Here is a 461,373-nt window from a genome sequence, read left to right as displayed (position 1 = left end):
CTGCATCCCGGATCGACCCCATTGCACAGGACAGCGCTGGTATTCGGGAGCAGCACGAGAAACGCTCGATAGCTTAATCGATCACAACAACTAGAACTCGGAGTACATTATGAGCAACACCATCGCGGTCAGTTTGACCTTTATTATTTACCTGGCGGGTATGATGTGGATCGGCCTTTGGGCCTATCGCCGCACGACAGACCTGTCTGATTACATTCTGGGCGGTCGTTCTCTGGGTGCCTGGCCTTCAGCGCTGTCGGCCGGTGCTTCCGATATGTCTGGCTGGTTATTGCTGGGCCTGCCGGGTGCTATTTATGCCTCGGGCATGGGTGAAGCCTGGATCGCCGTCGGTCTGCTGGCTGGCACTTATCTGAACTGGCTGATCGTCGCGCCACGCTTGCGTGCCTATTCACAAGCCGCTTCAGACAGCCTGACGTTGCCGCAGTACTTCAGCAACCGGTTCGAAGACAAGGTGGCGATTCGTGCCATTTCAGCGTTCTTCATTTTGCTGTTCTTCCTGTTCTACACCAGTTCCGGTTTGGTTGCGGGCGGCAAATTGTTTGAAACCGTCTTCGGTTGGGATTACACCATCGCCGTTACCATTGGTACCATCATGGTGGTTTCCTACACGCTCTTTGGCGGCTATCTGGCCGTTTCCTGGACAGACCTGGTGCAGGGCTTGTTGATGGCGGCCGCGCTGATCATTGTGCCGATCTTTGCACTCATGGTGATCGGTGAGGGCCCGGCGGCCGTTCTGGAAGCGAAAAACCCGAACCTGGTCAGCATGTTCACCAGTGCCGATGGGTCTTCCCTGGGGTTGATTGCCATTATCTCGTCGTTGGCCTGGGGCCTGGGCTATTTTGGCCAGCCGCACATTCTGGCGCGTTTTAAAGGCATTAAAGATCGCAACGAAGTGAAGCGTGCGCGTCGCATTGCCGTAACCTGGACGTTCCTGGGTATGACTGGTGCACTACTGGTTGGTATTGCGGGCATTGGTTATTTTGAAACCGGTTTGCCCGATGGTGAGACTGTGTTCATCAGCCTGGTGCAGGCACTGTTCCACCCGCTGGTGGCAGGCATTTTGCTGGCGGCGATTCTGGCAGCGATCATGTCAACTGCCGATTCTCAGTTGCTGGTGTCTTCGTCTGCACTGACTGAAGATTTTTACAAGTCGATCTTCAGAAAAGATGCCGATCCGGCGTCACTGGTTAAGATTGGTCGCGGCGCTGTGGTTCTCATTGCATTGGTTGCATGGTTCTTTGCACTCGATGATGACAGCTCGGTACTGGCACTGGTGTCATACGCCTGGGCTGGTTTCGGCGCGGCCTTTGGCCCTGCGGTTATTCTGTCGCTGTACTGGAATCGCATGAACCGGATCGGTTGCATTGCCGGTATTCTGGTCGGCGGTATTACCGTTGTTGTCTGGAAGCAGATGACCGGTGGCATTTTCGACATGTACGAAATTGTTCCGGGCTTCCTGTTCTCGGCCATTGCCGTCTATGTTGGCAGCATTGCATCGGAAGAACCTTCAAAGGAAATGCACGCTACTTTTCAGGAAGTGAATGGCTAATGGCCGCCAGACGCCTTTCTGAAGAACTAATGAGGTAACGTCAGTTACCCAAAAACCGGGCAAACGCCCGGTTTTTTTTGTTTTACTGACCAAGCTCAATGTGTCTTGCCGGTACTTCTCTATACTGGATCGCACTGACACCAGGAGCGGTACCCCATGAGTATTTTAAAGAAGACCAACGACCTGACCCCTCACCTGATTGCATTGCGCAAAGAACAGCCTGCCACCTACGATGCTTTTCAGTCAGTCGGCAAAGCAACCTATGTGGATAGCGAATTGACTCATTTAACCAAGGAACTGATCGCAACGGCCATCGCCATCAGTGTGAACTGTGAGCCCTGCATTGGTTACCACGTGCGCTCGCTGGTAAAACTGGGGGTGACCCGGGAAGCCTTCACCGACATGCTGGGTGTGGTTATACAAATGGGCGGAGGTCCGGGACTGATGAAAGCAGGCGAAGCCATGTCCGTGTTTGAGGAATTAACGGCTTAATGCGGTTTGGGAATTCCTTTCCCTTAATACGAATGGCGCGGACCTGCAGGCCCGCGCCAGGGTTGCTTGCAGCGATTACACAACCCACTGATAAAACAGGGCGCCACCGATGTACCCCATCAACGCCAGCGGAGCGATGTGCTTCAGGTACCAGAAGAAACTGATGCGCTCCATCCCCATGGCGGCTACTCCGGCGGCTGAACCGATGATCAGGCAGCTGCCTCCCGTTCCGGCAGAATAGGCCAGAAATTCCCACATTGCGGCATCGGTTGGGTAAATCGACAGGTCATACATGCCCATGGTTGCGGCAACCAGGGGGACGTTGTCGATAACGGCAGACATCAGCCCGATCAGAAAGACGATCAGGTTAATGTTACCGATCGATTGATCCAGGGTACTGGCCAGGGACGATAGCAGCCCAGTGGCTTCCAGCGCGGAAACGGCGAGCAGAATACCCAGAAAGAACAGCACACTGGGTGTATCAATGCGCTTCAGCACCCGGGTAATGTGCAGTTCGGTGTCGTCGTCGTAGTCGGCTCTGTGATGAATGATTTCACTGACGATCCACAGTACCGAAAGGCTCAGCATCATGCCCATGAAGGGCGGCAAGTGGGTGACGGTTTTGAACACGGGCACGAACAGCAACCCCAGAATACCGACTGCAAAAATAATATTGCGATGGTGGCGGGTTACCTGATCGGCATCCTGTTTGTATGGCATCGCCTGGGGCGGGTGAATGGACTGGCCGCGTAATGACCAGGTCAGATACAGCATGGGTACCAGCAGGCAAATCAGCGATGGTAAAAACAGGGATTTGATGATTGCCATGGTTGTGATCTGTCCACCAATCCACAGCATGGTTGTGGTCACGTCACCTATGGGTGACCAGGCACCACCGGCGTTGGCGGCAACGACAATCATGCCGGCAAAAAACAAACGTTCCTGACGGCTGGCGATAAGCTTTCGAATCAGCGATATCATCACAATGGTGGTGGTCAGATTGTCCAGCGCGGCTGACATGAAGAAGGCGAGTATCGCAATCATCCACAGCAGGGTAACGGTGGAGGTTGCCTTGATTCGGTCGGTAATAATGGCAAAGCCGCCATACGCATCCACAAATTCCACGATGGTCATGGCGCCGAGCAGAAAGAACAGAATTGAGCCAATTTCACCCAGGAAAGTCAGCAATTGATGCTCGCCAACCCAGGTATGAATCAGCGCGCTCTGGTCGAGGTTGGCATGCTCTTCCAGAAACCAGGCAGGCAAAGTATCCACAGCGATCAGATCGCCAGCGAACAGTATATAAACCGTCCAGCACAGGACGGCGCTCATAATCGCCGGGGCTGTCTTGTCGATCTTTAGACTGTGTTCGGCAATGATGGCGAGGTAGCCAAGAGTAAAAATACCGATAATCAGGATTAACGCTAAGGGCACAGAATCGCTCCATTTACAGAAGGTGTGACTTGGCAATCACAATGTGGGCCTTGGTGCCAGGAATCCGTGATCGCGACCGGGTAGACTCATCCGGGGTCGGCGTAAATCCATCCATGGAGCCTAGGCCGCAGCATCCATGCTGCGGACTCCCCCTGATGAGTCCACCCGGCAGCCATCACTCAACTTGCTAACACCTCAGAAACTTCAATTTACAAGCAAACCATCAAACAGACAGATTAGCTCAAGTCGCTGGAGGTGCCTGTGGCCAGGCCTTGAAATGACAGCCAGTGAGGCGTTGTTTGCTTCCGGTCGGAATGGAGTCAGAGGTGGTTAATGGCAGGCGAGCCAGTAGCAGCAGAGAGGGCAGGGAGGCTGGCTCGGATCGGTCGTCCAGTGAAAAGTCGGGCGTTAAACCGGTTTCCGTCAGTAAAAGGTGAGTGTCAGCGGAATGCTCAGACTCGGTGTCGATATCACTCGCGCAAACCGGTTCAGAGGGCGGTTGGGCGAAGGCGGATGCCGAGAGGCTGAGCAATAGCCATAGCAAGGCCACTGGAAGCGTGCTTCCGGAGTGTCTGAATGAGAGCAACCCTGACATGGCAGTGGCGAAACCCGGTGATAGGTGGGCGAAACAGGCCGCTATTATTCAGTTCTGGAGCCAGAATGCAAAATCTGTTTGTGCCTGGCTCTGTACCAGCCGGGCCCGGCCCGGTAAGCTCTGCGCTGCGACCGGCTTATTAAAAGGATGCCTGTGAATACCAAAGCCATGATGTTGTCGATGCTCGCCACGCTTTTGCTGGTGGCCTTGCCCTGGGTCTTGGGTGCCCGGGTGCCGGGATACAGCAGTGTTCAGTTCATCAGCGAGCTGGGTGCCATTGATATGCCCAACCGATCGGCCGCCAACGGTGCTTTTTTGCTCATTGGTGCCTTCTGGATGGGGGCTGTCGAGGCCGCCCGAAAAGCGTTGGAGCCCAACAAAATGGACCCCTGGGTGCGGTTCGGGGCCATAGCGTTTGCTGCCAGCTACATCGGCAGTGTGGTGTTTCCCTGTGATCTGGGTTGCCCGGCTTCGGGCAGCGCCAACCAGTTGATTCACAGCACGCTGATCTGGGTGCTCAGCGCTGGTGCCGTTGTCTCGGGTGTCCGGCTGGTGCCAGCGACCTCCATCAAAGGCATGAGCGCACTGAAAGTGACGCTGGTGGTAATCTTTCTGGTTCTGCAAGTAGCTGCCTGGCAGCGCGGCTGGTACCCGGGGGTGTGGCAGCGGCTGTTTGAATTGAATTTTGCCCTGTTGTGGGTGCTATGGGTCTGGCGTTTGCCCGGGCGCCAGTCGCGCCTTTGAGCGGATTACCGGCAGGACTCTCTCTGGTTAGACAGGTTGGTTAAGCGTCATGGTTGAGCGTATTGCGGGCATTGTAGTGCCCATTTTTCTGGTTGTACTGATCGGGTTTCTCTACGGGCGCAAGCACGCCCCAAACATGGAAGCGGCCAATCGCATCAACATCGATGTATTCACACCCTTCCTGATTCTCAGCGTGTTCGCCTCGCGCCCGGTTGATTTGGGCGACTACGCGCCACTGGCACTGGGTGCCATACTGGTGACCTTGCTGCCTGGCATCGGTGCCTATTACCTGGCCCGGGCCATCGGGGTGAGCTGGAAAACCTTTGTACCGCCGATGATGTTCCGCAACAGCGGCAACACCGGGCTCCCGCTCATGCTCTTCACCTTCGGTGAAGCATTCATGCCTGCGGCGGTGATTCTGTTTATTGTGGAAAACACCCTGCATTTTACCGTGGGAGCCTGGTTGCTTAACCCGCGAACTCATCTGCTGCATGTCCTGAAGAACCCCATGATCATCGCCGCCGCTCTGGGTCTGGCCATAGCCGGCTTCAGCGTAAACTTGCCCGACTGGTTGATTCGTTCGCTCGCTTTGCTGGGAGACATCGCGGTTCCGCTGATGCTCTTCGCATTGGGTGTCCGGCTGGTGAATCTGGACTTAAGTGGCTGGCGCATCGGGGTGGTCAGTGCAGTTGCCTCGCCGATTCTCGGCTTGATAGTGGCCTGGCCGCTGGCGCTGCTGCTGGATCTGTCGCCCGTGCAACAAGCCATGCTGATACTGTTTGGTGCCTTGCCACCGGCGGTATTGAATTATCTGGTTGCGGAACGCTACAACCAGCAGCCGGAACAGGTGGCCGCCATGGTGATGTTTTCCAATGCACTGAGCATTGTGTCGATACCCCTGGTGCTTGCCTGGGTGCTGGGTGGAACGTAAGGCCTCCTCATGGCTGTGACTTTCCCTCGTCAGCGTATTGGCCGACAGCCTCATTTGCTTGTTAAATCGACCTGATTGGCAATTTCTGAGTTGATACTCTGTTAAAGCAGTGCTTAGCTATGGGTAACGAAATGTATTCATTGCCCGAAGACAGTCGGTGTCACCGCCGTGTGAAAGGTTGGAGTACACTGGTCACAAGTTAGTTCGGTTACCCTGAAAGGATTGGTTGGTTCTGTCTCGCTGAATACAGATTCAGAGGGGATAGCGATGACGACAAAGATGACCCATGATCATTCCATTGCGAATGAATCCCGCCCGGCCCGACGCCCGGCCGATGCCTCCCATTTTGCCCATAAAACCCCATCGGTTGATGTTCAGCCACCCTCCTGGATCAGGAAAGTACTGGATCAGGCCGATATTCGGGTTCAGGGCGACCGCCCCTGGGATCTTCAGGTACGCGACCCGCGGCTATACGGGCGCCTGTTGCGTCACGGGTCTGTGGGATTGGCCGAGTCCTATATTGACGGCTGGTGGAGCAGTTTTCGCATAGACGAAATGGTGACCCGTCTATTGAGAACCGGTATTCAGGGCCATATGCCGGCGCTGGTTCGGTTGAAGGATGCCTGCCGTGGTTTGGCGTACCGGCTTATAAACTTTCAGAGTGACCGGCGTGCCTTCACCGTCGGCAAGGTGCATTACGACATCGGTAACGACCTGTTTCGACACATGCTCGACGAGAGCATGATGTACAGCTGTGCCTATTGGGCGCAGGCGCAGACACTGGCCGACGCTCAGCGGGCAAAAATTGATCTGATCTGTCGCAAGCTTGACCTCAGGCCCGGCCAGACCGTACTGGATATCGGCTGTGGCTGGGGTGGACTGGCCGGGCACCTGGCACGGCACTATCGGGTCAATGTAGTAGGCGTTACGGTCAGTAAGGAACAGCAGGCTTTCGCCCGGCAGAAACTGGCCGATTTGCCGGTGGACATTCGGCTGGCCGACTATCGCAGCCTGACCGGGCGATTCGACCGGGTCGTCTCGGTGGGCATGTTTGAGCACGTCGGTGCCAAGAACCATCGTACCTTTTTTGAAACGGTCCACCGGTTGCTGGCCGACGATGGCCTGTTTTTGTTGCATACCATCGGCGATGAAGCCGACAGTGCGGCACCCGAGCCTTTTATCAACAAATACATTTTCCCCAATGGCAAGGTGCCGTCGCGGCGCGAGATTAACAACGCCAGCCTGGGTCTGTTCCGGCTGGAAGACTGGCACAACTTCGGACCCGACTACGATCGCACCCTGATGGCCTGGGCGGAGCGAATCGATGCGGCCTGGCCTGAGCTGTCAGACCGCTATGACGAGCGGTTTCAGCGGCTGTGGATGTTTTACCTATACAGCTGTGCTGCTTTCTTCCGCTCCCGGCAGGGTCAGTTATGGCAGCAGGTCTATTCGCCAGGAACGTCAGATCAGGAGTATCGAAGTGTTCGATAGCAATAATCGCCTGTTCATGAAGTAGCGGGCGAAGGCTTTATTTTTTCCCGCCAAAGGGGTAATCACCACCTTGTCATCAAAGCAAAAAGAGCACCACACCTACCGGTGTTAGTCCATTCAATGTTCAGGCTGTGAGAGAGTTGGCAGACCCGACAAAAGAGTAAGCGTTATTTCTAAAAAACCGAGCTTATGTGCATTGCTCGATGAGTTATTCGGGCATGCTAACGGAGTTCGGTAACCCCGAACAGAGTTCGAGCCTGTCTCAACTCAGGGTTTGTGAAAGCAACGGTGTGCGATTCCCGCACAGTGTCCGTTGGCCAGTCTTCTGACGTCTTACCTTCCGAATTCCGTTACGCCAATGTGCAGTGTCGCAATCCATCAGGGAGCTTGATGGGTGTGCTGCTGTCGCGAGGTGATCCCTCATGGAGGCGCACTGCGCTCCGTGGCAACGGTAAAAAAATAATAGAAGAAGGAAACCAATCATGAAGCAATTTTCGAGGATTACTTTGTCTCTGGCGGCGACGCTGGTTGCCGGTGTGCAGGCAGCCGACCGGGTGCCTGCCAGTGCCGACATGCTGACATCGCAAGGCATAGCGGCGAGTCAGAGCGGTGTTGAGATGACATCGGTTAACAGCCGGGCACTGGCCAATGGCATGACAGTGACGCGGTATCAGCAAATGCACCAGGGCGTTCCCGTCTGGGGGCAGACGGTGACGCAGACCGGGCAGGGCATCGCGGCCGACGTCAGTGGCGATGCACTGATCGGGCTGGCTGCAGAAGTACCGTCCGTCATCCCCTCCATTAAAGTAACCGACGCGATAGACCGGGCGATGACGCAATCGGTTGTAGAGCGCAATCAGCAGGGCATCAGCGCCGGCGCGATGTCGTTTGAGGCGTTAAAGCTGGCCGCAAAGAATCAGGATCACGCGCTGTATATTCATGTCGATGAGCAGGATCAGACGCGGCTGGCCTATCTGATCAACTGGGTTGAGTACGGGGAAGAGCCATCGCGGCCTTTCTATTTTATCGATGCTCATACTGGCGCCGTGCTTGAGCATTGGGATGGCATCGCGCATCAGGAAGCAACCGGGCCGGGCGGAAACGAAAAAACCGGCCAGTATGTCTACGGGACCGATTATCCGGCGATGGACGTCGACGACAACTGCCGAATGTCGACTGACAATGTCGAGACGATCGACATGGGTGGCGCCACCAGTGGTGGCAACGTGTTTTCCTTCACCTGCCCGAACAATGAAAACCGTTACACCAACGGTGCCTATTCCCCGCTGAATGACGCCCATTATTTTGGCAATGTGGTGTTCAATATGTATCAGCAGTGGTACGACACATCGCCACTGGCCCAGAAATTGAGAATGCGTGTGCATTACGGCAACAGTTATGAGAATGCCTTCTGGGATGGCTCGCAGATGACCTTTGGTGATGGTGCCAATCGCTTCTACCCGCTGGTCAGTCTGGATGTGTCGGCGCATGAAGTCAGCCATGGCTTTACCGAGCAGAACTCTGGCCTGCAGTATGCCAATCAGTCCGGCGGTATCAACGAGGCGTTCTCGGATATGGCCGGGGAAGCGGCCGAATATTTCATGAAGGGCAGCAACGACTGGATGGTAGGTGCCGATATCTACAAAGGCCAGGGCTCGTTGCGTTATATGGACGACCCGACCAGAGACGGCAGTTCCATCGGCCACGTATCGGATTATGTCAGTGGCATGGACGTTCACCACAGCTCCGGCGTGTTTAACCGGGCGTTTTATCTGATCGCGACCAGCGAAGGCTGGGACACGCGTCAGGCGTTCGATATTTTCGTACTGGCCAACCAGATGTATTGGAACCAGTCGACCAATTACGAAGCGGGGGCCTGTGGTGCAGTCGATGCAACGGAGGCGCTGGGGTATGACCTTGAGGTTGTCGTCGATGCCTTTGATACCGTCGGCGTTTCCACAGCGGCGTGTGTGCCAACCGGACCCGTCGAATCGGAGCTTGAAAACGGCGTACCGGTAACGGATCTGCAAGGTGGGCAGGGGTCTGAACAGCGGTTCACCGTATTGGTGCCTGCCGGAGCCAGCGATCTGACCATCAGCATCAGCGGTGGCAGTGGTGATGCCGATCTGTATACGCAATTTGGCAGCGAGCCGTCGACGTCAAACTACGATTGCCGCCCCTGGGAAGATGGTAATGCAGAGTCCTGCACAGTTGCTTCGCCCGAGGCTGGGGTTTATCACGTCATGGTGCGCGGCTACAACAGCTACCAGGGTGTAACGCTGCTGGCTGAATTTGACGAAGGCACTGATGGCGGCGGCCCGGATGCGGGCACCGAGTCGAACCTGTCGGCGGCTCAGGGCCAGTGGCTGTATTACACGATCGATGTGCCTGCCGGTATGTCTTCGTTGAACGTAGGCATCGAGGGTGGCAGCGGTGATGCCGATCTTTATGTCAGGCAGGGCGATCAGCCGACCAGCAACCGTTACGATTGCCGGCCCTATCGCAGTGGCAATTCAGAGCAATGCAGCTTTACCAATCCGGCTGCGAATACCTGGACGATTGGCATCAGAGCCTATTACGCCTTCTCGGGAGTGACGCTGAACTGGTCTTATAACTAAGCCAGCGCAACGTTGTGATTAGCAAGGGGCTACGGCCCCTTTTTGCGTTTGGTGGCCTGGTTGACCAACTGGGATGCCAGCCTTAATTGACGGTTCGAATGCGGTCGCGCAAGCCCTTGTCGACAATGATGCGCGTGGAGATTTCCTCAATCGACAACCGTGTTGTATCGATAAAGGGAATGCCGAACCGCCGAAACAGAGCCTCGGCCATGCGTACTTCATCTTCACACTGACGCAGCGATGCGTAGTCGCTGTTGGCTTTGCGCCCGTCGCGAATCTGGTTCAGCCGTTTCGGGTCGATGCTCAGGCCATAGAGCTTGTTGCGAAAGGGCTCCAGTGCCTTGGGCATGCGCGCTTCTTCAAAGTCATCGTCGGTCAGCGGGTAGTTGGCCGCGTAAATGTTGGCTTGCAGCGCCAGAAAGATACTGGTCGGAGTTTTACCGCTGCGGGAAACGCCGACCAGAATAATATCGGCCTTGTCGTAATGATGCAGTCGCCGGCCGTCGTCGTTCTCCAGCGCGAATTGCATGGCATCCATACGGCGCTGGTAATGGCCAAAGTCGGCTGACACCTCGGGTCGGCCGATGCGAATGTTCGACGCCTGCCCCAGCAACTGCTCCAGGGGGCCCAGAAAGGTCGAAATGATATCGACTGTATGGGCATCGCTGTCGTGCACAATGTCGCGAATCTTCGGGTCGATGATGGTTTCGATAATGATCGGTTGCAGACCCGATTCGCGGGCCGCCCTGGCCACCCGGTCAACCGCATTGCGCGCTTTTTGTTCCGTATCAATAAACGACAGAATCGTTTCGGTAAACTGGGTACGGTCGAAATGGGACAGCAGACTGTGGCCCAGCGTTTCAGCGGTGATGCCGGTGCTGTCGGAAATAAAAAAGACGGGGCGGTTGGCACTCATGAACAATTCCTTGAATCCGGAGCGGGTCAGTGGGGGTCACATCCCCATGTCGATGTCCTACACTATAGCGGCGCTGTCTAGGTATAACAGCCGTTCCGACCATTCCGCAAGGCAATGGTCATCATTCATAGAATAAATGCACAACGCCCTCGATCTGAGGTTTAATGAATGCACTGCCCGGCAACAGGGCAGGCAACCCTATCAAGTAGCACGTGGAGATCAGCATGGAATTCGTTAAGGACTTTACCGAACTGGGTATACACGACGTACCCACCGTGGGCGGCAAGAACGCCTCCCTGGGTGAAATGATCAGTCATCTGTCGGCCCTGGGCGTGACAGTGCCGGGTGGTTTTGCAACGACCGCAGAGGCTTATCGCGAATTCCTCGCTTTTGAAGGGCTAAAAGAGCGCATTGATTCACGCCTGTCATCGCTGGACGTCGACGACGTCGAAGCACTGGCAAAAGTGGGCCGTGAGATCCGCAAGGAAGTCATGCTGGCGCCGTTCCCCGAGCGTCTTGAAAAAGAGGTGCGGGCGGCCTACCAGACACTGACCGATGGTGACCCGGGCCGGTCACTGGCCGTGCGCTCCTCGGCGACCGCAGAAGACCTGCCGGATGCCTCCTTCGCCGGCCAGCAGGAAACCTTTCTGAACATCCACGGCATCGACGAAGTGCTGCAGGCGATCAAGGAAGTCTTTGCCTCCCTGTTTAACGATCGAGCCATTGCCTACCGGGTGCATCAGGGGTTCGACCATGCCCACGTTGCTTTGTCGGCAGGTATACAGCGCATGGTGCGCAGCGACATTGGTGCCTCCGGGGTGATGTTCACCATGGACACCGAATCCGGTTTCGACCAGGTGGTGTTCATTACCGCGGCCTATGGCCTGGGCGAAACCGTGGTCCAGGGGGCGGTAAACCCCGACGAATTTTACGTCAGCAAGCGCGCCCTGGCCGACGGTTACCACGGCATTCTGCGTCGTACCCTGGGCAGCAAGCTGATCAAGATGGTCTATGGAGCATCGGCCGAAACCGGCAAATCCGTTGAAACCGTTCAGGTTGACGAAGCCGACCGGTCCCGGTTCTCACTCACCGATGACGAAGTGGAACAACTGGCTCACCAGGCCATGACCATCGAGAAGCACTACAAACGACCGATGGACATTGAGTGGGCGCGCGACGGCGAAGACGGCAAGCTGTACATCGTACAAGCCCGACCGGAAACCGTGAAAAGCCGTGGCTCGGCCACCGTCATTGAACGCTATGCGCTGAAAGAGAAGGGCAAGCTGCTGATCGATGGTCGCGCCATCGGCCAGCGCATCGGTCAGGGCCCGGTCAAGGTGATCAGTGATCTCAGCCAGATGCATCAGGTGCATGCCGGCGATGTGCTGGTCACCGACATGACCGACCCGGACTGGGAGCCGATCATGAAGCGGGCCTCGGCCATCGTCACCAACCGCGGTGGCCGTACCTGCCACGCCGCCATCATTGCCCGCGAACTGGGCATTCCGGCTGTGGTCGGCTGCGGTGACGCGACCGATAAACTGATCAGTGGCGACGACGTCACCGTCTCCTGTGCTGAAGGTGATACCGGCCGCGTTTACCGGGGGCTGCTGGACTTCAACGTCGAAGAGAACGACCTGAGCACCATGCCGGATCTGCCGTTCAAGATCATGATGAACGTCGGCAACCCTGACCGGGCCTTCGATTTTCAGTCGCTGCCCAACGCCGGTGTCGGCCTGGCCCGGCTTGAGTTCATCATCAACCGGATGATCGGCGTGCACCCCAAGGCGCTGCTGCATTACGACGAAGCGCCGGTCGAAGTGCGCGAGAGCATCGACCACCGAATGGCCGGCTACCCGAGTCCGGTCGACTTCTACGTTGAGAAAATCGTCGAGGGCGTGTCGTCGATTGCGGCGGCGTTTTACCCGAAACCGGTGATCGTGCGTTTGTCCGATTTCAAATCGAACGAATACGCGCACCTGGTCGGCGGTTCCCAATATGAACCTCAGGAAGAGAACCCCATGATCGGGTTTCGCGGCGCCTCGCGTTATATCGACGATTCGTTCCGCGAGTGCTTTGAGCTTGAATGCCGGGCCATGAAAAAGGTACGCAATGAAATGGGGCTGACCAACGTCCAGTTGATGGTGCCTTTTGTACGCACCGTTGATGAAGCGCGTCAGGTGGTCGAATTGCTGGCCGACAACGGCCTGGAATCCGGCAAGGACGATCTGAAACTGATCATGATGTGCGAACTGCCGTCCAACGCCTTGTTGGCCGATCAGTTCCTGGAGTACTTCGATGGCTTCTCCATCGGCTCCAACGATCTGACTCAGCTGACCCTGGGCCTCGACCGGGATTCCGGCGTGATTGCGCACCTGTTCGATGAACGCAATGATGCCATCAAAATCCTGCTCAGCATGGCCATTCAAGCGTGTCGCAAGGCCAATAAATACATTGGTATCTGCGGCCAGGGCCCGTCAGACCATCCGGACTTTGCCGAATGGCTGATGGACCAGGGCATCGAATCGGTGTCACTGAACCCGGATTCAGTGCTCAGCACCTGGATCTACCTGGCCGAGCATCACGGCAAGGCCTGATACCTCAGGGCCGGTCTGGCAGGGCAATATCCAGCCAGACCGGCCGATGATCGGACGCCCGCTCCAACGCAGCACTGAGCGGGTGCTCCGGTGCTGGCCAGAAAACACCTGTCCCGAGAACCGCCAGTTGAGTCGACGGCAATACGTAGTCGGCTCGCATTTTCCAGCGTGCGGTCAGGTCATGGCCTCTGTCAGAAAGCGGCCGAAGTGGCTGAACAGACGGATGTGTGACCAGGCGGTTAATCGCTCCCGGTTGACTGTCGCCGCCCGCCGATGACGCATTCAAATCGCCCGCCACGATGAATGGCTGCTCGGCTGCCAAACCGCCAGATAACCCCCGGTCATCCGTCATATACGACGCCCCACTGATGTAGTCCACCCAGAACCGAATCTCATCATGATTGCGGCAAACGTTGCGCCGCTCCGGGCCATCAAAGGCTGGAGGGGTGGGGTGGCTGATCAGCAAATGGCACAACCCCGAGGGCAATGCCAGCGGCAAGTCCCAGTGGGACTTGCTCGACAGGCGCATCACCGCCAGGTCATCGTCCGAATAGAAGGCCGAACCGTCCGGGTTTTCGGGCAACAGGGCGCCGGGCATATCGCGCCATAAAAAGTGCTGAAACGTCCGGCACGCCTCAGTATCGAGCGGAATAGTGGACAAAACCGCCATACCGTACTGGCCCGGGAAGTCGCCGAACCCGAATGGGGATTCCCGGGTGCTCGTTATGTCCTGTTTTACCAGATCCCGCCCGGACGGCACGCCGGTGTTCACCGGCGCGGTAAATCGATAGGGGAAATCCATGCCCGCTTCACGAAGCCGTGCCTGAAAAGCCGTTAACGCCCGTTGCCCGGGATCGTAGTCCAGCTCATTGATGACCCAGACATCGGCATCGACGTGCGCCATTACTTGCAGCAGCGCAGCTACCTGAGGCCCCGGCTTTTCCGTCAGCTCGGTCGTCAGATCGCCAGCGCTGGGGCGGTTGAGTGCGACGTTATAGGTCGCCAGTCGAAGCCTGTTCACCCAATTTACCTGTTGATACACACTGGAGCAGTGTACGACCTCGCCCAGGTGAATGCAGCCTTATGCTGTCATCGCAGGCTTAGGCTTGTCCTTGTGCCTGCCGACAGCAGAACCGCAGTTAGTGCCAGCCCGCTGCCGGGGCATTTAACAACGTCTACGTTGCACGAGCCCGGGGCATCGCCCTCAGGGAACCCGGCTGAATGCACTTATTTGCAGCAGGAGGCTACAGTGTGACCAGACTGTTATCGACCGGCAGGCCAGCGGCTGGTACGTAAGCTTCAGCATTCCAGTCGTTTTCCCACTGGCTGCCATCGATGCAAAAGCGATACTGGTATTGCTGGCCGACCGGCAGGTTCAATTCAAGTTTAAAGTCGCCGGATTTTAGCCGTTTCATCGGATGGCTGTCGGGTGACCAGTCGTTGAAGTCACCGGCCAGGGCAACGGTACTGGCGTTGGGAGCAGCTTCGGCAGGTAACACAAAGGTACACCGACATTCGGGTCTGGAGGTTAGGTAGCGTTTTTTTACCGTCATGGGATCATCCTGTATCGGTCAGCCAAATTCAGACAAGTACAATGAGCATAGTTACAGCGGTCAGGTCTCGCCAATGGGCAGGCGACGCCTGCGAAGCTCCTTGCTAAACTCGGGCCACTGCTGTGTTTATTTTTGCAACGTGCCGGTCTCAAACCGGCGATCTTAATAGGACTCCATGACACCACCACGACCGTCTTTGAAGACATCACCCTCCCAAGCCATCGACCTGGGGTTGCGCTGGTTGCGTGCCGAACCCGAGCTTCGTTCAGGCCCGGCTACGGACAACTGGTTCGAGTTTCTCGGACACGCTAGCACCTTACCGGCTGAGCGCAGGATGCCGTGGTTTTTATGGTGGTTCTGGCTGGGAGCCATTAACGGCATTCTTGCGTTCAGCGGGCTGATGGTCTGGCCCGATGGCAGCGGCATCCACATGCTGATTTTTTTGCTGGTGTTCTGGCTGGCTCCGTTGCTGGTGCTCGTCTGGACACTGGTCAATGCCTGGTGGCGCAAGCGCAGCCCCTGGTGGCGCCACTGGCTAAGCAGCGAAGACGATGCAGTGATCGCCGCCTGGTGCGCCACCCAAAGCCTGAAAGCCCAGGCGCTGTTTGTGGTCGCCGGCATGGCCTGGATGTGGCTGATGTTGCTGACGCGGCAACTGATCTTCTACTGGAGCACCTCATTGCAGGGTGCCTCGGCGCGAGTCGACGATCTGTTCGCGCTGCTGACGCTGGGTATTTTGAACGTACCCGAACCGCTGGCGATCAGCGCGTCGCAGGCAGGCAGCATTACCGGGTGGGAAAGCGATTTGCTGAATTTCTCGGAGTACTGGGCGGTATGGCTGACCCAGGTCACTCTGCTATGGGTATTGCTGCCGGTGGCCATCGCTTTGCTGGTGAATCACGGGGTACTGAGGCGCCGGCTGGCGAACTGGCCACGCTGGAACCGGCAGCTGCACCAGCGCTTTGAACAGCAGCGACCCGAAGCGTTGCACTTTGAATCGCTGACACCGGAGCAACCGTCCACCTTTACGGCCGACAAAACGGACCTGCCGACCGCCGGGATGTCGCCTTCGGTACCGGTACTCGCCTGGCAGGACCCGCTGCCCGGCAGGTTGCCCGCTGGCTCAGTCAAGCTCGGTCGCGGCAGTCTGGCGGAAGACGAATCGACTATTGAGCGGTATACCGAGCAGGAAGAGCCGGTGTGGGTGATTTCCGCACAGGCAGTGCCCACCGGTGATCTGGCCGACCTGATCACCCTCAGCGCGGGCAGCCACAAAGAAGTCAAAGTGTTGTTAAGCAGTTCGGCTGAACCGGGTTCCGGACAGCGGGCAACCGACCGCCAGAGCTGGCAGGGCTTCGTCAGCACCCAGGAGTTGCCAGTGCAATTGTACTGGCTGGAAGATCAGGCAACCGAGCCGGAAGCCGGGAAGGGGGCATCATGACCCGGAACCCCGCAACTGCCATGGCTACCCCGGTATTCGCGGTGGTTGGACACCCCAATCAGGGCAAATCCAGCCTGGTGTCGACGCTGACTCAGGATGACCACATCGCGGTATCTCCTGTCAGCGGCACCACCCGGGATGCCCATCGCTATCAGTTGATGCTTGAGCAAAGCGTTCTTTATGAACTGATCGATACACCCGGGTTTCAGCGTGCACGCCAGATCATCGCCTGGTGTGAACAGCACAGTGAGGGTGCCGCGGGCCGGCCTGAGGCGTTGCGGCGGTTTGTCGAGGCGCATCGCGACGACCCCAAATTCGCAGACGACTGCACTCTGCTGACCCCCGTGCTGGAAGGAGCCGGCATTGTTTATGTAGTCGATACCAGCCAGCGTTTCGACGCCACCTTTGAAGCCGAACTGACGCTGCTCTCCTGGACCGCCCAGCCGCGACTGGCGCTGTTGAACCCAATACGGGCAACCGGACACGAAGCCGAGTGGCAACTGGCGCTGCAGCAGTATTTTTCGCTGGTGCGCACCTTCAACCCTTTGCAGGCACCGTTTGAGCATCATCTGGGTTTGTTGCGCAGCATGGCGGAGATTCATCTGCCCTGGCGTGAGGGCCTGATGCGCAGCGTTGAGGCCTTGTCGGAGCAACGCCAGCAACGCCATCAGCACAGCGCTGAAGCCCTGGTGTTGTACTTGCAAAAAGTGCTGCAACACCGTCTGCGTCTGCCCCTGGCCGGTCCCAAAGATCAACTCAAGCAGCAGGGGCTGGCTCAATTTAACCGCGATATCCAGCGACAGGAGCAGCAACTGCAGATCACCCTCGCGGGCTATTACGGGCATCGCAATCTGGACTGGACTGGCGAATGGCAATCGCTGGCGACCGATGACTTGCTGGATGCGCACGAATGGCGGGCCTGGGGCTTGTCGCGAACCCGGCTGGCGTCACTGAGCGGTGCGGCCGGTGCGGCTTCCGGGCTGGCAGTCGATGCAGCCGTCGGGGGCACCTCCCTGTTTCTCGGAGCGGTTGTGGGCGGCGCACTGGGTAGCCTGGCCGGAGGCTTTGCCGGACGCGACCCGCTGAGTTTTGAGGTGCTGTCCCGGGTGCCCGGCTACGAGCAATGGCAACTCGGGCCGGTCTCCAATCTCGAGTTTGCATTGGCCCTGGCGGGGCGAAGCCTGCGCATCTGGTATCAGTTGCGTTGCCGTAACCATGCCCGGCGCGATGCCGTGTTACTTAATCAGTCTGATTTAAGCCACTGGCTGGACGGCCTGGGTCGCAAACAGCAGGTCCAGTGGGTGTACTGGGTCCGTAAAATGATGAAAAGACCCTTGAACGAGAGTGAACAAAGCCAGTTAATGGGTCTGATTGTTGCTCTTGGGGAGCAAATGGATAAACCTGAGTCGAATCCGTCTTAGTAAAAAGCCATCAATGTGATACTCTTTTGCCCTTATTAACCAAACGTGTAAGGACGCCGTAACGTGATCTGGATTGTGCTGGGCCTGGTAGTCGTTTTATTGATCGTATTGGGCCCGAGGCCCCGAGTGGCGTTGCGGTGGGTTGTCGATGAACTGCCAGTCGAGCTTGGTGGATTGTCCGACTGGCTGGCAGAGACGGAGCAATCACGGGGCGAAGTCACTGAAGGGGCCGAAAAGCACGTTCGGTTCGCCAACCCGAACGCACCGGCCAAAACACCGCTGGTGGTGCTCTACCTGCACGGTTTTTCCGCAACCCGCCAGGAGCTGGCTCCCATTCCCGAACGGGTCGCCGAGGCCATTGGCGCCAACTATTACGGCGCCCGTTTGACTGGCCATGGCCTCGACAGCGAAAGCCTCGGCAAGGCCCAGGCCGGTGACTGGCTGAAAGACACCGCCGAAGCCTGGCAGATCGCCCGGTCGCTGGGTGACCGTGTCATCGTCATCAGTTGCTCGACGGGTGGCACTCTGTCTACCTGGCTGGCACAACAACCATCGGCACAGGATGCCCTGGCCGCCATGGTGCTGTTCGCTCCCAACTTTCAGCCACGACATTGGGCGTCGAAGCTGTTTGGCTGGCCCTGGTCCCGCTATTGGATGCCGTGGCTTGCCGGTCAGGAATATGGCCGTGAACCAGAGGGTGAGCTGTCTGGCAAATACTGGACCTCCAGTTACCCCACCCGGGTGCTGCATCAACTGCAGGCACTGGTGGTTGCGGTCAGAAAAAGCCGACTCGACGCCATCACGGCCCCTTCGTTGTTTCTGTACAGTGAGGACGATCAGGTGGTGAATGCCCGTTACACAGACCGGGTCTACGAGAAGTGGGGTTCTGAGATTAAGGAACGTATTCGGATTGATGGGGTGGACGGGGAGTCCAACCATGTGTTCACCGGAGACATCGTTGCGCCACACCGGACCGAAGACAGCATAGAACAGGTGCTGACCTTTCTGAAACAACAGGAAATAGCAGCCACACCGGGTTAGCCTGAAGCCTGACCCGGTGTGAGCCGGGCCTACTTAGAAGTGCAGACCAACCGTGAAGTACCCATTACCCGGGTGAGCACCGCCTTCGATGAACAGTACCCTGTTGCTGATCAGGATATTGAGCCCAACTTCAGCGGCCAGGCCAAAGTCTGCATCACCATTTCCCTCAGCGCCAAGGCCCGGGCCCAGGCTCGCGTACATGTCGAGGCCGGTATCGAGCGGAAACAGAAAACCCAGTGACAGATCTCCGCCGATGGCTACATCATCGTTAAAGCCAACGCCCAACTCAAGTTCACCGTAGGTGTTCAGACCATTGTTTTGCAGTGCGGGAACGTGAATGGGGAAGCCGATGGCGCCGATAAAACCAACGCCACCGCCATAGGAGGCGAGGCCCAGCTCAGCGCCACCGCGGCCACCGGCATAGGCCGTGCTGGCAAGCGTTGCGGCCGCGAGCGTTGCTGCGATCAGTACTTTTTTCATGTGAGTATCCTCAAGCGAACAGTGTGGAGTTTCGAAGCTAAACAGCCTTGTTTAAGACTCCTGACGATGCAGTCTAGCGGGTCATCACGACAATTTGAACGCTGTAACGGCCAGAACGGCTATGGAAATCAACGCCCGGGTCACTTAAACTTCGCGACCTCATTAATCTGTGGCTCTGGATTTGCGATCCAGCCCGCTATAGGACATTTCATGACTGACACCACTGTAGCAGAAACCATTGCGGTTTCTGCAATGTATCACTTCGTTCGTCTCAACGATTACGCCGACTACCGTCAACCCCTGCTGGATCTGATGGAAGCGGAAGGTATTCGAGGCACCTTGCTGCTGGCCTCTGAGGGCATCAATGGTACCGTCGCCGGCAAACCGGAGGCCATACAGCGCCTTCTTGACTGGATTAAAAGCCAGGGCCCGTTCGCCGGCCTCAGCCACAAGGAATCTTTTTGCGATGAGATGCCGTTTTATCGCACCAAGGTAAAGCTCAAGAAAGAAATCGTCACCATGGGTGTTGAAGGCATCGATCCGCTGAATGTAGTCGGTACCTACGTAAAGCCCGAAGACTGGAACGCGCTGATTTCAGACCCCGAAGTTGTGCTGGTCGATACCCGTAATGAATACGAAGTGGCCATTGGCACCTTCAAGAATGCACTGAACCCACATACCCAGACTTTTCGTGAATTTCCGGACTATGTAAAACAGAACCTTGACCCGGCCAAGCACAAGAAAGTCGCGATGTTTTGCACCGGCGGCATTCGCTGCGAGAAATCCACGGCTTACCTGAAAGAGCAGGGCTTCAACGAGGTGTACCACCTCGAAGGCGGCATTCTGAAATACCTCGAGAACGTTCCGAAAGCCGATTCCCTGTGGCAGGGCGAGTGCTTCGTGTTCGATAACCGCGTCACGGTAAAACACGGCCTCGAACCCGGCCGTTACGACCAGTGCCACGCCTGCCGGATGCCCATTTCCGATACCGAAAAAGCCCACGCCCACTACGAACCGGGCGTTAGCTGCCCGCATTGCTACGACAAGGTGACCGAAGACCGTCGTCAGCGCTTTATTGAGCGCGAACGCCAGGTGCAACTGGCCAAAGCGCGCGGTGAAGCGCACATCGGTGCCGACGCCAAAGAAAGCATCGAACAGCGCCGGGCTCGCAAAGCGGCTGAGCGTGAGGCCCAGCGGTCTGCTGGCTTGTCTGCATAGCCCAAGTTCCAGAGTTCGGGGCTGCTAGGTGGCAATGGCCCGCGCCAGCCACCTGGGGCACCCCTGTGGGGTCGGCGTTAATCCGTCCATGGAGCCTAGGCCGCAGCATCCCTGCTGCGGACTCCCCCACAGAGGTACCCCAGGTAGCCGTCGCTCGTCTTTTCAGCGAACTCCGAAACTTGTATTAGCTGCGGCGATTTCAATCCTGCCCGAATCCAAACACCAGAGTGGCCCGGTAAGTCTGTTCCGGGCTCAGGGTACAATCGGGAAAGTGCTCGTGATTGGGCGAGTCAGGCCAAGCGCCCGGTTCCATGCAGAAAGCGCCATGGCGCTGATAAGTCTCTGTATCGTTTTTCGGCGTTCCGCCCAGAAAACCGCCACTGTAAAACTGCACACCGGGCAGGGTACTTGAGCACCGCATCCAGCGACCGCTGGGTACATGCCGGGCTTCGGCCATCAGCGTCAGTGGCTCCTCCATTGTGTTGCCAAATACATAGTTGTGATCGTAGCCGCCGGCCCGAGCCAGGCTGGGGTCATCCAGGCTTTCCAGTGCCTGGTCGATCGGGCGCCAGTTGCGCAAATCCAGCGCCGTGTTTTCAACCTTAACCAATTGGCCCGTGGGCAGCAGCGTGGCATCGATGTCGGTCACGGTATCGCTGTGTACCCGGAATTCATGATCTTTCAGCGTGCCTGCTGCCGCACCCGCGAGATTGAAATAAGCGTGATTGGTCAGATTCACCAGCGTGGTTTTCGTCGTGGTTGCCTCGTAGTCGATGACAATCTCATCCTTATCCGTTAGCCGGATTCGCTGAGTTATGGTCAGCTCGCCCGGGTAGCCGGCATCGCCGTCCGGTGACGTCAGTGTGAAAATCAGACTGGGTTCGTCGTTTTCCAGGTTGATCTGGCTGTCCCAAATGAGGTGACCAAAGCCTTGTGATCCACCGTGCAGATGGTGCCCGCCACTGTTGCACTCAAGGTCCAGTGCCTGGCCGTTGACGCTGGTTTTGCCATGGCCAATGCGGTTGGCGTAGCGGCCAATGGTCGCGCCAAAGTTGGCGTTCTGGGCAATAAAGGCCTCTAGCGTGTCGCAACCCAGAACCAGGTTTTCGTTATCCGCCATGCCGGGTAATCGAAAGCCCACGAATGCCGCCCCCAGGTTGTAGAATCGGGCTTCGCTCCCGTTTTTGTTGCGCAGCGTGAACGCTTTAACGGCGCGGCCGTCACTGAGGGTGCCAATGGTTTCTTCAGAGTTAATTGGGGGGGCGGTCACAGGGGGCTCCAGATTTATTGTTGATTTATTTATTGTCACTCAAGTCTTAAATTTGCCAGATTACGAGTGGCGGGTGCCAATGTTGGGTCTGTGGGGGAGTCCGCAGCAAGGATGCTGCGGCCTAGGCTCCAAGGACGGATTTACGCCGACCCCACAGAGCCAACATTGGTGGCCGACGCGGACGATTGGCACCATAGTAACTTTGACGACTTTGGTTAATGTGAATAGGCGCCGTATTGTGAAAGCAGCGGCCGGGCAAGTCCATCCCGGCACTGGCTTTTATGGTCAGTCCGGGTAGGCACCATCGACCGGGTGGCAGACGTAAACCGTAGGCTTGATGCCAAATTCGGCCTCGTAGCGCTGGTTTACCCGCTCGATGACGGACTCGACCTGGTGCTCATGCACCAGCGACACAACACAGCCACCGAAGCCGCCTCCGGTCATGCGAACGCCGCCCTGGTCACCGATCAGGTCGGCAATCATGGCCACCAGGCCATCGATGGGCGGCACGGTAATTTCGAAATCATCCCGCATCGAGGCATGGCTGGCGGCCATCAACTTACTGATTCGTGGCCAGTCCGATTGGGCCAGGGCATCGGCCGCCGACAGGGTGCGCTCGTTTTCGGTGATGATGTGACGGGCCCGGCGGTAGGTGACCGGGTCCATCCCGTTCTTCGCTTGCTCCAACTGATCCAGTGTGGCATCGCGCAGGGCCGGTACTTCCAAGTGCCGGGCGGCGGCTTCGCACTGTAACCGGCGCTGGTTGTATTCGCTGTCGACCAGACCGCGTTTCACATTGGAATTGATGATGACGATGGCCGCATCCGCAGGCATGGGTACCGGCTGGGTGGTCAGGCTGCGGCAGTCGATCAGGGCGGCGTGGCCTTGTTGTCCCCGGGCCGATATCAACTGATCCATAATGCCACACTGGCAACCAACAAACTGGTTTTCGGCCTGCTGGCTGAATAGGGCCGCTTGGGTGCCGCTGAGGGTTTCCCCGGCCAGTTGGGTCATGGCGCGGGCAGTCACCACTTCGAGTGAAGCTGATGAACTGAGGCCAGCGCCCTGAGGCACATTGCCTGTGATCAATAAGTCAGCGCCACAAAGCTGATAACCCGCCTGGCGCAGTACATCGCAAACACCGCGCAAGTAATCGGACCAGGGGGTGGCAGCGTCGTGCTCGATGGGCTCATCCAAGTGGAAGCTGGAGCGGGCTTCATTCAGGTCGAGCGCCACCAGATTCACAACCCGGTCTTCGCGCGGGTTGCCAACAATACAGGTGTGGTAATCAATGGCTGCCGGCAATACAAAGCCGTCGTTGTAGTCGGTGTGCTCGCCGATCAAATTGACGCGACCCGGTGCCTGAAAGTGATGGTGCGCGGGGGTGCCGTAGAGCCGTTCGAAGGCCTGGCGGGCAGTGGTGTACAAATCCATTAGCGTTGTTCCCGGTAGTGGATGTCGCTGAGTGCCTGCAGCCGTTCGGCCGCTTGCTCAGGCGTTAGGTCGCGTTGCGGTTCAGCCAGCATTTCATAGCCGACCATGAATTTGCGCACGGTGGCACTGCGCAGCAGGGGCGGGTAGAAGTGCGCATGCACCTGCCAGTGATCGTTGGCATTGCCATCGCAGGGTGCACCGTGCCACCCCATTGAATAGGGGAAGGAGGTTTCAAAGAGATTGTCGTAACGGGTCGTCAGGCGCTTGAGTATGTCGGACAGGGCGTGCTTTTCATCGGCGTTCAGGTCGGTCAGATGGCGCCGGTGCTGGCGTGGCATCAGCAGCGTCTCGAACGGCCAGCTGGCCCAGAACGGTACCACGGCGATCCAGTGGTCGTTGCTGACCACAGTGCGGCTGCCATCGGCGGTTTCCCGCTCTGCGTAGTCGAGCAGCAGGGGACGACCCTGTTGTTCAAAGTATTCGCGCTGGGCTCTGTGTTCACGGGCGGGCAAGGTGGGCAAGCCATTGCTGGCCCAGATTTGGCCGTGCGGGTGTGGTTGCGAGCAACCCATCACCGCGCCCTTGTTTTCAAACAACTGCACCCAGCGATAACGGCGGCCCAGTTCCTCCAGTTGTTCAACCCAGGTATCCACCACTTTGCCAATGGCCGGCACCGACATTTGCGGCAGCGTTTGCGCATGATCCGGGCTGAAGCACAGCACTCGTGCCTCACCTTGTTCGGCCTGAACCCGCATCAGCGGGTCGTGCTCTGTCTCATAGGCGGGAGTGTCGGCGGTCAGAGCGCCGAAATCGTTTCCAAAAACGAAGGTATCGGTGTAGTCCGGGTTGCGGTCTCCGGAAATTCGCGTGTTGCCCGCGCACAGATAGCAATTCGGGTCGTGGTGGGGCAGGTCCGGATCGTTGACCGCTTCGGTCTGCCCTTGCCAGGGGCGCTTGGAACGGTGCGGAGAGACCAGTACCCAGTCTTCAGTCAGGGGGTTGAACCGCCGGTGCGGATGGTCGCTCGGGTTGAAGGAATGGGCGCTCATTGCAGCCTCCTGTTATTCTTTGCATCGCAGTTTATCGCATTTGAAAACGTTTTCAAGATTGAATTGGTTGCCTCAGCTCCGGCGCGCGTTGTATCAATTCAGAAAAGCGGTCAAACTTGATCAATACATACTCAAAGCGTTTCAGGAGAGTAGGGCATTGGCAAATATTAAGGATGTTGCGAAAGCAGCAGGGGTCTCGGTGTCGACGGTTTCACGGGTCATCAACGATTCGGCATCGGTCGTGCCCGATAAACGCCAGGCCGTACTGGCCGCCATGGAAGCGTTGCAGTACCGCCCCAACTCTCTGGCTCGTGCCCTGGTCAACAGCCGGTCCGACTGCGTCGGATTATTGGTGGGCGAAATTGACTCCCCTTTCTTTGGGGCATTGATGGCGGGTGTACACCACGTCGTGCACGACAGTGGCAAGCATGTGATCGTGACGGCTGGCTATCACCACATCGACAAAGAGCGGGATTCAATCCGTTTCCTGCTCGACCGCCGCTGTGACGCGCTGGTCATTCACTCCAAGGCCCTGCCCGATGATGAACTGGTGCGCCTGCTCGAACTCGATATTCCCATCATCATTGTGAACCGGCTGATTCGAGGCTGGGAACATCGCTGTGTCTATCTCGACAACGAATATGGTGCCTACCTGGCAACACGGCATTTATTGTCGAAAGGTCACCGCGACATCGCCTACATCGGTACCAACATCGCGATTGAAGACGGTGCCGACCGGGTTCACGGTTACCGCCGCGCCCTGGAAGAATTCTCCGTCCCCTTTAACGAGCGCAAGGTGGTGCGAACCTTCCCGGATGAAGAGGGGGGCCACAATGCCATGGCTGAGGTTGTCAGTCGCAACCTGGGTGTTACCGCGGTTTTTACTTACAATGACGCCATGGCCGCCGGTGCCATCACCATGCTGCAGGATTCAGGGCACCGGGTGCCGGAAGAAATATCGGTGGTCGGGTTCGACGACGTGATTCTCGCCCGCCTGCTGAACCCGAGACTGACCACCATTCGTTACCCGGTCTATGAAATGGGGGCGCTGGCGGCCCGTATCGTCATGCATCAGCTCGACAGTAAATTCGCCAGTGCCGACCAGCCGCTGCGATTCACCCCGCGCCTGATTGAACGACAGTCGGTTCGGGATGCAGCGCCGGTCGCCGTCTAGAACCAGGTCTTCGGTTATGGAACAACGCCAGCAGATGATTGAATGGTTTGCCGAGCAGTTTGATCAGCGCGGCATTCGTTTTGACGAACCGCATCGCATGCACGACTTTGACGCGCCCGATAATCGTGCCTGCGAACGCCTGCTGGTCGAGGCCGATCGCCGCTTTCGGGTGCGATTCAATCGTCCCATTGCCCCCATTGAACTGACGGAAGCCCTCTACAGCGCCTGTTTCTACCAGCACCGTGCCGATCGAATACTGCGTGAGAACTCCCTGCTTGGCCGGTTGCGCGGCTGGATCGGTAGAGGCTAATGCCGCTCCCAATGAGTCTTAGCAATAAATATCACTGTGATTAGCAGGTTTTGGCGGTTGCTTTATCGTTTCTGTTTAATTTTCTCGCAATAAGCCCTGTTTTTAGTGGTGAATTCAGTGCCACTCACCCGGGTATTTTTTTCTATACTGATTTGGTCCCCAGCGTTCTTAAATTAAGACGACTTTAGCCATTGACGTACAGGAGAAGACCATGCGAGTAGGCGTCCCAAAAGAAATAAAAAACCACGAATATCGCGTCGGACTGACCCCGACCGCGGTGCGCGAGCTTGTTCACAATGGCCATGAAGTCGCGGTTGAAACCCAGGCGGGTGCCGCCATCGGTTTCAGTAACGAGGAATATCAGGCCGCGGGTGCCCAAATACTGGATTCGGCCGCTGGCGTGTTCGACTGGGCTGAGATGATTGTAAAGGTCAAGGAGCCACAGGCCGTCGAACGCAAGATGCTCAAACCGCATCACACCCTCTTTACCTACCTGCATCTGGCACCGGATGTGCCGCAAACCAACGATTTGATTGAATCGGGTGCCACCTGCATCGCCTATGAGACCGTCACCGATCGCTCCGGCCGCTTGCCTTTGCTGGCGCCCATGTCGGAAGTGGCGGGTCGCATGTCCATTCAAGCGGGTGCCCATTGTCTGGAAAAAGCCCAGGGTGGCCGAGGTCTGCTGCTTGGTGGGGTACCCGGTGTGGCACCGGCACTGGTCACGGTTATCGGCGGCGGTGTCGTTGGGCAGAACGCCATTGCCATGGCGGTCGGTCTGGGTGCGGATGTTACCGTGCTCGACAAGAGCATCGACACCTTGCGTGAGCTCGACAAGCAATATGGCAACAAAATCCGCACGGTCTACTCCACGCGTGAAAGTGTTGAGCAACATGTGCTGGAGGCCGATTTGGTGGTCGGCGCGGTGCTGATTCCCGGTGCGGCTGCACCGAAGCTGGTGACGGCCGACATGATCAAACGCATGAAGCCGGGCGCGGTGGTGGTCGATGTAGCCATTGATCAGGGCGGGTGTTTTGAAACCTCCAAAGCGACCACCCACGCTGAACCGACGTATGTCGTCGACGACGTTGTGCACTACTGTGTTGCCAACATGCCGGGTGCCGTCGCCCGTACCTCCACCATGGCACTGAACCATGCAACCCTGCCCTTTACTCTGGCCCTGGCCAACAAAGGGGCCAGACAGGCCATGCAGGATGATGTTCATTTGCTCAACGGACTGAACGTCTGCCGTGGCAAAGTGACCTACAAGAGCGTGGCGGATGATCAGGGGCTTGAGTACCTGGCACCCAAAGACGCACTGGCGCTGCTTTAACGCCGTTTACAAGCGAAAGGGCAAGCCTTAGGCTTGCCCTGAGCTTAAACAGGGGCGAATGCTAGCGTGATAGGGGTTTTTGATTCGGGCATCGGTGGCCTGACGGTACTGCAATGGATTCGTCAGCGACTGCCACAGGCCGATCTGCTGTACCTTGCCGATCAGGCGTTTGCGCCCTATGGGGCCAAGTCTACCGAGTTGCTGCAGCAGCGCTGCGACCGCATTGCCGACTGGCTGATCGCCCAGGGCTGCACCGTTCTGGTGGTCGCCTGCAACACGGCCACGGCGCATTGTGTGGATGCCCTGCGCCAGCGCTTGCCATTCGACATCATCGGCGTCGAGCCGGGTATCAAACCGGCTGCCCTAGGTACCCGCAGTGGCGCCATTGGCATTCTCGCCACCGAAAACACCCTGGCGTCCAGCCGCTATCAGCAGCTGGCTTCTCGCTTCAACCCCAACACCTGTGTCGTTAATCAGCCGTGCCCGGGCCTGGCCGATGCCATTGAACTGGGGCCGGATACCGAGCAGATTGACGCCATTCTGACCCGGTGTACCGCTGTCATGACCGATGCTGGCGTCGATCGCGTGGTGTTGGGCTGTACCCATTATCCGCTGGTGAAAGACCGTTTGCAGCGTCTGCTGGGCACCCAGGTGCAGTTGATTGACACCGGTGAGGCCATCGCAGGTGAGGTGGCTCGCCGGGCTGGCAGTGCCGAGTGGGGGCAGGGCAGTACGCGCTTGCTGACCACCGGCTCACTGCCCCGGTTACAGCAACTGATTGGCGCTTACCCTGTGCTGAGCTCGCATTTTCAGGCCAACCAGTGCGAGCCTGCGCCTGATTTGATGGATTTGGCTCAGACCACCGGTTCTTCCAGCGCATAGAGGTCATCTTCCATGCGGGCATGGTGTTCCTGCATCATGGCCAGTGCCTGGGCGATGGCCCGGTTGTGCAAAGCCGGTTTAAGCGCTTCGATGAAATAGTCGATCACCGATTCGCATTCAAACTGCCCGAGTTCAATCTCAAGCTCCGTCTCAAACCAGCGTTTCGTCGATAAATTAAGCGATTCCCTTGCTTCCCGGGTCATCAGTGCCTGTGTCATGTCGTGCTGCTCCACTACGCCTTATTAAGATTCCACCTTCGCAGAACGGTGTTTAGGGATCAAATGACTTTTATTTTGCGATATACTCCATCTTAAACGATTAAGAGGTGACTGTGTGGGTGTTTCCAACAGCCAGAGTCGAGGTCTCCCATCGTTATGCTGGCCCGCAGTGCCCGCTACAACCATAAAAACAAGAGAGCGCAACCATGAAAAACACAGTGATTCCCTGTTTGGGAGCCGCCACAGTCGCGGCTGCCTTGTTGTCTGCCTCGGCATTGGCCGTGGAACTGACCATCGCCTGCGGTGCCGTTGGCATAGAACGCCAGGTCTGCATTGATGGCGCCAACCGCTGGGCCGAACAGACCGGGCACAGCGTCGATGTTGTCGCCACCCCCCAGTCTTCGACCGAGCGCCTGGCCATGTATCAGCTGTTGCTGCGCGAACGTCACAACACCGTCGATGTGTTTCAGATCGATGTGATCTGGCCGGGTTTGCTGGGTGAGTATTTGCTGGATTTAACGCCTTATGTGCCAGACACCGATGCCTTCTTCCCCAATCTAATGGCCAATAACACCGTCGATGGCCGGCTGATCGCGATGCCCTGGTACGTTGATACCGGGTTGCTGTATTACCGCAAAGATCTGCTCGAACGCTATGGTCACACGGTACCGCAAACCTGGGATGAGCTTGAAACCATTGCCACCGAGGTACAACGCAGCGAGCGTTCGCAGAACGGGAACTTCTGGGGGTATGTCTGGCAGGGCAGCGATTATGAAGGGCTGACCTGCAATGTCATGGAATGGCTGGTCAGCAGCAATGCCGGAACCGTTGTCAGCGCTCAGGGGGTGGTCACGCTCGATAATGACCGCGCCGCCCGTATCATCGAGCAGGCCGCCGGCTGGATCGACACCATTTCACCGTCCGCGGTGCTGGAGTACCAGGAAGAAGACGCCCGGGCGCAGTTCGAGGCGGGCAACGCCTTGTTTATGCGTAACTGGCCCTACGCCTGGCGCCTAGCCAACGAGCCTGAGTCTGCGGTGTCCGGGAGCGTGGGTGTTACGGTGTTGCCGCAAGGCGACTCGGGCGCGCCCAGCGGGGCCCTGGGTGGCTGGCAGCTGGCGGTAACCGAGGCCACTCGCTACCCAGACCTGTCTGCTGATCTGGTGCGGTTTCTGACCAGCGAGTCCGAGCAGCGCCGGCGTGCTGAATTCGGGTATTTGCCGACCCGGTCGGCCTTGTATAACGAACCGGAACTGACGCAGAACAACGCCGTATTCGAACCCGTTGGCCGGGCGTTGGAAAACGTGGCGGTGAGGCCCTCGTCAGCCACCGGTCGTACCTACAAGTACGTCTCTCGCTATGTGTCCGGTGAAATTCACGAGGTATTGCGCGGCACCAAATCGACCACGGACGCACTGGCCTCCATTACCGACCGCATTGTCGAGCGCGGGCTTGGCGATTTGCAACGGCCCTGACCGAATCTGCGCGGGCCGATTGGCTGGCTGAAAGTCACATTCTGCCCGGTCGGCCTTGTATTCCAGACTGCTAGACCTGACTTGACGGGAATCGATCAGGAGAATTGCCCGTGAGTTCAACCCAAGACCCTCAGGACACTACCGACGCAACTGAGCCACTTGCCGCCAATCACCCTGGTACCGCGCCCGGGTCTGGCCCGGTATCTGCCGCCATCCCCTTTGGATTTCTAGCCCAGCTGTGGCCCTATCTGAAACGCTATCGTCATTTAATGCTGGGCGCCGCTGCGGCCCTGGTGCTCACCTCCGGCCTGACACTGGCGCTGGGGCAGGGCGTACGCCTGGTGATCGACCAGGGCATACTGGCCGAATCACTGAGCGCACTGAATCGCACCCTGGGGTTTGTAATGGTGCTGGTTGTGGCGATGGCCGTCGGTACCTTCGTGCGTTTTTATCTGGTCACCTGGCTCGGCGAACGCGTCTCGGCGGATTTGCGAGCCGATGTCTTTGCTCACCTGGTGCACATGCATCCGAGCTACTTTGAAGAAAACGCCAGCGGCGACATCATGTCGAGGCTGACGACCGATACCACTCTGCTGCAGTCCATTATCGGCTCCAGCCTCTCGTTTGCCCTGCGTAATGCGCTGACGGTGACCGGTGGCCTGGTCATGTTGCTGATTACCAACCTCAAGTTGTCGCTGGTGGTTCTGCTGGGCGTGCCTGCGGTGCTGATTCCGGTGTTGTACATGGGCAAACAGGTGCGCCAGCTCAGCCGGCGCAGTCAGGACACCGTCGCCGATGTTGGCAGTTACGCTGGCGAGATCATCCGCCAGATCAAGACCGTGCAGAGCTATGCTCGTGAACCCTTCGAAAAGGCGGCCTTTCAAGTGGAAGTCGACGCTGCTTTGGAGGTAGCCCGCCAGCGTATTCGTCAGCGCAGTATCCTGATGGCGGTTGTTATTCTACTGGCCTTTACCGCCATCGCGGCCATGGTCTGGGTTGGTGGGTACGATGTCATGACGGGCACCATGAGCGGCGGTGAACTGGCCGCCTTTGTGTTCTACGCCGTTATGGTGGCCTTTGGTGTCGCCGGTGTGTCGGAGGTTTACGGCGAAGTGCAGCGGGCGGCGGGTGCGACCGAGCGCCTGATGGAATTGCTGGCCGAGCCCTCGATCATCGTATCGCCCGCTGAAGCCGGGCCTCTCGACCAGGAAGCCGAAAATCACCTGACGCTGAACAACGTCAGCTTCAGCTATCCGAGTCGGCCTGAAACCAATGCGCTGAGTGACGTAAGCCTAGCCGTAAAACGCGGCGAGACGGTCGCACTGGTCGGTCCGAGTGGCGCCGGTAAATCCACCCTCTTTGAGTTACTGCTGCGCTTTTACGACCCGCAACAGGGCTCAGTCACCCTGCTGGGGCAAGATGTCCGGGCGCTGCCGTTACCCGAATTGCGCCAGCATATCGGCCTGGTCCCTCAGCAGCCCGTGCTGTTCAGCAACGATGTCTGGCACAACATCCGCTATGGCCGACCTGACGCCTCTGACGCCGAAGTGCTGGCGGCGGCCGAAGCAGCCAACGCTATGGCGTTTATTGAGGCCCTGCCACAGGGGTTTGCCAGCGACCTGGGTGAGGCCGGGGTGAGACTCAGTGGCGGCCAAAAGCAACGCCTGGTCATCGCCCGGGCCATTTTGAAAGACCCCGATCTGTTGCTGCTCGACGAAGCCACCAGCGCTCTGGACGCAGAAAGCGAATATCAGGTTCAGCAAGCGCTGGAGAAATTAATGAAGCAGCGCACCACTCTGATCATCGCACATCGGCTGGCGACGGTTCAGGGGGCGGATCGAATCGTGGTAATGGATCAGGGACGCATCGTTGCTGAAGGCACGCACACTCAGTTGCTGACACAGTCTCCCCTCTACCGGCGGTTGGCCGAACTGCAGTTCGGGCAGGCCTTGTCGGCGAATGAAGATGAAGCCATTACCAGCAACTGACGGAGAAATGTCGGGAATTGATCAAAAAACAGCGCCTACAGGCGCTTTTTTTTTGAACGCCGGTTTTAACATCGAGTCGTACTCGCATAACCAACCACGATAACAATTTTGTGAGTAGTGTGACTGTCAATGGGTTGTATGGGGCGTGTCAGTGCGTTAGTCTTTAGTGCACGAAACGTTAGCGGGGTGTCTTACACCTTCCAAACCAACGTGCGACCTGTCAGCGACAAACAACCGTTGTAGCGCCCGTCCCTAAGTGCATGTCGACCTTGGGCCGTGCAGTCGATAGTCGCCACGCGTGTTATATGTAAGCGGTACGGTCAGCGTTCGCAGCAGCGCTAATGGCCGTCCGTTTGCCTTAACTCTTGATCCCAATCTGACAGTAGGGAACCTTTATGACTGAAAATACCGACATGATTCCACCCGATGGGCGTGTAGATGCCATCGATACCGACTATCAGATCGGTCAGGACAACATCAAAATGAATATCGGGCCTTTCGGGCTCGATATTCATAACCGTGTGTTCCTGATTTCCGGTCTCTCAGTCGTTGCCTTCGTCATTCTGACGCTGGCATTCCAGACCAGTCTGGGGCCCATGTTCACCAATTTACGGAATTGGCTGACAGGCAACCTCGACTGGTTTTTCCTGATTTCCGGTAACATCTTCGTTCTGGTGTGTCTGTTTCTGATCGTATCGCCCATGGGCAAGGTACGCATTGGCGGAACCGACGCAACACCGGATTACACCTACATGGGCTGGTTCTCCATGCTGTTTGCCGCTGGTATGGGCATTGGCCTGATGTTTTACGGCGTCTCCGAGCCCATGTCGCACTTCAGCTCATCTTTGGGTGGCATCGCGACCGAAGGCGGCGTTCGTACCGACTGGGCACCGCTCGGTGCTGCAGAAGGCGATGCGGCTGCTGCACAACGGCTGGGCATGGCTGCAACGATCTACCACTGGGGCCTGCACCCCTGGGCGATTTACGCGGTACTGGCACTCGCACTGGCCTTGTTTTCGTTCAACAAAGGGCTGCCACTGACCGTACGGTCCATCTTCTACCCGCTGTTGGGTGAGCGTGTCTGGGGCTGGCCGGGGCATGTCATCGACATTCTGGCCGTGTTCTCGACACTGTTCGGTCTGGCCACCTCACTGGGTATTGGCGCTTCGCAGGCCAGTGCCGGCCTGAACTACCTGTTTGGCGTGCCGATGGGGGCGACGACGGAAGTCTTGCTGGTGATTGGCATTTCCGCCATTGCGCTGGTGTCTGTGGTGGCTGGTCTTGATGCCGGGGTCAAACGCCTGTCTGAAATCAACATGAGCCTGGCGGTACTGTTGTTGTTGTTCGTCATTCTGGTTGGACCAACGATGGCTATTCTGACCGGATTCGTCGGCAACCTCTGGGGTTATATACAAAATATCCCGGCTCTGTCGATGCCTTTTGGTCGTGAAGACGACAACTTCAGACAAGGCTGGACGGCCTTCTACTGGGCCTGGTGGATTTCCTGGTCTCCGTTTGTTGGTATGTTCATTGCGCGGGTATCGCGCGGTCGTACCGTTCGTGAATTCATGATCTCAGTTCTGCTGATTCCCTCAGCGGCCTGTGTCCTGTGGATGACCGCTTTCGGCGGCACCGCCATCAGCCAGTACGTCAACGAAGGTTACGAAGCCGTCGCCAACTCGGGTCTGGAATTGCAATTGTTCGCCATGCTGGACGTGCTGCCCCTGGCGCAGATCACTTCCTTCATCGCCATTGTGCTGGTCATTGTTTTCTTCGTGACCTCATCCGACTCCGGCTCCCTGGTGATCGACACCATCACCGCTGGCGGCAAGGTGAACGCACCTACACCACAACGTGTCTTCTGGGCTACCTTTGAAGGCTTGGTTGCCATTGCGCTGATTCTGGGTGGTGGCCTTGCAGCCTTGCAGGCCATGGCCGTATCAACGGGTGCTCCCTTTACCATCGTGTTGCTGCTGTGTTGCGTGTCTCTGTTTAAGGGGTTAGCCAGCGAACCTCGCGGTTAACTGAACGGACAGATGTAAAAAAAGCGACCTTCGGGTCGCTTTTTTTTGGTTTAGGGCATTGGTGCCGGTGTGTCTGCGGCTATTAGTTGCTTAGGGTAATGACCTTAGTCACCAGCCAGCACGTCGACCATTAGGTCTGCGGAGAGGTCTTCCAGGCCCTGAATAACACGGTCGAGACTCTGATCATCAGCCAACCCCAGTTCCAGCTCCGCTCGAAACAGTACACCACCACTCATTGAGGCCGGTTCGACATCGGTATGGACATCCACCAGATTGATGTTCATCGAGGCTAGCTTTCGAGTAACTTCTGCAACTATGCCGGTGCGATCGTTACCAACTACGGCGATGCGGTGCTGATGCCGTCTAATGTCTTCGCTATCGCCCACTTCTATCTGAATCGATAAGCCTTTGCTGCCCAGGGCCTGAGTGTTGGCCCGCAACGTCTCCAACTGGCTGGCCTCAAGATTGACCCGAACAATGCCAGCGAAGCGACCGGCCATGGTCGATAGGCGACTCTCCAGCCAGTTTCCGCCGGCATCGGCTACTGCCGTGGCAACCTGTTCGACAATGCCGGGGCGATCTGATGCCATGATGCTAAGAATGATTTCCATAAGTGCTCCTTAGATATTATTTGACCAGAGGCCTACAGATAGCTCTCGAGGCTAGGGCAGGAGCAGAACAGATTGCGATCGCCCCAAACATCGTCGACCCGGTTGACGCTTGGCCAGTATTTGGCCTGGCTGACCCAGGGTCTTGGGAAGATGGCGGTTTCCCGGCTATACGGGCGCTCCCAAGTGCCGATCAAATCGGCTTGGGTGTGGGGCGCATTGACCAGCGGGTTGTTGTCGGCGGGCCACTCACCTGAAGCTACCGCATCAATTTCTGCCCGAATGCAGGCCATGGCATCGACGAATCGGTCGAGTTCGGCTTTGCTTTCGCTTTCTGTCGGTTCAACCATGAAGGTACCCGGCACTGGAAAACTCATGGTGGGCGCGTGAAAGCCGAAGTCCATCAGTCGCTTGGCAATGTCGACCTCGGTGATGCCAGTAGCCGCCTTGAGCGGGCGCAAATCGAGAATGCACTCATGGGCGACACGGTCATTACGGCCGGTATAGAGAATCGGGTAGTGCGGCTTCAACTGCTGCGCCAGATAATTGGCATTCAATAACGCCACCTGAGTCGCCGTGCGCAGACCCTGCGCTCCCAACAAGCGAATGTACATCCAGGAAATGGGCAGAATGGAACTGCTGCCAAAGGGCGCCGCCGAGACCGCGCCCTCAGCGGACAGGCCGGTTGCGTTCGCCATCACGCTGTGGCCGGGCAGATAGTCGGCCAAGTGTGATCGCACGCCGATTGGCCCCATACCCGGGCCACCGCCGCCATGGGGAATCGCAAAGGTCTTGTGCAAATTCAAGTGGGCCACATCCGCACCGATGTCCGCCGGGCGGGTCACGCCGACCTGAGCATTCAGGTTGGCGCCGTCCATATACACCTGGCCACCGGCCGCATGCACGGCATCGCACAGGGCCTTAACGCCCTCCTCATAGACACCGTGGGTCGAAGGGTAGGTGATCATCAGGCAACTGAGTTCTTCGCCCGCAGCGGCGATCTTAGTCTTAAGATCCTCGGCGTCCACATTACCCGCCTCATCGGTTTTAACGACCACCACCGACATGCCCATCATCTGGGCTGAGGCCGGGTTGGTGCCGTGGGCTGACTGCGGAATCAGGCAGATGTGGCGATTTTCCTGCCCCTGGGCTTCCTGATAGCGACGGATCGCCAGCAAGCCCGCGTATTCGCCCTGAGCGCCCGAGTTGGGCTGCATGCTGATCGCGTCGAAGCCGGTAATGGCTCGCAACATGGTATCCAGCTCTTCCAGCAGTACCCGGTAACCCTTGGTCTGGGGGCGGGGTGCGAAGGGGTGGATGCGCGCAAATTCCGGCCAGGAGACCGGAATCATCTCCGCCGTCGCGTTCAACTTCATGGTGCAGGAGCCCAGCGATATCATGCTGTGGGTCAACGTCAGGTCCCGGTTCTCGAGCCGCTTCAGATAACGCAACATCGCCGTTTCACTGTGATGACTGTTGAACACCGGGTGAGTCAGGTAGTCCGATTCACGCTCCAGCGCTTCCGGCAAAAAGGTGGTGCCATGTTCGGTGATCTCGGCGTCGATGTCGGCCACATTGAAATCGTGGTCACCCATGAGGACATCAAACAGGTCTTCCACATCTTCGCGGCTGGCACACTCGTGCAAACTGACGCCCAAAGTGCCTGTCGTATCTTCGCGCAGGTTGATCTGCTTGGCAGCGGCTCGTTCCAGAATCAACTCGCGGTTGCCCTGGGGGTCGATGGTCAGGGTGTCGAAAAAGTGGCTATTGACGATGTGAATGCCCTTGGCCTCCAGCCCTTCGGCCAGAATGCCGGTCAGCCGGTGAATGCGCTGGGCAATGCGTTTCAGCCCTTTGGGGCCATGGTAGACCGCATAGAAGCCGGCCATATTGGCCAGCAACACCTGGGCGGTACAGATGTTTGAATTGGCCTTTTCGCGGCGTATATGCTGTTCCCGCGTTTGCAGTGCCATACGCAGGGCTGGCTTCCCATGGGTATCTTTGGAGACGCCGATCAACCGGCCGGGAATGTTGCGTTTGAACTCATCGCGTGTGGCAAAAAACGCGGCATGGGGGCCGCCATAACCGAGCGGCACTCCAAAGCGCTGGGAGTTTCCCAGCACGATGTCAGCCTGCATTTCACCGGGAGATTTGAGCATCAGCAGGGCCATCAGATCCGTCGCCACCACCGCCAGTGCGCCCTTGGCGTGCAGGGCTTCAATCACAGGCTCCGGATCGCGAATCTCGCCATTGGCACCGGGGTATTGCAGCAGGGCGGCAAATACCGGGTGTTCGGGCGCTTGCTCCATAGGCCCGGTCATCACGTCGAAGCCCATGTAACGGGCGCGCGTTTTGATGACGGCCAACGTCTGCGGCAATACGTTTTCATCGACAAAGAAAACGGTACCCGGCGCCTTGCGCAAGCAGCGGTGCGCCATCGACATGGCTTCGGCTGCTGCGGTGGCTTCATCAAGCAAGGAGGCGTTGGCCAGCGGCATGCCCGTCAAATCACTGATGGTTTGCTGGTAGTTGATCAGCGCTTCCAGCCGGCCCTGGGCAATTTCCGGCTGATAGGGCGTATAAGCGGTATACCAGCCCGGGTTCTCGAGCACGTTGCGGGCAATGACATTCGGTGTCAGGGTGTCGTGATAGCCAAGTCCGATGTAGCTTTTGAACACCTTGTTCTGACGGGCCATGGCGTGCAGGTAATCGAGAGCATCCTGTTCGCTGGTGGCGCGTTCGATGTTCAGGTCCGAGTTCAGCCGAATGGCGCCGGGCACAATCTGTTCCGTCAGGTGATCCAGGCTGTCGGCGCCGACAGCGTCAAGAATGGCCGCTTGCTCACCAGGGCCTGGGCCGATATGGCGGCGAATGAATTCGTCGGTACTTTCCAGATCATCAAGGGAATAGGGTGCGGTCATGGTGCTCGCTCTCGGTCCAGTAGGGCGGGATGGGGCGTGCCGGTTTCGGCAGGCACGCCCTGATACGGTGTCGTTAACGCGGCCCGCAGAGCCGCAGCACGATCAGTCTTCGGCGCACTGGTCCTGGTAGGACTCGGCGTCCATCAGATCTTTCAGCTCACCCGGGTCCTGCATTTTCACTTTGAAGAACCAGCCGTTCTCGTAAGGGTCTTCGTTGACCTGCTCTGGCGCATCTTCCAGCGATTCGTTTACCGCGATGACAGTGCCAGTCACCGGTGTGTAGATGTCGGAGGCCGCTTTTACCGATTCAACCACTGCAACCGGGTCACCGGCGACAATTTCGGCGCCCACTTCCGGCACTTCCACAAAAACCACATCTCCCAGCTGTTGCTGGGCAAAATCGGATACGCCAATGGTAATGACATCGTCACCTTCCTCACGGACCCATTCGTGGGAGGCGGCGTATTTCAAATCGGCTGGAATTGTACTCATGGAATAACCCTTTGGTCTCGGATCGTCACGGATCATGGTTTACAGGCATGGGTAAAGCGGGGCAGGGGCTCCCCAGCACCGCTTTACCGGAATTGTTGCGTAATTTAGCAGCCTGAATGCGAAACAGCCACCGCTGGTTTTGCAGGTAAGGAGCTTACTTCTTTGGTTACATCGTTGAATATACTTGGGAGGCGCGGGGCCGCGCCGGATAACAGTGGAGCTCCTGTGGGGTCGGCGTAGATCTGTCCATGGCGGTCCGACGTCTCGGGCCTAGGCCGCATGATATGAATCCCCTCCATGGGATTCACCCTTCGGGCTCGCTACACTCGTGCTAAAACGCTCCTGGCGTTTTAGGCCATGCTGCGGACTACCCCACAGGAGCCCCACTGGCACCCGTCGCTTGTCTTCACAGTAAGCAAAGTATTCCGAAAAAAGTTGAAATGGCATCCCAGTGGCCGCCGCGGGCCAAAGCCTCCCAGGCAGGAACTACTTGAGGGTTGGGGGAGTAGGTGCCTGGGGTGGGGTGCGTAGGGCGGGCTTGTGGCTGATGTAGATGCGCTCTGCCTTCATGATCCGGATCAGCAGCCAGGAGGATTCCAGCGCCGCCTCACTGGCCTCGGCCTTCAACTCGCGCAGGGTGCGGTCGTTGAGGTTTTCTTCACTGAAAGCGAACTCTATCAGTTCATCTTCGCTGATCAGATTCTTGCCAAGGATGATGGCGGCCATGCTATACGCTCGGTTGGTCAGTGCCTGAAAGAGCTATCGGCGGACGCCCACGAATATTTAGTGGTCTGTCCTGTTTCTGTGACGCGGTTCAGGCATCTTTTTTCCGGTGACGCGATTGCCACAGCACTTCCTGGGATCCATCGGCCCGGGCGAGCTGTCGTGCCAGCACGAAAAACAGGTCTGAAAGGCGGTTCAGGTACTGCTGGGCAAGCACATGGCCCTCTGCCTCCTGACGGTTAAAGGCCACCAGCGTCCGTTCCGCCCGGCGGCAGGTGGCGCGGGCCAGGTGGCAGCGGCTGGCCGCTTCGTTGCCGCCTGGCAGAATGAAATTTTTCAGCGGCGGCAGGTGCTCGTTGATGCGGTCGATGTGGTCTTCCAGGTCACTGATCAGCGCCGCATCGAGCAGTTCATAGCCGGGCATGGCCAGTTCACCGCCGAGGTCAAACAGATCGTGTTGAATTTGGCTGAGCATCGGGTATTCACTGTGGTGGTCTCCCAGGCAGACCATCAGAAAGCCGACCAGGCTGTTCAGTTCATCGATGTCACCCATAGAGGCAATGCGACCACTGTCTTTGGGCACACGCCCTTCCATGCCCAGGCCAGTGTCGCCGGCGTCGCCGGTGCGGGTGTAGATCTTGGAAAGTCGGTTACCCATGGTGGTGTCGGTCCTTGCGGTTGCTAGTGGTTTAGGCTCGCTGGCGTTAGCGAACCTCGTTAAAGGTGAGGTTGGTCTGCATCGGTATCGGCAGCCGGGCCGCGAACGTCATCGGCTGTTGTTACCTGTTCAAGCGTCTGTTTGACCAGCGGGTCGGTCAGCGGAAGCGACAGAATGAACCGGGCGCCCTGGCCCACGGTCGATTCGACCTGCAAGCGGCCATGGTGATGGGTGGTGATGATAAAGAAACTCACCGACAAACCAAGGCCCGTGCCCACGCCCACATCTTTGGTGGTGAAAAACGGTTCGAAAATGCGTTTTCGGGTGGGTTCGTCCATGCCGATGCCGTTGTCGGCCACTTCGATCACGCAATGATCGTCCTGCACGTATTGCCGTATCTGGATGATGCCTTCATCAATGTCATTCAAGGTGTCGAACCGCTCGCGGATCGCCTGGGCGGCGTTCTTCATCAAATTCAGTAATACCTGTTCGAGTTCGGTCATCACACAGGGCACTTCAACCTCGGGCGATCGAAAATCCTGATCGACGAACAGATGCTGTTTGCGATAGCCCGATTTCAGATTGAAGTCGTTCAGGGCAATGTTGATGGCCTGGTCGAGCAGTTGGCCGATGGGGTAAGGCTGCAACAAACGGTCGCTGTCGCGGCTGAACTGCAGCATGTTGGTGACAATGCGCGACGCCCGCAGGCCCGATTCGGAAATGTTGCTCAGGAACTTGGGTACGTCCCGTGTGGCCAGGTATTGCTGCATCAGTTCCAGGTTCAGCCCTAGGCTGGACGCCAGTTCACGATTGCGCTTGAGGGCCGGATCGAGCCGTCGTTCAATGTTCTGGGCATTCTGAACAATGGCTCCCAGAGGGTTATTGATCTCATGGGCCATGCCGGCGGCCAAGCCGCCCACCGACATCATTTTTTCGGTTTGAACCATCACTTCTTCAAGCTTGAACTGCTCGGTTACGTCATCGAGTCGAATCACCGCCCCCTGGGAGTCGGTTTGTTGCAGCGGGTAAACCACCAGGTCGACGCGGATGGGTTGCTCTGCTGTCTGCAGTTCAAGGTTGTGCCGGCTTTGCACCTTGTGCCGGGTCAGCGCCAGCAGGATCAGATCCTGATGCTGGCCCAGAAACGGGAAGGCCTCCTGCAGCGAAAGCCCAATGGCCTGTTCCGGACGAGTGCCACTGATCAGAGCTGCTTCGGTATTCCACTGGGTGACAATTAACTTCTCGTCCACGGCGATCAGCGCTGACGGCATGGAATTGATGATGGCGTTCAGGTAGTTCTGAAACTCGGTCAGCCGGCGCTCGACCCGGTGGCGTACCTGCACCTCGAACTCCAGTTTGTGCATGGCTTTCTGTGCCGCCTCGGCCATGGCTTCCGACTCTTGTCCGGCGAGGGTGGCCCGGTCACGTTCGGCCTTCAGATCCGCCTCGCGTCGCGCCATCTGGTCAAGCATCGCATTGAACGCATCAACCACCTTGCCCAGCTCATCCTGGTGGTGTTTTTTTGCTCGCAGCGTCACATTGGAGGTCGCCGTTACCTGGTTCGACACCAGCATCAACTGGTTCAGCGGGTTGAGAAAATGCCGGCGAAAAATCTGCAGCAACACGGCCGATCCCAGAATGGAGATCACCACGATCAGGCACATCACCACCAACGGATGCAGGTGCTGGCCCGAGAAAAAGACAATGCCAATGCTCAGACTGCTGACGACGGTGATCCCCAGTAACCACCAGAGTATACGCCCCAGCAGGGTCGGTGATGCATAGGCCATGCAGGCTCCTTGGTGTGTGGTTAAGGCGCTGTCGGTTAAGCGCTCGTCAGCGATTCAGCGGGTGCAGGCGAATCACCGCCTGGTACCAGTATTGCAAACGTGGCGCCGCCAGGCCATGCCGATCGGCAGCACACAGCAACGGGCCCAGAATCGAATCGACCTCGGTTTCCCGCCCGGCCTCGATGTCCGTCAGCATCGACGACCGGTTGCGCCCTGTCGCCCTGGCCACCATGACCACACGTTCGGCAAGATCCGATGGCAGTTGAATGTCACTGGCCCGCGCAATCTGTTGAATTTCAGCGCACAGCACCTCGATTTCACCGATCCACTCGCGCTTGGCCAGGGCACCGTTCAGGCACTGCTGCACCGCCGTAATCGGGTTAATCACGGCATTGATCGCCAGTTTACGCCAAAGCACAGCGGTAATATCAGGCTCCCAGTGCAACTCCAATGGCCCGGGCTGGCTCGCAAGCTTGCGCCCCCACTGTTCGGTCTCATCAGTAACAATGTATTGCTCCGGGCTTCCAATCCGGGTTTCCCCGACCCCGGTGTGCCGAACCTGCTGACCAAAACGACCCGCACCTTCCGTTGTCGACGCCCACAGCACCCGGCCCGGCAACTGCTGGCTAAGCCAGGCCTGAGGGCCCAGACCATTGCACAGAATCAGCCAGGGAATACCAGAAAGTTTTGGAATGAGGGGCGAAGTAGCGCGCTCGACCTGAGTGGCCTTGCAACACACCAGCACGGCATCGATACCAACGAGCGAGTCGGTCAGTGACCACCGCAGTCGATGGGTTTCCCCGTCGGATTCAACGTGGCCAGGCAACGACAAGCCTGCACGGTGGGCATACACCTTAATGGTTGCGTGGTTTTGAAGTGACCAGGCCATCAGGCTGCCGATGGCGCCGGGGCCAATCAGAAGGATCGTTGCCATATCGTCGTATCCCTGCTGGATGAGCGCATATGGTAACTCTAGCGCCCCTCCGGAGGCGACAGCGGTGGACCTAACGCTAGTTTTAAAATTGACTGAGGTGACCAGCGGCGGGTACCGGGGTTGCCCTTGTGGGGTAGTCCGCAGCATGGCCTAAAACGCCAGGAGCGTTTTAGCACGAGGGTAGCGAGCCCGAAGGGTGAATCCCATGGAGGGGATTCAAATCATGCGGTCTAGGCCCAAATCGTCGGACCGCCATTGACGGATTCACGCCGACCCCACCGGGGCAACCCCGGTAGCCGCTGCGGACGATAGCCACCAAATGAGGCCTAGCCAGGGTCAGGCGCTTTGTCCATTTTGCCATACGTGCATGGCATGGCGCTGTTCTACCGGAATTTTCTGTAATCGCACCAGCGCCTGCTCCAGCATCCATTCGGCTGAAGCGGGTAGGGGCTGGGAGGCATCGGCCAGGTCGAGCTGAATGCAGCCCGTCAACGACACAAAACCGGACGTCGTCGAATAGGCGCGGGTGAACAAGGCATCGTAGAGGCGTCGAATCAGTTTCTGCGTCGCCACATTGCCGCCCGTAGAATGCAACAGCACGCCAATGATGTTCTCGCCTAGCCGGGCCGTGTCGTCGAGCGGGCGGGTGTGTTCAGTGAGTCGGTTGCATGCTTCGCGAATCAGTTCATTGCGCAAGGCCCGGCCGCCCTGAGTGGCCAGTTCACCGAGGTTATCGATCCGGCACAGAATCAGCCCCATTTGTCCGGTACGCCCTTTGATGTGAACCAGCGTCCGGTCCAACTGATGGCGCAGGTGCTGCGAATTACCTAGCCCGGTTGTTGCATCGAGCCGGTTCATACGGGTAACCGCCCGGAATTGGTCTTTCAACTGACGCTCACGCGAAATCAGCGAGTTATGCAGCCGGGACAACCGCTGACCAGCATGAACCCGAGCCAGTAACTGGGTTTTCAGGTGGGTTTTGCCTATGAAATCATCGACGCCCTTGGCAAAGGCTTCCTGCAGGGCTTCGTCGTTCTCTTTAGCGGTCAGCAACATCACATAGGTGAAGCAGCCTCGTCGCCGGTCCAGTTCGCGAACCAGCTGAGTCAGTTCCAGGCCATCCATGCCCGGCATCAACCAGTCGGCAAGCATCAACTCGGCCGGGCGCTGTTTGAGCGCGTCTAGCGCATCTATGGCGTTGTCGGCTATGCGAATGTCACGGAACCCGGCATTGACTAGCATGCGCTGAATGATCGCGCTGCTGAACTTGGTGTCGTCGACGATCATGATGGCGGTATCATGCGTCTCGCTCGGGGTCAGCCCCGGGTGCTCCGGGCCTTTGGGTGTGTCTGACATGTCCATATATCCTTGTTGTCATCGCGCCTACTGCGCACGACCTGACTGCTGTAGCCATCCGCCATGAAGGTGGGCGGCCACGTCCTTTAGAACAACCCTTTACAAAAAGGTTACAACCTCTATAGCCGCAGTATAAAGGCCGGTGCTGAGGTTGGACAACCATTGTTTGAGTCGGCACTATGCATCTTGTTGCGAGGCCCTGTTTAACGGGGGCTGCACGACGTATTCAAAAAGCCGTACAACACGATCCGCGCTGATGACAGGAGACGAGGATGGAAGTCGAGCATCTGGAAATACGGGACCAGCTCAAGCGCTTTGCCCCTTTTGACCAGTTGTCGGAAGAATGGCTCAACACCCTCGCCAGCCAAATAGAGATCGGTTATTTCAAAGCGGGGTCAGAAATCCTGGTTCAGGGCGAAGAAGTGACTCATCTGCACGTCATTCGCAGTGGAGCCGTCGAATTGTACCGGCGTAATGGCGACCTTTATAACCGGCTCGCAGAAGGTGACATCTTTGGTAACTGGGGTTTGCTGATGAACCGCCCGGTGCGCTTTCCAGCCCGCGCCATCGAAGATACCCTGGTTTATTTTATCGCCAAAGACCTGTTTGACCAGTTGTGGGAAGACAGTGAGGCCTTTGCCGAATTCGTTGAAGTTGAAGACCAGTCTCGCCTGCGTGCTGCGGTCAACCATCAGCAGAATACCGATCTGATGACCTCTCGGGTGCATAAACTGTTATCACGCACAGCGGTCATGTTGCCGCAAACCGCAACGTTGCACGAAGCGGCCCTGGCCATGACGGCAGAGGGCGTTTCCTCACTGGTGATTACCGACCCGGACCACCCCGACCAGAGCGGTTACATGGTTGGTATCATAACCGACCGGGATCTGCGCACCCGGGCGCTGGCAGAACGGCTGGGGTATGACACTCCCATAAGCCAGTTCATGACAACCGAAGTCATCACCATTAATGCCAAGGCCTTTGTGTTTGACGCCATGCTCAGCATGTTGCGCCACAATGTGCACCACTTGCCGGTGGTGCGGCACCGGAAGCCGATTGGCGTGCTGGCATTGTCCGATATTATTCGGTACGAATCCCAGAGCAGCCTCTACCTGGTCAGCCAGATTCATCGCCAGCCGCGCAGAAAAGACCTGAGCAGCCTGATGCCCGACGTCCGGGCAACGTTTATACGTATGGTCAACGAAGGCGCCACCAGCCACATGATCGGTAGCGCCATCGCTGGTATTGGCCGCAGTTTCACGCAACGCCTGCTGGAACTGGGTGAGGAAGAATTTGGCCCCCCACCGGTGCCATACTGCTTTCTGGCATTGGGCTCGATGGCGCGGGACGAGCAATACGTCGTTACCGACCAGGATAACGCCATGATCATCAGTGACGACTTCAAGTCCGAGGAGCACGACGACTACTTCGCCAAGCTCGCCGGCTACGTCAGCGATGGTCTGGCAGAATGCGGTTACGAATACTGCAAAGGCGGCATCATGGCCACCAACCCCCAGTGGCGGCAGCCATTGTCTGTCTGGCGCGCCTATTTCAAAGACTGGATCGACAACCCCGACCCTCAGGCCTTGCTCAACAGCTCCATCTTTTTCGATCTCGACGGTATCTACGGCGAAACCGCCCTGGCAGAAACCCTGAAGGTCGATATCGCACGCAGAGCCCAGCGCAGTCCGAGATTCCTCGCCTGCCTGGCACGCAATGCCCTGAACCGCACCCCGCCACTGGGGTTCTTCAGAACCTTCGTGATGGAAAGCGACGGCAAGCATAATAATTCCATCAACCTGAAGCGGCGCGGCACCGCCCCGTTGAGCGATGTTATCCGGGTGCATGCTCTGGCAGCAGGCTCGACTGCCCAGAATTCCTTTAACCGCATCGACGCCATTGCCGAATCCCGCATTCTTGGCCACAGCAACGGCGACGACCTGCGCGACGCCATGGAATACATCTCCATCGTGCGTGCCCGGCACCAGGCGCTGGATCTGGAAGCCGAACAAGAGCCCGATAACAACGTAGAGCCCGAAAACATGACGGTCTTCGAGCGGCGCAATCTCAAAGACGCCTTTCAGGTTATCAGCAATGCCCAAAAGTATCTGCGTATGCGGTACCAGGTGAACCGGGTGTGAGTGTATTCGTGCCTCGTGGCGATCGTGATTCTCCCGAATCCCGTCCCGACTGGCCCGCTTGTTTTGCAGCCTGGGCCGAACAGGTTAAACGGCCCGAGCTTCAGCGTTTCTACAAAGCAGGCACAGTCGCGGCGGATTGCCCGTTAAAGGACGTCCCATTCATTGCCCTCGATGTAGAAACCACCGGACTGAACGCTGAGCGCCACGCCATACTCAGCGTCGGCCTGGTACCGTTCACCTTAAAACGCATCTCCGTTGCAGGTAGCCTGCACTGGGTCGTCAAACCCCAATTGCCACTGATTCAGCAGTCTATCCAGTTCCACGGCATTACCCACACCGACATAAAAGACGCTCCCGACATGGCCGAGATCCTGCCCAGGTTGCTGGACTGCCTGGCCGGGCGGGTTGTGGCCGTACACCACAGGGCCATTGAGCGATCCTTCCTGGATGTCGTCGTCAAAGCCCGCTGGAACGAAGGTCTGCAATTCCCGATGGTCGACACCATGGCCATAGAGGCGATGTTGCACCGCGACAAACCGCGGAGCCTCTGGGCTCGCCTGACCAACCGCCGGCCCACCTCCATTCGCCTGTCGGACAGCCGCTACCGCTACGGTTTACCTCATTACCCACCCCACAATGCCCTCACCGACGCCCTGGCCACCGCAGAACTGTTTCAGGCTCAGTGCGCCTATCATTTTGAGCCTGAGACCCCGATTTCAGAACTGTGGTACTAGCCGAATGCTGCGTTGGCACTTTACCAGCTGTTAGTTATTGAATAGGCAATTGGAAAAATAAAGCGGTGGCTGTGCAGCAAGTGCAGGGTGCTGGGTATGCCTTTCCGGGGTAGTCTGCAGCAGGGATGCTGCGGCCTAGGTTCCATGGACGGATTTACGCCGACCCCGGAAAGGCATGCCCGGTACCCTGCGCGACCCCCTGGCTCAGAAAAAATTTAACCCCGAAGGTGTTGAAATGAAAATTTGTCGGCCCCATTAACGGGGAGCATTGGCATTCCGGGGCCGTTCAGTATCGAACAGCCCTGAAATCACAACAAAACTCCCACATGTCTTTTAGGAGATTGGATCCATGAAAATTCGTCCTTTGCATGATCGCGTCGTAGTACGCCGCAAGGATCAAGAGGAAACCACCGCCGGCGGTATCGTTCTGCCAGGTTCTGCCAAAGAAAAGCCCTCTCAGGGCGAAATCCTGGCAGTCGGCAACGGCCGGATCCTTGAGAATGGCGACGTCAAGTCGTTGGATGTGAAGGTAGGCGATACCGTTGTGTTTGGTCAGTACGCAGGCAGCACCGTCAAAATCGACGGTGAAGAACTGCTGATTATGACCGAAAGCGACATCTTCGGCGTTATTGAGTAAACCGAGCTCGTTCAACGAATTGTAAGGAAGGTAAGCACATCATGGCAGCTAAAGACGTAAAATTTGGCGATTCCGCTCGCGGTAAGATGCAGAAAGGCGTGAACCTGCTGGCCGACGCCGTCAAAGTAACGTTGGGGCCCAAAGGCCGTAACGTCATTCTCGACAAATCCTTCGGCTCACCCGCCATCACCAAAGACGGTGTATCGGTGGCCAAGGAAATCGAACTCGAAGACAAATTCGAAAACATGGGCGCTCAGATGGTCAAGGAAGTTGCTTCCAAGGCCAATGACGAAGCCGGTGACGGTACCACCACCGCAACCGTGCTGGCCCAGGCCCTGGTCAACGAAGGCCTGAAATCAGTTGCAGCGGGCATGAACCCGATGGACCTGAAGCGCGGCATCGACAAAGCAACACGTGCTGTTGTTGACGAAATCGCCAAGCTGTCTGTGCCTTGCTCAGACAAGAAAGCCATCGCCCAGGTCGGTACCATTTCGGCCAACGCTGACGCCACCATCGGCGGCCTGATCGCTGATGCGATGGAAAAAGTCGGTAACGAAGGCGTGATCACCGTCGAAGAAGGCAGTGGTTTCGACGACGAGCTGGAAGTCGTAGAAGGCATGCAGTTCGACCGCGGCTATCTGTCTCCGTACTTCATCACCAACCAGGAAACCATGACGGCTGAACTTGAAAACCCGTACATCCTGTTGGTCGATAAGAAAATCAGCAACATCCGTGACCTGATCCCGGTACTGGAGTCCGTCTCCAAGGCCAGCCGTCCGCTGATGATCATTGCTGAAGACATCGAAGGCGAAGCTCTGGCTACCCTGGTTGTCAACAACATGCGCGGTACCGTTAAAGTCTCCGCTGCCAAGGCACCGGGCTTCGGCGACCGTCGCAAGGCCATGCTGCAGGATCTGGCGATTCTGACCGGTGGTACCGTGATTTCCGAAGAAGTGGGCATGAGCCTCGAAACCGCCACCCTGGAACACCTGGGTAGCGCCAAGAAGGTCACCCTGTCCAAAGAAAACACCATCGTTGTTGACGGTGCCGGTGAAGACGCCGACATCAAAGGCCGCGTTGAGCAAATCCGTGCCGAAATCGAGCAATCCACCTCCGATTACGACAAGGAAAAACTGCAGGAACGTGTTGCCAAACTGGCTGGCGGTGTTGCGGTCATCAAGGTTGGCGCTGCCACCGAGATGGAAATGAAAGAGAAGAAAGCCCGCGTCGACGACGCCCTGCACGCAACCCGTGCAGCCGTTCAGGAAGGTGTGGTTGCCGGCGGCGGTGTAGCCCTGGTACGCGCACTGATGAACGTAGGCGAGATTCAGGGCGACAACGAAGAACAGCGCACCGGTATTGCCCTGGCATTGCGTGCCATGGAATCCCCGCTGCGTCAGATCGTTTACAACGCCGGTGGCGAGCCGTCTGTTGTACTGAACGAAGTCAAGAAAGGCTCTGGTAACTACGGCTACAACGCAGCAACCGGTGAATACGGTGACATGATGGAACTGGGTATTATCGACCCGGCCAAAGTGACCCGTTCTGCCCTGCAAGCGGCCGCCTCGGTTGCTGGCTTGATGATCACCACCGAAGCCATGATCACCGACAAGCCAGAAGACAAGTCTTCCGGCGGCGGTATGCCTGATATGGGCGGCATGGGTGGTATGGGTGGCATGGGCGGCATGATGTAAGCCAGCCCGGCCCAATACCCGACAAGCCCGCTTCGTGCGGGCTTTTTTATGGGCGACAAACGCCCGCCCAAGGCAGCAGCAAGGCCGCAAAGCACTGTCAGATGGGTGTAAACCGATTGTCGTGAATAAGGGCCTTCTATACACTGGCGTCCCGATATTTTGATCTGTGGGCGCAAGCCTGAAAAAGGCGCAGGGATAGTGCAGAACGGAAGTCTATGAGAATTAATCTAAAATTAGTGGTGCTGTTTGTAGGGGTGTATTTGCTTACCCTGGTGGCGACTGTGCCATTGAGCTGGGTCATCAGCTTTGCAGAGCCTTCCTTACGGTCTGCAGGCGTGCGCCTCGAACAGCCGCAGGGTAACATCTGGCAGGGACAAAGCCGGGTGCTGGTGCCAAACAGCCCCGAATTCAATCTTGAATGGCAGGTGAAGCCCCTGGGTCTGCTGACAGCCCGGTTACCTTACGATGTCCGCGTATCCAGCCCGGCGCTCGATGTGTCTGGCCAGATTCAACTGCGCCCGACGGGCGTGGGGGTTGAGCAGGTCTCCGGCTATGTCGACGAAGCGGCGTTTGCTCGGATAACCCGGGCTTATAACTCGACCCTTCAGGGGCGGCTGGTTATCTCTGACCTGAGCGCCAATGCTGGCTGGGGAGGGGCTTTAGGTGACGCTAACGGTGAACTGTCCTGGTCCGGCGGGCCCGTTGAAGTGCCGATGGGGCGTTCCCGGCAGCAGTTCGACGTACCTCAGATGCAAGGTCAAATTACCAGCGATGATACCGCCTGGCGCGTAGCGATCGACGCGCTGGATAACACCTCACTGATCCGCGCGCAACTGAGCCGGGAAGGGCAGGGACAAGTGACCGTGCAACGGGCCATGGCCGAGCGCCTGGGTATCCCGGTTCCCGGCGGGCGTGAGACCCTGGTTGAAATCTCACAGAAGGTGTTTTGATGGATTGGGTCAATCAAAGCCGGCAACTATGGCTGCCGCTGCAGCGTTGGGTCGTGGTGATCCTCATTGCCCTGAGCGCCGTTTACAGCGCCCAGTTAACCTGGCTCTGGCTGCAACCGGTACCTGCGGTGAGTGCACCGCGTATTCAACCAGCCAACCTGAATAACACTGCGAGCAGCACCAACCCTGAACAACTGGGCGCCACTCTGGGCGAACGCCACTTGTTTGGGCAATTTCAAGCGGTGGCGACTGCCGAGTCTGAGCAACCGGTTGAAGCCCCTGAAACGCGTTTGAACATGAAGCTGCAAGCCGTGCTTGCCCGTGGCGACGACGGCACCGGCTTTGCCATTATTTCCCGGGGCGGCAGCCAGGCCAGTGCGTTCTCGGTCGGTGACGATATTTTTAATCAGGCCACCCTGTCGGCGGTATACCGCGACCGGGTCATACTCGACCGCAATGGGCAGTTGGAGACGTTGCGCTACGAGCGGGAAGCCACATCGCAATTGTTGCAAGTCAACGATGAACCCATCGCCGAAGACAGCAGTCTCAGAGAGACGATCGACCAGGCTCAACAACGGGTCGATCGGGGTGAAGATGTACAGGCACAGGTTGAACAAATGGTCTCTTATGTTCAGCAACGTGCCAACTCCGACCCCCAGGGTTTGCTCGATGAAGTCGGCCTCGAAGCCACCGGCTCCGGCTATCAGGTAACCCAGAATGCCCGCCAGCTCGCCATGGCCGGGCTGCGCCCGGGCGATGTGGTGACGGCGGTTAATGATCAGCCGGTTGGAAACATCGGGCAGGATCAGGCATTGCTGAACCAGATTCTGCAAAGCGGCGGTGAATTGAAAATACAGATTCAACGGGGTTCGCGCTCCTTTACCATCTACCAATCCATACCTCGATTCTGACAAATGCAGAACGATCGATTAAGAAAGGACAACAAGATGCATGCTTTCAGCCCGGTTCGCAGGATTGCGGAACCCCTGTTACGGTCACTGCTACTGATTCTGGCGCTGGTGCTGGTCAGCCTTCCGGTTCGCGCCGAAGAGCCAACCTATCAGTTGAACATGCAGGGTGCCGACATAAATGAAGTGATAGACCTGGTGGCGCGCGTTACCGGCAAAAGCTTTATCGTCGATCCCCGGGTGCGTGGACAGGTAACGGTGATCTCCGATCGGAACCTGACCGCCGACGCCATCTACGAGATTTTTCTGGCCACCATCGAAGTTTATGGTTTCTCTGCCGTAGAGACCGATAACGCCATTAAAATTATTGGCCAGGCCGACATTAAATCAGCGGGTCTTGACGTTGATACCGACGGATCGATGTCCGGTGAGGAAATCATCATTCGGGTCTTCCCGATTCAGAATACCTCTGCCATGGAACTTGTTCCGATTCTGCGGCCACTGGTGGCCAAATACGGGCATTTGGCAGGCGTGAGCACCGCCAATGCCCTGATCATCGCCGACCGGGCCACCAACATTGAACGCATTTCAGAAATCGTTGAATTGCTTGACCGCGCCGGCAGTGAAGAAATAGAAGTCATTGAGCTCGAACACGCCTGGGTGGGCAATGTGATTACTCTGCTAGAGCGCGTTGCACCAACGCCGGTCACTTCCGGGGCGCAGCAGGGCGGTGATGTACGTGGCTTGCGCAGCGTACACCTCGTTGGCGATGAACGCAGTAATCGCATCATCATCAAGGGCGAAGCCGATGCCCGGGCACAGATTATCGCCCTGATCCGCGAGCTCGATATTCCCGCCCAGGAGAACAGTGCCTCGAAGGTTATCTTCTTGAATAATGCCGACGCCGCACGGATGGCCGAGTTGCTCAAAGGGTTTACCGGAGGTACCGCTCAGACAGGCTCCAATGGCCAAACAGCGCCACCTGCGGGTCCAGTCAACATACTTGCCGACGAAGATTTGAACGCCTTGGTTGTGCGGGCCGAGCCTTCGGTCATGACCGAAATTGAAAGCATCATTCGCCAACTGGACGTGCGTCGTAAACAGGTGTTGATTGAAGCCGCTATCGTTGAAGTGAATGGTAATGTCAGTGATGCCCTGGGCATTCAATGGGCGACCAACCCTGAGCGCGTGAGCGATGGTGTGCCCTTTGGTAGCACCAATCTGGGTATTGACGGTGCGATTTCCTCCTTACCCAGTGTGGTAGCTGGTGCGGCGAGTCAAAACGTAGGTGCTTTGCCGAACGGTGCTTTCCTGGGGTTGGTTGACCCCATCAGTGATACCCCTAATTTTGCAGCCATTATTCAGGCGATTGAATCCCAGTCGAACACCAATTTGTTGTCGACGCCAAGCGTCATGACGTTGGATAACAGCGAGGCCTTTATCACCGTCGGTAGCTCGGTGCCCTTCAAAACAGGTGGTAACGGCAGTGACGATAACCCGTTTGTTATTGAGCGCCAGGATGTCGGTACCACGCTGACAGTGATACCTCATGTTCAGCAAGATGGCTCGGTGCGTTTGGAGGTCGACCAGGTGGTCGAATCCATTTCAGGCAACAACACCTTCGGTGCTGTAGACATCATTACTGACAAGCGACAAGTCAAAACGGAAGTGTTGATTGGCGATGGTCGTACCATCGTTTTGGGTGGGTTAATAGACGACACCCTGATAGAGCGTGAAAGCCGTGTTCCGGTATTGGGGCGGATCCCGATCTTGGGCCACCTGTTTAAAAGTACCTCGACCGAACGTCAAAAAACCAATTTAATGGTCATTATCCGCCCAACGATCATAGTGGATGGCGATGAAGATCTGAGAGCACGCCGTATGGATGGCATATGGGATGTACGCATTCAGACCATGGATCATGTAGACGATCGTTATTTGCCGCCTACAGTAGACGATTTGTTTGAAGGTCGCCTGGATGGGGGTTTGCGCCCGCAGGGCGACAATTAACGCCAGGTGCGAAAGTAGGGTCGTGTAGCATTTTATGTACAACTGAACGACTTTAATAAAAGCGACGTGATCGGGTGGTAGTGTTTACATTGCGCTGCTGAATCGTAAGATACGCAGCGTTTTGACTCTCTTGCAAAATAGTTTAGCCCGGCGCACTCAGTGCTCCGGGTTTTTTTATGGGTGTTTGTCAGAAAGAACGGTCTAGCCTGCTGTCATACAGCCTATAGGAAGTCCCGTCGATCCATCACGGCCACCACATGATGCGCAGGCTCTTCGTATGGGTGTGCGACCACCAGAGCCTGCAGTACGGCTTTGATACGGTCTATATTAACCACCATTTCCACGCGATGTTCGGCAACGCGCTCCAGCTGGCCGGTGTGTCCCAGGGTGGGGTTGGCTCCGGCCAAAGGTCGAAACTGACCCTGGCCCAGTACCGACCAGGCACAACGATCATAATCGCCAATGCTACCGGCGCCAGCGTCAGACAGCGCTTCAATCAGCGCCTCGGTGTGTGTTTCAGGCACATAAACAACCAGTAGGTACATAAGTGTGTCTCCGCAGTGGGCGATCTTTCTTGTTTAATTTCAGCAGCTTAGCAACTTTTTGGTTGACACCCAACACAGGTTCGTTAAGATACGCCCCGTTGTTAAGGAGAGTTGGCAGAGTCCGGTTGAATGCACCTGACTTGAAATCAGACGTAGGCGAAAGCCTACCGGGGGTTCGAATCCCTCACTCTCCGCCAAATTAAACAAAAAAGGGGTCCCCAAGGGGACCCCTTTTTTGTTTAACCTGCGCAAAGCGCAGGCCTTCGTTCGAGGCCCCCGCAGGTTACAGCCACCATCCCTGGCGGCTGCCCTTCTGGCTCGCTGCGCTCGTGCAAAAGTGCTCCCGGCACTTTTGTCGACAACTTGCCTGGAGCAAGTTGGGCCGCGCCAGCGTCCGGCGAAGCCGGATCGATCACAGGAACGTGATCGAGCCAATCCCTCCGGGCTCCAGCTAGCCAAGTACTGTCTCATACCCCCAGGGGACCCTGTTTGAACCCCACCCACAAAAAAGCCCGCACAAGGCGGGCTCAAAAACTCAAAACTAGCAGCTAACAGCTCGTAGCTCTCAACATTCACCTCAAAGCTTCGAAACAATCTTATCCCGAATATCTTCAAAGCTGCCAATACCCGGTACATGAATGTACTTCGGCGCTGCCTCGGGTTCTTTTTCGGCCAGGTCCTTATAGAAGCCAATCAGCGGCTCGGTCTGGGCGTGGTAGACGTCCAGGCGCTTGGCGACGGTTTCTTTCTTGTCGTCTTCGCGCTGCACCAGCGGGTCGCCGGTTTCGTCGTCTTTGCCGTCCTGCTTGGGCGGGTTATTGTCGACGTGGTACACACGACCAGAGGCTTCGTGTACTCGGCGGCCGCTCAGGCGCTTGATGATTTCTTCATCGGGAACGTCGATGTCGATGACGTAATCGATGCGAATGCCTTCGTTTTTCAGGGCTTCAGCCTGGGGGATGGTGCGCGGGAAACCGTCGAACAGGCAGCCATTGGCGCAATCCGGTTGCGTCAAGCGTTCTTTGATCAGTTCAATGATGGTTTCATCAGAGACCAGGCCGCCAGAGGCCATGACTTCCTTAACCTTCACGCCCAGGGGGCTGCCCGCTTTAACCGCGGCACGCAGCATGTCGCCCGTGGAGATTTGCGGAATCTGAAATTTTTCGGTGATGTATTGGGCTTGCGTCCCTTTACCGGCACCAGGTGCACCCAGCAGAATAATGCGCATAGATGGCGAGCTCCTCGTTAATGTTTAATCTTGAAAAACATGGTTAAAAAAGTCTGAACCGATTGAGCGATCCACTCGTTATTGCAAATTCAGTGTCCTATTCAGGGGTCGTGAGCCAGAAACCCCCTGTAAACGCCAGGAGTGCGGCTCCGGTCTGAGCATCAGTATGCTGCTCTATGTGGCGGCAAATACCGGTAAAATCGTTTAATTCCTGTTATTTTTGGTGATCTTGATGCAGTGTCGAACTTATAGGCCTGCATCAGCCAGACGCTAAGATACCCGCCAAGGCCGCCAAGCTCAACCATTGGCGGTTAGACTTCAGTCGATAGATGGAGTGTACAGGGCAATTGACCTGATGAAAGGCCAGTCCCCCAGCGACTGGGAACACCCCAACCGGTGATTAGGGCCTTGCCTACAAGGCGAGCATCACCGGTTGTTTATTCTCCCTGTCACCCTGAGGGCTGGCTGTCTACAAAAACCGCGACGGTTACCCCGTGTTGCGCATGCCGGCCGAAATGCCAGCCATGGTGACTTTCAGGGCACGCTCCAGTTGCGGGTCGAGATTTCCCGTTTTACGGGCCCGTTTCAACAGTTCCGCCTGCAAGTAGTTCAGCGGGTCGGTGTAGGGGTTCCGCACCAGAATCGATTGTGCCAACAGCGGGTCACTTTCCAGCAGTACCTGTTGTTTCTTGATCTGGTTAAGCAACACCTCACTGGCTTTCAGGTCTTCACGCAGGTCTTCGCCCAGTTCATGCAGCTCCGGTGGTACCAGCTGTTGCTCGTAATAGGCGGTGATGGAGCCGTCGGCCTTGCCCAGCACCATTTCCAGCAAGTCGAGAAAGCTGCTGAAGAACGTCCAGTTCTCAACCATGTCCTGCAGCAGTTCCGGGTTGGTCGCCAGCCCATGCTCCAGCGCCTGGCGCGCACCCAGCCAGGAGGGCATGTTCAGCCGCACCTGCATCCAGGCGAATACCCAGGGAATGGCGCGCAGACTTTCAACACCGCCGGTTGCCTTGCGTTTGGCCGGTCGGCTGCCCAGAGCCAGCATGCCCAGTTCCTGTTCGGGGGTCAGGCTTCTGAAATAGGGCACAAAGCGCTCATCGTGCCGTACCACCGCGCGGTAACGCTCCAGACTGGCCTTTGACATCGCTTCCATCAGGTCACGCCACTCGGGTTTGGGCGCGGCGCTCGGTTCCAGGGTGGCGCGCAGTGTCGCCGCCACATAGATGCTGAGGCTGCGCACGGCCACCCGGGGCATGCCGAACTTGTAGCGAATCATCTCGCCCTGTTCGGTGACCCGAATGGCACCACGGACTGATCCTGGCGGCTGAGATGCCATGGCCTTTTCAACCGGACCACCGCCCCGGCCAACGGTGCCGCCCCGGCCGTGGAAGAGCATCAGGTGAATGTCGTTATCGCTGGCCAGCTTGACCAGGCGCTCCTGAGCCTTGTACTGAGCCCAGGTAGCAGTCAGTTTGCCGGCATCCTTGGCGGAGTCCGAATAACCAATCATTACTGTCTGTTTGCCACCGCAATACTCGCGGTACCAGGGCAGTGACCAGAGTTTTTCCATGACCGACACCGAACGGTCGAGGTCATCGAGGGTTTCAAACAGAGGAACGATGGGCACGTTCCAGTCGAGGCCACTCTCTTTTAGCAGCAAGGCAACGGCGAGCACGTCTGACGGGTGTTTGGCCATCGAAATGATGTAGCTCGACAACACCTCGGCTGGCTCTTCTGCCAGAATGCGGGCGGTATCCAATACCTCCCGGGTATCCGCTCCCGGTTCCCAGTGGCGCGGAATCAGCGGGCGACGACTGCCCAGTTGTTCCAGCAAAAAGGCTTCTCGCTGGTCTTCATCCCAGTCTTTGTAGTCACCCAGGCCCAGGTAGCGGGTCACTTCATCGATGGCCAGTATGTGGCGTTCGCTGTCCTGGCGAATATCGAGCGGCACCAGGTTGACGCCAAAGCAGTGCACTCGCCGAATGCAATCGAGCAGCGCCCCGTTGGCAATGCGACTCATACCACATTCCAGCAGGGAGTCGTAACAGGTCATCAGCGGAGCGAGAATGTCGTCGCGGGTGACGATAACGTCCTCCGGCGCGGCCAGCGTTTCGCCCTGAACACGGCGCTCGGCCCAGGTGAGGGTATGTTCCAGCCGGGCGCGCAAGCCATGCAGTTTGGCGCGGTAGGGCGTTGGTGTGTCACCCACCTCGGCCATCAAATCGGCACTCGCTTCGCTCATGCTGAGGTCGCCGGCCAGGTCGTGAATGTCTTTCAGGTACAGGTCGGCTGCCATCCAGCGCCCGAGCAATATCACTTCCTGAGTAACCTTGTGGGTAACGTTCGGGTTGCCGTCGCGGTCGCCGCCCATCCAGGAGTAAAAGTGGAAGGGTGAGGCGTCGACGCTCAGGCCCTGGCCCAGACGGGATCGGGCCGTGCGGTCGAGCTCGCGCAGAAATTGGGGTACCGCGTGCCAGAGCGAGTTTTCGATAACAGCGAAGCCCCATTTGGCTTCATCGACAGCGGTCGGCCGCTCGTCCCGAATCTCGTTGGTATGCCAGATCTCGTTTACCGTGCGGCGCAAGTTCGATTTCAGCTCGGTGCGTTCATAGCGCAGCAGGTCGTTGCGTTTCAGGTCGGCGAGGTCTTCGGCAATGCGTTCATGTTTGCGAATCAGGGTTCGGCGCGTCACTTCGGTGGGGTGTGCGGTCAGCACCAGTTCAATGTTCAGGTTGCGCAGGGCATCGGCCACGCTGTCTTTGCCGAGGGTATCGACCAGCTGTTCCAGGGTGTCTTCCACCGCTTCACGCTGATTGGCCTCGGCACTGGAGAAGAATTGCTGGTCGGCAATGTTGGCCAGGTTCAGGAACTGACTGAACGCTCGCACTATAGGCAGCACGTCGTCGTCTTCCAGGCTCGACAGCACATCGATCAGTGGCTGCGGGTCGCTGCTTTCGGCAGTATTAACGGCCTTGCCAAGACGGCGAATTTCTTCGACCTTGCGGAACAGCTCAGGGCCACGGGTTTCCAGCAGGGTATCGCCCAGCAGTTCGCCCAGCAGACGTACGTTTTCACGCAAGGTGTCAGGAATTACAGTCATGTGTCGATCTCTCCCGGGAAAAGGTTAACTTTGGCAACCGATGCTTTAGAATGCGCTCCCTGCACCGGTGCACCGAACAAGTGCTTGCTACAGAGGCTAACCCTGTAGTCGTACTTTTCTTTCATTTTTTTTGTGTGCAGCGTGCAAACGACAGAGTGGCTTAATAGTACTCATAACCCTGTCACTGAGCCCCTCTTTCAATACGGACGGAGCTGGCGAAGGGACTACAACGCCTGGTCGGATTGTAACTTTACAACATTTCGCCTCAAAATAGGATGACCCATGAGTGTATTCAGATCTGTGAATCCAGCCAGTCAGGAATGCCTGTTCGAGGCAAAAGGCTGGTCACAGACTGAAACGACCGAGATTCTGGATCGCCAGCAGACAGTATGGCCTGCACTGGCAGCATTGCCACTGGCACAGCGCATGGGCTGGCTTGAGGCGCTCGCCGGGTTATTGGCGACGCAGAAAGATCCTCTGGCCCGGCAGATCAGCCGGGAGATGGGCAAGCCCCTGGTTCAGTCACTGGCTGAACTGAGCAAGACGATCGATCTGATCGGATACCTGGTTGCACAGGGCCCCGCCGCACTGGCGCAAACCGATGTGCAATCGGGTGCCGTGCTGAGTTTCGAACCCTGGGGTGGCATTCTCGGCATCATGCCCTGGAATTACCCGGTCTGGCAGGTGTGCCGGTTTGCGCTGCCGGCGTTGCTGGCGGGTAATACGGTGGCGATTAAACCCGCTCCGAATGTTTGGCTCAGTTCCCGTATGCTCGTTGATCTGATGCACCAGGCCGGTTTTCCTGCCGATGCGATAGCCCTATTGCAGATCGACATTGATGTGCTGCCGGCTGTCTACGATCACCCCCATTTGCGCCAGGTGCATTTTACCGGCAGCAGCAATGCAGGCCGGGCCATCGCGGTGGCCTGTGCTGAACGGCTGATTCCCAGCACCCTTGAGCTGGGAGGCAGCGATGTATGGCTGCTGACAGACAGTGGCGATCTGAACGCCTTTGTCGACAACGCCCTGGCATCGCGGCTCAATAATTCGGGTCAGAGTTGTCTCTGTGCCAAACGCTGGCTGGTACCGGAAACCCGGCTGGATGCCGTCCTGGCCCGGGTGCAGGAGCGTCTGGCGGATTTTACGCCGGCAGAGCCGGAATCCGAAGGCTGCACACTGGGCCCTCTGGCCCGTCCCGACATTCGCGACCGCCTGCTCCAGCAGTGGCACAACCTTAAGGTAACCGCGACCCGGCACAGTGAAGACCCAAACGTAGACGGGCTATACGTCAGCCCGGCCTGGGCCGTAACCGACGATCCGATGACCAGCCCGGTCTGGCCGGATGAAATTTTCGGCCCGGTACTGCAGCTGGCGGCTTACTCAACGGTTGATCAGGCGGTTCAGTGGGCCAATCGAAGCCGGTATGGGTTGGGCGGTGCGGTCTGGAGTGGGTCAGTTGAGGAAGCAACCGCCATCGCGCGCAGGCTGTCCACTCGCAACGTCGCCATTAACAAGCCTATGCGCAGTCGCATTGACGTGCCATTCGGTGGTATGGGCGAGTCAGGCTGGGGGGTTGAGCTGGGTGTCACTGGGTTGCAGGCAATAGCCAGGCGTCAAACCCGGTATTTCTAACTCGACGTTCGGTGTTCGCTCAGGAGGCTAGCGAACACCGCGTGTAACCGGTGCCTAGCGCGGGATAAGGCTTCCCAATTGGTTGGAACGCTGAAACGTGAGTTTGGACCTGGCCAGGGCGATGGCAATTACCCCATCTGCTTCGGCCGGTGAACCACCGAATTAAGCACCGGAACATGCTCGGAATCTAGGTGTTCCAGGTAATGCTCAAGCGTTACCTTGACCGTCAGAAAGGCGATTTCATCCCAGGGAATGTCCTCGCGGTGAAACAGCACCACTTCACTGCTTTCGGGCGTCGTTTCGAACGAAAAGTCGGGCATATCGATCCGGTAAAACACATGCACCTGATCAAAATCCGGCAAGCTGACCATTGACAGCAGTTGCGGGTTTTTCCCCATCACGCGGGATTCCTCGACCGTCTCCCGCAGCGCACCTTCAACCGTCGTTTCACCGTTTTCCATAAAACCGGCGGGCAGGGTCCAGTAACCATGCCGCGGTTCAATGGCCCGCCGGCAAAGCAAAATCCGTCCATCGGGAGCTACCGGTAAGGTGCCGGTGATAACACGAGGGTTTTGGTAGTGGACCGTACCGCACTGGTCGCACATAAAGCGGGGGCGGTTATCGAATTCAGGGGTGTCGAATCGCACCCGATGACCGCAATGGCTGCAAAAATTCATGGATAACAAGGTTCGTTGTGGGTTCTTTGCGACAAGCCTATCAGGACTTCGGCGGCGCGTCTTGAACCGGTCGGGGAAAATCCAGTACTACGGCATTGTGATCCTGCTCGACACGGGCTCCGGCACTGGCCAGGCCATCGTAATACAGCGTATCTTTTAGGCATTCGCGTAACTGCTCGACCCGTTCATGCATGAGTTGAGACATACGAATACAGCATTGCATCGGATTTTTAGCTCGGCGGCGTTCCATATCGAGCACAAACTGAAGGCCCTGCAATTGCGCCCGCTGGTGGCTCGGTGCCCGCTCAATGACCTCGGCGACCAGTTGGCTGCGTAGGGTTTCGAGCGCTTCGGGGTCTTCATCAGCCAGCGCTTTGAGGGTATCGAAGGCGGGCAGTTCGATCACAGGGTTGGCCATCACAGTCTCCGTATGGATGGGTTGCCTATTAAGTTCTACAACCTACTTTCCGTTGCCTTATACTGGGCAGGGTGCGAACCAGACTCGTCCTTGTTCAATTTAATCTAGCACTACTGAGTGGCAAATGGCAGTGACACTGTTCAAAAAACAGTCTATTTACGGTTGCTCCGTAAAGGTCATGAAAACGGTCGGTGCGCCAGGCCACTCACAGCGCTGTAAACGTGCGAAAATAAGAGCATGACTGCTTATTCCCCGTTTTTTCACCAACTGGAACACCGGTTGACGACCCATGAGCCACGACTGCTGTCGCTCGACCAGCCACGAGCGGGGGTGTTGGTGCCGCTTGTCGACAACGCTGGCGACCCCTCTCTGCTACTGACGGTTCGGGCCAGCCATTTGAATTCGCACCCTGGTGATATCGCGTTTCCGGGCGGAATGTGGGAGCCCGAAGACACCTCGCTGCAGGCCACTGCATTGCGCGAAACGCACGAAGAATTGAATTTGTCACCCGACCTGATTCAGGTGTTGGGCCCGTTGTCGACCGGTTTGTCCAAAAACGGAGTTCAGGTGTTTCCGTTTGTCGGTAAGGTCTCAAGCCTCGACCAGTGTGTGGCCAGCCCGGATGAAATTGCCGAGTGGTTTACAGTGCCCTGGGCGTTCTTTACCGATACGGCGCCCCGGCTACAGCCCATCGAACGTCATGGTATTTCGTTTCAGATCCCGCATTACGATTATGACGGACACCACATTTGGGGTCTGACGGCGATGATCCTGCTTGAACTGGTGAACCTCACCGAGGGGACCGACTGGCCCTTGCCCGCCTTTACCGGCGTCACCCGACCAGGCCGATTATAATGCCAGAGAGCTATGGCCGAGGCTTGAATACGTGAATAGAGGCATGTTCGCCGGACGCTGTGTTATACTTCTAACCGGACTTTTTAGTGGACTTTTGCCAGAAGCGCTTGCAAGGGTCCGAGTTCATCACAGGGTTCTGCGAACATGGATGGGGCAGGTGGTTAGCAAGCATGTCTGAAACACGAAAACTGATCATGGTGGCGTCGCTCGAACGTCACCTCGTAAAGGAACGCAATGTGCTGTTTGAGGCCATCATGGCACAACAGTGTGTTCCTACCGGTCTGCCGTTTCCGGCCGTCTCTGCGAATTACCTCTGGAAACTGAACCAACTTGCCTTAAGCGATGCCGATTATGTGTTTCTGCTGGTCGGCAATGAATACGGCCCATTGACGGAGCAAGGCGTCGGCTATCTGCATCAAACTTACGCCACGGTTCGCGCCCAGCACAAAACGCCCGTTGCCCTGATCTACACCGGCCATGACATTCCCAGCCCCAGCGACATCGATAAAACCCGGCTGAATCAGCTGGTTGGTTTGCTGAAGACCGGTATCTATTACGAGTGGGACGGCGAAGAAACGCTGCGTGATGTCACTGAGCGCGCCATCGAGCAGGTGATGGAAGAGCATCCGGCGCCGGGTTGGCAAAAAGCAGGCGCCGTGACTGAATCGTCTGCCGAGCTGAGTGCATTGCGGGCTGAAGTAGAGCGGCTGAAACAGGAATTGTCTGCTGGCCGTTCTTCGCGTGCCGCCGCTGATTTGTCGGCACTGACCAACCCCCGGTCGGTCTGGCACAGCCAGTTCAGTTGCAAGGCGTTTCGTGAAGGGCAGCTAAAGGTGCTGACTGGCAGCGTCTCCGTTTCCTGGAAAACGGTCTTCACCTGGCTGGCTGCACCCCTGTTAACCCCGGTTACCGAAACCCGCGTCAACGCGCTACTGGCCGAGTATCTGCAGCCGCTGGCACTGGTCGACGTCAAGCGTCGCTGGCAGGGCAGCCATGCGGTGGCCGACGTGAAACTCGAACGAGCGGCTCTAGATGAAGTTAAGCTGCAATTGCATTCCATGTCGCTGATTCAGTTCGACAACCTCGGCCGCTGGAGCCTTACCGACACCGGTGAGTCGGTGGCACTGAAAACCGTTCCGGCCATGGCCAGTCGCCGCGAAGCCTGATGACGTTTGCCGATCGCCTGAAAATACTGATTGCAGGCCGCACTGTCAGTGAGTTTGCACGCTCGGTCGGCCTCAGCGAAAGTCTGATTCGCAAGTATCTGAACGGCTCAGAACCTTCGCTGTCGCGGGCACACCAGATAGCTCGAGCCAGCCAATGCTCTCTGGTCTGGCTGGCCAGTGGCGAAGGCCTGCCATTTGATGCAGCACCTGAAGTCGCCATCGACGCACTGCAGTCAGCCCTGCGTATCTTCGCGAACGAACCCCGAGCTACCGATTTTCACATCCCCGATACCGACACCCTGAAACACATCATCGCGCTGTATCAATACCTGAGAAATCACCGCCTGCGTGACGGTACGGTGGATGAATTGCTGGGACAGTCGTTTTTGCAATTGCTGCAGCAAGGTGAGACGAACGACGCCAGCGGTGAAAAATAGCCTGCGTTATTCCACAAATTCGCTCAGTTAACCAGCGCAAGCGAAAATGCACTGCGCCCGAACAGACAGGCAGATGACCCGGCCATTGGGCTCAACCAAAGGTTGCCTCCCTGGGCAGTCACTATTTGGTGAAGGCGTCGAATAGCCGGGTGCTGCTGCAAAGGCTCTATGTCTCCCGCGAAGCTGGCATTAACGGCTGAGTGACTTAACCGGCTTTCTTCCAATGCTGCCTGGACCAGATCGACGATTGGGGTGATCGGGTCTTCATCGGTTGCGCGTTGAACCATGGTGTCTTCACCATCCAGAACCTGAAAGACGGGAAACGTCTTCTGGTGAGCCATGATGGATCGTTTCAGCCAGTTCAGTGGTGGGAAAGTCGGGTTGTGAGGGAACAGCATCGGGTTGGCAAACGCCGGCACACTGTAGAAGTGTCGAATTCTGGGGGCAAAGGCCAGCAGAGGCAGACGCAGTTTATCAATGGTGAGCCCCTGATCGCGATGCAAATGGGCGATCTCCTGAACCAGCAACCCGTAAGCCGCCAGCGTATGGCCGCTGTCCATAACGCGCAATCTGAAATGGCTGTGCAGGTTCGCGGCATGCCGCAGGCGGTCGAGCTGTGGTTGCAGGGTGGCGGCCTGATGATTCCAGTGGTGGTAGCCAGGGTGACGATGCTTTGCCGGCGTAATAACCAGGGTGCCGTCGCTCTGCAGCAACCAGCTGTCGTTCAAACGTTGGCTGAGGTGGGTATCCTGATGCAGCTCGGGCAATGCATCGCGGGTGGGGTGGTCTGCTGTCTGATACCAGGCATCCGTTATGGCCTTGCTGCGGTCATCGGGTGGCAGCACGGCTGGATTTGCTAACCAGGTTACGGGCAGGGTGGCCAGATCAAAGCGCTGATAAATGGCCTTTGGCAAATCGCAGCTGGCATCCAGGGCCAGAGTCAGGTACTGCATGGGGTGAACATCCTGTTCCGGGTTCCATTGTCGTAATCAGCTTAATACAGATCATTCTGTTTTGTCTTTGAACTCGCACAAATCTTCAATAATGCAGGCACCGCAACGAGGTTTGCGGGCCGTGCAGGTGTAGCGCCCGTGTAGAATCAGCCAGTGGTGGGCGTCCATCAAAAACTCCGCAGGTATCAGTCTCAACAGTCGCTGTTCGACCTCAACCACATTCTTGCCCGGTGCAATACGCGTGCGGTTGGCGACACGGAAAATATGGGTGTCTACCGCCATGGTGGGCTGGCCAAAGGCGGTGTTCAGCACCACATTGGCGGTTTTACGGCCGACACCGGGCAGTGCTTCCAGAGCGGCTCGATCGTTCGGAATTTCGCCGGCTTCGAGGTTCAGGTCACTGTGCTGTTCGAGCAGCAACTGACACAACTTGTGCACGTTGTCTGCTTTGCTGTTAAACAGGCCAATGGTTTTGATGTAATCCTTCAATCCATCGACACCTAACTCAACAATGGACTGCGGCGTGTTGGCGACCGGGTAGAGTTTGTCGGTGGCCTTGTTCACCCCTTTGTCGGTCGCCTGGGCCGACAACACCACCGCCACCAGCAACTCAAACGGTGTGCTGTAATTCAGCTCGGTCTCCGGGTTGGGGTTGGCGGCGCGCAGGCGGCTGAATATGTCGGTTCGTTTGGCTTTGTTCATGATTCCGCTAACTGATGCTCCCAGTTACCCGCACGCGTTTGGAGCCAGCAACCGGCTTCTCGGCTTTTGCGGCCTTTCGTTTTTCGATACCCGAGTCCACCCGGTTCTTCACCGCAATTAACAAACCCAAGCCCACGAAAGCGCCGGGCGGCAAAACGGCAAACAGAAAATCCGGATAATTGGGAAACAGAGTGATTTCCCAGCTTTCTGCAACGGGCCCAAAAATCAGATCCATATTGGTAAACAGGGTGCCCTGGCCAATCAGTTCACGCAGACCACCGAGCACTATCAACACCGCCAGAAACCCCAGTGACATCATAAAGCCATCGAGCATTGCCGGCAGTACCGGATTCTTGCGGGCAAAGGCATCGGCGCGGCCGAGAATGGTGCAATTGGTGACGATCAACGGAATGAAGATACCCAGCACCTGATAAAGCTCGTAGGTGAACGCCTGCATCAACAATTCAGCGCAGGTCGTAAAGGAAGCGATGATCATCACAAAGGCTGGCAACCGCACCGAGTCCGGCACGTAATGGCGAATCAGTGAGACCGCCGTGTTGGAACCGACCAGCACCACCATGGTGGCAATACCCAACCCAAGCGCGTTTACCACCGAACCGGTAACCGCGAGCAGGGGGCACAGGCCCAGCAGTTGCACCAGGGCAGCGTTGTTGTTCCACAAGCCGTTGCGTGTCAGCTCGCGGGCCGAGGCTGTGCTTTTGGTGGGGGTCGTGTCGCTCATGAATCGACTCCGGTGGTGTCAGGGTCGGTGCTCAGCAGCACCGCCCGGTTGGTCTCGAAGAACGTCAGTGTTCTGGCCACGGCGCGCACGATGGCGCGGGGGGTGATGGTGGCCCCGGTCATCTGGTCGAAGGCGCCGCCGTCTTTTTTTACCTGCCACTGATCGGGCTCAATCGTCTCGAACGACTGGCCGTCGAAACTGAATATCCAGTCCGATTTGCTGGTTTCTATCTGGTCACCCAGGCCCGGTGTTTCCTTGTGGGTGATGACCCGTACCCCAAGCAAAGTGCCACTGGCATCAATGGCGGCCACCAGTCGAATGGGTTCGGTATAACCCTCGGGTGCAACAAAGGGCAGAATAACCGCAGTGACCTCTTCATCTTTTCTTGCCTGGTACCAGGTTGCCTCACGATTCAGTCGCAGTTGAGTGGTCTCAGTTAACGCTGGTAGATTTACCGAGTATGCGGTTTCCAGCAAGTCGTTGTCGCGCAGTCGTTCGGGTACCAGTTCATAGAGAGCGCGGGCTTCGAATTCGCGCTGGTTCGCATCTATGCGGTCGGCCGTCAACGTCTGGGTAACGGCAATAATGCCCGCCGTGAACACAGCAAAAATGCCCAGACCGATGGCACTGCGGCGAATCGCCTGCGTCAGCGTGATGGGTGCTTCGGCGCCGGTGTCCGGTTGTGCGTTGTTATCGGTTTCGTCAGTCATTCTTGAAGCCTTTCACCGATTTGTCGTGGCCGTAAACGCGAGGGCGGGTGTAATGGTCAATCAGCGGGGCGGCAAAGTTCATCAGCAACACGGCAAAAGCCACCGCATCGGGGTAATTGCCCCAGGTTCGAATCAGGTAGATCAGCACGCCAATGCCAGCGCCATACACCAGCTTGCCCCGGTTGCTCGTTGCCGCACTGACCGGGTCTGTGGCGATGAAGAAGGCGCCCAGCATGGTGGCCCCGGCAAACAGGTGCAGGTCGATCGGCGTGCGCACGTCGGCATCGCCGCTGAACAAGAGTGCCATAATGCCAAGGCCCGCCAGAAAGCTGACCGGGATGTGCCAGGTGATGATGCGCTTCCACAGCAAGAGACCGCCGCCAGCCAGAAACGCCAGGTTGGCCACATCCCAGCCTTCGGCGACCCAGCTGCCGAAAATGGGCGATTGCAGCACTTCAGCTGAGGTTAGCCGCGAGATATCCAGCTTATAGACATCCAGCGGGGTGGCACCCGTTGCGCCATCGACCGGGGTCTGGCCCGCGAAAATAATCGCCAATGTATCAGCGATCGGGAGCGAAAAATCGGGGCTGGCCCAGCGCGTGGTCATGTACAGCGGCAACGACACCAGCAGCAGGGCATAGGCAACCATGGCCGGGTTGAACGGGTTGTTGCCCAGCCCACCGAACAGTTGTTTGGCGAACACAATGGCGATCATCGTGCCCAAAACGGTTAGCCACCAGGGTGCCAGCGGCGGCAGCGCCAGCGCGAGCAGGGCCGCGGTCACCAGTGCGCTCAGGTCTTTCAAAAAGAACATCACCGGTCGGCCACGCCAGGCCAGCAGCAGCGCCTCGGCGATCAGCGCTGTCAGTAACGCCAGCACCATATTAATGGCATAGCCAAGGCTGAAGCTGACGATCAGCACTATCCAGCCCGGCACCAGGGCCAGCAACACCCAGCCCATCACCCATCTGACGGAGGTGCGACCGGTCACGTGCGGTGAGGTCAGATTAAGCCCCGTCATGAATCGGTTTCCTTTTTGGCGTCGGTACGGGTCGGTTCGCCATGAGCGGCGTTGTCCAGTGCGGCTTGGGCCGTACGATGTTTCTCTTCCAGTTTGGTCAGCGCCTTGCGCAGTGCGGGCACCATATCCGGCGATTCCTGTTCGGCGACCACAAGCCGCTCATTGGCTTTTTTGACTTTGGTTGCCGCCAGTTCCAGCGCTTTTTCAAGGTCTTCCCGGCTCAGTTCTGCTGTGTTCTGTGCAGCACCGGCCTTTTTTGCCTTGGCGCGCGCCATGGCGGCTTTGATGGCATCGTCCTGGGCATCGGGCTCGCCGCTGCCGTTTTCAGCCTTGGCGGCACGGGCTTCGGCCGCCGCTTTGGCGCGGGCTTTGCGGCGGGCCTCTTTCTCCAGACGCTCTTTTTCCAGCCGGGCCTGGCGGGCTTCAAAGCGCGCCCGGGCCCGTTCCGATTTGATCTGCTCTTCCTGTTCGTTGCGCAATTCACCCTTGGCGTAGCGGTAATATTGCACCAGCGGAATTCGGCTTGGGCACACATAGGCGCAGGCACCGCATTCGATGCAATCGTTGATCGAATGCAATTCGGCGGCGTCGAGATCCCGGTGTTTTGACGCCCAGAACAGCTGCTGTGGCAGCAGATTGACCGGGCAGGCTTGTTCGCACAAGCCGCAGCGAATGCAGGGGTTATCCGGCATGGGCCGGGGCAGTTCCTTGCGCGTGGGCACCAGCAGGCAGTTGGTGGTTTTCATCAGTGGCGCGGTAATGTCGGGAATGGCAAAGCCCATCATCGGGCCACCCATGATCACCCGGTCCGCTTTTTTCAGGTGAACACCGGCCTGGTTCAGTACCGTCTCGATGGGGGTGCCAATACGTACCTCGTAATTGCCCGGCGCGTCTACGGCCTCACCGGTCACGGTAGTCACCCGGCTGATAAGAGGTTCATCAAACACAATGGCCCGGTAGATGCTGGCCAGGGTACCCACGTTCTGGCACACAATGCCCAGATCGCTCGGCAAACCACCGCGAGGTACTTCCTGGCCGGTGACCAGTTGAATCAACTGACGTTCGCCGCCGCTTGGGTATTTCGTCGGCACCACATTGATGCGCAGGTCGATCCCCAGGCGGTCAGCGGCTTCGCGCATGGCGGCCAGTGCCTGCGGCTTGTTGTCCTCAATGCCAAGTCGAATCGTGTTGGCCGCGAGCAAATGTTTGGCGATGACGGCACCTTGCAGAACCTCATCGGCGCGTTCGCGCATCAGGCGGTCGTCGGCGGTGATGTAGGGTTCGCACTCGGCGGCGTTAATCAGCAGGGTAGTGATCGGCTTGTGTTTGTTGCGGTATTTCACATCGGTCGGGAAGCCGGCGCCACCCTGGCCAACCACGCCGCAATCGCGCAGGCGCTGAATCAGATCATCAATCGGTTGCTCGCGCCAGTTGGGCAGCCCGTTACGGTTGCGCCAGTCGTCCTCGCCATCGGCTTCGAGCAGAATGCAGGGGGCCGGCAAACCGGATTCATGGGCGATTACGCGGTCTTCAATGGCACAGATACGGCCCGATGTGGGCGCATGCACGGCCGCGCTTATGCCGCCAACGGCTGTTGCCAGTACGTCGCCTTTGCGTACCGTAGACCCGACGGATACCACCGGGTCGGCCGGAGCGCCCAGATGCATGGTCAGCGGCAACACCAAGACTGAAGGCAGCGGCACCTCGGTGATGGGAGTGGTGTTTGAGAGTGTTTTGCGTTCATCCGGGTGAATACCGCCTTTCAGCGAAAACACCTTGTCGGTCACGATTACAGCCTGGGCAGTCATGCGGCACGCTCCCGGTCTGAAGGCTGATCGGTCGCGATCAGGCTAACCCCGGGTTCGGGTTTGTCCCAGTGCCAGCTGCGCAGGGTGACTTCAATGGGCACCATATCAATGCAGTCGACCGGGCAGGGCTCGACGCACAGGTCGCAGCCGGTGCATTCGCTTTCGATCACGGTGTGCATCTGTTTGGCCGCGCCCAGAATGGCATCGACCGGGCAGGCCTGAATGCATTTGGTGCAGCCAATGCATTCATCTTCGCGAATCACCGCGACGGTGCGGCCTTTCTCTACACCATGTTCGGCATCGAGCGGTTCGGGTTCTACATCGAGCAGGTCGGCCAGGGCCTGAATGGTGGCTTCGCCGCCGGGCGGGCACTTATTGATCTTGTCGCCATTGGCAATGGCTTCGGCATAGGGGCGGCAACCCGGGTAGCCGCACTGGCCACACTGGGTTTGCGGCAGAATGTCGTCGATGTTATCGACAATGGGGTTCCCCTCGGGCCGGAACCGCACCGAAGCAAAACCAAGCAAGCCGCCAAGCACAGCGGCCAGAATGAGCAGGGTGACAACCGCGATCCACATAAATTACCCCAACGTCACCAGACCAGAGAAACCCATAAAGGCGAGCGACATAATGCCCGCCGCCACCAGCCCAATGGCCGCGCCCTGAAACGGCACCGGCACATCGGCCACCGCCAGCCGTTCACGCATGGCGGCAAACAGCACCAGCACCAGCGAAAAGCCGACGGCCGCGCCAAAGCCGTATAAAAAGCTTTCAATCAAACTGTTTTGGCGGCTGATGTTCAGCAACGCCACCCCAAGTACCGCACAGTTGGTGGTGATCAGCGGTAGAAAGATGCCCAGCACCCGGTACAGCAGCGGGCTGGTCTTGCGCACCAGCATCTCGGTAAATTGCACCATAAAGGCGATCACCAGAATAAAGCTGATGGTTCTGAGGTAGGTTAACCCCAGTGGTTCGAGCAACCAGGTGTACACCACATAGCTTGCCACCGAGGAGAGCGTCAGCACAAAGGTTGTCGCGGCCGACATGCCCACGGCCGTCTCCAGCTTGCTCGACACGCCCATAAAGGGGCACAGCCCGAGAAACTGAACCAGAACAAAGTTGTTAACCAGAATGGTGCCAACCAGCAAAAGCAGGTAGTCGCTCATCTAAAAGACGGCCTTAACGGTGTATGGGGTGATAAGAAAATAGACCGCTATTATCGTGAATTGTTATATAGCTAACAAGGTAATTGGCGGAATCGGTTTAGTGTGTTTGGTTATGGTTATAAAACGTTGGTGCCACAAACGATCGGCAGAGGTCAGTGTGTAGCCCCGTTTAGCGCAATCACCGCCACACCCGCCACCGCCAGCAACATGCCGCCCCAGGCCTTGCGACTGGCGCGATGCCCGCGTATCCGGTCAATCGAAAACGCCATTATGGCGCAGGTTGCGATCAGGGTTTGCACCACACCGGCCTCGGTACGTTTAACCGCCAATTGCTGAAACCAGATAGCCAGCAGCGTACCCACAAAGGTACTCAGCGCCAGAATTGCCCATTGGCGGCCTGTCAACCGGGGCCAGAATGCCTTGCGTTGCAAGCCGATGATCAGGGGAATGGCGGTAATGCCGGCCGCCAGCCGCAAAAACGACGCCTGTGATGCCGGCATATCAACCGCCAGAAATACCTCGCGCATAAACACCATGCCCAGCGCCTGACACAAGGCCGCCCCAAGGGCGAACGCCATGCCCAGAAAGGGATGGCTGCGATGCGCCGGATTTTCCGGCTCCAGCACCCAGAACAGCGCCGGGATGATCATCGCCGCCCCCAGCCATTGCCACAGCGTCAAAAACTCGCTTAGCCACAACATGCCCAGGCCTATGGCAAACAAGGGCGCGCTCGATTCGGCAATCGACAGCGTCGTGCGTTCACCAATTCGGTTCAGCGCCGAGAAAATAAAGGTATCGCCCAGCGTAATGCCAATGAAGCCACTGAGCAGCAACGGGGTTAATACTTCGGGCGGAATGGCGACCCACTGACCCGAAACCCAGATAAACACCAGTAAACCAGCGCAGGCCAGCAGACCTTTCCAGAAATTCAGCTGCAACGGCGACAGGGCAGTGCCCAGATGGCGAAACCCATAGGCGGCCAGCGTCCACGACAGTGCGGCTAATATGGCAAAGAGTTCACCCATCGATAACGTTCATCCAAAAGTCTGCACTGAAAAAAGGGCGTGTATCTAACATCGGTCGTTGGGTAAAGGTCAAGCAATCGGGTGTCGCAGCCCCCAACCTCCTGCGGTAAACTGCGCGCAACCAACGTAAAACCGTCTTACACCCGAAACGTGAAGGGATAAACAATGAAGATTACTGTATTTGGTATTGGCTACGTCGGCCTGGTGCAGGGAACCTGTCTGGCTGAGGCCGGGCACGAGGTCGTGTGTGTCGATGTCGATGCCAGCCGGGTCGAGAACCTGAAAAAAGGCATCATCCCCATCTACGAGCCGGGGCTCGAGCCCATGGTCAAGGCCAACCACGAATCCGGTCGACTCAGCTTCACCACCGATGCTGCTGCAGCCGTCGCCCATGGCGACATCCAGTTCATCGCCGTGGGTACCCCGCCCGATGAAGACGGCAGTGCCGACCTGAAGTACGTGCTGGCCGTGGCTCGCACCATCGCCGAGAACATGAACCGCCATACCATTGTGGTGAACAAATCGACCGTCCCGGTGGGCACCGCCGACAAAGTAACCGCTGCCATCAGCGATGTTCTGGCAAAACGCTCCGATGCCAAGCTGACTTTCGATGTTGTCTCCAACCCAGAATTCCTGAAAGAAGGCGCGGCGGTAAACGACTGCATGCGGCCCGACCGCATCGTCATCGGCACGGAAAGCGCCGACTCCATCGAAGCCATGCGCGAGCTGTACGAGCCGTTTAATCGCAACCACGAAAAAATCATCCAGATGGACGTGCGCAGCGCCGAGCTGACCAAATACGCCGCCAACTGCATGCTGGCCACTAAAATCAGCTTCATGAACGAAATCGCCAACCTGGCCGAACGCCTGGGCGCCGACATCGAAGCCGTGCGCCACGGCATCGGCAGTGACCCACGCATTGGTTACCAGTTCATTTACCCCGGCGTTGGCTACGGCGGCTCATGTTTCCCGAAAGACGTTCAGGCGCTGATCCGCACCGCTGATGGCATCGACTTCGACGCCAAGGTGTTGAAAGCCGTAGAGGCGCGTAACTACGAACAGAAAACCACGCTGTTCAGCAAGATTAACGCGCATTACAACGGCGACCTGAAAGGCAAAACCTTCGCGGTGTGGGGCCTGAGTTTCAAACCCAACACCGACGACATGCGCGAAGCGCCAAGTCGTGTGCTGATGGAAGCGTTGTGGGCCGCTGGCGCCAAAGTGCAGGCCTACGACCCCGAAGCCATGGAAGAAACTCAGCGCATTTATGGCAATGAAGAGGGGTTAACCCTGTGTGGCACCAAAGAAGCTGCGCTCAAAGGCGCCGATGCCCTGGCCATTGTGACGGAATGGCAGCCGTTCCGGGTGCCGGATTTCGACGCCATTAAACAACAACTGGCCGACCCGGTTATCTTCGATGGCCGCAACCTGTTTGAGCCCAAGCGGATGCAGAAGAAGGGCATTCAGTATTATTCGGTGGGCCGGAACCCGGTATAAAGGCTTGGCGTGGGGGATGAGGTTAGAGGAGGCCATCCCCCTGGCCCGAATAGCGTTTCACACAAACGAAATCTCGGGCCCGGCGTCAGCGCCCTGCAAGGCCAGCGCCGCAGCGGTCTTCCGCGCCAGCACAAAGTAATGCGCCGCCACTTCACCATCCGGCTCTGCGATGACGGTGGGTTTGCCACTGTCGGTCTGGGTGCGAATGCTGATGTCCAGCGGCAGGCTTTCCAGCAGGCTCACATCGTAGTCTTCTGAGAGCTGTGCGCCGCCGCCTTCGCCGAAAATATGTTCAACATGCCCGCAATTTGAACACACATGCATCGCCATATTCTCAACGATGCCCAGTACCGGAATATTCACTTTGCGGAACATTTCGATGCCCTTGCGCGCATCCAGCAGGGCAATGTCTTGCGGGGTGGTGACGATCACAGAGCCCGATACCGGCACTTTTTGCGCCAGCGTCAGCTGAATATCGCCGGTGCCCGGGGGCATGTCGACGACCAGATAATCCAGATTATCCCACTGCGTTTGCGTTAATAATTGCTGTAACGCTCCCGAGACCATAGGCCCACGCCACACCATGGGCGTTTTCTCGGTTACCAGATAGGCCATCGACATACTTTGCAGGCCATGGGCTTCTACGGGCCTAAAGAATTTGTTGTCTACCGTCTCTGGCTTGGTGCCTTCGGGCACACCCAGCATGGTGCCAATGCTCGGGCCATAGATGTCGGCATCCAGCAAACCAACCCGGGCGCCTTCGGCCTGCAGCGCCAGCGCCAGGTTAACGGCCGTGGTGCTCTTGCCAACCCCGCCTTTGCCAGAGGCCACGGCGATGATGTTCTTGATGTTCTCCATGCCTGGCAGGTTTTCCCGCAGGTTCACGGAGCCAATCTCACAGTGGACGGAGACCTCTACTTCAACATCATCCACCTGGGCTTCAATGTGGCTGGCCAGCAACATAGCCAGCCCTTCCCGATATTGCCCGGCAGCGTAGTGGAGCGTTACCGAGATCTTAACCGGTGAGCCCTCGGTAATGTCGATGTCGGCCGTATCGGCAAAAGGCCGGTCGGTGTGGGGGTCTTTCAGGGTGTTCAGCGCCTGGAGTATGCGTTCAGTCGACATGCTGGGTCCTTAACGTGGCTATGACAGCAGGGTGGGGGCGGGGTAAGGGAAATAAAAGTCGTAACAGAGGTTACCGGGGCAGTGCCCCGGCCAAAGCTGGTGTTACTGCCGCCCATACCGGTCGGTAAAGCGCACAATGTCGTCTTCGCCCAAATAACTGCCGGTCTGCACTTCAATCAGCTCCAGCGAAATCTTGCCCGGGTTTTCCAGGGCGTGCACGGTGCCAATGGGAATGTAGACCGATTCGTTCTCGCTGAGCATTTGAGTCTTCTCTCCTATGGTAACGTTGGCAGTGCCGCTCACCACTACCCAGTGTTCAGCGCGGTGGTGGTGCATCTGAACCGAGAGCTTTTCACCCGGTTTCACGGTAATGCGCTTCACCTGGTGGCGATCACCCAGGTTTATGGTCTTGTATGAGCCCCAGGGGCGGTGAACCCGGGCATGCACATGGTGCTCGGTCCGCCCTGCGGCTTTCAGCTGGTTCACGATGAACTTCACATCCTGAGCCCGCTCGCGCGGCACCACCACCACGGCATCGTCGGTTTCGATGATCGCCATATTTTGCACGCCAATGGCGGCTACCAGGCGGCTTTCAGCGCGAATCAGGTTGCCGCTGGCGTCTTCGGTGAGCACATCGCCTTGCAGCACATTGTCTTGTTCGTCTTTCTCGCTCAGATCATACAGGGCCGACCAGGCGCCGATGTCGCTCCAGTCGCCGTTGTAGGGCACCACCACAGCGCGCTCGGTGCGTTCCATAATGGCGTAGTCGATGGAGTCCGACGGGCTCTGCGCGAAGGCTTCTGCATCCACCCGAATGAAGTCGAGGTCTGCGTACTTGTTGACCATGGCTGCCTGTGTGGCGTCGTAAATGGCCGGCTGAAATTGCTTCAGCTCTTCCAGATATACCCGCGCCTTGAACACGAACATACCGCTGTTCCAGAAGTAATTGCCAGCGGCCAGGTAACGGGCGGCGGTGTCGGCATCCGGCTTTTCACGGAAGGCGACCACGGCGCTGGTCACATCGGTAGCGGCCGCTTCAATGTAACCATAGCCGGTTTCCGGGTAGGTGGGCTTAATGCCAAAGGTGACCAGCAAATCACTCTTCGATTGAATAATGGCTTCCTGAACCGAGGCACGAAAGGCCTCGGTGTCTTTCATGACGTGGTCGGCTGGCAACACCACCAGGGTGGCTTCCGGGTCCCGTTCCAGTGCCTGAAACGCTGCCAGAGCAATGGCCGGTGCGGTATTGCGGCCTTCGGGCTCCAGAATCAGCTCGGCTTTGGTGCCCAGGTCGGCCATTTGCTGGGCGATGAGGAAACGGTGTTCATCGTTGCACACCACAATGGGCTCGGCACCGATGCCTGCAGCCTGCACTCGTTTCAGCGTCTGCTGAGCCAGGCTCAGCTCCGGATCGGCCAGGGCGATGCATTGCTTGGGGAACAGCTCCCGGGAAACCGGCCACAGCCGGGAACCGACGCCTCCTGCGAGCAAAACGGGAATAATCATCCTTGGAACTCCTTGGTTTGAACCGTTGAATATAACAATGCCTGCAATGATAGCATTAGGGGCGAGGTACGAGCTACGAGCTACGAGCCGCGAGCTAGTAGCGAACAGCTCAAAACTCGCGGCTGAATTCAAAAAACCCCGTTTCTCAACACCACGCCATCAGGTAGAATGCCCGGCTCTGCGAAAACTCATCGCGTTTGTTTTAACTCAAAGCTAACAGCTCGCAGCTAACAGCTAAATAAGGAACCCCCATGCCCGACCGCCGCAAGATACTGGTCACCAGTGCCCTGCCATACGCCAACGGCCCCATTCATCTGGGTCACATGCTGGAACACATTCAAACCGACATCTGGGTTCGGTTTCAGAACAGCATGGGCAATATGTGCACCTACGTCTGCGCGGACGACACTCATGGAACAGCGGTCATGTTGCGGGCCGAGAAAGAAGGCAAAACCCCGGAAGACCTGATCAAAGCCGTTCAGGCCGACCACATGCGCGATTTTGGTGGCTTTCTGATCGACCACCACAACTACTACAGCACTCATTCGGATGAAAACCGTTACTACGCCGAGCTGATCTACACGCGCCTGAAAGAAAACGACATGATCAACGTGCGCACCATCAGCCAGCTGTACGACCCGGTGAAAGAAATTTTCCTGGCCGACCGCTTCGTAAAAGGCACCTGCCCGAAATGTGGCAGTGAAGACCAGTACGGCGATGCCTGCGAAGTGTGCAGCGCCACGTACGAACCGAATGAGCTGATTAACCCGAAGTCTGCTTACACGGGTGCCACTCCGGAAGTGCGCGAATCCGAACACTTCTTCTTCAAGCTGCCTGAATGCCAGGCCATGCTGAAAGAATGGACCCGCTCCGGTACCTTGCAAGACAGCGTCGCCAATAAGCTCGCTGAATGGCTCGACGCCGAACTGCAGGAATGGGACGTCAGCCGCGATGCGCCGTATTTCGGTTTCGAGATTCCCGGCGCCCCCGGCAAGTTCTTCTATGTCTGGCTCGATGCCCCCATCGGCTACATGGCCAGCTTCAAAAACCTGTGCGACCGCCGCGATGACCTGGAGTTCGATGATTACTGGAAGTCGGATTCTATGGCCGAGCTGTACCACTTCATCGGCAAAGACATCATCAACTTCCACGCCCTGTTCTGGCCCGCCATGCTCGAAAACGCCGGCTACCGCAAGCCAAGTGGCGTGTTCGCCCACGGCTACATCACCGTGAACGGCGAGAAGATGTCCAAATCCCGTGGCACCTTCATCATGGCCAAAACGTACCTGGAGCACCTGAACCCGGAATACCTGCGTTACTATTACGCGGCGAAACTCGGCTCTGGTGTTGAAGACATTGACTTGAGCTTGACGGATTTCGCACAGCGAGTGAACTCCGACCTGGTCGGCAAGGTGGTCAACATCGCCAGCCGGTGTGCGGGCTTCATCAAGAAAGCCGGTGGCAGCTTGTCTGACACCGTTGCCGAACCGCAAATGCTGGCCGATTTCCAACAAGCTGGCACCACCATTGCCCAGGCGTACGAGCGGCGTGAATTCAGCAAGGCCGTACGTGAAATCATGAACCTGGCCGACCGCGCCAACGAGTACATACAAGCCAAAGCGCCCTGGAGCATGGCCAAAGAAGCAGGCCGCGAGCAGGAAGTGCACGATGTGTGTTCCATGGGCATTCACCTGTTCCGGCTGATTACCCTGTACCTGGGCCCGGTACTGCCCGATATGAACGAGAAGGTCAAAGCCTTCCTGAACGTCGAGAGCCTGAACTTTACGGATCGTGAAACCGTGCTCACCGGCCACGCTATCAACAAATTCAAGCCACTGCTTACGCGCATTGAAATGACACAGATCGATGCGTTAATAGAAGCCAGCAAGGAAGACGTAGCCGCCGATGCCAGAACCGGCACCCCGGCCGCCGGTGCCGGGCAAAGCCAGGCGCAGGCCCAACCGGCCAGGAACGAGAAAGCCGCCAAGTCAGACGATGCAGCGGAGCAGGGCGCTGAGATTGAATTCAGTGACTTCGCCAAGCTCGACCTTCGCGTTGCCCGAGTCGTCGAAGCCGACCACGTTGAAGGCGCCGACAAATTGCTCAGGCTGCAACTGGATGTCGGCGAAGGCACAACCCGTCAGGTGTTCTCGGGCATCAAGAGCCACTACCAGCCGGAGCAGTTAGTCGGTAAGAATGTGGTACTCGTCTATAATCTGAAGCCACGCAAAATGCGTTTTGGACTGAGTGAAGGCATGGTACTGGCCGCCGGCGGTGGTAATGAATTGTGGGTACTGGAAGCCCACACTGAGGCTGCGCCCGGTACCCGCATTAGTTAATGCTGGTGTGAGTGAGGGCGCGGAGCTTCAAGCCCTGGCCAGGCGTTCCTGCAGAGCGCCTTTGATTGCACTGTATGAGCAATGCGTCCCAAATCAGGGTAAACATGGCCAATGCCGTTGTTTCTAAAGGCTTTTCGACTAGAATGGCGAAGCCCATGTGGCTTGGTTCGTTTAAAGGATCGAAGGTCAACCAGGAGTGTTAAATGACTGATCAGCAAGTACGTCGCGACCCCAGTGACGACGAAATCGATATTGGTGCGTTAATGGCACGGGTCTGGGCGACCAAAGGTCGGGCCATGATCGCCTTACTGGTGGTCGCGTTGGCCTTCAGTGCGTTTCTGGCATTGCGCTATTTGGCCAGTGACAAAAACGTTACCTACAGCCAAGCCTTCGACCTGACGTTCGATGGCATCGCCAATGGCGAATTTCCAGATGGCTCTCCCTTTCTGATCAGCGATGTCATCAGCTCCACCGTGCTCAGCCGCGTGTACCAGGAGAACCAGCTCGATGCCACCGAGCTGACGCTCGACGAATTGCGGCGCGGCCTGAACATAGAGCCTTATGCGCCCGACCACTTCCTGATTGTTCAACGCTACCGCAGCCGCATGAACAACAGCAACCTCTCGGCCGCAGAAGCCACCGAGTTGCAGCAACAAATGCAGTCCGATCTGCGTACCGCCAGTGCCAGTGGCATGCTGCTGTCCCTGCAATTACCCGATGGCACACTGACCACCGAACAGGCCCGAGAGATCCTGCGCGATATTCCCAACACCTGGGCCGAACGCGCCATCAGCGAAAAAGGCGTGCTGGAACTGAACTTGCCCATTTATTCCGAGCGTATTTTTGACGAAGCGCGTTTCGAGAGCCTCGATTATCTGGTTGGTATCGAGCTGCTGCTCGATAACATTGGGCTGGTGCAAGAAAACATCGCCGCCCTTAAGCGGGAACCAAACTCCACCAACGTGACCGACCCTGAAACTGGCTACAAACTTGAAGACCTCGAAAAAGCCATTGCCGACGTGGCCGAATACGACTTGCGCCAGCTGATCGACCCGGTAAAAGAACTCGGCCTGGCACGAGACCCTGATTTTGTGCGGCTGTTTTACAACAGCCGCATGCAAGAACTGGAACTCCAGCAGCAGTTGTGGCACCAACGTGCTGAAGTCACCCGCACTGTGCTGAACTCGTACCGCAGTGAGGGCCAGAGTGCCGCTTCTGGTAACGCGGGCAATGCCCCGCAGGCCAGCCTGGCCCCGCAACTGGGCGATGCCTTTCTCGACCGCTTGCTGGAAGTATCCCGCCAGGGCGACGACCTGGCCTACCGGCAAGAGCTGACAAAGCAGGTGCTGGAATACGAAAACAAAGCCCTTGATGTACAGAATGAAATGGCGGAAATTGAGCTGACTCTGGCTTCGCTCGATCGGGCTGAAGAAAACGATGAAGACATTCAGCGCTATGTCGACCAGGTGCAGCAACGCCTGCCCATGGTTCTGGAAACCCTGCGCGACTATACCCGCGTGGTAGGGCGCATTCACCAGCAGCTCGGCCGCCAGGCCGTGGGCACAGTGAGCGAACTGGTGCGGCCGATGGGTGGGTCTTTTGCTGAAACAACCCCGCGGGCGGTTACTAGCGGCGATGTTAAAACACTGATTGCGCTGTTGGTGCTAACGCTGTTCGGTGCGGTTTTCGTTAGCCTGATTGCCGATTTGTTCAGAGACCGAAAAGCGCACTGAGCCAGTGTGATACAAAAGGTATGAGCGCCGGTTTTGAGCGCTCACCCAGGGACACCGCCGCGGCAGGGAAGCCACCGGCAACGACAGGAGATCACGCGATGACATTGCAACCGATCACCTCGCATCATCCGTATACCGGCGAATATGAGGCTCTGCCTGGCCAGCCAGCCTGGTACCTGGTGCAGTGCAAACCGCGCGATGGCTTCCGTGCCGAAGAACACCTGAAAAACCAGGGTTTTACCTGTTTTCACCCCACGCACACCGTGCGCCGAACCCACGCTAACCGCCGTACGGTACGGGTAGAAAGCCTATTCCCGCACTACCTGTTCGTACTGATTCGACCGCAACAAAGCTTTGCCGCTGTAAACGCCACCCGGGGTGTCTGCAAAATCGTGAACTTTCACGGTTACCCCAGCCCAGTGCCGGTTTCTCTGGTAACCGCGCTCATGCGACACAGCAGAATCCTGAACGGTCAGGAACCCGAACCCGAATTCAAACCCGGCGATACCGTCACCATCACCGAAGGTGCCTTTCAGGCGATCGAAGCTGTGGTAAAAGCCACCAAGGGCGAAGAGCGCGTAATCTTACTGCTGAACTTGCTCAGCCAGGAACGGGAGCTGGAAATGGCCACAAGCCAGGTGCGGGTGGTTAAATAACGTGGAACATCAGAAGACGCGAAACACGTAAAGACGCAAGACAATAACTGACGCAGAACACTAAAAGACGTCAGTTCGTGTTTTGCGTCCTTTAATGTCCTGCGTCACTTCATGTTCTGCGTCTTTTCATACCCTTTATACCACTCCACCAACGCCCGAACCCCGTCATCAATGCTCGTATTCGGCTGATACCCGGTTAACGCCGTCAGCTTGCTGGCATCCGCATAGGTAATGGGCACATCCCCGGGTTGCATCGGCAGGTAGTTCTTCTCGGCCACAGCACCCCAATGTCGCTCCAGCGTCTCGATAAACTCCATCAGGTGCACCGGCTTGGCATTGCCGATGTTCAGAACCCGGTAGGGCGCATCGCTGCTGGCGGGCGTGTGGTGGTTGCCCTTGGCAGAGCGGGTAGGGGGCGCATCGAGCGATTGCAGCACACCGGCGACAATGTCGTCGATGAAGGTGAAGTCCCGCTGCATATTGCCCTGGTTATACACATCGATCGGTTTGCCTTCCGATACCAGTTTCAGAAACTTCATCGGCGCCATATCTGGCCGGCCCCAGGGGCCATAGACGGTGAAAAACCGCAGTCCGGTGGTGGGCAGGTCGTACAAATGGCTGTAACTGTGCGCCATGACTTCATTGGCTTTCTTGGTGGCCGCATACAGGCTGACCGGGTGGTCTACCGGGTCGTCTTCACTGAACGGCTGTTTTTCGTTCTCGCCATACACAGAGCTGGACGACGCATACACTAGGTGCGCCACCTGCTGCTGCCGCGCCAGCTCCAGAATATTGCCAAACCCGACCAGATTGGCATCGATATAGGCACTGGGGTTCTCGATGGAGTACCGCACCCCGGCCTGCGCCGCCAAGTGCACAATGCGCTCAAACCGGTGTTCTTCAGCCAGTTTGGCCATGGCCACCCGGTCTTCAACCCCCATCTCAACAAAGGTAAACCGGTCGCTTTCAATGCGCGCCAGCCGGTCCCGCTTAAGCTGAACTTCGTAATAATCGTTCAGGTTATCGATGCCCACCACCTCATGGCCCTGGGCCAACAACTGAAGCGCCACATCACACCCGATAAACCCGGCCACACCGGTAACAAGAATGGTCATCCCTGCAGTCCCCAAAAAATGAAAAGAAAAATGAATAGTTGCTGCAAATGTTAACACATCAGGTATGAGCTGCGAGCGGTGAGCTAACAGCTAACAACTAACAGCTAACAGCTAAAAGCTCGCAGCTCGCAGCTCACAGCTCACAGCTCACAGCTCGTCCCAAATCTGTGACTCCAACCAAAAACTCGCACACCGAAGCTTGATACACTGTACAAACCAGTCACCCGAGTAAGGATCACTCAATGCAAGCGCGTTCCTGGCTCGCCATCGCTATTGTCACAATCAGCGCGGGCGGTGCCACCCTGTACGGCCTGAACCTCAACCCTTCCAAGCACCTGCCACGCCTCAAGGTCACCCAGGCCGATATTGATGCGCTGATCGACCGTACCTATGAACAGATGGTATTCGTCGAAGGCGGCGAGTTCCTGATGGGCGACATCATGCACGACGGGCTGTATTCGACCTGGGGTGATGACAACAAACCGGCCGTTAAAGTATCGCTCGATAGCTACTCAATTGGCGCCTATGAGGTTAGCTATGGAGATTTTGATATCTACACCGCGGCCAATGGCCTGCCCGGAACGCTGGATGAAGATTGGGCCGTAGGCCAGGAATGGCGCAAACCCGAATACCCGGCAGGCACAAGCTGGAAGGGTGCCAAGAATTACTGTTTATGGCTGGCGGAGATTACCGGTGAACCCTTTGATTTGCCGACAGAAGCGCAATGGGAATATGCGGCGCGTAGTCGAGGCTTGGATGTCATCTACGCGACTGATGATGGCACCATTCGGCCTGGGGAAAATTATGAAAATGATGCAAACCACCCATTACCATCTGGCACGTTCCCACCGAACCCACTTGGCCTTTATGACATGTCTGGGAATATGAAAGAGTGGGTTAATGACTGGTACGATGAAAACTACTATGAATTCATGCCTAGGCATAATCCGCCCGGGCCGGAAAGTGGCACTGAGAAAGTGACGAGGGGCGGTGTTTTTGCTGAAACATTTACTGCAAGCAATATTATCATCAGATTCACTCAGCCGGACGTGGAGACCGAGTTTAGAATAGTTGGGTTCAGGTGTGTACTGAACGCCAATTAAAAACATTTTTAAATCTCGAAGCTCACCAGTTCCTTTAGTGGTTTTTCGACCAAACGATCGACTAAACATACTTAGTAAAATCATAATTTCCTAATGCCGCTAGAGCAGCATCTCGGGCTCTGCTATTTTCTAGAGCTCGTTCAGGTAGGTTGTCTCGCCAGTCACTGAAAAAGCGCGCTTCAACACCGTCTAGTGAGCCAATGATAATGTCGAAACCATCCCAGGAGGTCCATCCTGTTTGGTCTGGATGTAACGGGCCTTCAGGTCCCATGCGTTCGGTAATTTCCGTGTACTCCCGTTTACATGTAATTGTCCGGAGTATCTTGACTATGGCTTCCTCTCGAGTTTCATTATGCCCATCAAGACCCCAACTGCCTAAATGAAATATTGCCGTTTTTGTGGCGCAAAGTGTTCTCAGCATGGTTGCTTTTGACTCGGGCGGAGAGAACTGTAGCAACCCCTGATCATCATTAAGTATATTTTCGGCCAACTGGTGAGCATACCTATTTTCTTCAAATGGAAGTTGTAACGCTGTCCACCATTGATCAATTGCCTCAACTGTTCCACTGAGTCCCTCCACAAAGGTGATGCCGATTGAAAATACTCCTGATATTACTTTGTGGAGAACTTTGAATGCTTCACTATCCATAATCTCCAATCTCCCAAAATCAAATTTCATCAACTGGTGATATACAAACTGCACAAAGTCGATCAACGCATTAATACCGACTGAAGCCACCATCTCACCGCTAGCCCCAATACCGAGTGCGGCACCAGCCTTCGCCCTGAACATAAACTTGCCGTCGTCATAGCCAATAAAGAGACCAAGCGTGGCCCCCGCACCCGCACGAGCCTGAAACTCACCCCCCAGCTCAGCCAACGCCCGAAACGCCGGCTCATCGTTAGTCCGCGCTTCCGGGTTATCCCATTCAATGGAGCCGTTCACGCCACAGCCGCCAGAAACCCCGGTAAACGCATTCAATTGCACATCGGTGGGCACGAAGTGCGGGTCGTTTTGTTGTTTCTGAGTGGCTTCGTTGCTGCTTAGCCCGCGAATTTCTGGCTGCCCACCGTCCATGCTGATATCAATGTTGCCCGATAGCAGCACCTTGGCCCCGGCGAAGCCCATCAGGTAGATGGTCATGGTGGCCCGAATGGCGCCGAAATCTAGCAGTTGGGTGCCGCCATCTTTGGTGGGTAGGTCCAGCAGCATGGGCCAGCCTTCCTTGCTGGGGAAATGACAGCTCGCCGTCGCCTTACCTTTAAACAACGCCACACTCATTTGTGCATCGGCAGAAAGGCCAATGGCGGTTTTACTGAACGTGGCGCTGGCGGAGGCACCCGCAAAGAAACGCAACATGGCCGCTTCGGTGGTGGCGGAATAGTGTTCACTGGCGCTGAGCCAGTCGTGCTGTTCGCCAGTGGTTGCGTTCCAGTCGGCCGCCCAGTCTGTCAGGCTGTGGTCAAAGGCGCCCAGGTCCAGGGTGGCACGGGTTTTCAGTTTCCCGCGGCTGAAGTCTTCCGCCAGTGATCGGGCGGCTTTATCGGCATCGAACTGGCCGGCTTCGTTGGTGTAGCGCCGGGCGTTGCGAACATCGGTAGCGAGCGAATAACGACGAATGTGGTTACGAATTAAATCACTGCGCACATAGGTAAATTTGCGGCCGCGGTAGCCAAGCAGTTCGGTCAGCCCGGCAATCTGATTGCTGTGCTGGGGGCCATTGCCCTGGGGGCTATCCAGTGCCGGGCCAAGTGCGGCCATTACGTTGTTTTTAGCGGTTGTTACCGGGTTGTCTGAACCGTTGCTACTTGTTGAGCTATTCATAGCAGGCTGAGAAGCCTGGTTTTGCTGCGCCGCGTTCAGGGCGGTGATGGCGGAGGTGAGCGCCTGGTGGTCCTGGTCTATTACCTCGGCCAGTAGATCTGGTATGACCAACAGGGCATCGCTTTCCGGCAGATAGGCCACTTCCAGCGCCAGTGGCACCGGATCGGGCGGTAATACCGTAACAGTGAGCGGGTGTTCTGCATCCCGGTTGCTGGCGTGCAACTGATACTCCCCGGCCGCCACCGGTATATCTAAAGACCAGTCGACATCGGCCTGGTCGCGATTCAACGGCACCGATTGTTCGCCCTGGGTGGGCCCTTGCCATTGCACCCGCACGGCACGGCCGTAGCTTCCAGTACCGGCAACGGCCAGCACCGGCGTTCCCGGTACCCAGAGCTCCTGCCCGGGCTCGGGTGGCTGGCTTAGGGTGTAATCCGGGTGGTTCAGGTTGGCCAGCGGCGTGGCGTGGGGCACACCATAGAGTTCAAACGCCAGGTCCCACCAGCTTTCATCGGCCGCCAGGCGGTAACGTTCGCGGGTTTGTCGAATGGGGCGCTGTTCCAGGCGCAGTTCGTCGCCGGGTTCAGGCTGAACGATGCGCACCGTGGCATTGTGTTCAACACCCCCTTCAACCGCAGCGCCGCCGCCAAAACGTGAGGGCAGGGAGGCAGATTTATCAGCCGTGCCACTGCCCGAACCAACCGCCGTGCTTTGGGCCGGCAAATCTGTTCGGAACGCATACACCGACCGATGGCTGTGCAACCCCTGGCGGTACTGGGTTACAGGCTCGGCCCGAACGCCATCCCAAGCAATGAACAGCCGATGCTCGTTTGGCGAAGCCTGCTGCCAGGCGCGCGCCGTTTGCGCCGAAGCCTGCCAGCAAAACCGGCGATGCTCTGGCCGCTGCAGAAAATGCCGAACGGGGTGGGGCAGTTCATACCAGCGAATGGCGTGGCAGCCACCGGGTTTAGATTGAAGCGGGGCTTCTGGCTGAAGGCTTTCGGTTGGCTTGGCACCGGCAAAGAAGGCATCTTCCCTGAAGAGGGAGTCAAACCCCTCATCAAACGCCGAATCTTGCCCTGATTCAAAATGGCTGTTCATTATTTATCCCTTTCCCCACATCCCTGGGGCCAACGGTTTTTACGAATAACGCGGGACTTTAACGGCGTGGGCACAGAGTTCCAGCGGCAAAAGGAAACCATGTGATTGGCTTCGCAAAGAAGGATAGCTACGAGTTACGAGCTACGAGCTACGAGCTATGAGTTACGAGATAACAGCTAACAACTAACAGCTAACAGCTCGCAGCTAACAGAACCCATTATCGTCTCGCGTCCCTAAACTAAACCCCTCCTTCCTGCTAAACTCGGATTAAACTTCAAAAGACACAGCTCAATGCGCCTAACACCTTTCCAAAAACAGGCAATCCACCGCATCGTAGCAGAGCAACTAGGTTCTGATGCGAGAGTACTGTTATTCGGTTCCCGGTTGGATGACAACGCACGGGGAGGGGATGTCGACTTACTGGTTGAGTTGAATTACCCACTCACTAACCCTGCTGAAACAGCGGCATCCGTCAGTGTTGCCGTAATGCGGGCCTTAAATGGCCGCAAGATCGATGTTGTTCTGAGTGCCCCCAATCTGCCTGAACAGCCTATCCATCGGATAGCCAGAGAGCAGGGGGCCTTGCTGTGAGCAACTCATCCTTTGAGGCCCTTCGGCAGCGCTTGAGATTCCTGGGCCGGGTAGTCAGAAAAGAGATACAGCATTTAAACTACTCGGAGCAACGAGCCTTTGCCAAACCCATTACTATCGACAAAGTTCGCAGTATGGCGACTGATGAAGCCTTTGCCGAGCGGGTGGAAGCCTATACCAGCCGTTTTTGCCGTCTACAGGATACCGTCGGCGACAAATTACTGCCCAGCTGGCTAACAGCCTTGGGCGAACAACCGCGTGCTGCTATAGATAACCTCGACAAAGCCGAGCGGCTCGGCGTGCTGGAGTCTGCCGATCAATGGCTGATGATCCGCCAACTTCGAAATCAAATGGTGCATGAGTATATCGAGGTTCCAGAAATACTGGCTAATGCACTTGAAGCTGCCCATTCATACCAGCCAGCCTTAATCCGCTGCGCTAACGCCATTCTGACCGACCTGGAGAAAAGAGAATTATTAGAAAAGTGAGATGGTAGCTGCAAGAAGAGATCTGTGAGCAATAAACTACAAGCTCAAACCTCGCAACTCCATTTTAAACTAAAAGCTCACAGCTCAAGGCTCGCAGCTATCATTTAAGGAACCCCATGAACTTCGAAAACCTAACCGTATGGAAACGATCCGCCACACTGTCTGCCAATTTATACCTCTATTTCAAAAAGTTAAGCGACTTCGGTTTCAAAGACCAAATCACAAGATCTGGCCTCTCAATCCCATGCAACATAGCCGAGGGCATGACCCGGACGACAAACCCAGACAAGCACAAGTTCCTGGGCTACGCCTACAGCTCCTGCGCAGAACTACGCACCCAAATCCACATAGGCGCCAAAATCCAGTACATAGACCCAAAAACCAGCGAACACTGGTTAAACGAAACCAACGAAATATCAGCCATGATTAAAGGTTTAGACAAAGCCATCAACTGAAAGCTTCGAGCTGAGAGCTGCGAGCTATGAGTAAAAGACTGTATAGCATCAGTTTATCTTTAGCTCACAGCTAATAGTTCGAAGCTAACAGCTGTCTTTTAACTAATAGCTCGAAGCTAACAGCTGTCTTTAAAACTAACAGCTCGCAGCTAAAAGCTCGCAGCTAAAAAAAGGACCCCCATGCCCACGGATGCAACCCCCCAGATCACCCACCACGGCGCAGTAACCGGCGTAACCGGCTCCTGCCACCAATACCAAACTAAACACACCAACGCCTTAATAGACTGCGGCCTCTTCCAGGGCGCTGAATCCAACCGGCCGCTGCATGCCTTCGACTTCGCCGTGCCCGAGGTAAGCGCCCTCATCGTCACCCATTGCCACATAGACCACGTGGGCCGCATACCCTGGCTCATTGCTGCCGGTTTCCGGGGCCCCATTTACTGCACCGAACCCACGGCTGCCTTGTTACCCCTGGTGCTCGAAGATGCCCTCGGCATACATATACCCGACGATGCCGACCTGGTAGAGAAAGCCCTGGCGCGCATTCTGAGCCAACAGCAGCCCGTGCCCTACCACCAATGGCAGCCCCTGCCCGGCGCTGCAACCGAGCTGCGCTTCCAGCCCGCCGGCCACATTATGGGCTCTGCCTACGTTGAACTGGAAACCCACGGCCACCGCACCGTATTCAGCGGCGACCTCGGAGCATCCGGCGCCGTGTTCGTAGACCCACCCCAGGCCCCCGAACGCGCCGACATCCTGGTGCTGGAAAGCACCTACGGCAACCGCGACCACGAAGCCCGCGCCGAACGCAAAACCCAACTGGGCAACAGCCTGAAACGCGCCCTGGCTGACGGCGGCACCGTGCTGATACCCGCCTTCAGCCTGGGCCGCACCCAGGAAATCCTCGCCTTCATAGAAGACCTACTGCACGAGAACAATTTAATCCACCCCGACGGCATCGGAAGTGCCTTACCGATTATTCTCGATTCACCCCTAGCCTTACGAATGACCCAGGCCTACCGCCACCTGGTAAACCACTGGCGCGAACCCCTGCAAACCCAACGCGAAGCAGGGCGCTTGCCGCTGGCGTTCGACCAGTTAATAACCCTGGAGCACCACAAAGACCACCTGGCCATGGTGAAACGCCTAACCCACACCCGCCAACCTGCCGTAGTGCTCGCCGCCAGCGGCATGTGCCAGGGCGGCCGCATCATGAACTACCTGGAAGCCATGCTGCCCCTGCCGGAAACCGACGTCTTCTTCGTAGGCTACCAAGCCAAAGGCACCCTGGGCGCCGCCATACAAAGCGCCCACCCCGGCGACACCGTACGAGTAAACAACCAACCAACCCAAATGAACGCCCAGGTACACCGCCTAAGCGGCTTCTCTGCCCACGCAGACCGCACCGGCTTAACCAACTTCTGCGCCGACATACCCACCGCCCCAACAGAAATCCGCCTCGTCCACGGAGACGCAAGGGTGAAGCAACAATTCCAGGCTCACCTGGCCAATAAACTCCCAAACACAAAAATATGGGTGCCGGGGTAGGGCAGCAACGAGCTTCGAGCTGCGAGTGAAAGAAAGCTGAGAGCTTTGAGCAGCGAACTACGAGCGATGTGTGAAAAGCAGGATAGCTTGGATTTATCATTAACTCTAAGCTAATAGCTCTCAGCTATCAGCTCACAACTTCCCTACAACCCCAATACAAACCAACAACAAAACGCAAACCAGTTCCCTTGACCCCCCAACCGCAACCCCCTACAATTCGCGTTCAACAACTGAACAACCCCTTGGTGTGCCCTGTAACCGGCCGGGCGGTAGCGAATCTAATCGATTTTCAGCACCTCGCAAAACCCCATTCCAGAGCCTTCGAAATATTCGATTCAAGAGAATTCCTGGCAAATCGGCCAAAAAGACTTGCACCAATACATACCGAATTTACGATTTTTGCTCACAGCTCACAGCTCACAGCTCACAGCTCACAGCTCACAGCTCACAGCTCACAGCTCACAGCTCACCAACATCCGTTAATGCCCATTAGCCAGCGTGCCTACTATGCTTTCCGATGAACTTCGTTATCAGTTACTTCGCACCATCGAGCGAAACCCAGAGCTAACACAGCGCCAAATTGCCAAAGAACTGGGCTTGAGCCTTGGGAAGGTGAACTATTGCGTGAAAGCTTTGCTGGATAAAGGCTGGATAAAAGCGGGAAACTTCAAAAATAGCTCAAACAAAAGAGCCTACGCCTACATTCTTACCCCAAAAGGTTTAGAAGAAAAAGGGTCGGTAACATTGCGGTTTTTAAAGCGTAAACTGCAAGAATACGAAGATATACAATATGCCATTGAACAGCTACAAAATGAAGTAACTGAAAGTCAAAGGAAAGAGCTTAAAATACTATGAAAATTTTGATTACCGGTGGAGCAGGTTTCATTGGATCTGCGGTGGTTCGTCACATTATACAGAACACACAAGACAGCGTGGTTAACCTCGACAAACTGACTTACGCTGGCAATCTTGAAAACTTAAAAGACGTCAGTACTTCTAAGCGATACGCCTTCGAGCAAGTGGATATCTGTAACCGGGATGAATTAGATCGGGTACTTCAGGAGCATAAGCCTGATGCGATTATGCATCTGGCAGCAGAGAGCCATGTAGACCGCTCGATCGACGGCCCGGCAGAGTTCATTGAAACCAACATCGTAGGCACCTATACGTTGCTAGAAGCAGCCCGCCAGTACTGGCAGAACCTGGAAGCTCAACTTAAAGCAAACTTCCGATTTCACCATGTTAGTACAGACGAAGTGTATGGTGACCTCCCGCACCCGAGCGAGGCGCCAGACTGGGAAGAACACCTTTTTACCGAACAAACGGCTTATGCGCCTAGCAGTCCATATTCAGCAAGCAAGGCTAGCTCCGACCATCTTGTTCGGGCCTGGCAGCGCACCTACGGGTTGCCTACATTAGTCACCAATTGCTCTAATAACTACGGCCCTTATCACTTCCCGGAAAAGCTTATCCCTTTAATGATTCTTAACGCCCTGGAAGATAAACCTCTCCCGGTGTACGGCAAAGGTGACCAGGTCCGCGATTGGCTTTATGTGGAAGACCACGCTCGGGCACTTTACAGAGTCGTTACCAAGGGTAAGCCCGGTGAAACCTATAACATTGGCGGACACAACGAAAAGCAGAACATTGAGGTGGTTCACACTATCTGCGATATTCTCCAGGAGCTGCGGCCCAAGGAAAGCGGTTATCAAAACTTGATTACCAACGTAAAGGACAGACCTGGCCACGACATGCGCTATGCAATAGATGCTAGTAAAATCCAGAAAGAACTTGGCTGGGTTCCTGAGGAATCCTTCGAAACAGGAATACGAAAGACAGTACAGTGGTATTTCCACAACCTTGAATGGTGTAAGCGAGTGGAAGACGGAAGCTATCAACGAGCACGCATGGGAGTAAGTGCATGAAAGGCATCATCCTCGCTGGGGGTTCCGGCACCCGGCTATATCCAATAACACTGGGTACTTCCAAACAGCTCCTGCCTGTATACGATAAGCCTATGATCTATTACCCTCTATCAGTGCTGATGTTGGCAGGCATCCAAGACATTCTTATCATAACGACCCCTGAGGACGAAGTTAATTTCAAAAGAGCACTGGGTAGTGGTGATCAGTTTGGCATAAATCTTAGCTATGCTCAGCAACCCAACCCAGATGGTTTAGCTCAAGCATTTATCATTGGTGAAGATTTCATAGGTAATAGCAGTGTATGCTTGGTGCTTGGGGATAATATTTTCTATGGTCAAGGTTTCACCCCCAAATTAAGGGAAACTGTAGAACGTACAGAGCAGGGGCAAGGCGCCACAGTGTTTGGTTACCAGGTGAAGGACCCAGAGCGCTTTGGGGTCGTGGCATTTGATAATAAACGTAAAGCTATCTCCATTGAAGAAAAGCCAAAAAACCCAAAGTCACATTTTGCCGTTACTGGACTATATTTTTATGACAACCGCGTGATTGAAATTGCAAAGGCTATAGCGCCTTCTCAGCGGGGTGAATTGGAAATAACAGACGTCAATAAAGCTTACCTGGAAGCTAACGAACTAAACGTAGAACTATTAGGGCGGGGTTTCGCATGGTTAGATACAGGTACCCATGAAAGCTTGTTAGAAGCTGCCCAGTTTGTAGAAACTATAGAAAAGCGACAGGGGTACAAAATTGCATGCTTGGAGGAGATTGCCTATAACAATGGTTGGTTAAGTAAGCAGCAAATGCTGGTCCAAGCAAGCGAAATCAAGAAAGGCAGCTATGGGCGCTATCTGCAGGAGTTGATCGATGAAAATTGAAAATGTTGAACTGGTACGATGGTTTGATTTCCCCTCCTTGGGAGATGATAGAGGCTCTTTAGTTGCACTAGAAGGAAGCAAGACAATACCTTTTGATATCAAGCGCGTCTATTATATCTTCGGAACTCGTTCTGATGTTTCTCGTGGTTTTCATGCCCACAAAGCTTTGAAACAAATCGCAATATGTATAACCGGGCAGTGCAAGATGTTGCTAGATAATGGGATCGAAAAACAAGAGGTATGGCTAAATTCTCCTACAAGAGGGCTATATATTGATGACATGATTTGGCGAGAAATGCATGAATTTAGCTCTGATTGTGTGCTTTTAGTATTAGCCAGTGAGCATTATTGCGAGTCGGACTATATACGTGATTATAAAGTATTCTCGAAACTGAAAGGTCTTCCATATGAAGCTTGAATCAAAAACAATTAGGTTGCGCTTGGTAGAAGAAAGCGATGCACCATTTATATTAAGTTTACGGCTAGATGAAAGGTATAATCAGTTTCTCTCAAAAGTGATGGCCGATGTGGAGTCACAAAAGAGCTGGATAAAAAAATACAAAGAAGACGAATCTGTAGGTAATCAGTATTACTTTATAATTGAACGCTTAGACGGGAGTCCATGCGGTACTGTTAGAGTTTACGATTTAAAGGATGATTCATTTTGTTGGGGCAGTTGGATATTGAATGAAAATAAAACACGCTTTTCGGCAATTGAAAGTGCGCTTCTTGTATATGACTTTGGGTTTCAGAATCTTGGTTTTAAGAAGTCTCACTTTGATGTTATGAAAGGAAACGATAAGGTTATAAAATTTCATAAACAAATGGGCGCGATTGAAACTGGTGAAGATGAAGATAACTACTACTTCGAGATTTACAAAGAAAGCGTTGATGGTGTAAAGGAACGATTAAGAGGAAAGATATCATGATCCCTTTCCTGGATTTGAAGAAAATTAATCTTCAGTATCGACAAGAATTGATTGAGGCTGCTACCCGAGTTGTAGATTCTGGCTGGTACATTAAAGGTAAAGAAGTAGAGTTATTTGAGCAGGAGTTCTCTAACTGGTGTGGTACCACTCATTGCGTTGGAGTTGCGAACGGTTTAGATGCCCTGACGTTAACGTTACGTGCATGGAAGGAATTGGGGAAGTTGCATGAAGGCGATCAAATAATTGTACCTGCTAACACATATATAGCAAGCATTCTAGCAATCACTGAGAATAGGTTAACACCAGTCCTCGTAGAACCAGATGAAGATACTTACAATTTATGCCCAATGAGAACGGCTGCTGCAATCACACATAAAACTAAAGCTATATTAGCGGTGCACCTTTATGGGCAGTTAGCGCCAATGCCAGAAATAATGGAACTGGCTGAGGCTAATAACTTACTTGTATTAGAAGATTCTGCTCAAGCACACGGAGCGGAGATAAACGGTAGAAGGGCAGGTAATTGGGGCCATGCCTCTGGTTTTAGCTTTTATCCGGGTAAGAACCTTGGCGCACTAGGCGATGCCGGTGCTATAACTACAAATGATGAAGAGCTAACGCAAACTATTCGTGCGTTGGCTAACTATGGCAGTCATAAAAAATATGAGAATATTTATCAAGGCGTGAATAGTAGACTAGATGAAGTACAAGCAGCGTTACTGCGAGTTAAACTTAGGTACCTTGATGCAGAGACACTTCGTCGTAGGGAAATTGCATTAGCTTATGCCAAGGGTATTAAGAATCGATCTGTGAAGCAGCCCATTAAAATTGATGCTAATATAACAAGTTTAGAAAATCACGCCTTTCATTTGTACGTAGTTAGAAGTAGTGATCGTGATATATTGCAACAGCATCTGCTTACGTCTAATGTACAAACCATGATTCACTATCCGATACCACCGCACCAGCAAAATGCCTACGCTTCTTGGAACAGGCATAGTTATCCAATAACTGAAGCGATACATGAACAAGTTATAAGTTTACCAATTAGCCCCGTGATGGATAATGAGCAGGTAGAACAGGTTATAGATGCCTGTAATGACTTTACAGGCATTTGAAATGACTTTAATAAAAACAAGTCTTTTAAATGGAATTGCTGTTGTCATCAAAATGCTTACCTTATTGGGCATTAACAAGATACTTGCTATCTATGTAGGTCCTTCGGGATATGCCGCACTGGGTCAATTCCAGAATGCTGTACAAATGATTACCACCTTCGCCAGTGGTGCTTTGAACACAGGTGTTACAAAATACACTGCGGAATACTTTGACGATGAAGCGCGTCAACACACCGTTTGGCGCACGGCTGGTACGATAGCAATGATTGGGACGTTTATCACTGCCGTACTCGTAAGCATCTTAAATGAAACTTTAGCTGGTTGGTTTTTACAAGACGAGTCATTGGGTAGTGTGTTTGTTTGGTTTTCTGGAACATTAGTATTCTTTGTTTTTAATACTTTACTAATGGCTGTCCTAAATGGTAAAAAAGAAATAAAGCTGTACGTCTCAGCGAATATCGCAGGGAGTATTTTTTCACTATCAGTAACAAGTGTACTGGCAATTAGCTATGGTCTTTATGGTGCATTAGTTGCTTTGGCTATTTACCAATCATTAACTTTCTTCGTAACTTTAGTGCTAGTCTATAAAGCACCATGGTTCAAACTTTCTTACCTCTTAGGAAGGGTTGATAGAATAGCTGCCAAAAACCTCGCTAAGTACACGGCGATGGCACTAACCAGCGCAGTTTGTGTACCTATTAGTCATATATTGGTTAGAAATCATATCGGGGAGTCCTTTGGCTGGAGTGCCGCAGGATACTGGGAAGCGATGTGGCGGCTAAGTACAGCGTATCTGATACTAATTACCACTACGCTCAGTGTATATTACCTGCCTAGGCTGTCTGAGTTAATAGACCCCAGTGATATAAAGCGGGAAATATTACAAGGTTATAAAATTATTTTGCCTACGGTCAGTGTTCTCGGTCTTATGATTTATCTCTTACGTTACGATATTATCCGAATACTATTTTCGTCAGAATTTTTGCCTATGGCTTCATTGTTTCCAATGCAGATGCTTGGTGACACATTAAAGATTGGAAGCTGGGTGCTATCCTATCTAATGCTTAGCAAAGCTATGATGAAAATGTTCATCCTTTCGGAAATAATTTTCGCAGGTATGTTTTATGTTTTTACAGTAATTTTTACTAATTTTGTAGGTTTAGATGGCGTTGCAATCGCACATGCGGTTAATTATTTTTGCTATTGGGTAGTAGTATCTACTATTATTTTAAAATATTATCGAAACAATAGTGAGATTTAGATTTAGATTTAGATTTAGATGTGTGGTAGCTATTAATGAAGTATGGTTGATGTTATGGTTTGTTGTTTTGAATCTATATCAGTACTTTTCTTTTGTCGATTTAACCTATATGGCCTATTTTGCGCAATACATGAGGTTGAAGCCTAGATCTTCTGCGCCTATCCAATTTTTATTCGTGCCTATGAAAGCTTCAGGCGTACTAGAAACTAGAACTTAAATATTAATGATATTTAAGCTGAAGGAGTTTTATGTCTTTAGTAAGTGTTGTTATCCCAAGCTTTAATCATGGAGAATATATCCAAGAGTGTATATTAAGTATTATTGGACAAACTTACGAGAAAATTGAGTTGTTAATAATAGATGATGGTTCTACGGATGATTCTGTTAAAAAAATCAAAGAACTTACTAATTTGTGCGTAGATCGTTTTATCAGATATGAGTTGCGAGTTAGGGAAAATAGAGGATTGTGTGAAACCCTCAATGAAGCATTCGAATGGTGTAATGGCGAGTACATTAATCTGATTGCATCTGATGATAAATTATTACCACAAAAGATAACCTCACAATTTGAATTGATCCGTAGTCGTGATGAAAAATGCGTTGGTGTCTTCGGTAGTGCTATTAAGGTAGACCGCAATAACACCCCAATTGGTATTAAACTGGCTAAGAAGTCTCTTGTTTATTTTGATGATATTGTTTTACACAAACACAATTTACCAGCATGTACACAATTCATAAAGAGAAGCAGTGTTGTGGAAATGGGGCTGTTGCCTTCTAATTTGGAAATTGAGGATTGGTATATGTGGTTAGCACTGACTTTGAATGGTTGCTATCTATTATCCTCTGATGAGGTCGTCTCTCACTATCGGATTCATGGTAGTAACACATCTGGTCAAGTAGAGAAAATGCATAGTGCAAGAATTAAAGTTCTATTGAGATTTCAAAATTTATTGTCTAGAAATAAATTTTGTCTTGCAAAAGCTAGTTGCTTTTTGGCTTCATCAATAGAAGCTAATGATGTAAAGATAAAAATATATTATCTTGCAAATGGTTTGTATATTAGTCTTTCCGTTGTATTCCTTAAGAAATTCTACAGTGCTCTCATACGCTTGTTGATAAAACGTGAAAGTTATTAAATATAACATTGTTGGGGTTAGATTAAGACGCACTAGAGGTAATGTGTAATTTTGATATTCTGGCAAAAAATAGCTCATTGTTAAATTATAGTTGACACCATGCTTCAAGTTAAATAAGAGCAAGCTTTGTTATTTTAATGCCAATTGAAATACTGGTCGTCATTTTGGTAATGTGGCAGTTAAAACTGAATGGGAGTTAAAAAACGTTTCATGGCTAACATTAAATGTAAGGGCGAACAGTGAATAGACTTAAATTTGATAGGGCTTTTATAGAGTTCTTTACTGTTGGTAGTATTCTTTTGACACTTTCCGTGTCGTTTGATTACAAATTTGATGCTATTAGTTCTACAGTAAATAGAGCCTTGATACTTGTACTTGCATGTACTTTGATTTTTGTAACTGGCAAGATTAAAATTAAGATATCAGTATTTATCGGATATTTATTGGTTTTTATTGCATCTATCGTCTTTAACGATGTGGGGTTATTTAGGGCTTTAACGGCTTATATTGGACTTTGTGTGCCTTGGTTGTTTTTTTTGACGTACTCTCCTTCATTTGAACTAAAACGAAAAATACCATTCATGATAGCGCTGCTACCACTGGTTTCTGTTTTTTTTGGTTTACTATTTCAGCTTTTTGGAATTTCTAGTGTATTTCGTGCGGAATATACTGGAGTTAGTCGATTGCAAGGGGCTAATATACCTGCCCACTTTTCTTTTTTGGCATACGTTGCTTTTTTATCTTCATTGTTTCTGTGGATTTCAAAAGCTAAATATGCATTTTTTTTCATAATATTGAATTTATTGCTTCTAAGCTTGGCGTTGACGAGAGGCCCCATGCTCTTAGCTGCAATTGCCAGTCTTTATGTTTTCTTTGTTTTTCGTCTCTATTTAAATAGAAAGGTTATTACCTTAGTATTAATGGCTTTCCCATTTATTTTGTTGGGAAGTTTTTTTATTGTTGAGAGAGTTATGATGCGCTCTACAGCTATAGGGAGTGATGGTTCAGTTTTAGAGGTGAATACTTCTGGTCGACTTGAAGCTTGGCATACATACTTTGAACTTGCCAAAAAAAAACCATTTTTTGGCTACGGTGTTGGAACTTCAACTGAAGTGCGAGAATTAGGGTATACAAATTTTGGTGTGCCACATAACGAGTATCTTAGATTTTTTTATGAATATGGGTTGATTGGTGGCTTTGTCCTATTTATATTTATATCATGGGCTTTTTTGAAAGGATCTAAAAGTATGCCTTACATAAATAGGAAATTGTATTACTTGTTTTTAACCCTATTCGTTCTATATGCAATATTTGACAATGTACTAATAACTTATCAATTTCTAATTCCATTTCTTCTTTTAATGCTTTCTCTTAGGTCTAGATCAAATGAATAAAGGTAAAAATGTTGTGTTAGCTGTGGCCTCATTTGGCGGTCACTGGAAGCAGCTTTTTCATATTGTTTCTGCTATCCAATCCAATACTGACAATGTGGAGTTTGTGTATTGTACGACAGATGCTTCATTGATGATCGAAGATAAATTGTATGTTATCAATGATTTTAGTGCAGATAATAAAATCAAAGCGTTAGGGGCTGCTCTATTTTCTTTTAAAGTACTTATTAAGGAACGTCCTAACGTTATTATAACAACTGGTGCTGCACCAGGATTGATTATGATTATTAGTGCTTATTTACTTAGGGTGAAAAAACGCATCTGGCTTGATAGTATCGCGAACTCGGAAAGTATTTCTAAGTCTGGCAAGTTGGCTAAGTATTTTACAACTCATCATTTTACGCAATGGAAACATCTAGAGCATGTCGGCAAAAATAATAGATGTACAATTTATATTGGAGCAATATTGTAGATGGTTTTTTTGACAGTTGGAACTCAATTTTCATTTGATAGGCTTGTTGCTCCAGTATATGACTGGTGCAAGAGAAATAATTCAGAGTATATTTTTCAAGTTGGTGCTTCTTTATATTTGAAAGATGTTGAGGATTATCGAATTGTAAAAAATATGAGTTCAGAATCATACTATAATGCATTCTCTAAAGCCCGAGTTGTTATATCTCATGCCGGGATGGGCACAATACTCAGCGCAATTGAATATGAAAAGCCTTTGTTGATCATGCCAAGGGAGTTTAGGTATAAAGAGCATCGAAATGATCACCAAGTTGACACCATTAGACATTTGTCAGCATTGCTAGAGGGTTGTGTAGTTCGTGATCCCAACCAACTGATCGAAAAGTTAGAGCTTGGAAATTTATCTGTGCCAACCAAAAGAAAGGAAAATTTCAAAAACGAAAAATTGCTTATTCAAAATTTAACGAGGGTGATTACCGGTGATTCTTAGTTTCGTTGTTTGTACCTACAATAGATCAAGTTTTCTGAGATTATGTTTGACGTCAATCTTCGATGAAATAGGCGATTCTCAGGGTTACGAAGTAATAGTTGTAGATAATAACTCTAATGATTCAACTGTTGATGTAGTAAATGAATTTGAACATGTAACGTATGTATATGAAGAGAATCAAGGGTTAAGTTATGCTAGAAATAGGGGTATTGCAGAAGCAAAAGGTAAATGGATAGCCTTTATAGATGATGATGCTGTATTAAGGAGTACATGGTTAGACGCATTTATTCATGTTACGAAGTACTATAATTTCCAGTGTTTTGGTGGACCATATTTCCCTTGGTATAAGGATGGTAAGGTTCCTTGGTTTCCTGATATTTATGGATCGAATACTAAATGGCTTAGTTATCGATTTTCTCAAGAAATAAGTAAAGAGGTAAGTGGTGGGAATTCTGTATTTTTAAGAGAGTTATTGGAAGCTTCTCCTATGTTTTCAACAAGTCTTGGAATGAATGGTACTAACGTTTTCTATGGGGAGGAAACTTATCTTATTAGATGGATGAGAGATGAGCTTGGTATTTCTGTAGGTTATTCCCCTGAACTATCAATTGATCACTATGTTCCACTACATAAGCAAACATTTAGTTGGATTTCTAAAAGATCAGTTAAAGAAGGGGCGTCTTTTGTAGAGTCTAGGCCTTCTTGTTTTGCCTATACTAGGTATTTTTTTAGAGTTTTTTTTCAGTGTATTCTCTTTCCAGCAATATTAGTTGATCTGTTTATTAAAAACGGATTTTCTATTTCATTCTGGGCAGTTATCTGTGAATTTTGTAAGCCTTACCTAAAAGTCTATGGTTTGCTAGGTCGCTTGTTTCGTAGTTCGTAAGTGGTCAATGAACCCCACGGTAATCCCCCGAATGATAAGGGTGAGTAAAAGTAGAATTTCACATACCCTATAGGGGAAGGCGACTCTGCATGAAAAAGTCCCGTTTTACTGATAGCCAGATTATGGCCATCCTGCCGCAAGCCGAGAATGGCGTGCCGGTACTTGAACTGTGCCGAGAGCACGGCATGAGCAGCGCCACTTTCTACAGGTGGCGCGCCAAGTTCGGCGGCATGGTTGCCTCTATGGTCAAGTGCATTGTAAACATCCCTGTTTTAGTTGCACTGTAAATTAGAGTTCTCTGCCCGTTGATGTCTAGCCAAATATTCCCATGGTGTCAGGTCTTCCAGTGAATCGTGGGGACGCTCATCGTTGTATTCCGTCATCCAGGATTCGGTCAACTCTCGGACTTCGGTGAGGTTCCGGAAGACATACATGTTCAAGATCTCGTCCCGATAAGTCCGATTAAAGCGCTCAACATTTGAGTTCTGGGTGGGTGTGCCTGGCTTGATAAACTCCAACTCGATACTGTGTTGTTCAGCCCAATCTGCCAAGGCAATCGAGATGAATTCAGGGCCGTTATCCATGCGTAGTTTGGCCGGGTAGCCTCGCCAAGCAATGATGCGCTCCAGAACCCGTATGACTCTCGGTGCTGGCAGGTTCAGGTCTATCTCGATAGCCAGTACCTCCCGGTTAAAATCGTCTACCACGTTAAAGGTGCGGAATCGGCGGCCACAGAACAGACTGTCGCTCATAAAATCCATGGACCAACATCGATTAACGGTGACTGGCACGCTCAATGGCTCCGGGTTTCGTGTCGGAAGTCGTTTCTTGCCCCGTCGTCGCTTGTTCAGGTTGAGTGCGCAATACAGCCGGTAGACTCGCTTGTGATTCCATCCGTGGCCCCAGCGTCGCAGCACCTTGAACAGCTTGCTGAAGCCGTAGGCGGGATAGCGTTCAGTCGCGCTTTGAAGCGCTGCAATCACCGGTTCATCGCGGGAGCTATCCGGTCGATACCGGTACACAGAGTCACTGATGCCAGCGATTCGGCAGGCTCTGCGAATGCTGACGCCGTGAGCCTGCTTGAGGTAATCCACCAGTTCTCGTCGAACGGCTGGACTTACAGCTTTTTTTCGATGACGTCCTTTAGGAGCCTATGGTCCAGGCTCAGCTCGGCGTACATCTGCTTCAGACGACGGTTTTCCTCTTCAAGCTCTTTGAGGCGCTTCACATCAGAGGCCTCCATACCACCGTATTTGGAATTCCAGTTGTAGTAGGTCGCATCGGAGATGCCGTACTCCCGACACACCTCCTTGACCAGTCTGCCACCTTCAACCTCTTTCAGGATCTTAACGATCTGTGACTCGCTGTACCGTGATTTCTTCATGGTGTCCTCCGATTGCCTTATTGTAGGCCGGAGAACTCTATTTACACATGCCCCTATTCTAGGGGATGGTTACACACAATGGCTTTAGACTTACAATAATTAACGGCCAAACATGGCCCTTGGGGGAATAACCCCGCAACAGAAACTGGCCGCAGCGGCCTACGTTCTACTTTTGACATACCCTATAAAAGGGGGATTACCGCTATCCTTACCCAAACATTGGGTTAATAATAGGCAGCTACACAATCTTATTTATAGAGTTTATTAATAAGCATTTTTATTAAAAAAACCTTTAAAGATTGTCATAATGATAATCTTTAAGTCCAACCAGACTGACCAGTTGTCAATATAAAACAAGTCATATTCAACTCGTTTAGCCATTTTTTCTAGCGTTTCTGTCTCTCCTCGTAGCCCATTTACCTGCGCCCAGCCGGTTATGCCTGGCTTCACCTTGTGGCGGCGCATGTAGCTTTCTACAAGTTCGCGGTAGTATTCATTGTGTTGAATTGCATGTGGTCGTGGACCAACAATACTCATGCGCCCTTGAATTACATTATAGAACTGCGGCAGTTCATCTAAGCTGGTCCGTCGTAAAAATCTACCAAGTGGTGTAATTCTAGGGTCGTTCTTAGTAGCTTGAGTTACTCTGTTTACCGTCTCCTGGTGTATCTTCATTGAACGGAATTTGTAGACTTTAATCGGCTTGCCGTCTATACCGTTCCGTTTTTGTTTGAATAATACGGGGCCAGGCGATGTGAGTTTAACAGCTAGCGCAATTCCAAGCATGATGGGTGAAACCATGATGAATATGCCGATACCCAATACAATGTCTTCCAATCGTTTTATCAATCCGGCCATACCATCCATTGGTGATAGGCTCATGTCCATTACCTGAATCCCGGCAATTTGGCTGACTTTGTGGTTCAGCAGTCGCAGGTCACTTACATCAGGAACATAGCGTACATTTTGTGTATTGTTTCGCAATTCGAACATTACTTTCTTTACCCAGTCGCCTTCAGCCAGTGAGGCCACTAACCAAACTTCGTCTGCAAGACTGTTTAGATTCAAGTTTTCTATCAAGTTCTTGATGTTTAAATCATCGTTCGTGCAGTATGAAGCCACTACATCAAAACCGCTCCACCTTGCCATTTGAAGTTGGCTCTCTACGTTTCGGCAGCTTTGTTGCTGCCCCAATAGTACCACTCTTCTTCTGTTGTGTCCGCGGGCTCTATATATCGCCAAGAAGCTATATACTGCCAAGCGTGCAACTAAAGCCATGGCTAAGCCAATTAACCACCAGCCAGTTAGCCAGATTCTGGAAAAATATTCACCCTGATGAGTTAACACCAGTACTGTGAGTAGGCTAGCTCCCGCCAATGTCCATGCACCTAACAAACGACCTGCCAACTGGAAACCATAGTGTCCTCGCCAGGAAGTGTATGCAGCTTTGTAGGAAGTAAAAAAAGCAACCAGTAGTGCACCGATGATTGTCGCGATGAGGAAGCGATCTGGTAGGCTTAAGTTACCGAAACGGATGTAGTAGGCTAAATAAGAAGCAGCTGTGACACTCGTAAGGTCTATTAACCGAAATAGTAATGGAGAAAGTTGATCAAACTTGTTCATATGAATAGTAATCCTTTACCTAGCGGTAACTTGATGTTCAATTCGTTTGTTTTTTATTGAAGTGAGGTTAGCCCTAAGTATACAGCTTGTGATTGGTGCATAAGCAATTGAAATAATAAATGCGCCACTCCAGAAGAAAAGGTAAGATTCAAATATATTGATCACAAAATAGTAGAGTGTGATCAAGGCTGTGAATGTTACAAGCATTGTCGAAGCGCAACCGGCTTTCCACAGATTAATCGATCTGGCTAGCATGTAAATGAATACCGCCAGCAGAGTCAACAAGCCAATAAAGCCATATGAGATGGTAAATTCAATGAACGTATTATGAAAGTGGCGGATACAACATTCTACGAAGGGTGATAATTTTTCCGAAGATGAAATGGCGGTGTCTCTTACATCTCCACCCCAACCGGTAAAAGGGCGCTTTTCGATCCACTGAGCGGCTATAATCCAGGTTTCAAGGCGGACACCCATGCTATTGGGGGGGATGTTTTCAAAGTCACCCGCTAACAGTGGTTCCACCACGGTCATTTCAGTTTGAAATCTTTCCAGTACGGGCTTAGCAGTTATCGGAACAACACCCAAAACGATGATGGTGAGTATCCCAAGTGTAATTATTGCTTTATTGCGGTGCTTGTTATTTTTGGATCGAATAATCCAAATCAGAGTACCAAGGGTAGCTATGACGCCACAGATAGCCAATCCCAACCAGGTTGCTCTTGTTTGGGTTGTAATAACGCCAGCAATAGCCCACAACAGTGCAATACCAAATAGTAGACCACCAACGAATCGGGCGCGTTTATTAGTCGCACTCAGAATAGTAGGTCCAAAACACAGGGCCGCGATTAACGCAGTGCCCGAGTACATCGCTGTATGCTGCCAATTGATTAGTCCCCATCCGGCTCGCTGACCATCAAGTGCTTTTGCTAGCGAATCTGAGAATTCAGGATTAACGAACACGCCTATCATGAATCCGAATAGAGCTATCGCAAAAAATGTATACCAAGTTCGGGGTGAATTACCAAGCCACCATCCGAATGGAAGAAACAGCATCAACCTAGCCATCTTATCAGTACTTTCATAGGCCAAAGCAGTTTCGGGGCTTTGCAAGTAGTGAATGCCGAATAGCAGTATAGGTACCAGAATGAATAGGAACAAAAGCCAAACGATTGGTTCGCGTTTTAGAACTCGCCATTGATGTACCAGTATGCCCAGGAACAGCAGGGTGGCCAGGCTCTCTGGGAATCGGTTAATGCTCGTTGGCGTCCATAACTTAATGAACACAGCAATGAAGGTAGAGAGCAGCCCAATCCACACCACAATATTGGGCCCGCGATGAAAGTCTGAAGGAAACCAGCGGTTTACATTGAATGGTGATAGCGGTTGGCTGGTTTCGGGCATTTAGACTGTCACTAAGTGTTTGATTTAATTAGCCAGAATGGTAGCACAGGGTAGTGACTTTGTTCACCTTGACACGTCTATTTTGGGCATCTCGGTATGTTCTGCTTTTGTAGGCAAATGTAGCTTATTACCAATGTGGGTTGTGTGTTGTTTGCTGTTTAGTCGGGCGTTTCCAGTTTTTCTATTCCGTTTTTAGCCTTGTACCGCCCAGTTGCTTTCACTTCATCCCGTATCGCCCGGTTTTTGGCCCATATTTCCGGTTTGGCGTATCCCCGGGCGTGGTCTAGGTGCAGGCACACGGCGCTGTAGCGTATCTGGCGGGATACCAGGCCCTTGTTCCACAGGCGTTCGCCTAGTTCGCGGTCTAGCCCGCCGTATTGCATGTCTTCGTTGAAGCCGTTGGCGTCTTTGATGTCTTGCGTCCAGGTAGAGCTGTTCATGCCGTTCCAGGTGGCTTTGGTGGGGGTGAGGCTGTTTAACAGCTTTACCAGCCAGGGGCGCCGTGTCAGTTTCCACAGTTTGTGGGTGTTGGGCTGGCCGTGTTGGGTCAGCCAGTCGCGCTTGAACACAGCGCCGCTGCGAATATCGGCCTCGGTAATGGCTTCAGATACCGGCATGGTGAGTTTGATGTACCCGCCCGATAAAAAGGTGTTTGGGGCGGCCATGGCTTTGTGGGTGGCTATGAAGTCTTCGCGAGGAATGCAGTCGCCATCGGTAAACACCAGGTAGTCGCAGTCGGTCTCGGCAATGGCTTTGTTGAGTATGGTGCATTTGCGGAAGCCCTGGTCTTCGTGCCACACGTGAACCAGGTTCAGGCGGCCGCGAGCGTTTACCTCGTCTATCAGGGCTCGGGTGTCGTCTGTAGAACCATCGTCGGCGATTATGACGGTAAAGTCGGGGTCTGTCTGGGTTTCATAGCCACTTAGCACGTGGGCAAGCCAGCGCGGCGAGTTGTAGGTGGTTATAACCACGCCAAGACGTTGCGGTTGTTGCATGGTGGGTCCTGTTGCTTGCGGTTTCGGGGGCGAAGTTTAGCCTGTTTCAGGCGGGTTCGTCTTTAGTGGGGGCGCTGGTTTTACCCGCTGTTGTGGTTGCAGTGCCCAGGTCGTAGTGCTCGCGAATGGCATTCCATTGGGTGCGGTTCTGGTCGAGTTTGATGTTGGTTTTGCCCAGGGCTTCAGCCTGGGAGCGAATAATGGGTATGGGCTTGCGCGGAGGCTGTTCGCTGCGGCGGGTTTGGGTGCCGTTCAGCAGGCTCATGGCTTTGAACCACAGGTCGTCGGCCCGGGGGGCCAGGTTCAGGTAGAGCTTTGGGTCGGTGGTATCCCGGTGCAAGCGGTTGGCCGGGTAGAGCGTGCCGCCGAAGCCAATGGCCAGGGTATCCCGGTGGCTGGTGCCGCGTTGCTCCATGCGCCACTGGGCGTAGGGCAGGGTGTCGCCCTGTTCGCTGTAATGAATGCGCCGGCATTCGTGGCCAATTACGTCGTCCGGGTGGTTTTGGTGCTCCTGGTAAAGCGTTGCCAGCCAGTTGGGGCGGTAGAGCAGGTCGTCGTCGCAGGTAACGATGGTTTTGCCCGGGAAGGCCGCCAGGGCGTGCACCAGTTTGCGGTGCGCGCAGGTCTGGTCGGCGTAGCGTATTTCGAACAGCTCGTTTTGCAGAGCGTTCAACCGTTCGGGCACCTGGGGTTTCAGGTCGTGGTGCAGCCACAGCACCAGTTTTTCCGGGTGCACGGTTTGTCGCAGCAGGCTGCGCACGGTTAGGTGCAGTATTGGCAACCGGGAGGGGATGGAGGTGAACGACACCACAACGGGTACGGTTTGCCCCTTTGCCTTGCTTAACAAGTGGCTTACCGGCGTAAGCCAGAGCGCTGCGGAGTGCCAGGCTGAGACAGGGTATTCTTTGAGTTTCATAACGCCCTTAGTGTTGGGGAAGGCTGCGGGGTCACTGATCTTGTCGGCCAAGTGTAACCAAGCGTTGCACGGGCGTCATTAAACGGTAAGAGTTTTGGCACACACTGCGGGCAACTGTGTAATTGGGTGTGCCTACCATGCTAGCTACTTCAGCCGGAACCGCGCGTTACAAGCCATTTAAACCCTTTACCCAGTTTGTTCGGCTGGGGTACCGGTTAACGCACCCGCCCAGCATGCATCACGTGGCCCGTACTTTGCCGTATTTGAACCTCTCGCCGCAGGGCGATGTATGGCGGTTGCATTGGCAGGGGCGCTTCGTGACTGAAACGCATTCGTGGGCGGCTTTACGCCAAAACGCGCCTGAACAGCTGTTTGTGGTGGGCAGCGGGCCTTCGGTTCGTGAGCAGAATCTGGCGCCTCTGGCTCGCGCTGCGTGCGTGTTGGTTAACGGTGCGGTGGCGTTGTGCCGGGAGGGGGTGGTTAAGCAGCCCTACGCCGTCGTGATTGAAGACGCCCGCTTTATTCAGGAAAAAGGCGATATGCTGCGGTGCCTGCCCAGAGGCACCCGTTTGTGCCTGGTGGGCAGTGCGCTGCAGGCACTGGGCGCGCTAGACCCGGCCTTGTTCGGACACTTTCGGTTGTATTACCTCGATGGTTTTGAAACCCCCTACGGCAAACCCCGGCGTTCTCTGGAAGAGGTACCCCCACAGCATTACCGCCGCAAAGGCGAGGCAAAGCTCAGCCTGAACCTGCAGCAGGGCCATTTTGGGTGCGGCACGGTGATGTATGCGGGGGTGCAGCTTGGCTTTCATCTGCGCGTGCGGCAGCTGTTGCTGGTGGGGTTCGATATGACGAATTTTAACCAGCCCCGTTTCTATGAAACGCCGGAGAACGCCGCCTGGTGTGGGCTTGAGAAGGCTTTTCACTCGCGCGTTTTACCGGCGTTTGAGCTGGCGGCACAAACCGCACGCCAGATGGGCATGACCTTCGAAAATTGTTCCCACACCTCGGCGGTGCCCCGTTCAATACTGCCGTTTAACCCGCTGCTGATGCCCACCTCGGGCAACCAGTAGCCGCTAAAGTCACCTGGAAGAGGCGTTGCTTAGGCCAACCCGGCCGATTGCAGAATGCCCCGGTCGACCAGGCCCTGTGCGAAACACTGGTTGATATCCCTGAATTCGTCTCTTGTTTCACTTGGACTGGCCAGGCGGGCGCCGTTTTTAAACGGCGGGTTTTCCAATTGGTGTTGCAAGCTGGCGGGGTCGCCCCGCTGTATGGGCGTTATGGCGGCCGGGTCGAGCCCCAGGCTGCGGTACAGGCTGATGAATTTTGACGAGTAGCCCAGCAAGATAACCTCGTGCCCGGTAAGCAGGGCCCAGTAGGCCCCGTGGTAGGAATTGGTGATGACCCGCTGGCACCGGGCCAGGGCGCTGGCTGTTTCTGCGGCGCTGGCGTTATTGTAACGCAAGTGCCAGCCCCGGGCGTTTGCCAGGGCCAGGTGGTGCTCGGCTGCCTTGCGGTGGGTGACGTTCGGGTCGGCATTCAGGAATAGCAATGTGCCGGTGCGGGCGGCTGGTGTGTTGAGCATGGGGTGCAGGCAGGATACACAGGGCAGAAAATGCGCGTCGGTTACTCGGTCTTTGTCTCTCAGGCCCCAGGCCAGAAAGGGCAGCCTGGTAACGGTTGAACCGGTTGCCTTACTGCGGGATTCGCCAACGCCCCACAGTACGGTATTGCCAGGTTTGTAGCCGTAGTGTCGAATGTATTTCACGCCATACCGCCCATAAGCGCCACCGCCCATGATCACCAGGCCGGGCTGGGCGGGCGTTAGGTTGAAATAATGCCGGGGTGAGCATAGGTCGTCGCCTACGTTGTAGAGCCTGGGTTGGTGGTGCACGAACGTAAGGCCGTTCTCAGTCGGCCAGGCTGGGTGTGCAGGCGCGGGTCTTCGGTTAAACCAGGTAGTGGGAAATGACATGGAAGGCGGGGTGATCAGTGAGTGGTTGGTACCGTAACAGGCAAATGTTGCAGTTTGGTGAATGGAAAGGGTGAAAGACGCAGGACATTCACGGACGCGAAACAACAAGAGGCGCGACACATGAACTGACGTTTTGGAGGGTTGGGCGTCTTTTCGCGTTTTTCGTTCCCTTTTTGAAGGTTGCGTCAGTCGGTGTTCTTCGCTCCTTCCTGTATCGCGTCAGTTAGTGTTCCGTGTTGTTCCATGTCTCTCAGGTTTTCTTTTTCTACCGATCTGCTATGCTTTTGTGTAGGTACAGTGTTATTACAAGGAAAGGTGAGTGCAGTTTGAATGGGATGATCAAAAAAGCCAGATGAATGCTCGCAAGCACGGTGTATCCTTTGAATTGGCCAAAGAGGTGTTTGCAGACCCTCTTCATGTCGCGCGGTTAGATCACCGTTACAGTTATTTTGAAGAGCGTTGGATTACCTTGGGCAGTAAAAAGAACAGGCAAATCTTGGTTGTCGCTAATGTTTTCTTCACAGATGAAGGTGAAGAAGTTATTCGCATCATCAGCGCAAGAGAGGCGAATCGCAGTGAGAGGTCATTCTATGAGAACACTTGAGCAAAGGGCAGCGTTGGACGATTTTGAGCTGGAGGCTGATTACGATTTCTCAAGCGGCGTTCGGGGTCGTTTTTATTCGGCTAAAAAGGTATCCACCACTATCCGCCTGGATAACGATGTCGTGTTGCTATTGAAGAAACAAGCTGCAGAAAAACACATTGGTTACCAGACCCTGATTAACACCATACTCCGCGATTATTCCATGCACTCTGTGCACGGTTCAGAGCGGGAGAAAACGTAAGTCATTAAAATACATAAAATATTAAAAAACGCGAAACATGAAGAGGCGCAATACCTTCACTGACGTGAAATATTGAAGGACGCTGGGCCAGGCTAGCAGTGTCTTATACATTTGTGGGAAGCCATTCCTCTGGGTGACGGGGAGAATAAGTGACCCGTGATTTTGGCCTTTTGGCAGTGGTTTCGTTCACTGGCCGGGGGGGCTTCCGGTCGGGCAGAGGACTGCCCTCCAGCGGGTGTGGTGGGTTGTTCGTCTGCTGTCGCTTCGCATCTCTTCCAATTCAGGCTGAAGGTTTGTGCAGGTAAATCGGGCTTCCGGTTAGGGTTAGGGTGTCTCCCGCTTTTGCAGCCAGAGGGTGGCCAGTTAGGTCGGTTACCCGTGCCGTGTCTGAGCCTAGTGTTAACTGGCTGCCGCTCAACGAATACACTAGGCTCACTCCGTCGAAATGCCACCAGATCGCGCCTTGTTTTTCTTCCCGCCCCCGGAAGGTCTCGCCCGCCATCAGGCTGTGAAAATGCACCAGCGCAGGCCAGCCGGGGCGTTCACGCCAGCCGTTCAGGTCGTCAATCAGCCCAAAGCCGGGGTGGGAGAGGCGCCACCACCAAATGCGCTCGGTGGTGCCCGAACACAGGGCAATGAGTGCATAGCGAATCATGTAGGCCGCGCTTTCTTGCTCGCTTACGTGCAGGGGGCTCTCCGGTTTGCCCTGGGGCCGGTAGGCACCGGCCAGGGGCGAGTAGTCGCCGGTGTTGTGCAGCGGCCAGTTCACTTCGGTAATGTAGAAACCGGCTTTGCCGTAGGTGTCGGCCAGTGCTTTGGCGTACAGGCACTTCTCTAGGGTGGAAAAGCCGCTTTGGGCGTTTTCCGGCGCGCCGCGGCGGTCTACGTAGAGGTGGTTCGAAAGTGCATCGACGGGCTCACCCGCCGCTTCCAGTAATGGCGGGTAATATTGGAATTCAAAGTCATTCACCGCCGGGCCCAGAAAGGTGAGGTGCGGGTAGCGGGCTTTGAGTTCGCTCACCCCCTGCCAAATGCGCGACATCTCTTCCAGGTTCCAGAACCCCCATTTCACCCGGTTGACGGCGTGGCCAATTTCAACACAGTGCAGGTAGGGCTGAGTAGCGGTTATGGCATCGTGAACAAAGGCTTGCCAGCGCGCCGGTTCAATCACCGCCAGGCGGGATTGCACAAGGCCTAGTGAGACCTCGTGGCCGGCGTCGGCCAGTTGTTTCACGGCATCTATGCAGCGCTGCAAGTGCGGTTCGCTCAGATGGAAGTACACCCGCAAGAACACCGGCAGCCCGGGGGTTGCGCGCAGCTGGCTGAGTTGTTGCGGCCAGTGTTCGTCTACATCAAGGCAAACACCCAGTCGGGTGGCCATGGGTACCGGCCGGGCAAAGGCGGCCGCTTTCAGCTGCTTGTAGTGGCGGCGTATGGCGGGCGCGCGGCGCAGGTTGGCCGAAAGTGTGGGCCAGAGGTCGCGTTTGGTGCGCCAGCGGGCCCGGTCTTTCCCCTTGAGCATCACCGAGGGCTGTGCCGATTTTGAATCCCACAGCCACACATCCCGCTCGCTGGGCTGACCGGTCGATACCGTTTTGTTGGCCGGCTGCGCGGCCGGGGCAAGCCATTGCTTGAGCGTGCGAATGGGGTGGCGCCATTTGCGCGACCGCTGGTGCAGCAGGAAACGCGCCCGGTACCGGTCGGCCCATTTTTGAAAGTCTGCGGGAATGGGGCCGTCGTTCCAGTAAATGTGCCGGAAGATTTGCAGAAAATGGGACGGAATTTTCATGCGTTCCATGTCTTCGGCCCGTTCTCGCAGGCTGGGGTCGGCTTTCAACCGGCCGCGGTTCAGGTCGATAAACGCAGGTTGCGACCATTCGGCCGGCCCGGTGCGCTGCATAAGAATGTTTTGCGGGCCCAGGTCGCCGTGAATAAACCCACTGTCGTGCATGGTTCGAATGGCGTTGGCGCTGAACCGCAACAGTTTAATGAAGTCTTCTGCGTAGGGGCGTTCGCGCAGCAGATAGGTCATTTCGGAGTAAAGATCGGTCGAATCGGCAATGTACCGGGTAATCAGGTAGCTCTCGATCAGCCGGTCGCCTTCCCAGCGTTCCATATAGCCTATGGGCTCGGCTACCGCCGCACCCTGCGCATACAGGTGCTTGCTGAAGGCATGGGCCCGCGCGGCTTTGCTGCCACGTTTGCGGTACAGCTTGGCGCGCAGTGCATCGGGCTGTTTAAAGGCTTTGATGCATACGGCTTCTGCGGTGGGGTTTAGCGGGTCATCGAGGCGGTAAACGCGGTTGCGCTGCCGGTACAGTAAGTCGGCCTCCTGGCTTTGCAGCCGGGTGTGCAAACCCGCCAGCCAGCGTTGCACGGTATCGGTCGCGTAACGTTGCTCAACTTCACCTTCGTAACCCGGCAAGTTGAGTGTGGTAAGCGGCGTGTAGGCTGGTGGTTGTGTCATGCGTTCAGGGGCTGGCAGCGGGTTAAAGGCGGCCGCGAAGCATACCCGAGAAGGGCGTTTCAGGCAAAAATCAACGGTAGGAAAGCCGGGCGGGTTTGAGTACCATACGCCCGTTTGAATTTATCGGGTTACCCACCTTTTCATGCCAGCTACCAAAACAGGCAAAACCTCGTTGATGTCACGCTGGCGGTCCGTCTGGCCTGGGCAGATGCAACGGCCCCTGGCGCGCTTGGCGGCCTGGGCCGATTTATTGGTGGTAGACCTGGGGCTGCTGCGCATGCCGGTTAACCGGCCATTTCAGGTGGCACCGGGGGTGTGGCGCTCGAACCAGCCCACTCCCTGGCGCTTGCGGGCGCTGGCACGCCGTGGTTTTGGCACGGTGATCAATCTACGGGGCGAAGGCCACAGTGGTGGCTTTCACCTGGAGCAATACCACGCCGCGCGTTTGGGGTTGCAATTGCACAGCATGAAGCTCAGCTCCCGGCGCCCGCCAACCCTGGAGCATCTGGAAACCTTGCTGAATCTGTTCGAAACCGCCCCCAAGCCTATGTTGTTTCATTGTAAGTCGGGTGCAGACCGGGCTGGCCTGGTGGCCGCGCTGTATCTTATTTACCTTGGCAGGCCAGCGGCAGAAGCGAAAGCCCAGCTGTCTTTGCGCTTCTTACACATTAAAAGCGCTTCGACCGGAATGATGGATTTTTTCATCGAGACTTACGAAAAGGCTAACCTGGCTACTGGCATCTCATTCGAAGATTGGATGCGCACCGGGTACGATCGAACCGAGATGATCCGGCAGTTTAAAGCCCGGCCTGGCAGTAATTGGCTGGTCGACCGATTGTTGCGTCGCGAATAAGCTTACAGGAACCCGATGTATGAAATGGCTATTACGCACCTGGGAAGAACAACTGGTGGCCGGGCTCGACCGCCTGCTGGGCTTCCCGCGTGAGCGCAAGCGGTTTTTGAAAGCTCATGGTTACCCCCTTAACCTTAAAAACCCGACGTCGTTTAACGAAAAAATCTGCTGGAAAAAAATATACGATCGGAACCCGCTGTTACCGGTTATTGCCGATAAATACCGGATGCGCGAATTCGTAAAAGAGGTATTGGGTGCCGAGGCTGCCGAGCGTATTTTAATGCCTTTGCTGGCGGTGGCTAGCCGCCCTGAAGATCTGGATTTCGACGCGCTGCCCAATCAATTTGTGGTTAAGTCTAACCATGGGTCGGGCAATAACCTCATTGTGAAAGACAAATCGTCATTCGATGTAGCGGCTTTCAATAAGCAGGCAAACGCCTGGTTGCGCGAGCCGTATGGCATTCGAAATCACGAGTGGGCTTATACTCATGTAGCGCGCAAAATAATGGTTGAGCAACTGTTGCTGGATGCATCGGGTGGCATTCCCGCCGACTACAAGTTCTGCATGATTCATGGCCAGTGCGAGTTTATAAAGCTCGATAACGACCGCTTTAACGACTTCACCTCAACCTTATACGATTCCCGCTGGAATAAACTTGATGTTCGCTGGCGAAGGCCTCAGGCAGCTTACACACCACCGCCGCAACATCTGAACGAGATGCTGGCTGTAGCAGAAAAACTCTCAGAAGCGCTCGACTTTATAAGAGTGGATTTTTATGTGCTGGGCGACCGGTTCTACGTCGGCGAACTGACGAACTACCCGGTCAGAGGGCGCGGCAAATTCACACCCACCCAGTTTGATATTGATTTGGGCAGAAAGTGGCACCTGGGCAGGCAACAGGGTGTTCACAATGGCCGTTAGTAACGGGCCGGAAATAGACGCCGTTGTCACCTGGGTAAACGGGGAAGACCCGGCTCATCGAGCCAAGCTGAACGCCTACCTCGAATCAATTGGCCACCGGCCAAAAGTAGCAGATGCCCGGCGGTACCAGGAAACGGGGGAGTTTGCTTACTGCATTGCCTCGCTGTTGACGTTTGCTCCCTGGTTACGAAAAATACACATCGTTGCCGACGCTCAGGAACCGGCATTTATGGCGGCCATCCGTCAGTCGCCCTGGCGCGATAAGGTCGTGATGGTCGACCATGCCGCCTTGTTTAAAGGATATGAACACGGACTGCCGACTTTTAACATTCGGTCGATTAAGTCGATGTTCTGGAACATTCCAGGCTTGGCAGAACAGTTTGTATTTCTGAACGACGACTTCATGCTGATGCGACCCGTGCAGCCCGCTCACTGGTTTAACCAGGGCAGGGTGGTATTGTCTGGCCGCTGGCAACTACAACGGCCGGGGCTTGTTGTGCGGCAGGTGTTTGGGGGCGGCCGAGAGGCCGATGCGCGGCCGGGTAACCACCAGGCCCAGGCTTACTCAGCCTGGTTGGCTGGTTACCGGTTTCGCTATTTCAAGGTGCCGCACAAACCCCACCCCTTGTTGAAGTCGGTTATGGCGGCTTATATGGCGGCTCACCCAGAGAAGCTGGCGCGTAATATGAGCTTTCGGTTGCGCGATGGCTCGCAGTTTCTGGCCGACTCGCTGGTGAACCACCTGGCCATGAAGCAGGGTAAGGCCGAAGTGGATAATCGGGTCGCGACCCTAAGGTTCAAACCAGCCGATTACTGCCAGCCACGGCTGAGCGATCTATTGAAACGCATCGAGACCGACCCGACCATTCTGTATGCGTGTTTCCAGAGCCTGGAGAGTATGGACGATTCAACCCGACACACCTTTTTTAGCTGGCTGGACCAGCACATTGGTCGCCCGGAAGCCCTGTTTGCCAATGGCCCTGGCGGTGAACCATTGTGATTCTGGATCCCGTTACGCTCACCAGTCATACACCGTTGCTGAACAGTAAGACGCGCTGGGTCTATGAACACCCGGATTCCAGAGACGTGCTGATTAAAGTGCACATGAGTCGAATGGACCAGAAACCGGCGCAGGGGCTAAAAGGCTGGTTTGCGCGGCAGGAAGACCATTTCATGTACACCACGGGCATGCTGCGGGAGCTGAAGCAGTTTGTTGAATCCCGCTATCGGGACTACGGTGACATTGTGCACCACATTGCCCCGGTATACGGCGTTGTCGATACGGATTTGGGCCTCGGGTTGCTGGTCGCCGCCGCTCGCGATGCCCAAGGCAACCTCGCGCCCACCGTGCGCAAACTGATGCAGCAGCGTGCAATGACGGCCACCCGGCAACAGAAACTGGAACAGGTGCTGCAGGCCATCGAGAAGACTGATCTGGTGATTGGTGACCTGAATGCGGAGAACATTGTTCTGCAGGGGGCTGGTGGGGAAGACGAACGGTTTGTCATTATCGACGGGCTGGGCGAGCGAACCTGGATCCCCACGCAAAGCCTGATCAAAGCCGTGGGCAAACGCAGAAAACAGGCGTTTGTGGCTAAAATGCGGCGCCGTTTGGCAGGCTTGGCGCATGGCTGACTCGTATTTCGATCGTAAGCTGAAGAGTATGCGCCGCTATGTCGCAGCTCATTTCGACCGGCCAGGTGCCCGGGCCATTGCCTGGTTCGATGCCATGGTGATCGACCACGGCCTGCTGCGCCCATTGTGGAACCGCCCGAAACCCTTCACGGCGAATGCATGGCGGGGCAATCAGCCCAGCGCAGGCCAGGTGCGCCGCATGGCACGTGAAGGCATGCAGACCATCGTGAGTTTGCGCGGGTTGGGGAACATAGGTGCTTCGCTGTTTGAGGTTGAAGCGGCCGAGCAGGCGGGCGTTAACCTGATTTCATTTCGCATGTCATCGCGTGGGGCGCCCAAGCCAGAGCGTGTGAACGAGCTGATCGAGCTGATGCTCAGTGTTGAAACACCGGTGTTGTTTCACTGTAAATCCGGTGCAGATCGCTCGGGGTTTGCCGCCGGGGTGTATTTACTGGCGACCGGACAGGGCGCGGTAGCGGATGCCAAGGCGCAGCTTTCCTGGCGGTATTTGCATTTTAAAGGCGCAAAAACTGGGCTGCTGCATGAATTTTTTTGCGAGTTCGAGCGGTACACGGCCACCACGCCGGTTGAGTTCAGGCAATGGGTGACCGATGTGTACGACCCGCAGCAATTAGAGCGTAATTTCAAACCCGGTGGTTTTGCCAGTTGGGTTGTCGACAAGGTGCTAAGGCGTGAATGAGTTCGATTTGGAAAACCACCAGAATACCCCTCGCCGGGAGCTGATCAGACGGCTGTGGCATGGTTATTTGCGCAGCCATCTCGGCGTGTTGCTGGTGGCGGCGGTGCTGGTGGTGATAGAGGGCAGTGCCTTGGGCCTGCTCAGCTACCTGGTTCAGCCGATGTTCGACCAGGTGTTCGTGCAAGGCAATGCCGACCAGGTGGTGTGGATCGCCCTGGCGATTTTTATCGTGTTCACGGCGCGTGCACTCGGCGGCTTTGGCCAGCGCGTCATTACCGTTACCGTGGGCTTGCGTGTGGTGACCGGCCTGCAAAAAGACATGCTCAGCCACTTGGTTCGGCTCGATTCGGGGTTCTTTGGTACCCATTCGCCCGGTGCGCTGATTGAACGGGTTCGGGGCGATACCCAGGCGTTAAAAAGCTTTGCCAGCACCGCGCTGATCAACCTGGGGCGGGATTCTATTTCGCTGATTGCCCTGTTAACCGTCGCCATGCTGGTCGACTGGCGCTGGACTTTGTTTGCGTTGTTTGGGCTGCCGCTACTGTCGTTCCCCATTGCCTTGCTGCGCCGGTTGATTCTGAAAACCACGCGCAGTTCGCGGGAAGTGTCGTCGTTATTGTCGATGCGTCTCGACGAAATTTTTCACGGCATTAACGCCATTAAACAGAATAATCTCGAGGCGCACGAAGACGGTCGCTTTCAGAAAGAAACCGAACGGTTTTTTAAATACCAGCGGCGTTCGGAAATTGGCAAGGCGGCGATGCCGGCGATGATTGACCTGGTGGCTGGCTTTGGCTTTGTGGCGGTTGTGATTTATGGCGGGCATCAGATCATCGAAGGTGAAAAAACCATCGGTCAGTTCATGAGTTTTTTTACCGCCATGGCACTGATTTTTGACCCGTTGCGCCGGCTGAGTAACATCAGTGGTGCCTTCCAGGCGGCCAGCGCCAGCCTGGAGCGTATTTACAGCGTTCTGGATTTGAAACCAAACATCGTTACACCGCCAAACCCAGTGCCGGTGCCTGCGAATGTAGGCGAGCTGGACATCGTGATGGATCACCTCAACTTTGGCTATGCTGATAAATCGGTGTTGCACGATCTGAGCCTAATCGCCCCAGCCGGGAAAATGACGGCCCTGGTGGGTGCCTCGGGCGCGGGTAAAACCACGCTGTTCAATTTGTTAACCCGGCTGGTGGACCCGCAATCGGGCACCATTCGGTTGGGCGATGTGCCGATTAACCAGTTGGATCTGATTGAACTGCGGCAGTTGTTCGCCGTGGTCAGTCAGGATTCGGCGTTGTTCGACGAAAGCATTAAACAGAACATTCTGCTGGGTAAGTTGGATGCCGATATGGCCAGCGTCGACAAGGCCGCCAAAGAGGCACTGGTCGATGAGTACACTCGCCAGTTGGAAGCTGGGCTGGATACACTGGCCGGCCCGCGTGGTACGAACCTTTCGGGCGGTCAGCGCCAGCGCGTGGCCATCGCCCGGGCGCTGCTGCGCGATGCGCCCATTCTGCTGCTCGACGAAGCCACCTCGGCGCTCGATACCCGCACCGAAAAACTCATTCAGGAAACCCTGGAAGACCTCGCCAAGCGCAAAACCACCCTGGTGATTGCGCATCGGTTAAGCACGGTGATGAATGCCGATTTGATTCATGTGCTGGAAGAAGGGCGGGTGATTGAAAGCGGTACTCATGATGAGTTGCTGGCCAAGCGTGGGGCTTACTTTAATTTGCATTCTACGTTTGAGGCTTGAAAAAACGCAGGACATTAATAGACGCAAAACACTGAAAGACGTAGGACATGGAAAGACGCTGGACACTAAATGACGTCAGTTCATGTTGTGCGTCACTTAATGGTCTGCGTCTTTTATTGTGTTGCGTCCGTTATTGTTTTACGTCTTTTATTGTTCGGCGTCACAATCTTGCTTTAACCAACCACACCGTAACCCCCAAAAACAGCAACGATGGCGCCAGTGCAGCCAGCACCGGGGTCAGCCCCATCACCATCAACAAACTGCCGCTCGTATCCGTCACCAGCTGAACCGCAATCGCCAATGCCACGCCCTTGAACGCGGCATCGCCCAGCGTTTTTTGCCTGAAACTCCCAAACGAAAACACCAGCGCCAGAAACAGCATGGCAATGTATTGCACCGGAAACCAGAGACGACTCCAGAAAGTGAGTTCCAGGCGGGGGTCGGGCAAGGCTTGGTCGAGTGAAAAGCGCACCTGAACCCACAGCTGTTGCAGGGTCAGTTCGCGCTCGCGCTGGCTCAGAATGCTGAGCAAGTCGGCATTGAAGTTGTCCGGTTGCCAGTTCAGAGTTTCAAACTGACTGTGCTGTACCGAGTCGTCAAAGAACGCCACCTGTTTAACGTCGTTCAGCTTCCACCCCTGGTCGATGGGGCTGGCGGTGGGGGCGAAGGTGACCATGGACAGGTTATTGCGGTCGTCCATTTCGAAAATGGTGAGGCCGGTGATGTCGCGGTCGGGCGAGACCAGATCGACGTTGATAACCCACTGATTGTCTCGGTACCACTGGCCACTCAGGGTTGGCAGGCTGCGGTCGAGTTTCATGGCCCGGGTCACTTCGGCTTGCAATCGCAGTTGCGGCGCCGCCCATTCGCCAATGAAGTAAACAAAGGGTAACAGCATCAGCCCGGGCAGAATCAGCCGCACCACCAGGCCATAGGCACTGCGCGAGGCCAGTTGAATCACCACCAGTTCGCTGTTTTTGGCCATGCCGGCTACCGAGAGTAGGGTGCCGAGCAACACCATCGGGCCAATAAACTGGTAGACCTCGAGCGGCAGGCTGTAGAGCCGGTACAGGAAGGCATCGAAGGGGGTATAGGTCTCGCTGCCGCGCCGGCTGATTTCATCGGCCACACCCATCACCAGCAAGAGCCCGCCAATGGCCAGTACCACAATGGTGATAAACACGGCGGTGCGCTTCAGGATGTAGCGGTTGAGAATCGACAAGCCCATCAGCCAGGCCTCCGTATCACCACAAGCCCGAGCGCTGCCAGCACAATCAGCAACCACCAGGGGCTGGCGATGAGCGGAAGCTGGCCTTTTTCGACGGCGGTTTGCACGGTATCGAGTGAGAAGGTGAATACGATATACAAAATGATCCCCAACGCGATGGCCCCCACCTTGGCCTTGCGGGGTTTCACCCGGGTGAGGCTTACGGCCCATACGGCCAGTACCAGAATCATGCCGGCGGTGAGAGTGCGTTCTATCACTTCACTGCGGTTGGTCTGGCTGCCGTTCTCCCACAGTACGTTAGAGCTATAGGCTTCGCGCGGGCTGCTGCGCGAGCCCGATTCATCGGTGGGGATGTACAACGCATAGCTTTGGTAGTTGACGCGTTCGGTTTCGTCGGGGTCGAGGCTGAAAACGGTTTGCCGCCCGGAAAACAGGGTTAAATACTGGCGTTGGTCTTCAAGCTGAATGCGTGCCGAGGGCGCGGTGTTAACGGAGATTCGGTCGCCATCAACCTGGGCCACAAAGAGGTTGAGCAGGGATTCCTGCGCCGGGTTGGAAGACCGGGCATACAGGGTGGCATCGCGCTGGTTTAGGGAGAAAAACTCACCGGGGGACACAATGTCGGTCAGCGGGCGGTTCTGTTGGCTGAACAGGTAGTCGGAAAGGCCCCGCTCGGCCATGGGCGTAATAAGGTGGGTAAAGGCCAGCATGAGCACCATGGCCGGTAAGGCGGTATAGGCCAGAACTTTGGTCAGTATGCCGGTATCGGAGACGCCGATGGCATGCAACACGGTGCGTTCTGAATCTTCGCTAAGCCGGTTCAGGGTGGTCAGGGCAGCGAGGAAATACGCCGCCGGCAACAGTTCGGGCAGCAGGATGGGCAGTTGAAACCCGATGATGGCGACAATGGCCCAATCGGAATATTGGCCGGATACGACGCGGCCGAGCGTTTCACTCATTTCCCCGGCGATGAGCAACGCCATAAGAATGGCGGTGATCAGCGCAAAGGGCTTGATGATTTCTCGGCAGATGTACCAGGTGAACAATGTTGAATCCGAATGTGACGAGATGGCCCGCAGTATAGCGGGTTAGGGGGCGTCACCCAATAAGCGACGCAACCCCGTTTTTAATCTTCTTTTCTGGACCGAATCGCCATGCGGATCAGCGCGATGAACAGCGCAGCAAAGCCGGCCAGTACCGTAGCGGCAATGGCGATCAGCGGCCGGTTCGGTTTTTCGGCATTGCTGGGGATACGCGCGGCGGCGTCTTCATCGAGCAGGGTGACGTCGCTAAGGGCAAAGGTTTGATTGCTCAGCGCTCGAATCTCGCCCTGCAACTGGCTGGGCGTGGTGGTAATGACCATCTGGTTGCCGTTCAAGTCGAACATGGTTTCTTCAACGCCTTCGAGGAACAATTCGGCCGCGCCATCGGCCGAAAGACTCTCTAGTTGAGCTGTCAGAAAACGGCTGCCGTTGAGAAAGAGTTCATCGTTGGCCAACTGGTTGATCATCTGCACCTGGCCGTCGCCCAGTACCAGGGCTTCCCAACTGGTGGGTTCTTCCAGACCCAGGGAGTTGGCAATGCTAAGCGCTTGTTGTACGCGCCGGCGTTCGCGCGCCAGGCTGGCTTCGGCCCCGGCCAATAGCTGGTTGTATTGGGACTGGGCGCTTTCAATGCGAATGGCCTTGGTAGCGTTGATGTTACTAATGGCTTCGCGCAGCGTGCGTTCTTCGGCCAGTACCAGCAGTTCGTCAATAAAGGCCTTGGCCCGGCGTGGCTCGCTGCTGAGCAGGTTGACAGACAGGCTGTTCAGCGGGGTTTTTTCATCGGCCCCCAACTGGTAAAACTCGTAGCGCACCGGGCCTACAGAGAGGGCATCGGCAACGCTTTGAATCTGGGAAAACGCTTCTTCTTCAGAGAGAGAGTCGAGATCCTGGTCGCCGCCCAGGTCTGCTTGGCTGTATGCCTGTTCGATGAGGCTGAGTGAGCGAAGGTTGAGCAGAAAGCGTTCAGACAGTTCATCGAGCGTGAGAGGGGCTATTTGTTGCGCCAGCAAAGGTTGAACCGCACCGCGAGAGGGTTGGCTGATGATGGCTTCAACCCGGTACTGCTTGGGCAGTAACAGCGCAGCGGCAACGCCAATGACCGCGCCAAGTACCGTGATGCCGACAATCAGTGGCCACTGGGCAATGAGCCCCCGCAGCAATTCACCCAGGTCTATGGTGTCGTCTTCGATGTAGCGCGGCGCCGTTTGGTGCGGGTCTGATGAACTCATGTGTTCCCTCTGTACTGCGTGGTAATGACGACTGGTCGTAGCGATGGTTGACCGCCGTTCTAGCTGTTGGCTGGCATGGGACGACGGGCGCTGTTTTGCCACACAAATGCCTAACCGCAGCAGTATACGGGACGCCAGAGACGGAGCCAAGCTGGCCGGGGTCGCCTGCTATTGGGTAGAGCTCGACACCAGGAAAAACCGATTTTAAAAAAGACTGCAAGGAGGGCCTTTTGCAACCTATAATCGGGGCACATCTAAAACGGAGCACCTCATGACTGAACTGACCTGTTTTGGCGCTTACGACATTCGCGGTGAGCTGGGTGTCGAGCTGAATACGGACATTGCCTACAGGATTGGACGGGCCTTTGCAGCCTACCTGAAACCCAAGACCGTGGTCGTCGGGGGCGATGTTCGCCAGACGTCTCCGGAGCTGAAGCAAGCCTTTGCCGACGGCGTGCTGGATTTCGGGGCCGATGTGATCGATATCGGGCTGTGTGGCACCGAAGAGGTGTATTTCGCCACCAAACACCTTAAGGCCGAGGGTGGGTGCATGGTGACGGCCAGCCACAACCCCATTAATTACAACGGCATGAAGATGGTGCGCGAGGAATCCAAACCGATTTCCCGAGACACCGGCCTCGACGACATTCGCAAAATGGCCGAAACCGGGGACTATGGCGATAAAGCCGCCAAGCGTGGCACGCTCACCGAGCACGACAACAGCCAGGCCTATACCGAACATCTGATCGGCTATCTCGATCTTTCCGACCTGCGCCCGACCAAGCTGGTCACCAATGCCGGCAACGGCGCCGCAGGCCCCTCGCTCGACCGCCTGGAAGCCGCCCTGAAAGCCAGTGGCGCACCGATTGAGCTGATTAAAATCAACAACGACCCCGATGGCACTTTCCCGAACGGCATTCCCAACCCCCTGTTGCACGAACAGCAGCCGGTAACCAGCAAGGCGGTTAAAGAACACGGCGCCGACATGGGCATCGCCTGGGATGGCGACTTTGACCGCTGTTTCCTGTGGGACAACGAAGGCCAGTTCATCGAAGGCTATTACATTGTGGGTTTGCTGGCCGAGGCTTTTCTGGTCAAGCAGCCGGGCTCCAAGGTGGTGTATGACCCGCGGCTGACGTGGAACACCGTCGAAATCGTCGAAGCCAACGGTGGCGAGGCCATCATGTGCAAATCGGGCCATGCCTTTATTAAAGAGAAGATGCGTAAGGAAGATGCCGTCTACGGCGGTGAAATGAGTGCCCACCACTACTTCCGCGATTTCGCCTATGCCGACTCGGGCATGATTCCCTGGTTGCTGGTGGTCGATTTGCTGAGCAAGAAGAAGACCTCACTGAAAGCACTGGTCAGCGAGCGGATGGCGAAGTTCCCGTCACCGGGCGAGATCAACAGTAAAGTCGCCGATGCCGATGAAACCATGACCCGGGTTTACGATGCTTATAAGTCCGACGCCATAGCAGAAGACCGCATCGATGGCCTGTCGTTGGAGTTCACCGACTGGCGCTTTAACTTGCGTAAATCGAACACCGAACCGGTGATTCGCCTGAACGTCGAAACCCGGGGCGACAAAGCCCTCATGGAAGAGAAGACTCAGGAGCTGCTGGCACTGATTCGCCAGTAGAGCGACCGCCCGGAGAACGAGGATACCTTGTCTGAAAACGTTTTCAGTGGTAGGTTTTCCGGGATTACTCACTCTGAAAACCACGCAATGGAGTTTGCTATGACTGTTTTGGTGACCGGCGGTGCCGGGTACATTGGCAGCCACACCTGCATAGAACTGATCAAAGCCGGGCACACCGTGCTGGTGCTCGATAACCTCGTGAACAGCTCGCCGGAATCGCTGCGCCGGGTTGAGGCCATTGTGCAGCAACCGGTCGATTTCGTAGAAGGCGACATTCGCGATACTGCCTTGCTCGACCGGGTGTTCAGCGAACACGACATCGAGGCCGTGGTGCATTTTGCCGGCCTGAAAGCCGTGGGCGAGAGCACTGAGAAGCCACTCGATTACTACGACAACAACGTATACGGCACCCTGTGTCTGTTGCAGGTGATGAAACGCCACGGCTGCAAGAACCTGGTGTTCAGTTCATCGGCCACGGTGTATGGCGACCCGCATACGGTGCCGATTCAGGAGCACTTTCCGCTCAGCGCGACCAACCCTTACGGCCGCTCCAAGCTGATGATCGAAGACATTCTGCGTGACCTTCATGCCTCCGATCCGGAATGGCAGGTGGCGCTGTTGCGGTACTTCAACCCGGTTGGGGCGCACGAAAGCGGCACCATCGGCGAAGACCCGAACGGCATTCCCAATAACCTGATGCCCTTTATTACCCAGGTGGCCATTGGCAAGCGCGAGGCGTTGTCGGTCTTCGGGAGCGATTACAACACGCCCGATGGCACTGGCGTGCGCGACTACATTCACGTGGTGGACTTGGCCAAAGGCCACGTTCAAGCCATCGAGAAGCTGAACAGCAACCCTGGCTGCGTGGCCTACAACCTGGGCACCGGAGTGGGCTACAGCGTGCTCGATATGGTGAAAGCACTGGAGAAGGCTTCGGGTTGCGAGGTGCCTTACAAGCTGGTCGATCGCCGCCCCGGCGACATCGCCTGCTGCTATGCCGACCCGGCCTATGCCGAGCAGGAACTGGGCTGGCGCGCCGAGCGGGGTCTGGAAGACATGATGGCCGATTCCTGGCGCTGGCAAAGCCAAAACCCGGAGGGTTATCAGCGGTAGTGAAAGACTACGTCAATTTCGACCCGCTGGCGGAGCGGTTTTCAAAAAACATCTATGGCAGCTTGAAAGGCCGTATTCGCCAGACACTGTTGGAAACGCTGTACCCGAAGTACCTGCCCGAATTACAGCAACCGGGGCTGAGCGTGCTAGATGCCGGTGGTGGCCTCGGGCAAATGACATTGTGGCTGCTGGGGATGGGGCACCGGGTCGAGTATTTCGACGTGTCGGGCGATCTGGTGGCTCAGGTTCAACACGATGCGGCCGATTGGATTGCCAGCGGCCAGTGCCGGGCAAGCCAGGCTTCGGTATTTGATTTCGACACCGGCCCTAACCGGGATTTGGTGATCTTGCACGCCGTGCTCGAATGGCTGGAACAACCACAGGCCGCACTGGACAGAGCCATGAGCTGGGTAGCGCCGGGCGGCGTGATCGGTGTAATGGTCTACAACCGTCACATGCTTGAGCTGCGCAACCTGATGCGCGGTACCCTCGACAAAGTCAAAACCGGTCAGCTGCAAGGCCTGGCCGGCGGACTGACCCCAATAACGCCCCTAAGCCCGGAACCCGTGCGCCAGCAACTGGTGGACAGCGGCTTCGACATTCTCACCCAGGCGGGCATTCGTACCTTTACCGATTTAACCGAACCGACGGTGCTGAGCTGGTACACCGATGACGACATCATCGAGATGGAACAGCGCTTGTGCGAGCAAGCGCCTTATCGGGATTTGGGGCGGTATGTGTTGTTGCTGGCCAGAAAGCCAACCTAAGCTGAGATTTATGGGTCGCACCAGATCTTACACGGCCTTCTAGGGGTCTTGCGGTCGTTTATTGCGTCAGGCGATGTTAACCACCTTGTGCGACTGCAGTGTCAGCCGCCACTCGGGGTGGGCCATGCAATAGGCGATGGCGGCCTGGGTGCTGGTTTCCCGCGCCGGGTGCAGGGTTTCGATGTCGAAGGGGTTTAGCGGGCTCAGGTAGCGAACCCCGGCCTCGATGTGCGCAAACCGTTCTGGCGGCGCGTCCGGCTGCGGGAACACCAGCTTCAGTTCATCGCAGCGCTCGATGATCACCTCACTGCGCCCCTTGGGGCTGATGCATACCCAATCGAGATTGGCCGGCAGCGGGCGGGTTCCGTTCGATTCTACAGCGCACTCGAAGCCGTGCTGGTGCAGGGCGTCGATCAGCGCTTCAGTCAATTGCAGGGCCGGTTCGCCACCAGTGAATACCACGTAGGGTTTTTCTCGCTGGTCTGTTACGCGAGTGGCCGTTGGCCACAGCGCGGCTATGGCGTCGGCCAGGTCGGTTTCGGTGGCGAATTTGCCACCGCCTTCGCCATCGGTGCCAATGAAGTCGGTATCGCAGAACGTGCAGATGCTGGTGGCGCGGTCTGATTCGCGGCCACTCCAGAGGTTGCAACCGGTAAATCGACAGAAGACCGAGGCGCGGCCGGTGTGCGCGCCTTCGCCCTGCAGGGTGTAGAACATTTCTTTAACGGAGTAGGTCACGGGGTTTTGAATCTCAAAAATCGGGGTGAAAAAACGGCCTGTTCACTGGCCGTGCGAACGGGACGTTAAGGCGCGGCTGCAGCGGCCTGGGTGTTGTTGTCTTGCAGCAGGCGTATAAAATCGTCGGTGTTCAGCGGGGCGGAAAACAAATAGCCCTGGTAGCGCAGACAGCCAATCGACTCCAGAAACGTCAGTTGTTCTTCGGTTTCTACACCTTCGGCAATGGTTTTGAGGTTCAGGTGCTGAGCCATGGCGAGAATGGTTTCGACAATGGCGGCGTCGTTGCTGTCGGTAGTGAGGTCGCGCACGAACGACTGGTCGACTTTAAGCACATCGAGCGGCAAGCGCTTCAGGTAGCTCAGGCTCGAATAGCCGGTGCCAAAATCGTCGATTGAAAACGAGACGCCGTACTGGCGAATTTCGTTCATCCGCACGATGGTTTCTTCGACTTCGTTGATCACCATGCCTTCGGTGATTTCCAGGTCGATGCAGCGGGCCGGAATGTCGTATTGCTTGATGGCCTGTTTCACCTGAGTAAAAAATTCGGGCTGGGAAAACTGTTGTGGGCTGACGTTGATGCCGAGCACCTGGTTTTCGTGCCAGAGGCCAGCGTCCATCCAGCGGCGCACCGTGGCGCAGGCTTCATCGAGCGCCCATTCGCCAACCTTGACGATCAGCCCCATGTTTTCCAGCACCGGAATGAATTCGACCGGGGAGACGGTGCCCCGGGTCGGGTGTTGCCAGCGCATCAGGGCCTCGGCGCCAAGGATGCTGTTATCGCGCACATCGACCTGGGGCTGAAAGGTGAGGTAGAACTCGCGGCGTTCGACCGCCAGACGCAGGTCTTTTTCCATGCTCAACCGGAAGGCGGTGGCTTCGGCCATGGCTTGTTCGAACTGAATGGCGTTGTCTTTGCCATGCGCCTTGGCCTGGTACATGGCGGTGTCGGCATTGCGCAGCAGGTCTGAGGCGCTGGTGGAACCTTCCGGATAAAGGGCGATGCCCAGGCTGGCGGTGACCGTCAGTTGTTGCCCGCCAATGAAGAACGGTTCGGCCAGGGCTTTGCGAAGGCGTTCGGCGCGCTGGTAGGCCAGAATGCTGACTTCGCTTCTATCATTCCCAAGGTCAGCCATGCAGATCACGAACTCGTCGCCGCCGAGGCGCGACACGGTGTCTTCGTTACGCACGGCATCCATTAACCGGGAAGCGGCTTCACGCAGCAGCGAGTCGCCTGCACTGTGGCCCATGGAATCGTTGATGTTTTTGAAGTTATCGAGGTCGATAAACACCAGAGCACCGAATTGGCCGGAACGTTCGGCGCGGCGCAGTGACTGGCCCAGACGATCAAGAAAGAGGTGCCGGTTGGGCAGGTCGGTCAGCGGGTCGTGGTAGGCCATGTGTTGCATGCGCGACTGATTGCGCTTGCGTTCGGTAATGTCGACACCGACCGAGAGTATGGCGGGCTCGCCGCGAAATTCGATGGGCAGAATGCGCAGCTCAAGCGCCGTTAGGGTGCCATTGCTGGTCATCCAGTCCAGCTCGGGGATAAACAAGCTGTTCTGATCGGTCATCACCTGTTCGTCGGCTTCTACAATCAGTTGGCGCGACTTTTCGTCGTATTCATCGAGTATTCGGCTCTGATGCTGGCCGGTCAGTTCTTCGACCGTGGTCTGGAAGGCACGGGCAAAGGCTTCGTTCACCAGTGCCAGTTCGCCCTGGCGGTTCTTAACGTAAATGAGGTGCGGCAGGTTATCGATCAGCCGCCGCATGTTGGTGTAAGACTCTTCAACTTCGTGCTTGGCCAGTGTCTTGTCGGTGATCAGCCGTTCGGCATTGCTCAGGTAATGGTTGATGTGGGCGGTCAGTTGGCCGAGTTCGTCGCGCTCGTGGCCACTGGGTGGGGTTAACCGCTGTCCATCGGGGTTCTCGGCATCAATGCTGTCGAGCGAGCTGGACATCTTGTTGATCGGCTTGGTGACCAGCCGGTAAAAGACAATGAGGAACAGTAGAATCAGGATGAAGTTTTTGACCACCCCAAGCAGAAAGGTCGAAATCGCCCGGTCGGCGAAGCTCTGGTAGGCCAGCACCGTGTCGATCTGCATGCGCAGCAGGCCATAGACATCGCTGCCCAGGGCATTGGTTTCCAGCCGTGTTTCCAGCGTTTGCACGGGCCGGGTAATGAACAGTTCATACCAGTGTTGCTGGCGCTGGTCTTGCTCGGCAGAGCGCTCAGCCAAGGGCGATCCGAGTTCGTCAATAATGGCGACGTAGGTAACAAAGTCGTACACGAACATGCCGTTGGCCACTTCGCTGGCCAGATTGTAGTCCAGCGTGTGCACGGCGCGTGAGGCGGCAAAGCGGGAGGCGTCCATCACCCGTTCAATGGAGGCATCGAGTGAGTTTCGTTCTACGCGAAAGTCATTGAATACCTGATACCCGGAGCTGACCAGGCTGACGAGCAGGGCCAGAATGACACCACTGCGCGAGAGCCGAAACGACAGGCGATGTAGAAATCTGGGTTTGAAAACCTGAGAGGTCATCCGATGCACGCCACCATGGGGCCTGAAAAAGGGCCGCAAACATACTGAATGCTTACAGGTTAGTCAAAATCACGCTTAGCCGCCATGCGTTTTAGGTGTTGCCAGCGGGATACACACCAAACCGCCAAAACCGGGTTGCCCAGGGTTGGCAAGGTGACCAATAACAACAGCCGTACCCAGGGGTTGGGTTCGAACAGCCAGGCCAGCGCCAGGGCAATGAAAAAACCGCTGTACAGGTCGAACAGTGAAATTTGCCCCCAGACCTGGCTGGTCAGCCATTGGCCCTGTTCCGAGAACAGGGGCCAGGGGTTGTAAATCAGCATCCAGGCTATGAGGGTGAGCGACAGGCCGGTACCCAGAATCAGAAACACCAGTGCCAGCCGGTTGGTTATCCGGTTTGATTTCATGGCTGATCAGCCCCCGTATAGTCGTACTCTATATTGGCGCTGTAGTTGCCACCACCGGGTTTGGGCAGGTTGGTAAGCCCGGCGTAGCGCATCAGGCGCCGGGTGTCGATGTCGTAGGTCAGTTCAATGTCGCTGATCACCAGGCTGAGCAGGCGGTTGCGGACGTTGAGTTCGAGTATCAACTGGCCATTGGCCTGCTCGGTGGGGCGCAGCCGCAAGCCCAGCCAGCGGGTTCGGGTAGGCGCCAGGAACTGGAATTCGACACTGTTGCCGTCGAGCAAGGTGTCGAAGTGATCGAGAATGAAGTAGTGAAAGCCTCCGTCAATGACGTAATTCTCTTCATCGGACCAGTCGAGAAAGCCGGACTCGACGGAGTCTACCCTGACGCCATTGGCTTCGGGTTCAACGGTTTCGGTTCTTTCCGGGTCGGTGACCGTCAACCGGTAGGCGGGACGGGCCGGTTCCCAGTACGTCATGTCTTTTTGGGCGAGGGTATCGCCTTCGGGCGTTACATAACGAACGGTTTCCTGCTGAGGCACACCGTCGACCCGCTCCAGCTGGTGCTCTTCGGTATACAGCAGGTCACCGCTGTCCAGATCGTAGGCGTTGCCCGTGAATTCGATCGTCTCGGAGGTTTCAGCCACACTGGTCAGTGCCAGCCCGGCCAAGAGCAAGCCCAGGAACAGGGGTTTGGTGGCCCTGGCCCGGTGGATTGTGGGTGCAGACGTAAAAAGGGGGGTCATGTCGTCTCTATTTGAGTCGGATGTGTGTGGTTTGGGCGATCAAGCCACCAGTAGAACAGGGGCAGCCAGAGCCCCCAGGCCAGCGGTACAGCAACCAGCGCCCAGGGTTCCATGGTGGCGGCCCCGAATTGGGTGCCGGCGACGTAACTGCCCCCGCCGCCGAAAACACCCAGCACAATCTGCAGGCCCAAGCGGCCTTTCAGCCAGGCCAGCGAATGGTTCAGCGTCAGCGGAAACATCAGCCAGAGCCCAACCAGCCAGAGCGGTACCGGTTGCCCGACGCCCAGGAACTGAACGGCCGGAGTCACATGCCAGATGAGATCCACCAGCAAACCCAGAATCATGATCGGGATCACCGCTTGCCATTCGCGCCGATTGCCAAACAGGGCGGCGTGCATGGCCACAAAACCCAGCGCCCAGATAATCGCCCAGGCCGACTGGGTGAGCACCAGCAGGAACCAGCCGATCTGGAAGCCGGCGTAATTAAGAACCGCTTTGCCTGCGTTGAGTTTCATTGGGCCGGGTCTATCCAGGTCTGGCGGTTTTTGTCCTTGGCGAACATCACCTGGTGTGTGCCGATGGCGCGTTCAGTGAAGCCGCCTTCGCAGTAGGCAAAGTAGTAGCGCCACAGACGGTAGAAGGTATCGTCGTAGCCAAGTTCCAGAATCTGATCACGGGCAGCCACAAAGCGGTGATGCCAGTCTTTGAGGGTGCGGGCGTAGTGATCGGTCATGTCTTCAAGGTGCACCAGTTGCAGGTCGGTGTGGCGCTTCATGTTGTCCATCAGAATCGACAACGAGGGCAGGTGGCCGCCGGGGAAGATGTACTTGCGAATAAAATCGACCGAGGAACGGTATTCCTGGTAACGCTGGTCGGGCATGGTGATGCACTGGATCAGCGCCGCACCGTCGTCGGTCAGGCGTTCCGATAGTACTTTGAAATAGCTCGGCAGAAAGTCGTGACCGACCGCTTCGATCATCTCGATCGACACCAGTTTGTTGTATTGCCCGGTGAGGTCGCGGTAATCCTGTTTGAGCAGGGTGATTTTGTCGGCCAGTCCCAGTTCGTCGATGCGCTTGCGGGTATAGTCGTGCTGTTCATCGGAAATGGTGGTGGTGGTCACCTTGCAGCCGTAATGCTGAGCCGCATGAATCGCCATGCCACCCCAGCCGGTGCCGATTTCAAGCAGATGATCGCCCGGTTTCAGATCCAGCTTCTGGCAGACCCGGTCGAGCCGGTGACGCTGGGCTTCCTCTAGGGTGGACTCAGCGCTGGGGTATATGGCGCTGGAGTACATCATGCTGTCGTCGAGGAAGGCTTCGAACAGCTCGTTGCCGAGGTCGTAGTGGGCGCTGATGTTTTTGCGTGAACCGGCCTTGTCGTTGCGGTTGAGCCAGTGTGCCAGCCGCAGAACCGGCTTGGTAACGAGGCCCAGCGTTTTATTCAGCTTTGACGTTGTGTCGAGGTTTACCGCGAACACGCGAACTACGGTGGCCAGGTCTGAAGTGTCCCAAAACCCGGCGACGTAGCATTCAGCGGCGGCGAGCGCCCCCCCGGTGAGCATTTCCCGGTAGGTGCGGGTGTTGTGGATGTGGACGCTGGCGTGGGGGCCGTCCTGGTCCGGGTTGCCGAATACATAGGTGCCAGACTCATCGTGCAGTGTCAGTGACCCGGTGTGGAAGCGGTTCAGGGCCTTGAACAGCAGGCGCTGAGCCAGCGGACCCTGGGTCCCGTCAAAACGCGTCGGAGTGGCCGTTGTCATGCCGTTGTTTCCTTTTTCTCTTTGTTCGGGTGTGGGATGAAGGGAACCTTCTTCAGCCACAGTTTGAAGGCTTGCCAGTGGATGCCCATTACCACCTTTACGGTCATCGCCGGAAAACGGATGAGGGCGCGGCGCATGGCCCGAGCACTGATCGGCGCGGCTTCCATGACCAGAGTGGCATCGAACACCTTGTGTTGCTCACGGTGGTTTTCCAGGTGAATGCGCAGCGTCGGTTGCGGCAGGCCGAATACCCAGCGGTAATCCATGTCCATCGGCAAAAAGGGTGAGACATGGAATGCCTTGCTCAGCCGGTATTCGCGATAGTGCCGGTGAACGCGGTGCGGTTCGTAATGTGGGTTGGTGGGTGTCGGGCTGGTGTTGGATGTTTCTGCCAGCAGCACGTAGGCGTGGCGCTCTTTCCAGGGCGTGTTGGTGACTTCGGGCATTACGGCCAGCAAGTTCTCGTTATGGTCGAACACGTAATAGACCGACACCGGGTTGAACACGTAACCGAGGTAGCGTACGTGGGTTAGCACCCGTACCGAGGCAATGTGCCGGGGTTCCAGTTCGCTGTGCGTGCAGACCTTGTTGATGACGGCCTGTTTCAGGTCAGGTGTGCTCGGGTCGAAGTAATCGGCCCGGCGAAAACTGGCCCAGTTGAAACGCTCGGCCGACCAGAACCGCGAACTGCCGAACACCTCGTCGATTTCATCGAGATCAAGATACAGCATAAACAGCGGGTAGGTGAAACGGTGCTCTGCCGGGCTGTAGCGGCGGTGACGCACCCAGCCCTCGTAGAGGCAACTGTTCAGTGCCATGGCTCAACTCCAAAACTGGATGCGACGCGCAAGGCACTGTTAACGCCGTCCTCGTGAAAACCATTGAACCAGTAGGCCCCGCAAAAGTGGGTTCGGTTCTGGTTACCGATCTGTTCGTATCGGTTCTGAGCGTCAATACCGGCTTTGGTAAAGACCGGGTGGGCGTAGGTGAAGCGGTCGATAATCTTCGCGGGGTCGATGTCGCCGGTGCGGTTCAGCGTTACGCAAAAAGTGACCGGCGCGTCGTTGAAATTCTGCAAGATGTTCATGTTGTAAGTCAGCCCGACCGCGTCGGCAGGGTTGCGCGGAATGTGGTAGTTCCAGGCGGCCCAGGCTTTTCTGTTTTTGGGCAACAGGGTCTCGTCGGTGTGCAGCACCACATCGTTGTTGCTGTAGGGCAGGGCACCGAGAATGTCGCGTTCGTCGTCGGTTGGTTCGGCCAGCATGGCCAGCGCCTGATCACTGTGGCAGGCAAAGACAACCTGATCAAAACGCTCGGTTTGGCCGTCGCCAAAGGTGAGTGTTACGCCGTCGGCATCGCGCTCTACGCGGGTGACGCCCCGGTTCAGGTGAATGCGGTCTTTAAACGGTTCGGTCAGCGGGGCAACATAGGCACGCGACCCGCCGCTGATGACATACCACTGCGGCCGGCTTTTAACCGACAACAATCCGTGGTTCTTGAAAAACCGAACAAAGAACAGCGCTGGGAAGGCTTCCATGTCGGTTTCGCCGGAGGACCAGATGGCCGCACCCATGGGTACGATGTATTTGCGGATGAAGGTTTTGCCGAAGCCTTTTTGCTGAAAGTACTCTCCCAGCGTCATTTCGGGCGTCAGTTTGCCGGCATCGAGGTCTTCGAGGCTTTCTTTGTTGAAGCGCAGAATGTCGCGAATCATGCCCAGAAAACGGGGGTTCAACAGGTTCTTGCGCTGCGCGAACAGGGTGTCGAGGTTGTGGCCGTTGTACTCGAGGCCAGAAGCGTCGTCGCGCACGCTGAAACTCATTTCGGTCGGTTCACGGTTCACGGCCAGAGGCGCCATCAGTTTATTAAAATTGTGGTACACCCAATCGTTATAGACGATAAACCCGGTGTTCACACCCCAGGTGCGGCCGTCGATGGTGACATCCCGGGTGTTGGTGTGGCCGCCGATGTAATCGTTTTGCTCGAACACCTGAATATCGTGATGCGGGTGCAACAGCCGGGCGGTAGTTAGGCCCGCGATGCCGGTTCCAATGATGGCAATGCGTTGTTTCATTGAGTGTCCTGTCGGTGTTATCGGTGTTGTGTTGGTCAATTCAAATCAGTTCAGTCGACCTTTTAACCAGCCCAGCAGCGAGCCCAGAGCGGGTACGTGATCGAAGATCATCTGGTTGCTGTCGAAATAATCCTGATGCCGTGTGATTTTTTCCGCGAAGGTCAGGTAGGTGACACCAGGGACCAGAATGGGCGCACCACCTTTGAGCTTGGGATGACGAAAGGTCATTTCCCAGCGCAGCATGGCCTCGTTGTTCTGCTCCCATTCGGTAAGGTAACGGAACGAAATTTCATCGACGTTTTTGTACATGCCTTCGAAATAACGCTGCAGATTATCGAGACCTTCGATCCTGTGCAGCGGGTCGATAAACACGATGTCGCGGTCATAGATGTCGCCGAGCAGGCCGTCTTTCACCGTGTCGCGGTTTAACCGGTTATACACATCCTGCATTTGTTCAAGCATAGAAATCTCCTGAAGAGATAGTTTCGAGCTTCGAGCTTTTAGCTAACAGCTGATAGCTCGCAGCTCACAGCTCACAGCTGTTTAAATAATTCCAACGTCTCTGCGCGGGCGCGTTTGTAGTCGATCAGCGGCCGTGCATAGCCCAGGTGTCTGGCGAGTTGCTGGGTTGGTTCGTGTATGGCTTTAGCCGGCACGCTGGCCAGCTCCGGTACCCAGCGGCGAATGTAATCACCGCTGGGGTCAAAGCGTTGCGACTGGGTGTGAGGGTTAAAAATGCGAAAGTAGGGTGCCGCATCGACGCCGGTTGAGGCGCACCATTGCCAGCCGCCGTTGTTGCTGGCGAAATCGATATCCAGTAATTGCTGTGCAAACCAGCGTTCGCCCTGGCGCCAGTCAATTTTCAACAGTTTGACCAGGTACATGGCGACGATCATCCGCACCCGGTTGTGCATCCAGCCGGTCTGGGCGAGCTGGCGCATGCCAGCATCGACGATGGGTACGCCGGTCTGCCCCTGTTGCCAGTGATGCAGGGCGGTCTCATCCTGGAGCCAGGGAAAGGCATCCCAGCGTGGGTAGAAGGGTTTATGCCGGGCGATGTCGGGTCGCCAGTAGAGCAGGTAGTGGTAAAACTCCCGCCAGATAAGTTCAGACAACCAGGTTTGCACACCGGCACTGTCGAATTTGGGGTGCGAAAAAGCACTGTGCATGCACTGGCGCAAACTGATGGCGCCGCTGGCCAGGGCAGCCGACAGGCGGGATGTGCCCTCGGTAGCGGGCAGGTCGCGCTGATCTTTGTAGCGGGGCATGGCGTCAGCGAACTGGTCGAGGTGTTCGTGGGCGTCATGCTCGTTCAGCGGCAGTTCGGCGGTGCCATTCCAGTCTACCTCGGGGATGTCAGGAAGTTCGCTCAGCGCCGGTGCCCTGGTCGATGGCACCGGTAATGGAGCGGTCAGTGGCGTCTCGGCATGCTGGCTCAGCCAGCGTTTCTTGAACGGGGTGAACACCCGGTACATCTCCCCCTGGCCGGTTAGCAGGGAGGCCGGGTCGAAGCCGACCCGGTCTTCCCCGACCCAAGTGGTAATGCCGGCTAACCGGGCTTGCTCGATGGCATACTGGTCACGCTGTACTTCATCCCAACCGAATTCGCGGTGAAAGGTGAGTTGGCGAACGCTGTGCTGGCGGGCAAAGTCAATCAGCTGATCGACCCCGGATAGCCAGGTGTCGGCCTGCAGGATCGTCAGTGGAATGCCCAGTTGGGCCAGATCCCGGGCGACTGTGACCAGGGCAGAGCGAATGCTGTATTGGCGGGCCAGGCCGTAGTCGTGCTGCTGCCATTGCTTCGGCGTCCATAGAAAAATGGCTTTGATGTCAGCACCGGGCGCCTGGCAGGCTTCGGTCAGGGCGCTGTGGTCGCTGACGCGTAAATCGTTTCGGAACCAGACTAGTTGGGTCATTAAAAACTCTAGACAGAAGTTAGACGTATCATAGATACGCCTAATGATTGTGATTGGTTCAAATTATTTAACAGGCAGGTCAGTCGCACTAAATCGGGTTTCTCAACCCCAAGGCTTCAGGGTATGGGCTTAGAAACGTCTGATTCATCAGATAGGGGAACTGGTCGCCGTGCAGAAAGGTGTAATGCTTGAGCAAGGCGACCGGGACGATGAAGGGAACTTCGTTGGCCTTGTACTGATCGATCGAATGAATCAGCGAGGCTTTTTCCTTTTCGGACAACTGATTTTTGAAATAGCCCATCACATGTTGCAGCACGTTGACCCGGTGGCCCCGTTTGGGAATGTTCGATAGGGCTGACATCAGTTCTACCAGATATTCCTGGCCAAAGGCTTCCCGGTCTTCGATGTCTTTTAAGTTCGAGAGCTTCTGCCCCAGGCGTTTGTAGGTGGGGTAGTCGTGCATCATCAACAGGTATTTCTGCCGGGCGTGAAAGTCGATCAGCCCTTTGGCGGTGCGCCAGGGTTGCCCGGTGCGCCACTCGTGGTAAACGTAAACGCGCTGCACGAAGTTTTCCACCAGGTTCGGGTCACTCAGCCGGCCGCTTTCTTCAAAAGGCAAGGCCGGGGCGTGGCGTTGCAGCACCTCGGTGTACAAGCCGGCGGCGATTTTCTCGGGAATCATGCTTTTGTTGTACAGCTTTACCCGTTCCATGCCGCAACTGGGCGAGCCTTGCATAACGACGTAGCCGTCGAGTGCATCAAGCTCGGGGACGATACTTTCGGCGTAGTGCTGTAACTGCTCGGTGTAGTCGTCAGTCAGGTTGTCTGAATCGACAGCGCGGGTGCCCTGGTCAGTGCTGATCAGGCGGATTGGGTTGCGCGGTATGCCCATACCGATGGCGACTTCCGGGCAGTAGGGCACGAAATCGGCGTACTGGCCAAAGGTTTGAGTCAGCCAGCGGTGGTGTTTGTGCCCGCCGTTGAAGCGGACTTCATCGCCCAGCAGGCAACTGCTGACGCCCAGTTTGAGTTTTGTCATTGCGGTAGATGTTCCTGTCGCCCGGTTGTCGGTGGCCATTCCTGAGGTGCGTAATCGGTTGCTATGGTCGGGCGATACGCACCTCAAGTCCAGCCTGGATCACTGTGCGCCGGCACGCAGGCTCTGCAGTTGCTGTTGAAACTCGCTGGCCAGAGTCGACAGAGTCTCGCTGAGCGTTGTGGCTTGCTGGCTTTCGCTGGCGGTTTCTTCCGACAGGTTGCGGATCTGAATGATCAGTTCAGCCAGCGAGCCGGCGACGCTGGTCTGCTCTTCGGCGGCGGTGGCAATTTGTTGGTTCTTGTCGTTAATGGTTTGAATCGCGGTGAGAATCTCCGTCAACTGTTGCTCGGCCTGGGTAATGTGTTCACCGGTGGAGCGGGTTTGCACCAGACCGGCTTCCATCGCCTGGTTGCTGTTGCGCGCACCGGTTTGAATGGTCTCGACAATGGCGCGGATTTCGATGGTCGATTGCTGGGTTTTCTGCGCCAGCTGGCGCACTTCATCGGCAACCACGGCAAAGCCGCGCCCCTGGTCTCCGGCCCGGGCCGCTTCGATGGCGGCGTTCAGAGCGAGCAGATTGGTCTGTTCAGCAATGCCCTGAATCACACTCAACACCGAACCAACGTTTTCAGACTCTTGTGCCAGGCTGTTGATCAAACCGGCCGTTGTCTCGTTGTCGCTGGTAAGCCTAGTCATGGTGGTCTGGGCGGTGTGCATGGCCTGACTGCCTTGTTCGGCCAGTTGGCCGGTATGGCGGGTTGAGTCGGCGGTGTCGGCCGCATTGGCGGCGACTTCGCGCGAGGCGGCTTCCATTTCTTCAATGGCGGTGGCCACTTGCTGGCTGAGATCATGCTGCTGAGCGGTGGCTGAGGTGATGGACCCGGACATGACGTCGAGCCGGCTGGTGGCATCGCGCAGGGCGTTACTGTTGCGCTCCAGATCGGTCACCATGGTTTGCAGGAATTGGCGCAGGTAGTCGAGTGTTTGACCCAGTTGGCCAAGCTCATCTTGCCGTTTCAGTTCAATCGGCTGATCGTAACGCCCGCTGCGGATGTGGTTAACGCCGTCGGTCAAACCGTGTATGGGTTTGATAATGGCGCTGCGAACAAACAGGAAGATCGCTGCCAGAATGACCAGGCTAAGCACTATGGCGATGGCGACCGCCAGGCGCACCGTCCGGCTGGCACTGGCCTGGGCCTCGGTGTTTGCAACGATGGCCAGGCGGGACAATTCGTTGCCCAGTTCAGTCATCGCGGCTGACGGAGCCCTGTCTATGCCTGAAACAGCCGCGTCGCCTACGGTGTGATCGAAACCGCTGTTAATAAAAGCTTGCCGGCCTTCGGCGTAAGCGGTGGCCATGGTCTGGTGATCGTCAAGGAACTGGCTGGCAATGGCCTGCAGCTCGGGGTAAGCCCTGAGGTCGTTCGCCAGGCCGGCGACCAGGGTGCTGACCTGATCAGATTGTTCGTTGAAGGCCGTCCAGTAGCGGTCCATCCGGTCCGGGTCCTGGCCGCGCAGCAGAATGTTCTTCCACTCCTGCACCTGGGTCTTGAATTCAAGATGCGCGGTGTCGGCGCGTTTCTCCAGTTGTTTGACTCCCTCGGCAACGCCCACCAGGCGATTGACCGACTGATTCATAGAGAAAATACCGGCAAAGGCTACGATGGCCATGGCCAGTATGCTAAGCATGATGCTCACTAACAGACGAAACTGGATAGAACCTGTTTTCACGGTGCAATCTCCGTGTTGTGACCGTTTGAACAACGGGGCATTGTTGATAGGCCAGTCCATCTGAAACCGGGCTGACACTGGTTATACGGGAGGTATCGACCCGTTCGATCATAGCTGTAGCAATAACAAGCGTAGTTCGATTTGGGTTATGCCCTTGAGTTTTTCTAAATCACAGGCATAATGCCGCGCTCTGCGTTAGGGTGGCTCTGCCGGTCCCCCCGCAACGAACGGTCGTAAACCCCGCCAGGCCCGGAAGGGAGCAACGGTAGCGACTTTCTCGTGTGCCGGGGTGTGGCTGGTGGAGCCGCCACCCATCTTTGTACTACCTTGCTGTTTTTTTGCGATGTCCCGTACCACCCGGTTTCATTGGGTTGCCCGGTCATGCTTAATGACTAACTTCTTGTTTTATAGACGCTTTTTTTATTCTGGCAGCCTTCCTTGTTCCAAGTTAGGATACGGTTTCGTTTCTCCAGTTTCATGAGCCTTCATGTCTTATCAGGTATTGGCCCGTAAATGGCGACCCGCCACCTTTGAACAAATGGTGGGGCAGGCCCACGTCTTGAAAGCGCTGGTCAACTCGCTCGATCAACAGCGATTGCACCATGCCTATTTGTTCACCGGCACGCGTGGGGTGGGCAAGACCACCATCGCCCGTCTGCTGGCGAAAAGTCTGAACTGTGAAGTGGGCGTCAGCTCCAAACCCTGTGGCAAGTGCTCAGCCTGTACTGAAATAGCCGAAGGCCGCTTTGTCGACCTGATAGAAGTGGATGCCGCTTCGCGCACTCGCGTTGAAGACACCCGCGAACTGCTCGAAAACGTTCAATACGCGCCGACGCGGGGCCGTTATAAGGTCTACCTGATCGACGAAGTGCACATGCTCTCGGTCAGCAGCTTTAATGCCTTGCTGAAGACGCTGGAAGAGCCACCGCCGCACGTCAAGTTCCTGTTAGCCACCACCGACCCGCAAAAATTACCGGTGACGGTGTTATCGCGGTGCTTGCAGTTCAACCTGAAGAACATGACGCGCGAGAGCATTGTCAGCTACCTGAACGCCATTTTGGGGCAAGAGCAGGTGCCGTTTGATGAACCCGCCCTCTGGCTATTAGCCGAAGCGGCCAACGGCAGTATGCGCGACGCCTTGAGCCTGACCGATCAGGCCATTGCTTATGGCGAGGGTGAACTGAACGAGACGGACGTTGCCACCATGTTGGGTACCGTCGACCTGAAGCGGGTGTTGCACCTGGTGAAAGGGCTGATTGAGAAAGACGCCGACAGCCTGATGCAGCAGGTTGCCGGCATCGCCGAACACGCGCCGGATTACCGCACCCTGTTGAACGAGTTGTTGTCGACCTTGCATCGGGTAGCCATTGCTCAGGCTGCCCCGGCCGCGCTCGATAACAGCAAGGGCGACCGTGACGCCATTGCGGCGCTGGCCTCGCAGGCGCAAGCGGAAGACATCCATTTGTTTTACCAGATCGGCACCCTGGCTGCGAAAGACCTGGCGCTGGCCCCCAGCGAGCGGGCCGGGTTCGAAATGGCGCTGTTGCGCATGCTGGCCTTCAGCCCAAGCCCGGCGCGCCATGTGAATGAGTTGCCCGCGCTGGAAAGCCGTGTCAGTGCCGAGGGCGTGGGTGATGCTTCCCCAAAGCCACAACCCGCTCCGCAGACACCTGAGGAGCCGCCTGCCGTTGCAGCACCAGAGCCTGTTGCTGAACCAGGCTCTCAATCCACAGAATTACCCGACACCCGCGCAGCCGCAGCCTATGAGCCGGCCCGTTCGCAAGCTCCTATGACGGCAGAGCCGGTCAAATCGGAAGCTGGCGCCACACAGCCGGTAACGGAACCAGCGGCTTCCGGGGTCGAAGCAGAGCCCGAAGCATCCGCAAGCCCGACTCAGACGCCGGCCAATGACGCGCCACCCGAGCCGGCCAGCCAGGAAGAAGACCGGGCACCCTGGGAAGGTGACGATGACGAAACCGACTGGGCGCCTGCCCCCCGGCCCGTTGCCGATTTGCTGGCCGATCAGGCCGCTGCAGAGCCCCAAGCCCCAGTTGATGCGCCGGAACCCGTTGCGGAAGCAGAAACCCCCGTGTCCGCTCGGCCCTCACCACTCGATGCGCTGGCTGAAACCGAGGTGATGGACTCCGAGCCTTCGCCGGTCAGCGAACCCGAGGCAGCGCCGACGCTCAAGGCGGTGGAGCCCGTGCCAGGCCAGGCGCCGGTCAACCACGACCCGAATCAGTTGATTCACCCGGAAACCAACCCGGCGCGCTGGCCGGATACCGACCTCGAGGCCGACCCGGTGTTCTGGTGGCAGGTGACCTTGCACAAGCTGGGTCTGTCGGGCATGACCAAAACGTTGTTCGCCCACTCCACCTGGGCCGGTTACGACAACGGCCGCTTACAGCTGATTATCTCTGACAACTATCGAAAACTGATGAATGAGACCCATATAGAACGACTCATGGCCGTGTTGGGCGACTTTCTACCGGGCGTGACCGGGCTCGATTACCAGTTTGGCGTGGCCGAGAAAACGCCCCAGGCCTGGTTCGACCGCCTGCATCATGCGGCCTATGACATGGCGGTGACGGCCTTGCACGACGATCCGTTCGTGCAGTCGCTGGTGTCGCGCTACGACGGCGACTTGCAGGCCGATACGGTAAAGCCAGCGTATAGCCCGTTACCGTCGGTGTCGTGAAACACCCACTGGGCAGTAAGACCGAAAACCGAATCCACGATCAGTAACAAGCCAGTTGCAATGGTCAGTAACACCGATAACAGGAGCCTTGAGCGATGATGAAAGGTGGCATGGGAAACCTGATGAAACAGGCCCAGAAGATGCAGGAAGACATGAAGCGCATGCAGGAAGAAGTGGCGCGCGCTGAAGTGACGGGCGAATCGGGCGCTGGCCTGGTTAAAGTCACCATGAACGGCCGGCACGATGTAAAGCAGGTATCGCTGGACGAATCCGTGATGCAGGAAGACAAAGAGCTGCTCGAAGACCTGCTGGCCGCCGCCGTGAACGATGCCGTGCGCAAAGTGGAAGCCCTGAGCCAGGAAAAAATGTCGTCGGCCACGGCCGGTATGCAGTTGCCCCCCGGCTTTAAAATGCCGTTCTGACGAACGAGGTCTGGCATGGCATACAGCCCGCTTACAGAGCAATTGATGGAAGCCCTGCAGGTATTGCCCGGCGTGGGTTCACGCTCGGCCGAGCGCATGACGCTGCATCTGCTGGAGCGTGACCGCGAGGGCGGTCAGATGCTGTCGCAGGCACTGCAGCGCGCGCTCGATGGCGTGATGCACTGTGCCCAATGCCGGGTGCTGACCGAGCAGGCGGTCTGTGATCTGTGCCAGAGTGACGACCGCGACCACAGCCGCCTGTGCGTGGTTGAAACCCCACAGGATCGCGAAGCCATTGAGGTGTCTGGCGGCTATTTGGGTGACTACTTTGTATTGCAGGGCCACCTGTCGCCCATCGATGGCATTGGCCCGGACGAACTGGGCGTGCCTCTGCTGCTCGAGCGTGTGAAAAGCGGCGTTATTGAAGAAGTAATCCTGGCGACCAACGCTTCTATGGAAGGGGAAGCCACCGCGCACTACCTGACGGAACAGCTGCAACCGCTGAAGGTGGTGGTCTCCCGGATTGCCCGGGGCATCCCGGTCGGGTCGGAATTTGGCCGCATCGATAGCCACAGCCTGTCGCAGGCTCTGCAAGATCGCAAACCACTGGGTTTTGAACATGATTGAACACTACCACTGGGTGGGCGATAACGACGCGCTGCGCCTTGCCTGCCAGCGCTGGAAAGCCGCTCCGGTACTGGCAATGGATACCGAATTTGTCCGCACTGAGACCTTTTTTGCCAAACTGGGTCTGATTCAGGTCGGGCTGGAAGGCGAGGTCTGGCTGATCGACCCGTTGGCGATCAGCGACTGGCAGGTGTTTGCAGCCGTGCTGGAAGACCCGGGCATTATCAAGGTGTTTCATTCGCTGTCGGAAGACGCCGAAGTTCTGTTCAATGGCACGGGTGCCCAGGTGGCACCCGTGTTTGATACTCAGATCGCCGCGGCCTTGCTGGGCAACGATTTGCAGATGGGTTTTGCCCGGGCCGTTGAAGCGGAACTCGGCGAAAGCCTGCCCAAAGACGCGACCCGTTCCAACTGGTTGTTACGCCCGCTGGCTGAAGAACAATGCCAGTATGCCGCCGCCGATGTGTTCTGGCTGGAACAGCTTTATGAGCGATTCGCGCCCCGGCTGCGGGAAATGAACCGCTTTGACTGGGTGCTGGAAGACAGCCAACGGGCGGCACTCGACAGCTTTCCGCCGAGCCCTGAACAGTATTACCTGAAATTGCGCGGTGCCTGGAAGCTCAAGGGAACCCGTTTGTACTGCCTGCAACAGCTGTCACAGTGGCGCGAGCAACAGGCTCGGGAGCAGGATGTGAACCGCTCGCGCATTTTGTCGGACGCCGAAATCATCCAGATCGCCCAGGCCATGCCGACCCAGCGCAGCGTCGTGGCTGGCCTGAAAGGCCTGCACCCGCGCAAGGTTCGCCTCTATGCCGATGCCGTGGTCGATATCGTGCGCCGCTGTAACGAAGCCAGTCGGGAGTTCTGGCCCGAGCGACTGGCCGGGCCGTTACCAGCCGACCAGGCTGCCCTGTACAAATCGGTCAAGGACCTGATCGCTGATCTGGCCCGGGAAACCGACGTACCGGCCGAAGTGCTGGCCCGGCGCAAACCGCTGGAACAACTGGTCAGAAGCGGCTGTTACACCGGCGACTACGAGTGGCCGGAAATGATGACCGGCTGGCGCAAGCCGTTACTGGTCGATCCGCTGACCCGTCTGCTGGAGGAGCATCACCGTGAAGCCAACGACTGACCGGGTACTGGCCAGTATTTACCGCTCTTCGGCGCGTCAGGATATGTACCTCTATGTATCCCGTCACGAAGGGCTGGCCCGGGTACCGGAGCCACTGCGCGAGCGCTTTGGCACCCCCATCCCGGTGATGGATTTGTTGCTGACACCGGCTCGCACGCTGGCCCGGGTAGAGGTCGATAAAGTCATGGCGAAGATCGTCGAGCAGGGCTACTACCTGCAAATGCCACCGCCGCGGGAAGAGGGCATGCTCGACCTGTACCGTGAACCCACGACCCCGGTGCACCCTCGCTGATGGCTGCTCAACCCTTCTGGAAACGCAAGACGCTGTCGCAGATGACGACCGAGGAGTGGGAGTCACTCTGCGACGGCTGTGGCAAGTGCTGCCTGCAAAAACTCGAAGATGAAGACAGCGGGGAAGTGTTCTATACCCGCGTGGTATGCCAGTATCTGTCCGACAGTTGTCGTTGTACGGTCTATCAGGAACGGCAACAGAAAGTACCCAACTGCGTCTGGCTGAAACCGGAAGACGTCGACCAGTTTTTCTGGCTACCCAGCACCTGCGCCTACCGGCTGATTGCCGAAGGCGAAGACTTGCCGGAATGGCACCCGCTGCGCGCGCACGACAGCCAGCGAATTCATGCGGTCGACGCCTCGGTGCTTCACCTTGACCCGGTACGGGACAATGAAGTGCCGGAAGAAGACTGGGAAGATTACATCATCGATAACGTCTAACACCGTTTTTTTGGAATTCAAATTACCCATGATTTATCAAGACATCTACTGGACGGCTGCCGTTGCCTACGGCCTGGGTGTGATTGGCTTCTGGCTGGTCGTGTGGCGAATTGGCCGGTTTCTGCCCTGGCGCCCGTTGCGCTGGTGGATCACCTGGATCTACTTCTGCGTGGTACTCACCCCCTGGCAGGGCACCGAACCTGAGCCCTATTATGCGCCCGCGATCATCGTTGCCGCGTTCGATTTTATGGACGTGGGTCTGGACGCCAGCCTGGCGATTCTGATGCCCATGTTGCAGGCCATGGTGGTGGGTACGCTGGTGATCGTGATTCTGGGCATCGTATTACGACTGCGCAGCATGAAACAGGCCGATGAGACCGCCCGGGAAGCCGGTTAAAGTGTAAAAAGACCGTCAGGTCTGGTATATCTACACGCCGTTTGACTGTTTCCGGTTCCGGTCGCGGGCATTCACAGATTCATGATCCCGCCGCCCGTGCCGATAGTGCCGGGCAGGGGAGTCACATTATCAATACCCGTTGTGGTGGTAAGGAGTAGGCATGGCCCTTCATATTTTCGTTCTGATCGCCGTAATGCTGATGTCGGGCGTTTTTGGTGGCTTGGTCAATTATTACATGTTGTCCCAGTACGATCCGGATACGACCAGCCTGCCACGCAGTCTGGTCGTGGGTATCGGGGCGGCCTTTCTGGTGCCGGTGGTGCTGGCGCTGGTCAACAGTGATCTCATCGCCCAAAGCCAGGAAGATTCGAGCCGCTTTCTGATTTTCACCGGCTTTTGTTTAATAGCGGCCATTGCCAGCCGTTTTGTGGTGACCAGCGTGTCCGACAAGATTCTGGCCGAAGCCAGAACCGCGCGGCAGCAAGCCGACCGGGTCATGCACGAGCTTTACCTGGTTCAGGCTGAAATCAAGCCGTTAATCGAAGCCGAAACCGAAGACGATCAGCCGGTACCGGCCGAAGCGCTGACGCCCGATGAAGAACTGGATGTCACCACGGCGCAAGTGCTGAAAACTCTGGGTAACGGCCGCTATATTTTCCGCTCGTTGCAGGGCCTGTGCGACGAAACCGATGCCACTGAAGCGACCATGGTCAAAACCCTCGATATTATGGTTGCCCGCAATCTGGCCGGTCGCATCATGGGCAAGCACGGCATTCGCTGGCACATCACCGAAGCGGGCCGTCGCATGCTGGCCAGAATGGGGTGATAGCCTGCCAATGGCCCGTTGATTGCACAGCCGCTGTAATACAACGATCGTAGGCGACTGACCGGTAAAGAACGGCAACAAGTCGCCGATGATATAGCCATGGGAATCTTTGGATGACAGCTATGCTGGGACAGTCAGGTCGGCCACGCCCACTCGCTATGCGGGTATTAGGTGTGCTTTTGGGGTTGGTGCTGGGCTCGCTCGTGCCCACACAGGCAGAAACCCCACCTCAATCGACCGCCAGCGACGTGCGCATTCTGATTGATATTTCCGGCAGCATGCGCGACACCGACCCCCAGAATCGCCGGACACCGGCAATTAACTTGCTGATCGATGCCATTCCCAATGAGGCGACCGCAGGAATCTGGAGTTTCGGACGCTTCGTTAACCTGCTGGTACCTCACGACCCGGTGACGAATGACTGGCGCGTCAGTGCCCGTGCCCGGGTAGCTGATTTGCGCGCTATCGCCCAGCGTACCAACCTCGGCGCCGCCCTCGACGATGCCGCCTACGACTTTGGTTTCTCAACCTATAGCCCGCCGACCGACGTTATTCTGATCACCGACGGCCAGGTTGATATCGCCCCAAATACCGATGTGAACCGGGTCGAACGCGACCGGATTCTCGATACCGTTATTCCCCGTTTTGCCGCCGCCGGTGCCCGCATTCATACTCTGGCGCTGGGTGGTGCTGCTGATGCGGGCTTATTGGAACAAATGGCGAGTCAGACCGGCGGTGTATTTGCCGAAGTTCGACAGCCGGCAGAGATGCAGTCTTTTATCGTGCGGGTTTTGAACTCGGTTCGCCCGGGCAATGAACTGCCCTTTGATGGTCGCGGGTTTAGCGTCGACGACCAGGTCACTGAACTGACCGCGCTGGTCATGCACGATGCGGGTGAGGTCGAGTTGCGTCAGCCTGACGGCACCTTGAATTCGGTTGCCTCTCCAGGCTCACAACGCTGGCAAGCCGGGCAGGGTTATACCCTGATCAGTATCGACAACCCCGCGACCGGTCGCTGGGAAGTACTGGGCGACATCAACGATGACAGTCGCATTCAGGTGATCTCCGACGTTAATCTGTACTGGACTCAACCAACCGGTTCGGTGGTGCTTCAAGACCAGCCGCTGATACTGGAACTGGGCGTAGCTGACGCCTCGGGTGACGTGGTGCCCGACGCGCTGATTGACGTCATGACCCCAGTGTTACGCATTAATGGCAGCCAGGTTGATGGTCTGCGGTGGGATGGCCGGCAGCTTCGGGCCCAGGTTCCCAATACCTACGGTGATGCAGACATTGAACTGGAAGTGACGCTCGATGGCGGCACTTTTCAGCGCCAGATTCGAAAAACGGTGGTAAACCGACCGGCCTTGCTGTCTGAGCTACTAGTGACGGATCAGGGCATTCAATGGCGCCTGTACCCGGCCGACCGCGGTCTGGTGTTTGAACGGGTCGATCTGCAAGCATTGATTGAAGGTCCGGTGAGACGCGAGCAAGGCTTTCAAACGCACGCTAGCGGCTACTTTTTTGTCAATTTGCCAGCCGACCTGCCAGACGGTAACTACCAGCTGAGCCTGGCGGGCGACGCCGACGTTAATGCCCGGCGCGTCTCTCAATTCAGCGTCGCACCAATAGAGCTCACACTGCCACTGCCTGCAGACTGGCCCCGTATTCTGAACCCCGAGGCCCTTCCCGGCGAGCCGGTGGCGATGGCCGAGCCAGAAACCGACGCGGCTTTCATTAAAGAACCCATGCCTGAGTTCGAAGAATTGAGCGTACAAACGCCGGTTGCGACCGACAACGCGCAAACCGATCCCATGGCTGAGACCCAGGAGCCGGCAGAGCCCTTTCCCTGGCTACGCTATGCGTTGCTCAGCCTGCCAGGGCTGCTGATATTGGGCGCTTTCTTTCTGGTTTACCGTCGGCTCGACCAGCGCAGCAAGGGGGAAGCGGAAGACTTGCTGGCCGAAGACCGGGGCATGGCCGATGTTGCCATGGGCGATCTGGATGGTCTGGAACTGACCGCTGATCTCGATGATGCCAGTATGGATCAGGGTATCGACCAGGCCCCGAACACCGAGGCCGAGGATCAGGATGCGCCCGTAATCGACGACGTGTTCGACAACAATGAGACTGAACCCTCACCGCCGGAACGCACCGAAGCCCCGCGCGTCAGTATGGAAGACAGCCTCGACACCCGGTCGCTGGATGAAGATGTCTGGGGTGAACTGGACAGCGAACCCGATCCGCTCGATGACCTCGATGCCGGTGAAGACGATGACCTCTTCGACATCAGTAACCTGGAGGATGGCCTCTCCGATCTTGAGAATTTAAATCTCGACGAGGACGATCCGTTCAAGGACAACCCATTCGACGACGCCGAAGACGACCCCGCTAAGCGCTAACTGACGAGACTTTCGCTATTTGAACATCGGTTTGGGCTATTTACTCACAGATAGCCGGTTTACTGTGCGCTCTATTCATTAAAGAGTTGAATTCTGCTCGGTAAAAAAGAGACAATCGGCCCAGCAAATAAAACAAACGTTTGAATGAAGCCGGTGTCAGCCAGGGTATTTGAAGGCAGGCGGGCATGCAGTCAGGCGCTATACGCATTGATCGACAATAAGAACGAGAGGAGTGTCCATGAGCGACGTTTACACCCATACCCAATACCCGGGCGGTATGAAAGCCACGGTCGACCCGGAAGCCTTCGACACAGTGCTCGATCTGTTCGACCAGAAAACCAAGGAATTCGCCGATAAGCCAGCCTACACCTGCATGGGTCAGACGCTGACCTACGCCGACATCGATCGCCTGTCGGGCAACTTTGCCGCCTACCTTCAGAACGAGACCGACCTGCAACCGGGCGACCGCATTGCGGTGCAATTGCCCAATATTCTGCAATACCCGGTAGCGGTCTTCGGCGCATTGCGGGCTGGGTTGATCGTGGTTAACACCAACCCGCTGTACACTGACCGGGAGCTGGAACACCAGATGAACGACTCAGGGGCCAAAGCGCTGGTGGTTTACGCTGGCATGGCCGCCCAGGCTATTCGGGTTCAGCCAAAAACCCCTGTACAACGCATCATCGTCACCGAAATTGCCGACCTGCATCCTGGCCTGAAGCGGGTGCTGGTCAATACCGTTGTGAAGAAGGTCAAAAAAATGGTGCCGGCCTACGACACCAGCCGGGTAGGCAGCTTCCGCGATGCCTTGAAAAAAGGCAGCTCCAAAACCTACAAGCGCGCCGCCAGCGGTCACGATGACACCATTATTCTGCAGTACACCGGGGGCACCACCGGTGTGGCCAAGGGCGCGATGCTGACCAACCGCAACCTGATCGCCAACATGCTGCAGTGTTACGAGTTCTTCAAGCTGACGCTGAAAGATGGCCAGGAAACCTTTGTAGCGCCATTGCCGCTGTACCACATTTACGCCTTTACCGTGAATTGCATGACCATCATGCTGACCGGTAACCACAACGTCCTGATTCCGAACCCGCGTGACATTCCCGGTTTCGTCAAGGAGCTGGGCAAGCAACGGTTCACCGGTTTTGCCGGTTTGAACACCCTGTTCGTGGCGCTGATGAATAACGAAGGCTTCAAGAATGTTGACTTCAGCGCCCTGAAACTGACTATCTCCGGTGGCATGGCTCTGACGCGTGCGGCCGCTGAGCGCTGGGAAGAAGTAACCGGCTGCCCGATCTCGGAAGGCTACGGCATGACCGAATCGTCTCCGGTGATCTCCTTTAACCCAGCGGGTCATCAACAACTGGGCACCATTGGCATTCCGGCGCCGAATACCGAAGTTCGCATCGCCGACGACGATGGCAAGCTGCAAGGCTTCGACGAACCGGGTGAACTGCAGGTGCGCGGACCTCAAGTCATGAAGGGCTACTGGAACCGCCCGGACGACACTGCCAAGACCATCGATGAAGATGGCTTTCTGAAAACCGGTGACATTGCCGTGTTGCAGCAGGACGGTTACCTGAAGATCGTTGATCGCAAGAAAGACATGATCGTCGTTTCCGGGTTTAACGTTTACCCGAACGAAATCGAAGACGTACTGACGCGCCACCCGAAAGTGGTTGAGTGCGCCGCTGTTGGTGTTCCCAGCGAGAAAACAGGCGAGGCAGTGAAGGTCTTTGTGGTGACTAACGGACCGGTAGAGGAAAAAGAACTCTCTGACTTCTGCCGTGAAAGCCTGACGGGCTACAAGGTGCCTAAGCAGTTTGTGTTCCGGGATGAGCTGCCCAAGACGAACGTGGGCAAAGTGCTGCGCCGCGAATTGCGCGACGCTGAAAGCTGAACGAACGCAAAACATGAACAGACGCAGGACATGAACTGACGCAAGACATGAAGGGACGCAGGACATTGAAAGACGTAAAGAACGTCAGTCTATGTTTTGCGTCTTCTTATGTTCTGCGTCCTTTCCTGTTTTTCGTCCCTTGATGTCTCACGTCTTGCTCTGTTCCACGTCCTTCAATGTTTTACGTCCTTTCCCCAGATGCCTATAATGCCGTCCCTTTTGGCAGACAGGTCCATGCATGCCGTCCAGTGCAGTATCAACCACGGAAATGACGCCCGATCTGGTTCAGCAGAACCTGTCGCAGTGCCTTGTTCGTGACCGGCATTATCTGACACAGCGCTGCAAGACCTGGCGTCAGCAGATTAACAAAGGGCAGGTATCGCCTTCCCTGGTAGCGGCTATTGAAAAAGCCTTTGTTCGTTCGCGGGACGGGTTTGTGGCGCGTGACCAGCGGGTTCCCGAGGTTCGACTGAACGAAACGCTGCCGGTTTCCGAGCGAGCCGAGGACATTCTCGCGGCCATCACCCAACACCAGGTGGTGGTTATAGCCGGTGAAACCGGCTCGGGAAAAACGACGCAGATTCCCAAGTTGTGTTTGCGGGCCGGACTGGGCCGTTCCGGCATGATTGGTCACACTCAGCCACGCCGGCTGGCCGCGCGCTCGGTTGCTGACCGCTTGTCCGAAGAATTAAACGTTGAGCTCGGGCACCAGGTGGGTTATCAGGTGCGATTCACCGACCAGTCCAACGACGACACCCTGATCAAGTTGATGACCGACGGCATACTGCTGAACGAGATTCAGCAGGACCCGTTTCTCAACAAGTACGACACCCTGATTATCGACGAAGCCCACGAGCGCAGCTTGAACATCGACTTTCTGCTGGGTTATCTAAAGCAGTTGTTGCCGCGCCGGCCGGATCTGAAACTCATCATCACCTCAGCGACCATCGATGTTGAACGTTTCTCGGAGCATTTCAGCCAGGCCCCGGTGATTGAAGTGGCCGGGCGCAGCTACCCGGTTGAGCATCTGTACCGCCCCATGAGCCCGGATGAAGACGATTACGCCTCTGACCTGCCCAGTGCCGTGCTCAATGCCGTTGAAGAAATCGAGCAACTTGAACGGGCCGGTAAGACCGCCAACAGCGGTGGCGATGTGCTGGTGTTTTTACCCGGCGAACGGGAGATCCGCGAGACGTTCAACACTCTCAAGCGCGCCCAGCTGCGTTATACCGAATTGTTGCCGCTTTATGCGCGGTTAAGCGCCAGCGAGCAACAGCGCATTTTTGCCAGCCACAGTGGCCGGCGCATCGTGCTCTCAACCAACGTGGCTGAAACCTCGCTGACGGTGCCGGGCATTCACTACGTGATCGACAGTGGCCTGGTACGCATCAGCCGCTACAGTTACCGGTCCAAGATTCAACGCTTGCCGATCGAACCGATTTCCCAGGCGTCGGCCAATCAGCGGGCAGGGCGGTGTGGTCGTATTGCGCCAGGCCTGTGCATTCGCCTTTATGACGAAGAAGAATTCCAGCAACGACCCGCCTTTACCGACCCGGAAATTCTGCGGACCAACCTGGCCTCGGTGATTCTGCAGATGTTGCACATGCGGCTTGGCAAGGTGGAAGACTTTCCGTTTCTGGAGCCACCCGACAGCCGGATGATCCGCGATGGCTATACCCTGCTGACCGAACTGGCCGCCGTGACCGACAAGGGTCATTTGACGCCGCTGGGCAAAGAGCTGGCGCGCCTGCCGGTGGACCCGCGCCTCGGGCGCATGGTGATCGAAGCCAACCGGCAGAAATCGCTGAGCGAGGTGCTGGTGATCGCGGCTGCGCTGTCGATTCCCGACCCGCGTGAGCGCCCTCAGGAGAAACAGCAGGCTGCCACCGAAAAACACGCTCAGGATAAAGACAAGGATTCGGACTTTCTGGCCTTCTGGAATCTCTGGCAACGCTACGAGGAAGAGCGCCAGACGCTCAGCCAGGGGCAATTGCGCAAATTCTGCAAGGCCCAGTTTCTGAACTATCTGCGCATGCGCGAATGGCGCGATATTCACCGCCAGTTGCACCTGCTTGCCAAGTCACTCGGCTTTCGGCTGAATGAGCAGGCCGCCAGTTATGAGCAGGTGCACAAGGCACTGGCTTCCGGCCTGTTGTCACAGATCGCGAACTACAAGGAAGACAAGCTCTACACGGCTGCCCGGGGCCGCCAGTGCCGGATTCATCCGTCATCGGCCCTGTCGCGCAAGGGCCCCAAATGGCTGGTGGCCGCCGAACTGGTGGAAACCACTCAGGTGTTTGCGCGCACCGTAGCGCGTATTGAGCCGGCCTGGCTGGAGCCGCTGGCGATGCATCTGGTAAAACGCAATTACACCGATCCGCATTGGGAGAAGAAGCGCGGTCAGGTCGTCGCCAAAGAAACGCTGATGCTCTACGGCCTGCCCATTGTGGCGCAACGGCCGGTGCATTTCGGGGCGATTGACCCGGCACAGGCGCGTGAGATTTTCATCCGCTCGGCGCTGGTGGAAGGCGAGTTTCAAACCAAAGCGGCGTTTTTTCAACGCAACCGGGCCATGCTAGCCGAGGTGACCGGCCTGGAAGACAAGGCCCGGCGCCGCGATATTCTGGTCGATGATGACCAGTTGGTGGCGTTTTACGACCAGCGCATACCGCACGACATCGTCAACGCCGCTGGTTTTCATGCCTGGCTCAAAAAACAGCCACAGGATGCGCTGGACCTGACGCCGGAAGCGCTGATGCAGCATTCGGCTGATCAGGTCACCGAGCAGCAATACCCCGATTTCATCACCGTCGGTCGCATGAAACTGCCGCTGAAGTACCAGTTTGAACCGGGCACCGACGCCGATGGTGTCACCATGACCGTGCCCGCGGGTGCGCTGGCGCAATTGCCGGCTGGCCGGTTGGAGTGGCTGGTGCCAGGTATGCTGCGCGACAAGATCATCGCGCTGATCAAGGCGCTGCCGAAATCCTACCGGCGGAACTTTGTGCCGGTGCCGGATTTTGCCGATGCGCTGATGAACAGCCTGGCGGCTGATGATACGCCGCTGACCAAAGCCATTGGGGAACGCCTGTTCCGGATGACCGGCATTCGTGTACCCCAGGATGAGTGGCAACCCGACAAGCTTGAAGCCCACCATCGCTTCCGGTTCGAAGTGGTCGACGAAGCCGGCAAGGTCATCGCGTCGGGTCGTGACCTTGATGCGTTGAAATCACCCGCCAATGCACAGGCGGCGAAAGACCGGGCGACCGCTGGCAAGAGCCAGGAGCAGGACACCGGCCCAGCTCACTACACCGAGTGGTCGTTTGCCGATCTGCCTGAGGTGGAGCATCGCATTCAGGCCGGTATTCACATCGATGTCTTTCCGGCGCTGGCCGACAAGGTGAACGCGGTTGCGATTGAATCCTTTACCCAGCAGCCCTGGGCGGAACAGCAGCACCGACAGGGTCTGCTGCGTCTGGCCTGGTTTAAACTGGAGCAGCCGCTGGGGTATCTGGCCAAACGTCTGCCCGCCTTCAAGGAAAGCGCCCTGTTGTTCGCGCCCTACGGCAAAGCCGACCCGTTGCGGCAGGATATGCTGTGGGCCACGCTGGCGCGCACCCTGGACCGGGGCGGCAAGCTGCCGCGCACCCGGTCGGCCTTCACCGCCTGGATCGAGGCCGGGCGGGGCGAACTGGTCGAGCAGGGTGAACAGCTGGCCCGCCAGGTGCACGATGTGCTGCACCGCCACCATCAGGTACGTAAACAATTGAAAGGGCGCGTGACCTTTGCCACAGCCTTCCTATACGCTGATGTGGCTGCGCAGCTAGATCAACTGGTGTATCCGGGGTTTGTCAGCGCCACCCCGGCCGAGTGGTTGACCGAATTGCCCAGGTATCTGGAGGGCGCCGACCGGCGCCTGAACCGGGCCGGGGGCATTCCCGCCCGGGAGCAGTTCTGGGTGGATGAACTGGCCGGTTTCTGGCAGCGTTACCAGAGCAAGCAGCGCACCCTGGCTGAACAGCAAATGGTCAGCCCGGCACTGACCGAGTTTCGCTGGCTGCTGGAGGAATATCGGGTCTCTTTGTTTGCGCAAACGCTGGGAACCCGGGTGCCGGTCTCGGCCAAGCGACTGGAAAAACAATGGCAACAGGTACTCGCTGAATGAAGCATGGCATCAAGGAATATCGGCTTAAAGTGCCGACCTGGCAGGGCGGCCAGCTGTTTGTGCGTCAGTTTTTACCGGAAACGCCCCAGGCCCTGGTGGTTCTATTGCATGGCCTGGGTAACAAAGGCGACGTTTTTTGTCACCAGGGGCACGGGCTGGCGCAGTTTCTGGCCGATATGGGCTTTCATTGCCTGGTCCCCGATCTGATCGGCCACGGCCAAAGCTGGCCCAACCTGAGCCGGCGGCTCGACCATGACGCCAATCTGATCATCCGCGAAGACCTGCCCCGGTTGATGGCTGAAGCCCGTCGCCAGGCCGATGGCTTGCCTATTTTCCTGGTTGGCCAGGGCTTTGGCGGGGTGTTGCTGGCGTCTTCGTACGCGCGCGAGCCGGGCGTTCGCCCGGGCGTTCTGGGCATGATTCACCTGGGCACCCGGCGCAATGCCACGCTGGGTGGGGTGCATCATTCAACCCTGGCCCGCCTGACGACGGATGCGTTGTTACCTGCGTTGGGCACACTCAAAGGCGCGGTTCCCATGCGCTGGCTTGGCAAGGGGCCCGAACCCGAATATCTGACGCTCTATCGTGATTTTCTGCGCTGGTCTAACGGCCCCTGGGTCGCACACGACGATACCGGTTTTGACTATGCGGCGGCCGCCCAACATCTCGACTGGCCGCCTAGCTTGTATCTGGCCCGACGCAATGGCGGCTACACCGACCACGTCGCCGATGTTCGAGAATTCATGCGCGAATTAGGCACTCACAACGGCCGACTCTGGGTGTTGGGCAAGCGCGATGGCAATTTGCGCAACTACAGGGCTCAATCCATGCTGATCCATGACGATGCCTGGGTAGACCACTTTCCCGTGCTGCTCGACTGGATCAACGAACGCCTGCGCCAACTCCCAAAGGGTGTACGCATCCGCCATCTGGTGTCGGTGGATAGCTCTAGCTAGGGAGCCTCTGAACAACTCCCCCAGGGCTCTGCGCGAGCTAAAACGTTCTGCCACAAGGCGCACTTCGCAGCGCAATGGCCGTAGCCCTTGTCAAGAAGTGCAACGCCGGGGCAGGACGTTTTGGCCGCGCCCGCTGGGGCTTTCCGAGGAACGCTGCCACTGCGTTGGACTCATTTGAAAGGTCTAGACATTCCTGCATGAGTCCGCCTTGTGGCAACGCCCCTCGGATAAGCCAGAGCCCCGGGGGAGTTATTCAGAGGCTCCCTAGTCGCCAGCGTCGGACCCCGAGTAAGCTTCCCGAACCTTCTGATAGGCCGAGCGAGTCGCTGTGGGTGAGAACCCTTCAGGCACTGTATCGCGCAGGAAAAATGAAAAGGCGAGTATGCCGGCGACCCATTCGTATAGGGCAGGCGGGATGTCCTGGCCGGTGTTGAGGCGGGTCAGAATATTGACCAGGTCTTCATCCTGATAGATGGGTACATCGTGCTCTTTGGCCAGGGCAACAATGGCGTCGGCCATTTCGTCGGTACCCAGGGCACTGACGATGGGGGTTTTCTGGCCCTTGTATTCGAGAGCAGCGGCCTTGTTGCCGGGCGTTTCTTCGGTCATGTGCGTACGTCCACCAGGGGTTTGAATTGGTCGGGCTCTGGCGTGGTCTTTTTCGGCGGCATGCCATGACGGGTATGCAAGTCGCGCTCGCCGAGGCCCTGAGTCCACTGTTCCAGAGTGTCCAGATTGTTATTGATGATGCTGAGGGTGCCCTGATCCTGCGACCAGAAGGTCACATCGGTATGGTCGGGCGTCCAGTGCAGGTCGGCGCACAGAGGCGCCAGCGGCGCGAGTTCAAAAAACAGGCGGAAGCGAAAAGGGCGGCTACCGGGCGAATCGGATTCTGCCTCTTCACCCTCGGGTTTCTCGTGCCACCATTCCATGTTCAGCCAATGGTTCGGCCCCAGCCAGAGCATTGGAATGCTCAGCTGTTGTACCGGCGGTGCCTCGGGGTTGGCCAAGGCGCCGAGTGCTTGTTGAATAGCGTTGTTCTGCGTTTTGCCCTGCAGGCTTTCCAGCAGGGTTCTTAGCTGCAACAGCGGTTGCAGGTCGTCCTGTTTAATGGCTGAGCCACCGCTCTGGTTCTTCACAGTGACGCCCGGTGCGTAACCGGTCGGTGGCGCATTCAACAGGCGCTGAGCCTGCTGTGCCAGGGCTTGTTGCAAACTGGCCGGGTGCTGCTGAATGCGACTGTCGAGCACGGCCAGCCACTGTGACAATCGAATTTCTACGGGCACTGCCTGCACCTGAACCGGGTCGCGCCCCGCCTGAGAGGAGGTGTCTGGAGGCGGTGCCAGGGTACTGAACCGGGTTGGGGCCAGCAACGGATCCGGAGGCGTGGTTGTTGGGTTTGGGTTACCCGGCTGGCCTGGTGGCACGTTCTGGGTAAGCAGCGGAGTGGCGCTCCCTGTCGAGCCAGCCGTTGGTTGAACGGCCGCCCCTGGAAAACTGGTCGGCAATGAGGTTTGTGCCGACTGTGCTGCGGCCGACGTTTGTGGATTCACGACCACAGCGATGCGCAACAGCGTGGGTGCGGCCAGGTTACCATCGACAGGCGTGCGTTGAGGCGCGGGCAATGCGCTCTGAGTCGGCAGGTTTGACTGGGCTCTGTCTGTGGCGATTGTGATCACCATTGCCGTTCCGGAAGGCAGCGCTGGAGCACCGGGTGCCAGCGGTATCAGCATTACCGGCGCCCCGTTGCCGGATGCAGTAGGTCCCACACTGTGCGGAAATCCGGGCAAGGGTGTACTGGCCGAATGCACTGAAGCTATGGCATTCAACAAAGGCGTCAGGGGGGCCGTGTATAAGGCATTGACGGGAGTGCTGACCGACGCAGTCGTTGGCGTGCTTGGGTTGGCAACGGCAGGCTGTGCCGGGGATGGTATCAGCGGGGTTGCCGGCAAACTGGCCACCGGCGGCTGCAACTGTGCCAGCGGGCTGAACACCTGCATCCACTGGGCTACGGTGCGAGCCGACAGCGTGGGCTTCTGACTCAGCCATTGCACCAGCGACTGCAACTCGGGGGCGTCTCCGGCCAGTCGTTGCAAGGCTGGGAAAGCAGGCGGGGCCGGCATTTGCGTGGTGTGCGCTCGCGGCAACGAATGCGCCTGCCAGAACTGCAGCGAGGCTCGCATCATCCGGTTGAGTTGAGCCGTATCGACCTGGGGTAACACCCGTAACTGATTCTCAGGTGTTGCCTCAACCATCAACACCGTACCCGGCGGAAAGGCACGCTCACTCTGTACCCGAACCCATTGCTGATTCAGCGAAAGCACCAGGTCATACACCGGTTTGTCCCGACTGCCCATGATGGTTTGCTCTACCACAACGGCGAGCGCAGGCAGGGAAGGTCGAAGCGCGTCGAGGCTATCGGCCCGCACGCGAACCACAGGCTCACTGCCACGATCGAGTGTTCGCGGAGCCAGGGTACTGTCTGTAGGACGCTTGATCGCGTCGGTCCGATCTATGCCAGCCATGTACAGGTCCGAACGTGCAGGGAAATTTCACCATACCCGGGTTATTGGGAAATACCAGTCAGGTTCCGGGCAAGAGTCGGCTACTTAACGCTTGCAGATGAGCTGGGCAGTCTCGAAGTGAACCGAGCCAGGGAACCGACACTCTATTCAACCAATGAGGTTAACGGCCCAGCGGCCTGAGACTGTAGGGCGTGAGTTGGCCAATACAGGCCAGACTTTCGTATTCCAGCCTCTGAGTAGGTATAATCCCGCGACCTTTTTTCAGAGACAGACCATGGCCCGAGTGTTGTCCGCAGTGGGACTGGATTGCGAGCGTGATGACCGGCATCTTTTCAGGGATTTGTCGTTTGATGTAGCAAGCGGTGAGATCCTGCATCTGACGGGCCCGAACGGGTCCGGCAAAACGACCCTGTTGCGTCGATTGGTCGGTATCAGCTCCGTGGTTGACGGGGATGTTAGCTGGTTTCCGGATTCGCCTGAACGCACCGCCGAACCCTGTGAAAAGATTTGGTATATCGCCCATAGGCCGGCAGTGACGTTGTTACAATCGCCGCTCGAAAATATGGCTTATGCCCTGGCATTGCACGGGATTCAGGTGCCTGAGTCAGTGGTTTGGGATGCATTGGAAACCGTTGGCTTGCGTGGCTTTGAAGACGTGCCCAGTCATCAACTGTCGGCTGGCCAGCAGCGTCGAGTCGCGCTCGCCAGGCTTTATTTGCCACTGGAGCCGGATAGGGTGCGTGCCTGGGTGTTGGACGAACCACTCACCGCCCTGGATATCGAGGCCGTTGATCGTCTTAAAGTCCGAATCATCGACTACGCCCGGGCCGGTGGCAGCGTGATTATGACCAGCCATCACGGGCTGGATAGCGAAACAGTGCGAACACTGGAACTGGGGGCTGCGTTATGACGTTTTTGCCCCTGCTGAAATCCGTGTTCCGGCGGGAAATGCAGCTTGCGTATCGGCGTCGTTCAGACCTCGCCAATCCTCTCCTGTTTTTCCTGATCGTTGTGGTGTTGTTCCCGCTGGGCGTAACACCCGATATGACCAAGCTGGCGGACATGGCGCCAGGGGTGCTTTGGGTGGGTGCCTTGCTGGCAAATTTGCTGTCACTTGATCTGTTGTTTCGCAGTGACTACGAAGATGGCTCGTTGGAACAGATGCTGCTGGCCTCATTGCCACCAACCTCGCTGGTGCTCTGTAAGGTTTGGGTGCACTGGCTGGTGACTGGGTTGCCGCTGACGATCATGGCACCGCTGTTATCGATCATGCTGGGCCTGCCTGGCAATGCCTTGCCGCTGTTGATGCTGACGCTGGCACTGGGCACCCTGAGCCTGAGTCTGATCGGCAGTATAGGCGCCGCTCTGACCGTGGGTTTGCAGAAGGGGGGGTTGTTATTGACTCTGCTCATCATGCCCTTGTTTGTGCCGGTTATTATCTTTGGAACCGGTGCCGTGCAGGCTCAGGTGGCCGGTTTACCCTGGCAGGCACACCTGGCCATGCTGGCGGCGATGACCACCGGTTCGCTTGCGTTGTCGCCACTGTTGACCGTTGCCGCCCTCCGCATTGCGGTGGGCGATTGAATTCGAACAGGCTGCCCGGATGGACCGGGCGGTGGGAGTACCTCTAGCATGTGGCAAGCCTTTGTCCGGTGGTTTCACAAATGGTCGTCGCCGAAATGGTTTTATACCATGAGCCAGCCCTGGAGCTTCTGGCTCGGCTGGGCCGCGACGCTGATCATCGCTTCAGCGCTGGTATGGGGGCTGATGTTCGCACCCGTTGAACGCCTTCAGGGCAACAGCTACCGCATCATCTTCATTCATGTGCCTTCGGCGTTTTTGTCGCAGGCCATCTATGCCGCGATTGCTGTGCTGGGTCTGGTTGGCCTGGTCTGGAAAATGAAACTGGCGTTTTTTGTCGCCAAGCAGTGCATTCCCGTTGGTGCGAGCATGGCGTTGTTGGCCCTGGTAACGGGCGCTATCTGGGGCAAGCCGACTTGGGGTACCTGGTGGGAATGGGATGCCCGGCTGACCTCAATGCTGGTGCTGTTATTGCTCTATTTTGGATTGTGGGCCCTGCACAATGCCATGGAACGCCCTGAAAGTGGCGACCGCGCAGCGGCCATTCTGGCGCTGGTAGGGGTTGTGAATTTACCGATCATCAAATTTTCAGTCGAATGGTGGAATACCCTGCATCAGCCAGCCACCCTGAAATTTACTGAAGCGCCGCCCATGCACCCGAGCATGCTGATCCCGTTTTTAATGGCCATTGTCGGGTTTTACCTGGCCAGCATGGCCTGGGTACTGATGCGTACCCGGCTCGAGATCCTGCAGCGCGAGCGCAAATCGCGCTGGGTTGAAGACGAGCTGAACCGTTTTGCAGAGGGGCAGTAATGGGCGCTTTTGACTCTTTTTCGGCCTTTCTGGCCATGGGAGACCATGGGGTTTATGTCTGGTCTGCCTATGCCGTCGGTGCCGCGGTTATCGCGTTTAACGTCATTACGCCGCGTTTGCACCGCCAGCGACTGATTTCCGATCACAAACGCCGGATGCGGCGGGAGCAACGATGAATCCAAAACGTAAACAACGACTGATGCTGATTTTACTCGGGACTGGCGGTGTCGCAGTCACTGTATTGCTGGTGTTGTTTGCTCTGGGGCAAAACATGAACTTTTTCTATTCGCCTTCGGACATCGCCCGGGGTGAAGCGCCGCTGGATCGTCAGATCCGCGCGGGGGGGATGGTGCGTGAAGGGTCCGTCAAGCGCGAGGGCGAGACCCTGAAAGTGCAGTTTGTGGTGACTGATTTTGCCGCCGACGTTACCGTCGAATACGACGGCATTTTGCCGGATTTGTTTCGCGAGGGAGATGGTGTGGTTGCCATCGGTCAATTAAACAGCGACGGCATTGTGGTGGCCAGTGAAGTGTTGGCCAAACACGATGAAACCTACATGCCGGTAGAAATTACCGATGCACTGGAACGGGCCGAACAGGCCTCCAATGCAACCGGCAGCAATGCCGAAGGCAACAGCACCCCCACCAGCAGCTACGGTTACTGAGGAGTTTTATGTTACCGGAATTTGGACAGTTTGCCCTGATCCTCGCGTTTCTGATGGCCATCGGTCTGGCCACTATGCCGCTGTATGGTGTGATCGCCGGTCATCCGGGTTTTCAGCGTACCGCGCCCGCCTGGACCTGGGGGCTTTTCGTCTTTCTGAGTATTGGGTTTGGCTTATTGGTCGCCAGCTTTGTTAACGACGACTTCTCCGTACGCATCGTTACGGAAAATTCAAATACCCGACTGCCCTGGTTTTACAAGATATCCGCCACCTGGGGCAACCATGAAGGCTCCATGTTGTTGTGGATTCTCATGCTGGCCGGCTGGGCCGTCGCTGTCAGTCTGTTTGCCCGCAGTTTGTCGCTCGAACTGAAGAGCGCTGTGTTGGGCGTTATGGGTATTATTGCCGTCGCCTTTCTGCTGTTTTTACTGGAAACCTCCAACCCCTTCGATCGCCTGTTGCCGATTCCACCGGGCGACGGTGCCGACCTGAACCCTTTGTTGCAGGATATCGGGCTGATTTTGCACCCGCCGACACTCTACATGGGCTATGTGGGTTTCTCGGTGGCCTTCGCCTTTGCCATTGCCGCTCTGATTACCGGTCGGTTTGATGCCAGCTGGGTACGCTGGTCGCGCCCCTGGACCAATGTGGCCTGGGCCTTTTTAACGATAGGTATTGCGCTTGGCAGTTGGTGGGCCTATTACGAACTTGGCTGGGGCGGCTGGTGGTTCTGGGACCCGGTGGAAAACGCCTCCTTCATGCCCTGGCTGGTCGGTACAGCGCTGATTCACTCCCAGGCGGTGACGGAAAAGCGTAACCTGTTTAAATCCTGGACGCTGCTGCTGGCGATCATGGCGTTCTCGTTTAGCCTGCTGGGTACCTTTTTGGTACGCAGTGGCGTGCTTACCAGTGTGCATTCGTTTGCCACTGACCCTGAGCGCGGTGTCTTTATTCTGGCGATTTTGCTGGTGACGGTTGGCGGTTCTCTGCTGCTTTATGCATTGCGCGCTTCGCAAATACGCGTAGCCGGGGAATACCAGTTGTTGTCGCGGGAAACGTTCTTGCAATTCAACAACATCATTCTGGTGGTCATCACCTTCATGGTTCTGCTGGGTACCCTGTTCCCGCTGGTATTCGATGCGCTTAACCTGCGCAAGATTTCGGTTGGTGCCCCTTATTTTAACGCCATGTTCAATTTCTTTATGGTGTTTCTGCTCTCGCTGGTTGCTGTAGGGCAACTGCTGCGCTGGAAGCGACACCCGGCAGACAACCTGACCACCTTGCTGAAAGTTGGCATTCCGGTTGCCATTGTGGCGGGCCTGGTATTGCCGTTGTTGATTTCCGGCCGCTTTCACTGGCAGGTTTGGCTGGGACTGGCACTGGCATTCTGGTTGCTGGCCGGTCTGGTGCGCTTGCTGCTCGATCGTACGCGCAATGCCAGTAACCCCTGGCGGGCACTGGCGCGCGCCGGCGGCGGCTTCTGGGGAATGTGGCTGGCGCACCTGGGTCTGGTGTTTTCAGTTATTGGGGTGGTGCTGGTCTCCAATTATGAGGTGACCCGCGATTATCGGATGGGGCCTGAAGATCGGGTTACCATGGGAAACTATCAGTTCCAGTTTGAGGGAACCCGAGCGGTTGGTGCATCGAATTTCCGGGGTGACGAAGGCATTCTGAATGTCTTCCGCAATGATCGGCAAGTGGCAACACTGACCCCGGAGAAGCGGTTCTATACGGTACAGTCCAGTACCATGACGGAAGCGGGTATCGATGCCGGTCTGTTCCGGGATTTGTATGCTTCCCTGGCCGAGCCATTGGACGACAGCCGTCAGGTCTGGTCGCTACGGTTGCAGGTGAAACCCTTTGTCCGCTGGATCTGGCTCGGGGCCATCTTCATGGCGCTCGGTGGTGTAGTCGCGGTGCTGGACCGGCGTTACCGCAGGAAATCGGGGGTGACGTTATGAGCAAACGACTGGTTTTTTTTATGCCGCTGGTGGCCATTGCCGCCATGATGGCGTTGTTCGCCTTTGCCCTGTTGACCGGGGTCAACCCACAGGAAATGGATTCAGCGCTGGAAGGGCGTGAAATGCCCGCCTTTCGACTGACCGATGTGAACGACAGTCAGCGTACCTTGACCGAAGAGAGCCTTGACGGCGAACCTTACCTGATGAATTTCTGGGCAACCTGGTGTCCCTCATGCAAGTTTGAGCACCCCTATCTGAACAGTTTGGCCAGTGAAGGGGTGCGCATCATCGGTGTCAATTACAAGGATGACCGGGAGCTGGCGGTTACCTGGCTGCGTGATTACGCGAACCCCTACGATATAGACGTGTTCGACCCTAATGGCGACCTGGGCTTTGAATTGGGTGTCACCGGCGCACCGGAAACCTTTTTTGTGGATTCATCCGGCATTATTCGCCACCGGTTTCAGGGGCCCATTGATTCTGCCCTGTGGGAAAACAAGCTAAAGGCGGTTTACGATGCGATGGAGTAACCGACTGATCGCGGCAGGTTTGCTGTTTATTTCGCTGTTTGCCGTGGCCGAGCAGGAAACCCTGATATTCGACAACGACACCTTGCGGGAGCGATATCTCGATCTCACTCAGCAATTGCGGTGTCCCAAATGTGAAAACCAGAACATCGCCGGTTCCAACTCTCCCATAGCGGAAGACATGCGGAACAAGACTTACGAGTTGTTGCATCTGGGTTACAGCGACGATCAGGTGGTCAGTTACATGATCGACCGTTACACCGAATTCGTGATCTACCAGCCTCGTCTGAACTGGGGCACCGTCTGGCTCTGGCTGGGCCCGGTGATGGCCCTGTTGCTCGGTGGCCTGATGGTGGCCTGGCTGGCGCGTCGCTCGGGAGCCGAGCCGCCCGACGAACTCAGTGACGATGACCGATCGCGTCTACAGACCCTGCTGGATAAGGATTCTTAACCCCTATGGCCATTCTTGTATTTGGCGCACTTTTGCTGGTAGCACTGATGTTCGTGGCGACGTTGGCGCGACGGCGCGGCAACGCCAACGAACAAGACTCGGTTGCCGAGTCGATCCGCATTCACAAGGACCGGTTACTGGCCCTTGACGAAGAGCATCAGCGCGGGGATCTGGAAGACACCGACTATCAACAGTTCAGGGCGGAGACCGAACGGGCCTTGCTGGAAGATACCCGCAAGGCCAGCGATACGGACCCCGGCCGGGCCGTGCCCCTGGTTGTGGTGGTTGGTGTTGGTGTTGTCATGTCGGCCTCGGCCTGGTGGCTCTATGGTGTGTGGGGCGCAGCCGATGCGGTAGAGGTTCGCCAAAACTTCATCGATCTGGCAACGGCCCCGAACCCGACAGAAGCCCAGCTCATGGAAACGCTGGACGGCTATGAAGCCCTACTGCAGGAGCATCCGGACGACATGGAAGGCTGGTTTCGGCTGGCCAACATGCAAATGGAGCTGGGACAGTTCAGCCGGGCGCAGCCTACCCTGGAGCGGGTGTTGACGCTGTTGCGTGAAGGCCCCCGCAACGCTGAAGACGAGTCAATGATTCTGGCCTACCTTGGCCAGACGCTCTGGGCTCAGGAGCAAGCCGAACCGGCGCTTGAGCGGTTTCAGGAAGCGCTCGAATACAACGCTCAAAATACGTTGGCGCTAGGCTTTGCCGGGCGGCTAACGTTTGAGTTGGCGTCTTACCGGTCGTCCATTGATTACTGGACCCGGCTGAAGCGCCTGGCCGGCGAAGACGCAGACACCCAATTGATCGATGAATTCATCAGCCGGTCCGAAGCGGCTCTGGCTGAGCAGGGAGTCGACTATGAAGCCGATGTCGGCCCCAGCATCGATGTAAGACTGGCGTTGCCGACGGCCTGGGAAGGGTTGCCGGAAACGGCCGTGCTGTTTGTGTATGCGCGACCGACTGATGCGCGCATGCCCCTGGCCGTTAGACGCGTGCCGGTTGCTTCCCGTCAGATGAGAGTTGTACTGACCGATGCTGACGCCATGGGTGGTATGGGTGGTCTCAGTGGGCAGAGCGAGGTAGTCATAACAGCCCGAGTGTCCTTTGAGGGGGTTGCAGAACCCGCTCCTGGTGACTGGGTGGCCGAGGACGTGACACTCGACCTCAGCGAACAGAACAGCTTCCAGGTCGACCTGGAGGTGCGCCAACCCTGATGGCGGGTCTGTTGTCTGGATGCGGGTTGACCGGAGTCACATTTTTGCGGGAAATCTAAGTCCTTGATCTGGCACTAAAAATCGACGCCGGGAGACGGTTTCAACCGGCCGCGATTGACGCTAGAATCGAACGCATTGATTCGATCGTGGGGCCTGGCATGATGCCGGGCCCGCCAGCCCTGGACTGACATCGCCCTATGCGATTGAAAAGCATTAAAATGGCCGGGTTCAAATCCTTTGTCGACCCGACCACCATCCCGTTCCCGACCAATTTGTCGGCCATCGTTGGCCCGAACGGCTGTGGTAAATCCAACACCATCGATGCGGTACGCTGGGTAATGGGCGAGTCATCCGCCAAGCACCTGCGTGGCGAGTCGATGACCGATGTGATCTTCAACGGCAGTAACGCCCGCAAGCCGGTTGGCCAGTGCTCGGTCGAACTGGTGTTTGATAATTCCGATCACTCCCTGAAAGGCGAATATGCCGCCTTCAACGAAATTGCGATTCGCCGCCGGGTCACGCGAGATGGCCAGTCAACCTATTTTCTGAACGGTACCAAATGCCGCCGCAAAGACGTCACCGACCTGTTTCTGGGTACCGGTCTGGGCGCGCGCAGCTATGCAATTATCGAACAGGGCATGATTTCCCGGCTGATCGAAGCCAAACCGGAAGACCTGCGCAACACCATTGAAGAAGCGGCTGGCATTTCCCGTTACAAGGAGCGTCGCCGAGAAACCGAAAACCGGATGCGTCGCACCCGCGAAAACCTGGAACGCCTGACCGACATCCGCGAAGAGTTGGAGCGCCAGCTGCAGCATCTGCACCGCCAGGCGCAGTCCGCCGAGAAGTACAAGGAATTTAAACAGGAAGAACGCACCACCCGGGCGCAATTGTCCGCCTTGCGCTGGCAGGGGCTCGACCGCGAAGTGGCCGAGCAGGACATGCGCATCGCCGAGTTCGAAACCCGCTACGAAAGCTTCGTGACCGAGCAACGCCGCATCGATGCGGACATTGAGGCCTTACGCGAAGCGCATCACACCGCCACTGAAGCCTTCAATGACGTTCAGGCGCAGTACTACCAACTCGGCAACGAAATCGCACGCTTTGAACAGACCATGCAGCACCGTCAGGAGCAGAGCCACCAGTTGGTTCAGGATATTCAGGACGCGGAGCGCACACTGCAGGAAGCCACCCAGGCCAGCCAGTCCGACAGCGACCGGGTGGAAGAGGCCCGTGAAACACTGGAAATGCTGGCCCCCGAGCTGGAGGCCGCCGAAGAACAGGTGATGCTGGCCGCCGATGAACTGGCCGATCTGGAACAGCGCCAGCAAGACTGGCAAAGCCGCTGGGACCAGTTCAACCAGAATGCCCAGGGCCCGAAACGTCAGGCCGAGGTCGCTCAGTCGCGCATTCAGCACCTGGAGCGAGTGATCGAGCAGTTGCACCGCCGACAGGAAACCCTCTACCGTGAGCGGGATCAACTGGCGGCTGATCCGGACGCCGAGAACCTCGAAGCCCTGATCGACCAGACCGATGAACTGGAGATGCGCGCCGAGCAATTCCAGACGCGCATGGACGAACTGGCCGAACAGCAACAGCGCAGCCGCGAGCAGGCCGAAGCCAAGCGGCGTGAACACGACAGCGTGCGCCAGCAATTGCAGCAGAAACAGGGCCGTCAGGCGACCTTGCAGGCACTGATCAAGGCTGCCATGGGCGATGAAGCCCAGGGTGTGCGCGATTGGCTGGCGAGTCATCAGTTGCGCGAAGCGCGGCGTCTGGCGCAGGAATTGAGCGTCGAGCCCGGGTGGGAAGCGGCGGTCGAGGCCGTATTGGGCGATCGCTTACAGGCCATTGCCATTGACTCGCTCGATTCTGTGAGCGGCGCCATCAGTCGGTTTCAGGACGGTACTCTGACGCTGCTGTCTACCGAGCGCACCCGTGATGTGGGCGATACCAGTCAGTCGTTGCTGCGCAAGGTGCAGTGTGATCGTGATCTTTCGCCCTGGCTTGCCTCGGTTTACACCGCCACCAGCCTCGACGAGGCACTGGCGCGCCGGGAAAGCCTGGCCCCGCACGAAAGCCTGATTACTCCGGATGGCGTCTGGATCAGCCATAACTGGTTGCGTATCCGGCGCGGGGAGGGCGGTTCCGACGGCCTGCTCAGCCAACAGCAGGAACTGGAAACCCTGGTCGATGAACTCGACGAACTCGAAGCGGTTGAGGAAGACCTCGAGGTCAGCCTGAACATGGCGCTGATGCAGCAGAAGGCCATTGAGGAAGAGCGTGAGCAGGTGCAGCGCGACAACCAGCAGTTGTCGCGTCAGTTGGCCGAAGCCAAATCGGAACTCAGTGGCCGCCGGGTACAGGCCGAGCAGATGCGCGAGCGCCGCGCCCGCCTGAACGAAGACATTCAGGAAGTCGAAACGCAAATGGCCGCCGAGCGCGAAACCCTGGCCATGGACCGCGAAGAACTGCAGCAGTCACTCGATTCCATGGAAGAAGATGTCGACGAGCGCGAAGCCCTGATGGCCGAGCGCGAAGAGCACCGCATTACCCTCGACGAAAAGCGCGATGCCGTCCGCCAGGCACGCGATGCCCAGCATCAACTGCAATTGAAACAACAGACGCTTCAGACCGAAGTGAACTCGTTGAACGGTGCCCTGGAGCGCGCTGCACAGCAAAAAGAACGCGCACAGGAGCGCCTGGAGCGTCTGAAATCCCAGATGGACGACCGCCTGGACCCATTGGACGACTTGCGCGAGACGCTCGAAATCAAACTCGAAGCGCGACTGGAACTGGAAGAATCGCTGCAGGAAAAGCGCACCGCCATGGAAAGCTCAGATGCCGAAATGCGCTCACTGGAGCAGCAGCGTGTGGTGGCTGACCAGCAAGCGATGTCAGTGCGCACCGAGCTTGAGCAACACAAAATGGCAGCCCAGACCCAGATTACCCGGCGTGCGACGCTGGCCGAACAATTGGCCGAGCAGCAGTTTGACCTGGATACCGTCATCGCCAATTTGCCAGAAAACGCCAACGAGGCGGAATGGGAGGCGGGCCTTGAGCGGCTGGCGGCGAAAATTCAGCGGCTGGGGCCGATCAATCTGGCGGCGATCGAAGAGTACCAGACGCAAAGTGAGCGTAAACGTTACCTCGATGAGCAGGATCAGGACTTGCAGCGAGCGCTGGAGACACTGGAGAATGCGATTCGTAAGATCGACCGCGAAACCCGCACCCGCTTTAAGGAAACCTTTGATCGGGTGAACCAGGGGTTGCAGGAGCTGTTTCCCAAGGTCTTCGGTGGTGGCCATGCTTATCTGGAGCTGACCGGCGATGACTTGCTCGATACCGGTGTGGCGATTATGGCCCGGCCGCCGGGCAAGCGGAACAGCACCATTCATTTGTTGTCCGGCGGCGAGAAGGCACTGACGGCCATCGCCCTGGTGTTCAGTATTTTCCGGCTGAATCCGGCGCCGTTCTGTATGCTGGATGAAGTGGACGCGCCGTTGGATGATGCCAACGTCGGACGTTATGCAAAATTGGTGGAGGCTATGGCCGAACACGTACAGTTTATCTACATCACCCACAACAAGATTGCGATGGAAATGGCGCACCAACTGATGGGTGTGACCATGAATGAGCCGGGCGTGTCGCGCCTGGTGTCTGTGAATGTTGAGGAGGCTGCCGAATTGGCAGCCATGTAACGGGGACCAGCGAATGGAATTGCGTGACGTACTGATCATACTGGGCATCGTGTTGATTGCCGTGATCGTCTGGGACGGGGTGCGCCGCATGAAACTGCGTAAGCCCAAGCCCCGCCGTCCGGTAACCGACCTGGGGCCCGACCCGGAAGAAGAAAAGAAAAAAGCGGAACTGGCGCGCGAGCTGCCAAACGGCGGTGCGCGCGTGCGCGACATGACCGAAGAGGAGCGCGAAGTCATTTCCTCCCGGCTGAATTTGCGCGAGCGGGTACCCATGTTGATGGATTCGGTCGATGCCGAACCAGAGGCCGAACGGGAAACACCAGCCCCTGCCGATGGCCGGGTAGAGCAGCAGGCCCTCGATTTTGACCGGGAGCCCGACCCGCAAGAACCGGTGGTTGAACCGAAAAAAACAGCGCCAACAGCGCAACACGGCTCAGGTTCGCAGCCGTCGATTTCCGCCAAAGACAACGACACAGAGCACTGGGATTCTGACTGGCATTTCAGCGCCGTGGATGAAGACGCCCAGGACGACGCAGAGACAGACACTGACGATCTGGCTCCGGCAAGAGAGCCCGATGCCGCCGATTCGCCCTCTTACGAAACGGACGACCTGGCCGCAGATGACGAGTCTGACGAGCTGGAAGCGTCTAAAGAAGCAGAAGAACCCGACCAGGCACAGTCAGAACCGGAACCGGACACAACCACCGACTCGCAAGCGGCAGACCAACCGCAGCGAGACGCTGAATACAAGGAAGACACGCGCCCGGTCGAGGAGCTGGTGATCATGCATGTGATGGCCCGCGACAAGGGCGAGATAGCGGGCGGTGACTTGCTGGAACTATTGCTGCGTGCTGGTTTGCGTTTCGGCCCGCTCGATATTTTTCACTACCGCAACCCTCAGGGCCAGATGGAATTCAGCCTGGCCAACTGCGTGCAACCGGGTACGCTGAATCCGGACGCGATGGACCAGATGACCACGCCCGGCGTGACCATTTTCATGCAGTTGCCGTTGCGTGCCGACATGATGACGTCTTTCGATCACATGTACGAAATGGCGGTGTATTTAAGCAAAAACCTGGATGCGGACCTGCTCGACGAAGAGCACAGTACCGTCACGCCGCAACGGGTCGAACATTACCGCGAACGGCTGCGCAACTTTGCCCGCTCGCAACTGATTCAGGCCCACGAATGATCAGACCAACGGCATGACCGAACCGAACACGACCCATCACAGCCGCACCGACCTCGACCAACTGGTAGAGCGCATTCGTCAGCTTGATTACGAGTACTACGTGCTTAACGAGTCGAGCATGCCGGATGCCGAATACGACCGGCTGATGCAGGCGCTGATCGCCATTGAACGCGAACACCCAGACTGGGTGCGGGAAGACTCCCCGACTCAGCGTGTCGGTGGCCAGCCCCAGGCCGGCTTTACTCAGGTGCAACACGAAGTGCCGATGTTGTCGCTCGACAATGCTTTCAGCGATGACGACATGGCAGCCTTTTACAAGCGGTTGCAAGACCGGATGAACACCACCGAGCCGCTGGAACTGGCCTGTGAACCCAAGCTCGATGGCATCGCCGTCAGCCTGTTGTATGAAAACGGCCGCCTGGTACGTGGCGCTACCCGCGGCGACGGCACCACGGGCGAAGACATCACCGCCAACGTCCGCACCATACGCAGCATTCCACTGAGCCTGCGTGGCGATGACTGGCCAGCCTTGCTGGAAGTGCGGGGCGAAATTTACTTGCCGCGCGATGGCTTCGAGCGCATGAACGCTCTGGCTCTGGAACAGGGCGAGAAGGTGTTCGTGAACCCGCGCAATGCCGCGTCGGGCAGTTTGCGCCAGCTCGACCCTCAGTTGACGGCCAAACGGCCGCTGGAAATGTGCTGCTATTCGGTCGGTCGCATCGAAGGCGGCCAGTTGCCCGTTACTCATTACGATACGTTGAATGCGTTGGCGGGCTGGGGGTTGAAGATCAACCCGGAAAGCCGCGTAGTGACTGGTCTTGAGGAAATGCTGGCTTACTATCAGCAATTGCTCGACCGTCGTGATCAGTTGCCGTATGAAATCGACGGCATCGTCTACAAGATCAACAGCTTTCAGTTGCAGCAGCGTCTCGGCTTTGTTTCACGGGCGCCACGCTGGGCCATTGCCCGCAAGTTTCCCGCGCAGGAAGAACTGACCCGTTTGCTGGATGTGGAGTTTCAGGTCGGCCGCACTGGCGCGCTGACCCCGGTTGCCCGGCTTGAGCCCGTATTCGTCGGTGGCGTGACGGTCAGCAACGCCACACTGCACAACATGGACGAAGTCGAGCGCATTGGGGTCCATATTGGCGATACCGTTATCGTGCGCCGTGCCGGTGATGTGATTCCGCAGGTAGTGCGGGTTTTGGAAGACCAGCGCCCGGCGGATGCCCGGCCAGTCACCCTGCCAGAGGCCTGCCCGGTTTGTGGCTCCGCCGTAGAACGGGTAGACGGTGAAGCGGTGTCCCGCTGCACCGGCGGCATTCACTGTGATGCTCAGCGCCGCGAAGCGCTCAAGCATTTTGTGTCGCGCCGGGCGCTCGACATTGAAGGCCTGGGTGAGAAGCTGATCGACGCCTTGCTGGAAAAAGGGCTGCTGCACACCCCGGGTGATATCTTTGAACTGACCGCCGATCAACTGGTCGAACTCGATCGCATGGGCGAAAAATCCGCCAGTAATGTGATCGCGGCGATTGAGTCTGCCAAACAGACCACCTTGCCGAGGTTTCTGTATGCGCTGGGCATCCGGGAGGTCGGGGTGACCACGGCCGCTAACCTGGCTCAGCATTTTGGTGGCCTCGAAAAACTCTGGAATGCCACGGAAGAGGCGTTGCTTGAGGTCGATGATGTCGGCCCCAAAGTCGCGGCCCATGTGCGCCATTTCTTTGAAGAGCCCAACAATCGGCTGGAGATCGAGCGACTGGTCGGCCTGGGGATCGTCTGGCCCGACCCGGCGCCGGCATCCGGCTCAATGCCGCTGGCGGGGCAGACCTGGGTCGTCACCGGCAAACTCGAAGCCCTGAGCCGCGATGAAGCCAAGGATTATCTGCAGCGCCTGGGCGCCAAGGTGGCCGGCAGTGTGTCGGCAAAAACCACCCAACTGGTCGCCGGGCCAGGGGCGGGCAGCAAACTGAAAAAAGCCACCGACCTGGACGTGCCGGTGATGGATGAAACGCAATTTTTAGAGGTTTTAAGGGAGCACCAGTTATGGCAATAACGGCCGGCGTAACCGCCGATCTAAACCGATTGCCGCGGGAGGGTTGCTGAGATGGATCAGGAAACCCTGGTGTACGGCGTCATTCGCGATGTGCCGTCAAACGACACTCGCTTTCTGCTGAACAGCCGGCTGGTCAATTGCGACGCCATTCTCAGCCTGACCGATCTGGACAGCTTTCCCTACCTGACCACCAGCATGTTCTCGATACCGACCGAAGAACTGGAGCAGGGCACTTACCAGACTCAGGTCATCCACTTTGCGGCTTCCTATCAGGCGGTGGAGTACCACTGGGAAGCCTGGATCGCCAAGTTCGAACAACTGTTGAAGAAAATGTTCTGGGTCTCGGCCACGGTGCACCTTGAAACCGAGCTGTCTGGCAACCATACCTTTCAGTGGGACAGCCCCGGAGCCTACCACGCCCCGAGTGATGATTTGTCCGTACACTGCGAATGGGAGCATGAAGTGTCGTTTGGACGAGCCAGACCGTGATCATACCCGCCGAAGAGCTGGCGCCCGAAACGCTGGATGGTATTGTCCGGGAGTGGTTGATGCGCCAGGGCGAAGACTGGGGTCTGGTCGAGGGTGGTCTCGATGACGCCATTCCGCTGGCCCGGGCCCGTGTGTTGAAAGGCGATCTGGTGATTCTGTGGAGCGAGACCGAAGAGACGCTGAACATCCTGCCTCGCGATGAAGTCCGCCGCAGCGATCAGAAAGAGGCCTGGGAAGACCAGACTGGCCGCGGTTCTGATGAGTACGACAGGGATCAGTCGGGCGATGCCTGACAAAATCCGGAACTGACCTGTAACCGCCTCTCAGCCGTATTTACAGCAAGCCCTTCATTCATCATCACCCAATCGAATCAGAGGTCGTTCCGATGAACTCCTGGATACTCTACAGCCTGGCGCTCGTCGCCATCATCATCATTGCCGTACTGGCCACCATTGCCTGGCGTCTGCAGCGCCAGGTTCGACAGCAAGCCCAAGCGCGCGAGCAAGCCCAGGCCGCTTACGATCAGAAAACCGAAGAGCGCCGGGCGTTTGTGTTGCAAAGCCTGGAAATCATTTCGACCAACGTGCTTGAAGAAGACCTGAACCTGACCGAGGCGACCATTCGCTGCAAGATTCTGCTCGATTCACTGGAATTGCCAGAAGCCGAGCGTCAGTCGTATCAGGTGCTCGATCAGGTATTCGACCAGGTGCAGGGGTTCGATACCCACCAGGCTCGCAAAGACCTGACCCCGGCAGAGCGCCATCGCCAGGATCAGCAACGCGAAAAGATAGAATCGGAATTTGAAGCCGCACTGAAAGACTGCTTCACCCGCCTACAACAAATCAACCGGGCAACGGTTCAATAGCAGAATCGCGAAGGGCGGCATGAGTGCTTATGTGGGGGCGCCGTGAATACGTCCATGTAGGCTTAACTTCGGCTCCATGCCTCAGATACCCCCACATAAACACTCATGCCGCCCGTCGCTTAGCTCTAGCCAATTTGAGAATCATAAAGCCAAACCTAGGGAGCCTCTGAATAACTCCCCCGGGGCTCTGGCTTATCCGAGGGACGTTGCCACAAGGCGGACTTATGCAGGAATGTCTAGACCTTTCAAATGAGTCCAACGCGGTGGCAGCGTTCCTCGGAAAGTCGGAATGCCGCACCACCCGAAGGGCGCGGCTAAAACGTCCTGCCCCGGCGTTGCACTTCTTGACAAGGGCTACGGCCATTGCGCTGCGAAGTGCGTCGGAGTGCCGCCCACTTGGCCAGAACGTTTTAGCTCGCGCAGCGCCCTGGGGGAGTTGTTCAGAGGCTCCCTGGTCTATTCACCTGCCCTTGGCACCCTCAAACGATAGCTGAGCACAGCGCGTTCACCAGCAGGCAAGCTGTAGATTAGCCACTGAATATAGCCAATCTCATTGGCGGGCATCTCGACACCGGCCGGGAAGAATGTATTGCCATTACGTGACAGGCGAAACTCACCGTCGCGACCGTCCAGCTTGAACGAGCCTTCTATGAGCTGAGCACCACCGGTTGGTACGGTATTCACCAGCAACAAATCCGTGAGTGTCTGATTGCCAGTATTAACCGCCTCGACTTCCAGCTCCAGCAGATCGCCAGGGCGGGCTTCGGTGATTTCAGCACGATTAAAATTGGTGTCACCTTCTGCTTTGGTTAAGCGGTAGAAGGTTTCTTTTACCTCTATTTGGCTTTCCGCAAGGGCGCCGACACTGATCAGGCACAACAGGGTTACCAGCCAGAGGCGGGGGTGTTTAGTCCATTCGAGCGTCCACTTCATGAGTCCCTCCTGAGAATCTGCACGGTCAATCTTTAGGCATAGTATCCATATATGATTAACTTTACACCGATTGCGTCCGGCATAACGAGCTCTGGCGTCTTGAGTCAGAAATTCGCGCTGATTTAGCCAATGAGTAGCGAAGGACTGTTGGGTGCGTCTACTGGGGGCCGTTAGACCACATGGATGTGGTCTCCGAGTCTACATGGACGTATTTACGACGTGCCTCCAGTAGACGTACCCGACAGTCCGTTTTGCCACCGAAGTAGCAGAAAGCAATCTGCCGCATTACCCAGCGAATTCCTGACTCAAGACGCGAGAGCGAACCACTAGACGAATCAGATACCGGTGTCACGCCATTGCGGGGCTAGTTTGACCAGCCAGTCGGTCAGGGCGTCGGACATCAGCAACGCATCGGTGCGCGGGTCATCGGAGTCGGCGCTTTGCTCGATCAGGGTGTCGGTGAACTTCAGGCGCTTCAGCGTGAAGGTGTCGTCGATGACGGCCTGGCAGTTATCGTTCAGCACAATGCCCATCTGGCGGATACGCATGCCGCTGTCGAGGGAGTGGCCAATTTCCGGGGCTTCCAGATCGAGGTTGCGGTAGCGTGCCTTGATCGTCGGGTCCTCAGCCATGACCAGTTCGAGGTCTTCCAGCAGTTCGGTGCCTTCTGGCCGGCGTTCGGGCTGCTGGAACCACTCAGTCAGAATGGCGCTGCCCGCGACGGATTTGCCAACGGGAATGACCGGCAGCGAGCCAATGCTTTCGCGCAGGTGAGCGGTGAAGTCATCGGCATTTTTTTCGCTGGCCGCGTTGATCACCAGCCACTGGTGCTTCAGGTCGATCCAGGCGCTGGTACGGCGGGTTTTGTGAAACGCCCGGGGCAGCAGCTCGGCCCGCAACTGCTCTTTGAGAGCCTCTTTTTCCTTGCGGCCCGGGCGGCGGCCTTCGGCTTCTTCGACGGCGTCTATTTTTTCCGCCAGTTGTTCGTTCAATACACTGGCCGGCAGGATTTTTTCCTGAACCTGAGCGGTGATGAACAGGCGATCGCCGACTTTCTCGCACAGCATCTGGCTGTCCTTGAACGGGGCGACCCAGCCAAAGGCGCTTTCCTGAAGGGCCGTCAGGCCAGTGAAGGGCGTTTGAGCCAGTTTTTCGTTGAGTTGGTCTTCAGAACCAGACCAGGCGTCGGTGAAACGATACACACGTGCGTTTTTAAACCACATTAAGCCAGCTTCCCATCGGCAGTCGAAATCGAAAGGGGGGCAGTGTACTGGGTTCGCCCGGCCAGCAAAACCACTTTGCCGCATCCTGCCCAGGGTTTACCCTGAGGCTGTGATGAAGCACTAAACAGGAATCTTAAATGACCGTTTTACCCGGGCGCGGCTGGCCGCAGTCAGTCTCCTTGACGATCAGAATACTGCTGTCGATCTCCGGACTGTGCCTGCTGGGTTCTCTGGCCGGCGTGTCCGACTGGCTGGAGTATCATCGGTTTGCCGTTGCCAGCGGAGACCTGTGGCGCCCGCTGACGGCCTGGGTAGCCCAGCTAAACCCGTCTCATTGGTTGGTTAACCAGGGTGGCCTGGTGTTATTGGCGCTGTTGCTGCCTGGCCAGTGGCAGCGCCAGGATACGCTGGCCTTTGTATGGATCTGGTTGTTGTGTAGTCTCTGGCTGGCATTTGGGCCCTATAGTCAATACGCCGGGCTCTCCGGCCTACTTTATGGCTGGCTGATTTGGGGGCTATGGCGCAGCCCGCATTACAGCGGGCTGATTCGTTTGGTAGTAGCGCTGGTTCTGGTAACTAAAGTCGTCACTGAAAACCTGTCGGGGCCTTATGCAGGCGGGGCCAGCGGGGTGTCGGTTTTTATTCGCGGTGACATCGCCGTGCAATCGCATCTGTCGGGGCTGGTTGCCGGCTTGGTGGCCGTACTCTTAGCCTGGGGCCGGAGTGTTACGCGCAATCGCCATTAATGCTTCGGCCCCGCGGCTCAGAGTTCGCCCCTGATGCCAGATCACCCCCAGGTGGCGGGTTAGCTGTAACTGCTCCACTGGCAATACTCTTACGCTGTCATCGATCAAGCGCGGTGGCAGTAAGCTCCAGCCCAAGCCGCTGGCGACCAGAGCGCGAATGGTTTCCAGATAGTTTACCGCCAGGGTGCGCGACAGCGGCAGGTGGTGGCGCTGAAAAGTCTGTTCGATCAGCCGGTAGGTGGTGGTCTGGGCATCCGGCAAAATAGCCCTGAAATGCACCAGCTCGTTCAGGCGTATTTTGCCCTTGCGCTGGGTCAGGGGGTGATCGGGGCTGACAACAAACTCAAGTTTGTCTGTCCACAGGGTTTCTTTGCGCAACTCACGCGGCAGGGTGGTGGGAAGCGTAATAAAGGCCAGTTCCAGATCGCGCCGGGCAATAGCTTGCAGCGTCTGTTCGGATTCCAGAAACTGGACGTCCAGATGAGCATCCGGGAACTGATCGGTCAGTGATCGAAGCAGAGGCCCCAAATAGTGCAAGCCAATATGGTGACTGCTGGCAATGCTCAACTGCCCAACCTGATCACTGCCGGCCTGGCTAACGGCGAGGCGGGCGTCGCGAATGTCTTCCAGAATGCGACCGGCCCGATCAACCAGCAGACGACCACTTTCCGTCAGATAAACATCCCGGCCTATCCGGTCGAACAGTTGCACCCCAAGCGATTGCTCCAGATTGGCAACCCGCTTGGAAATAGCCGGTTGAGTCAGAAACAGGCGTTCGGCGGCCCGGCTGAACGAGCCGGTCTCGGCCACGGCCAGAAAGGCTTCCAGGCTGGTGTGATCCATATGTATTCCAGTTGGTTATGGAAAATATAAAAATAATAAATTTGTATTATTCATCAGTCTACATAGACTGTGCAGCACAGACAAATACCGTGACAAAAACCAAAAATCACCAGGCGTTGAGGCCTTTGGTTACACAAGTTTCGGGGTTAAGTTCACCTCGCTGGCATGGGTCCGCACCGGATACCGGGTATGCCTCTGTGGGGTCGGCGTAAATCCATCCATGGAGCCTAGGCCGCAGCATCCATGCTGCGGACTACCCCACAGAGACACACCCGGTACCCGGTGCTAGTCTTCTGAGCGAATTCCGAAACTGGAGTAAACGGAGGCGTCGAAGCTGGTACTCCGCAGGAGGGGACGGCATGGCCGGCAAGACCTTGTACGACAAATTATGGGATGCTCATAAAGTATCCGAGCGTGAAGATGGCACGGCGTTGATCTATATCGACCGCCATCTGCTGCATGAAGTGACCTCGCCGCAGGCATTTGAAGGCTTGCGGCTGGCGGGTCGCAAGCCCTGGCGGCTGGATACCAACCTGGCGACACCGGACCATAACGTCTCTACCGATCTGGCTGAACGCCAGGCAGGTGTCGCGGGTATTCGTGATGAGATCTCGCGTATTCAGGTGACCACGCTTGATGATAACTGCACCGCCTTTGGTGTTCGCGAGTTCAGCATGAACGACATCAATCAGGGCATTGTGCATGTGGTTGGGCCGGAGCAGGGCGCGACCTTGCCCGGCATGACCATCGTGTGTGGTGATTCGCATACTTCCACGCACGGGGCCATGGGGTCGCTGGCGTTTGGCATTGGCACCTCCGAAGTGGAGCACGTGCTGGCAACCCAGTGTCTGATTCAGCGCAAGATGAAGAACATGCGCATTCGGGTTGAAGGTGATCTGGCGCCTGGCATTACCGCCAAAGACGTTGTGTTGTACATCATCGGCCAGATTGGTACCGCCGGCGGTACCGGCTATGCGATCGAGTTTGCGGGCTCTGCGTTGCAGTCTCTTTCGATGGAAGGCCGGATGACGGTCTGTAACATGGCGATTGAGGCCGGCGCCCGTGCCGGCATGGTGGCGGTAGATGAAACCACCATCGAGTATTTCAAAGGCCGCCCCTTCGCGCCCAAAGGTGAGATGTGGGATCGCGCTGCCGACTACTGGCGCACCCTGGTCAGCGATGAAGACGCGACCTTTGATAAAGAAGTCGTGCTGCAGGCGGCCGATATCGAGCCTCAGGTCTCCTGGGGCACCTCGCCGGAAATGGTGGCGGGTGTGAGCGGCAAGGTACCGAACCCGAGCAATGTGGCCGATGAAGACAGCCGCAAAGGCGTTGTGCGTGCACTGGAGTACATGGGACTTCAGGCCGACCAGCCAATCGAATCGATCCGGCTCGACCGGGTGTTCATTGGTTCCTGCACCAATTCACGCATCGAAGATCTGCGGGCCGCTGCGGCCGTGGTGAAAGGTCACAGTGTTGCCAGCAGTGTCAAGCAGGCGATGGTTGTGCCTGGCTCCGGCCTGGTGAAACAACAGGCAGAAGCGGAAGGGTTGGATGCGATTTTCAGAGCGGCTGGTTTTCAGTGGCGTGAACCCGGCTGTTCGATGTGCCTGGCGATGAACGCCGACAAGCTGGGGCAGGGCGAGCATTGCGCCTCGACTTCAAACCGCAATTTTGAGGGCCGTCAGGGCTTTGGTGGTCGTACCCATCTGGTCAGCCCGGCCATGGCTGCTGCGGCTGCCATTAAAGGGCACTTTGTTGATATCCGCACCTGGCAGGAGGGCGCAGCATGAAACCATTTACAACGGTGACTGGCCTGGTAGCCCCCATGGACCGGAGCAATGTCGATACCGACATGATCATTCCCAAGCAATTTTTGAAGTCGATCAAGCGCAGCGGCTTTGGCCCCAATTTGTTCGATGAAGTGCGTTATCTGGATGAAGGTCAGCCGGGCATGGACAACAGCAAACGTCCGCTGAACCCCGATTTCGAGCTGAACAAGCCGCGCTATGCCGGTGCCCAGGTGTTGCTGGCCCGCAAAAACTTTGGCTGCGGTTCAAGCCGCGAGCATGCCCCATGGGCGCTTGAGGATTATGGGTTTCGAGCGATCATCGCGCCGAGTTTTGCCGATATCTTTTACAACAACTGCTTCAAGAACGGTCTGCTGCCCATCGTGCTTGCCGATGACATCGTCGACCGGTTGTTTGACGCGGTCGCCAGTACAGAAGGCTACAAGCTGACCATTGACCTTGAAAACCAGAAGGTGGTTACGCCAGAGGGCGATGCCTTTGACTTTGAGGTGAACGCGTTTCGCAAACACTGCTTGATCAACGGTCTCGATGACATCGGCCTGACGCTGCAGGATGCCGACGCTATTCGCGCCTATGAAACCCGCCGCGAGCAGGAAACCCCCTGGGTATTCGGACACATTCGTTAAGGAAACGACATGACAGCTAACAACAACGCTTCCATTCTTATTTTACCCGGCGATGGTATTGGGCCTGAAATTGTCACTCAGGCCGAACGGGTTCTGAACGCGGTGGCCGAGCGGGAAGGGCTGACGCTGACGCTCGATCATGCCCTGGTCGGTGGTGCTGCCATTGAGGCAACGGGTAAGCCGTTGCCGGAAGACACTCTGGCCAAGGCTCGGGCGGCCGATGCCATTCTGCTCGGTGCTGTGGGTGGCCCGCAATGGGATAGCCTTGATATGGCGGTCCGCCCAGAGAAAGGCTTGCTGGGGTTGCGCTCCGAACTGGCGCTGTTTGGTAATCTGCGCCCGGCTATCCTGTACCCGCAACTGGCCAGTGCTAGCTCGCTCAAGCCCGAAATCGTCTCCGGGCTCGATATTCTGATCGTGCGCGAACTGACCGGTGGCATCTATTTCGGACAGCCGCGTGGCGAGTTTGTCAATGATCGTGGCGAGCGTGAAGGCTTCAACACCTATCGCTACAACGAGACTGAAATCCGTCGCATCGGTCGGGTTGCCTTTGAAGCAGCGCGTAAGCGTGGCAAGCGCCTGTGCTCGGTTGATAAGGCCAATGTCCTTGAAGTTACGGTATTGTGGCGCAATATCATGAAGGAACTGTCAGCCGAATATCCGGATGTGGAGTTGTCGCATATGTACGTCGACAACGCCGCCATGCAGCTGGTACGGGCGCCGAAGCAGTTTGATGTGATGGTGACCGGCAACATGTTTGGCGATATTTTGTCCGATTGCGCCGCCATGCTGACCGGTTCCATTGGCATGCTACCGTCGGCTTCGCTCGACGCTGACGGCAAGGGCATGTACGAGCCGATTCACGGCAGCGCTCCGGATATCGCCGGCAAGGGCATCGCCAACCCGCTGGCAACAATACTGTCAGTGGCGATGATGTTGCGATACTCGCTCGGCCAGGCTGCGGCCGCCGATGCGATTGAGCGGGCGGTAAGTGATGTGCTCGACCAGGGGCTGCGCACAGCTGATATTGCGGCTACCGGTGAAGCGGCGGTCTCAACAGACGCCATGGGCGATGCCGTTGTCGCGGCACTGACAAAGTAATCGTCGCCCGATTCGGACGACCAATGGCCCGGATGAGCCGGGTCTCGCTGATGCTGCCGACAGGCGGCCAGCGCAAATACAGGTGACGTCGTTGCCGTGAGCAGGGCGTGAACACTGAGAGGAATAGAATGAAAGTCGGTTTTGTAGGTTGGCGTGGCATGGTGGGCTCGGTCCTGATGCAACGCATGCGCGAAGAAAACGATTTTGCAGGCATCGAGCCGGTATTTTTTACCACCAGCCAAGCCGGTCAGGCCGCGCCAGACGTTGGCCAGGGCCCGGCCGTGCTGGAAAAAGCGACGGATATTGAGGCGCTGGCGGCCTGTGATGTCATCATCACCTGCCAGGGGGGCGATTACACCTCGGAAGTCTATGAACCCTTGCGCAAGACAGGTTGGCAGGGCTATTGGCTGGATGCCGCCTCAACGCTGCGCATGGCGGATGAATCGGTCATCGTGCTCGACCCGGTTAACCGGGATGTGATTGACCGCGCCGTTGATGCCGGTACCAAAACCTTTGTCGGTGGTAACTGCACTGTCAGCCTGATGCTGATGGGTCTGGGCGGCCTGTTCCGTGAAAACCTGATCGAATGGGTGTCACCCATGACCTATCAGGCAGCCTCGGGTTCCGGTGCTCAGCACATGCGCGAGTTGCTGCAGCAAATGGGCTCGGTGCATAACATTTCTGAGCCGTTCCTGGCCGACCCGGCCTCGGCCATTCTGGAGCTGGACAAGACGGTTTCAGAATTCATCCGCAGCGATGAATACCCGCGCGATCACTTTGGCGTGCCCCTGGCAGGCAGCCTGATTCCCTGGATCGACTCGGCTTTGCCGTCTGGTCAGAGCAAGGAAGAGTGGAAAGCCCAGGTGGAAGCCAACAAGATTCTTGGCCGCAGCGATTCGCCGATACCGATCGATGGCCTCTGTGTGCGCGTGGGTGCCATGCGCTCACATAGCCAGGCAATGACGATCAAACTGCGCAAAGACGTACCACTGAACGACGTTGAGTCGATTCTGGCCAGTGCCAACGACTGGGTTAAGGTGATCCCGAACGAACGCGAAGCGACGATGCAGGAACTGACACCGGCCAAAGTCACCGGCACCATGTCAGTGCCCGTAGGGCGCCTTCGCAAACTGGCCATGGGCGATGATTATCTGGGTGCCTTTACTGTCGGTGACCAGCTGTTGTGGGGGGCTGCAGAGCCGATTCGCCGCATGCTGGCGATTTTGAACCACAAAATCTAGGCGCTGGACGGATGAGCGCGGCGAGCCGGGCAAAATAAGCAGTTCGCCGCGTTTTTCTTTTAATTTCAATTGCTTATTTATGACAAAGCGACGTGCCAGCGTCGCTTTTTTGCGTTTGGTCGCTAAAAAAGTGTGATCAAAGCGATAACAAAAAACCCCTTGTGTTGCGAAAAATCCTTTTATCAATAATACTTAGCGTAAGTTTTGAAAGTCCTTTCTAGTTTTCAAAGCCGTTAATTTGGGTGTGCAATAAAAATTGAGAACCAGTTCTCGAATTAAGGCGCCCTGACCATACAATAGCGAACTCCTTTTCAATATATTGGTGCCAAATGTGGTATTGATATCAGGGTTGAGGGAAGGGAAAAGGACGATGTTCAAAAAACAAGCGCTTGTATTTGCTATTTCTGCGCTGGCGTTTACAAATGTAGCGCATGCGCTTGGATTGGGTGATATTGAGCTCAATTCGAACTTGAATGAACCGCTCGATGCGGACATAGAACTTACGCAATTGCGTGGCCTGACTGCGGGTGAAATCATCCCGACCCTGGCCAGCAACGATGCCTTCGTGCGCGCTGGCATTGAGCGCAGTTTCTTTCTGTCCAACATTCAGTTTTCCCTCGAGGAGAACGAGGCGGGTGATCTGATCATCGCACTGGAGACCCGTCAGCCAGTTCGCGAGCCCTTTCTGAACTTTCTGGTTGAAGTGAACTGGCCCGGTGGGCGGTTGCTGAAAGAGTACACCTTGCTGCTCGACCCGCCTGTATTCGATACCGGGGTGGTTGGCGAGTCTCTGGTGATCGATCCGGCAGCCCGGCAGGAAGCTGCCCCGAGCCGCGAAATCAGCACGACCACAACCGTCTCTCAGAGCAGCCAGGAGACTGCACCGGTGCCGGCAGAGACCGAACCGCGTGAAGACAACCTAGCGGGTGACGAATACCGTGTACAGCGCAACGACACTCTGTGGGAAATTGCCATGCGGGTGCCGGGACGAGACGGTTACAACATGCAGCAGGTCATGCTGGCCTTGCAGGATGTTAACCCCGATGCCTTCCTGAACGACAACATCAATCGCCTGAAAGCCGGCAGCGTGCTGACGTTCCCGACGGCTGAGCAAATGGGCAGTCGCAGCGTTCAGGAAGCTATCCGGGAAGTTGAAAGCCAGAATCAGGGTCGGGCGGCTTCATCCAGGCCGACCACAGCTTCTGCGGAAGCAACCGAAGTTCAGCTGTCTGCGACAGAATCGACCAGTTCAGCGTTGCCTGAACAGGACGGCGAGCGCGACCCGGACGGTTACCTGGAAGTGTCGGCCGATGGCGAAGCCGGCACGAGCGCCGGTGGTGAATCGGTCGATCAGGGTGAGCTTGAACGGCTCGAGAATGAACTGGCCATTGCCGGTGAGTTGAACGATCAGTTTGAGCGTGAGCGTAATGAACTGCAGAGCCGGGTATCCGAGCTCGAAGAGCAGCTCGCTATCATGGAGCGGATGATCAATCTGCAAAGTGGTGATGCAGCGGCTTTTCAGGCAGAGCTTGCAGAGCAGGCAGATGAGGTGGCTGCGAATGAACAGGACGAGTCGGCAATGCCGCCTGCGGCAGTTGATGCAACAACCGACAGCCCGGATGACAGCACAGCATCGCCAGTTGAACAAGGTGACGCTACTGAACCCGCTCAAACAGAACCAGAGGCTGTAGCGGAACCCGAGCCTCAGCCGGAACCAGAACCGCAACCTGTTGTTCCACCTGCTCCCGAACCCGGTGTAATGGGGTTCCTCCAGCCGGCGATTAACTGGGTAACCTCCAGCGTTGCCAATATGGTGGCGGCAGCGGCGGGCCTGATGGTTATTCTGCTGTTGCCTTTCTACCTGCGCAGCCGGCGTAACAAGAACGAAGAAGAAAACCTGGTTGACCTCGACGATGCCGACACAGCCGATGTAGACCCGGGTTTCGACGAAAACTTCGACGATGACATGATCGACAGTTTCGATGCCGAAGACGATTTCGAAGACCTCGCTACTGACGATACTGACGCCACCAGTGATGCGGTCATGGAAGCTGAGATGTACATGGCCTATCAGAAATACGATCAGGCTGAAGAGAAGCTGAAGTCGGCCTTTGCCGAGCAGCCGAACCGAGCTGATATTGGCCTGAAGCTGCTTGAAGTTTATGCGGAAACCGGAAACAGTTCGGCGTTTTCCGAACTGGAGAGCAAGCTGAGCTTGTCGGCTGAGCAAAAAGCTCAGGCAGATGAGTTTCGTAATCGGATGCCACTGCTCGGTGCCAGCGAATCAATGGACTCAGAGTTGGACGATGACGATCTGGACTTTGGTAATTTCAGCGCGGACAGTGAAGATATGTCCTCCCTGGATGACAAGGCAGAATCCAGCGACTTTGAGTACTCTGCATCTGTTGACGACCGCCCGGCGCCAGAGCAGCCTTCCGATTCGAAACTGACACTCGATTCACCAGGCAGTGAAGCGAGCAGTGATCTGGATTTCAGCCTCGACCTCGACGATCTTGAGTTGCCGGAAGGCGACGACGATGAAGGCCTGGATTTCGACTTGCAAGAGCTGGGTCTGGACGACGAAGAGCCGGCAGCGGAGCAGCCAAAACCAGCATCTTCCGAGCTCGATTTTGATTTCGACGAGTCTGAGGGTGGCGAGTTGTCCTCTGATCTCGACTTCAGTCTGGATGAAACATCGCTCGAACCGGAACCGGAACTGCCGAAGCTGGACAGTGAAGATGACCTGGATTTCGACGCTGAGCTTGCATCACTGGACGACGCCGATGATGCGCTCGAGTCGGTTGAGCCAGACGAGCTGCCTACCGACGATAGCCTGAGTCTGGATAATGACGAGTCCGACGACCTGTCCGTAGATCTGGCGGAAGATACCGATCCGCTTCAGGACCTTGCAGACGCCTTGCCGGGTGAAGCTGAGCTTGATGATGATGAGTTCGATTTCCTGTCAGGCAACGACGAAGCCAGCACCAAGCTAGACTTGGCCCGGGCTTACATTGAAATGGACGACAAGGATGGCGCACGTGACATCCTGGAAGAAGTCGCTCATGAAGGCACCGATGAGCAAAAACGCATGGCCAAGGAATTGATGGATCAGCTCTAATCCTTAGTCTGGTCGGGTCTTTTAAACCGACCCGAATGCTGTAAACTGCGCCGCTCCCTGAGCGGCGTTTTTTTTGGACTCATGACAGAAGCATTTCCCTTTTTAAAATCCGGGCACCGTTACCGGGTAGCCATGTGCGTGGAGTACCGGGGCACTGAGTATTATGGCTGGCAGATCCAGAAAACCGGAGTGCGAACCGTTCAGGCTGAACTCACCAAAGCCATTTCCAAGGTGGCCAATGAACCGGTTGATCTTATTGTCGCCGGTCGCACCGACGCCGGCGTTCACGCCAGCAATCAGATTCTGCATTTCGATACGGCCAGCTACCGCAAAGCCTATGGCTGGACGTCGGGCGTGAATACGGAGCTGCCCAACGACATCAGTGTGCAGTGGACTCAGGCCGTGGATATCGATTTTCACGCTCGCTTCTCAGCGCGCGAACGCGCCTACCGCTACATCGTTTATAACGCCCCCATGCCCAGCGGTATTCTGCGCGATGGGATGACGTGGGAGCGCCGCGAACTGAACCTCGAGCGCATGCAGGCCGCTGCCAATCTGCTGCTGGGCGAGCACGACTTCTCGTCCTTCCGTGCGGCCAATTGTCAGGCGCACTCACCCGTGAAAGACGTTCGCGAGCTCAGGCTGGTGCGCCAGGGTCGACTGATCGTGTTGCAGGCGCGCGCCAACGGTTTCCTGTACCACATGGTGCGCAACATCATGGGTGTACTGATGGCCATTGGTCGTGGCGACAAACCGGTCGCATGGGCTCTCGAAGTGCTGGAAGGCCGGGATCGGAACCGGGGCGGCATCACCGCACCAGCGGCTGGCCTGTATTTTGTTAGAGCCCGGTACGAGCGTGGCGATTTGCCCGAACGCGAAGCCGGGCCAGCCATTCTGGATGGGTTTGCCGGCCTGACAGAGGTTTAATTCCGAAAGGCTCATAATACCGCCACTCTTTGTCACCAAGGGCATTGGGACTGGCCCCCGGCTTTGGTAGACTGGCATGGATACTGTCAGGAACGGACCATGAGCCCGGAAAACACGCCTCACCCAGGGCCGCACCCGCGGACCCGAATCAAATATTGCGGCATGACGCGTCAGAGCGATGTTGAGTTTGCTGATCGACTGGGCGTCGATGCCATCGGGCTGGTGTTTTATCCACCAAGTCCGCGAGCCGTTACGCCCGGCCAAGCCGCGCCTTTGGCCAAAGCCGCAGGCGTTTTTTGCAGCCGGGTTGGGTTATTTGTAAACCCCACCGAAGCGGAGGTCCGGGAAACCCTAAGCCTGGTGTCGCTCGATGTACTGCAATTTCACGGCGACGAATCCCCGGATTTCTGTGCCAGCTTCGACCGCCCCTGGATCAAGGCGCTGCGCGTTCGGGATTCCGATTCGCTCGCACAGGCTCTGGACCAATACCAGGACGCAGACGGCTGGATTTTGGATGCCTACAAAGCCGGCGTTCCGGGTGGAACCGGTGAAACCTTTCAATGGTCACTCATCCCAGAACGATGGCGACGCCGTATAGTCTTGGCCGGGGGGCTCACGCCGGCCAATGTGAATGAAGCGGTCTGTGCCATCAGACCGCAGGGCGTAGACGTCAGTGGCGGAATCGAGGCCGGTAAAGGCCTTAAATCGCCCGACAAGATGACTGAATTTATGCGCCAGGTAACCCTGGCCGATGCAGGAAGATAATACCGATGACAACGATTACCGAAGACTACCACGCTCATCCGGACGCGACCGGCCACTTTGGTCCTTATGGCGGGCGTTTTGCTTCAGAAACCCTGATGGATGCGCTCGATGAGCTGTCCGCCATGTACACCAAGTTGAAAGACGACCCCGATTTTCGTCAGCAGTTCGATAAAGACCTGGCGCAATACGTAGGCCGCCCGTCTCCTTTGTATCTGGCGGAGCGCCTGACCAAAAACTGGGGCGGAGCCGACATTTATCTTAAACGTGAAGATCTGAACCACACTGGCGCGCACAAGATCAACAACACCATCGGCCAGGCGCTGCTGGCAAAATACAGTGGCAAGCCCCGGGTGATTGCTGAAACCGGGGCCGGTCAGCATGGTGTTGCAACCGCCACCGTAGCCGCCCGGCTGGGGCTTAAATGCGTGGTGTACATGGGGGCCGAAGACGTAGAGCGCCAGAAGCTGAACGTGTACCGCATGCGGTTGCTGGGTGCGGAAGTGGTGTCGGTAACCTCCGGGTCACGCACCCTGAAAGATGCGATGAACGAAGCCATGCGTGACTGGGTGACCAATGTTGATGACACCTACTACATCATTGGTACGGTCGCTGGCCCGCACCCCTATCCGACACTGGTACGTGATTTCAACTCCATTATCGGTCGTGAAGCACGCCGGCAGATACTGGAGCAAACCGGTGAGCTGCCGGATGCCCTGGTCGCCTGTGTCGGCGGTGGGTCGAATGCCATTGGCCTGTTCTGGGAATTTCTGAACGACGAGGGTGTTGAAATCTATGGTGTGGAAGCCGGTGGGCACGGGCTCGACGGTGATGATCACGCAGCACCCCTGAGCAAGGGCCGCCCGGGCGTGTTGCATGGCAACCGCACCTACATCATGGCCAACGACGATGGCCAGATCAGTGCGACCCATTCTGTATCGGCCGGCCTCGACTACCCCGGTGTTGGGCCCGAGCATGCCTGGTTGAAAGATTCGAACCGCGCAAAATACGTGGCCATTACCGATGATGAAGCGCTGGATGCCTTCCGCGAGTTAACCCGAACCGAAGGCATCATGCCTGCGCTCGAAAGCGCACACGCGATCGCCTATGCCAAGAAGCTGGCCAAGCAGCTGGGCAAGGGCAAGCGTATCATCGTGAATCTGTCTGGCCGGGGTGACAAAGATGTTCACACCGTGGCGGCACTGGATGGTTTGTCAATTTAAGGATCGGTGAGGGGCCCTGACAGCAGGGCCCGCTTCCGTTATCCCACCAAGGAATTGTTATGAGTCGTATTGCTGCTACCTTTGAACGCCTGAAATCCGAGGGTCGCAAGGCCCTGATTCCCTTTGTAACCGCCGGTGACCCGCGCCCCGACGTAACGCTGCCGCTGATGCATGCGCTGGTGGAACAGGGTGCCAACATCATTGAGCTGGGTATGCCGTTCTCCGACCCCATGGCCGATGGTCCGGCGATTCAGCGCGCCAATGAGCGGGCGCTGGCCAATGGCATGTCGCTGCGTAAAACCCTCGACATTGTCGCTGAATTTCGCAAAACCAATCAGGACACGCCCGTTGTATTGATGGGCTACCTGAACCCGGTTGAGTGGATGGGTTACGAGACCTTCGTCAACGCCGCGCACGCAGCCGGTGTTGATGGCTTGTTGATGGTTGATATGCCACCGGAAGAGGGCGGTGGTATCGTTGACTATGCAAAGGCCGTTGGTCTGGATCTGATCTACCTGGTCACGCCCACAACCACTAATGAGCGTTTCGACATTATATGCAAGCGCAGTACTGGCTGGATCTACTATGTGTCACTGAAAGGCATTACCGGGGCCAATACCCTGAACGTCGACGAAGTAGCAGAACGCATGCGCTGGATTGAACAACACACGGACATACCGGTGTGCGTTGGCTTTGGTATTCGGGACGGTGAAACGGCCGCCCGGGTGGCCAGCGTATGCAGTGGCGTCATTGTTGGCTCGGTGCTGGTGAATGCGATTGAGAAGCTGGAATCTGAATCAGCCATTGAAATTTCGTCACAAGTGTCTAAGTTGTTGGGTGATATGCGCACCGCCATGGGTCGCGCATAATGCTTAATTCGAACATCGAATGATGAGGAAGCGATGAGTAGCTGGCTGGACAAAATTGTACCGTCACTGATTCGGTCGGGCGCGAGTCAACGCTCCAGTGTGCCGGAAGGTCTCTGGAAGAAATGCCCCAAATGCAGCGCCGTACTGTACCGTCCGGAGCTGGAGCGCAATCAGGACGTCTGTCCCAAGTGTGAACATCATATGCGCATTGGCGCCCGGCGCCGTATTGACCTGTTTCTCGATGAAGAAGGCCGCGAAGAGTTCGCGACGGATGTGATGCCACGTGACCGGCTCAAGTTCCGTGACGGCAAACGCTACAAAGACCGGTTGTCGGCTGCGCAAAAGGCCACGGGTGAAAACGACGCCATGGTCACCGTTAAAGGGACTCTGGAAGGCTTGCCGGTGGTGGTGGCTGCCTTTGACTTTAACTTCATGGGTGGCTCTATGGGTGCCGTCGTTGGCGAGAAGTTTGCTCAGGCAGCGACCGTTGCACTCGAAGAGCGTCGCCCGCTGATCTGTTTTGCCACTTCGGGTGGGGCACGCATGCAGGAAGCCCTGTTTTCGCTGATGCAAATGGCCAAGACCAGTGCCGCGATCGAAAAGTTGCGTGAAGCCGGCGTGCCGTACATTTCCGTCATGCTTGATCCCTGTTTTGGTGGTGTGTCTGCATCGCTGGCCTTGCTGGGCGATGTTAACGTCGCTGAACCGAACGCCCTGATCGGCTTTGCCGGACCCCGCGTTATTGAGCAAACCGTGCGTGAACAATTGCCGGAAGGCTTTCAGCGCAGTGAGTTCCTGTTGGAAAAAGGCGCCATCGATATGATTCTGCATCGCCACGAGCAGCGCGATCGACTGGCTGGCCTGCTGAAGAAACTCACCCATGCGTCCGCAGCCTGACGCCACACTCGACGACTGGCTGAGCTACCTCGAACACCTGCACAGCCAGGCCATCGATATGGGACTCGACCGCCTCCGGGCGGTCGCGTCACGTCTGGACCTGCCCCTGGCGTCAACCGGGCGCACGCGGCCATTCGTGTTCACCGTAGCCGGTACCAATGGCAAGGGGTCTACCTGCGACGCCCTGCGTCAGATGAGTCTGCTCGCCGGTTGCCGGGTCGGGCTCTACACCTCGCCGCATCTGCACCGGTTCAACGAGCGCGTACAAATCGATTCAACACCGGTAACCGATGAATGCCTGATAGCGGCTTTCGAGCAGGTAGAACTGGCCCGGGGCGAGGTCACACTGACCTATTTCGAATTTACCACCCTCGCAGCCTTTGTGGTGTTCCAGGCTGCCGATCTGGATGTTTGGGTGCTGGAGGTCGGGCTGGGTGGGCGGCTCGATGCGGTAAACCTGGTGGATCCGAATGTCGCCATCGTGACTACGGTTGATCTGGACCATGCGGCCTTTCTGGGCACCGATCGCAATCAGATCGGCGTCGAGAAAGCCGGTATCTTCCGCTCGGGCGCCGATGCCGTTCTGGGCAGTGATGACTTGCCGTCTACCGTGGTGGCCTGCGCCGAGGCACTGACGGCTCCCGTCTCATCGCTGGGCCAAACCCACGGTGCCGACGACGCGGAGCTATGGTGGGCCGATGCCGATGGCAAACACAGCGTGAAAGCGACGGGGCTGACGACCACAGTACCGTCGGACAATCTGGTGACAGCGCGTCAGGCCTTTGCGCGTTCGCCATTCAAGTTGACGGATGACCAGACGCTGGCGGCGTTTAATGCAGTGGTCCCGGCGGGGCGCATGCAGAGAATCCGCAAGCACGGATGTGACTGGGTACTGGACGTTGGTCACAACCCTCATGCGGCGCGTTACCTGGCACGTCGGCTGGGAGATCGTCGCTGGCATGTGCTGCTGGGCATGCTGGCAGACAAAGACGTCGAAGCGGTGACCCGGGCGCTGGCACCGCTGGCGGCGAGCTGGTCGCTGGTGACCTTGTCGGTGCCGCGCGGGCTAACCGCCACAGAACTGAACGCCAGGGCGACAGTCAGCCCGGCCCGGTGCTATGATTCCGTTGCCGCAGCGGTGGCGGCTGCGCCGAAAGATGCACAGGGGTTACCGATCCTGGTGTGCGGCTCCTTTTTTACCGTCGCCGATGCCTTGAGTCTTTTGTCGCAATAAACGGGGCACGCGGCGTCCGGTTCATCGTAGTGTCTATTGGAGCAAGGTTTGGACGTTCGAATTCAACAGCGCCTGGTCGGGGCGCTGGTCATACTGGCACTGGTGTTTCTGATTGCTCCGGTCGTACTCGACGGAGACGGCCGCATCCCGGAAAAAATCACCCAGATTCCCCCCAAGCCCAAGCGGCCGGATGTGTCTCATATCCGGGTGGCGGAACCGGCGGCCGATGTACTGCCGGCACTGCCGGATCCGCCTCAGGCCCAGCCCGAGCAGAATGACAACAGCGCGGAACCGGCCGATACCAGCCCGGCGCTTGCCGAGGCAGCGCCGGTTGAACCCGAGCCGTCAGCTGAGACCAACGTGGTTCCGCCAGAAACCCCAAGTGGGCGCGCCTGGAGCGTGCAGGTGGCCAGTTTTCGCGACAGTGCCAAAGCCGCCGAATTAAGAGACCAGTTACGTGAGCAGGATTACGACACCTATGTGAATGAGGTGTTGTTGTCGGATGGCTCGGTCTTTACCCAGGTACTGGTTGGGCCAGACGGCGATCTGGAGCGAGTGAGACAGGTGCAGCAGACCATTCTGGAACAGACCGGGCTGCAGGGGCTGGTGGTGCGCTTTCAGCCATGATGGTCAGGTCGTGCGCTAACGGGCGCGGTTCACAATCGAAGCGGGTCTGTTAGAATGCCCGCGATTTCGAAATAGGATCACTATGACAGCCATCGACTGGACCATTCTGGTCATTCTTATCGTTTCGTCCCTGATCAGCCTGAAGCGCGGCTTTACCCGGGAAGCGTTGTCGCTGGCAACCTGGATAGTGGCCCTGGTTATTGCGCGCCTGTTCAGTGACAAGTTGGCGGTCGTTCTGGCCGGGCTGATTCAATCTGACGCCTGGCGCTACACCGCTGCCTTTGCCATCCTCTTCGTTGCTACTCTGGTCGTTGGCGCCCTGATCAACCATTTGCTTGGCGAATTCGTTCGTATGACCGGCCTGACCGGTACCGACCGGGTGCTGGGCATGGTGTTTGGCCTCTTGCGCGGGCTGGTTGTCGTGGTTGCCCTACTGGCACTGGGACGGTTGTTTGCACTCGATCAATTCTGGCAGAACTCGCTGCTGGTACCTTTCTTTGAACCGGTGATCAGTTGGACCGGTGAATACATCAACAAAGCATCCAATGCCATTCTGTCGGTCGGAGGTGAGTAAGCCATGTGCGGTATAGTGGGCATCGTTAGTGATTCTGCCGTTAATCAACAGCTGTACGATGCCTTAACGGTATTGCAGCACCGGGGGCAGGATGCCGCAGGTATCGTAACGGAAGACGCAGGACGGTTTTATCTGCGCAAGAGCAATGGCCTGGTGCGCGACGTGTTTCGCATCAACCATATGCAACGTTTGACGGGTAACATTGGCATTGGCCATGTTCGCTATCCAACAGCCGGGTCGTCCAGCACCGCAGAGAGTCAGCCGTTTTACGTCAATTCACCCTACGGCATTGTACTGGCTCACAATGGCAACCTGACCAATTCGAGTGAATTGAACACGGCGCTGTACCAGTCTGATTTGCGTCATGTGAACACCACATCAGACTCCGAAGTATTGCTCAACGTGTTTGCGCACGAGCTGCAACTTCAGGGCAAGCTGCAACCGGGCGCCGATGATATCTTTGCAGCGGTAGCCGCGGTGCATCGCCGTTGCCGGGGTGGCTATGCCGCCATCGCCATGATTTCGGGTTACGGCATGGTTGCATTTCGCGACCCCTTTGGCATTCGACCGCTGGTGATCGGGGAACGCACCAGCGAAGGCGGTCGTATCGAGTATATGATCGCTTCCGAAAGCGTCGCCCTCGATGTGCTCGGTTATAAACTGATGCGGGATGTCCACCCGGGTGAGGCCGTTTACATTGACCCCCAGGGGCAGTTGCACACGCGCCAGTGCGCCGATCATCCGCAATTGTCACCGTGCATGTTCGAATTCGTGTATTTTGCCCGGCCAGATTCCATCATCGACGGTATTTCTGTCTACAAGGCACGGTTGCGCATGGGCGATGCCCTGGCCGACAAGATCTCCCGTGACTGGCCAGACCACGATATTGACGTGGTTATCCCCATTCCCGACACCAGCCGCACCAGTGCGCTGCAACTGGCCAACCGGCTTGGTGTGCACTACCGGGAGGGTTTCATGAAGAACCGTTACATCGGCAGAACCTTCATCATGCCAGGCCAGAAACAGCGCCAGAAATCGGTTCGCCAGAAGCTCAATGCCATTGGTCTGGAATTCAAGGGCAAGAATGTCTTGCTGGTTGATGACTCCATTGTGCGCGGTACCACCTGCAACGAAATCATCGAGATGGCCCGCGATGCCGGCGCCAAAAAGGTGTATTTCGCCTCGGCCGCGCCGGAAGTCCGCTACCCCAATGTCTACGGAATCGATATGCCGGCCGCCCATGAGCTGATTGCTCACGGTCGTGATAACGAAGAAATTCGCCAGATGATCGGTGCCGACAAACTGATTTATCAGGAACTTGAAGATTTGCGCCAGGCCGTGCAATCTCACAAGGCCGATGTGCGCGCCTTTGATTGTTCGGTGTTCGACGGACAATACGTGACCGGTGACATCGACGGCGATTATCTGGCGGCATTGGAGGCCTTGCGCAATGATGCCTCACAGGGGGAGCGACGCAGCACCGATGACGAAACGCCCATGGTTGATCTGCATAACGACAACTGATCTGCCAAGTAGACGGCGCTTCTGGCAGGGAAGCGCCGTCCGTTCAGCCCAATGAAGCCCTATCGATTAGATTACCAGGAACCGAGATGAACAAATCGCGTGAAGACGCTGTCAACCAGGCCCGGCCCGCGACGCAAGCGGTGCGAGGCGGCTACTGGCATACGGCTGAGATGGAGCACTCCGAAGCGCTGTTCATGACATCGTCCTACGTATTTGACAGCGCCGCCGATGCAGCCGCTACTTTTTCGGGAGATCAGGAAGGTAACGTCTACTCACGCTATACCAATCCGACGGTTCAGGCGTTCGAGGCAAGGCTTGCCTTGCTGGAAGGCGGCGAAGCCTGCGCCGCCACCAGTTCGGGCATGGCGGCTATCTTCAGTGTGTGCATGGCCTTTCTGAAAAGCGGGGATCACCTGGTCTCGTCGCGCAGCATTTTTGGCTCGACCAATGTGGTGTTCAACCGCTATTTGGAACGCTTTGGCGTGACCACCACCTATGTGGACCCCAAGGACGTCAGCGCCTGGCAGGCAGCGATCCAGCCCAACACCCGGCTATTGTTTCTGGAAACACCATCGAACCCTTTGTCTGAAGTGACCGATCTGGAAGCGGTGTCGGCGATTGCCCGTGAAGCTAATGCGTTGCTGGTGGTAGACAACTGTTTCTGCACGCCAGCATTGCAGCGGCCATTGGAGCAGGGCGCCGACATCGTGATTCACTCAGCGACCAAGTTCATTGATGGCCAGGGTCGTGCACTGGGTGGTGCCGTAGTCGGTCGTGAAGAGCAGATCAACGAGATTGTCGGGTTCCTGCGCAGTGCAGGCCCGAGCATGAGCCCGTTCAATGCCTGGATCTTCCTGAAAGGTCTGGAAACACTCAATCTGCGTATGAAACAGCATTGCGCCAATGCTCAGGCTCTGGCCGAATGGCTGGAACAGCAGCCGGCAGTGACCAAAGTACATTACCTCGGGTTGTCATCGCATCCGCAGCACGACCTGGCCAAGCGTCAGCAATCAGGATTTGGCGGCGTGCTCAGTTTTGTGGTTGAAGGCGGGCAGAAAGCGGCCTGGTCGGTTATCGATGCTACTCGCATCCTATCGATAACCGCTAACCTGGGCGATACCAAAACCACCATCACTCACCCCTATACCACAACGCATGGCCGGGTGGATGAAGCGACCAAAGAAACGGCCGGAATTGTGCCCGGCCTGATTCGCATCGCGGTTGGGCTGGAAGACGTGGAAGACATGAAAGACGATCTGGCTCGAGGCCTCAATGCGTTGAGGTGATGGCTGGCCCAGATGGCTATGACAAAGTAATAATTTGAATCAAGTTTTGGAGTTCGCTGAGTAAGAAGTGGCGGGTACCTGGGGTGGCCCTGTGGGGAAGTCCGCAGCAGGGATGCTGCGGTCTAGGCTCCATGGATGGATCTACGCCGACCCCACAGGGGCATCCCAGGTATCCGACGCGGGCTCATGCCGCTTAGCTACCCCGAACTCCAAAAACGTGACCACCGAGTATAAGGAACGCGCTGCATGACCGATATCGCCACGGTAACCCAACAATTGCTGGCACAGGCTGGCAAGGTTGTGTCCGGCAAGGACGAGGTTGTGCGGCTGGCCTGGGTGGCGATTCTGAGCGATGGCCATGTGTTGCTCGAAGACCTGCCTGGCGTTGGCAAGACGTCGCTGGCGCAGACGCTGGGTCGCCTGTTGTCGCTGGATTATCAGCGGGTTCAGTTTACCTCGGATCTGCTACCTGCCGATGTGATCGGCGCCCAGGTATACCGGCGGGACCAAGAGGCCTTTCAGTTTCATCCGGGTCCGGTCTTTACCCAGTTGCTGTTGGCTGACGAGCTGAACCGGGCGACGCCCAAGGCGCAAAGTGCCTTGCTGGAGGCGATGGAAGAGGGTCAGGTCAGTTCAGATGGGGTGACCCATGCCTTGCCAGTGCCTTTCCATGTGATCGCTACCCAGAACCCGCAAAGCCAGGCCGGAACCTACCCCTTGCCGGAGTCGCAGCTCGACCGGTTTTTCATGCGGCTGAGCCTGGGGTACCCCGACCTGGAGTCGGAGAAAGGCCTGCTCAGTGGGACCCGGGGCCGTTCGCTTCTGGCCGAACTCAAGCCGGTGCTGACGGCAGATCAGTTACAAGCACTTAAAGCTGAGGTTGAAACGGTAAAAGTTTCGGACGCCGTATTGAGCTATGTGATGCGGCTGGTGCACAGCTCGCGTGAATCTGGCCTATGCCGCCTGGGCTTGTCGCCACGCGGGGCGCTGGCGTTGATGACCGCCGCACGCGCCATGGCACTGGTGGAAGGGCGTCGCTATGTGATGCCGGATGATGTGCAACGCGTCTTCCCTGCCGTAGCCGGGCACCGGATACAGGGCCAGCGTGAACACGACACCGCCGTACTGGTGCAGCAACTGCTGGACGAAGTGGATGTCATTGCAGCCTGAGGCGATGCTCTGATGCGCTGGCCAGCTCCCTTGCAGCGCCGTCTGGATGCCTGGGTGAGCCGTCGGTTGCCACCCGGCCGACAGGTGACCCTGAACCAGTCTCGTATTTTTATTGTGCCCACGCGCCAGGGTCTGCTGATGCTGGGGTTGGCCCTGGTCGTGCTGTTGGTGGCCATCAATTTCGAAAGTTCACTGAATTACGCACTTGGGTTTTGGCTCGTAGCCATGCTATGGGCGGCAGTGCATCTGACTTACCGTAACCTCTCCGGTCTGGTCGTTCAGGCCGAAACCGCGGGCCTGGTCGAGGCCGGTGAGAACGTGAGCTACTCCCTGATGTTGTCGTCACCCCGGTCACGGTATCGCGGCCCGCTGGAGTTTCGCCATGAAGATTGGGGGCAGGTAGGGGCAGAAATGGACGGTCGGGACACGCAGGTCACCCTAAGTCGGCCCACGTCTCAACGCGGGCGGCAGCCATTGCCCCGGTTCCGGCTTGAGAGCCGCTACCCCTTTGGTCTGGTCGTCGCCTGGTCTCATATCAAGATGGACCTTGATGCCTGGGCCTATCCCAAACCGGTCGAGCAGCGGCTGCAACCCGTCGGCACCGAGCCGGAAGGTGATGTCAGTAACGACCATTTTGTACAGGCAGGAACGGAAGATTTTCATTCGTTGCGCGAATACCAGGCTGGCGATTCCGTGCACCGGATGCACTGGCCGTCCTTTTCGCGGGATGAACTGGTGGTTAAACATTTCGTGGATTACCAGGCCGCAGACCAGTGGCTGGACTGGCATGCATTGCCAGGCCTGGCGGTTGAAATGCGACTGTCGGCGCTGGCCTGGCATATGCTCCGCTGTCAACAGCAGGACCGGCCCTTCGGGTTGCGCCTGCCGGGCTATGAGATAGAGCCGGACAAAGGCCAGCGGCATCTGGAACGCTGTCGCCGCGCCCTGGCTGAATTCGGGGAGCTCAGATGACCCAGTTCGTGCCCATCATGCATCGTGTAATGCCATTGCCGGTATTGTGGGTGCTGTTGCTGGTACAGGGCGTGATGGTGGTGCCGTTTCTGTTCTACTTGCCACCCTGGCTGGGTGTGGTGTTTGTACTGGTGCTGATATGGCGCTGGCGCGTGACGCACGGCGACATGCGCAAGGCCCCGCGCAGCCTGATTGTTCTGGCCATGCTGGTCGGTATTGGCGGGCTCCTGTTGAGTGGGCTCAGAGCCTATAATCTGGACAGCGCAGTCGCACTTTGTGTACTCGGGTATTTACTCAAGTCACTGGAAGTCATGCGCCGTCGCGACGGCATCTTTCAGGCCTATCTCGGGTACTTTCTGACCGGGATTTTTCTGTTGTATAACTACACGCCGGTTGGAGCGTTAGTCGCCATCGCGATGGTATTGGCCAATACACTCGCCCTGCACGCGGTGACGGCAGATCAGACATTTTGTTGGAAACGCGGAACCAAACTGAGCCTGGCACTGATGGTGGCCGCGGTGCCCATCATGATTGCCGGTTTTCTTTTTTTCCCGAGGTTGCCGCCGTTGTGGTCCATTCCCAACGATGAGCGGGGCGCTCAGACCGGCATGTCAGACGAAGTTGACCCGGGCAGCGTGGCCTCGCTGGCGCAGAGCACCGAACCGGCGTTCCGGGTTCAGTTCGAGGGCGATCCGCCACCACGTCAGCAATGGTATTGGCGGGGTACGACACTGGGCGAATTTAATGGCCGTGTCTGGCGTGCCCGGTTTCGTGATCGAAATCGCTTTCAGTGGCCGCGAGGTCAGTTACCCTTGGCGCAGCCTGGGGCAGAGCAGTTTGAATATTCTGTGCTGCTGGAGGCAACCCAGCAACACTGGCTGTATTTTCTGGATTGGCCAACGCAGGTACGCGGGCAGGAAGCATACGTCTTGCCCGATGGGCGGGCTGCCCGGCGCAACAGCCTAAGCCAGACTTACCGCTACGAGGCGCAGTCGGCTGCGTCGGTTACCTGGCCGAATGAAACGGCTTTACAGTGGTATCAGCGTTTGCCGGAGCAGGGTAACGAGGCATTGCGGCAGTGGGGGCTAGAGCTGCGCCAGAATGCAGGGTCTGATGCAGCCTATATCGATGCTATTTTGAACCACATTCGCACTGAACCGTTTCGATATACTCTGCAGCCGCCGCAGTATCTGTCGGCCGACAGTCTGAGTGATTTCTGGTTTGACGGTCGGCTGGGTTTCTGTTCGCACTATGCCAGTGCCGTCGCTTATCTGGCCCGAGTGGCTGGCATACCGTCGCGATTGGTGGGCGGATATCTGGGTGGAACTTACAACCAGAGCGGTGATTTTATTCAGGTTCGGCAAATGGAAGCTCATGCCTGGGTGGAGCTTTGGCTGAATGGCCAGTGGCAGCGGGTAGACCCGACCGCGGCGGTAGCCCCCGGGCGTATAGATCTGAACCTCGATGACTGGCTTAGTGAAGACAACCCGTCCGACTTGCCGTTTGGGGCTCGATTTGGGCGAAATTTGGGGCCGTTTAACGACCTGCGATTCTGGTGGGACTCTGTTCAGTATCAATGGCAGGTCTCGATTCTGAATTATCAGCAGAGTAATGCGCTGGGCTTGCTCGAAGCCCGCTTCGGGCGCATTAACCCCTGGCATGCGGCGGCGTCCATGGCTGTCTTTCTGGGGGTTCTGGGGCTGCTGATGGCCTGGTTTACCGGGTTGCTGCAGTTACCCCGGCGTCAGCCGGAGCCCTGGGCCAGTTTGCGCCGGGTTGAACGCCAGTACGGTAACCGCCACACGGGCGAGACCGTCAGCGATTTTATGACTCGACTGGCCTACGAACACCCGGGTCAGCGTGAAGCGCTGGCACGATTGGCACAACTGATAGATACTTTGGCCTATGATCCTCAGGCAATGCTCGACGCGTCACGGCGCCGGGACCTCAAACAGCGAGTTGAGGCCTGCCTGAAGTAATTGGGGCCTTCCACGGGCCTGGATCTGAACGGATTCCAGGTGGATGATCACGTCACTCCCGTATCGATTTCACAACGTTGAATCTTAAATGGCCGACAAAAAAGCAGAAAAACTCGCTGAGATTAAACGCCACTTCGGGCGCCGGGTCATGGACCAGGCCCGGCTGGTTATTCAAACCTGGCAATCGCTGGACGATGTGCTGTGGAACCCCGACTGGCATCAGGAATTTGTGCAGCATTGCACCAAACTGAATACGCTGGCCTCGCGCTATGAGCTTGACGGCCTGGAGCAAACCGCCGCGCAACTGATTGCCTGCCTGGCCGATACCCAGCCCAACAAACCGCCTAACAGCGAACGGCTGCAGGCGCTGAGTGACCATGTTCATTTACTCATTGAGCACAGTGCCCGCCGCAGTGACAGCGACGACGGTCGTCAGTCGCTGGGCGGTCGCAAACCGGTGTATGTCTGTTTCGCAGACCAGACGCTGGCACTGGCGTTGTGTGAGCAGCTGCAGTTCTTCGGGATCCCGGCCCAGGCCATCGACGACGACGAAGCCCTCGATCACGTGATGCACCATCGCTTGCCCGCTGCTCTGATCATGGGAACCGAATTTGCCGGCGACGGCATTCAGGCCGCGCGGGCTGCACAGAATATGTTGAGCACACCCATACCGGTCTTCTTTCAGTCGGCCAGCGAACCGAACATCACAATGCGGCTGGAAGCCACCCGAGCCAACGCGGTCTATTTTCAGGAAGGTACACTCGACATCGGTTTGCTGGTTCAGGGGCTCAGCAAGGTCTACAACTTTCGCGCAGAGCGCCCCTACCGGGTGCTGGTGGTGGATGATTCCCGCTCACAGAGCCTCTATACCGAACGCACACTGAATCAGGCTGGCATGATTACCCGGGCGGTGAACGACCCAATGACGGTTCTGGAGGCGTTGCAGGCGTTCAAACCCGACGCGGTACTGATGGACATGTACATGCCAGGCTGTACCGGTATTGAGGTGGCCCGCATCATTCGCCAGCAGCAGGTCTACAATACGCTGCCAATTCTGTATCTCTCGGCTGAGCAGGATGTCGGCAAACAAATGGATGCCATGGACCAGGGGGGGGATGATTTTCTGACCAAGCCAGTGGCCAGCGATGTGCTGATTGCTACCGTAAGGCATCGCTGCATTCGCCATCGCAGCCTGAAAGACCAGATGATACGCGATAGCCTGACCGGCCTGCTGGATCACAACACCATTCTTGATGCGCTCAAACAGGGCATCACCGAAACGCAGCAGAAACAGCAACCCTTGTGTTTTGCGATGATCGATATCGATCACTTCAAGGCCGTTAACGACAATTACGGACACCCGGTGGGTGACCGGATTATCCGGTCGCTGGCCCTGTATTTGCGCCAGCGATTCCGGGCAACCGACAGCGTCGGGCGATACGGCGGAGAGGAGTTTGCCCTGGTATTGCCAAATACGCCTCTGGACGATGCAGAACGGTTGCTCAATGAGGTCTGTGCTGGCTTTGCCCGCATTGACCACGAAGCCGGCGGCACGCCACTGAAAACGACCTTCAGTGGCGGGGTTGCGGCCTATCGGGAAGGAATGGATGCGTCTGAACTGAGTCAGGCGGCCGACCAGGCTCTGTACCAGGCCAAACACGACGGACGAAACCGGGTTCGCCGCGCTTAATGTGTGCCGAGGCATCACCGGCAACCGTCGCTCGTATTTTGGGAATTCCCAAGTCATATCGATAGTGCTGGTTCAATGCCAGCTGTAATGCTCGCAGGCAAAGGCAACCGATAGGGTACGTGGACCCAGGTTGACTCCGCCAGACAGGGACATGGGCGTTACGATAACGTGGTTCTTGTGCTCTTTCGCGACGGCCTGCAGGCGCTGGAACTCGGGCAGGGCGGTGATGTCGTCGAGGTGTCCGGCGTAGCTGACGCAGACAAAAGGCGACAGCAAACCGTGCTGAATTTTCTCGGTCGTGTGTTCGAGCAGGGTTTTGATTGCCAGATCGTGACCGCGAATTTTTTTGATTGGGAAGGTCTTGTCGTCCAGAGCCAGCACGATGGGAGCGATGTTGAGCGTGCGGCCCACGATGGCCCCAAGCCAGGAAATGCTGTTGTCGCCTTTGCGACGCGCCCGTTCCCGCAGGTAAAACACATCGGCCGGCACCTGGTAGGCATGTACCCGCGAGCTGAGGCGGTCGACCTTGCGCCGCAATGCCGTCCCGTTGACGCCCTTGCGCAGAAGCGCAACCGTATGAGCCGCTAGTACACCCTGGCCGGCAAACACTGTGCGGCTGTCTTGCACGCGAATGGAAACCGATGTCTGTTTCTTGGCCGCGGTCTTCTGAGCCCGGTTGGCGGCTTCGGTCGCGTGTTCGAACGTCGGGCTCCGAGTGCGGCTGACGGTCTGAATCAGAATTTCCTGATGACCCTGTTTAATGGCTTTTTCAACCAGGTTCTGAATGGTTTGGGCTGACGTGGGTGCTGTGTCGCTTTCATGGCCTTTATCAAGGACACCGCTCTCATACAGCGCGATGGTTTTCTCGGTATTGCGGTAGTCGGGCATTGAATGGCCATCGTACAGAATGGTCGCCGGCAGCACTTTTATGTCGTATTTGTTGAGAAACGACTGGGGTAAATCGCAGGCGGAATCGACAAAGAGGGTGGTGCTCATTAAAAAATTATCTCCGTATACATACTGACATTTCCTATACGCACTATAGTGCCATTGTCACCCTGATACAAAGCTGGCGCATCGATCTAAACGATTAAGCAACGGCAGGCTGATCGTCGTGCAAAAAAATTGGGCGTTTTCAGGAAATAATTATCCTTGCCCGCTGGTACTAAAATTCCGTAACTCTCTTTCAAATGGTCCTTGCGAAAAATTGCCTGGTTGCGCAAGGCCGGATGTTGGCGATGGGGTAGTTGCGGGCGTATCGACCCTTTTTGCGCCGTTATGCCAGCCAACCAGATGATTTGGGGTTCGCTGTCGATGCACATTAACGGTCACTTTGTGGTAATAAACTTTCAAAGTGGCCAGGTGATCGCAACGGGCTCACTATATTGACAATTTATTTCTGACAAAGATCCTCGAAACAGCGAAGCCCCTTCACTAGAATCTTCTTTAACCCGGATTATATCGGGATTACAAACTACCGACTGTTCGAGTCAGCCCTGGATGGTTGTCCGAACTCAACGACCCAATCACCTGGAAAGAGGACTGAGTGTGAATCAAGCTGCCATAGATCAGACCCTGCTGCGCTGGCAGGAAAAGGAAGCCCTGGCCGAAGCCATGATCCCGATCATCGGGCGTCTGTATCGCAAGAACAACGTGATTACGTCTATTTATGGCCGTCAGATTATCAACCAGTCCGTGATACAACTGCTGAAAAGCCATCGTTTCGTGCGTCAGGTGGAAGGCCACGAATTATCGGTCAACGAAACACTGGGCGTGCTGGAAATCATTGACGAAATGAACCTGGCACCGGCGCACATCGATATTGGTAAGCTGGCACTGAAGCACAAGTCCCAGGCCATGGGCACACCGCTGCGTCATTTTCTGGAAGACGAACTGGCCGACCTGAAAAACGGGTACGATGCCAACGCACGCTACCAGACACCGGCCAAGGATGTCGTGCTCTACGGCTTCGGCCGGATCGGACGCCTGCTGGCCCGCATTCTGATCGAAAAAGCCGGGGGGTCACCGCTGCGACTGAGAGCCATTGTGGTTCGTCCGGGCGGCACCGATGATGATCTGGTCAAGCGTGCCAGCCTGCTGCGTCGCGATTCCGTGCACGGCAGTTTTGAAGGCACCATCACGGTCGATGCCGAACATGATTCGCTGGTGGTTAACGGCACCGCCATTCAGGTCATCTACGCCAAAACACCGGCCGACGTCGATTACACCCAATACGGCATTCGCGATGCGATTGTCGTCGACAATACCGGCATGTGGCGTGACCGCGATGGCCTCGGCCAGCACCTGAACTGCCCGGGCGCGAGCCGCGTATTGCTGACCGCGCCGGGTAAAGGCGACATCAAGAACATCGTTCACGGCATCAATGACACCTCGCTGACCGACGCCGATACCATTGTATCGGCTGCCTCCTGTACCACTAACGCCATCACGCCCGTGCTGAAAGCGCTGAACGATGAATTTGGCATCGAAAACGGCCATGTCGAAACGGTTCACAGCTACACCAACGACCAAAATCTGATCGACAACTTTCACAAGGGTGAGCGCCGAGGCCGCAGTGCGGCGCTGAACATGGTACTGACCGAAACCGGTGCCGCCAAAGCCGTTGCCAAGGCTCTGCCTGTGCTCGAAGGCAAGCTGACTGGCAATGCGATTCGGGTACCGACACCGAACGTGTCGATGGCGATTTTGAATTTGAACCTGGAGCGGGAAACCACGCGTGACGACCTGAACGATTACCTGCGTCACGTGGCCCTGTATTCCGATTTGAACAAGCAGATCGATTACACCAACTCACCCGAAGCGGTGTCTTCGGATTTTGTCGGTAATCGCAAAACCGGCATCGTCGACAGTGGTGCCACCATTGTGACCGGCAAGCGCGCCGTGGTGTACGTCTGGTACGACAACGAAGCGGGCTATAGTGCTCAGGTTGTGCGCACCATTCATGACATGGCCGGCATTCATTATCAGATATACCCGAAAACGGTTTAGTCAACGGCCGGAGCCTGGAAGGCTTCGCTGGTGGTCTGAACCCGGTCGACTGCCCCGACCGGGTTATCAACCCTGCCTCTGGCAGGGTTTTTTTATGGCACTGGCCAGGTTGGCGGTTACACCTGATCCGGTGTGTTCCCGACATCAATTCGGGCTTTAGGGGGCAGGGGTGAGACATACCCGACGACCAGTAGAAGCAGCCCGACGACAATAAAGGCGATGATGCCTTCCAGCGTGTTGGCATCGCCCATATCGACCAGGAACAGCTTGGCCACAACAATACCCAGCAAGGCGGCCGCGGCCATCCAGACCGGTCGCCACCCCCGTCGGGTCGCCAGTACCATGACCGCCAGGCCAGATAACGTCCAGAACACCGAAACCGCCGCCTGTGCCAGGCTGGAGGCCAGAATGGTGTCCATGTCCCAAGCCAGCCCGGTCCAGTGGTGCAAGGTTCGGATCAACACGGCGTTTAGCCAGAGGAAGGCCAGGGCAGACAGTACTACCCAGCCCTGGTGCAGTGTTATTGTTCGGTTTGCACCGCCGCACAGCGCTCTCCAGCCCGCATAGCCGGTAAACAGAACCAGTAGCTGGGTCAGGTCCAGCGGGTTCAGCAGCGGCACATAGGGCAGGGCGCCAAAGGAGCCACTGCTCGTCGTGCTGATGAACGCCGTCCAGTTCACCAGAAACAGCAAGAGCGGAGTGCCCACCCAATCAGTATAGGTTGTCTGGTGTAAGGTCACTGGCCAGATACCGCCGCGTAACACCAGCCAGTAGAAGGGCACCACAAGCAAGACCTGTGCAACGATCGGCCAGTCCGACTCCGGGCCGGCAACGTGCGCCACCCACCAGACCAGCTCAACCCCGAGCAGTAACACCAGCAGCAATGCGCCCATTGAATGCAGGCCTGTCAGCAGCCGGGGCCAGGCTGGCTCGCGGCGGTCTCGCAGCCACAGCAACCCATAGAAGGCGCTGAACAACAACAGCCAGCCGAGGGCGCCGTACTCATCCATTGGATGATTCAGGATAAACAGCGCAGGGGCAGCGGCCAGTGCCATTGCGGTGAGCAGACCGAGCGGGGTGAAGCGCAACGCTGACCAGTCCAGCTTCCATTCCAGCCAGCCGAGTGCAGCGGCTGAGAGTGCGACGAAACAGAGCACCGTTACCCACTGAACGTCGGGGTTTACGAAATAGAGAATCTCCACCAGGCCGTTGCCAAACCACCAGAGCAACCCCCAGACCAGCAGCGGTATGGTGAGAAAGGGTGTCGGCAGCGGTAGTTTCGGTGTCTGTGACCGGAGCAACAGGTAACTGCTGAACAGGCCAGCGACGGCGACAAACAGCCCGCCAATAAAGACGGCATTGAGTACCATCCAGTCGGAATGCCGGTTTAAGGCCTCAGGGAAAAACAGCGCACCCGCGCCAAGTTGCAGGGCGATGGCAAACAAGGCGCCCAGGGTACGGTTCTGACGCAGACTGATCCAGAGCACGGCAGCGCCTTCAAGCGCCCAGGCTGTCGCTACCCACTCACCATCTAATGCGAAGGGAATGGACAAAGAGGCGAACACCAGCGCCAGCGCCAGGTAGGCTTCGCTCAGTAACCGATAGGCGGCTCCCCCGAAGCGGCGGCACGCCAACGTAAGCGTTGCATAAAAAACACCCAGCAACAGCGCTGACATGGCCAGACCATACTCAAAGGTGTGGACCAGCCCTGCTTGCAAAGCGAACCCGACGACGGGCACACCAAACACCAGAGTCCCGTCGACATAGCCTTTAAGCCTGGGTGGCTGGCGGCTGGCAAACAGCAGCGCAATCAGAACATAGAACAGGAAAAAGAGAATCAGAAACGCCTGGGCACCGGGTAACAGTTCCGGGCTGTAGCGCAGCGTGCCCCAGAGGGTGCCAATCACAAAGGTAAACAGAAAGCCGATCAGGTTAAGCACGCGCCAGGCTTTGAACCAGGCCATACCCAGGATGCCAGCGTTCAATACGGCGTAGTAACTGAACAGGGCGATGTGGCTGCCTTCCCCGGTCGAAGCCAGCACGGGTGCGAGAAAGCCGCCGGTCACCGCCATAATGGCCAGGGCCGGCGCATTTTGCAGCACCGCCAGCGCAGCAGACACCACGACCATAACCAGCAAGAGGGCAAAACCGACACTGGCCGGCACCAATTGAAACAGGCGCAAGGCCGTGAAGGCGGTAATATAGAGAATGCCGACGCCCCCGCCCTGAAGGACCAGCGCATAAACGCCCCGGGAGCGGCGCAGCCACCAGCCGAGCCCCAGCAACACCAGCCCGAGCGCAGCCACAAAAAACACCTTAAGCTCAACCGGCAGAACGCCCTGGGCGTTGGCATAACGCAATAGAAAAGCGACACCAAAGAACAGCACGATCACGCCCACCCGAACAATCAGATTGCCTTCGGTGAAGTAACGTTTCACCCGATCAAAGGCCTTATCCAGAAAAGTGGGCGCACGCGTGCTTGGCTGAGGAGGATTCGGTTGCCAGGGGTTTTGCGCCACATCGGGCTCATTCAGGGTGGTGGCGGGCTCCGGCGATGCCGGGCGAGATTCGCTTGCTGAAACGGCAGGCGCCGCAACCGGAGTCTGCCCGTCAGTGTCTGCAACCGTCGCTGGTGATTGCGGTGTTTGTGACCACGCCTGATCGTCAGCCGCTGGCGCTATTGCTTCAGCTGACGGCCCGGCTTCGAGCCGCTGTTCCAATGCCCTGACGGTCTTTTCCAACCGGCGAATCCGAACCAGCAGGTAGACCAGCCCGGCGATCATTAACACCCATAAAACCATAACCGACGTTTCCCTTTGGATCGGTACAAAGGCGCATCCTATAACATTGGGGTGACTCAGCGGAAGGCGACTCATCGCCACGCCTTGCCGAGGCCCTTGGTTACGGCAGACCGGAACCGGTATACTGCCGCCTTTTCTCACGGCATAAGAGACACTATGGCTATGACTAAGATTCGCACCCGTATCGCTCCGTCGCCCACCGGCGACCCGCACGTTGGCACCGCCTACATCGCGCTGTTCAACCGTGCCTTCGCCAAGAGCCAGGGCGGTGAATTCATTCTACGCATCGAAGACACCGACCAGGTGCGTTCAACGCCAGAGTCCGAAGCCGCGATTCTCAATTCGCTGAACTGGCTCGGCCTGAGCTGGGATGAAGGCCCCGACTGCGGCGGCCCGCACGGCCCCTACCGGCAAAGTGATCGCAAAGCGATTTATCAGGACCACGCTCAGACGCTGCTCGACGAGGGCCATGCCTTCCATTGCTTCTGCACCGCTGAACGCCTGGATGAGATGCGCAAGCAACAACAAGAGACGGGCCAGTCGGGCTATGACGGTCACTGCCTGGCGCTCAGCGCTGACGAGGTTAAATCGCGGCTGGATGCCGGTGACGCTTCGGTTGTGCGCATGAAGGTTCCCGAAACCGGTCACTGTGAAGTGGCCGACTTGCTGCGCGACCCGATCGAGATCGAATGGTCGCAAATCGACATGCAGGTGCTGCTGAAATCGGATGGCATGCCCACCTATCACCTGGCCTGCGTGGTCGATGACCATTTGATGGAAATCAGTCACGTGCTGCGCGGCGAGGAGTGGATCTCTTCAACCCCGAAACAGATTCTGCTGTATCAGTACTTCGGCTGGGAACCCCCGGTGTTCTGCCATTTGCCGCTGTTGCGCAATGCTGACAAGTCCAAGCTGAGCAAGCGCAAGAACCCGACGTCGATCGATTATTACCACAGCCTGGGCATTTTGCCGGAAGCGCTGATCAACTTTCTCGGCATGATGGGCTGGACCATGCCCAACGGCGAAGAGAAGTTCACGCTCGACGACATGATCGCTAACTTCGACGTAAAACGTATTTCACTCGGCGGCCCTGTGTTCGACCCGGAAAAACTCGACTGGCTGAACGGTCGTTACCTGCGTGAAGACCTGACCCCAGAGCAACTGCTGCAGCGTCTGCTCGACTGGAAGTTCAATGCCGACTACGTCAGCCGTTTTATGCCGCTGGTGCAGCAACGTATCGAACGGCTGAGCGATGTTGCACCCTTGGCCCAGTTCTTCTTCCAGGGCATGCCAACGCTCACGCCAGCCAGCTTCGAATCGGTAAAACTGGATGAAGACACTCTGAAGAAAACCCTGCAGTTGATTCTGTGGAAGCTGGAGGCCGAACGACACTGGGGCAAGGACAACATCATGGCCGATGTTAAAGCCGTGGCCGATCACCTGGAGCTGAAAATGCGCGATGTTATGGCGCCGCTGTTCATCGCCATCACCGGCTCCGCCGCCTCGGTTTCGGTACTGGACGCCATGAACATTCTTGGCCCGGACATGACCCGGGGCCGTCTGCGCCACGCCATTGAGATTCTGGGTGGCCTCGGCAAGAAAAAGCTCAAGAGCCTGGAAAAAGAGTTGGCTGCCATCGGCTAATCCATACAACTCGGGTGCAAGTTGTTGAATTAAAAGCAAAAACAGCTTGACACCCGAGGGGCTGCTTTTTATTATTGCGCCCACTTCGAGATGAGTGTTCTACACCGCTTTGAAGTCACCGAAACATCGGGGCTATAGCTCAGCTGGGAGAGCGCCTGCATGGCATGCAGGAGGTCTGCGGTTCGATCCCGCATAGCTCCACCATATTCTTCTAAAAAACCGGTCCTTTGACCGGTTTTTTTATGGTCGCTAATCTTTCTCTGTGGCTGTGGAGACGGCGGTGGACCGGGTAGGCCTCTGTCGGGGTCGGCGTGAATCCGTCACTGGCGGTCCGACGTCTCGGGCCTAGGCCGCAGGATATGAATCCCATCCATGGGATTCACCCTTCGGGCTCGCTGCGCTCATGCTAAAACGCTCCTGGCGTTTTAGTCCCTGCTGCGGACTTCCCCGCCAGAGGCCTACCCGGCCCACCACCTTAACCTGTGCCAATTCAGAAAATTACCCAAAGACTAACAAGAACCAGCGTTCCTCCACCGCCAATACTCACGGAGGTTAAGTCGAAAGACGTTACTATTGGAGGTACTGTGTTGTGTGTAGGAATCTTGTTTTTCGTATTGGTCGCGATTTGATCAGATTGGGCCAGTGAGGGTGCGGAGGGAGAGTTGCCGGAGTGGGTCTGTTTGGGGGTGTCTGAGGCATGGATGCCGAAGCCAAGCTTACATGGAAGTATTTACAGCGACCCCAAACAGACCCACCCCGGTAGCTCTCCCGCAACCACCGGGTAGAGCTCAAAAAAAACCAACCACAGCCACCAAAACTCACCACATCCAATTCCGCAACCTAAGCAACAGTCGTTCAGGCTCTGAAAGCTCAGCTCGTTCGGCGAGCAGTGACGCGAGCAACTCGGGTCGGTCGGTGATGATGTTGTCGACGCCCTGGTCAATCATTCGCGACAAGGAACGGCGGTCATTGACGGTCCAGACGTGAACTTCCTGATTCTGCTGGCGAATCGCACTGATGCGAGCCGGGCTGATCAGCGCATCCCGCAGTGAGAGCACATCGAAGGGTTGGCCTTCAATGTCGCCGATAACCGAATGAACCAGCAGGCTGGTGCGCAGACGGGGCTCCAGTTGTTGCACCTCGCGCAGAACCGGTGGTTCAAGGGCCGCAACCAGGGTGTGTTCAAGCATTTTCTCTTCACGTAGAACCTCTACCACCCGGGGTATCAGACCCGGGCTTTGCGGGCTGCTTTTTACTTCCAGGTACAGGTGGGCGTGGCCGCGCATTAGCGCAATGGCTTCGGCCAGAGTTGGAATGCGGGCATTGCCCGGGTTGGCTGATGAGGTTCGATCGGTATCCAGTGCCTGTACTTCGGCGAGGGTTAACTCCCAGATATCCCGCGGGTCGCCAGCGACTCTGAGCAGGTCTTTATCGTGCAGCAGTACCAGTTGGCCATCGGCTGTCTGGCGAACATCGAGTTCGATGTAGTCGGCGCCGTCCTCGATCGCATACTGAATGGCCGCCAGCGAATTGTCAGGCGCTTTCAGTGAACTGCCCCGGTGTGCGGTTATGGCAATGCTTTCCGGTGTGTTCCAGCTGTTGAACACATAGCCGACCTGAACCAGCGCCAGAATGACCACGAACAATTCTATTCCCCAGGCAAGTGCGCCCACCTGGCGGGGCTCCGGGTCGGGTGGCAGGCCAATGTGACGACCCTGTCCACGTTGATAGAGCTTCAAAATGACCAGGCTGTTAAGGCTGACACCGATAAACCCGGCCGCGACCGCGAGCACGGCGTAAATCACTATCAGCGCCACCATCACCGGGATCAGCAGGCTGTAAAATTCCGGCAGAATGGCCAGCAGCGCCTTGGCCAGCCCCTCGAACACTAGGGCCAGAGCCAGGGGAAGCAGGGCGATGCCGCCACCGGCGGTCAGCAGCAGCGCAGCGATGTTCAGTCTTGCGCCTTTACTGAGCTGTGCACTGCGTTTTAACGCCTGGCGGGGGGGTAATTCTTCGAGCAACAGAATCGGCAGGGCCAGCACCCAGCGTAAGTAAAGGCTGCCATTGACCACGGCAATGATGGCGAGCATCGCTCCCATGATCGCCAGAAAACCCCAGTAGGCGGGTGGTTGCTCGGTAATAACGTAGTAAAGGTCGTAGCCAGTGAGCAGGGTGTTGAACGATACAATGATGATCAGCAAGAACGGCGCGGCAACCAGCAATTGCACGAACACCTGAATGCCCGCCAGGCGCAATAACCTGGGTAGTCGGTGTGCAACGCGCCACAGGGCGCTGGCCGAGGTATGAAAGCGGTTATCACGGCCATGCGAGACCACCAGCATCATACCGGCGTGCTGCAGGAATACTGCCACAATGGCGAGCGTTCCCGACACCAGGATCCACAGCAGCCCGGCCGGTGAGATCAGGAACCGGGCCAGGTCAACATTGCTGATCAGCGAAGCATCGGCGAGATTGACCAGCACCGACAGCAGCCAGCCCGACACCGGAGAAAGCAAGCTGAACGCCAGTATGGTGAAATAAAGGTGGAACGCGAGCAGGGGTCGCCGATGATAGCGCAGGCTGGCCAGGGCGTGTCGAAACAGATGTCGGTTGGTAACCATAGCCTCCGGGACACTGTACAGTCGGTGTCAGCCGTTGATTCAATCGATTAGCGGGGTTAGAGCGTGATTATAACTGAATGTCCCCAAAACGTCTGCGGCGCAGCAGGTGAGTGGTATTCTTGGGGCTGTCATTTACAACAAGCGGAGTTACTCATTGACGAACGTGGGACCCTTCACTAATCGGGTATGTGGGCTATTGATGGCCCTGGTTGTTCTGGCATTGCCCGCGACTGGAGCCGACCGTTTTGGTCTGTTACTGACGCCAGCGCAACTGGACTGGGTCGGTGCGCGCATTTACCAGAACGAATGCGCCAGCCGCCCTGAATGCCTGGTGCACTGGAACGAAGGCGAAGCCTTCCCTTCGCTGGGAATAGGCCACTTTATCTGGTACCCCGGCGGCGTTGACGAACCCTTTGTGGAGAGCTTTCCCGGCCTGGTTAGCTTTGCCCGGCAGCGCGGTGTAGCTGTGCCAGGCTGGCTCGCTGAGTTATCGCCGTTGGACGCTCCCTGGCCCGACCGATCAGGCTTTCTGGCGGCGCAATCAGAGCCCCGAATAGCATCGTTGCGCCAGTGGCTGTCCGATACCCAGGGCCTGCAGGTGGCCTATATTCTGGGCCGGGCTGAAACCTCACTGGCACAGGTTGTGGCGGCAGCACCGGCCGGTCAGCAAGCCAGTCTGTCCCGGCGTCTGGAGGCACTTACCGCCACGGCAGGGGGCAGTTACGCACTGATCGATTACGTCAATTTTAAAGGCGAAGGCCTGGTACCCGGTGAAACCTACCAGGGTCAGGGCTGGGGCTTGTTGCAGGTGTTACAGCAGATGGCGCACTACGAAGCGCTGCCTGCGTTAGATGCCTTTCGCCTGTCGGCGGCCGACGTTCTGACCCGTCGCGCTGAAAACGCCGAACGCGATATCGAGCGTGAACGCTGGCTGCCCGGCTGGCTGAACCGGCTGGAGACCTACCGGGAACCCTGATTTTCCCGCCCCAAGGCGAGGCTCAGAGACTGATGTTATGCCATCGCCACGACCTTAGATGACGTTTCCGGATTGCCTTCTATACTACAGTCCGAATCAGGCCTCTGGTGAGACTGGAGCCCTGTGCTGTTCAGGGATTCGAGCAGAACGATCGCGCAGTACGATTCCTGCAAGTTCGGGTTCAATCGTATAACACAGGAGGTGGCGGTGACGGCACAATTCAGAAATCTGGTATTCGAAGGCGGCGGTGTCAAGGGCATTGCTTACGTGGGAGCCATGCAGGTGCTAGCCCGGCGCGGCTATCTGGGCCACATCACCCGGGTGGGTGGGACCAGCGCGGGCGCCATTAACGCCCTGATGTTCTCACTGGGTTATGACATCCAAACTCAGCGTTCAATCATTCAGTCGGCCGACTTCAACGACTTCATGGATAATTCCTTTCTGTTCATTCGCGATATGAAACGCCTCTGGTCCGAGTTTGGCTGGAACAAGGGTGATTTTTTTGCCGAATGGGTCGGTGGCTACATCAAGCAGCAACTGGGTGATGCCCGGGCCACCTTTGCCGATCTGGCCGCGGCCGGGCAGCCCGATCTGTATGTTGTTGGCACCAACCTGTCGACCGGTTACGCCGAAGTGTTCTCCCGCGAGCGCCATGCGAGCATGTCCCTGGTCGATGCGGTACGCATCAGCATGTCCATTCCGCTGTTTTACCGGGCCGTGCGTCACGGGCCGCGTGATGATGTGTATGTCGACGGTGGCGTTCAGCTCAATTACCCGGTCAAGCTCTTTGACCGGGAACGCTACATTGATATGGACGCCGAACCGGAAGCAGCGCGCCGGCCAGAGTATTACGAGCGCGAGAACGATCGGTTTCTGCTGGCGCGGCCCGGGCGCAGCCCTTACGTTTACAACCGCCAGACACTGGGCCTGCGCCTGGAAACCCGGGAAGACATCGGGGTTTTTCGTTACGACGAATCACCCCGAAGTGAGCCGGTTAACGACTTCGGCGGCTACGCCAAAAGCCTGGTACGGTCGCTGCTGAGAGTTCAGGAAAACCAGCATCTGCATGGCGATGACTGGAAACGAACGCTGTACATCGACACCCTGGATGTCGAAACCACCGATTTCGATCTGTCCGACGCAAAAAAACAGGCGTTGATCGAGCAGGGCATTCAGGGCGCCGATACTTTTCTGGGCTGGTTTGAAGACCCTGAAAGCGCGCCGCCCAACCGTCTGCCGGACCAACGCGTACCGCGTGTGGTGTTGCAGCGGGGTGCAACCGGTGAGGCCGTCGTGGCATTGCAGTCACTGATGAACCGGGCCGGGACCATGCTGATACCCGATGGGGATTTTGGGCCGGGTACTGAGCGTGCCGTAACGCATTGCCAGGGCTGGGCGGGGCAGCCTCAGTCGGGCGTCGTGGATGACGCCTTATGGGCCTGGCTGGAGGCACTGCCAGAGCCGTTCCCGCCCTTGCCAACCGAGGGTGTTGCTTTTATTGCCCGGGAAGAGACCGGCGGTCTGGCGTTTTATCAGGATCATACCCGCTGGCCGCACTACCCGGGTGAAGCCAGCGGCATCACCATTGGCCTCGGTTATGACCTGCGCATGAACACCCTGGCGGATTTCAAGCGCGACTGGGCGTCGGTGTTGCCGCCGGCTGTGTTTAAGGTGTTGGCTCTGGACATCGGCAAGGCGGGCACCAAGAAACGGGCCAAGGCTTTGAAGGAAGTGGGCATCGACATCCCGTTCAACCTGGCCTGGCAGGTATTTACTGCCACAACGCTGCCACGCTATTACGACCTGACGCAGAGCATTTACCCGTCACTGGATCAACTGCCGCCGTTGTGTCGCGCGGTGCTGGTCAGCCTCGTGTTTAACCGGGGGGCGTCGTTGCGCGGCGAAACCCGACGTGAAATGAAGGCTATTCAGACCTTGCTGGACCAAGCCGACAAGGCCTTGCCCGACCAGCAGCGCTGGCAGGCGATACTGGTGGGCGTAGAAGATGAAATCGTGGCCATGAAACGACTCTGGAGTTCCGGTTCCGGTCTGGTTAAACGACGTCAGGCGGAAGCCAATTTGTGGCGTCGGGGCTTAGACATGGGTTGAATTTGCATTGTGGTGTAATGAATCGCTTTTGGTTTGAATTCACTAATGAGCGGCCAAACGGGCGTGACAGGCGGGTTGGATCATCAATAGCGGGAGGAAAAACCAAAAAAATGACATAAAAACATCACATTCTTGTCATATTTATAATAGATTCTATATTGAACGCTTGTTCAACAAAGCGCGTTCAGTCGATTGTGCGCTATTCACAGACCGGGGCTGACCGGATCTTGCGAAAAGAATTTTCAGGAAAGACAACTGGAGTGGGACCATGACCTTTACAAGACGGAAGTTTATAAAAACATCCATGGCTGCTGGCGCAGTTGCCGCCAGTCCCTTCTACATCAACCGGGCACTGGCCGAGAGCCAGGAGCTGCGGATCTACGCCTGGGCCGGCTACATTACCGACGAAATGCTGAACGATTTCCGGGAAAAAACCGGCATCAACGCAACCTTCACCCCCTATGGCACCAACGACGAGCTGATGAACAGCCTGCGTGCCACGGACGGTTCCGGCTTCGACATTATCATGCCGACGGTTGACCGCGTGCCGGGTTATGTTGATTTTGAACTGGTGCAGGCACTGGATACCAGCCGCATCAACTGGGATGGTGCTCTGGAAAGCGCCATCGAAGGCTCTGAAGTGGGTGGGGTAGTCGACGGCAAGCGCTATTTTGCACCCTCCGACTGGGGCACCGAGGCGATTGCCTACCACACCGACTATTCCAGCATCGACCGCAGTAACCTGAGCTATGGCGACCTGTGGAACCCAGATCACGGCACGGGCGTTACCGTTCGCGGCCACTCGGCATTGATCGGTATCGGTTTGTGGCTCGAACAGCAGGGTCGCCTGCCGTTCCCCTTGCTCGACATGTTCCAGACAGAAGCCGCAGCACGCGCCAACTTTGATGAAATTCTCAAGGTCGCCGTTGAGCACAAGGGCATGATTGCTCAGTTCTGGAATACCGAAAACGAAGCCCAGGGCGCGTTCCGCACCAATGGGGCCGTAGCCGGTCAGACCTGGGACAGCACCGCCTTCAATTTGATTCAGGAAGGTCAGCCGATTGCCTACGCGGCGCCCAAAGAGGGGGCCCTGGCCTGGATGGAAGGTTTCGTGATTCCCAAAAATGCCCAGAACGTCGATGCGGTGTACGAGTTCATTAACTGGTACTACACACCAGAAGCCGGCGCCATGTTTGTCAAGGCCACGGGCTATAACTCGACCTCACGCGGTGCCGAAGCCCTGTTGCCGCAAGCGACCAAAGACTTCTTCACCAACTCCTACACCGAGCAGGATCTGGCGAACCTCTGGTGGTGGCCTATCCAGGAACCCTGGTATGTGTCGATCCGCAACGAGTACCAGGACCGGTACCTGTCAGCCTGATCAGACCGGACAGAACCGCTGCAACAGCGGACTCCAAACAGCCCCGCCTCGTGCGGGGCTTTGGTCGTTCCGGGATGGAAGACCTGAATAATGTAGGTATCAGGGACGCTTAGACAGGAAGTAACTGCTATGGACAGTCGAGTCCATCTTGACAACATCTCCATGAAATTCGGCGACTTCACTGCCGTACATCCTTTGGATCTGGACATACAGTCCGGTGAGTTTTTCAGTTTTCTGGGCCCCTCTGGCTGCGGTAAGACCACCCTGTTGAACATTGTCAGTGGTTTTTTGGAGCCTACGACCGGGTCGGTCAATATTGGCAATGAACCCATGGCTGCGGTGCCTGCCAACAAGCGGCCCACCTCGATGATATTTCAGAATCTGGCATTGTTCCCGCTGATGAGCGTTGCGGAAAACATCGAATTTGGCCTTGAGGTTCGAGGTGTCAGCAAAGTCGAGCGACGCAAGGTATCCGACCGGTTGCTCGAACTGGTGGATCTGCCGGGCAGCGGCCAGTACCGGATCGATGATCTGTCCGGCGGTCAGAAGCAGCGGGTGGCCATTGCCCGTGCACTGGCGGTTGAGCCCAAGGTTTTGCTGCTGGATGAACCATTGTCGGCGCTCGACCTAAAGCTGCGCCAGCACATGCGTACCGAATTGAAAGAAATTCAGAGACGCACTGAAATCACCTTCATTTACATCACCCACGATCAGGGCGAAGCGCTGACCATGTCGGATCGGGTGGCGGTGATGTCAGCGGGGCGCCTGCAACAGGTTGACTCGCCGATCGAGCTTTATCGCAGGCCCAAAACCGCCTTTGTGGCCGAGTTCGTTGGTGAGAACAATCGGTTGCCGGGCAAGGTTGTTTCCGTTGATGGTGAGCAGGTGGTGGTCGATTGCGGCGCAGCCGGCCAGTTCAGAGGTCAGATGGGCGCCAGGCTTGAGCCCGGACAGCCCTGTGGCCTCTATGTGCGACCGGAAAGCCTGCAAGCGGCGACCGAGCAAGATATTAACCGCCTGGATGTCAGTGTCGAAACCGTCAACTTTGAAGGCGCTCATCTGACGCTGGAGACGCGCCACGCCCAATTGCCCACTCAGATTCATGTCCAGGCCGATCAGCGCGCCTACGGCGGTCAGGTGGATCAGGGGTCGTCCCTTTCCCTAGGCTTCCAGGCCGATGAAACCGTTGTTTTGCCCGAAGACAGACCCCTGGAGACGGCTGATGATTAAGCAACTGACCGCCCGATTTGGCAGGCCGATGACGCTGGTGGTCTTGCTGTTGCTGTGGTTCTGGCTGATTGTGCTGGTGCTATTGCCACAGTTAATCATGATCGACTATTCGTTCAAGCCAAATCTGATTCCGAGTCAGCTTGGCGGGCCGGAAGACGTCTACACCCTGGGCAACTACCAAACGCTGATTGGTAACGACATTCACCGAACCATCTTTTTCAAGACGATCTGGTCGAGCATTCTGGTGACGGTTCTGACCCTGCTGGTTTCCTATCCGGTGGCGTATTTTCTGGCGCAGCTGGCGACCGCCAAACAGGTCATGCTGATTGCGCTGCTGCTGGTCATTCCCTACTGGATCAACGAAATTCTGCGGACCTTTTCCTGGTACCTGATTTTGTCGTTTCAGGGCCCGCTGAATGCGCTGTTGCTGGGGCTGGGGTTGATCGACCGGCCGGTTCGCTTTCTCACCGGCGATGGCGGCGTGCTGATAGGCATGGTGTACGCCTATATCCTGTTTATGGTGTTTCCGCTGTATAACGCCATTGAGAGCCTCGATAACAACCAGGTGCGGGCCGCCCGGAACCTGGGGGCAGGGTTGCTTCGTATCCACTGGCGCATCGTGATTCCGCACGCCAAACCCGGTATCGCCACCGGCTGCATCATGGTGTTTATGCTGGCTGCAGGCAGTTACGCGGTGCCGGCCCTGCTGGGCTCTCCGGGTAGCCGCTGGTTTACCCAGATCATCTACAACTGGTTCTTTGAAGGCGGCGACTGGAACATGGGGGCGGCCTATGCCTTTGTGCTGCTGATTCTGTGTATCGGGTTCATTGCCGCGGTAATGAAGGTGTTCCGCATCGGACTGGGGGATATTGGCAAATGACCTCGCAACGACTCATGTACTGGAGCATTCGCTTTTATCTGGTGGTGTTCTTTATCTACCTGTTCACGCCTCTGGTGATCATGTCGATCGCCACCTTCAACGATAGCCGGTTTCCGACGATCTGGCCCTGGCGGGAAACCACCTGGCGCTGGTTTGGTGAACTGGCCAACGATACCGCCATGTGGGAAGCCCTGCTCAACAGCTTTATCGTGGGCCTGGGCGTGCTGGCGCTGGCGGTGCCCATTGGGGTGTCAGCCGGGTTGTTTTTGTCGACCTATGAAGGCAAGGGCAAGAACTTCTATTACAGCCTGATGCTGTCGCCGTTGCTGACGCCCGGGGTCATCATCGGCATTTCAACGTTGATTTTCTGGCGAAACCTGGGGGTGAGCGGGGGCATAGGCCTGACGGTTATTGCGCAAACCACCTTCATTTCCGCCTACGTCATGTTGATGGTGCTGGCCCGGTTGCAGCGGTTCGACCGAACGCTCGAGCGTGCGGCATACAGCCTGGGGGCCACGCATTCCCAGGTTGTTCGCCGGGTGTTGTTGCCGTATCTCAAGCCGGCCATTATGACGGCGGCAGTGATCGCTTTTCTGCAATCGTTCGAAAACTACAACACCACCCTCTTTGTCCGGGGTTTCGACACGACGCTCACCGTCTACATTGCGACCAAGGTGCGCACGGGTCTGACGCCCGCGGTGAACGCCCTGGGTCTGATTATGATTCTGGTGACTGTGGTTCTGGCGGTGGCCTATGAAGTATTGCGGCGCCGGGAACAGAACCGGAAAGACGCGGCCGTCTGAGTGTTGCTGCGATCGTAAAACGGGGTGATTCTGCCAGCACCGGGCAGAAATCACCGCGTTTCCCCTGCCTTTTTTACCCCGATATAAAAAAATTCCAATCTGCACCAATCCCCGTGATAGCGGCCTCTGCGGCTGAGTGTAACGCTGACTGTACCGGTCGTTCGGTGTACCAGGGCGGCTCACTGGCGTATGGTGGGCCCCACCAGATCTCGCTAACGAGGTTGGATCCATCTATCAATCAAAGAGGCATCTCTTATGAAGAAAGATCCAAACAAGGGTTATATAGCATTGCTGGGCTGGAGCCTGAACGCCATTGAGGCTGCAGAAAATTTCGACCGACGCTATGTGGTTGTCGCGCCCGACTGGGCCGAAGAATATTGCCTGGAACACAAAATTCCCTATGTCCCCTGGAATTTCGAACGGTTGAATGACCGGTCGATGGAAATTGCACAAACGCTGAAAGACATGGGTGTCGATGTGTCGATTCCGTTGTTCGAAGAGACCGTTGAGTGGGCTGGCGCCATTAACTCGGTACTGCTCGACAACCCGCGTCTGCTGGGGCAGGCCATGCTGATGCGCGACAAGTCGCTGATGAAGCGCCGGGCACAGCTCGGTGGTATCCGTGTCGGTATTTTCGAGGAAGCACACGACCGGGATGACATCATCCGGTTTCTGAAGCGGGTTAACCAGACACTGCTGAAACTCGACGGCGACCCGAACGACCCGATCCACGTCAAAGCCTTCGACAAAGCCGGTTGCCTCGGCCACCGGGTGATTCGCACCCCGGATGAAGTCGACAGCATTCCCGATGAAGAGTTTCCGTCGTTGATGGAATCCCATCTGGATGGCTGGGAATTCGCGGTCGAAGCCTGGATTCACAACGGCAAAATCCGTTTTCTGAACATTTCCGAGTACGTCAAACTCGGCTATTCGGTCTATGTGCCGGCTTCCCCGGAACTGGAAGCCTACCGCGAGAAGATCACCGCGCAGATTGAACTGTTGATCAAGACCTTCGACATCGAGTTCGGGCTGATTCACCCCGAGTACTTTGTGACCAGCGATGGCACCATGTACTTTGGTGAAGTGGCCTACCGGCCACCGGGCTTCAAGGTGTTTGAATTGCTGGAGCGGGTTTACGATGGCTTCAATGCCTATCAGGCGACCATGCTGGTGTTCGACCCGAAATCGACTGAAGAGGAGGTTGAGGCCTACTTCCCGGAGGCGGTTACCGATGCAAAGGCTCATGCCGGTTGCTTTGGTGTGTATCCGCGTCGCCGTGTAGTCAGCCGTCTGGAAATTCCGGAAGAGACAGAAGACCATCCGTATTTCGAGTCCCACGAGCTGACCACGCCTCAGGAAGAGATTGTGACCAAACGCACCGCCTTTGGCACCCACTGGGGTCTGCTGTTCTTTGTGGGTAAGGATGCAAAGGAAATGCATCGCTTGCTGGAACGTCAGCAAGAGCTTGATTTCTATGTCTAGTTGGACGGTCAGACCATGCCCAGCCAGATAAGAATCGCTGGTGATTGTACGACAGTGACGCCACAGGAGAGACAGGGTGAGTTTTAATGGAGAACGATAGTGAGTCCGGATAATACAACGCCCTCTGAAGGTTCCAGGCTGGATGGTCTGCTGGGACAAATGGATGATGTGTCCAGGAAGCTGGCGCAAGCGCCCGCTTTTTCGAAGCCGGCCAAAATTGGCCGGGTATTCGATACGGCCCGGCGAATCATGCTTCAGGACGGTGGCTGTGCGGCTCTGGAAACACGCATTAAGACGCTTGAAGACGCAGGTGTTTTCTGGGGCTCCGACTGGGCCAGCCCGTCTATTCTGATACCGACACTGTCGCGACTGTCCCTGCAAAGCCCCGTGGCTGAGTCGGTCGTGATTGAGGCGCTCAGCGAACTGCGTTTTTTGGCGGTTGCCAAGGGCCACTATGTGCATGAAGAGCTCTCGGCCGAGCAGGCCAGTCATTTCCTGAGCCAGGTTCTGGCTTCGAACCTGTCCCTGTTGTTCACCCCGCCGAGCGAGGCGGAACGGGCGACTCAGGGGCGTCTCGCGCAATTGTCGCGAAACCTGCTGAAACACCTGGCCGAACGCGTGGGTTATGAGCAGATTATCGATCAGCTGATCGATGAAATCTGGCGCATTTTAAATCAACGGCCCATCCAGGTTGATTCGATCAAACAGATGATCACTCAAATCGCCATTTGCCAGGCTAATCCGGAAATTGATTTGGGCACCAGCGGGCAGGGCGCTGACCGGCTGGTCAGTAGTCTGTATGGGCCGACTCAGGCGTGCCGGGACGACCCTGGTGTGGAAGTCTATCAACACAGTCTAGACACCATGGACTCCAGCGCTCTGCTCAAAGAGGCGACGGGCTTTGCCCGCGCCATGCACGACACCGGTCTCGTCTCGCCCTACCATGCCACGCTGTTACGGCATTTGCTGGAGACCGATGATCATCTGTTGCCGGAAGCGCTAGGTTTGTCGACAACCGGCCGAGATTGTTTGTTGTGCTACCGAGAACTTGTCTATGCCCTGATCCGCGAGGCGGTGCATCCGCAAACGGCACAGGCCATTTACGGGCTGGCGCTAACGCTGGAGCGGGGCATTCTGTATCACCCGTCGGTCGCGCCCGCGATGTGGCGTCAGCTGGCGCTGATTCTGTCGGAGTGGTCGCGAACCCGGCTGTCGACGGCCTTTGGCGATGCGATTGAACCCCGCTCGCGACTGCTGGAAGGTGTGCTGTGCATGCTGGGGCAGCCGCTGGGTGTGGGGCAGGGCAATAACCCGACTTGTCAGTCGGCCCGGGCTTTATCGATGTGGGCGTACAACGACCCGGACTACCTGTTGCAAATGGTGGCCTGGGCCGCGCGGGATGACGAGATCATCATGCATTTTGAAGGTCAGCCCATTTCGTCCTGCGAGAGCGAGTCGGGCGTAGCCAGCAGTCTGCCGATCGATCTCGACGCCGTCTCTCTGTTGGTGGTGCCTCATCTCGACCGCATCTATGCCGAGATGGGCCGTCGCTGCATTGGCCGTGAAGGCGATCCGCATCGCTGGGTGAATCCGGAGTTTCATGGTTGGTGGTCTGGTCGCGGTTTCAACATTAATGTGGATGTGGCCACCGGTGCGCTGGTCGACCTGGAAGATTTTCTGCGTCATTTTTACGCTTCCTACCATCCCTATTACAACGGCAATCAACCACTGATTCACCCGCAACCGGCGGGCATTGCCGTGACCGACAGTGCGGCGCGTTTTATTGGCTGGCACGCCATAACCATACTGCGGGTGGCGATGGACCCGGAGCAGGTTATGCGGGTGTACTTCTATAACCCCAACAACGACAGCGGCCAGAACTGGGGCGATGGGGTAGAGGTCAGTACCGCTGGCAAGGGTGAGCGCTATGGTGAGGCGTCCTTGCCGTTCGCGCAGTTTGCCTCAAGGCTGTACATTTTCCATTTCGACCCGCTCGAACGGGGCGAGCTGGCGCTGATCACCCGGGACGAACTGGATGAAGTGGTGGGCTATATCCACCGAAGCTGGGGCATCGGGCGTGTGCCTGCCGGAGAGTTGCAGGCTGTCTCGGGGCATGGCCAATCAACAGACTCCGAACCTTGAGGTAATACCTCAAGGTTCGGAGGTTAAATATTACATTCCGCCTAGAGCCCGCGACGGATGGCAGGTCTGCTCTTGAGGGGTCGCCGTGAATACCTCCATGTAGGCTTAACTTCGGCATCCCTGCCTCAGATACCCCCGCAAGAGCAGACCTGCCACCCATCGCTAAGCTATTGCAAAGTTAAAATCTTACTCAAATAAACTCTGTGAGTTGGTCGCTATCAATGCCGCTACGGTCGTGTAATCGGTAGTGCTACACTGTCGCGCATCTTTTCGATGAGTTGAGACCGACTTAATGCCATACCCCTATCAAACGGAAACGCTGGTGGCTCAGGCCATGGGCGATATCGACGCCACCACCGGTGCACTGATTCCTGCCATCCATAACAGCACCACCTATCAACGTGATACCGACAACGGTTACAGCCGGGGGCGCATTTATTCGCGTGCCGATAACCCCGGTTACGAGCCCGTTGAACGGGTTCTGACCGAGCTGGAACAGGGCGCCGATGCGCTGGTGTTTGCGTCAGGCATGGCCGCCTCGGTAGCGGTGTTCCAGGCGTTGCAACCGGGCGCTCATGTCATTGCGCCGGTGGTGATGTACTGGTCGTTGCGCAACTGGCTGAAGCAGTTTTCGCAGCAATGGCAGATTGACATCAGTTTCGTAGATACCAGTGATACCGACGCCGTAGCCGCAGCACTCCGACCCGGAAAAACCGAACTGGTCTGGCTGGAAACGCCGGGTAATCCGCTCTGGACGGTGGCGGATATTCAGGCCATTTGTGCCCTGGCACATGAGGCGGGTGCCCGGGTGGTGGTGGATTCAACGGTGGCGACACCCATTCATACCCAGCCGCTGTTGCTGGGGGCTGATCTTGTTATGCATTCAGCCACCAAGTATCTGAACGGCCATTCGGATGTGATTGCCGGTGCGCTGGTGACGGCCCGGGACGATGAGTTCTGGCAACGTCTGATTAAACAGCGCTCCCAGGGTGGTGCGGTGCTGGGGCCTTTTGAGGCAGCGCTGTTGTTGCGCGGCATGCGCACCCTGGCACTGCGAGTGCGCGAGTGCTCGGCCAATGCTCAGCGACTGGCAGAGCATCTGAATGCGCACCCGGCCGTTGAGGAAGTGCTGTACCCCGGCTTGCCGGGCTTCGCCGGGCATGACGTTGCCCGCAAGCAAATGCGTAACGGCTTTGGCGGTATGCTCTCGGTACGAATCAAGGGCGGTGCAGCGGCAGCCATTCAAGTGGCAGCGACGTTGAAGGTTTGGAAGCGTGCCACCTCCTTGGGTGGTGTAGAGAGCCTGGTCGAACATCGCGCCAGTATAGAAGGTGAAGGGACCCCAGTGCCGGATGATCTGTTGCGCCTGTCGGTTGGGATTGAGGCTGTTTCCGATCTGATGGCTGATTTCGACGCGGCGCTGGGTCAGCTATAACTTGAGTTTTGAAGTTCGCTCAGATGCTAAGCGGCGGCTGCCGGGGGCTTCTGTGGTGAAGTGCGCCGCATGGACTAAAACGCCGGGAGCGTTTTAGCATGAGCGTAGCGAGCCCTAAGGGCGAATCCCATGGAGGGGATTCATATCATGCGGTCTAGGCCCCAAGGACGGGTTCACGCCAACCCCGCAGAAGAACCCCTGGTAACCGTTGCGGCCCAATACCACTGTGCCAACTCGAACTTCGAAACTTGAGTTGAACCACTGGCGCAAACTAGCCACTTGGCAAGACTAGCCACAGAGGCTACTGTAGAAGCTTATCAGGCAAGATCAGCCAGCAGGAAGGGCCTCCATGGCGCAGTTTTTCATTGCTCGACAGCCAATTTATGATCGCGCGCTCAAGGTGATTGGCTACGAATTGCTGTATCGCGACAGCGATGTCAATGAAGCCCAGTTCGACGATCCCGATCGCGCCTCCAGCGACGCCATTCTTAACTCCTTTATTCACATCGGCATCGATACCCTGACCGGCAGCAGCCTGGTGTTCATTAATCTACCCAAAGCCTTTATCACAGATGGTGCGCTGACCCCGATGTTTCAGGAGCAGTGCGTACTGGAAGTGCTGGAAGATATGCGTGCCACGCCGGAGGTGATGTCTGGCCTTGAGCGGTTATCGAAACAGGGGTTCAAGCTGGCGCTGGATGACTTTGAGTTGACTGACGCGACCCGGCCGATGCTGTGCTGGGCGCATTACGTCAAGGTCGATGTGCTGGGGCGGGGACGCGATGAACTGACTGCGTTGATGGCGCAGTTACGGCGTTACCCGGTGCAGGTGATTGCCGAGAAAGTTGAAACTCAGGCCATGAAGCAAATGTGTGAGGAGCTTGGTTTCGACTGTTATCAGGGTTATTTCTTTTGCCGGCCGCAAGTTGTGATGCGCAAGGGCGTAGCAGCGAACAAGGCAGTGGTTTTTGATTTGCTCAACAAATTACAACAGCCCGATGTCGGCCTCGACGAATTGGAAGCCCTGCTTGCGCACGACATTTCCCTCAGCTACAAATTGCTTCGCTACATCAACAGCGCGGCGTTTTCATTGCGTCGTGAGGTCGATTCGATCAAGGATGCCATCGTGCTGCTGGGCATCGAGAATGTGAAGCATTGGGTTTCACTGATACTGATGACGCGGATGGACGACAGCAAACCGCGCGAACTGATCACCACGGCACTGGTGCGTGCACGTCTGTGCGAACAGGTTGCCGATCTCTGGCACCCGGAAGTACGGCACCAAATGTTCATCGTCGGGTTGTTCTCGGTGTTGGATGCTCTGATGGACCAGCCTATGGTTGAGTTGCTCGATACCATCATTCTGAGTATGCCGGTCAAGCTGGCACTGTTGGACTACGAAGGCGTCGCCGGTGACGTACTGCGACAGGTCCTGGCCTATGAGCAGATGGACATTGATTCCCTGGCGCAAACGCCACTGACACCATCGCAATGGGCGACCGCCTATTTGGAAGCGGTCCGGTGGGCCGATGAAAGCATGGTCGCGATTGCGCCCTAGTCATTTCCTCCGTCATTTCGGCGTACCCAGTCTTCGAGTGTTTCCTCCTTAAATGCGGTGATGATCGCTTGCCTGATGGCGTCTTGCGTCACCGACGTATAAGAGGGGGTGGATACTCTGGAATCGGGCGCGCGGATGGTATGCAGCAGGTCAGCCAACCCAATCTGGTCCAGCGGCCGGGCCGGGGTTAACCGGTGGTCTTCGCTGCGGACGATCAGTTGCGCATCCAGCAGTTTGTCCATCAGGCGGTCGATGACGGCCGCATCCACGTTCATTTCGCTGCTTAATGAAGCGGCCTTGACGCCCGGTTCGTTGCGGTCAAAGCTGCGCGCAATCCGATACATCAGGGTGAGGCCAACGGCTTCATCGGTTTCTGCGCTGGGCAGAACGGTCTGACGCTGACGGATAAAGCGAAAATTCTGGCTGTAATAAGCCACCGTTGCACCGGTCAGTAACACCAGCCAGGACAGATAGATCCAGACCAGCAACAGAATACCGACCGCGAACCCCGAATAAATGGCTGTGTATTGGGTGGAGCTGGTGACAAAAAGCGTGAACAGATAACCCAGGCTTTGCCACAGAAAACCCGCTACAGCACCGCCGATAAAGGCATGCCGAAACTTAACCTGGGTGTTGGGAATGAAGTAGTACAGAAAGGTAAACAGAGTGATGATGACCACGTAGGGTGCCAACCGGGAAAGCAGGCTGAATACCCATCCCAGTGGGGCGATTTCGAGCATGGTCGCTACGGTATCGGAACTGACCAGGGCGGCGGTGGCACCGAGCGTTGAAAAAGCCAGTAAAGGCCCGATCAGAATGACACTCAAGTAATTGCTGAAACGTTGGGCCAGCGGCCGAATCTGGCTAACGCGCCAGACCTGGTTAAAAGCCCGCTCCACTTTTTGAACCAGAGAAATGACGGTATACACCAGAATGCCAAGACCGACAGCGCCAAGCACCCCAACGCGTATATTGTCGACAAAGTCGAGAACATTGCTGGTGATTTCTTCGCTGCGCTCGCCCAGTGGCGCCAGGAGCAGGCTTTGCAGTACAGGTTCGAGCTGGTTGTGCACGCCAAAGCCTTTCAGCACCGAAAAGCTGAGCGCCAGGAAGGGGACGATGGACAGCAATGTGGTGTACACCAGGCTCATGGCGTGCAGATTGGTATTGCCACGCGTCAGATCCTTGATGACGGCAAAACCAATTCTGGCTATCCGAATACCGAGGCGACCCGGTCCCGGCAGTTTGGACAGGTTGGGGTGCCACAGCCAGTCCTGTGCCTGGGAAAGCCAGTTTTTCGGGGTGGAGTCAGTCACGTGTCCCTTTCCTCTGAATGCTTGCGTTGAGTATCACAGGAAACCCGCGTAACTGACAACCGCACCTCCGGTCAGAGTTCGTCGTATCCCAGGGTGGGTCGCAGCCAGCGCTCTGCGGTCGTCAGATCCCAGCCTTTGCGCTCAGCATAGTCGTCAACCTGGTCGCGGTCGATCTTGCCCAAGCCAAAGTACCGACTCTCCGGATGCGCAAAATACCAGCCACTGACCGCGGATGCGGGCCACATGGCGAAACTGTCGGTCAGCGAGCAACCGGTGGCCTGTTCGGCATCGAGCAGTTGGAACAACGTGGCTTTTTCACTGTGCTCCGGGCAGGCCGGATAACCGGGTGCGGGGCGAATGCCCTGATACTTTTCGGCGATGATGGCCTCGTTATCCAGCTGTTCATCACCAACATACCCCCAGAGCTCTTTGCGCACCTTCTCGTGCAACACCTCGGCAAAGGCTTCTGCAAAGCGGTCGGCCAGCGCCTTGATCATGATGGCGTTGTAGTCATCGTGCTCGGCTTCATAGGCTTTGGCGCGTTCGTCGGCGCCGTGGCAGGTGACCACAAAGGCACCCATATAATCGTGTACGCCACTGTCTTTTGGCGCTACGAAGTCGGCCAGTGACCGGAAGGCTCGACCTTCCGGACGTTCGGCTTGTTGACGCAGGTGATTCAGGGTTACCAGTGGTTGTTGACGCTCTTCATCGGCATAGATTTCAGTTTGATCATTCGCTATGCCGGCGGCCGGGTAAAGCCCGACCACACCGTTGCATTGTAACCAGCCTTCGTCGACGATTCGGTCGAGCATGGCGGTGGCGTCTTTAAACAATTTGCTGGCTTCTACCCCAACGACTTTATCGGTCAGAATTTTCGGGTATTTGCCGTGCAGTTCCCAGGTTTTGAAAAAGGGTGTCCAGTCGAACCGTTCTTTGATTTCCGCCAGAGGGTAATCGGTGAAGGTACGGTTGCCAATGAATGACGGTGTTGTTGGCTGGTAATCTGCCCAGTTAGGCTGATAAGCGTTGGCACGGGCAAACGCCAGGCTGGCAAATTCCTTCTGGCCGCGTTTGCGGGCATTGCCTTCGCGCAACTGCTGGTAGGCATCGCGCAGTTCGCTGACGTAGGCGTCCTTGTTCGATGACAACAATTGACTCACGACGGGAACGGACTTGGACGCATCCAGAACGTGCACCACCGGGGCTGAATACTGTGGCTCAACTTTCACTGCGGTGTGAATTTTCGACGTCGTGGCGCCGCCGATTAGCAAGGGTTTGTTCATGCCGCGCTGTTCCATCATTTGCGCGACGGTCACCATTTCGTCCAGCGAGGGTGTGATCAGGCCGGAGAGTCCAATAACGTCGGCGTTGTGCTTCTCCGCCGCATCGAGGATGTCTTCCGCCGGCACCATGACGCCAAGATCAATCACTTCGTAGTTGTTGCACGACAGCACCACACCAACGATGTTTTTGCCAATGTCATGCACGTCGCCTTTAACCGTGGCCATGATGATCACGCCGTTGTTTTCGGCTTCTCGACCTGAGAGACGTTTTTCTTCTTCAATGTAAGGCAGCAAATAGGCCACGGCTTTTTTCATTACCCGGGCGCTTTTTACCACCTGTGGCAAGAACATCTTGCCGGCCCCGAACAGATCGCCCACCACGTTCATGCCCACCATCAACGGGCCTTCGATCACCTCGATGGGTTTGTCGGCTTGCTGGCGCGCTTCTTCGGCATCGGCTTCAATGAATTCGGTGATGCCCTTGACCAGGGCATGGGTAATGCGGTCTTGCAGGTCGCCTTCACGCCATTTCAGCTTGTCGCTTTCTTTCGCATCTGCGGTCTGGCCTTTAACGCTTTCAGCGAAATCGACCAGACGTTCGGCGGCATCGTCGCGGCGGTTCAATACAACGTCTTCAACGCGCTCAAGCAAGTCTTTGGGGATGTCGTCGTAAATGGTCAGCATGCCGGCGTTGACAATGCCCATGTCCATGCCGTGTTTGATGGCGTGGTACAGGAACACCGAGTGCATGGCTTCCCGCACCGTATTGTTGCCGCGAAACGAGAACGACATGTTCGAGACACCGCCGGAGATCTTAGCGCCGGGCAGGTTTTCTTTGATCCAGGCGGTGGCGTTGAAAAAATCGACACAGTAGTTGTCGTGTTCCGGAATGCCGGTTGCCACCGGAAAAATATTCGGGTCGAAGACGATGTCCTGCGGATTGAACTTGACCACATCGACCAGGATGTCGTAGGACCGTTTGCAGATGTCGATTCGGCGCTGGTAGGTATCGGCCTGGCCTTTTTCATCGAACGCCATGACGACTACGGCCGCACCGTAGAGTTTGATGCGACGAGCCTGTTGAATGAAGACGTCTTCGCCTTCTTTTAACGAAATGGAATTGACGATCGCCTTGCCCTGAACGCATTTCAGGCCCGCTTCGATGATGCTCCATTTTGAAGAGTCGATCATGAACGGTACCCGGGCGACATCCGGTTCAGCGGCCAGCAGATTCAGGTAACGAACCATGGCCGCTTCGCCATCGAGCATGGCGTCGTCCATGTTGATGTCGATGATCTGGGCGCCGTCGTCGACCTGGGTGCGGGCGATGTCGACGGCCTCCTCGTATTGCTCTTCCTGAATCAGGCGCGCGAACTTGGCAGAGCCGGCAACATTGGAGCGCTCGCCCACATTCACGAAGCCGGTGGTTTCATTGACGACCAGTGGCTCCAGGCCACTGAGAACCATGTCGGGCAGGGCGCGTTGCTTAGACTTCATCGGCAACCTCCGCGGCCAGATCGCGCAGCGGGCGCGGTGAGTATTCATCGGCCAGCTTTCTCAACTGGGCAATGTGTTGCGGTGTTGTGCCGCAGCAGCCACCGATAATATTGACGTGGCCTTCGCTCAGAAAGGGACGTACCTGTTCCGCCATTTGCTCGGCGGACTGATCGTATTCGCCAAACTCGTTGGGCAGCCCCGCATTGGGGTGGGCTGAAATCAGGCAGGTGGCGTGTTTGTCGAGTGCTTTGATGTGCGGCAGCATATCTTTAGCGCCCAGAGCGCAATTCAAACCGATGCTGAACAGTTCACCGTGTTCCAGCGATACCCAAAAGGCCTCAGGCGTCTGGCCCGACAAGGTACGGCCACTGGCATCGGTAATGGTGCCAGAGACCATCAGCGGAATGTCCAGATCGCGTTCCTGTTTCAGTTCAAGCACCGCGAAGACAGCGGCTTTGGCGTTGAGCGTATCGAATACCGTTTCGACCATGATCAGATCGACACCGCCCTCGATCAGCGCAATGGACGCTTCCTTATAGGCCTGAACCAGATCGTCGAAAGAGACCAGGCGCTTGCCCGGGTCGTTGACGTCGGGCGACATCGAAGCAGTTCGGTTGGTGGGGCCCAGGCAACCGATGACGTAGCGTTTCTGTTCCGGTGTCTTCTTTGACCACTTGTCGGCGCTGCGCCGGGCACACTGGGCCGCCGCGTAGTTGATGTCGTATACCGCGTGTTCCAGGTGATAGTCGGCCTGGGCGACGGTCGTGGCACTGAACGCATTGGTGCAGGCGAAGTCGGCACCGATCTCGAAGAAGGAGTCGTGAATTTCCTCGATGATGTCGGGGCGAGTCAGCGACAATAGGTCGTTGTTGCCTTTGAGCGGGCTCGGGTGGTCTTCGAAGTGCCCTTTACGGAAGTCGGCTTCCTCGAGTGGGTACCCCTGGATGGAGGTGCCCATGGCACCGTCCAGTACCATGATGCGGTCTTGGAGCGTACGGCGGAGTTCGTCCGCGACTGAGCGAGTCATTGTCTCTTCCAGTTCAGTTGGCTGTGTCAGAAGGCGTGAGTGGGTTGTTTGATCCGTAAATAATGACGGTCCGTCACGGAGGGACCACTCCTGCCTTGAAGAAGGTGCCCTATGAAACACCAAACAGGGTCTTTTTTCAATCTATATCAAAAAATATTGATATAGTGATTATACCGTTATCTTGTGTCGTCTGACGGATGGTGGTGTGCGCCATGTCTGATTCCAGGCCACCGACGTAGGCTTGAGTTCGGTATGATCAGGATTTCTGCTCCAGGTTCAATGGGTCACCTTGAATTCACCGGTTGCCGGCCACATCTGTATAACCAAGTAAAACACTCAGGTATTCAGTTGGCGGACAAAGTTCGATAGAATAGCCGCCCATTCAACATTCCCGATTAATCGTCCAACTACGGAGTCTGTGGCATGGATATTCAGATGAACATTACCGATTCCGCCCAGAATTATCTGGCGGGTCTGCTGGCCAAGCAAAGCACGGACGGTGTCTCCGTTCGTATGTTTGTGACCCAGCCTGGCACCAAATTCGCTGAAACCTGCCTGGCTTACTGCCGTCCGGGTGAAGAGAAGGAAAACGACGAAGTCATCGAGCTGACGCAGTTCCGGGTTTATCTGGAAAAGAACAGCTTGCCGTACCTCGATGAAGCCGTGGTCGACTACGCCGAAGACAAAATGGGCGGTCAACTGACCATTAAGGCACCCAATGCCAAGATGCCCAAGGTGAATGCCGACAGTCCGCTGCAGGACCAGGTGAATTACGTTCTGTTTACCGAAATTAACCCGGGGCTGGCGTCACACGGGGGCGAAGTCAGCCTTGAAGAACTGACGCCCGAAGACGTTGCAGTGCTGAAGTTCGGCGGTGGCTGCCAGGGGTGCTCGGCGGTCGACATTACGTTGAAAAACGGCGTCGAAGCCACCTTGCTCGAAAAAGTACCGGGTTTGAAGGGCATTCGGGATGTCACCGACCATACGGTGACCGAAAACGCCTACTACCAGTAAGGTGGGCCAGTAGTAAGATCGATAGGCTCCCGGCTGATGTCGCTGCCGGGCAGAGTCACTTGCGGTATTTTTGCTGGTCTTTCAGGGTGTCGTAGGCCTGTTGAATCCGCCCGAATTCGACAGCGTCACCGCCCTTGTCCGGATGATGAGCGTTGGCCAGTTGCCGGTAGCGGGTCTTTACGTCAGAAAAGCTGGCGGAAGGCCCCAGGCCCAGGGTGGCCAGTGCATCCGGCGCTTGCTCTTCGCCCAGTAAGCGGCGCCAGAACCCTTGCAACAACTGCTCTACACTGTGCCCGTCTTCCTTTGTCAAATTGCTGAAATCCAGATAATAAGCCGCCAGCGATGGATTCGGGTTGATCGCCTTGCCATGACCACCGGTAACGTCCAGCCACTGAATGCGCAAAGGGCTGATTGACAGTCGCCGGGATAGCTGGTGGTTATCCTGCTGCAGGCGGTACAACAGGTGCATCAGTACAAAATGGTGCTGAAACAGGAGTAGCGGGTCACCCAGGTTGGGCTTGGGAAAGAGCGCAGGATAGTGCCGGTCCAGAGCCTGGATCAGTTCGTACTCCGACAATCCGGCTGGCGCCTCCGTCAGCAGTGTGTCTACAGCCTCCATCAGGCCGGGTGGCAGATTGACATCACGCATTGTTCGCCAGTCCTAGCTCAGTAATTAGCTCGTGTTGTTCGCCAGGCTGCAACTGCCTGCTGTCATCGGCGGCGTTGGCCGCTTCCAGGCATAGCATGGACCGGTAGTCGTCGTCATTGAAGTTCGACAGGGTTTGGCTTTTGGCGATCCAGGGGTTCCAGACCACCAGAGACCGACTGCCTTCGCGCCGGATGAATCGGCGCACCTTGCCCGGTTCGTCCAGCATGACGGGCTGCCCCTCATCCAATACAATTCGGTCAATTTCCTGATCCACTGCAAACCGCTCTGGCCACGACTGACGTGTTCCGGTCAGTTTGTCGAGATAGGGGTAGCCGGTCAATCCCGTCAGACGAACGCTGGCAGGCGACGTAATCGGAAGGTAGCTGTGCAGCGCCTGGCTGAGGGTGAACGGGCTGTCGCCGAGGTTGGTGGTAATCAGCCTGAGGGTCAGGGAGGCGGCGACCGTTACTACCAGCTCAACCCTTGCCCGGTGGGCAAAGCCAGGCTCTGTCCCCGCAGTGTCGTGCCAGAGGCGCAGTTGGCTGATCCTGGCGTCATCGCGCACAACCTCACAGTCCCATAACGCTGTTCTGACCAGTCCGTGAGACGGATAGGCTGCGCCGTCCGGGTGGGGGCCAAACCAGGGCCAGCAGACCGGAATGCCGCCGCGTATGGCCTGGCCAGGCTGGTAAGTCTCGGCGTTGGACACCCATAACAGGTCATCCTGACCGTGCGGCCTAAACGAAGTCATGTGGGCGCCTTGGAGGTAGAGCGTGGCGACTGCGCATTCATTGACCACGCACAGGCGTTGTAGCCCGCCAGGTGTGGTTTCTAGCGTGATTCGATGGCTTGGTGTTTGGTGGTCAGGCTGGTTCACAACGGCGTTCCTGTAGGACTGCTGGCGGATGCAAAGCGCCGCAGCATACTGGCGCGGGCCTGTTCTGGCCAGTCATCGGGTACGATGAACCAGTGCCCTTCATGAGACTCGTTGGGCAGTCGGCCCAGCCACTGCGCCGGTGCCGGGTGTTTGCGAGCCTCCTCTGGGCCCGGGTGCTGAGATAACCACTGGCTCTTGTTGATCCAGCGACCGCCCAAACCCTGTTGCCGGGCCTGGGTTTCCGTCAGCCAGGGGCGGATCAGTGCATTCGGGGCGATCAGCGGCCAGGGCGACGCATTGTTTCTATCGTCGAAAGGGACAAAACCACGACCCGTTACCCAACCCAGGGAATGATCGGGCACTGGCAAGTGCCCGGGCCAGGCACCTTCCCGGGCTGCGCGCTCCGGTAAGGTCAACTGGTGCGACAGCAGTCGTTGCGATTTTACGGTCATGAAGTCTTTAAAACCGGATCCGATCCAGCGGCATTCGGGGGCGATACCTGCACCAGCGGGAATCAGCAGGTAAAACTTGAGAGCCAGCTCCAGGTGCAGAATTTGCCCCTGGCGGCGGTCTTCCAGCAACAGGTCGAGTTCGCCGAGGGTTCGTGTGGTGCCGCGTATGATGCAATTGCTCGCCAGAATCCGGTAATCCGCCGAGGTGCTGAACAGCGCCTGTACCAGGGCCTCGAAATAATGGCCCAGCTTACCGTGCCGGGCTTGTTCGAGTGCGTCGCCAAGGCTGGCAATGATCGGGTCAATCAGGTCGGTGGTGAAGGCATCGCCGGGATGCCAGCTCAGTTCGGGCGCAGGCAGCAGGGCAGGAGCCTGAAGGATCCACTTCAAATCCTGTCGCAATTGCGTGCTGACGGCTTCGTCCATGCGCTTCCCTTCTGGTATGCTTCGGAACCCTGGACGATAACCGAAGCGACCTGAATGACCAAACCCGAACACACCCAATCCTTCGATCGGATTGGCATTGTTGGCCGACTCGACAGCGACAGCGTGGTTCACTCTGTCCGCCGGCTGACGCACTTGCTGAGCGAGTTGGACCGGGCCTGTCGCATCGACTTGCCGTTGGCGGAGGCCATACCGGGGTTGAATTGTGAAGCCCTTGACCGACCGGGCCTGGGCCAGTGGGCCGATCTGATCATCGTGGTCGGCGGCGACGGCACCTTGCTTGGTGCTGCTCGTGACCTGGCAGAATTCAATGTGCCTTTGCTCGGCATCAACCGCGGCCGTCTTGGCTTTCTGACCGACATTATGCCAGTGGAGATGGAGCAGAAAGTGCGGGATGTGTTTTCTGGCCGCTACGTCATTGAAAACCGCTTTTTGCTGCAGGCAAGCATTATCCGGAACGGCAGGGTACTGGAAACGGGCCGGGCGCTGAATGATGTAGTGCTGCACTCTGGTCAGAGCATCCGCATGATCGAATTCGAGCTCTACATTAATGGTCAGTTTGTCTACAGCCAGCGCTCCGATGGCCTGATCGTATCGACCCCCACCGGCTCTACCGCCTACGCGCTCTCAGCGGGCGGGCCTCTGGTGCACCCGAGCCTCGACACCATGATTCTGGTACCCATGTTTCCGCACAGCCTGAATAACCGGCCCCTGGTGGTCGGTGCCGACGCCAAGCTGAGCATTCAACTGGGCGAAGACCACGGGTTCGAACCGCAAATCAGCTTCGATGCCCAGCATCACATCGCCATCGCGCCGGGCGATGAACTGCGCATCAGCCGGTTCCCGCAGGCGTTGCGGCTGTTGCACCCGGAAGATCACAACTATTATGAGATTTGCCGCACCAAACTGGGCTGGGGCAACCGTCTCGAAGACTAACCGTTAGGAATGCCGCCCTTGTGTCTGGTCGCTTTGACCGCACATGAGGACACAGCAGGGTGGAAGAGGGTGAACCTATGAATTTTGATGCCGTCGCCGGGAGCTTGTCTCCCGAAGTGTACAGCCGGCTTAAAGAAGCCGTTGAACTTGGTAAATGGCCCAATGGCGTGGCGCTGACTAAAGAGCAAAAGGCCCTGTGTCTGGAGGCCTGCCTGAAATATGAAATCAGTAATGGCGTGCCCGAAGAGGCTCGCACTGGCTACATTGATCGGCCCGAGTCGGTTAAGCGCAAGGCGGAAAAGCTGAATGATATCCAGGTGATCAACTTGCCCGGCGCCGGAGACACCTTGCAATGAATCTCGATCTGTTTAGCGAGTCCAGCGATAACGCGACTGAGCTCGGTCGCGGCGGGCTGGAAAAAATGCTCAGCGATGCCACCTCGCCGGTGCATTACCGGTTGCGGCTCGGTAACCACGAGATCGACATGAACGCGCGGATTGGCTCGCCCATTCGGCTTGAGTATCTGGGTGAAATTCGCTGCGTTTATTGCGACAAGGTGACCAATAAGAGCTTCGGCCAGGGATATTGCTACGAACATTTCACGACGCTGGCGCAATGCGACAGCTGCATGATGAGCCCGGAAAAATGCCACTTCGATCAGGGCACCTGTCGCGAACCGGAATGGGCAGAAGTGACCTGCATGCAATCGCATTACGTCTACCTGGCCAACGCCAGCGGCATCAAGGTGGGCATTACCCGCGGCGGCCAGGTGCCGACGCGCTGGATCGACCAGGGTGCGACCCAGGCGATGATCATTGCCCGGGTTACCTCGCGCAAACTGGCCGGCTTGTTGGAAGTGGTCTTTAAGCAGCATGTCGCCGATAAAACCAATTGGCGCACCATGTTGAAAGGCACCTCCGAGCCACTGGATTTACCGGCATTGCGTGACCAGCTAGTGGCCGAGTGTCGCCCGGAACTGGATGCCCTGATCGCAGACCATGGCTTACAGGCCATTCAGTTGATCAACCACGCCGAGGTGCGTTCGCTGGATTACCCGGTAGACCAGTACCCCGAAAAAGTCAGCAGCCTGACGCTCGACAAGCAACCGGTTGTAGAAGGTACCTTGCTGGGCATCAAGGGCCAGTATTGGATTCTTGATACCGGCGTGATCAACATTCGTCGCCACACCGGCTACCAGGTGGTGTTGCGTTAACGACTGGCTGTCGGGCTTTTACCAGAGCCTGTTATCTGGCCATTGCATTGGCCGTTACGCACGGCCTTTCCGACCCGACCCTAGAAGGGCAAAAGTGAGACACTGATGAGAACACAGGATCCGAAAACCATTTACCTCAGGGAGTACCAGCAACCGGCTTTCTGGGTAGAACACATTAGTCTGACCGTGAGCCTCTTTGATGGCTACACCGAAGTCTCGTCAGAACTGACCCTGAAAAAGAACTCGACGGTCGCCAGTCGCGAACTGGTGCTAAACGGCATTGATCAGGATATTCAGTCCCTGCAGTTGGATGAAAAACAACTGAGCAGTGCCGACTATCACTATGCGGAGGGCGTACTCACTCTCAATTGCGATTCGGATGAAGCCATTTTCCGTGCCGTCACGCGCATTGATCCGCAGAACAACACCTCGCTCGAAGGCTTATACCAGTCGGGTTCAATGTATTGCACCCAATGTGAGGCGGAAGGCTTTCGCAAAATCACCTTTTACCCTGATCGCCCCGATGTCATGGCCACCTTTACCACACGCATCGAAGCCGACGCCAGCAAGTTTCCGGTGTTGCTATCCAACGGTAATCCGATAGACAGCGGTACCCTGGAAGGCGGGAGACACTTTGCCGTCTGGGAGGACCCCTTTCCGAAACCGAGTTATCTTTTTGCGCTGGTCGCTGGCGACCTGAGCAGCAAGGATGACCGGTTCACGACCCGCAGCGGTCGCGACGTCACGTTGAGAATTTTTGTTGAACCGCAGAATGCACACAAGGTCGATTTTGCGCTCGACTCCCTGAAAAAAGCCATGCAATGGGACGAAGCAGTCTATGGGCGGGAATACGATCTGGATCTGTTCATGATCGTCGCCTCCGACTTCTTCAACATGGGCGCGATGGAAAACAAAGGCCTGAATATTTTCAACAGTGCGGCTGTGCTCGCCTCGCCCGACACCTCGAACGATCAGCGCTTTGAACGCATTGAAGGTATTGTCGCGCACGAGTATTTCCACAACTGGAGTGGCAACCGAGTCACCTGCCGCGACTGGTTTCAGCTGTCGTTGAAAGAAGGGTTTACCGTTTTTCGTGATACCGAGTTCAGCTCCGACATGCATGATCGTGCGGTGAAACGAATAGAAACCGTCGCCGGTCTGCGGGCTGTTCAGTTCCCGGAAGACAACGGCCCGATGGCGCACCCGGTTCGGCCCGATTCATACATTGAAATTAATAATTTCTACACCGCCACCGTGTATGAAAAGGGCGCCGAAGTTGTGCGCATGATTCACACCCTGGTTGGACCGGACGATTTTCGACGCGGTTCGGATCTGTACTTTGAACGCTTTGACGGCCAGGCAGTAACCACCGACGATTTTGTGGCCTGCATGGAGCAGGTGTCCGGTCTGGATTTGACTCAGTTTAAGCGCTGGTACACCCAGGCGGGTACACCCCGGTTGTCGGTGACCGACGACTACGATGCGGACAGCCAAACTTATCGGCTGTCTTTTCACCAGTCGTGTCCGGCAACACCCGGACAGACCGATAAACTCCCCTTTGTGATTCCGGTCAAACTGGGTCTGTTGGGTGCCGATGGCAACGATTTGCCCATTCACACCAGCGCCAATTACAACGCCGGTACCGAGGTGCTGACTCTCGCCGATGAAACGACTGAGGTCGTCTTTACCGGTGTATCAGAACGGCCTGTCCCCAGTTTGCTGAGGGATTTTTCAGCCCCGGTGAAGTTGTCGTTTGGTTACAGCGACGAGCAACTGGCGTTCCTGGCTGCCAACGATGCCAACGGCTTCAACCGCTGGGACGCATTGCAGCAACTGTACCTCCGCGCCATTCTGAGCATGGCGACGGAGCACCGTGCGGGTCGCTCTATGACACCGCCTTCGGTGTTGGTGGAAACCGTGGCCAATGTAGCGGGCGATGCCTCTCTGTCACACGCCATTCGCGCCAGCATGCTGACCTTGCCAGGCTACGCCATTCTCAAAGACGCCGTCGACGTCGTCTACATTGACGACCTGATCGCCGCGCGCAAGCACCTGGTCAAGACACTCGCCACCCGTTACCGGGACATCTGGCGGTCTCTGACCGAGAAGCTGAGCAGCGAAGCACCCTATGAATTCAATGCCGAAGAATCCGGTCGTCGTCAGTTGCAGGGCCTGAGCCTCTGGTACTGGTTGAAGGCTGGTGACCAGGCGGCGTTCGATTTCGCCGCTCAACTGTACGCCAGCGCCACTAACCAGACCGATCGCAGCAACGCCCTGCGAGCGGTTCTGGCGGGCGATGCCGAGGCCTTGCAACAGTCGTTGCTGAGCGATTTTTACGAGCACTGGCAGTCGGATACGCAGATGGTAGAGCAATGGCTGACCATGCAAGCGGGAACGCCTGGCATGACGGTCACGGGCATTGAAACGCTGATGCAACACCCGGCCTTTGACATCAAGAACCCGAACAAGGTGCGCAGTGTCATTGTTGGCTTTGCGATGAACACCGAGTCGTTTCACGATGCCAGGGGAGAGGGGTATGCCTTGCTTGCGAAGGTGGTTCAGCAGTTGAATGCCCTGAATCCGCAACTGGCCGCCAGACTGGTAACGCTGTTGTCAGACTGGAAGCGCTACGATGCAGACCGCGGCAAGATGATGGCGTCAGCCCTGGAGACCATTCTGGCCACCGAATCACTGTCATCGAACGTCTTTGAAATGGCTCAGCGGGCTCTGAAAGACTAAGTAGGGCGCATAACTGCTTGAAATACAACACAAAGTATTGACAGCGGGTTCGGCGCCAGTAGAATACGCAGCGGTGTCAGACGGGAGTCCGGCACCGAATTGGGGCTATAGCTCAGCTGGGAGAGCGCCTGCATGGCATGCAGGAGGTCTGCGGTTCGATCCCGCATAGCTCCACCAAATTTAAAAAACCGGCCCTTGTGGCCGGTTTTTTTATGGTCGCTTTTTATTGCGGTGTCAGCGGCTCTAGAATAATCTCAATACGCCGGTTCCGCTGTCGACTGGCGTCATCTGTCTCTTCTACCTGCGGCTGAGTATCGGCAACACCGGTTGCACTCAGACGTTGCGGGTCTATGCCCAGTTCCGTAAGGCGGCGCACCGCGGCGCTGGCTCGGGCTGAGCTCAACTCCCAGTTGGTTGGGTAGAGGCTTCTCATTGAGACCACGGGCAAGCTGTCGCTGTGACCGACTACCCGGATGTTGTATTGCTCAAAACTTTCTATGGCTTCAGCGACGTCTTCGAGTACCGCAACGGACTGGCTGTTTAACTGAGCTGAACCCGAATCAAACAGAATGGCCTCCGGCAACTGGATCACGGTGGATCCATCGTCCCGTTGCTCAATCGACTGAGTGCGGTTGTCGCTCAATGCCGCCAGTTGTTGCTCCAGCGCATCGATGGCCTGTTGTTCACGCTGCAGGCGACTCTCCAGGTCTTCTACTTCTTCTTCCCGACCGGTCAGGGCGGTATTGGCGGCCTGCAATTGCTGTTGGTAGCGTTCGTTGAGGCGAATTTGCTGTTCCAGCTGCTCTCTCAACTCACGGTTTTCCTGAGCCTGCGCATCGGCTTCCGATTCCAGCCTTGCCAGTTCCCGTTGACGACTGGATGCCGCCTCCAGTCGCTGCTGGGATTGCTGTTGCGTGGCAACCAGGCTGGAGTATTCCTCGGTCACCTCGTTTAGCCGAGCTTGCAGCTCCGCTACGATGTCCGACAGGTCCGTCTGCTGGCTCGTGAACTGACCCAGACGTTGTTCGAGCTGTCGGTTGGTTTCGGATAGGGTTTGCAGGCGGGTGCGGGCAGCGAGCAGGTCTTCAGTTTGACTGCTGACTTGCTGTTCCAGTGTTTTGGTTGAGCTGGTGAGTTGCTGGTTGTCCCATAGCACGTAAGCCGTAAACAGCGCGAGCAGCAGGGCGGCAGTCAATGCCCAGAGAGTCGATCTTGGCATGGCATTTTCCTATGTCAGTGATGTGTCAAGCATGACCCAAAACCCGGGCGAGTGTCGACACTCTTTCGCCACCAATCACCTTCAGGGCATCGCAGTGGTTGCCTTGTAGTTGAAGAACCGTCAGCTAGTCGGTCATGACGTCCAATATACGTGCGTTTGCGCAGCCACTGGTCAATACTGCTAAGGTTATTGTCCGTGTTCCAGCCCCGCCGGGATAACACCCGAACGCTGGTATCGACACCTACAAATAAAAACAATGGAAACGAGATGAACAATACCAAACAAGAACGCCACTATCAGACACCCTTGCAGGAACTGGCGCGCCATGTGCGAGAGCGGGGCGATGACGCCTATCTGCACCAGCCGGTTAACCGGCGATTGACTGTGTGGACCTGGCGGCAGGTTGATGAGGACGCGCGCAAGGTTGCCAATGGCCTGAAATCCCTTGGGTTGAGCCCGGGCGACCGGGTTGCCATTTTTGCCAAAAACAGTGCCGAATGGTTTATTGCCGACTGGGCCATCATGATGGCCGGCATGGTCAGTGTGCCCATTTATGCGACAGCGGGTGAATCAACGCTGCAATACATACTCGATCACAGCGAAGCCAAGGCGATCTTCGTTGGCAAGCTGGACGACAAAACCGCGGGGTCTCAGGTATTTGATGGTTCTATTCCCCGAATCGGGTTTCCCTACGATACAGTCGAGCACGATATCCGCTGGCAGGACTGGATTAGTCAGCAAACGCCAATAGCGGAGGTAGCCGAGGCGGGTCTCGAGGACATTATGTCCATTGTTTATACCTCGGGCAGTACCGGTAACCCGAAAGGCGTGGTCCTGAAGTTTGGTCAGTACGCTGCCGCCGCGACGGCCAATCGAAGCGTGATCAATTTGCGGCCAGATGATCGCACGGTATCGTATTTGCCACTGGCTCATATAACCGAGCGTACCGTGATACAGGGCACGTCTCTCTATGCCGGAGGCCCCGTCTATTTTGTTGAATCGCTCGATACGTTTGTCGACGATTTGAAAGTAGCACAGCCGACGGCCTTCTTGTCGGTGCCGCGGCTTTGGGTGCGCTTTCAGGCTGGGGTGCATGAGAAAATGCCGGAACAAAAGCTCCAAAAATTGTTAGGTATTCCGCTGCTTGGCAAACTCGTTGCGAAGAAAATTCGTCAGGGGTTGGGCTTGAATTCGGTGCGTATTTTTGGATCGGGTTCGGCGCCCATCTCACCCAGCACCTTGCACTGGTACTACCGGCTGGGCATTCCCATCTGTGAAGCCTGGGGCATGACGGAAACGGCTGGCTTGTCGACCACCAATATGCCGTTTCGAAAAGACCGGCTGGGCACCATCGGGGTGCCCATTGATTGCCTCGATATTCGCCTCAGCGAGCAGGGCGAGATGCAGGTTCGTGGCGACACCGTCTTCGAATCCTACTACAAAAACCCGGAAGCGACGGCCGATTCATTTGAAGACGGCTGGTTTAAAACCGGCGACAAGGCCATTAAAAACCCGGATGGATCCTACACCATCGTGGGGCGGTTGAAAGAAGAATTCAAAACCGCCAAGGGCAAGTATGTTGCCCCGGTTCCCATAGAAAGTCAGCTGGCGGGCAATCCTGACATCGAACAGGTTTGTCTGATGGGCAGTGGTCGCACGCAACCGGTGGCTGTGGTGGTAATGGCCGAGCATTTGCGCAAGTCTGACCGGGAACCACTGAGGGCTTCGCTGCAGCATACGTTGTCGGCCGTTAATGCCGGACTGGAATCACACCAGCGCCTCGATGGCATTCTGGTGGCGGATGACCTATGGAGCATAGAAAACGGTCTGCTAACGCCAACATTGAAGCTGAAGCGAGCCGACCTTGAGCGTCAGTATCAGGATCGTCTGGCGAACGTGTCGGCCGGTAAAGTGTTTTGGGAAGACGAGACCGTGACCGGTTAGTACGACCTTTCTCCGCGTCTTAACGAACACAATCATCAATAAGCCCGATCATCGATCGGGCTTTTTTATTTGCTTCGCCAGAGCGTGACGGTCAAGCGCCAAGTTGAGGCTTTCAGGCAAAGCGTGCATCAATGTGGGGCTTTATTAACCGGGTAGATACCCAGGCAGGGTAGGTTCTGGGCAGGCAAGCTTATTGCATAATCGGTCATGGCAATCGCTTTATTGTCGGCCTTGCGGAATCAATTTCAGCACAGGAGTCGAGTATGTCAGAACAACAACACTGGTTGATCAAACCCGAAAATTACCGGGCGCTGCAGAATATTCGCAAACGCATTCGCGCCATTTACGGTGATGACATTCGCATCACGTCGACGCAGGATCTGGCGATTCTGACCCGCTATCGCAACGATAAGGATGCAAAACTGAATGCATTATTGTCGGAATTTGAGGCGCGTGCACCGTTCGAGCTGAGTGACTGGGAAAAACCAGCCGTGCATGCACACGGTCAGTCACAGCGAGTGTATCGCGGGCAAGTGGTGGCGTAAGCCTAGCCAAGCAGTAGATAAATCAGCCAGGCCAGGCCGTAGAGAGGAATCTGGTGAATCATGTAGAAACCAAGGCTGTGTCGGCTGAGCCAGATAAAGGGGCCGCTGGTCGGCAGAAATGGCAATTGTCTGATGCCAAATAAACGCTGATGACCGAGGTAAATGCCAATATAAACCATGCCCAGCCAGGGAATCAGGCGCGTAAGATCCATGGTTCCGTCTGGCAGATTCAACGGGGCGCGTAATGCCTGATACAAGGGAGCCAGATTGAACCAGTCGGTCAGGTTGAACAGGGCGATGATGGTGACACCCGCTAACAGGGCAAGGCGCGGGGTAAAAAGCAATGGCAGCGCCAGCAGGCTGGCGACGGCGATAAAGTGAAGCACACCAAACCAGATCCAGTTGCCGGGATAGAAAAAAAAGGTAGCAACACTGAAGGTCAATGCCCCGGCCAGTATTCTGGCTTCCCGTACCCAGAAAGCCCGCCAGCGAATGCCATGAGCGTTCGCCAATACCAGGCTGGCCCCCACGCTGAGAAAGAACAGGGTAACAATGATGCTGCGAAAGATAGCCCAAAAGGGCGCTTTTGCATCGAAGCTCAAGTAGCCAAAGACACTCAGATCGTAGCCAAAATGAAACACGGCCATTAACACCAGTGCCAGGGCACGCATCTGGTCGATGCTGATCAGCCGGCGTTCATGAGTCTGCGCCCAGGCGGGTTGACCTGTCTCAGAGATCGTGGTCAAAACGGGCTGGCCCCCAAGTCAGACAGGTCTACACCATTGGCTGGGAGGTAGATGATCTGATGGTGGGGGCGGCTTCCATTCCAGGCGAGTTGCTGGGTAATCAGCGTCTGGTCTGTGCGCCACTGGGTTTTCAGAATGATGGCATCCCGCTGCAGCGCATCAGACCAGTTGTCTGGCGGGTTATTGGCCGATCCTGCCGGCTGTAGAACCTGTTGTTGAGCCGGTTCGCCATACTGCTGGGTGATCAGGGCGCGAACCGTCTCGAATTGGTCGAGCCAGGTACTCGTTGGGCTTTCCGGGGCAACGCTGAAGATAAATCGACCGGTTTCCAGCCGGCCGTCTTCAAATTGATAGATCAGGCGTGTGCGGTGGATGCCCGGTAAACTGGCCTCGTAGATGAGGTAATCGCGTTCGGTCAGCGGGGTCAGGTTAGGGCGCTGTTCCAGGTCGCGAACCGCCATGGCGTTCTGCCCCCAATTGGCAACGCCGAAATCTTCGGCGCTGGCCAGCGGAGTGACGATCAGCAGCCCGAGGGCCAACCAGGCCTGACTGAGCAGTCGCATGGGATTAGCTCCGCTCGAAACGGTCGAGCAGTTCGTCACCACTCAATTCGTCAAAATCTGCCGTATCCAGGTCATCGAGTGGTTCTGACTTCGGATATTGAGCGGATTTCGGGTCGACGGTACTTTCGACGGTTGGCTTGACCGGAGGCTGCCCCGCGCTGGTGTCTTTGCCTCTGTTTTCTTCCAGAAACTTCGCATAGGCCGACTTGCTGCGGTTCTTGTGCTTGGCCAAACGGTTTTTGCTGGGGATCTTGCCCTTGTCGCCTTTGCTGATAAAGGTTTTCTTGGACCCGGTTTTAATGCCGAGCCGGTCCTTCAGCGAACGACTCTTTTTTCTGCGTGACATGCTTTTCCCATCGAATTGGGTTGAATGTGCCCCTATTATAGACCCTTACTGGCGAATCTAAATGCACAGAATAGGGTAATTCATGGAATACAGAGAATTAGGCCGCTCCGGCATCAAGGTGTCGAGCATTGCACTGGGTACAATGACCTGGGGGCAGCAGAATACCGAAGCCGAAGCGCACGAGCAGATGGATTACGCGCTGGAGCGTGACATCAATTTTTTTGACGCCGCCGAAATGTATCCGGTCCCTCCCAAGGCTGAGACCTATGGCCGAACTGAAGAATACATCGGCACCTGGTTTAAGCAGCGAGGCCAACGTGACCGGGTTGTGCTGGCCACCAAGGCCATCTCACGGGGAGATTTCGACTACATTCGCGGCGGCCCCACTTTATCGCGGGAACACATCAAACAAGCCTGTGAAGCCAGCTTACGCCGATTGCAGACTGACTACATCGACCTGTATCAACTGCACTGGCCTGATCGCAGCACCAACTTCTTTGGCAAGCTTGGGTTTCAGGGGCTGGATGCAAACGAAGCGGCTGTGAGTATCGAAGAAAGCCTGTCCGCCCTGAACGAACTGGTGCAGGAAGGCAAAGTACGGCGCATTGGTGTTTCCAATGAAACGCCCTGGGGTGTGGCTGAGTATTTGCGCTTGAGCGAGCGTGCGGGGCTGCCGCGTATCGACAGCATTCAAAACCCCTATAATCTGCTCAACCGCAGTTTTGAAGTGGGCCTGGCTGAATTCGCCTGTCGCGAGCAGGTTGGTTTGCTGGCCTATTCGCCGCTGGCGTTTGGTATGCTGGCGGGCAAGTATCTGGATGGCCAGCGCCCTGAAGGTGCCCGCCTGACCTTGTTTGAGCGTTTTCAGCGCTATAACAACGCCCAGGGCTTTGCAGCAACAGCCGACTACGTACAGGTTGCGCGTGACCACGGCCTTGACCCGGCCCAGATGGCGCTCGCCTACGTGACCAGCCGTCAATTTGTAACCAGTAATATCATCGGTGCGACCAGCATGGCGCAGTTAAAGAGCAACATCGACAGTGAAAGTCTGGTGTTGTCGGACCCGGTGCTGGCGGATATTGAAGCCGTGCATCAGCGTCAGCCTAACCCCTGTCCCTGAACTGACAGAAACCCGGTGAGGTAACACGCCCGTCACCGGGGTCACTGAAAGGTGCGTAGGGTTGTTTCTTCAATCGCTGATGATTTTCAGCCCAATACCGGAAGGGGCGTGCCGAACAACCCGCATCACCACAACAGGTGCGGGCATGGGCAGGCCCTGAACCTGGCTTCGTACCTGCGTTCCCAGATTGAAGTGCTGCTTCTGGGCCGGAGTCAGCTCTACAAAGGTGCCACCGTCAGAGATGTTCCAGGTCTTTGCTTCGGTGCGATAACCGTCCCGCGTCACCAGTTCGATGGTCACTTCCAGTGGTGTTCGCGGGTGTCCCCGCTGATCCCGACTCACCACTGATCCCTTAGTTGACGCAGCGCTGTAAAGCGGTCTTGCCTGGTGTCAGTACTGAAACCCTTATCATTGAGCGCCTGCGACAGGGTGTCGTCTTCGAGCCGGAAAAACAAATTGATGTCGGCTTCATCGGCCAGGGTCGTCGTCAGGCGGGTATCCGGTGTTTGCTGGTCGCTGATGGCCTTCATGGCTTCGGCGGGTGGGTGGCCAGGCAGGATACTGAGTGTAAAGGCCAAATTGGTTGGCAGGTAATCGTGCCCGGGGTAAATACGCGTTTCCGGATGGGCTCGTTGGCGAAGTTGCTCAATGCTGTGAAACAGGGTGTCGGTATCGCCGGAACGGGTATTGCCAACACCGGCATTGAACAGGGTGTCGCCACAAATAAGCGCGGGCTCAGGCTCGGTCAGATAAAACACCCCGTGCCCGGGCGTATGGCCGGGGGAGGCCCAGAATTGCGCGGTGGAATGGCCGAGTGTTAACTCGTCGCCATCGGCCAGCCACTGATCGGCCTGAAAGCGGCCCTGACAGGAAGACGGAGCCCGAACCCGGGCGCCGGTCTTGGCCTTCAGCTCGTCCAGATGCCGGATATGATCGCCGTGTTCGTGGGTGATCCAGATATCGGTAATGCGCAACCCCTGATCTTCAGCCAGGGTGAGCAAGTGGTCGGCGTCGTAAGGATCGACTGCCGCTGTGGCCTGACTGTGCTCGCACACCACCAGGTGATTGTAGTTCTGTAAAGAGTTTGGAACGAAGGTTCGAATGACTCTCATGATATACTCGTCAGCATTATTTCTATTAACCCTATGCAAAATTCCCGTTTGAAACAATGATGCTGTCGTGGAATGCTCGGCAGGATAGGCCAGACCCATGCCAGCTGGTAGTGCCTTTACCGGCGGGGCAGGTCACAGCGCAACCATCATACCAGGAGGAACCGTTCCAGATGCCAGCCGTGATGTCGGTTATTTCACCCGCCAAAAAACTGGATTTCGAGACTGCAGCCCCCGTCGACACCCTAACCGAAGGGCGCTTTAATCAGGAGGCCGCTGAACTGGTCGATCTGCTGAGGACCTGCACCGTTGGTGACTTGCAGGGCCTGATGTCACTGAGCGAATCACTGGCCAGCCTGAATGTGGATCGGTTCAGCCGTTGGCAGTTGCCTATGGATCCTGCCCAGAGCAAACCGGCGCTTTTTGCGTTTATCGGGGATGTCTATCAGGGTCTGGAGGCGGCAACACTGACTGCGTCACAGATTGACCAGGCGCAAGAGCAAGTGCGTATTCTGTCGGGTTTGTATGGTGTATTGCGACCCCTTGACCGTATTCTGCCTTATCGGCTGGAAATGGGGACCCGGTTGTCCAACCCGCGTGGGCGATCCCTCTACGACTGGTGGGGCGACACCCTGACCGATGCGCTGGCGGACGATGTTCGTAAAGCCGGTGCCAAAACACTGGTCAACCTGGCGTCAAACGAATACTTTAAAGCGGTAAGGCCGAAACGGTTGCCGGTTCCGGTAGTGACACCGGAATTTCGGGATCTGAAAAACGGGCAGTACAAAATCATCTCGTTCTATGCCAAAAAAGCGCGAGGCCTGATGGTCAGGTACATGCTCGACCAGACCATCGACTCGGTTGAAGACCTTAAGGCGTTTGACTGGGCGGGTTACCGTTTTGATGCTGAGCGGTCCACGGCCAGTCGCTGGCAATTCTTGCGCGACGAGGCCCCGGGTGTCAGTTGACCCGGGCGTTAATACTCAATTCACCACAGGATTCAGGAGTGTGTCATGTTGACGGCTATTCGCGGTTTATGGGTAGGCAGTGCAGCCTTGTTACTGGCTGGTTGCGCCCAGTTTTCACCCCAGCAAATTCAGTTTCAACCTTCGCTTGAGGCCAACAGTATTCCATCCGGTACGGGTGCCTCGGTCTATGTGTTTGCCGAAGACCGTCGCTCCAGTAATCAGATAGGCGTGCGTGGCGGGGCCTATTCAGACAGCAGTGTGATTTCAGCGCGGGGCGATCTGCGGGCAGACCTGCAGCAGCTCTCGGAACAGGTCATGGAGCGAGCGGGTTACCAGCTCGTCGAAATGAATGCGGATGTAGAGCTGACCTTTGCCCTTGAAGAGCTGACCTATCAGGTTACCAGCATTGATGCAGCCCGTAAGGAAGCCACGGGCGCAGCGCGATTCTCAGTGCAGGCGGTTGCTGACGGGGCTGTCTATTCCAACAGCTTTCGGGCTCAGCGCATGATCGAAACCTTGCGGTACCCAAGCGAGGAAGAAAATGCCGAGTTAATGAACTACGTTTTCGATGCTGCTCTTGAGCGGATGTACTCAGATCCGGGTCTTGAGTCCTTTCTTAACCAGCGATAAACCCGATTTGAACACTCAGGCCGCTTGGTGCGGCCTGAGTGTTCAGCCGGTTTTATCGAGATCGTGCTCTTCAAAGTAGGCCGCCATGAAATCAACAAAGGCGCGGCTTTTTGCTGAAAGGTAGCGATTCTCCGGGTACACCACATGAATGGTGCGACTGGGGAAGATGATTTCCGGAAGCAGATGCACCATTTTCCCGCTCGCCAGTTCGTCACGCACCATATAATAGGGCAGGGCCGTGATGCCCATGTCGTTCATGGTCGCTTCGCACAACGTATCGAGATCGTTCACGGTAAAACGCCGGTCCTTGTTTTGCAGGCCAGCTTCCTTCAGAAACCGTTTGATCCAGCGCGGTTCGGCAAAGTCGATCCCCGAGACCATCAGGATATGGTGCTCGTAGAGGTCACCGAGCTTCTTCGGATGGCCGTGTTCATCGAGGTATTTGCGGGTGCCGGTGAGGATGACTTTCTGCTTGGCCACGGGCCGGGCTACCAGGCGGCTGTCTTGCAGTGACCCAAGGTGAATGGCCAGGTCAATCCCTTCACGCACCAGATCAAGCCCCTTGTCGGCCAGAATCAGATCGAAATTCACATTGGGGTACTGTTCCAGAAATTTGGAGAAGATCTTCATCAGCATCGACCGGCCAAAGGTCGGTGTGGCCGTGATCCGCAGGGTGCCGCGGGGTGAGGTCTCCAGGTCTTTAACCATATGCTCGGCTTCTTCGAGGTCTTCGAGAATGCGGCTGCAGCGATTAAAGAAAAGCTGACCAGCCTCAGTAGGGCTGACCGAGCGTGTGGTCCGGTTCAGTAACCGGACACCGAGTTTGTCTTCCAGCAAGCTGATCTGCTTGCTCACCGCCGAGGGTGTCAGGCCCAGTTGATGGGCGGCGTTGGTGAAGTTGTTGGCTTTCACGACGGTGGTAAAAATGATCAGTGAGTCGAGTCGCGCCATGGCATTACCCTGCTTGGTTTCATGAAACGGTGTCAAAACGCCTTATTAGCGAGCTGAAACTGATAATAATCGGACTCTATCAATAATCCAACTGTATTGATGATTAAATTTTGATAATCGTTTGGCATTTTTCCGGCCGCGGTTACACGGGCTTGCAAACCGTTACCCAATGATTCAATTATCGGGCGCAAGTCGTTAAAGATCTCTGGATTCAGGCCGCTAACGCCCTTGAGCCGCCGTATACATTCACCGCGTTACCGAAATGCAGGGGAACATTATGAACAGCGCCATTGGTCAATGGAGTCCGCTACCGCAATCATTGCCGACCCAGAACCGGCCATCACAAGAGGGTAATCCGTCTGCCCGTGCCGGCTTTGACGGCCCTGGGCGAGGTGTTGGCCAGGGGCTGACGACGGCACCGGGCCAGAATCGCGGTGTTGAACGTGCGGACCAGGCGGCTTCGGCGTCGGGCAAGGCATTTGATGTCGATGGTCTGGTCAAAAACCTGTGGAGCTTTATGCAAGGGCGGCTGGCACAGGCTGAGGCCTCGGGTGCCTCCGACGCTGAGATGGAAAAAATGTGGCAGGCGGCTGAAAAGGGCCTGAAACAGGGGTTTGGTGAAGCGCGTGATGCGCTCCAGGCCATGAACAAGATGAACGATGGCCTGGAGGCCAAAATCGACAGTGCCTATCAGGGGTTGGCCGATATTCTGGAATCCCGCGATCTGTCGGCGAAAGCTCCGGTGGCCGAGACGCCAGACAATGAAACGGTTGCCACGGAAAACCGGCGCATCAGCGTTTACCAGTATCAGGAGCAATCGTTCTCTCTCAACCTGAAAACCCTAGAGGGCGACTCGATTCGTATTCAGGTTCGGAACACCGAAGAGGCCGGGGCCGACTTTCAGCGCAATCAGAGTGGTGAATCGCTGAGCTGGGGGCGCACCAACAGCAATGATTTTCAGCTGGTGATTGAAGGCGACTTGAACGAAACCGAGCGAGCCGATCTGAACGCCTTACTGGCCGATGTTAACGAACTGGCTAACGAGTTTTATGACGGTGATATGGCGCTGGCCTGGGAGCAGGCGCAAGCGCTGAGCATTGACGGAACCAGCCTGGCTTCGATGGACCTGCGCATGCGGGAAGTGGAAGCCAAGGGCGTTGCAGCCTATCAGTCTGCCAGCTCGGAAGCTCAGTTGCCGCGGGGCTTGGAGTCGTTGCGCGACTACGCCCGTGACATGCTGGCAGCCCAGCAAGAGTGGCTAGACCGTTTTAACAGCCGGGATGCTCTGCCCGACACGATGAAAAACCACCCGCTGAACGATGGTCGTCTTGAAGCCTTTACCCGTTCGTTACTCGGTGGCGAGTGAACTGGCCCGGTGACCCCTGATTCATAGGTCATCACGACCGGTTCACAAAAACCGGTCGCGGTTGCTGGTATTGACTGTCTGTGGTTCTACAATGGGGGCTTATTCATTGATTGGAGCCAGATGTGTTGAACCTGACGTTGTATACAACCGATGGCTGTCACCTCTGTGATTATGCCGAGACTGTTCTGCAGGAGGTGTTGCAGGCGGAACCGGAACTGCGTTGGTCAAACGTGGACATTGCCAGTCAGGATGAACTGATCGAGCGGTATGGCATTCGAATTCCGGTGATCAGGCTTGAAGGCGCTGATTACGACCTTGGCTGGCCATTTTCCGCTGACGATGTCATCCACTACCTCGCTCAATTCAAAACTGAGGTCAACCCCTAGATAACCGTGGGCGCAAGTCGCTTCAGGCAGACGGATGAGTCGGTCAGATATCGTGTTAATGCTCAGGATGGGCCAAGACGTGCGGGGTGTCGGGCGTTATACTGGTCGCTTCAGTGTTTGTTTTATTTCCCGATGGAGTTGTAGATGGTCGTTAGAACCTGCTCGCTGGTGGTCGTCGCTGCCACTGTACTGGCCGGGTGTGCCAGCTTGCCCACCCCCCGCAGTGAAGCCATTCACTATGCCCTGACCACCGATGCCAGCCTGCGCGAGCTGGCCAGCCAGTGCCAGTCGCTCAGTCCCCAACTTGCATCCCAGGCAACCCAGACGCAACGCGACTGGTGGCGTCGCAACGGTGCTGCCGTCAGTGCAGCCGATTATGGGCTGTTGCAGTTGAACTGGGATCAGCAAACAGCGCCGATTGAAGATCAGCGTGCCTATCTGTCGATGCAACTCATTGAAATGGTGCAGTCAGACGCCAGCGAGCAGGTGAGCGACTGGCTGGACGACCGCCCTGAGCGCAATTGCGGGCGCGAATTGACAGCTTTTCAGGACGGTGCGCGGGACCTGAGTCGCAATTCCGATCATTTTGAAACGCTGGTGACTTTACAAAATGACGAAAAACAGCAAATGGCCGATGTGGATCAGGCGAGGGTTATCAATGCCCGCTATCGCCGCTACGGCCGGTCTCTGTTTGTGGTCGAGCAAAAACTTCAGGCACAGGGGTGTAACCAGCCTCAGGTTTCCATTCTGCGCAACGAATGGCCGCTGGAAGTCTATGATGCCGTGTGCAGCGACAGCAGTTATGTGCTGATGCAATGTGAGTGGGGCCGTTGCGATACGCTTCGATGAATCACTAATGCCGTATGAAGGTGATCGTTCACAGCGCACAATGCCGTGGCGAGCAATACTTGGGGTAACAGTCGGTGCGTTGCTTCTCACTGCGTTAACGTTTGGGTTCCGGGCGCACTATCTGGGCTGGTTTGGTGAGTCGGTCACTGATGTCGCAGCCTGGGGTGGTGACTGGCAGGCATGGCTCGATGAGCAGCCACTGGAGCACCCGGCCCTGGTCCATCTGATGCCCGAAGGGTGTCTGTGCCGGTTTTTCACCGGCCAGCATGCCGCTGACCTCAGCAACCGCGCCGGGGCGTTGGGCTACCACCGCTACCAGGCAGGTGAAGCATTTTTACGTCCCGACCTGGCGGCCCCCCTGGAACCCGCGTATTTTCCCGATTCACCCGGTCCAATGTTGGCTCTGACCGATGCTGATGGTCAGATCCGTTATCTCGGCCCCTACAGCGATGGCTTGCGGTGCACTGCAGCCAACAGTCTGGTGGATGACTGGTTACCCTTGTCTCGCGCAGGCCGGGTCTTGCAGGTGGATGCCAACAGTTGCCGGTGTGCCAGCTTCGTGGCCGGTAGGTAATTATCGTTTTTTAGCTCTAGCTCTACTAAACTGAGCCGATACATCAAACAGGTTGTTGAAAAAGGCATGAGGCCTTTTTCAGAACACGAGAAGCGAAAATCACGACGTCCGCTACTCTAACAATATCAATGGCGCCACAGTCGTCGATATGGCCGGAACATCCTTGTTTCGGTAGTGGGCGACCGAAATTCTACGAATTTCAACAGCTTGCTAATTTTTAATCGCAGTCAATGAGCCGGGAGAGTCGGATGGCGGGTGTACTCAGCAGTGTCGATAGTCGCACCAACCTGGTTGGGCAAAACCGTCTTGAAATTCTGATGTTTCGCCTGAATGGGCAGCAGACTTACGCGATCAACGTGTTCAAGGTTCAAGAAGTGATGGCGTTGCCCAAAGTCACTCGCATGCCTCAGCGTCATCGGGCTGTAATTGGTGTAGTGTACCTGCGCGGCCGCGCCATTCCGGTCATGGACCTGAGTCTTGCCATTGGCATGCGGGCTACCCCGGAAACTGAAGACTCGACCATCATTGTCACCGAGTACAACAGCACGGTTCAGGCGTTCCTGGTCGGCCAGATTGATCGTATCGTCAACCTGAACTGGGAGGAGATTCTACCGCCGCCGTCCGGGGCTGGGCGCCATCACTATTTAACCGCCATTACCCACCACGAAGACCGCATTGTCGAAATCATTGATGTGGAGAAGGTGCTGGCTGAAATTGCACCGATGGATGCTCGCCTGCCCGATGAAATCATGCAGGGCGACTTTGTCGCCAAAGCTCAGGGTCGTGAAATCGTCATGGTCGACGATTCCCACACGGCGCTGACCCAGGCATCGTCAACCTTCGAATCATTGGGGTTGATTGTGCACCGGGCGATGGATGGTGTAGAGGGTCTGGCTCTGTTGCGCCGGTTGGCGGATGAAACTGACACGCCGTTGGAAAAGCGGCTGCTGATGCTGGTAACCGATGCCGAAATGCCACGCATGGACGGCTATCGGATGACCACGGAAATTCGCAGCGACCCGAAGCTGAAAAATCTTTATATCGCGCTGCACACTTCTCTGAGTGGGCAATTCAACAAGGCCATGGTGGAAAAAGTCGGCTGTGATGCCTTTTTGTCGAAGTTTCACCCGGAACAACTGGCCAACCTGGTGAAGGAGCGCATCGAAGCACTGGAAGACTGAGGCCGTCTCTGCTCCAATAGCCGATTCAATGTCGGGGAGCAGGGTGCATGTCTTATCAGGTGTCAGTCAGGGAGCTTTGGATTTATCCGGTCAAGTCATTGGCCGGCCTTCAGGTAGATTCCCTCAGTTTTGATAACAACGGCCCGGTCGGGGATCGTCGCTGGATGCTGGTCGACGAGCGTGGCCGTTTTGTGACCCAGCGCAGTCAGATGTCGATGGCGCTGTATCGTCTGGCTCAGGTTGACGGCCGCATTCAGATTACCTCACCCAGGGGGCGCACCCTCCTGTTGCCTGTCCCAGAATCGTCGCAGGTATATCCGGAAATCACGGTCACCGTCTGGAAGGACGAACTGATCGGCTATGAAGTAGACACCACAGCGTCGGAGTGGTTTTCCGAACAGCTGGGTATGTCCGTGCGACTGGTTTGGCTGGGCGACGCCAGTGAGCGTCGGGTTCCCGACGCGCAGGCCAGTGATGACGAGCGCGTGGGCTTTGCCGATGGGTATCCGTTACTGGTGTGCAATCAGGCCAGTCTAGACGGGCTGGTTGACACTACGGGTCTGGACCTCGAACAGCGCCGTTTCAGGCCCAATGTGGTGGTCGACGGTCTACCGGCGGGTCAGGAGCTCGCACTCGGCGAATGGCACTTTGGCGCCGGCAAACTGGCCTTGCTGAAGGTGTGCGAACGCTGCAACATTCCAGCGATTGATCCGGAGACCGGAGCCTATGAAAAAGCGACAGCAGCACTGCTGAAATCAGCCTGTCGCTTCGACGGCCGCACCGTCTTTGGCGTCAATGCGGTAGCCCGGGGCCTGACCGGGCTGCGCATGGGGGATACTGGAGATTGGGTTTCGAACTAGTCGTCGAGATCCGCGACCTGATCCGGTTGCAGCCATTGCGCCAGTGTCCAGTCGATCTGGTCCCGGTTGGCATAGATCTGGGCGTAGGTCAGCACCGATTTGACGTAGCCCCTGGTTTCGTCGAAGGGGATTGATTCGATCCAGACGCTCAGATCACTGGGGTAACGCTCTTTCCACCGGTCAACCCGGGAAGGGCCGGCGTTATAGGCAGCCGTTGCGTAGACCGGATTGTCGTATCGGGCCATCATACGAGCCAGGTAACGGGTGCCAAGATCCAGATTGATCGACGGTTCCGTGATGTCAGAGTCGGCGGTCAGCCCCAAACCGTCGGTGTCTGATAAATGCTGGGCGGTGTAGGGCATCAATTGCATTAACCCCATGGCACCTGCCGACGACACTGCCCGGCTCATATAGCCGCTCTCCTGACGAATAACTCCGTAAATCCAATAGGGCGGCACCTGATGCTGCTCCGAGACCTGCGTAACAAGGTCGTTCCAGGGCGTTGGATAGCGCAAATCCAACTCGTCAAAGCGGCCGCTCCAGCCGACGGTTTGCGACGCCTTGTGATACCACTGCCATTCGGCCGCCAGGTGAGCAGCGGCAAAATGTTGCTCGGCCGACAGGGGTCTTACTTCCAGGTTCCATTCAATTTGCGCGCGTTCGAGATCACCTGCCATAAACAGCAGGCGAGCGCGCTGCAATGCCGGGCGTTGGGATAGCGCCTGTTCAATACCATTAAGCCGCAGGCTGTTCGCCGGGTTCAGGGCGGCAGGCCGACCCAGATGGCTGGCGGCCAAAAACCCATAGTAGGAGCGTTGTTGTGCGACCGCTTCAAAGCGCGTTCGGGCGGCCGCCTTTTCGTCGCTGTGATAGAGCGCTTCAGCAGACCAGTACTGCCACTGGTCGCGGTATTTGAGGGAATCGGGCAATGCATCGTACAGACCCAGCACCCCTGGCCAGTCGTTTCTGACCAGTGCCAGCTGCAACCGCCAGTGTTGCACCTCGTTCGACTGACGTCCCGGGTCGGCTATGGACAGCCAATAGTCGGCCTGCGGGAGTGCCAGTTTTGCCATGGCAATGCCCAGATGTTCTGATACCTCCCGCACTTGCGCCTGGGTGAAAGAGGGCGTGCTGCGAATCAGGGCAACCCAGAGGTTCGATGTGCTCTCGGGCTTCAGGTAGGCCATACGGTCTACTGCGGCCAGTGCCAGCTCACGATGCCAGGCTTTATCCGGGTGGTAGAGTTGGGAGGCAATGCGCGTCGGGTCGTTGTAGACCTCAACCAGCCAGTCACCGCGGGCTTGCCAGTCAGGGTCGGTGTAGCGGGTATTCAAGTACTGGATCAGGCCGCCACTGCGCGCGGAAAACGCCAGCAACTGGCGCTGCCAGACCAGTTCATTGAACTCGTCGAGCTCGGTCAGGCGGTCCAGGAAGGGGCTGCAAGCATCGGCCAGGCCGCGACCAACGAGCCAGGTTGATTTGATTTCCTCAATTGGGATGGTTTCCCCCAGTGCTTCCCTTGCGCGCAATGGCTGGCAATCGGCTCCCGCACTGCCACTGGCGGCCAGATAATTCAGGTAAGGGGACCAGGCTTCACGCCGAGCCAGCTCATTCGACCAGGCGCTGCGGGTTGTCCAGGCGGCTGGCTGATGCTCCGGCGTTGTCAGAAAAGCCTGAAACCAGGCTGCATCGGTACGTTCAAGGTTGTGCTCTACCCAGTGAGTGGCCAGATGAGGGTAGAGGGGATGATCTTTGCGGTCTTGCAATTGCTCGAAGGTAAAGGCGTTGTTCTCGATCTGATGCAGCCAGGTAGCGTAGTCACGGGCGACGTCAGCGAGCTCGGTTTCGGCGTAGAGGTGAGTGCCGTAAGCCAGACTGAATCCAACAATCAGTATGCAATAAAACCGGTTTCGCATGCGATCAATAGCCTTTACAGAGGATGTGTCGGATAGGGCCTGCAAGCAATAATGCCTATCGCTAAAGGCTAACCAAACCCATGGGTAACGCAAGGTGTGGAGTGTAAAGGGCGGGGAGAGCGTCAAGAAAAACCCCGGTCAGTGCCGGGGTTGGGTGTGTCGTTTAATCAGGCGTCGGTCTCGCGCACTCTGACTTTACGCCGTGAGGATGGCAATAACCGGCCCAGTCTCTGCTTCAGGTTTCCGCCAAAGTCTCTCGCCCGTTCAATCAGTATTAGCATGGCGGGCGTGAAGATCAACGTCAGAATGGTCGCAAAGATCAGCCCCCCGGCAATGGTGGTCGACAATTGAGTCCACCATTGTGACGACGGTGCACCAACCGACCATTGGCGGTCGAACAGATCGATGGTTAGCTGGTACACCATCGGCAGCAGACCCAGAATAGTGGTGATGGTAGTCAGCAACACCGGGCGTAAACGCTGGGCGCAGGTTGTCAGCGCTGCGTCGATGGGCGGTACACCCTGAGAGCGGATCAGATTGTAGGTATCAATCAGAACGATGTTGTTGTTCACCACAATGCCCGCCAGGGCAATAATCCCGACTCCGCTCATCACCACACCAAAGCTTGAGCCGGTGATGATGATTCCGACCATCACGCCTACTGTCGACAATAGAATGGCGGTTAGAATCAATGCCGTTTGCATGAAGCTGTTGAACTGGGTGACCAGGATGATGATCATGATGAAGATGGCGACACCAAAGGCATTGCCGAGAAACGCCATCGTTTCGGCTTGCTCTTCCTGGTCTCCAACAAAGCGGTAGGAGACAACGGATGGCAGTTCGCCCGAATCGTAGGCAGCCTCGAGCTGCTCTTCAATGGCCGCAATGACCGTGCCGACGGGTACACCGGGGTTCACGTTCGCTTCAATGTTCAGGGTCAATTTGCCATCAGTACGGAAAATGTCGCCTTGCTTGTTCTGGGCTGTTCGCGTGATGAAGTTGCTGATCGGTACCTGCTCGCCACGCGAAGTCACCGTCAGCCGGTCAATCTGATCAAGCTCGCGGCCATCGAAAGGATACCGTATGCGGATGTCCAGCTCGTCGTCGGCATCGTTGGGTCGATAGCTGCCCACGTTAAGACCGTTGGTGATCATCTGAATCGACGAGCCTACGGTGCCGAGATCCACGCCAAATCGACTGGCTTGCTCACGATCGACCTCTACCAGCCATTCCAGCCCGGGCAGTGGGCGATTATCACTGACGTCCTGAATGCGTTCATCCTGACGAATTTGGTTGACCACCTGTTCCACTGTTGCGTACAGGGCATCGGAGTTGTCGGAGAAGAATTGCAGCTGAATGTCGATGCCGGTCGTGGGGCCCATTTGAGCTTGCTGGGCTTCGACGACGATCCCGGGAATGTCCGACGCCACGGCAACTGCATTGTTCATCACCGTTTCCGAGCCTGGACGGAGAGTCCAGTCAACAAACTCAAGCATCAAGACACCAATGGCGTCTTCTGCATAATCGCGCATGGGTATGGCGGTAACTTTGGAGGTCACGGTTTTGATGGCGCTTTGTTCGACCAGCCGCTCCTCTACCTGGCGTACCAGCACATTGCGTTCTTGCAGCGACAAATTACCGCGTGCTCGAACCACTACGCTGCCAAAGTTTGAATCCACTTCGGGAAAGAACTCGACATTGGTAGAGCGTGCGGCAAACAGCGAGATAATGACCGCGATGATAAATGCAATGAGCAGCAGAGCCAACCAGGGGCGAACAAGCAGCGGTTTCAGAAACCGGATGTACACACCCAGTCCACCGCGAATGTCGTCCAGTTTGCCATGATCAATGGCGTCCATCGCCAACCGTTTGCTTTCCGATATCCGAGCTGGTTTGCCAAATAAGGTGCCAAACGCCGGAACGGCGATCAGAGCCATGACCAGAGAAGCGGTCAGTGTGATCAATACGGTCTTGGGCAAAAAGCCCATGAATTCGCCCGCGATACCAGGCCAAAACAGCAGAGGCATGAACACAGCGAGGGTGGTTGCGGTTGACGCCGTGATCGGCCAGGCCATCCGGGTTGCGGCTTCCCGGTAAGCGCTGCGCCGATGCGCGCCTTCAGACATACGCCGGTCCGCGTATTCGGTCACCACAATGGCGCCGTCGACCAGCATTCCGACGCTGAGTATCAATGCGAACAAGACAACAATGTTCAACGTAATCCCGAGCATGTTGAGCACCAGAATGGCGGCCAGGAAGCTCGATGGTATGGCAAGGCCGACCAGAATGGCGCTGCGCACGCCCAGCGCCCAAACAATCACGACAAATACCAGCAACGTTGCCAGCAAGACTGAGTTGAACAGATCATCAAGTTGCTGAATGACTTCAACCGACTGATCCTGGGTGTAGGTCACACGAATGCCTTCAGGCCAGTTTGGCTGTATCTCTTCAATCACTGCCTTAACTTGCGCGATGGTATCAATGATATTCTCACCCGCGCGCTTGGTGACTTCGAGGGTAACAGCAGGCTGGCCGTTGACCCGGGAAATATTGTCGGCGTCTTTGTAGGTGCGCTGTCCAACAGCAATGTCGCGGAACTGGACCACTGTGTCACCATCAACCTTGACCGGCAGGTTTAGGATCTCGTCTTCGGTCTCAATCAGGCCCGGTACCTTGACGGAAAAGCGGCCTGCACCGGTATCCAAATTGCCGGCAGCAATCAGTTGGTTGTTGCGACTGACCAGTTGCGCCAGTTCACCGTGTGAGATGTTGTAGCTGGCCATCAACGCCGGATCGATAATGATTTCGGCGACTTCTTCTCGCTTGCCGCTGATGGGCGATTCAAGAACACCACGAACTGCCTCTATGCGGTCTTTCAGGTCTTCAGCGACACTGAACAGGATGCGTTCATCGACACTGCCAGACAGTGATACGTTGATTACGGGAAACAGAGACAGATTTATCTCTTGTACAGACGGATCGTCGGCTTCTCCCGGCAGGTTGCTCTTGGCCTTGTCGACGCGGTCGCGCACATCGGTTAGGGCTTCGTCAATGTCGACACCGATATCGAACTCAAGCGTCAGGGTGGCGCGACCCTCACTGGCCGTGCTGACCAGCTCTTTCATGCCCTCCAGGCCTTGTAACTCCTGTTCAAGCGGCTGAACCAGCAGTCTATCGGCGTCTTCCGGTGAAATGCCTTCCAGGCCGGTACCCACGTAAACATAGGGGATGGTAATGTCCGGTGAGGCTTCTTTCGGGATGGTTTGTAAGGCAACCAGACCGGCAATAAAAATCAGAGCGAAAAACAGCAGTACCGTCCGAACCCGGTTCAGCGCTGCGTGGATGATGCTGAGCATGGTGTTCTCCTGTTACAGGCCCGCAGCCAGATTGTCTTCCTTCCCGACCATAACGGGGTCGACCTGCTCGCCGATGTTCACAAAGCCCTGGCCAACCACGATCAACCGGGCCTGATCCGGAATACCGGATACCCAGACACCGCCGGTATCGGACCTGACGATGGTTAGCTCGCTGAATTGTACGGTGTCGTCTGCGGCCAGTGTTTTCACCCCCAGTTTGCCGGCTTCATTGATGTTGAGCAGGGCAGGGCTGATGTAGTGTGCTGGCAGCTGGTCAAGCTGAACCACGGCAGTTGCGGTGGCGCCTGCCACTTGCTTGGGGCTGTCTTCGACCACAATTTCGACTTCAAACGTACGGGTTGCCGGGTTGGCAACGGCGCCGATGTAATCGATGGTTCCATTCATGGTCTCGCCGGTCAGCAAGGTCACGCTGGCCTGCTGGCCAAGACGCAGCGGGCCAACATCGGCTTCGGGAACATTGCCGATGACTTTCAGTTCCGAGAAATCATAGAGCTCAGCGATGGCATCGCCTGGACGAACGTAGGTACCAATCTCAATCGCACTGCTGTCCATTACGCCGGCAAAGGGTGCTCTGATCGCGGTGTTGGCCAATGAGCGTTCCAGAGACTCGAGCTCGGCCCGCGCCTGTTCATACTGGGTCAGGGCGGCAGCGGCCTGCGCCCGGTTTTGCAGCCCTTCATTGCGCAGACGCTGGGCGCCTTCGTATTCAAGGCGGGTTTGCTCCTGGTAGGCTCTTGCCTGGCGCAACCGGGCCTCGAGATCCTGAGGATCGAGCCGGGCGATGACTTCATTCGCTGCAACCCGGTCGCCTTTGGATTTGAGCACTTCAATAACACGCCCCGTCGCTTCGCTGGTGACCGACACGGTTCGGGCCGGTTGAGTGACGCCGTTGAGTTCCAGCGTACGGCGCACCGATGATTCGTTCAGCACGGTTGCCTGCACTTTTGGCACCAGGCTGCGCTCTGCCGGTGTTTCTTCTGGTGTTTCGGCCGCTACCTCGTCACTGTTGCCGGTATAAAGCCAGGCCCCCGCGCCAATCACCATGAGAACTGCGATAATAGGGCCGGTTGGAATATGTTTTGCCACGAATGTATACCTCTGGGAAAATCTCGCCCACCATAGAAGAGTGCGTAATGCCCGGACAGTGCCAAAAGTAAGTCGGCACTGCCTGGGGCGCTACTCTACGTCCCTACTGCTAATAAGGATCATGAATGAGTCTGGTTGTGTTTGACCGCGTCACCTTTGCGCTGGGCGCTGCGCCGTTGCTTGACGAGGCATCGCTTATTATAGAGCCAGGTGAGCGTCTTTGTCTGGTAGGCAAGAACGGTGCCGGAAAATCGACGCTGTTGAGTTTGCTGAATGGGCAGCGCACCCCCGATGATGGCCAGATTCGGGTTCGCCAGGGCGTCACCCTGGCGCAGTTGCAACAAGATCTGCCCGAAGGAGATGACCGGCTGGTCAGTGACGTTGTGCTTGAAGGCCTGGGTGAGCTGGGGCGTGCGCTCGCAGCTTACGATCATGAAAGCCTGCAGCCCGAACCGAATTTGTCGCGGCTGGAATCATTGCAACACACGATTGAGCTCGGTGATGGCTGGCAAATACACGCAACCCTGGCTGCCGTACTGACCCGGCTGAAACTGGATGGCGACGTTGCTTTCAAAACACTCTCCGGCGGCTGGCGCCGGCGCGTGTTGCTGGCCAGGGCGCTGATCAGCCGACCCGATATTCTGATTCTCGACGAACCGACGAACCACCTTGATATCGCCATGGTGGAATGGCTTGAAGGTTTCCTGCTCGATTATCCGGGCGCCATTGTCTTCGTGTCGCACGACCGGCGGTTTATCGATCGGGTGGCTACCCGCATTGTCGAGCTGGATCGGGGGCACCTGAATACCTTTCCAGCCCCCTACGATGCCTATTTGGAAGCCAAGGATGCCCGTTTGGCCGAAGAAGAGATTCATCGTCGTCACATGGATAAAAAGCTGGCAGATGAAGAAGTGTGGATCCGCCAGGGCATCAAGGCGCGCCGTACCCGTAACGAAGGCCGGGTTAGGGCCTTGCAGGCGCTGCGCAAGGAGGTCAGCCAGCGGCGTGGCCAGACCGGTCAGAGCGACTTTGAAATCGAAGCGGCCGATCGCAGTGGCAAACAGGTTGTCGTACTTGAGCATGTCACGTTTGGCTACGGTGATAACCTGCTGATCGACAAGTTTACGGGCCTGATCAATCGCGGTGATCGCATCGCCTTGCTTGGCCCGAATGGGATCGGCAAAAGCACCCTGATCCAGTTGATGCTACAGCAGATCGAGCCGACCCGGGGCGTGGTCGAGCAGGGCACGAAGCTGGAAGTGGCCTATTTCGATCAGGCCCGGGCACGAATGGACCCGGAGAAAACGGTGATGGACGCCGTTGCAGAGGGTCGTGAATTTCTGGAGTTGGGTGGACGCCGGCGTCACGTCATCAGCTACCTGGAAGACTTTCTGTTCGCTCCGGAACGGGCCCGAATGAAGGTGAAGCAATTGTCGGGTGGGGAAACCAATCGTCTGTTGCTGGCGCGGTTGTTCAGCCAGCCGGCCAACTTTCTGGTGCTCGATGAGCCGACCAATGATCTGGACATAGAAACGCTGGAAATGCTGGTTGACCGGCTCAGTGAATTTGATGGGACTTTGTTGCTGGTCAGTCACGACCGGTATTTCATCGATCAGCTGGCGACCCGAACCTGGGCGTTTGAAGGCAATGGAGCCCTGCGTCAATACGCCGGGGGTTATGAAGACTGGAAGATGCAGGGCGGCCAGTGGCCGGATACCAGCCAGCAGACTCCAAAGGCCGCGCCCGGGCAGAAGGAAAAAGAGCCGGCCTCTGCGCCAGCCAAACCAGCGTCTAAGCCGGCCAAAAAGCTGTCGTTCAAGGAGCAGCGGGAGTTTGATCAGTTACCGGCCGACATTGAAGCGCTGGAACAGGAGATTGCCCGATTGGAACATGAGCTCAACCAACCCGGGTTTTATGAGCAACCTTCCGGCAAAACCCAGCCGGTATTAGACGCATTGACCAGGGCTCAGCAGACTCTTGAAACACGATTCGAACGCTGGGCTGAACTGGAAGAAAAACAGGGCTAAAAAAACAGGCATGGCCGGCAGGGCAATTGCCGGTCACAGCACCTTATCTGCATCGTGATGGAAACAGGACGCAGCCAATGAGTATTCGATACGAGTTTAATTTCCCCGAAGACGGGACCCAACTGGTCGTCGAGACACAGGCATCGCGGGACAGGGAGCCCGATACCAGCGCCCGTAAAAACGCAGCCTGGACCCGGCTGGACTATTGTCAGTGCTCGAATTGTCCGTTGTCCAAGAAGGACGTTGAATATTGTCCGGCAGCGGTTGATATGCAGCCTATTGTTGAAGATTTTCGCAGCCTGCCAGGGTTCAAGAAAGCCGACATTATCGTGACCACCCAGGAGCGGCAGTATCGAAAAAGTACGGGGCTGGAAGAAGGGCTGCGATCACTGATGGGCCTGGTCATGGCCAACAGCCAATGCCCGATTCTGAAAAACCTGAAGCCCATGGCCTTTACCCATTTGCCCTTTGCCACACAGGAGGAATTCATCTTCCGTGCCGTAGGTACCTATTTACTGCGGCAGTACTACAAGAGCCATGATGGGCAGGAAGGCGACTGGGATCTTGAGGGTCTTGTCTCGCTGAACCGGGAGCTGCAGATGGTTAATCAGGCCTTGTGGCAGAGAGTTCATACGGCCTGTGAAGGCGATTCGAACCTGAAAGCCCTGCTTAGCTTTTTTACGCTATCCTCCAGCGTGTCCTATTCACTGGAGAGCCAATTGCTCAAGTTGCGACCGGCGTTTATGGCAGACACGGGCAGTCTGCAACCATTTGAACAGAGGGAGTGAATCGGCATGTTTGCCAACCTAGCAATCATTGGCGCCATCCTGGTATTGGCGGGTGCCTTTATGTGGCTGAAGCCATCACCGAGGGATCGTCACCTCAATACACTGCGCACCGCGGCTATTTCGGCCGGGTTTAAGCTCGACAGCATTCGCATTCCGGATACCAGCATTGAAGGGCGACTGGCTGACAAGTCGTCGTTAATCACCCTATACCGGTTATTGCACCGGTTCGAGAAAGGTAAGGCACCGCGCTTTACCGTGCAACGTACCACCGGCGTCTCCAGTGCCTTTTTGCCTGATGGCTGGAAATGGGCCGATGAGCATCGCCCCAGTGAGGCCGTTACACAGGATTTACACGACGTGCTGGTCGGTCTGCCCGACCAGTATTTGGTACTGGATGCTCAACCGGACGGCGTGGGGCTGGTCTGGGATGAGCGGGGCAATGCCTCGGCATTACCCGCGATTCGGGAAACGCTGGAGCGCCTGATCGCACAACTCTCTGCCTGAGCGCAATAATCTTCCTTTCTGTCCGGGTCGCCGGCGTTGCCGGTTGACATCCTGTCGCCAGTGTCTATCGTATGAACCACAATCAAACAGTCGTTTGAAACTTGTGTTTGATTCAGGCAATCAGACCCGGTATTCAAACAGGGTAGACCGCGATACGGGTGGGTGTTTGGCCCTATTCGAGACAATAAACGGAGAGCTTCCATGATTTATCAGGGTAAAGGCATAACCGTCGAGGCATTGCAGAACGGCGCCGCCGAACTCATCTTCGATCTGCAGGCTGAGTCGGTCAACAAGTTCGACCAGGCTACGCTGAAAGAACTGGCTGAGGCGACCCAAGCCATCGCCGCCAGCGATGCCAAAGGGGTGTTGGTCAGCAGTGCAAAAGACAGCTTTATCGTCGGTGCGGACATTACTGAATTTCTGGAATGGTTCGATAAAGACGAAGAAGGCATCATCAGCGACATTCTGGCCGCCAACGACATTTTCAGCGCCTTTGAAGACCTGGCGATGCCCACCGTGGTGGCCATCAACGGTATGGCGCTGGGCGGTGGTTTCGAAATGTGTCTGGCGGCCGACTACCGGGTCATGTCAACCAAGGCTAAAGTGGGCCTTCCCGAAGTCAAACTCGGTATCTACCCGGGCTTTGGCGGTACAGTTCGGTTGTCGCGTGTCATTGGTGCCGATAACGCCATCGAGTGGATTGCCTCGGGCAGCGAGAAACGTCCCGATGCCGCCTTGTCGGATGGCGCTGTGGATGTCGTCAGCGAGCCCGAAGCCCTGCACGATACGGCCCTGGCATTGCTCGAACGCCTGATGTCCGGTGAAGTGGATTACCAAAATCGCCGCCAGGCCAAACAAGGCAAGCTGCAACTGAACAACATCGAAAGCATGATGGTGTTTGAAACCGCCAAGGGCTTTATTGCAGGCAAGGCCGGTCGTCATTACCCAGCGCCAGTTGAAGCGGTCAAAACCATTCAGAAGCACGCCAATTTTGACCGCGACAAGGCCATCGCCATTGAAGCGAAAGGCTTTGCCAAAATGGCCAAAACACCGGTCGCCAAGAATCTGATTGGTTTGTTTTTGAACGATCAGAAGATCAAGAAGATCGCCAAAGATCACATCAAACAGTCGAAAGACGTCAGCAAAGCGGGCGTGTTGGGTGCGGGCATCATGGGCGGTGGCATCGCCTACCAAAGTGCCAGCAAAGGCACCCCGATCATGATGAAAGACATTGCCGAGTCGGGCTTGCAACTGGGCCTCGATGAAGCCGCGAAACTGCTCAGCAAGCAGGTCGAGCGCAAGAAGCTGGACGTGCGTGGCATGGCAGACACCCTGAACCGTATTCGTCCGACGCTGTCGTACGGAGATTTTGGTGATGTTGACGTCGTTGTCGAAGCGGTCGTCGAGAACGTCAAGGTGAAGAAGGCTGTGCTTGCCGAAGCCGAAGGCCAATTGCGCGACGACGCCATTCTGGCTTCGAACACCTCCACTATTTCCATTACCGAATTGGCCACGGCTCTGAAAAAACCGGAGCAGTTCTGTGGCATGCACTTTTTTAACCCGGTGCATCGTATGCCACTGGTTGAAGTGATTCGCGGTGAAAAAACCAGCGATGAAACCATCGCAACTGTGGTCGCCTATGCACAGAAAATGGGCAAGACGCCCATTGTTGTTAACGACTGCCCGGGCTTTCTGGTAAACCGCATACTGTTTCCGTACTTCGGCGGCTTCGCCATGATGCTGCGTGACGGCGCTAACTTTGAAAACGTCGACAAAGTCATGGAAAAATTTGGCTGGCCGATGGGCCCGGCGTATTTGATGGACGTGGTCGGTATCGATACCGGCGTTCATGCCCAGGCCGTTATGGCCGACGGCTTCCCCGAGCGCATGAAGCAGGATTTCAAATCGGCCATGGATGTCATGTACGCCGAAGAGCGCTTTGGTCAGAAAAACGGCGTTGGTTTCTACCGTTATGAAACCGACAAGAAAGGCAAGCCGAAGAAAGTCTCCGATGAAAAAGCCCACGAACTGGTCGCCAGTGTGCGCACGTCCGAAAGCGAATTGTCAGAAGAGGACATCATTAACCGCCTGATGATTCCGATGTGCCTGGAGACGGTGCGTTGCCTGGAAGATGGCATCGTCAATACCGCTGCCGAAGCCGACATGGGTTTGGTATATGGCATCGGTTTCCCGCCGTTCCGCGGCGGTGCCTTGCAGTACATTGATGACATCGGCGTCGCAGCCTTTGTTGAGCTATGTGATCGCTATAAGGATCTGGGCAAGCTCTACGAGCCAACCGACAAACTGCGCGATATGGCTAAAAACGGCCAGACCTTTTACGGTTAAGACGGGAGAACAGCAACCATGACTATTCGAGATAATGACGCAGTAATCGTCGACTTTGCACGGACCCCCATGGGTCGTAGCAAGGGTGGCAGCCACCGTTTTACCCGTGCTGAAAACCTGAGCGCCGATCTGGTGAACGGCTTGCTGGCTCGCAATGAAGCCCTGAACCCGGCCGATATTGATGACATCATCTGGGGATGCGTAAACCAGACTAAAGAACAGGGCTGGAACGTCGCCCGCATGATGCAATTGCTGACCGATATTCCACACACGGTACCGGCGCAAACCGTCAGCCGTTTGTGCGGTTCATCCATGTCGGCGCTGCACATCGCAACGGCGAACATTCAGTCGGATAACGGTGACATTTATGTCATCGGGGGTGTTGAGCACATGGGTCACGTCGACATGATGCACGGTGTCGACCCCAACCCCATGCTGTCGCAAAAGGCAGCAAAGGCCTCGGGCATGATGGGCCTTACCGCCGAGCTGTTGTCAAAAATGCACGGCATCGGTCGTGAACAGCAGGATCAGTTTGGTCTGCGTTCGCACGTGAAAGCCCATGAAGCCACTCAGGCTGGCAACTTCGACAATGAGATCATTGCCCGAACTGCACACGATGCCAACGGCAACCCGTATCTGATGAAGCACGACGAAACCATCCGCCCGGAGACGACGCTGGAAGGTCTGGCATCATTGCGTCCGGCCTTTGATCCGAAAGCCGGAACCGTAACCGCCGGTACCTCAAGCCAGATCACTGACGGTGCTTCGGCGATGGTGGTCATGTCATACCGCAAAGCCAAGGCGTTGGGTCTTAAGCCTCGAGCCGTGGTGCGCGGCATGAGTCTGGCGGGCGTTGATCCGTCTATCATGGGGTACGGCCCGGTGCCGGCGACCAAGAAGGTGCTCAAGAAACTGGGCATGACCATTGAAGATATCGACTACGTCGAGCTCAATGAAGCCTTTGCCGCTCAGGCCTTGCCGGTGCTGAAAGACCTGAAATTGCTGGAGAAAATGGACGACAAGGTCAACCTGCACGGTGGCGCCATCGCCCTGGGTCACCCATTCGGCTGTTCCGGCGCGCGCATCACCGGCACGCTGTTGAATGTAATGGAGCAGAACGATGGTCAGTTTGGTCTGTCGACCATGTGCATCGGTCTGGGGCAGGGCATCAGTACCGTTATTGAGCGTGTCTGATACCGCTGCACGCTGATTCAAGCTGGTTAACGCCAGTTCGAACAACGAAAGTTGTTTGTTAAAAAGCCGGCCTGGTGATCACCGGGCCGGCTTTTTTATGGGTGACTGCTGGTGAAGTCAGGAGCCTGGATGGTCACCGGGCACACCCAGCACATCGACAACGCCAGACCGGATCAGTTCACTGACGGACGGATACCACATGCTCTGATGAGGCGTTTCCATGATTCGCGTCAGAAAGGCTTCGTCTACATTCGCCCGGCGAAACAGGTTCAAGTCTCTTTGCTGCTCTTCTTCCGGGTTCTGCTTCATCAGAAACTCCATGACCGGAGATTTTTGAGCATAGCGATGGAAGCCAAGGCGGGCATCCGGTTCAAGATAGCGTGTTTGGCCGGCAATAAAGACCAGGGTGCAGGCTGAGGCGCAATCGCCGTAGGCCGAGGTGCTCAGGCCGAATTCGTTAACCAGCCGGACCAGTCCACGGGCCTCGGCGACCAAGCCACCGCGGCTTTGCAAGCGCAAATGCACGACGCTGTCTTCCTGCTCGAGCAGGGTACTGAGTGCTTGAGTGACACCAAAATCAATGTAACCATCCAGCCTGATGTGATCTTTTTGGTTTGACAGTGTCAAATCAAAGCTGGGCAGCACATCGTCATCCGGCGCATTGCCTCTGAGTACATTGGCGGCGACGGCGAACAGTAAGGCAAAACACGCCAGACCCACCAAGGCGGTAACAGTGGGGATGACCAGCCAGTGAAGCCGATTGTCTTGCCAGGGTCTGTTAGTCATAAGACTCCGCAGAGGTGATGGGTATGGCGTAAACCGGTCGATCTGCCCTGGCCGGTCTGTATTCACAGCGTGTGACGTCGCAGTGGCAGGTGGTGATTAGCGAAAATCCGGCCCTGACCTGGAAGCAGTGCCAGGGTGCATTGCATTGGCAATATAGAAAGGAAGTGGCCGATTCGCAAGGCGTGAGCGTTACCGTGCGAGGTCGTTGCTTGATTTGCCTAACCTTACTTATAGGAGCGCCTCATGAAATCCTTAACCGCAGGCATTTACCGGCACTACAAGGGGAACCGCTACCGCGTTATTGGCGTAAGCCGGCACAGCGAAACCAATGAGCAGCTTGTCGTATACCAGTGCCTGTATGGTGACTACAGCCTCTGGGTGCGGCCACTGGATATGTTTACCGAGCTGGTGCGGATTGACGGCGAAGACATTCCCCGTTTTGAGCGGGTTCAGTCTCTGGATGAGGCCGACTGGCTGTCGCTGGCGGCTGAAGTGTCTTCGCCGATAGCTGAATCGTAGAGTCCGGAAATTAACTGGGAAATTTTCTTAATCTGCTGCGGTTTGTCGTTCAAGTGAATGTCGCTGTGGATCAGCAGGTCTTTCGCATGTTTATAGAACGACGAGGCCGCAGAAAGGTCGTGCTGGTCACGGGCTTCCAGACCCTGGCGTTTATAGGCCTCCACCTCGAGCATCAGGCTGTTTCGGGTGAGGCGGGCCAGATGTTCATGGCATTCCACCTCGGAGATCAGCCCCCGTCCATTGAGGGCTCTAACCCACTTCATGGCCCGGCCAAAGTGTCGTTTCATTAAATTGATTTGCCGGTCACTGGACGGTATTTCAGGCTGGTGGGCCTTCTCGCCCAGGCTACTGATGTCATCAGCCAGCGATTGGTAATAGGTCACATCCCGCTGGGAGTCCTGATTCGAGGGGTCGATGGCCAGCAGGCTTTCGGCCTCTTCCAACAGGTTTTGCTGGATCAGGTGCAGCAGGTCGGGATCCCGGTCGTAGACCATCAGGGTGGAGAACAATTCCTCATACTGCGTTTGCTGGGACCGAAGCTGGCGAAGGCGGGCTTTAATCGCCTGAGCTTCCTGTTCTTTCTGGGTTGCAACCCGGCTCATGTAAAGGCCGCCGATGATCAGACCAACCATCGAAATCATGAATAAAATGGCAAATAACGACACTCTGGTACGCTCCTGAATGGGACTCCGTGATCGAACAACCACGGTTAATGAGACTATCCAGCCTGTACGCTGTGCCCGGGTTCGTGCATAGTACGGCGCTGAATGGTCGCCGGGGATTGCATTGCAAGCCCTGCACGTACCGGTTCCTCGCTGCGCAGCGGCGACTTGACCTCAAGGGGTCAAACAGTTTATACGTCTGCGCCGCTTGCGTTCCCCGGGGTTCGTAAGCTAAGTATATAAAAGGAAGCAACAGGCGGAATTATAGCGCATGGGTAAATCTCTGGTCATTGTCGAATCACCAGCAAAAGCCAAAACGATCAACAAATATCTGGGAAATGACTTCATCGTCAAGTCCTCGGTAGGTCACATCCGTGATCTGCCCACCAGTGGCCAGGCCAAACCGGTAGATGCCAAGGCGCGTGCGCGTCAGGCAGCCGAAACACGCAAATTATCGCCCGAAAAGAAAGCGATCCATAAAAAGAAGAAGGCCAAGGAGCAATTAATCGCGCGCATGGGCATCGACCCCGATAACGGTTGGACAGCCCAGTATCAGGTGCTGCCCGGCAAGGAGAAAGTGGTCGACGAATTGCGACGCCTGGCCAAGACAGCCGATACCGTCTACCTCGCGACGGATTTGGACCGCGAGGGGGAGGCGATTGCCTGGCATTTGCAGGAAAGCATCGGTCTCGCCCCTGAAAAGTACCGTCGGGTGGTGTTTAACGAAATCACCAAGAAAGCCATCAACGAAGCCTTCGACCGCCCGGGAGAGCTCGACCTTAATCGGGTCAATGCACAACAGGCACGTCGATTCCTGGATCGGGTGGTGGGCTTTATGGTGTCGCCACTGCTGTGGGCCAAGGTAGCCCGGGGCCTGAGTGCGGGCCGGGTTCAGTCGGTAGCGGTTCGGCTGATTGTCGAGCGCGAGCGCGAGATTCGTGCGTTCAACCCGGAAGAATTCTGGGACTTGCACGTTCAGACGCGCGCCAAAAACGACGCTGAAGTCCGCTTTGAAGTTGCCCGTTATCTGGGCGACAAATACCGGCCGGTCAATAAAAGCCAGAGTGATGAACATGTCGAGCGGCTGCGCGATGCGGCATTGCGCATCACTGACCGTGAAGACAAGCCCACGTCATCCAAGGCGGCGCCTCCTTTTATTACCTCGACGCTGCAGCAGGCGGCCAGCACACGACTCGGCTACACCGTCAAGAAAACCATGACCATGGCCCAGCGGCTCTATGAGGCCGGTCACATCACCTATATGCGTACCGACTCGACCAACCTGAGCCAGGAAGCCGTTGCCTCGGCGCGTGATTACATCGCCGACCAGTACGGTGATCAGTATCTGCCTGAGAAGCCGGTCACCTACGGCAGCCGGGAAGGGGCCCAGGAGGCGCACGAAGCGATTCGGCCGTCCTATGTGGCCCGCAAGAGCGCCGACCTCTCCGACATGGAACGCGACGCTCAGCGGCTCTATGAACTGATCTGGCAGCGCTTCGTGGCCTGTCAGATGGTACCGGCCAAGTACAAGAGCACCGTACTGACGGTCGCTACCGGCGATTATGAGTTCAAGGCTAAGGGTCGGGTACTGGTATTCGACGGCTACACCCGTGTCATGACCCAGGTCGCCAAGGGCGATGACGCCATTGAACTGCCAGACCTGAAAGTGAATGACGAGCTGGCGCTGGTGGCTCTGGAGCCACGCCAGCACTTCACCAAGCCGCCGGCGCGCTTTACGGAAGCCTCGTTGGTCAAAGAGCTGGAAAAGCAGGGGATTGGCCGGCCATCGACCTACGCCTCCATTATTTCGACGATTCAGGATCGCGGCTACGTAAGGCTGGTCAGTCGCCGATTTTTCGCTGAAAAAATTGGCGATATCGTGACCGATCGGCTGACCGAATCGTTCAAGGATCTGATGCAGTATCAGTTCACCGCGCGTCTGGAAGAGTATCTGGATGACATTGCCACCGGTGAACGCACCTGGAAGCAGGTACTCGACAGCTTCTACGACGACTTTACCCGCCAGTTGGACCAGGCAGAGTCCGACGAAGACGGCATGCGCGCTAACGAGCCGACGCCAACGGACATCGAGTGTCCGAAATGCGGGCGCCCGATGATGATTCGTACCGGTACCACCGGCGTGTTTCTCGGCTGTTCCGGCTACAGCCTGCCACCCAAGGAGCGTTGCAAGGGCACCCTGAACCTGATTCCCGGCGAGGAAGTGCTCGATCTGGAAGACGACGATGAGGCCGAAGCCCAGGCGTTGCGCCACAAAGAACGCTGCGACAAGTGCGGCACGGCCATGGACAGCTACCTGATCGATGAAGGCCGCAAACTGCACATCTGCGGTAACAACCCGGATTGCACCGGCTTCAAGGTCGAGAAGGGTCAGTACAAGATCAAAGGCTACGACGGCCCGACGCTCGAGTGCGATAAATGCGGTGCCGAAATGCAGCTCAAAAGCGGCCGTTTCGGCAAATACTTCGGTTGCACCAATGACGAGTGCAAAAATACCCGCAAGTTGCTGCGCAACGGTGAAGCGGCACCACCAAAGATGGATCCGATTCCGATGCCGGAATTGAAGTGCCTGAAGGTGGAAGACACCTACGTGTTGCGTGATGGCGCTGCCGGCTTGTTTCTGGCGGCCAGTCAGTTCCCGAAAAACCGGGAAACCAGGCCACCATTGGTGAAGGAGTTGGTGGCACATGCCGATGAATTGCCGGAAAAGTACCTGTACCTGACTAAGGCACCCAAGAAAGACGACGAAGGTCGGCCCACGGTCATTCGTTTCAGTCGCAAGACGAAAGAACAGTATGTCATGACAGAAAATGAGGATGGCAAGGCGTCTGGCTGGAAGGCTTATTATCAGGGTAAGCGTTGGGTGGTTGAGGAGAAAGCCGGGAAATCGGCCAAGGCTTAAGGTAGTGATCTCCTTTCCATAAAAAAACCGGCAATTGCCGGTTTTTTTATCGCTGCGTTCCAGTGAAGGAACACTCAGCTTTTGGGGAAGTCCCGCTGGGTGTGGCCCTTGTAGAGCTGGCGGGGCCGTCCTATGCGGTAGCTGCCGCTGATCATCTCTTTCCAGTGGGCGATCCAGCCCGGGGTACGGCCTACGGCAAACAGAACGGTAAACATGTCGTTCGGGATACCGAGCGCCTTGAAGATGATGCCTGAATAGAAATCGACGTTGGGGTAGAGCTTCTTCTCAACGAAGTAAGGGTCTTCCAGGGCGATTTTTTCCAGACGCATGGCGATCTTCAGCAGCGGATCGTTGTTGATGCCCAACTCACCCAGCACTTCGTCGCACGTAGCTTTCATCACCTTGGCGCGGGGGTCGTAGTTCTTATAGACCCGATGGCCAAAGCCCATCAGACGGAACGGATCGTCCTTGTCTTTGGCACGCTTGATGTACTCTTCGATGTTGGCCTCATCGCCAATCTCTTCGAGCATGTTCAGCACCGCTTCGTTGGCGCCGCCGTGTGCCGGGCCCCAGAGTGCGGCTATGCCAGCGGCAATGCAGGCGAACGGGTTGGCACCGGATGAGCCGGCCAGACGCACCGTTGACGTTGAGGCGTTCTGCTCGTGATCGGCATGGAGCGTGAAGATCTTGTCCATGGCCCGCGCCAGCACCGGGTTTACGGTGTATTCCTCGGCCGGTGTGCTGAACATCATGTGCAGAAAGTTGCCCCCGTAGGACAGATCGTTCCGCGGATACATGAACGGCTGACCCATGGAATACTTGTAGGTCATGGCCGCCAGCGTCGGCATTTTGGAGATCAGGCGGTGTGCGGCGACTTCACGATGGTGATCGTTACTGATGTCGAGCGAATCGTGATAGAAGGCGGACAAGGCACCCACAACGCCAACCATGATCGCCATGGGGTGGGAATCACGGCGGAACCCCTGGAAGAATTCATGCATCTGTTCATGCACCATGGTGTGGTGCATGATGATGTTCTTGAACTCGCCTTTCTGGGTGTTATCCGGCAGCTCGCCGTACAACAGCAGATAGCAGACATCCAGATAGTCGGCATTTTCAGCCAACTGATCGATAGGGTAGCCCCGGTGCAGTAAGACACCTTTATCACCGTCTATGTAGGTGATTTCAGATTCGCAGGATGCGGTTGAGACAAAGCCCGGGTCATAGGTAAACAGGCCGTGAGCGGTCAGTGACCGCACGTCTACAACATCTTGACCCAGAGTGCCGGAGTAAATCGGCAATTCAATCGGGTCGCGTCCTTCGATGACCAACTTGGCAGTCTTGTCAGTCATGAGGCCTCCTCTTCAAAGCAGTGTTGGGCGCCAGGGTATCGGCGCAGGATGGGGTGAACTCGTGTTGGGCCTGAAGGGCAGGCCCCGTGCAGCGTGCAATGCCAGCTAATAAATGCTTTCAAAACAACGCCGGATGATACAGTTGTGACTCAGAGTTTAAAATCGGGGCCAACTATAGAGCCTTGGTTAGGATTGTCAATTTGACTTCAGTCTTACGGTTTGAACGCAAAAATCGATGCCTCCCCCTAAAGTCGAAGTGGAAACCTTTTGTCAATCGATACAATAGCGTCCGCTAATGAATCCCGGATCAGGCGGGCTGATCACGGGCGTGTTCATTTGTAATTGTGTTCGACGGTCTCTATAATTCCGCCGCATTTCGGGGTTGGGCTGAATTGCCCAACAACTCCAAACACCCCGGTTCAGGGGTCCGCACCATAAGAAGAGTGTACTGCCGTGAAAGATCACCGACCGAAAAACCTCGATCTGGCGACGATCCGTCAGCCGATCACCGCCATAGCGTCGATTCTGCACCGAATCACCGGCGTCATGCTGTTTGTCGCCGTGGGCTTTCTAGTCTGGGCCTTAAGTCTGAGCCTCGAGTCCCGTCAGGGGTTTGACCAGACCGTTGCCGTTATGACCCACCCACTCGCCAAGCTGATTACCTGGGGCATTTTGTCTCTGGTGATCTACCACCTCTTTGCCGGCATCAAGCACCTGATTATGGACGCCGGTTTCGCTGAAACGAAGGAAGGGGGGCCGCTGGCGGCCAAAATCACCCTGGTCCTGACTGTCGTTGTGATCGTATTGATGGGGATTTGGGTATGGTAAAAAGTGTGACGAATCTAACCCGCAGTGGCCTCTCTGACTGGCTGGTGCAACGTGTCTCAGCAGTGCTGCTGGCGCTCTATACACTCTTCATCCTCGGAGTTTTCTTCGCCAATCCGGATTTGGGTTACGACGAATGGGAACACCTTTTCTCCCTGTTCTGGGTCAAACTGTTCACACTGGCCACCTTGCTGGCACTGGTCGGCCATATCTGGATCGGCATGTGGACCGTCGCGACCGACTATCTGAAAAACACCTGGGTTCGCTTCTTCTTTCTCTGTGTGATTGCGGTAACCGCCTTTGTGTATCTGGTTACCGGCGTTACCGCTGTATGGGGTGTATAAAGCATGGCTAACATCAAGACAATGACATACGACGCCATCGTGGTCGGTGGCGGTGGTTCTGGCCTGCGGGCAGCGTTGCAGCTGGCCGAGTCCGGTTTGAACACGGCGGTAATTTCCAAGGTTTTTCCAACCCGTTCTCACACGGTATCGGCCCAGGGTGGTATTACCTGCGCCATCGCCAGTGCTGATCCCGATGACGACTGGCGCTGGCACATGTATGACACCGTCAAAGGTTCCGATTACATCGGTGACCAGGACGCGATTGAATACATGTGTTCGGTAGGTCCCCAGGCTGTGTTCGAACTCGATCACATGGGGCTGCCGTTCTCGCGCTTTGAAAATGGCCGTATTTACCAGCGGCCCTTTGGCGGTCAGTCCAAAAACTTTGGCGAAGGCGGCCAGGCGGCCCGTACCTGTGCGGCGGCCGACCGTACCGGTCATGCGCTGTTGCACACGCTGTATCAGGGTAACTTGAAAGCCGGTACCAGCTTCCTGAACGAATGGTATGCCGTTGATCTGGTCACCAATGACAGCAACGCTGTTGTCGGCGTGGTGGCGATTGATATCGAAACCGGTGAAACCGTTCATATTCAGTCCAAGGCCACGGTGCTGGCCACCGGCGGTGCAGGGCGCATCTATGCCTCCACCACAAACGCTCTGATCAATACCGGCGACGGCATTGGCATGGCGCTGCGCGCGGGCTTCCCGGTGCAGGATATGGAAATGTGGCAGTTCCACCCAACGGGTATTTACGGCGCTGGTACTCTGGTAACCGAGGGATGCCGGGGTGAGGGTGGCTACCTGATCAATAAAGACGGCGAGCGGTTTATGGAACGCTATGCACCGAACGCCAAAGACCTGGCCGGTCGTGACGTTGTCGCGCGGTCAATGATTCTGGAATTGCTGGAAGGACGCGGGGGCGGTCCGGAAGGCGATCACGTCTTCCTGAAGCTCGACCACCTGGGTGAAGAGCTTCTGCAAAGCCGTCTGCCTGGCATTGTTGAACTGTCCAAGACCTTTGCTCACGTTGACCCGGCCAAAGAGCCGATTCCGGTTGTGCCAACCTGCCACTACATGATGGGTGGCATTCCGACCAACATCGGCGGCCAGGCCCTGATGGTCGATGCCGAAGGCAAAGACCAGGTAATCGACGGTCTTTACGCCTGTGGCGAAGCTGCCTGTGTGTCGGTTCACGGGGCCAACCGTCTGGGCGGCAACTCGCTGTTGGATCTGGTGGTTTTCGGACGTTCTGCGGGTATGCAGATCGAGAAAACCCTGCGTGAAGGCTTTGAAACCAGTGCGGCGACTCAGGCAGATATCGAGCGTGCCATGGCACGACTGGATGCACTGGAAAATGGCAAGGGCACCGAAAAAGTGGCCGACGTCAAAAAAGACCTGCAAAACTGCATGCAACTTCACTTCGGCGTGTTCCGCGAAGGCAAGAGCATGGGCGAAGGCCTGGCCAAGCTGGCTGAGATTCGCGAGCGCGTGGCCAATATTGGTCTCGACGACAAGAGCCGTGCCTTCAACACGGCACGCATTGAAGCGCTCGAACTGGCCAACCTGCTGGAAGTCGCCGAGGCAACGGCGGTGTCGGCCGAACAGCGGACCGAGAGCCGCGGTGCACATGCCCGTGAAGATTACCAGGAACGCGACGACGAAAACTGGTTGTGCCACTCCATCTTCAAGCCAGGCGAGAAAGTGATCAGCAAACGGGCGGTGAACTTCACACCGAAAACCGTTGATACCTTCCAGCCTAAAATCCGGACTTATTAGGAGCGTTGTATGAAAGTCAGCCTGTATCGCTACAATCCGGAAACCGACAAGAAGCCCTACATGCAGGATTACGACATCAATGTCCCTGCAGACAAGGATCTGATGGTTCTCGATGTTCTGAATCTGGTTAAAGAGCAGGACCCTTCCGTGTCCTATCGTCGCTCCTGTCGTGAGGGTGTCTGCGGCTCGGACGGTTTGAACATCAACGGCAAGAATGGCCTGGGCTGCATTACGCCCCTGTCCGAAGTGAAGGGTGGCCGTGACAAGCTGGTCGTGCGCCCCTTGCCGGGCCTGCCGGTCATTCGTGACCTGGTCGTCGACATGAGTGTCTTCTACAAGCAGTACGAGAAAATCAAGCCGTTCCTGATCAACGATCAGCCGGCACCGGCCATTGAGCGGCTGCAAAGCCCGGAAGACCGGGAAAAGCTCGACGGCCTCTACGAGTGCATTCTGTGTGCTTGCTGTTCTACCTCCTGTCCGTCGTTCTGGTGGAACCCGGACAAATTTGTCGGGCCGGCTGGTTTGCTGCAAGCATACCGCTTCTTGGCCGACAGCCGAGATACCGCCACCGCAGATCGTTTGGCCGAACTGGACGATCCGTTCAGTGTCTTCCGTTGCCGTGGTATCATGAACTGTGTCAGTGTGTGCCCCAAAGGGTTGAACCCAACGCGTGCGATTGGTCATATCCGGTCTATGCTGTTGGCTAACGCGACCTGATCACGGTTTAGAGGCGATTACGTTAAGTGATGGCTAAGTAGCAGCCGCTTCACTCTGCGGTTGAACCCCGGTATCGACAGATACCGGGGCGTTTTGCGATCTGCTGGTTGTTTTTCGGGTCGGCCGGGCGCATTTGAGTGATGAAAATTGAGCCGATGTCTTCTGGCATCATTATTCTCCGCGGTATTGAACAAACAGGGTTCAAGCAATGCAAAACGGCACCATGGAGGAACTTTGGTCTACATCCCATCTATCGGGCGGTAACCAAGCCTACCTTGATGAAATGTTCGAAGCCTATCTGGCTGACCCCAATTCCGTCACCGAGCAATGGCGCGCGGTGTTCGACAAACTCCCCAACATTAACGATAAAGTCACGACCGACACGCCTCATGCGCCGGTTCGCGATCATTTCCTGCTTCTCGGCAAATCCCGTAACGTAGCGGCCAATACTCTGGCTCCCAGCATTGTTACCGAGCACGAGCGCAAGCAGGTGCAGGTGCACCAGTTGGCTACGGCCTACCGGTTCCGGGGCCATCAGAAAGCCAAGCTGGATCCGCTCGGCATCGCCGTTCGCGGTGACGTTCCGGACCTGGAATTGCAATACCACGGGCTTTCTGCGGCCGATGAAGACACCATCTTTCAGTGTGGCAACCTCTATATTGGCAAGTCAGAGGCACCGCTTAAAGACATTGTCAATGCGTTGGAACAGACCTACTGCTCATCCATTGGCACCGAATTCACCCATATTGTCGACACCGCAGAGCGCCGCTGGATCGAACAGCGCATCGAGTCGGTTCGCTCCAAGCCGGACTACTCACCGCAAGCGCGCAAGCACATTCTCGAGCGGTTGACGGCGTCGGAAGGGCTGGAAAAATTCCTCGGTTCCAAGTACCCGGGTACCAAACGGTTCGGGCTTGAAGGCGGCGAAACACTGATCCCGCTGATGGACGAGCTGATTCAACGCAGCGGCAGCTACGGCGCCAAGGAAATTGTGATCGGCATGGCCCACCGGGGCCGTTTGAACATGCTGGTCAATATTCTGGGCAAGAACCCGTCTGAACTGTTCCAGGAATTTGAAGGCAAGTCGTTCCTTGATCAGGGGTCCGGTGATGTTAAGTACCACCAGGGCTTTTCGTCTAACGTGATGACCGAGGGCGGCGAAGTGCATCTGGCGCTGGCCTTTAATCCGTCTCACCTGGAGATTGTGTCTCCGGTGGTAGAAGGGTCGGTTCGTGCTCGTCAGGATCGCCGCAAGGACAACACCAGAGATCAGGTAGTACCGGTCAACATCCACGGTGACGCCGCTTTTGCAGGCCAGGGCGTGGTGATGGAGACCTTCCAGATGTCCCAGACCCGGGCGTTCAATACCGGTGGGACTGTTCATATTATCATCAACAACCAGGTCGGTTTCACCACCTCGAAGCGCGAGGATGCGCGTTCGACCGAATACTGCACCGACATCGCCAAGATGGTTCAGGCACCGATCCTGCACGTCAATGGCGATGATCCCGAAGCGGTGGTGTTTGCGACCCAGGTGGCCGTAGATTATCGCCAGCAGTTCAAGAAAGACGTCGTGATCGACCTGGTTTGTTACCGTCGCCGCGGCCACAACGAGGCCGACGAGCCGGCGATGACCCAGCCGATGATGTACCAGGCAATTCGCAGCCGTAAAACGTCGCTGGCACTGTACATCGAATCCCTGATTGAGCAGGAAGTCATTACTGAAGCAGATGCCAAGGCCATGGCCGATGAATACCGGGATCTGCTCGACAACGGCGAGCATGTGGTCAAGTCGCTGGTCAAAGAGCCAAACAAGACGCTGTTTGTTGACTGGTCACCCTACCTGAACCAGCCGGTCGTTGATGACTACGACTCCAGCTACCCGTTGAAAGACCTGCAGGATCTGGCCAATCAGATGAACACGCTGCCGGAAGGCTTTCCGCTGCAGCGCCAAGTCAACAAGATTCTGGAAGATCGGGTCAAAATGGCCAAGGGTGCCTTGCCCATTAACTGGGGTATGGCTGAAATGCTGGCCTACGCAACTCTGCTCAAAGACGGGCATCCGGTACGGATGACCGGGCAGGACTCCGGTCGAGGTACTTTCGTTCACCGTCACGCGGTATTGCACAATCAGAAAGACGGCAGCACCTATACGCCGCTGGCCCATTTGTCGGACGATCAGCCAAGCTTTGAAGTGTTCGATTCGTTTCTGTCTGAAGAAGCGGTGGTAGCCTTCGAATACGGTTATTCAACCACAACGCCGAACTCGCTGGTGATCTGGGAAGCCCAGTTTGGCGACTTCGCCAATGGTGCCCAGGTGGTGATCGACCAGTTCATTACCTCCGGTGAGCACAAGTGGGGGCGTCTCTGCGGTCTGGTGATGCTGTTGCCACATGGCTATGAAGGGCAGGGGCCTGAGCACTCTTCCGCTCGCCTCGAGCGCTTCCTGCAAATGTGCGCCGAGCAGAATATTCAGGTATGCATGCCAACCACGCCGGCTCAGGTTTTCCACATGCTGCGTCGTCAGGCACGCCGGAACCTGCGCAAGCCGCTGGTTGTGATGTCGCCGAAGAGCCTGTTGCGTCACAAAGACGCGGTTTCCAGCCTGGAAGAGCTGGCCAATGGCAGCTTCCAGACGGTGCTGCCGGAAGCCGACAACAGTATTGATCCGAAGAAAGTGACCCGGGTGGTGCTGTGCTCCGGCAAGGTTTACTACGACCTGACCGAGAAGCGTGCCAAGGAATCTGCCGATCACGTTGCCATCATCCGGATCGAGCAGCTGTACCCCTTCCCGGAAGACCGGTTGTACGAAATCCTGCTGGCCTACCCCAAGCTCAAAGAGGTGATCTGGAGTCAGGAGGAGCCCATGAACCAGGGCGCCTGGTATTCCAGCCAGCACCACATGCGCAAGGCGCTGCACCGGGTCAACCCGAAACTCTACCTGAGCTATGCCGGACGCGAAGCATCGGCGTCACCGGCAGCCGGGTATATGGCATTGCACCTTGAACAGCTTGAAAAATTCCTTAATGAAGCAATTTTGCTTGATCAATGATCGACGGCTAACCGACTAAGGACCCACTACATGGCTACAGAAATTAAAGCTCCCCAGTTTCCAGAGTCCGTCGCTGACGGCACCGTTGCCACCTGGCACAAACAGCCGGGTGAGGCTGTTTCGCGTGATGAGCTGATCGTCGACATTGAGACTGACAAAGTCGTACTGGAAGTCGTTGCACCGGCCGACGGCGCGATCAAGGAAATCACCAAGAACGAAGGCGACACCGTTGAAAGCCAGGAAGTGATTGGCTATTTCGAAGCCGGCGCTGGCGGTGGTGATACCGACTCGAAAGAAAAAGACACTGCCAAGAAAGAGGAATCAAAAGACGACTCCAAAAAAGAAGAGGCGTCGTCTTCAAAGGCTGGCCAGGGGGATGCGGATGCGGCCATGAGCCCGGCCGCCCGCCGTCTGGCCGACGATCATAATCTCACAGCCCAGGACATCACCGGCACGGGTAAAGGCGGACGGATTACCAAGGAAGATGTGGTTAATGCCGTCGAAAGCAACTCCAAGTCGAGCCCGGCTGAAGCACCATCGAACAGCATGCCTGGCATGATGCCGCAAAGCCAGAGCACGTCGTCTGCGGGTGTCGCAACGCAGCCGGGCGAGCGTTCTGAAAAGCGTGTTCCGATGACCCGGTTGCGCAAGCGGGTGGCCGAGCGGTTGCTGGAAGCGAAAAACAGCACCGCCATGCTGACGACGTTCAACGAAGTCAACATGAAGCCCATCATGGATCTGCGCGCCAAGTACAAAGAAGAATTCCAAAACGCCCACAACGGTACGCGCCTTGGATTCATGTCCTTCTTCGTTAAGGCGGCAACTGAAGCATTGCGCCGCTTCCCGGACGTCAATGCGTCTATTGATGGCGACGACATTGTGTATCACGGCTACTACGATATCGGTGTGGCCGTCTCCAGTGACCGGGGTCTGGTTGTACCGGTTTTGCGCGATACAGAGCAGATGAGTCTCGCGACCATCGAGAGCACGATTCGTGATTTTGGTTCGCGTGCACAGTCCGGCAAGCTGGGCCTGGAAGACATGCAAGGGGGTACTTTTACCATTACCAACGGGGGTGTGTTTGGTTCCCTGTTGTCGACCCCCATTCTGAATCCGCCACAAACGGCCATTTTGGGTATGCACAAGATTCAGGAACGTCCTATGGCGGTGAACGGTGAAGTGAAGGTTCTGCCGATGATGTACCTGGCGTTGTCCTATGACCACCGACTGATTGATGGCAAAGAAGCCGTGCAGTATCTGGTTGCCATTAAAGACATGCTGGAAGATCCGGCGCGTATTCTGCTCGAGCTGTAATGCCAGCCTTCGGTCAACGAACAGCGCGTTAGGGAACAGGATTAGAAAGGGCAGCAGTGATGCTGCTGCCATCGCTAACAGTTAATAGAAGGGTCAGAGAATATGGCACAACAATTTGATGTAGTGGTTATCGGTTCAGGACCGGGCGGCTATGTCGCGGCCATCAAGGCTGCGCAACTGGGTCTGAAAACAGCCATCGTCGAAAAGTGGCTGACCAAAGATGAAAAGCCGTCCTACGGTGGTACCTGCCTGAACGTCGGTTGCATTCCGTCGAAGGCCTTGCTCGAATCGTCTGAGAAGTTTCACGAAGCACAGCACGATTTTGAACTCCATGGTATTGGCCTCAAAGACCTCAAGGTCGACGTCAAGGCCATGGTCAAGCGCAAGGAAGACATCGTTGGCAAACTGACCGGCGGTGTTGCCGGTTTGCTTAAAGGCAACGGCGTTACCACCTTCGAAGGCAAGGGGATGCTCAAGGCCAACAAGGTTGTGGAAGTGACCTTGCACGATGGCAAAACAGAAACGCTGGAAGGCAAGAACGTCATTCTCGCGACGGGCTCCATCCCGATTGAGATTCCACCAACGCCAACCAACGGCGACACCATTGTCGATTCTGAAGGTGCTCTGGAATTTTCATCTGTGCCCAAGCGTTTGGGCGTTATTGGTGCCGGTGTGATTGGTCTGGAGCTGGGCTCAGTCTGGAAGCGTCTGGGTTCCGAAGTGGTTGTTCTGGAAGCCATGGATACGTTCCTGCCGGCTGCCGATCAGGCCATTGCCAAAGATGCCTTCAAGTTTTTCACCAAGAAAGCCGGTCTCGACGTTCGCCTGGGCGCGCGCGTTACTGGCTCTGAGGTGAAGAAGAACAAGGTTGAAGTCACCTTTGAAGACAGCGATGGCGAGAAGAAAGAAACGTTCGACAAATTGATTGTGGCGGTAGGCCGTCGGCCTTACACCGAAGGCTGCCTCGACAAGGGTTGCGGCGTTTCTCTCGACGAGCGAGGCTTTGTTCAGGTGGATGACCAGTGCCGTTCCACCGTGCCGGGCGTTTATGCCATTGGTGACGTGGTGCGTGGCCCGATGCTGGCTCACAAAGGCTCGGAAGAGGGGATCATGGTGGCAGAGATCATCGCCGGCCATAATGCCGAGATGAATTATGACACCATTCCGAATGTCATCTACACGCACCCTGAAATTGCCTGGGTGGGCAAGACTGAAGAGCAACTGAAATCAGATGGCGCCGACTACAAAGTGGGTTCTTTCTCCATGGCGGCCATCGGCCGTGCCATGGCGCAAAATGCCACCGACGGCCAGGTTAAAATCATCGCCGATGCGAAGACCGACCGTATTCTGGGCATGCACATCTTCGCGTCGGGCGCGTCAGAAATGATCGCTCAGGGCGTGATCGCGATGGAGTTTGCCTCCAGCGCTGAAGACTTGCAGCTGACCTGCTTCGCTCACCCGACTAACTCGGAAGCGGTGCACGAAGCAGCATTGGCTGTAGATAATATGGCAATTCACAAGGTCAATCGCAAAAAGCGTTGATTATAGAAAGTTACCGGGAGATTGCTCCCGGTTTCTTTATTCGCTAATCAGAGTGCCTTGCGGGTGAAACCCACTAGAACAAAAAATTCTCCCAAACACTCGAGTTCACAGAACGGAAAGAACGATGAACCTACACGAGTATCAATCGAAGCAGCTGTTCAAAGAGTACGGTCTGCCAGTATCCGATGGCTATGCCTGTGATACGCCTGATGAAGCGGTTGCTGCCGCCAAGAAAATCGGGGGTAACATGTGGGTGGTCAAGGCTCAGGTGCACGCGGGTGGCCGGGGCAAGGCTGGCGGCGTAAAGCTGGTCAAAACCGATGACGAGATTCGCGCCTTCGCCGAAAAGTGGCTGGGTCAGAATCTGGTTACCTTCCAGACCGATGAAAAAGGCCAGCCAGTCAGCAAGATTCTGGTTGAAACCTGCACCGACATCGCCAACGAACTGTACCTCAGTGCCGTTGTCGACCGTGGTAGCCGTCGCGTCGTATTCATGGCATCGACCGAAGGTGGCATGGACATCGAAACCGTCGCCGAAGAAACGCCCGAGAAAATTCTGCGCGTTGTTGTCGATCCTCTGGTCGGCGCTCAGCCTTTCCAGGCGCGTGACGTGGCATTCCAGCTCGGCCTGAAGGGCGAGCAGGTCAAGCAGTTCACCAAGATCTTCCTGGGTCTGGCGAAGTTGTTCGTCGATAAAGACCTGGCGCTGATCGAAGTGAACCCGCTGGTCATCACCGACGAAGGCAACCTGCACTGCCTCGATGCCAAAATCGGTGTCGACAGCAATGCCCTGTTCCGTCAGAAGCAAATCTCCGACATGCGTGACCCTTCCCAGGAAGACGAACGTGAAGCGCAAGCCTCTGCCTGGGAACTGAACTACGTTGCCCTGGACGGCAACATTGGTTGCATGGTTAACGGTGCTGGCCTGGCAATGGGCACCATGGACATCGTGAAACTGCACGGTGGCCAGCCTGCCAACTTCCTCGACGTAGGCGGTGGCGCGACCAAAGAGCGCGTAGCTGAAGCGTTCAAGATCATCCTGTCCGATACCTCGGTCAAGGCGGTTCTGGTCAACATCTTTGGCGGCATTGTTCGTTGCGACATGATTGCTGAAGGCATCATCGGCGCGGTTGAAGAAGTCGGTGTGAAAGTACCGGTTGTTGTTCGTCTTGAAGGCAATAACGCTGAACTGGGTACACAGAAATTGGCCGAAAGTGGCCTGAACATCATAGCGGCCACTTCGCTGACTGACGCTGCCGAGAAAGTGGTACAAGCAGCCGGAGGTGCAGCATGAGCGTATTGATCGATAAGAACACCAAGGTAATCTGCCAGGGCTTTACCGGTTCACAGGGCACCTTCCACAGTGAACAGGCGATTGAGTACGGCACGCAAATGGTTGGTGGTGTATCGCCGGGCAAAGGCGGCACGACGCACCTGGGTCTGCCTGTATTCAACACGGCCCGTGAAGCCGTAGAAGCAACGGGCGCCACAGCGTCGGTCATCTACGTACCTGCACCGTTCTGCCTAGACGCCATTATCGAAGCGGCCGACAGCGGTGTTGAGCTGGTGGTGTGTATTACTGAAGGCATCCCGACGCTGGATATGCTGGTTGCCAAAGAATACGTCGACCGCAAAGGTGTGCGCATGATCGGCCCCAACTGCCCGGGCGTGATCACACCGGGAGAATGCAAAATCGGCATCATGCCTGGCCACATTCACAAGCCAGGAAAGGTGGGCATCGTATCGCGTTCCGGTACTCTGACCTATGAAGCCGTTAAGCAGACGACTGACCATGGCTTTGGCCAGTCCACCTGTGTGGGCATCGGTGGAGACCCAATTCCGGGTTCAAACTTCATCGACATTCTGGAAATGTTCGAGAAAGACCCGGCAACTGAAGCCATCGTTATGATTGGTGAAATCGGCGGTACCGCCGAAGAAGAAGCCGCCGCTTACATCAAAGCGAACGTTTCCAAGCCGGTTGTCTCCTACATTGCCGGTGTGACGGCCCCTGCGGGCAAGCGCATGGGCCATGCGGGCGCCATCATTGCCGGAGGCAAGGGCACGGCTGACGAGAAGTTTGCTGCCCTGGAAGACGCCGGTGTGAAAACCGTTCGTTCTCTGGCGCAGATTGGTGACGCTTTGAAAGAAGTCACCGGCTGGTAAGCCTGGCGATCGCAATCTGATGCGACGTTCTGATAAAGGCAGCTGAGGCTGCCTTTTTTATTGGGTGAGAATAAGTCGGCAGTCAGGCCGGGGCCGTTAAGCTAGACTCTGTCGATAAACAGGACACGACATTTAAGGATAGGCAGGACATGTTACATCTCTTTGATTGGCTGGCGTTGCTGGTGTTTTTCACCAGTTGGGTGGTCTATACCCGCTATGCGTCCCGCGAGGCTAAACGCAGGCACAGTTTATCGTCGATCATGCATCATTTTCGGGTGGACTGGATGCATCGGTTGTTACGACGTGAGAACCGGGTGGCCGATATGTCTGCGGTGGGCAATCTGGAGCGCAACTCCGCCTTCTTTGCCTCCAGTTGTCTGTTTGTGGTGGCGGGTCTGATAACCGTGCTGGCCGCCTCGGAACAGGTTGTGAGGCTGCTGAACGACATTTCCTTTGTACAGCCCGGAACCAAGGCGCTGTGGGAAGCCAAAGTAGGGGTGTTGGTGGCGATCTACGTTTATGCCTTTCTCAGCTTTACCTGGAGTATGCGACAATTTGGTTTTCTGTCGGTGATGATCGGGTCGGCACCGACCCCAAGCGAGACCATCGCCGATTCCGTGAAGAAAGATTTCTCCGTTCACACGGCCAAAGTAATGGACCTGGCAGGCAAGCAGTTCAATCTGGGTTTGCGGGCGGTTTACTTCAGCCTGGCCGTCATCGGGTGGTTCCTGGGGCCGCTCTGGTTCGTGGTACTGACCAGCGTGATCATTGGTGTGCTGTATCGTCGAGAATTTCGCAGTACAACGCTTAAGGAGCTGGTAAGGGCCCGTGGCCTGGACCCTAAGCAGGACATAGCCCCGGGCAGGAAGGTAGAAGAGTAACCGGGCCAGGCTCTCGCAAAACGAGAGCCTGGCCGAATTGGCTTTATAGGCCGGGTATCGACGAGCCAGCAGGATTGGCGCGTTGATCCTGAATCGCCTCACGCAAAGGGATGCGCATCAGCAAGATGCCTCCGGCTATGAAATAGAGCATGATCACCAACAGAGCCTGGTGCCGGCCAACAGCGTCGGAAATGGGGCCAAAGGTCATGCCAATAATGATGGCAAAGCGCCCGAAAGTCCCCCACAGCCCAAACAGCAAGGCCGAATCCTGAGGGTTTGCCAGCAAGCCGACGACGGCCCGGCTGGCACTCTGGGTTGCCCCCATGGCACTGCCTGCGATAAACGCCACAACGACAAAGAGCGTGGACGCGGATAAACCGGTTAGCAAGACCAGCACATCCAGGTAATAGATGCCCAGCAATCCCATCAGCCACCAGCCCAGGGTCAGCACCAGGGTGTTTTTGGAGCCCAGCGTGTCTTCAATAAAGCCAAAGCCGATCGCCCCGATCATTGAGGCGATTTGCAAGGTTGCGCCGATGATCAGCAGCTCGGTGCCTCGAATGCCTATCTCTTCCTGGGCGTAGATGCCAAAGAATTTGACCACAACGGAAACGCCGGCCATATAAACCATAAAGGCGATAAAAAAGCGAAACAGCACCGGGTAGTCAGCGATGATGCTGCGCATGGCCAGAAGCCGGGCCCCCGCCGCTCTGATCAGGACCGACATCCGGGCATGTTCAAACTCTGGCAGTGGCTCCGCCCGTTCCTTAACGAACAGAAAGGTGGGCAGGGCGCCTAGCCCGTAAAAGAGGGCCACGACAATCATAGCCAACTGGTTCTGGTCGATATAAAGCGCAAGATTCGAATCGGCGCTTTCGGTCACGACCACGATAATAATCAGCAAGCTCAGCAAGCCTCCGATATAGCCGATACCCCAACCAATCCCGGAAATACGGCCCATATTGTCCTTGCTTGCCAGTTCGGTCAGAAAGCTGGCAATGAAGCTCTCCGACAGCATCCAGGCGGTGTTACTGCAAATCAGAAACGCCATGCCGAGCCAGACTGATCCGGGTTCAACAAAATACAACCCTCCGGTAGCCAGCACGGATACCCAGGTGCACCAGGCCAGGTACCGCTTTTTGCGGCCGCTGTAGTCGCATATTACGCCCACCAGCGGTGCCAGAATGATGGCCAGACCGGTTGAAATGGCCACGCTGGCCGCCCAGAACGTGTTTTTCAAATGGTCAAGTTCGGGCGGAACAATGTAGGAGATGAAAAAAGCACTGTAGATAAAGCTGACTACGACCGTGGTGTAGCTGCTGTTGGCGAAGTCATACATGGCCCAGCCAAAGATCTCGCGCTTGCGAACCGGAGCGTGGGGAGTGGGTGTCGACATCCTGGAGGTGCTTCCTTGTTATTGGACAGGCGGTTGTCACAGGCTCGACGGGTGTTATTGGGCACGCCAGCGAACCTGCCGGATTCAGGGTCAAGTGTGCACCAGTGCTGGCGGTGAGGAAAGTCCGGGGTGGTAAATGATAGGGGCAGCGCTTGAAATGCATCACAAGGCCCATAAATAGGGGGAACCATTGTCTAAGTCTTTGATTTGAGGTGAATTCCATGTCTGAAACCCAACAAGAAACGCTCAGCTTTCAGACAGAAGTCAAGCAACTTCTGCATTTGATGATCCACTCCCTGTACTCCAACAAGGAGATATTCCTGCGCGAGCTGATCTCCAATGCGTCTGATGCCTGCGACAAGTTGCGATTCCAGGCGTTGAAGGATGATACTCTGCTTGCTGAAGACAGTGATCTGACTATTCGGGTCAAGTACGACAAAGAAGCCGGCACGGTTACGCTGACCGACAACGGCATTGGTATGACCCGTGACGACGTTATCGCTAATCTGGGGACCATCGCCAAATCCGGCACGGCTGATTTCCTGAAAAACCTGACCGGTGACGAACGTAAGGACAGTCAGTTGATCGGGCAGTTCGGGGTCGGGTTCTATTCGTCGTTTATTGTTGCCAGCGCGGTTGATGTCTATACCCGTCGTGCCGGCACTTCCGCCGACGCCGGTGTTCACTGGCGCAGTGAAGGCGAGGGTGAGTTCAGCCTCGCCGACGTAACACTGCCGCAGCGCGGCACCCGCATTGTGTTGCACCTCAAACCGGAAGAAATCGAGTTTGCCGACGGCTGGCGCCTGCGCAACCTGATCCGCAAGTACTCGGATCACATCGCCATTCCGGTGCAGATGCTGAAAGAAAACTATGAATCGGAAGACGACGATAACGCGGAAGAGAAAGCGATCGAATGGGAAACAGTAAACAGTGCCAAGGCACTGTGGACCCGGCCACGCAGTGAGATCTCTGACGATGAGTACAAAGAGCTCTACCGCCACATTTCGCACGATTTCGGCGATCCGCTAAGCTGGAGCCACAATAAGGTTGAGGGCAAGCTGGACTACACCAGCCTGCTTTATATCCCTAAAAAAGCGCCCTATGACATCTGGAATCGCGAGCGTATTCGTGGACTCAAGCTGTATGTTCAGCGTGTTTTCATCATGGATGACGTCGAACAGTTTCTGCCGATGTATCTGCGCTTTGCCAAGGGGATTGTCGACTCCAACGATCTGCCATTGAACGTCAGCCGCGAAATCCTGCAGAGCGACGACGCCATCGACAGCATGCGCTCGGCGCTGACCAAACGGGTTCTGGACATGCTGGCCAAGCTCGCCAAAAAAGACCCCGACGGGTATCAGACGTTCTGGGACGAATTTGGCCAGGTATTGAAGGAAGGGCCGGCGGAAGACGCCGCCAATAACGACAAGATTGCCAAATTGTTGCGCTTTGCCACGACCCATACCGGCGAAGCCGCCCAGACCCAATCGCTGGACGACTACGTCAGCCGGATGCAGGAAGGGCAGGATAAGATTTATTACGTGGCCGCCGACAGTCACCAGACCGCCAGAAACAGCCCGCACCTGGAAGTGTTCCGCAAGAAAGGCATCGAAGTGCTGCTGATGAGCGACCGGATCGATGAGTGGCTGATGGGTTACCTGCGTGAATTCGACGGCAAGTCGCTGGTCGATGTTGCTCGCGGAGGTCTTGATCTGAGCGGTGTTGAAACCGAGGAAGAAAAAGAAGCCCAGCAAAAAGCCAACGACGACCACAAGCCGCTGCTGGAGCGTCTGAAAACACTGCTCGCCGACGATGTGGAAGAGGTTCGCATGACGCACCGGCTGGTTGAATCTCCGGCTTGCATCGTGGTTGGCGATAACGACATGGGTGCCCAGATGCGCCGTATCATGGAAGCCGCGGGTCAGGCCGTTCCTGAAACCAAGCCGATTTTCGAGCTGAATCCGGAGCATCCACTGGTGCAGCGGCTTGAGCAGGAAGCCAGTGAAGACCGCTTTGCCGATTTGGCCAATATTCTGCTTGAGCAGGCACGATTGGCCGAAGGCTCTCATCCCAAAGACGCGGCCGGTTTTGTAGGACGATTGAACAAGCTGCTGTTGGATCTTTCCCGCTAGGCGGTGCGCCTTAGCCCCACAGGCCGGCTTAGGATTCAAGTTCTGTGCCCAAAACCCGCAACGGGCCACACTGTGGCCCGTTGCTTGGTGTCGGCACCGGTAGAATTCAGTACAATGCCGGTAATTTCAATTCTGGAGTAATGAAATGACCTTCAAGAACTGGCTCGCAGCCTGTGCCGTATTAATGCCGTTAGCCGCCCAGGCGGGTGGTTCGCTGGACATCGCTCTGTCCAACACCTCGGTCAGGCTGGAACATGAGGCAGTCCGCGTAGGCTCCGGTGCTCACATCACCACCGGCCTTGCCTACAGCGAAGACAATCAGGCTTATGCATTCAGTGCCGGTTTTAATGCGGTTGATGCCACCATGGCGAATCGTGAACTTATTGGTGGCATTGGCTTCAAAGGTTTTCTGTTCGATGCCGGTGAACCGGGCTTTGCTCTGGGTGTGGGTGGCTTTTTGCGCTGGCAACCCGATTTTATGAACGGCCTGGGCACCGAAGCACAGCTGTATTACGCGCCCGACATTCTCAGTTTTGGTGACGTGGTTGCCTTCCAGGAGGTGATCGCGCGGGTTACCTACAAAGTGCTGCCTCAGGCGCGCGTCTTTGTCGGTTGGCATGACATCGCCGGTTACTATTACGACACCTCTGGTGGCCCAAGCCGCGTAGACAACACCTTCAACCTCGGTTTCCGGATGAATTACTGAGCCATGAACCGTCGTGGTCTGACCAACGCCTTGCTTTACCAGGCGAGGTTGATGCTGGCATTGGCGGAGCAGGAGGCCGTCCCGGCGCAACGTCAGGCCTGCGCCTCTTCTTTTGAAGTGCTGGCTCACCGTGCCTGGGTTGCCGCTCTGTGTGAAACAGCCGAGTCTTATGGCGTGTCTCTGGCGCCAGAGACTCCCTTGAGTGACCTGTTGGACACCTGGCGTGAAAGACGCTCTGATGCCTGGGAACTGAATGCGGTGCAATCAGGCCTCGGCCAGCCCGGTCACTGGATGCAACAACTGCATCGCAATCTGACCCATTGGTCGACGGGTGTGATACCCGAAGGCGTCAAAAAAGCCGACCCAAACCGCATTGCGCTGGTGTCCGACGATAACCAAGAACCTACAAATCATTACCGCAGAATTCTGAATGAGCTGCAACAATGGGTCGACGACGTGAGAGCGCAAAGCGACCACAGTTAACGAACCGGTTTGGCTAACCCCCTGGGCCGTAGCGGCTGAAGTCAGGTTCTGCCTATTGTTGAAACTAAGGGCTATATGTACTGGGAAATTATCGAGCTGGCAAACGGCGAAGTGGCATTGCGCCGGGCCGATTCCAATGACGATCCGTTGCTGGTCATCCGGTTTTCGGATGAAGCCAAGGAGCGCCTGAAAGAGCAGCGCCTGGATGTTGCCCGCGCTATGATTTCAGCTGGCGTGCAGGTGGCTACAGAAATCGAGTCCGGCGAAGAAACGGATGACATGGACGACGAGATGATCGTCCACTAGCTTTACCCGAACAAGGGCGGCAAGAGCCGCCCGTCTTGGTCATCGCGGGTGTATTGCACCCACCTGTTACTCGCTTGTAGTCTATCTACCCCCAAGGTTCCTTTATCCCGTGCACTTCGCTACTGGTACTCTCGATACCAACGCCTGACCGCGGCTACGTATTGTTGAGTTTCTGGGTAGGGTGGAATGCCCTGGTAGCGAGCCACAGCAGTTTCTCCAGCATTGTAGGCCGCCAGTGCCAGATCAAGATCGCGATAGCGCTGCATCAGATACTTGAGATGGGCGGTACCGGCGTGAATGTTCTCTCTCGGGTCGGTGATGTTGCGCACACGATACTGGGCTGCCGTGGCCGGCATCAACTGCATCAGACCCATGGCGCCTTTGTGCGACCGCGCATTGACCTGAAAATTGGACTCCTGTCGGATAACCGCACGAATGAGATTGGCGTCCAGCTGATACTGACTGGCGGCCGTGTTGATGTGTTGTTCGATCTCGGCCCTGCCCCGAAGTCCATCCGGGTCTCTGAGCCGCTGACCGGCATCGCGCGCATCCAAACCACTGTGTTCCAGAACGTAACCGGGCAAGGAAACTGGCCGGTTGGTGACTACGCGTTCGCCGGAGGGCGTCAGATAAATATACAGATCGGCTGCGGCGGCAGACAATGATGTCAGCAAACAGATAGCCAGTGTCAGGAGCCAGCCGTTTGGCAAGGCAATCGGGCGCACGATCCGTCTGTTCAGTCTGGGTTGACGCAAGGGTTACTGCTCCCGCGTTATACGTCGTCGAAATAGAAGGCGTCGTGGCCGACCAGTGATGTCAGTATAGTCAACCGAGCCGCATTGTCCTGGCTACCAAGATCCGACGCGCTGATGCGCTTTTGCTCACACAGCCAGCGTAACCCGTCGGCGGGCAGGTTGGTTTCTATGGCTTCGCCATCCACAAAGAGCGTTCCGGGTTGATAGGCGAGTCTGACCGCGGCATTACGTATCAGTGGTTGCCGTTGTAGCTGGCGCGCAATATCGGCTTTGCTCAGTGAGGGCTCTTCAAGCGGGGCGTCACCGTATTTGGGCTGGGTCATGTAGCTGCCGAACCACCTCGCCATGGCATCCCGGTCCTGTACCAGCCTTTGCAGCATGCTTTGAATGCGGTCTACATCGGCGGGAGTAATGCGATGACTGTCGTCTCGCGCGTCCAGATCTGCATCCTGGTAGCGGTCAAAATCCGAACTGGTATTGGCAAGGAACTGGGCGAAGTCTACCAATGTTTCAGCTTGGCTGGGTGCGCGAAAGCCAATGGAGTAGGTGATACAGTCTTTGCTCAGGGCTTCTCCCCAGTGCGCGATCCCCGGTGGCACGTAGAGCATATCGCCCGGTTTCAGTACCCAGCGCTCCTGTTCGTCAAAATGGGCGAGTATGCTCAAATCGGTATCGTCACGGCGATCATCAGCTTCGGTACAGGATTGGCCGATGCGCCATTCCCGTTCTCCTTCAACCTGAATCAGAAACACATCGTAGTGATCAAAATGCGGGCCGACACCGCCGCCGGGCACCGCATAGGAGACCATGATGTCATCCATCCGCCAGGCGGGTATAAAACTGAACGCATCAAACAGCGCCGCTATCTCGGGCACCCAGTGATCGACGGCCTGAACCAACAGCGTCCAGTCTTTTTCAGGCAATTGGGCAAAATCATCTTCGAAGAAGGGGCCGTGACGCAATGTCCAGTCGTTGGCTGTCACCAGGCGCGATTCCACCTCCGGTTCGGTAGCCAGACCAGCCAGCTCATCGCCACTGATTCCGGGCAGACCATCGGGGAAGGCCTTGCGCACCAGGTAGGGCGTTTTTTGCCAGTACTGGCTCAGAAATTCCTGGCCACTGAGGCCGCCGAGCATATCCATGAGGGTCACCTGAGTCGGAGTAGTATGGAGCAGCAACTGCACGGTCAGTTTTGCAGCAAACCAGCGATAGTACAAGGCGGGTGAGTCGGGCAGATCTGCGTCTGCCCGACCGGGTGACATCAGATCGAGTCGATGCCGTTGGCCTGCTCGGCAGCATTGCCCAGATAAGTGGCCGGTGTCAGCGCCAGCAAGGCTTCTTTGGCACTTTGTGGCAGGTCGAGCTGGTTCACAAAATCCTGCATCATGGGCTCAGTAATGGCCTTGCCGCGGGTGAAGGCTTTCAGTTTTTCATAAGGTTCTTCAATGCCGTAGCGACGCATAACCGTCTGGATAGCCTCGGCCATGACTTCCCAGGCCTGGTTTAGATCCTGGTTCAGTCGGTCCGGGTTGGCTTCCAGTTTGCTAATGCCTTTCTGTGTTGCCTGGTAGGCGATGAGGCTGTGCGCCAGGCCCACACCCATGGAGCGCAGCACGGTTGAGTCGGTTAAGTCTCGCTGCCAGCGGGAAATTGGCAGTTTGGCCGTCAGATGGGCCAGAATCGCATTCGCCAGGCCCAGATTGCCTTCTGAGTTCTCGAAGTCGATTGGGTTGACCTTGTGCGGCATGGTTGAACTGCCGACTTCACCGGCGATAGTACGCTGCTTGAAGTAACCCAGTGAAATATAACCCCAGATGTCCCGGTCGAAATCGATCAGAATGGTGTTATAGCGGGCGATGGCATCAAAGAGTTCCGCCATGTAATCGTGCGGTTCGATCTGGGTGGTATAGGGGTTGAGTGTCAAACCCAGTGACTGGATAAAGGCATCGGCGTTGGCGGCCCAGTCGATGTCCGGGTAGGCCGACAGGTGGGCATTGTAATTGCCAACGGCGCCATTGATTTTCCCCAGGTACTCTACTGACTCGATCTGGCGGATCTGACGACCCAGACGGTAGGCGACGTTCGCCATTTCCTTGCCCAGGGTGGTGGGTGAGGCAGTCTGGCCATGTGTACGGCTGAGCATGGGCTGGTCAGCGTGGTTTTTTGCCAGGGCAGCTATGTCGTTATGAATTGCACGCATCTGCGGCAACAGTACGTCGACAATGCCGGTTTTCAGCATCAGTGCATGTGACAGGTTGTTGATGTCTTCCGAGGTGCAGGCGAAGTGGACAAATTCAGTCACCTGGCTGAGTTCGTCCAGTTCACTCAACCGGGTTTTCAGGAAATACTCGATCGCTTTGACATCGTGGTTGGTGGTGCGCTCAATGGCCTTGATGGCTTCGGCATCGGCCAGAGAGAACTGATTTACGATGGCATCCAGAAAAGCATTGGCCTCGGCTGAAAAAGGCGCCAACTCGGCAATGTCAGCGTGACTGGCCAGTTGCTGCAGCCAGCGAACTTCGACTGTGACCCGGGCTTTGATCAGGCCATATTCGCTGAAAATAGACCGAAACGCTTCGGTTTTGGAGCCATATCGGCCATCGATAGGGGAGATCGCGGTGAGCGCGTTTAATTCCATGGTGCCTGGTTCCCGTCGGTACATGCGTGAAGGCGGGCGATTATACCGGTCAGCCGCCAGACAGGCCAATGCTTCGGTCGCGAATGCTCAGGCTGGCTGCATCGCTTCGAGGCTGCCCCCCATCGCTCTTCTGTTGCTAACTCCGAAACCAGCACTTAAAGATGCCGATTGGTTTGTCTATATTCTGGCAAGCAGCTGCTCAGCGGTATCATGCAGTTTTGAACGCTTCACCACGATATGCCAGCGCCGGCCGCCCAGTTGATGCCATAGGTGGGCGCTGCGTATGCCAAACAACAGGGCCGCGCGGACCTGTTCGGCGATGTTCGGGTTTTGCAGGTAGGAAGGGTTGCCCATAACCCGGATGCGAAAATCCAGTTTGCTGACACTTTGCTGGTAGCTGTTGGCGACGGCGGCGATGACCGATTCATGCAGAGGATCATCGAAATAGGCGCACTGATCAACCGCCCGCGTTAGATGCTGGCTGAGCGACTCCATCAGATCATCCCGTGCTGTGAGCTTTTTCTGGGCATGCAAAATGCCCATCGCATAACGCAGTACATCCGGTGACATGCCCTTGCCACGCTTCGCCAAGACTTCCTTAAGCCCCTCAAGTCCGGTTTTTACCCCTGTTATGCCGCCGTAAACGGCTTCAACCGAGCTCGGGTTCAGGTTGAGCACAGTGCGGATACTCTGCTCGAGTCGCGGGCGTTCCAGGCTGCCCTGGCGCGCCAGCTGCTCGACCATCAGAGCGGACTGGAATACGCCAGCCAGTGCCATAACCTGATTGCTAAACTGATTCATTAACTTCCTTAATGCTTTTATATCAAAGGGTTAAGTAGCATTGTTGATGTTAAATGTGACTTATAGACCCTGCCTGATCCCTGGGGATTCGGCTGTGGCAGTTCACCAGGTGCGTTCAATAACGCCACCACCGAGGCAGACTTCGCCATCGTAGAATACAGCGGATTGTCCGGGGGTAATCGCCCGTTGAGGCTGTTCAAACGTAACCCGGTAGCCGTCGTCGGTAGCGGTTACCTGACAGGCTTGGTCCGGTTGCCGGTAGCGGTGCTTGCACATCAGACTGGCTGGCAGCGCAGGGGCTCCACCGGCCACCCAGTAGACCGAAGAGAGGGCCAGCTCCTGAGTGTAGAGCGCTGGATTGTGCGTTCCCTGCACGACGGTCAGTACGTTACGCTCCAGGTCTTTGGCAGCGACAAACCAGGGCGCTTCGGGATGGTTGCGGGTACCGCCAATGCCCAGCCCCTGGCGCTGGCCGATGGTGTAGTACATCAGCCCCTGATGTTCTCCGATCACTTCGCCACTGTCCGTTTCTATCGTTCCCGGGCGAGCAGGCAAGTATTGCTTCAGAAAGTCACTGAAGCGGCGCTCACCAATAAAACAGATACCGGTGCTGTCTTTCTTGCGGGCTGTCGCCAGCTGGTACTTTTCGGCAATACGGCGTACTTCCGGTTTTTCGAGCTCACCGACCGGAAACAGGGTTTTGGCAAATTCTTCGTGGCCGACAGCGTGCAGGAAATAGGACTGGTCTTTGTTCGTATCCAGGCCGCGCAGCAGTTGGGTGCCCTGATCTGTGGTGCGGGTTCGGGTGTAGTGCCCGGTTGCGATTTTGTCGGCGCCTAGCGTCAGGGCGTAGTCGAGAAAGGCTTTGAACTTGATCTCCCGGTTGCACAGGATATCCGGGTTGGGGGTTCTTCCAGCCTGGTATTCTTCCAGAAAATGTTCAAATACGTGATCCCAGTATTCGGCCGCAAAATTAGCCTTGTGCAGGTGGATGCCCAGCCGGTCGCTGACGGCCTGAGCATCGGCAAGGTCTTCTTTGGCGGTGCAGTATTCAGTGCCGTCGTCTTCATCCCAGTTTTTCATGAACAGGCCTTCGACCTGGTAACCGGCCTCCAGCAGCAACGCCGCCGTTACAGAAGAGTCGACACCGCCGGACATGCCGACGATGACTTTGGTTGAGGCAGCTGAAGTCATGGGGTTAAAGGCTCCCGGGGGCAATCATGGGGTGAATGAGTGACAGTGGATACCGCTGTCCGGCCTGGTAATCGGCCAGTGCCTGACTGACCAGCGCGCTGCGCAGCGGGTAGTGACCGGCAAGCAGTTGATCCAGCGGCAGCCAGTCCACGGCCAGAATATCGGTGTCGCGCGGGCTGTTTTCAACCCATTCGGGCTGATCGGCTGTGAAGCAAACGCGCAAATAATGAATGCCGGTGGTGGGGTGCACGGATTGGTAGATGCCAACCAGCGCGGTCAGACGCACCTGGTACTGAGTTTCTTCGAGCGTTTCCCGGCGCGCGGCATCCAGAAGAGACTCTCCTGGTTCGACATGACCGGCGGGCTGGTTCCATCCAATTATACCGTTATCAATTTCATTGACCATCAATATGCGCTGGTTTTCTTCTACAATAACGGCTGTTGTGAGGTGGGGCATTTCAGGTGCAGCAGCCATGGTGTCTCCTGTAGCGGAAGGGTAAGTGAGGGCGTTTGTCAGCGCCGCGGTGTTGCAACGAACAGGAACAAGGTACGCTTTAGTGTCTGGACACTGTTCGTATCCGTCACAAGTCTTTTGCATTCAAACCAGAGCGTTGGCAGCCTACTGGACGTAAAATGGATCATAACAAGAGAGTTACAGTGACGTTTGCTGCGCTCATACGCGAACCGAGATTAAGGAACCCGGCATGATCATCAAACCCAAGGTACGTGGTTTTATTTGCACCACCGCACACCCAACGGGCTGTGCCCTGCATGTTCAGGAGCAGATCGACTATGTAAAAGCCCATCCGCCCGCTGCTGAAGGCCCCAAGAATGTGTTGGTGATTGGCGCTTCAACCGGCTATGGCCTGGCGTCGCGCATTGTCTCTGGCTTTGGCTTCAAGGCCAACACCCTGGGGGTCATGTTCGAAAAAGAACCGACTGAGCGCCGCACTGCCTCGGCGGGTTGGTACAACACCCGAGCCTACGAGAAAGCGGCAACCGAGGCTGGATTGTACGCTAAAACCTTTAATGCCGATGCGTTCAGTCACGAATGCAAGGCGGAAGTGATCGAAGAGATCAAAGCGTCGATGGGCAAGGTGGACCTGGTGGTCTACAGCCTGGCCTCACCGCGCCGCAAAGATCCCGATACCGGCGACGTCTATATGTCAACGTTGAAGCCAATCGGCGAGCCGGTGACCCGTAAGAGTTTGAATACCGATACCCGTGAGGTGTCCGAGGTTACTCTGGAGCCGGCGAATGACGATGAGATCGCCAATACCATCAAGGTGATGGGCGGGCAGGACTGGGAATTGTGGCTAAAGGCACTGGCCGACGCCGACGTATTGGCCGAGGGTGTCAAGACAACGGCCTACACCTACATCGGCCGCGAGCTCACGTTCCCTATTTATGGCGAAGCCACCATTGGCCGCGCCAAGGAAGACCTGGATCGCGCAGCAGCGGCCATTGACCAGTCACTGAAATCCAGCCTGGGTGGCAGTGCACGTGTTTCTGTTCTGAAGGCGCTGGTTACCCAGTCCAGCTCTGCTATCCCGGTCATGCCGTTGTACATCTCTTTGCTGTACCGGGTAATGAAAGAGCAGGGCACGCACGAAGGTTGCATTGAGCAGATCAACACGCTGCTGACGGGCGAACTTTACTCGGGGAAAGATGAGCTCACGCTGGATGAGCATAGCCGTGTTCGCGTGGACCTGAAAGAACTGACCGACGAGGTACAGAATCGGGTAGAGGAGTTGTGGCACCAGGTAACAACGGAAAATCTTACCGAGTTGTCCGACTTCGAGGGCTACCAGAAGGAGTTTTTCCGCCTGTTCGGCTTCGGCTACGACCAGGTGGATTACGACCAGGACGTTGACCCGGTCGTTTAACCCCCTGTGTTCCTGAAGATGAGGCGCCTGCTGGGCGCCTTTTTTTAGTCTTGACACTTATACCGTTATCTAAAATGCGATCAATGTCGATTTCCCGAAACTCCCCGCTTGCCAGATCATCAAGCGCACAATGACCGATTTTCCAGCGAATCAGCCTTAGCGTCGGGTAGCCTATATGGGCTGTCATCCGGCGTACCTGGCGGTTTCGTCCTTCGGTGATGACCAGTTGTAACCATTGGGTCGGTATGTCTTTGCGCTCTCTGATCGGGGGTTGCCTTGGCCACAACGCGTCTGGCTCATCGATGAGTTCGACCTGTGCGGGCTGTGTCATGCCGTCTTTTAGTTTTACGCCCTGGCGTAGCGGTGCAAGATCGGCTTCCGAGGGTATACCTTCCACCTGAACCAGGTAGGTTTTTTCAACCTTGTTGGCCGGGTGGGCCAACTGATGTATGACGGCACCATCATCGCTGAGCAATAGCAGACCTTCGGAATCGAAATCCAGGCGACCGGCAGCGTACACCCCGGGAATCGGGATAAAATCAGCCAGGGTACTGCGGGGGAGCCCGGAACGTTCGTCGGTAAACTGGCACAGCACCTGAAACGGTTTGTTAAACATGATTAGGGTGGTCATTGCGAGTGTTCTGGGCCTTTAAGAGGTGTTATCCGTGCAACCCGGCGTGCAACGCATGGTACCAAAGTCACATTCGTTGATGCTGTAAGTAGACAAACGATTCCGTTATACTCCGCCGCCGTTGAAACCATAATACACAGATGGAGTGAACCATGGGATATCAGAAAATTGAAGTGCCGGCCGGCGAGAAAATCACGGTCGACGCCAAAGGTACCCTGACTGTACCCAACAACCCTATTATCCCGTTCATCGAAGGCGATGGCATCGGCATTGACGTAACCCCGCCGATGATCGCTGTGATCGATGCTGCGGTTGCCAAGGCGTACGGCAGCGAGCGCAAAATCAGCTGGATGGAAGTTTACGCGGGTGAAAAAGCCACCACCATCTACGACGCAGATACTTGGCTGCCAACGGAAACGCTGGATGCCTTCCGCGAGTTCAAAGTGGGGATCAAAGGCCCGCTGACCACACCCGTAGGCGGCGGTATTCGCTCACTGAACGTTGCCATCCGTCAGGAACTCGATTTGTTTGTGTGCCAGCGTCCGGTGCAGTGGTTTACCGGTGTACCTAGCCCGGTAAAAGCCCCTGGCGACGTCGACATGGTGATCTTCCGTGAAAACTCCGAAGACATCTATGCCGGTGTTGAATGGAAAGCAGGCAGCCCTGAAGCTGAGAAAGTCATCAAGTTTTTGCGCGAAGAAATGGGCGTCACCAAGATTCGCTTCCCTGAAATGTGTGGTATTGGTGTCAAGCCAGTGTCGGAAGAGGGTACCAAGCGTCTGGTGCGCCAGGCACTGCAGTACACCGTCGATAACGACCGCGACAGCCTGACTCTGGTACACAAGGGCAACATCATGAAGTTCACCGAAGGTGCCTTCAAAGATTGGGGTTACGAGCTGGCCAAAGAAGAGTTTGGTGCCGAGTTGCTCGACGGCGGCCCCTGGATGCAGTTCAAGAACCCCAAAACCGGCAAGAACATCGTGGTTAAAGACGTCATCGCCGATGCCATGTTGCAACAGATTCTGTTGCGTCCGGCCGATTATGACGTTATTGCCACACTGAACCTGAACGGCGACTACCTGTCCGATGCCCTGGCGGCGGAAGTAGGCGGCATTGGTATCGCACCAGGCGCCAACCTTTCTGACGACGTGGCCGTGTTTGAAGCCACACACGGTACCGCGCCGAAGTATGCCGGTCAGGACAAGGTTAACCCGGGTTCACTGATTTTGTCTGGCGAGATGATGCTGCGTCATATGGGCTGGATCGAAGCGGCTGATCTGGTGCTGAAAGGCATGGCCGATGCCATTGCTTCCAAGCGCGTAACCTATGACTTCGAGCGTCTGATGGACGGTGCTACGCTGGTGAAAGCCTCTGAGTTTGGGCAAGAAATCATCAAGCAGATGGATAGCTGAGCCTAGCGCGACGCCGTGAGGTCTGTGAGTAGACCTCGCACTTTCAAAAAAGCCTGGCAATAGCCAGGCTTTTTTTATGCTTCAATGGACGTTGACTGTCTGTTCCAGCCAGATCGATTCAGTCAGGGTGATCGCTGGTTGCGCGCTCCTTGGTAGTCTGGGCTGTTTCAGTAGATTGGGCAGGGGAAGCGGCTGTTTGCGCACCAGGCTCAGGTAATGCACGAATGTTAACAGCATGAATGCCTCGATCGGCCTTGACGGTGTCGAATTCCACCGGTTGCCCGGCCTTGAGTGTCTTGTAGCCTTCCATCTGAATGGAGGAGAAATGGGCAAACAGGTCTTCTTCATGTTCGTCACAAACGACGAAACCGAAACCTTTTGCATTGTTGAACCACTTTACTTTCCCTACGGGCATAACGGACTCCTTACGACCACGTTAAATTACAACTTGAAATCGACCAGGCCCACTTGCTTGACCGGGTCAACCCTTGTTCACAATGACACCTAGGTAGAGATGGACAGCCACTCATTGGCAGGTGTTGTTCAGTCTCCGGCCAACCTCTTCCCTGAGTATCGTGAGAGACTTGTTGGTTTGAACCGTTCTACCCAGCGAGTTGCATTTCGAGGTAGCGATATGCAATGCTCTGTCCGGTTCACACCCAACCCGTCCACAGCCAGACGTTACACGCCTTGCAGGGGAAATACCGACGACTCGTTGGCATCCCCAAAGGTTATTCACTAACCTTACCTGCGTTCTGTGAGCGGTTGTATTCAACAGCCACGATACATCGACTACTAGTACTACCAGGCCCCATCGACCACCGAATCGAGCTGTACAGTATTTATACAGATCAAACGGTTAGGCTATGGTTGGTTGTTGAACCATTGAAGTCAAGCACCAACTCGCTGAGTTATGAAGCAGCGCACGTTGTGTTCACCTGATGTTACTGAAAATACGCCCGGTTCAGCACGGCTACGGTAATTTTAACACTGTTCGGTTGCTTGAGCCCGACGCTGCGACGCGCATAATTGGGCCAACAGGAAAACATCCTGTCGTTGAGTCATTGGAAAACCACCGGGTCAGCCCCACCGTATAATCTGAATGAGTTTGAACATCGACCTATGACCATTACTACTACTGGAAAGCCAGACCTGTACGACGCCGGAATGAAGAGAATTCACGCTGGCACCCCAAGGCTTGGGCCTGACGAGCCCGAGCAGGGAGACGATTATGGCGTCGCCACCCGGACTCAGGATCCGGAGCTTAAGCAACCCCCTCTTTACCGGGTGATTTTGCTGAACGACGACTACACCCCCATGGAGTTTGTGGTGCACATTCTCGAGAACTTTTTTTACATGTCCCGGGAAAAGGCGACACAAGTCATGTTAGCGGTGCACACGCAAGGCAAAGGTGTGTGCGGCGTCTATACTAGAGATATCGCGGAAACCAAGGCAGCCATGGTTAACCAGTATTCCAGGGACAATGAACACCCCCTGGTGTGTGAGGTAGAAAAGGCAGATGACCAGTGATCAGCAAGAGGGTTATATACCATGCTAAGTAAAGATCTCGAATTGACGCTGAATAATGCGTTCAAAGATGCGCGGGGCAAGCGGCATGAGTTCATGACCGTGGAGCACCTGTTGCTGGCGTTGCTGGACAATCATGCTGCAGCCGAAGTGCTGACGGCCTGTGCTGCCGACATTCCGCAACTGCGTCGCGACCTGACGGAATTCATTGATTCCACGACCCCCCTGATTCCGATCGACGATGAAGACCGTGAAACCCAGCCAACCCTGGGCTTCCAGCGGGTATTGCAGCGTGCTGTCTTCCACGTTCAGTCGTCCGGCAAAAAAGAGGTAACTGGTGCCAACGTGCTGGTGGCCATTTTCTCCGAGCAGGAAAGCCAGGCGGTGTTCTTCCTCAAACAGCAAAGCATCTCTCGCATCGATGTGGTCAATTTTATTGCCCATGGCATCTCCAAGGTGCAAAGCGAGAATGCCCAGCCGAATGAAGATTTTAACGCCGATCAGCAAGAAGAGGGTGGTGGCGATGGTGTTCAGGGCAGTGCTCTGGAGAGCTTTGCCTCAAACCTGAATGAATTGGCCCGCAAGGGGCAGATCGACCCGCTGGTAGGGCGTGAGCACGAAGTTGAGCGCGTTATCCAAATCCTCTCGCGCCGGCGCAAGAACAATCCGCTGCTGGTCGGAGAAACCGGGGTGGGAAAAACCGCCATCGCTGAGGGCCTGGCAAAGCGTATTATCGACAACGATGTACCTGAAATTATGGAAGGGGCTCAAGTCTTTTCCCTGGATCTGGGCGCTTTGCTCGCAGGTACCAAGTACCGGGGAGATTTTGAAAAACGCCTGAAAACGCTATTGGCTGAGTTGAAGAAGAAGGAAAAGTCGATTTTGTTTATCGACGAGATCCACACCATCATCGGTGCCGGGGCGGCGTCTGGCGGCGTTATGGATGCGTCCAATCTGCTCAAGCCGATGCTCAGTTCCGGTGAACTCAGATGCATGGGCTCTACGACATTCCAGGAATTTCGTGGCATTTTCGAGAAAGACAGCGCTCTGACGCGCCGTTTTCAGAAAATTGATGTCAATGAGCCGTCGGTCGATGAAACCTATCGCATCCTGAAGGGGCTGAAGTCGCGTTTTGAGGAGCATCACCACCTCAAGTACACCGATAAATCCTTGAAAGCCGCTGCAGAGCTGTCGGCCCGCTACATCACTGACCGCCACCTGCCAGACAAGGCCATTGATGTCATCGATGAAGCGGGTGCGGCCCAGCGGCTGCTACCGGCCAGCAGACGCAAGAAGTCGATTAACGTCAGTGATGTCGAGAAGGTCATCGCCTCTATTGCCCGCATTCCGGAAAAAAGTGTCAGCCGTAACGACAAGGAAGTGTTGGAGCATCTGGAGCGTAACCTGAAGATGACCGTCTTCGGACAGGAGCAGGCCATTGAGCAACTGGCTGCGTCGATCAAACTGGCCCGTGCCGGTCTGAAATCGGTCGACAAGCCCATTGGCTCCTTCCTGTTTGCTGGCCCGACCGGGGTGGGCAAAACAGAGGTGTCGAAGCAGCTGGCCGATTCTCTGGGTATTGAGCTGTTGCGCTTTGATATGTCGGAGTACATGGAGCGCCACACCGCTTCGCGTCTGATCGGGGCTCCTCCGGGCTACGTCGGGTTCGATCAGGGTGGTTTGCTGACCGATGGGGTGTCCAAGCACCCGCATTGTGTGCTGCTGCTCGATGAAATTGAAAAAGCACACCCGGATGTTTTCAACCTGCTGTTGCAGGTTATGGACCACGGCACCCTGACCGACAACAACGGGCGCAAGGCGGACTTCCGCAATGTCATTCTGATCATGACCAGCAATGCCGGCGCGCAGGAAATTAACCGCCGCTCCATGGGCTTCCTGGAGCAGGACAACAGCACCGATGGCATGGAAATGATTCGTAAGCAGTTTACACCGGAGTTCCGCAACCGTTTGGACGCCATCGTTCAGTTCAAGTCGTTGCCGATCGCGGTGGTTACCAGCATTGTCGATAAGTTCCTGACCGAGCTGCAGGCTCAGTTGGATGACAAGCGCGTCATGATGGAAGTGGATGATGAGGTTCGCGCCTGGCTCGCCGAGAAAGGGTACGACGAACACATGGGCGCCCGGCCGATGAGCCGCCTGATTCAGGAGAAGGTGAAGCGGCCGTTGGCCGACATGATTCTCTTCGGCCCGCTGTCTCGTGGCGGTACCGTCTATGTGCACATCCGTAACGATGAGCTGACGCTGGAAGTCGAGGAAGAAGCAGAAACGGTCTGACGTGTAAGAACGTTAGGGTTATTAAAAAGGCACCTCCGGGTGCCTTTTTTTGTTGTTCTGAGGCGTGTGCAGAACGCACAGACAAAAAAACACCCGGAGGGTGTTCTTTTATACTGGGTCTGGCGGTTGTTTCAGGTCGCGTGACCCAAACTGCATGCGTTAGCGGGCGCGGTAAACGATACGACCTTTGGTCAGGTCGTAAGGTGTCAGTTCGACCTTGACCTTGTCGCCCGTCAGGATGCGAATGTAGTTTTTACGCATTTTCCCTGAAATATGGGCAGTAATGACATGGCCATTTTCGAGTTTGACCCGGAACATGGTGTTGGGAAGGGTATCGAGAATCTCGCCTTCCATTTCAATAACGTCTTCTTTTGCCATATATGCTTGTACACACCTTTGATTAAGACCGCTGAGGCTGACTACTGGGTGTCAACCTCATGTAAGTATGGGAACCGGCGGGCATTCTGCCTGAATTTCCGGCATTTATCAAAAAACTGGGCAAATTCAGGTATTTGGCTGGAAAATCGGTACCGTGGACGTCAAGGTCGGGCAATCAATCACTCAATACCAATGGCGTCGATCAGGTGATCATCGAGCAGCCGCCAGTGCCGGTTGATCAGCACTTCCAGCGGCCGGTAATCGGCCTTGTAGGTCATTTGCGCTGATCCCGGTACCCAATAGCCCAGATACAGGAAGGGCAGGTTCAGAGTTTCGCACAGCTGTATCTGAGTCAGGATGCTGAACACCCCCAGCCCGCGCTGACTTTGAACGGGGTCAAAAAAGGTGTAAGTGGCTGACAATCCGGTTTCCATGCGGTCGGTAAAGGCGACCGCCACGACCTGATCGTTCTGTCTGAATTCAAGAATGAACGCAAGATCGGGCCGGCTGACCAGAAATTCGCGATAGCTGTCTTCCGAAGGTGGGTACATGTCACCCTGGTAATGCCGGTGACTGATGTAAGCCTCGTACAGGCGATAATGCTCGGCTTTGTACTGACAGGGCAGTCGGCGCACGCTGAGGTCCTGATTTTTAGTCAGAATACGCCGGAAACGACGCTTCCAGTGAAACTGAGCGACCCGCACCCGTGATGGCATACAGGCCCCGCAAGCTTCGCAATCGGGCCGGTAGAGGTGGTGACCACTGCGCCGGAAACCCAGGTGCATCATCTGTTCATAGAGGGGCAGGGAAAAGTGCAGATCCGGATCGAGAAACAGGGTCCGTGCCTGCTGTCCGTCCAGATAGCTGCAATTGTGCTCACCGGTTCGGTACAGCTTGATGGTGTCTTCCTGTTGCTCGGACTCAGGTTTCATCGGCAACATCCCGGACAATGTCAGTTAGTGGTTCAGCCAAACTGCCCCGGTAAATGCGATTTGAGACCGCCTGGTTCAGGGCGACCGCATCGGGAAACGACAGTTGGCGACGTTGTCGGGGCAATTGTTGCTCGAACCAACGTCGCTCAACCTCCCGGGCACCGAGACTGGCCAGGTGGTCATTATAGACCTGGCAATCGATCAGGCGTAGTGATTGCAGCAGAGCGGCTTCCTGCAGCGCCAGCAAAGCCAGCTTGGAACCGTTGGTACGCCGCGAGAACATACTTTCGCCGAAAAAAACGCCATCGATGCCTACACCGTACAGGCCTCCGATCAGATCGTCATCACACCACACCTCGATCGAATGAGCCCAGCCCAACTGATGCAGTTCGGTATAGGCGTCGCGCATCGACGTGCTGATCCAGGTACCCGGCTGACGGGCCCTGGGAGCCTGGCAAGCCGCTATTACCCGGGTGAAGGCGCCGTTGACGGTGATCGTCGGCGGCGTCTGGCGGTAAGCTTTGCGAAAACTGCGCGACAGGTGCATTTCGCCCGGTAACAGCACCATGCGCGGCTCGGGAGACCACCACAGAATGGGCTCGCCGTCGCTGTACCAGGGAAATATGCCCCGCTCGTAAGCGGTCAGTAGCCACTCGGGTGTCAGCGCGCCGCCCGCCGCCAGCAAGCCTGGCGGATTGGCCAGAGCCTCGGTGGTCGGTGGAAAGCAGGCGTTCTGTTCAGCTTCCAGCCAGCTTAGTTGTGGCATAAAAATGCTCGGTGTATCAATAAGTTGGGCTTCATACTGTGGTATCTTAGTGCTCTTTGGCGTGGACTGCCACGCCCGGACGAATCAGCGTATCCTCGGGCTGGGCTGAACGGCTGTCGGGTGCTTTCTGTGCCCGGGGTGCTTCGGCTAGAATGCGAGCCTGCATCGATAGGCCGGGCAGGGACCTTACGCCCAACCATGACCGACACACTAGACAGGTAACTTCGATTTGACGCAAAAGAACGCTTCGGCACGCAAGGAACCCTCACGAGCGCGTGACGACCACAGAGTTCTGGATGTAAAACAGCGCTTGCTGCACGAGGGCAGTTTACTGCTGTCTTTGGCGGTGGGCGTCTATCTGCTGATTGCTCTGGCCTCTCACCATCCGTCCGATCCGGGCTGGGCCTATTCCGGTGCGGGCGAGGGCGTTCGCAACATGGCGGGCACGGCTGGGGCCTACCTGTCATCATTGCTGTTCAGTCTGGTCGGTGGTCTGGCCTATGGCTTGCCGGCCATTTTCCTGTTTAGGGCCTGGGCAACGTTTCGCGATCGCAAGGCCGGGCTGCACTGGAACCCGCTGTTGATCGCCATCCGAACATTGGGCTGGGCGCTCTTTGTCTGTGTCAGCAGCGCCCTGGCAACGGTGCATATTGCCAGCAATCAAACCGCAAGTGCCGGAGGCTGGCTGGGCATTGAACTTTCGGAGTGGATATTCCCAATTCTGGGCATGACCGGTACGACCCTGTTGCTGGTCGTTCTGTGGTTCATCTCGCTGACGCTGGCCATGAATGTCTCCTGGTTGCGGTTGATGGAGCGCATAGGCCGATTGCTGTTTTCCGGCGTCACCGCAATGCGTGACAGCCTGCAGTCGCGCCGCCGCCGTAAGGCGGAAAAAGCCCAGGTCAGGCAGGTGGTGGAAACCCGTAAGGCCAATCTCGACATTCAGATCGAGAAACAGTCGAAGCGCAAGCCGCCTCAGATCAAGCCGTTGCAACCCAAAGTCACAGAGCCCAGCGAACGCGTGCAGAAAGAGCAACAGCAACCGCTGTTTACCGGGGGGGACTCCAATACCCCGTTGCCGGCACTGAGCCTGCTGACTTCTGGCGAGCACGACACCAATAATGGCTACAGCCAGGAAGCGCTGGAAGCCATGTCACGTATGCTGGAAATCAAACTTAAAGACTTCAATGTCGATGCGGAGGTGACCGAGGTCGCCCCCGGCCCGGTGATTACCCGGTTTGAGATTCAACCTGCCGCCGGCATCAAGGTCTCGAAAATATCAAACCTGGCAAAAGATCTGGCGCGGTCGATGGCGCTGGTCAGTGTTCGGGTGGTAGAGATCATTCCCGGCAAAACGACCGTGGGTATCGAGATCCCCAATGAAAAACGCGACATTGTGCGGCTGAGCGATGTTCTGCAGTCAAGCGCTTATGATAAAGCCAAATCAGCGCTGACGCTGGCCCTGGGCCATGACATCGGCGGTGCACCCGTTGTCGCCGATCTGGGCAAGATGCCGCATTTGCTGGTCGCCGGTACCACCGGCTCCGGTAAGTCGGTCGGTGTGAACTCCATGCTGTGCAGTCTGCTGTTCAAGGCCACACCGGAGGAGGTCAGGTTAATTCTGGTCGACCCCAAGATGCTGGAATTGTCGGTTTATGAGGGCATTCCCCATTTGCTCACGCCGGTGATCACCGATATGAAAGACGCGGCCAATGGCCTGCGCTGGTGTGTTGCCGAGATGGAACGTCGCTACAAATTGATGTCGAAGGTTGGGGTGCGCAACATCGCCGGGTTCAACAAGAAGGTTGAAGATGCCCGGCGCGACGGTGAACCATTGCTCGACCCGCTCTATGAGCCCTTTGACACGCTTGATCCGCACGCACCAACACCGGAACTGGAAACTCTGCCGTTTATTGTCGTGGTGGTCGATGAATTCGCCGACATGATGATGATTGTCGGTAAGAAGGTGGAAGAACTGATCGCCCGGCTGGCGCAAAAAGCCAGGGCGGCGGGTATTCACCTGATTCTCGCCACCCAGCGGCCCTCGGTGGACGTGATTACCGGTCTGATCAAGGCCAACATTCCCACCCGCATAGCGTTTCAGGTGTCTTCCAAGATCGATTCCCGGACCATTCTGGACCAGGGCGGCGCCGAGCAGCTGCTGGGCCACGGCGATATGTTGTATCTGCCGCCGGGCACCGGTTTGCCGGTTCGGGTGCACGGTGCCTTTGTCGACGACGATGAAGTTCACCGCGTGGTGGCCGAGTGGAAGAAGCGCGGTCAGCCCGACTACATCGAGGAGATTCTCTCCGGCGGCGAAGCTGATCTGCCGGGCGTTCCCTCTCTGGACGATGGCGAGGACAACCCCGAAAGCGACCCGCTGTTTGATGAGGCAGTGGCCTTTGTAACCCAAAGCCGTAAAGCCTCGATTTCTTCAGTACAGCGTAAATTACGCATTGGCTACAACCGGGCCGCTCGTCTGGTTGATACGATGGAGGCCGCCGGGATTGTCAGCTCGGCCGGCCACAATGGCAGCCGGGAAGTGCTGGCACCACCCCCGCCAGCGGGGTAACTGGTTGATATTAACCGCCTGTACATAGCTAGTGGCTCAGGAGAGCGATTCATGTTGACATTTTTTGCCCGGTCCGGCGTTGCGGTGCTGCTCAGTTGGGCAGCCATTACGCCCCAGGTTCACGCCGATGACGCCGCCCGACAGCGTCTGATCGATCTGCTGCAGTCGACGGAAACCCTGCAGGCAGAGTTTCGTCAGGAAACCTACGCCGATGGCGAGCTGCGTGGCGACCAGGCTCGGGGCATTATGAAGATTGCGCGCCCGCTCAAGTTTGTCTGGGAGGTCTCCTCGCCTTATGAACAGTCGGTCATTTCCGATGGCGAAACACTCTGGGTTCATGACCCGGACCTGCTGCAGGCGACCTACCAGCCGGTTACCAATCAATTGCAGGAATCTCCGGCGATGATCCTCAGTCAGCCCGAATCCACGCTGAGAACCTCCTACGATGTCACAGAGGCGGCGAACGAGAGCCTGACGGCCTATCGCCTTTACCCTCTGGATGAAGACGCTGTCTTCGAGGACATGACGCTGCTGTTTGAAAACGGCCGCATCAGCGAACTTCGGCTCAGTGACAACCTGGGGCAGGACACCCGTATCACCTTCAGCAACGTTGAAACCAACCTGACGCTGGATGCTGCGGACTTTGAGTTTACCCCGCCTGAGGGCACCGACGTCTTCGAACAGATGTAACCCTCATGACCGACCTGTTCAGCGCAACCGAGTCCAACCCCTTCGCACCTCTGGCGGAGCGGATGCGACCCAAAACCCTGGCTGGCTACATCGGCCAGTCGCATATTCTGGGGCAGGGGCAGCCCCTGCGCCGGGCCATTGAGCAGGATCAACTGCATTCGATGATTTTCTGGGGCCCGCCCGGCGTTGGAAAAACCACCCTGGCGCGGTTGCTGGCGCATTCAACGTCGTCGCGGTTCGAGGCACTGTCGGCGGTTCAGTCTGGCGTTAAAGACATCAAAGCTGCTGCTGAACGGGCTCTGCAAGCCAAGGCCGAAGGGCGGCGTACCTTGCTGTTCGTTGATGAGGTCCATCGCTTCAACAAAGCCCAGCAGGATGCCTTTCTGCCTTACGTTGAAGACGGCACCTTCATTTTTGTGGGGGCAACCACCGAAAACCCCAGCTTTGAACTCAATGCCGCACTGCTGTCTCGCGCCCGGGTCTATCCGCTCAAGCCTGTCTCGCTGGACGATATGGCCGCCTTGCTAGACCAGGCCCGAGCACAAGACAGCGCGGTCGCAAAGCTGGCCATTGATGACGACGTTAAGCAACGGCTATTTGCCCTGGCCGATGGTGATGCCCGCCGTTTCTACAATTTGCTTGAGTTATCGGCGGATCTCTACGCCGATGAACCAGACGGTTTGACTCTGGAGCGTTTGTCGCAGTTAACCCAGGGCCAGACCCGCCGGTTCGACAAGGGCGGCGATGCGTTTTACGACCAGATATCGGCCATGCACAAGAGTGTTCGCGGCTCTTCGCCGGATGGCGCGCTGTACTGGCTGTGCCGCATGCTCGACGGCGGCTGCGATCCGCTTTATATCGCGCGCCGACTGGTACGTATGGCCAGTGAAGACATCGGCAATGCCGACCCGCGCGCCCTGACCCTGGCTATGGATGCCTGGCAGGTACAGGAACGCCTGGGCAGCCCGGAAGGGGAGTTGAGTCTGGCTCAGGCCGTGGTCTATCTGGCGTGTGCACCCAAAAGCAACGCCGTCTACAAAGCGTTTAACGAGGTGATGGCCCGGGTTCAGTCCGATCAGAGCCATGAAGTGCCGGTGCATTTGCGCAACGCGCCCACAGCGCTGATGAAAGAGCTGGGCTACGGCCACGATTACCGCTACGCCCACGACGAACCCCATGCCTACGCCGCCGGAGAGCACTATCTGCCCGAAGCGCTGGTTGATCAGCGCTTTTATCAGCCAGTGGATCGCGGGCTGGAGAAGAAAATTGCCGAGAAACTGGCCTTTTTGCGTGATCTGGATGAACAGCATCGGCAATAATGCGGGTACCGTGAGATCAGCAGGGAGTGTGAATGCATGTCGATACCCTTTAGCCACTGGTTGGCCATCGCCTTGGGCGGCAGTCTGGGCGCCATGGGCAGATTCTGGGTGGTTACCTTCTCTAACCGTCTACACGGTAGCCATTTCCCGCTAGGTACCTTTACCGTTAATGCGGTTGGCAGCTTTGTGATGGGGCTGGTCTTTGTGATGCTGATGCTGCGCTTCACCGGAACCGATACACTCTGGCACCGGTTGCTGCTGGTCGGCATTCTCGGGGCCTTTACCACCTTTTCCAGTTTTGCTCTTGAGAATCTGGTGTTGCTGCAACAGCAGCAGTACTGGATGGCACTCGGTTATACCTTCGCCAGTATCCTAACCTGCCTGGCCGCCGCAGCGCTGGGCTTTGGGGTGGGTAAGCTGGTATTCTAGGCGCCCGCCGAACGGGAATCAGAACATGCGTTTCCCAATGGCGATCTACTAACTCCCAATCGACTCTAACAGGACAGAAACGCCCATGCTGGACATAAAACGGCTGAGACAGGACATCACCACGCTTGCTGATCAACTTCGGGTGAAACACTACGAACTCGATGTGTCGGCTTTCGAGTCCCTGGAGTCGAGCCGCAAGTCCGTTCAGGTCGAGACCGAGCAGCTGCAGGCAGAGCGCAAGAAGGCATCAAAGCAGATTGGCCAGCTGGTCGGACAGGGCATGTCGGTCGATGATGCCAAAGCTCAGGTGCAGAAGACACTGGACACCATTGCCGAGCAACTGGGTGCCAAAGAGGCAGAACTGAAGCAGATTCAGACGCAACTGGATGACCTGCTACTGGGTATTCCCAATGTGCCGGACACGGCCGTGCCCGAGGGCAAGACCGAAGACGACAATGAAGAAGTGACGCGCTGGGGCACGCCGCCTGAGTTCGATTTCGAGGTAAAAGACCATGTCGACCTCGGCGCCGTCTCAGGTGGCCTGGATTTCGAACGCGCTGCCAAACTGACCGGCAGTCGTTTCTCAGTGATGAGTGGCGGCATTGCCCGGCTGCACCGCGCGCTGGCTCAATTCATGCTCGACACCCACGTTCAGGAGCACGGCTATCTGGAAACTCAGGTGCCCTTCATCGTAAACCAGGAGTCTTTGCTGGGAACCGGCCAATTGCCGAAGTTCGAAGAAGATCTCTTCAAGCTGAACACCGATCACGCCAGCAATTATTACCTGATTCCTACCTCGGAAGTGCCACTGACCAATTTGGTGCGCGATGAGATCCTCAGTGACGCGGAACTGCCGCTCAAATTTGCGTCTCACACTTCTTGCTTCCGCTCAGAGGCAGGCAGCTACGGGCGAGACATCCGCGGCATGATTCGCCAGCATCAGTTCGAGAAAGTCGAGCTGGTACACATCGTGCGCCCTGAAGAATCGATGGACGCGCTGGAGGCGCTCGTAGGCCATGCAGAGAGCATTCTGCAACGTCTTGAATTGCCTTACCGCAAGGTGCTGTTGTGCGGTGGCGACCTGGGCTTCGGCGCCGCTAAAACCTACGATTTGGAAGTCTGGCTGCCCGCCCAGCAGGCCTACCGGGAAATCTCCTCATGCTCGAACATGACTGATTTCCAGGCCCGCCGCATGCAGGCCCGCTACCGCAACCCGGAAACCAACAAGACCGAGCTGGTACACACGCTCAACGGCTCGGGCCTGGCAGTCGGCCGGACTCTAGTCGCGGTATTGGAGAACTACCAGACAGAGGAAGGGCGTATTCGGGTGCCAGAGGCACTGAAACCCTATATGGCTGGTCTTAAATTGATCTGATCGGTTGACACTTAGCCACCTCGAAATGGCGGGTTGCTTGGTCTCGGGTGCCAGATAGCCGTGCCAGCCACCGGGTTGACCTCTCCGGGGTCGGCGTGAACCCATCCTTGGGGCCTAGACCGCAGCATCCCTGCTGCGGACTACCCCGGACAGGTCAACCCGGTAGCCAGCACTTGGTTTGGCAGCACCAAAAAACCTTTGAAACTCTTTTAAACCGGAGTAATGCCTTCCCGGTAACATTTGACTGACCCAACGGCGGGTCTCACTGGCAATGAGTTGTCTGTGCCCGCCGTAAAGGGCTCGGCACAGCTCTCAATGTCGGGTTCACAGTTTAGGAGTGGTCATGCAATATTTTCCTTTGTTCCATAAGTTATCCGATAAGACCATTCTGGTGGTTGGCGGTGGGGATATTGCAGCGCGCAAAATTCACCTGCTGCAGCGCTCCGGGTGTCGAATTCAGGTTGTGGCTCCGTCGATCCTGCCGGTTATTACCAATAACCCCAATTGCCACTGTGAATGGCGGGTTTTTGACCCGGCTGACATCGATGGCAAGGCGCTGGTTGTCAGTGCCACGGATATCGAGGCAGTGAACCAGCGTGTCTCCGCTGAGTCGCGGGCTCGGGGTGTGTTGGTCAACGTGGTCGATTCCCCTGAGCTATGCGATGTGATTTTCCCTTCTCTGGTCGATCGCGACCCACTGATCATCGCCATTACCTCCAGTGGCCAGGCACCGGTGCTGGCACGCTCGGTGAGGGCGAAGCTGGAGAGCACGATTCCCGCGAGTTATGGCCATCTGGCGCAACTGGCTTCGCGGTTTCGCAATGCCGTCAAGAAACGCTTTACCAGCCTCGATGACCGGCGGTACTTCTGGGAGAAGGTGCTGGGTGGCACGGTGGCCGAGCATGTTTATGCCGGTCGGATGGAGCAGGCTGAGCATCAGCTAAAAGCGATGATTGATGCCCCTGGCGATGAGCAGCATGGCGAAGTCTACCTGGTTGGGGCAGGGCCCGGTGATCCCGACCTGCTGACCTTCAAGGCGCTGCGGCTGATGCAGCAGGCCGATGTGGTGCTCTATGACCGGCTGGTCTCGGACGCCATTATGGACCTCGTGCGACGGGATGCTGAACGACTTTATGTGGGCAAGCAGCGGTCCGAGCACGCGGTACCGCAACAGGATATCAATCAGCGTTTGGTGGATCTTGCCCGTGAGGGCAAGAAAGTTCTGCGACTGAAAGGCGGTGACCCCTTTATCTTTGGCCGGGGTGGTGAAGAGATCGACTTGCTGGCCGAGCATGGCATTCCGTTTCAGGTGGTGCCGGGTATTACCGCGGCTTCAGGCTGCTCAACCTATACCGGCATTCCGTTGACTCACCGAGACTATGCCCAGTCGGTGCGTTTTGTCACCGGGCACTTAAAGGATGGCAGTCTGAATTTGCCCTGGAGTGAGCTGGCAAGCCCCCAGCAGACCGTGGTGTTTTACATGGGGTTGATGGGGCTGGAGAAGATCTGCAACAAGCTGATTCAGCACGGTCGCTCGGCTGACACGCCGATCGCGCTGGTACAGAAGGGCACGACGCCGGAACAGCGGCTCTGGGTCGGTACCCTGACCACTTTGCCGGATCTGGTGCGTGAAGACCCGCCTCAGGCGCCTACGCTGATTATTGTGGGCGAGGTGGTGTCGTTGCACGAGCGTCTGAATTGGGTGGGCTCTACGGTGACCGTCAATCAGGCATAATGGCTGATCGGTCATGCCCGCCAGTTTGACTGACAGGCATCGCGGTCGCCACAGCTGATTTCAGGGTTCTTGAGCCGATTTGATCAGTGCGACAGGAAGACTGCAGCAGAGACCGAAGCGATGCCACTGATCAGCGGGGCCAGGCCGTAGCCGGCAGACGATACCGGTAGCAAACCCAGAATGGCCGCGCCCAGTACGGCAATGGCAGCCGACACCAGTGTAATGCCTATGAAGAAGACGGCACCCATCAGTACTTTCAGTTGTTGGGCGTTTAAATGCAGGGGTAGGGGTTCGGTCATAACTACAGCCTCCGAGCGTCGCTTTGAATCACAGTCTTGGGTACTGCGCTCACTTTTGGTGCGATATCGGCGGTTTTTTAAGGTAATAACCCCCGATACAGGGGTTATCTCAAAATACGTGCCACTTTTATCACTCAGCTAACAGGCTTAAAGCGACTTTGATGGTTAGAGAGTGACCGACCGTTGCTGCCAGAGTCTTTCCGCTTTCTCGCGGGCTTCCTGGAGTGAGATTTCATCAGCAACCATCAGTACCAGGGCCATAGTGTCCTGGATGGCGGCCAGGCTGTAATCCGACTCAGCCTCGCCCGCCCAGGTTGACTGCAGCAGCGCCATTGAGGGCTCGTCCGGGCGCACCGCCCGCTGTGGCAGTCGCCTGGGTACCTCTATTTGCTTCGGATGCTGCGGGCAATGAACCAGCACGGTTGTATCCGAATCCGGTCTGACTTCAAATTCGCCACTGTCACCTTTGAGAACAACGTTATGGGAATCACCCAGTAAGCCTGCGGTGTCGTGGTGCAGGGCTTTGTAGCTGGGGTGAAACATGCCTTGCACCGATACTCGTGCGCCGGTCGGGTTCAGGTTGCGAACCAGGGTGTTGACCGGTGAACGTAACCCCAATTCCCGTTTCATATCGATGATGTGCGACAGCGTGGGTGCAAAGCTAACCAGTGGGCAGTAGACCATAGCGTGATCCCGGCTCAGGCTCGCCGCTTCTTGCCACGAGGCTGCAACGGGAATGCCCAGCGCGTCGCACACCTGGCGGGCATACTGGCGCCCGGCCGTATGTTCACCACCGCCGTGCATGAAAACCGGATAGCCACCCTGCGCCAGCGCTTTGGCCGCTAACACATACCAGGAGGGTTGGCGGCGTTTTCCGGCGTAGGCTGGCCAGTCAATCTGAATGGGATGGCCGGGCCATTGCTCGAGTTCATCGCGGACCGCCTGAGCCATGCCGGCCAGCTCTTCCGACGTTTCTTCCTTGACGCGCATGAGCATCAGCAGGGCACCCAGCTGCGCCTGGGTTTCGCGCTGATGCCAGATCTCCTGCATGGCAAAGTGGGCTTCTTCACGGCTCAGCGATCGGCTGCCGTTCTTGCCCCGGCCCAGGGCGCGGATCAGGTCGGCAAACTTCAGGGTATCGGTCATGGTTTATCCAGCAGTGGCAATAAATGGGTCACAGGCAGTTTTTGGGCTTGGGCAAACCGGCCAGCAGGGCCAGCATGCGGGCCGGGCTTTCGCCGAAGCGTTGCATCAGGAAGATGCTATTGCCAACGTCGGCGCCAAACCTGGCTTTCAGATGCTTGACCAGAGGGCGCATGGCGGGCGACAGGTCGTATTCAAAGTAGAATTCACGCAGTGATTCAACAATGGCCATATCCTGGTCGGTCAGCGACAGCCCCTGCTGGCTGGCTATGTCGAGGCACCAGTCAGGCGTCCAGCACGTTGCATCGAGCAGAAAGCCAAGATGGTCAGTTTCTGGGCTGGCCGTCTGTGTTCGTTCATTCATCGCGTTCACTCAGGTTTTCTGTGGTGTTGAATGGGTGTCAGGGGCTGGCATTACCAGGTCAGTTGCGGTTGATGTTCGGCGATCAGATCGGCCCATTCCTGATCGCTGATGACCGCCCAGTCCGGGTGGCGCTGGCCACCCAACGCATCGGTATCGGCCTGGCGGATGCAGCCGCGGGCTGGCGTCGGGTTAGGCTGCCACATCAGCGGGCGGGCATCTTCGCGCAACAAAATCACGTCACCGGCTTGCAGCCAGAGATCAAAGAGTTCCCGTTGTGCCTCGCCCGGTACGGCCGTCAGCGTCAGCAGGGCCATCAGAAAACCTCCACGTAGCGGGCATACCGCAGCCAGTAAGCCAACTGAGCCAGTGAGCAGGCCTGAATGTCATCCCGGTGAATGTCCTGTCCCAGCACCCGGTGTTGATGATTGGCGCAGTAAAACAGGGCTTCGCTGCCGTACATTGGCAGTGCACTCAGTTGCTTGTTCAGGCTCTTACTTTCACTGGGCGCTTGTCCCTCGGCCAGCCAGCCAAGACCCTGATCAAAAAAAACCACCGCATGGTCACGGTCGAACAACGCAAGGCTCATCACCGCTTCCAGTATTTCCTCACTCTGCCGGCCCTGGTAAGGCGGGCGGGTAATCAGCACCAGGGTGTCAAAGTGGTCTGAGCCTGGCTCCATTGTTGAATCGAGGGTCGTATTCATCGAAAACTCACTACATTGTCGGCTTCACCATAGCCCAGTGCCCACTGGCCCAAACCCGCCAGCTGAAAGGGCTCTCTGACGGTAGATACAGGGCTTTGATAGCGTTGGGCTTCGGTGTCATTCAGTAACCCACGGTTGGCCGAGGCCGCAATGCACAGCAATAACTCGCAGCCGGATTCAGCGGCGAAGTCGAGCCAGGCTTGTTTCAGGTCGACTTCATCGGAGGCCGGAGACTGAGTCATCAACCCGACATAGACGGCATCCATATAGAAGAACACGCGCTCAATCCGGTCTCCCCGGGCAAGGCAAGCTCGGGCGAAGGCGAGGGCATCCCGTTGGCTCACATGGTGCCAGGGTGCCTGATAAAGGTTCAGTTGAATGTTCATGGGCGCATCATATCACACACAAAAAAGGCCGCTGTAAGCGGCCTTTGTCTTCCAGTCGGTTCGCCCCGGTCAGTCGTCGGACAGAGCGCCGACCAGCACCAGCAGGTGAACAAAGAGGTTGTAGATGTCGAGGTACAGTGACACCGTCGCGCGAACGTAGTTGGTTTCACCACCGTTCACAATGCGGCTTGTGTCAAACAGGATCAGCAGCGACATCAGCAATACCACGCCGGCAGAAATGGCCAGGCTCAGTGCAGGAATCGCCAGAAACAGGTTAGCCAGAATCGCGACCAGCGCGACAATCATACCAACCATGACAAAGCCGCCCAGGAAGCTGAAGTCTTTCTTCGTGGTTACGGCATAAGCCGACAGACCGAAGGTGACCAGTGCCGTGCCACCCAACGCTTGCGCGACGATGGACGGGCCATTGGCCAGCGCCAGGTAAGCGGTCAGCATGGGGCCCAGGCTGGCACCCATCAGGCCTGCGAAGGCGAAGGTCCAGACAATGCCCATGCTCGAGTTGTACGCGCGTGGCAGTACAAACCAGACGATGCCGATAGCAGCCAGCATCATGATCAGCGCACCACCCTGAGGCATTCCGACGGCCATGGCGATCATTGCCGTAACGGCACTGAACACCAGTGTCATCGACAACAGCAGATAGGTATTTCGTAGTACTTTATTGGTCGCCAGCGCCGATTCCGAACGCGACGTGACGGTACCTTGATAGTCAGCCATGGGCAAACCTCCATAATGTGAACCCGAGTCAATAGTATAGGCCGGATGCCGTTTTTCAAGCGATATCGGTTGCCAGCACGCCAGCTATACCTGCCGTTGACAGTACAGGATACGCCCCTGAGTGTCAGCTTCGATCGGTGTTTTTACACCCCGGGCGCTGCGTGAACTGCGAGTGAGGACCTATACCTGTCCGACCGGATGAAAAAGGCCTGCAAACCGGCCATAAGTCATGTATATTCTTGTTTTAAACGGGCGTTTTAAACAATCGCACGAAACCATAAACGCCAATCGTTAACGAGTAACCAGTGACTGGGGTTGTCGTCAGCCTCGCCTTTGCCATATCCGAGACCGAACCATGAGCCAAGCCGATACCGTCACCCGCATTCTGGACTCAGCCGAAGAACTCTTCGCTGAGAAGGGGTTTGCCGAAACCTCCTTAAGAATGATCACCACCCGTGCCAAGGTTAACCTGGCCGCAGTGAACTACCATTTCGGCTCGAAGAAAGACCTGATTCAGGCTGTTTTTGCGCGCTTTCTGAGCCCCTTTTGCAGCAAACTGGATAAAGAGCTGACCGTCATGGCGGCAGCGGTCCCGGAACCCAGCCTCCACGATGTGCTCGATGTGCTCGCCCGAACCATGCTGACCGGTGTTCACTCCACGGTTGGCACTCGCAAGCTGTCGGTGTTCATGCGCCTGTTAGGCTTGGCGTATACCCAGGCTCAGGGTCATTTGCGTCGTTTTCTGAAAGAGCACTATCACCAGACTTACAGCCGCTTCATCTTGTATCTGCGCGCGGCCCACCCGGAACTCTCGCCCCGCGAAATATTCTGGCGCATTCATTTCGCCATCGGCGCCTGCGTGTTCACCATGTCGAGCATTGAAGTGCTGCGAGACATGTCGATGGCCGATACGGGCGAAGATTCTGGCGTCGAGGATGTGATGAATCAGTTGATACCGTTTTTGGCGGCTGCGCTTGAGCGCTAGTCCTTTTCTGGACTGATGGGGGTTGCGCGACCATTGGTCCGCCGCTTTCGAAGTGTCTCCGACTGGGTCAGCCGCACGTCCGTTGAGCATTCGATCATGGTTTCCAGCAGGGCTTCGTCGTAGGGCTCATTGGCTACCAGGTTGAAGGTTGCCTTGGTGACTTGCAGGGAGTTCTGGCTGCGAGACAGAATACCACGCGCCAGCACGGTGGCGACCGCTTCCAGTTCATCGCCGGGTATCAGCCGATGCACCAACCCCAGGCGGGTCGCGGTGTAGGCGTCCATTATTTCCCCAGTCAGCGAATAATATTTGGCGGCGCGTTCGCCAAGAGCCTTGGTCAGGTAGGGGCTGCTGAGCGCAGGTACCTGGCCAAACAGCGATTCCGTAATGCAGAATGAGGTTTTTTCACTGGCTAGCACCATATCGCAACAGCAGGCAATGCCGACTGCCACCGCATTTACCTCACCGCGCACGGTCAACAGAACCGGCACCGGGAACTGGTACAGCGTCTCCAGCAGTCGCGACATCTGTTCCGCGTCCTGTTGGTGCTCGGCACGGCCAACGCCTTCACGACGTTTCAACCATTGCCTATCGGGCCCACTGCAAAAATGCGCACCCTTGCCACTGAGCCAAATCAGCTTCAGTGAGGCATCGTCGGCCAGATCATCCAGCGCGGTGACCAGGGTGCAAATCATTTCATCGTCGTAGGCATTACCTGTCTCGGGCTTGTTAATAATCACCCGGGCAAGCCCATCTTCCAGACGCTCAATCAGTACGGTTTCCTTCATGGCTTTTGTTGTTCTTTTTTAGCGAAGGGTCGTTTCACACTAAACCAGAAAGTCTATGGCCGCCACTCACTGACGGCCATTGCTTCTGTATGTTTTGTGTATAGGGCTGGCCTAGCGGGTCAGACGGTACCCGGCGGGGCGCACAGAATCATCCGCACACCGACCGGCTGCAATTCGACATCATCCCAGGCCTGGCGCTGCATCTCTGCCTGCATTTCGGCTTTCACCACATCCTGTTCATTCACCAGCGGGTTAACGCTGGCCAGGTAACGCGTGCGTTCGATCTTGGCGACACTGGCGGCCTCGTGTTCGCGTCGGGCTTCCGCTACCGCAACATCGAATTGTGCCTTGGCGTGGCCCAGGCCAACGTCGTAAATGGGCGGTATACGTTCTTTGGCCGATTGAATCAGTTTGCGCACCATCTTGACTGGCAACGTTTTGATCTGAGGGGCGAGCGACGCTTCCGTCAGCGCCGACGACAGATCGGCGGTACCACCTTCCAGGGTGAGGGTGCGCAGCAGGTTGTGGTTCAGGTATGGTTTGAGCGCGTGGGCAAGCCGTGGCGGAATGGCAATTTGCCATTGAACTTCCAGCAACACCTGGCCGGCGGGTACCTGTTTGGTCTCAAGCAGGGCAACACTGGCCTGACCGAGCTGGGTGCCGGACAGGATGTCCAACAGCCCCACAATCAGTGGGTGCTCCCATGAGACAAAGAGCACATCCTCACGCGCCATGGCCCGTTGACGGTCAAAGGTTATGACCGCACCGCCTTCCGGAATGCCGGGAATAACCGGAATCATCATGTTGTCTGACGGTATCAGCTCGAAAATGCCGTCATCCAGCGTCTCAAAATGCAGGTTGAGCAGGTTGGCAGCCATTTCCACAACGTTTTCCGCCGTATTCTGCTCCAGCTCGGCGACCTGAATGGCGAGTTCGTCTGCTTCGGGTTGCCGGCAGGAATTCAGTTCCAGCATGACGTCGCGGCCGGATTCAAGCTCCCGGTTCAGGTCATCCAGCGATTGCCGGACTTCCGTCGTCAGGGCACTGTCATCCGGATTAGCGAACCAGATGTCAGCAAAGCGCTCGTGGATGGCACCGGCGGCCGGCTGCAGCGTTTCGATACAGCCAAGCACGTCGTGATACCAGCGCAGGCGCACGGCATCGGGGCCGTCAGGCAAAAAGGGCAGGTGGATGTGAATCGTCTGGTCTTGCCCGATGCGGTCCAGCCGGCCGATGCGCTGTTCGAGTACGTCCGGGTGGTGAGGCAGGTCCCACAGTACCAGATGGTGACTGAACTGAAAGTTGCGGCCTTCACCGCCAATTTCAGAGCACACCAGAATCTGGGCACCGTCTTCATCGTTGGCGAAGTGAGCAGCGGCGCGATCACGTTCGATCAGGTTCAGCCCTTCATGAAAGGCGGTTGATTCCAGGCCGTGGTCATGCCAGAGATGGTGCGACAGTTCCTGGGCAACCTCTGCGGTCTGGGTGATCAGCAATACTTTCTCAGTCCGGTTGGCTTTCAGCCAGTCAACCAGCCACTGCTGACGCTGAGCTTCAGATTCTGCCGGGTGGGTATGCACCTCACGCGGGAAAAAGCCGGAGACACCACGCCGGGTGTTGCGGTAAACAACGCGGCCCGGTCCATGACGGTCCAGTACATCGGCTAGGGCGCGTCGGCTGTCGTTATGCCACTCAATACCCAGTGAAGCCAGTCGGTCGAGCAGGGCGTCGTCGATGTCGTCGTTGTACAGAGCAGTTGCAACCGAAGACAGTTCAATAAAGTGGGACTCATCGGCCTGGTAATCTTCAAAGCGGGTAAAGCGAGAGGCATCAAGCAATTGCAGCCGCTGAAAATGCGCTTCCTGGCCCAATTGCTCCGGTGTGGCCGTCAATAACAGCAAATGGGGAGTTTTTCGGGCGAGCGCCACCCAGCTTTCGGTGTCATCCAGGCCTTCAGCGTCATCGAGCGACAGATGATGCGCCTCGTCAACTACCAAGACATCCCATTCCTGGGCAGTAATCCAGGGCATTTCTTCGATGTCGTTCAATAACCGGTGCGGGATCAGATGCACCTGACCCATGCCAAAATCGTGGTCTTCCGACTGATAGAACTCACAGTGCAGGGAGAAACGGCGCACCAGCTCAACCAGCCACTGTGCCTGAAGAGCATCGGGCACGGCAATCAGTACCCGACTGGCCCGGCCTTGCTGCAACAGGCGGTTGATGATCAACCCGGCTTCTATGGTTTTACCCAGCCCCACTTCATCGGACAACAGGGCACGAACCCGGGTGCGTTCAGTCGCCTGTTTTGCCACATACAGCTGATGCGGTAGTAAAGCGGAACGAGTCCCGAGCAGGCCGTTCAAGTGCGCCGACCAGATGGCCTGATGCCCGGCATTGAGGGCTGCACGAAAATTGAACCAGTTGGGGTGATCGGTCTGGCCGGTCATCAGCCGGGTCAGCGGGCTGTTTCTGTCCAGCGTATCGGCCAGTTCGGTTTCCGGTACCATTTCGCCATCGAGCGTTTCGTACACATGGAGCCCGTTGAGATCGTGCACCGCCTTAACTTCCGCCTTGCGCTGATCGCGACGCTGGAATTCCTCGCCCCGCTCGAAGCGGATGCGGGTCAGGGGAGGTTGGCGCAACGCATAGCAGCGCTCATCATCGACGGCAGGGAAATAGAGAGTGACGGTACGCGCATCGGTACCTTGAACCATCCCGAGCCCAAGCTCGGGCTCACCATCAGCCAGCCAGCGCTGGCCCTGTATAAAGTCTGACATGGCGTCCTCGTATCCCCAAAAGGGCCGCTATTCTACGGAATCTGTCGAGTCTTGAAAGAGATAACCGCGAATTGGCGTGATTCGATGACTATCAGTCTAGTAAAACAACGTCTGTTTGTCGGATTCACCAGAGCGATAGCCTGGTTCGATGGTCATAAGAGTGCAAAATCATGCATTTGGGGCTTGCCAGTTGGTCCCTATGCCCCATTATTAGGGGTACATTAATCAAGGTATTTTCGCTGTATGACTCTTAATGCGCACACCGCTTTCGACGCCATCGAATCCCGCACCATCGACTCACTGAATGTGACGCTGGAACATTACCGGCATCGCGCGACCGGGGCCGACCATTTTCACATCAGTTCCGATAACCCGGAAAACGTCTTTATGGTGGCGTTGCGCACCATGCCAAAAGATTCTTCCGGGGTCGCTCACATTCTTGAGCACACGGCTTTGTGTGGCAGCGAACAGTTCCCAGTGCGTGATCCGTTTTTCATGATGACGCGGCGTTCGCTGAATACCTTTATGAACGCAATGACCAGCAGTGACTGGACGGCTTATCCGTTTGCCAGTGAGAACGATCAGGATTATGAAAACCTGCTCAGCGTCTATCTGGATGCGGTTTTTTTTTCCAACCTCAACGAACTCGACTTTCTGCAGGAAGGGCACCGTCTGGAGTTCACTGAGCCCGACAACCCGGCTTCACCGCTGACGTTCAAGGGGGTGGTGTTCAATGAAATGAAGGGCGCCATGAGTTCGCCGGTCAGTCAGTTGTATCAGGCGGCCAAACATTACCTGTTTCCCAACAATACCTATCACTTCAACAGTGGCGGCGACCCGGAGGCGATTCCGGATCTGACTTACGAAGACCTCAAAGCCTTCTATAAAACGCATTACCACCCCAGCAACGCGACCTTTTTTACCTTTGGCAACCGCCCGGCTGTAGACGTTCAACGGCGGGTCCACGACCAGGCGTTGCACCGGTTTGAAGCCCTGGATCACAAGCTTTCCGTGCCGCTGGAACGTCGCTACAACTCGGTTTTGCGGGTTGAGAATGCCTATGCTGCCGAACCCGGTGATCTTAGCGGCAAGACACACCATGTTATGGGCTGGTTACTGGGCGAATCGACTGATTTGCTGGGGCAGCTGGAAGCCCACTTGCTGAGCGATGTGTTGCTCGATAACAGCTCGTCACCGTTGCGTAAGGCACTGGAACAGACCGACATCGGCAGCAACCCGTCGCCGATGTGCGGCCTTGAAGACTCGAACCGGGAAATGATGTTTCTCTGTGGTCTGGAAGGCAGTGAGCCAGAGAAAGCCGCCGATTTTGAACGTCTGGTGATCGAAACGCTTGAGCAGGTAGAACAAACCGGTGTGCCCTATGAAGACGTGGAAGCCATGCTGCATCAGCTGGAACTGTCGCAGCGCGAGATCACCGGCGACAGCGCGCCCTATGGTCTGCAACTGATCTTCTCGGTCATTGGGGCGGCCACGCATGGCGGTTCGGTGATGGAGTCGCTCGACATTGACCCGACTCTGGCCATTCTGCGCGAACGCAGCCAGGACCCGGCTTATATTCCAGGCCTGATTCGCAAGCTGTTGCTTGATAACGTCCATCGGGTGCGACTGACTCTGCGCCCCGATGCAGAACTTCACCAGCGTCAGCTCGATAACGAAGCGGCCCGCCTGGCCCGCATTCAGGCGAGTCTGACCGATGAAGAAAAACAGCGCCTGGTCGAGCAGGCCAGCAAGTTGAAGGCCCGGCAGGAACAGGAAGACGATGTCGGTCTGTTGCCCAAAGTAACGCTGGCCGACGTTAAGCCCGATGTAAAACGCATCGCCCCGGTGGCCAGCGATGACATCACGCGTTATACCGCCGGTACCAATGGCATTGCCTATGAACAGTGGTTTGTGCCACTGCCAGCCTTAACCGCCGACGAACTGGCACTGCTACCGGTGTATACCGCCTTACTCACCGAGATTGGTGCCGGCGATAAGGATTACCTGGCCATGCAGCAATGGCAGGCCGCCCGCACAGGCAGCGTCAGTTTTTACAGTCAGTTCCGTAACCCGCTGGAAAGCGCCGATGAGGTCGCCGGCTATGTGGTGCTCTCCGGCAGGGCTCTGGTGCGCCATCTCGATGAACTGACCCAGATACTGACTCAGCATTGGTCGGCGCCGCGTTTCGATGAAAGCGCTCGCGTCTTTGATTTGCTCAAACAACTGAGTGCACGGCGTCAGCAAAGCGTGACCGGTCAGGGCCATATGCTGGCCATGCAGACCAGCAGCGCCTTCCATACCCGCGCCAGTGCACTGACCTACGATATGGGCGGCTTACCCGCCATTCGTCGGGTGAAAGGCTGGGTCGATGCGTTTTCTGATGACCAGGCAGCCCTGAATGAGTGGCTAGCCGGCATTAGCAGCTTGCACCAGAAAATTCAGCAACAGCGTTCTCATGCGGTGTTGATTGCCGAACCCGGCGAACTGGACTCGCTTACCGGTGTGCTGAGAGAGCAGGGGATGCAAAACCGGGAATCTAATCTTGAGCCAACCACCCAGACAGCCAACTGGCTGATGCCCAAACAAAACACCGCCTGGAGCGTCAACACGCAGGTGAACTTCTGCTCAGCGGCCTACAGAACCGTGATGCCGGGTCATGAAGATTCAGCACCTTTGACGGTTCTTGGTGGCGTACTGCGCGATAACTTCCTGCACCGGACAATCCGTGAGCAGGGCGGAGCCTACGGTGGTGGGGCGTCGCACGACAGCAACACCGGTACCTTCCGCTTTTACTCCTACCGCGACCCGAGGATTGAAGGCACGCTGGACGATTTCCGCGCCAGTCTCGATTGGGTAACCGGGCAGGGCGTTAACCAGGAGCAGGTCGAATCCTCGATTCTGGGTGTCATCAGCTCAATGGATAAGCCCGGTTCACCGGCCGGTGAAGCCAAGCAAGCCTTTCAGAACCGACTTTTCGGACGCTCCGATGAGTTCCGCAAAGCCTATCGTGAGGCCTTGCTGGGCGTAACAGCGGCCGATGTGAAGCGCGTTGCCGAGACGTACTTTGATGAGGCCAACGCTTCAAAAGCCGTGGTTACCGATCGCAAGCATGCCGATGAGCTGGCCGGAAAGGGCTTTGAGGTAGAGTCGCTGAGTTAGGCGACGGCGACACACGTAAGTCGTAGGGTAACAGAGCCGCCGTAAGGCGGCTTTTCGTTGTTTACACAATCACAGTGCCAGATGGCCCAGGGTCAAATCCAGATCCAGCCAGACCGGGGCATGATCCGAAGGCTTTTCCAGACCCCGGGTCTCGTAATCGATGCCAGCGCCGGTAATTAGCGGTACCAGCGGCTGGGAGACCATAATGTGGTCGATGCGCAGGCCGCGCTTGGGGTCGTCCTCGAAGCCGCGTGAGCGGTAATCGAACCAGCTGAAGCGGTCGTTGGTGTCTGGGTACAGGTGGCGGTAGCTGTCGGTCAGGCCCCAGGTGCGCAGCTTCTCGAACCACGCCCTTTCCTCCGGCTGGAAAGCCGATTTGCCTTCGCGCAGCCAACGCTGGGCGTTTTTCTCACCAATGCCGATGTCTTCATCGACCGGTGCGATGTTGAAATCGCCCAGGATGACCAGCAGGTCGTCGGGCTTGGCTTCGGTTTCCAGCCATTGCGTCAGATCGGCATAGAACTTCCGTTTGGCGGGCCATTTGGTTTCGTGGCCGACGTTTTCGCCCTGAGGGAAATAACCGTTAATAACCGTCAGATGCCGACCGTCATTGAGCGGGTGATGGGTAATGATCAGGCGTTTTTGATCGTCTTCGGAGTCGCCATCAAACCCCCGTTGAACCGTTTGAGGCGGTTCTGCGGTCAGGGTGGCAACGCCATAGTGGCCTTTCTGGCCATGGGTCACCGACCCAAAACCGGAAGCCGCTTCAACCGCCGAGTGCGGGTACATATCGTCGTGTACCTTGATCTCCTGCAGACAGAGGATATCCGGCTTTTGCCGGTCGCGCAGTGCTTCCAGTTGATGAAGTCTGGCACGTATGCCATTGATATTGAACGATATGATGCGCATGGCTGCCCTGTTCCCGATGAGTTCCTGAATTCGTGAAATCGCCTGTTTAACCTATAACGGCGATCAATCGCACGCTATTATTCCCCCTCAACCGTTGTATTGAAACCCCGGATCAGGATGCCCCCATGGCTCAGCTCTATTTTTACTATTCAGCAATGAATGCTGGAAAATCCACCTCCTTGCTGCAATCGGAATACAACTACCGGGAGCGTGGCATGATTACGCGCCTGCTGACGGCGCAAATTGATCAGCGCTATGGGGCAGGGCGCATCAGTTCGCGCATTGGTCTGGAAAAGGCCGCTGACACCTTTACCGAGACGACCGATTTGAAAGCCTGGTACGCCGCATTTGAGGGTCATACCGATTGCATACTGGTCGATGAAGCCCAGTTTCTGACCACGGAGCAGGTTAACCAGCTCTCCGATCTGGTGGATGAAGCCGGAGTGCCCGTACTGTGTTACGGCATTCGTTCCGACTTTCTGGGCAACCTGTTCCCAGGATCAGCCCGCTTGCTGGCACTGGCCGATAAACTGAATGAATTGAAAACGGTTTGCCATTGCGGGCGAAAAGCCATCATGGTGGCCAGGCTGGATGAGCAGGGGCAAGCAATCAGCGAGGGGGATCAGGTTGAGATTGGCGGCAACGACCGTTATGTATCGATGTGCCGAAAACACTATAAAGAGGCGGTTAAACCTGCGTGGTCAGGTTCCATTTCATCTACACTGTAGTCAATTAAACCTGTGGAGCCCGCAGTATTAGTGGCTCTTCGGGAATTAAATCAAATTCCTGGTCATTAATAGCCTGAACTTCGACGTCGACCCGAACCTCGGTCTGCACAAACAAAGATCCAAACTGTTCGTGCCTGAGGCGGGGGTTCACCCAGTCCTCTAGCTCTTCGGGTCGCAGAACCAGAGGAAACGACTTGGCGTGAACATCGAGAAACGCCGGGTGCGGGGGCAGGGTGATCACACCCACTGACACCTTGGGGTTACCTTCAGCGTCCAGCCAGTGCTTGCACAGGGCACCAAGCAGCATCAGCTCACCGGGCCTATGGATCCAGTGGCGTTGTTTGGACTGGGGTCTGGGCAAGTGTTGCTGTTCTTCAGCCGACAAGTCGGAATAAAGCCGGCCACCGGCGTAGCGTGGCTGCCACTCATAGAATCCATCGGTAATAACCACCGCCCGGTAACTTCTGGGCGCCATTTGGTGCAGAGGGGACTTCAGAATCTGGCTCGAGCGGCAGTTGAAGGTGTTCCAGCGCGTATCTGGCAGCAGGGTGTCGGGGTCCAGTTTCAGCCACCAGGTGGCCGCCATCAGCCGTGGCCCCAGCTTTGTTGGCACCAGGGCCAGCACGTCATCGGTTGGCCGGCATTCGCGTTTGTTAAGAACCGAGCGGATTTCCGCCTCCGAATAACCGGCCAGCCCCAGTAAAGGGTCGAGCAGCGGGAAGTCGGAGACGTTATTGATGGCGCCGCACATCGTTTCACCTCAATTGTTGCAGGGGTGTCTGGTTTTTAGCGTCCCGGTGTCCGGTTAACCAGCGACTGCAACACATCATAGCCCACAACTTCGGGAACATAGCGGTACAGAGTGCCGTGTTCGGTTGGGTTGAGCATCAGCACGGTATCGGCCAGATTGGGCTTCTTCGGTTTTGGGGGGCGCACCCGACCTTTCTGAATGGGGGCTCTAACCGGTGGTTTGACTTCAGACAGGAGCGCAAAGTCGAAGACAGAGCCATCGTTGAGCGTAATCCAGCAGTAGTAATTGGGGCGAGCGACTGAATCCGCTGACTGATAGGCTTCGATGATCGCATTGGCCGACACATTGCTGACCAGATGCTTGCCGCGACGCACCAGGTTGCCCAGGGTGACTTCATGTTCAAATCCCGCTTCGGTCAGAGCGCTACTGGCGGCCAGGCATATCTCTGGCGCATTGCGCAACGGGTCTTTTGAGGTAAAGGTCAGGGCATTTCTGGCCGCAACGCCCAACATCATGCAACGTTTCAGCTCGGCCGTCTGCAGCGATTCGCCGTCGTATGACAACGCCTTGTGGGGCAGATTGTTGTCAGCAGACTTTTGCTCAGCGTTCAGAATCAGCTCGCGGTAATTGATGGACTTGTTCAAGCGGTCGTTCAAACAGTAACTCCTGGTTGGTCGGTCATCCCGGTGCGGGCTGGCGAGTATAGCAGTCCGGGCCGGGTTCCCCTAAGCGCGTGTCAAGGCAAGAGGGAGTCGTTTTCTGGTAACAGAGCTTCATAGATGGACTACTGGCGGTTGAAATCGTTGCATCGACAAGCACATGGGTAGTACCAGCCAAACAATATTGGGAGTGTATTTTGGACATCAAAACGTTTGAAGATCTGATCGACTGGAGTCGTGAGTTGCACCAACACCTGAGCCGTTGCATGAAAGACAGTGCCCGGTCTCAGCCTGACGATAAGGCCAGGGCCTTGCTCGAATACCTGGCCGATCACGAAAAAGCACTGGAACAGATGGTGGGTCGTTTTGAGCAGGAAACGGATCAAAAGGCATTGAATACCCATGTCTACGATTATCTGTCGAACGGACAGGTCAGGTCACACAGAACCTGTACCGTGCCGTATGCCGAGCTCGACTATGAAGCCATCTGTCGTGAGGTTTTCGATTATCACACCCAACTGATCAATCTGTACCACAGCCTGATTGGCAAAGCCGAAACGGCCACATCGCGCGAGTTGATGATGTCGCTTCTCGAACTGGAAGAGCATGAAGCCATGCGACTGGCCAAACAACTTGATACCGGCCGCGCACTTTAAATGAGCGTTTGCTTCGGAGGCCGAGTCGCGTCAGTAAATGGCCCATTGTGCGCAACATACCCCTTGGCGTGCCCCATTCGTGGGACCGCCCGGTCGGGTTAATCAGGCCTATCCCGCCCAGAGCTCAACTCGCTCGGGCCGTTTGCGAACAAACGCCCCCGAGCCATATTAGTCATGTTGATCACGGCGGGGTGCTTCAGTTTTCGCTCTGGCGTAATCGCAAAGTAGGTTTCCCGAATGTCTGAAATCCGGCCCACCAGGACCGCGCCATAGGTTTCGCGTACCTCCGGCAAGATGGCAGACGGAACCGGGAATAGGGCGGTTCCGGCTTCTCCTACCGCTTTCATCAATGCGCTGTCGTCAAATTCCGCGATCATCCTCGGGTGCAGGTTTCGACGCTCGAACCAGTCGTCGAGGTGCCGGCGGACGGTGCTGTTAACCGTGGGCAGCAAGCAGGGTGCATCCTGCAACGAATTCGGAAAGTCGTCCTGATAGCGACGGGCCAGGGCGGGGCTCGCCACCATGCTGATGTCGGATACTCCCAGCCGGTGGCTGAAGGCTTTGACATTCAGCCCGGTAGGCACCGCTTGGTCGCTGATGATCACATCCAGTCGATGCACAGCCAGATCGCCCAGCAAGGTATGCAAATCCCCCTGGATACACCGAACAACGGGAGCCTGGTCGCCATGCATCGCTGCCGCCAAGGTCCGAAAGGCGATTAGCTTGGGGATCGAACCGAGGATGCCGACATTGAGCGTATCGGCGCGCTGGTGATCGGACGACTGAATAACATGCGCCAACTCCGTTCCTAGCCGGAAAATCTCGTCCGCATATTGTTTGATGTACCGACCCGTCGCCGTCAGTGCAAGACCTCGTCCGGCGCGTTCAAAAAGAGCACTGCCCACTGTTTGCTCAAGCAGCTTGATCTGTCCGCTGATGGTCTGGGGCGTCAAGTGCAGTACCTCTGCCGCCCTCGTCACACTGCCTTCCTGGGCGACTGTCCAAAAATACAGTAAATGGCTGTAATTGAGATGCTGCATTTGACTGGGCTCCCAGTTATTAATGTTCGGAAAAATCGTAGTATGAATTAGATATTATCGACTTGTTCGTATTCAGTTTAGTCGTATCGTTGGCTTGTAAGCCAGTAAAGGCAACTGCGTCAGGCTTACCACGGCTATTCTGCCGCTTTGTTGAAGGAGACGGACTATGAGCAAACCTGTCAGTGATGTCCTTGTCATCGGTGCCTCCCCGGCGGGAGCCGCATTGTTTTATCAGCTTGCAAGGTTCACCAACCTGTCTTCCATCCGCTTGCTGGATGCCAGCGACCTCGGCCGAACCTCCCTGGCCGATGGCTGGTCGAGCCAGGCATTGCAATACGGCTATGTGGATACAACCTGCACGCTGGCCCAGGCTAGAAACTGGCACCGGTCGGCTTCTATGGTGACCAACTATGCTTTGCGCCACAGCGATGCCGGCCGCATGCTGGTGAAGTGCCCTAAAATGGCTGTTGCCTTTGGCGAATCGAATACACAGTGGCTTAGAGCGCGATTTGAGACATTCAAACCACATTTTCCGATGTTGGAATGGTGGGAGAGATCCGACATCGCCGAGTTGGAACCGCACGTGGTCTTGTCGTCCGAAGGAGGGCTGCGCCCTGAACCGATGGCGGCGATCGGCACGACCAACCAGTTCACTCTGGTCAATACGAAAGCACTGGTGGCCTCCTTATTAGACGATGCCATCAATTCCTACGACAAAACGGTCAGCCTGCAAGGCAATACCCGTGTTTTGCACATTGAGCCTCACACGGTCGGCTATCGTGTGCGTACGGATAAAGGCGATTTTCTGACCCGCTACCTGGTAGGCACGGCTGGCCTAGCCAGCCTTGAACTTGCCCAGGGGCTGGGCCTTGGCGCTGATTTGGCGATCGAACCAATGAACACCGTGGAATTCAGGGCACACGGCATGGTACGCGGCCGGGTGCTGACCGCCTACACACCTGACACACCGGCCTCTATCCTGTCTGCGGAACCGGATATGGAAGCCCCTGGCAAAATGCGCATCAGGATAACCGAGGCCGCAAAAGACCAGGCTCCGAGCAGTCCTGTGGCTCTCGATAAAGATATCCTGAACCAGGCGCAGGGCTTAATACCCACCCTGTCATTATCTCATGTGAGCCGGGTTCAACCTCCGTTTGAGCCTATCTCGTATGTCCTGGATTCACGCACCGGTCAGCAACTGGAGGAGGGCATTACCGTGAGTGACGACGGCGTTCGATTCCACATCCAGTCATCTGTCCATGTGACGTCCTGTCTATCAGGCGCTTATCTGGATCTGTGTGCCATTCAGGAAAAATTGGGGTGCTCCCTGGACGACGTCCGTCTGAAAGCACAATTAATGACAGACCCCCGGACCATCTACCGCGGTCGCGCAGCCTGAGTAACACGGCGGTCGCTACGTTCAGCCACCCAAGTCAGTACCTGGTTGATCGCAGCCGCCGCCAAGAACTGGGTGATGCCTACCAGCATGCGCTGACATGAGGGTAGGCGTCACATAGCAACGATGCTGAACGTGCCTGTATTACTAGGTTGGAAATTAGAAGGTATTGGATAGCTGGATGAAGACTCACTATTTCCTGTAATCTTTATTACAGGAAATAGTGAGTTGCTTGAATATAAAGCCCTTGAATAAGCTTTTCTACACCAACTATCCGTTATCGCCATTATAGTTCTACGTCTGTATCACGATGCCTAACATCGTCACCTGTCCATTCATTAATAATCCAATGCGGTAAACCGATGCTCTTGAGGTACTCAGCGGCAGACGCACCTTGTAGCATAGCCAGGCTGGCAACGAGTCCGCTTTGAATGCAACTGGGCGCAGCCACTGTGACGGATCTCGGGGTTTGTTCGATCGGCCAGCCAGTCTTGGGATCCAGTAAGTGGCTATAGCGTATGCCATTTCGCAGCAGATAACGACGGCTATCGCCCGATGTTGCTAATCCTCCGCGCCATAATTCGAGCATGAGCGGCTGTTGGTCATTTTCATGCGGCGATTCCAGGCCTACGCGCCAGGGTTGCTCCGGTGCTCGTGGTCTATTGCAGGCCAGATCACCTCCCAGATTGATGAGCATACCGGACTGACGCCAGCGCGCTGGGATGGCTTTCATACACAGACCCAAGGCCCGGTCTGCGGCGTATTCCTTACCAATACCACCGAAATCCAGCTCCATGCCCTCAGGCAGCGTCAACGAACCGCCCGCGACTTCACCCGACGAATCCGCTATACCGCTGAGCCAAGTCACTTGCTGCCAGCCGATCCGGGGCAAGAGCGCTTTAATGGCGTCATCGTCAGGCAGACGATCGCTGCCATCAAAGGTCCACACGCGGCGCAATAGCCCCGAGGTCACATCAAACCGGCCACTTGAAAGCCGCCACGCCTGGTCGGCAAAGTTCAATAAACGGGCTGTTTCGGCATCGACCCGTTGAGCCTGCCCCGGCCGACGGTGCAATGCCGCGAACAGATTGTCCGGGCGGTAACGGCTGTATCGTTGTTCGATGCGCCAAACTTCAGCCGCAGCCAACCGGGCTAGGCGCCCTGCCAGTTCAGCCTGCTCAAATGGCAACGCCAGCAGGATCTCGCAGGAGCTGGCCATGGCATCAAAGTGCCCTGTCCATAGGTCGCCCTGCCATCTGACGCTTACCTGCCGCGAGTTCATTAGAACGACACGCCAACCGTCAACATTAATGCCGTCATATCCGGCAAATCAGCCGCATCGGCAGGCGTGACATCTGACTCAACGTCGCGAGGCATTTGCCGATAGACTGCCAGTCGGGTGTAGACTTCCCGATCGTCCGTAAAGCGATAGCCGTAGCGTAGACCCAGTGTCCAGGCATCGAAATCACCCAGACGATAGTCCGCAGTCAGTGCTTGCGGGTCTTCTGCCAACTGCGCCGTGGTGACGTACGGCTGGTAGGCGTCAGCGGCGGACTGACGATACCAGCGTGCTTGAGGCTCCAGATACTGATTGGCAAAACGCCATCGGTATTTCAGATCCAGGGTGTGCGAATCCAACCCCCAATCGTCAAACAAATAGCGATAGCTGCCTTCGATGATGTCATCATTCGGTGCCTGGTACTTGGTCTGCCAGAACACGGCTTGTTTCAACCGGCTATCCGGTCGGGCTTCGTACCGGTAGCCCTGTAACGTGCCGCCAGCCTGGTCGTACACACTGACCAGTTTATAAGGATCGGTCTGGTAGCCATCACTTAAGCTCAGGCTGTAGTTGAACTGCATCAGGGTGCGTCGATCGATGATCTGAGTGACGCCAAGCACCAGGTCAAGGATTTGTTTGTCGGCCGTAGACCCATCTCGACTGTTGGCAAAATCAGACGAAAAGGTAGGACTCCCCCACTCTGCGACTTCACTCAGCCCAACGGGCACACCACCTTCCGGGTTGACGGTGTCCAGTGACAGGTTGGAAGCGACAGTTAAGGTTGTGTTTTTCTGGTTAAAAAAGCGCGAAATGCTGGCATTAACGCCTCTGGATTGATAATCGTGCTCGGCTGAATACTGAAGCCCTCCGGAGTAACTCCAGTCCCGCCCCAGCGGAGCAGACCATTGTGCGGCAACGGTTGTGCGCTCATCATGAAACGTATCATCGAGCGGCAGCTCGCCGCCGGCTACCGTATAGCGCCCTCTACCGGATGGACGGGTAAAGGTCTGCGGCTGGTCATCGGTCATGGCACCGTTGGGTGACGCGCCGGTCAACGAATCAAAGGTCAGTTTGAGGTTCAGGCTGGTCTCGGTATCAAAGTGGCGTGTTGCACCGACCACAGCTTCGGTGGCCTGCACCCTATTATCGCTTTCAACATACTGCAACACGGCAGCATCGAAGTCCCATTTCTCCAGTTCACCGGCTGCCGCCTGATTGGGTAGACCATACAGGACGGCGCAACCGATGGCGGCCAGCATACTGGCCAGTTCAGCACCTTGCGCGGGGCGGGTGTTGGTGTGAGTCATTGATCGTCGCTCCTAGTTGCAACCACAGCCGCCGCCGCCAAAACCGCGACCCCCGCTGCTGCCTTCTTTACTGAAATACACGTGATCATCGAGTGATGCTTCGATTGGATCGCTCACCAGTTGCATATCGGACTGCGCCAACAGATCTCTCTCCCAGGGTTTAACCCCGAGACTCGAACACCCGGCGAGCAGTAACAGCAGCGATAACGTCAATAATGGCTTCATAGTGGTCCCCCTACTCTGCCAACAGTTGCTGAATACTGGCTTCATAGTCATCGGCCCGGCCTGCATGGAACCCGGTGTGAGTAGCCCGAATGCGTCCCTGACGATCGAGCAGATAGCTGGAGGGCATGCCGATCAGGCCAAAGGCTTCGGGTAGCCGAGCATCCGGGTCCCGCACCAGGGTGAAATTGGCAGGTACTGTTTTTAGAAAAGATTCAGCTGCGGCGGCGTCCTGATCCAGATTAATACCCAGCACCACCAGGCCATCGTCCATATAACGCTGCTGAATCGCGTTCATCCAGGGAAAAGACTCGCGACAAGGGCCGCACCAGGAAGCCCAGAAATCAACCAATACCACCTGCCCCTGCAATTCGGCGAGACTGAGCTCACCACCGCCCATTTCAGACAGATTGAAATCACGCATTGGCGCTAATTCGGCTTGATTGACCGGCGTAATATTGGCCGCTTGGGCAGACACCAGTGACAGCAGCATCAGTGTCAGGGAAATGCCAACACGCTGCAGAGTAGAAAGCGAAAGGAGTCGAGCAGAGCGAAACATCATGGCTTATCTCGTTGTGGGTTATGCACACAGGATGACCCCAATTACTTAAGGCTTTCTTAAGGGCCGCTTAATATTGGCTTAAGGTTGCGCAGTGATGATGGGCGGATCACCCAGTTGGAGATCCCGTTCATGACCTCAGCCTCTATTCGATGGGCAATGGTGCTGCTGATCACGTTAATGCCGTTTGCCAATGCCGAAGAGTTTCTCTCACCAGACCAGGCCTTTTCGCCTTCGATCACTCAAAGCGACGACTATCCCGGTCGATTTGAGGCCCACTGGGACATCGCCGATGGCTATTATCTGTATCAGTCTCGAATCGCGCTTTCTGTTAACGGCGAGGCTCTTACACCCACCTTCATCACCCTGCCCGAGCTGAAGCAGGATCCATACTTCGGTGCAGTGGAAGTCTTTCATGAGCGGGCTGTTTTGCAGGCGTACTTGCCGAACACCAACGCTCAGCCACTTGAATTGAACCTGCAGTATCAGGGGTGTGCTGAAGACGGGTTGTGCTACACACCACAAACCCGAACCTTCACGGTTCTCGGTGGTAGCGCCAAAGCGGCATTGAACAGCGCGACGACCGAGGGTCCTGCAGAGATGGTGAGAGGTGAACGGAATTCCGGTGCCCTTGCGACCTGGATGGCCTCGGCCAGCACATTCTGGATCATCGGTACCTTTTTTGTGCTCGGTTTGGGCCTCACCTTTACGCCCTGTGTTTTACCCATGATCCCGATTCTGGCGGGCATCATTGCCGGTCAGGGCGAGCAAATCACCACCCGCAAAGGTCTGAGCTTGTCACTGGCCTATGTGCTCGGAATGGCCACTACCTACACACTGGCGGGTGTGTTGGTCGGTTTTTTCGGTGCTCGGCTCAATCTGCAAAGTGCGCTGCAGAATCCTGTCGCATTAAGTCTCTTCGCCGGCGTATTCGTCATGCTGGCCCTGGCCATGTTTGGCTTTTATGAACTTCAGGTCCCGGCTTTTCTGCGCAATCGCCTCGGCCGGGTCAGTCAAACCGATTCGGCAGCCTCCGGCGGTGCTGGCCGATATGTCAGTACAGCCTTAATGGGTCTGGTATCGGCTTTGGTTGTCTCACCCTGTGTCTCGGCACCACTGGCCGGTGCTCTCATCTATATCAGTACAACCGGTAACGCCTGGCTTGGTGGTGGCGCTCTGTTTTCGCTTAGCCTTGGCATGGGTGCGCCCCTGTTACTGGTGGGTGCGGGCGGCGGGCGGCTACTGCCAAAAGCGGGCATGTGGATGGTGGCCGTGAAGCACTTCTTTGGCGTGGTGTTGCTGGCCATTGCCATCAGCCTGGTGGCGCGCTTTGTTCCCGGCCATCTCAGTCTGGCGCTGTGGGGCCTGCTGGCGCTGGTTTACGCCGCGCATATCGGTTTAGGGGGCTCGGTGCAGACTGGCTGGCAGAAAACCCGGCGCGGGCTTGCGGCGGCTCTGGGCATCTATTCAACCAGCTTGTTGTTGGGCGCGATGGCTGGTCATACTGACCCGTTGCAACCTCTGGCGGGCTTGAATAATGCGGCTGGTCAGGCGGGCGAGCTTGTCGAATCTGACCCATTATTTCAGCGTACGAGCAGTGTCGGAACGCTAACCGCTCAACTGCAAACCGCGCGATCCAAAGGCCAGGTCGCGGTACTGGATCTTTATGCTGACTGGTGCACCAGTTGCCAGGAAATGGAGGAAAAGGTGTTTAGCCGGACCAGCGCTAGGCGTTACACCAACGAAGTCCGCTTTCTCCAACTGGATATAACCCGCAACAGTGCCGAGCAAATTGAGTTTCTGCAGCAGCATGGGCTCTTTGGCCCGCCCGCCCTGCTCTTCTTTGATAACGCCGGGAACGAGCAGACTCAGCTGCGTACACTGGGCGAAATCGACCTTGAACAATGGCAGGCGCAATTGCAAACTCTGCAGAATGCTGGCTCTGGCCCACTCTGAGTGATGATTTCATGCGGTTACTACTGATCGAAGACGATGCATCACTGCGGGAAGGCATTCGCACGGCACTCAAGTCTGAAGGATACACGCTCGACAGCCTGTCAGACGGCCTTCAGGCCGTTCACGCCCTACAGCACGAGGTATTCGATCTGGTGTTGCTTGATCTTGGCTTGCCAGGCCTGGACGGTTTGTCGGTTCTCAAGACATTGCGAGCGGATGGAAAAGCAACACCGGTCTTGATACTGACGGCTCGCGATGCCGTGACTGATCGTATTACAGGGCTGGACAGTGGCGCCGACGATTACCTGATAAAGCCGTTTGAGATAACCGAACTCAAAGCCCGTATTCGGGCTCTGCTTCGCCGCAGTGCTGGCCGGGCCAATAGTCAGTTGGACCTCGGCATTCTGCGGCTGGATGTGAACAGCCAGTCGGTGTTTTTTCAGGAAGCGCCAGTTAGCCTGACCCGTCGCGAATTCGCCCTGCTTCATGAGCTGGCCCATCAGCCAGGACATGTATTCACTCGGGATCACCTCCAGCAGCTTCTGTATGGGTGGGACGACGACGTTGAGAGCAATGCGCTGGAGGTGCACGTCCATCACCTGCGCAAAAAGCTGTTCCCCGGGCTAATTCGCACGTTGCGCGGCGTAGGTTATGCACTCGATAAGGACGCGAGGCCATGAAACGAAGGTCTATCCGAACGCGAACGCTCGGGGCCGCGCTCATTCTGTTTCTCGGTGCCAGCGCGTTGATGGCCTGGACCAGCTTTAACGATGCCGCTCACGAAGTGGAAGAGTTGTACGACGCTCATTTGGCTCAGCAGGCTCATGTGTTAAACAAATTGATGACGGGCCTTAGCAATACGTCACTTAGCCAGGTCGAAAAGCTCCGCTTGCTCAGCACCCTGGAGGAAATGAATACGCTTGAAGAGAGCCGGAACGGCCACCCTTATGAGAGCAAAGTGGTTTTTCAGGTGTGGCAGGATGGTCACCTCATTTTAAGATCCTTTAATGCCCCAGCGGAACAACTGACCAGCATTACCTCGGGTTATACGAATGAACAGGCCAGTGGTGATCAGTGGCGAATTTTTGTACTGCCGGGGTTGAGCGACCCATACCGAATACTGTTTGCCGAGCGTCAGGATGTCAGGGGAGAACTGGTTACCAAGATCGCATTTCGAAGCCTATTGCCGGAACTGCTGGGCGCGCCGTTACTGGCACTGCTATTGTGGCTTGCGATAGGTTACGGACTAAAGCCGCTGGAAACCCTGGCGGAAAACATTCGCGACCGGGACCCACGGTCATTGACCCCCCTGCCTGAAGCCAACTTGCCCACTGAATTGGATACCATTCAACAGGCGATCAATGTCCTCCTGGCACAACTAAAGGACATGCGTGAACGGGAACAGCGTTTCATTGCGGATGCGGCTCACGAGCTGCGCACCCCTATGTCAGTGCTGAGTTTGCACACCCAGAATGCGCTGGCCAGCAACGATGAAACAGACCGTCATGCATCACTGGTGGCTTTGAAAGCGGGCATCGAACGCACTACCCGGGTTGTGTCTCAGCTTTTGACGCTGGCGCGTCTCGAACCGGACGGCCCGGTAGAAAAGACAGTGACTGACCCTCTGGCCGTTAGCCGACAGGTACTTGCCGAGCTGGCGCCACTCGCCTGGCAGCAGGGCACTGAACTGCTTTTACGAAACGAAGAAAGTACCGGGTGGTCCCTGGCTCTAGAGCCCGGCAGTCTGGATATTTTGCTGCAGAATCTGGTTGGTAACGCCCTGCAACATGCCGGGCCAGGAGGCAAGGTCGAGGTGCTTTGGCAACCGGAAACAGGTTGTCTGGAGCTAACGATTCAGGATAATGGGCCCGGTGTGAGCGATGCTGACAAACACTTGCTGTTTCAACGCTTCTACCGGGGTGGCGGGGAACATTCAGGCGCTGGACTGGGTTTGGCCATTGTTGCCCGCATTGTTGAGCGACACCAGGGCAAGTTGAGGCTGTCTGACACAGACAATGGCGGATTAACCGTCACGGTCTTCTGGCCGGAGTGACCAGACAAGGGCGTGTCTGTGATGACGCTAGGTCGAGCCGGGCACTTTGTTACGACCCGTTGTCTATGCGTTCTAAAAGAAAGCCCTAAGCTGATTATCCCTGTTTTTTGGAACCCAGTTTCAAACCGATGGCCTGAATGGCATCCCCCTCCATTTGGCGAATGGTCAGACGCAAGCTGCCCAATCGAATTCTGTCCCCTTCAACAGCGTGTTTGCCAAGACGCAACTGCAGAAGCTCGGCTACCGTCATCGACTGTTCTGTTGGCTCAGCGTCAATACCATAGGACTTCACCAGATCATCGACCAGTGCCTCGGGCCGGATCACGAATTCGCCATAGAAATTCTGAGCCGTCAACATGCCTTGTTGTTTTTGCCCACTGAACTGTTTTGCCACGTCATCAACGTCTTCCGTGTGCAGCAGCATCCAGACCCGGTCTCCCACCTTGAACCGTAGGGCACCGTCAACATCCATCGGGCGCTTGTCCCGAATCAGGGCAACACATTGAGGGTTGGCGCTGTCGTTCTGGTTGGCGTTAAAAAATGGCGACAACACCGGTGCATTGGGCTGTACGACGAATTCATCGACTTCCAGGGACAGGTCGGCTTCGTTGAGCAAGGCGTGGCGGTTAACCGGGGCCGGTGGTGCCGGAATCAGGACATTCAGCAAACGCGCGACAATGGGTACTGTCGTTCCCTGTATTAACAACGATACCAGCACCACGGCGAAGGCAATGTCGAACAGTAACTGGGAGTTTTCCAGGCCCGACATGACCGGGTAAACCGCCAGAATAATCGGCACGGCGCCGCGCAAGCCCACCCAACTGATGTACCAGCGCTCCTGCCAGCGAAACCGGAACGGCAGCAGGCAGAGAACGACGGCCAGTGGCCTGGCGAACAGGATTAAAAACGCAGCAATGGAAACAGCGGCCAGCGCGTTGTCGAGCATGTTGGCCGGGCTAACCAGCAGCCCAAGAATTAGGAACATCCCTGCCTGAGACAGCCAGGCAAGCCCGTCCATAATTTGTGAAACCGACTCCGGTGGCTTGGTTTTGGCATTTCCGACGACTAATCCAAGCAAGTAGACGGCCAGAAAGCCGCTGCCTCCGAGGCGGTTGACGCCAGCAAAGACGACGAGGCCAAAGGATACGATCAGGATCGCATACAGGCCCTCGGCCAGGTGCAATCGTTTCAGCAAGGCGACCAGTAGCCACCCGCCGAGCACACCAATGGCGCCACCCAGCAGAAATTGAAGCAAAACAAGTTGCAGCAGGGAGCCAACCGAGAACTGGGCCGAACCGGTCAGCAACTCGATCATGATCACCACCAGCAGAATAGCCATCGGGTCGTTGGCACCCGATTCGATCTCAAGCGTCCCCCCTACCCGTTCATTCAGCCGAATGCCGCTGTTGCGCAACAGATTGAACACCGCAGCTGCATCGGTAGAACCGACAATAGCGCCCAGCAAGAGGCCATAGCGCATATCAACCCCGAGCAACCAGGTTGCGAATAAGCCTACCCCGGTGGCGGTCAGGATCACACCGGCGGTGGCCAGCGTAACCGAAGGCCAGAGTGCCGCCCGGAAGGTGCTGCGCTTAGTGCGCATACCGCCGTCCAGCAAGATGACCGATAACGCCAGGTTGCCGACCAGAAAGGCCAGATCGAAGTTATCAAAGGGAATACCGCCCAGGCCGTCTTCACCGGCGAGCATTCCGACACCCAGAAACAACAGCAGGAACGGCAACCCGAGCCGCACCGTCAGCGAACTGGCAATGATGCCAATCAGCAACAGCAATCCTGCAACTAACAAAAATGTATTGGTATCGACCATCGCAGCCGTCGTTTCCTTGGGGGGTTGGTGAATGAGGCGGGCGTGAACCCTTTTTTAGCCGAGAATCGGCCGATTGTGCCTGTCGCTGGCTTAATCAGAGCTCATTATCAGGGATGCGTCCAGCCCCAACAGCATTTTGTGAAGCCGGTTGAGCAGATAAATAAGCTGTTGCTGGTTTGCCCAAATGAATCTGATTCCAGACCAGGTCTTCAATAAAGCGTTCCTTCAGCATCTGCGCCTTGTGTCGGTCCGGGTCTCGCTGGTACCACTGAAAAGCAATACGGCACGCGGTCGCCAGGCTTCGGTCGCTGCGGGCTGCGGTCAGGTACTGGTCAGCGCTGGCTATAAGATCGATTTCAGTCCAGTTGGCCAGCGTCTGTTCCAGGTCGGTCTTCAGAGTCGCCTGAGCATGGGCTTCAAGATCGGCGACCAAAGCTGGCAATGCGTCTACCAGGGCATCACTTAACGTGGCAAAGCGCCCCGCCCTAGCCAGTTGTTTTAACCAGTGATGAGCCTGAGTGGTAAGCGTCAGGTTAACTGGCGATTGCGCCAGACGTTTTTCTCGCCGGCGACGGCGGCGCGCTGACAGCGTTTTTCGCAACCGGTCCCAGTCTGGGCGGTCGAGGTTTTGCTCAAGGAGGGTTTGCAGTGCGTCGCAGTCCGGGTGCGTCGGTGACTGAACATAGCGGCACTGATGCAGGCGCTCGGTCAGATGAGCCAACCCCTGCTGATGAACGGGGTGTGCATCGTCCAGCAACCAGCCAGGTTGGGAGAGTTGATAGTCAAGCCAGTCGAGCGTATCGAACCAGTCGTCAGGCGTGATGTGAAAGCGTGGACGTGGCATATTGTCTACACGGTAGATTCTATTGCGTCAGTATCGCGACTTTCACCTGAGGGTACAACCCCCTGGCCTGCTGGCCTTGATTCAGATCAACCCCAGTTCCAATGCTTTCAATACAGCCCGGGTGCGATCCCGGACATTCAGCTTGGCGAGTATATTGGACACGTGATTCTTGATGGTGCCTTCAGATTTGAAGATGGCGCGTGAAATCTCCTTGTTGCTGTAGCCACCGGCCATCAGCCGAACAATTTCGATTTCGCGCTGCGTCAGCGGTTCCTGAATCGGGTCTCGCTCCACCTTGCTTTGGGTTTGCAACTCGGTAAAGCCTTTGAGCACCCGCTCGGTGACAGCGGGTTGGATCAGCGTTTCGCCACGATGCACGGCATCGATCGCCTCGACCAGGCTCTCCAGTGAGACATCCTTGAGCAGAAACCCGCGAGCCCCGGCTCGAATGGCACTGAGCACCAGTTCATGGTCATCGAAGGTGGTGAGGATGATGACCGGTATGGTACTGCCCTGCGTGGTCAGCGTTTTGAGGGTTTCAATGCCGTCCATACGCGGCATTCGAATATCCATCAGGATTACATCGGGGGTGAGTGTTTCGAGGGCTTCCAGCGCTTCCACACCATCGCTGGCCTCGCCCAGAATGTCGATATGTCCGGCTAGCTGCAGCAGTGATTTGATGCCTTCACGCACCAGGGTCTGGTCATCAACCAGCATAACGTTGACTGACTCGTTCATAGCGACTCCATAACAGGGATGGTGATATTAAGTTTGAAGCCAGCACCCGAGGCGACATCCAGCTTGCCCTTGAGCGCTTCAATGCGCTCGCGCATACCTCTTAGCCCGGCGCCCTCGCGCCAGTCGAGCTGGCAGCCGCCGTTGTCGGTAATGGTAAGCACAACGTCATTAACGCCGTGCTGCAGGTCAATATTCATCTCGCTGGCATTCCCGTGTTTCAGGGTATTGGTTACCGCCTCCTGGATGCAGCGAAACAGGGCCTCCGCTACTTCAATGTCGGCGACGCTGATGTTGTCGTCCATGCGCAAGTTGATTTGCAGCCGGGGAATCTGAGAGATCAGTGCTTCGAGCGCCTCTTTCAGACGAATGCTGGAATCGCCGCGCATTTCATGCACGGTGTTGCGCACATCGGTCAGTAACAGGCGCGACAGCTGGTGGGTTTCCTCAATGCGGGTGCGGGTTTCCCCTTCGGTGGTATGGGTGAGGTACTGCAGCTTGAGAATCAGGGCGGTCAGGTGGTGGCCGAGGCCGTCGTGCAGGTCCCGGGCGATGCGGATACGCTCGGTCTGTTTGGCCGATTCCTCCAGCAAGGCCTGGGTAGCCAGCAACTCCCGGTTCAGGATGGTGATCTGGTCTCGTGCTTCCTGCTCCTGAATCACCCGTTGGCTCATCAGTAGCGCGAACACATGGAAGGCAGCGCCCAGAGCCGTCCAGATAATGGCATCGGGCTCACCCCAGATAAAGGCCAGATCGATCAGCACCAGTACCAGCACGGTCAAATAGGAGAAGGTTCTGGACATCAGAAACGGTAGTTGCGCCGCCAGGGAAACGCTTAGAATGGCGATAACCCCGGATTCAGCCACAAAACGAATGCCCAGCACCGCCAGGAACTGCACGGCAAAGGACAGTTGCCGGATGCGAGTGTCCATGCGCTGGTACTGTTGCTCTCGGGTGGTGTAGAAGAAGCCGACGATAAAGAGCAGTAACAGAGCCACAATAACAAACAGCCGAATCTGCCCGGACTCGGTATTCGCCGGCGCGTTACTCAGGGTGAGATAGCAGACAATTGCCCAGGCGATATAGCCCATAACGCCTTCCAGCGATTGCGTCAGCCGGTGCACCGGTAAGCCATGTCGGGATGTGAATCGGTTCATGTGGCTAGTGTATCCTGTGTTCCGAGCTGCGCCCATATCCGAAGGTCACCTTGTCAGCTCCGGTGCGGGACGCGCATACTTTGATGATTGAAACCCCATTCTGGTCAGTTAACCTTGAAGCCTGAGGAGATCCTCTGTTGAACGCCCCCTACCCGGCCCCCACCCCGGTGTTCGATAACCTGTCTGAAATGGGCAATCCGTTTCGGGACAGAGTGGAGCCCGGCGATGTTCTGGATAAAGCAGCCCGAATTGAGGCGTCGCAATTGCAGGCCGACCTGCAACGATCCACGGAATTTCTGTACAGCTATCGCGGTAGCCCGGATACCTTTGCGAGCTATCGCCGTGAAATTGAGCGCTTTGTTCAATGGTGCTGGCTGATACAGGGGCTGAGGCTGGCCGAGGTGCGGCGTCAGCACATTGAGCAGTTCATTGAATTTTGCCAGAACCCGCCCCGCCACTGGATTGGCACCAAAAGCGTCGCCCGGTTTATCAACGCGGGCGGTGAGCGCGTCATCAACCCGGAGTGGCGTCCTTTCGTCGCCAAGGTGTCCAAACGTGATCACAAACTGGGCGTCTCCGCAGACCCCAAATCCTATGTGCTGAGTCAGGGTGCCCTGCAGGCGATTTTCTCGGTCTTGAGCACCTATTTTAATTATCTGATTCAGGAAGAACACGTTGAGCTCAATCCAGTTGCCCAGATTCGCCAAAAGGGCAAGTTTCTGCGCAAGCGTCAGGGCGCGCAGGCGATCCGCCGCTTGTCAGAAGCCCAGTGGCATGAGGTGCTGAATGCCATGGATCAGGCCATGCCGGAAGACCCGCCCCGCTTCGAACGCGCACTGTTCATCATGAGCTGCCTGTTCGGCATGTATTTGCGCATATCGGAACTGGCCGAATCGGACCGCTGGCAGCCCAGCATGGGCGATTTCCGGCAAGACAGTCAGGGAAACTGGTGGTTTACCACAGTTGGTAAAGGCAACAAGGAGCGCGATATTTCGGTCTCCGACGCCATGCTGGATGCCTTGCGCCGGTTTCGGGGCTTTCTGGGCATGACGCCACTGCCACTGCCGGGCGAATCGAGCCCGCTGATCCCGAAAATTCGCGGCAAAGGCGGCATCAGCAGCACCCGGCAGATCCGCTTTATCGTTCAGGACAGTTTCGACCGCGCCATCGATCGCCTCAGAGCCCAGGGCGAACCCGAAGAGGCCGATGCCCTGCAGGCGGCCACCGTGCACTGGCTGCGCCACACCGGTATTTCAGAAGACGTTAAAATGCGGCCCCGTGAGCACGTGCGCGATGACGCAGGCCACGGCTCCAGCGCCATCACCGACCGCTATATCGATGTGGAACGCCAGGCTCGGCACAACTCGGCCCGGGGCAAGAAAATCAGCCCGGTTTAATCGTCTTCACGGTCTTTGCCGATGATTCGGGCCGGAGAACGCATGGTGACGAATTCTTCTGCCGCTGTTGGGTGAATCCCGATGGTGTGGTCGAAATCATCCTTGGTCGCGCCCGCAGTCATCGCTACCGCTAGCCCCTGAATGATCTCCCCGGCACTCTCGCCCACCATGTGAGCCCCGATCACCTTACGCGAGTCGCAGTCGACCAGCAGCTTCATCAGCGTGCGTTCCGGGTTACCGGAGAGGGTGTTTTTCATCGCCTTGAAGTTGGCCTGGTAGACTTCGACCCGTTCGTACCGCTTTGCCGCCTGGGCTTCGGTCATGCCCACCGTGCCGATCGGGGGCTGGCAAAACACCGCGGTGGGTATGAGATCGTAGTCGACGGGCCGTGGCGTGGATTCGCCAAAGAGGTAATCTGCGACGTACATCCCTTCTGCCAGCGCTACCGGCGTCAGTTGGACCCGGCCAATGACGTCACCGAGCGCAAAAATGTGCGGCACGTTGGTCTGGTAATGATCGTTCACCTCCAGGTGTCCTTTGGGGGCGGCCTCGACCCCGGCCTTGTCGATGTCCAGCCCGTCCAGTAAGGGTCGGCGCCCGATGGCGCTGACGACCAGGTCGGTTTCTCGAGCGCTGCCATCCGACATAGTGACTCTGAACCGGCCTGATTCCAGTGCTTCGACCTTGGCGATATCACGATTGTAGAGCAACTGAATGCCCGCCTGCTCCAGTTCGCTGGAAACAAATTCGCGAATGTCGTCATCAAACCCGCGCAAGACCGGCTCGCCCCGATACAACAAGTGGGTTTTGGCACCCAGACCATTGAAGATGCCGGCAAACTCGACCGCAATGTAGCCCCCGCCGATGACGATCACGTCCTTGGGAAAGGTCTCCAGATAGAAGACTTCGTTGGAACTGATAATGTGTTCGGCACCTTCGACATCCGGCATGACCGGCCAGCTGCCGGTTGCGATCAAAACATGGGCGGCGCTGATTTCGCGGTTGTCGACCGCTACCCGGTGATCATCGATAAAACGACCATGACCGTGGATGATGTCTACCCCGGCGCGGCTTAACAAACCATCATAAACCCCATTTAATCGTTTGATTTCATTGGTTTTATTGTCTCGCAAGCGAGCCCATTCAAAATCCGGCTTTTTATCTACCGTGTAGCCAAAACCAGCCGAATCCTTAAAAGCCTGAGAGAATTCAGAGGCATAGACAAAGAGTTTCTTCGGCACACAGCCGACGTTAACGCAGGTACCACCCAGGTAACGGGATTCGATAATGGCGACTCTCGCGCCTTTTGTGGCCGCCATGCGCGCCGCCCGCACACCGCCGGAGCCAGCGCCAATGACAACGAGGTCGTAATCGTAAGATGGATTGGTCATAGTCATTCCCGGTTAAAACGTGAAAAACCCCGGCTAAACCGGGGTTTCTGAAATAATGAACGGCAAGCAGCGAGTTGGAGCTCTTAAGTTAAAGCTCGCAGCTCGAAACTAAAAGCTCAACACCCTTCAAGCAGCCTGTTCTATGTAATTGGGGTTGGCTCTGAACAGTACAACCTCAGTCAGGTCGTTGCCCATTTTGATGTCGGCGAAGCGCTCGTAACCGAGACTTTCATAGAATGTCAGGTAGCGGGTGTTGCCCGTATCGAGAAATACACCGATAGACTGAGCATCATCACTGACCTGTTGATGCACGGCTTCCATCAGCAGGCGTCCGAGGCCCTGCTTCTGAAATTCGGGGTGGATACCGATAAGGCTAACAGTGCGATGCGCCTTGTTGGGCAAACTGCTTTGAACGTCGTTGAAATACTGGATATACCGGCGGGTTCCTTCAAACCCGGCGGTCAGGGTCATTTTAAGCCGCCACAGGAATTGGCGGGATATGTCCATCTTCAGCTCAACGTCACTGACGAAGGCTACGCCAAGTACCCGGCGATCCTGCTTGTGAACCACGCCCAGTACCGTTTCGCCCCGCTCGAAATGGAGGCGAATCAGCTCCCGTATGGTGGCTCGGATGCGTTGCTTGTAACCCGGTCGACTGCTGTCGAGCAGGTACTTGAAGGTAGGTTCGTCTTTGTAGGAATGGTATAACAGCGACCGAGCCTGGCGACTGCAGCGTTCATCCAGTGCCATGAGTTCAACGTCGTTTAGATCAATAGTCGCCATACGGACTCCATACCCTCTGAGTTATTATGCTTTTATTATTGACCATGGTAATGGTCTCTGTCTGGTATCTTGCCAGCATTTTGTCGACGATGAAATGATCCAGATCAGCGACTGAAACTGGCCTGTACCGAGACTTGGCCTGCACGATCAGTCGCCTCAAGCGTAAGCTGAGGCGCGTTAATGCCCCTGACTTCCAGGGCACCCAGCCAGCGCATGAGATTGGTAAAGCGCACGCTATCGACCCGCACCCGGATTTGATCACCGTCCGGTTCAAAGCTCTGGATGACCACACCGAAACGGTTTGCCTGATTGCGTACCTCGGCATTCAGAGACCCCCCTGCTGCTGGCCCTTGAGCGCTGTTTCCCGCAGTGGCCATGGCCAACGGCGCCCGCTCGACCAGTTGCCGGAAGGTCTCTTCAGCGGCTCTCAGGTCTGACCGGGTTGATTCGCGCCAGTTAAGGGTTGGGCCGATGATCCCGAACCAGAGCACCAGTAAAGCACCAGTGACCAGCAACACCGACAAAGCACGGCGATCACGCGTGGGCAAGCCTTGCCAGCGCAGGGCCAGGGGTTCAAGCAGAGTGGTTGTCTGAAGTGTCATGATTGTACCTCCCGGGTGGCCCGGTAACGGCCACGAACGGCATCCCGATCCTGACTGGCTGAATATTCGACCCGGTAGCCGGCTTGTTCGAGGCGACGTTTTAACTGTTCAAATTCGCCAAAGGCGTCAGACTCAGCGTCGCCGTTACGGATGACAGTAAACAGCATTTCCCGCCGACTGGCCTGATAGCGAAAATCTTCCAGTAACAGGCCGGAATCGAGTGTACCGAGGGCATCCATGGCGGCAAGTACCGAACCGCCGCTGGCGTCATCGGGCTGCTGCATGGCTTGAATCCGGTTCTCCAGCTCACGCACCATCAGTGGTTGCTGAATGCGTTTGTTCTGCCCGAATACCTGCTTGAACACGGTTTCACTGGCGGTCCAGGTCGAAGCGGCCTCGGCCTTATCCTGCCAGCCCTGGCTGATGGTGAGGCCGGTCCAGACGGCCAGGGCAAACCCGGCAGCCAGCGCCGTCGGTACCCAGTAGGCAGTGTGACTGCTGGATTTACGCAGTGCGAATGGCCCTGTCATCAGGTTTCCCTGATAACGGCTATGGGCAACGGTTTCATCCCACTCCGTCAAGTCAGTCTCTGGCTTAACCTGCCAGTTGACGTCATCGCCCGCGGCTTCGAGCTCTGTTTTCAAGGTGCGCCCGAGGTCGTCGGCACTGCGGCTGGTCAGAGTGATTTGCAGGGCAGACTCGTCCAGCCCCTGGCTGCGCTTCCACAAGTCGAACCACTGCGAGAACCCATTCGGGTGGATCTGGTGTAATTCCCAACCGGCGCGGCACAGTACCCGGCCGGGGGTAACGTCGATGCTGACATCCTGGGTTTCCGGCTTGCTGACCTGGCAATAGCCGGCATCGAAAGCCTGTACCAGCGTGAAGCCCCCTTCTGCCAGCGTTTCTTGCAGTTCGCGCAGGCGCTGGGTTTCAATCACCACCACGGGCAAGCTGCCCTGATTGGGTCGGGCCAGTGGAACAATGTGCAAGCTGTCGATGTCCTGGGCTAGCTGTTCTTCAGCGGCGAAGCGCAACACAGCCTCGGGAATACGCCGCGCACCACTGGGTACGGAGACCTGCAGTGCGGTAAAACCCTGATGCGGCAGATACACTCGGGTAGAGACCGCATCGAGGTTCAGATTCTGACGTTCCAGTTGTACGTCGTCCCAACGGCCTTCATGAACCTCGGTAGAATCAGACCAGCGCCAGCGCAGGCGGGTGGGGTCTTGCCAGAAAATCGAAATCTGCACGTTCATGAATACTCCTGCGCAATCATAGGGGGTCGTCCTTGGTGGTATCGCCCGGTGTCCGGTTGGCTTCAGTGCTGGCCTGGGATCGGAGCACAACACGCGCGGTGTCGTCGTCACGCAATAGCTGGCTACTCTGGGTCAGGGTTCGGCCATCGAGCGTAACTTCAGCAAATAACGTGAACCAGTCGGACGCAACGGTCAGTTGGTCGTTTAACAGGGGGACTGGCTGTTCGTCTTCCTCTACCTGAAACACAGCCTGATTCAACAGATCATCAACCGATTCATAGGGTTCTTCCTTTCGTTCCTGAACAAAGGTATCGACATCGCCTTCACTGAGATAAGGGGCAATGGTCATCAGTACCTCGGCCGGCGCCGTGTTAATGTTCAACTCGGTCTGCGGTGGCAAGGCGGCCACAAAAGGCTGCAAAGCAGCCAGCACATCCCGGTCTACGGATTTTAGCAACAGCAGCTCAGTGGTGTCCGCCATTGGCTGAAAAGAGGGTGTATAAGGCGGCTCCTGGTCGCTGTAGTTGAATTCGGCACCACTGTCCGAATCGAACCAGTCGCTCAGTTCGTCGGCAATGCTCTCGTCGAGCCCCAGGGTTAACAGCAGCCGCTTCAATCCCGCCTGCGCGCCTTCCGGGTTGGCGGCTCCCGGATGCAGTGAATTCAGGTTAAACCGGCCCTGCAAGTCGTTCATTTCGAGGGAGATCACTCCCTGCTCTACCGGAAACGAGACGGCTGGCTGGTTCCAGAGTTCGCCCAGATGATCGGTTTCATTGTCCTTCCGGTCCAGGGCCAGCCCGACCCGGGCAATGTCTTCCGCACTGTCGATATAAGCCTGAGCCTGGCTCAGAAACAATGACTGATAGGCCCGCTCTATCTGAATTTTCTGTTCATACTGGAGGCGCGCAACGATGATCGCCAGCATGGCGAACACCAGTAACACCTGAATCAGTGCAAAGCCACGCTCAGTCTTCATTGGCGGTCTCCGATACCCGGTAACTCTGGGGCACCCTGACCAGACGGCGGATGGCATCGTCTTGCCCGGTCTGAAGTTCAAATTGCACGGCCAGTAGACGGGGGACGGTATCCGGGTCTAACAGGCCTTCGGGTGGCCAGGTATCCTGCCAGTTTTGCTCGCCGTTGATCTCAGCAAGGAACTGCCATTGTAGTGATTGCACCGGCCGCATCAGCATCTGGTGTTGCCACTCAAGGCGACCGTCGTCATCCAGATGCTGGCGTTGGCTGCGAATCAGGCAATAGTGGCGTTCCCGGGACTGAGGTTGCTGGTTGTCATCCGTATTGGGGCACAGCTCGCTGCCCTGCTCCGCCAATTGATAGCTGATGCGCTGCAGGGTCGACCGCTCTGTTTCCACAAAACGGCTCAGTGCCCAGCCGTTGCGAGTCAGGTACAGCGCCTCCTGATCCAGCAGCATGGCACCCTGGTAATCGCCAAATGGGTCCCGGACCGGACGATCCGGCGACCACTGGTGCAAGTCGGTCACCAGAGTACGAACCACGCGGGTCAGCTGTGAATAGTATTCGTTCTGTACAACCAGGGTGTCCTGAGTCTGACGTGATGCCTGCACCAAATAAAAGGTGCCAACGGCCAAAATGGCTGAAATGGCCATGGCGATAATCAATTCAATCAGGGTAAAACCGGAATGCTGGTCTGGTGCCGTCACGGGGTTGCTCCCAGCACCGCAATCAAAGCATCAACGGATGCGTCACTGTCCGGCGGAAAGGCGCGCAGCTCTACCCGCCGTAAAAAAGGACCCAGCAATTCCATTTCAACGGCGGTTACTGTTACTTCAACGCGCCAGGTCTGATCGTTGAAAGTTACTTGCTCAGTTTGAGTACCGGGGTCGGGCAACCCGGTCATGCGTAATTGGCTGAGCACAGTGTCGTTTACCCAGCGTGCCTGGGTTTGTTCCTGAATCTGCCGGGCGGACATCAGGTTCTGGGTATTGGCCAGTGACACGGCCCCGGCCATCACCGCAAAAATCGCCAGCGCGACCATGACTTCGATCAGTGTAAAACCGCGTTCAGCGTTCATCGCGTAACACCTCTGGCCGGTTAAACCCGTCGGCCCGCACCCGAACCTCATCGTTAATACTGCTGGTTAGGCTCAGCGTCAGATCATAGGCTGGGGTATAGTCTTCAGAAGGCAGCAGAATCACGTGCGGCTCCAGAGCAAACTGCTCGGTTGGTAGCGCCTGATTAAGTTCAATCCACTGGTTTTCGAGCGTCAGGCCCAATTGGATATCCTCTGAAACGCCCCAGACTCTCTCGTCTTCATACAGCGACCAGACGACCTCCGGTTCGCTGAGCATCTCGTCGCCTTCGCGCCATTCCAACTGATAAACACCATCCTGAACAAAGATCAGGCCGCGCTCGCGGTTACTCAGCAACACCTGATCCTGAATACGTTCCATTCGGTAGGCGTACTGACCGGCAGCTTGTTCCAGCTCCTGAACCGGGTCGCTGCCGGTCACCGCCAGTCTAACCGCGCCCGCCGCTATGCCGATGATGACAATCACCACCATCAGTTCGAGCAGCGAAAACCCTCGGGTTCCCTGGCTGCTGTGTGAGCGACGGATGGGTTTCATTCCGTATCGTTGGACGAAATATCCTGGTTCAGATCGTCGCCGCCTGGCTGGCCATCTGCACCGTAGGAAATCACCTCGAAATTATTGTTGTTGTCATTGATGTAGGCGTACTCACTGCCCCAAGGGTCAGTGGGTGTCTGACGCAAGTATGGGCCACGCCAGTTACGGGGTTCCGGATTACCGGATGGCTTGGTCACCAACGCATCGAGCCCCTGGTCGGTCGACGGATAGTGCGAATTGTGCAGGCGGTAGGTCTCAAGCGCGTTCTCGATGGTCTTGATGTCCGTCTTGGCACCGGTAACCCGGGCTTCATCACCCCGACCGGTTACGTTGGGGACGACCAGGCCAAACAGGACGCCGAGAATAACCAGCACCACCATCAGTTCAATCAGCGTAAAGCCCTGTTGGTTAACCGGGCCTTGTTTGTGTGTATTCGGTTTGCGTTTCATCATTGTGTCCTAACCTACAAAGCTGTTCATTTCCATTATGGGCAGTACGATCGCCAGTACAATGATCAGTACAATGCCCCCCATCAACAACACCATCAAGGGTTCGAAGAGCCCCAGAATGGTGGCGATGAGTTCCTTGACCTGCTGGTCCTCGGCATCGGCTGTGCGCTGCAACATGCTGTCCAGTTCACCACTGGCTTCGCCACTGGCGATCATGTGCAACATCATTGGCCGAAAGTGGCCGGCGTCAGCCAGGGCCTTGCCCAGACTGCCGCCTTCCGACACGCGTAACGCGGCTTCCTTTACGCGTGCCTGAATTTCAAGATTGGTAACGACTTCGGACGAGATGCGCATGGCCTCGACCAGCGGTACTCCCGAGCCGGACAGTATGGCCACCGTGCTGATAAAACGGGCGGTATTGAAGCCACGCGAGACCCGGCCGATCAGCGGCAGACGCAACAGTACTCTGTGGGTCATCCGGCGCCGGCGCGGAGCCCGGTTCCAGAGCATCAGCGCAATCACCATCGCCACGATTACCAGGCACGACACCAGCCACCAGCTCTGAATCCAGTCGCTGGCGGCGAGCAAGGCTCGCGTCGGCCCGGGCAACGCTTCACCGGTCGAGGAGAACACCCCAACGATGTCGGGCACCACTGAATTGAGCAGAAACACCACAATGCCGACGGCGACCAGCGTCAGAAAGGCCGGGTAAATGGACGACATCTGAACCTGTTTGCGGGTGCGTTGCTGGTCTTCCATATAGTCGGCCAGGCGCAGCATAACCCGGTCTAGGTGGCCACTGTGCTCGCCGGCATCGACCGTTGCCCGGTAGAGCGGCGGAAAGGCCCTCGGAAAATCTTCCAGCGCTTTTGCCAGACTGTACCCTTCCATGACCCGGGCGCGAACACCGAGCATCAGACTGCGAACCCGGGCCCGTTCGGACTGCTCCGCAACGGCCCGGATGCACTCCTCCAATGGCATGCCAGAGGCGACCAGTGTCGACAATTGCCGGGTCAGCAAGGCCAGATCGGCCACGGAGACCGATGGCCCCCCGAAAAGGCCTGCAGACCGGGACTGACGTCGCTGAGTCATCTCGACATCGACCGGAAACCAGCCTTTGTCGCGCAATTGCTGGCGCACCTGTCGACTGCTGTCGGCTTCAATCACACCTTTACGGCGTTTACCTTTGGCATCGAGCGCCGCGTATTCAAAAGCCGCCATACTCAGTAGCTCCGATACACGCGCAGAACTTCCTCAACGGTGGTGAGACCCTTCAGTACCTTGTCTTTTCCATCTTGCAATATGCTCGGCGACAGCGTCCGGGCGTGGCGCTCCAGGTCAATGTCACCGGCGCGGTCATGAACCAGCTGGCGCAAACCTTCGTCTACCCGAATAAACTCATAGAGACCCAGCCGCCCGCGATAGCCCGTGCTTTTACAGGCAGAACACCCGGCGGCATGGTAAATGGTGGGCTTGTCAGTGGTCGAAATGCCCAAAAATTCGCATTCCGCTTCATCGGGCTGGTAAGGCGTTTTGCAATCCGGACACAGGGTACGGACCAACCGCTGGGAAACCAGGCCAATCAGACTCGAGGCCAGCAAAAAGGGTTCGATGCCCATGTCCTGCAAGCGGGTGACGGCCCCGGTCGCACTGTTGGTGTGCAGGGTCGATAACACCAGGTGACCGGTTAGGCTGGCCTGGACGGCAATGTCGGCGGTTTCATAGTCGCGAATCTCACCGATCATCACGACATCCGGGTCCTGACGCAGAATGGCGCGCAACCCCCGGGCGAAGGTCATATCGACCTTGGTGTTTACCTGGGTTTGGCCAACCCCGGGCAGACTGTATTCAATGGGGTCTTCCACCGTCATGATGTTGCGGCTGTGACTGTTCAGCGACTGCAGGGCAGCGTAGAGCGTCGTGGTTTTGCCGGAGCCTGTAGGTCCGGTAACCAGAATAATGCCATGCGGACGTTGAATCAGATCGGTGATGGTTTTCAAATCGCGCGGGTTCAATCCGAGCTGGTTGACGTCCAGACGCCCTGCTTGCTTGTCGAGCAAACGCAACACCACGCGTTCACCGTGGTTGGAGGGAATGGTCGACACCCGCAAGTCCACTTCCCGGCCCGCAACCCGCAGCGCAATACGCCCATCCTGGGGTACCCGTTTTTCGGCGATGTCTAGCCGTGACATGACTTTTATACGAGAGACCAGCAAGGGCGCCAGTGCCCGCTTGGGCTGTACCACTTCACGCAACACACCATCGACCCGAAACCGAATCGACAGGCGTTTTTCATAGGTTTCAATGTGAATGTCTGACGCCTGCTCGCGTATGGCTTCAGACAGAATGGCGTTGATCAGGCGAATGATGGGGGCATCGTCTTCCTGCTCCATCAGATCTTCAGTCTCCGGCACAGAGTCGGCCAGAGAGCTGAGATCCATGGTGTCACCAAGCCCTTCCACCATCTGCATCGCATCGTCAGAATCTGTGTGGTACGCACGGTTCAGGTAGTCGGAAAATTCCTGTTCGTTCACCTGCATGTGCGGGAAGACGCCCTGCATCAGGCGCTGAGCCTCCTGCAAGGCATTCAGATTCACATCCGGCCGGTACAACAGGCGTGGGCCATCTGCGTGGTCGTAGTCGATCACCACGCCATGGCGTTTGGCGAATGTGAATGGCAGGCGTCGTTCCGTAACGCCCTGGGGTACCGCATTCATTGCTGTGTCCTGTACTGAAGTCCGTTGTGTGCTGGCATCTTCGCAAGCGTCTTGCCTGCCCGATGCGTGAGTCCTGCCTTAACGACGGACGGTAACCATTTGAATTTGCGGAAGAATATCATTCATTCCGGGGGTATCAACCTACCCATCGTTGAATCAGTGTGATCAAGTTCTCATAGGTCACCGGTTTGGTCATAAAATCGTCCATTCCGGCAGCCAGACAGGCCCGTTCCTGTTCCGGCGTGTCTTCCCCGGTCAACGCGATGATCGGCAAATGGGTTCCGGTGCCCATCTCCCGTTGCCGGATGATTCGGGTCGCCTCCAGCCCATCCATGCGCGGCATCAAACAATCCATAATCACCAGGTTGTAAGGTGGATCCTGAATGGCCTGTTGCGACGCTTCGAGACCGTTCACGCAGGTATCGACCTGCGCGCCCATACGGCCCAGCAACCGCACCACCACTTTCTGGTTTACCATGTTGTCTTCCGCCAGCAACACGCGCACCTGATCACACCGGTACTCTGCTGCCGTGTCGACTCGGGTTGCCTCATGGGATTGCCGCAGCATTTGCAACAGCTCATCCCGGGCAGCCGGTTTCTCTATAAACCGGAAGCCAAGCTCCAGATCCGCCAGCAAGCCGCGCTGCAACTGGGACGCATAGAGGAATACAGTGGTCTGTGGTGCTTCGGTTTGCAACCGGCTTTTTAGTAGCTTTACCTGTTCCAGATAACTTTGGGCGCGGGCGTCCTCGACGGGCAGGTTAATCAGGATAAAGTCAGTCGGCTGTATCGAATCACCTTCAAGCAGTCGTTCCAGCGTCCAGGTAGATACGGTCATTTCCCAGCTGTAAAACTCGGCGCTGAGCGCACGCTCGGTAACCGGGCTCAGATCGACCAGCGTAATGGACCGGCCGGCCATGTATTTGGCCGGTCTGAAGGAGCTTGCCTGCTGGGAGCTGGCCTGAATGGGCAGCGAGACTACGATCTTTCTCAGATCCTGTTTCGACGATACGGTCAGCTTGGCATTCATCGATTTGAACTGAGCCGCAGCAACCATCAGGGTCAACTGATCAGAGACGTCTTCGTCTTCGGGCAGGGTGTTCATGTTTCGGTTAATGGCAGCGCGCAGGTCCTCGTCACTGACCTCGGTGTTAATGAAATAGAAAGACAGCAACAGGTTGTCTTCACCCTGCTCGGTATCCCCGTCCATGGCAATGCGAACCGTAATTTCACCCTCTTCCGCGCTGTCGAGCGTAAAGTCCAGCAGGCGGCGAAAGGCATTCGACAGCCACTGCGGGTCGAGCTCTATGCGTTCGGGTACGGAGGGGTGATACAGATAAGCCAGCTCCAGCCCATGTTCATGCGCCTTGCTGCCCATATCGGACAGAGCGTGCTCCAGCGTCTTGCGCAGGTTGAATACGATTGACTGAGGCACCCGGGACTGGTCCCGCTGTTCGATAAAGGCTTCGAGATCAGTCACCAGATCCAGAATAGACCGACCACTGCGACGGGCAATACTGAGCATGCCCTGGTGTTCCGTCGACTGTTCGTCATGACTGAGCATGCCCAGCACGCCCAGCAGCCCACTCAGAGGCGTTTTTACCCGGTGCAGTAGCTGATTGACAAAGCGCCGGTTGGTGGTGGCCTGCAATACATTCTCTTCACGGGCTTCTTCGAGCGCTTTGAGGCGCATCTTGAGCTCGTGGTTATGCGTCAGAAAACTCCAGACCAGCTCAGAAACCCGACCGGCTGTACTCACCAGGTAGAAATAAACGGCAATAAAGGCAATTCCGACCCAGACATGGCCAGATGACTCTGCTCGGATCAGGTAATAAAGACCAATAGGCAGCAATAGCACGGCGAGATACACACGAACCGTGCGGCCATAGAGGGAGTACACAAAGGTGCCGCCCGCTGCGACCGACAGGGTGTACAACAAACCCAGCAAAGCAATCGGGTGTTCGGGCCCGTCCAGACGGTAAACCAGATAGGCCGTCCAGACGGCAGCGTGCAGAAAACCCGAAAGAATAAAGGTATCTCGCCAGCGAGCCGGGCCGCGGGCATACCAGTCGGAAAACTGGGCGATCATGATAAAACGCCAGGCTGCCATAATGACCAGCGCCAGGCCAAAGACATAACTGGCATTGGGCGTAGGTCCAACGGCCAGCCACTGCCATTCCAGCAGCAGAAACACCACAAAATGCAGGACGGCACTGGGCAGTCCCTGTCGACTCAGAGTTTCATCGATACGCTTGAGAATGGCGCGATCTTTCTGGGCTTTGTGCTGTGGCGTAAAAAACCAACTCATAGATAGTCATCCGACGCCGCTGCGTCCTGCAAAGACCGCCACTATACCCTCTGTTGGCCCGCCGCCCAACCGTGAGGAGGCCAATTACCGCCTGGAGTCCGCGTCAGGCGCCGGGTAACCCTATCTGGGGTCGGCATGAACCCATCCATGGGGCCTAGACTTCGGGATATGAATCCCCTCCATGGGATTCACCTTTCGGGCTCGCTGCGCTCATGCTAAAACGCTCCCGGCGTTTTAGTCCATGCCTCAGACTTCCCCAGATAGGGTTACCCGGCACCTGACACTCAGTTGGTTGCCAACTCTGAAACTTGAAATAAAAAAACCCGGCAGCGCCGGGTTTCTGAATCACAATTAACCAATGCCTCAGAGCGCTTTTTCGAACTCGGGCAAAGCATCAAACAAGTCGGCAACGAGGCCGTAATCGGCTACCTGGAAGATAGGCGCGTCTTCATCCTTGTTGATGGCGACAATCACCTTACTGTCTTTCATGCCGGCCAAATGCTGAATCTGACCGGAAATGCCGACGGCGATGTACAGTTCCGGCGCTACGATCTTACCGGTCTGGCCAACCTGCATGTCGTTCGGCACGAACCCGGCATCCACCGCGGCGCGCGAAGCGCCGACGGCCGCGTCGAGTTTATCGGCCAGGGTGTACAGCAGTTTGAAGTTGTCGCCGTTTTGCATGCCACGACCACCGGAGACCACGATGCGGGCAGCGGTCAGTTCAGGGCGATCCGACTTGGCCAGATCTTCACCGACAAAGGCACTGATGCCCTTGTCGTGGCCGCCAGTTACGGCTTCAACGGATGCAGAACCATTCAGTTCGCAGGCATCGAAGGCGGTGCCGCGTACGGTGATCACCTTGATGCTGTCGCTCGATTGCACGGTGGCAATGGCGTTACCCGCGTAGATGGGGCGCTTGAAGGTATCGGCCGATTCCACGCTGAGAATGTCTGAAATCTGCTCAACGTCGAGCAGAGCAGCCAGACGCGGCATCATGTTTTTGCCGTTGGTCGTTGCCGGGGCCAGTATGTGGCTGTAAGACTTGCCCAGTTCAGCCACCAGGTCGGCCAGGTTTTCGGCCAACTGGTGGCTGTATGCCGCATCGTCGGCAAATAGAACTTTGTTGACACCAGACAGTTTGGCGGCTTCATCAGCCACGGACTGAGCGCCGGAACCGGCAACCAGAACATCGATGTCGCCACCGATTTTAGCGGCAGCCGTGACCACATGGGACGTTACCGGAGCCAGCGATGCATTATCGTGTTCAGCTATGATCAGAATACTCATGACAGCACCTTCGCTTCGTTTTTCAGTTTGTCGACCAACTCGGCCACCGAGCCAACGGTAATGCCACCTTTGCGTTCGGCAGGTGGCTCTACGCTGAGCACTTTAACGCTGTTGCTGAGCGTTACGCCGTAATCCGCTGCGGTTTTCTTGTCGAGCGGTTTGCGCTTGGCTTTCATGATGTCCGGCAGCTTGGCATAGCGCGGCTCGTTCAAGCGCAAGTCGGTGGTGATGATGGCTGGCAAATTCAGAGACAGGGTCTGCAGACCCCCGTCGATTTCACGGGTTACCTGAGCCTTGTCGCCGTCTATCAACAGTTGGCTGGCAAAGGTGCCCTGGGCCATGCCGGTCAGTGCGGCAAGCATCTGGCCCGTCTGGTTGTTGTCGCTGTCGATGGACTGCTTGCCCAGCAACACCAGGCCCGGTTGCTCTTCGTCAACAATTGCCTTGAGCAGCTTGGCCACGCCCAATGAGCTGGGGGCTTCGTCAGTGGTGATCAGAATGCCGCGGTCAGCGCCCAACGCCATGGCCTTGCGGATTTGCTCTTCGGCCTTGGCTTCACCGATCGACACGACCACGATTTCGGTGGCGGTGCCCTGCTCTTTCAGTCGCACGGCTTCTTCGACGGCAATTTCGCAGAACGGATTCATATCCATTTTCACGTTGGCCAGATCCACATCGCTGTTGTCTGGCTTGACGCGGACTTTAACGTTGTAGTCCACAACACGCTTTACCGGAACCAGAATTTTCATAGTGGTCTCGTGTCCTCATGGTCAGATGACCGTCGAATTGGCGGTCGAAGTTTGGGGTTGGCGGCTCACCGTCAGGGCACTGCCCTGGCAACCACGCACGGCGGACATTTAATCCGTTTTAAACGAAAATTTCAAACAGTTGTTTTAATTTTTCCGGCTGAGCAGGTAAACTCGGTGCAAAATCGTGGTGGCGCCGCGGTTCTGTCTTTTCTCCGACGGTGACTTTATAGACTCTCTATGGCGCCAAACCCGGTCATTACAATCGTATGCGAGTCACAGGAGGCGCGGCCGGATTCCGGTTTCGCCATCCTGCTACCGTAAAGCCCAGTTGTCGGGCCGTTCGCCCCGATAATTCGTTCAGGAGGTCCCTATGGAACGCGAATCCATGGAATTTGACGTAGTAGTTGTCGGCGCGGGTCCGGCCGGTCTGTCTGCAGCCATCCGGCTGATGCAAGGTGCTGCCGAGGCTGGACAGGAATTATCCGTCTGTGTCGTGGAAAAGGGATCCGAAGTGGGAGCCCATATTCTCTCTGGTGCCGTCTTCGAGCCACGCGCCCTGAATGAACTGATTCCCGACTGGAAAGACAAGGGTGCCCCCCTGAACACCGCCGTGACTGGCGATGACATCTATATGCTGCGCAATGAAAAAGCGGGCATCAAGGTCCCCAACCTCTTTGTGCCTGCAACCATGCACAACGAAGGTAACTACATCATCAGCCTCGGCAACCTCTGCCGTTGGCTGGCTGAACAGGCCGAAGGCCTGGGCGTTGAGATTTTCCCCGGCTTTGCCGCGGCCGACGTTTTATATGGCGAAGACGGTTCCGTCCAGGGCATCATCACCGGTGACATGGGTGTCGCCGCTGACGGTTCAGAAAAAGACGGCTACATGCCGGGCATGGAATTGCGTGCCAAAACCACCCTATTTGCCGAAGGCGCACGCGGCCATCTGGGCAAAAACCTGATCCGCACCTTCAAGCTCGATGCCGGTAAAGACCCACAACATTACGGGCTGGGCATCAAGGAGCTGTGGGACGTCGACCCCTCGGTTCACCAGCCGGGCAAGGTGGTTCACACCGCAGGCTGGCCGCTCGCAGAGCACGGGGCTCATGGTGGTTCCTTCATGTACCACATCGAGAACAACCAGGTGGTACTGGGCCTGATCACCGATCTTGGCTACCAGAATCCTTACCTCAGCCCGTTCGATGAATTCCAGCGCATGAAGCACCATCCGCTGTTTGCCAACACCCTGAAAAACGGCAAGCGCGTCTCATACGGTGCCCGAGCCATTGCCAAGGGCGGCTTGCAAAGTCTGCCGACAATGCATTTCCCGGGTGGTTTGCTGATCGGTTGTGATGCCGGCACCCTGAACTTTGCCAAGATCAAAGGCAGCCACACCGCGATGAAATCCGGCATGGTGGCGGCTGAAGTCATTCTGGAGCGAGCTAAAGGCGACTGGCAGGCGGGTCAGGATCTGGCGGAATACGCCACGGCGTTTGAGCAATCCTGGGCGTATCAGGAGCTGCACCAGCAGCGGAATTTTGGCCCGGCGCAGCACAAGTTCGGTAATGTGCTCGGCTCGGCCTATGCCTTTATCGACATCAACCTGTTCCGCGGCAAATTGCCCTGGACTATGCAGGACACAACGCCGGATTATGCGCAGACGAAACTGGCCGGTGATTGCCCGCAACTGAGCTACCCCAAGCCGGATGGCGTATTGAGCTTCGACAAGCTGAGCTCGGTGTTTTTGTCGAACACCAATCACGAGGAAGACCAGCCGGTGCACCTGAAACTGGCCGATCCGTCTATCCCGATCGCCAGCAACCTGCCGAAATACGCGGAACCCGCCCAGCGATATTGCCCGGCCGGTGTATACGAAGTGATTGAAGACGAAGCCGGTGAAAAACGCTTCCAGATCAATGCGCAGAACTGCGTGCATTGCAAAACCTGTGACATCAAAGATCCGGCCCAGAATATCAACTGGGTAACGCCAGAAGGTGCGGGTGGCCCCACCTACCCGAATATGTAAGCTAGGGTCAGACCGGGCACTGACTGACGGTTCAGACGCCCGGGCTACTCAAGTTTCAGAGTTCGGTTGTCCCTTGGTGCCATGAGTCCGTGTCAATTGGTTGCGCGAACTCCTAAGCTTGGGTTCGCAATAGGCTATCCGTCGAGGATTTAAGGTATAAAGCGAATATGAACCCCGAAACTTGAGTTCCTAGCCTTCCAATTCAGCCAGTAAGAATCGTGTCCCGCCACTGCTTAGCCAAAGCTTACCCTGATCGTCGGGCGCCGCTGTTTCCAGCGCGCTGGTTTGCCATTGGTACATGACGTTCTGATGAATGCGTGCGGGCAGGTTTCGCCGCCACTGCATGACCGGTTCACCGGATGGGTCGTTTATATCCAGAGGGTGCGCTGCGTCGAGTGGCTGCTGCTCGCCCAGGTTGTTGGTCACGATCCAGGTATCGTCAACGCGCTCGGCTGACACCGCGACGAAGGGCGTGGCCTCGACTCGAATGCCGACTTTCTCGACCGGCGTCACCAGAAAGTAGTCTTCCCCTTCCCGCTTTATGATGGATGCAAACAGCTTGACCATGGCAGGTCGGCCAATGGGGGACCCCTGGTACGACCACTGACCGGACCGGTGAATCACCATATCCAGATCGCCACAGAAGTCCGGGTTCCACTGCTCTACCGGTGGGAAGCGTTGGTCGCCTATCTGTTGCAGCAGGTCATCCAGTCTCATCAGGGCTCTCCTCGGGTTCCGGCCTGCTCGGCCAGGCGGGTCAAAAAGCGTTTGAAACCACGCCGGTCCTGAACCAGTTCCAAGTACATGGGGTTGTTTCTCAGTGACACCATGCCATCGGCCAGCAACCAGACCAGGGTATAGAGGTAGCGCAGGTCATCGTCGTCCTGATGGGACTCCACCCCCCATTGCTGGCGCGCCAGTTCGGTAAACTGCTCCACATGGTTGCGACGCAGGCGTTGCCATTGCTGGAACCGCTCCAAACAACAGTCACTGGCATTTAAATGACTTTCGAGTCGAAGAAAAAGTCCATAATTATCAATGGATTGCAGTCGATAGTTAAGAAACTCTCTCATCAAATGCGCGATGCCCAGTTGCGGCGATTCACGGCACTGTTTGAACAAGGGGCTTAGCCCCAGCTCGTCATTCAACAGCAACGCAGCGTAGACATCGTCCTTGCCACTGAAATAGTGGTAGAAAACAGACCGACTGATGGCGGCGGTTTGAATCAGGCGGGTGACGGACACCTGCTCTTCACCTACCAGCATAAAGAGGTTCAGCGCAGAGCTTAGAATGGCCACTTCGGTGGGGTGCTGGTCGGATACGCTGGCTATAGGCCTGAACATGGTCTAGCTCGTCAGTCGCGGAAAAGCAGGCCGCGCTATTCCCTGCTTACAGGTCAACAGCGCTGTCACCTTACATGGTGTGCGTGGGTTTTTCGGAATTGAGTGCGCCGGCCAGATACGTTTCGATCTTGTCTTTGGCCAACTCGTTCTTCTTGCTGAATTGAACCCCGATGCCGGTCGCCCGGTTGCCTTGAGCACCCCGGGGGGTGACCCAGATAACCTTACCGGCTACCGGAATCTTTTCCGGCTCTTCCATCAGGTTCAGCAACAGAAAGACATCGTCACCCAGGTTGAACTTCTTGTTGGTGGCGATGAACAAACCACCGTTTTTTACAAAAGGCATATAGGCCGCGTACAGCACCGCCTTGTCTTTCATGGTTAGCGACAAGATGCCATTGCGTGGGCCACCGAGTTTTGGATTCATGCGTTTCCTGTCATTTCCAGCCAGCGAGCGGACAATTGTTCGCTCCACATCTGTTGATTCAGGTTCGCCTGCTGCTGCAGGCCCTGTTTTAACTGCACAATATAGTCTCTAAACCGAAAAAGCGACACCGCTGGCAGCCCCTTCAACGCCTGGACGAGATCTTCATCACGCTCCGGCACCGGCGCGGACTGCTGGTTCAACCGGCGAATGGCCGTGTCGACCCACAGCAGGGCCTGGTTTAACAGCGTCTCGGGGTCCTGTTGTTGAATGAATAATGCCAGTGCTGTGAAGTTACGTTCCTGCAGAAAGCAACTGACTTGCCGGTCCCACTGCTCAATGGCTTCATCGGTTACCAGTGCGGCGGCAAGAGGCGCGCCATCGGTCATGGCGAGCCGCTGTTCGGGGCGTTCCAGGCCGTTATCCGTCAGCCACTGCCGGGCGTCTGCAGAGCTCGGTTGCTCCAGCTTGTACAGCCGGCAACGGGACCGAACCGTCGGCAGCATGCGCGACAACGAGGTGCTTTCCAGTAGCAGATAGGTATTGGGCGTCGGTTCTTCGAGCATTTTCAGCACGGCGTTGGCCGCTGCCGTGTTCATTTTTTCACTGTGCGTCAGCCGAATGACTTTGTTCCCGCCCTGCTGGGGGGTTTCATGCATAAAATCTGCAATGCCTCGAATCTGGTCCACCTTGATGGTGAGGCTCTTGCCTTCAGGCTCCAGAACCCGGCTGTCAGGATGGGCCCCGGCCTTAACCAGCAGGCAAGACTTGCATTGACCGCAGGGCTCTATGCCGGGCTGCTTACACAATAAGCCGCGGCGCAAATAGTCGCCCAGCAATGACAGTCCATCCCCTACCCGCCCGACCAGCATCAGCGCATGGGGCAGTCGTTGCCCGGCAACGCTCGTGTTGATCTGGCTGACAATGTCCCGGGTCCAGACGGGCAGTTCATTCATGAGTATCGGGCCTCCAGAGCCTGAATCAGCGCAGCGCTGACCGATTCGATGGAACCGGTGGCATCCAGCCTGACAAAGCGTTGCGGGTCTTCCTGACAGCGGCGTTCATAGCCGGCCCGGCAGCGCTCAAAGAAGGCAATGTCTTCGGTCTCAATACGGTCGAGTTCACCACGCTGCCGGGCGCGGGCAAGGCCCACCTCGGCCGGACAATCGAGCCACAGGGTCAGGTCAGGCCGGAACCCTTCAAGTACCCGGCGTTCCAGGTCCACGATGTGATCCCAGGGAATGCCACGTCCGCCCCCCTGATAAGCATAACTGGCGTCGGTAAACCGGTCGCTGACCACCCACTGGCCTTGGGACAAAGCGGGCAGAATGGCGGCACTGAGGTGCTGCCGTCGGGCGGCAAACACCAGCAGCAGCTCGGTCCAGACATCGACGGGTTCTTCATGGTGGGCCAGCAAGACCCCGCGAATTTGTTCGGCCATAACGGTACCGCCCGGTTCGCGCGTGACCATGGGCTGCCCAAAACGTTCAGTAACCCAACTGGCCAGTACATCCCGCTGGGTAGACTTGCCAGCGCCTTCCAGGCCTTCGATTGAAATGAATTGAGGGTTCACGACCCGCCTCCCTGCTCTTCAGGTGGTGGTGCAGAGCGGTAGTCGTCCCGTCGTTGAAAACGCTGATACTGTCGCACCGCCTGATTATGCTCTTCATAGGTGTCGGAGAACTGATGGGTGCCATCGCCACGGGCGACAAAGAACAGCGTTGTTCCCTCGGCGGGGTCAACCGCGGCCTCTAGCGCCCCGCGACCGGGGTTGGCGATTGGCGTTGGCGGCAAGCCGCTGCGAGTATAGGTATTGTAGGGCGTATCCTGACGCAGGTGACTGCGGGTCAGGTTGCCACTGAATTCCTCACCCAGGCCATAAATCACGGTTGGGTCGGTTTGCAGCCGCATGTTCTGGGCCAGTCGCCGGGAGAAGACACCGGCTATCTCTGGCCGTTCAAAGGCGGCACCGGTTTCACGTTCAATAATGGACGCCAGAATCAGCGCCTCGTAAGGGGTATCTACCTGAGTGGATTCAGAGCGATTTTCCCAGGCACGGGAAAGCTCCTGCTGCATACGTTGATGCGCCTGCCTGAGGATATCCACATCAGCAGTACCTCGTTCAAACAGGTAGGTATCCGGGAAAAACCAACCTTCGGGATGCTGCTGGTCGATGTTCAGCGCTTCCAGTACCGACGCAGTATCGGTGTCCGTGAGGGTATGATCTACGGCCTCGTTAGCGGCCAGTGCAACCAGGAACTGCCGGAAGGTCCACCCTTCGATAAACTGCACGCTGTACTGGATTTTCCGCCCTTCGATCATCCGGTTTACCGCATCGCTGCTGGTATCGGCGGGGCTTACCCGGTATTCGCCCCGCTGAATCGCGGTTTGCTCCTGATACCTCAGCCAAAGCTCATGTGCCCGGGCATACTGAATCCAGCCTTTGGATTCGAAATCACTCAGCACCCGTCTGAGCGAGGCACCTGAAGGCACCGTATAGGTTTGCTCGGAGGTAAGCGCCATTGGGGAATCGATACGATCCTTAAGGTGGAACGCGGCGCCAAAACCCGCACCAAACATCAACAGTACCGCGATAACTATCAGTCGTTTAATCAAGATTCAATCCAATCCGGTGTTGTAGGGAGGCCAGCTCAGTCGGGTCTGCCAGGGGTAGCGGAACGTCATTGAAATGGGTAACACGAACCAGCCCCATCAGGGCGTTGCCAATCAACAGCGCTTCACAATTAGCCAGGTCATCTGGCCTGATGTCTGCGATACCCAACGCATTGTTACTACTGCCTAGCCAACGTCTGCGAATAATGCCATTCACACCTGCTCGTTTCAGCCCTGGCGTTAACCATTGTCCGTCGTGGCGATAAAAGAGATTGCTCATGCTGCCTTCTACCACCCAGCCCTGATCGTCGCACAGCAGTGCTTCATCTGCCTGACGGCTTCGCGCCGCTTGCCTGGCCAGTACGGAATCCAGACGGTTCAGGTGCTTGATGCCTGCCAGAGCGGCGTTGACCGATGCCGGAATGGGCGAGGTCACTAACCGGGCTCCTGATTCATACCAGGGGGCCGGACGGTACTCGAACACTTGCAAAAGTCGGTCGGTTTGCTGGTTTGCCGGGTCGTAATCGTAGCCTCGCCCTGCCGCGTGCCTGCCCAGCGTGATTTTCAGCACCGCTGGCGATTTAACCGTCTTTAACAGGGTATCAATGTCTGTCTGCAGGGTTCGCTGATCCCGCCCGGTCCAGACAAGATCCAAACGAGCTGCGCCTTCCTGCAATCGTTGCAGATGATCGCTTGCAAACCGAAGCCCCTGCCGGGTTACCAGGCAGGTTTCAAACAGGCCATCACCAAACGCCAGCATCCGGCTGGGCAGTGAGAGTTGGTCGGTCGGTTGGCTGTTTAGCAGGCAGGCTAGCATGGGATTCAGGCGCATTGAATGAGCCCGTCAGTGTACCCGATCCCGGACGAGGCGCCCAGTTCGACCAGGGATAAACAAGCAGCGGAACAAGGTGTGCTGACCGCCACGGCCAACGCACTCTGTTCCGCTTTTGGACCTTACACCTTGCTGAAGATCAGGGTGCCATTGGTACCGCCAAAGCCAAATGAATTCGACAAGGCGTGGTTTATCGCCATCTCACGGGCGGTGTTTGGCACGTAGTCCAAATCACAGCCTTCACTCGGCGTCTCCAGGTTGATGGTCGGCGGTGCCACCTGGTCGCGAATGGCCAGCACCGAGAAGATCGCTTCAACCGCACCGGCGGCACCCAAAAGGTGCCCGATCATCGACTTGGTTGAACTCATGACAATCTTGTCGGCATCGGCGCCATAAAGCGTTTTGGCGGCCTGACTTTCGGCTTTGTCGCCGGCTGGCGTCGAGGTGCCATGAGCATTGATGTAATTCACATCAACGGGGTTCAACTTCGCATCCTGCACTGCATTGCGCATGGAGGCGCAGGCCCCGGCACCAGTCTCTGGTGGTGACGTCATGTGATAGGCATCACCGCTCATGCCAAACCCGGTGAGTTCAGCATAAATGGTCGCGCCCCGGGCCTTGGCGTGCTCATACTCTTCAAGCACCATCACACCTGCACCGTCGCCCAGCACAAAGCCATCGCGGTCTTTATCCCAGGGACGACTCGCCCGGGTAGGATCGTCGTTTCGGGTCGACAGCGCGCGGGCAGCACCAAAACCGGCAATGCCCAGAGGCGTAGAGGCCATTTCGGCACCGCCGGCTACCATCACATCGGCATCGCCATAGGCAATGGTTCGCCCTGCATAACCGATGTTGTGCGTACCGGTGGTGCAGGCTGTGGTGATCGCAATGTTAGGCCCTTTGAAGCCGTAATCGATCGACAGATAACCGGCGATCATGTTGATGATGGCCGAGGGCACAAAGAACGGAGAAACCCGGCGTGGCCCGGATTTATTCAGCGCATCGTGATTACGTTCAATGGTATCGAGACCGCCGATCCCGGCGCCGATGGCCAGGCCAATGCGATGGGCATTGCTGTCGGTGGCTTCAATGCCCGAATCACGAATGGCTTCGATGGCGGCCGCATAGCCGTACTGAATGAAGCCATCCATTTTCTTGGTGTCTTTGGGGTTGATGTAGGCGGCCGGATCAAACCCCTTCACCATGCAGGCAAAATTCGTAGTGAACTTCTCGGTATCGAATTTTTCAATGGTGGAAGCCCCGCTCTTACCTGCCAGAATTCCGGTCCAGGTAGAGGTAACATCGTTACCCAGTGGGCTGAGGCAACCCAGACCGGTCACAACGACTCTTCGACGTGACATAGTGTTCTCCAAATAAAAAGCCGTACTGTCTGACGACAATACGGCTTGAATCCAGAGCGGTATAGCCGGATGGCTACCGCACTTAGCCCAGGTGGGCGTTGATGTAGTCGATCGCGTCCTGAACAGTACCCAGCTTCTCAGACTCTTCGTCCGGAATCTCGGTTTCAAACTCTTCTTCCAGAGCCATCACCAGGTTTACGGTGTCCAGAGAGTCAGCACCCAGGTCGTCTACGAAAGACGCCTGTGCAGTTACGTCTTCTTCTTTCGCGCCCAGCTGTTCACAGACGATTTTCTTTACACGATCTTCAATGTTGCTCATTACGAACACTCCCTACTTGGAATTGCACTTCAAGGTGCGATTTAGTGTATTAAACGTTATTCGTTACCGGCAAGTCAAAACTGGCCGGTCAACCCATGTACATGCCACCGTTCACGTGCAATGTTTCACCCGTGATGTACGACGCCTGGTCACTGACCAGAAACGCTACGGCAGCGGCAATTTCGTTCGGATCACCCATACGACCCAGCGGGATTTGCTTGAGCAGTGTTTCCCGTGTGGCCTCTGGTAGCTCATGAGTCATATCGGTCTGAATAAAACCCGGTGCCACCGAATTCACGGTGATATTACGCGAACCGACCTCTCGCGCCAATGATCGGGTCAACCCTTCGAGCCCGGCTTTGGCCGCGCAATAGTTTGCCTGACCCGCGTTGCCCATGGAAGCGACCACCGACGAAACATTCACAATACGACCAAAACGGGCCCGCGTCATCGATTTGATCACTGCCTTGCTCATACGATAGGCCGAAGACAGGTTGGTGTCGATCACCGAGTCCCACTCTGCTTCTTTCATGCGCAGGAAGAGATTGTCTTTGGTGATACCGGCGTTATTGATGAGCACTTCGGGAGTGGCGTCGGCTGCTTTCAGGTCCGCCATCAGCTGGTCGATAGACTCCGGACTGGTCACGTCAAGCGTGTAGCCTCGTCCTTCGATACCAGCGGCTTGCAATCGCTCGGAGATAGCCTGTGCACCCGATTCAGACGTTGCGGTTCCGGCAATACGATAGCCCTGACGGCCAAGTGTTTCGGCAATGGCGGCGCCAATGCCTCGGCTGGCGCCCGTAATCAAAACCCACTTGTGATCACTCATGCGTTACTCCCTATGCGTTCCTGAAAAGCTGCCAACGACCCAAGGGCCGACAAGGTCAGCGTTTTCTCAATGCGCTTGTTCAAGCCGGATAGTACCTTACCGGGACCGCATTCAACGGTCTCACTAACGCCAAGACGGACCAGTTCAGTGACCGATTGCGACCACAATACCGGACGATACAGTTGTTCGACGAGGTTCTGCTTTAGCGCAGCGGCGTTGCTTTCGGCCGCGGCCGAAACGTTTTGAATGATTGGCAGCTCTGCGTTTTGCCAGTTGAGCGTATCCAGATGACTGGAAAGCTGTGCCGCAGCGTCTTTCATCAATGAGCAATGCGAGGGTACAGAGACCGGCAGCGGCATCGCCCGTTTAGCGCCTGCGGCTTTGAGCGTCTCTATGGCACGCTCTACGGCGGCAACAGAGCCGGCGATAACCACCTGACCCGGAGTGTTGAAATTAACCGCTTCAACGACGTCACCCTGAGCCGCTGCGGCACAGCCATCAATCACGGCCTGATCGTCGAGACCCAGAATGGCCGCCATGCTGCCCTGCCCTGCGGGTACGGCGGCTTGCATCAGCTGACCCCGTTTCTCGACCAGCACAGCAGCGTCCGCCAGCGGTAATACGCCAGCGGCGACCAGCGCGGAATATTCACCCAGGCTATGACCCGCCAGATAGTCAGGCCGGGCGCCACCCTCAGCTTGCCATAAACGCCACAAGGCGATGCTGGCCGTGAGCAGTGCCGGTTGCGTCTTTTCGGTCTTGTTCAATTCTTCGGTGGGCCCTTCACTGACCAGCGCCCACAGGTCGTAACCCAAAGCGTTGGAGGCTTCTGCGAAAGTTTCCTGAATCAACGGGTACTGCTCAGCCAGATCCGACAACATGCCGACCTGCTGGGATCCCTGACCCGGAAAAACGAAGGCGAGTTTTTGGCTCATGCAATACGTTCCTGTTGTTGTAGAGACTCAGCCTGGCGGCCCGACCCAAGGGGTCGACTCACTGAATATCCCAGTGGCGTGCATTATGGTCGCAACAACCGCTCAGTAAAGGCGAACCCTGTTAAAACATTTATGAATTCCGGGAACAGCTAGAGCGGCATTGTTGACGCACGAAATCAGATAAAGGCTGATAAGCCTTATACCCCAGTGACCGCACGCTCCGACAATGCATCGAGCTGAGCCTGAATCGACAGGCACCAGTCACCTTCACTGGCCTCTATGGCCCGGTTCAACGCAGCCTGAAAAGCAGCTCCGGTAGCGTCGCCATGGCTTTTAATCAGAGTCATGTCAGTACCCGCGAGCAGCGCCCCATTGCTACGTCTGGGATCGAGCTGTCGCATCACCGGCCTCAGCCGATGCCGCAACAATCGCCCAAGTATTTTTCCCGTCACATCCCGGCTTAACGCCTGCCGTATGGCGCCCAGAGTAAGATCCAGCGTACCTTCGGCCGCCTTGATAACCGCATTCCCGGTAAAGCCGTCGGTAATCACCAGATCCAGGTCTCCGCGAAAGACATCGCCTGCCTCAACAAAACCACGGTAGTCAACATCGGGCCAGCGCGCCAGTTGCTCCGCCGCCTGGCGAATGGAGTGCGGCCCCTTATTGGGCTCCACGCCGAGATTGAGCAGTGCCAGCCGAGGTTTTCGGCCCAGTTGCCCCGAGGCAATGGCCACACCTACGGCCGCAAAACCGAGCAATTGTTTCGCCGTGGCCGAAAACGAAGCGCCCAGATCAAGCATCAGCATCGCGTCTTTGGAAGTAGGCACCCAACTGACCAGAACTGGCCGATCCAGAGCCGTGTGAACACGGCCGTGACGATGCAGTAAGGCCATTAAAATGCCGGTGTGTTCCGATGAAACCACCGCATCGAACCGTTGCTGGCTCAACTGAGAAACCGCCTGCTCTATGCTGCTGCCGTAGTCGTTACGTAATAACCGGCCGGGATTCAAATTGGAAGGCAAAGCACCGGTGCAGGATTCAAAACGAAGATTATCTGGCAGGACTGGCATGGCAGTCTGGCGCTTGGAGGTGCCGAACAGAATACCGCTGTGCTGGGGGTGGGTCTGAAAAAAACGGATAGAGGCAGGAAGCAAATGGGAGGGGCCGAAATCCCCTCCCTCTAGATCAATGGCCAGAACAGCCATTGAGTGTTACTCGACGTCCGCTTCAGCGACGACCTTACGACCTTTGTAAAAGCCATCTGGGGAAACGTGGTGACGACGGTGAGTTTCACCGCTGGTAGGATCAACCGACAAAGCGGTTGTCGTCAATGCATCGTGCGAGCGACGCATTCCGCGACGTGAACGGGTCTTCTTGCTTTTCTGAACTGCCATGGCCGGGGCCTCCTAAATAGGACACTTAAAATATCAGTAACGGGCGCTGTGCGCATGGCCCGGTTGCAGGCCACCCATCACTGTGAAACTGTCAGGATCTCTTCAGAGATTCCAGTACCTTAAACGGATTGTCTTTCACCGGTGTTTCTTCAACCCCGGCGTCATCCGGTTTAAATTCAGTCTGTATCTGACACTCGCCTTCGTCATGCATCGCATGCATTGGCAAGCACAGTAACAACTCGTCTTCGACCAGTTCCGCGACCACCAGAGGTTCGTCTGGCAGCAACATCAGCGGGTCGATATCTGCAGGCAACGCTTTTGCCATTTCATCGTTGTACACCACGGCCATGGTAAAGTGACCGTCGAGTGCCACCGATACTGGCTGCAAGCACCGCTGACATTCGAGTACAACCTTCCCAGACACATCGCCTGTGACCATGCGGCGCTGCTCGGCGTCACGATTAAAGTTTAAAGCGGCTTTAAACTCGGCATCCTGACTGAGCACCACATCCGTCAGACGTGACAACCGGGTTGACGGCACAACACCCTCAAGATTCTGGGGGCCTTGATCTGCCAACTTATAGGCATCAACGCGTTCTGGGAGCTCGGATTTCGACATAGGCGCGGTATGATACGGATGAGACCGTTCAAGTCAAAGGCTTTTTGGCTCAAATGGCCGATAAACAGTAGGCTGTGAGGCATTGGCTACCCAATTCACACAAACCACCCCGACCTTTAAGGAGCACAACCATGTTGCCACCGGTATTGCTGGCCTCAACATCACCGTATCGGGCGGAACGACTGACCAGCCTGAACGTGCCCTTCGAACAGGCTAAGCCCGACATGGACGAGACGCCCCTGCCTGGTGAATCGCCTTTTGATCTGGCGATGCGCTTGGCTAGGGGCAAGGCCCGCAGCCTGGTGGATTCCCACCCGGGCTATCTGATTATTGGCAGTGATCAGACCGCTGCCGATGACCGGGGTACCCTGCTGGACAAACCTGGCAATCTGGCCCGCGCGGTCGATCAACTGACACGATGTTCAGGCACATCCCTGACGTTTTACAGTGGTGTCGCACTCGCCGGCTACTCCGACGATGCCTGGGTGGTCACGACTGAAGTCGTTTTCCGGGATCTGACCCGGGCGGAAATTGACCGTTACCTCGACCGGGAGCGCCCGTTCGATTGCGCGGGCAGCTTCAAGGTTGAAGCGCTGGGGATTACCCTGTTTCAGTCAGTCCGGAGCGACGACCCCAACGCCCTGATCGGATTACCGCTGATTTCACTGGCGGCCAAGCTTCGCGAGGCAGGGTTTGCCCTGCCCTGATAGCCTTGCCCGCCACTCAGCGCAGCTCGATGGACTCGGTGGCTCCCAGCTTGACCAGGGTTTCAGCGACCGAAACGCCAAGGTTGCGGGCAAACTGCTGCAGCGGTGAAGGTCTTAGTGTGAAATCAACGGTATTGGGGTACCCCAGTTCGCGGGCCAGTTCAGAGGTTGATTTCAGTCCGTCGACCAGGCCGAGCTCCAGCGCCTGGGTGCCCGTCCAGACCAGTCCGGAGAACAACTTGTCGTTGTCAGTGACCAGCCGGTCACCACGACCCTCTTTAACATCGCTGATGAACTGTTGGTGCACGTTATCCAGCAAGGCTTCAAACAAGGCCCGCTCTTCGGGATCAACCGGCTGAAACGGATCCAGAAAGGTTTTGTGTTCACCCGAGGCGAAAGAGCGACGTTCGATGCCCACCTTCTCAATCAGTTCTTCAAAACCAAAACTGGCAGCTGTCACGCCGATTGAGCCCACCAGGCTGGAACCGTTGGCATAGATGTTCTCAGCGGCCGAGGCAATGTAATAGGCCCCGCTGGCACCGGTATCGGCAATAACCGCATGTATCGGTATGTCTTCATGCAATGATCGCAGGCGCTGAATTTCGTCGTAAACATAGGCCGATTGTACCGGGCTGCCACCGCCACTGTTGATGCGGACAATAACGGCCCGGGTATCCTCATGATCCATGGCATTGCGCAACGATGTTACGATTGCATCGGCATTGGCCGGCTCACTCTGTGAGATCAAGCCACGCACATCGACAATGGCCGTGTGCCCGCCCGTTTTTTCCGGAACCCCGACACCAATGTCACTGTTGCTGATAAACAGCCACAACAGTGCAAACAGGTAAATAAAGGTGAGCAACTTGAACACGATGCCCCAGCGCCGTTGTTTCTTCAGCTCGGCGGTATTGGCCATCACCACCTTTTCGATCAGCTGCCACTCTTTGCGGGAGCCAGCCCAGGAATCATCAGACGATTCCTGCTGCGGAGTTTTTCCAAACATTCAATCAGTTTCCTGTCAGTGACTGGGAGGTCTGTGTTATGTGTTAGTTGAGATCGCGCGTTTTATTGGCCAGAGCGGTCAGCAGACGCTCTAGCGCTGGATCAAGTGGTGCCGTCAGGGTCAGCAGTTCGCCCGTCACGGGGTGCGGCACGGTCAGTTGTGCTGCATGCAGAAACAGCCGGCCCAGCCCTAAATCCCGGGCGACCGCTTCAGCCCGGCTGGACTGGTACTTGGAATCACCCAGAATTGGATGACCCGCATACTGGGTATGTACCCGAATCTGATGCGTTCTGCCTGTCACCGGCTGCGCTTCCACCCAACTGCAGCGTTCAAAGGCTTTCAGCAGCCTGAACCGGGTCTGGGAGGGCTTTCCATCCGGCGCGACGCTGACCATACGCTCGCCGCCCTGAGCCTCGTTTTTGCGCAAGGGTACATCAACAAAGCGCTGCTCTTCAGGCCAGTGCCCGTGCACCAGACACCAATACACCTTTTTTACGTCTGTTTTATGCCTGAAAACGTCTTGCAGCGCTTTCAGGGCGGAGCGTTTCTTGGCGATCAGTACCACACCTGAAGTATCCCGGTCGAGCCGGTGAACCAGTTCAACAAATTTCAATTCTGGCCGGATGATCCGATACGACTCAATCAGCCCCAATGAAATACCCGACCCACCGTGAACAGCCAGGCCATGAGGTTTGTTGAGGGCAACCAGCACATCATCCTCATACAGGATGGCTTTATCAAGCTGGTGGCGCAGTGCCTGGCTCGGAACCGCCGTATTGACCGGCTTTTCAGCAATGCGGACCGGAGGGATACGCACCGTATCCCCGCCTTCAAGGCGATACTCAGGCTTCACCCGCTTGCCATTAACCCGGACCTCACCCTTGCGCAACACCCGGTAAACCCGGCTCTTGGGCACTGACTTCCAATGACCGATCAAAAAGTTATCGATGCGCTGACCGGCCCGGTCTTCTTCAACTTCATACAGTTCGACGTTTGCCACAATGCCCTGCTTTGCCAATACCGGTGCCCGGCTTAAATATCGCTACCTTTATTGCCTTGTAGCAAGCAACTTGCTGTAACAGCACTAACGGTAATGAGGTGCTTGCCATGGAAAGGCAAGTTACCGGTGTCATTGTACCAGCAGTCGCTCCATGAAAGGAGGCTTCGCGACGCTACCGGGCGGGCCATACCGCCCGCTCCGCTAAGTGATTGTTCAACCGGGACTCTACTGCTACACTGTTACTCGCTGGGATTCTGATCTTCCTACCGCCCAGAGACCACACAGGCGGCAAGGGGCAGACCCCCCAACCTGTTGCGCCGACGTTACGTGCAACTCAAGAATCGGTTGGGCAGCAAGTACAGTTTGAAACAGCGTATGACGATGGGGTCATATGGAAGAAAGCACTTCACCACAAACGCGCAAGTGCTTCTAAATAGAGCAGGCATCCCCATAAGACTCTGTCCGTTTCCCCATTGTTAATGGAAAACACCGATCCACTGTGCTGGCGTTGTCGCCTGCACCGACCTGTGTGTTACCGATTTCTATCGGTGTTCGCCCGCCTGTATCCCTGCCCTTGCTGCTCTGTCACCCATGCTTTACTACAGAGTATCGTTCCTCAATGAAAAGAATGTTAATCAATGCAACCCAGTCAGAAGAATTGAGGGTTGCCCTGGTCGATGGCCAGAAACTCTATGACCTGGATATTGAAACTGGCTTTCGCGAGCAAAAGAAAGCCAACATCTACAAAGGCAAAATCACCCGCGTAGAACCCAGCCTTGAAGCAGCTTTTGTCGATTTTGGCGCCGAACGCCACGGCTTTCTCCCTCTGAAAGAAATCGCCCGCGAATACTTTGTCGATGCCAACATGTCCTCTCGTGCGAACATCCGCGAGCTGGTCAAAGAAGGCACCGAAGTCATTGTGCAGGTCGACAAGGAAGAGCGCGGCAATAAGGGCGCTGCTCTGACTACTATGGTCAGCCTGGCCGGTCGTTATCTGGTGCTGATGCCCAACAACCCGCGCGCTGGTGGTATCTCGCGTCGCATTGAAGGTGATGAGCGCGCCCAGATTCGTGAAGCCCTGCAGGGCGTGACCATTCCCGATGGCATGGGCTGCATTGTCCGTACTGCCGGTATTGGGCGCAGTGCCGAAGAATTGCAATGGGACCTCGACTACCTGATCCAACTGTGGGATTCCATCAAACAAGCGTCCGAAGGCCGTTCTGCACCCTTCCTGATCCTGCAGGAAAGCAACGTCATTCTGCGTGCGATCCGCGATTACCTGCGTCAGGACATCGGCGAAGTATTAATCGACAGCAAAGATGCCTACCAGTACGCACTGGATTTCGTGCAGAAAGTGATGCCGAATTATCAGAGCAAACTGAAGCTCTACGAAGACCCGGTGCCGCTGTTCAACCGCTACCAGATTGAAGCGCAGATCGAAAGCGCCTTTCAGCGCGAAGTAAAGCTGCCCAGTGGCGGCTCGATCGTTATCGACCCGACCGAAGCTCTGGTCTCGATCGACATCAACTCAAGTCGCTCGACCAAAGGCGTTGATATCGAAGAAACGGCCTTCCACACCAATCTGGAAGCGGCCGAAGAAATTGCCCGTCAGTTGCGCTTGCGTGACATGGGCGGCCTGGTGGTGATCGACTTCATCGACATGAACCAGTCCAAGCATCAGCGTGAAGTGGAAGCGCGCATCAAGGATGCTACCTCCCCCGACCGTGCCCGTGTTCAGGTAGGCCGACTGTCCCGTTTTGGTCTGCTGGAAATGTCCCGGCAAAGACTGCGTCCTTCACTGGGCGAAACCAGCGGTATTGTGTGCCCACGTTGTAATGGCCACGGCATTATTCGCGATGTGAAATCACTGTCACTGGCCATACTGCGACTGATCGAAGAAGAATCACTGAAAGAGCGCACCGCTCAGATTCGTGCCATTGTACCGTTGACCGTGGCTACCTTCCTGTTGAATGAAAAACGGGAAGCCATCTTCGATGTCGAGCGTCGTCAGAAAGTTCACGTTCTGATTGTGCCCAACACGCAAATGGAAACTCCGCACTATGAAGTCGTGCGTCTGCGTGACGATGACGAAACGCTGGTCAACGCCGAGCCCAGCTACGCCTTGAAACTGGAAGAAAAACCGTCTGAAACCGAAACGGTTCTGGAAGCGCAAACCAAGCCCCAGGAAGCCGCCATTTCCAGCCTGCAGGTAACGCCGCGTGCGCCGGTACCGCCGTCTGCACCGGAAGCCAGCAGCGAAGCTCCGGCCAAGCCTGCCCGCGCGGCCGCAGAATCAACGGTGGAAAAGCGCCGCACTGAGGGCAAAGGTCTGTTTTCCCGACTGGGTGGCTGGGTAAGCCAGTTGCTGGGATCCGACGATGAAGCCCAAAAACAGGAAAAGCCAGCGACCGAACGCAAACCGGACAACCGTTCGCGCCAGCGCGATGACAACCGCGGCAACCGTCGCAGCCCTAACCGGAACAACCGCAACCGTAATCGTGATAGCAGCCGGGAGTCGGGTCGAGATAACACTCGCGACAGCAATCGTGACAGTGGCACCAGCAACCGGGATTCGAACCGTGACGGTGCTTCGCGAGGCAATGGCCGCAATGCGGGTCGTGGATCGCGTGACCGTGATGCGGTGGCAACACCTGACGCCAGCACAAAAGAAACCAAGCAACCGGTAAAAGACTCTGCTCCATCGGCACAAAACGGGGCAGATTCGACCGAGAACCAGAATGATCGCCGGCCGCGCCAGCCGCAAATGAAGCGTCGTGAAGAACGAGACGACAGCACCGGACGCGTGCCTCTGGCCGAAGTCGGCAAGAACCGTCAGGTTCGGGGCATCAGCAAAAACGCCAGCAAGCGGCCCAACCCGGAAAAACCCGGTGAAATCATCAGCGACATCCAAACCGTCATTGAGATGATCAGCACCAAGTCGGCTGATGATGCGCGTGCCGCTGCTAAGGTAAGAGCCGATGAAGCGGCTGCGTCGACTGAGTCGACGGCTGAGACGACACCCAACACTGATGCACCACAGACCGATGCCACCCCCAGCACGGTCGAGTCAAATGACAAGGTACACAGCGAGCCGTCCAAGCTGGAAGAGTCGCCCAACCCCCGGGTTGAGCACGAAGTGATCAACACAGAAGATAACGCGGCAACCTCGCAACCGGTCGATCAGGATGAACCCTCCGATTCTGCCCCTGCAACGTCACCTTCAGCAGAGTCAGACGTTAAACCAGCCGCTGCCGAAACCAGAGTTGTTGAAAACGTCGACACACCTGCGGAAAACACTGAGTCTGAAACACACAGCGATACCGTAGAAGCAAAGGCAACCACTGCGGCAACCGTGGAAGAAACGTCAGCCTCTGAGCCTGCTGAAACATCGACTGAAACCGCGCCAGAAGTGCCGGAGCCTGTTAATCGGGGTGAATCTGAATCCGGCGAAACGCCCGCACCGGCGCAAGCAGTTACGGAAGAGCCTCAGCAGAGCGCTTCGGTACAGTCCGCCGAGACCCCGGAAACTGAGCAAACCACCGCTCAGGATGGCGAAGAAGACGTCGCCAAGCCAGCCGGCCGGGCACCGAACGATCCTCGTGAAGTGCGTCGTCGCAAGATGGCTGAACAGCAAGACAAGTAACCCTTGTCTTACCCATAAAAAAACCGGCTTCGGCCGGTTTTTTTATGGGTGTTTCCTGCAAAGGCTTCAGGTCCAAAAACGTGGTTCGGGTTCGAGCAGAACCTGGAATCGTTCAAACACGGCATCCTGAACATGGGCTTGCCAATCCAGTATGGATGACGCTGCTGCCCGATTTGGGTTGACCAGCACCAGGGCCTGGCGTTCGTAACAGCCCACGCCATCGTCATTGTGTCGTCCGCGCAGCCCACACTGATCGATCAACCAGCCAGCGGCCAGTTTCCAGCCTTCTGGTTGTTCATAAACCACCAAATCATCGTGTTGAACCAACAACGCTTCATATTGCTCGAAAGAAATAACGGGGTTCTTGAAAAAGCTGCCTGCATTCGGAAGGTGGTTGGGGTCTGGCAGGCGTGACTGTCGAATCGCAATAACCGCTTCCATCACGTCCTGTGCGTTCAGATCAGGCTTCGTTGCCAATGCCTGCAATGGGCCGTAGGACAATTTCGGCACAAAAGTTCGACTCAACTCTAGCTCGACCGCCGTGATGATGAATCGATTCTCCAATTGTTTGAACACACTGTCCCGATAACCAAACTGACAGGCCTCCCGGGTGAAATATCGCCAGCGTTCCTCGAGAATATCGTAGGCCTCAACCCGGTACAGACAGTCCGCCAGTTCAACACCATAGGCGCCAATATTCTGAACCGGCGCAGCCCCAACGGTACCTGGAATCAGCGCCAGGTTTTCAATACCGGAACCGCCCTGTGCCACCAGATCAACGACGGTCTGATGCCAGGACTCCCCTGCCCCCAAACGCCAGCGTTGGCGGTCAGATTCAGTCTCAACCCGAGTCTTACCGCGAATGGCGACCTTGACCGTCAGTCCACTGACCTGCTCGTTCAGCACCAAGTTGCTTCCGCCACCCAGAGCTCGAATGGCCATACCCCGGGCGCTTGCCCAGCGCACCAGCGCCGGCAAATCCCGGGGGTCGGTGAGTTCTGCGCACCAGGCGGCCGTTGACGGAACAGCCAGGGTATTGGCGGCTGAGAGGTCTACCTGAGGCAGTGGATCGATCGTCATCGTGTGGCAGTCTGCAGGTGCGTCAACAAACCGTGGCTGGCTTGTTCACACAGGTCCAGCACCGTTGCAAAACCCTCGTCGCCACCAAAATAGGGGTCGGGAACGTCCCGCAGTTCGGTAACCGCCGCAAAATCCAAAAATAATGCCACGGTTGCCCGATGGGACTCGGGGGCCATTGCGTTCAGGTTGATTAAATTATCGGAATCCATCGCCAGAATGTAATCAAACCGATGAAAGTCTTCAGGGGTGACTTGTCGGGCTCTCAGGTGATCCAGTTTGTAGCCTCGCGCGCGCGCCGCAGCCTGACTTCTCGGATCGGGTGCTTTGCCAAGGTGATAGGCCGCCGTGCCAGCTGAATCGACCTCGACGTCTGCTGCCAGTGGCGAGTCAGCCAGCCGGGCTTCAAACACCGCCTGGGCCGTAGGAGAACGGCAAATATTACCCAGGCATACGAATAGGACCGATGTCGATGTTGGCTGAGTGTCTGTCATGGGATCTCCTTGCTAAACAGGGCGCGCACCGCTTCCAGGTCTTCCCGGGTGTCGACACCGGCCGGAACCGGTTGCGCAGCCGGCGCTGCAACAATACAGGCGCCATGCTCCATAAACCGCAGTTGCTCGAGTTTTTCCAGTTGCTCCAGCGGGCTTTCTGGCCAGTCAATAAAGGCATCCAGTGCGCTCTTGCGATAGGCGTACAAACCAATGTGCCGTTTCCAGACGCCTTCTGGTGACGTCTGGGTGTTGTCCCGATCAAACGGAATACCGGCCCGGCTGAAGTACATGACTTCACCGTCTTGCCGTTGCACCAGTTTTACCGCATTGGGATTGGTGACCATAGCCAGACTGGCAACCGGCTCGTAGAGCGTAGCAACCTGAGCCTGGGGATTTTGCTCCAGTAATTGGGCGACCTGCAAGACGTTGTCAACAGGCATCAGCGGTTCATCGCCCTGCACATTGACGATGATGTCATCGGGATTCAACCCCAGTTGCTCAGCCGCCTCCTGCAACCGGTCGGTTCCTGAAGGATGATCGGCCCGGGTCATCACAACGCTGAACCCGGCCTGCGAGACGACATGCCGTATTTTCTCGTCATCGGTGGCGACCACAATCTGGTCGGCGCCACAGGCCTGCACCGCCATGGCCACTCGAACCACCATGGGCTGCCCGGCAATATCGAGCAAGGGTTTACCTGGTAATCGGCTGGAGCTGTAGCGGGCCGGTATCATGATTATGGTTGCCATCTTTAGACGCTCCTGAGGGCAGATTCTATGGAGTCCAGCAAGTCAGCCGGTAATTCGGGTTCTAGCCTGACAACGTAACAATGGTCTGGCCAGGGCCTGGCCAATTTAACCGCGTCTTTTTCCGTCAATACCAGGGGTAGCCCAGCATCAGCCAACCAGTCTGGCGGGACGGGTCTATGATCGCCAGGGGAATGAGTGGCCTGCAGACGAAACCCCTGCTCTGCCAATTGCTGATAAAAACTTTGCGGGTAACCGATGCCGGCACAGGCACGGATTTCAGCGTTTTTGGCCAGGGAATGGCCCTGTTCGTTGACGGGCCATTGGGGATTGAGTGCCAGCACCGCATCAACGTCAAGGTCGGCTGGTCGCTGCCCTTTGGCTACCCGCCATTGGACCGTGGTTAGTCGATCAGCGGGTTCACGCAATGGCCCGGCTGGCAGCATTTTGCCGTTACCGAGGCCTCGCACACCATCGATCATGACCAGCTCAAGATCACGGCCCATCCGGTAATGCTGCAAGCCATCATCACTGACGACCACGTCCAGCGCGTGGTGTTTAACCAGATGTCGCACCGCCCGGTCGCGATCGGGGTCTACAACCACAGGGCAGCCCAATTGCTGTGCCAGGGTTTTGGGTTCATCACCACACTGGCGAGCATCGGTGTCAGTGGTTACGAGAAGCGGATAATGATGGCTGTGTCCGCCATAACCGCGCGACACGATACCACAACGCATCCCCCGCTCATGAAGTGAGGACACCAGAGCCTGAATGGCTGGCGACTTACCGGTGCCGCCAACTGTCAGGTTACCCACGACCAAAACGGGCACTCCGTAATGGCCTTTATGGCGCTGATGAAACCGGCGCCGGGCAATCAACCCGGCCAGCCAGCTTAGAGGCAGTAGCAGCCGGGCTACCAGCGTGAGTGGTTTAACGTACCAGAAGTTCATTCGCTACTTGCCGGCGCCATCGATCAGGGGCTTTCCGGTACCTGGGTCGCGTAGCTGACCCGATAGAACCCCATTTGACCCACAGCATCCAGCACGTAGACCATCGCCTGGTGCGGTGCCTGGGCATCGCCGGTAATGATGACGGTGGTATCCCGGCTGCTGCCTGCCATTTCGGCCAGCGCCTGCTTGAGGGATTCGGTATCAGAGCGCAGCAAGGGCGTGTTATTCACCGCGTACTGGCCCTGGGCATCGACCTGAATTTCAATCGGTCGTTCATCACCGAGCACGGCCTCACTGCTGCTCTCAGGCAGATCGATCTGCAACTGGGTTTCACGCGTGAAGGTGGTCGATACCATAAAAAAAATCAGCAGGAGGAACACAACGTCAATCAGTGGCGTTAGATTGACTTGCGCTTCTTCCTGGCGGCTGCGTCTGAATCGCATGGGCGGCTCCCGTCAGCTCGACTTGGCATCGGAATGAATGGCATCAACCAGTTTGGCGCTGTCCTGTTCCATGATAACCAGCAGATCATCCACCCGGCGGGTCAGCGCACGGTGAAAAATAACCGCGGGTATGGCTACGCTCAAGCCAGCGGCGGTAGTAATCAGTGCCTGGGATATACCGCCGGCCAGTACGCCTGTGTTGCCACTGCCCTGAACCATGATGGCGGTAAATACTTCGATCATGCCCAATACCGTGCCCAACAAACCCAACAGAGGTGCGATCGCGGCAATGGTGCCCAGGGTGCTCAGAAACTTTTCCATTTCATGGGCGACATGATTGCCTGCTTCCTGAATGGCGTCCTTCATGGCTTCACGGCCATGCTTGGATGCCGTTAATCCGGACGACAAAATATAGCCAAAGAGACTGCCGCTTTTCAGCTCCTTGATCTTGGCCGAATCCAGTTCGTGGTTCTTGATCCACATCCAGACTTTTGGCAACTGATCTTTGGGCATTACCTTGGCCAGGCGTAACGCCCAAAACCGTTCGACCGTAATGGCAATGGCGACGATGGAACACAACACAATGGGGACCATCAACCACCCACCGGCTTTAATAATTTCAAACACTTAGCGTACCTCCATAGACTCCGGCGTAATTTACCATACTGTTTCCGTCAGAACATGGCTTTAAAACAGGTTGTGAAATAATTCTCATTTAAGCCAGCGCTTCCGAAAGGCGGAGCGGTAATCGTTCAATTGCATTCGCCCGTCTTTGACGGTCAACCTGAAGGTTCCCAGGTCCGCCGTATTGTGCAACGTTCGGCCATGGCGTCGGGTGTATGCCACCAGATCGGCATTGGGCCAGCGTGGCAGGTGCCGGTCTCCAGAACTGACCAGCAGCAAAGCCTCTGGGCTGGCATCCAAAAAAGCAGAAGCACTGCTGGTTCGACTGCCATGGTGACCAACAACAATGGCCGCGGCTGGAAATAACTCCGGGCGCGCCTGCAGTAACCAGTACTCTACCATTCGACTGGCGTCACCCGTGATCAGCACTGCTCCGGCAGACGTTGGAACCCAGATTACGCATGAGGTGTCATTGCTGCTGGCCTGCAACGCCAGCGGGACCGGAATCAATTCAAACGGCAGCGAATTTTGCCGGGCACCCATGCGATGGCAATTGCGCCAGCCGGGCCGCCCACTCAGCTGAGCCAGCCGATCAGGATTACCAGACACCCGGCTGGCCCCGGGCCATTCCCGCACGGCCCAATAAGCCCCCCCGGCATGGTCGGCATCAGCGTGACTGACCAGAAGCCCGGCAGGCTGAATGGACTCACGCCGATACCAGGGTGCCAGACGCTGCCGGGCAACGCTGCTGCCATCCTGCCACTGACCCGCCAGGTCATAGAGCCAGGTTTGGTCTGGCCACTGCAACACCATGGCCTGACCATGGCCAACATCCAGCAATGTCATTTGAAAGGTGTCGATGTCAGATCTGGAGGAAGCCATGACCATGGCAACTACCACCAGTAATGGCGTGGCAATCCAGCGTACCGTTCGTTCCACGGTCTGGCTCAGCAACCACCACAGCAATAGGGAGACCAGACCGATTTGCCACCAGGTCCAGGCCGGAGCCGACTGATACCAGGGTGACACCCACTCAAGCAACGCAAGGGCAAAGCCAACCACCCACTCATAACCACTGACCCAGGCAATGCCAGGGAACAACAGTATAAAGAGTGACCATGGCAGCAGGAGCAAGGTCACCATCGGTATCATCAGGGCATTGATGAGCAGCGACAAGGGATGCCAGACAAACCCCATCGCCGCGGTAATGGGAATCATCAACAGCGTCAGTGCGGCTTGCAGCTTAAGTGCCAGCCAGACGGTTGAATGATCGCGTTGCGACCAACGCTCGGCGAGACGAACGATGATCGCCACCAGTAAAAAGCTCAGCCATGCCCCAGTACTGAGCCAGGCCTGAGGTCGAAAGAGCGTAATGACGACCGCTGCACACGCCAGCACATCGAGCGCAGTGAAGCGTCGCCCAACACTCAGGGCGAGCAGTGGAATAGCCAGCATGACCCAGGCCCGCAAAGCGGGAAATCCAAACCCGGTCAGGCCAACAAAAGCCCCGCACAGCAATGCCACCCAAGCCAGTTGCAGGTAAAAGCTCCGGTTCAGCGGTATGCCGGGCAGGAGCAACAAAGCACGACCCAGCAGCACCCCCCAGGCGGCAACCATGCCCACATGCATACCACTGACGACCATCAGATGTTTCAACTGAGTCTGCTCGAACAGATCACCCAGATGAGCGGGCAAACTGGAAGACCACCCCAGACTGAGCGCAGACCAGATGGCCTGCGCATCTGCGCTCTGAAACTGCGGTGACGCCCGGTCGTGCAGTCGCACAGGTACACCCGGCTGTCGCGTTACGGTGTGAATCTCCCGCAAGCTGCCCAGCGCATCGATGCGTTCACTGAAATAGTAGCGCGTCGCATTAAACTGACCGGGTATCAGCGCGCCGACGGGTTTTCTGAGTCGGAAATTGCCCCGAACGCAGTCACCCGCGCGCAGGATTCGCCCGACATCGGCGGTGAACCGCAACTGACGTAACGCCAGTTCGGCCGGCTGATCGGTCACCGTCGCGACGGCGGATTGATAATCCTCGAATACCCGAGCCGGTTGAGACAGGCAAACGGCCAGTTCCGCAGTCTTGTGTTGCCACTGAGGAGGTAATAGGAAGCGCGCTTCATATTCCAGCCGCAACAACAAGGTGGCCGTAAAAACCAGCAGCAGTAAAGCCAGGGAGGGCCGAAACCAGAGAGTGACCAACACGACCAGTGCGACCAATCCGCTGGCCCAGCCAACACCGGTGTAAAACCACAGTAAGGGCAGGCCTATACTCAGCACTGCCAGGCTGGTCATACCCTTGACCATATAGAGCTGGCTCCTTTAAACAGGCATACTGTCCGCCTACCTCAAGTGTTAATCGTTTATGCCCCGGCGTACCCTGCAAAAATGGCTGCCCCACCCAGATCACATTCGACAGTTGCCCGCCCTGCACCGGTTCGGGCACTGGTTGCATGAACCCGGGATCTGGCACCTCAACCGGCGCAGTGTCGCCCGGGCCTTCGCTATTGGTCTGTTCGTGGCGCTGTTGCCGATACCCGGCCAAATGCCACTGGCCGCCCTGGCTGCGATTTTCTTTACCGCGAATTCGCCCATTGCACTGGCGTTGGTGTGGCTGAGTAATCCGTTCACCATGCCAGTGATATTTTATGGCACCTACTGGCTGGGCGCACAGTTATCCGGCCGATCTGTGATCGCGTTCGAAACAATTCAGCAAAACGGCTGGGGGTCGACTCTGCTGTTGGACCTGTACTGGCCAACCTTTCTGGGCGGGGTTTTGTGCGGACTGGTACTGGCGCCGCTGGGGTATTTTCTGATCAGCGGCCTTTACCACTGGCGAATGCGCTTGAACCGCCGTCGCCGCAACCGGTTACGGCAACAGCGACGGGGTGTATGACGGGTCGTTAGGCAGTCAACAACTCCAGGTGGCCGCGTTTCAGCACGTATTGTTTCGGCATTTGCCGGGCCCAATCCTGATTGTGGGTCACCACAATAAAACTCGAATCCATATCCCGGTTCAATTCCATGATCAACTCATGAACTTGCTCTGAGGTCGAATCATCCAGGTTGCCCGTAGGTTCGTCCATTAACACCACAGGTGGGTGATTAATTAGGGCACGGGCGATCGCTACGCGCTGGCGTTCACCACCGGACAGTTCTGCCGGGCGATGCCGCGCCCTGTCTTTCAGGCCAACCCGTTCCAGCAATTGCATCGCCCTCGGTTCACTCTCTGACGCCTTCATGCCCCCTATCACCTGTGGCAACAGGATATTCTCCAGCGCGGTAAACTCGGGCAACAGATGATGAAACTGAAACACGAAGCCCATGTGCTGGTTGCGCAGCAGGGCCCGTCGACGATCGCTCAGACTGGACATGGCCTGGTCGGCCATATACACCTCACCGACACTCGGAGAATCGAGCCCGGCCAGCAAATTAAGCAAGGTCGTCTTCCCGGAACCGCTACTGCCAACGATGCTGACCAGCTCTCCGGGGTCGATGGTGAAATTGATGTCGTGCAACACCTCGACCTGCTCGGGGCCCATTTTAAAAAAACGACCGACGGATTCGCACCGCAACACATCACGATTCATAACGCAGGGCCTCCGCCGGTGAGATTCGAGACGCCCGCCAGGCCGGGTAAAGCGTTGCCAGTACGCTGATGACGAAGGTCGCCCCCGCAATCAACCGAACGTCAGACCACTTCAATTCAGACGGTATATAGCTGATAAAATACACCTCGGCATTGAGGAACTGAATGTTCAGCACTTGCTCGAACCAGGCAATGATGTCGGCCACAGACCAGGCACCCACGACCCCCAGAATAACCCCCAGGGAGATACCGATCAGCCCGATGGCCGTGCCCTGAACAATGAATATTCCCATGATCTGACCGGTGCGCGCGCCTAGCGTTCTGAGAATGGCAATTTCACCCTGTTTGTCCGTCACCATCATGACCAGGCTCGACACAATGTTAAACACGGCAACGGCGACGATCATGAACAGCAGTAAACCGACCATGCGTTTTTCCATCTGAATCGCCTGGAACAGGTTGCCTTGCGTTCGGCTCCAGTCACTGACCAGATAGCGGCCAGCAAGCTCACGCCCGGCCTCGACGCCGATCCGTCGGGCATCGAACAGGTCGTCCACTTTCAAGTGAACACCATCGACGGCATCGCCATAGCGCAGTATCCGACCCAGATCGGTCATGTGAACCACCGCTAGATTGGCGTCCAGCTCCGCGCCTACAGAAAAAGTACCGACCACTTCAAAGCGTTTGAACCGGGGAGTAACTCCGGCCAGGTTGACCGTTACTTCAGGCACCATCATGGTAACCCGGTCGCCAACGCCGACGCCGAGCGTGCGCGCCATAATGTCACCCAGCACGATGCCAAAGCCGCCCTCGACCAGCGGGTCGAGTGAGCCGGATACCATGTGATTAGGGAGAATGGACACGTCAGCCAGGGTAGACGGATCAACGCCATTGATCAGCGCGCCCTTGGTTTGGGAGCGCCCTACCAGCATGCCCTGGCTTTCTGTATAAGGGCTGGCACCCAGCACTTGCGGATGTTCTGTGACCGTGTTCACGACGGATTGCCAGTCGGTCATTTCACCCGGTTGCGACAGGGTTGCGTGGGGTACCATGCCGAGAATGCGATTGCGCAATTCACGATCGAAGCCATTCATTACCGACAGCACGATGATCAATACCATCACCCCCAGGGTCAGGCCGATCATCGAGACGCCGGAAATGAAGGAAATAAAGTGGTTTCTGCGGCGGGCACGCAAATAACGCAAACCGACCAAAAGCGGGATATGATTCAGCATGGCGGGCATTAAACCACCCTGCCCTGAGCGTGCCAAGATCATTTTGGGTACACTCGGGCTGCAGACAGGGGCTTTTCGTCTTCGTTACACTCATTAACACAATGAGCGTCGGGCAACCTGCCACCAAACACCGCCTTCTCAAAGGAGCGCATTATGGACACAGATCGCCGGGAATTCTTTCGGGTCGCCGATACCGCCTACGTTACCGCTGCGGCGTATAATCCGGAGCGCCCTGCCATTGCTGATTACTTTCCTCAACTGCACCAGGTCGCGGTGCTGAAAGAATTTGAAAACGTGGACGCCCAGTTCAATGAGTTTCTGGAACGCATCAAAGACCCGGCCACACGCAAACTGATGGACCTGTTCAACACCAAACTGACCCTGATGACCCGCTACCTGCACATTCAGACCACACAGACTGAACACCTCCAGGCACAGCCGATCGACATCAGTGAAGGCGGCTGCCAGTGCTGGCTCGAGGGTGCCCACCCGGTCGGGGAGGATCTCGCCCTGGCGTTGATTTTCTCCCCCAGTTATCTATCGCTGTTCTGCCATGCCCGGGTGGCGGAGGCCATTACCGACGGCTCGGGAACGCGGGTGCACCTTGAGTTCCAGGCGTTGAGTGAGACTCAGCGCCAGTCATTAACCCGGCACTTGTTCAAAGTTCAGGCCCAAAGCCGCGGCTCATAACTCCCGCTTGCTGTAACGGAACGTTATTGGTTGCGTTACACACAAGCAAAAACCAACAACTGCCTGTATACTGCCTGCCCTTTTTATTTCAGGCGTGACGAATAATCTATGAGCCAACGCTACCTGCCCGCTGAATGGAATCCGCAGGATGCCATTCTTATCACCTGGCCCCACCCCGACAGTGACTGGGCTGACGCTCTGTCCGATGCTGAAGACGTTTATCTGGATCTGCTGAGTTCACTCAGCCACACCCAGGATGTCGTCATTCAGGTACATGCCAGCATTGATACAGACCGGCTCAAAGTCATGTTCGAACGCGATGGCATTAATCAGGCCCGGTGCCATCTGGTATTGGTCGATGGCGATGACACCTGGGCCCGCGACCATGCTCCCATTACCGTGCTCGAAAACGAACAGCCTCTGCTGCTGGATTTCACCTTCAACGGCTGGGGTGAAAAATTCGACGCCCGCAACGACAACGCCCTAAACCAGTCTATGGCCGACAAGGGTCTCTTTGCGGCACCCATGAAAACTGTTGACTGGGTACTGGAAGGTGGCAGCATTGAATCGGACGGCCAGGGCACCCTGCTTAGCACCACGGCCTGCCTGATGAACCCGAATCGAAACGGTGACCAGCCGCGCTCGGCGGTCGAGACGAGGCTGAAAACCTGGTTTGGGGTACAGCAGATACTCTGGCTGGAAAACGGCGCGCTCGCCGGAGACGACACCGACGCTCACATCGACACCCTGGCCCGCTTTGCGCCCGAACATACTCTGGTGTTTCAGGGGTGCCAGGATGAAACCGATGCGCACTTTGAGGCACTCAGTGCCATGAAACGCGAGCTGGAAACGTTCACCAATGCGGACGGCAAGCCGTACCGGCTCATTGAACTGCCCTGGCCCGATGCTCAATTCAGTCAGAATGGCCAGCGTCTGCCGGCAACGTACGCCAATTTCCTGGTTGCCAATCAGCTTTTGCTGGTACCCACCTACGGCGTCCCCCAGGATGGCGCTGCACTGGAACGCCTGGCTGATGCCTTCCCCGGGCACCGGGTTGTGGGTTTGGCCAGTAGGGCACTGATCGAACAGGGTGGCAGCCTGCACTGCATTACCATGCAGCTACCCAAAGGGACGTTGTCGCAATCATTGCTCGATTCACAGGATCTGTAAGCTGCACCTCTCACTAACGCGGTGCGGGGGGCTCCACTTCCCAACGATAATCCGGCAGTGACTGACGAACCAGGCTGCCGTATCGCTTGTCGATCAGGCGGCGGTCCATAAACCAGAGCGTGCCACTGTCTGATTCGTTGCGAATCAATCGGCCACAGGCCTGAACCAGCCGAATAATGGCAGTCGGCAAGCTGACCTGGGCGAAGGGGTTCGACCCCCGCTGTTCCAGCCACAGAGACAGAGTTGATAGAATCGGATCATCGGGTGTCGCAAACGGCAGTTTGGCAATCATCAGGTGCGTCAGGTAGTTACCCGGCAAGTCCACTCCTTCGGCCAGACTGGCCAGCCCGAACAGCGTAGAGCCCTGCCCGCTTTCAAGCCGCTCCCGGTGATGATTGATCAGAGCGTTTTTGGGTAATGCATCCTGCAACGTCACGCGTTCCTGCCAGTCGGCGCTGAGCCCCCGATACACCTCATTCATTTGCTGACGCGACGAAAACAACACCAGATTCCCGGTCGAGGTTGGCAGGTATTCCTGCACCGCTTCAATCATTGCTGTGGTGTGCGCTTCGCGCAGGCCACCATCGCAGGCAATCGCCGGTACGCGCGCGATCACGCGCGATTGGTAATCAAAGGGGCTCGACACTTGTAAATACCCGGTGTGGTCTGGCAAACCGGCCTGGAGGGCGAAGCGATTAAAATCACCCGCGATGGTCAACGTCGCTGAGGTCACAATGGCCCCGAAACACCGGTTCCAGATATGCTGTCGCAGTATTGACTGGGCGGAAACCGGACTGGCGTTCAGCACCAAATCCTGATAATCCGGCAAGTCGATGTTGTCGAACCAGCGCGCCGTCGGTGGTGCCTCTGCCTTGTCTTCCTGAAGCCAGGAAACCACCAGATCGCGCGCCGGCTCGGCGCGCCCCATCCATCGACCCAGCAACGGCAGGGTTTGTTCCAGTCGCCCCTTCTCATCCACATCCTGAGAAGCAGACAGGCGTTTGCGAACCGACTCGTCCAGGCGCAACAGGGCCGTGCACAGTTGCTTCAGCGGCTGCTCCAGCGGGGCCAGTAACGCCTGGGTCTGGGCCAGCCAGTCCGGATCATGAACCGTCAGGGTCGACAAATGCCCGTCGAGCCGCTGACGAACTGGCGCCAGCGCTCCCCAGGCGTCGGTCAGACACAGATGGGCATCACCGATGGCGGCTTCCACCTGATCCAGCAGCCGCTCTTCCGAGTCACCGTAGGCCAGCTCCAGCCTGACCTTGGGCAGTTGCTTGCGCCAGCCCTCTATCTGATTCAGCGTCTGCTTGAACGGCAGCTGACTGGCAAAGTGGGAAAGCCCCTTGTCCGGCAGGTGATGCCCTTCATCGAACACATAGATGGTCTGGGCCGGTGCCGGCAGAATCACACCCCCTCCCAGTGCCAGGTCAGCCATCACCAGATCGTGATTGGCAATGATGACGTCAGCGTCCTCCAGTTCCTTGCGGGTTTCATAGAAAGGGCAATTCTGAAAATGCGGACAACGCCGGTTCAGGCATTCCCGGTGCGTTGAGGTCACCGGACGCCAGAGCTCATCGTCGAGGCGGTCGGGCCACTGGTCCCGGTCACCACTCCACTGCCCACGTCCAAACTGGTCCAGCATGTCGGTATAGACCTGCAAGGCGGCCTCATCCTCTGCCATCGTCTCTTCAAACAATGACAAGGCAGTCACCGCGCCTTCCTGCATCTGGATGCTTTGCTCAAGGCGTTGCAAGCACAAGTAGCGCCCGCGGCCTTTGGCCAAAACGGCATTAAAGCTCAAACCGCTGGAAGCCAGAATGTCAGGAATGTCTTTTTGAACCACCTGCTCCTGCAGGGCCACAGTGGCCGTGGCAATAACCAGCCGTTTATCGAAATGCTGTGCGATCGGGATGGCGCTGAGGGCATAGCCAATGGTTTTCCCGGTACCGGTTCCTGCCTCAACCACCGCTATGGGCGCTGCACTCTGACGCTCGCCATCAGCCGAGAGCTCAACCTGCGACAAGGTGCGGGCAATGTGTGCCAGCATGTGCTTCTGACCGCTGCGCGCCTTTAGGTCACGGGCGGTGAGGTACTCGCTGTAGGCAGTCTGAATGGTGTTTTTCAGTTCAGGGGAGAGCATGGGCAGGTTTAGCTTCTCGCGGTCAACGGCTACAATGGCAGCCCAATTCAATAGGGACACTGTTATGCAACAGCGTGCTGTATCTGTTCAAGACCTGGCCGTCGGTAACGACCAGCCGTTTACTCTGTTTGGTGGCATCAACGTCATTGAAAGTCGCGACCTGGCGATGACCATGGCCGAACACTACGTCAAGATCACTGAAGACCTGGGCATTCCCTACGTGTTCAAGGCCAGCTTCGACAAAGCCAATCGCAGTTCAATTGCAGGGTTTCGCGGCCCGGGCCTGGACGAAGGGTTGAAGATACTGCAGGAGATCAAACAAACTTTCAACGTGCCGGTGATCACCGACGTCCACGAGCCCTACCAGTGCCAGCCGGCTGCCGATGTCGCTGATGTCATCCAACTGCCTGCGTTCTTGTCCCGCCAGACTGATTTGGTGATGGCGATGGCCAAAACCGGCGCCGTCATCAACATCAAAAAAGCCCAGTTTCTGGCGCCTCACGAAATGGCCCACATTCTGCGCAAATGCGAAGAAGCGGGCAACGACAAACTGATTCTCTGTGAGCGCGGCACCTCGTTTGGCTACAACAACCTGGTGGTCGATATGCTTGGTTTTGGCATCATGAAACAAACCGGTTACCCGGTCATTTTTGACGTCACCCACGCTCTGCAGAAACCCGGAGGCCGCTCCGACTCGGCCGACGGACGCCGGGCCCAGGTAACGGACCTGGCTCGGGCCGGCATGTCGCAGAAAATTGCGGGGCTGTTTCTGGAATCTCACCCCGACCCGGACCAAGCCAAGTGCGACGGTCCCAGTGCCCTGCCACTGGAACAATTAAAGCCGTTTCTGGCACAAATGAAGGCGCTGGATGACTTTATCAAAGCTCAGCCTGACCTGGTGACCGGCTAACGCGCCCATGCGTTCGCCTGCTTTCAGCGGTCTGAAGGGTCGCGCCGACGTTCAAAATGAGCGTCGGCCGCCAGGGTGTAGGCCTGCTGATAAAGCCCCTGGGCGTTCAGCACAAGATCCGCCACACATCGGGCAACCCCCTGCCCGCCCTTAACGGTCAATACCACATTGGCCCGCTCCAGCACGAGGCTGTAAGCGTCTGCCGGTGCCAGGCTACAGCCACACCAGGCCATTACCTCCAGATCCACCAGATCATCACCAACAAAGGCGATTTCATTGGGTGCCAGCCCCAACTCCTCCGCCAGCGCCTGCAACCGCTGCAGTTTATTGCGACACCCAACAAAGGCATGTTTGACGCCCAGATCGTTCAAACGGGTACGAAGCGCGGGGCTGTCTTTGGCCGATACGACAGCGACGTCAATGCCAACATCGGGGAGCACCTTTAATGCCACCCCATCCCGGACGTGAAAAACCTTCTGGGATTCGCCATCGGGTCCATAGTACAAACGCCCGTCGGTTAGCACGCCATCAACATCGAAAGCAACCAGGCGGATATCTCTTAATAAGACAGTATGCTCTTCATTCATTGACACGCTCCCCGGTTACCCAAACAGATCAAAACTCGGACCGCTGCCCTGGCTCGCCGCCGGGGAATCATCGAGCCAGTAGGCAGGCTTGGAAAAGGTTTGCTCTATTTGCCGTGCCAACTTGGGCGTCAATGCTTTTTTCCCAGCGCACAGCCGCTCGGCCTGTGCCGGTTCGATGCCGAGGCAATAGGCAAAGTCTTCGGCTGTAATCGCATTTTCATCGAGTAGCTGGGTCAGTTTCTGATGCTGTGAATTCATGTCCGGCTCCCACCATTAAAAAAGGCCGCTTAGGCGGCCTTTGCAATACTCAGTATAGCCGACCCCATGCGTCTGGCGCAGAGGTCGGACGCCTACCTCCGTTACTGGGACAAGGCGCCACTGATACGGACGTCGGCAGAGGTCCGCAGTGCATTGAAGAAACTCTGATAGTCGGCCTGGCCGGTACGCTGCGCAAGATAGTTACCAACTGACTGGCGAACATCGTCACTAACCTCGCCTTCTGTTACCGACAACACAGCAACCAGATATACGGTTTCACCAGCGGTATATCGCTCGACAGTCAGACCATCGGCAGCCGGGCGCGGCAACTCAAAGCTGAACTGTACCAGGCTTGAGGGCAAATCGCTGTTATCTCGATCGATCACGGTAGGCGAAGCCCAACGCTCATCTGTAACCACACCGGCCGATCTCACCTGTTCCAGGTCATCGGTCGCGGCCTGTTCAGCCAATTCGGTTGCCTGTTCATTGGTCACGATGTCAACAATCCGGTCTCGTACTGCGTCCAGTGGTTGCACTTGCTCCGGCTCGTAAGCCTCCAGCTGCATAACCGCCAGGCCGCCGTTCTCCAGACGAACAACATCGCTGATCAGATTTTTGTCCACTACAGATTCAGAAAAGGCCGCGGTCACGAATGACGCAGAAGCCGCAATGCCAGAGGTGCTGTTACGGTTTATCCAGTCGGAGGTCTGAACCGCGGTATTGAACGTTTCGGCAACCTCTTCAATGCGGTCACTCTGGAACGCAATATCCGCCATCTCTGTTTCGAGCAAACCAAATTCTTCACGCGCCTTACGCTCGCGCACGGCTTGCTCCAGGTCGTCACGAACACTTTCCAGTGGCTCAACATCGGCCTGCTCAAGCGTTTCGAGCCGAATCAAGTGCACGCCAAACTCGGTTTGTACCGGGTCGCTCACATCACCGACAGTCTGCAGTTGTTGACCCGCCTCGTAGAATTCATCGACATAAAGGCCTTCACTTAACTCGCCCAGGAATCCACCGTCGAGCGAGCTGCCCGGGTCATCAGACAACTCTTCGGCCAGGTCAGCAAAGGACTCACCAGCGTCCAGACGTGCCTGGGCTGCTTCAGCCGCCGCCATGGGATCATCACCCTCGGCAAAGAGAATATGTGACACTTCGCGTAACGTGTCTGATTCAGCCTCAGCGACATAGCGATTGTATTGGGACTCTATGTCCGATTCGGTCACCACCATGTCGGGGATCAAATCACTCTGATTAAGAACAACGTAACGAACCTGAACCTGCTCCGGGTTCAAAAACTGGTCACTGTTGGCTTCGTAATAAGCCTGAATATCCTGTTCGGTAACGTCGACCTGATCCAGAAAGTCTTCGGCGTTATAACGGCGATAAGTCACTTCCCGGCGCTGGCTTTCCAAGGCGGCAGAGCGTTCAACATCGCGCTCCAGTTCAAAGGCAGAACGTACCAGGCCCGCTTGCATTTGCTCCAGCCGTATCTGGCTGCTCAACTGGCTGCGGAACGTAGTGGGAGTAAAGCCGTTTATTGCGATATACCGGCGAAAGGCTTCTTCATCGAATCGGCCATTCGACTGAAACGCACCAATCGTCAGAATATTTTGATTAACCTCTTCTTCGCTGACCGCCAGATCCAGATCAACACTCGCCTGTCGTTGAATTTCTTCATTAACCAGAGCGTTGACGACTGACTGACGGATAAACGACGAGTTCAACAATTCAGGGGTCGCATTTTCACCCAGTTGCTGTATCAGTTGCTGTTGGCGTTCCTGGACCAGTCGCTGTACCTGCACATCACTGATGCCCTCACCATTCACTTCAATCGGGTCGGAACTGTTTACAATGCCGACGATGGATTCGGCACCAAAAAAAGCAAAGGCAACGACGATAACGGCGACGATGACCTTCCCCGTCACTCCCTTGGCTGCATTACGGAAAAACTGGAGCATTTAGCTTCCCACCCCGTCTGGACACTACGGATATTCAGATAAAAAAAAAGCGCATCAGGGCTGACACGCTGTCGGTTCAAACCGGGTTCTGGTGAGAGCCTGATGCTCCCACCCGAGACCCTTCAATCAGTTTACGGCGTCTTTCAGCGCTTTACCGGCCTTGAAGCTCGGTACTTTGGCCGCTTTGATTTCGATCGGCTGGCCAGTTTGAGGGTTACGACCGGTACGGGCCGCACGCTCTTTAACGCCAAAGGTACCGAAACCTACCAGTACGACCTGATCACCGCTTTTCAGCGTGTCAGTCACAGAGTCAATCATTGCATCCAGTGCACGGCCAGCAGCCGCTTTTGGAATGTCAGCCGCAGCCGCTACAGCATCAATCAGTTCAGACTTGTTCACACTTTTCCCCTTTAACTTCGTTGTGATGCAGTTTTATGTCCCTGGCAATGCCTGGGGTGCTAAACCCGGGGCATTGCGCTTACTAAAGCACCCTGCACCTGTTTTGTTATTTGTTTGTGCTTTTCAGCCCGTGCATTCGATTCATGTCGAACCCACTTTATACCAGCCTCAAAATTCCACTGTCAAGCGGTTCTAGTGAGTGCTGAGGCTAGATGATGTCTGGTTCTCAGAGCGAGTCTTGGCCATTTCCGCTTCCACCTGGGCATCGGTCAGTGGCGTAGGATTGCGCTCCAAGGCTACATTTAACACATCATCTATCCATTCAACAGGACGAATATCCAGCTCTTTCTTGATATTGTCCGGTATCTCCTTCAAATCCCTGACATTTTCCTTGGGAATAATAACGGTTTTAATACCTCCACGGCGAGCCGCCAGAAGCTTTTCTTTCAAGCCGCCAATGGGCAACACCTGCCCGCGCAGGGTTATTTCACCGGTCATGGCGACATCAGCCCGAACCGGAATGCGAGTCAGCACTGAAACCAAAGCAGTAGCCATGCCAATACCTGCGGACGGTCCGTCCTTTGGAGTAGCCCCTTCCGGAACGTGCACATGGATGTCACGGTTCTCTATAAAGTTGGGCATGATACCCAGGCTTTGAGCCCGGCTACGAACCACGGTCATGGCCGCCTGGATGGATTCTTTCATGACATCCCCCAGCGAGCCGGTCTGTACAGTTCGGCCCTTGCCGGGCACCGAGGTGGCCTCAAGGTTCAGTAACTCGCCACCCACTGATGTCCAGGCAAGTCCGGTGACCATACCGACCTGATTCTCCTTGTCGGCCAACCCAAACTTGTATTTGTGGACACCGGAATACTCTTCCAGATTATCATGGTCGATGGTTGTCGTTCTGGTTTCTTTCTCCAGCACGTTGGCCATGACAACCTTACGAGCTACCTTGGCTATTTCCCGCTCAAGTCCACGAACCCCAGCTTCCCGGCTGTAATAGCGAATCAGATCACTGATCGCACCGGTGGTCAGGTTAAGTTCGTTTGCTTTCAGTCCGTTGGCTTTCAACTGCTTGGGCAACAGATATTTTTCGGCAATCGCCACTTTTTCATCTTCGGTGTAACCCGGAATGCGAATGATCTCCATCCGATCCAGCAACGGACCGGGGATGTTCATCGAGTTGGCGGTACAGATGAACATCACATCCGACAGGTCATAATCCACTTCGAGATAATGGTCGTTGAACGTGTGATTCTGTTCCGGATCAAGAATCTCCAGCAAGGCAGAGGCCGGGTCACCCCGGTGATCCATACCCATCTTGTCGATCTCGTCGAGTAAGAAAAGCGGGTTGCGCACGCCTACCTTACTCAGTTTCTGAACAACCTTGCCAGGCATGGAGCCAATGTAAGTGCGGCGGTGACCACGCATTTCCGATTCATCCCGAACCCCACCGAGTGCCATACGGACAAATTTACGGTTTGTTGCGCGCGCGATCGACTGACCCAGAGAGGTTTTACCCACCCCAGGCGGACCTACCAAACACAACACCGGTCCTTTGACTTTCTTGACGCGCTGCTGCACGGCCAGGTATTCGAGGATCCGCTTCTTAACCTCATCGAGACCATAGTGGTCTTCTTCCAGAACTTCCTGAGCGCGCTTCAGATCATGTCGCACCCGCGACTTCTTGGACCAGGGTACGCTGATCATCCAGTCGAGGTAATTGCGCACGACCGAGGATTCCGCCGACATCGGTGACATCATTTTCAGCTTGTTCAGTTCAGCTTTGGCTTTTTCAAGCGCCTCTTTAGGCATGCCAGCGTTATCGATCTTGCCACTCAGCTCTTCAATTTCATTGGGGTTACTTTCATCCAGGTCACCCAGTTCTTTTTGAATCGCCTTCATTTGCTCGTTCAGATAATACTCGCGCTGGGATTTCTCCATCTGCTTTTTTACCCGACCGCGAATACGCTTTTCGACTTGCAGCAAGTCGATCTCGGTTTCCAGAACCGACAACAGATGTTCGATCCGGTCGCGATCAGCCGACAACTCCAACACCTGCTGTTTCTCATCTATCTTCAACGACAGATGCGCAGCTATGGTATCCGCAAGACGACCCGGCTCCTCAATACTGTTCAAAGAGGTAATCACTTCTGAGGGAACTTTCTTGCTCAGCTGTACGTATTTGTCGAACTGGGACATCAGCAGCCGAACCAGAGACTCGCTCTCGCGCTCACTGAGCTGCCCGCCGGTCATCAGCGTCGCGTGCCCCTTTATGTACTCCTCACCCTCTTCCAGCTCGTCAATGCTAACGCGATCAACGCCTTCAACAAGCACCTTCACCGTGCCATCTGGCAATCGCAACAATTGCAGCACGGTCGCCAGGGTACCAACGTGATAGAGATCGCCCTGATCAGGCTCATCATCAGAAGCATTGCGCTGGGCGACCAGCAGTATTTTCTTGCCATCGTCCATGGCAGCCTGGAGAGCCGCTATGGACTTCTCACGACCAACAAACAATGGAATGACCATGTGCGGATAAACGACCACGTCACGCAATGGAAGCAGCGGTAATACAATAGGATCGCCTGCCGGGGAGTCAGAATGCTCCATGGGAACCTCGGAAACTGTTCAGATTTGAATTGATAATGGCGCCTGGGCCCGTCAAATCAAGAGCTTAGGGCAATAAAACTTTTACCTGCCCGGTTGCGACACAGAGGCGCCAACACCGTCGTCGCGGAATAAAAAACGGGCCCTAGGGCCCGCTTTCTGATCAGTCGTGCTGACCACCCGCTGTTTTCTTGCTGTCTTGTGTTTCATAGATCAGCAGGGGTTCGGATTCCCCCTTAATGACACTCTCTTCAATGACCACTTTCGAGACTCCGGTCTCCGAGGGAATCTGATACATGGTGTCGAGCAGCACGTTTTCCAGAATAGACCGTAAGCCCCGGGCGCCGGTTTTACGTTCCATAGCCTTGTGGGCAACGGCCTTGAGCGCACTGATGCGAAAATCCAGTTCGACACCTTCCATATCAAACAACTTCTGGTATTGCTTCACCAGGGAGTTCTTGGGCTCGGTCAGAATCTGAATCAGAGCGTCTTCATCCAGTTCGGTCAGGGTGGCAACCACCGGCAAACGACCAATAAATTCCGGAATCAGACCGTATTTGACCAGATCTTCCGGCTCAACATCGGCAATGGTTTCACCCAGATTCCGGTTTTCGTCCTTGGACTTCATGGTAGCGCTGAAGCCAATACCGCCTTTTTCAGATCGGTTGCGAATAACCTTCTCCAGACCCGCAAAAGCACCACCGCAGATAAACAGAATGTTGCCAGTGTCGACCTGTAGAAACTCCTGCTGGGGGTGTTTGCGTCCGCCCTGCGGCGGTACCGATGCTACGGTCCCCTCAATCAGTTTCAACAAGGCTTGCTGCACACCCTCACCAGAGACGTCCCGGGTAATTGAGGGGTTGTCGGACTTCCTGGAGATTTTGTCGATCTCATCGATGTAGACAATGCCGCGCTGGGCCTTGTCCACGTCGTAATCGCACTTTTGCAGCAGTTTCTGAATGATGTTCTCGACATCCTCACCCACATAACCGGCTTCAGTCAGGGTGGTGGCGTCAGCAATGGTGAACGGTACGTTCAACATGCGGGCCAGAGTTTCGGCCAACAGTGTTTTACCACTGCCTGTCGGGCCGATTAGAAGAATATTGGACTTACTCAGCTCAACGTCATCGTTGTGCTCGCCGTACTGCAGCCGTTTGTAGTGATTGTAAACGGCGACCGAGAGCACCATTTTTGCGCGCGACTGGCCAATGACGTATTCGTCCAGCGTTTCACGGATTTCCGCGGGAGTCGGCAGTTTACTGCTTTCGTGCTTGGGACCATTGTCCTGCAGCTCTTCGCGAATGATGTCATTACACAGATCGACACACTCATCGCAAATGAACACCGAAGGCCCGGCAATCAGCTTACGGACTTCATGCTGGCTCTTTCCGCAGAAAGAGCAATACAGCAACTTACCGTCTTCGCCTTTTCCGGTTCTATCGTCGGCCATTCAACTACTCCATTGGTAACGGTTGCTCGATTAAAGATGAAACCACAGCCCCGATAATGCAAGTTTTTTCAGGGAAACCACTGTGGTTGTTTGGTAAACGTGATCAACCGATTGATTTTACAGGTATTTTAGCGATTTCATCACAGTCAGCCAGTATTGCGGCTCTGCATGACCTTATCGACCAGGCCGTAGCTGACGGCATCGTCTGCCTTCATGAAGTTATCGCGATCAGTGTCTTTCTCGACAACCTCAAGCGGCTGACCGGTATGATACGCCATGATGTCGTTCAAACGCTGTTTCATTTCCAGAATTTCACGCGCGTGGATCTCGATGTCTGACGCCTGCCCCTGGAAACCGCCCAGTGGCTGATGAATCATCATGCGCGAATTGGGCAGACAGAAGCGCTTGCCCTTAGCTCCGGCTGTCAGTAACAGCGCACCCATGCTGGCCGCCTGCCCGATGCACATGGTGCTCACGTCGGGCTTGATGAACTGCATAGTATCGTAAATAGCCATGCCAGCGGTGACCGAACCCCCCGGCGAATTGATGTATAGCGAAATGTCCTTGTCCGGATTCTCGCTTTCCAGAAACAGTAACTGCGCCACAATCAGGTTGGCCATATGGTCTTCAATCTGACCGACCAGGAAGATCACGTTCTCTTTCAGCAGTCGCGAATAGATATCGTAAGACCGTTCACCCCGAGCCGACTGCTCAACGACCATAGGTACCAGACCGCTGGCGTTCATGATATCGGGTGCGGACCCGTTGGCATCAAACTTTGACATTGACTCGACTCCTGGTATTCAAAAAACAAAAAAGTTGGCACCCCCAAGGAAGCGCCAACTCTCATTGCTGCCTCATGCTGCCGACATCAGAGCCGGCACTGGCATTCAGCCTTGTGCCGCCGCCTTGTTCTTAACAGCGTCCTGGTAACTTACGGTGGATTCGTTCACCTTGGATTTACTCAGGATATAGTCGATTGCTGCGTTTTCAACAACCACAGCACGAACTTGGTTCAAAAGTTCACGATTGCTGTAGTAATAGTCAATAACCTGCTGCGGCTCCTGGTATACGGAAGCCTGGTCTTCGATGTAGGCACGCACCTCAGCGTCGTCTGCTTTCAGTTCACCGCTGTTGATCACTTCGTTCATCAGCAGGCCAACTTTTACGCGACGCTCAGCTTGTTCCTGAAACAGCTCCTTGGGCAGGCTGGACGGGTCCATCTGGGCGCCACCACCGAACTGTTGAACGGCTTGCTGCTGCAAACGACCAATCTCTTCATCAACCAGCGCTGAAGGTACGTCGAGGCTGTTGTCTTCGACCAACTTCTCGATGACATCGTTCTTCAGCTTGGCCTGGAGTGCGTTACGAGCTTCGCGCTCCATGTTCTGGCGAACTTCAACTTTGAAGCTTTCAAGGTCGGTACCCTTGGTGCCGAAGGCTTCAAAGAAGGCTTCATCCAACTCGGGCAGCTCGGCTTCAGCCACTTCCTTCAGCGTGATATCGAACACAGCTGCTTTGCCAGCCAGTTCCTTGTTGCCGTATTCTTCAGGAAAAGTGACATCAACCGCTTTGGTTTCACCGGCTTTCATGCCGACGATGCCGTCTTCAAAGCCGGGGATCATCGATTTTGAGCCCAGAATCAGGGTCTGATCTTCCGCACTGCCGCCATCAAACGCTTCACCGTCTACCTTGCCCACAAAATCGATTTTGACCTGATCGGTATCGGCCGCGGCACGATCGACAACTTTATATTCAGCACGCTGCTTGCGCAGATTGGCCAGCATGTCCTCAATATCGGTATCGGTTATCTCTGCGGACTGCTTGTCGAACTCATAACCGTCGAACGCAGCCAGCGTTACCTCAGGGAACACTTCAAAGATGGCGACAAACTCAACGTCCTGGCCCGCTTTGTCCTGAGTGAATTCAATGCGCGGAGAACCGGCAGGCGTCAGCTTTTCTTCGGTCAGGGCTTTTGCGTAATTATTTTGTACAACTTCCTGCAGCACTTCGGCGCGAATGCCATCACCAAAACGCTGCTTAACCACGGAAACAGGCACTTTACCCGGACGGAAACCGTCGATGCGCACGCGGCGAGCTGTTTGCTTCAGCTTTTCACTGACCGCATTATCCACTTCACTGGCGGGGACACCCACCTTCAGACGGCGTTCCAGACCGGTAGTCGCTTCGACAGACACTTGCATGAGGCTTCCTCTTGCTCTTTTATAAGGTAATGACCGGTAAACTAAGCCCGATCTGTACATTGGGTTAATTCGGGGGCGGTTAATGTAGGGGTGATGGGGGTACTATTCAAGCCCAGTCAACGGTATCCGGCCGCCCGGCTGATAAATCATGATTCAACCAATGATTGAATCCACCGGGAAGCAAGACGCCGCCCGATTTTTTTAGCGCACATACAAAAAAAGCCGGAGACCGGCCTTTTCTGAAATAATAAGTGGGGTGGACGATGGGACTCGAACCCACGACGACTGGAATCACAATCCAGGGCTCTACCAACTGAGCTACGCCCACCACAAATTATCGTTACGAGACTGGTACGCCCGGCAGGACTTGAACCTGCAACCACTCGCTTAGAAGGCGAGTGCTCTATCCGGTTGAGCTACGGGCGCGTAATCCCAAAAGGTCACGCTACCAGAGCGGCGAAACCGCCTGCCCACCGAGACGACACCTTACTAAATTAATGGTCGGAGCAGAGGGATTCGAACCCCCGACCCTCTGGTCCCAAACCAGATGCGCTACCAGGCTGCGCTATGCTCCGATCAGTACGTCTCGTCAACGTGGGGCGCATATTACTGACGGGCTGGGGTGCCGTCAAACACTTTTTTAAAAAAATTCAGGAAAAACAAGACGATAGACCCTTTTCCAGTGAATTCGATCAATCTTTGAACTGAGTGTGTTTCCTTGCCCGACCCAGACGGGCATGCGAAAATCCGCAAAACTTCCAAGGAACCTCTCCATGCCCGCAAACATACTGGACGGTAAGGCGACGGCGAGCCGCGTGCGCGCCCGCGTCGCCGAAGAAGTCACCGCCCTGACCAGCCAGGGGATTCGGCCCCCGGGCCTGGCTGTCATTCTGGTCGGCACTGACCCGGCCTCCGAAGTCTATGTCGGCAGCAAACGCCGCGCCTGCGATGAAGTTGGCTTCAAATCAGTCAGTTACGATCTACCAGCATCGACCAAAGAAGCTCAGTTGCTGGCGCTGATCGACGATTTGAATGACGATGCCTCCATTGATGGCATTCTGGTCCAGCTACCACTGCCCGAGCATATTAATGCCGATACCGTGGTTGAGCGCATCCGTCCGGATAAAGACGTCGATGGTTTTCATCCGTTCAACGCCGGGCGGCTGGTTCAACGCCGGCCCATGCTCGAAAGCTGCACTCCAAAAGGCATTATGACCCTGCTGCGCGAAACCGGGGTGGACCTGCGTGGCCAGGAAGCGTTGGTCGTTGGCGCCTCGAATCATGTCGGTCGGCCTATGGTGCTGGAATTACTGCTGGCCGGCTGCACAACAACCTGCGCCCATCGGTTCACGGTCGATCTTGAAAAACACGTACGTCGCGCCGATATCCTCGTGGCCGCTGTTGGTCGACCCGGCCTGATCAGGGGCGATTGGATCAAAGAAGGCGCCATTGTGATCGATGTGGGCATCAGCCGCACCGACGATGGCAAACTGACTGGCGATGTGGATTTTGAACTGGCCTCTGAGAAAGCAGCCTGGATAACCCCAGTCCCTGGCGGTGTCGGTCCGATGACGGTAGCCACTCTGATGGAAAACACCTTGATAGCAACCAAACGGTTGCACCTTAATCTCACGCAATAACCCGAGGACAACCTGTGAACGTATTGCTAACTACCAATCTGGGCGATATTACCCTGACCCTGAACACTGAAAAAGCGCCCAATACCAGCGCCAACTTCGCTGAATACGTGAATGCCGGCTTTTACGATGGCCTGATCTTTCACCGGGTGATCAACGGCTTTATGGTACAGGGCGGCGGCTTTGAACCTGGCATGAAACAGCGCTCTACCCGCGCGCCCATCGACAACGAGGCCAACAACGGCCTTAAGAACACCGTCGGCACCATTGCCATGGCCCGCACCGCTGATCCGCACTCGGCCACGGCCCAGTTTTTCATCAACATTGCTGACAACAGCTTTCTGGATTTCAAATCGGAAAGCACCGATGGTTGGGGCTATGCCGTCTTTGGCGAGGTAACCGACGGCATGGACGTCGTAAACCGGATCAAAGCGGTACCAACAACTTTCAAGGCTGGCCATCAGGATGTGCCGACTGAAGACGTCATCATCGAAAAAGCCGTTATTCTGGAATGATTGGATGATACACCACCGCCGTGCCGTTCTGATTTCAGATCTGCACCTGAGCGAGTCCCGCCCGGACCTGGTCCGGGCCTTTTATGCCTTTCTGGACGACGTTGCCAGCCAGGAGGAAGCCCTGTTCATCCTGGGGGATTTCTTCGAATACTGGGTCGGTGACGACGCCACTTCCTCCCTGCATGACGAGATAGCTAGACGGCTGCATCAACTGTCTGAAACCACAGCGGTCTATTTGATGGTCGGTAACCGAGACTTTGCCCTCGGCTATCACTATGCCAAACGCTGCAATGCGACCTTGCTGCCAGACCCGACCCCGGTTCAATTTGGCGCACAGACCTGGCTGTTAAGCCATGGCGATCGACTGTGCACCGATGATCGCGGTTATCAGCGGTACCGAGCCATCATTCAGTCTTCCGCCGTGCTGAGCACCCTGCGCCGACTGCCTCTGGCCTGGCGGCTAGCGTTGGCCGAACGACTGCGCAAGGCCAGCAAAGACCGAAACAGAACGGATGCGCCCCGCTACATCGATGTGAATCAAAAAGCCGTGAAGCGAGCGCTGAAAGGCACCCGGCACGCCGGGCTGATCCATGGTCATACCCATATGGCCGACTGGCATAGGATCTCGGACGATAATGAACCAGACCGTGAACGCCTGGTAATGGGTGATTGGGATAAACTGGGTTGGTATTTGAAATTCGAGCAGAATTGCAAAACACTCAACCGGTTCAGTATTGCCCAGTTAGCGTTCGGGCAAGACTGACGGTCATGCCTGCACCGGCACACCACTGTGAAACCGAAAGGTCTCATCCGGCGACTCGATCAAGCTGGCTTCCAGCTCCCGAAAAGCCGCAACTCGATCCGTAATATCCGTCTCTGAATACTGCCGTGCCAGCGTCAGATAGTCTTTATAGTGTCGTGCCTCGCTTTTTAACAACGAGAAATAGAAACGACCCAGCACGTCATCGCCCCGGCGGTACAATTCCGGCACCAGCGCTGCGAATCGCTCGCAGGACCGAGCTTCAACAAAAGCCCCCAGTATCAATCGATCAACCACCTTTTCCGGCTCGCTCTTGCGTATCAGTTCGTGCAAGGCACCGGCATAGCGGCCTGCTGTAAGATGCGTGTATTGAATTCCACGATCATCCATCAACTTGAGCACCTGATCGAAATGCACCAGCTCCTCACGTGCCAGCTTACTCATTTTCGACAGTAGCTCACGGCGATCGACGTATTTGTACATCATCGACATGGCCGCCGAAGCCGCTTTTTTTTCACACTGGGCGTGGTCGATCAGCAGCACCGTCAGGTTGTCCAGGGCCTTCTCAACCCAGGCTTGCGGAGTTCGGTTGCCGAGAAAATCAGGGATGTCCCCCAATACGGTCTTTGGATCGGGGGCTTCTGTGGCCAATTCGGGGCTAACAGGGTCTTGAATCACGCAAACTCCAACATGAATGATAAACGTCAGGCCAAACAGCCTGTTTGAGGGCCAGGAATTATACTGATTCGCGGTGCACTCGACTATTAGCAAAACTCGTCAATGTAGATAACGGTATAAACTGGTTTGAGAGCCGGGAATAACTAGAATGGCGGCCCGAATCCTGAACTGGACTGGTCATGCCTTTCCCTTTTGCGCCCGAACAGTATGAAACCCAGCTGACCGAGAAGGTTGAGCGCCTGAAAACGCTGTTTGATGGCATCACCCTACCCGAGCCCGAGGTGTTTCGGTCTGAACCCAGCCACTACCGCATGCGGGCCGAATTCAAGTTCTGGCACGAAGGAGACGACTCCTGGTACGCCATGTTTGACCCGGCCGACCCCAAAGTCCCGGTTCGGGTTGACCAGTTCCCGGTCGCCAGCAAACTGCTTAACCGCCTGATGACAGAAGTGCGCAACAGCGTGCTGGAAGACCCACAGCTGCGGGAACGGTTGTTTCAGGTCGAGTTCATTACCACCCAGCAAGGCGACGCTCTGATCACCCTCATCTATCACAAGGCGCTGGACGATGCCTGGGAAGCTCGCGGGCGGCACTGGCAGGAACAATGGGGCTTCCCGGTCATTGGTCGGGCACGCAAGCAGCGCTTGGTTCTGTCGCGCGACTATGTGAACGAAACCCTGACCATTCAGGGGCAGGATTTTCATTTCAGGCAATATGAAAACTCCTTCACCCAGCCCAATGCCGGCGTCTGCGAGCAGATGGTAGGCTGGGCCAAACACCACACAACCGGCTGTGAAGGAGACTTGCTGGAGTTGTATTGCGGCAATGGCAATTTCTCCATTCCGCTCGCTACCAACTTCAACCGCGCACTCGCTACGGAAATTTCCCGGGTATCGGTACAAAGTGCCCAGCACAACATAGAAGCCAACGGCGTCGATAACCTGACCATCGCCCGGATGTCGAGTGAAGACTTCGCCAACGCCTGGCTCGGGCGTACCGAATCGCGTCGCCTGCGCGAATGGGCGGTATCGGACTACGATTTCAAGACCTTGCTGGTCGACCCGCCCCGGGCCGGTCTCGATGACGACACCCTGGACCTGGCGCGCCATTTCGAGCGCATTGTTTACATTTCCTGTAACCCAGACACACTCGCTGCCAACGTGCGGGCGCTGGGCTCCGATTACCGCATTGAGGCCGCTGCTGTCTTTGACCAGTTCCCTTACACACACCACATGGAAGCGGGCCTGGTGCTGGTTAAAAACTGATGATTGAGGATCTGACTCAGTTAACGCTCAGCCGGGTACCACCGGCCCCGGACTTGCAAGCTTACAACGCGGCCGATGAGCTGGTATTGCAGAGGCTGCAGACTTACGACGGCTCTGCTGGCCCGATGCTGCTGGTCAACGACGGTTTTGGCGCACTGGCGACGGCCCTGGCTTCGACCAGCCCGGACTGGTGGAACGACAGCGCCATGGCCGGTGAAGCCTTGAAGCTGAACGTCAGCGCCAACCAGGCCAGTACACCCCGTCTTATTGAGTCCAGTGCTGACCTGAAGGACCACTACGCGCTGGTGATTTTGCACGCCCCCAAATCGCTGACGCTTTTTGAGTGGCAATTGAGCCAGATCGCCGGGCGCCTCGCCGAAGGCGGGCAATGCTGGGTAGCCGGTATGGTCAAACACCTGAGCCGTGGTCACCAGAAGCTCATGCAGCGGTATTTTGGACAGATCAATCCGGGATTGGCGGCCAAAAAAGCCCGGTGTGTCACGCTGACGGACCCGCTTATTCAGGGCTCGACAGAATTGGCCCATGACTATGTCGCCGGCCAGGTTAACCTGGTATCCCTGCCAGGCTGCTTCAGTGAAGCCCGACCCGACCCGGGCGCCCTGGCCTTCCTGGCTGAATTCGACCAGTTACCGGCGGTCGACCGGTTTGTGGATCTGGGCTGCGGCAATGGCGTTCTGGCGCTGAATTATCTGCACAGGCATCCGCACAGCCAGGCCATTCTGATCGACGAGAGCCGACAGGCCACTGCATCAGCCACAGCCAGTGCAGCCCGTAACGGACGGCAGGTTGACCTCTATCACACCAATGGCCTGAGTGGCCTTGGCCTAACCGATTTACCGCTTATTCTGTGCAATCCGCCGTTTCATCAGAGCACTACTCTTACCACTGATATCGCCCACACCCTGTTCGAACAGGCAGCAGACGCTCTAGCGGACAGCGGCGAATTCTGGGTGGTTGGCAACCGGCACCTCAATTATCACAAGACCCTGACCCGCTGGTTCAGCCAGGTCACCCCGGTCAGCCAGCACCCGAAGTTTGTCGTCTTCAGGTGCACGGGCCCCAAGCCATAACCTGAGCCCCTGTTCAATGCGTACCGGGCGCCGACATTACCCTTTGTGGTGAAAGTGCCAGCACTGATGCGGCCGTGAGCGTTTGAAATCGAATGGAATCGACACTTGAGTCACGTCTTTTACGTCATACAACGCCAGTAATTCCGGATCCAGCTTGAACTTGCGGAAGTTGTTGGAAAATATCAGCACACCGTCGCTGGCCAATGAGTTCATGGCCGCTCGGATCAGGCCCGGGTGATCCCGCTGTATATCCAGGGTATCCGTCATGCGGGCCGAATTACTGAACGTCGGCGGGTCCATGAAAATCAGATCAAAGGTCTCGTTGTTTTCCTCAATCCAGGTCATGCAGTCGGCCTGGATAAAGCGATGATGGCCCGAAACCTGACCGCCATTGTGGCGTAAATTGTCTTTCGCCCAGTTCAGGTAAGTCCGTGACAGATCCACACTGGTTGTACTGCTGGCACCACCGATCAGGGCATGGGCCGTCGCCGCGCCGGTATAGCTGAACAAATTCAGAAAGCGCTTGCCCTTAGCATGCTGCTGAATCCAGAGCCGTGTCGGCCGGTGATCCAGAAAAACCCCGGTATCGAGATAATCCCTCAGGTTGATCTGCAAATTCACGCCGTGCTCGGCAATGGTAAAGACGTCACCCGCGCTGTCTTTTCGTTCGTACTGCTGCTTGCCGCGTTGCCGCTGGCGCTGCTTGAGCACGGTACGCTCGGCGGGCACCCCGGTGACGTCGCCCAATACCGCAAGGGCGTGCATCAGGCGTTGCCGGGCTTTCTCTTCGGGTATTTCCTTGGGCGGTGCGTATTCCTGCACATGCAGACTGTCGCCGTAGCAGTCGATGGCGATGGCAAATTCGGGCAGATCAGCATCATACAAGCGGAAGGCTTCTATGTTTTCCTTTTTGAGCCACTTTTGCCGCAACTTCAGGTTTTTTAACAACCGATTGCGCAAGGCATCATCCTGCGCCACCTGCTGGCTGGGCTGATGGGCGGTGCGGTCTCCGACTGGAAATACATAGAGGTGGGTTTCTATCGGTCCGTTGAAAAAACGCAGCTTCTCGGCGGCTCGCAGCCCCGTTTCCCGGGCCAGAACGGTATCGGACGTCAGCAAAGCCACCGTCCAGTCAGCCAGCTCGGTCTGAGCCAGATTGCCCAGTTTCAGGTACAGCGACAGCAACTCAGGTTTGTTACCCAGGCGTTCGCCATAGGGCGGATTGGTCACCACCAGGCCGGGTTTGAGTGCCAGGTGCGTTGGCCGCGACCATTCGGCCAATGGCTTGTGATAACAGCGCGTCTGGCGACTAAGGCCAAGCCGCTCCAGAGTTTCATTGGCACGGGCAACAACACCGCCATCGGCATCGTATCCCAGTACCGGCACCATGGCGGCTTCACCGTCCTGGCGCCTGGCGCGCGCTTCACCCAGCAAGGTGTTCCAGGCTGCCCGGTCATGCCCGAGCCAGCCTTCAAAGCCAAACCTGGGGCGCAACAAGCCCGGGGCAAAGTCAGCGGCGATCATCGCCGCTTCGATTACCAGGGTGCCCGAGCCGCACAATGGATCGATAAAGCTTTCTCCGGCCCGCGCCCGCTCGGGCCAACCCGTGGCCAACAGCAATGCCGCTGCCAGGTTCTCCTTCAGCGGGGCCGGACCGGTCGCCCGTCGGTAGCCACGCCGGTGCAGCGAATCCCCCGACAGATCCAGCGCCAGATCGATGCGTTTGCGCCCAATCAGCACGACGACACTGATGTCCGGTGCATCCCGGTCCACATCCGGGCGGACGCCATGGCGTTCGCGCATCTGGTCGACAATAAAATCCTTAACCTTCTGTCCGCCATACCGTGAGTCGTCAATACCCGGCAAATGCCCCTGAAAATCCACCCTGAGCGTGCCCGAGGGCCGCACATGCTGATCCCAGTCGATGCTGTCAACCAATGCCTTGAGCCCGTCCATGCTCATCTCATCCGTCTGCCCCAGTGGCAAATAGATACGGTTGGCGAGCCGGCTCCAGAGGCACAGGCGATAGGCTTCCAGCAACGGAGCGTCAAGCGCCATGCCCCGAGCCCAGTCGCGCGGGACCACGCCGGTAAGATCGGTAATTTCCCGCTTGAGCAAGGCATGAAAACCGTTGGGACAGGTGATCCAGATTTCGTTGTGCGGCGTTTGAACAGCGTCTGAAGGCATGGTTAGACAAAATCTCTATAAAAAAACGAAAATGACTGCCGGGAGTTTATTAAAACCCGCGAACAGGGTTAGATGGCTCGCCTCACAACACCGATTCCAGAGCAGTGTTGCAATTACAACCACCATTTTATGACATCGAGCACTTAAAACGAGGTTTTTTAGACTGAATTGGTCATCGACACCAGTGGCCATCTTTCGATACAACAGTACCAGAAGGATAGTCGTAATAAGAGCTTCACAACGCTCGGCTCGGAAGGCCGGGTTTAATCCCATGGACTGAAAGAGAGGTCTATTTATGAAGCGACAAAAACGTGACCCGCTAGGACGTGCTTATCAAAAAGGCTACATGGCTGGTCTTGAGGGTAGATCCAAAAGTTTATGTCCCGACGGCAAACCCGAGGTCCATCAGGAGTGGATGAACGGGTGGCGCGAAGGACGATCCGATCAGTGGGATGGTTTCACAGGCGTACGCGGTGTACACCGTATCAACGAAGTACTGATGCCCCACTGACTCTTGTCATCCAACATTCACTACCCTTGACTCAAAAGCCGGCCATTCTGCCGGCTTTTTTGTGCCCTTTTCCGCCCCTTGGCGAACGTTCGGGTCGCTCACTCCCCTTTCACAACCACACTCAGCCCTATTCAGCCCGAGACAAAGAAGCCTGCACACAGTCCCGAACCAGGCCAGGCCCCTGGTAAATGAAACCGCTGTAGATCTGAACCAGATCGGCGCCGGCATCCCACTTTTTCCGGGCATCGGCCGCAGAGCAGATACCACCAACGCCGATAATAGGCACCTGCGCTGGCAGTATCTCTCGCAGTTGTCTCAGCACCCGAGTCGATGACTCGAGCAAGGGGGCACCACTCAAGCCGCCACTTTCCTCTGCATGAGGGTGGCCCGCAACGGCTTCGCGTTCCAAGGTGGTATTGGTCGCTACCACACCATCAATGCCGGATTCCGCCAGTGCCCGGGCCACACTCTGCACTTCCTCGGAGGTCATATCCGGAGCGATCTTGATCAGCAGGGGCTTGAAACCATGAATCACCGTCAAGCGATGCTGCCGTTCCTTGAGCCCGGCCAGCAAACGCGTCAGGGCCTCACCAAACTGAAGATTGCGCAACCCGGGGGTATTCGGTGACGACACGTTCACCACCACGTAGTCCGCATGGGCGTATACCTTGTCGAGGCACGTGAGGTAATCGCTAAGAGCGTCGTCTTCCGGGGTGTCCTTGTTCTTACCGATATTGATGCCGATCACACCGCGGTATTGGCTGCGTTTAACGCGCTCTACCAGGTAGTCGACACCTTTGTTGTTGAAGCCCATCCGGTTGATGATTGCCTGATGCTCGGGCAACCGAAACAATCGCGGATGCGGATTACCGGGTTGCGGCCGCGGTGTTACCGTGCCCACTTCAACAAAGCCAAAGCCGAGGGTCCCCAGCGCATCCAGATAATCGGCATTTTTGTCGAGCCCGGCGGCCAAACCGACCGGATTCTCGAAATCGATGCCCCACAACCTTGTCCGCCGGCCTTCCGGTTTCTTGCTGAACGCGCCCAATACCCCCAGCCGCTGCAAGGCACCTAACCCATCGAGACTGAGGTCGTGGGAGGTTTCCGGACTGAGGGTAAACAAGGCACGGCGGATCAGGTTATACATGGGCAGGCTCCGTTTTGGACGGCGCGGAGTATAGCACCCGCTCAGCCCAGACTTAAGAGCCGCCAACAGGCTTCGATCAGGCAATACGTTTAACGGATACCAGTTTGTTGGCATCGTCAAATTCGATGCGAAAACTGCCGTGTATGCCGCTGCGGGTGACGAAGCGCTGCAGGATACTGGACGGGAAACGAACACGCCGACCATCACGCGCTTCGCACACCACCTGTGAAACTTGTCCTTTGTAATGTCGCAGATAGTCATCTGCTGAAATGTACAAATCCACAATGAGGTGCTGCGCCATGCAGAACGGGTCTCCGGGGTGTCAGGATCGGTGAAGGGTGTTCAGACAGTGATTATGCTGACTTTCAATGCGCACACAAGCTGGCCTTTAACAAAAAAGGCTCCCGGGGGAGCCTTTTTCAAACAGCCTTCTACTTAGGCTTGTTACGTCAGAGTTCTGGCATCGTCGCCTGTGACAGATCCAGCAGTTCGCGAATCGCAACACTGTACATGCTGAATTCGGGTTCATTGACAGCCCGAATCTCACTCATCATCCGTAACCAGCGCTCGACCAGAATGGTATTACGTTCCAGCCATTCTGAGACCACCGGCTCCAGCTCACTGCCCTTCTCCATTTGCGCAAAGAGACCCTGAGTAATGCGTCGTTGCTGCCATTCCAGGTCGTCCCGGAAGGATTCCCGGGCCATGGCCTGCCAGTGCGTATTGACACTGAGGCTGTTGACCTGGTCGGCAAAGTTATCCAGTTCCAGCGCATCGCCGACCCGGAAGTAACCCTGGGCAACCAACATAGGGTCGCGCTCCTGGGTCTGTGCCACGGCGATGACGCCCAGGGTCGTGTACAGTATTTCAGACGCACAGACACGCCGTGCCACGTCGGCCGGAATCCCCTGCTCTTCCAGCGCTGCGGCTTCTTTCAGCCAGTTCTCTTTTTGCTCTTCAGGCAACAGCGTTTCCAGCGCATCGATCATCCGTTCTACCGGCTCCCGATACAAACTGATGACGTTGCTGATGTCTATTCCGGTGCGGTAATTCTTTACCAGCCAGCGGCTGGCGCGCCGGACCATGCGGGCGGTGCGTAACATCAGCTGGCTTTGCAGCTCGCACGGAATCTGATGATCCAGAGCTTCAATCTGATCCCATAGCCCATGCAATCCGAAGATATCCCGCGCTGCAACGTATGCTTTGGCCGCTTCCACGGGTGATGCGCCGGTGCTTTCCTGAAGCCGGTTGAAGTAGGCGATGCCCATGTAGTTGAAGATGTCGTTGGCAACCTGGGTGGCGACGATTTCCGACTTCAACCGGTGCTGGCGCATCGGCCCTTCGAACTTCTTGAGCATTTTTTCCGGAAATACGGTTGTTACCGCGTCTTCCAGGTAGGCATCTTCAGCGACATTTTCGCGAATCAGCTGCTCTTTCAGATCCCCTTTCACGTAAGAAATCAGCACAGACAACTCAGGTCGCGTCAGACCCAGGCCGCGCGTCTTGCGTTCTGTAATGTCGTCGTCCGAGGGCAAAAACTCGAGCGAGCGATTCAGCTTTCCAGCGGCTTCCATCGAATTGATCAGACGGCGATATTCTTCCACACGCCGGCTCGACTCGGTGAACGCCAGACCCAACGCCTGGGTTTGACGATAGTTGTTGCGCAAGACCAGGCGGGATACATCCTCGGTCTGCTTGAACAGCCATTCATTACGCTGCTTGACGGTCAGGTCACCATTGGCGACCAGATCGTCCAGCAGAATCTTCATGTTGACTTCGTGGTCAGAACAATCGACACCGCCGGCATTGTCGATAAAATCGGTAAAGCAGCGTCCGCCGTTCAGGTTGAACTCCACCCGTCCCAGCTGACTGAAGCCCAGGTTGCCCCCTTCCCCAATCACCTTGCAGCGTAACTCGTTGCCATTGACCCGTAACGCATCGTTGGCCTTGTCGCCGATGTCAGTATGATTTTCGTGGCTGGCTTTGACGTAAGTGCCGATACCGCCATTCCACAACAGATCCACCGGCGCCCTGAGCATGGCACTGATCAGATCGTTCGGTGATATCTTTGACTTGCTGATGCCAAACACCGCTTTCATTTCCTTCGAAACCGGAATCGACTTGGCGGTGCGGCTGAAAATGCCGCCCCCTTTGGAAATCAGCGACGCATCATAGTCTTCCCAGCTCGAACGCGGCAGGTCAAACAACCGTTGCCGCTCGGCGAAACTCGCCGCGGCATCGGGTTCCGGGTCCACAAAAATATGCAGGTGGTTGAAGGCACCCACCAGCTTCAGCGTTTGCGAACGCAGCAGGCCATTGCCAAAGACATCGCCAGCCATATCGCCAATGCCAACCACGCTGATGGGGTCTTTCTGGACATCCAGACCCAGTTCACGAAAGTGGCGTTGTACGCTGACCCAGGCACCCCGGGCAGTGATCCCCATTTTCTTGTGGTCATACCCATTACTGCCGCCTGAGGCAAAGGCATCCCCCAGCCAGAAGTCGTATTCGTCGGCGACCGCATTGGCAATGTCAGAGAAGGTTGCGGTGCCTTTGTCGGCGGCGACAACCAAATAGGGGTCGTCTTCGTCGTAGCGCACGACGTTCTCGGGCGCGATCAACTCACCTTCTTTGAGGTTGTCGGTGACATCCAGCAACGCCCGAATAAAGGTTTTGTAGCAGGCAATGCCTTCGCGCATAAAGGCTTCGCGATCACCGTCCAATGGGAGTTGTTTGGCAACGAATCCACCTTTGGCACCCACGGGCACAATAACCGCGTTCTTAACCTGCTGTGCCTTGACCAGCCCCAGTACTTCGGTACGGAAATCTTCAATTCGATCGGACCAGCGCAGTCCACCACGGGCCACCTTGCCACCGCGTAAATGCACACCTTCGACGCGCGGTGAGTAGACAAAGATCTCAAACATCGGCCTCGGCAAGGGAATACCGCTGATTTTAGCCGGGTTCAGTTTGAAGCTGATGTAATCTTTGCGGCGACCGGGTTCATCTTCCTGATAGAAGTTGGTGCGCAAAGTCGCTTTCATCAGCTCAACGTAGCGCCGCATGATGCGGTCTTCGTTGATGTTGTTGACGCTCTCCAGTGACTGCTCAATGCCCTGCAACCACTTGTCGACCTGCGATTTGCCTTTTTGTTTGGCCGGGCTGAACCGGGCCGAAAACAGCTCGGCCAGCATGTCGGTAATTTCGGTGTATTTGATCAGGGTGTCGGCGATGTATTCCTGTGACAGGCCAAAGCGCAGCTGCTTCATGTAATGCGCGTAAGCACGTAACATGGCGACTTCGCGCCAGGTTAAGCGGGCGCGCAATATCAGCTGGTTGTAGGCGTCGTTTTCAGCCCGGCCATTCCAGATATTGATAAAGGCCCGGGAGAACTCATCGCGGTATTTGGCCGGATCAAGGTCCGGATCGGGCTCGTACAGCAGGGAGAAATCGTAGATCCAGGTGCAGCTGTCTTCCCCGTAATTGATCTCATAGGGATATTCGTCGATGACCTTTAGCCCCAGGTTCTCCAAAACCGGAATCAGGTCAGACAGAAGCAATGCCGAGCCTTTGTTGAAGATTTTCAGTTTCAGCTCACTGCCCGTGGGCTCCATCGAACGATAAAAGCTGAGCGTGATGGGGTCGGCATTGGTCGCGTTGAGCGATTCCATGCGCTGGATATCAGCCACCGCCACCCGGGCGCTGTATTGCTCGCGATAGCTGGCCGGAAAGGCCTCAACATAACGCTGGTGAAAACGCATGCCCTTTTCTTCACCAAACGACTCGATCAACGCCTGTTGCAGTTCATCCGTCCAGCGACGGGCGATCTGAACGATGCGTTTTTCCAAAAGCTCGGTCGGTAATTCTTCGTCAATCGGATGGCTCAGTTTGAACACAAACCGTGTTCGTGCCAGTACGGATTCACTGAAAAAGGTGGTGAAATCAGACCCTTCGACATCGAACTGTTCAACCAGCAGGTCGTGCACTTGCTGACGCAGTTGCGAATTGAAGATATCGCGCGGCATATAGACGATGGCGTTCAGGAACTTGCCATAGATATCCTTGCGCAGCAGCAACCGGATGCGCTTGCGTTCCTGAATGGCCAGTACGTCCAGCGTCATGCTCAACAGGGTATCGACCGACGCCTGAATAAGTTCATCACGCGGGAAGGTAAAGAGAATAGAAGCCAGCTCCTTGTAATTGTGGCCACCCTCGGCAAAGCCGCTCTTTTCCAGAACCAACTCAATTTTACGACGCACAACAGGGATATTGACCGGTGCCTCGTTGTAAACGGTCGAAGTGTAGAGCCCCAGAAAACGGCGCCCGCCAACCACCTCACCCTGGTCATTAAAGTGTTTGACCAGCACATAGTCCGAATAGGCCGGGCGGTGAACATTGGCCCGGTGACCGGATTTGGAGAAAATCAGCAGTTCTTTCTCAAAGACATGAGAACGGCGGTGCTCGGACATTCCGGCAATGGTCTCATCACGGCGCTTTGGGCTCTTCTTGAACAACCCAAGCGCACTGCCTTCAACCTGCTTAACCGTATCACCCTCGACAACGTATTCATCATAGGCCAGGAAGGTGAAGTGGTTATTGGCCAGCCACTTCATGAAAACCTTGCCTTCATCGAGCTCCGAGGCGTCTACCGGGTATTTCAGGGTGTTGAAATCGCTGATGGCATCCCGGGTTTTCTGCAGAATGGCGGTGTAATCGTCAACAACCCGCTCAACATCCTGGACCACGGAGCGAATTTCGCTCTCGATACGATCGCGCTCACTGGCGATGGTGGTGCGGTCTACCTCAATCAGCAGCAGCAATTCCTGGGCACCCTTACCCGAAAAACCGTCAAATTGACCGCTTTTGTTGCGCGATACAGCCAGGCTGGCGTGAAAAATGGTATGAATATTGGCACCCAGACGGTTCAGGGTGAGTCGAACAGAGTCGATAATAAATGGCAAATCCGAATGCAAAATGGACACGATGGTATGCGGCGACTGCCACTCGTGCTCTTCGACATTGGGGTTGAATACATTGACCAGGCCATGCTGTGCTTTCCCGCCCTGCAAGGTGCGCCACATTGAAACCACCAGACCGGCCAAGTCGGTCATTTCATAGGAAAGCAGGTCTTGCATTGACGCATGCTTGAACAGGGCATGAATCAGCGTCTTCAGGTTATCACTGTGCTCTTTCGGGAAATGGGGCTGAAGGCGGGCATGCAAGCTTTCAAGCAACTCACTTCGCTGATGAGACATGGTTTGCGTCATTGTTGGCCTCTGTTTTTCTTTTTTAATGTCCGGCAATGTCAGGCATTGCTCACTGTTGATTTACAGGTAGTATGGGTTGTGCTGTATCTGAATGATGATTCCAAGTGCTCGTTTGATACTAGTTGAACCGGGCGTATTCTCTAGTAATCGACACCCCCTTTCATCCTGCCGGCCACCGTTTTGCGGGGCTTTGTCGCATTGCAGGATGCAGGGTCGCATTTATGAAATCTATTTGATAATACTGAAGTGAGAGACTGTATCATGTCCGGCAAGACAGGTTCGACTGCTAATGACACTGAAAATCGTGCCCGCAAACCGCGATGGTCGAAGTTACTGATTAGCCTGCTGGCTGGGCTGGTGGGTGTGCAGAGCGACAAAAATCGCGTCAGCGATTTTTCATCAGGCAGTATCTGGCCCTTCATCATCGGTGGCATCCTGTTCACCGTGCTGTTTGTATTCAGCCTGATTGGGCTGGTTACCTTGCTGGCACCTTAAGCAGACTGCCAGCGAGCCCCCTGCTAAAAAGGCCCTTTGCAGGGCCTTAGCGGCATTACCTTGTGACCTTGTGCAGAGTCAAGGTGCTGTCAGGTTGCGGTTGCAACCCAATAAACCGCTGCAACCACAACGGTCGTGACAATAATAACTGCCGCGATGGCATCCGCCTGAGCATCTGTCATGCCTGATTTCTTGGTTGTTGCCATAATTAAATTCCCCTTTTTGTTCTTTTTGTGAGCATGTTTTCAGTGTGGCAGCATCCATTGTTCTGGTATGCCGAAGACAGGGTATTAACATTCTATCATGCTGCTGTTGCAGCCCATCGACCCTAGGCGACCATTCCGGGGAAACGTTGTTCCCGGGCCCTGGCTAGCGCTTTTGGACCAGAATGCTATTTACGCGAGCCATTTAATCGTCTATTGGACGGCGGTTCAAGCCGTCTCATATAACGGTATAGCATAAAATTATGAAATATAAATTGTTTATGGAATAAGAGGCTTTCTCTATAGTGTAAGCCAACACCCTCATTGGATAGGCGGACTGCATGTACCTGTACGATTCGTTCGACCAGAAAGTGGTCGATGAACGCGTTGCCCAGTTTAGAGAGCAAACTGAGCGCTACCTCGATGGCAAAATCGCCGATGACGAGTTCCTGCCGCTGCGCCTGCAAAATGGCCTGTATATCCAGCGCCATGCACCAATGCTGCGCATCGCCATTCCTTACGGTTTGCTGTCTTCCAGACAGCTCTATCGCCTGGCCGACCTGACTGAACAGTACGATAAAGGCTATGCCCATTTCACCACGCGCCAGAACGTCCAGTTCAACTGGCCCGCACTGGAAGACGTGCCCGACATACTGGCGGGCCTGGCCGAGGTGCAGATGCACGCCATTCAAACGTCGGGCAACTGCATTCGCAACACAACCACCGACCAGTTCGCCGGTGTGTTGCGAGATGAAATTGCCGACCCGCGCCCCTGGTGCGAGCTGATTCGCCAGTGGTCGACCTTGCACCCAGAATTCGCCTTTCTGCCGCGCAAGTTTAAGATTGCCGTCAATGCCAGCCCGGACTCAGACCGGGCAGCTGTCCGGTTTCACGACATTGGTCTGGAACTGGTGCGAGACGAAGCCGGTGATATCGGGTTTAGCGTGTTTGTCGGTGGTGGCCTCGGCCGTACGCCGCTGGTGGGCCAAAACGTCCGCGATTACCTGCCAGCCAGGCATTTGCTGACTTACCTCGATGCCATCCTGCGGGTCTACAACCTGAACGGCCGGCGCGACAACAAATTCAAGGCGCGGATTAAGATTCTGGTGAAAGCGCTAGGCGTAGACGCCTTTCGTGATCGGGTTGAGGCTGAATGGGCCCACCTGAAAGACGGCCCGGGCACTCTGACCGAGGCTGAAATCGAGCGCGTAGGCAAGCACTTCATCGACCCGGATTACGCCGAACTGAGTGATGCCGACGCTGTGCTGGCCGAACAGAAAGACGCCCACCCGGGCTTCGGCCGCTGGCTGGAACGCAATGTCACTGGCCACAAAAAACCGGGCTACGCAGCCGTTACCCTGTCACTCAAGAAGGTGGGCTATGCCCCGGGCGACTGCACCTCGAGCCAAATGCGCGCGGCGGCACAACTGGCCGATGCATTTTCACTGGGTGGTTTGCGCGTTAGCCACGAACAAAACCTGATCCTGGCCGATGTGCGTCAGGATCAGCTGTTCGAACTCTGGGAAGCTGCCAAACAACATGGCTTCGCCACCCCAACCATTGGCACCCTGACCGACGTGATCTGCTGCCCCGGTGGCGACTACTGCGCTCTGGCCAACGCCAAATCCATCCCGATTGCCGAAGCGATCCAGGCTCAGTTTGATGATCTGGATTATCTGTTTGATCTGGGCGACATCGACCTGAACATTTCCGGCTGCATGAACGCCTGTGGTCACCACCACATTGGTAATATCGGCATTCTCGGTGTGGATAAAAAAGGCGAAGAGTTCTACCAGGTATCGCTCGGTGGCGACTCCGGGCTGAATGCCCGGGTTGGCAAGATCCTCGGACCGTCGTTCAAGGCCGACGAAGTGCCCGCCGTGGTCGACAAGGTCATTCAGGTCTATGTTGACCACCGTCGGCCCGACGAAGCCTTTATCGATACCGTTGACCGAATTGGCATCGAGCCGTTCAAGGAGCGTGTTTATGCAAAATCTCATTAAAGACGGCCAGCGCCAGGACGACCCCTGGACACTCGTTGAAGACGACGCGCCCCTGCCGGCCCAAGGCCCGATGATTCTACCTTTGGCTCTCTACCTGGCTCAAAAGGCCGAATGGGATGCTTCCGATCGCGACATCGGTGTCTGGCTGAACGATGAACAGATGGCAGAAGACGTGACTGGCAGCCTGGACAACCTGGCACTGATTGCACTGCGCTTTCCCAAGTTCGCCGATGGTCGGGGCTTCTCCAAAGCCCGCCTGCTGCGCGAACGCTATGGCTATTCCGGTGAGCTTCGGGCCATTGGCGACTTTTTGCCGGATCAGGTGTTTTATATGGGTCGTTGCGGCATCAACGCCTTTGCCTGCCGAACCGACGACGAAGCGTCGGTCGCACTAGCAATGCTGACTCCGTTCAGTGTTCGCTACCAGAGCGGAACCGACAGCACTCCTTTATTCGAACGTCGCTGACGCGCTTTCCCAACCTCACGCCAGCGTCCCCCGAACAGGCCCTCTCAGCAGGGCCTTTTTTTTACCCTGCCAGCCAGAAAACCAGCCCAACACTGCTGCAAAGACACCAACTCGATCACAAAAAAGTTGACGACACCCGAATCACTGTATATAACTACAGTTACTGTATAGATGAACAGTAACCAGGAGGCCGTCATGTCCGCAACCGCACAGATCACTCAGACCGAAACCGACCGTCACACTCCCGTCTGGCGCAACCGGGCAACGCGGCCACAGCCACATCACGCCCGGGCCGCTGCTGACGCGCTGACAATGAGCACCCTGACGGAAGTCTTCTGCCAGGCAGAAGGGCTGCGGCAATTGCAGCTGCTAGTCCCGGTTCTGGCGCAACTAAGCCAGAAGAAACAATGGATAACCTTTATCGCCCCGCCCTGCTTGCCGAATGAACGCGCGCTGGCCCGTGCTGGCGTTGATACCCGCAAGGTTCAGATCATTCATACCCGCACCATCAGAGATTACTGGAAGACACTGGACGACGTCCTGCACAACGGACAGAGCAGCGCCGTATTGTGCTGGCCCCCGCAAGGCGAATACAACGATGCCAGGCGCGCACAGATGAAACAGACGGGTGACAGCAGTGATACGCTGGTGTTCGTCTTTCGGCCGTTCGGCACAACGCGCTCCGAGGCCGTTAACGACACCGACAAGGCAGCAACGCCCAACGTTGAGCGCCAACTGGCCCTGGCATTCTGACACCAATGACGAACTTAATGCAGTTTATGAAGACTGTGGATTGAAAAGGATATGCAGAAGGACTAGCAAAGGCTGAAGGTTAGTAAGCGCTATGGCTGAAACTGGTGCCCGGAGCCGGAATCGAACCGGCACGGCCGCAATGGCCGAGGGATTTTAAGTCCCTTGTGTCTACCAATTTCACCATCCGGGCGAATCGAGGACTGTCTCGGTGCGGTCACGATGCCGCGGATACTGCAGAACCCTGCCTAGGGCTATTTAGCCACTTCCGAGTGAGGAAATGGAGGCTGGAGTCGGAATCGAACCGGCGTACACGGAGTTGCAGTCCGCTGCATGACCACTCTGCCATCCAGCCTTTACAGGCTTGCCTGTGTATACAGGCATTTTAACTTGGAGCGGGAAACGAGATTCAACTGGCCGGCATTCCGGTCGTGACCCTCGGGTCGCGCTTCAATTGGAGCGGGAAACGAGATTCGAACTCGCGACCCCAACCTTGGCAAGGTTGTGCTCTACCACTGAGCTATTCCCGCTTTACTGCTTCGTTCATCTGGTGCTGGAAATACAGCCCCAACCCCAATCAACGAGCGCGCATTCTAAGCATTCGTTTATGGGGCGTCAATTATTTTTCTTTACAATTTAGGCACTTAGCTTACTTTTACGCCGCGACACCACCCTGGCTCAGATGAGCGCTCAGGCCTTGGGTCGCAATTCCGGCCAGGCGGCTCGCAAGTAGACGATCATCGACCAGAGAGTCAATACGGCGGATACCTGAAGTGCCAGCAGGCCCAGATTGGCCAGCCACTCTGCCGAGAGCGCCGTGCGCATGGCAGGATCCTGAGTCAGCAGGATAACGATGGCAACCATTTGCAACGTGGTTTTAACCTTGCCCAGCATGTTTACCGCAACACTGGCACGCTTGCCCAGCTCTGCCATCCATTCACGCAATGCGGAAATAACGATTTCCCGGCCAATAATCACAACCGCCGGCACGGTCATCCAGATGCTGCTGTGACTTTCGACCAGCACCACAAGCGCAGCCGCGACGATAAGTTTATCGGCTACCGGGTCGAGGAAGGCACCGAAGGGGGTCATTTGGCCCAATTTGCGAGCCAGGTAGCCGTCGACCCAATCCGTTATGGCTGCGGCCGTGAAAATGACCGCGGCTAGCAGAAACGACCAACTTTGCGGCAGGTAATAGACGACAACGACGACAGGAATCATCAGAATCCTGAACAACGTTAAGATATTCGGTATGTTCATAGCCTTCCTTTAATGGTGCGGACCAGCAAGGTCCGCTTTGCGTCCAACGGGCGGAAGGATTCCAGCTTTGTTCCACACTGTAAACCATTGCATGGCCCGGACGGGTACTTTTTTCACAGTCGGTTGATGCTGCCCGATACCGGGTCAACGGCTGTGCAAAAATTCGTAGATCGATTCTGCCAGCGCCCGGGACACCCCTTTCACCCGGGCTATTTCCTCCTGACTGGCGGCCTTGACGCCCTGTGCACTGCCAAAATGACGAATCAGCGCTTTGCGACGCCCCGGACCCACATTGGGAATGTCATCCAGTAGCGACCCGACTCTGGCCTTGCTACGCCGGGCCCGGTGGCTGGTAATAGCAAAGCGGTGCGCTTCATCCCGAATATGCTGAATAAGGTGCAGGGCCGGGGCGTGGTTTGGTAACTGAACCACCTGATCCGGTGTTTCAAAAAACAGAGTTTCCAGCCCTGGCTTGCGGGTTTCCCCCTTGGCAACGCCCAGCAGGGGAATAGCCACACCCAGCTCATCCATGACCTCTCTTGCCATTTTCATCTGGCCTTTGCCGCCGTCAACAATCAACAGATCGGGCAATTTGGCTTCTTCCTTTTGCAAACGACTGTAGCGCCGTTCAATCGCCTGGGACATGGCGGCATAGTCATCACCGGCAGTCACCCCTTCAATGTTGAACTTGCGATACAGGCTCTTGTTTGGGCCGTTCTGATCGAAAACAACGCAGGATGCTGTGGTGGCTTCACCGGAACTGTGAGAAATGTCAAAACACTCGATGCGCTCTGGCATTTCCTCCAGCTCCAGCGCCAACTGCAAGGCCTCGAAACGCTGCACAACCTGCTGGCGATGGCTGATGCGTTGCTGCAGTTGTTCCCGGGCATTGGTTTGAGCCAGCTCCAGCCATCGGGCATTACGACCGCGTACTGAACTGCTCAGCGTAATCTTGCGGCCAAAATGTTCGCACAGCGCCGCTTCAAGCCAGTCTTTGTCAGTCACCGGAACATTCAGTACCACGCTCTGCGGGCAATCATCGTGAGTACGGCCAAAATAATACTGACCGAGAAAACTGAGCATTATGGTGGCCGGCTCCTCTTCAGTGCCGGGTTTGGGAAAGTAGCTTTGGCTGCCGAGCAGACGACCCTGACGAATCATCAGATAATGCACACAGAGGCCAAGGTCGCCGGATTCCAGCGCAAAGACATCGACATCCCCCCGGTCACTGGAGACGTACTGCTGCTCCTGAACTTTGCGTAACACCAGCAACTGGTCACGTACTTCGGCGGCGTTTTCAAAATCCAGTTCGGCTGCCGAGGTGTCCATTTCCAGTTCCAGGGTCTGAATCAAGGTTTGATTCTTACCCTGCAGGAAAGCCCGGGTTTTCTCCAGGTCGGCCTGATACTCCTCTTCACTGACAAACCCGACACAGGGCGCCTTGCAGCGTTTGATCTGATATTGCAAACAGGGACGTTGCCGGTTGGTGAAGACGCTGTCCTTGCACTGGCGAACCTTAAACGCTTTCTGCAAAATCGCCAGAGATTCGCGCACTGCACTGGCATTGGGAAAAGGGCCAAAATACTCGGACTTGCCGCGTCGAGCACCCCGATGAACATAGAGCCCGGGCGATTCATGCTCGGTCGTCAGACGGATATAGGGGTAGGATTTGTCGTCTATCAGCAAAATGTTATAAGGCGGTTTGTGCTGCTTGATCAGGGTTTGTTCAAGCAGCAGGGCCTCGGTTTCGCTGTGGGTGACGGTGGTATCGATGCGCTGTATACGCGCCACCAGCGCCAGGGTCTTGTTGGTTAACCCGCGGCTGCGAAAATAGCTCGATACCCGGTTTTTCAGGTTCTTGGCTTTGCCCACATAAAGCAGCTGGCCGTCGGTGTCGTACATGCGGTACACACCGGGCCGGGCTGTCAGATGTTTGAGGTAGGCTTTGTGGTCAAAGGGGTGCGTTGTCTCTGGCATAGCCAGGATTATACCATCTCGTTGGGTTCCAGGATGCCATGACGAATGGCCAGATGCGTCAGCTCCACATCACTGGAGATACTGAGCTTGTCGAAAATCCGATAGCGATAGGTGTTCACCGTCTTAGGGCTCAGGCATAGCTTATCGGAGATTTCCTGAACCTTCTTGCAAGAGCAGATCATCGTGGCGATCTGCATTTCCCGGTCAGACAGCTCCGAGAAAGGTGACCCCCCTGCCCCTAAGTTTTGCAGCGCCAGTTTTTGAGCCACATTGGGGGCCAGATATTTCTGCCCGGCAACCACAGTGCGCACGGCCAGCACCATCTCTTCGGACGAGGCGCCTTTGGTCAGGTAGCCAGCCGCACCGGCCTGCAACAGGCGCGCAGGAAACGGATCGTCGCCACAGGCAGTCACAGCAATGATACGAATATCCGGAAACTGACGATGAATCTTGCGGGTGGCTTCAATGCCGCCGATGCCGGGCATGCGCACATCCATCATGATGACATCCGGTTCATGCTCTTTGGCAAGACGAATGGCATCTTCGCCGCTGGCGCCTTCTTTGATGACCTCAATGCCATCAGCGTCGCCCAGCAACCGGACCAGTCCCATCCGCACTAGATCATGATCGTCTACCACGATTACCTGGATCACGCACCCACCTCAACCGTTAACTGTACTTCTCATCCTGAGGTTTTGTCCGTCCTGGGAAAAAGATACTGTCGAATGGCTCTGAAGGCCTGTGACAGCAGAGAGGAACCGGCATTGGCGCAAAATACAGACCACTGGAATGCCAATTCACCCACAGTGGCCCATGATACGGCTCAACCCCATCGGAGAAAAGCACTATGTCACTTTTTCGTCAACCCACGGCCTCCGGGTTAACGACATTACTGCTGCAATCACTACAAATGCGATTCCGCATACGCCGCCAGTCGACTCCGCGCAACGCCCTCAAGCGTAATGGAGCCACCGTGCTCGAACCCCTTGAACCGCTCACTCATGTAGGTCAGCCCTGAACTGGTTGGCCCCAGGTAGGGGGTATCAATCTGAGCGAGGTTGCCCAGACACACGACCTTAGTACCCTGCCCGGCCCGGGTGATGATGGTCTTGATCTGGTGCGGGGTAAGATTCTGGGCTTCGTCGACAATCATGAAACTTTGCTGGAAGCTGCGTCCACGAACAAAATTCAAGCTCTTGAATTGAATGGGCACCTTGGCCCCCACGAAATCCTGACTGCTGCCCGGATCAAAATCTTCTGCATGCAGCGCTTCGAGGTTATCGGTAAAAGCGCCCAGCCAGGGCTGCATTTTCTCTGTCTCGGTTCCCGGTAAAAAGCCGATGTCTTCGTCCAGCCCACGTGTACTGCGTGTCGCGATGATGCGCTTGTACTGCTTGGTTTCCATCGTCTGTTCAAGGGCACAGGCCAGCGCCAGCATGGTTTTGCCACTACCGGCAGCCCCATTCAGCGCGACCAGATCGATTTCGGGATCGAACAACAGGTACATGGCCATGGCCTGAAATAAATCGCGCGGGACCATCCCCCAGGCTTTCTGACGCATCAGCACCCCGGTGTTGAGCATCTCTATCGACACCTGAGCCTCTTCCACCCGGTGAATACGACCAACAAACTCTTTCTGGTCGTAAAAAAACTGATTGGCATAAAACGGTTCGTTCAGTACTTCCGCCAACACCGTCTTATCGATCACATGGTAACGTTCACCTCGAATGTTTTGGGGAGCAACGGCTTCAATCTGCTCCCAGAAACTGCCCTCCAGAGCATGGTAGCCAGTGGTGAGGCTGTCTATATCGGAAATCAGCTGGTCGTTATGGTAGTCCTCGGATTGCAGGCCGCTGCCTCTGGCCTTGAGCCGCATATTGATGTCTTTGGTAACCAGCACCACCTCCGCTTCCTGATGCTGGGCTTGCAGCGCCAGCAAATCGTTAATGATGCGGTTGTCGTTGCTGTGTGCCGGCAGGATAGACGCCGAGGGATCTCTGGGCATCATGATGCTCAGCGTGCCCACACTTTGCTGGGTGTGCTGGCGTTCAATACCGACACCCTCCATGATTTGCTGGGGCGTAGCCCCCCCTAGAATAGCGTCGATGGTACGCACCGACTGACGAGCATCAGCCGCCAGTGCCGTGCTGCCAACTTTGAGTTTATCGAGCTCTTCCAGCACCACCATGGGCACCAGAACCTGGTGTTCTTCAAAGTTAAAAACCGCATTGGGGTCGTGGATCAGGACGTTGGTATCTAGGGCGTAGATTTTCGGGCTGGAACCTTCACGAGCAGATGCGTGCATAACTTCTCCTGGTCGGGACAGCGGAGCAAGCAGGGTTGCTCCAGCGCGGCAGCCATTCGGGTGACCTGGCTGCCCAGACAATATCTGACTGAACAAACGACTTCCCGGCGGGCCTCAACACCCGGCAACCAAGCCTGGTCTGGAGGCACCGGACCGGTTTGAGCGAGCAAGTTCACCTTTCTGTTGGCACCGTTTCAGAATAGGTGACCCGAGTCTGGTTGTCTCCCCCCTTTTGCTCAACGAATGAAAAGATCTGGACGCCTAGCCGTCAAACTCATGGTCTTCAGCGGCGAAAGCCACACAGATACTGCCCGGACCAACATTCAGCCCGCCAGTCAGCCCCATCACACAACTGAGTACGGTCACACCCTTGCTGGCAGCCGTACTTTGCAATGCCTTAAAGCCCTCATGGCTTTCCAGACCAGAAAGGTCGCCGGCAATCGACACCACCACATATGGCGTCAACAAGCCGTGCTCTAGCTGGCGAATGGCGTAGCGCAGCAACCGGTCGACGCTGGCGTCAAACCCCCTCCCCTTGGCAACCGGAAACGTATCATCGCCCCGCGCAGACAGTATTGGCACGATATCAAGCGATTTAGCCACCAGAGCCGTGAGCATGCCAACGCTTTCATCGCCTTTCTTGCGTGCCCGCTCACGAATGTAATACACATCCGGAGCGACCAGATAGGCATAGATTCGCTGGCGCATGGCATCGGCCAGTTTGAGAATCTCGTTCTTCGCTTTACCGCGCTCTATCATGTCGCTGGTGAATGCAGCCAACACACCTTGCCCACAAAACAGGGTTCCCGAGTTCATGACCCTCATACCAAAATTTCCGTCGCGCCCGGCCGCTTCTCGAACATCGTGGTAACTGCGCAAAATGGCGTGTGAAGCCTTGGTGGCATTGTCGTATATGGGGCTGCGTTTCCGGCTGACGGTTTGCACCAGTGCGAAATCGTACTCGGTCACCAGCTCATCCAGAAACAGCCGTTCGATTTCTTCACTGCTGTAGGGGATGGATTCGGCATCATGGTTACGACCAAGCCTGTCCTGGGCATAGAAGTCGGTCAGTTTTTGAGCATCTTTAACATCCGTGTAGGTCTGATCGTCAACCCGAATGGCGATAGGCAACAATTTAATGTTGCGGTCATCGATAAAACCAGACGGCAAATCGCAGGCCGCATCGATAACGAGAACGGTGCTCATGGTTCACTCCTGATGTGGATTTTTTATTATTGAGTGCGCTGAACTGTCAACGGTTAAAGATGGTGCGCTGCTTTTGTAAACCCGGTCAACTTTCAGTGTTCGGCGGGTGTCGGATCTGTCCCCTTTTTACCCGGTAACCGATTCATTACAGAAGAAATTTCACTAAACCTGCCCTATGGCAGGACTTTCAGCTCAATATCGCTAGAATAGCGCCGGCTTATTTACGAAGAAGTGAACACCTTGCAGCGTCTGGAACTCCCCTACACAGCGACCGCCCGCCCTTACTTTGCGACCCTGGCAAATGAAACCGGGGCCATCTGGTTTCACTCCGGCAATCCCGTGCGGGAAGGCCACCGCTGGGAGTGGTGTTCGGCCTGGCCGGAAACCCGATACCGGATGCTCGATAATCAGCAGGTTGAGTGTGAGCAACAGGGTCAGACAACACTGATTAACACCCCTGATTTTTTGAGCTGGCTGGCCGCACGCCAGCCCAACCCAGGCACCGGCTATGACCTGCCCTTTTCGTCTGGCCTGGCCGGACATCTCAACTACGAGGCCGGATATGGGCTGCACGGCCTGACCAGCCGCCACCCTAGCCCTACCTGTTTGGCCAGTATCGACCGCTATGAGTGGAGCCTGGTGTTAGATCATCAGCAACGGCGAGCGTTTTTGTGCGTATCAGAGCACTTGCCCGATTCGCTGAGACAGCGGGTTTTGGGATGGTATGAGACCGTTCGAAGACGCCCTCCAACCCCTGAGGCCCCGCCCCCTATTGAATCCCTCGCCTGGCGCTCGGGCATGAGCCGAGAAACCTATCAGCAGCACTTCGACGCACTGAAGGAATACATTCTCGCGGGCGACATTTACCAGGCCAATCTAACCCGCCCCTGGTACGCAGACATAGCGCCCGGGGTTTCCGACTGGTCGGTTTACAGCCACCTGATCGACCGGATTCAGGCCCCTTACGCCGTTTACCATCGCGCCGCTGATCACACCCTGATGAGTGTGTCACCCGAGCGTTTTATCACCATCGACCAGGGTCACATTACAACGCAACCGATCAAAGGCACACGCCCCAGAGGGGCATCGCCGGACGAAGACCAGCGCTTGTCGCAGGCGCTGGCAAACAGCGAAAAAGACCGGGCTGAAAACCTGATGATTGTCGACTTGCTGCGCAACGACATTTCCCGCAATGCCCGGGTAGGCAGTGTGAAAGTACCGGAGCTGTGCAAGCCGGTCGCATTCAGCAACGTGCATCATCTGGTCAGCACCATCACCGCAGACCTGGCAACGGGCTCAACGGCACTGGACGTGTTGCGCGACGCCTTTCCAGGCGGTTCCATTACCGGCGCGCCAAAGCGCCGGGCAATGGAGATCATCGATGAACTGGAAGTGTGCGCACGCGGCCCCTATTGCGGCACCGCATTCTGGCTCAGTGACAGCGGGGCCTTTGACAGCAACATCCTGATTCGATCGCTCCTGAGAACACCTGGCCAATTGATGTGCTCAGGTGGCGGTGGCATCGTTGCCGACAGTAACGCCGACGCTGAATACGAGGAAAGCGCCACCAAGGTGGCGCACATTCTTAATGCGCTGGGGACGGTTTCAGGCAGGTAAAACCCGATTGCTCGCCTGCAAAAAGGCCGCTTTCAGGTTGTCGTAGCCGGTCACAGCCGGAAACTGCGGGAACTCGGCAATCACATTAGCGGGTGCATTAAACAGAATGCCCGCATCGGCCTCGCCCAGCATGGTGGTGTCGTTGTAGGAGTCGCCCGCGGCGATGCACCGGAAATTCAGCCCATGAAACGCCTTGATCGAGGCTCGTTTCGGATCGGGCTGACGTAAGACGTAATCCAGTACCTTGCCCTGGCCGTCGACTTCAAGCCGATGACAGAACAACGTCGGGTAGCCCAGCTGGCGCATCAGCGGGGCCGCGAATTCGTAAAAGGTGTCCGACAGAATAACGACCTGAAACCGCTCACGCAGCCAATCAACAAACTCCCTGGCTCCGGGCAGCGGTTCAAGCTCTGCGATCACCGCCTGAATCTCGTTCAGACCCAGATTATGATCGTCCAGTATCTGCAAGCGTTGCTTCATCAGTACATCGTAATCCGGAATATCCCGGGTGGTGGCTTTAAGGACATCTATACCGGTTTTTTCCGCAAAGGCAATCCAGATTTCAGGGATCAAAACCCCTTCCAGGTCAAGGCAGGCTAATTCCACGGTTGGCTCATCCTAATGGTGGTATACATTGCAGCGGTTAACGGTACTGGGCTGGCCAAAAGAAGGCAACGCCATTAAGTGAATCGCAGTATTGCCAGATAAGCCACAGCAACCGGCATTCCTGTCTATTGATCAAAAAATGTTCCACAGCTAACGCTCCACGTGGAACCGTTCCACGGAAGCTCACACGACTGCCAACGCTTTGTCCCGGCGCATAGATCCATCTACATAACCTTATGAGATGCGGTTATTTAACGAAACCCTCGCAAGCTGGTAGAGTCGCCGCTTCACCGTGACTGCCGTGCCTTATCATGAATCTGACCGAACTGAATCTGGAACTTTCCGGGTTGTCGCCCCGCGACATCCTCAAACGTGCGCTCGACACACACGAACACATCGCCTTGTCGTTCAGCGGCGCGGAAGACGTTGTGCTGGTTCACATGCTAAGCAAGCTGACCCAATCACCCCGGGTATTTACCCTGGATACCGGCCGCCTGCATCCGGAGACTTATCGGTTTATCGATCAGGTCCGCAATCACTACGATCTGCCAATTGAGCTCTACTCACCGCAAGCAGAACCGCTGCAAACCCTGGTGCGTGAAAAGGGCCTATTCAGTTTTTATCAGGATGGGCACCAGGAGTGCTGCGGCATTCGGAAAATCGAGCCGCTGGAGCGCGCACTCAGTGGTCTGGATGCCTGGATCACCGGACAACGAAAAGACCAAAGCCCCAGCACCCGGGCTGAAGTCCCCAATGTACAGCGCGACGACCGCTTCACCGGCCGCGCCGAGCATCTGTACAAATACAATCCACTGGCAAACTGGACATCGGCGGAAGTCTGGAACTACATCAGAATGATGGAGATTCCCTTCAACAGCCTGCATGAACGCGGTTTCATCAGCATTGGATGTGAGCCCTGTACACGTCCGGTACTGCCAGGGCAGCACGAACGCGAAGGTCGCTGGTGGTGGGAAGAAGCCACTCAGAAAGAATGCGGTTTACACGCCGGCGGAAAACCCGGCGCACTGCCTTTTACCAGCTGATTGACAGCGGCCGGTCGCTGAGCCAGCTAGTAGGTTGGCAACTGGGTGTGTTGAAACAACTCATCCAGTTCATGTCGGCTTGTTGTCGCCATCGCCTCGTCAACAACCGACTTGTTCAGGTGGGGCGCAAAGCGCTCGATGAACCGGTACATAAAGCCGCGAATAAAAGTGCCCTTGCGGATGCCTATTTTGGTGACGCTGGCTTCAAACAAGTGGCTGGCGTCCAAACTGACCAGGTCGCGGTCCTGCTCGGGATCGATGGCCATATGCGCCAGAATACCGACCCCCAGCCCCAATCTGACGTAGGTTTTGATCACATCGGCATCGGCGGCGGTAAAGACGACTTTGGGCGTCAGGCCACGTTCCAGGAAGGCTTCATCCAGTTTCGACCGGCCGGTAAAGCCAAAAACGTAAGTAACAATCGGAAAGGCCGCCACGTCTTCAAGCGTGATTTGCGAGCGCTTTGCCAGCGGGTGTTCCCTTGGGACAACGATGGAGCGATTCCAGCGGTAGCATGGCATCATCACCAGGTCCGAGAAGTGCTCCATTCCCTCGGTCGCAATGGCCAGATCAACGGTTCCGTCAGCCGCCATCTCGGCAATCTGCACGGGCGTTCCCTGATGCATGTGTAACGATACGTCGGGAAAGTCGCGAATAAAGCTATCAATAACCTGCGGCAAGGCGTACCGCGCCTGAGTGTGGGTCGTAGCCAGGCTCAGACTGCCTTGGCGATCGTCGCTGTGCTCCTGCGCGATCTGCTTGATCGAGTCGACCTTGCGCAAAATCTCACCGGCGACCTTCAACACAGCCTCTCCGGCTGGCGTAATGCGGGTCAGATGCTTGCCGGAGCGGGCAAAAATTTCAATGCCGAGTTCATCTTCAAGAAGCCTGATCTGCTTGCTGATACCTGGCTGTGAGGTATAGAGTACCTGTGCCGTTGCCGATACGTTTAAATCGTGATGAGCTACTTCCCAGATGTATCTCAATTGCTGCAACTTCATAGTGCTCCCCTTTGCCAGTTCGGTGCCGTTCCAGAACGATCGCCCGGCACTTTTTTTGTTGTCGGTCTGTACTCGACAGCGACCGCTACCCAGGTCGCTGCATGTCACTACGCACACGGCACAATTTCTATCAGGTTATATAAAGATGATCAATTATTCATTTTTAGCATAATCTTTTTATCGGCCCTTGATCAGGCCATTACTCCCACCTTCGCCTAATTCTCAACCCCAAAACATATTCCCGTAGTTCTGCAACCGATACTCCAGTATTAGGCGGTTAACCGCTGACACATCACACCGGGCATAGATGTCATCGCGTTCCCGACCATCCAGGGTCAAATCCAGAAACACGGTGTGGACCTGCAATTCGGTGTTGTACCGCGAAGAACGCTGGTCAAAGTTCGCCTGCAGCAACTCGCGGCCAAGTTGCCCCACTACTCGTTGCCGGCAGATCTCCACGGCCAGCTGCACACTGACTTGCGCCCGTCCGACAGGTACAGCTGGCTTACCCGTCATACGATCCCAGACAGTTCGCCGATACTCACCTTCGCCCGCTGCCATCTCCTCCAGTGCGATTCCCATTGCAGCAACAAACGCAATGATCACGACGAAACCACCGAGCAATCCGGAGAATGGCTTTTGGTTTTTCTTACTCTTTGAACGAGAGACCACCAAACTGTATCCTTTTCTTTACGGGTTGTATTTTATTCTTTACTTACTTATCATTCCTGAAGGTTCAGGCCAACCCCGACGGGGCTTACAAGCGTTAGCGGCCTGGCGACACCCAATATGAATTGAGCCATTAACGAGAGCCCTAGCGTTATCATGCAAGCATTAGCGAACTTAAACGTAGAAAGCCAGGAAATTCTGCTCACACCAGATGCCCTGAAAGCCGACATTCCGGTCACAGAACAAGCCGCTGCCGTTATCAATGCCGGTCGCGATGCCGTACGCGCCATACTGGATAGAACCGATCCGCGCATCATCGTGGTCATCGGTCCCTGCTCAATACACGATCCGGTGCTGGCCATTGACTACGCCAAGCGCCTCAAGGCATTGAGCGATGAAGTCAGCGAATCCATGCTGATTGTGATGCGGGTTTACTTCGAAAAACCCCGCACAACCACTGGCTGGAAAGGTCTGATCAATGACCCGTACCTGAACGACTCCTTTAAAATTGAAGACGGTCTTCACATTGGTCGCAAGTTGCTGATGGACATCGCCCACCTCGGTCTGCCGACAGCCACAGAAGCACTCGACCCGATTTCACCGCAGTACCTGCAAGACCTGATCAGTTGGTCTGCTGTGGGCGCTCGAACGACAGAAAGCCAGACACACCGAGAAATGGCCAGTGGCCTGTCTTCCGCCGTTGGTTTCAAGAACGGCACCGACGGCAGCCTTGATGTCGCCATCAATGCGCTCAAGTCCGTGTCGTCACCACACCGGTTCCTGGGTATCAATCAGGAAGGCCAGGTCGCCATCATCCACACCAAGGGCAACGCTTACGGGCATGTTGTATTACGCGGCGGTAACGGCAAGCCAAATTACGACTCGGTCAGCGTTGCCCAGTGTGAAGCCACGCTGCGCAAGGCGGGTGTACCGACGAACATCATGGTCGACTGCTCGCACGCAAACTCCAATAAAGACCATGCGCTGCAGCCCCTGGTTGCCGACAACGTTGCCAACCAGATTCTTGAGGGCAATCAGTCGATCATTGGCTTAATGATTGAAAGCAACCTGGAAGAGGGAAACCAGAGCATTCCGGACGACCTGTCACAGCTCAAGCCGGGTGTCTCCGTAACCGATGCCTGCATTGGCTGGTCTGCTACCGAGCATTTACTGCGATCCATGCATGCCAAGCTTAAGGATGTACTGCCGGGTCGAACAGGCGCCTGACGGAACCCATCACCGGTGTCTGGATTCGATCAATCCGGACACCGGTTAGCATCATGACTCATGGTGTCCTTCCTGCACAACCGGCTTATGGGTCGGACTGATCGAGGCTATTAACGCCAGCCAATCCCGTGCACCCGCACCCGTAATAGCTCGTTTCGGATCTAACCCAAAGCGCCCTAGACCAGAATCAGCCTGATGTGATGAAAGAACCCAGTAAAGACGGGATTCCACGGCTTTTAAACGGGGCTTCATCAGCTCCCGATCATAGCCACGCCAACGTCCAAACCAACCCTGGCGGCGCAGCAGCTGGCGGAATAGCGTCGCGGGCTCCGACTCTTCCCGCCCTTCTTTTCGATGCCAGCGCCGTAAACCAAGCCTGACTCTGTGCCAGGCTTTGACGCCCGGAATCCAGAACACCCGGCGCGGCCAAACCGGCGATGCGTTCAACAAGACAACATTGGCCTGGTACTGCTTTACAGCTGCATGCTGCAACACCATCTCACAGCCGAAACCCTGACTAACCAGCGTCGGTAGCTGTGATGTTTTCTCCTCAATAAATCGGATAACAGGCGGCAGATCAAATTCAGCCATCGCATCGAGTGTATTGAGGGAGGGGCGCTGATTGCGGGAAGACAAACCATGGCCGCGCCAGTCCATAAGCCAGACATCATACCCCGCCCTTACCAGCGCACCGGCCACACCACCCACTCCATAGTCGAGCCATTGCCAGTGGTTGGAGAAGGCATCATGCACCAGCAAGACCGGGTGACCCCGCGACACCTGTTCTGAATGCAGCCGAACCAGCGCAATCTCCACCGTATTGTCGGTACTGGTATTGGGTTTCAGCGAATAGACATCTTCATAAATGCCTTCTTTGTACTCCGCGCTCAGCAGAGCAACCGGGAAGTATTGACTGCTACTTTTCAAACCAGAGAATCCTTTACAGCGACCACAGGCTGTATATAATCACAGCTACTGTATATAAAAACAGGGCGACATTATGTTTAAACTGACGGCTCGTCAACAACAAGTTCTCGACCTCGTAAAAGACCACATGCTGGAAACGGGCTACCCCCCTACCCGTGCGGAAATCGCCAGCCAACTGGGCTTCCGCTCTCCCAACGCCGCCGAAGAACACCTCAAGGCGCTGGCCCGCAAAGGCGCCATCGAGATCATCCCTGGCGCATCGCGCGGCATTCGCCTTCCCGAGGAACCCGAGTCCGGCTTGCCGGTAGTCGGGCGGGTTGCTGCAGGTGAACCCATACTGGCACAGGAACAGATAGAAGAATTCCTGAGCCTTCCCTCTACCCTATTCAGCCCCAAGGCAGATTTTTTATTGCAGGTTCAGGGCTTGAGCATGAAAAACATGGGCATTCTCGAAGACGATCTCATCGCGGTTCACAAAACCGACCAGGTCCGCAATGGCGATGTTGTTGTGGCCCGAGTAGGCGATGAAGTCACCGTCAAACGCTATGAACGTGATGGACAGACTGTCACGCTCTACCCGGAAAATGAAGACTTCGAGCCCATCCGGGTTGATCTAACCCAGCAGGATTTCGCCATTGAAGGCCTCTACGTAGGCGTGATCCGGCGTTCTCTGCACTGAGCAAGCCCGGCGGTAAAGAACTGGTTAACCCCTAGTCACAAGGGGTTGCCAGTTCAAGCCATAACGGAGTCTTACCCGCAGCTTTCTCTATAATAGCCATCATGTCGCGATGCGCATCCTGCTCTTCAGGTGTTGGTTGAACGCGCTTGAGAGGCTGGTTGGAGGCAATGACCGCACTGGCGTCAAAACTGACCTGCTCCGAACTCTTTTCTTCTTCATCGTCCAGAATCAACGCAGTCTGACCACCCGTCATCAACAAATAGACGTCAGCCAGAATTTCCGAATCGAGCAAGGCGCCGTGCAAGGTACGGTGTGAATTGTCGATGCCATAGCGTTTGCACAAGGCATCCAGTGACGCCTTGGCACCCGGGTGTTTTTCGCGTGCCAGCTTCAGCGTATCGAGTACGCCACAGACAGCATTAAGTTGCCCAAACTGAGAGAAGCCCTCATCAGCAAGCCGGTTGAACTCCATCTGCAGAAAGCCCATGTCGAAGGCTGAATTGTGAATGACCAGTTCGGCTCCATGAACGTAGTCCCAAAACTCCTGGGCAATGTCACGAAATTTGGGGGCATCCTTTACTTTGTCGTTATCAATACCATGGACCGCAACCACCTCGTCGGGAATGTCGCGCTCGGGGTTTATATAGTAATGAAAGTGACGACCGGTTAGCTTGCGATCCACCAGTTCGACACACCCGACTTCCACGATGCGATCGCCTTTATTGGGGCTTAAACCCGTGGTTTCCGTATCCAGAACAATCTGTCTCATGCTGTCAATATTCTCATCGTGAAATAGGTTGAAACACACCACCCACCGCGGCGCAGCCTCACTCAGGCACGCACACTGCGATCGTCAATCCCCAGATTGGCCAGTGCGTCGGCCCGCTCGTTCCCCGGATGGCCCGCATGACCCTTTACCCAGTGCCAGCTCACCCGGTGGCGAGCGATGCTGTCGTCTAGCCGCTGCCATAAATCCCGGTTCTTGACGTCTTTTTTGGCCGATGTCTTCCAGCCATTCTTCTTCCAGCCATGTATCCATTCGGTAATGCCTTTGCGCACGTACTGCGAGTCGGTGTAAATGTCGACCTGGCATGTGCGTTTCAGGGCTTCCAGGCCAGCAATGGCGGCCATCAGTTCCATTCGGTTATTGGTTGTCTGGTCTTCACCGCCATAGAGTTCCTTGTGTTTCTGTCCGTATTGCATCAATACACCCCAGCCACCCGGGCCAGGGTTACCCCGGCAAGCACCGTCGGTGTAAAGCACCACAGCCTGGCCAGATTGTTCACTATTGCTCATGTTGTTTCCTGATGGTTCGACCGGCCAACCCGGATTCGAGTATGGGCTTGGCGCGCCAGCGGGCACGGCCATTGATTCGTCCCGGTACCTGTTTGCACCCGACCAATAGATAGACCGAGCCAGTGACGGGCAACAACGATTTTTGCAGCCGGCCAAAGAACCTCAACTTTGAGAGCCAGGCTGGCCGGGAGAAGGGTGACATAAACCCGTGTTTTTCGGAGCGCTCCAGTTCAAAATTCAGCAACTGCATCCAGTCCGAAACCCGATTGCTGCTGATGAACCGACTGCGCCAGAGACCGGAACGAGCCCGGCTGAACAAGGCACGAAGACCCCAGGTGGAATAAGGGTTAAAGCCAACGATCACCAGTATGCCACCCGGTCTTAGGGTCTGAGCCGCTTCACGTACTGCCTGGTATGGGTTATCGCACTGATCCAGAGTGTGATGCATGATCAGTGCATCGAGACTCTCCGGTTCAAACGGCAAGGCTTCGGCATCGCCCCGAACACTCGGACAAGGCGCCCGATTATCGAGCTGCGTCATTAACACACCACAACCATACAGACGGGGCTCAAACAGCGGCCTGTGATAGCCGGAATCCAGCTGAACCAGGTGCGTGCCAAAGCGGCCAGCCAGAGCCCGGGCGACCAATTGTCGTTCGACTTCGATCAAACGACTGCCCATAGGCGTGTTGTACCAGTCATGCAGGGCTGATTCCTGGACGGCTACGGACGGAGGCCCCGCTCGAAGCCACTGTTTGAATCTGAAACCTATCCGTTTAGCCAAAATGCCCTCATTAACGTCAGCGCACGTCAGAATATGTCATAAAGCGCCGAAATAGGATCCCCTGACCAATGCTCAGTGTCACAAAGCGGCTTGATCACTTCACCCTTACTATGCCTTAACTTGCCCCTGCACCCCATAGCAACATAGAATTATCGCCCAACTGGAATCCAGCATCAAAAAAGAAACGACTCATACATGGCATCCAAACGACTATTGATACCGCTGGCCGTCGCAGGCTTTGTCACCAGCGGATGCAGTACCTTGCCTGCACTCTCGTCTTTTTCCCAGACCACCGCAGAGCCGAATCCGGAGGCCAGCGCTGACGTCAGCGAGCAGGTTCTGGTTGAAAGCGAATTGGATACCGCCCTGGATGAAGCCGCTCAACCCGAACCCGAGGCAATCTTTGATCCACTGCTCGCTGACCTGACGGCAACCGAGTATCTGTTTGATACTGAGCCGGACCTGAGCGCTGAAACCCTGCGCGCGCGCGCGGTTTACGACCCTTATGCCCAATACCCGGAAGATCTGTATCAAACCTTGCGTCGTGGCTTTGAATTTGATCTGGCACTGGAAGACCCCCGCATCACCTCGCAATTACGCTGGTATGCCAGCCACCAGAGCTATTTCAACCGCGTCAGCGAACGCGCAGGTCGCTATATGTTCCACATTGTCGCGGAACTGCAGGCTCGGGACATGCCGCTCGACCTGGCTTTGCTGCCCATTGTTGAAAGTGCGTTCGATCCGTTCGCTTATTCTCACGGCAGCGCCGCTGGCATGTGGCAGTTCATACCTTCGACCGGGCGCATGTTCGGGCTCAAGCAGGACTGGTGGTACGACGGTCGCCGAGATGTGGTCGAGTCGACCCGGGCTGCCATGGAATACCTCGATCAACTCAACGACATGTTTGATGGTGATTGGCTGCTGGCCCTGGCCGCCTACAACTCAGGCCCTGGCACCGTTATGCGCGCCATGCGTCGCAACCGGGCCGAAGGCAAACCAACGGACTTCTGGAACCTGGATTTACCCCGGGAAACCGAGGCCTATGTCCCCAAGATGTTCGCACTGGCAAAACTGATTCACTCGCCGGAAACCTATGGTATTGAACTGCCATTGCTCGATACAGAGCCGTTCTTTGAGATCGTTGATGTCGGCAGCCAGATTGACCTTGCACAAGCCGCAACGATGGCCGATATGGACCTGAGCGATTTGTACTTGCTGAATCCGGGCTTCAACCAGTGGGCAACCAACCCTGAAGGACCGCACCGGTTGCTGGTACATGCGGATAAAGCCGCCGGTTTCCGGGAGCGCCTTGCCGACCTGCCGCTCGACTCACGCATGGCCTGGCAACGCTACACCATCGAACCCGGTGATTCATTGCTGACCATTGCCCGTGACTTCGGGGTGACTGTCGCCATCATCCAGGAAGCGAATGATTTAAATGGCAGTATGATTCGTGCGGGCGACGCCCTGATGATCCCCACCGCTTCGGCCAGCAGCACTGCTTATTCGATGAGTGCAGAACAGCGACTCGAGCGGCGACAAAATGCGTCAGGCAGCTCAGACACCCGACGCGTCGATTATGTGGTTCAGCCAGGGGACAGTTTCTGGGATATTTCCAGAGAGTTTGACGTCACGGTTCAAAGCCTCGCCCGGTGGAACAACATGGCCCCACGCGACGTTATTCGCCCCGGACAAACACTGGCCGTGTGGGTCAGTAACGATGCCGTGGCATCAACCAGTGCCTCAGTCAGCTCATCGGTTAGGAACGGACGTGAAGTCGTACGTAAAGTCGGTTATGTCGTGCGGGCGGGCGACTCGCTGTACCGCATCGCCAATCGCTTTAACGTGCGTATTGCCGATATTCAGAACTGGAACACCATCGGTCAGGAATACTTGCAGCCCGGACAGCGCCTGACGCTCTATGTCGACGTCACCCGGCTTCAATAATCGATAACGCTGGTGTTTCCAGCCACCGGGGCAGAGCCAACCGACTCTGCCCCGCCGCGTCACCGCCCACGATTACCATCTGCCATTACTGGCTCAGGGAATATAGCGCTGAGATAATGACTCAACAGCCCCCTGAAGAGACGAGGAAAACGCCTTTTTCAGACGCTGATCCACCCCCACCTGAGGCACCCAGGTAACCGAAACCACATCAGCGCTGCGCGCTTTGGCCAGCAGGTAGGCGTCGCTGGTTTCCAGCTGATCGACCAACCCCAGTTCGCGAGCATCCTCCGCCAACCAGAAATCGCCTTCAGTGACCGCCGCCAGATCGAGCTGCGGGCGGTAGCGCCCTACCAACTCTTTAAAACGTTCATGTATGGCCTTGAGATCGTCCAGCAGCTTCTGACGGCCCTCCTCCGTTTTCTCACCCATCAGTGTCATCGGCGCTTTGTGCTTACCCGCCGTCAACACCTCCACATCAACCTGATGCCGTTGCAGCAGCTTATGAATGTTGGGCACCTGTGCCAGCACACCTATGGAGCCGACTACTGCAAAGGGAGCCGCTATGATTCGGTCCGCAATGCACGCCATCATGTAACCGCCACTGGCAGCCACTTTGTCGACACATACCGTCAGTGACAAACCAGCGTCTTTCAGGCGCACCAACTGCGATGCCGCCAGGCCGTAGCCAGACACAGCCCCTCCGGGGCTTTCGAGCACCACCACGACCTCATCACTGGCACTGGCTACCTGAATTATCGCTGTGACCTCGCGGCGTAAACTGTCTACCTGAGACGCCTGCATATCGCCTTTAAAACGCAGCACCCAGACCTGATCTGCCGTTTTCCCGGCAGTGGCCTTCTGGTCGGCCTTTTGAGCTTTCTGGTGTGCCTTGTAGGTTTTCTTCGACATGACAACCTGTCGAACCCGATCGGCACCTGTAGCCAGGCGGTCGTTCAGTTTTTCGACCTGCAACCGACCCCCGGATTTTTTGGATCCACCGCTGTTTCCCTGCGATGCGCGAGCTACCGCGATCAGCCCGATCACCAGAATAACGACCAGGGTGATGGTTTTTAATACAAATGCACCGTATTCAGCCCACACAATTCTCTCCTTTTCATCAGTTAAACTTACGTTTCAAACAATCGTTTGATTTTGAACCATCAGCTCTCTACAATCCAGGCATTGACAATTCAGCCACCCCTTAACGGAGAGCAGACCATGGCTTCGACCGCAGACATGTTCAACAACATCGAGTCCCAATTCAACGCTGACGCCGCCTCGGGCCTGGATGTTGTGTTTCAATTCAACATCGACGACAGCGAGACCTACCACCTGATCGTAAAAGACAGCCAGTGCCAGCTGGTATCCGGAGAGCATCAGGACCCTTCCGTCACCCTGATCATGGATGAAGAGACGTTGAAAGAAATCGTTTCAGGCGATTTGAATGGCATGCAGGCATTTATGGCAGGTCGGTTGCGTACCGAAGGCGACATGATGCTGGCAACCCGCCTGTCGGACCTGTTTTCTCTGTAATTTAGCGCAAACCAGTGGTGCTCAGTCAGAAAACCACTGACCCAGCGCGTCGCGAGCCGGTTCATTGACCGGTCTCGCGACCAGTCCCTGAGCACCCAGCACCACTTCAAACAAGCCGTTATCAACCATGGGCAGATACACACTGCTTCCAAACCGTGCGTTGATCCAGGGCAACCAATCGCTCACCTCACTCGCCGACCAGAGCGCATCCGCACGCAAATCGATAACGCTTCTTGGCGCGTTCAGTTCCCGTTCAACGGACTGATAACGCCCACTGATCCGATCCAGCCGATACACCGGCTCCATACCGAACACCACCAGCGGCCCTGACCAGGTAAGCACTCTGGCATCCAACTGCCATTCATCGCCATTCAACACCAGGGTGCGTTGTTGTTGGTCCTGATTGGTCTCCAGACTGACCTCATAGATCTGCTCGCCCTGCTGACTGAACGACAGGGTTGCGATGGCCATTTCCCGGGTAAAGGCGCGATAAGCCGCCAGATCAACAACAAAGAGGCCGATGATGATCAGGCCGGCCAGGCAAGCGAGGCCCAGGGAGCCTCGAACGAAGCCACGTACCCAGCCACGCCGCACCAGGAGACGCAAGGCAATGTAAGCCAGTACCAGGCCGGGCAGCACCAGCACAGCAAACAGTGGCCATTGCGTCATCAGTGTCATGGTATTGGACTACACCGACAGCGCAGCCAGGCTGTGTTTGGCGAGTTTGAGGATATCTTCATTGGCTGAATCGCTGAGCAAGCCTTCAAGGAAGAACTCCAGACTCGACAAGGCATCGGCCAGCGACTCCAACTGCCCCGGATCGACCATGGTGCCGGATTCTTCAAGATCCCGGCTGATGTAGTTAATGGCACGCTGAATCAGGTTGGCAGCGGTAGTGCTGTTCAGGAAAACAAAGGCCCCTTTTACGCCATGGAGCGTAGGCACGACATTCGACAAATGCAGTCGGTCACCCTGGGAGTCCATGTACGCAGTAATGGCTCTTTTGGCCAGTGCCAGGCCAGCCTCTGCTTCATCGATCAGGACAACCCGGGCATCGTGCAACTGCGCCAAGGCGGCCTTGTTGTCGCCACTGCCCTCCAACTGGCGCTGACCCTGCAAAATGCGGGACAAGGCGCTTTCCGCGTATAAGACCGCATCGGCAATGGTCAGCAGCTGCTCGTTGGAGGGGGCTGCGTTGTCAGCCCAGCCTGCAATCACTTTCGCTTGCTGTTTCAACACGTTCGCCGGACTTTGCAGACCCAGCATGACGTACACATCGGCCACCTTGGTCATGCGCTCTTGCAAGGTACGCGCTGAAAAGCCGCTGTCACCGCGCGCCGCCTGATCAACCGTATCCTTAATGACCGAAATGTCCTCTTTCAGGGCGTCGGATACACTCGACAGGACACTGCGGCCGGGACTGAACAGGATTTGTCGCTGCTCTTCGAGCATGTCATCGCTCTGCCCCAGGGTGGGCAGGTTGTAAAACTTGGCGACCTGACGCGCCCTGAGGCTTTCGGCCGGATTCATGGCAAGCAGAAACAAGAATTCTTTCATCAGCGCGAGCGAAGGTTGCTTGCTCAGCGATTTGGGGGCGTGGCTGATCAGGTCTTTCAGATGGCGATCGAGCTGCGCAAACAGCATCTTGCGAGGCCCGGTCATCAGTGCACTGCGGTTGGCCATGGATTCCAGAGCGCCCGAAGCGACCCACCACAGCGGCGCGCAAGGAGCGTTAGCCAGCAGCTGATCAATCCGGTTTAACGCCAGACCCATGTATTTGAAGGCACCGACGGTGCGCTCGCCCCGCAACAGGTGCAACAAACCGGCCTGGTACATATGGCGAAATTTCTTGAGCTGACGAACTTTCTGAGGTGAAAACTCGAAGACTTTGTTATCTGCCGGTTTGCCGGGTTTGAACGAGAACTGAAAGAAGTGCCCCTCTCCCAGCAAAGTCACGCCCCGAGCCCGCCGAAGCTGATTGATGGTGGGCAACAGGACCGCAGGTATGGCTTTTTGACCGAGGCTCAAAAACTCCAGATAACGGCTCAGCACTACCAGGCCGCCGCTCATGGCGTCCAGTTTGACGCGCACATCGTCGCTATCGACTGAATCGCCGGTGGGAATAGCGTTTATCAGCGCATTAAACTCGTCGCACAGGGCGATGGCGCCCTCCTCCTCCAGAACCTGGAAGATGCCCCGCATTTGTCCAATCAGATCCTGTGATTGTTGTAATTGCACCAGATCGCTCGTGTCCGAGCTAAAACTCTCAAGTGCAGACTGCGCTTGCTGCAGCGTGGCTTCAAGCTCGGTCTTGATCGCTTCCTTAGATGTGGCTGTACTCATCGTTCACTAACCTTGTTGCGGGACTCACGTACGGGACGTGATCAACAACCGCCTGCTGCCTTGGCGGCGACTCCGATGGGTGGCGTTACTGTCCGCCGGCCCTGGCCAATCATCATACCGTTGATCAGCCCGATTGCGCAGTGAACCAGCGAATAACGCATCCTTGCTGCCAGTATACCCAGCAACCACCCATTGCATCAGTGTTCCACACTCAATTTGTTAATAAAAGCACATATTTAGCGTCGATTTCTTAGGTTTTGTCTTAACGGGCAAGGGTTTCATGGCAACAAGCGGAGGAATCGGCTTCCCGATTGGCGACCTGTTATTGTTGTTTTCCTACAATCGGCTTGAATTTCCTGCAGAAACGGGTACTTTGGGCGCGCTTTGCGCGACCCGTACAGGCCACAACAGGGTTGTTGCGATACCGCTTTCACATTACCCGAAGAGCCTCTGATGAACACCTCGCTTAGTCAGTCCTTTGTTAAGAACTTCCTGGGGCACAGCCCCAACTGGTATAAAAAGACCATTGTCGCCTTCCTGGTCATCAACCCCATTCTTTTTTTCAGTCTGGGAGACAGCGGGCCCCTAATCGTTGGCTGGATGCTGATTGGTCAGTTCATTTTCACCCTGGCCATGGCATTAAAGTGCTATCCGCTGCAACCTGGCGGCTTGCTGGCCATTGAAGCCGTTGTCATCGGCCTGACCAGCCCGGAAGTCGTTTACCACGAAGCGGTGACCAACTTCCCGGTGATCATGCTGCTGATGTTCATGGTTGCCGGCATCTATTTCATGAAAGACTTGCTGTTGTTTATTTTCACCAAGCTGTTACTGGGCATTCGCTCCAAAACCCTGCTTTCCCTGATGTTTTGCAGCGCAGCGGCCTTCCTGTCAGCCTTTCTGGATGCCCTGACCGTCACTGCCGTACTGATCAGCGTCGCCGTTGGTTTCTATTCGGTCTACCATAAAGTCGCTTCCGGAAAGCACTTCCACCACGACCACGACCATAATATGGACGAAGGGGTCGAAGACCTGCATCGGGAAGATCTCGACTCATTCCGTGGCTTTTTGCGCTCTTTGCTGATGCACGGCGCCGTCGGCACCGCGCTGGGCGGTGTCTGCACCCTGGTGGGCGAACCGCAAAACCTGCTGATTGCTCGCATAGCAGGCTGGGACTTTGCAGAGTTTTTTCTCAGAATGGCTCCGGTAACCATGCCGGTGTTGTTCGCGGGCCTGACTACCTGTGTTCTGCTCGAGAAGCTCAAATGGTTCGGATACGGCTCCAAACTGCCTCAGGTTGTGCGCAGCATTCTGGAGGACTATGAGGAGCACCAGCAAGCCAAACGTACCCGCAAAGACGTCGCCAAGCTGATTGTCCAGGGGGTGGTCGCCATCTGGCTGATACTCGGCCTGGCATTCCATCTGGCTGAAGTGGGCCTGATCGGCCTGAGTGTTATCGTGCTGTTAACAGCGTTCAACGGCATTACCGACGAGCACAATATCGGCAAGGCTTTTGAAGAAGCATTGCCGTTCACCGCCTTGCTGGTCGTCTTCTTTACCATCGTTGGTGTCATTCACAGCCAGCACCTGTTCGCCCCCATCATCGCCTGGGTACTCAGTCTGCCCATGGATATCCAGCCCGGCATGTTCTTTATAGCGAACGGCTTATTGTCCGCAATCAGCGACAATGTATTCGTGGCCACGGTATACATCAACGAAGTGAAACTGGCACTTGAAGCCGGTGACATCAGCCGCGACCAGTTCAACCTACTGACGGTGGCGATCAACACCGGTACTAACCTACCATCGGTTGCCACGCCCAACGGTCAGGCCGCCTTTCTATTTCTGCTGACGTCAGCCATCTCGCCGCTGGTGCGGCTGTCATACGGTCGGATGGTTGTGATGGCCTTCCCTTATGCCGTGGTTATGGCGACTTTTGGTTATATTGGCGTCACATATTGGCTATGATGCGCACCTGAACGTTCTGGCGGGCGCTAACCGGAGTGCCGCCCGCCAGCCTGTCTGACGCCGCCACCGGAGATGAACTTGAGCTATCCACATCGCTTCAGCGTAGCCCCCATGATGGACTGGACGACCAGTGAGTGCCGTCAGTTTCACCGGCTGCTGACGCGCCGCGCCCTGCTTTACACCGAAATGGTTACGACGGGCGCGCTCATACACGGTCAGCGCGACCGTTTTCTGGCCTACACCGAGTCTGAACACCCTCTGGCCCTGCAACTGGGCGGTTCCGATGCACGAGATCTGGCCACCTGCGCCAAAATGGCGGAACAATGGGGCTATGATGAAGTTAACCTGAACGCAGGCTGCCCTTCCGACCGGGTCCAGAATGGCATGATTGGCGCTATACTCATGGCCCATGGCGCTCTGGTCCGAGACGGCCTCAAAGCCATGCGCGACTCGGTATCACTGCCCATCACGCTGAAACATCGCATTGGCATCGACGACTTCGACAGCTACGAATTCCTGCGCGACTTTGTCGGCATCACCGCCGAGTCCGGCTGCGACACCTACATAGTCCATGCACGCAAGGCCATTCTCAGTGGCCTCAGCCCCAAGGAAAACCGGGAGATACCGCCGCTCGACTACGATCGGGTCAAGCAGTTGAAGGCTGATTTCCCTGCCCTGAACATTATTATCAATGGCGGGCTCAAGGATCATGCCGCCTGCCTGTCATTGCTCGATGACGGCCTTGATGGTGTCATGCTCGGACGTGAGGCCTACCAGAACCCATTGATTCTGCAATCGGTGGACCCAACCTACTATGGTCAGGCGACAGCCCTTCAAACCCAGTCAGAGTTGGTCTCTGCGTACGTTCAATGGGTAGACCTTCATCTGCAGCAAGGCAAGCCGTTGAAATACGCACTAAGACACACTCTGGGTCTATTCCAAGGGCAGCCGGGCGCACGACGTTTCCGCCGAGTCTTGAGTGAAGGCATGCACAAACCTGATGCCGGCATGGCGTTACTGGAGCGGGCACTGTCTGAAGTTGAATTGCTTGATGCTGAGCCCCTGGAGCACGCCTGACGGGGACTCCAGCACCTATCCCAGCCACCATCACTGGCCCCCGGGGTCAGCAAAAAGAGAGTCGACATGAGCAAACTTGAACAGCTGAAAGAATACACCGTCATCGTCGCAGATACCGGCGAACTCGAGTCCATCAAGAAGTTCAAACCCCAGGACGCGACCACCAACCCCTCGCTGGTTTTAAAAGCCGTAGAAAGCGGTCTCTACGACGACCTGATCAAGCGCTGCATGGCTAACGCCAGCAATTTTGACGATGGTATCGACCGGCTGATCACCTCGATCGGTCAGGAAATTCTTCAGGAAGTGCCTGGCTACGTATCCACAGAAGTGGATGCGCGCCTGTCGTTCGATACCGAGGCCACTCTCGCCAAAGCCCATCGACTGATTGAACTGTACGAAGAAGCAGGTTGGAGCCGTGACCGCATTCTGATCAAGATCGCCAGCACCTGGGAAGGCATTCAGGCTGCCCGCGTCCTGGAAAAAGAAGGCATTCATTGCAACATGACCCTCTTGTTCAGCATGGAACAGGCCCAGGCGTGCGCCGATGCCGGTGCCACGCTGATTTCTCCTTTTGTCGGTCGCATTATGGACTGGTACAAAAAAGACACGGGCCAGACTTATACCGGTGAAAACGACCCCGGCGTCATCAGTGTTCGCGAGATCTTCAAGCATTATAAAGAACACGGTTACCCAACCATTGTGATGGGTGCCAGCTTCCGCAACACCGGAGAAATTGAAGCTCTGGCCGGTTGCGATCGCCTGACCATCAGCCCCGCCTTGCTGGAAGAGCTGAGTAACGACAGCGGTGAACTGAAACAGGCCCTGGTTGCACCCGCGGCGACGGGCAAGCAGCCGGAAGCGATCGGGGAATCTGATTTCCGCCTGGGCATGAACAACAACCCGATGGCGACCGAGAAGCTCGCGGAAGGCATTCGCAAGTTCATTGAAGACCAAATCAAGATGGAAGGCATCATCAAGGCCCACTCAGCCTGATAACTCCTGCGGGCCCTCCCGGGCCCGTTTTCCTGTCCTATTAAGACCCCCTCCTGCGCACAACCTAATCCCGTCATTCGGCCCTGACATGAATACCTTGGCAACCCTAGCCACATCCATTATGCTGAAGATCAGGCTGTAGATAACGGTATAAATATGAATGAAAAACAACTCTTTGATGAGTTTGAGCGATTGCGACGCTCCATTTCTGCCTTTTCCCGTTCGGTTCATCAGTACGACAGCGCGCACTGGATTGCGCCCTGGAACGGAGCCGTACGCGCGCCCGACCTCGAGGATTTGCTGCTGGACCTCTGGTATCAGGACGATCAGGACGGCCGGGAAACCCGGGTCTACCCGGGGCTGATTGCCCTGAACCGCGAACAGATAACGCTTGCGGCTGAAGTGAATATCGCCAAAGACCGGTTTCGCAATCGGGTACAGGCGATAAAAACAGCCGATTCCGTTCACTGGCGTGAGCTACAAGGTCAACTAGCCCGTCGTTACAAAGGTCTGAACGATGCTCTGGGTCGAGAAGGCCTGACCCGCTTGCACCTGAAGCAGGTTTTTCGGCACATTCCTCTGGTGGTAAAGCGCCCAGATCGAGTTGGCTTTAGTTGGTACACCAGCGGGCGATCCATCCAGAAAATCACCAAAAAAGAGGCCTGGGAGCGGTTGATCAAACTCAATACCGAATCGGCACACATTCGCATCCAGATGGAACGCCTGGCTTCACTGCCGGACGCCGAACCTCTGGCCCGCGTGCAAAAACAGGCACCGGTATTGCGTGCCAATCTGGTCTTTGCCGATGGCCGCCGCAAATCACTCAATGTCTCGCTGCCACTCCTGTTTCCCAGCCAGGGCGTCAATGAGCTGCCCGACTTCTCAATCCCCACGGCCACCCCACCCGGAGAACGCCAGCGCCTGGTTCGCAGCGACAACCGGCTCGAAGACGACGCCTTTCTGCCCTCCATCCGCGTTCATCGCTATGTGCAGCCCAAACGTGGGGTTTACTGAATGCAGCAATAAAAAAAGCAGCCCTGAGGCTGCTTTTTGAAACGGTCACACTCAGTGACACCTTTCAGAAAATACGGTTCAAGCCGTTCAGTGCCGCCACCCGATAGGCTTCGGCCATTGTCGGGTAATTGAACGTATGTTCGATGAAATACTGAATGTTATTGCCACCATTCTTTTGGGCCATTATGGCCTGACCAATGTGCAGAATTTCAGCAGCCTGGTCACCGAAGCAATGGATACCCAGCAGTTCGAGCGTATCCCGGTGGAACAATAACTTCAGCATCCCGACGTCTTCACCGGTGATCTGAGCACGGGCCGTGTCTTTGAAATAGGCTTTGCCCACTTCATAGGGCACCTTTGCCTGCGTCAGTTCGCGCTCGGTTTTGCCCACGGACGAGATTTCCGGAATGGTATAAATACCAGTGGGCACATCGTTTATGTGCCGGTAGGTATTGTTATCAACGATCACACCAGAGGCACTGCGACCCTGATCGTACGCTGCGCTGGCAAGACTCGGCCAGCCAATAACATCACCAACGGCATAAATGTGCGGCACCGACGTCCGGTAAAATTCATCCACCTCCAGCTGCCCCCGCCTGTTGGCAGTAAGGCCTGCCGCTGGCATGTTCAGTTTGTCGGTGTTACCAGAACGTCCGTTGGCCCACATGAAGGCGTCGGCCTTGATCTTCTTGCCAGAAGCCAATGTCAGTACAATATGGTCATCGAAACCATCGACACTGACAAATTCCTCATTGTGCCGAACCAATACACCGTGGCCGCGCAAGTGATAACTCAGGCCATCGGAAATTTCGTCGTCCATAAAGGCCAGCAGGCGATCACCCGGGTTGATCAGATCTACCTTGCAACCCAGACCGTTGAAAATAGAGGCATACTCACTGCCAATAACACCCGCACCATAAATGACCAGATGCCGGGGTGTTTCTGAGGAGTCGAGAATGGTATCGCTGTCGAACAGCCGGGGATGGCTAAAATCGACTTCAGGTGGCCGGTATGGCCGCGAACCGGTGGCTACAATGATTTCGTGGGCTGACAGAATATCGGCCTGATCGTCTGAGCGATCCACCTTGATGGTATGCGGATCGATAAAGCTGGCAACACCGTAATAGAGATCGACGCCGTTGCGGCTGTAGAAACGGGCTCTCATTGACACTTGCTTATCAATGACCCGGTGTGCCGATTCTCTAACCTGACTGTACGACAACCATTTTTGTTCGGATATATGCCGGAACATCGGGCTGCGATTAAATTGCATGACCTGATTAACCGCATGACGCAGTGCCTTGGAAGGTATCGTGCCCTGGTGTGTGCAGTTGCCCCCCACCAGATGGCGCAGGTCGACAACGGCCACCTTCTTACCCGCTTTAGCAGCGTTCATAGCCGCGCTCTCACCGGCAGGTCCACTGCCGATGATCACCAGATCGTATTGTGCTTCCGACATGCTTACTCCTTAGAAACTGTCTGTGCGAGGTGATAACCGATCACCTTCATTACCGGGTTGCGTCGACACCCAGATCAGACAGGGCCTTTTGCCGGGCCGCTTTACGAGCCGATTTGATCTCAGTATCACACTTGCCTTTATCGCCCCCGCAAACGTCACACTCGGCTTCCATACCCACGGCAGCCATGCCACCACAAGAGCCTTTGATCGGCTGACGCCCAAAGATCACGCCCACCGCCATTGCTGCAATCACCAGCAGCATGAATACAAACACAGCGAAAAAGGTCGCCATAAGCACCTCCAATAAGGCCAATACCGATTGCCGGTAAAAAATTCGATCCAGATCCGGTACAGGCCAGGTTTACTGCAGTTTAGTTGCTTTGCTCAAACAATGCGTCGAATCGCTCTGACAGGATTTCCGTATTCCCTTCCCCGTTACGCTGAATCAGGTAAACCGCGAGATCCTTATCGCTGGCTAGCGCCATGGCCGCCTCGGCGCCCAGTACCATAAAGGCGGTAGCGTAGGCATCGCTCAATACACTTCGCTCACCAAGAACAGTCGCGCTGACCAGATCATGTCGAATAGGATACCCGCTTTGCGGATCCAGGGTGTGGGAGTAGCGCATCCCGTCCTGTTCGAAAAAATTCCGGTAGTCTCCACTGGTCGCCATGGAACCTTCAGACACTTCCAGTACTTTGTATACCGAGCGGCGTTCGCTGTCTGGTGATTCTATGGCAACACGCCAGGCTTCACCTTCTGGCTTGGTGCCTGCGAAACGCATCTCTCCACCGATTTCCACCAGATAGTTAGTGATGCCTCTGGCTTCCAGCATGTCAGCCACCTGATCGACCGCAAACCCTTTCGCAATGGCCGACAAATCCAACTCTCGTGGCTCCGTTTTCCGCAGTTTGCTGGCGGCACTATCGACCTCAATGGCTTGCCAGCCCACCATCGCCATTGCCGCTTCAATGTCTTCTTCAGACGGCACCTGGTCCGTGGTTTCCTTGGGACCAAAGCCCCATAGATTAACCAGGGGCCCGATGGTCGGGTCAAAGGCGCCATTACTGGCTTCAGCAACCTCAAGTGCCAGACTGACCACCTCGGCCGTCATCGGCGAGACGGCAACCCAGCTATTAACAGGCGCTTCATTGAAACGAGATACATCAGAACGCGGCAAATAAGTGGACATGGCGACGTTTACTTCGTCTATGGCCGTTCTTACTTCCCCGTCAAGCGCCCGGGCTTCGGACTCTTTGGCAACAATACTGACGGCATAACTGGTTCCCATGGAGTAGCCGCTGAGCTTACGAACCTCGGCTGCGCCCCAACCAGAACAGCCCGAGAGCAGCCATGCCATCAGGCACAGCCACACTGCAGGCTTATTAAAGGCACAAAACATCAATTCTCCAATTGCAGAGCCTGGCTTAGCCGCCAAAGTCGTCAAGCAGGATGTTGTCGCGTTCTACACCCAGATCTTCGAGCATCTTGATGCAGGCTGCGTTCATCATCGGAGGTCCACACATGTAGTACTCGACGTCTTCCGGCGCCTCATGATCTTTCAGATACTGCTCGTAAAGTACGTTATGAATAAAGCCCGTATGGCCCGTCCAGTTGTCCTCTGGCAGCGCATCCGACAGGGCCAGGTGCCACTCGAAATTGTCGTTCTCTTCGGCCAGTTTATCGTACTCTTCCGAATAGAAGGTTTCACGCAAGCTACGGGCTCCGTACCAGAAACTGATCTTGCGCTTCGAATTCAAACGCTTCAGCTGGTCGAAAATATGGGACCGCATGGGTGCCATACCGGCACCACCACCAATAAACACCATTTCCGCATCGGTATCCTTGGCGAAAAACTCGCCAAACGGTCCAAACACGGTGATCTTGTCACCCGGCTTCAGACTGAAGACGTATGAAGACATGATGCCCGGCGGATAACTCGTTCCCGGCGGTGGAGAGGCGATGCGGATATTGAACTTGACGATGCCCTTCTCTTCCGGGTAATTCGCCATCGAATAGGCCCGAATGGTGGTCTCATTCACCTTGGAAGAGTATTGCCAGACATTGAACTTATCCCAGTCTGAACGGAACCGTTCTTCAATATCGAAGTCCTTGTAGTGCACTTCATGCGGCGGCGCTTCCAATTGGACGTAACCGCCGGCCCGGAAATCGACGTTCTCACCTTCCGGCAGGCGAAGCGTCAGCTCTTTGATGAAGGTGGCTACGTTCGGGTTGGATTCAACCGTACACTCCCAGCGCTTTACACCGAAGAACTCAGGCTCGACTTCAATTTTCATGTCCTGCTTCACAGCTACCTGGCAAGCCAGGCGCCAGCCTTCACGCAGCTCACCCTTAGTAAAGTGCTGCTCTTCGGTTGGCAGGGCGGCGCCACCGCCGTCAAGTACTTTGCACTTGCACTGAGCGCAGGTACCGCCGCCACCGCAGGCTGAAGACAGGAAAATACCATCATTAGCCAGGGTACCCAGCAGCTTGCTTCCGGCCGGCACGGTAATGGCCTTGTCGGCATCTTCGTTTATTTCGATGGTTACATCACCGCTGCTCACCAGCTTGGAGCGGGCCGACAGAATAACGCCGACCAGCAACAGCACGATTACGGTGAACAGAACAACACCGAGTATAATTTCTGTAGTCATCTGTTCATTCCTTACCGGTTACAGGGAAACGCCCGAGAACGACATAAAGCCGAGAGACATCAGACCAACGGTGACGAAGGTAATACCCAGACCACGCAAACCCGCTGGGACGTCACTGTATTTCAGCTTCTCCCGAATACCCGCCAGTGCGAGGATCGCAAGCGCCCAGCCCACACCGGCCCCAATGCCATAGACGACCGATTCGCTGAACGTGTAGTCACGCTCTACCATGAACAATGATGCACCCAGGATGGCGCAGTTCACGGTGATCAGTGGTAAAAACACGCCCAGGGCGTTGTAGAGAGCCGGGAAATACTTATCGAGCACCATTTCCAGAATCTGAACAATGGCCGCAATAACACCAATGTAGCTCAGGTAACCCAGGAAGCTCAGATCGGCATCAGGAAAGCCCGCCCAGGCCAGCGCACCTTCGCGTAACACGAAGTTAAATAACAGGTTGTTGACCGGCACTGTAATGGTTTGTACGACGATAACCGCAATACCAAGACCAATCGCCGCAGACACTTTCTTGGACAACGCCAGGAAAGTACACATACCCAGAAAGAAGGCCAAGGCCATGTTTTCAACAAATACCGCGCGTATAAAGAGGCTGATCAATGCTTCCATTACATGGCCTCCTTCTTGACGTGTGCTTTCATGGTAAATTCACTTTCCTCAACCTGGTCCTTGTAAACCGTACGCAGGATCCAGATAAAACCACCAATAATAAAGAACGCACTGGGCGGCAGTAGCAGCAAGCCGTTTGGAATGTACCAGCCTCCGTTGTTTACCGTGGCCAGAATTTCCACACCGAACAAGCTGCCGGCTCCGAGAAACTCACGAATGACCGCAACAAACAGCAACACAACACTGTAGCCCAGTCCATTACCAACACCATCGATGAAACTCATGCCCGGCGGGTTCTGCATGGCAAAGGCTTCCGCACGCCCCATCACAATGCAGTTGGTGATAATCAGACCAATAAAAACGGACAGCTGCTTCGACATCTCGAAAGCATAGGCTTTCAAAATCTGATCAACCACGATTACCAGCGAGGCAATAATGGTCATCTGCACAATAATCCGGATGCTGCTCGGAATCTGATTGCGAATCATCGAGATAAAGAGGTTGGAAAACGCCGTGACCGACGTCAGTGCAATACACATCACAATGGTGACGTTCACACTGGTGGTCACCGCGAGTGCAGAGCAAATCCCCAGGATTTGCAGGGCAATGGGATTGTTGGCAAAAATAGGTGCCAGTAATACCTTCCGTGTCTCAGACATGATCAGGCTTCTCCCGCTTCAAGTTTGGTAAGAAAAGGCTTGAACCCACGTTCGCCCAGCCAGTATTGAATCAGGCTGGTAACACCGCGACTGGTCAGCGTTGCGCCGCTAAGGCCATCGACCATGTGCGTCGCTTCCATTTCATTGCTGCGGTTGACCGAGCCTTTCTTAACGGCCAACTCAACACTGCCCTGACCGCCATAAACCTCTTTTCCGATGAACTGCTCTTTCCAGTTAGGGTTATCCACTTCGCCACCCAGTCCCGGAGTTTCAGCATGTTCATAGAACCCGAACCCACGCACCGTGTTGAGATCGCTGTCCAGGGCGATAAAGCCCCACAGAGTTGACCACAGGCCATAGCCACGTACGGGAAGAATCAGGGTCTGCAACTGTCCTTCACTGTCATTGATCAGGTACACCTCAGTGTACTGCTCGCGACGCTTGATACCGGCAATGTCTTCAGAGGCCGGAATGGCTTCGGACAGCGCAGGGTCCCGAATAGCATCTCGTGGCTCGAACGTCTCGGTATCGAACTCGTCTGAGAACTCACCGGTTTCCAGGTTGATCAGGCGAGTATTCACCTGTTCGAACTGTTCCTGAACAGAGACACCATCCTGCAACAGACCAGCCGCTGCCAGGATGTTGCGACGCAAGTCCAACTGACGGTTTTCCTGCTGCACCGGTCTTAAGGCTACAGCAGCAGTAGAAACAACGATTGCGCAGGCCAGACAGACCAGCAAGGCAACCTTGAGAACATTGGTGATGGAGTCTTTGTTACTGGACACGAGCAAGCCTCCGTTTGATGTTTCGCTCAACCACGAAATAATCGATGGTCGGTGCAAAAATATTAGCGAACAAGATAGCCAGCATGATGCCTTCCGGGAAGGCCGGATTAACGACGCGAATCAATACCGTCATTACGCCAATCAGTATGCCGAACCAGATTTTCCCGGTATTAGTCATGGAGCTAGAAACCGGATCGGTGGCCATGAACATCATGCCGAAGGCAAAACCGCCAATCACCAGATGCCAGTACCAGGGCAGACCGAACATGGGGTTGGAGTCAGACCCGATCAGATTGAACAGGCTCGACAACAAGATCATGCCCACCAGCGTACCCAGTACAATCCGCCAGCTGGCAATACCCATTATCAGCAATACGGCGCCACCAAGCAGAATCATTAGTGTTGAAACTTCACCGACCGAGCCCTGCTGAATACCCAGGAAGGCGTCTAGCCAGGTCAGACTACCCAGCATGCCATCTACCAGGCCGTCGCTGAACGCGAAGCTCAGTGCCGTTGCGCCCGAAAACCCATCAACGGCTGTCCATACGGCATCGCCAGACATGCTTGCCGGGTAAGCAAAGTACAGGAAGGCACGTCCGGTCAGTGCCGGGTTAAGGAAGTTCTTGCCTGTGCCACCGAAGATTTCCTTGCCGACCACCACGCCGAAGGTAATACCCAGCGCGACCGCCCACAATGGCAACGTCGGTGGGCAAATCAGGGCGAATAGCACCGACGTCACGAAGAAGCCTTCGTTGACTTCGTGGCCACGCACCATAGCGAAGGTGACTTCCCAGAAGCCGCCCACAATAAACGTAACCGCATAAATGGGGACAAAATAGGCCGCCCCGTAGATCAGGTTATCCCAGATGCTCGACGGATCATGACCCGCAAAGAGGCTGATCAGCGCTTCGCGCCAGCCGTCGTTGACAGCCATGCCAGCTTCAATGGCGGTATTGGCCTGGAAGCCAAGGTTCCACATCCCCCAGAACATGGCTGGGAAGGTGCACAGCCAAACGGTGATCATGATGCGTTTCAGGTCCATACCATCACGCACGTGAGACGTGGTGCGGGTAACGGAGTTGGGCATATAGAAAATGGTATCGACCGCTTCATAAAGCGCATACCACTTTTCATACTTGCCGCCTTTTTCAAACAGCGGCGCCATATTGTCTAGCGTTGTACGTAAACCCATGCCTTACCCCTCCAGCTCGATGCGAGTCAGATTTTCCCGCAGGATCGGGCCATATTCATACTTGCCAGCACACACATAGGTGCACAGCGCCAGATCTTCTTCATCCAGCTCCAATGCACCCAGCTTTTCCGCCGAATCCAGATCGCCCACAATCAGCGCACGCAGCAGCTGAGTTGGCAGAATATCCAGAGGCATCACCTTCTCATACTGTCCCACCGGAACCATTGCCCGTTCAGAGCCATTAGTGGTGGTATTGAAATCGAAGGTTTTTCCGCGCATCAGCTTGGACAAATAAATGTTCAGTATCGAATGGCGGTTTTTACCGGCATGCAGGTAATGCAAAATCGGGCGTGCGCGACCTTCGGCCAACACACTGACCTGAGTGTGATAGCGACCGAGATAGGCGGCTTCTTCAAGCCCACCACGACCCCCAAATACCGAGCCGGAAATCAGCCGGTTCTCACCGTCTTTCAACTCATCACGGGTCAGTTCGACCAGGGATGCGCCCAGACGTGTCCGAACCAGGCGGGGTTCTTTCACTTGAGGACCGGCCAGCGCGACGATACGGTCGGTTGGCACTACACCGGTCACAATCAATTTGGCCAGGGCAATCACTTCCTGATAACCAATTGTCCATACAACTTTGCCAGCGTGCACAGGTTCGAGGAAGTGGATATGAGTACCTGCATTGCCAGCCGGGTGGACACCGCCGAATTCTTCAACGGAAACCCCTTCAGCCGTAGGAATCTGACTGCCCGGCGCCTTGCAAACCCACACCTTGCCTTGAGTGAGCTTGGTCAGCAGTGTCAGGCCCTGAGTAAACGCGTCGGTATCGGTCGCAATCACTGCTGCCGGATCAGCCGCCAGTGGGTTGGTATCCATCGCCTGTACAAATATGGCTGTCGGCTCGGAATCGATGGCGGGCACCTTGGAATACGGCCGCGTCCGAAAGGCGGTCCAGGCCCCAGATTTTACCAGGGTTTCGCGCAACGATTCTGTGCTCAGAGAGCTGAATTGATCTGCTGGAGTTGCCTCGAACTGCTCATGGTCGTCGCCATCCAGCTCGATGACCAGAGACTGGAACAGGCGGCGCGCGCCACGATTGATGGCCTTAACCAGGCCGGAGGCTGGGGCCGTATAGACAACCCCTTCGTTTTTCTTGTCGGTGAAGACGGCCTGACCCAGCTTGACCCGGTCACCCTCCTTTACCAACATGGTCGGTTTCATCCCATTGTAGTCGTAACCGACCAAAGCCACTGTGTTGACCGGCTGACCATCCGAAATTTCCTGACGCGGAGCGCCGGAAATGGGCAAGTCGAGCCCTTTCTTGATCGTTATCATAGTGTGCTCTGTCCAATGCTTTGCTCCGTTATACCGGGTTCACACGGCCCCCGGGTAACGACGCAAACCAAATATTGCTTTCAGGCTGGCCAAATCCGAACCGATTAATGCCTAAAACGACACAATGTCGGCACGACGGCAAACCCACCCCAAAAAATCGTGCGTAAGTATAAAGATCAGTGGTTTGGATGGCTACCATAGTGTGAGATTCCTTTTTTGCCGACTTCCCGTAAAACCGGGCCTGACAGGCTGATTGGCTCTCTACAGCGCTGGGCGCTGCCAGCCAAGTCTGCTAGCATTCGCGCCCTGTTCCGACTGACTTGATAACCCTAGCCCATGTACAACCCTTCGCTGAATATCCCCCTGAAGCCCGGTGATCACCGTCACATTGGCCAGATCAACGGTGCGGCCACGGGCTGGTACCTCGCTCACGTCATGAAGCAGCACGACGGTACTCTGCTGCTCATCGCCGATACACCGGCCGATGTCGACCGGCTGGCGCAGGAGCTGAACGTATTCAAGGGCACAGACAACTGGGACATTCTGGTATTTCCAGACTGGGAAACCCTGCCTTACGATAACTTTTCACCGCACGAAGACATCATTTCGGATCGACTCAGCGTGCTCAATGCGCTGGCAAAGAACCCCAGGGTGATCTGCATTGCCAGTGCCGCCAACCTCAGCCACCGTCTGGCGCCGAAAGAAGCCATTATCGGCACGGCCTTTGACTGGCATCTAGGACAGACCATCGACATCGCCCAGCAGCGTCGGCAACTGGAATCAGCGGGTTACAGGGCCACCGATACCGTATACCAGCACGGCGAGTTTGCTGTCAGGGGCTCGATTCTCGACATTTTCCCAATGGGTTCCGAACAGCCGGTTCGCGTCGACCTGTTCGACGAAGACATCGAGTCAATCCGGTACTTCGATCCGGAAACCCAGCGTTCCGGCGAGCCTATCCCGCGCATCACGTTGCTGCCGGGTCGGGAAGTACCGCTGACAGAGACCGGCATTGCCCGGTTCCGGCAAGCCTTCCGGGAGCGCTTTGCAGCCGATTTCTCCCGCTGTCGCACTTATACCGAGGTCAGCGAAGGCATTGCTCCCGGTGGCATCGAGTATTTCTTGCCCCTGTTTTACGAGCGAACCGATTCTTTTTGGGATTACCTGCCCGAGCAGGCCCTGGTCGCCCACCAGACAACCCTGGTCGGTCAACTTGACCACTTCTGGCAGGAAGTTGAGAGCCGGTACGAAAACCGCCGCCACGACATTACGCAACCCATACTGACACCGAGGGAGCTGTTTACGCCGAGTGACGAAGTGTTCACCCGGCTCAACCAATTCCGGCGGCTGTCGCTCAGCACATCCCCGGTCCGCGAACAAAGCGGGCATCTGAACCTGAGCACCGAGTCGCCGGCTGACTACCCAGTGGATCACCGCGCACAGGAACCCTTGAACCGCCTGGAATGTTTTCTCAAGGAAACCGGTCACCGGGTACTGTTTTGTGCCGAGTCACTGGGCAGGCGCGAAGCGCTCAAAGAACTGCTTGGGCGCATACGGATTAAGCCGGAACCCTTCGACACGGTATCCGGGTTTCTGGACCATTCCGATTCAGCCGTTGGCCTGACCGTCGCGCCGCTGGGCCAGGGCCTGGTACTGACCGATGCCGGCATCACCCTGATCAGCGAGCCACAGTTATTCGGTGACTACGTCGTTCAGAAAAAACGCAGAGACCGTGCTCAGTCCGATCAATCCGATCAGGTTATTCGCAACCTGACCGAACTGAACCCAGGCAGCGCCGTCGTTCACCTCGATCACGGCGTTGGCCGCTACCAGGGCCTGGAAACGCTCGAGCTGGACGGACAAGCCCAGGAATTTCTGAAACTCAGCTATGCCGAAGGCAGCCACCTGTACGTACCGGTCAGCAACCTGCACATGATCAGCCGGTATTCCGGGGCCGATACCGACAGCGCGCCGCTGCACAAGCTGGGGCATGACCGCTGGAGCAAAACCAAGCACAAAGCCGCCGAAAAGATTCGCGATACAGCCGCAGAACTACTGGCTCTGTATGCCACACGTGAAGCCCGCCGGGGGCATGCTTTCCCGTTCGACGAAACCGAGTACGCCCAGTTCAGTGCCGGTTTCGGGTTCGAACCGACAGACGATCAGGCCGATGCCATCGACGCCGTCATCAAAGACATGCGTCGCCCCCAGCCGATGGACCGCCTGGTCTGCGGCGATGTCGGCTTCGGCAAGACCGAAGTCGCCATGCGCGCAGCTTTCATTGCCGCCAACGCCGGGCGCCAGGTCGCCATACTGGTACCAACCACCCTGCTTGCCCAGCAACATTACGAGAACTTCAACGATCGTTTTGCCAACTGGCCGGTGCGGGTCGAGGTGCTCAGCCGCTTTCGCAACACGGGCGACACCAAATCGGTAATCGATGGCATCACAGACGGAAAGGTCGATGTTGTGGTCGGCACCCATAAGTTGCTGCAAAAAGACATCCGCTTCAAAGACCTCGGGTTGCTGATTATCGATGAAGAACATCGCTTCGGCGTTACCCAGAAAGAGCGCATAAAAGCCTTGCGGGCCAACGTTGACATCCTGACTCTGACGGCAACCCCCATTCCGCGTACCCTGAATATGTCGATGTCCGGGGTGCGGGATCTGAGCATCATTGCCACTCCTCCGGCACGACGTCTGTCGGTGAAAACCTTCGTGCGCGAGCGCGACGACGCCCAGGTAAAGGAAGCTTTACTGCGCGAGATCCTCCGCGGTGGTCAGGTTTATTACCTGTACAATGAAGTCAGTACCATTGAGAGAACCGCCCAGGCGTTGCGTGAGCTGGTGCCGGAAGCCCGTATTGTGACCGCCCATGGTCAGATGCCGGAACGCCAGCTTGAACGCATCATGTCAGACTTTTACCACAAACGGTTCAACGTTCTGCTGTGTACCACCATTATTGAAACCGGTATCGATGTCCCCACCGCCAACACCATTCTAATCGAGCGGGCCGACCGGTTCGGGCTGGCTCAGTTGCATCAGTTACGAGGTCGGGTTGGCCGGTCTCACCACCAGGCCTATGCGTACATGATGACACCGCCCTGGAAAACGCTGACCAAGGATGCGCAGAAGCGACTGGAAGCCATTGGCGAAGCGCAGGACCTGGGCGCCGGCTTTACACTGGCCACCCATGACCTGGAAATTCGCGGTGCCGGGGAATTGCTGGGTGAGGAACAAAGCGGCCACATCGAAGGCATCGGCTTCTCGCTGTACATGGACATGCTGAACAAGGCCGTCAAAGCCATCCAGAGAGGCGAGACGTTCAACCCGGAAGATTTGGACAACCCCGGTGTCGAGGTCAACCTGCGTATACCGGCCCTGATCCCGGCCGACTACATTGGCGACATCAATACTCGCCTCACCCTCTACAAACGCATCGCGTCCAGTGAAAATGCCGATCAGTTGCGCGACTTACAGATAGAGATGATTGACCGTTTTGGTCTGTTACCGGAGCCGGTAAGCCACCTATTTAAAGTGACTGAATTGCGTCAGAAGCTCGAACCACTCGGCGTGCAGCGCATTGATATCGGTTTGTCCGGCGGCACCATTGAGTTCAGCAAAAACACCACGATTGATCCATTCACCCTGGTCCAGTTGATTCAGTCGCAGCCACACCGTTTCAAATTGAAAAATGGCACCATGCTGCATGTCATCACCGAAAGCCCGACGCCTGCGTCAAGGTTTGACACGGTTGAAGAAATCATCACACTGGTCAGCAGGAAACCCCAATGAGACATGCCATGACGCTTCGAACGACTTGCATTACCTTGCTGGCCGGCCTGATTTCCCTGCCCGCCGCTGCTGAATTCGAGGGCAGCTGGTTTCAGGTGGAAGTGCTGATCTTCGAACACACGGGCAGTCGCCCTGAAAACCCGGAACGCTGGCCAACCTATCCCAGCCTGGAGCGGCGCTCTCCGGTCTTGGCAATCTCCGACAGCCATGAGCAATCAGAAGTCTCCGGCGGCGTGGACGGCGATGTTGAACAATTACCCATTCCGTTCAGGCCTCTGAGCGAACCCGAGTGGACCCTGGCAGAGGAAAAAGCAGCTCTGGAAAGCAGCCGTAACTACCGGGTACTGTATCACCAGAGTTGGGTACAGCCGGTTCCGGGACGAAACGACATAGTCCCGATTCGCATCGACGCCGGTGATGTCTATGGCAGCCAGCATGAACTGCAGGGCTACCTGGACCTTTACGTTGAACGCTACCTGCACCTTAATACCGACCTGCAACTGGTCCGGTACACTCAGACCGATAACCCGTTTCGACTCATCGACGACAATGCCATCACTGGCTCGAGTGACAAATCATTGCCCTTCAGCGGGCTGAGTCTCGACCAGGAAGCCAGCGCCCTGGGCAGCAACGTCTTCGATACTGACATCATCACGTCAAACAATAATCAGTATTTTGTCGCCACCGAAAGCATCGAGATGAAACAGCGACGGCGCATGCGCAGCTCCGAATTGCACTACATTGACAATCCGGAACTGGGCCTGCTGATTTACATTGTGCCGCTCGAATTCGACGCGCCGGAAGGCGAAGCACCCTGACCAACGCGTTGTACACCCGTGATCTGATCATAAAAAAGCCAGCAATTGCTGGCTTTTTTATGCGATGTTGGATCCGCAGATCGATTTAACAGACGCTTGGCTATTCCGTATAGAAACGATTGACGGCCGTCTCAACGATGCGCTTTACCCGCTCCATGCCAGCGGCCAGGTTCTCGTCAATCTCCTTGATGGTGATAACCCCTTCACCCTTGCCTGCTGCCGGATTCACCACCACCGACAAACTGGCGTAGCGTAGCTTCAGCTCCCGGGCAAGTGCTGCCTCTGGCATGCCAGTCATGCCCACCAGATCACAGCCATCCTGTTCCATGCGGAATATCTCGGCAACCGTCTCCAGTCTCGGCCCCTGGGTCGCACCATAGACGCCACCGTTAATAACCGGTTCGGACACTTCCTTGGCGGATTTGAGCAGCAATTGACGCAAGCTTTCCGTATAGGGGTAACTGAAATCAACATGGGTCACTCCGGAAAGCTCGCCTTCAAAGATGGTCGATTCGCGGCCGTGGGTATAGTCGATAATCTGCACGGGCACGACCAGCGCCTGGCTGGTCATATTGCGGGTAATGCCGCCCACCGCGTTAATGGCGATCACATCGGTCGCATAGAGATTTTGCAGCGCCCACAAATTGGCGCGATAGTTTACCTGGTGCGGTGGGACACGGTGCGGATGCCCGTGCCGGGCCAGAAACAAAACCCGGTAGCCATTGAGTTCGCCTTCCAGTATGGGGGCCGACGGTGAGCCATAAGGCGTCTGTACATCGTGTGCGTTGGAAATGGTAAGCCCCGGTAACTGCGTCAGACCGGTTCCGCCTATGATTGCCAGTGTATCAGACATACCCTACCTCGTTTCCATTGACTGAAGCCGCTGACTGCGCCGGGCTACCGGTGTGACCAGACGGACTGGGCGATTCAGAGGGTGGTATCGACCGGATGGTATGAACCCGCACCTCATCAATAATCCTGGTCTCCCCGCCTGGACTCGAACCAGGATTTAAGCCTTAGGAGGGCCTCGTTCTATCCAGTTGAACTACGGGGAGAATCCAACCCATTGTAACGGCCCTCGCCAAACATGGAAACCCGTTTGCGAACAGAGACTTACCGCTGTTCACCTGCCGCCGGTGCGTATTCAATAGGGTCACTAACCCGGTATACTCCGTACATTCAACTCAACGGAGCCCGACCAATGACCTCAGAGACCGATCTGGATGCCCTGGCCGACTGGCTGGAGGACGACAACCGCAGCGAGGATTGTCTCGACATTCACGGCCTGCACGGTTATCTCACTGCGCTGGTCATCGCTCAGGAGCCCCTGTCGGACGACTGGCTCAACGACACCCTCGGCCAGGCTTTGTCCGACTTGCCGGAAGCCGAAGTGCAGCAGTTTGCTGATAGCTGCGTAACACTCTACCGGGAAATTTCAGACGAGCTCTACTCAGACGATCAGGTCGCACTCAGTTTCGAGCCGGACATAGACTGGGAAGACTCAGACATGCAGGCCTGGGCGGTGGGTTTTATGGAAGTAGTCTTCGCCCTACCCGACCGGTTTACTCACACCAGTGAAGACGATCTGGCCACCTTGCTGTTACCGATCGAAGTGGCCTCAGGTCTTTTTGCCGACGAAGCTGACTATCGGCCGTTGTACCGCAACAAGGCCTTACTCAGCCAGATGTTTAATGACATACCGGATATTTTGACCGATCTGTATCTGTTACTAAACAGCCCTGCCTAGCTGCCGCTACCACCCCGGCAATCGGGAGATGCCGGGGCTTCACCCTGCCACTCGTCAGGCGCATAGGCATGAATAGCCAGTGCATGAACGGGCCCGGCCAGTTCTTCCTGAAGTAACTGGTAGACTTTCTGGTGACGCTGAACTGCCCGCACGCCTGTAAATGCCTCGCTGACAATTTCCACCCGGAAGTGGGTTTCGCTGTTTTCGGGCACCGAGTGTTTATGACTCTCGTTATCGACACTCAGGTGATGGGGCGACAGCGCCGCCAATTTACTCTTGATCGCAAGTGCAACAGACATGATTGGGCTCGCTTAGTTTGGCGTAAAAAAAAGGTTTGTCGCAAACAAGATCGGGATGAAAAAGACGGATTCAAGAGGCTCGGCTGTGGGTCAAACTCAAGAACGTTTCAACTGGTCCTGATATTCCATCAGCGCCGTGGTTTCATAAGTCATCTGCAGCAAACGGGCATCTTCACCAGCCCGATGATGGCTGAGCGCATGCTCGGACCGGATGCGCAGTTTGGTGTCATCCCACACTGAAAGTTGAAACTCCGTGAGTATGCGCGGCAGAGTTTCCAGCCGAAAGGTCATGGTCCTGCGGGCACAATAATACAACAGTGCCAGCCACCCGGAATCGAAACCCCAGCCGTCGCTGTACAAAATCTGCCCTTCCAGCATTTCATTCAGATGATCGGCAATGCTATCGACACCCAGACCGTCCCGAACCAGTTGCTCCCGGGTAATCCCATGCAACTGCGCAGCTTTGTCGTCCCAATGATCCCAGTCTGATTCAGGTCGAACCAGCCAGGACATCGCTTCACCGGATTCCGTTGCCACCCCTATTTCGATCGGATAACTGCCTCGCCCAAATCCAGAGGCTTCAATGTCGATTATGCCTGGCAATAACATCGGTGTGGGTTTCTCTCTCCATACGGTGGCGTTGGGGCCTGGCGTGCAAGCCCCTGTTGCGAGTGGATCCTGGCATCTTCAGATGCGGACAACACGCGCCCGGAACGGGCGACCGTCAGGATGCGGAAAAGGTGCGCTCAATCAACCCGGGCGTTAACACCTGAGGCAACAATTGCACCGGTCCACCGTTACCGGGGAAGTAAGCATAGAGAGGAACGCCCTGGCGGTCAAAGCGTTCGATCAGTGCATCGACTTCAGGCGATGGGTTGGTCCAGTCGGCTTTCATCAGCTGAACCCCCTGCTGTTTGACCAGCGCTTCGAACCGATCGCCCGACAAAGCCACTCGCTCATTAGCCTTGCAGGTGATGCACCAGGCGGCCGTAACGTCCAAAAAGACGGGTTGACCCAGCATCTGGTAACTGTCGAGCATGGCGGCATCGTAAGGCTGCCAGATGTCGACCTGCTGGCGCTGATCGAAGACCATCACAAAAGCGATCGCCACAAACGCAACCCGAAGGCCACGTTTGAGAAAGCGAGCAAACAGCCCGTTGCCGGAGGTAACAGCCAGCGCTGGCCAAATTGCCATGGTCAGCAGAATCAGGCCGATGCCCACTGACAACAGCACCGTTGTGCCCTGAATTTCAATCAATACCCAAAGCAGCCAGAGCACCGTGGCGAACAATGGAAACGCCATCAATTGACGGAAAACGTTCATCCAGGCACCCGGCTTCGGCAGTCGGCTCGCCAAGCCCGGCAGGTAGGTAATTGCCAGTATGGGCAAGGCCATACCGAAACCCATGGTGGCGAAAATCAGCAAACCCACTGCGGGCGGTTGCAACAGGGCAAACCCGATTGCCGACCCCATAAAAGGCGCTGTGCAAGGGGTAGCCACCAACGTCGCCAGAACGCCAG

At 56.3% G+C, this 461,373-nt stretch carries 403 protein-coding genes, 10 tRNA genes, 1 other RNA gene and 2 pseudogenes (1 of these 416 only partly in view); 212 read left to right on the top strand and 204 right to left on the bottom strand.

Translation table 11 applies throughout. The features are described from left to right. The first annotated feature begins 106 nt into the window (after positions 1-106). Positions 107-1,570 carry a sodium/proline symporter PutP gene (gene putP, locus EP166_RS04805; RefSeq protein WP_281276766.1) on the top strand — a complete coding sequence of 488 codons (1,464 nt, stop codon included), beginning with the start codon at positions 107-109 and terminating at the stop codon, positions 1,568-1,570. A 156-nt stretch (positions 1,571-1,726) separates the two neighbouring features. After that, positions 1,727-2,062 carry a carboxymuconolactone decarboxylase family protein gene (locus EP166_RS04800; protein ID WP_127555642.1) on the top strand — a complete coding sequence of 112 codons (336 nt, stop codon included), beginning with the start codon at positions 1,727-1,729 and terminating at the stop codon, positions 2,060-2,062. A 75-nt stretch (positions 2,063-2,137) separates the two neighbouring features. Here EP166_RS04800 and nhaD read toward each other — a convergent pair whose 3' ends face one another. Next, positions 2,138-3,496, bottom strand: a complete 1,359-nt coding sequence (gene nhaD, locus EP166_RS04795; protein ID WP_220432479.1) for a sodium:proton antiporter NhaD — start codon at positions 3,494-3,496, stop codon at positions 2,138-2,140. 748 nt (positions 3,497-4,244) lie between these two features. Between nhaD and EP166_RS04790 the strand changes: the two genes are divergently transcribed. From EP166_RS04790 to EP166_RS04775, 4 genes are all read left to right on the top strand, one after another. Beyond that, the gene (locus EP166_RS04790; RefSeq protein WP_164743816.1) at positions 4,245-4,835 is read left to right on the top strand and encodes a DUF998 domain-containing protein; all 591 of its coding nucleotides are present in this window, start codon (positions 4,245-4,247) and stop codon (positions 4,833-4,835) included. Positions 4,836-4,884: 49 nt separating this feature from the next. Beyond that, positions 4,885-5,766 carry an AEC family transporter gene (locus EP166_RS04785; protein ID WP_127555640.1) on the top strand — a complete coding sequence of 294 codons (882 nt, stop codon included), beginning with the start codon at positions 4,885-4,887 and terminating at the stop codon, positions 5,764-5,766. A 267-nt stretch (positions 5,767-6,033) separates the two neighbouring features. Then, a complete protein-coding gene (gene cfa, locus EP166_RS04780; RefSeq protein ID WP_246026215.1) occupies positions 6,034-7,257 on the top strand; it encodes a cyclopropane fatty acyl phospholipid synthase in 1,224 nt (407 codons plus the stop codon). A 482-nt stretch (positions 7,258-7,739) separates the two neighbouring features. Beyond that, positions 7,740-9,875 (top strand): M4 family metallopeptidase, encoded by a 2,136-nt coding sequence (locus tag EP166_RS04775; protein ID WP_127555639.1) that lies wholly within the window; start codon positions 7,740-7,742, stop codon positions 9,873-9,875. Between the two features lie 82 nt (positions 9,876-9,957). Here EP166_RS04775 and ppsR read toward each other — a convergent pair whose 3' ends face one another. Further along, positions 9,958-10,791: a posphoenolpyruvate synthetase regulatory kinase/phosphorylase PpsR gene (gene ppsR, locus EP166_RS04770; RefSeq protein WP_127555638.1), complete on the bottom strand. Its 834-nt coding sequence runs from the start codon at positions 10,789-10,791 to the stop codon at positions 9,958-9,960. A 224-nt stretch (positions 10,792-11,015) separates the two neighbouring features. On the opposite strand from ppsR, the gene ppsA reads away from it, so the two are divergent. Beyond that, positions 11,016-13,388, top strand: a complete 2,373-nt coding sequence (gene ppsA / locus EP166_RS04765; RefSeq protein WP_127555637.1) for a phosphoenolpyruvate synthase — start codon at positions 11,016-11,018, stop codon at positions 13,386-13,388. A gap of 4 nt (positions 13,389-13,392) precedes the next feature. Here the strand turns inward: ppsA and EP166_RS04760 are convergent, their stop codons facing one another. Next, complete coding sequence (locus EP166_RS04760; protein ID WP_127555636.1) at positions 13,393-14,409, bottom strand: endonuclease/exonuclease/phosphatase family protein; 1,017 nt, start codon at positions 14,407-14,409, stop codon at positions 13,393-13,395. 223 nt (positions 14,410-14,632) lie between these two features. Next, entirely contained in the window at positions 14,633-14,941 is a 309-nt protein-coding gene (locus EP166_RS04755; protein ID WP_127555635.1) for an isoamylase early set domain-containing protein, read from the bottom strand. 175 nt (positions 14,942-15,116) lie between these two features. Between EP166_RS04755 and EP166_RS04750 the strand changes: the two genes are divergently transcribed. The 3 genes from EP166_RS04750 to EP166_RS04740 all read left to right on the top strand — a co-directional run bounded on the left by EP166_RS04750 (position 15,117) and on the right by EP166_RS04740 (position 18,844). Continuing rightward, positions 15,117-16,382, top strand: coding sequence for a DUF2868 domain-containing protein (locus EP166_RS04750; protein WP_127555634.1), 1,266 nt, complete (start codon positions 15,117-15,119; stop codon positions 16,380-16,382). Continuing rightward, a complete protein-coding gene (locus EP166_RS04745; RefSeq protein ID WP_127555633.1) occupies positions 16,379-17,803 on the top strand; it encodes a DUF3482 domain-containing protein in 1,425 nt (474 codons plus the stop codon). Before EP166_RS04750 ends, EP166_RS04745 begins: the two co-directional genes overlap by 4 nt. Positions 17,804-17,866: 63 nt before the next feature. Continuing rightward, on the top strand, positions 17,867-18,844 hold the full coding sequence (locus EP166_RS04740) for an alpha/beta hydrolase (RefSeq protein WP_127555632.1): 978 nt from the start codon (positions 17,867-17,869) through the stop codon (positions 18,842-18,844). A gap of 33 nt (positions 18,845-18,877) precedes the next feature. On the opposite strand, the gene EP166_RS04735 is transcribed toward EP166_RS04740, so the two are convergent. Further along, complete coding sequence (locus EP166_RS04735) at positions 18,878-19,324, bottom strand: hypothetical protein (protein WP_127555631.1); 447 nt, start codon at positions 19,322-19,324, stop codon at positions 18,878-18,880. Between the two features lie 210 nt (positions 19,325-19,534). On the opposite strand from EP166_RS04735, the gene trhO reads away from it, so the two are divergent. Then, positions 19,535-20,542 (top strand): oxygen-dependent tRNA uridine(34) hydroxylase TrhO, encoded by a 1,008-nt coding sequence (gene trhO / locus EP166_RS04730; RefSeq protein ID WP_127555630.1) that lies wholly within the window; start codon positions 19,535-19,537, stop codon positions 20,540-20,542. 199 nt (positions 20,543-20,741) lie between these two features. Here trhO and EP166_RS04725 read toward each other — a convergent pair whose 3' ends face one another. The 3 genes from EP166_RS04725 to EP166_RS04715 form a co-directional block, all read right to left on the bottom strand. After that, on the bottom strand, positions 20,742-21,812 hold the full coding sequence (locus tag EP166_RS04725; protein WP_164743815.1) for an aldose epimerase family protein: 1,071 nt from the start codon (positions 21,810-21,812) through the stop codon (positions 20,742-20,744). A 285-nt stretch (positions 21,813-22,097) separates the two neighbouring features. After that, on the bottom strand, positions 22,098-23,246 hold the full coding sequence (galK, locus tag EP166_RS04720; protein ID WP_127555628.1) for a galactokinase: 1,149 nt from the start codon (positions 23,244-23,246) through the stop codon (positions 22,098-22,100). Continuing rightward, positions 23,246-24,295, bottom strand: coding sequence for a UDP-glucose--hexose-1-phosphate uridylyltransferase (locus tag EP166_RS04715; RefSeq protein WP_127555627.1), 1,050 nt, complete (start codon positions 24,293-24,295; stop codon positions 23,246-23,248). Before EP166_RS04715 ends, galK begins: the two co-directional genes overlap by 1 nt. Positions 24,296-24,452: 157 nt before the next feature. Here EP166_RS04715 and EP166_RS04710 point away from each other — a divergent pair, with 157 nt between their 5' ends. From EP166_RS04710 to murI, 4 genes are all read left to right on the top strand, one after another. After that, complete coding sequence (locus tag EP166_RS04710) at positions 24,453-25,469, top strand: LacI family DNA-binding transcriptional regulator (RefSeq protein ID WP_127555626.1); 1,017 nt, start codon at positions 24,453-24,455, stop codon at positions 25,467-25,469. Between the two features lie 16 nt (positions 25,470-25,485). Further along, positions 25,486-25,779 (top strand): hypothetical protein, encoded by a 294-nt coding sequence (locus EP166_RS04705; RefSeq protein WP_127555625.1) that lies wholly within the window; start codon positions 25,486-25,488, stop codon positions 25,777-25,779. 211 nt (positions 25,780-25,990) lie between these two features. After that, a complete protein-coding gene (gene ald / locus EP166_RS04700) occupies positions 25,991-27,112 on the top strand; it encodes an alanine dehydrogenase (protein WP_127555624.1) in 1,122 nt (373 codons plus the stop codon). Positions 27,113-27,178: 66 nt separating this feature from the next. Beyond that, the gene (murI, locus tag EP166_RS04695) at positions 27,179-27,994 is read left to right on the top strand and encodes a glutamate racemase (RefSeq protein ID WP_127555623.1); all 816 of its coding nucleotides are present in this window, start codon (positions 27,179-27,181) and stop codon (positions 27,992-27,994) included. Here the strand turns inward: murI and EP166_RS04690 are convergent. Beyond that, positions 27,967-28,212, bottom strand: coding sequence for a DUF2164 domain-containing protein (locus tag EP166_RS04690; protein ID WP_127555622.1), 246 nt, complete (start codon positions 28,210-28,212; stop codon positions 27,967-27,969). The two genes, murI and EP166_RS04690, sit on opposite strands and share 28 nt — an antisense overlap. Before the next feature lie 206 nt (positions 28,213-28,418). Here EP166_RS04690 and EP166_RS04685 point away from each other — a divergent pair, with 206 nt between their 5' ends. The 3 genes from EP166_RS04685 (at position 28,419) to EP166_RS04675 (ending at position 33,699) form a co-directional block, all read left to right on the top strand. Next, positions 28,419-29,687, top strand: a complete 1,269-nt coding sequence (locus tag EP166_RS04685) for an ABC transporter substrate-binding protein (protein WP_127555621.1) — start codon at positions 28,419-28,421, stop codon at positions 29,685-29,687. Between the two features lie 110 nt (positions 29,688-29,797). After that, entirely contained in the window at positions 29,798-31,675 is a 1,878-nt protein-coding gene (locus tag EP166_RS04680; protein WP_127555620.1) for an ABC transporter transmembrane domain-containing protein, read from the top strand. 395 nt (positions 31,676-32,070) lie between these two features. Beyond that, positions 32,071-33,699: a BCCT family transporter gene (locus EP166_RS04675; protein ID WP_127555619.1), complete on the top strand. Its 1,629-nt coding sequence runs from the start codon at positions 32,071-32,073 to the stop codon at positions 33,697-33,699. A 104-nt stretch (positions 33,700-33,803) separates the two neighbouring features. Here EP166_RS04675 and EP166_RS04670 read toward each other — a convergent pair whose 3' ends face one another. The 8 genes from EP166_RS04670 to EP166_RS04635 form a co-directional block, all read right to left on the bottom strand. Further along, positions 33,804-34,310: a glycine cleavage system transcriptional repressor gene (locus EP166_RS04670; protein ID WP_127555618.1), complete on the bottom strand. Its 507-nt coding sequence runs from the start codon at positions 34,308-34,310 to the stop codon at positions 33,804-33,806. Positions 34,311-34,342: 32 nt separating this feature from the next. Beyond that, positions 34,343-37,228: an aminomethyl-transferring glycine dehydrogenase gene (gene gcvP, locus EP166_RS04665; protein WP_127555617.1), complete on the bottom strand. Its 2,886-nt coding sequence runs from the start codon at positions 37,226-37,228 to the stop codon at positions 34,343-34,345. 102 nt (positions 37,229-37,330) lie between these two features. Continuing rightward, entirely contained in the window at positions 37,331-37,720 is a 390-nt protein-coding gene (gene gcvH, locus EP166_RS04660; protein WP_127555616.1) for a glycine cleavage system protein GcvH, read from the bottom strand. A 486-nt stretch (positions 37,721-38,206) separates the two neighbouring features. Then, entirely contained in the window at positions 38,207-38,446 is a 240-nt protein-coding gene (locus EP166_RS04655) for a hypothetical protein (RefSeq protein WP_127555615.1), read from the bottom strand. Positions 38,447-38,534: 88 nt separating this feature from the next. After that, positions 38,535-39,101, bottom strand: a complete 567-nt coding sequence (locus EP166_RS04650) for a cob(I)yrinic acid a,c-diamide adenosyltransferase (protein ID WP_127555614.1) — start codon at positions 39,099-39,101, stop codon at positions 38,535-38,537. 59 nt (positions 39,102-39,160) lie between these two features. Further along, positions 39,161-40,891, bottom strand: a complete 1,731-nt coding sequence (locus EP166_RS04645; RefSeq protein WP_127555613.1) for a two-component system sensor histidine kinase NtrB — start codon at positions 40,889-40,891, stop codon at positions 39,161-39,163. A gap of 46 nt (positions 40,892-40,937) precedes the next feature. After that, complete coding sequence (locus EP166_RS04640; RefSeq protein WP_164743814.1) at positions 40,938-41,825, bottom strand: ketopantoate reductase family protein; 888 nt, start codon at positions 41,823-41,825, stop codon at positions 40,938-40,940. A 336-nt stretch (positions 41,826-42,161) separates the two neighbouring features. Then, positions 42,162-43,181 (bottom strand): GGDEF domain-containing response regulator, encoded by a 1,020-nt coding sequence (locus tag EP166_RS04635; protein WP_164743813.1) that lies wholly within the window; start codon positions 43,179-43,181, stop codon positions 42,162-42,164. A gap of 272 nt (positions 43,182-43,453) precedes the next feature. On the opposite strand from EP166_RS04635, the gene EP166_RS04630 reads away from it, so the two are divergent. The 7 genes from EP166_RS04630 (at position 43,454) to gspD (ending at position 52,255) form a co-directional block, all read left to right on the top strand. Continuing rightward, complete coding sequence (locus EP166_RS04630; protein WP_127555610.1) at positions 43,454-45,322, top strand: DUF294 nucleotidyltransferase-like domain-containing protein; 1,869 nt, start codon at positions 43,454-43,456, stop codon at positions 45,320-45,322. Then, complete coding sequence (locus EP166_RS04625; protein WP_127555609.1) at positions 45,319-46,056, top strand: 3'-5' exonuclease; 738 nt, start codon at positions 45,319-45,321, stop codon at positions 46,054-46,056. The genes EP166_RS04630 and EP166_RS04625 overlap by 4 nt, the downstream gene beginning before the upstream one ends. A 349-nt stretch (positions 46,057-46,405) precedes the next feature. After that, positions 46,406-46,693, top strand: coding sequence for a co-chaperone GroES (groES, locus tag EP166_RS04620; protein WP_127555608.1), 288 nt, complete (start codon positions 46,406-46,408; stop codon positions 46,691-46,693). A gap of 41 nt (positions 46,694-46,734) precedes the next feature. Next, a complete protein-coding gene (gene groL / locus EP166_RS04615; RefSeq protein WP_127555607.1) occupies positions 46,735-48,387 on the top strand; it encodes a chaperonin GroEL in 1,653 nt (550 codons plus the stop codon). A 215-nt stretch (positions 48,388-48,602) separates the two neighbouring features. After that, positions 48,603-49,337 (top strand): type II secretion system protein N, encoded by a 735-nt coding sequence (gene gspN / locus EP166_RS04610; protein WP_127555606.1) that lies wholly within the window; start codon positions 48,603-48,605, stop codon positions 49,335-49,337. Continuing rightward, positions 49,337-50,248, top strand: coding sequence for a type II secretion system protein N (locus EP166_RS04605; RefSeq protein ID WP_127555605.1), 912 nt, complete (start codon positions 49,337-49,339; stop codon positions 50,246-50,248). The genes gspN and EP166_RS04605 overlap by 1 nt, the downstream gene beginning before the upstream one ends. 36 nt (positions 50,249-50,284) lie before the next feature. Beyond that, positions 50,285-52,255 carry a type II secretion system secretin GspD gene (gspD, locus tag EP166_RS04600; RefSeq protein WP_164743812.1) on the top strand — a complete coding sequence of 657 codons (1,971 nt, stop codon included), beginning with the start codon at positions 50,285-50,287 and terminating at the stop codon, positions 52,253-52,255. Positions 52,256-52,476: 221 nt separating this feature from the next. Here gspD and EP166_RS04595 read toward each other — a convergent pair whose 3' ends face one another. Continuing rightward, positions 52,477-52,800 carry a YqfO family protein gene (locus tag EP166_RS04595; RefSeq protein WP_127555603.1) on the bottom strand — a complete coding sequence of 108 codons (324 nt, stop codon included), beginning with the start codon at positions 52,798-52,800 and terminating at the stop codon, positions 52,477-52,479. A 105-nt stretch (positions 52,801-52,905) separates the two neighbouring features. Between EP166_RS04595 and EP166_RS04590 the strand changes: the two genes are divergently transcribed. Then, positions 52,906-52,997 (top strand) — tRNA-Ser (locus EP166_RS04590). 380 nt (positions 52,998-53,377) lie between these two features. Here EP166_RS04590 and adk read toward each other — a convergent pair. Together adk and ppc are read right to left on the bottom strand one after the other, a co-directional pair. After that, a complete protein-coding gene (adk, locus tag EP166_RS04585) occupies positions 53,378-54,028 on the bottom strand; it encodes an adenylate kinase (RefSeq protein WP_127555602.1) in 651 nt (216 codons plus the stop codon). A gap of 487 nt (positions 54,029-54,515) precedes the next feature. Then, positions 54,516-57,131, bottom strand: a complete 2,616-nt coding sequence (ppc, locus tag EP166_RS04580; protein WP_127555601.1) for a phosphoenolpyruvate carboxylase — start codon at positions 57,129-57,131, stop codon at positions 54,516-54,518. Between the two features lie 282 nt (positions 57,132-57,413). On the opposite strand from ppc, the gene EP166_RS04575 reads away from it, so the two are divergent. Then, entirely contained in the window at positions 57,414-58,763 is a 1,350-nt protein-coding gene (locus tag EP166_RS04575; RefSeq protein WP_127555600.1) for an aldehyde dehydrogenase family protein, read from the top strand. Between the two features lie 128 nt (positions 58,764-58,891). Here the strand turns inward: EP166_RS04575 and EP166_RS04570 are convergent, their stop codons facing one another. Both EP166_RS04570 and EP166_RS04565 read right to left on the bottom strand, forming a co-directional pair. After that, positions 58,892-59,440: an NUDIX hydrolase gene (locus tag EP166_RS04570; protein ID WP_127555599.1), complete on the bottom strand. Its 549-nt coding sequence runs from the start codon at positions 59,438-59,440 to the stop codon at positions 58,892-58,894. A gap of 40 nt (positions 59,441-59,480) precedes the next feature. Beyond that, positions 59,481-59,858, bottom strand: a complete 378-nt coding sequence (locus EP166_RS04565; RefSeq protein ID WP_127555598.1) for a DUF3135 domain-containing protein — start codon at positions 59,856-59,858, stop codon at positions 59,481-59,483. Between the two features lie 237 nt (positions 59,859-60,095). On the opposite strand from EP166_RS04565, the gene EP166_RS04560 reads away from it, so the two are divergent. The 3 genes from EP166_RS04560 to EP166_RS04550 all read left to right on the top strand — a co-directional run bounded on the left by EP166_RS04560 (position 60,096) and on the right by EP166_RS04550 (position 62,316). Beyond that, positions 60,096-60,713 (top strand): NUDIX hydrolase, encoded by a 618-nt coding sequence (locus tag EP166_RS04560; protein ID WP_127555597.1) that lies wholly within the window; start codon positions 60,096-60,098, stop codon positions 60,711-60,713. A 170-nt stretch (positions 60,714-60,883) separates the two neighbouring features. Beyond that, a complete protein-coding gene (locus EP166_RS04555; RefSeq protein ID WP_127555596.1) occupies positions 60,884-61,879 on the top strand; it encodes a DUF4062 domain-containing protein in 996 nt (331 codons plus the stop codon). After that, positions 61,879-62,316 (top strand): helix-turn-helix domain-containing protein, encoded by a 438-nt coding sequence (locus EP166_RS04550; protein WP_127555595.1) that lies wholly within the window; start codon positions 61,879-61,881, stop codon positions 62,314-62,316. Before EP166_RS04555 ends, EP166_RS04550 begins: the two co-directional genes overlap by 1 nt. A 23-nt stretch (positions 62,317-62,339) precedes the next feature. Here the strand turns inward: EP166_RS04550 and EP166_RS04545 are convergent, their stop codons facing one another. The 9 genes from EP166_RS04545 to EP166_RS04505 all read right to left on the bottom strand — a co-directional run bounded on the left by EP166_RS04545 (position 62,340) and on the right by EP166_RS04505 (position 70,443). Next, entirely contained in the window at positions 62,340-63,269 is a 930-nt protein-coding gene (locus EP166_RS04545) for a hypothetical protein (protein ID WP_127555594.1), read from the bottom strand. A 51-nt stretch (positions 63,270-63,320) separates the two neighbouring features. Continuing rightward, complete coding sequence (gene nth, locus EP166_RS04540; RefSeq protein ID WP_127555593.1) at positions 63,321-63,971, bottom strand: endonuclease III; 651 nt, start codon at positions 63,969-63,971, stop codon at positions 63,321-63,323. 7 nt (positions 63,972-63,978) lie between these two features. Continuing rightward, positions 63,979-64,713 carry an electron transport complex subunit E gene (locus EP166_RS04535; protein ID WP_127555592.1) on the bottom strand — a complete coding sequence of 245 codons (735 nt, stop codon included), beginning with the start codon at positions 64,711-64,713 and terminating at the stop codon, positions 63,979-63,981. After that, positions 64,710-65,423, bottom strand: coding sequence for an electron transport complex subunit RsxG (gene rsxG / locus EP166_RS04530; protein WP_127555591.1), 714 nt, complete (start codon positions 65,421-65,423; stop codon positions 64,710-64,712). Before rsxG ends, EP166_RS04535 begins: the two co-directional genes overlap by 4 nt. Then, positions 65,416-66,444 (bottom strand): RnfABCDGE type electron transport complex subunit D, encoded by a 1,029-nt coding sequence (locus EP166_RS04525; RefSeq protein ID WP_127555590.1) that lies wholly within the window; start codon positions 66,442-66,444, stop codon positions 65,416-65,418. Before EP166_RS04525 ends, rsxG begins: the two co-directional genes overlap by 8 nt. Then, a complete protein-coding gene (rsxC, locus tag EP166_RS04520) occupies positions 66,441-68,252 on the bottom strand; it encodes an electron transport complex subunit RsxC (RefSeq protein ID WP_127555589.1) in 1,812 nt (603 codons plus the stop codon). Before rsxC ends, EP166_RS04525 begins: the two co-directional genes overlap by 4 nt. Continuing rightward, on the bottom strand, positions 68,249-68,830 hold the full coding sequence (gene rsxB, locus EP166_RS04515; protein ID WP_127555588.1) for an electron transport complex subunit RsxB: 582 nt from the start codon (positions 68,828-68,830) through the stop codon (positions 68,249-68,251). The genes rsxC and rsxB overlap by 4 nt, the downstream gene beginning before the upstream one ends. A gap of 3 nt (positions 68,831-68,833) precedes the next feature. Further along, the gene (rsxA, locus tag EP166_RS04510) at positions 68,834-69,418 is read right to left on the bottom strand and encodes an electron transport complex subunit RsxA (RefSeq protein ID WP_028672676.1); all 585 of its coding nucleotides are present in this window, start codon (positions 69,416-69,418) and stop codon (positions 68,834-68,836) included. Positions 69,419-69,570: 152 nt separating this feature from the next. Next, positions 69,571-70,443 (bottom strand): DMT family transporter, encoded by an 873-nt coding sequence (locus EP166_RS04505; protein WP_127555587.1) that lies wholly within the window; start codon positions 70,441-70,443, stop codon positions 69,571-69,573. Between the two features lie 165 nt (positions 70,444-70,608). Between EP166_RS04505 and EP166_RS04500 the strand changes: the two genes are divergently transcribed. After that, on the top strand, positions 70,609-71,940 hold the full coding sequence (locus tag EP166_RS04500; RefSeq protein ID WP_127555586.1) for a UDP-glucose dehydrogenase family protein: 1,332 nt from the start codon (positions 70,609-70,611) through the stop codon (positions 71,938-71,940). 57 nt (positions 71,941-71,997) lie between these two features. Here EP166_RS04500 and apbC read toward each other — a convergent pair whose 3' ends face one another. Next, on the bottom strand, positions 71,998-73,065 hold the full coding sequence (gene apbC, locus EP166_RS04495) for an iron-sulfur cluster carrier protein ApbC (protein ID WP_127555585.1): 1,068 nt from the start codon (positions 73,063-73,065) through the stop codon (positions 71,998-72,000). A 102-nt stretch (positions 73,066-73,167) separates the two neighbouring features. Beyond that, on the bottom strand, positions 73,168-74,571 hold the full coding sequence (locus EP166_RS04490; RefSeq protein WP_127555584.1) for a mannose-1-phosphate guanylyltransferase/mannose-6-phosphate isomerase: 1,404 nt from the start codon (positions 74,569-74,571) through the stop codon (positions 73,168-73,170). Positions 74,572-74,822: 251 nt separating this feature from the next. Here EP166_RS04490 and metG point away from each other — a divergent pair, with 251 nt between their 5' ends. The 3 genes from metG (at position 74,823) to rfaH (ending at position 79,299) form a co-directional block, all read left to right on the top strand. Further along, on the top strand, positions 74,823-76,910 hold the full coding sequence (metG, locus tag EP166_RS04485) for a methionine--tRNA ligase (protein WP_127555583.1): 2,088 nt from the start codon (positions 74,823-74,825) through the stop codon (positions 76,908-76,910). 203 nt (positions 76,911-77,113) lie between these two features. Beyond that, entirely contained in the window at positions 77,114-78,643 is a 1,530-nt protein-coding gene (locus EP166_RS04480) for a hypothetical protein (RefSeq protein ID WP_127555582.1), read from the top strand. A 98-nt stretch (positions 78,644-78,741) separates the two neighbouring features. Further along, on the top strand, positions 78,742-79,299 hold the full coding sequence (gene rfaH / locus EP166_RS04475; RefSeq protein WP_164743811.1) for a transcription/translation regulatory transformer protein RfaH: 558 nt from the start codon (positions 78,742-78,744) through the stop codon (positions 79,297-79,299). A gap of 104 nt (positions 79,300-79,403) precedes the next feature. Here rfaH and EP166_RS04470 read toward each other — a convergent pair whose 3' ends face one another. After that, entirely contained in the window at positions 79,404-80,414 is a 1,011-nt protein-coding gene (locus EP166_RS04470; protein WP_127555580.1) for an NAD-dependent epimerase, read from the bottom strand. A 242-nt stretch (positions 80,415-80,656) separates the two neighbouring features. Between EP166_RS04470 and EP166_RS04465 the strand changes: the two genes are divergently transcribed. Then, positions 80,657-81,517, top strand: a complete 861-nt coding sequence (locus tag EP166_RS04465; protein WP_127555579.1) for a formylglycine-generating enzyme family protein — start codon at positions 80,657-80,659, stop codon at positions 81,515-81,517. A gap of 61 nt (positions 81,518-81,578) precedes the next feature. On the opposite strand, the gene EP166_RS04460 is transcribed toward EP166_RS04465, so the two are convergent. Beyond that, positions 81,579-84,443, bottom strand: coding sequence for a hypothetical protein (locus EP166_RS04460; RefSeq protein WP_127555578.1), 2,865 nt, complete (start codon positions 84,441-84,443; stop codon positions 81,579-81,581). Positions 84,444-84,734: 291 nt separating this feature from the next. Here EP166_RS04460 and EP166_RS04455 point away from each other — a divergent pair, with 291 nt between their 5' ends. The 17 genes and pseudogenes from EP166_RS04455 to EP166_RS04375 form a co-directional block, all read left to right on the top strand. Then, positions 84,735-85,034 (top strand): nucleotidyltransferase domain-containing protein, encoded by a 300-nt coding sequence (locus EP166_RS04455; RefSeq protein ID WP_127555577.1) that lies wholly within the window; start codon positions 84,735-84,737, stop codon positions 85,032-85,034. Continuing rightward, positions 85,031-85,522 carry a hypothetical protein gene (locus tag EP166_RS04450; protein ID WP_127555576.1) on the top strand — a complete coding sequence of 164 codons (492 nt, stop codon included), beginning with the start codon at positions 85,031-85,033 and terminating at the stop codon, positions 85,520-85,522. The genes EP166_RS04455 and EP166_RS04450 overlap by 4 nt, the downstream gene beginning before the upstream one ends. 116 nt (positions 85,523-85,638) lie before the next feature. Continuing rightward, on the top strand, positions 85,639-85,977 hold the full coding sequence (locus EP166_RS04445) for a four helix bundle protein (protein ID WP_127555575.1): 339 nt from the start codon (positions 85,639-85,641) through the stop codon (positions 85,975-85,977). Positions 85,978-86,157: 180 nt separating this feature from the next. Continuing rightward, positions 86,158-87,525: an MBL fold metallo-hydrolase gene (locus EP166_RS04440; RefSeq protein WP_127555574.1), complete on the top strand. Its 1,368-nt coding sequence runs from the start codon at positions 86,158-86,160 to the stop codon at positions 87,523-87,525. A 507-nt stretch (positions 87,526-88,032) separates the two neighbouring features. Then, on the top strand, positions 88,033-88,380 hold the full coding sequence (locus EP166_RS04435; RefSeq protein WP_127555573.1) for a MarR family EPS-associated transcriptional regulator: 348 nt from the start codon (positions 88,033-88,035) through the stop codon (positions 88,378-88,380). Next, on the top strand, positions 88,377-89,450 hold the full coding sequence (rfbB, locus tag EP166_RS04430; protein WP_127555572.1) for a dTDP-glucose 4,6-dehydratase: 1,074 nt from the start codon (positions 88,377-88,379) through the stop codon (positions 89,448-89,450). The genes EP166_RS04435 and rfbB overlap by 4 nt, the downstream gene beginning before the upstream one ends. Next, a complete protein-coding gene (gene rfbA / locus EP166_RS04425) occupies positions 89,447-90,325 on the top strand; it encodes a glucose-1-phosphate thymidylyltransferase RfbA (protein WP_127555571.1) in 879 nt (292 codons plus the stop codon). The genes rfbB and rfbA overlap by 4 nt, the downstream gene beginning before the upstream one ends. After that, positions 90,315-90,743, top strand: coding sequence for a sugar 3,4-ketoisomerase (locus tag EP166_RS04420; RefSeq protein ID WP_127555570.1), 429 nt, complete (start codon positions 90,315-90,317; stop codon positions 90,741-90,743). Before rfbA ends, EP166_RS04420 begins: the two co-directional genes overlap by 11 nt. Further along, positions 90,733-91,254 carry a GNAT family N-acetyltransferase gene (locus tag EP166_RS04415; protein ID WP_127555569.1) on the top strand — a complete coding sequence of 174 codons (522 nt, stop codon included), beginning with the start codon at positions 90,733-90,735 and terminating at the stop codon, positions 91,252-91,254. Before EP166_RS04420 ends, EP166_RS04415 begins: the two co-directional genes overlap by 11 nt. After that, entirely contained in the window at positions 91,251-92,372 is a 1,122-nt protein-coding gene (locus tag EP166_RS04410) for a DegT/DnrJ/EryC1/StrS family aminotransferase (RefSeq protein WP_127555568.1), read from the top strand. The genes EP166_RS04415 and EP166_RS04410 overlap by 4 nt, the downstream gene beginning before the upstream one ends. Then, the gene (locus EP166_RS04405; protein WP_246026214.1) at positions 92,353-93,633 is read left to right on the top strand and encodes an O-antigen translocase; all 1,281 of its coding nucleotides are present in this window, start codon (positions 92,353-92,355) and stop codon (positions 93,631-93,633) included. The genes EP166_RS04410 and EP166_RS04405 overlap by 20 nt, the downstream gene beginning before the upstream one ends. 248 nt (positions 93,634-93,881) lie before the next feature. Continuing rightward, positions 93,882-94,769, top strand: coding sequence for a glycosyltransferase family 2 protein (locus EP166_RS04400; protein WP_127555567.1), 888 nt, complete (start codon positions 93,882-93,884; stop codon positions 94,767-94,769). A 239-nt stretch (positions 94,770-95,008) separates the two neighbouring features. Further along, positions 95,009-96,163, top strand: a complete 1,155-nt coding sequence (locus EP166_RS04395) for an O-antigen ligase family protein (protein WP_127555566.1) — start codon at positions 95,009-95,011, stop codon at positions 96,161-96,163. Then, the gene (locus EP166_RS04390; RefSeq protein ID WP_127555565.1) at positions 96,156-96,632 is read left to right on the top strand and encodes a glycosyltransferase family protein; all 477 of its coding nucleotides are present in this window, start codon (positions 96,156-96,158) and stop codon (positions 96,630-96,632) included. The genes EP166_RS04395 and EP166_RS04390 overlap by 8 nt, the downstream gene beginning before the upstream one ends. Beyond that, positions 96,633-97,121: a glycosyltransferase gene (locus tag EP166_RS04385; RefSeq protein ID WP_127555564.1), complete on the top strand. Its 489-nt coding sequence runs from the start codon at positions 96,633-96,635 to the stop codon at positions 97,119-97,121. Beyond that, positions 97,111-98,007, top strand: a complete 897-nt coding sequence (locus EP166_RS04380; RefSeq protein WP_127555563.1) for a glycosyltransferase — start codon at positions 97,111-97,113, stop codon at positions 98,005-98,007. Before EP166_RS04385 ends, EP166_RS04380 begins: the two co-directional genes overlap by 11 nt. A gap of 89 nt (positions 98,008-98,096) precedes the next feature. Continuing rightward, positions 98,097-98,255, top strand: a pseudogene (locus tag EP166_RS04375) (transposase); the annotation flags it as partial. Between the two features lie 24 nt (positions 98,256-98,279). Here the strand turns inward: EP166_RS04375 and EP166_RS04370 are convergent. The 5 genes from EP166_RS04370 to EP166_RS04350 form a co-directional block, all read right to left on the bottom strand. Beyond that, a protein-coding gene (locus EP166_RS04370) for an IS3 family transposase (protein WP_246026212.1) occupies positions 98,280-99,391 on the bottom strand; the annotation gives its coding sequence in 2 pieces (ribosomal slippage) (positions 98,280-99,130 and positions 99,130-99,391; 1,113 coding nt in all). 264 nt (positions 99,392-99,655) lie between these two features. After that, positions 99,656-101,014 carry an undecaprenyl-phosphate glucose phosphotransferase gene (locus tag EP166_RS04365; RefSeq protein ID WP_127555562.1) on the bottom strand — a complete coding sequence of 453 codons (1,359 nt, stop codon included), beginning with the start codon at positions 101,012-101,014 and terminating at the stop codon, positions 99,656-99,658. Positions 101,015-101,029: 15 nt separating this feature from the next. After that, the gene (locus EP166_RS04360; protein ID WP_127555561.1) at positions 101,030-102,418 is read right to left on the bottom strand and encodes an O-antigen ligase family protein; all 1,389 of its coding nucleotides are present in this window, start codon (positions 102,416-102,418) and stop codon (positions 101,030-101,032) included. 158 nt (positions 102,419-102,576) lie between these two features. Further along, positions 102,577-103,413, bottom strand: coding sequence for a glycosyltransferase family 2 protein (locus EP166_RS04355; RefSeq protein WP_127555560.1), 837 nt, complete (start codon positions 103,411-103,413; stop codon positions 102,577-102,579). Between the two features lie 46 nt (positions 103,414-103,459). Next, positions 103,460-104,329, bottom strand: coding sequence for a glycosyltransferase (locus tag EP166_RS04350; protein WP_127555559.1), 870 nt, complete (start codon positions 104,327-104,329; stop codon positions 103,460-103,462). 137 nt (positions 104,330-104,466) lie between these two features. Between EP166_RS04350 and EP166_RS04345 the strand changes: the two genes are divergently transcribed. Next, a complete protein-coding gene (locus EP166_RS04345; protein WP_127555558.1) occupies positions 104,467-105,402 on the top strand; it encodes a hypothetical protein in 936 nt (311 codons plus the stop codon). A 29-nt stretch (positions 105,403-105,431) separates the two neighbouring features. Here EP166_RS04345 and EP166_RS04340 read toward each other — a convergent pair whose 3' ends face one another. Further along, the gene (locus tag EP166_RS04340; protein ID WP_127555557.1) at positions 105,432-106,307 is read right to left on the bottom strand and encodes a polysaccharide pyruvyl transferase family protein; all 876 of its coding nucleotides are present in this window, start codon (positions 106,305-106,307) and stop codon (positions 105,432-105,434) included. A gap of 319 nt (positions 106,308-106,626) precedes the next feature. Between EP166_RS04340 and EP166_RS04335 the strand changes: the two genes are divergently transcribed. Continuing rightward, positions 106,627-106,911 (top strand): BrnT family toxin, encoded by a 285-nt coding sequence (locus tag EP166_RS04335; protein WP_127555556.1) that lies wholly within the window; start codon positions 106,627-106,629, stop codon positions 106,909-106,911. After that, positions 106,898-107,152: a BrnA antitoxin family protein gene (locus tag EP166_RS04330; RefSeq protein WP_127555555.1), complete on the top strand. Its 255-nt coding sequence runs from the start codon at positions 106,898-106,900 to the stop codon at positions 107,150-107,152. The genes EP166_RS04335 and EP166_RS04330 overlap by 14 nt, the downstream gene beginning before the upstream one ends. A gap of 280 nt (positions 107,153-107,432) precedes the next feature. Here EP166_RS04330 and EP166_RS04325 read toward each other — a convergent pair whose 3' ends face one another. Further along, positions 107,433-109,619 carry a lipopolysaccharide kinase InaA family protein gene (locus tag EP166_RS04325; protein ID WP_127555554.1) on the bottom strand — a complete coding sequence of 729 codons (2,187 nt, stop codon included), beginning with the start codon at positions 109,617-109,619 and terminating at the stop codon, positions 107,433-107,435. Between the two features lie 142 nt (positions 109,620-109,761). On the opposite strand from EP166_RS04325, the gene EP166_RS04320 reads away from it, so the two are divergent. Genes EP166_RS04320 through EP166_RS04295 form a run of 6 tightly spaced genes read left to right on the top strand, consistent with a single transcriptional unit; the run spans position 109,762 to position 115,488 of the window. Next, the gene (locus tag EP166_RS04320; protein WP_127555553.1) at positions 109,762-110,472 is read left to right on the top strand and encodes a fused DSP-PTPase phosphatase/NAD kinase-like protein; all 711 of its coding nucleotides are present in this window, start codon (positions 109,762-109,764) and stop codon (positions 110,470-110,472) included. A 19-nt stretch (positions 110,473-110,491) separates the two neighbouring features. Continuing rightward, on the top strand, positions 110,492-111,394 hold the full coding sequence (locus tag EP166_RS04315) for an ATP-grasp fold amidoligase family protein (RefSeq protein WP_127555552.1): 903 nt from the start codon (positions 110,492-110,494) through the stop codon (positions 111,392-111,394). After that, entirely contained in the window at positions 111,384-112,394 is a 1,011-nt protein-coding gene (locus EP166_RS04310) for a Stealth CR1 domain-containing protein (RefSeq protein WP_127555551.1), read from the top strand. Before EP166_RS04315 ends, EP166_RS04310 begins: the two co-directional genes overlap by 11 nt. After that, positions 112,391-113,029 (top strand): YrbL family protein, encoded by a 639-nt coding sequence (locus EP166_RS04305; protein ID WP_164743810.1) that lies wholly within the window; start codon positions 112,391-112,393, stop codon positions 113,027-113,029. The genes EP166_RS04310 and EP166_RS04305 overlap by 4 nt, the downstream gene beginning before the upstream one ends. Beyond that, complete coding sequence (locus tag EP166_RS04300) at positions 113,022-113,729, top strand: fused DSP-PTPase phosphatase/NAD kinase-like protein (protein ID WP_127555549.1); 708 nt, start codon at positions 113,022-113,024, stop codon at positions 113,727-113,729. Before EP166_RS04305 ends, EP166_RS04300 begins: the two co-directional genes overlap by 8 nt. After that, positions 113,722-115,488 carry an ABC transporter ATP-binding protein gene (locus EP166_RS04295; RefSeq protein WP_220432478.1) on the top strand — a complete coding sequence of 589 codons (1,767 nt, stop codon included), beginning with the start codon at positions 113,722-113,724 and terminating at the stop codon, positions 115,486-115,488. Before EP166_RS04300 ends, EP166_RS04295 begins: the two co-directional genes overlap by 8 nt. 160 nt (positions 115,489-115,648) lie before the next feature. On the opposite strand, the gene lptG is transcribed toward EP166_RS04295, so the two are convergent. The 3 genes from lptG to EP166_RS04280 all read right to left on the bottom strand — a co-directional run bounded on the left by lptG (position 115,649) and on the right by EP166_RS04280 (position 118,991). Then, positions 115,649-116,716: an LPS export ABC transporter permease LptG gene (lptG, locus tag EP166_RS04290; protein WP_127555548.1), complete on the bottom strand. Its 1,068-nt coding sequence runs from the start codon at positions 116,714-116,716 to the stop codon at positions 115,649-115,651. Continuing rightward, on the bottom strand, positions 116,716-117,762 hold the full coding sequence (gene lptF / locus EP166_RS04285) for an LPS export ABC transporter permease LptF (RefSeq protein WP_164743809.1): 1,047 nt from the start codon (positions 117,760-117,762) through the stop codon (positions 116,716-116,718). Before lptF ends, lptG begins: the two co-directional genes overlap by 1 nt. An 80-nt stretch (positions 117,763-117,842) precedes the next feature. Next, the gene (locus EP166_RS04280; protein WP_127555546.1) at positions 117,843-118,991 is read right to left on the bottom strand and encodes a Wzz/FepE/Etk N-terminal domain-containing protein; all 1,149 of its coding nucleotides are present in this window, start codon (positions 118,989-118,991) and stop codon (positions 117,843-117,845) included. A 271-nt stretch (positions 118,992-119,262) separates the two neighbouring features. On the opposite strand from EP166_RS04280, the gene EP166_RS04275 reads away from it, so the two are divergent. From EP166_RS04275 to EP166_RS04265, 3 genes are all read left to right on the top strand, one after another. Continuing rightward, positions 119,263-120,630 (top strand): phosphohexomutase domain-containing protein, encoded by a 1,368-nt coding sequence (locus EP166_RS04275; RefSeq protein WP_127555545.1) that lies wholly within the window; start codon positions 119,263-119,265, stop codon positions 120,628-120,630. A gap of 99 nt (positions 120,631-120,729) precedes the next feature. Next, a complete protein-coding gene (gene galE / locus EP166_RS04270) occupies positions 120,730-121,743 on the top strand; it encodes a UDP-glucose 4-epimerase GalE (protein WP_127555544.1) in 1,014 nt (337 codons plus the stop codon). Continuing rightward, positions 121,743-122,510: a methyltransferase domain-containing protein gene (locus EP166_RS04265; protein ID WP_164743808.1), complete on the top strand. Its 768-nt coding sequence runs from the start codon at positions 121,743-121,745 to the stop codon at positions 122,508-122,510. Before galE ends, EP166_RS04265 begins: the two co-directional genes overlap by 1 nt. 66 nt (positions 122,511-122,576) lie before the next feature. Here EP166_RS04265 and queE read toward each other — a convergent pair whose 3' ends face one another. The 12 genes from queE to EP166_RS04205 form a co-directional block, all read right to left on the bottom strand. Continuing rightward, entirely contained in the window at positions 122,577-123,248 is a 672-nt protein-coding gene (queE, locus tag EP166_RS04260) for a 7-carboxy-7-deazaguanine synthase (protein ID WP_181952701.1), read from the bottom strand. A gap of 65 nt (positions 123,249-123,313) precedes the next feature. Continuing rightward, entirely contained in the window at positions 123,314-125,788 is a 2,475-nt protein-coding gene (locus EP166_RS04255) for a bifunctional diguanylate cyclase/phosphodiesterase (RefSeq protein ID WP_127555542.1), read from the bottom strand. A 59-nt stretch (positions 125,789-125,847) separates the two neighbouring features. Next, complete coding sequence (locus tag EP166_RS04250; RefSeq protein WP_127555541.1) at positions 125,848-126,195, bottom strand: hypothetical protein; 348 nt, start codon at positions 126,193-126,195, stop codon at positions 125,848-125,850. Further along, positions 126,192-126,938 carry a hypothetical protein gene (locus EP166_RS04245; protein ID WP_127555540.1) on the bottom strand — a complete coding sequence of 249 codons (747 nt, stop codon included), beginning with the start codon at positions 126,936-126,938 and terminating at the stop codon, positions 126,192-126,194. Before EP166_RS04245 ends, EP166_RS04250 begins: the two co-directional genes overlap by 4 nt. Then, positions 126,935-127,453, bottom strand: coding sequence for a DUF2878 domain-containing protein (locus tag EP166_RS04240; RefSeq protein ID WP_127555539.1), 519 nt, complete (start codon positions 127,451-127,453; stop codon positions 126,935-126,937). Before EP166_RS04240 ends, EP166_RS04245 begins: the two co-directional genes overlap by 4 nt. Beyond that, positions 127,450-128,700 carry an SAM-dependent methyltransferase gene (locus EP166_RS04235; protein WP_127555538.1) on the bottom strand — a complete coding sequence of 417 codons (1,251 nt, stop codon included), beginning with the start codon at positions 128,698-128,700 and terminating at the stop codon, positions 127,450-127,452. Before EP166_RS04235 ends, EP166_RS04240 begins: the two co-directional genes overlap by 4 nt. After that, on the bottom strand, positions 128,697-129,518 hold the full coding sequence (locus EP166_RS04230) for a DUF1365 domain-containing protein (protein ID WP_220432477.1): 822 nt from the start codon (positions 129,516-129,518) through the stop codon (positions 128,697-128,699). Before EP166_RS04230 ends, EP166_RS04235 begins: the two co-directional genes overlap by 4 nt. Continuing rightward, on the bottom strand, positions 129,509-130,774 hold the full coding sequence (locus tag EP166_RS04225; RefSeq protein WP_127555537.1) for an NAD(P)/FAD-dependent oxidoreductase: 1,266 nt from the start codon (positions 130,772-130,774) through the stop codon (positions 129,509-129,511). The genes EP166_RS04230 and EP166_RS04225 overlap by 10 nt, the downstream gene beginning before the upstream one ends. A gap of 45 nt (positions 130,775-130,819) precedes the next feature. After that, positions 130,820-131,236: a nuclear transport factor 2 family protein gene (locus tag EP166_RS04220; protein WP_127555536.1), complete on the bottom strand. Its 417-nt coding sequence runs from the start codon at positions 131,234-131,236 to the stop codon at positions 130,820-130,822. A 71-nt stretch (positions 131,237-131,307) separates the two neighbouring features. Further along, positions 131,308-132,690 (bottom strand): cryptochrome/photolyase family protein, encoded by a 1,383-nt coding sequence (locus EP166_RS04215; protein WP_127555535.1) that lies wholly within the window; start codon positions 132,688-132,690, stop codon positions 131,308-131,310. Between the two features lie 88 nt (positions 132,691-132,778). Beyond that, a complete protein-coding gene (locus tag EP166_RS04210; RefSeq protein ID WP_164743807.1) occupies positions 132,779-133,729 on the bottom strand; it encodes a YbgA family protein in 951 nt (316 codons plus the stop codon). Between the two features lie 99 nt (positions 133,730-133,828). Continuing rightward, positions 133,829-135,460: a methyl-accepting chemotaxis protein gene (locus EP166_RS04205; protein WP_164743806.1), complete on the bottom strand. Its 1,632-nt coding sequence runs from the start codon at positions 135,458-135,460 to the stop codon at positions 133,829-133,831. A 207-nt stretch (positions 135,461-135,667) separates the two neighbouring features. Between EP166_RS04205 and ffs the strand changes: the two genes are divergently transcribed. The 13 genes from ffs to EP166_RS04140 all read left to right on the top strand — a co-directional run bounded on the left by ffs (position 135,668) and on the right by EP166_RS04140 (position 151,720). Further along, positions 135,668-135,764: signal recognition particle sRNA small type (gene ffs, locus EP166_RS04200), an RNA gene on the top strand. A gap of 183 nt (positions 135,765-135,947) precedes the next feature. Further along, positions 135,948-138,158, top strand: a complete 2,211-nt coding sequence (gene dnaX / locus EP166_RS04195) for a DNA polymerase III subunit gamma/tau (protein ID WP_127555532.1) — start codon at positions 135,948-135,950, stop codon at positions 138,156-138,158. 95 nt (positions 138,159-138,253) lie between these two features. Beyond that, positions 138,254-138,580 (top strand): YbaB/EbfC family nucleoid-associated protein, encoded by a 327-nt coding sequence (locus EP166_RS04190; RefSeq protein WP_127555531.1) that lies wholly within the window; start codon positions 138,254-138,256, stop codon positions 138,578-138,580. Positions 138,581-138,595: 15 nt separating this feature from the next. After that, on the top strand, positions 138,596-139,207 hold the full coding sequence (gene recR / locus EP166_RS04185) for a recombination mediator RecR (RefSeq protein WP_127555530.1): 612 nt from the start codon (positions 138,596-138,598) through the stop codon (positions 139,205-139,207). After that, positions 139,200-140,339: a ribonuclease D gene (gene rnd / locus EP166_RS04180; RefSeq protein WP_127555529.1), complete on the top strand. Its 1,140-nt coding sequence runs from the start codon at positions 139,200-139,202 to the stop codon at positions 140,337-140,339. Before recR ends, rnd begins: the two co-directional genes overlap by 8 nt. Then, positions 140,323-140,631 (top strand): YcgL domain-containing protein, encoded by a 309-nt coding sequence (locus EP166_RS04175; RefSeq protein ID WP_246026211.1) that lies wholly within the window; start codon positions 140,323-140,325, stop codon positions 140,629-140,631. Before rnd ends, EP166_RS04175 begins: the two co-directional genes overlap by 17 nt. Next, positions 140,631-141,071, top strand: a complete 441-nt coding sequence (locus EP166_RS04170; RefSeq protein WP_127555528.1) for a YcgN family cysteine cluster protein — start codon at positions 140,631-140,633, stop codon at positions 141,069-141,071. Before EP166_RS04175 ends, EP166_RS04170 begins: the two co-directional genes overlap by 1 nt. A 28-nt stretch (positions 141,072-141,099) precedes the next feature. Next, positions 141,100-141,468, top strand: coding sequence for a hypothetical protein (locus EP166_RS04165; RefSeq protein WP_127555527.1), 369 nt, complete (start codon positions 141,100-141,102; stop codon positions 141,466-141,468). A gap of 160 nt (positions 141,469-141,628) precedes the next feature. Further along, positions 141,629-142,294: a YEATS-associated helix-containing protein gene (locus tag EP166_RS04160; RefSeq protein ID WP_127555526.1), complete on the top strand. Its 666-nt coding sequence runs from the start codon at positions 141,629-141,631 to the stop codon at positions 142,292-142,294. Between the two features lie 203 nt (positions 142,295-142,497). Continuing rightward, positions 142,498-144,696 (top strand): VWA domain-containing protein, encoded by a 2,199-nt coding sequence (locus EP166_RS04155; protein ID WP_164743805.1) that lies wholly within the window; start codon positions 142,498-142,500, stop codon positions 144,694-144,696. 238 nt (positions 144,697-144,934) lie between these two features. Continuing rightward, complete coding sequence (locus EP166_RS04150) at positions 144,935-146,599, top strand: AMP-binding protein (protein WP_127555524.1); 1,665 nt, start codon at positions 144,935-144,937, stop codon at positions 146,597-146,599. A 238-nt stretch (positions 146,600-146,837) separates the two neighbouring features. Next, positions 146,838-150,764 (top strand): ATP-dependent RNA helicase HrpA, encoded by a 3,927-nt coding sequence (gene hrpA / locus EP166_RS04145; RefSeq protein ID WP_127555523.1) that lies wholly within the window; start codon positions 146,838-146,840, stop codon positions 150,762-150,764. Beyond that, complete coding sequence (locus EP166_RS04140; RefSeq protein WP_127555522.1) at positions 150,761-151,720, top strand: alpha/beta fold hydrolase; 960 nt, start codon at positions 150,761-150,763, stop codon at positions 151,718-151,720. The genes hrpA and EP166_RS04140 overlap by 4 nt, the downstream gene beginning before the upstream one ends. Positions 151,721-151,984: 264 nt before the next feature. On the opposite strand, the gene EP166_RS04135 is transcribed toward EP166_RS04140, so the two are convergent. Beyond that, positions 151,985-152,329 carry an EscU/YscU/HrcU family type III secretion system export apparatus switch protein gene (locus EP166_RS04135; RefSeq protein WP_127555521.1) on the bottom strand — a complete coding sequence of 115 codons (345 nt, stop codon included), beginning with the start codon at positions 152,327-152,329 and terminating at the stop codon, positions 151,985-151,987. Then, positions 152,326-154,245 carry a hypothetical protein gene (locus EP166_RS04130; protein ID WP_127555520.1) on the bottom strand — a complete coding sequence of 640 codons (1,920 nt, stop codon included), beginning with the start codon at positions 154,243-154,245 and terminating at the stop codon, positions 152,326-152,328. The genes EP166_RS04135 and EP166_RS04130 overlap by 4 nt, the downstream gene beginning before the upstream one ends. A gap of 274 nt (positions 154,246-154,519) precedes the next feature. Between EP166_RS04130 and ccmA the strand changes: the two genes are divergently transcribed. From ccmA to EP166_RS04055, 15 genes are all read left to right on the top strand, one after another. Continuing rightward, entirely contained in the window at positions 154,520-155,155 is a 636-nt protein-coding gene (gene ccmA / locus EP166_RS04125; protein ID WP_127555519.1) for a cytochrome c biogenesis heme-transporting ATPase CcmA, read from the top strand. Continuing rightward, entirely contained in the window at positions 155,152-155,829 is a 678-nt protein-coding gene (gene ccmB, locus EP166_RS04120) for a heme exporter protein CcmB (RefSeq protein WP_127555518.1), read from the top strand. The genes ccmA and ccmB overlap by 4 nt, the downstream gene beginning before the upstream one ends. A gap of 108 nt (positions 155,830-155,937) precedes the next feature. Next, positions 155,938-156,639: a heme ABC transporter permease gene (locus EP166_RS04115; RefSeq protein ID WP_342775588.1), complete on the top strand. Its 702-nt coding sequence runs from the start codon at positions 155,938-155,940 to the stop codon at positions 156,637-156,639. Next, positions 156,639-156,815: a heme exporter protein CcmD gene (ccmD, locus tag EP166_RS04110; protein WP_127555516.1), complete on the top strand. Its 177-nt coding sequence runs from the start codon at positions 156,639-156,641 to the stop codon at positions 156,813-156,815. The genes EP166_RS04115 and ccmD overlap by 1 nt, the downstream gene beginning before the upstream one ends. Next, positions 156,812-157,303, top strand: a complete 492-nt coding sequence (gene ccmE / locus EP166_RS04105) for a cytochrome c maturation protein CcmE (RefSeq protein WP_127555515.1) — start codon at positions 156,812-156,814, stop codon at positions 157,301-157,303. The genes ccmD and ccmE overlap by 4 nt, the downstream gene beginning before the upstream one ends. 8 nt (positions 157,304-157,311) lie before the next feature. Then, positions 157,312-159,264: a heme lyase CcmF/NrfE family subunit gene (locus EP166_RS04100; protein WP_127555514.1), complete on the top strand. Its 1,953-nt coding sequence runs from the start codon at positions 157,312-157,314 to the stop codon at positions 159,262-159,264. Beyond that, positions 159,261-159,794 carry a DsbE family thiol:disulfide interchange protein gene (locus tag EP166_RS04095; protein WP_127555513.1) on the top strand — a complete coding sequence of 178 codons (534 nt, stop codon included), beginning with the start codon at positions 159,261-159,263 and terminating at the stop codon, positions 159,792-159,794. Before EP166_RS04100 ends, EP166_RS04095 begins: the two co-directional genes overlap by 4 nt. Beyond that, complete coding sequence (locus tag EP166_RS04090) at positions 159,781-160,242, top strand: cytochrome c-type biogenesis protein (protein ID WP_127555512.1); 462 nt, start codon at positions 159,781-159,783, stop codon at positions 160,240-160,242. Before EP166_RS04095 ends, EP166_RS04090 begins: the two co-directional genes overlap by 14 nt. A gap of 5 nt (positions 160,243-160,247) precedes the next feature. Then, the gene (gene ccmI, locus EP166_RS04085) at positions 160,248-161,462 is read left to right on the top strand and encodes a c-type cytochrome biogenesis protein CcmI (RefSeq protein ID WP_127555511.1); all 1,215 of its coding nucleotides are present in this window, start codon (positions 160,248-160,250) and stop codon (positions 161,460-161,462) included. 197 nt (positions 161,463-161,659) lie between these two features. Further along, positions 161,660-165,163 carry a chromosome segregation protein SMC gene (gene smc / locus EP166_RS04080; RefSeq protein WP_127555510.1) on the top strand — a complete coding sequence of 1,168 codons (3,504 nt, stop codon included), beginning with the start codon at positions 161,660-161,662 and terminating at the stop codon, positions 165,161-165,163. A gap of 13 nt (positions 165,164-165,176) precedes the next feature. Beyond that, a complete protein-coding gene (gene zipA, locus EP166_RS04075) occupies positions 165,177-166,355 on the top strand; it encodes a cell division protein ZipA (RefSeq protein WP_164743804.1) in 1,179 nt (392 codons plus the stop codon). A gap of 13 nt (positions 166,356-166,368) precedes the next feature. Then, the gene (gene ligA / locus EP166_RS04070; RefSeq protein WP_127555508.1) at positions 166,369-168,408 is read left to right on the top strand and encodes an NAD-dependent DNA ligase LigA; all 2,040 of its coding nucleotides are present in this window, start codon (positions 166,369-166,371) and stop codon (positions 168,406-168,408) included. A gap of 51 nt (positions 168,409-168,459) precedes the next feature. Beyond that, a complete protein-coding gene (locus EP166_RS04065; RefSeq protein WP_127555507.1) occupies positions 168,460-168,897 on the top strand; it encodes a hypothetical protein in 438 nt (145 codons plus the stop codon). Continuing rightward, positions 168,894-169,190 (top strand): YheU family protein, encoded by a 297-nt coding sequence (locus EP166_RS04060; protein ID WP_127555506.1) that lies wholly within the window; start codon positions 168,894-168,896, stop codon positions 169,188-169,190. The genes EP166_RS04065 and EP166_RS04060 overlap by 4 nt, the downstream gene beginning before the upstream one ends. 92 nt (positions 169,191-169,282) lie before the next feature. Next, entirely contained in the window at positions 169,283-169,762 is a 480-nt protein-coding gene (locus EP166_RS04055; RefSeq protein ID WP_127555505.1) for a DUF2489 domain-containing protein, read from the top strand. Positions 169,763-170,218: 456 nt separating this feature from the next. Here EP166_RS04055 and EP166_RS04050 read toward each other — a convergent pair whose 3' ends face one another. Together EP166_RS04050 and EP166_RS04045 are read right to left on the bottom strand one after the other, a co-directional pair. After that, positions 170,219-170,695: a DUF11 domain-containing protein gene (locus EP166_RS04050; protein ID WP_127555504.1), complete on the bottom strand. Its 477-nt coding sequence runs from the start codon at positions 170,693-170,695 to the stop codon at positions 170,219-170,221. 335 nt (positions 170,696-171,030) lie between these two features. Beyond that, a complete protein-coding gene (locus EP166_RS04045) occupies positions 171,031-171,918 on the bottom strand; it encodes a recombination-associated protein RdgC (protein ID WP_164743803.1) in 888 nt (295 codons plus the stop codon). Positions 171,919-172,055: 137 nt separating this feature from the next. On the opposite strand from EP166_RS04045, the gene EP166_RS04040 reads away from it, so the two are divergent. Beyond that, positions 172,056-172,664 (top strand): rhomboid family intramembrane serine protease, encoded by a 609-nt coding sequence (locus EP166_RS04040; RefSeq protein WP_127555502.1) that lies wholly within the window; start codon positions 172,056-172,058, stop codon positions 172,662-172,664. Here the strand turns inward: EP166_RS04040 and EP166_RS04035 are convergent. Next, positions 172,626-173,507, bottom strand: a complete 882-nt coding sequence (locus EP166_RS04035; protein WP_127555501.1) for a LysR family transcriptional regulator — start codon at positions 173,505-173,507, stop codon at positions 172,626-172,628. The two genes, EP166_RS04040 and EP166_RS04035, sit on opposite strands and share 39 nt — an antisense overlap. 359 nt (positions 173,508-173,866) lie before the next feature. Between EP166_RS04035 and leuC the strand changes: the two genes are divergently transcribed. The 19 genes from leuC (at position 173,867) to EP166_RS03940 (ending at position 197,138) form a co-directional block, all read left to right on the top strand. Next, entirely contained in the window at positions 173,867-175,300 is a 1,434-nt protein-coding gene (gene leuC / locus EP166_RS04030) for a 3-isopropylmalate dehydratase large subunit (RefSeq protein ID WP_127555500.1), read from the top strand. After that, positions 175,297-175,944, top strand: coding sequence for a 3-isopropylmalate dehydratase small subunit (gene leuD / locus EP166_RS04025; RefSeq protein ID WP_127555499.1), 648 nt, complete (start codon positions 175,297-175,299; stop codon positions 175,942-175,944). The genes leuC and leuD overlap by 4 nt, the downstream gene beginning before the upstream one ends. 9 nt (positions 175,945-175,953) lie before the next feature. Beyond that, complete coding sequence (gene leuB / locus EP166_RS04020; RefSeq protein ID WP_127555498.1) at positions 175,954-177,045, top strand: 3-isopropylmalate dehydrogenase; 1,092 nt, start codon at positions 175,954-175,956, stop codon at positions 177,043-177,045. A 128-nt stretch (positions 177,046-177,173) separates the two neighbouring features. Beyond that, positions 177,174-178,286 carry an aspartate-semialdehyde dehydrogenase gene (gene asd / locus EP166_RS04015; protein ID WP_127555497.1) on the top strand — a complete coding sequence of 371 codons (1,113 nt, stop codon included), beginning with the start codon at positions 177,174-177,176 and terminating at the stop codon, positions 178,284-178,286. Between the two features lie 370 nt (positions 178,287-178,656). Then, the gene (locus EP166_RS04010; RefSeq protein ID WP_127555496.1) at positions 178,657-181,404 is read left to right on the top strand and encodes a FimV/HubP family polar landmark protein; all 2,748 of its coding nucleotides are present in this window, start codon (positions 178,657-178,659) and stop codon (positions 181,402-181,404) included. Between the two features lie 81 nt (positions 181,405-181,485). Beyond that, entirely contained in the window at positions 181,486-182,331 is an 846-nt protein-coding gene (truA, locus tag EP166_RS04005; RefSeq protein ID WP_127555495.1) for a tRNA pseudouridine(38-40) synthase TruA, read from the top strand. 99 nt (positions 182,332-182,430) lie between these two features. Beyond that, positions 182,431-183,096, top strand: a complete 666-nt coding sequence (locus EP166_RS04000; RefSeq protein ID WP_127555494.1) for a phosphoribosylanthranilate isomerase — start codon at positions 182,431-182,433, stop codon at positions 183,094-183,096. Between the two features lie 5 nt (positions 183,097-183,101). Further along, entirely contained in the window at positions 183,102-184,316 is a 1,215-nt protein-coding gene (gene trpB / locus EP166_RS03995; protein WP_127555493.1) for a tryptophan synthase subunit beta, read from the top strand. Positions 184,317-184,375: 59 nt separating this feature from the next. Continuing rightward, positions 184,376-185,185, top strand: coding sequence for a tryptophan synthase subunit alpha (gene trpA, locus EP166_RS03990; protein ID WP_127555492.1), 810 nt, complete (start codon positions 184,376-184,378; stop codon positions 185,183-185,185). 33 nt (positions 185,186-185,218) lie between these two features. Continuing rightward, positions 185,219-186,082 (top strand): acetyl-CoA carboxylase, carboxyltransferase subunit beta, encoded by an 864-nt coding sequence (gene accD / locus EP166_RS03985; protein ID WP_127555491.1) that lies wholly within the window; start codon positions 185,219-185,221, stop codon positions 186,080-186,082. Further along, complete coding sequence (gene folC / locus EP166_RS03980; protein WP_127555490.1) at positions 186,066-187,316, top strand: bifunctional tetrahydrofolate synthase/dihydrofolate synthase; 1,251 nt, start codon at positions 186,066-186,068, stop codon at positions 187,314-187,316. Before accD ends, folC begins: the two co-directional genes overlap by 17 nt. Positions 187,317-187,364: 48 nt before the next feature. Beyond that, positions 187,365-187,943: an SPOR domain-containing protein gene (locus EP166_RS03975; RefSeq protein WP_164743802.1), complete on the top strand. Its 579-nt coding sequence runs from the start codon at positions 187,365-187,367 to the stop codon at positions 187,941-187,943. 82 nt (positions 187,944-188,025) lie between these two features. Then, positions 188,026-188,517, top strand: a complete 492-nt coding sequence (locus EP166_RS03970; protein WP_127555488.1) for a CvpA family protein — start codon at positions 188,026-188,028, stop codon at positions 188,515-188,517. Between the two features lie 3 nt (positions 188,518-188,520). Further along, positions 188,521-190,041, top strand: a complete 1,521-nt coding sequence (gene purF, locus EP166_RS03965; protein WP_127555487.1) for an amidophosphoribosyltransferase — start codon at positions 188,521-188,523, stop codon at positions 190,039-190,041. A gap of 86 nt (positions 190,042-190,127) precedes the next feature. After that, entirely contained in the window at positions 190,128-191,327 is a 1,200-nt protein-coding gene (locus EP166_RS03960; protein WP_127555486.1) for an O-succinylhomoserine sulfhydrylase, read from the top strand. 246 nt (positions 191,328-191,573) lie between these two features. Next, on the top strand, positions 191,574-192,497 hold the full coding sequence (locus EP166_RS03955; RefSeq protein WP_127555485.1) for an AAA family ATPase: 924 nt from the start codon (positions 191,574-191,576) through the stop codon (positions 192,495-192,497). A 12-nt stretch (positions 192,498-192,509) separates the two neighbouring features. Then, complete coding sequence (locus EP166_RS03950; protein WP_127555484.1) at positions 192,510-193,469, top strand: DUF58 domain-containing protein; 960 nt, start codon at positions 192,510-192,512, stop codon at positions 193,467-193,469. Continuing rightward, a complete protein-coding gene (locus EP166_RS03945) occupies positions 193,466-195,448 on the top strand; it encodes a transglutaminase TgpA family protein (protein WP_127555483.1) in 1,983 nt (660 codons plus the stop codon). The genes EP166_RS03950 and EP166_RS03945 overlap by 4 nt, the downstream gene beginning before the upstream one ends. 88 nt (positions 195,449-195,536) lie before the next feature. Further along, complete coding sequence (locus tag EP166_RS03940; protein WP_127555482.1) at positions 195,537-197,138, top strand: GGDEF domain-containing response regulator; 1,602 nt, start codon at positions 195,537-195,539, stop codon at positions 197,136-197,138. Between the two features lie 72 nt (positions 197,139-197,210). Here EP166_RS03940 and EP166_RS03935 read toward each other — a convergent pair whose 3' ends face one another. Then, positions 197,211-198,134: a DegV family protein gene (locus tag EP166_RS03935; RefSeq protein WP_127555481.1), complete on the bottom strand. Its 924-nt coding sequence runs from the start codon at positions 198,132-198,134 to the stop codon at positions 197,211-197,213. Positions 198,135-198,686: 552 nt separating this feature from the next. Here EP166_RS03935 and EP166_RS03930 point away from each other — a divergent pair. Beyond that, a complete protein-coding gene (locus EP166_RS03930; protein ID WP_246026210.1) occupies positions 198,687-200,147 on the top strand; it encodes a glyceraldehyde-3-phosphate dehydrogenase in 1,461 nt (486 codons plus the stop codon). A gap of 116 nt (positions 200,148-200,263) precedes the next feature. Here EP166_RS03930 and EP166_RS03925 read toward each other — a convergent pair whose 3' ends face one another. Then, positions 200,264-202,948: a DUF2339 domain-containing protein gene (locus EP166_RS03925; protein WP_164743801.1), complete on the bottom strand. Its 2,685-nt coding sequence runs from the start codon at positions 202,946-202,948 to the stop codon at positions 200,264-200,266. Positions 202,949-203,110: 162 nt separating this feature from the next. Between EP166_RS03925 and gltX the strand changes: the two genes are divergently transcribed. Beyond that, on the top strand, positions 203,111-204,592 hold the full coding sequence (gene gltX, locus EP166_RS03920) for a glutamate--tRNA ligase (RefSeq protein WP_127555478.1): 1,482 nt from the start codon (positions 203,111-203,113) through the stop codon (positions 204,590-204,592). Positions 204,593-204,720: 128 nt separating this feature from the next. Continuing rightward, positions 204,721-204,796 (top strand) — tRNA-Ala (locus EP166_RS03915). A gap of 614 nt (positions 204,797-205,410) precedes the next feature. On the opposite strand, the gene EP166_RS03910 is transcribed toward EP166_RS03915, so the two are convergent. Beyond that, positions 205,411-207,216 (bottom strand): glycerophosphodiester phosphodiesterase family protein, encoded by a 1,806-nt coding sequence (locus tag EP166_RS03910; protein WP_127555477.1) that lies wholly within the window; start codon positions 207,214-207,216, stop codon positions 205,411-205,413. A 199-nt stretch (positions 207,217-207,415) separates the two neighbouring features. Here EP166_RS03910 and EP166_RS03905 point away from each other — a divergent pair, with 199 nt between their 5' ends. The 10 genes from EP166_RS03905 to EP166_RS03860 all read left to right on the top strand — a co-directional run bounded on the left by EP166_RS03905 (position 207,416) and on the right by EP166_RS03860 (position 221,212). Further along, entirely contained in the window at positions 207,416-208,192 is a 777-nt protein-coding gene (locus EP166_RS03905) for a hypothetical protein (RefSeq protein ID WP_127555476.1), read from the top strand. A gap of 207 nt (positions 208,193-208,399) precedes the next feature. Beyond that, positions 208,400-210,301: a patatin-like phospholipase family protein gene (locus EP166_RS03900; RefSeq protein WP_127555475.1), complete on the top strand. Its 1,902-nt coding sequence runs from the start codon at positions 208,400-208,402 to the stop codon at positions 210,299-210,301. Between the two features lie 268 nt (positions 210,302-210,569). Continuing rightward, complete coding sequence (locus EP166_RS03895; protein WP_127555474.1) at positions 210,570-211,682, top strand: extracellular solute-binding protein; 1,113 nt, start codon at positions 210,570-210,572, stop codon at positions 211,680-211,682. Positions 211,683-211,811: 129 nt separating this feature from the next. Then, positions 211,812-212,912: an ABC transporter ATP-binding protein gene (locus EP166_RS03890; RefSeq protein ID WP_127555473.1), complete on the top strand. Its 1,101-nt coding sequence runs from the start codon at positions 211,812-211,814 to the stop codon at positions 212,910-212,912. Further along, entirely contained in the window at positions 212,905-213,792 is an 888-nt protein-coding gene (locus tag EP166_RS03885; protein WP_181952700.1) for an ABC transporter permease, read from the top strand. Before EP166_RS03890 ends, EP166_RS03885 begins: the two co-directional genes overlap by 8 nt. Next, positions 213,789-214,595: an ABC transporter permease gene (locus tag EP166_RS03880; protein ID WP_127555472.1), complete on the top strand. Its 807-nt coding sequence runs from the start codon at positions 213,789-213,791 to the stop codon at positions 214,593-214,595. Before EP166_RS03885 ends, EP166_RS03880 begins: the two co-directional genes overlap by 4 nt. Positions 214,596-214,850: 255 nt before the next feature. Continuing rightward, positions 214,851-216,077 (top strand): ATP-grasp domain-containing protein, encoded by a 1,227-nt coding sequence (locus tag EP166_RS03875; protein WP_127555471.1) that lies wholly within the window; start codon positions 214,851-214,853, stop codon positions 216,075-216,077. A 159-nt stretch (positions 216,078-216,236) separates the two neighbouring features. After that, entirely contained in the window at positions 216,237-218,219 is a 1,983-nt protein-coding gene (locus EP166_RS03870) for a hypothetical protein (RefSeq protein WP_246026242.1), read from the top strand. A gap of 292 nt (positions 218,220-218,511) precedes the next feature. Then, entirely contained in the window at positions 218,512-219,654 is a 1,143-nt protein-coding gene (locus EP166_RS03865; protein ID WP_127555469.1) for a trans-sulfuration enzyme family protein, read from the top strand. A 349-nt stretch (positions 219,655-220,003) separates the two neighbouring features. Beyond that, positions 220,004-221,212, top strand: coding sequence for an EAL and HDOD domain-containing protein (locus EP166_RS03860; protein WP_127555468.1), 1,209 nt, complete (start codon positions 220,004-220,006; stop codon positions 221,210-221,212). Here the strand turns inward: EP166_RS03860 and EP166_RS03855 are convergent. Both EP166_RS03855 and metH read right to left on the bottom strand, forming a co-directional pair. Further along, a complete protein-coding gene (locus EP166_RS03855) occupies positions 221,209-222,528 on the bottom strand; it encodes a YihY/virulence factor BrkB family protein (RefSeq protein WP_127555467.1) in 1,320 nt (439 codons plus the stop codon). The genes EP166_RS03860 and EP166_RS03855 overlap by 4 nt on opposite strands. A gap of 71 nt (positions 222,529-222,599) precedes the next feature. Next, positions 222,600-226,335 (bottom strand): annotated as a pseudogene (gene metH / locus EP166_RS03850) (methionine synthase). Positions 226,336-226,758: 423 nt separating this feature from the next. Between metH and nfuA the strand changes: the two are divergent. After that, a complete protein-coding gene (gene nfuA / locus EP166_RS03845) occupies positions 226,759-227,349 on the top strand; it encodes a Fe-S biogenesis protein NfuA (protein ID WP_127555466.1) in 591 nt (196 codons plus the stop codon). 55 nt (positions 227,350-227,404) lie between these two features. On the opposite strand, the gene EP166_RS03840 is transcribed toward nfuA, so the two are convergent. The 3 genes from EP166_RS03840 to EP166_RS03830 all read right to left on the bottom strand — a co-directional run bounded on the left by EP166_RS03840 (position 227,405) and on the right by EP166_RS03830 (position 229,753). Next, positions 227,405-227,998: a DNA-J related domain-containing protein gene (locus EP166_RS03840; protein WP_127555465.1), complete on the bottom strand. Its 594-nt coding sequence runs from the start codon at positions 227,996-227,998 to the stop codon at positions 227,405-227,407. Further along, positions 227,991-228,797, bottom strand: coding sequence for a D-hexose-6-phosphate mutarotase (locus EP166_RS03835; protein WP_281276765.1), 807 nt, complete (start codon positions 228,795-228,797; stop codon positions 227,991-227,993). Before EP166_RS03835 ends, EP166_RS03840 begins: the two co-directional genes overlap by 8 nt. Before the next feature lie 74 nt (positions 228,798-228,871). Then, positions 228,872-229,753 (bottom strand): DUF1853 family protein, encoded by an 882-nt coding sequence (locus tag EP166_RS03830; RefSeq protein WP_127555463.1) that lies wholly within the window; start codon positions 229,751-229,753, stop codon positions 228,872-228,874. 54 nt (positions 229,754-229,807) lie between these two features. Here EP166_RS03830 and EP166_RS03825 point away from each other — a divergent pair, with 54 nt between their 5' ends. The 5 genes from EP166_RS03825 to EP166_RS03805 all read left to right on the top strand — a co-directional run bounded on the left by EP166_RS03825 (position 229,808) and on the right by EP166_RS03805 (position 234,836). Further along, positions 229,808-230,707 carry an NAD(+) kinase gene (locus EP166_RS03825; protein ID WP_127555462.1) on the top strand — a complete coding sequence of 300 codons (900 nt, stop codon included), beginning with the start codon at positions 229,808-229,810 and terminating at the stop codon, positions 230,705-230,707. A 77-nt stretch (positions 230,708-230,784) separates the two neighbouring features. Then, a complete protein-coding gene (locus EP166_RS03820) occupies positions 230,785-231,063 on the top strand; it encodes a YeaC family protein (protein ID WP_127555461.1) in 279 nt (92 codons plus the stop codon). Continuing rightward, positions 231,060-231,920, top strand: coding sequence for a DUF2797 domain-containing protein (locus EP166_RS03815; protein WP_127555460.1), 861 nt, complete (start codon positions 231,060-231,062; stop codon positions 231,918-231,920). The genes EP166_RS03820 and EP166_RS03815 overlap by 4 nt, the downstream gene beginning before the upstream one ends. 105 nt (positions 231,921-232,025) lie before the next feature. Then, positions 232,026-234,659 carry an aminopeptidase N gene (gene pepN / locus EP166_RS03810; protein WP_127555459.1) on the top strand — a complete coding sequence of 878 codons (2,634 nt, stop codon included), beginning with the start codon at positions 232,026-232,028 and terminating at the stop codon, positions 234,657-234,659. 101 nt (positions 234,660-234,760) lie between these two features. Further along, positions 234,761-234,836 (top strand) — tRNA-Ala (locus tag EP166_RS03805). Positions 234,837-234,882: 46 nt separating this feature from the next. On the opposite strand, the gene EP166_RS03800 is transcribed toward EP166_RS03805, so the two are convergent. Further along, entirely contained in the window at positions 234,883-235,878 is a 996-nt protein-coding gene (locus tag EP166_RS03800; protein ID WP_127555458.1) for an OmpA/MotB family protein, read from the bottom strand. Between the two features lie 267 nt (positions 235,879-236,145). Between EP166_RS03800 and EP166_RS03795 the strand changes: the two genes are divergently transcribed. Continuing rightward, a complete protein-coding gene (locus tag EP166_RS03795; protein ID WP_127555457.1) occupies positions 236,146-237,822 on the top strand; it encodes an AMP-binding protein in 1,677 nt (558 codons plus the stop codon). Positions 237,823-238,085: 263 nt separating this feature from the next. After that, positions 238,086-238,367 carry a hypothetical protein gene (locus EP166_RS03790; RefSeq protein WP_127555456.1) on the top strand — a complete coding sequence of 94 codons (282 nt, stop codon included), beginning with the start codon at positions 238,086-238,088 and terminating at the stop codon, positions 238,365-238,367. Between the two features lie 2 nt (positions 238,368-238,369). On the opposite strand, the gene EP166_RS03785 is transcribed toward EP166_RS03790, so the two are convergent. Genes EP166_RS03785 through EP166_RS03775 form a run of 3 tightly spaced genes read right to left on the bottom strand, consistent with a single transcriptional unit; the run spans position 238,370 to position 240,022 of the window. Next, positions 238,370-239,113, bottom strand: coding sequence for a heparan-alpha-glucosaminide N-acetyltransferase (locus tag EP166_RS03785; RefSeq protein WP_127555455.1), 744 nt, complete (start codon positions 239,111-239,113; stop codon positions 238,370-238,372). Beyond that, positions 239,110-239,676, bottom strand: coding sequence for a hypothetical protein (locus tag EP166_RS03780; RefSeq protein ID WP_127555454.1), 567 nt, complete (start codon positions 239,674-239,676; stop codon positions 239,110-239,112). The genes EP166_RS03785 and EP166_RS03780 overlap by 4 nt, the downstream gene beginning before the upstream one ends. A gap of 4 nt (positions 239,677-239,680) precedes the next feature. Then, positions 239,681-240,022, bottom strand: a complete 342-nt coding sequence (locus EP166_RS03775) for a hypothetical protein (RefSeq protein WP_127555453.1) — start codon at positions 240,020-240,022, stop codon at positions 239,681-239,683. A gap of 82 nt (positions 240,023-240,104) precedes the next feature. Here EP166_RS03775 and EP166_RS03770 point away from each other — a divergent pair, with 82 nt between their 5' ends. Continuing rightward, positions 240,105-241,142, top strand: coding sequence for an NADP(H)-dependent aldo-keto reductase (locus EP166_RS03770; protein WP_127555452.1), 1,038 nt, complete (start codon positions 240,105-240,107; stop codon positions 241,140-241,142). 69 nt (positions 241,143-241,211) lie between these two features. On the opposite strand, the gene EP166_RS03765 is transcribed toward EP166_RS03770, so the two are convergent. After that, positions 241,212-241,484: a PilZ domain-containing protein gene (locus EP166_RS03765; protein WP_164743798.1), complete on the bottom strand. Its 273-nt coding sequence runs from the start codon at positions 241,482-241,484 to the stop codon at positions 241,212-241,214. Continuing rightward, positions 241,481-242,254 (bottom strand): MBL fold metallo-hydrolase, encoded by a 774-nt coding sequence (locus EP166_RS03760; RefSeq protein WP_164743797.1) that lies wholly within the window; start codon positions 242,252-242,254, stop codon positions 241,481-241,483. Before EP166_RS03760 ends, EP166_RS03765 begins: the two co-directional genes overlap by 4 nt. 170 nt (positions 242,255-242,424) lie before the next feature. Between EP166_RS03760 and yaaA the strand changes: the two genes are divergently transcribed. Together yaaA and EP166_RS03750 are read left to right on the top strand one after the other, a co-directional pair. Then, the gene (yaaA, locus tag EP166_RS03755) at positions 242,425-243,219 is read left to right on the top strand and encodes a peroxide stress protein YaaA (protein ID WP_342775585.1); all 795 of its coding nucleotides are present in this window, start codon (positions 242,425-242,427) and stop codon (positions 243,217-243,219) included. 45 nt (positions 243,220-243,264) lie between these two features. After that, on the top strand, positions 243,265-243,849 hold the full coding sequence (locus tag EP166_RS03750) for a YajG family lipoprotein (protein WP_127555449.1): 585 nt from the start codon (positions 243,265-243,267) through the stop codon (positions 243,847-243,849). A gap of 42 nt (positions 243,850-243,891) precedes the next feature. On the opposite strand, the gene EP166_RS03745 is transcribed toward EP166_RS03750, so the two are convergent. Beyond that, the gene (locus EP166_RS03745; RefSeq protein WP_127555448.1) at positions 243,892-244,800 is read right to left on the bottom strand and encodes a LysR family transcriptional regulator; all 909 of its coding nucleotides are present in this window, start codon (positions 244,798-244,800) and stop codon (positions 243,892-243,894) included. A gap of 277 nt (positions 244,801-245,077) precedes the next feature. Between EP166_RS03745 and EP166_RS03740 the strand changes: the two genes are divergently transcribed. From EP166_RS03740 to EP166_RS03715, 6 genes are all read left to right on the top strand, one after another. Further along, positions 245,078-246,166, top strand: a complete 1,089-nt coding sequence (locus EP166_RS03740; protein WP_127555447.1) for a DUF5610 domain-containing protein — start codon at positions 245,078-245,080, stop codon at positions 246,164-246,166. A 122-nt stretch (positions 246,167-246,288) separates the two neighbouring features. Further along, on the top strand, positions 246,289-246,552 hold the full coding sequence (locus tag EP166_RS03735; RefSeq protein ID WP_164743796.1) for a glutaredoxin family protein: 264 nt from the start codon (positions 246,289-246,291) through the stop codon (positions 246,550-246,552). A 144-nt stretch (positions 246,553-246,696) separates the two neighbouring features. Further along, positions 246,697-247,401, top strand: a complete 705-nt coding sequence (locus tag EP166_RS03730) for a hypothetical protein (RefSeq protein WP_127555445.1) — start codon at positions 246,697-246,699, stop codon at positions 247,399-247,401. Between the two features lie 40 nt (positions 247,402-247,441). Further along, entirely contained in the window at positions 247,442-247,975 is a 534-nt protein-coding gene (locus tag EP166_RS03725; protein WP_127555444.1) for a DUF6436 domain-containing protein, read from the top strand. A 248-nt stretch (positions 247,976-248,223) separates the two neighbouring features. Further along, positions 248,224-249,156, top strand: coding sequence for a chemotaxis protein (locus tag EP166_RS03720; RefSeq protein WP_127555443.1), 933 nt, complete (start codon positions 248,224-248,226; stop codon positions 249,154-249,156). A gap of 47 nt (positions 249,157-249,203) precedes the next feature. Next, complete coding sequence (locus EP166_RS03715; protein WP_127555442.1) at positions 249,204-250,016, top strand: MOSC domain-containing protein; 813 nt, start codon at positions 249,204-249,206, stop codon at positions 250,014-250,016. On the opposite strand, the gene EP166_RS03710 is transcribed toward EP166_RS03715, so the two are convergent. From EP166_RS03710 to EP166_RS03700, 3 genes are all read right to left on the bottom strand, one after another. After that, complete coding sequence (locus tag EP166_RS03710) at positions 250,013-251,932, bottom strand: lytic transglycosylase domain-containing protein (protein WP_127555441.1); 1,920 nt, start codon at positions 251,930-251,932, stop codon at positions 250,013-250,015. The genes EP166_RS03715 and EP166_RS03710 overlap by 4 nt on opposite strands. A 167-nt stretch (positions 251,933-252,099) precedes the next feature. Next, on the bottom strand, positions 252,100-255,288 hold the full coding sequence (locus tag EP166_RS03705; protein ID WP_164743795.1) for an efflux RND transporter permease subunit: 3,189 nt from the start codon (positions 255,286-255,288) through the stop codon (positions 252,100-252,102). 12 nt (positions 255,289-255,300) lie between these two features. Next, complete coding sequence (locus EP166_RS03700) at positions 255,301-256,395, bottom strand: efflux RND transporter periplasmic adaptor subunit (protein ID WP_127555440.1); 1,095 nt, start codon at positions 256,393-256,395, stop codon at positions 255,301-255,303. Between the two features lie 125 nt (positions 256,396-256,520). Between EP166_RS03700 and EP166_RS03695 the strand changes: the two genes are divergently transcribed. The 5 genes from EP166_RS03695 to fadA all read left to right on the top strand — a co-directional run bounded on the left by EP166_RS03695 (position 256,521) and on the right by fadA (position 263,254). Then, on the top strand, positions 256,521-258,422 hold the full coding sequence (locus EP166_RS03695) for an ATP-binding cassette domain-containing protein (RefSeq protein ID WP_127555439.1): 1,902 nt from the start codon (positions 256,521-256,523) through the stop codon (positions 258,420-258,422). Between the two features lie 77 nt (positions 258,423-258,499). Continuing rightward, positions 258,500-259,210 (top strand): DUF6901 family protein, encoded by a 711-nt coding sequence (locus EP166_RS03690; RefSeq protein ID WP_127555438.1) that lies wholly within the window; start codon positions 258,500-258,502, stop codon positions 259,208-259,210. Positions 259,211-259,216: 6 nt separating this feature from the next. After that, positions 259,217-259,714 (top strand): hypothetical protein, encoded by a 498-nt coding sequence (locus EP166_RS03685; RefSeq protein ID WP_127555437.1) that lies wholly within the window; start codon positions 259,217-259,219, stop codon positions 259,712-259,714. Positions 259,715-259,915: 201 nt separating this feature from the next. Then, the gene (fadB, locus tag EP166_RS03680; protein WP_127555436.1) at positions 259,916-262,060 is read left to right on the top strand and encodes a fatty acid oxidation complex subunit alpha FadB; all 2,145 of its coding nucleotides are present in this window, start codon (positions 259,916-259,918) and stop codon (positions 262,058-262,060) included. Positions 262,061-262,078: 18 nt separating this feature from the next. Beyond that, the gene (fadA, locus tag EP166_RS03675; RefSeq protein WP_127555435.1) at positions 262,079-263,254 is read left to right on the top strand and encodes an acetyl-CoA C-acyltransferase FadA; all 1,176 of its coding nucleotides are present in this window, start codon (positions 262,079-262,081) and stop codon (positions 263,252-263,254) included. A gap of 117 nt (positions 263,255-263,371) precedes the next feature. On the opposite strand, the gene EP166_RS03670 is transcribed toward fadA, so the two are convergent. Continuing rightward, on the bottom strand, positions 263,372-264,040 hold the full coding sequence (locus EP166_RS03670; RefSeq protein ID WP_127555434.1) for a COG3904 family protein: 669 nt from the start codon (positions 264,038-264,040) through the stop codon (positions 263,372-263,374). Between the two features lie 243 nt (positions 264,041-264,283). On the opposite strand from EP166_RS03670, the gene EP166_RS03665 reads away from it, so the two are divergent. Beyond that, positions 264,284-264,559, top strand: a complete 276-nt coding sequence (locus tag EP166_RS03665) for a DUF1653 domain-containing protein (protein WP_127555433.1) — start codon at positions 264,284-264,286, stop codon at positions 264,557-264,559. Here the strand turns inward: EP166_RS03665 and EP166_RS03660 are convergent. Next, the gene (locus EP166_RS03660; RefSeq protein ID WP_127555432.1) at positions 264,490-265,224 is read right to left on the bottom strand and encodes a hypothetical protein; all 735 of its coding nucleotides are present in this window, start codon (positions 265,222-265,224) and stop codon (positions 264,490-264,492) included. The two genes, EP166_RS03665 and EP166_RS03660, sit on opposite strands and share 70 nt — an antisense overlap. A gap of 268 nt (positions 265,225-265,492) precedes the next feature. Between EP166_RS03660 and topA the strand changes: the two genes are divergently transcribed. Continuing rightward, positions 265,493-268,141: a type I DNA topoisomerase gene (topA, locus tag EP166_RS03655; RefSeq protein WP_127555431.1), complete on the top strand. Its 2,649-nt coding sequence runs from the start codon at positions 265,493-265,495 to the stop codon at positions 268,139-268,141. 74 nt (positions 268,142-268,215) lie between these two features. On the opposite strand, the gene gltA is transcribed toward topA, so the two are convergent. Further along, positions 268,216-269,493 (bottom strand): citrate synthase, encoded by a 1,278-nt coding sequence (gene gltA, locus EP166_RS03650; RefSeq protein WP_127555430.1) that lies wholly within the window; start codon positions 269,491-269,493, stop codon positions 268,216-268,218. A gap of 453 nt (positions 269,494-269,946) precedes the next feature. Between gltA and sdhC the strand changes: the two genes are divergently transcribed. The 10 genes from sdhC (at position 269,947) to EP166_RS03600 (ending at position 282,107) form a co-directional block, all read left to right on the top strand. Next, positions 269,947-270,321, top strand: coding sequence for a succinate dehydrogenase, cytochrome b556 subunit (gene sdhC, locus EP166_RS03645; protein ID WP_127555429.1), 375 nt, complete (start codon positions 269,947-269,949; stop codon positions 270,319-270,321). Between the two features lie 5 nt (positions 270,322-270,326). Then, positions 270,327-270,662, top strand: a complete 336-nt coding sequence (gene sdhD, locus EP166_RS03640; protein ID WP_342662965.1) for a succinate dehydrogenase, hydrophobic membrane anchor protein — start codon at positions 270,327-270,329, stop codon at positions 270,660-270,662. A 3-nt stretch (positions 270,663-270,665) separates the two neighbouring features. Then, positions 270,666-272,438 carry a succinate dehydrogenase flavoprotein subunit gene (gene sdhA, locus EP166_RS03635; RefSeq protein ID WP_127555428.1) on the top strand — a complete coding sequence of 591 codons (1,773 nt, stop codon included), beginning with the start codon at positions 270,666-270,668 and terminating at the stop codon, positions 272,436-272,438. Positions 272,439-272,447: 9 nt separating this feature from the next. Beyond that, entirely contained in the window at positions 272,448-273,155 is a 708-nt protein-coding gene (locus tag EP166_RS03630; RefSeq protein ID WP_127555427.1) for a succinate dehydrogenase iron-sulfur subunit, read from the top strand. Positions 273,156-273,363: 208 nt separating this feature from the next. Further along, entirely contained in the window at positions 273,364-276,207 is a 2,844-nt protein-coding gene (locus tag EP166_RS03625; protein WP_127555426.1) for a 2-oxoglutarate dehydrogenase E1 component, read from the top strand. 30 nt (positions 276,208-276,237) lie between these two features. After that, positions 276,238-277,521 carry a 2-oxoglutarate dehydrogenase complex dihydrolipoyllysine-residue succinyltransferase gene (odhB, locus tag EP166_RS03620; RefSeq protein WP_127555425.1) on the top strand — a complete coding sequence of 428 codons (1,284 nt, stop codon included), beginning with the start codon at positions 276,238-276,240 and terminating at the stop codon, positions 277,519-277,521. Positions 277,522-277,623: 102 nt separating this feature from the next. After that, complete coding sequence (lpdA, locus tag EP166_RS03615; RefSeq protein ID WP_127555424.1) at positions 277,624-279,063, top strand: dihydrolipoyl dehydrogenase; 1,440 nt, start codon at positions 277,624-277,626, stop codon at positions 279,061-279,063. A gap of 124 nt (positions 279,064-279,187) precedes the next feature. Further along, complete coding sequence (gene sucC / locus EP166_RS03610) at positions 279,188-280,357, top strand: ADP-forming succinate--CoA ligase subunit beta (RefSeq protein WP_127555423.1); 1,170 nt, start codon at positions 279,188-279,190, stop codon at positions 280,355-280,357. Next, positions 280,354-281,226 carry a succinate--CoA ligase subunit alpha gene (gene sucD, locus EP166_RS03605; RefSeq protein WP_127555422.1) on the top strand — a complete coding sequence of 291 codons (873 nt, stop codon included), beginning with the start codon at positions 280,354-280,356 and terminating at the stop codon, positions 281,224-281,226. The genes sucC and sucD overlap by 4 nt, the downstream gene beginning before the upstream one ends. A 149-nt stretch (positions 281,227-281,375) precedes the next feature. Further along, positions 281,376-282,107, top strand: a complete 732-nt coding sequence (locus EP166_RS03600; RefSeq protein ID WP_127555421.1) for a DUF599 domain-containing protein — start codon at positions 281,376-281,378, stop codon at positions 282,105-282,107. Between the two features lie 43 nt (positions 282,108-282,150). Here the strand turns inward: EP166_RS03600 and EP166_RS03595 are convergent, their stop codons facing one another. Further along, a complete protein-coding gene (locus EP166_RS03595) occupies positions 282,151-283,503 on the bottom strand; it encodes an MFS transporter (RefSeq protein WP_127555420.1) in 1,353 nt (450 codons plus the stop codon). A 221-nt stretch (positions 283,504-283,724) separates the two neighbouring features. On the opposite strand from EP166_RS03595, the gene htpG reads away from it, so the two are divergent. The 4 genes from htpG (at position 283,725) to EP166_RS03575 (ending at position 287,130) form a co-directional block, all read left to right on the top strand. Then, positions 283,725-285,635 (top strand): molecular chaperone HtpG, encoded by a 1,911-nt coding sequence (gene htpG, locus EP166_RS03590; protein ID WP_127555419.1) that lies wholly within the window; start codon positions 283,725-283,727, stop codon positions 285,633-285,635. 145 nt (positions 285,636-285,780) lie between these two features. Further along, positions 285,781-286,341 carry a YfaZ family outer membrane protein gene (locus EP166_RS03585; protein WP_127555418.1) on the top strand — a complete coding sequence of 187 codons (561 nt, stop codon included), beginning with the start codon at positions 285,781-285,783 and terminating at the stop codon, positions 286,339-286,341. Between the two features lie 3 nt (positions 286,342-286,344). Continuing rightward, positions 286,345-286,824 (top strand): DUF6586 family protein, encoded by a 480-nt coding sequence (locus EP166_RS03580; protein WP_127555417.1) that lies wholly within the window; start codon positions 286,345-286,347, stop codon positions 286,822-286,824. A 75-nt stretch (positions 286,825-286,899) separates the two neighbouring features. Further along, positions 286,900-287,130 (top strand): hypothetical protein, encoded by a 231-nt coding sequence (locus EP166_RS03575; RefSeq protein ID WP_127555416.1) that lies wholly within the window; start codon positions 286,900-286,902, stop codon positions 287,128-287,130. Between the two features lie 119 nt (positions 287,131-287,249). Here EP166_RS03575 and EP166_RS03570 read toward each other — a convergent pair whose 3' ends face one another. From EP166_RS03570 to EP166_RS03545, 6 genes are all read right to left on the bottom strand, one after another. Then, positions 287,250-287,885, bottom strand: coding sequence for a lytic transglycosylase domain-containing protein (locus tag EP166_RS03570; protein WP_127555415.1), 636 nt, complete (start codon positions 287,883-287,885; stop codon positions 287,250-287,252). 17 nt (positions 287,886-287,902) lie between these two features. Further along, positions 287,903-289,147: a cupin domain-containing protein gene (locus tag EP166_RS03565; protein WP_127555414.1), complete on the bottom strand. Its 1,245-nt coding sequence runs from the start codon at positions 289,145-289,147 to the stop codon at positions 287,903-287,905. Beyond that, complete coding sequence (purB, locus tag EP166_RS03560; RefSeq protein WP_127555413.1) at positions 289,147-290,523, bottom strand: adenylosuccinate lyase; 1,377 nt, start codon at positions 290,521-290,523, stop codon at positions 289,147-289,149. The genes EP166_RS03565 and purB overlap by 1 nt, the downstream gene beginning before the upstream one ends. Before the next feature lie 177 nt (positions 290,524-290,700). After that, a complete protein-coding gene (hflD, locus tag EP166_RS03555; RefSeq protein ID WP_127555412.1) occupies positions 290,701-291,324 on the bottom strand; it encodes a high frequency lysogenization protein HflD in 624 nt (207 codons plus the stop codon). 102 nt (positions 291,325-291,426) lie between these two features. Beyond that, a complete protein-coding gene (gene mnmA, locus EP166_RS03550; protein WP_127555411.1) occupies positions 291,427-292,518 on the bottom strand; it encodes a tRNA 2-thiouridine(34) synthase MnmA in 1,092 nt (363 codons plus the stop codon). Positions 292,519-292,522: 4 nt separating this feature from the next. After that, on the bottom strand, positions 292,523-292,993 hold the full coding sequence (locus EP166_RS03545) for an NUDIX hydrolase (protein WP_127555410.1): 471 nt from the start codon (positions 292,991-292,993) through the stop codon (positions 292,523-292,525). Positions 292,994-293,222: 229 nt separating this feature from the next. On the opposite strand from EP166_RS03545, the gene fabV reads away from it, so the two are divergent. Beyond that, complete coding sequence (gene fabV, locus EP166_RS03540) at positions 293,223-294,404, top strand: enoyl-ACP reductase FabV (protein ID WP_127555409.1); 1,182 nt, start codon at positions 293,223-293,225, stop codon at positions 294,402-294,404. Here the strand turns inward: fabV and EP166_RS03535 are convergent. Continuing rightward, positions 294,298-295,020, bottom strand: a complete 723-nt coding sequence (locus EP166_RS03535) for a pseudouridine synthase (RefSeq protein ID WP_342775603.1) — start codon at positions 295,018-295,020, stop codon at positions 294,298-294,300. The genes fabV and EP166_RS03535 overlap by 107 nt on opposite strands. Before the next feature lie 167 nt (positions 295,021-295,187). Here EP166_RS03535 and icd point away from each other — a divergent pair, with 167 nt between their 5' ends. Then, the gene (gene icd / locus EP166_RS03530; RefSeq protein ID WP_127555407.1) at positions 295,188-296,447 is read left to right on the top strand and encodes an NADP-dependent isocitrate dehydrogenase; all 1,260 of its coding nucleotides are present in this window, start codon (positions 295,188-295,190) and stop codon (positions 296,445-296,447) included. 118 nt (positions 296,448-296,565) lie between these two features. Here icd and EP166_RS03525 read toward each other — a convergent pair whose 3' ends face one another. Then, positions 296,566-296,862 carry a cold shock domain-containing protein gene (locus tag EP166_RS03525; RefSeq protein WP_127555406.1) on the bottom strand — a complete coding sequence of 99 codons (297 nt, stop codon included), beginning with the start codon at positions 296,860-296,862 and terminating at the stop codon, positions 296,566-296,568. Positions 296,863-297,614: 752 nt separating this feature from the next. Between EP166_RS03525 and clpS the strand changes: the two genes are divergently transcribed. Together clpS and clpA are read left to right on the top strand one after the other, a co-directional pair. Continuing rightward, a complete protein-coding gene (gene clpS / locus EP166_RS03520) occupies positions 297,615-297,977 on the top strand; it encodes an ATP-dependent Clp protease adapter ClpS (protein ID WP_127556237.1) in 363 nt (120 codons plus the stop codon). Positions 297,978-297,998: 21 nt separating this feature from the next. Further along, positions 297,999-300,269, top strand: coding sequence for an ATP-dependent Clp protease ATP-binding subunit ClpA (gene clpA / locus EP166_RS03515; protein ID WP_127555405.1), 2,271 nt, complete (start codon positions 297,999-298,001; stop codon positions 300,267-300,269). 159 nt (positions 300,270-300,428) lie between these two features. On the opposite strand, the gene infA is transcribed toward clpA, so the two are convergent. The 3 genes from infA to aat form a co-directional block, all read right to left on the bottom strand. Beyond that, positions 300,429-300,647: a translation initiation factor IF-1 gene (gene infA / locus EP166_RS03510; protein WP_008043370.1), complete on the bottom strand. Its 219-nt coding sequence runs from the start codon at positions 300,645-300,647 to the stop codon at positions 300,429-300,431. Positions 300,648-300,826: 179 nt separating this feature from the next. After that, positions 300,827-301,579 (bottom strand): arginyltransferase, encoded by a 753-nt coding sequence (locus EP166_RS03505; protein ID WP_127555404.1) that lies wholly within the window; start codon positions 301,577-301,579, stop codon positions 300,827-300,829. Further along, on the bottom strand, positions 301,569-302,345 hold the full coding sequence (aat, locus tag EP166_RS03500) for a leucyl/phenylalanyl-tRNA--protein transferase (RefSeq protein WP_127555403.1): 777 nt from the start codon (positions 302,343-302,345) through the stop codon (positions 301,569-301,571). The genes EP166_RS03505 and aat overlap by 11 nt, the downstream gene beginning before the upstream one ends. A 229-nt stretch (positions 302,346-302,574) precedes the next feature. Here aat and EP166_RS03495 point away from each other — a divergent pair, with 229 nt between their 5' ends. The 6 genes from EP166_RS03495 to cysG all read left to right on the top strand — a co-directional run bounded on the left by EP166_RS03495 (position 302,575) and on the right by cysG (position 310,465). Then, positions 302,575-304,917 (top strand): DNA translocase FtsK, encoded by a 2,343-nt coding sequence (locus EP166_RS03495; RefSeq protein WP_127555402.1) that lies wholly within the window; start codon positions 302,575-302,577, stop codon positions 304,915-304,917. Positions 304,918-304,968: 51 nt separating this feature from the next. Then, positions 304,969-305,607 (top strand): outer membrane lipoprotein periplasmic chaperone LolA, encoded by a 639-nt coding sequence (gene lolA, locus EP166_RS03490; protein WP_127555401.1) that lies wholly within the window; start codon positions 304,969-304,971, stop codon positions 305,605-305,607. A gap of 5 nt (positions 305,608-305,612) precedes the next feature. Next, positions 305,613-306,926: a replication-associated recombination protein A gene (locus tag EP166_RS03485; RefSeq protein ID WP_127555400.1), complete on the top strand. Its 1,314-nt coding sequence runs from the start codon at positions 305,613-305,615 to the stop codon at positions 306,924-306,926. Between the two features lie 36 nt (positions 306,927-306,962). Beyond that, positions 306,963-307,355, top strand: a complete 393-nt coding sequence (gene crcB / locus EP166_RS03480) for a fluoride efflux transporter CrcB (RefSeq protein ID WP_127555399.1) — start codon at positions 306,963-306,965, stop codon at positions 307,353-307,355. Positions 307,356-307,440: 85 nt separating this feature from the next. After that, entirely contained in the window at positions 307,441-308,730 is a 1,290-nt protein-coding gene (gene serS / locus EP166_RS03475) for a serine--tRNA ligase (protein WP_127555398.1), read from the top strand. Positions 308,731-309,073: 343 nt separating this feature from the next. Further along, positions 309,074-310,465, top strand: a complete 1,392-nt coding sequence (gene cysG, locus EP166_RS03470) for a siroheme synthase CysG (RefSeq protein ID WP_127555397.1) — start codon at positions 309,074-309,076, stop codon at positions 310,463-310,465. An 83-nt stretch (positions 310,466-310,548) separates the two neighbouring features. Here cysG and EP166_RS03465 read toward each other — a convergent pair whose 3' ends face one another. The 7 genes from EP166_RS03465 to EP166_RS03435 form a co-directional block, all read right to left on the bottom strand. Then, a complete protein-coding gene (locus EP166_RS03465; RefSeq protein ID WP_127555396.1) occupies positions 310,549-310,764 on the bottom strand; it encodes a hypothetical protein in 216 nt (71 codons plus the stop codon). A 165-nt stretch (positions 310,765-310,929) separates the two neighbouring features. Then, positions 310,930-311,910, bottom strand: a complete 981-nt coding sequence (locus EP166_RS03460; protein WP_127555395.1) for a glycosyl transferase family protein — start codon at positions 311,908-311,910, stop codon at positions 310,930-310,932. 28 nt (positions 311,911-311,938) lie between these two features. Next, the gene (locus tag EP166_RS03455; RefSeq protein WP_127555394.1) at positions 311,939-312,271 is read right to left on the bottom strand and encodes a TusE/DsrC/DsvC family sulfur relay protein; all 333 of its coding nucleotides are present in this window, start codon (positions 312,269-312,271) and stop codon (positions 311,939-311,941) included. Between the two features lie 50 nt (positions 312,272-312,321). Next, positions 312,322-312,585, bottom strand: a complete 264-nt coding sequence (locus tag EP166_RS03450; protein ID WP_127555393.1) for a hypothetical protein — start codon at positions 312,583-312,585, stop codon at positions 312,322-312,324. Beyond that, positions 312,585-312,974 (bottom strand): DsrE family protein, encoded by a 390-nt coding sequence (locus EP166_RS03445; protein ID WP_127555392.1) that lies wholly within the window; start codon positions 312,972-312,974, stop codon positions 312,585-312,587. The genes EP166_RS03450 and EP166_RS03445 overlap by 1 nt, the downstream gene beginning before the upstream one ends. Then, a complete protein-coding gene (gene tusD, locus EP166_RS03440) occupies positions 312,971-313,360 on the bottom strand; it encodes a sulfurtransferase complex subunit TusD (protein ID WP_127555391.1) in 390 nt (129 codons plus the stop codon). Before tusD ends, EP166_RS03445 begins: the two co-directional genes overlap by 4 nt. Positions 313,361-313,429: 69 nt before the next feature. Continuing rightward, positions 313,430-314,098 carry a Bax inhibitor-1/YccA family protein gene (locus tag EP166_RS03435; protein ID WP_127555390.1) on the bottom strand — a complete coding sequence of 223 codons (669 nt, stop codon included), beginning with the start codon at positions 314,096-314,098 and terminating at the stop codon, positions 313,430-313,432. Between the two features lie 355 nt (positions 314,099-314,453). Here EP166_RS03435 and EP166_RS03430 point away from each other — a divergent pair, with 355 nt between their 5' ends. Beyond that, positions 314,454-315,083, top strand: a complete 630-nt coding sequence (locus tag EP166_RS03430) for a TetR/AcrR family transcriptional regulator (RefSeq protein WP_127555389.1) — start codon at positions 314,454-314,456, stop codon at positions 315,081-315,083. On the opposite strand, the gene EP166_RS03425 is transcribed toward EP166_RS03430, so the two are convergent. Together EP166_RS03425 and EP166_RS03420 are read right to left on the bottom strand one after the other, a co-directional pair. Further along, positions 315,080-315,871: an enoyl-CoA hydratase-related protein gene (locus EP166_RS03425; protein WP_127555388.1), complete on the bottom strand. Its 792-nt coding sequence runs from the start codon at positions 315,869-315,871 to the stop codon at positions 315,080-315,082. The two genes, EP166_RS03430 and EP166_RS03425, sit on opposite strands and share 4 nt — an antisense overlap. A gap of 119 nt (positions 315,872-315,990) precedes the next feature. Beyond that, a complete protein-coding gene (locus tag EP166_RS03420) occupies positions 315,991-318,651 on the bottom strand; it encodes a helicase-related protein (RefSeq protein ID WP_127555387.1) in 2,661 nt (886 codons plus the stop codon). A 243-nt stretch (positions 318,652-318,894) separates the two neighbouring features. Here EP166_RS03420 and EP166_RS03415 point away from each other — a divergent pair, with 243 nt between their 5' ends. Continuing rightward, positions 318,895-321,810, top strand: coding sequence for an insulinase family protein (locus EP166_RS03415; RefSeq protein WP_127555386.1), 2,916 nt, complete (start codon positions 318,895-318,897; stop codon positions 321,808-321,810). A gap of 69 nt (positions 321,811-321,879) precedes the next feature. Here the strand turns inward: EP166_RS03415 and xthA are convergent, their stop codons facing one another. Then, positions 321,880-322,719 (bottom strand): exodeoxyribonuclease III, encoded by an 840-nt coding sequence (xthA, locus tag EP166_RS03410; RefSeq protein ID WP_127555385.1) that lies wholly within the window; start codon positions 322,717-322,719, stop codon positions 321,880-321,882. A 125-nt stretch (positions 322,720-322,844) separates the two neighbouring features. On the opposite strand from xthA, the gene EP166_RS03405 reads away from it, so the two are divergent. Continuing rightward, on the top strand, positions 322,845-323,447 hold the full coding sequence (locus EP166_RS03405; protein ID WP_127555384.1) for a thymidine kinase: 603 nt from the start codon (positions 322,845-322,847) through the stop codon (positions 323,445-323,447). A gap of 4 nt (positions 323,448-323,451) precedes the next feature. Here EP166_RS03405 and EP166_RS03400 read toward each other — a convergent pair whose 3' ends face one another. Both EP166_RS03400 and EP166_RS03395 read right to left on the bottom strand, forming a co-directional pair. Continuing rightward, on the bottom strand, positions 323,452-324,198 hold the full coding sequence (locus EP166_RS03400) for an SOS response-associated peptidase family protein (protein WP_127555383.1): 747 nt from the start codon (positions 324,196-324,198) through the stop codon (positions 323,452-323,454). Positions 324,199-324,233: 35 nt separating this feature from the next. Further along, positions 324,234-324,854, bottom strand: coding sequence for a hypothetical protein (locus tag EP166_RS03395; RefSeq protein WP_127555382.1), 621 nt, complete (start codon positions 324,852-324,854; stop codon positions 324,234-324,236). Positions 324,855-325,054: 200 nt separating this feature from the next. Between EP166_RS03395 and EP166_RS03390 the strand changes: the two genes are divergently transcribed. Further along, on the top strand, positions 325,055-325,513 hold the full coding sequence (locus tag EP166_RS03390; RefSeq protein ID WP_127555381.1) for an ATPase: 459 nt from the start codon (positions 325,055-325,057) through the stop codon (positions 325,511-325,513). Between the two features lie 98 nt (positions 325,514-325,611). Here the strand turns inward: EP166_RS03390 and nhaR are convergent, their stop codons facing one another. Beyond that, on the bottom strand, positions 325,612-326,553 hold the full coding sequence (gene nhaR / locus EP166_RS03385; protein ID WP_127555380.1) for a transcriptional activator NhaR: 942 nt from the start codon (positions 326,551-326,553) through the stop codon (positions 325,612-325,614). Between the two features lie 166 nt (positions 326,554-326,719). On the opposite strand from nhaR, the gene EP166_RS03380 reads away from it, so the two are divergent. Beyond that, entirely contained in the window at positions 326,720-327,952 is a 1,233-nt protein-coding gene (locus tag EP166_RS03380) for an FAD-dependent oxidoreductase (RefSeq protein ID WP_127555379.1), read from the top strand. A 283-nt stretch (positions 327,953-328,235) separates the two neighbouring features. Here the strand turns inward: EP166_RS03380 and EP166_RS03375 are convergent, their stop codons facing one another. The 4 genes from EP166_RS03375 to EP166_RS03360 form a co-directional block, all read right to left on the bottom strand. Beyond that, positions 328,236-329,168 (bottom strand): FAD:protein FMN transferase, encoded by a 933-nt coding sequence (locus EP166_RS03375; RefSeq protein WP_246026208.1) that lies wholly within the window; start codon positions 329,166-329,168, stop codon positions 328,236-328,238. 62 nt (positions 329,169-329,230) lie between these two features. Next, positions 329,231-330,535 (bottom strand): DUF3570 domain-containing protein, encoded by a 1,305-nt coding sequence (locus EP166_RS03370; protein ID WP_127555377.1) that lies wholly within the window; start codon positions 330,533-330,535, stop codon positions 329,231-329,233. Between the two features lie 12 nt (positions 330,536-330,547). Continuing rightward, positions 330,548-330,760: a DUF4266 domain-containing protein gene (locus tag EP166_RS03365; RefSeq protein WP_127555376.1), complete on the bottom strand. Its 213-nt coding sequence runs from the start codon at positions 330,758-330,760 to the stop codon at positions 330,548-330,550. 10 nt (positions 330,761-330,770) lie between these two features. Continuing rightward, a complete protein-coding gene (locus EP166_RS03360) occupies positions 330,771-331,319 on the bottom strand; it encodes a TlpA family protein disulfide reductase (protein WP_246026207.1) in 549 nt (182 codons plus the stop codon). Positions 331,320-331,448: 129 nt separating this feature from the next. Here EP166_RS03360 and dsbD point away from each other — a divergent pair, with 129 nt between their 5' ends. From dsbD to EP166_RS03345, 3 genes are read left to right on the top strand one after another with little or no spacing between them, the layout of a single operon-like run. Continuing rightward, positions 331,449-333,272, top strand: coding sequence for a protein-disulfide reductase DsbD (gene dsbD, locus EP166_RS03355; protein WP_127555375.1), 1,824 nt, complete (start codon positions 331,449-331,451; stop codon positions 333,270-333,272). Positions 333,273-333,283: 11 nt separating this feature from the next. After that, positions 333,284-333,952, top strand: coding sequence for a response regulator (locus EP166_RS03350; protein WP_127555374.1), 669 nt, complete (start codon positions 333,284-333,286; stop codon positions 333,950-333,952). After that, the gene (locus EP166_RS03345) at positions 333,949-335,325 is read left to right on the top strand and encodes an ATP-binding protein (RefSeq protein ID WP_127555373.1); all 1,377 of its coding nucleotides are present in this window, start codon (positions 333,949-333,951) and stop codon (positions 335,323-335,325) included. The genes EP166_RS03350 and EP166_RS03345 overlap by 4 nt, the downstream gene beginning before the upstream one ends. A gap of 94 nt (positions 335,326-335,419) precedes the next feature. On the opposite strand, the gene EP166_RS03340 is transcribed toward EP166_RS03345, so the two are convergent. The 4 genes from EP166_RS03340 to EP166_RS03325 all read right to left on the bottom strand — a co-directional run bounded on the left by EP166_RS03340 (position 335,420) and on the right by EP166_RS03325 (position 339,889). Beyond that, positions 335,420-337,153, bottom strand: a complete 1,734-nt coding sequence (locus EP166_RS03340; protein ID WP_127555372.1) for a potassium/proton antiporter — start codon at positions 337,151-337,153, stop codon at positions 335,420-335,422. Between the two features lie 94 nt (positions 337,154-337,247). Continuing rightward, positions 337,248-337,997, bottom strand: a complete 750-nt coding sequence (locus EP166_RS03335) for a hypothetical protein (protein ID WP_127555371.1) — start codon at positions 337,995-337,997, stop codon at positions 337,248-337,250. 81 nt (positions 337,998-338,078) lie between these two features. Then, on the bottom strand, positions 338,079-338,735 hold the full coding sequence (locus EP166_RS03330) for a response regulator (protein WP_127555370.1): 657 nt from the start codon (positions 338,733-338,735) through the stop codon (positions 338,079-338,081). Further along, a complete protein-coding gene (locus tag EP166_RS03325) occupies positions 338,732-339,889 on the bottom strand; it encodes a sensor histidine kinase (protein WP_164743794.1) in 1,158 nt (385 codons plus the stop codon). The genes EP166_RS03330 and EP166_RS03325 overlap by 4 nt, the downstream gene beginning before the upstream one ends. A gap of 137 nt (positions 339,890-340,026) precedes the next feature. Between EP166_RS03325 and EP166_RS03320 the strand changes: the two genes are divergently transcribed. After that, complete coding sequence (locus EP166_RS03320) at positions 340,027-341,286, top strand: tyrosine-type recombinase/integrase (protein ID WP_246026206.1); 1,260 nt, start codon at positions 340,027-340,029, stop codon at positions 341,284-341,286. On the opposite strand, the gene gorA is transcribed toward EP166_RS03320, so the two are convergent. The 14 genes from gorA to EP166_RS03250 form a co-directional block, all read right to left on the bottom strand. Further along, positions 341,283-342,677: a glutathione-disulfide reductase gene (gene gorA, locus EP166_RS03315; RefSeq protein ID WP_220432476.1), complete on the bottom strand. Its 1,395-nt coding sequence runs from the start codon at positions 342,675-342,677 to the stop codon at positions 341,283-341,285. The genes EP166_RS03320 and gorA overlap by 4 nt on opposite strands. Positions 342,678-342,803: 126 nt before the next feature. Next, a complete protein-coding gene (locus EP166_RS03310; RefSeq protein WP_127555367.1) occupies positions 342,804-343,460 on the bottom strand; it encodes a GNAT family N-acetyltransferase in 657 nt (218 codons plus the stop codon). 104 nt (positions 343,461-343,564) lie between these two features. After that, complete coding sequence (gene gspM / locus EP166_RS03305; RefSeq protein ID WP_127555366.1) at positions 343,565-344,062, bottom strand: type II secretion system protein GspM; 498 nt, start codon at positions 344,060-344,062, stop codon at positions 343,565-343,567. Beyond that, positions 344,059-345,318: a type II secretion system protein GspL gene (gene gspL / locus EP166_RS03300; protein ID WP_127555365.1), complete on the bottom strand. Its 1,260-nt coding sequence runs from the start codon at positions 345,316-345,318 to the stop codon at positions 344,059-344,061. Before gspL ends, gspM begins: the two co-directional genes overlap by 4 nt. Before the next feature lie 16 nt (positions 345,319-345,334). Then, a complete protein-coding gene (gene gspK, locus EP166_RS03295; protein ID WP_164743793.1) occupies positions 345,335-346,294 on the bottom strand; it encodes a type II secretion system minor pseudopilin GspK in 960 nt (319 codons plus the stop codon). Then, a complete protein-coding gene (locus EP166_RS03290) occupies positions 346,284-347,000 on the bottom strand; it encodes a type II secretion system protein GspJ (RefSeq protein WP_127555363.1) in 717 nt (238 codons plus the stop codon). Before EP166_RS03290 ends, gspK begins: the two co-directional genes overlap by 11 nt. Further along, on the bottom strand, positions 346,997-347,371 hold the full coding sequence (gspI, locus tag EP166_RS03285) for a type II secretion system minor pseudopilin GspI (protein WP_164743792.1): 375 nt from the start codon (positions 347,369-347,371) through the stop codon (positions 346,997-346,999). Before gspI ends, EP166_RS03290 begins: the two co-directional genes overlap by 4 nt. After that, on the bottom strand, positions 347,361-347,924 hold the full coding sequence (locus tag EP166_RS03280) for a type II secretion system protein (protein WP_127555361.1): 564 nt from the start codon (positions 347,922-347,924) through the stop codon (positions 347,361-347,363). Before EP166_RS03280 ends, gspI begins: the two co-directional genes overlap by 11 nt. Next, positions 347,921-348,376, bottom strand: coding sequence for a type II secretion system major pseudopilin GspG (gene gspG, locus EP166_RS03275; RefSeq protein WP_164743791.1), 456 nt, complete (start codon positions 348,374-348,376; stop codon positions 347,921-347,923). The genes EP166_RS03280 and gspG overlap by 4 nt, the downstream gene beginning before the upstream one ends. A 6-nt stretch (positions 348,377-348,382) precedes the next feature. Further along, a complete protein-coding gene (gspF, locus tag EP166_RS03270) occupies positions 348,383-349,594 on the bottom strand; it encodes a type II secretion system inner membrane protein GspF (RefSeq protein ID WP_127555360.1) in 1,212 nt (403 codons plus the stop codon). 2 nt (positions 349,595-349,596) lie between these two features. Continuing rightward, the gene (gspE, locus tag EP166_RS03265) at positions 349,597-351,090 is read right to left on the bottom strand and encodes a type II secretion system ATPase GspE (RefSeq protein WP_127555359.1); all 1,494 of its coding nucleotides are present in this window, start codon (positions 351,088-351,090) and stop codon (positions 349,597-349,599) included. A 136-nt stretch (positions 351,091-351,226) separates the two neighbouring features. Beyond that, positions 351,227-353,398 (bottom strand): ATP-binding response regulator, encoded by a 2,172-nt coding sequence (locus EP166_RS03260; RefSeq protein WP_127555358.1) that lies wholly within the window; start codon positions 353,396-353,398, stop codon positions 351,227-351,229. Between the two features lie 363 nt (positions 353,399-353,761). Then, on the bottom strand, positions 353,762-354,688 hold the full coding sequence (locus EP166_RS03255; protein ID WP_127555357.1) for an electron transfer flavoprotein subunit alpha/FixB family protein: 927 nt from the start codon (positions 354,686-354,688) through the stop codon (positions 353,762-353,764). Next, positions 354,685-355,437 (bottom strand): electron transfer flavoprotein subunit beta/FixA family protein, encoded by a 753-nt coding sequence (locus EP166_RS03250; protein ID WP_127555356.1) that lies wholly within the window; start codon positions 355,435-355,437, stop codon positions 354,685-354,687. The genes EP166_RS03255 and EP166_RS03250 overlap by 4 nt, the downstream gene beginning before the upstream one ends. Before the next feature lie 370 nt (positions 355,438-355,807). Here EP166_RS03250 and EP166_RS03245 point away from each other — a divergent pair, with 370 nt between their 5' ends. Next, a complete protein-coding gene (locus tag EP166_RS03245) occupies positions 355,808-357,463 on the top strand; it encodes an electron transfer flavoprotein-ubiquinone oxidoreductase (protein WP_127555355.1) in 1,656 nt (551 codons plus the stop codon). Between the two features lie 189 nt (positions 357,464-357,652). On the opposite strand, the gene EP166_RS03240 is transcribed toward EP166_RS03245, so the two are convergent. The 14 genes from EP166_RS03240 to EP166_RS03175 all read right to left on the bottom strand — a co-directional run bounded on the left by EP166_RS03240 (position 357,653) and on the right by EP166_RS03175 (position 368,087). Then, positions 357,653-358,180 (bottom strand): DUF1285 domain-containing protein, encoded by a 528-nt coding sequence (locus tag EP166_RS03240; RefSeq protein WP_127555354.1) that lies wholly within the window; start codon positions 358,178-358,180, stop codon positions 357,653-357,655. Next, positions 358,180-358,806 (bottom strand): TetR/AcrR family transcriptional regulator, encoded by a 627-nt coding sequence (locus tag EP166_RS03235; RefSeq protein ID WP_127555353.1) that lies wholly within the window; start codon positions 358,804-358,806, stop codon positions 358,180-358,182. The genes EP166_RS03240 and EP166_RS03235 overlap by 1 nt, the downstream gene beginning before the upstream one ends. Before the next feature lie 70 nt (positions 358,807-358,876). Further along, positions 358,877-359,230, bottom strand: a complete 354-nt coding sequence (locus EP166_RS03230; protein ID WP_028669935.1) for a PilZ domain-containing protein — start codon at positions 359,228-359,230, stop codon at positions 358,877-358,879. Further along, positions 359,227-360,183 carry a DNA polymerase III subunit delta' gene (holB, locus tag EP166_RS03225; protein WP_127555352.1) on the bottom strand — a complete coding sequence of 319 codons (957 nt, stop codon included), beginning with the start codon at positions 360,181-360,183 and terminating at the stop codon, positions 359,227-359,229. Before holB ends, EP166_RS03230 begins: the two co-directional genes overlap by 4 nt. Further along, positions 360,180-360,800 (bottom strand): dTMP kinase, encoded by a 621-nt coding sequence (gene tmk, locus EP166_RS03220; RefSeq protein ID WP_127555351.1) that lies wholly within the window; start codon positions 360,798-360,800, stop codon positions 360,180-360,182. The genes holB and tmk overlap by 4 nt, the downstream gene beginning before the upstream one ends. Then, positions 360,797-361,843 (bottom strand): endolytic transglycosylase MltG, encoded by a 1,047-nt coding sequence (mltG, locus tag EP166_RS03215; RefSeq protein WP_220432475.1) that lies wholly within the window; start codon positions 361,841-361,843, stop codon positions 360,797-360,799. Before mltG ends, tmk begins: the two co-directional genes overlap by 4 nt. Beyond that, positions 361,836-362,672, bottom strand: a complete 837-nt coding sequence (gene pabC, locus EP166_RS03210) for an aminodeoxychorismate lyase (protein ID WP_127555350.1) — start codon at positions 362,670-362,672, stop codon at positions 361,836-361,838. Before pabC ends, mltG begins: the two co-directional genes overlap by 8 nt. Before the next feature lie 122 nt (positions 362,673-362,794). Continuing rightward, on the bottom strand, positions 362,795-364,033 hold the full coding sequence (gene fabF, locus EP166_RS03205; RefSeq protein WP_127555349.1) for a beta-ketoacyl-ACP synthase II: 1,239 nt from the start codon (positions 364,031-364,033) through the stop codon (positions 362,795-362,797). Between the two features lie 82 nt (positions 364,034-364,115). Next, positions 364,116-364,352: an acyl carrier protein gene (gene acpP, locus EP166_RS03200; protein WP_127555348.1), complete on the bottom strand. Its 237-nt coding sequence runs from the start codon at positions 364,350-364,352 to the stop codon at positions 364,116-364,118. Positions 364,353-364,440: 88 nt separating this feature from the next. Continuing rightward, on the bottom strand, positions 364,441-365,181 hold the full coding sequence (gene fabG / locus EP166_RS03195) for a 3-oxoacyl-ACP reductase FabG (RefSeq protein WP_127555347.1): 741 nt from the start codon (positions 365,179-365,181) through the stop codon (positions 364,441-364,443). After that, positions 365,178-366,116, bottom strand: coding sequence for an ACP S-malonyltransferase (gene fabD / locus EP166_RS03190; RefSeq protein ID WP_127555346.1), 939 nt, complete (start codon positions 366,114-366,116; stop codon positions 365,178-365,180). The genes fabG and fabD overlap by 4 nt, the downstream gene beginning before the upstream one ends. A gap of 197 nt (positions 366,117-366,313) precedes the next feature. Next, positions 366,314-367,321, bottom strand: a complete 1,008-nt coding sequence (locus EP166_RS03185) for a hypothetical protein (protein WP_127555345.1) — start codon at positions 367,319-367,321, stop codon at positions 366,314-366,316. A 6-nt stretch (positions 367,322-367,327) separates the two neighbouring features. Next, positions 367,328-367,510: a 50S ribosomal protein L32 gene (rpmF, locus tag EP166_RS03180; protein ID WP_127555344.1), complete on the bottom strand. Its 183-nt coding sequence runs from the start codon at positions 367,508-367,510 to the stop codon at positions 367,328-367,330. A gap of 91 nt (positions 367,511-367,601) precedes the next feature. Continuing rightward, on the bottom strand, positions 367,602-368,087 hold the full coding sequence (locus tag EP166_RS03175; protein ID WP_164743790.1) for a YceD family protein: 486 nt from the start codon (positions 368,085-368,087) through the stop codon (positions 367,602-367,604). Positions 368,088-368,260: 173 nt separating this feature from the next. On the opposite strand from EP166_RS03175, the gene EP166_RS03170 reads away from it, so the two are divergent. After that, a complete protein-coding gene (locus tag EP166_RS03170; RefSeq protein ID WP_127555342.1) occupies positions 368,261-368,836 on the top strand; it encodes a Maf family protein in 576 nt (191 codons plus the stop codon). 16 nt (positions 368,837-368,852) lie between these two features. Here EP166_RS03170 and EP166_RS03165 read toward each other — a convergent pair whose 3' ends face one another. Together EP166_RS03165 and rluC are read right to left on the bottom strand one after the other, a co-directional pair. Continuing rightward, positions 368,853-369,842 carry a S49 family peptidase gene (locus tag EP166_RS03165; protein ID WP_127555341.1) on the bottom strand — a complete coding sequence of 330 codons (990 nt, stop codon included), beginning with the start codon at positions 369,840-369,842 and terminating at the stop codon, positions 368,853-368,855. Between the two features lie 43 nt (positions 369,843-369,885). Next, positions 369,886-370,842, bottom strand: a complete 957-nt coding sequence (gene rluC / locus EP166_RS03160) for a 23S rRNA pseudouridine(955/2504/2580) synthase RluC (protein WP_127555340.1) — start codon at positions 370,840-370,842, stop codon at positions 369,886-369,888. 619 nt (positions 370,843-371,461) lie between these two features. Between rluC and rne the strand changes: the two genes are divergently transcribed. Then, entirely contained in the window at positions 371,462-374,485 is a 3,024-nt protein-coding gene (gene rne / locus EP166_RS03155; RefSeq protein WP_246026205.1) for a ribonuclease E, read from the top strand. Positions 374,486-374,551: 66 nt separating this feature from the next. Here rne and murB read toward each other — a convergent pair whose 3' ends face one another. From murB to EP166_RS03120, 7 genes are all read right to left on the bottom strand, one after another. Further along, on the bottom strand, positions 374,552-375,565 hold the full coding sequence (gene murB / locus EP166_RS03150; RefSeq protein WP_220432474.1) for a UDP-N-acetylmuramate dehydrogenase: 1,014 nt from the start codon (positions 375,563-375,565) through the stop codon (positions 374,552-374,554). Further along, the gene (locus EP166_RS03145; RefSeq protein ID WP_127555339.1) at positions 375,562-376,056 is read right to left on the bottom strand and encodes a low molecular weight protein-tyrosine-phosphatase; all 495 of its coding nucleotides are present in this window, start codon (positions 376,054-376,056) and stop codon (positions 375,562-375,564) included. Before EP166_RS03145 ends, murB begins: the two co-directional genes overlap by 4 nt. Beyond that, the gene (gene kdsB / locus EP166_RS03140; RefSeq protein WP_127555338.1) at positions 376,053-376,805 is read right to left on the bottom strand and encodes a 3-deoxy-manno-octulosonate cytidylyltransferase; all 753 of its coding nucleotides are present in this window, start codon (positions 376,803-376,805) and stop codon (positions 376,053-376,055) included. Before kdsB ends, EP166_RS03145 begins: the two co-directional genes overlap by 4 nt. A gap of 2 nt (positions 376,806-376,807) precedes the next feature. Next, positions 376,808-377,752 carry a tetraacyldisaccharide 4'-kinase gene (gene lpxK, locus EP166_RS03135; RefSeq protein WP_127555337.1) on the bottom strand — a complete coding sequence of 315 codons (945 nt, stop codon included), beginning with the start codon at positions 377,750-377,752 and terminating at the stop codon, positions 376,808-376,810. A gap of 23 nt (positions 377,753-377,775) precedes the next feature. Further along, positions 377,776-378,195 (bottom strand): ExbD/TolR family protein, encoded by a 420-nt coding sequence (locus EP166_RS03130; RefSeq protein WP_127555336.1) that lies wholly within the window; start codon positions 378,193-378,195, stop codon positions 377,776-377,778. Positions 378,196-378,207: 12 nt separating this feature from the next. Then, positions 378,208-378,822: a MotA/TolQ/ExbB proton channel family protein gene (locus EP166_RS03125; RefSeq protein WP_164743789.1), complete on the bottom strand. Its 615-nt coding sequence runs from the start codon at positions 378,820-378,822 to the stop codon at positions 378,208-378,210. Positions 378,823-378,906: 84 nt separating this feature from the next. After that, positions 378,907-381,132: a DNA internalization-related competence protein ComEC/Rec2 gene (locus tag EP166_RS03120; RefSeq protein WP_127555335.1), complete on the bottom strand. Its 2,226-nt coding sequence runs from the start codon at positions 381,130-381,132 to the stop codon at positions 378,907-378,909. A gap of 58 nt (positions 381,133-381,190) precedes the next feature. On the opposite strand from EP166_RS03120, the gene EP166_RS03115 reads away from it, so the two are divergent. Beyond that, positions 381,191-381,721, top strand: coding sequence for a DUF2062 domain-containing protein (locus tag EP166_RS03115; protein ID WP_127555334.1), 531 nt, complete (start codon positions 381,191-381,193; stop codon positions 381,719-381,721). A gap of 7 nt (positions 381,722-381,728) precedes the next feature. On the opposite strand, the gene EP166_RS03110 is transcribed toward EP166_RS03115, so the two are convergent. Continuing rightward, positions 381,729-382,415 (bottom strand): ABC transporter ATP-binding protein, encoded by a 687-nt coding sequence (locus EP166_RS03110; RefSeq protein ID WP_164743788.1) that lies wholly within the window; start codon positions 382,413-382,415, stop codon positions 381,729-381,731. Then, positions 382,405-383,649, bottom strand: coding sequence for a lipoprotein-releasing ABC transporter permease subunit (locus tag EP166_RS03105; protein WP_127556228.1), 1,245 nt, complete (start codon positions 383,647-383,649; stop codon positions 382,405-382,407). Before EP166_RS03105 ends, EP166_RS03110 begins: the two co-directional genes overlap by 11 nt. 153 nt (positions 383,650-383,802) lie before the next feature. Here EP166_RS03105 and EP166_RS03100 point away from each other — a divergent pair, with 153 nt between their 5' ends. Beyond that, positions 383,803-384,339 (top strand): PilZ domain-containing protein, encoded by a 537-nt coding sequence (locus EP166_RS03100; RefSeq protein WP_127555333.1) that lies wholly within the window; start codon positions 383,803-383,805, stop codon positions 384,337-384,339. A 108-nt stretch (positions 384,340-384,447) separates the two neighbouring features. Then, on the top strand, positions 384,448-385,509 hold the full coding sequence (locus EP166_RS03095; RefSeq protein ID WP_127555332.1) for an agmatine deiminase family protein: 1,062 nt from the start codon (positions 384,448-384,450) through the stop codon (positions 385,507-385,509). A gap of 13 nt (positions 385,510-385,522) precedes the next feature. Here EP166_RS03095 and dinG read toward each other — a convergent pair whose 3' ends face one another. Beyond that, positions 385,523-387,652 (bottom strand): ATP-dependent DNA helicase DinG, encoded by a 2,130-nt coding sequence (gene dinG / locus EP166_RS03090; protein WP_127555331.1) that lies wholly within the window; start codon positions 387,650-387,652, stop codon positions 385,523-385,525. Positions 387,653-387,716: 64 nt separating this feature from the next. On the opposite strand from dinG, the gene kdsA reads away from it, so the two are divergent. Continuing rightward, entirely contained in the window at positions 387,717-388,562 is an 846-nt protein-coding gene (gene kdsA / locus EP166_RS03085) for a 3-deoxy-8-phosphooctulonate synthase (protein ID WP_127555330.1), read from the top strand. Between the two features lie 23 nt (positions 388,563-388,585). Here the strand turns inward: kdsA and EP166_RS03080 are convergent, their stop codons facing one another. The 11 genes from EP166_RS03080 to EP166_RS03030 form a co-directional block, all read right to left on the bottom strand. Further along, complete coding sequence (locus EP166_RS03080) at positions 388,586-389,149, bottom strand: KdsC family phosphatase (protein ID WP_127555329.1); 564 nt, start codon at positions 389,147-389,149, stop codon at positions 388,586-388,588. 15 nt (positions 389,150-389,164) lie between these two features. Then, entirely contained in the window at positions 389,165-389,407 is a 243-nt protein-coding gene (locus EP166_RS03075; RefSeq protein ID WP_127555328.1) for a helix-turn-helix transcriptional regulator, read from the bottom strand. Positions 389,408-389,508: 101 nt separating this feature from the next. After that, positions 389,509-391,368 carry a SurA N-terminal domain-containing protein gene (locus tag EP166_RS03070; RefSeq protein ID WP_127555327.1) on the bottom strand — a complete coding sequence of 620 codons (1,860 nt, stop codon included), beginning with the start codon at positions 391,366-391,368 and terminating at the stop codon, positions 389,509-389,511. 126 nt (positions 391,369-391,494) lie between these two features. Beyond that, the gene (gene hupB / locus EP166_RS03065) at positions 391,495-391,767 is read right to left on the bottom strand and encodes a nucleoid-associated protein HU-beta (protein ID WP_028669965.1); all 273 of its coding nucleotides are present in this window, start codon (positions 391,765-391,767) and stop codon (positions 391,495-391,497) included. Between the two features lie 192 nt (positions 391,768-391,959). After that, positions 391,960-394,383: an endopeptidase La gene (lon, locus tag EP166_RS03060; RefSeq protein ID WP_127555326.1), complete on the bottom strand. Its 2,424-nt coding sequence runs from the start codon at positions 394,381-394,383 to the stop codon at positions 391,960-391,962. A 160-nt stretch (positions 394,384-394,543) separates the two neighbouring features. Further along, the gene (clpX, locus tag EP166_RS03055; RefSeq protein ID WP_127555325.1) at positions 394,544-395,830 is read right to left on the bottom strand and encodes an ATP-dependent Clp protease ATP-binding subunit ClpX; all 1,287 of its coding nucleotides are present in this window, start codon (positions 395,828-395,830) and stop codon (positions 394,544-394,546) included. 146 nt (positions 395,831-395,976) lie between these two features. Next, positions 395,977-396,615: an ATP-dependent Clp endopeptidase proteolytic subunit ClpP gene (gene clpP, locus EP166_RS03050; RefSeq protein ID WP_127555324.1), complete on the bottom strand. Its 639-nt coding sequence runs from the start codon at positions 396,613-396,615 to the stop codon at positions 395,977-395,979. Between the two features lie 105 nt (positions 396,616-396,720). Continuing rightward, complete coding sequence (tig, locus tag EP166_RS03045) at positions 396,721-398,034, bottom strand: trigger factor (RefSeq protein WP_127555323.1); 1,314 nt, start codon at positions 398,032-398,034, stop codon at positions 396,721-396,723. Between the two features lie 252 nt (positions 398,035-398,286). After that, a tRNA-His gene (locus EP166_RS03040) sits at positions 398,287-398,362 on the bottom strand. A gap of 21 nt (positions 398,363-398,383) precedes the next feature. Then, positions 398,384-398,460, bottom strand: a tRNA-Arg gene (locus tag EP166_RS03035). A 72-nt stretch (positions 398,461-398,532) separates the two neighbouring features. Further along, a tRNA-Pro gene (locus EP166_RS03030) sits at positions 398,533-398,609 on the bottom strand. Between the two features lie 198 nt (positions 398,610-398,807). Between EP166_RS03030 and folD the strand changes: the two genes are divergently transcribed. The 3 genes from folD to EP166_RS03015 are packed head-to-tail and all read left to right on the top strand — an operon-like array spanning position 398,808 to position 400,949. After that, positions 398,808-399,674, top strand: coding sequence for a bifunctional methylenetetrahydrofolate dehydrogenase/methenyltetrahydrofolate cyclohydrolase FolD (folD, locus tag EP166_RS03025; RefSeq protein WP_127555322.1), 867 nt, complete (start codon positions 398,808-398,810; stop codon positions 399,672-399,674). A 14-nt stretch (positions 399,675-399,688) separates the two neighbouring features. Further along, the gene (locus tag EP166_RS03020; RefSeq protein ID WP_127555321.1) at positions 399,689-400,186 is read left to right on the top strand and encodes a peptidylprolyl isomerase; all 498 of its coding nucleotides are present in this window, start codon (positions 399,689-399,691) and stop codon (positions 400,184-400,186) included. A 4-nt stretch (positions 400,187-400,190) separates the two neighbouring features. Beyond that, on the top strand, positions 400,191-400,949 hold the full coding sequence (locus tag EP166_RS03015; RefSeq protein ID WP_164743787.1) for a UDP-2,3-diacylglucosamine diphosphatase: 759 nt from the start codon (positions 400,191-400,193) through the stop codon (positions 400,947-400,949). Between the two features lie 3 nt (positions 400,950-400,952). Here EP166_RS03015 and EP166_RS03010 read toward each other — a convergent pair whose 3' ends face one another. Then, positions 400,953-401,624, bottom strand: coding sequence for a MiaE family protein (locus EP166_RS03010; RefSeq protein WP_425469998.1), 672 nt, complete (start codon positions 401,622-401,624; stop codon positions 400,953-400,955). A 179-nt stretch (positions 401,625-401,803) separates the two neighbouring features. On the opposite strand from EP166_RS03010, the gene trmA reads away from it, so the two are divergent. Continuing rightward, complete coding sequence (gene trmA, locus EP166_RS03005; RefSeq protein WP_127555319.1) at positions 401,804-402,889, top strand: tRNA (uridine(54)-C5)-methyltransferase TrmA; 1,086 nt, start codon at positions 401,804-401,806, stop codon at positions 402,887-402,889. Further along, positions 402,889-403,980: a class I SAM-dependent methyltransferase gene (locus EP166_RS03000; protein ID WP_127555318.1), complete on the top strand. Its 1,092-nt coding sequence runs from the start codon at positions 402,889-402,891 to the stop codon at positions 403,978-403,980. The genes trmA and EP166_RS03000 overlap by 1 nt, the downstream gene beginning before the upstream one ends. Before the next feature lie 36 nt (positions 403,981-404,016). On the opposite strand, the gene rlmKL is transcribed toward EP166_RS03000, so the two are convergent. Further along, positions 404,017-406,167 carry a bifunctional 23S rRNA (guanine(2069)-N(7))-methyltransferase RlmK/23S rRNA (guanine(2445)-N(2))-methyltransferase RlmL gene (gene rlmKL / locus EP166_RS02995; RefSeq protein ID WP_127555317.1) on the bottom strand — a complete coding sequence of 717 codons (2,151 nt, stop codon included), beginning with the start codon at positions 406,165-406,167 and terminating at the stop codon, positions 404,017-404,019. A 295-nt stretch (positions 406,168-406,462) separates the two neighbouring features. On the opposite strand from rlmKL, the gene rmf reads away from it, so the two are divergent. Then, a complete protein-coding gene (gene rmf / locus EP166_RS02990; protein ID WP_127555316.1) occupies positions 406,463-406,678 on the top strand; it encodes a ribosome modulation factor in 216 nt (71 codons plus the stop codon). Positions 406,679-406,805: 127 nt separating this feature from the next. Here rmf and EP166_RS02985 read toward each other — a convergent pair whose 3' ends face one another. The 3 genes from EP166_RS02985 to EP166_RS02975 form a co-directional block, all read right to left on the bottom strand. Further along, positions 406,806-407,825, bottom strand: a complete 1,020-nt coding sequence (locus EP166_RS02985) for a quinone-dependent dihydroorotate dehydrogenase (RefSeq protein WP_127555315.1) — start codon at positions 407,823-407,825, stop codon at positions 406,806-406,808. Between the two features lie 76 nt (positions 407,826-407,901). Then, the gene (locus EP166_RS02980) at positions 407,902-408,126 is read right to left on the bottom strand and encodes a DUF2835 domain-containing protein (RefSeq protein ID WP_127555314.1); all 225 of its coding nucleotides are present in this window, start codon (positions 408,124-408,126) and stop codon (positions 407,902-407,904) included. 148 nt (positions 408,127-408,274) lie between these two features. Next, positions 408,275-413,080 (bottom strand): NAD-glutamate dehydrogenase, encoded by a 4,806-nt coding sequence (locus EP166_RS02975; RefSeq protein ID WP_246026204.1) that lies wholly within the window; start codon positions 413,078-413,080, stop codon positions 408,275-408,277. Positions 413,081-413,353: 273 nt separating this feature from the next. On the opposite strand from EP166_RS02975, the gene EP166_RS02970 reads away from it, so the two are divergent. The 4 genes from EP166_RS02970 to EP166_RS02955 all read left to right on the top strand — a co-directional run bounded on the left by EP166_RS02970 (position 413,354) and on the right by EP166_RS02955 (position 417,012). Next, positions 413,354-413,587, top strand: coding sequence for a DUF2970 domain-containing protein (locus EP166_RS02970; RefSeq protein ID WP_127555312.1), 234 nt, complete (start codon positions 413,354-413,356; stop codon positions 413,585-413,587). A 544-nt stretch (positions 413,588-414,131) separates the two neighbouring features. Beyond that, positions 414,132-415,793 carry a nitrite/sulfite reductase gene (locus EP166_RS02965; protein WP_127555311.1) on the top strand — a complete coding sequence of 554 codons (1,662 nt, stop codon included), beginning with the start codon at positions 414,132-414,134 and terminating at the stop codon, positions 415,791-415,793. Beyond that, positions 415,777-416,259, top strand: a complete 483-nt coding sequence (locus EP166_RS02960) for a DUF934 domain-containing protein (RefSeq protein WP_127555310.1) — start codon at positions 415,777-415,779, stop codon at positions 416,257-416,259. The genes EP166_RS02965 and EP166_RS02960 overlap by 17 nt, the downstream gene beginning before the upstream one ends. A gap of 195 nt (positions 416,260-416,454) precedes the next feature. Next, positions 416,455-417,012: a cell division inhibitor SulA gene (locus EP166_RS02955; RefSeq protein ID WP_164743786.1), complete on the top strand. Its 558-nt coding sequence runs from the start codon at positions 416,455-416,457 to the stop codon at positions 417,010-417,012. 102 nt (positions 417,013-417,114) lie between these two features. Here EP166_RS02955 and EP166_RS02950 read toward each other — a convergent pair. The 8 genes from EP166_RS02950 to EP166_RS02915 form a co-directional block, all read right to left on the bottom strand. Next, positions 417,115-417,202 (bottom strand) — tRNA-Leu (locus EP166_RS02950). Between the two features lie 88 nt (positions 417,203-417,290). After that, positions 417,291-417,364, bottom strand: a tRNA-Cys gene (locus EP166_RS02945). Between the two features lie 100 nt (positions 417,365-417,464). Further along, positions 417,465-417,539 (bottom strand) — tRNA-Gly (locus tag EP166_RS02940). Between the two features lie 160 nt (positions 417,540-417,699). Further along, complete coding sequence (gene pgsA / locus EP166_RS02935) at positions 417,700-418,269, bottom strand: CDP-diacylglycerol--glycerol-3-phosphate 3-phosphatidyltransferase (protein WP_127555308.1); 570 nt, start codon at positions 418,267-418,269, stop codon at positions 417,700-417,702. 144 nt (positions 418,270-418,413) lie between these two features. Next, the gene (gene uvrC, locus EP166_RS02930; RefSeq protein WP_127555307.1) at positions 418,414-420,246 is read right to left on the bottom strand and encodes an excinuclease ABC subunit UvrC; all 1,833 of its coding nucleotides are present in this window, start codon (positions 420,244-420,246) and stop codon (positions 418,414-418,416) included. An 8-nt stretch (positions 420,247-420,254) separates the two neighbouring features. After that, a complete protein-coding gene (gene uvrY, locus EP166_RS02925) occupies positions 420,255-420,899 on the bottom strand; it encodes a UvrY/SirA/GacA family response regulator transcription factor (RefSeq protein WP_127555306.1) in 645 nt (214 codons plus the stop codon). 251 nt (positions 420,900-421,150) lie between these two features. After that, positions 421,151-422,551 (bottom strand): PhoH family protein, encoded by a 1,401-nt coding sequence (locus EP166_RS02920; RefSeq protein ID WP_127555305.1) that lies wholly within the window; start codon positions 422,549-422,551, stop codon positions 421,151-421,153. A gap of 261 nt (positions 422,552-422,812) precedes the next feature. Then, complete coding sequence (locus tag EP166_RS02915; protein ID WP_127555304.1) at positions 422,813-423,757, bottom strand: DegV family protein; 945 nt, start codon at positions 423,755-423,757, stop codon at positions 422,813-422,815. A 240-nt stretch (positions 423,758-423,997) separates the two neighbouring features. On the opposite strand from EP166_RS02915, the gene pabB reads away from it, so the two are divergent. Beyond that, the gene (gene pabB, locus EP166_RS02910) at positions 423,998-425,374 is read left to right on the top strand and encodes an aminodeoxychorismate synthase component I (protein WP_164743785.1); all 1,377 of its coding nucleotides are present in this window, start codon (positions 423,998-424,000) and stop codon (positions 425,372-425,374) included. On the opposite strand, the gene thrH is transcribed toward pabB, so the two are convergent. After that, positions 425,363-425,980 (bottom strand): bifunctional phosphoserine phosphatase/homoserine phosphotransferase ThrH, encoded by a 618-nt coding sequence (gene thrH, locus EP166_RS02905; RefSeq protein WP_127555302.1) that lies wholly within the window; start codon positions 425,978-425,980, stop codon positions 425,363-425,365. The genes pabB and thrH overlap by 12 nt on opposite strands. Before the next feature lie 311 nt (positions 425,981-426,291). On the opposite strand from thrH, the gene EP166_RS02900 reads away from it, so the two are divergent. Then, positions 426,292-427,023 carry a phosphoadenylyl-sulfate reductase gene (locus tag EP166_RS02900; protein WP_127555301.1) on the top strand — a complete coding sequence of 244 codons (732 nt, stop codon included), beginning with the start codon at positions 426,292-426,294 and terminating at the stop codon, positions 427,021-427,023. A 26-nt stretch (positions 427,024-427,049) separates the two neighbouring features. Here EP166_RS02900 and cysB read toward each other — a convergent pair whose 3' ends face one another. Together cysB and EP166_RS02890 are read right to left on the bottom strand one after the other, a co-directional pair. Continuing rightward, positions 427,050-428,024 carry an HTH-type transcriptional regulator CysB gene (cysB, locus tag EP166_RS02895; RefSeq protein WP_127555300.1) on the bottom strand — a complete coding sequence of 325 codons (975 nt, stop codon included), beginning with the start codon at positions 428,022-428,024 and terminating at the stop codon, positions 427,050-427,052. A 222-nt stretch (positions 428,025-428,246) separates the two neighbouring features. After that, positions 428,247-428,696 carry a hypothetical protein gene (locus EP166_RS02890; RefSeq protein ID WP_127555299.1) on the bottom strand — a complete coding sequence of 150 codons (450 nt, stop codon included), beginning with the start codon at positions 428,694-428,696 and terminating at the stop codon, positions 428,247-428,249. A 153-nt stretch (positions 428,697-428,849) separates the two neighbouring features. Between EP166_RS02890 and EP166_RS02885 the strand changes: the two genes are divergently transcribed. Further along, complete coding sequence (locus EP166_RS02885) at positions 428,850-429,920, top strand: 3-deoxy-7-phosphoheptulonate synthase (protein WP_127555298.1); 1,071 nt, start codon at positions 428,850-428,852, stop codon at positions 429,918-429,920. A gap of 51 nt (positions 429,921-429,971) precedes the next feature. On the opposite strand, the gene EP166_RS02880 is transcribed toward EP166_RS02885, so the two are convergent. Next, positions 429,972-430,847 carry an alpha/beta hydrolase gene (locus EP166_RS02880; RefSeq protein WP_127555297.1) on the bottom strand — a complete coding sequence of 292 codons (876 nt, stop codon included), beginning with the start codon at positions 430,845-430,847 and terminating at the stop codon, positions 429,972-429,974. Between the two features lie 73 nt (positions 430,848-430,920). Between EP166_RS02880 and lexA the strand changes: the two genes are divergently transcribed. Then, complete coding sequence (gene lexA, locus EP166_RS02875) at positions 430,921-431,526, top strand: transcriptional repressor LexA (protein WP_127555296.1); 606 nt, start codon at positions 430,921-430,923, stop codon at positions 431,524-431,526. A 31-nt stretch (positions 431,527-431,557) separates the two neighbouring features. On the opposite strand, the gene dnaQ is transcribed toward lexA, so the two are convergent. The 3 genes from dnaQ to EP166_RS02860 form a co-directional block, all read right to left on the bottom strand. Further along, positions 431,558-432,295 (bottom strand): DNA polymerase III subunit epsilon, encoded by a 738-nt coding sequence (gene dnaQ, locus EP166_RS02870; RefSeq protein WP_127555295.1) that lies wholly within the window; start codon positions 432,293-432,295, stop codon positions 431,558-431,560. 62 nt (positions 432,296-432,357) lie between these two features. After that, positions 432,358-432,822 carry a ribonuclease HI gene (gene rnhA, locus EP166_RS02865; protein ID WP_127555294.1) on the bottom strand — a complete coding sequence of 155 codons (465 nt, stop codon included), beginning with the start codon at positions 432,820-432,822 and terminating at the stop codon, positions 432,358-432,360. After that, entirely contained in the window at positions 432,812-433,504 is a 693-nt protein-coding gene (locus tag EP166_RS02860) for a class I SAM-dependent methyltransferase (protein ID WP_127555293.1), read from the bottom strand. Before EP166_RS02860 ends, rnhA begins: the two co-directional genes overlap by 11 nt. Positions 433,505-433,801: 297 nt before the next feature. Here EP166_RS02860 and EP166_RS02855 point away from each other — a divergent pair, with 297 nt between their 5' ends. Continuing rightward, positions 433,802-435,553, top strand: a complete 1,752-nt coding sequence (locus tag EP166_RS02855) for a LysM peptidoglycan-binding domain-containing protein (protein ID WP_127555292.1) — start codon at positions 433,802-433,804, stop codon at positions 435,551-435,553. A 93-nt stretch (positions 435,554-435,646) separates the two neighbouring features. On the opposite strand, the gene sohB is transcribed toward EP166_RS02855, so the two are convergent. Beyond that, complete coding sequence (gene sohB / locus EP166_RS02850; protein ID WP_127555291.1) at positions 435,647-436,654, bottom strand: protease SohB; 1,008 nt, start codon at positions 436,652-436,654, stop codon at positions 435,647-435,649. 117 nt (positions 436,655-436,771) lie between these two features. On the opposite strand from sohB, the gene EP166_RS02845 reads away from it, so the two are divergent. Then, positions 436,772-437,086, top strand: a complete 315-nt coding sequence (locus EP166_RS02845) for an SCP2 sterol-binding domain-containing protein (RefSeq protein ID WP_127555290.1) — start codon at positions 436,772-436,774, stop codon at positions 437,084-437,086. A 21-nt stretch (positions 437,087-437,107) separates the two neighbouring features. On the opposite strand, the gene EP166_RS02840 is transcribed toward EP166_RS02845, so the two are convergent. After that, positions 437,108-437,764 carry a cation/multidrug efflux pump gene (locus EP166_RS02840; protein WP_127555289.1) on the bottom strand — a complete coding sequence of 219 codons (657 nt, stop codon included), beginning with the start codon at positions 437,762-437,764 and terminating at the stop codon, positions 437,108-437,110. Between the two features lie 9 nt (positions 437,765-437,773). Further along, positions 437,774-439,429, bottom strand: coding sequence for a FimL-related protein (locus tag EP166_RS02835; protein ID WP_127555288.1), 1,656 nt, complete (start codon positions 439,427-439,429; stop codon positions 437,774-437,776). A 453-nt stretch (positions 439,430-439,882) separates the two neighbouring features. Between EP166_RS02835 and nhaB the strand changes: the two genes are divergently transcribed. The 4 genes from nhaB to EP166_RS02815 all read left to right on the top strand — a co-directional run bounded on the left by nhaB (position 439,883) and on the right by EP166_RS02815 (position 444,478). After that, the gene (gene nhaB / locus EP166_RS02830; protein ID WP_127555287.1) at positions 439,883-441,394 is read left to right on the top strand and encodes a sodium/proton antiporter NhaB; all 1,512 of its coding nucleotides are present in this window, start codon (positions 439,883-439,885) and stop codon (positions 441,392-441,394) included. Positions 441,395-441,466: 72 nt separating this feature from the next. Then, a complete protein-coding gene (dusA, locus tag EP166_RS02825; protein WP_127555286.1) occupies positions 441,467-442,471 on the top strand; it encodes a tRNA dihydrouridine(20/20a) synthase DusA in 1,005 nt (334 codons plus the stop codon). A 66-nt stretch (positions 442,472-442,537) separates the two neighbouring features. Beyond that, entirely contained in the window at positions 442,538-443,464 is a 927-nt protein-coding gene (gene tal, locus EP166_RS02820) for a transaldolase (RefSeq protein WP_127555285.1), read from the top strand. Between the two features lie 156 nt (positions 443,465-443,620). Continuing rightward, positions 443,621-444,478, top strand: coding sequence for a DNA replication terminus site-binding protein (locus EP166_RS02815; protein WP_127555284.1), 858 nt, complete (start codon positions 443,621-443,623; stop codon positions 444,476-444,478). A 64-nt stretch (positions 444,479-444,542) separates the two neighbouring features. Here the strand turns inward: EP166_RS02815 and sthA are convergent, their stop codons facing one another. The 9 genes from sthA to EP166_RS02770 all read right to left on the bottom strand — a co-directional run bounded on the left by sthA (position 444,543) and on the right by EP166_RS02770 (position 453,193). Next, positions 444,543-445,937 carry a Si-specific NAD(P)(+) transhydrogenase gene (sthA, locus tag EP166_RS02810; RefSeq protein ID WP_127555283.1) on the bottom strand — a complete coding sequence of 465 codons (1,395 nt, stop codon included), beginning with the start codon at positions 445,935-445,937 and terminating at the stop codon, positions 444,543-444,545. A gap of 49 nt (positions 445,938-445,986) precedes the next feature. Further along, complete coding sequence (gene nqrM / locus EP166_RS02805; RefSeq protein WP_127555282.1) at positions 445,987-446,229, bottom strand: (Na+)-NQR maturation NqrM; 243 nt, start codon at positions 446,227-446,229, stop codon at positions 445,987-445,989. 79 nt (positions 446,230-446,308) lie between these two features. Further along, a complete protein-coding gene (locus EP166_RS02800; protein ID WP_164743784.1) occupies positions 446,309-447,295 on the bottom strand; it encodes an FAD:protein FMN transferase in 987 nt (328 codons plus the stop codon). A gap of 67 nt (positions 447,296-447,362) precedes the next feature. After that, positions 447,363-448,589 carry an NADH:ubiquinone reductase (Na(+)-transporting) subunit F gene (gene nqrF / locus EP166_RS02795; RefSeq protein WP_127555280.1) on the bottom strand — a complete coding sequence of 409 codons (1,227 nt, stop codon included), beginning with the start codon at positions 448,587-448,589 and terminating at the stop codon, positions 447,363-447,365. A gap of 18 nt (positions 448,590-448,607) precedes the next feature. Then, complete coding sequence (nqrE, locus tag EP166_RS02790; RefSeq protein ID WP_127555279.1) at positions 448,608-449,216, bottom strand: NADH:ubiquinone reductase (Na(+)-transporting) subunit E; 609 nt, start codon at positions 449,214-449,216, stop codon at positions 448,608-448,610. Next, positions 449,216-449,875: an NADH:ubiquinone reductase (Na(+)-transporting) subunit D gene (locus tag EP166_RS02785; protein WP_127555278.1), complete on the bottom strand. Its 660-nt coding sequence runs from the start codon at positions 449,873-449,875 to the stop codon at positions 449,216-449,218. Before EP166_RS02785 ends, nqrE begins: the two co-directional genes overlap by 1 nt. Before the next feature lie 2 nt (positions 449,876-449,877). Continuing rightward, positions 449,878-450,660: a Na(+)-translocating NADH-quinone reductase subunit C gene (locus EP166_RS02780; RefSeq protein WP_127555277.1), complete on the bottom strand. Its 783-nt coding sequence runs from the start codon at positions 450,658-450,660 to the stop codon at positions 449,878-449,880. Then, complete coding sequence (locus EP166_RS02775; protein WP_127555276.1) at positions 450,650-451,852, bottom strand: NADH:ubiquinone reductase (Na(+)-transporting) subunit B; 1,203 nt, start codon at positions 451,850-451,852, stop codon at positions 450,650-450,652. Before EP166_RS02775 ends, EP166_RS02780 begins: the two co-directional genes overlap by 11 nt. A gap of 3 nt (positions 451,853-451,855) precedes the next feature. Further along, on the bottom strand, positions 451,856-453,193 hold the full coding sequence (locus tag EP166_RS02770; RefSeq protein WP_127555275.1) for a Na(+)-translocating NADH-quinone reductase subunit A: 1,338 nt from the start codon (positions 453,191-453,193) through the stop codon (positions 451,856-451,858). Positions 453,194-453,529: 336 nt separating this feature from the next. On the opposite strand from EP166_RS02770, the gene mfd reads away from it, so the two are divergent. Beyond that, positions 453,530-456,988 carry a transcription-repair coupling factor gene (gene mfd / locus EP166_RS02765; protein ID WP_127555274.1) on the top strand — a complete coding sequence of 1,153 codons (3,459 nt, stop codon included), beginning with the start codon at positions 453,530-453,532 and terminating at the stop codon, positions 456,986-456,988. A gap of 8 nt (positions 456,989-456,996) precedes the next feature. Next, positions 456,997-457,806, top strand: coding sequence for a CsiV family protein (locus EP166_RS02760; protein WP_164743783.1), 810 nt, complete (start codon positions 456,997-456,999; stop codon positions 457,804-457,806). Between the two features lie 100 nt (positions 457,807-457,906). Here the strand turns inward: EP166_RS02760 and EP166_RS02755 are convergent, their stop codons facing one another. Both EP166_RS02755 and EP166_RS02750 read right to left on the bottom strand, forming a co-directional pair. Continuing rightward, positions 457,907-458,659 (bottom strand): S-methyl-5'-thioinosine phosphorylase, encoded by a 753-nt coding sequence (locus EP166_RS02755; protein ID WP_127555272.1) that lies wholly within the window; start codon positions 458,657-458,659, stop codon positions 457,907-457,909. A 126-nt stretch (positions 458,660-458,785) separates the two neighbouring features. Continuing rightward, positions 458,786-458,861 (bottom strand) — tRNA-Arg (locus EP166_RS02750). A 146-nt stretch (positions 458,862-459,007) separates the two neighbouring features. Between EP166_RS02750 and EP166_RS02745 the strand changes: the two genes are divergently transcribed. Next, entirely contained in the window at positions 459,008-459,553 is a 546-nt protein-coding gene (locus tag EP166_RS02745; protein WP_164743782.1) for a YecA/YgfB family protein, read from the top strand. Here the strand turns inward: EP166_RS02745 and EP166_RS02740 are convergent. The 3 genes from EP166_RS02740 to EP166_RS02730 form a co-directional block, all read right to left on the bottom strand. Then, a complete protein-coding gene (locus EP166_RS02740) occupies positions 459,550-459,852 on the bottom strand; it encodes a BolA family protein (protein ID WP_127555270.1) in 303 nt (100 codons plus the stop codon). The two genes, EP166_RS02745 and EP166_RS02740, sit on opposite strands and share 4 nt — an antisense overlap. Before the next feature lie 96 nt (positions 459,853-459,948). Then, the gene (locus EP166_RS02735; RefSeq protein ID WP_127555269.1) at positions 459,949-460,461 is read right to left on the bottom strand and encodes a 3'-5' exonuclease; all 513 of its coding nucleotides are present in this window, start codon (positions 460,459-460,461) and stop codon (positions 459,949-459,951) included. A 115-nt stretch (positions 460,462-460,576) separates the two neighbouring features. Beyond that, positions 460,577-461,373: the end of a protein-disulfide reductase DsbD family protein gene (locus tag EP166_RS02730; protein ID WP_127555268.1), read on the bottom strand. Its footprint extends 928 nt past the window's final position; only the last 797 of its 1,725 coding nucleotides appear in the window; the start codon falls outside the window, past its right edge; its stop codon occupies positions 460,577-460,579.

Source organism: Saccharospirillum alexandrii (assembly GCF_004000275.1).
Classification (GTDB): domain Bacteria; phylum Pseudomonadota; class Gammaproteobacteria; order Pseudomonadales; family Natronospirillaceae; genus Saccharospirillum; species Saccharospirillum alexandrii.
This window is presented reverse-complemented; position numbering and strand designations above follow the sequence as displayed.

Excerpts from the sequence above, each read along its gene's own strand:
- EP166_RS04640 (WP_164743814.1), bottom strand. The coding sequence starts at position 41,825 with ATGGCAACGATCCTTCTGATTGGCCCCGGCGCCATCGGCAGCCTGATG.
- EP166_RS03885 (WP_181952700.1), top strand. The coding sequence starts at position 212,905 with ATGATTAAGCAACTGACCGCCCGATTTGGCAGGCCGATGACGCTGGTG.
- zipA (WP_164743804.1), top strand. The coding sequence starts at position 165,177 with ATGGAATTGCGTGACGTACTGATCATACTGGGCATCGTGTTGATTGCC.
- lolA (WP_127555401.1), top strand. The coding sequence starts at position 304,969 with ATGTTGACATTTTTTGCCCGGTCCGGCGTTGCGGTGCTGCTCAGTTGG.
- tig (WP_127555323.1), bottom strand. The coding sequence starts at position 398,034 with ATGCAAGTGTCTGTCGAAGCGACTACCGGTCTGGAACGCCGTCTGAAG.
- EP166_RS04565 (WP_127555598.1), bottom strand. The coding sequence starts at position 59,858 with ATGGCCAACCCTGTGATCGAACTGCCCGCCTTCGATACCCTCAAAGCG.
- EP166_RS04605 (WP_127555605.1), top strand. The coding sequence starts at position 49,337 with ATGGATTGGGTCAATCAAAGCCGGCAACTATGGCTGCCGCTGCAGCGT.
- EP166_RS03795 (WP_127555457.1), top strand. The coding sequence starts at position 236,146 with ATGAACAATACCAAACAAGAACGCCACTATCAGACACCCTTGCAGGAA.
- EP166_RS03435 (WP_127555390.1), bottom strand. The coding sequence starts at position 314,098 with ATGGCTGACTATCAAGGTACCGTCACGTCGCGTTCGGAATCGGCGCTG.
- EP166_RS03760 (WP_164743797.1), bottom strand. The coding sequence starts at position 242,254 with ATGAGAGTCATTCGAACCTTCGTTCCAAACTCTTTACAGAACTACAAT.
- EP166_RS04385 (WP_127555564.1), top strand. The coding sequence starts at position 96,633 with ATGGTTTTTTTGACAGTTGGAACTCAATTTTCATTTGATAGGCTTGTT.
- fadB (WP_127555436.1), top strand. The coding sequence starts at position 259,916 with ATGATTTATCAGGGTAAAGGCATAACCGTCGAGGCATTGCAGAACGGC.
- EP166_RS04455 (WP_127555577.1), top strand. The coding sequence starts at position 84,735 with ATGCGCCTAACACCTTTCCAAAAACAGGCAATCCACCGCATCGTAGCA.
- EP166_RS03630 (WP_127555427.1), top strand. The coding sequence starts at position 272,448 with ATGAAAGTCAGCCTGTATCGCTACAATCCGGAAACCGACAAGAAGCCC.
- EP166_RS04755 (WP_127555635.1), bottom strand. The coding sequence starts at position 14,941 with ATGACGGTAAAAAAACGCTACCTAACCTCCAGACCCGAATGTCGGTGT.
- EP166_RS03260 (WP_127555358.1), bottom strand. The coding sequence starts at position 353,398 with ATGAGTTGGTTTTTTACGCCACAGCACAAAGCCCAGAAAGATCGCGCC.
- EP166_RS03455 (WP_127555394.1), bottom strand. The coding sequence starts at position 312,271 with ATGAATGAACGAACACAGACGGCCAGCCCAGAAACTGACCATCTTGGC.
- aat (WP_127555403.1), bottom strand. The coding sequence starts at position 302,345 with ATGCCACAACTAAGCTGGCTGGAAGCTGAACAGAACGCCTGCTTTCCA.
- EP166_RS04545 (WP_127555594.1), bottom strand. The coding sequence starts at position 63,269 with ATGCAGTACCTGACTCTGGCCCTGGATGCCAGCTGCGATTTGCCAAAG.
- nqrF (WP_127555280.1), bottom strand. The coding sequence starts at position 448,589 with ATGACTACAGAAATTATACTCGGTGTTGTTCTGTTCACCGTAATCGTG.
- EP166_RS04410 (WP_127555568.1), top strand. The coding sequence starts at position 91,251 with ATGATCCCTTTCCTGGATTTGAAGAAAATTAATCTTCAGTATCGACAA.
- EP166_RS03345 (WP_127555373.1), top strand. The coding sequence starts at position 333,949 with ATGAAACGAAGGTCTATCCGAACGCGAACGCTCGGGGCCGCGCTCATT.
- EP166_RS04340 (WP_127555557.1), bottom strand. The coding sequence starts at position 106,307 with ATGTCATTTCCCACTACCTGGTTTAACCGAAGACCCGCGCCTGCACAC.
- EP166_RS03255 (WP_127555357.1), bottom strand. The coding sequence starts at position 354,688 with ATGAGTATTCTGATCATAGCTGAACACGATAATGCATCGCTGGCTCCG.
- truA (WP_127555495.1), top strand. The coding sequence starts at position 181,486 with ATGACAGAAGCATTTCCCTTTTTAAAATCCGGGCACCGTTACCGGGTA.
- ligA (WP_127555508.1), top strand. The coding sequence starts at position 166,369 with ATGACCGAACCGAACACGACCCATCACAGCCGCACCGACCTCGACCAA.
- EP166_RS04655 (WP_127555615.1), bottom strand. The coding sequence starts at position 38,446 with ATGGCCGCCATCATCCTTGGCAAGAATCTGATCAGCGAAGATGAACTG.
- EP166_RS04170 (WP_127555528.1), top strand. The coding sequence starts at position 140,631 with ATGGCTGCTCAACCCTTCTGGAAACGCAAGACGCTGTCGCAGATGACG.
- hrpA (WP_127555523.1), top strand. The coding sequence starts at position 146,838 with ATGCCGTCCAGTGCAGTATCAACCACGGAAATGACGCCCGATCTGGTT.
- nhaR (WP_127555380.1), bottom strand. The coding sequence starts at position 326,553 with ATGCAGCATCTCAATTACAGCCATTTACTGTATTTTTGGACAGTCGCC.
- EP166_RS04280 (WP_127555546.1), bottom strand. The coding sequence starts at position 118,991 with ATGAGTTCATCAGACCCGCACCAAACGGCGCCGCGCTACATCGAAGAC.
- EP166_RS02800 (WP_164743784.1), bottom strand. The coding sequence starts at position 447,295 with ATGGCATGGCTGCTCTCGGGCTGTTCTGGTTGGGGCGCAGCCGAGGTT.
- EP166_RS04090 (WP_127555512.1), top strand. The coding sequence starts at position 159,781 with ATGCGATGGAGTAACCGACTGATCGCGGCAGGTTTGCTGTTTATTTCG.
- trpA (WP_127555492.1), top strand. The coding sequence starts at position 184,376 with ATGAGTCGTATTGCTGCTACCTTTGAACGCCTGAAATCCGAGGGTCGC.
- EP166_RS03430 (WP_127555389.1), top strand. The coding sequence starts at position 314,454 with ATGAGCCAAGCCGATACCGTCACCCGCATTCTGGACTCAGCCGAAGAA.
- cysB (WP_127555300.1), bottom strand. The coding sequence starts at position 428,024 with ATGAAGTTGCAGCAATTGAGATACATCTGGGAAGTAGCTCATCACGAT.
- EP166_RS03875 (WP_127555471.1), top strand. The coding sequence starts at position 214,851 with ATGAAGAAAGATCCAAACAAGGGTTATATAGCATTGCTGGGCTGGAGC.
- ppsR (WP_127555638.1), bottom strand. The coding sequence starts at position 10,791 with ATGAGTGCCAACCGCCCCGTCTTTTTTATTTCCGACAGCACCGGCATC.
- EP166_RS03905 (WP_127555476.1), top strand. The coding sequence starts at position 207,416 with ATGGCCCTGGTTGTTCTGGCATTGCCCGCGACTGGAGCCGACCGTTTT.
- EP166_RS02755 (WP_127555272.1), bottom strand. The coding sequence starts at position 458,659 with ATGTCTGATACACTGGCAATCATAGGCGGAACCGGTCTGACGCAGTTA.
- EP166_RS03075 (WP_127555328.1), bottom strand. The coding sequence starts at position 389,407 with ATGAATTCACAGCATCAGAAACTGACCCAGCTACTCGATGAAAATGCG.
- clpP (WP_127555324.1), bottom strand. The coding sequence starts at position 396,615 with ATGTCAAAGTTTGATGCCAACGGGTCCGCACCCGATATCATGAACGCC.
- rfbA (WP_127555571.1), top strand. The coding sequence starts at position 89,447 with ATGAAAGGCATCATCCTCGCTGGGGGTTCCGGCACCCGGCTATATCCA.
- groL (WP_127555607.1), top strand. The coding sequence starts at position 46,735 with ATGGCAGCTAAAGACGTAAAATTTGGCGATTCCGCTCGCGGTAAGATG.
- ccmA (WP_127555519.1), top strand. The coding sequence starts at position 154,520 with ATGGCCCGAGTGTTGTCCGCAGTGGGACTGGATTGCGAGCGTGATGAC.
- EP166_RS02840 (WP_127555289.1), bottom strand. The coding sequence starts at position 437,764 with ATGACACTGATGACGCAATGGCCACTGTTTGCTGTGCTGGTGCTGCCC.
- EP166_RS03335 (WP_127555371.1), bottom strand. The coding sequence starts at position 337,997 with ATGCCACGTCCACGCTTTCACATCACGCCTGACGACTGGTTCGATACG.
- EP166_RS04470 (WP_127555580.1), bottom strand. The coding sequence starts at position 80,414 with ATGACCATTCTTGTTACCGGTGTGGCCGGGTTTATCGGGTGTGATGTG.
- EP166_RS03910 (WP_127555477.1), bottom strand. The coding sequence starts at position 207,216 with ATGGTTACCAACCGACATCTGTTTCGACACGCCCTGGCCAGCCTGCGC.
- topA (WP_127555431.1), top strand. The coding sequence starts at position 265,493 with ATGGGTAAATCTCTGGTCATTGTCGAATCACCAGCAAAAGCCAAAACG.
- lpdA (WP_127555424.1), top strand. The coding sequence starts at position 277,624 with ATGGCACAACAATTTGATGTAGTGGTTATCGGTTCAGGACCGGGCGGC.
- lpxK (WP_127555337.1), bottom strand. The coding sequence starts at position 377,752 with ATGAACTTCTGGTACGTTAAACCACTCACGCTGGTAGCCCGGCTGCTA.
- EP166_RS04630 (WP_127555610.1), top strand. The coding sequence starts at position 43,454 with ATGGAAGTCGAGCATCTGGAAATACGGGACCAGCTCAAGCGCTTTGCC.
- dusA (WP_127555286.1), top strand. The coding sequence starts at position 441,467 with ATGAACTTGAGCTATCCACATCGCTTCAGCGTAGCCCCCATGATGGAC.
- EP166_RS03070 (WP_127555327.1), bottom strand. The coding sequence starts at position 391,368 with ATGCTCCAGTTTTTCCGTAATGCAGCCAAGGGAGTGACGGGGAAGGTC.
- EP166_RS02980 (WP_127555314.1), bottom strand. The coding sequence starts at position 408,126 with ATGGCGCAGCACCTCATTGTGGATTTGTACATTTCAGCAGATGACTAT.
- nqrM (WP_127555282.1), bottom strand. The coding sequence starts at position 446,229 with ATGGCGACCTTTTTCGCTGTGTTTGTATTCATGCTGCTGGTGATTGCA.
- EP166_RS02885 (WP_127555298.1), top strand. The coding sequence starts at position 428,850 with ATGCAAGCATTAGCGAACTTAAACGTAGAAAGCCAGGAAATTCTGCTC.
- EP166_RS04035 (WP_127555501.1), bottom strand. The coding sequence starts at position 173,507 with ATGGATCACACCAGCCTGGAAGCCTTTCTGGCCGTGGCCGAGACCGGC.
- EP166_RS04040 (WP_127555502.1), top strand. The coding sequence starts at position 172,056 with ATGACCGTTTTACCCGGGCGCGGCTGGCCGCAGTCAGTCTCCTTGACG.
- hflD (WP_127555412.1), bottom strand. The coding sequence starts at position 291,324 with ATGAATCAGTTTAGCAATCAGGTTATGGCACTGGCTGGCGTATTCCAG.
- accD (WP_127555491.1), top strand. The coding sequence starts at position 185,219 with ATGAGTAGCTGGCTGGACAAAATTGTACCGTCACTGATTCGGTCGGGC.
- EP166_RS04525 (WP_127555590.1), bottom strand. The coding sequence starts at position 66,444 with ATGACGGGGCTTAATCTGACCTCACCGCACGTGACCGGTCGCACCTCC.
- EP166_RS03325 (WP_164743794.1), bottom strand. The coding sequence starts at position 339,889 with ATGAACCGATTCACATCCCGACATGGCTTACCGGTGCACCGGCTGACG.
- EP166_RS04480 (WP_127555582.1), top strand. The coding sequence starts at position 77,114 with ATGACTGATCAGCAAGTACGTCGCGACCCCAGTGACGACGAAATCGAT.
- EP166_RS03580 (WP_127555417.1), top strand. The coding sequence starts at position 286,345 with ATGAACCGTCGTGGTCTGACCAACGCCTTGCTTTACCAGGCGAGGTTG.
- icd (WP_127555407.1), top strand. The coding sequence starts at position 295,188 with ATGGGATATCAGAAAATTGAAGTGCCGGCCGGCGAGAAAATCACGGTC.
- EP166_RS02740 (WP_127555270.1), bottom strand. The coding sequence starts at position 459,852 with ATGTCTGTTGCACTTGCGATCAAGAGTAAATTGGCGGCGCTGTCGCCC.
- EP166_RS04645 (WP_127555613.1), bottom strand. The coding sequence starts at position 40,891 with ATGGCCTATGCATCACCGACCCTGCTGGGGCGTATACTCTGGTGGTTA.
- smc (WP_127555510.1), top strand. The coding sequence starts at position 161,660 with ATGCGATTGAAAAGCATTAAAATGGCCGGGTTCAAATCCTTTGTCGAC.
- EP166_RS03460 (WP_127555395.1), bottom strand. The coding sequence starts at position 311,910 with ATGACCGATACCCTGAAGTTTGCCGACCTGATCCGCGCCCTGGGCCGG.
- crcB (WP_127555399.1), top strand. The coding sequence starts at position 306,963 with ATGTCGATACCCTTTAGCCACTGGTTGGCCATCGCCTTGGGCGGCAGT.
- EP166_RS03445 (WP_127555392.1), bottom strand. The coding sequence starts at position 312,974 with ATGAATACGACCCTCGATTCAACAATGGAGCCAGGCTCAGACCACTTT.
- EP166_RS04775 (WP_127555639.1), top strand. The coding sequence starts at position 7,740 with ATGAAGCAATTTTCGAGGATTACTTTGTCTCTGGCGGCGACGCTGGTT.
- trmA (WP_127555319.1), top strand. The coding sequence starts at position 401,804 with ATGCCTTTCCCTTTTGCGCCCGAACAGTATGAAACCCAGCTGACCGAG.
- EP166_RS03310 (WP_127555367.1), bottom strand. The coding sequence starts at position 343,460 with ATGGCGACTATTGATCTAAACGACGTTGAACTCATGGCACTGGATGAA.
- EP166_RS03715 (WP_127555442.1), top strand. The coding sequence starts at position 249,204 with ATGTCTTATCAGGTGTCAGTCAGGGAGCTTTGGATTTATCCGGTCAAG.
- gcvH (WP_127555616.1), bottom strand. The coding sequence starts at position 37,720 with ATGAGTACAATTCCAGCCGATTTGAAATACGCCGCCTCCCACGAATGG.
- EP166_RS03110 (WP_164743788.1), bottom strand. The coding sequence starts at position 382,415 with ATGAATCGTGATGTGTTGCGGTGCGAATCCGTCGGTCGTTTTTTTAAA.
- EP166_RS04165 (WP_127555527.1), top strand. The coding sequence starts at position 141,100 with ATGATTTATCAAGACATCTACTGGACGGCTGCCGTTGCCTACGGCCTG.
- nhaB (WP_127555287.1), top strand. The coding sequence starts at position 439,883 with ATGAACACCTCGCTTAGTCAGTCCTTTGTTAAGAACTTCCTGGGGCAC.
- gspI (WP_164743792.1), bottom strand. The coding sequence starts at position 347,371 with ATGAACGCTGAACGCGGTTTTACACTGATCGAAGTCATGGTCGCGCTG.
- EP166_RS03690 (WP_127555438.1), top strand. The coding sequence starts at position 258,500 with ATGAGTATTCGATACGAGTTTAATTTCCCCGAAGACGGGACCCAACTG.
- EP166_RS03775 (WP_127555453.1), bottom strand. The coding sequence starts at position 240,022 with ATGTCACGCAGAAAAAAGAGTCGTTCGCTGAAGGACCGGCTCGGCATT.
- EP166_RS03840 (WP_127555465.1), bottom strand. The coding sequence starts at position 227,998 with ATGCGTGATGTCAATCTGCCACCCGGCCTGATGGAGGCTGTAGACACA.
- EP166_RS03860 (WP_127555468.1), top strand. The coding sequence starts at position 220,004 with ATGGCGCAGTTTTTCATTGCTCGACAGCCAATTTATGATCGCGCGCTC.
- fabF (WP_127555349.1), bottom strand. The coding sequence starts at position 364,033 with ATGTCACGTCGAAGAGTCGTTGTGACCGGTCTGGGTTGCCTCAGCCCA.
- EP166_RS04365 (WP_127555562.1), bottom strand. The coding sequence starts at position 101,014 with ATGAACAAGTTTGATCAACTTTCTCCATTACTATTTCGGTTAATAGAC.
- groES (WP_127555608.1), top strand. The coding sequence starts at position 46,406 with ATGAAAATTCGTCCTTTGCATGATCGCGTCGTAGTACGCCGCAAGGAT.
- EP166_RS03365 (WP_127555376.1), bottom strand. The coding sequence starts at position 330,760 with ATGAAGCCATTATTGACGTTATCGCTGCTGTTACTGCTCGCCGGGTGT.
- ccmI (WP_127555511.1), top strand. The coding sequence starts at position 160,248 with ATGGCCATTCTTGTATTTGGCGCACTTTTGCTGGTAGCACTGATGTTC.
- EP166_RS03750 (WP_127555449.1), top strand. The coding sequence starts at position 243,265 with ATGTTGACGGCTATTCGCGGTTTATGGGTAGGCAGTGCAGCCTTGTTA.
- gspM (WP_127555366.1), bottom strand. The coding sequence starts at position 344,062 with ATGACACTTCAGACAACCACTCTGCTTGAACCCCTGGCCCTGCGCTGG.
- EP166_RS03725 (WP_127555444.1), top strand. The coding sequence starts at position 247,442 with ATGCCGTGGCGAGCAATACTTGGGGTAACAGTCGGTGCGTTGCTTCTC.
- yaaA (WP_342775585.1), top strand. The coding sequence starts at position 242,425 with ATGCCAGCCGTGATGTCGGTTATTTCACCCGCCAAAAAACTGGATTTC.
- uvrC (WP_127555307.1), bottom strand. The coding sequence starts at position 420,246 with ATGCCAGAGACAACGCACCCCTTTGACCACAAAGCCTACCTCAAACAT.
- EP166_RS03710 (WP_127555441.1), bottom strand. The coding sequence starts at position 251,932 with ATGCGAAACCGGTTTTATTGCATACTGATTGTTGGATTCAGTCTGGCT.
- EP166_RS02855 (WP_127555292.1), top strand. The coding sequence starts at position 433,802 with ATGGCATCCAAACGACTATTGATACCGCTGGCCGTCGCAGGCTTTGTC.
- EP166_RS03185 (WP_127555345.1), bottom strand. The coding sequence starts at position 367,321 with ATGGCTGTTCTGGCCATTGATCTAGAGGGAGGGGATTTCGGCCCCTCC.
- EP166_RS04360 (WP_127555561.1), bottom strand. The coding sequence starts at position 102,418 with ATGCCCGAAACCAGCCAACCGCTATCACCATTCAATGTAAACCGCTGG.
- gspD (WP_164743812.1), top strand. The coding sequence starts at position 50,285 with ATGCATGCTTTCAGCCCGGTTCGCAGGATTGCGGAACCCCTGTTACGG.
- EP166_RS04650 (WP_127555614.1), bottom strand. The coding sequence starts at position 39,101 with ATGGGTAACCGACTTTCCAAGATCTACACCCGCACCGGCGACGCCGGC.
- EP166_RS04240 (WP_127555539.1), bottom strand. The coding sequence starts at position 127,453 with ATGAAACTCAACGCAGGCAAAGCGGTTCTTAATTACGCCGGCTTCCAG.
- EP166_RS04435 (WP_127555573.1), top strand. The coding sequence starts at position 88,033 with ATGCTTTCCGATGAACTTCGTTATCAGTTACTTCGCACCATCGAGCGA.
- EP166_RS04255 (WP_127555542.1), bottom strand. The coding sequence starts at position 125,788 with ATGACCTCTCAGGTTTTCAAACCCAGATTTCTACATCGCCTGTCGTTT.
- EP166_RS02845 (WP_127555290.1), top strand. The coding sequence starts at position 436,772 with ATGGCTTCGACCGCAGACATGTTCAACAACATCGAGTCCCAATTCAAC.
- acpP (WP_127555348.1), bottom strand. The coding sequence starts at position 364,352 with ATGAGCAACATTGAAGATCGTGTAAAGAAAATCGTCTGTGAACAGCTG.
- EP166_RS04140 (WP_127555522.1), top strand. The coding sequence starts at position 150,761 with ATGAAGCATGGCATCAAGGAATATCGGCTTAAAGTGCCGACCTGGCAG.
- EP166_RS03625 (WP_127555426.1), top strand. The coding sequence starts at position 273,364 with ATGCAAAACGGCACCATGGAGGAACTTTGGTCTACATCCCATCTATCG.
- EP166_RS04050 (WP_127555504.1), bottom strand. The coding sequence starts at position 170,695 with ATGAAGTGGACGCTCGAATGGACTAAACACCCCCGCCTCTGGCTGGTA.
- EP166_RS03945 (WP_127555483.1), top strand. The coding sequence starts at position 193,466 with ATGACCCAGTTCGTGCCCATCATGCATCGTGTAATGCCATTGCCGGTA.
- EP166_RS02785 (WP_127555278.1), bottom strand. The coding sequence starts at position 449,875 with ATGTCTGAGACACGGAAGGTATTACTGGCACCTATTTTTGCCAACAAT.
- EP166_RS04400 (WP_127555567.1), top strand. The coding sequence starts at position 93,882 with ATGTCTTTAGTAAGTGTTGTTATCCCAAGCTTTAATCATGGAGAATAT.
- EP166_RS04415 (WP_127555569.1), top strand. The coding sequence starts at position 90,733 with ATGAAGCTTGAATCAAAAACAATTAGGTTGCGCTTGGTAGAAGAAAGC.
- infA (WP_008043370.1), bottom strand. The coding sequence starts at position 300,647 with ATGGCAAAAGAAGACGTTATTGAAATGGAAGGCGAGATTCTCGATACC.
- EP166_RS04320 (WP_127555553.1), top strand. The coding sequence starts at position 109,762 with ATGCCAGCTACCAAAACAGGCAAAACCTCGTTGATGTCACGCTGGCGG.
- EP166_RS04595 (WP_127555603.1), bottom strand. The coding sequence starts at position 52,800 with ATGTACCTACTGGTTGTTTATGTGCCTGAAACACACACCGAGGCGCTG.
- EP166_RS04100 (WP_127555514.1), top strand. The coding sequence starts at position 157,312 with ATGTTACCGGAATTTGGACAGTTTGCCCTGATCCTCGCGTTTCTGATG.
- galK (WP_127555628.1), bottom strand. The coding sequence starts at position 23,246 with ATGGATTTGTACACCACTGCCCGCCAGGCCTTCGAACGGCTCTACGGC.
- rnhA (WP_127555294.1), bottom strand. The coding sequence starts at position 432,822 with ATGAGCAATAGTGAACAATCTGGCCAGGCTGTGGTGCTTTACACCGAC.
- EP166_RS04210 (WP_164743807.1), bottom strand. The coding sequence starts at position 133,729 with ATGACAAAACTCAAACTGGGCGTCAGCAGTTGCCTGCTGGGCGATGAA.
- EP166_RS02860 (WP_127555293.1), bottom strand. The coding sequence starts at position 433,504 with ATGGGCAGTCGTTTGATCGAAGTCGAACGACAATTGGTCGCCCGGGCT.
- EP166_RS02955 (WP_164743786.1), top strand. The coding sequence starts at position 416,455 with ATGTCCGCAACCGCACAGATCACTCAGACCGAAACCGACCGTCACACT.
- EP166_RS04785 (WP_127555640.1), top strand. The coding sequence starts at position 4,885 with ATGGTTGAGCGTATTGCGGGCATTGTAGTGCCCATTTTTCTGGTTGTA.
- rsxB (WP_127555588.1), bottom strand. The coding sequence starts at position 68,830 with ATGTGGATCGCGGTTGTCACCCTGCTCATTCTGGCCGCTGTGCTTGGC.
- EP166_RS04235 (WP_127555538.1), bottom strand. The coding sequence starts at position 128,700 with ATGACAACGGCCACTCCGACGCGTTTTGACGGGACCCAGGGTCCGCTG.
- ccmD (WP_127555516.1), top strand. The coding sequence starts at position 156,639 with ATGGGCGCTTTTGACTCTTTTTCGGCCTTTCTGGCCATGGGAGACCAT.
- EP166_RS03545 (WP_127555410.1), bottom strand. The coding sequence starts at position 292,993 with ATGGCTGCTGCACCTGAAATGCCCCACCTCACAACAGCCGTTATTGTA.
- EP166_RS03115 (WP_127555334.1), top strand. The coding sequence starts at position 381,191 with ATGCCCCGGCGTACCCTGCAAAAATGGCTGCCCCACCCAGATCACATT.
- EP166_RS02985 (WP_127555315.1), bottom strand. The coding sequence starts at position 407,825 with ATGTATAACCTGATCCGCCGTGCCTTGTTTACCCTCAGTCCGGAAACC.
- ppsA (WP_127555637.1), top strand. The coding sequence starts at position 11,016 with ATGGAATTCGTTAAGGACTTTACCGAACTGGGTATACACGACGTACCC.
- purB (WP_127555413.1), bottom strand. The coding sequence starts at position 290,523 with ATGGAATTAAACGCGCTCACCGCGATCTCCCCTATCGATGGCCGATAT.
- EP166_RS02975 (WP_246026204.1), bottom strand. The coding sequence starts at position 413,080 with ATGTCTCATCAGCGAAGTGAGTTGCTTGAAAGCTTGCATGCCCGCCTT.
- pabC (WP_127555350.1), bottom strand. The coding sequence starts at position 362,672 with ATGCGCCTGAATCCCATGCTAGCCTGCCTGCTAAACAGCCAACCGACC.
- EP166_RS04325 (WP_127555554.1), bottom strand. The coding sequence starts at position 109,619 with ATGACACAACCACCAGCCTACACGCCGCTTACCACACTCAACTTGCCG.
- EP166_RS03375 (WP_246026208.1), bottom strand. The coding sequence starts at position 329,168 with ATGGCCAGCTCCTGCGAGATCCTGCTGGCGTTGCCATTTGAGCAGGCT.
- gspK (WP_164743793.1), bottom strand. The coding sequence starts at position 346,294 with ATGAAGACTGAGCGTGGCTTTGCACTGATTCAGGTGTTACTGGTGTTC.
- EP166_RS03130 (WP_127555336.1), bottom strand. The coding sequence starts at position 378,195 with ATGCGATTCAGACGCAGCCGCCAGGAAGAAGCGCAAGTCAATCTAACG.
- ppc (WP_127555601.1), bottom strand. The coding sequence starts at position 57,131 with ATGACTGTAATTCCTGACACCTTGCGTGAAAACGTACGTCTGCTGGGC.
- EP166_RS02835 (WP_127555288.1), bottom strand. The coding sequence starts at position 439,429 with ATGAGTACAGCCACATCTAAGGAAGCGATCAAGACCGAGCTTGAAGCC.
- lexA (WP_127555296.1), top strand. The coding sequence starts at position 430,921 with ATGTTTAAACTGACGGCTCGTCAACAACAAGTTCTCGACCTCGTAAAA.
- lon (WP_127555326.1), bottom strand. The coding sequence starts at position 394,383 with ATGGAGCATTCTGACTCCCCGGCAGGCGATCCTATTGTATTACCGCTG.
- dsbD (WP_127555375.1), top strand. The coding sequence starts at position 331,449 with ATGACCTCAGCCTCTATTCGATGGGCAATGGTGCTGCTGATCACGTTA.
- EP166_RS02970 (WP_127555312.1), top strand. The coding sequence starts at position 413,354 with ATGTCCGGCAAGACAGGTTCGACTGCTAATGACACTGAAAATCGTGCC.
- EP166_RS04575 (WP_127555600.1), top strand. The coding sequence starts at position 57,414 with ATGAGTGTATTCAGATCTGTGAATCCAGCCAGTCAGGAATGCCTGTTC.
- EP166_RS03815 (WP_127555460.1), top strand. The coding sequence starts at position 231,060 with ATGAATCTCGATCTGTTTAGCGAGTCCAGCGATAACGCGACTGAGCTC.
- EP166_RS03330 (WP_127555370.1), bottom strand. The coding sequence starts at position 338,735 with ATGAACGAGTCAGTCAACGTTATGCTGGTTGATGACCAGACCCTGGTG.
- EP166_RS03740 (WP_127555447.1), top strand. The coding sequence starts at position 245,078 with ATGAACAGCGCCATTGGTCAATGGAGTCCGCTACCGCAATCATTGCCG.
- EP166_RS04555 (WP_127555596.1), top strand. The coding sequence starts at position 60,884 with ATGTCTGAAACACGAAAACTGATCATGGTGGCGTCGCTCGAACGTCAC.
- rnd (WP_127555529.1), top strand. The coding sequence starts at position 139,200 with ATGATTGAACACTACCACTGGGTGGGCGATAACGACGCGCTGCGCCTT.
- EP166_RS04745 (WP_127555633.1), top strand. The coding sequence starts at position 16,379 with ATGACCCGGAACCCCGCAACTGCCATGGCTACCCCGGTATTCGCGGTG.
- EP166_RS04355 (WP_127555560.1), bottom strand. The coding sequence starts at position 103,413 with ATGCAACAACCGCAACGTCTTGGCGTGGTTATAACCACCTACAACTCG.
- EP166_RS04095 (WP_127555513.1), top strand. The coding sequence starts at position 159,261 with ATGAGCAAACGACTGGTTTTTTTTATGCCGCTGGTGGCCATTGCCGCC.
- EP166_RS03830 (WP_127555463.1), bottom strand. The coding sequence starts at position 229,753 with ATGGACGAAGCCGTCAGCACGCAATTGCGACAGGATTTGAAGTGGATC.
- EP166_RS03235 (WP_127555353.1), bottom strand. The coding sequence starts at position 358,806 with ATGTTCAGGCCTATAGCCAGCGTATCCGACCAGCACCCCACCGAAGTG.
- folD (WP_127555322.1), top strand. The coding sequence starts at position 398,808 with ATGCCCGCAAACATACTGGACGGTAAGGCGACGGCGAGCCGCGTGCGC.
- rfaH (WP_164743811.1), top strand. The coding sequence starts at position 78,742 with ATGACATTGCAACCGATCACCTCGCATCATCCGTATACCGGCGAATAT.
- cysG (WP_127555397.1), top strand. The coding sequence starts at position 309,074 with ATGCAATATTTTCCTTTGTTCCATAAGTTATCCGATAAGACCATTCTG.
- EP166_RS04635 (WP_164743813.1), bottom strand. The coding sequence starts at position 43,181 with ATGTCAGACACACCCAAAGGCCCGGAGCACCCGGGGCTGACCCCGAGC.
- sthA (WP_127555283.1), bottom strand. The coding sequence starts at position 445,937 with ATGTCGGAAGCACAATACGATCTGGTGATCATCGGCAGTGGACCTGCC.
- EP166_RS02960 (WP_127555310.1), top strand. The coding sequence starts at position 415,777 with ATGCAAAATCTCATTAAAGACGGCCAGCGCCAGGACGACCCCTGGACA.
- EP166_RS03745 (WP_127555448.1), bottom strand. The coding sequence starts at position 244,800 with ATGGCGCGACTCGACTCACTGATCATTTTTACCACCGTCGTGAAAGCC.
- tal (WP_127555285.1), top strand. The coding sequence starts at position 442,538 with ATGAGCAAACTTGAACAGCTGAAAGAATACACCGTCATCGTCGCAGAT.
- EP166_RS03240 (WP_127555354.1), bottom strand. The coding sequence starts at position 358,180 with ATGAGACTGGATGACCTGCTGCAACAGATAGGCGACCAACGCTTCCCA.
- gcvP (WP_127555617.1), bottom strand. The coding sequence starts at position 37,228 with ATGACCGCACCCTATTCCCTTGATGATCTGGAAAGTACCGACGAATTC.
- EP166_RS03695 (WP_127555439.1), top strand. The coding sequence starts at position 256,521 with ATGAGTCTGGTTGTGTTTGACCGCGTCACCTTTGCGCTGGGCGCTGCG.
- rsxC (WP_127555589.1), bottom strand. The coding sequence starts at position 68,252 with ATGACTGCCCAGGCTGTAATCGTGACCGACAAGGTGTTTTCGCTGAAA.
- dnaX (WP_127555532.1), top strand. The coding sequence starts at position 135,948 with ATGTCTTATCAGGTATTGGCCCGTAAATGGCGACCCGCCACCTTTGAA.
- EP166_RS03505 (WP_127555404.1), bottom strand. The coding sequence starts at position 301,579 with ATGAAACCTGAGTCCGAGCAACAGGAAGACACCATCAAGCTGTACCGA.
- fabG (WP_127555347.1), bottom strand. The coding sequence starts at position 365,181 with ATGAGTGATCACAAGTGGGTTTTGATTACGGGCGCCAGCCGAGGCATT.
- dinG (WP_127555331.1), bottom strand. The coding sequence starts at position 387,652 with ATGCTCTCCCCTGAACTGAAAAACACCATTCAGACTGCCTACAGCGAG.
- EP166_RS03465 (WP_127555396.1), bottom strand. The coding sequence starts at position 310,764 with ATGACCGAACCCCTACCCCTGCATTTAAACGCCCAACAACTGAAAGTA.
- EP166_RS03720 (WP_127555443.1), top strand. The coding sequence starts at position 248,224 with ATGGCGGGTGTACTCAGCAGTGTCGATAGTCGCACCAACCTGGTTGGG.
- EP166_RS03165 (WP_127555341.1), bottom strand. The coding sequence starts at position 369,842 with ATGTTTGGAAAAACTCCGCAGCAGGAATCGTCTGATGATTCCTGGGCT.
- EP166_RS04160 (WP_127555526.1), top strand. The coding sequence starts at position 141,629 with ATGGCCCTTCATATTTTCGTTCTGATCGCCGTAATGCTGATGTCGGGC.
- EP166_RS04445 (WP_127555575.1), top strand. The coding sequence starts at position 85,639 with ATGAACTTCGAAAACCTAACCGTATGGAAACGATCCGCCACACTGTCT.
- rsxA (WP_028672676.1), bottom strand. The coding sequence starts at position 69,418 with ATGAGCGACTACCTGCTTTTGCTGGTTGGCACCATTCTGGTTAACAAC.
- EP166_RS03485 (WP_127555400.1), top strand. The coding sequence starts at position 305,613 with ATGACCGACCTGTTCAGCGCAACCGAGTCCAACCCCTTCGCACCTCTG.
- mnmA (WP_127555411.1), bottom strand. The coding sequence starts at position 292,518 with ATGACTTCAGCTGCCTCAACCAAAGTCATCGTCGGCATGTCCGGCGGT.
- EP166_RS04685 (WP_127555621.1), top strand. The coding sequence starts at position 28,419 with ATGAAAAACACAGTGATTCCCTGTTTGGGAGCCGCCACAGTCGCGGCT.
- EP166_RS03405 (WP_127555384.1), top strand. The coding sequence starts at position 322,845 with ATGGCTCAGCTCTATTTTTACTATTCAGCAATGAATGCTGGAAAATCC.
- EP166_RS02770 (WP_127555275.1), bottom strand. The coding sequence starts at position 453,193 with ATGATAACGATCAAGAAAGGGCTCGACTTGCCCATTTCCGGCGCTCCG.
- odhB (WP_127555425.1), top strand. The coding sequence starts at position 276,238 with ATGGCTACAGAAATTAAAGCTCCCCAGTTTCCAGAGTCCGTCGCTGAC.
- EP166_RS03790 (WP_127555456.1), top strand. The coding sequence starts at position 238,086 with ATGTCAGAACAACAACACTGGTTGATCAAACCCGAAAATTACCGGGCG.
- EP166_RS02965 (WP_127555311.1), top strand. The coding sequence starts at position 414,132 with ATGTACCTGTACGATTCGTTCGACCAGAAAGTGGTCGATGAACGCGTT.
- xthA (WP_127555385.1), bottom strand. The coding sequence starts at position 322,719 with ATGCGCATCATATCGTTCAATATCAATGGCATACGTGCCAGACTTCAT.
- EP166_RS04130 (WP_127555520.1), bottom strand. The coding sequence starts at position 154,245 with ATGGCTGGCATAGATCGGACCGACGCGATCAAGCGTCCTACAGACAGT.
- EP166_RS03780 (WP_127555454.1), bottom strand. The coding sequence starts at position 239,676 with ATGCGACTGCTCAGTCAGGCCTGGTTGGCCCTCGGGCTGCTGATCGTC.
- EP166_RS04010 (WP_127555496.1), top strand. The coding sequence starts at position 178,657 with ATGTTCAAAAAACAAGCGCTTGTATTTGCTATTTCTGCGCTGGCGTTT.
- EP166_RS03565 (WP_127555414.1), bottom strand. The coding sequence starts at position 289,147 with ATGTCACCCGGTCGGGCAGACGCAGATCTGCCCGACTCACCCGCCTTG.
- EP166_RS03865 (WP_127555469.1), top strand. The coding sequence starts at position 218,512 with ATGCCATACCCCTATCAAACGGAAACGCTGGTGGCTCAGGCCATGGGC.
- gspG (WP_164743791.1), bottom strand. The coding sequence starts at position 348,376 with ATGATGAAACGCAAACCGAATACACACAAACAAGGCCCGGTTAACCAA.
- EP166_RS04220 (WP_127555536.1), bottom strand. The coding sequence starts at position 131,236 with ATGCTTGAACAAATGCAGGATGTGTATAACCGGTTAAACCGCGACACG.
- EP166_RS04735 (WP_127555631.1), bottom strand. The coding sequence starts at position 19,324 with ATGAAAAAAGTACTGATCGCAGCAACGCTCGCGGCCGCAACGCTTGCC.
- EP166_RS03970 (WP_127555488.1), top strand. The coding sequence starts at position 188,026 with ATGACAGCCATCGACTGGACCATTCTGGTCATTCTTATCGTTTCGTCC.
- EP166_RS03380 (WP_127555379.1), top strand. The coding sequence starts at position 326,720 with ATGAGCAAACCTGTCAGTGATGTCCTTGTCATCGGTGCCTCCCCGGCG.
- EP166_RS03825 (WP_127555462.1), top strand. The coding sequence starts at position 229,808 with ATGACCAAACCCGAACACACCCAATCCTTCGATCGGATTGGCATTGTT.
- EP166_RS03245 (WP_127555355.1), top strand. The coding sequence starts at position 355,808 with ATGGAACGCGAATCCATGGAATTTGACGTAGTAGTTGTCGGCGCGGGT.
- gspN (WP_127555606.1), top strand. The coding sequence starts at position 48,603 with ATGAGAATTAATCTAAAATTAGTGGTGCTGTTTGTAGGGGTGTATTTG.
- nth (WP_127555593.1), bottom strand. The coding sequence starts at position 63,971 with ATGAACAAAGCCAAACGAACCGACATATTCAGCCGCCTGCGCGCCGCC.
- EP166_RS04115 (WP_342775588.1), top strand. The coding sequence starts at position 155,938 with ATGAGCCAGCCCTGGAGCTTCTGGCTCGGCTGGGCCGCGACGCTGATC.
- EP166_RS03940 (WP_127555482.1), top strand. The coding sequence starts at position 195,537 with ATGGCCGACAAAAAAGCAGAAAAACTCGCTGAGATTAAACGCCACTTC.
- gltX (WP_127555478.1), top strand. The coding sequence starts at position 203,111 with ATGACTAAGATTCGCACCCGTATCGCTCCGTCGCCCACCGGCGACCCG.
- EP166_RS03705 (WP_164743795.1), bottom strand. The coding sequence starts at position 255,288 with ATGCTCAGCATCATCCACGCAGCGCTGAACCGGGTTCGGACGGTACTG.
- EP166_RS03280 (WP_127555361.1), bottom strand. The coding sequence starts at position 347,924 with ATGAAACCCATCCGTCGCTCACACAGCAGCCAGGGAACCCGAGGGTTT.
- sucC (WP_127555423.1), top strand. The coding sequence starts at position 279,188 with ATGAACCTACACGAGTATCAATCGAAGCAGCTGTTCAAAGAGTACGGT.
- EP166_RS02920 (WP_127555305.1), bottom strand. The coding sequence starts at position 422,551 with ATGCACGCATCTGCTCGTGAAGGTTCCAGCCCGAAAATCTACGCCCTA.
- EP166_RS03820 (WP_127555461.1), top strand. The coding sequence starts at position 230,785 with ATGAATTTTGATGCCGTCGCCGGGAGCTTGTCTCCCGAAGTGTACAGC.
- EP166_RS03415 (WP_127555386.1), top strand. The coding sequence starts at position 318,895 with ATGACTCTTAATGCGCACACCGCTTTCGACGCCATCGAATCCCGCACC.
- tusD (WP_127555391.1), bottom strand. The coding sequence starts at position 313,360 with ATGAACATTCAACTGAACCTTTATCAGGCACCCTGGCACCATGTGAGC.
- EP166_RS04715 (WP_127555627.1), bottom strand. The coding sequence starts at position 24,295 with ATGAGCGCCCATTCCTTCAACCCGAGCGACCATCCGCACCGGCGGTTC.
- EP166_RS04065 (WP_127555507.1), top strand. The coding sequence starts at position 168,460 with ATGGATCAGGAAACCCTGGTGTACGGCGTCATTCGCGATGTGCCGTCA.
- EP166_RS03015 (WP_164743787.1), top strand. The coding sequence starts at position 400,191 with ATGATACACCACCGCCGTGCCGTTCTGATTTCAGATCTGCACCTGAGC.
- EP166_RS03925 (WP_164743801.1), bottom strand. The coding sequence starts at position 202,948 with ATGGTTTTATGGGTGTTAATGATCGCCGGGCTGGTCTACCTGCTGGTT.
- EP166_RS03800 (WP_127555458.1), bottom strand. The coding sequence starts at position 235,878 with ATGCCAAGATCGACTCTCTGGGCATTGACTGCCGCCCTGCTGCTCGCG.
- EP166_RS03665 (WP_127555433.1), top strand. The coding sequence starts at position 264,284 with ATGAAATCCTTAACCGCAGGCATTTACCGGCACTACAAGGGGAACCGC.
- EP166_RS04500 (WP_127555586.1), top strand. The coding sequence starts at position 70,609 with ATGAAGATTACTGTATTTGGTATTGGCTACGTCGGCCTGGTGCAGGGA.
- leuC (WP_127555500.1), top strand. The coding sequence starts at position 173,867 with ATGGCCGGCAAGACCTTGTACGACAAATTATGGGATGCTCATAAAGTA.
- clpS (WP_127556237.1), top strand. The coding sequence starts at position 297,615 with ATGAAGAGAATTCACGCTGGCACCCCAAGGCTTGGGCCTGACGAGCCC.
- EP166_RS03950 (WP_127555484.1), top strand. The coding sequence starts at position 192,510 with ATGCGCTGGCCAGCTCCCTTGCAGCGCCGTCTGGATGCCTGGGTGAGC.
- trhO (WP_127555630.1), top strand. The coding sequence starts at position 19,535 with ATGACTGACACCACTGTAGCAGAAACCATTGCGGTTTCTGCAATGTAT.
- EP166_RS04440 (WP_127555574.1), top strand. The coding sequence starts at position 86,158 with ATGCCCACGGATGCAACCCCCCAGATCACCCACCACGGCGCAGTAACC.
- EP166_RS03095 (WP_127555332.1), top strand. The coding sequence starts at position 384,448 with ATGAGCCAACGCTACCTGCCCGCTGAATGGAATCCGCAGGATGCCATT.
- EP166_RS04490 (WP_127555584.1), bottom strand. The coding sequence starts at position 74,571 with ATGATTATTCCCGTTTTGCTCGCAGGAGGCGTCGGTTCCCGGCTGTGG.
- nfuA (WP_127555466.1), top strand. The coding sequence starts at position 226,759 with ATGGATATTCAGATGAACATTACCGATTCCGCCCAGAATTATCTGGCG.
- EP166_RS03890 (WP_127555473.1), top strand. The coding sequence starts at position 211,812 with ATGGACAGTCGAGTCCATCTTGACAACATCTCCATGAAATTCGGCGAC.
- EP166_RS03145 (WP_127555339.1), bottom strand. The coding sequence starts at position 376,056 with ATGACAGACACTCAGCCAACATCGACATCGGTCCTATTCGTATGCCTG.
- murB (WP_220432474.1), bottom strand. The coding sequence starts at position 375,565 with ATGACGATCGATCCACTGCCTCAGGTAGACCTCTCAGCCGCCAATACC.
- ald (WP_127555624.1), top strand. The coding sequence starts at position 25,991 with ATGCGAGTAGGCGTCCCAAAAGAAATAAAAAACCACGAATATCGCGTC.
- EP166_RS04570 (WP_127555599.1), bottom strand. The coding sequence starts at position 59,440 with ATGAATTTTTGCAGCCATTGCGGTCATCGGGTGCGATTCGACACCCCT.
- asd (WP_127555497.1), top strand. The coding sequence starts at position 177,174 with ATGAAAGTCGGTTTTGTAGGTTGGCGTGGCATGGTGGGCTCGGTCCTG.
- metG (WP_127555583.1), top strand. The coding sequence starts at position 74,823 with ATGCCCGACCGCCGCAAGATACTGGTCACCAGTGCCCTGCCATACGCC.
- EP166_RS02915 (WP_127555304.1), bottom strand. The coding sequence starts at position 423,757 with ATGAGCACCGTTCTCGTTATCGATGCGGCCTGCGATTTGCCGTCTGGT.
- EP166_RS04230 (WP_220432477.1), bottom strand. The coding sequence starts at position 129,518 with ATGGCACTGAACAGTTGCCTCTACGAGGGCTGGGTGCGTCACCGCCGC.
- galE (WP_127555544.1), top strand. The coding sequence starts at position 120,730 with ATGACTGTTTTGGTGACCGGCGGTGCCGGGTACATTGGCAGCCACACC.
- fabD (WP_127555346.1), bottom strand. The coding sequence starts at position 366,116 with ATGAGCCAAAAACTCGCCTTCGTTTTTCCGGGTCAGGGATCCCAGCAG.
- cfa (WP_246026215.1), top strand. The coding sequence starts at position 6,034 with ATGACGACAAAGATGACCCATGATCATTCCATTGCGAATGAATCCCGC.
- EP166_RS03535 (WP_342775603.1), bottom strand. The coding sequence starts at position 295,020 with ATGTTTAACAAACCGTTTCAGGTGCTGTGCCAGTTTACCGACGAACGT.
- EP166_RS03685 (WP_127555437.1), top strand. The coding sequence starts at position 259,217 with ATGTTTGCCAACCTAGCAATCATTGGCGCCATCCTGGTATTGGCGGGT.
- EP166_RS04390 (WP_127555565.1), top strand. The coding sequence starts at position 96,156 with ATGAATAAAGGTAAAAATGTTGTGTTAGCTGTGGCCTCATTTGGCGGT.
- EP166_RS04505 (WP_127555587.1), bottom strand. The coding sequence starts at position 70,443 with ATGGGTGAACTCTTTGCCATATTAGCCGCACTGTCGTGGACGCTGGCC.
- dnaQ (WP_127555295.1), bottom strand. The coding sequence starts at position 432,295 with ATGAGACAGATTGTTCTGGATACGGAAACCACGGGTTTAAGCCCCAAT.
- kdsA (WP_127555330.1), top strand. The coding sequence starts at position 387,717 with ATGCAACAGCGTGCTGTATCTGTTCAAGACCTGGCCGTCGGTAACGAC.
- leuD (WP_127555499.1), top strand. The coding sequence starts at position 175,297 with ATGAAACCATTTACAACGGTGACTGGCCTGGTAGCCCCCATGGACCGG.
- EP166_RS03525 (WP_127555406.1), bottom strand. The coding sequence starts at position 296,862 with ATGCCCGTAGGGAAAGTAAAGTGGTTCAACAATGCAAAAGGTTTCGGT.
- EP166_RS04045 (WP_164743803.1), bottom strand. The coding sequence starts at position 171,918 with ATGTGGTTTAAAAACGCACGTGTGTATCGTTTCACCGACGCCTGGTCT.
- htpG (WP_127555419.1), top strand. The coding sequence starts at position 283,725 with ATGTCTGAAACCCAACAAGAAACGCTCAGCTTTCAGACAGAAGTCAAG.
- clpX (WP_127555325.1), bottom strand. The coding sequence starts at position 395,830 with ATGGCCGACGATAGAACCGGAAAAGGCGAAGACGGTAAGTTGCTGTAT.
- EP166_RS03120 (WP_127555335.1), bottom strand. The coding sequence starts at position 381,132 with ATGGTCAAGGGTATGACCAGCCTGGCAGTGCTGAGTATAGGCCTGCCC.
- EP166_RS03105 (WP_127556228.1), bottom strand. The coding sequence starts at position 383,649 with ATGCTGAATCATATCCCGCTTTTGGTCGGTTTGCGTTATTTGCGTGCC.
- EP166_RS04250 (WP_127555541.1), bottom strand. The coding sequence starts at position 126,195 with ATGAAATCAAACCGGATAACCAACCGGCTGGCACTGGTGTTTCTGATT.
- EP166_RS02775 (WP_127555276.1), bottom strand. The coding sequence starts at position 451,852 with ATGGGTTTACGTACAACGCTAGACAATATGGCGCCGCTGTTTGAAAAA.
- EP166_RS04460 (WP_127555578.1), bottom strand. The coding sequence starts at position 84,443 with ATGAACAGCCATTTTGAATCAGGGCAAGATTCGGCGTTTGATGAGGGG.
- ccmE (WP_127555515.1), top strand. The coding sequence starts at position 156,812 with ATGAATCCAAAACGTAAACAACGACTGATGCTGATTTTACTCGGGACT.
- EP166_RS03170 (WP_127555342.1), top strand. The coding sequence starts at position 368,261 with ATGTTGCCACCGGTATTGCTGGCCTCAACATCACCGTATCGGGCGGAA.
- EP166_RS02815 (WP_127555284.1), top strand. The coding sequence starts at position 443,621 with ATGAATGAAAAACAACTCTTTGATGAGTTTGAGCGATTGCGACGCTCC.
- rlmKL (WP_127555317.1), bottom strand. The coding sequence starts at position 406,167 with ATGCCTTCAGACGCTGTTCAAACGCCGCACAACGAAATCTGGATCACC.
- EP166_RS04310 (WP_127555551.1), top strand. The coding sequence starts at position 111,384 with ATGGCCGTTAGTAACGGGCCGGAAATAGACGCCGTTGTCACCTGGGTA.
- EP166_RS04135 (WP_127555521.1), bottom strand. The coding sequence starts at position 152,329 with ATGACCGAAGAAACGCCCGGCAACAAGGCCGCTGCTCTCGAATACAAG.
- adk (WP_127555602.1), bottom strand. The coding sequence starts at position 54,028 with ATGCGCATTATTCTGCTGGGTGCACCTGGTGCCGGTAAAGGGACGCAA.
- leuB (WP_127555498.1), top strand. The coding sequence starts at position 175,954 with ATGACAGCTAACAACAACGCTTCCATTCTTATTTTACCCGGCGATGGT.
- EP166_RS04330 (WP_127555555.1), top strand. The coding sequence starts at position 106,898 with ATGAGAACACTTGAGCAAAGGGCAGCGTTGGACGATTTTGAGCTGGAG.
- rpmF (WP_127555344.1), bottom strand. The coding sequence starts at position 367,510 with ATGGCAGTTCAGAAAAGCAAGAAGACCCGTTCACGTCGCGGAATGCGT.
- EP166_RS04000 (WP_127555494.1), top strand. The coding sequence starts at position 182,431 with ATGAGCCCGGAAAACACGCCTCACCCAGGGCCGCACCCGCGGACCCGA.
- mfd (WP_127555274.1), top strand. The coding sequence starts at position 453,530 with ATGTACAACCCTTCGCTGAATATCCCCCTGAAGCCCGGTGATCACCGT.
- EP166_RS03340 (WP_127555372.1), bottom strand. The coding sequence starts at position 337,153 with ATGGTCGATACCAATACATTTTTGTTAGTTGCAGGATTGCTGTTGCTG.
- EP166_RS04315 (WP_127555552.1), top strand. The coding sequence starts at position 110,492 with ATGAAATGGCTATTACGCACCTGGGAAGAACAACTGGTGGCCGGGCTC.
- gspL (WP_127555365.1), bottom strand. The coding sequence starts at position 345,318 with ATGAACGTGCAGATTTCGATTTTCTGGCAAGACCCCACCCGCCTGCGC.
- EP166_RS03080 (WP_127555329.1), bottom strand. The coding sequence starts at position 389,149 with ATGAATGAAGAGCATACTGTCTTATTAAGAGATATCCGCCTGGTTGCT.
- fadA (WP_127555435.1), top strand. The coding sequence starts at position 262,079 with ATGACTATTCGAGATAATGACGCAGTAATCGTCGACTTTGCACGGACC.
- trpB (WP_127555493.1), top strand. The coding sequence starts at position 183,102 with ATGACAACGATTACCGAAGACTACCACGCTCATCCGGACGCGACCGGC.
- EP166_RS04420 (WP_127555570.1), top strand. The coding sequence starts at position 90,315 with ATGAAAATTGAAAATGTTGAACTGGTACGATGGTTTGATTTCCCCTCC.
- EP166_RS03870 (WP_246026242.1), top strand. The coding sequence starts at position 216,237 with ATGGATGATGTGTCCAGGAAGCTGGCGCAAGCGCCCGCTTTTTCGAAG.
- EP166_RS03400 (WP_127555383.1), bottom strand. The coding sequence starts at position 324,198 with ATGTGCGGCGCCATCAATAACGTCTCCGACTTCCCGCTGCTCGACCCT.
- gorA (WP_220432476.1), bottom strand. The coding sequence starts at position 342,677 with ATGACCAATCCATCTTACGATTACGACCTCGTTGTCATTGGCGCTGGC.
- EP166_RS03730 (WP_127555445.1), top strand. The coding sequence starts at position 246,697 with ATGGTCGTTAGAACCTGCTCGCTGGTGGTCGTCGCTGCCACTGTACTG.
- EP166_RS04405 (WP_246026214.1), top strand. The coding sequence starts at position 92,353 with ATGACTTTACAGGCATTTGAAATGACTTTAATAAAAACAAGTCTTTTA.
- EP166_RS03935 (WP_127555481.1), bottom strand. The coding sequence starts at position 198,134 with ATGAGCACCACCCTCTTTGTCGATTCCGCCTGCGATTTACCCCAGTCG.
- sdhA (WP_127555428.1), top strand. The coding sequence starts at position 270,666 with ATGGCTAACATCAAGACAATGACATACGACGCCATCGTGGTCGGTGGC.
- EP166_RS04675 (WP_127555619.1), top strand. The coding sequence starts at position 32,071 with ATGACTGAAAATACCGACATGATTCCACCCGATGGGCGTGTAGATGCC.
- EP166_RS03895 (WP_127555474.1), top strand. The coding sequence starts at position 210,570 with ATGACCTTTACAAGACGGAAGTTTATAAAAACATCCATGGCTGCTGGC.
- EP166_RS04560 (WP_127555597.1), top strand. The coding sequence starts at position 60,096 with ATGACTGCTTATTCCCCGTTTTTTCACCAACTGGAACACCGGTTGACG.
- EP166_RS03420 (WP_127555387.1), bottom strand. The coding sequence starts at position 318,651 with ATGTCAGACTTTATACAGGGCCAGCGCTGGCTGGCTGATGGTGAGCCC.
- gltA (WP_127555430.1), bottom strand. The coding sequence starts at position 269,493 with ATGACTGACAAGACTGCCAAGTTGGTCATCGAAGGACGCGACCCGATT.
- EP166_RS04705 (WP_127555625.1), top strand. The coding sequence starts at position 25,486 with ATGGAACAACGCCAGCAGATGATTGAATGGTTTGCCGAGCAGTTTGAT.
- EP166_RS03575 (WP_127555416.1), top strand. The coding sequence starts at position 286,900 with ATGTACTGGGAAATTATCGAGCTGGCAAACGGCGAAGTGGCATTGCGC.
- EP166_RS03600 (WP_127555421.1), top strand. The coding sequence starts at position 281,376 with ATGTTACATCTCTTTGATTGGCTGGCGTTGCTGGTGTTTTTCACCAGT.
- EP166_RS02760 (WP_164743783.1), top strand. The coding sequence starts at position 456,997 with ATGACGCTTCGAACGACTTGCATTACCTTGCTGGCCGGCCTGATTTCC.
- EP166_RS03450 (WP_127555393.1), bottom strand. The coding sequence starts at position 312,585 with ATGGCCCTGCTGACGCTGACGGCCGTACCGGGCGAGGCACAACGGGAA.
- EP166_RS04055 (WP_127555505.1), top strand. The coding sequence starts at position 169,283 with ATGAACTCCTGGATACTCTACAGCCTGGCGCTCGTCGCCATCATCATC.
- EP166_RS04535 (WP_127555592.1), bottom strand. The coding sequence starts at position 64,713 with ATGAGCGACACGACCCCCACCAAAAGCACAGCCTCGGCCCGCGAGCTG.
- EP166_RS04345 (WP_127555558.1), top strand. The coding sequence starts at position 104,467 with ATGCTAGCTACTTCAGCCGGAACCGCGCGTTACAAGCCATTTAAACCC.
- serS (WP_127555398.1), top strand. The coding sequence starts at position 307,441 with ATGCTGGACATAAAACGGCTGAGACAGGACATCACCACGCTTGCTGAT.
- EP166_RS04300 (WP_127555549.1), top strand. The coding sequence starts at position 113,022 with ATGGCTGACTCGTATTTCGATCGTAAGCTGAAGAGTATGCGCCGCTAT.
- EP166_RS04800 (WP_127555642.1), top strand. The coding sequence starts at position 1,727 with ATGAGTATTTTAAAGAAGACCAACGACCTGACCCCTCACCTGATTGCA.
- EP166_RS04670 (WP_127555618.1), bottom strand. The coding sequence starts at position 34,310 with ATGGAAATCATTCTTAGCATCATGGCATCAGATCGCCCCGGCATTGTC.
- EP166_RS04225 (WP_127555537.1), bottom strand. The coding sequence starts at position 130,774 with ATGAAACAACGCATTGCCATCATTGGAACCGGCATCGCGGGCCTAACT.
- EP166_RS04550 (WP_127555595.1), top strand. The coding sequence starts at position 61,879 with ATGACGTTTGCCGATCGCCTGAAAATACTGATTGCAGGCCGCACTGTC.
- kdsB (WP_127555338.1), bottom strand. The coding sequence starts at position 376,805 with ATGGCAACCATAATCATGATACCGGCCCGCTACAGCTCCAGCCGATTA.
- EP166_RS03250 (WP_127555356.1), bottom strand. The coding sequence starts at position 355,437 with ATGAAAATTCTGGTTCCGGTAAAGCGTGTTGTGGACTACAACGTTAAA.
- gspF (WP_127555360.1), bottom strand. The coding sequence starts at position 349,594 with ATGGCGGCTTTTGAATACGCGGCGCTCGATGCCAAAGGTAAACGCCGT.
- EP166_RS03230 (WP_028669935.1), bottom strand. The coding sequence starts at position 359,230 with ATGAATCCAAAACTCGGTGGCCCACGCAATGGCATCTTGTCGCTAACC.
- EP166_RS03425 (WP_127555388.1), bottom strand. The coding sequence starts at position 315,871 with ATGAAGGAAACCGTACTGATTGAGCGTCTGGAAGATGGGCTTGCCCGG.
- EP166_RS04690 (WP_127555622.1), bottom strand. The coding sequence starts at position 28,212 with ATGACACAGGCACTGATGACCCGGGAAGCAAGGGAATCGCTTAATTTA.
- EP166_RS03585 (WP_127555418.1), top strand. The coding sequence starts at position 285,781 with ATGACCTTCAAGAACTGGCTCGCAGCCTGTGCCGTATTAATGCCGTTA.
- EP166_RS02735 (WP_127555269.1), bottom strand. The coding sequence starts at position 460,461 with ATGTTATTGCCAGGCATAATCGACATTGAAGCCTCTGGATTTGGGCGA.
- EP166_RS02745 (WP_164743782.1), top strand. The coding sequence starts at position 459,008 with ATGACCTCAGAGACCGATCTGGATGCCCTGGCCGACTGGCTGGAGGAC.
- rne (WP_246026205.1), top strand. The coding sequence starts at position 371,462 with ATGAAAAGAATGTTAATCAATGCAACCCAGTCAGAAGAATTGAGGGTT.
- EP166_RS04190 (WP_127555531.1), top strand. The coding sequence starts at position 138,254 with ATGATGAAAGGTGGCATGGGAAACCTGATGAAACAGGCCCAGAAGATG.
- lptG (WP_127555548.1), bottom strand. The coding sequence starts at position 116,716 with ATGGGCTTGTCGATTCTCAACCGCTACATCCTGAAGCGCACCGCCGTG.
- purF (WP_127555487.1), top strand. The coding sequence starts at position 188,521 with ATGTGCGGTATAGTGGGCATCGTTAGTGATTCTGCCGTTAATCAACAG.
- clpA (WP_127555405.1), top strand. The coding sequence starts at position 297,999 with ATGCTAAGTAAAGATCTCGAATTGACGCTGAATAATGCGTTCAAAGAT.
- fabV (WP_127555409.1), top strand. The coding sequence starts at position 293,223 with ATGATCATCAAACCCAAGGTACGTGGTTTTATTTGCACCACCGCACAC.
- recR (WP_127555530.1), top strand. The coding sequence starts at position 138,596 with ATGGCATACAGCCCGCTTACAGAGCAATTGATGGAAGCCCTGCAGGTA.
- EP166_RS03370 (WP_127555377.1), bottom strand. The coding sequence starts at position 330,535 with ATGACTCACACCAACACCCGCCCCGCGCAAGGTGCTGAACTGGCCAGT.
- EP166_RS03880 (WP_127555472.1), top strand. The coding sequence starts at position 213,789 with ATGACCTCGCAACGACTCATGTACTGGAGCATTCGCTTTTATCTGGTG.
- rsxG (WP_127555591.1), bottom strand. The coding sequence starts at position 65,423 with ATGACTGACGAAACCGATAACAACGCACAACCGGACACCGGCGCCGAA.
- EP166_RS02900 (WP_127555301.1), top strand. The coding sequence starts at position 426,292 with ATGAATCTGACCGAACTGAATCTGGAACTTTCCGGGTTGTCGCCCCGC.
- holB (WP_127555352.1), bottom strand. The coding sequence starts at position 360,183 with ATGAATGAACTGCCCGTCTGGACCCGGGACATTGTCAGCCAGATCAAC.
- rfbB (WP_127555572.1), top strand. The coding sequence starts at position 88,377 with ATGAAAATTTTGATTACCGGTGGAGCAGGTTTCATTGGATCTGCGGTG.
- EP166_RS03770 (WP_127555452.1), top strand. The coding sequence starts at position 240,105 with ATGGAATACAGAGAATTAGGCCGCTCCGGCATCAAGGTGTCGAGCATT.
- EP166_RS03100 (WP_127555333.1), top strand. The coding sequence starts at position 383,803 with ATGGACACAGATCGCCGGGAATTCTTTCGGGTCGCCGATACCGCCTAC.
- EP166_RS03670 (WP_127555434.1), bottom strand. The coding sequence starts at position 264,040 with ATGACTAACAGACCCTGGCAAGACAATCGGCTTCACTGGCTGGTCATC.
- EP166_RS04215 (WP_127555535.1), bottom strand. The coding sequence starts at position 132,690 with ATGACCCAACTAGTCTGGTTCCGAAACGATTTACGCGTCAGCGACCAC.
- EP166_RS04350 (WP_127555559.1), bottom strand. The coding sequence starts at position 104,329 with ATGAAACTCAAAGAATACCCTGTCTCAGCCTGGCACTCCGCAGCGCTC.
- EP166_RS03350 (WP_127555374.1), top strand. The coding sequence starts at position 333,284 with ATGCGGTTACTACTGATCGAAGACGATGCATCACTGCGGGAAGGCATT.
- gspE (WP_127555359.1), bottom strand. The coding sequence starts at position 351,090 with ATGAATGCGGTACCCCAGGGCGTTACGGAACGACGCCTGCCATTCACA.
- folC (WP_127555490.1), top strand. The coding sequence starts at position 186,066 with ATGCGTCCGCAGCCTGACGCCACACTCGACGACTGGCTGAGCTACCTC.
- EP166_RS04275 (WP_127555545.1), top strand. The coding sequence starts at position 119,263 with ATGACTGAACTGACCTGTTTTGGCGCTTACGACATTCGCGGTGAGCTG.
- nqrE (WP_127555279.1), bottom strand. The coding sequence starts at position 449,216 with ATGGAAGCATTGATCAGCCTCTTTATACGCGCGGTATTTGTTGAAAAC.
- pepN (WP_127555459.1), top strand. The coding sequence starts at position 232,026 with ATGAGAACACAGGATCCGAAAACCATTTACCTCAGGGAGTACCAGCAA.
- pgsA (WP_127555308.1), bottom strand. The coding sequence starts at position 418,269 with ATGAACATACCGAATATCTTAACGTTGTTCAGGATTCTGATGATTCCT.
- EP166_RS04465 (WP_127555579.1), top strand. The coding sequence starts at position 80,657 with ATGCAAGCGCGTTCCTGGCTCGCCATCGCTATTGTCACAATCAGCGCG.
- EP166_RS03960 (WP_127555486.1), top strand. The coding sequence starts at position 190,128 with ATGAACAAATCGCGTGAAGACGCTGTCAACCAGGCCCGGCCCGCGACG.
- apbC (WP_127555585.1), bottom strand. The coding sequence starts at position 73,065 with ATGTCGACTGAACGCATACTCCAGGCGCTGAACACCCTGAAAGACCCC.
- ccmB (WP_127555518.1), top strand. The coding sequence starts at position 155,152 with ATGACGTTTTTGCCCCTGCTGAAATCCGTGTTCCGGCGGGAAATGCAG.
- EP166_RS03360 (WP_246026207.1), bottom strand. The coding sequence starts at position 331,319 with ATGATGTTTCGCTCTGCTCGACTCCTTTCGCTTTCTACTCTGCAGCGT.
- rmf (WP_127555316.1), top strand. The coding sequence starts at position 406,463 with ATGAAGCGACAAAAACGTGACCCGCTAGGACGTGCTTATCAAAAAGGC.
- EP166_RS04750 (WP_127555634.1), top strand. The coding sequence starts at position 15,117 with ATGACACCACCACGACCGTCTTTGAAGACATCACCCTCCCAAGCCATC.
- EP166_RS03000 (WP_127555318.1), top strand. The coding sequence starts at position 402,889 with ATGATTGAGGATCTGACTCAGTTAACGCTCAGCCGGGTACCACCGGCC.
- EP166_RS04245 (WP_127555540.1), bottom strand. The coding sequence starts at position 126,938 with ATGACCCCCCTTTTTACGTCTGCACCCACAATCCACCGGGCCAGGGCC.
- sucD (WP_127555422.1), top strand. The coding sequence starts at position 280,354 with ATGAGCGTATTGATCGATAAGAACACCAAGGTAATCTGCCAGGGCTTT.
- EP166_RS03595 (WP_127555420.1), bottom strand. The coding sequence starts at position 283,503 with ATGTCGACACCCACTCCCCACGCTCCGGTTCGCAAGCGCGAGATCTTT.
- EP166_RS04150 (WP_127555524.1), top strand. The coding sequence starts at position 144,935 with ATGAGCGACGTTTACACCCATACCCAATACCCGGGCGGTATGAAAGCC.
- EP166_RS03955 (WP_127555485.1), top strand. The coding sequence starts at position 191,574 with ATGACCGATATCGCCACGGTAACCCAACAATTGCTGGCACAGGCTGGC.